Consider the following 461,373-nt stretch of genomic DNA (forward strand, 5'->3'; position numbering starts at 1 on the left):
GAAATGATATTTTTTTGATTGGCGGTTAGAATGGCTTGACTGTCTGGAATAATCATATCTCCTGGAAGGACACCAAAGCTTTCAGCTTCTGCCTTGTCTGTAAAACCAGCATCAAAGATAATATCAGAAATTTTTGGAAGACTGTTCCCTGTTCCCCTTAGAAGATGAGGAGGGACTGATCCAGAAATAACTGGAATTTTTGCTCCTGATCGTGTGTGGAGAGTGAAGCGTTGAGAACTGACCACAAGAGGATTCCATCCTCCGATTTCTACAACACGAAAGGTTCCATCTGGTTTAATGTCACTAATCATGAAGCCAACTTCATCCATGTGAGCAGCGACCATGATGCGAGGGGCATCTTTATCTTGGCTTTTTCTAATCCCAAAAATACCTCCTAGTCCATCAGTTTCAACATCATCTACCAAAGGGGTAATCTTTTGACGTAAAAATTGACGAACAGGAGCTTCATAACCAGCTATAGCCGAAAGTTCGGTGACTTCTTTGATTTTATCGAATAATACCATAATTTACCTCGATTCTATGCTATTATTATATCATATTTTGAGGGTGGTATTTGTAGCGAGATTTTTAAAACGCTCCTTGTTCAGCAATCCGAGACCTTTGTTGTTAGAAGGATTTTTCCGTTCTTGGTAGCTTGTTCTTATGGTATAATGGTTATTATGAGATATAAAAAGGTAGCGATTTTTTCGAGTTTATTAGGCTTTGTTGGACTAGCTGTGGCAGGTTATTCGACTTATCACAAGCAACAGGATAGGAAAAAAGAGCAAATCATTAAAGAGATTCGTACTTTTTTTGATAGTTTTGGTCCGATTCAGGTGGTTTATTTGAATGATTATGAGGACAATGATAAAGAGGTGACAGGCGGTGTCATTTTTGAGGATGATTCGCGTTTTGTTTTTGTTTATCGTCAAGGAGACATTGATTACAAGGAGGATGGAGATGAAAAAACCAACTAATATGGAGGAGTTGGCCTCTTATGTGAGTCAAGTTGGGAAGACAGTACTCTTGTTTACGGCAGATTGGTGTGGTGATTGTCGCTTCATTTATCCTGTTTTACCAGAAATTGAAGCTGAAAATCCAGAGTTTACATTTGTACAGGTGGATCGTGATGCCTTTATGCCTGTAGCACAAAAATGGGATATTTTTGGTATCCCTAGTCTCCTAATTTTAGAAAATGGTGTCGAAATAGCTCGTCTAGTTAATAAAAAACGTAAAACTAAAGATGAAATCAATAACTTTTTAGCTGAATGGAAATAGTGGAGGAAATATGATTTTTACATACAATAAAGCTCATGTTGGTGATGTTTTGATGGTAATTGTGGCAGATAGCAAAAACCAAGAAGTAGCGGTTGAGAAAAAAGGTCAGGTTGCGCGTGTTTATCTTGAGGCATCAGGAAAAACAGTGGCTTGGAATATCTTTGAAGCTTCAGAGATTGCTGAGATTAAAGGAAATGGTCAAGTCTTTCTAAGTGATGAAGCTGTGGCTGCTTTTAATAAGGTTTTAGAGGCAGAGGGCTTCACAGAGAAACTTGAGAATGATAAGGATCCTAAATTTGTGGTTGGGCAAATTGTTTCAATGCAAGCACATGCAGACAGTGATCATTTAAATATCTGTCAGGTGCAAGTTGGTTCTGATAAAACTGTGCAAATTGTAGCTGGAGCTCCTAATGCTGCTGTTGGTTTAAAAACTATTGTAGCTCTTCCAGGTGCTATGATGCCAAGTGGTAGCTTGATTTTTCCAGGACAATTGCGAGGCGTTGAGAGTTTTGGTATGATGTGTGCGCCACGTGAGTTAGCCTTGCCAAATGCTCCACAAAAACGAGGTATTATTGAGCTAGATGATCAGGCAGTCGTGGGTGAGGCTTTTGATCCTCAAAAGCATTGGACGGCATAACCTAGCAGGGATAAAGTGTTCAAATGATAAGGAAAAGAGTGAGATCTTTTCCTTTTTCTTTTTCATTTTCGAATAAATTAGTAGGAGGATGAAAAATGTATAATAAAGTGATTATGATTGGTCGTTTGACAGCGACACCAGAGATGGTAAAAACGAGTACAGATAAAAGTGTGACACGCTTGACACTAGCAGTTAATCGCCGTTATAAAGGAGCAAATGGTGAGCGAGAGGCGGACTTTGTGAATGTCGTCTTCTGGGGTAAAACTGCAGAGAGCCTAGCTAGTTATGCGAGTAAAGGAAGCTTAATTTCTCTTGATGGTGAGATTAGGACAAGAAAGTATGACAAAAATGGTACAACACACTATGTCACGGAGGTCTTAGGTCAAAGTTATCAACTTCTGGAAAGTCGAGCACAGCGTGCGATGCGAGAAAATAAAGGACAAGATGATTTAGCAGATCTTGTTTTGGAAGGAGAAGACCTCCCCTTTTAATCATAAGGGAGGGATCTAGGTAAAGAGTTTTACTATCCATCATCTCAATGAAGGTAAATTCCGACTATTTTAAAAATATCATCAGATTTTTAGGACAATCAAAACTAACGATAAGACAAAAAGAGGTGTTAAACCTCTTTTTTGTCTTTGATTTTTCCTCTTAAAAACGTGTTATAATAAAATGAGTAAATCAAAAGAAAGGGGATCTTGTGAAAAAAGTTTTGATAGGGTTTAGCTTGTTGTTGTCTATAGTAGTGGTTGGCTGGATTTATCTGACCTATCGTTTTCAAGAGGTTTATTCTACTCAAGAAAAAATAGGGGTTTCCTATATGACCTTAAATAATGAGTTTTATCAGATGGTGAACTCTGAAATTGAAAAGGCAGTGGCTCTTTCAGGAGATAAATTATATTTAAGAGATCCTGCTTTGAATATTGATAAGCAAGTTCAGCAAATCGAGTATTTTATGGATGAAAAGGTGGATGCTATTATTTTAAATCCTGTTCAGAGTGACCATGCCTTGCTACTCAAAACATTAAAACGTGCTAAAAAACAAGGGATTAAACTGATTGTTGTAGATAATCAACTGTCGGACTCTTCTGTGGCAGATAGTACGATTCAGTCTGATAATTACCAAGCAGGGCTTCTTTTATCTCAGGAGTTGAAGCGTCAAAAATCATCAGCTAACATTTTGGTCTTAGAGCATCCTAATGTCCTATCAACCAAAGAGCGCCTTCGAGGCTTTAAGGACGGCTTAGGGGATGATGAGGGCTATCATATCATTTCAGAGCAAAATGGTCTAGGACAAACGGAATTGAGTATGCCATTGGTTTCAAAAGTTATAAAAGAAGGAGTAACATTTGATACGATTATGGCGATTAATGATAGAAGCGCTATCGGTGCCCTAGCTGCTGTTAAAAAATCAGGGAAATCAGATGTTGGCATCTATAGCGTGGATGGCTCGCCAGACATCAAGGAACTTTTAGCAACAGAATCCTTAGTGAAGGCAAGTGTTTACCAATCGCCGATGACGATGGGAGAAAAGGCTATTGCAACAACTTATGATCTCTTAAATGGAAAATCAGTTGATAAGGACATCAAAGTCGGAGTAGGCTTGGTGACACGGACTAATCTTGATCAATATCCAGTGGGGTGGCAATGATGTCCATAAAAAGTATAGGTTATGCCCAGTACGGTTTAATTGTCATCAATTTCCTAGCGGTTTTATTTAATGCTTCGATCTATTTATTTGTTCCATCCTATGTTGTGAATAAGGGACTAAGTTATGCACTTTTAACGCAGTTAGAGAGTTTACCTGATGCTCCAGAGTTTATTTTTTGGGGATCTTTCTTACTTTACGGTTTATTGTTGTTGTTCATGTGGGTGCGCAAACAATATGGTCAACGCTTTGAAGAGTTTGAGTTAGTCTTTATCATGGTGCAACTCTTGTTAACGGTCTTTTTGTTTCTTGTCTTACAACGCTCTTATAATGGTATCTTTTTATTGGTTTTTGCAGATATTTTTTATCATAAAAAAGAGTGGCATCAGACCGTGCGTAATCGCTATTGGTTAGCTTTGCTAATGATTAGCTTTTTGATCCTACTTTTAACGGATACAGCTATTTTATCTCTGGTGATTTCCTCACCTTCTATCGATACTTATATTTCTTTTGCGCCATCAAGTTGGCAACTCCCTTTATTTTTTATAAAAAATGGGCTTGTGTCTTTAAATATGATTGTCTTTCTTTTATGTCTTGTTTTTTATATTGCGCAAGCTTTTGCGGAGCGTCAAAAAGTTCAAGAAGAACTGGAGAAGGTGTCGAGTGTGAATGATGAGTTGAATCATTATGTCGCCTTATCTGAAAAAATTGTAGAGGATAGAGAAAGAAAACGCATTGCTCGTGAAATTCATGATACGCTTGGTCATGCTTTAACAGGTATTTCTGCGGGGGTTGATGCGGTACGGGTCTTGGTAGATAGGGATACAGATCTGGCTAAAGCTCAGCTGGATACCGTTTCAAAAGTTGTTAGAGAAGGGATTACGGATGTCAGACGTTCGATCAATAAGTTGCGTCCAGGTGCACTGGAAAACCAAACCTTGCAGGAAGCCTTGAAGAAGATGATTTCTGAGTATGAAGAGGTGTCGTATTTAAAGATTAAGCTCGATTATCATTGGGGGAATGTCGATCTGGACAGCATGAAAGAGGATGTTATTTTTAGGGTGATTCAGGAATCTATCACCAATTCACTCAGACATGGTCATGCTAAAACGATTACGATTGAGATGACTTATGATACTTATTATCAAATTCGGATTAAAGATGACGGGCAAGGAAGCCCAGAAATTGTATATGGTTACGGTCTGAAGCAAATAACAGAACGCTTAGCTATTATTGGAGGTTATGCCCGTTTTGATGGACGTAGCGGCTTTGAAACGAAAATTATTATTCCTAAGTTAGAAGGAGAGCAGTATGATTAAAGTACTACTGGCAGATGATCAAGAACTCATTCGTGAGTCTTTGCGGATTGTTCTAGCGAGCTATGAGGATATCGATGTTGTCGCAGCTGTTAGTGATGGCGATCAAGTTTTGGAGGCTATTAAAGACAGTAAGCCTGATGTTATCTTGATGGATATCAGGATGCCTCATATGGATGGTGTTTTATGCACTAAGGCAGTGAAGTCCTTGTATCCGAATATCAAAATTATTATTTTAACCACTTTTGATGACGATGATTTTATTTTTAGTGCTTTAAAATATGGTGCATCAGGCTACTTGTTAAAAGGAGTTTCGATGGATGATTTGCATCACGCTATTGTGACCGTTCATCAAGGACAAGCCATGATTAACCCTGATATTGCGACAAAAGTGTTTAAAATTTTTTCTCAGATGGCACAATCGAACTACACCATTGCGATTAAAGAGGAAAACTTAGGAGAAGTATCACAAACGGAGTGGAAAATTATTCAGCAGATTGGCTTTGGGCTCTCTAATAAGGAAATCGCGGCAAAATTATTTTTATCAGAAGGAACTGTTAGGAATTACTTATCCATTATTTTGGCAAAGCTACACTTGCGTGATCGGACACAACTGGCTATTTGGGCTGTTCAATCAGGTGTTACCTTAAGAGATTTTGGGGTGTCTGATGACTAAGTTAAAGCAACTTTTTCCTATTCTTTTCACCATTTCTTTACTCCTTGGTTTAACTTGGTTACAAATGCGTCCTAAAAAGCAGGTCCTTTATCTAGGGACTTATGCAGGAAGTAGTTGGGATGTGCCAAACGGTCAGGATAATGACTACCTTGATGATGTGATTAAGCGTTTTGAAGAAAAATACCCTCTTATCGATGTGGTCTATGAATCAGGTATTCCAAAAGAGGATTATTCAGATTGGTTGGCAGAAAAACTGATTACAGGGCAAGACTTAGATGTGTTCATGGTCACTCAAGAAGACTTTAATTTGTTGGTATCCTCAGATAGTTTGATGGATTTAACGGCTATGGTTAAAGAGGGAAAAATTAGCACAGATTATTATCCTTCAGCCTTACTAGCAGGTCAATATCAGACCAGACAGTATGCCCTTCCTCTTGAAGCCAATCCTACCTTGCTTTGTGTCAATCAAGAGTTACTACAAAAAGAGGGAATCTCTCTTCCCAAAGAACCACTGACCTTATCTGAGTTTTATCAATTGTGCCATCGTCTGACAAAAGATATTGATGGAGACGGTAGTTTGGATCAGTTTGGGTTAGTTGGCTACACTTGGCAAGATGCCCTCTTGGCTTATGGCAGTGATAGTTTTTCTTCAGATGGTGAAGAAGTTTTCCTCAACAGCCAGTCTAATCGTGAAGCGCTTGCTTTTTATACAAAGCTTTCAGCCTTGACCAAACAGGTGAAAGTGACATCTGATGATTTTGATCAAGGAAAGGTGGCTTTTATGCCCATGACCTTGGCTCAGTACCGTACCTATAAGCCCTATCCATACCATATTGCCAAGTACTCTAATTTTTCTTGGACTTGTGTCCAAATGCCTAAAAATGGAGACCTTTTAAACACCAGTAAGGTGGCACATACCTTAGTGGGGATATCAGCGAAAACAAAGAAATCAGCCTTGGCTTGGCAATTTCTAAACTTCCTTTCACGAGATCCATCGGCTCAAGAATGGCTAATGAAAAAATCACAAGGCATGTCAGTTTTACCTAAAGTGGTTGAAAGTGATGCTATTGTGTCTCTGCTGAAAGCTGATAAGTTTGGTTCAGATGCCTTGAGTGTGACAACCTTATCTCAGATAGAGATGAGCGCTTATAGCTTACCTAAGTTTAAGAACTATCAGCGTCAACTGGAAAAAGCAGATTATCTGGTGACACAAGCTTTAGAAAATGACACCATAGACACAGAGCTTGCCAATATCCAAAAAGAACTAGAAAGAAGCCAATAAAAAGTTAAGATCAGCACTCAGTATGAATTGATATTAAAGTCCGACTTTGTCGGATTTTTTTGATGATGTGACATTTGTCATTTTCTTTATGATAAATGTTAGGGGATAGAAGTGACAAACAACAATTTGAAATCGGTTACAATTGTATTACAATAAAGACAAATAAAGGAGAAATGCTTATGAAGTATCTATTATTGATTAGTCATGGCGGGCTAGCTGAAGGCCTACGGACCTCTCTTGCCATGTTTGCAGGAGATCAGATGGATCAGGTGTTGGCGATTGGTCTAAAGGAGGGCGAGGGAGTTGATGCTTTTGGTGAGCGTGTTCAATCGCTTTTAGCAGAACTACCTGATGAGGCAGAGTTCGTGGTACTTGCGGACATTGTTGGTGGAAGCCCGTTGACAACCGCTCTAGAGGTTCTGGCTGAGAGAGGGAAACTTGAGACGGCAACGGTCCTAGGTGGGATGAATCTAACCATGGCTCTAACCACAGTGGTCATGAAAGATCTGCTAGAGGGCTCAGCTTTAGTCCAAGCTGTACTAGCTGAGAGCGCCACAGCCTTACAAGAGTTTAGTTTAGCTAGCGATGTAGATGCAGACGATGATGATATTTAAGTAGGAGGAAGACACATGACAGTATCATTTGTACGTATTGATGACCGTATGATTCATGGACAAACCGTAACACGTTGGGCAAAAGAGTATCCTTGTGATGGTTTGATTGCCGTGAATGATGCCGCGGCAGGTAATAAGGTTTTGACCCAAGCTTATAAGGGAGCTTCAGATAAAAAGACATTTGTTTGGACCAAGGAAGCTTTTGGACAAAAATCACAGAAAGTTTTAGATTCAGATACACGTTATTTTGTGATTACAAAAAATCCTATTGATATGAAAGAGCTTTTGGTGGATCAAGGATTTGTACCAGGTGATGTTAAAGAAATCATTGTAGGACCAGCTAATGATCGCCCAGGTGCCGTAAAATTAGGAAATAACCAGTCTATCACTCAAGAGGAAGCAGAAGCTATTGAGGCTATTGAAAAAGCAGGTTATCGTGTGAAATTCCAGCTCCTTCCAGATGTTTCTATTGGTTATTGGTCTGATTTCAAAGCAAAATTTGGTTTCTAAGATGTTTAGAATCATAGAGATACCTGTAAAAAAATTCTATTGAAAATATTATTCTTTCCTTGTGTCTGCTGACACTGCGTCAGATTCCTATTTTCTTACGGATTTTAAAACGGGCTTAGTATCTTGGTATAAAGGGAGGTTTGTTATGACTATTTCTTGGTTACAGGCGGCAATTTTAGGGTTGTTTGCGAGTTTGTCTTCTATGCCTGGTATGGGAGGCTCAAGTATTGGGAACTATACCTTGGGTCGTCCTTTGGTAGGTGGTTTAATTTGTGGTTTGGTCTTAGGAGATCTTAAGACAGGGATCATTTGTGGGGTTGCCATGCAGTTGGTTTACATTGCCTTGGTAACACCAGGGGGGACTGTTTCAGCTGATGTCCGTGCGGTATCTTATATCGGTATTCCTCTAGCCATGGTGGCTATTCATTCACAAGGGCTTTCAGCAGACTCTGCTGATGCTGCTAACTTGGCTAAATCTATGGGAACCTTGGTTGGTACAGTGGGAACTGTTCTCTTTTATGGGACAGCTACAATGAACCTTTTGTGGCAACATATTGGTTGGAAGGCTGTTGAGGAAGGAAACTTTAAGAAACTCTATAAAGTTGACTGGGTTTATCCTTGGATTTCTCATGTGTTGTTCTCATTTATTCCAACCTTGATCATGTGTAAATTGGGGGCAGATGCGGTAACAGCTCTTAAAGAAGCTCTTCCGATGGATGGTATCCCAATGAAAACACTCTTTACTGTTGGTTCACTATTACCATGTGTAGGGATTGCCATTTTATTAAAACAAATTGTTGAAAAAGCAGTTGACTTTATTCCATTTTTTGTAGGTTTTACCCTTGCAGCATCCCTTGGCCTCAACTTGGTGTCAAGTGCGGTGATTTCACTTATTTTTGCAGTGATTTTCTATGAAATTGCAAGTGTGCGTAATATGAAAGCAGCTGCGCCAGCAGGTGTTGATTTTGAAGATGATGACGAGGAGGATATCTAAGATGGCTCAAAAGAAAATTTCTCAAAAAACTTTAACAAAATCATTCCACCACTGGTATTATGGACATCTGACTTGTTTTTCACAAGAGCATATGCAAACCTTTGGTTACTTGACTTCTATGCTTCCAATTGTGGAAGAGCTTTATGATAAAAAAGAAGATCAAGCAGAAGCCATTAAAACCTATACTGCCTTCTTTAATACTGAGCCACAACTAGGTTCACTGGTCGTGGGGATTACTGCAGGTCTTGAAGAAGCGCGTGCCAATGGAGCAGCTGGTGTCAATGATGAAACCATTAACGGTCTTCGTGCTGGCTTGATGGGGCCTGTTGCAGGTATCGGTGACTCTCTTATCGTTGGGACCTTGATTCCTATTATCTTAGGAATTGCACTAGGTTTATCTAATGGTGGTTCTCCAGTAGGTGCGATTTTCTATATTATTGTTTGGAACCTTTTAGCTTACTTTGGGATGAAGTTTGCTTACTTTAAAGGTTACGAATTAGGAGATAAAGCAGTTGAGTTTCTTGTTGGTGCTCAAGGGCAAGCTATCCGCAAATCTGTTTCTATCGTTGGAGGTATGGTTATTGGTGCCGTTGCTGCAACATGGGTACCTGTAAAAACAGCTTTCCAATTGAAAAATGCTAAAGGAGAAGCCTTCCTTGTTCTTCAAGATCAACTTGATGGAGTTTACCCAGGTCTCTTAACAGCTCTCTTTATCTTCCTTTGCTGGTGGTTAATGGCTAAGAAAAATCTATCACCAATTAAAGTGATGTTGCTTCTAGTTCTCATTGCTTTTGTTGGGGTTATTACAGGCTTCTTTAACCCAGGTTTGTCTTACTAAGAAAAGGTGAAATGATGCGTCAACAAGAATTAATCCAAGGTTATGAACAAGAAATCAAATACCAACAACATATGTTAGATAATCTAGGGAGATGGCTAACCCTTCTCTTTAGTCTAACAAGTTTAGGTATTGTCCTTGCATACTCCTTTCATTCTAACTATATTATCTTGTCAATCTTTGGATGGATTTTGGCAATCCTGTCAGGGCTAGCTATGCTAGTCTTTGGATACGGCATCTATAAGGGAAGATTAAACCTTCAAAAATTGGTAGCAGATTTTGAGCAACAGCGACAACGGCTACACTAAAGATAGGGTAGGAAAGGCTAAAGATTTAGCTAATTTCCTATCCTATTTTTGTAATGTTTTTTTCTTGACTATTTTTGACCAAGTGATACAATAAGAAAGGTAAAGATTAGCACTCTTTATCAATGAGTGCTAAAACGAATGGAGGATACAGATGTTAAAACCTTTAGGAGACCGTTTAGTGGTCAAATTTGTAGAAGAAAAAGAAGAAACTGTTGGTGGCTTTGTCCTAGCAGGTGCTAGTCAAGAAAAGACTAAAAAAGCTCAAGTACTAGCCGTAGGTGAAGGGATTCGTACCTTGACAGGTGAGTTGATTGCCCCTAGTGTTGCTGTCGGTCAAACTGTTTTAGTGGATAGCCTAGCTGGTATTGAAGTCAAAGAAGACGGTGAAAAACTAAGCATTATCCGAGAAGCAGATGTATTAGCAATTGTAGAGTAAGAGGAGAGAAATATAATGGCAAAAGAGATTAAATTTTCAGCAGATGCCCGCGAAAGTATGGTACGTGGAGTTGATATTTTAGCAGATACGGTCAAAGTAACCTTAGGTCCTAAGGGACGTAATGTCGTTCTTGAAAAAGCTTTTGGCTCACCTCTTATCACAAATGACGGTGTGACCATCGCTAAAGAAATCGAACTGGAAGATCATTTTGAAAATATGGGAGCTAAATTAGTTTCTGAAGTAGCTTCAAAAACCAATGATATCGCAGGAGATGGGACGACAACAGCAACGATTTTGACACAAGCTATTGTGCGTGAAGGTTTGAAAAACGTCACAGCTGGTGCTAATCCAATTGGTATCCGCCGTGGGATCGAAGCAGCCGTTACCGTTGCCGTTGATGAGCTAAAAGCGCAAGCACAACAAGTTGAAACTAAGGAAGCCATTGCTCAAGTTGGAGCAGTTTCTTCTCGTAGTCAAAAGGTTGGAGATTACATATCAGAAGCGATGGACCGTGTTGGTAAAGAGGGTGTGATCACTATCGAAGAGTCTCGTGGTATGGAGACAGAGCTTGAAGTGGTAGAAGGCATGCAGTTTGATCGTGGCTATCTTTCACAATATATGGTGACAGACAACGAAAAAATGGTAGCTGACCTTGAAAATCCATTTATTTTAATGACAGATAAGAAAATCTCTAATATTCAAGATATTCTTCCTCTTTTAGAAGAAATTCTAAAAACAAACCGTCCGCTTTTAATTATTGCAGATGATGTAGATGGAGAAGCTCTTCCAACTCTTGTTTTAAACAAAATTCGTGGCACGTTTAACGTTGTGGCAGTGAAAGCTCCTGGTTTTGGTGATCGTCGAAAAGCTATGCTTGAGGATATTGCCATCCTAACAGGCGGGACAGTGATTACAGAAGATTTGGGTCTGGATCTTAAAGATGCGACCATGCAGGTTCTTGGACAAGCTGCGCGTGTAACGGTTGATAAGGACTCAACAGTCATTGTTGAAGGAGCAGGTGAAGCAACAGCGATTGCTAACCGTGTTGGTATCATCAAATCACAAATTGAGACGACAACATCAGAATTTGACCGCGAAAAATTGCAAGAGCGTTTAGCTAAGTTAGCAGGAGGCGTAGCGGTTATCAAAGTTGGTGCTGCCACAGAGACAGAGTTGAAAGAAATGAAACTCCGTATTGAAGATGCTTTAAACGCTACTCGTGCTGCTGTTGAAGAGGGAATTGTCGCTGGTGGAGGAACTGCCCTTGTCAATGTTATTGATAAAGTGGCAAGCCTTGAGTTAGATGGAGATGAAGCGACAGGTCGTAACATTGTTAAACGTGCCCTCGAAGAGCCTGTTCGTCAAATTGCTTACAATGCAGGATATGAAGGTTCCGTTGTTATTGATAAGTTAAAAAACAGCCCAGCTGGCACAGGCTTTAACGCTGCAGACGGTGAGTGGGTGAATATGATTGAAGCAGGTATTATCGATCCTGTCAAAGTGACACGCTCTGCTCTTCAAAATGCAGCCTCTGTTGCTAGCCTTATCTTAACAACCGAAGCCGTAGTTGCCAACAAACCAGAGCCAGCTGCACCAGCTCCAGCTATGGATCCAAACATGATGGGTGGCATGATGTAACCAAGATACTTTTACGTTAAACAAAGCCCAACAAAAATAGGAACTTGATACCAAGATACTAAGCCCGTAAAAATCCGTATGAAAATAGAGCTCGACCGCCGTGTCGCATGACACAAGAGCGAGCATCATTTTCACAAGGATTTTAGGGCGAGTTCAATTAAATCAAGATACTAATCCCGTAAAAATCCGTATGAAAATAGGGCTCAACCGCCGTGTCGCATGACACAAGAGCGAGCATCATTTTCACAAGGATTTTAGGGCGAGTTCAATTACAAGATACTGATAACGTAAGAAGACCAAGAGGAAAAATAGGAGATTTGACACAGGATATTTCAGTCCAAGGAAAATCTATCATTTTCTCACAGTCTTCCGCTTGCAGTTCAATTAAAGCTACCAAATCTTTTTTAGATTCTTTAAGCTTGTTTTAAGTTATTATGGCTATACTATAGTCATCCTAAAACTTTTCTTTTTCATAAATCTCCTAACTTCCCTTACATTTGTGAGGGAAGTTTTTTTGCCATTTAGCGGTAAGCAAAAAAGATCAGGCAGGAGCTGAAAGCCCTACCTGATCAGGAGATTTATGAAAAAGAAAGTTTATTAGGATGTTTATAGTATAAGTTGCTCAGCTTAAAGGATACTTAACGTAACCTTTCATAAAACTTAAAGCTCATCTTGTCACAAAAACAGCCCCTCAGAATGAGGAGCTGTAGGAGATTTATGAAAAAGATATGCCAGCTCTTTGGGCTTTAGCCCTTAGAGATGACGATACTGGGCTATGCCCAGTAAAAGTTTATTAGGATGTTTATAGTATAGGCCTCTCAGCTTAAGCGAGGCTTAACACAACCTTTTGTGAAACTGAAGTTTTTAAGGGATGAGGGATTAAAAAAATCTTCAAAAATCGTCATTTTTTTCATTAAAATACTTGACAAATCGCTTGTTATACTACATATAACAAGCCTTGACTTTACAGCCAAGGCTTTCTAAAAGTTTTTTAATATGGAGAAAAAGGATGTCTAAGAAAACAAAAGTTTTATCAGGTTTGGCTCTTGTTGCAGGGACGGTCGCAATCAGCGCTAATACTCAAGCAGAAGAGGTGACAGCACAAGTTACCACTGAAACACCTGTAACAACCGCTCAGGAAGCAACTGAGACAAAGGTGACGACAGAGGCGTTAGCGCAAGCCTCAGAGGTGGCGACAAGCACACAAGCAAATGCAGACAGTCAAGCAAGTGTGGTAGCGACAGCTTCATCAGAAGTTACCTCGCAATCAGCGGTGGTGTCTTCTCTTACCTCAGAAGTGGCAAAAGCCAATGTGACAGAGCAAGATTTGAGCAATGCTCAAGCTACTATTGAGAGCGCACAAGGACAGGTAACGGCAACCTCAGAAGCCTTGAAAACCGCTCAAGGGACAGAGACGACTGCACAAGCTAAGGTCTCTTCTCAAGAAAGCCTAGTAGCTGATGCTCAAACGAAGGCTAGCGAGACGGCTAGTGCGGTGTCTGAGGCTCAATCTAAGGTTGATGCTTTGAGTAGTTCTACAGACACTACGGCTCTTGAACAGAACGTTGCTGACCTTACAACTAAGGTAGCTAGCGACAAAGATGCAGTATCTTCTGCCCAGTCAGCTCTTGAGTCGGCTAAGTTGGCTGAGAGTAACAAGGCTGAAGCCGTATCTCAGCAACAAAAGGTAGTGGCTGAGGCTGAACAAGCCGTAGATTCGTCTGCCAAGGCTCTTGTTGAGGCAACTTCTACTAAGGACAATGCCCAATCAGCTCTTTCAGAAGCTCAGTCAGTTCTTGAAACTGCTAAAACTAACTATGCAACAGTGGGTAGCAATATCTTAAAAGCTAACTCAGAATACACTGCCCTACTAAAACAATATTTTGAGAATCCTAGTCAAGAGGTATCTGATAAGTTGACTGTTCTTGGTCGTCAGATATTAGAACAAGATTGGGGTATTATTGTCACTGATTCCTCTGTCTCAGCTTCAGATAAAGGTGGGTTACTTTCAACTTATTTTAGTCAGGAGGATGAGCAGAAGGTTATTGACCCTAAAAACCTTAGTCTAGAGGATAAGATTGATATTGCTAAGTTTATTGCTACGGCTCTTAGTGAGGTTCGTAGAGATTTAGGTCAGGAGCAGTTGGTAGTTGATGAAGATATGCTAGCACTATCTCAGCGTATTACGGCTTTGACTCGTCCAGAGTATTTTTATGGTCATGATGTTGATGCAATGATAGCGGCTTCTCATGAGTTTTCTACCTTAAAAAATGGGTACTCAGTGGGTGGATATACGGTTCAAGTATCTCCTGTCAACCTTGTAAATGAGGCCGAAGGTTTCCTTTATTATGCTGACTATATAACTATGGCAGGGCTTAAGAGTAGGGTGTTGGATAGTTTGCTACATATGTTCTATAATGATGCACATAGTAACTGGATCCATACAAAAGTTCTTTCTTACTCTGGGAAGGATTTCGGTATTGCTTTTAACACAAAGAGTAGTGGCTCTTCTAACTCTGTTGAGTTTAGGTTTAATACTATTACAGAAGATGCAAGAAAGTTTACTACATTCTCAGGTAAGCAACATACGATAGACGTCCCAGCTAGTTCTGTTGAGGCAAAGTCTAAATTGGATGAAGCACAAAAGAATTATGATTTGGCAGTTACTGCCAATCAAGAGGCTCTGTCCAACTACAGCACAATTCAGTCAGTTTATGAGTTAGCTCAAGAGAACCTTAAGGATGCCCAATCAACTTTAGCTGACCTTATCAATGGTACGGTTGACCTTGCATCTTTAGAAACAGCCCTTACCGAAGCTCAAGCAACCCTATCTCAAGATGAGCAAGCTTTGCAGTCTGCTAAGGAAACTCTTGCTCTTGCTAAGGCTAGTGCTACTGACAAGGCTGTTGCTCTTTCTAAGGCTCAGGCAGTCCTTACTTCTGCAAAAGAGGCGGATGCCCTTGCTCAATCAGCTCTTGCTTCTGCTCAGGCGACTCTAGCTCAATTAAAAGCAGAACTCAGTCAAGCTCAAAGTGCTACCGCAGATGCTAAAACTGCTTATACTAATGCACAAGCTACTCTCGAGACAGCTAAAGCCCAACTAGAGGCTATGAAAACAGCTAAAGCTAACTTACCAAGTCTAGTGGAACAACTCACTCAAGCACAGGCTAAGTTAGAAGAGTTAGAGGCGCTCTTAGCTACAGAAGAGGCAAATCTAGCAGACCTAGAAGCTATCGCAGATAAAGCCCTTGCTATCTATGAAGCTCTGCTTGCTCAGTACCAAACACAAGAAGCACAAGCTCAACACGATGCCATCATCAAAAACGGTGGTCAACCAGTAGCTATCAAGGATGAAAATGGCGTTATTGTTGCTTATGTTGACGGCAGAGCGGACGAGAAACAAGCTATCCAAACAGCTTACAACAAAGCTGTCACTAAACAAGTCTCAGCTAAAGTCCTAAAAGAAAAACCACAAGCAAACTATCAAGCTAAATCAGCTAGCCTGCCAAATACAGGAGATGACCAAACTGCTATCTTCTCACTGATGGAACTGGCTATGCTAGGACTTGCAGGTGTGGGAGTGAGACGTAAAGGAGAATAGAATGACTAAAACTGTTATGTATAGAGTTGCTGAGAGGCGATTACGGTGTAACACTAAATGTTCTAAAGTTGTTAATTTTTATTCGCATTATTTTCATGCTGTTGATCATTGTGGAGTTGTTTTGTTTACTACAGATAGTAAGTCGTTACCTGAGGCAAAACGCTTTATCTTTGCTTTGAAAGATGAAGAAAAAGCATTTATAGCTGATATTAAAGAATTAGGTACTTATCCCGATGAGCCAAATTTTCAAGATGCTAAAGTTCCTTCTCAATGGGAAAAGCTAAATGAAGACGAAAAGGAACAGAAATACAATTGGTACGTATTAGAAAATGTGAAGGAACTCCCTAAGTCGGAGTGGAAAAACTATATTGGGATTAAAAAGGGCGGAGAGGATTTTAGAACTATTTTAAAAGATTCTAGGGTTTACAACGGTGCAATTGAACTTATTGAGAAAAGCTAAAGGTAAGCTATTAGTTTGTCAACTTATTAAGTATTTTTGACTGTCTATAGCATTTTATAAACTATTCATTTATTAACATTCTTATGAAGAATAGACCTTGAAATTTAAAAGAATATTTGCTATAGTATAAGGATAATGATAAAAAAATAAGTTTTAGGGGAACATGATGAATAAAGAAGAATGGATAGCCTACTTTGAGACAATTAATGGTAGAAAACCGACACCAGCCGAACTGGCACAAGCTTTGCAAAACGGAACCATCCAGACTGGAGGAGTAGCGCCACAGCCTCTTCCAACTTACACACAAAAAGGGGCGAGTAAGTTTTGGCCTTTGCTTGCCTTAGCTTTATTGGCTGTTATTGTGGTGGGGTATTTCTACTTTGATAAAAAATCATCAGATCAAGCCAGTCAACAGACTACTGTTGTGAGTAGTAGTGAAAAAGAAAGCTCATCGACGAGTTCGTCTTCGTCAACTAGTAGCTCATCAAGCAGTTCATCTAGTAGTAGCTCAAGCAGTAGTTCGGAGGTCCCTCAAGCTAGCTCAGCTGCTCCAGCGCCTGCACCTTCCTCTACAACCGACACAGCTTTATTGAGAAGTCAGATCGAAAGCCGCATCAACTCCTACCGCTCAGACCTGAATCGTTCGCTAGCAGCTCGACAGGATTATGTGTCTGCTAACTTTACGTCTGGTAGTCAGAGTTATTTTGATGTGCGTGACTGGATTATCAATAGTTCTGCCAACGAGGGCGTAGCACGCTATGATTCTTATACTGATAGCATTACCAATATTCAAGAATCTGGTGATACCGTTACCTGTGATGTGGCCTATAAAACACGAACCTACTATACCGATGGGACGAGTTCAACTTTTTCAAGCACAAGACATTACACTTTGAAACGTTCAGGTGGGACCTTATTGATTTCTGATTTTGGTAGCGTTTCATAAAATAACACAAAACTCCACCCTCTAATGACTAGAGGGTGGATTTTTACAAAGGAGAGGACATGAATCAAAAAGAATGGAAAAAGTATTTTGAAGAAATCAATCATCGCTCGCCGAGCCCTGATGAAGTAAAAGATGCCATCAAACGAGGAGAAGTCAAACGTTCTATCGGTAAGATGTTTTTAGGAGCTCTGCTTTTAGCCGTGACGGTGATCATCGTAGTTGCATTTTTTTCTATGCGTCAAGAAAAAACAGCTTCCAATTCTAATGCCGCCTCTTTGGAAGATACGAGTTCCTCTATTTTTGAAGCAAGGGCGAGTGTTAGCAGTCAGTCAGATTTAGTCGAAGACATACAAGCGCAGGTAGATGAGCAAGTCTCTCAAGTTGAAGCTTTGAAAGCAAAAAGTATAATGGATATCAGTGCGATGAAATCAGGTGATTTTTCAAGTGTAGCAGGGCTATGGAAGACGAGTTCAAAGGAAATCTCTATAGATGCTTCGGGACGTCTTTCTGTGGGGAGCTTATCAACTTCTGTGAAGTTTGTTCAAGAGATGAATGGGGGCTACCAATTTAGGGGGAATGATGGCACTCCACTTGGAATGGCTAGTTTTGTCTTTTATCCAGAAACTGAGTCAACGACAGAAAAACTGGTCTATTCCCCACCAGCTGTAGTAGCCACAACTGATGAGTATGTCAGAGATTCGTCAGCATCTAATGCTTTACATGAGGCAGAGGTAAAATTAGCTGAATTAGAGTCCGAACTAGAGATTGAAAAAGCGCTCTTAGAGGACTATCAAGAAAGTTTAACAGAATTGGAGAAGTGAGGATAAAAGAAATCAAAAAATGGATTAAGTTTCTTTTAAGTTCTCACAGCTATACTATATTTATCCTAAAACTTTTCTTTTTCATAAATCTCCTGATCAGGTAGGACGTGAAAGTTCTACTTGGTCTTTTTATTTCCCCATAAACCCTAAAACTTCTAAGTCACAAAGAAGAGAGTGGGGTCACTTAAAGTCATTTGCACCAAAAACAGCCCCTCAGATTGAGGAGCTGTAGGAGATTTATGAAAAAGAAAAGTTTTAGGATATTTATAGTATAAGTTGCTTAGCTTAAGTTAGACTTAAAACAACCTTTCGAGAAACTTAAATTCCCTTTTATCACAAAAACAGCCCCTCGGAATGAGGAGCTGTAGGAGATTTATGAAAAAGAAAAGTTTTAGGATGTTTATAGTATAAGTTGCTTATCTTAAGTTAGACTTAAAACAACCTTTCGAGAAACTTAAATTCCCTTTTATCATAAAAACAGCCCCTCGGAATGAAGAGCTGTAGGAGATTTATGAAAAAGAAAAGTTTTAGGATGTTTATAGTATAAGTTGCTTAGCTTAAGCTAGGCTTAACGTAACCTTTCATAAAACTTAAATGAAAAATAAGCTGTTAGGCTCTATTTAAGGCTTTTGAGGTGGCTTTCAAAACTTTCTGATGAGGCATTGACGGTGATGTCTTTTAAGGTTAAGGGGTGAGTGAAACTAAGCCTGTGAGCGTGTAGGAGGAGTCGAGGAGCTTTTTCATTGCTGTAAAGAGGGTCTCCTAAAATTGCATGACCATGATGAGAAAGGTGGACACGAATTTGATGTGTGCGCCCTGTTTTAAGGCGACAATTAACGAGGCTATGGCGAGGAAGTACTTTTTTAACAGTAACCAAAGTGGTGGCTTTCTGTCCATGATGAGCGTCCACACGTCGTTTGCGACGATCATGTCGGTCTCTTCCAATCATGTCAGTGTAAGTTAACTCCTTTTTTGGGAAATGGCCTCTTGCAATAGCCCAATATTGACGTGATATTTTTCGATCTTCAAGAAGACGATTTAGAATAGGAAGAATAAAAGGATTTTTAGCAAATAAAATTGCACCGCTAGTCTCCATATCTAGTCTGTGGACGACATAGCAGGTCTGCCCAACATAGGCAGAGACATGATTTAAGAGGGCGATTTCTGTGGGGTCATTACCATGGGTCTTCATCCCTTCAGCCTTGTTGACGATGATAAGGTGTTCGTCTTCATAAAGACAGTCCACCAAGGAAGGGTTGCCCAAAGGAATCGTCTTTAGAGGATAATCGTCTTGATCAAAGGTAAGCTGTAAGAGGTCACCAGCTTTGATAGGGCTCTGCCAGTTAATGGTCTGTCCGTTGACAAGGACATGCTTTTTAGTTCTTAAAAAATGACGAATCTTACGAGGAATTAGAAAATACTCTTCTAAGAGGGTTTTAACAGTGGTTTCAGGCATTTTTTTAGGAATTTCAATCTCGATTAACATGCTAATATTATAGCATTTTTGACAAAATTGGTATAATGAGGATATGAGTATGAAAGATAAATGGAAAAAATGGCCTTTTGGCCGAAAGAAAACAATTGAAGATGGACAAGATTTAGAAGATACCATTTCGTTTCAATTTGACGATGATGACGTTAAAGAAGAGTTAGATCAGGAGGCGGCTCACTATCATCGTAGTCGTCAAAAGGAAGAAAAAGTACCTGACAAGAAACGTCATCCTATCTTGGTCTTTTTATCCAAGTTGCGTCTTCCTAAGAATCATTGGTTTCGTCGTTTTTGGCGTCGCTTTCACCTAACAAAGATCTTATTGATTATGATTGGGGTCTTTGTTTTGTTAACAGGAACCTACCTCTTTTATCTGGCTAAAACAGCTAATGTCTCTGACTTGCAAGCTGCATTAAAGGCAACGACCGTTATTTATGACAAAAATGAAGCTGAGGCTGGTAGTCTGAGTGGGCAAAAAGGGACCTATGTTGAGCTAGATGCTATTTCTGATGATTTGGAAAAAGCAGTGATTGATACAGAAGACCGCACGTTTTACGAAAATAACGGAATCAATATCAAACGTTATTTGTTGGCGATTTTAACGCTGGGGCGTTCAGGAGGTGGCTCAACCATTACGCAGCAGTTAGCTAAAAATGCTTATTTGAGTCAAGATCAGACGATTAAGCGTAAGGCGCGTGAGTTTTTCTTGGCGCTGGAGTTGACCAAAAAGTACAGTAAGGATGAGATTTTGACCATGTATCTCAATAATGCTTACTTTGGAAATGGTGTCTGGGGTGTTGAGGATGCGAGTCAAAAATACTTTGGCGTCTCCGCTAGTCAATTAACTGTTGATGAAGCGGCTACTTTGGCTGGAATGTTGAAAGGTCCTGAGATTTATAATCCGCTTTATTCGATAGAAAATGCGACTAATCGTCGTGATACGATTTTGCAAGTTATGGTAGATGCAGGAACATTGACTCAAGAACAAGCTGATCAGTATAAGGCTGTAGATATGGCAAGCGTTCTGAATGACACCTATGCAGGTAAGGTTGATGATTACAAGTACCCGTCTTATTTTGATGCAGTAATCAATGAAGCGATTTCAAAATATGGTCTGACGGAAAAAGATATTGTCAATAATGGGTATAAAATTTATACTGAACTGGATCAAAATTATCAGGCTGGTATGCAGTTGACGTTTGATAACGATGATTTATTTCCTGTATCAGAGTATGATGGCACAACAGCTCAAGCTGCCAGTGTTGCCTTAGATCCTAAAACAGGGGCAGTTCGTGGTTTAGTGGGTCGGGTTAATAGCACAGAGGATCCTACCTTTAGAAGTTTTAACTATGCTACGCAATCCAAACGTAGCCCAGCCTCGACCATTAAACCTCTGGTGGTTTACACACCTGCTATTGCATCTGGTTGGTCCATGAATAAAGAGCTACCTAATATGCTGACCAACTTTAATGGTTATCAGCCACATAACTATGGTGGTTTTGAGTCTGAGAGCGTTCCGATGTATCAAGCTTTAGCGAATTCCTATAATATTCCTGCTGTTTATACGATTGATAAGCTTGGAATTGATAAGGCGTTTAGTTATGGCAAACGTTTTGGCTTGAATATGGATTCTGCTAATCAAGAGCTGGGAGTTGCTCTGGGGGGTAGCGTGACGACTAACCCACTTGAGATGGCACAAGCCTATGCCACTTTTGCTAATGGCGGGGTGATGAACACAGCTCACCTCATTACTCGTATTGAAACAGCTAATGGTAAGGTTTTAAAAACCTTTGAAAACAAGGCTAAAAGGGTTATCAGTCAATCAGTAGCAGATAAAATGACCAGCATGATGTTAGGAACATTTTCAAATGGAACGGGAGTGAACGCTAATGTCTATGGTTATACGCTAGCTGGAAAGACAGGAACGGCTGAAGCAGAGTTTAATGCAGATGTTTCAAGTGATCAGTGGGTGATTGGTTATACGCCTGATGTTGTCATCAGTCAGTGGGTTGGTTTTGATAAGACCGATGAGAATCACTATTTATCAGACTCAAGCGCTGGAACAGCTTCTTACATCTTTAGTACCCAAGCAAGCTATATTCTTCCTTATACTGACGGCAACACTTTCTCAGTTGAAAATGCTTATACAGCTAATGGTATCGCCCTTGATTACGGTGGTAGCGAGGAAGTTACCAACACGGAGTCTAAGTCTATCTTAGATAGCTTACGCGAATCTGCCCAGTCGGCCTCACAACAAGTGACCGATGCTGTTGAAAATGCTAACATCGGTCAAAAAGCCCAAGAGTTATGGGATAATGTTGTTAACTATTTCAGATAGCTTGTCAGTCTTATAAAAAAATGATAAAATAAAGGTTACGGAGGCGTTATGGCACAGAAAAAAGCAAGTTTAGCGTGTACGGATTGTGGGTCTCGTAACTATTCTATTTCAGTAAGTAGCAACCCTAAACCAACACGTCTAGAAGTTAAGAAGTTTTGTAAATATTGCAAACAGTACACCCTACATAAAGAAACAAGATAGGAGAGAGAAAGTGAAGTTTATCGCTGGGATCTTCAAAGTATTGAAGGACACAACTTGGCCAACGCGTAAGCAAGTTTGGCGCGACTATATCGCAATTCTTGAATACACTGCCTTTTTTACAGTGATTATCTTTATCTTCGATAAATTGTTGACATTAGGTCTAATCGAATTGATAAATATTTTCTAAAATAGCACACTTTCAAGGCTTTTGTGGTATAATACAGGTAAGAAATCAAGAAAGCCGTTTTAACGGCTTTTTTATAATGAAAGGAAATAGTAGATGTTAGATAGTTTTGATAAAGGCTGGTTTGTTTTACAAACTTATTCAGGTTATGAAAACAAGGTTAAGGAAAATCTTTTACAGCGTGCGCAAACTTATAATATGTTGGATAATATTTTGCGCGTGGAGATTCCAACCCAGACTGTGAATATTGAAAAAAATGGGAAAACAAAAGAAGTAGAAGAAAATCGTTTCCCAGGTTATGTTTTGGTTGAGATGGTGATGACAGATGAAGCTTGGTTTGTGGTTCGTAATACTCCAAACGTTACAGGATTTGTCGGCTCACATGGTAACCGTTCTAAACCAACTCCACTTCTTGAAGAAGAGATTCGTGCAATCTTATTGTCAATGGGACAAACTGTAGATGTCTTTGATACCAATATCAAAGAGGGCGATGTGGTTCAAATCATTGATGGTGCCTTTATGGGACAAGAAGGGCGTGTTGTTGAAATTGAAAACAATAAAGTTAAGATTATGATCAATATGTTTGGTTCAGAGACGGCTGCAGAAGTTGAACTTTACCAAATTGCAGAGCTATAAAAATGTTTAAATCTCGCGCAAGCGGGATTTTTTTCTATCTTCAAATACAAAATAATCTGGAGGATATGGTGAGCTATGATAAAAGTTTTAATTTTGATGAAAATAAAAACGAAATATTAAAATAATAACTGCAAAATCAATGATCATAAAACTTGACAATATATATTATAGTATGTGATAGTCTTGATAGAAAATTTTAGATTAGAATATTAAGGATTTTTGACAAAAACTGATGCTTATTTAAATTAAAATAGTCTATCTATACTAACTTAAAGTAAATATTAAGGGGAGAGGATTTATCTCAATGAGAAATAAGAGATTACGCAAAGATTATACGGAATCGTCGCGTAAGAGCCGTGTTAAGATGCACAAATCTGGTAAACACTGGGTTCGTACAGTGATGTCACAGATTAACCTTGTTCGCCTGTTTAAAGGTGGTTCAGGTCAACATGAAGTTAAGGTTGAACGTCTAGAAAAAGAGGTGAAGGATTACTCTGTTCCAACAGCTCTTTTACGCGGTTTAGCCTCAGCAGGAGCCTTGGCAGGTGGTACGATGGTGACTGAGAATGCTTTTGCAGAAGAAACTACTATCGCCTCAGAGACTAGCACTAGTACCTTGGCAACTACTGATACGGTAGCCTTGTCTGATACAACAGTAGCTTCAACAGACGCTGCTTCAGCAACAACAGCTACGACAACAGAAGCAGCTGACACCACAAGTGCATCTACTTCAGCTTCAACAAGCTTGTCTGTTTTTGCGTCAGAGTCAACGAGCATTTCCTTGTCTGATTCGGCATCTGCATCAACATCAGTGTCGCTTTCAGATAGTGCATCGGCTTCAACCTCAACGTCTATTAGTGAATCTATCTCAGAATCCGTATCTGAGTCAGTTTCAGAATCAGTTATCGCCTCTGTCTCTGAGTCTATGTCAGAAAAAGCTAAACGCCGTCTCCCAAATACTGGTACAGAAGAAAATAACACAGGTCTTTTGTCAGGACTAGGCTTGCTCTTTGGTGCAGGATTACTTGCGAAGAGACGTCGCAGACGTGATGAAAAATAATGTGATCCCCTCTTGTGAGAGGAGTTAGGTGAGCTAGTCAAATCATTAAATCTCTAAGCTTTCGACATCGTTTGATACCCCAATTGTTAGGTTTACCGCCTAATGATTGGGGTCTTTTTTAAGGAGTAAAAACTACCCATCTTGCTTGTGAGTGAGGAAGAAGCGATTGATTGGTAACGTCATGTTGTTCAGAGTGTTTTCGAGTTTTAAGTCTGTCAGCCTAGTTTTCTATCTTTTTTCTTTCCCTATTTCGTGATATAATAGTGAGGATAATTTATTGACATGGAGAAAACACATGAGTTTCTATAATCACAAGGAAATCGAGCCCAAATGGCAGGAATTTTGGGCAAAGAACCACACCTTTAAGACAGGGACAGATGCAGAAAAGCCAAACTTTTATGCCCTAGACATGTTCCCTTATCCATCTGGTGCAGGCTTGCACGTTGGTCACCCTGAGGGCTATACTGCGACAGACATTCTCAGCCGTTACAAGCGTGCCCAAGGCTACAATGTCCTTCATCCGATGGGTTGGGATGCCTTTGGTTTGCCAGCAGAGCAATACGCAATGGACACGGGAAATGACCCAGCTGACTTTACAGCAGAAAATATTGCCAACTTCAAGCGTCAGATTAACGCCCTTGGCTTTTCTTACGACTGGGACCGCGAGGTCAATACGACTGACCCTAACTACTACAAGTGGACCCAGTGGATTTTCACCAAGTTGTATGAAAAAGGCCTAGCCTACGAGGCAGAAGTGCCTGTAAACTGGGTGGAGGAATTGGGAACAGCTATCGCCAATGAAGAGGTCCTTCCTGACGGAACGTCTGAACGTGGTGGCTACCCTGTTGTTCGCAAACCAATGCGTCAATGGATGTTGAAAATCACGGCCTATGCAGAGCGGTTGCTCAATGATTTGGAAGAAGTTGATTGGCCAGAGTCAATCAAGGACATGCAGCGCAACTGGATTGGCAAGTCAATTGGTGCCAATGTGACCTTCAAGATTAAGGACACAGACAAGGACTTCACTGTCTTTACCACTCGTCCAGACACTCTTTTTGGTGCGACTTACGCTGTTCTTGCTCCTGAGCACGACTTGGTTGATAGCATTACATCGCCTGAGCAGGCAGAAGCTGTGGCAGAATACAAACGCCAAGCCTCTCTCAAATCAGACCTAGCCCGTACAGACCTAGCCAAAGACAAGACAGGTGTTTGGACTGGTGCCTATGCCATTAACCCTGTCAACGGCAAAGAGATTCCAATCTGGATTGCGGATTATGTGTTGGCAAGTTACGGAACAGGTGCTATCATGGCGGTTCCTGCCCATGACGAGCGTGACTGGGAATTTGCCAAGCAGTTTGGTTTGGACATCATTCCAGTTCTGGAAGGTGGCAATGTAGAAGAAGCTCCTTACGCAGAAGATGGTGCCCATATCAATTCTGACTTCCTAGATGGTCTTAACAAGGAAGAAGCTATTGCCAAAATGGTGGCTTGGTTGGAAGAAAATGGTGTCGGTCAGGAGAAAATTTCTTACCGCCTCCGTGACTGGCTCTTCAGCCGTCAGCGTTATTGGGGTGAACCAATTCCAATCATTCACTGGGAAGACGGTACTTCCACAGCAGTACCTGAAAATGAGTTACCTCTGGTATTGCCAAAAACCTCAGACATCAAGCCGTCAGGTACAGGTGAGTCACCACTTGCTAACTTGACAGACTGGTTAGAAGTGACACGTGAAGATGGCGTCAAAGGTCGCCGTGAGACCAACACCATGCCACAATGGGCGGGCTCAAGCTGGTACTACCTCCGCTACATTGACCCACACAACGACGAGAAATTGGCAGACGAAGAGCTTCTTAAAGCTTGGTTGCCAGTGGACATCTACATCGGTGGTGCTGAGCACGCAGTCCTTCACCTGCTCTACGCTCGTTTCTGGCACAAGTTCCTCTATGACATCGGTGTTGTGCCGACCAAAGAGCCTTTCCAAAAACTCTTTAACCAAGGGATGATTTTGGGAACTAGCTACCGCGACAGCCGTGGGGCGCTTGTGGCGACAGATAAGGTTGAAAAACGTGATGGTTCCTTCTTCAACATCGAAACTGGTGAAGAGTTGGAGCAGGCACCTGCTAAGATGTCTAAGTCCCTTAAAAACGTGGTCAACCCAGACGATGTAGTCGAGCAGTTTGGTGCGGATACCCTCCGTGTTTACGAGATGTTTATGGGCCCACTTGATGCGTCAATCGCCTGGTCAGAAGAAGGTCTTGAAGGTAGTCGTAAGTTCCTTGACCGTGTTTACCGTCTCTTGACGACTAAAGAGATTGTGGCGGAAAATAGCGGCGCTTTGGACAAGGTTTACAATGAAACAGTTAAAGCTGTCACTGAGCAGATTGAGAGCTTGAAATTCAACACGGCTATCGCTCAGCTCATGGTCTTTGTCAATGCAGCCAACAAAGAAGACAAACTCTATGTTGACTACGCTAAAGGCTTTATCCAATTGATTGCCCCATTTGCGCCACACTTAGCAGAAGAGTTATGGCAAGGTCTAGTAAATACTGGTGAATCAATCAGCTATGTCGCTTGGCCAACATGGGATGAGGCTAAGTTAGTTGAAAACGAGATTGAAATCGTTGCTCAAATCAACGGTAAAGTCCGTGCGAAGTTAGTCGTGGCTAAGGATATGTCACGTGAAGACTTGGAAAAAGTAGCCCTTTCTGATACGAAAATCCAAGAAGAAACAGCAGGCAAGACCATTGTCAAAGTCATTGCAGTACCAAATAAACTGGTTAATATTGTAGTGAAATAAAGAAAAGACTGGACAAAAATTTTGTCCAGTCTTCAGATTGAAGAAAAAGTCCATTTTGGACAATTTTCTTCAATCTTTTTTCTTTATGTTGAAAATAAAAACTCTCAGAAACATTGGAATATCAAGCATTCTGAGAGTTTGATAACTTGTCATCTTTCGCAAACATCTCCAATTTTTATATTTTTAAGAAAAAATTAGTATATCTGCTCTCTCAAAATTTACTCTTAGAATATTAAGCTCTATCTCGTACTTGAGTAGGCGTTAACTGAAAAAATTGTTTGAAGGCTTTGGAAAAATACAAAGGGTCGGAAAAGCCAACGGATAAAGCTACAGTTTTTACAGGGACAGATGTGGTTTCTAATAATTGTTTAGCTCTTTCCATGCGAACATGATGGAGAAATTCTTTTGGAGATGAGGAGTTGAAATGTTTAAAAACAGTTGTGAGGTAGGAGCGATTAACGTTTAGTTCATCAGCAATCCCTTGAATGCTGAGGTCAGCTATAGTATAGTGAGTTTCGATGATACGTTTAGAGCGATGATAGAGTTCTTGAGTAGGACTCTCTTGCTTAAGTTTTGTTGTAGGATTCAACAAGGCCAGAAGATGTAGGAGTTCGTAAAGTTGTCCTAAGAGATGCAAGTGATTGTCAGACTTTAATCCATGGGTCTGAGAAATACTTTGGATAATTAATTTTCCGATAGTTCTAGTATCTAAATTTTGGATAATACCAGTCTCATATAATTGAGAAAGTCGGAAGTAGTCTTCTGCTTTGGTGCCACTAATCCCAATCCAATAATAAGACCAAGGTTGTTTTGCATCTGCTTGATAAAAAGTGGATTCGTTGGGTTTTAATAAAAAGAGATCTCCCTTTTTAAGGTGATAAATCTGATTATCATAGTGAAAACTTCCTTTTCCTTTACTGATATAGTGTAAAACAAACTGCTCCCTAACAGCTGGTCCAAAACTATAGTTTTTTGGACAGTCCTCATAGCCATAAAAGTCAACAGCTAGATCAATTGTTCCGGTTTGGTATTCTGAAAACATAAGTGCAAAGAACCTCCTTACCTAACATTTTACCATATATAGTTAACAATATTCTATTTTTGTTATCGCTTTCATGTTGTAAAATGAGAGAAGAAATAAAGGAGAAGAAATATGGGAATTCGTAAAGAAGAGAATTTATACTATATTGAAGCTAAACAATTCAGTATGATTTTAGAAAATCGAGAAGGTTACCTATTGTTAAAGCATATTGGGAAAAAAATTGGAAGTTATCATTTTTCCAATAGTATTTATGAACGCGATCATGCTTTTTCAGGAAATCCAGATCCCAATATCCGTACTTTTAGTTTAGATACACAACGTCAGGTGATTGGCTTACATGGGCTAGGAGATTTTAGAAAGCCCTCACTGGTTGTCGAGTGTGGCAATCATTCGGTAACAGAGTTTAAGTTAGTGGCTGATCGGATTATTTCAGGTAGTTTAGAGGTTGAGGGACTTCCTAGTCCTTATGTCACAGATAAGGCAGAAACGTTAGAGTTAGTATTGGAAGATGTAGTGACCAAGCTTCGTCTTTACCTTTATTATACAGCTTATGAAGACTATGATACGATCACTAGCTTTAATCGTTTAGAAAATGTAGGGTCAGATCAGGTAGTCATTCATCGTCAACTTAGCACTATGCTAGACTTACCTAAATCAAACTATGAGTTGCTAACGTTTCAAGGCGCTTATGCACGGGAAAAAACAGTCCGTCGTCAAAAAGTTAGTCAAGGGATTTTTTCGATTGCATCTAATCGTGGTGCCTCAGGTCACGCTCAAACTCCTGCATTAATTTTGTGTCAAGAGGGGAGCCAAGAAGATAGTGGAGAGGCTCTAGCTTTACAATTGATGTATAGTGGAAATTTTCAAGCTTTTATTCAGGAGAATCAGCTTGGAGAAGTCCGTTTAGGTATTGGTATTAATGATGATAATTTTTCTTGGGAACTTCAGCCACAGTCTAGTTTTTCAAGTCCGCTTGCTCTAATCACTTATTCTAATCAGGGGTTAACACAGCTAAGTCAGGAGAGTCAGGTCTTTGTTAGAGACGAAATCATGTCTCCGGTCTATGCACATCAGGAACGACCTGTTTTAATTAATAACTGGGAAGCTACGTATTTTGATTTTACAAAAGACAGGCTTCTCGAGTTAGCTGATGATGCAGCACAATTAGGAATAGAGTTATTCGTTTTAGATGATGGCTGGTTTGGGAATCGTTTTGATGATAATCGCTCACTTGGAGATTGGGTTGTTAATGAAGAAAAATTAGGCGGAACTTTGGCTAATCTCATTGATGAGGTGCATGCGAAAGGGTTAAAATTTGGTCTGTGGGTAGAACCAGAAATGATATCTGAAAATAGTGATCTTTACCGCCAGCATCCTGACTGGTGTATACAAGTACCTAATCGTTCTCATACCTATTCTCGAAATCAACTTGTACTTAATTTAGCTAATAAAGAGGTTGTAGCCTATTTAAAGACAACATTTGATACACTTTTAGCAAACCATGATATTGATTACATCAAGTGGGATATGAACCGAAATATTACTAATATTGGGAATGGTTCCTATTATTTAGAAACTCAGATGCAATCTCATCGTTATATGTTAGGGCTATATGAGTTGGTGAGTTATTTGACTGAAAGTTATCCTCATGTTTTATTTGAGAGTTGCGCTGGCGGAGGTGGACGAAATGACTTAGGAATGATGCGCTACTTCCCTCAGGTTTGGGCGAGTGATAATACTGATGCGATTGCTCGACTTCCTATCCAATATGGCTCTAGCTATCTTTATCCGACAATCTCTATGGGAGCCCATGTGTCAGCCAGTCCAAATCACCAAATGGGAAGAACTACACCTCTAGATACAAGAGGACATGTTGCTATGATGGGAAATCTTGGGTATGAGTTGGATTTGACGAGCCTATCTCAATCAGAAAAAGAATTAATCAAAGCGCAGGTGAGTCATTATAAACAACTTCGTCCGATTGTTCAATTTGGACAACACTATCGTCTTATCAATCCAGACGAAGTAAGTAATGAGGTAGCTGTACAATTTAATTATCAAGATAACGTTCTTGTGACTTATGTGCGCATTCAATCCCAGATTGAGACAATGGAAACAACTCTAAAATTAAAAGATTTAGAGGAAGGTAGACTTTATCAATTGGTTGGAAGTGGACAAGTTTACTCAGGAGCAGAGTTGATGTATGCAGGACTGACAATGTCTCTTGTGCAAGGGGATTATATCAGTCAACAATTACATTTTCAAGCGCTATAAAGAAAGGATTCCAGTATGAAATGGTCTCATAAGCTAGTAGGATTGGGTCTCTTAGCATTTTCTGTAATTAGTCTAGGTGCTTGTAGTCAAGAAAAGACGAAATCAGATAATGGGCGAGTGACTATAGAGTATTTTAACCAGAAAAAAGAAATGTCGGCTACGATAAAAGAAATCATTAAAGATTTTGAAAAGGAAAATCCTAAAATTCATGTCAAAGTAGTTGATGTTCCTGCGCCTGGTGAGGTTCTAAAAACTAGAATGTTAGCAGGAGATATTCCAGATGTTGTTGGTCTTTACCCTCAAAATATTGATTTTCAAGAATGGGCTAAGGCAGGTTACTTTGAAGATTTAACCAATAAAGATTATCTTGATCATATTGCTAATAATTACGCCTCTAAATATGCTGTAGAAGGTAAAATATACAATGTCCCTTTGACAGCTAATGCTTATGGTTTTTATTACAATAAGACAGCTTTCAAAGAGTTAGGATACCATGTGCCAGAAACATGGGCAGACTTCCAAGCTTTAGTAGCTAAAATGATTAAGGATGGGCAAACACCGTTTGCGATAGCGGGATCTGAGAGTTGGACTTTAAATGGGTACCATCAGCTATCGCTAGCAACCATTACTGGTGGAGATGATGAAGCTAACCAATATTTGCGTTTTTCAAAACCAAATAGTATCTCTGCTAAAGACGATGTCTTAAAAGAAGATATGGAACGTATTGATCTTCTTCGACAAAAAGGAGCAATGCAGAAAAACTGGCAAGGTGCAGGGTATGTGGACGCCTTAGCGACTTTTGCTAAAGGAGAAGCCCTAATAACACCTAATGGTTCATGGGCCTTGCCAAGTATCAAGGAACAGAAACCTGATTTTGAGATTGGAACTTTTGCTTTTCCAGGTGAGAAAAAAGGAGAAAGTTTTACAATTGGAGCAGGAGATCTGGCGCTATCTATTTCTTCTAAAACCCCTTATAAGGAAGAAGCTAATAAGTTTGTAGCTTATATGACTACAGCAAAAGCCATGCAAAAATATTATGATGTAGATGGGGGGCCTGTTGCCGTTAAAGGTGTTGTTACTAGAGGAGCAGACTCTGAGCTAGGTGGTTTAACAAGTCTTGCTTTCACAGATCGCCATTTGGTTTGGTTGGGTCAACATTGGAATAGTGAAAATGACTTTTTTACTCTGACTACAAACTATTTATCAACAGGTGATGGTAAAGCTCTAGCAAATGATTTAAATGCTTTCTTTAATCCTATGAAATCAGATGTCAACTAGGAGGTTGGAATGAGAACGTTTTTAAATAAATATTGGGGTTGGACTTTTTTAGCAGTTCCTCTAATTTTACAGGTAATATTCTTTTATTTTCCTATGGTTCAGGGGGCTTTTTATAGCTTGACCAATTGGACAGGTTTAACCTATAATTTTGACTTTGTTGGTCTCAATAACTATGCCATTTTATTAACCGATACTAAATTCATGCAAGCTATTAGCTTTACACTCGTTTTGACAGTTAGTTTAATTGTTGGAGAAATTGGCTTAGGAATTTTAATTGCAAAAGCATTGAATACAAAGTTAAAAGGTCAAACTTTCTTTAGGGCGTGGTTCTTCTTTCCAGCAGTGTTGTCAGGCTTGACAGTGTCCTTGATTTTTAAACAAGTATTTAACTATGGTTTGCCAGCTTTAGGGAAAACTTTAGGAATCAGCTTTTTAGAAACAAGTCTTTTGGGAACTAACGTTGGGGCAACGATAGCAGTAATCTTCGTTCTTCTTTGGCAAGGTGTTGCAATGCCTATTATTATCTTTTTATCAGGTTTGCAAAGTATTCCTTCTGAAATTGTAGAAGCAGCAGAGATTGATGGTGCAAATAGTAGGCAAAGATTTTGGAGCATTGAGTTACCTTATCTTTTACCAAGTGTTTCTATGGTATTTATCATGGCTTTAAAAGCAGGGTTGACAGCTTTTGACCAAATTTTTGCTCTTACTGGAGGAGGTCCAAATAATGCAACGACTTCTTTAGGATTATTAGTCTATAATTATGCCTTTAAAAGTAATCAATATGGTTATGCCAATGCTATTGCCCTTGTCTTATTTGTGATTATTGGTTTAATTTCAATTTTACAAATTAGACTCTCAAAGCGTTTTGAAATTTGATGGAGGTCACTATTTATGAAAAAAGAAGAACAGCTTAGTCGCTTTTGGAAGTATGCTCTTTTAGGAGTTGGTGCTATCTTAATTTTTATCCCTCTTTTAGTGACAGTTTCTAGTTCTTTTAAAACAACAAAAGATATTGTAGAGAACTTCTTTTCTTTACCGAATCCAGTCACTTTTGAAAACTATAATCGACTATTAGCGGATGGTATAGGGGATTATTTTTTAAACTCAACCCTAATTACAGTCATCTCAATTATAGCGGTCATGGCCTTTATCCCTGCTGCAGCGTATTCAATTGCACGAAATATGTCTAAAAATAAAGCTTATGCTATCATGTATAGTTTATTAATATTGGGGATTTTTGTTCCTTTCCAAGTTATTATGATTCCGATTACCGTGATGATGAATAAACTTGGGATTGCCAATATCTGGGGATTGATTTTACTTTATTTAACCTACGCTGTACCTCAGACCTTGTTTTTATATGTCGGCTATATCAAGATGAGTGTTCCAGATAGTTTGGATGAAGCAGCGGAAATTGATGGGGCAGATAAGTTCACAACCTATAGTAAAATTGTTTATCCTATGTTAAAACCGATGCATGCAACAACATTGATTATCAATGCATTGTGGTTTTGGAATGACTTTATGTTGCCACTTTTGATTTTAAATAAAGATTCAAACATGTGGTCACTGCCACTTTTCCAATACAACTATACAGGTCAATATTTTAATGATTATGGCCCAAGTTTTGCTTCTTATATTGTTGGAATCATTACGATTACGATTGTTTACTTGATTTTCCAAAAAAATATTATTGCTGGGATGAGTAATGGTGCAGTGAAATAAGATGAATATTTGTTTATAAGGATAAGATAGAGGAGTTATTATGGCAATTGAAAATAAAACAATGCTAATTACTTATTCAGATAGTCTGGGAAAAAATTTGAGAGAATTAGAAGCTAATCTGGTTAATTATTTTGGTGAAGCAGTTGGAGGTGTCCATCTTTTACCATTCTTTCCATCAACAGGTGACAGAGGTTTTGCACCAGTAGATTATGAAGAGGTTGATGAGGCTTTTGGAGATTGGGAAGATGTGAAACGATTAGGTGAAAAATATTATCTAATGTTTGATTTTATGATTAATCATATTTCACGCCAATCGAAGTATTATAAAGATTTCCAAGAGAAGAAAGATGAGAGTCCATATGCAGATCTTTTCCTGCGCTGGGATAAGTTTTGGCCTGAAAATCGTCCAACAGCAGCTGATGTTGATTTAATATATAAACGTAAGGATCGCGCTCCTAAACAAGAAATTATTTTTGCAGACGGTAGTAAGGAATACTTGTGGAATACATTTGGTGAGGAACAGATTGATTTAGATGTGACTAAAGCAGTGACGATGGATTTCATAACGAAAACAATTGAGCACCTTGCTGCTAATGGTTGTGATTTAATTCGCTTGGATGCTTTTGCTTATGCAATCAAAAAATTAGATACAAATGATTTCTTTGTTGAACCAGATATTTGGGATTTACTCGCTAAAGTTAGGGATATAGCAGCAGCATCAGGTGTGGAGTTATTACCAGAGATTCATGAACATTACAGCATTCAATTTAAGATTGCTGATCATGATTATTATGTTTATGATTTTGCTCTCCCAATGGTAACGCTTTACTCTCTCTATAGTGGAAAGGTTAACCGTCTGGCTAAGTGGCTGAAGATGAGCCCAATGAAACAGTTTACAACCTTAGATACTCACGATGGCATAGGTGTAGTAGATGTTAAAGATATTCTGACAGATGATGAAATTGATTTTGCTTCAAATGAGCTTTATAAGGTTGGAGCTAATGTGAAGAGAAAGTATTCTTCAGCAGAATATAATAATTTGGATATTTATCAAATTAACTCAACCTACTATTCTGCTCTAGGAGACAATGATAAAAAATACTTTTTGGCACGTCTAATTCAAGCTTTTGCTCCTGGGATTCCACAAGTTTACTATGTTGGATTTTTAGCAGGAAAAAATGATCTGGATTTACTAGAATCAACTAAAGAAGGACGTAATATCAATCGTCATTACTACACTAGTGAGGAAATTGCAAGTGAAGTTCAACGTCCTATTGTCAAGGCTTTATTAAACCTATTTACTTATCGTAATCAGTCAGAGGCTTTTGATTTAGACGGACATATTGAGATTGAAGAAATAGACGATAACACTATTATGATTAAACGAAGTAATCAGGCGAAAACTTGTCAAGCACAGGCAGAGATTAACTTGAAACAGTTAACTTATCGTGTGGTTGAAAATGGACAAGACATATACTTTGAAGAATAGAAAGAGCATTTTATGGTTGAATTAAATTTAAAACATATCAATAAAAAGTATCCAAATGCAACGTATTACTCTGTTGAAGATTTCAATCTTGATATTAAAGACAAAGAGTTTATTGTTTTTGTTGGCCCATCTGGTTGTGGTAAATCAACGACTCTTCGTATGATTGCAGGACTTGAGGACATTACCGAAGGTGAGTTTTATATTGATGGTAAACTCATGAATGACCAAGCGCCGAAAGATCGTGATATCGCTATGGTCTTCCAAAACTATGCCCTCTATCCACACATGAGTGTTTATGAAAATATGGCATTTGGCCTAAAACTACGTAAGTACTCCAAAGATGAAATTGATAAGCGTGTCAAAGAGGCAGCTGAAATTCTTGGTTTGACAGAATTTTTACAACGTAAGCCAGCAGATCTATCTGGTGGACAACGCCAACGTGTTGCCATGGGGCGTGCCATTGTTCGTGATGCGAAAGTTTTCTTGATGGATGAGCCATTGTCTAACTTGGATGCCAAATTGCGTGTCTCTATGCGTGCAGAGATCGCCAAGATTCACCGTCGTATTGGAGCGACAACCATCTACGTGACACATGACCAAACAGAAGCAATGACTTTGGCAGACCGTATTGTCATCATGAGTGCCACTAAAAACCCAGATAAATCAGGCTCTATCGGTCGTATTGAGCAAATTGGAACACCGCAAGAACTCTATAATAAACCTGTTAGTAAATTTGTTGCAGGCTTTATTGGAAGCCCAGCTATGAATTTCTTTGAGGTAACTTTAAAAGGTGAAAAGGTTATAGGTAAAGGTAATGACTTTGAACTAGAGGTTCCAGAAGGTTGTCTTAAAGTCTTGAAAGAAAAAGGTTATGATGGTAAGAAGATAACTTTGGGGATTAGAGCGGAGGATTTACATTTGGAACCTGCTTTTTTAGAAGCCTTTCCAAAAGCAGTTGTATCGGCAACAGTTGGTTTGTCAGAGCTACTGGGAGCTGAATCGCACCTTTATTGTACGGTTGGACAAACTGAATTTGTCGCTAAAGTTAATGCGCGTGATTATATTGCTCCTAATCAAGAGTTGGTCTTTGGTTTTGATTTAAACAAGGCTCACTTTTTTGACAGGGAAACAGATAGAAATATTCTTTACTAATGATCAGAGAAGGGATGACATTAATCTCCTATTCATCCTAAAGAGATTGAGAAGATATAAATCTTCCTACTAAAAAACGCATGGAATCATTCTTAATAAATGATTCCATGCGTTTTTTACGTAGAGGCTTTGAATGGCTATTTTGTTTATTTACTACTATCACGTAATGTCAGTTTAGTTCCTAATCTAATTAGTTGTGGGACTAAAGGAGAAGATTTTAGCTCGTCATAGAGCAGTTCAACTGCTTTTTTCCCCATTTCTTCTGTGAAGACAGTGACACTAGATAAGCTGGGGAAGACTTGACGTGTAATCGTAGTGTCGTTAAAAGAAATTAAACTAACACGTTCAGGGACAGGTATCTTAGCTTCTTGTAAAGCTTTTAAGGCACCTAAAGCAAGGCTGTCGTTAGCGATGAAAAAAGCACCAGGGAGATTATCTTTCAAGTCATTAATTGCTTTTTTCATTAAATCATAGCCTGCTTGACTAGAAAAATCCCCAATAAAGATATACTGTGGCTGATAAGATTGCTTTTTATTAAGATAGTTTTGAAAAGCTTGGAAGCGAGGGTCTAGTAGGGGTGTTCTATGATCGCTAGATTTTTCCTCTCCGGCAATCATACCGATTTTTGTCAAATTTTTGCTAAAGAAGTGATCGATGACTCCCTCTACAGAATGAATAAAGTCAGTTGTGACACAAGAGTGCCCAAGAGCAAGGGTGTCACTATCGATAAAAACGATGTGGGAAGACCAAGTCTCTAGGAGGTTGATGTGTTCTAAACTGAATTTTCCAATGGCAATAATACCATCTACTTTCAACTCTAAGTCCCATTTTTGATCTTGGAAAAATCGATAAATCTCGAAATTAAGTTCTTGGGCACGTCTTTCTAAACCGATACGGATCGAGTAGTAGTAGAGGTCATCAAGTTCCTCATCTTGAGTGTACCACTGAACGATAGCTAGTGAACGTTTTTTCTGTCTTGATGTTGTTTTCCTTTGTTTGCTATATCCTAAGTCTCTAGCAATGCTGAGGATCTTTTCTTTGGTTTCAGGACTAACCGAGAGAGTTTGGTCTTGATTGAGGACCCGTGACACTGTCGCACTAGAGACCTGAGCTAACTGAGCAATATCTTTTAGAGTTGCCATCATAACCTCGTTTCTACTATTTTTTCTTTATTATATCATATTTGAACAATATCTTCTAAAATGAGTAAAATTTTTTAGTAAAATTTTACTAAAAACGATTGACGCGTTTACGTATTTGTAATATAATGAAGGTAAATAAGAAAGGGTTTTCAAAAAAGGAGGTCGCTTATGAAAACAGAAGAATTAAAGACTAAATTTGAGGAAGTTTTTGGCTATCAGCCCGATGCTTGCTTCTTTTCACCCGGTCGAATTAATCTTATTGGTGAGCATACAGACTATAATGGTGGACATGTTTTTCCAGCAGCTATTAGTTTAGGGACTTATGGGGCTGCCAAAAAACGTCTAGATCAAAAATTACGCTTTTATTCTGGTAATTTTGAAAAAGAAGGCATCATTGAGGTGGATCTTAACCACTTGGTCTTTGATAAAAAAGACTCCTGGACCAATTATCCCAAAGGGGTTATCAAGTTCTTGCAAGAAGCAGGGCATCAGATTTCGTCTGGGATGGATGTTTATGTTTATGGTAATATTCCAAATGGCTCAGGCTTATCCTCTTCAGCTTCTTTGGAGCTGTTAATAGGGATTATGCTAGAGCATTTATTTGCACTCAAGTTAGAGCGCCTTGATTTAGTTAAAATTGGGAAAAAGACAGAGAACGATTTTATTGGCGTAAATTCAGGAATCATGGACCAGTTTGCCATTGGGATGGGAGCAGACCAGCGTGCTATCTATCTAGATACCAATACGCTAGATTATGATTTGGTTCCACTTGATTTAGGATCTTATGTGATTGTTATTATGAATACCAATAAACGTCGTGAATTGGCAGATTCAAAATATAATGAGCGTCGTTTGGAATGTGAAAAAGCTGTAGAGGAGCTTAATCGTAAGCTAGCCATTAAAAGTTTGGGAGAATTGGACGAAGCAAGCTTTGATCAATATGCTTATTTAATTAAAGACAGCAATCGTCTGAAAAGGGCTCGCCATGCCGTCTTAGAAAATCAACGAACCTTAAAAGCTAGAGCAGCGCTAGAAAAAGGGGATTTAGAACAGTTTGGTCGCTTGATGAATGCCTCACACGTTTCTTTAGAGCATGACTATGAAGTGACAGGACTTGAGCTTGACACCCTTGTTCATACTGCTTGGGAACAAAAAGGGGTCTTAGGGGCTCGGATGACTGGTGCTGGTTTTGGTGGTTGTGCCATTGCTATTGTAGCTAAGGAAGCAGTTGAAGATTTTAAAGAGCAACTAGGAAAAACTTATACTGAGGTCGTGGGTTATGCGCCAAGTTTTTATCTGGCAGAAATTGCTTCAGGTGCTAAGCGTTTAGAATAAGGAGAAGAGAAGATGACGGTAGTGCAAGACTTTGTCACAGAAATTATCAAAAGAAGCCAGTATCAAGAGATGGATCGGGTGTATCTTGTCAATCGTCTCTTTCATCTAGTAGGAGAAACTAGCTTGGAATCAACCTCAGAAAAGAGCTTATTGGAGTTAAAAGAGGCACTGGTTGATCAGGCTATTCAAAATGGTAAGATTGAAGATAGTGGAGCAGAAAAAGAGATGTTGGGGGCGGAGTTGATGAACTTCATTACCCCAATTCCTAGCCAAGTTAACCAGAACTTCTGGTCTACCTATCAAAGTTCACCAGAACAAGCCATACTAGATTTTTATCAATTGAGTCAAGACAATGATGTCATTAAGCAAGAAGCTATTGCTAAAAATATTGCCTATAAAGTTCCAACAGATTTTGGGGATCTAGAAATCACTATCAATCTTTCTAAACCCGAAAAAGATCCCAAAGATATCGCAAAAGCAAAAACCATGACCAGCTCTAGCTACCCAACTTGTCTCTTATGCGTAGAAAATGAAGGTTATCAAGGTCGGATAGATCATCCTGCAAGAGCTAACCATCGCTTGATTCGTCTCGACTTGAATGGCGAAGAATGGGGCTTTCAATACTCTCCCTATGCCTACTTTACAGAGCATAGTATTGTATTAGATACCAGACATAGACCAATGGTGATTACTCCAGAGACTTTTTCTCAGTTGTTGGACTTGGTAGATATTTTCCCAGGCTATTTTGTTGGTAGCAATGCGGATTTACCGATTGTTGGAGGGTCTATCCTAAGCCACAACCACTATCAAGCAGGTCGTCATATTTTTCCGATGGAAAAAGCAGAGCTACTACAAGAGTTTACTTTTGAAGGTTATAGTGAGGTTAGGGCAGGTATTCTCAACTGGCCTATGTCTGTGATCCGTTTACAAGCTTCTGATAAGACGACTCTTTGTACTTTAGCTGAAAAGGTCATGGCAGTTTGGAAAGATTATTCTGATTTGTCTTTAGATATTTTAGCTTATACAGGAGATCAGCCGCATCACACCATCACCCCGATTGCACGAAAAAAAGGAAACCTTTATGAGCTTGATCTGGTTTTAAGGGACAATCACACCAGTGAATCTTATCCAGATGGTGTGTTTCATCCTCATCAGGATGTTCAGCACATTAAAAAAGAAAATATCGGCTTGATTGAAGTGATGGGCTTGGCTATTTTGCCACCACGACTAAAAGATGAGATGCTTGAGGTTGAAAAATATCTCTTAGATGAGTATAATGCTATTAAAGATTATCATAAGGATTGGGCAGATAGCTTAAAAGCGAAGTACCCAACTTGTGATGTAGCTACGGTGTCTGCTATTGTCAAACAAGAAATCGGTTATCGTTTCTTGCGTGTCTTAGAGGATGCAGGTGTTTACAAGATGGATGCTGAGGGACAGGCAGGTTTTGTCCGTTTGCTCAAACAGATGGGTGCAATATTCCGTAGATAGAAAAAGGAGAAGATATGGCAGTTTTGATTTTAGGTGGGGCAGGTTATATTGGCTCTCACATGGTTGACCGCTTGATTGAACAAGGTCAAGAAGACGTGGTGGTAGTGGATAATTTGGTCACAGGCCACCGTGCAGCCCTTCACCCTGAGGCTAAGTTTTATGAGGGTGACTTGGCAGATAAGGACTTTATGCGTCAGGTCTTCAAGGAAAATCCAAAAGTAGATGCGGTGATCCACTTTGCAGCCTACTCTCTTGTAGCAGAGTCTATGATTGAACCCCTAAAATACTTTGAGAATAATACATCAGGGATGGTCAATCTCCTTGAAGTGATGCGTGAGTTTGAAGTGAAGCACATTGTCTTTTCATCAACAGCAGCAACTTACGGCATTCCAGAAGAAATTCCTATCTTGGAGACAACACCACAACGTCCCATCAATCCTTATGGGGAAAGTAAGCTCATGATGGAAACCATCATGAAGTGGTCAGATGAAGCTTACGGTATCAGTTTTGTTGCTTTGCGTTACTTTAATGTGGCAGGTGCAAAACCAGATGGCTCTATCGGAGAAGATCACGGTCCTGAAACTCACTTATTGCCTATTATTTTACAGGTGGCGCAAGGCAAACGTGATAAGATCATGATTTTTGGTGATGATTATCAGACGCCAGATGGTACTAATGTGCGTGATTATGTGCATCCTTTTGACTTGGCAGATGCTCATCTATTGGCAGTGGATTATCTCCGTAAAGGAAATCCATCGTCAGCCTTTAACCTAGGATCATCGACTGGTTTTTCAAACCTTGAAATCCTAGAGGCTGCACGTCGAGTAACTGGAAAAGAAATCCCAGCAGAACTGGCTGATCGTCGTCCAGGAGACCCAGATACCTTGATTGCAAGCTCAGCTAAGGCACGTGAGGTTTTGGGCTGGAAGCCACAATTTGATGATATTGAGAAAATCATTGAGACAGCTTGGGCATGGCATTCAAGTCATCCAAATGGCTATGATGACCGAGACTAAGAATAATCATATGACAATTGTGATAAGGACAGCTAATGCCTTGTCACAATTTTTTTGATTTTCGTTAAAAATTTTTGTGCTTTAATAGAATTTTCTATATGATAGACTTATCATAAAAAAAGGAGAAAGCAGATGTTTACATTTCAAGAAGCGATTCAAGATTTTACCCCGATTTTAGCCAAGGATCTCAAAGACCTGTTGGCGACTCAGCAAGATGTGGTGGTCTTTATTGGACGTGAAACCTGTCCTTATTGCCAACGTTTTGCGCCTAAGTTATCTCGTGTGGCCAAAGAAAAGGGTGTCAAGGTTTATTTTTTACATAGTCAAAATCCAGCTGATTTAGTGGAAACACAGGCCTTGCGTGATGCCTATGGTGTGAAAACTGTTCCAGGGCTTTTAGTTGCAAAAGCTGGTCAGGTTAAAGTTGTTTGCGATTCCTCACTATCTGAGGAAGCTATTACAGCCTTCATCAACTAATCAGAAACCGAGCTTCTTCTTGCTCAAAGCCTGTAATTTTGCTATAGTAGTTTATGACTTTAGTATTTTGGAGGATAAGATGAACTTTAGCTTAATTATTATTTTAGTCATGATGGTAGGGATGATGTATTTCACCTCACGCCAACAAAAAAAACAGGCAACAGAGCGTCAAAATCAACTTAATGCCCTCGTTAAAGGGGATGAGGTAGTGACGATTGGTGGTATGTATGCCTTGATTGATGAGATTGATCAAGAAGCGCAGAAGGTTGTCTTGGATGTTGAAGGTGTTTATTTGACCTTTGAATTGTCAGCTATTAAACGCGTTGTCAAAAAAACGAGTGACACTGCAGAAAGTGCTGTCACTAGCGAAGTTGAAGCAGATGATGCTGCCATTCAAGAATAAGTAAAAACTCATGGCTAGTCCATGAGTTTTTTGAGTTTTTGTAGTTTATCACTAAGATAAGGCTCGCTTAAAACGAGGTAGCCTGATGTTGCTCGGTAGGGAGCATACAGTTGAAATTCAGGGAAATAGGGAATTTGTTTTTTGAGCTTGCTTAATTCAGTGTGATCCAGCCAAGTCGCATAGTAATTTTTTTCTTTTTTAAGATGGAGATCCATAGGATAATCGAGTGCCTGCTTGATCATGAGATGATAAATGTTAGTTTGCCAAGCAAGGTAACTTGGTTCAAAGCTTTGGTGGACACCTTGTGTTATCTGTTGGAAGATAACCTCCTCGCCTTCAAAAATAAGCGCTCGAATACTGATCACTTCATGCAGGTTGAGTAGGTTGCTTAGGTGAGCTAATTTTGTCTCCAACTTTTGATAAAGGGTATGGCTGATTGGAGGGGACACCAAACTTTCTTTGAGTTCTTGGTGCTGGTAGCTATTTTGACTAATGGCTAAAATTTGACTCTTAATATCTGCTAAAAATAAGATATGTAAGTCTTTTTGGATTTTATTTCCTTTGGTGATAATATCTGAGATACTATTGAGTTTGAGGTTAATCGTATCGGTTTGAGATAGGTAATGGTAGAGGTCTAAATTTTGAACAAACTGAGTAAGGTTTTCCAACTCTTTTAATATACCCACTTGTAACTCCCTATCCACAATAAAAACCTTATCACTATCCATAGCAAAGTTAATAATAGATTGAATATCACGTGCCTGATAACGACTATCGGCTACCTGATAAATCCTAGAATTTTGGTGCCGTGTTAAACAATTAACCCAAATCCCCATTTTTTGCATTTCAAGGCAAAGTAGTAAGGCGGTTTGACTTGATCCGATAATTCCAAAGGTTGTCATGACATCTCCTTTTTGTTTTATTTTATCAAAAGAAAGAGAGAAAGTCTTCTCAGGGATCACATTAGAAAAATTATCAAAACCGCCTAAATTATGGTAAAATACCAATAGCACAATTTTAGGATATCACGATTATGTTTAATTTTAAAAGAAAAAAGAAAATACTCAATTTAGAACACATTCCACATCATATTGGGATTATTATGGATGGTAATGGTCGGTGGGCTAAAAAGCGGATGCAGCCTCGTGTGTTTGGGCATAAGGCAGGTATGGATGCTCTTCAAAATGTGACCATTAAAGCTTCAGAGTTAGGTGTTAAGGTCTTAACGGTTTATGCCTTTTCGACAGAAAACTGGTCTCGCCCAGAAGATGAGGTCAAGTTTATTATGAATCTTCCTGTGGAATTTTTTGATAAATATGTCCCAGAACTCCATCGCAATAATGTTCGTGTCCAAATGATTGGTGAGCTTAATCGCTTACCCAAAGAAACCCTATCGGCTTTAGAGCGTGCCATTGAAAAAACCAAACATAACTCAGGTTTAGTGTTAAACTTTGCTTTGAATTATGGTGGTCGAGCTGAGATCACCAGTGCGATTAAGTTGATTGCACAAGATGTTTTAGAGGCGCGTTTTAATCCTGGAGATATTGATGAGGACTTGGTGGCTAATTATTTGATGACCAATCATTTGCCTTATCTTTATCGTGATCCAGACTTGGTGATTCGTACTAGCGGTGAGCTTCGCCTTAGTAATTTTTTACCTTGGCAAACTGCTTATAGTGAGTTTTACTTTACAGATGTTTTGTGGCCAGATTTTAACGCAGAGGAGTTAGAAAAAGCTATTTCAGATTTCAATCAACGCCATCGTCGCTTTGGTGGGGTTTAATTAAGGAGATATCATGCAACAAAGAGTGATTTATGGAGGAATAGCTTTGGCTATTTTCCTGCCATTTGTTTTTATTGGTGGACTTTCTTTCCAATTACTATTAGGAGCTTTAGCTGCTATTGGTGTATTTGAAATGTTAAGGATGAAGCAGTTAGAGCCCTTTTCATTTGAAGGAATTTTAGCCATGTTGGCAGCGATTGTGATGACCATTCCGATGGATCAATACCTGACCTTCCTTCCTACAGACAGTAGTTTTATCAGTTATGCTTTGGTCGTTTTTCTGATTTTGGCAGGAACGGTTTTAAATAGCAGAGAGTATTCTTTTGATGATGCTACTTTTGCGATTGCATCGAGCTTTTATATTGGTATCGGATTTCATAATCTCGCCCTAGCTCGCATCTCAGGACTAGATAAGGTACTGTTGGCTCTATTCATCGTCTGGGCGACAGATACAGGAGCTTATATGATTGGGCGACAAATTGGCCGTCGAAAATTATTGCCAAGGGTATCTCCTAACAAGACAGTTGAAGGTAGTCTTGGAGGGATAGCCAGCGCTGTTTTGGTCTCTTTTGTGTTTATGTTGGTTGATAAGAGTGTTTACGCCCCTCATAACTTTTTTGTGATGTTAATTTTAGTAGCCTTATTTTCAGTATTTGCCCAATTTGGTGATTTAGTTGAAAGTGCGATTAAACGTCACTATGGTGTGAAGGATTCTGGAAATCTTATCCCAGGTCATGGTGGAATTTTAGATCGTTTTGATAGTATGATTTTTGTCTTTCCGATTATGCACTTCTTTGGTTTATTTTAAGGAGGCAGTTGATGTTAGGGATTTTAACTTTCATATTAGTTTTTGGTATTATTGTAGTCGTCCATGAGTTTGGTCACTTCTATTTTGCCAAAAAATCAGGGATTCTGGTGCGTGAATTTGCCGTCGGTATGGGACCAAAAATCTTTGCCCATATTGGAAAAGATGGCACAGCTTATACCATTCGCATCTTGCCTTTAGGTGGTTATGTCCGTATGGCTGGATGGGGTGAGGACAAAACGGAGATTAAGACAGGAACACCCGCAAGCTTGACGGTTAATCCAGATGGCTTGGTCACGCGGATTAACCTATCAGGAAAGCAAATTGATCCAACTGCTCTTCCGATGAATGTCATCTCTTATGATTTAGAGGATAAACTGACTATCACAGGTTTGGTCTTAGAAGAAACAAAGACCTATCAGGTTGATCATGATGCCACTATTATTGAAGAGGATGGGACAGAGGTCCGTATCGCTCCTTTAGATGTTCAATATCAAAATGCTAGTGTTTTTGGACGGATGATTACTAACTTTGCAGGTCCTTTAAATAATTTCATTTTAGGGGTTTTGGTTTATATCCTTTTGATGTTTGCTCAAGGTGGGGTTCAAGATGTGACCACAAACCATGTCCAAGTGGTTGAAAATGGGGCTCTTGCTCAAGCAGGTCTTAAAAATAATGACCAGATATTAGCTATCGAGGGGATTAAAATTAGTAACTGGGAGGATCTCGTGTCAGCTGTAGATGAGACGACAAAAAATATGAAGTCTGATCAAGTGCTTCATTTAACGGTGAAGTCTGACAATACGGATAAGGAAATAGAAGTTGCTCCTAAAAAATCAGGCGATCGCTATCTCTTAGGTGTCTCACCAGGTCTGAAAACAGGATTTTTTGAGAAAATCGTTGGTGGGATAACGCTAGCTTGGGATCGCGCCTTCCTCATCCTAGATGCTTTTAAAAATTTAATTTTACAACCAGATCTTAACAAATTAGGTGGGCCAGTTGCCATGTATCAGATGACAAGCAGTGCAGCCCAGTCAGGATTGATAGCTGTTTTGAATTTGATGGGGCTTTTGTCCATTAACTTGGGAATTTTTAACCTCTTTCCCATTCCAGCCCTTGATGGTGGAAAGCTAGTGATGAATATCTTAGAAGCCATTCGTAAAAAACCTCTTAAACAAGAAACCGAAACCTATATTACCTTGGCAGGAGTTGTTTTTATGGTCTTGTTGATGGTTGCTGTGACATGGAACGATATTGTGCGTGCCTTTTTCTAAAAAAGTGAAATGGAGATTTAATAAAACAATGAAACAAAGTCAAATGCTTATTCCAACACTTCGCGAAATGCCAAGTGATGCCCAAGTTATCAGCCATGCCTTGATGGTGCGTGCGGGCTATGTTCGCCAGATTTCAGCAGGGATTTATGCTTATCTTCCACTTGCTAATCGAGTGATTGAAAAAGCAAAAAATATCATGCGAGAAGAGTTTGAAAAAATTGGAGCTATCGAGATGTTAGCACCAGCTCTTTTAACCGCTGACCTTTGGCGCGAATCAGGACGCTATGAAACTTATGGCGAGGACCTTTACAAATTAAAAAACCGAGACAAGTCTGACTTTATCTTGGGTCCAACCCACGAAGAGACTTTTACCGCTCTTGTGCGTGATGCGGTGAAATCTTATAAGCAATTACCACTTAGCCTTTATCAAATTCAGCCAAAATACCGCGATGAAAAACGTCCACGTTATGGTCTGCTCCGTACACGTGAGTTCATCATGAAAGATGCCTATAGTTTCCACCCTAACTATGACAGTTTGGATGCGACCTATGAGGACTATAGAAAGGCTTATGAAGCTATCTTTACACGCACAGGCTTAGAGTTTAAAGGAATCATCGGTGATGGTGGTGCTATGGGCGGAAAAGATAGCCAAGAGTTTATGGCGATTACAGCTGATCGTACAGACCTTGATCACTGGTTGGTACTTGATAAAGCGATTAGCTCTATTGATGAGATCCCGACAGATGTTTTAGAAGAGATTAAAGCAGAGCTAACATCATGGTTAGTTGCTGGTGAGGATACCATTGCTTACTCTAGCGAATCTAACTATGCTGCCAATCTTGAGATGGCGACAGATCTCTATAAGCCAAGTACAGTGGTTGTGGCAGAAGAAGAAGTTGTCAAAGTTGCCACACCAGATTGTAAGTCTATTGATGATGTTGCAGCTTTCTTGGAAGTTGAGGAAACACAAACCATCAAAACTCTTCTCTTTATGGCAGATGGTCAACCAGTTGTTGCACTTTTAGTGGGCAATGACCAAGTCAATGATGTGAAGTTGAAAAACTACCTTGGAGCAGATTTCTTAGAGCCAGCAACAGAAGCAGAAGCACAAACTATCTTTGGGGCAAGCTTTGGCTCACTTGGTCCTGTTAACTTACCAGATACAGTTAAAATTATCGCTGACCGTAAGGTACAGGATAGTCGCAATGCTGTAACAGGAGCTAACGAAGATGGTTTCCATTTGACAGGAGTTAACCCAGGACGTGACTTTACAGCAGAATATGTCGATATTCGTGAAGTTCGTGAAGGAGAACTTTCACCAGATGGTCAAGGTGTCTTGAAGTTTGCGCGTGGTATCGAAGTTGGTCATATCTTCAAACTAGGGACACGTTACTCAGATAGTATGGGGGCTACGATCCTTGATGAAAATGGCAAGGCAACTCCTATGGTTATGGGATGTTATGGTATCGGTGTTAGCCGTATCTTGTCAGCGGTCTTAGAGCAACACGCTCGTATCTTTGTTAATAAAACACCAAAAGGTGATTTCCGTTATGCTTGGGGAATTAATTTCCCTGAAGAATTGGCACCGTTTGATGTTCACTTGATTACTGTTAATGTCAAAGATGAGGCTGCTCAAGAATTGACCGCTCGTATTGAAAAAGACCTGATGGCTGCTAAATATGAGGTGTTGACAGATGACCGCAACGAACGTGTCGGCTCTAAATTCTCAGATAGTGATCTGATTGGTCTTCCAATTCGTGTCACTATCGGGAAAAAAGCATCCGAAGGTATTGTTGAAGTCAAGATTAAAGCGACTGGTGATACCATTGAGGTTAATGCTGAAAACTTGATTGAAACACTAGAAATTTTGACGGCTAAAGCCTAGTCATAAATGGATTTTAAAAAGTGAGAACAAATCGTATGTTAACGGTTGTTCTCACTTTTTTATTAAAAAACTTTTGGAAACTCATTTGAAATAAGGTATAATAGTAAAAATACATTGAACTTGGGAGAGGGTATGTTTACGGGAGTGTCTTGGGATAATAGGGAGAGTCTAAAAGCTTGTTTGATGGCTAGATTAAAGGTCATAATACTTTTAGTGGCTATGATGCTTTTCTCTTTAGTTCTTTTTCCTTTTCTAAAAAAGTACTATGCCAGCACGGTAGATTATAAATCACTTTATCAAGTGGTGCTGAACAATTATCAATCTGCTATTGAGGAATACGCCACAGGTCTGCCTTTAAAAGCCACAACAGGTGATGTGAATCTGAAAGTGCTACAATCTCCCAGTCGCAATCCTTCTTATCAATATATGGATTTAGAAGGGGACGGTATTGATGAGTTGATTATTGCCTTTCATGATGGTTCAGATGAGGTCGAAGTGTTAGCTGCTTATACCGTTGCCTTTTACGGTTTGAAAAAATTACCTGCTGATCTGATTCACTTATCTAATGATGACACAAGACAAGGGCAATGGACAGCTTTTGATGTTTCTGATTTGGTGAGCATGGCAGTAGATGATATGGTAAAAGGTGATTTTTCCTCTATCAAAGGACAGTGGGAGTCTAAAGATGGGCATCAGTTAGAATTTAGTGCAGCTGGTCTTCTTACAATTGATCATCAATCGGCTACAGATCATCTTTCAGACCTAATAGGAAACCAGATCTTCCTTGGGGACCATGTCCTTATTCCAGAGTCTTTTGCGGTTAACGATGCTGTCAAAGGAAGAGCGACAGGTTTTGTGGTAGCTGAAAACAGATTGAGTATAGAAGCCCTTTATTTTATCCCAAGAGGAATAGCCTACTCATCTTCAGATGCTAGTCGTGATAGGATTGTCACGGTTGCCAACCAAGCTGTTTTTTATCGTGAGAAAGAGCAGTAATAGTAATGCAAAAAGGCTAGGTAAGACATCAGAGATGTCTTACCTAGCCTTTTGTCTGTTCTCTCTGTTAAAGAGGCTTTTTTGATGGGAAATCTTGCAACTGTGTTACAATAAAAGTGATGAAAGCGCCATCAACACCATTTGTCAAAATATGAGACATTAAAAATAATCTCCGTCATTTCTTCGGTGCTTTCTGTAGCACCGTCAGCTATCCAGAGGGTGATGATACTCTCTATACTAGCTACCAGCATTTCAAGGGCATATTTCTCTGGGATATGGTAGCTATTGGCTAAGTCTGAAACGACCATTGGGGAGTTTTTAATCATATTTTTTAAAAAGATGGTGATAGTCTGAGAAAAGTCTGTAAAACTACTTTTTGAAATGGCATAGATAAAGGTAAAGTCATTTTTGAGGTAATCTAGCGCCGCTTTTATGGTTGCTTTGGGATTAAGGTCTGTATCTTCTAATATCTGAGTCAGTTGAGCCAGTGTCTCTGCTTTGAGCTGATCCATCATGTCATATTTATCAATGTAGTGAAGGTAAAAGGTACCTCGGTTGATGCCAGCTTTTCTGGTGAGTTTACTGACAGAGATATCTTCAAACTTTTCTTCTAACAATAAGCTAGCCAGGCTGTCTTTGATGATAGTTTTGGTTTGTGTTTGTCTTTTTTGCATAGGAACCTCTTAAATCAACACTTTGTTCAAAAGTGATGGTTGCTTTTTCTTTCTCGTCATTATATACTATTTCAGTAATTAAATCAACATGTTGTTGATATAAAACAAAGGAGATTATCATGGCTTACATTGAAGTAAAACATTCTTATAAACGTTATCAGATGGGTGAGACAGAAATCATTGCCAATAACGATATTAATTTTGACATAGAAAAAGGAGAGCTAGTGATTATCTTGGGTTCTTCAGGAGCTGGTAAGTCAACGGTTCTCAATATTTTAGGTGGAATGGACACAAACGATGAGGGAAATGTCATCATTGATGGGGTAGATATTTCTAATTATAATGCCAAGCAGTTAACAACCTATCGCCGAGAAGATGTGGGCTTTGTGTTTCAATTTTATAACTTGGTATCTAATCTGACAGCTAAGGAAAATGTTGAGTTGGCATCTGAGATTGTCAAAGACGCACGGGATGCAACAGCAACTTTAGAAGATGTTGGTCTGGGTCAGAGGATTAATAACTTTCCAGCGCAATTATCTGGTGGGGAGCAACAAAGGGTAGCGATTGCACGAGCAGTTGCTAAAAATCCTAAAATCCTTTTGTGTGATGAGCCGACGGGTGCCTTAGATTATAAGACAGGTAAACAAGTGTTAAAAATCTTACAAGACATGGCACGTGTTAAAGGGTCAACCGTTATTATTGTTACCCATAATGGAGCTTTGGCACCGATTGCAGATCGTGTCATTCGGATGCATGATGCGCGTGTGCAAAGTATTGATATCAATCCTAATCCTCAAAAGATTGAAGACTTAGAGTATTAAGGAGGTCGTCAAGTGGTTGGAAAAACGTATTGGAAGGATCTTAGACAATCCTTCTCAACTTCAAAAGGTCGTGTGTTATCCATAGTTTCCTTAATGGCTTTAGGCTCTTTTGCTTTGATTGGGCTTAAAGTATCAGGACCAGATATTAGAACAACTGGAGAGGACTTTTTTAGAGAACACCAAACAGCAGATCTTTTTGTTATTAATAATTATGGTTTGGATAGCTCAGACACTAAAATTTTGGATGGTTTAGATGATGAAGCGACGGTTGAGTATGGCTATTTCAAAGATGTTGTGGTTAAAGATAGCACGAGTGCATTTCGCCTTTTTTCAAAACCAGAAACCTTATCGACCTATGACTTAGTTGAGGGAAAATTACCAATAAAACGTGGTGAAATCGCCCTTTCTGCAGCCTATCAAGATGATTATAAGATAGGAGATACCATTGACTTTACAGAAAAAGCGGGTCAAAATGGGGAAAAGGTCCTAAAAGATCACAGTTATAAAATTGTTGGTTTTGTCAACTCCTCAGAGTTGTTGTCTCGTGTTAATCTTGGACAAACGACAGCAGGTAGTGGTGAGCTAAATGGTTACGGTGTGGTGACTGATACAAGCTTTGATTCAGATGTTTATATGATAGCACGGGTTGCTTATGATGATTTACGAAGCATTAGCCCTTATGAGCAAATCTACATCGATCAAGTCTATGAAGATAAAAAAGCTGTCACTAAACTTTTGGAAAACCAACCGAGTGTTCGTTTAGCAGAGCTTAAAGAAGAGGGGCAAAAAACCATTGATGAAGGGTATGCTAAAATCACAGCTACTAAAAAAGAACTCAGTGATGCAAAGGCGCAACTCAATCAGGCGCAAGCGCAAATCACTGAGCAAGAAAACCAATTAAATGCTGCCAAGGCTGTTTATGGTGCAGCTGCCGTGGCAGAGCAAGAAAGCCAACTTCAAGCCGCCAAAGAGAGTCTAGCAGAAAAAACCAAGGCTTATCACAGCAAAAAAGCCCAGGCTGATAAAGAGCTAGCTGAAAAAGAAGCTGCTCTAGAGGAGGCGCAAGATAGCCTAGATAATCTTGAACAACCAACCTATGAAACCTATACACGCCGAGAAATCCCAGGATCAGAAGGCTATGTTTCTTATGAAAATAACGCCTCAGTGATTGATGCAGTCGGCAATATCTTCCCTGTTGTGCTTTATTTCATTGCGGCGCTTGTTACCTTTACAACGATGGCGCGCTTTGTAGATGAGGAGCGCCTAAAAGCAGGAACACTCAAAGCTCTAGGCTACGATAACCGCTCTATTGTTCGGAAGTTTGTTCTCTATGGTTTTGTGACCAGTATGATCGGAACAGCCATCGGAATATTGGCTGGGCACTTGCTTTTACCAAGTATCATCTACAGTACCTACGCCTCTAAGTTGGTTGTCGCTCCGATTGAGCTTCATTTTTACCCAGTAAAAACCTTACTAGCTATCCTACTTGGTTTACTGAGTAGCGTGGTGCCAGCTTTACTGGTAGCGCGTAAAGAGTTGGCTGAAAAGCCAGCCCAGCTTCTTCTCCCTAAACCACCAGCATCTGGCTCAAAAATCTTGATGGAGCGCATCACACCGATCTGGTCTCGTATGAGCTTTACACAAAAGGTGACCGCTAGAAATATTTTCCGTTATAAACAACGGATGTTGATGACCATTTTTGGCGTTTGTGGCTCCATTGCCCTCTTATTTGCAGGATTGGGTGTCCGATCTTCTATTGCTGACCTTAATAATCGTCAGTTTAATGACATCATCAAGTATGATATGATCGTGGCTGAAAATAATCATTTAAGTAGTAGTCAAGAAAAGGACTTGAATCAACTGTTAAACTCAGATGATGTCAAGAGCCACTTATCTGTTCATTATGAAACCCTAACAAAAGTCGCAGGAGACAATAATGATGAACAAAGCATCACCACCCTTGTCACAGATGGGAAAGATGATGCGACATTTAGAAAATACATCAATTTGGTGAATCGTACAGATGGCAAGGCTTTGCATTTAGACCAAGATGGTGTGGTGATTTCAGAAAAATTAGCTGATTTGACAGGTGTTAAAGTAGGGGATACCCTCACTGTTAAGAATGCTGATGGAAAAAGTATCAAACTTAAGATTTCAGGTATTGCAGAGATGTACATGAGTCACTTTATCTTTATGAGTCAAGACTATTATGAAAAAGCCTTTGGCACATCTGTTGACTACAACGCTGATCTGCTGATGCTAAAAGATGACTCTACTAAAAACACCAATGCTGTTGCCACAGATTTTATGGACCTTGCAGCCGTTAAAGGTGTTGTTCAAAATACCACTCTTAAAGAGCAAGTTAACACCATTGTGGATTCTCTTAACCGTGTTATGTATATTATGATCATTACCTCTGTCTTACTTGCAGTTGTCATTCTTTATAACCTGACTAATGTCAATGTAGCAGAGCGCATCCGTGAGTTATCCACCATTAAAGTACTTGGTTTTTATGATAAGGAAGTGACCATGTATATCTATCGTGAAACCATGTACCTTTCCTTAATCGGGATTTTAGTAGGCTTTGGTATGGGGTATGCCTTACACAGCTATATGCTTCTCATTATCCCACCAGATACGGTCATGTTTAACCCCGCAGTCGGTTGGCTTATCTATGCTGTACCAGCTGGTGTTGTTATCTTGATTCTCATCATTTTAGGCATCATTGTCAACCAATGGCTCAAAAAAATCGACATGCTCGAAGCCCTAAAAAGTGTAGAGTAAAAATAAGATACTTTTGCGTTAAACCAAGATACTAAGCCCGTAAAAAATCCGTATGAAAATAGGGCTCAACCGCCGTGTCGCATGACACAAGAGCGAGCATCATTTTCACAAGGATTTTAGGGCGAGTTCAATTATAAGATACTGATAGAGCAAGAAGAAATAGGAGATTTGACACAGGACATTTCAGTCCAAGGAAGATCTATCATTTTCTCACAGTCTTCCGCTCACAGTTCAATTAAAGCTACCAAATCTTTTTTCGATTTTTTAAGCTTGTTTTAAGTTCCTATGGCTATACTATAGTCATCCTAAAACTTTTCTTTTTCATAAATCTCCTAACTTCCCTTACATTTGTGAGGGAAGTTTTTTTGCTTACTAGTGTTTTTGTCATCTAGCGGTAAGTAAAAAAAGATCAGGCAGGAGCTGAAAGCCCTACCTGATCAAGGAGATTTATGAAAAAGAAAAGTTTTAGGATGTTTATAGTATAAGTTGCTCAGCTTAAGCGAGGCTTAACACAACCTTTCGTAAAACTTAAGTTTTAAGGGATAAGGAATTAAAAAAATCTTCAAAAATCGTCATTTTTTTCATTAAAATACTTGACAAATCGCTTGTTATACTACATATAACAAGCCTTGACTTTACAGCCAAGGCTTTCTAAAAGTTTTTTAATATGGAGAAAAATATGTCTAAGAAAACAAAAGTTTTATCAGGTTTGGCTCTTGTTGCAGGGACGGTCGCAATCAGCGCCAATGCCCAAGCAGAAGAGGTAACAGCACCAATTACCACTGAAACACCTGTAACAACCGCTCAGGAAGCAACTGAGACCAAGGTGACGACAGAGGTGTTAGCGCAAGCCTCAGAGGTGGTGACAAGCACACAAGCAAGTGCAGACAGTCAAGCAAGCGTGGTAGCGAAAGCTTCATCAGAAGTTGCCTCGCAATCAGCCGTGGTGTCTTCTCTTACCTCAGAAGTGGCAAAAGCCAATGTGACAGAGCAAGATTTGAGCAATGCTCAAGCTACTATTGAGAGCGCACAAGGACAGGTAACGGCAACCTCAGAAGCCTTAAAAACCGCTCAAGAGACAGAGACGACTGCACAAGATAAGGTATCTTCTCAAGAAAGCCTAGTCGCTGATGCCCAAACGAAGGCTAGCGAGACGGCTAGTGCGGTGGCTGAGGCTCAATCGAAAGTAGATGCTTTGAGTAGTTCTACGGACACTACGGCTCTTGAACAGAACGTTGCTGACCTTACAACTAAGGTAGCTAGCGACAAAGATGCGGTATCTTCTGCCCAGTCAGCTCTTGAGTCGGCTAAAGACGGCACTGTTTTGAAAAATAACCAAGAACAAGCAAAAGTTGCCGTAGATGATGCTAAGTCTAGTTTAGCAACTGCTGAGATTGAAGCTATATCCAAAGGTTCTGTTGTTTCTTCTGCTCAAGGTTCTTTATCTACCGCTCAGGCAAATAAAAATAATGCAGACACTAAGGTATCTTCTAGTCAATCTGCTCTCAACTCAGCAAATAATGACTTTGCTAACTTAATGGCATCTACTCCAGCCCCTCAAAATATGTCCTATTTTAATCAGGCTGACCCACGTTGGAGTTCTATGTACTTTGGTACTTCTACTATGGGGTTATCAGGGTGTGTGCCTGCATCTGTAGCTAACGTTATCACAAGTTTAACTGGCAGAACTGTTCTACCTACAGAAGTAGCAAGCTACCTTTACAACAATACAAATGAATTTAATAAAACTGGGGTAGGAGCTTCATCTACTGGTGTTTATTTAGCATTACAAAACTGGGGGTTAACTCCTACCAACTTAGCTAATGTATCTGAGGTTGAAACTGCTCTTAAACAAGGACATACTTTGCTGGTAGCAGTGGAAAAAGACAAATTCACACCGTATGGGGGTACGCATGAGCTTGTCTTGAAGGGGTATTCAAACGGTTCTACTTACGCTTATGACCCTTATACAAGAGCTAATATTGGATGGTATCCTGTACGAAACTTGTGGGCTGAGCAAAGTACAGACCCTATGGATACTAAAGGTTTAGTATCGACTTTCATCAAAGTAACTACTAACACAATGAATCAAAAAGAGACTGCCATTAAAACTGCACAAACTTCTTTAAACCAAGCTAGGTCAGAGCAAACTGTTGCAGCAACTAATTTGTCTCAGGCTCAGGCATCTTATGATACTGCTCTTTCTGGTTACAACGAGGCACAAACAGTGGTTTCTAAGGCTAAAGCAGAATTACAAAATGCTGAGAATAACTTATCTTCACTAATGAGTAGTTTTGTAGATTTAACCCCTTACGAACAAGTCCTTACCGAAGCTCAAGCAACCCTATCTCAAGACGAGCAAGCTTTGCAGTCTGCTAAGGAAACCCTTGCTCTTGCTAAGGCTAGTGCTACTGACAAGGCTATTGCTCTCTCTAAGGCTCAGGCAATCCTTACTTCTGCAAAAGAGGCGGATACTCTTGCTCAGTCAACTTTAGCTGAGGCTCAGGCTACTCTAGCGCAATTAAAAGCAGAACTCAGTCAATCTCAAAGTGCTACCGCAGATGCTAAAACAGCTTACACCAATGCTCAAGCTACTCTTGAGACAGCCAAAGCTCAACTAGAGGCTATGAAAACAGCTCAAGCTAACTTGCCAAGTCTAGTGGAACAACTCACTCAAGCACAGGCTAAGTTAGAAGAGTTAGAAGCGCTCTTAGCTACAGAAGAGGAAAATCTAGCAGACCTAGAAGCTATCGCAGATGAAGCCCTTGCTATCTATGAAGATCTGCTTGCTCAATACCAAACGCAAGAAGTCCAAGCTCAACGCGATGCCATCATCAAAAACGGTGGTCAACCAGTTGCTATCAAGGATGAAAACGGCGTTATTGTTGCTTATGTAGATGGTAAAGCAGATGAGAAACAAGCTATCCAAACAGCTTACAACAAAGCTGTCACTAAACAAGTCTCAGCTAAAGTCCTAAAAGAAAAACCACAAGCAAACTATCAAGCTAAATCAGCTAGCCTGCCAAATACAGGAGATGACCAAACTGCTATCTTCTCACTGATGGGACTAATGGTCATTGGTTTAGCTGGAGGGTTACGAAAACGTAAAGGATAACCTAAAAAATCTTCTTACTCTTTAGGAGTAGGAAGATTTTTACGTATTCTCCTAAAATATGGTAAAATAAAGGTCAGAATAATATGAGGAAAAGCCATGTCAGACTTATTTAAAAAATTGATGGAACAGATTGAAATGCCACTGGATCTTAGGGAATCAGAGGCTTTTTCATCTGCAGAGATTGAAGAGGTTAAGGTGAATCCTAAGACACGAGTTTGGGATTTTCATTTTCGTTTTGACACTATTTTGCCTATTGCGCTTTATAGAGAGTTGCGTCAGCGGTTGGTGGAGACTTTTGAGCAGGCTGAGATCAAGGCGGAGTTTGCTATTAAGGCCAATCGTATAGATTTTTCAGATGAGTTGCTTCAAAGTTACTATCAAGAGGCTTTTACTCTTCCGCTTTGTGAGGTCGCTAGCTTTAAGAGCTCCTTTAGTCAGCTGAAGGTTCATTTTGATGGGGAAAAAATCATCATTGCTGCACCCCAGTTTGTTAACAATACGCATTTTAAGAAAAATCATCTGCCAAAACTTGTCCAACAGTTTGACCGGTTTGGCTTTGGGAGCGTCAGCTTTTTGATGGAGTCAGACCAAGAGATGACCGAGCAGTTGAAGGATGATTTTGTCTCAACAAGAGAGAGTCGCTTACAAGAGGCGGTAGACCAGGCCCTAGAAGCTCAGAAATCACTAGAGGCTTCTATGCCACCGCAAGAGGAGAAGCCTAGCCCAAGCTTTAACTATAAAGAGCAGGTACAGGCACGTCAGGCAGGCTTTGAAAAGGCAGAGATCACACCTATGATTGAGGTGGAGATGGAGGAGAATCGCATTGTCTTTGAGGGCATGGTCTTTGATGTTGAAAAGAAAACCACGCGGACAGGTCGCCATATCATCAACTTTAAGATGACTGACTATACTTCAAGCTTTGCTATGCAAAAGTGGGCAAAAGATGATGAAGAGCTGAAGAAGTATGACATGATTGCCAAAGGTGCTTGGTTGCGGGTTAGAGGAAATATTGAAAACAATCCCTTTACCAAGACCTTGACAATGAACGTGCAAGATGTCAAAGAGATTGTCCACTATGATCGTAAGGACCTGATGCCTGAGGATCAAAAGCGTGTGGAATTTCACGCCCATACCAATATGTCCACCATGGATGCTCTACCGACTGTTGAGGCCTTGATTGCACGTGCAGCGAGTTGGGGACATCCAGCCATTGCCATCACCGATCATGGTAATGTTCAGTCTTTCCCACATGGTTATCATGCAGCTAAAAAGGCAGGGATCAAGGCCCTCTTTGGTTTAGAAGCTAATATTGTTGAGGATCGTGTCCCTATTACTTATAATGAGGTTGATTTGGACTTGCATGAGGCGACTTATGTGGTCTTTGACGTGGAAACGACAGGTCTTTCTGCCATGCACAATCAGTTGATTCAGATTGCAGCATCAAAGATGTATAAGGGGAATATCATTGAGCAATTTGATGAGTTTATTGATCCAGGGCACCCTCTGAGTCAGTTTACAACCGAGTTGACAGGGATCACCGATCAGCATGTCAAGGGCTCAAAGCCTATTGAACAGGTGTTGGCAGAGTTTCAGAGCTTTTGTCAAGATACTGTACTGGTGGCCCACAATGCGACCTTTGACGTTGGTTTCATGGATGCCAACTATGAACGTTATGGTCTGCCTAAGATTAGTCAGCCTGTGATTGACACCCTTGAGTTTGCAAGAAACCTATATCCAGAGTACAAGCGACATGGTTTGGGGCCTTTGACCAAACGCTTTGGGGTGTCCTTGGAACATCACCACATGGCAAACTACGATGCCGAAGCGACAGGACGTTTGCTTTTTATCTTTTTAAAAGAAGCAAGAGAACAACGTGGTCTGACCAATCTTTTATCGCTGAATACTGATTTGGTGGCTGAGGATTCTTATAAAAAAGCACGAGTTAAACATGCGACCATCTATGTTCAAAATCAGGTTGGTTTAAAAAATATTTTCAAGCTTGTCAGTCTGTCTAACGTGAAATACTTTGAAGGCGTGGCACGAATCCCTCGAACAGTTCTAGATGCGCATCGAGAGGGTCTGATTTTAGGGACAGCTTGTGCTGATGGAGAAGTTTTTGATACGGTGCTATCTAAAGGGGTTGAAGAAGCCATCCAAGTGGCTAAGTATTATGATTTTATTGAAATCATGCCACCAGCCCTTTATGCTCCTCTTATCGCTAAAGAGCAGGTCGCCGATGAAGAAGCGATTCAAAACATTATCCGTGATCTGATTACGGTCGCTAAGACACTCGATAAGCCTGTTCTAGCGACAGGTAATGTCCATTATCTTGATCCTGAAGAAGAAATCTATCGTGAGATTATCGTGCGTAGTCTGGGACAAGGGGCGATGATTAACCGTACCATTGGACGAGGAGAAGATGCCCAACCTGCTCCTTTGCCTAAAGCGCATTTTAGAACAACCAATGAAATGTTAGATGAGTTTGCCTTTTTAGGAAAAGAGTTAGCCTATGAGGTGGTAGTGACCAATCCCAATGCCATGCTTGAGCGTTTTGATGAGGTTGAAGTGGTTAAGGGCGACCTTTACACGCCTTATATTGAAAAAGCAGAAGAAACGGTCGCTGAGTTGACCTATCAAAAAGCCTTTGAGATTTATGGCAATCCTTTACCTGATATTATTGATTTAAGGATTGAAAAAGAGCTGACCTCTATCTTGGGGAATGGCTTTGCCGTGATCTATCTGGCATCACAGATGCTGGTGAATCGCTCAAATGAACGGGGTTATCTGGTGGGATCTCGTGGTTCGGTTGGCTCAAGTTTTGTGGCAACCATGATTGGTATTACAGAGGTTAACCCCATGCCACCGCACTATGTCTGTCCTAACTGTCAGGCATCAGAGTTTATTACAGACGGCTCCTACGGATCAGGGTTTGACTTACCCAATAAAGCCTGTCCGAGCTGTGGGACTCTTTATAAAAAAGATGGTCAAGATATTCCCTTTGAAACCTTCCTTGGTTTTGATGGGGACAAGGTACCTGATATTGACTTGAACTTTTCAGGGGATGATCAACCTTCTGCCCATTTGGATGTTCGAGATATTTTTGGGGCAGAGTATGCCTTTCGTGCAGGGACAGTTGGTACGGTCGCTGAAAAAACAGCTTATGGCTTTGTTAAAGGCTATGAACGTGATTATGGTAAGTTTTACCGTGATGCTGAGATTGATCGTCTGGCTATGGGAGCTGCGGGGGTTAAGCGTACTACAGGTCAGCACCCAGGGGGGATTGTTGTTATTCCAAACTATATGGATGTCTATGATTTTACCCCTGTTCAATACCCAGCTGATGACTTATCAGCAGAGTGGCAGACGACCCACTTTAACTTCCACGATATTGATGAAAACGTCTTGAAGCTCGATATTCTGGGACATGATGATCCGACCATGATTCGGAAATTACAGGATTTATCAGGGATTGATCCTAAAGATATTCCAGCTGATGACCCTGGGGTGATGCAGCTCTTTTCTGGCACAGAGGTTTTAGGGGTCACACCAGAGCAAATTGGCACTTCAACAGGGATGCTGGGGATTCCAGAGTTTGGGACGAACTTTGTTCGTGGAATGGTGGATGAGACACATCCTACTACCTTTGCGGAGCTTTTGCAGTTATCAGGCTTGTCACACGGTACAGATGTTTGGTTAGGAAATGCACAGGATTTGATTAAGCAAGGGATTGCCAACCTGTCAACCGTTATCGGTTGTCGTGATGATATTATGGTTTATTTGATGCACGCAGGTCTCCCACCTAAGATGGCTTTTAACATCATGGAGCGCGTGCGGAAAGGGTTGTGGTTGAAAATCTCTGAAGAAGAGCGTGACGGTTATATCCAAGCCATGCGAGATAATCATGTGCCAGACTGGTACATCGAGTCTTGTGGAAAAATCAAGTACATGTTCCCCAAAGCCCATGCAGCAGCTTATGTGATGATGGCCTTGCGCGTGGCCTACTTTAAAGTTCATCATCCGATTTATTATTATTGTGCTTATTTCTCCATTCGTGCCAAAGCCTTTGATCTCAAAACCATGAGTGGCGGTCTTGAAGCTGTCAAAGCTAAGATGGCAGAAATTGCTGAGAAAAAGAAAAACAACGAAGCTTCAAATGTCGAGCAAGACCTCTATACCACGCTTGAGCTTGTTAATGAAATGCTAGAGAGAGGGTACGAGTTTGGGAAGTTAGACCTCTATAAGAGCCATGCCACAGAGTTTCAAATTGAGGACAAGACCCTTATCCCACCATTTGTGGCTATGGATGGTTTAGGTGAAAACGTTGCGAAACAATTGGTCAAAGCAAGAAGTGAAGGTGAGTTCTTATCAAAAACCGAACTCAGAAAACGTGGTGGTCTCTCAAGTACCCTTGTCGAAAAAATGTCAGATATGGGCATTCTAGGCAACATGCCAGAAGACAACCAACTCAGCCTCTTTGATGACTTCTTTTAAACATAAGATACTAAGAGCATAGAAAGTCAAAGAGAAAATCTATCACTTTCTCAGGGCTTGTAGCAGACATTCGATGTGATAAGTTACTTATTTGCACTAAATCAAATGGTTTAAAAAGCATAGCACTTGAAATAAAGTGTTATGCTTTTTATTTATCAGATCACAATATTAAATTGTATCCGAATACATGTGGATAAAATAAATCTAAAAGCACAAAATCATTGGACATATTATAAAACTTAGTATAAAATGATGGGGAAAGTAAAAGGAGGAGTGTTTATGAGAAGAGAAAAGAAATTTAGGCATCATTTGAAACGGTCAGCTAAATTATCTAGATGGGCTGTTTTAGGATTAGCGACTGTCGCTGTTGGTGGACTTAATGTGAGCCTTGCTAAAGCAGAAGAAGTCTCTCAGCCGGCTGTAGCTTCAACGAGTACAACAACTGATTCTGCACCTGTAGCAGCACCAGTTGAGGGAGTTTCAACCACTGTTTCTGATAGTGGAGCTGTTCCTAGTTCTGGAGCTGAGACTACTGTGACTGAGACAAGTCCAGTAGAAACAGAAACAGTTGTGACCAATGTGGAAAAAGAGGTGACCTTACAGACCAATGCGGAAGTGATCAATCATTTTAACAATGAGATTGATCAAGCTACTTGGAGCAAGGTTGACCCTGCTACTAGTGCCAACGAAGCCGTCGTTAGTGTAGAGGTGGATCGTAACAATACTAACTTTACGGTGAATGCGCATAAAACATCTGAATCTGATGACCCACTTTTTTCAAACTTTGTGACCACTGAAACCAAAGAAACACCTTACACTTATTCGTACTTGGATGGTTCGTCTAGGACATCTGAATACGGTGTGACACAAACAGGCAGTTCAGGTGAAGGCAGTTTTGTTGCAGTAGGTGAGGAACATGTGAATCGTGATTATTATAGCGCGAAAAACACGAGTGGCACAGCTTTAATCAAATCTACGATTTTAACAACTAATCCACTAGCTCCTAATCTACAAATTGAAGAAGTTGCTAGTTTGACAACATCTGGTAACATTATTCACCGCACAACCTTTACCAATAAGAGCGATTTAACTTACGCCAAACAACAGTACTATGTTTTACTAGATACAATGTTAAATGCCGACGATGATATTAACCTTTATTCTGATGGTAGTGGAGGTGCGTACTTCTCTGATCGAGAAACATTTTTATCTACCCGTATGTTGTCAGATGGTACTTCTTATGCATTAAACTGGAGAAATCGAGGCAGTGTTTTGGGTCAACAGGTTAAGGGTGCTAATTTACCAGCAGATCGTCGTATGACAAGCAGTGTTGACTCAGCTATTCGTTATTTAACACCTGCTGTGAGTTTGACTCCAAATCAAAGTATTAGTCTTTGGTATTTAGAGTCTATCTACACACCAGAGGAAGTAGAAGCTATTATTGCTAGCGGAGGATCTTTAAATACCATCAGTCAAAAATTTAATGAGGTTGTCATTAAAGAGATTCCTAAAGAAACACCATCACAAGATCAGCCAGCTGTTGAAGAAGGAGTGGCTCAGACCCCTACACCTGAAAAACCTTTGGTCCGTGAAGACCTTGTTCTTGAAGAAAAAGGTCATACAGAGCCGAAACAAGTGACTTCTCTAACAAGTCTTAAAAAATCTGAGGAAAAAGTTCAGACACTTGGTTCGCCATCTCAATCAACTAACTTGGTTGCATCAAACAAAGAAAAACAATTGCCAAAAACAGGCGAAGATCAGTCTTCACCTCTAGGAGCATTGGGCTTGGCCTTGCTAAGTGTTCTTGGTTTTGGACAATTACGTCGTAAAAATCATTAATTTCAAAAGCAATAGCTAAGAGAGGTAGCGTAAAAAAGTTTAGCACCATTTCTCAATGTAGTGGTATTGGTGTTGAGAGTCTAGTGTCCTATTATAAGATAGAGAGATCAACGAGTTCCCCTAACTGACCTGGTTGGAAGTAAGGGGAACTCGTTTTTTTCTAGAAGAAAAAATAATAGTCAAAACGATTGACAAATATTTTTAAAAGGCGTAATATTACTATATAGTATTTTTAATCACTAATTAGTATAAAAAGAAAGAGGAAATCCTATGTCAAACTTTACAGATTTACAAGAAAAACGCCGTTCTATCTATGCACTTGGTAAAGACCTACCAGTGTCAAATGAAGAAGTAGTGGCTATCGTTGAGAAAGCAATGAAAGAATCTCCATCAGCTTTCAACTCACAATCAAGCCGTGCCGTTGTACTTTTCGGTGCTGAGTCAGACGCTTTCTGGAATGAAATTGCTTACAGCGAATTGGAAAAAGTAACTCCTGCAGAAGCTTTTGAAGCGACAAAAGAACGCTTGGCTGGCTTTGCAGCTGGTGCTGGTACTATTCTCTTCTTTGAGGATCAAGCCGTTGTTGAAGGGCTTCAAGCGAACTTCCCACTCTACGCTGAAAATTTCCCAATCTGGTCTGAGCAAGCACACGGTATCAACTTGTACGCAGTATGGTTGGCATTTGCTGAGAAAAATATCGGCATGAACGTCCAACACTACAATCCATTGGTAGATGCACAAGTTGCTGAAAAATACGGTATTCCAGCCAACTGGAAACTCCGTGCCCAAGCACCATTCGGTAGCATTGCAGCTCCAGCAGCAGAAAAAGAATACATGGTAGATTCTGATCGCGTTAAAGTTTTTGGGAACTAAATCTCCCTTTAACAGGAATAAAAAATGAAAAGCAAGCTGAATTCAGTTTGCTTTTTCTTGTAATTGATACTAATTAGTGGTAATATAAATGATATAATAGAAAAGAATAGCAAGAGAAAAAGGAGGATATCATGGGAGAGGAATTGGATAAGAATTTATCCGTCAAAACAATGGTTGTCTTGCGTAAAGCGATGAGAAGTATTGATAGTCAGGTTTATTCAGAATTTAAAGATTATGGTATTACGCCTACTCAATTTGGTGTTTTAGATGTGCTTTATACTAAGGGAGAGATGAAAATCTGTCGTTTAATTGATAGCATGTTGGCGACATCAGGAAATATGACAGTGGTGATTAAAAATATGGAACGTCATGGTTGGATCTATCGTCAGGTTTCACCAGATGATCGTAGGGCGTCTGTTGTAGGATTGACAGAGACTGGTCGAGATTTGATTGAGGCTATTTTACCTCAGCATATTGCCAGTGTTAATCAAGTTTTTGCTCATTTGACAGATGAGGAAAAGTCAAGTCTGATTACGATTTTAAAAAAATTTAAAAAATCTGAGGCAAAATAGTTTACAAAACCTTATTCGAGCTATATACTACTATATAGTAATATTATAAAAAGAAATGAGAGACAAACAGATGAAAAAAGTATTATTTATCGTTGGTTCACTTCGTGAGGGATCATTCAACCACCAAATGGCAAAAGAAGCTGAAAAAGCTTTGGCAGGAAAAGCGCAAGTGAGCTATTTGAACTATAAGGAAGTACCTTTGTTTAACCAAGATTTAGAAACACCTGTTTTACCAGCTGTTCAAGCAGCGCGTGATGCAGTGGTAGAAGCAGATGCGATTTGGATCTTCTCTCCAATCTACAACTTTGCTATTCCAGGTGTTGTGAAAAACTTATTAGACTGGTTGAGCCGCGCTCTTGATCTTTCAGATACAACAGGAGCATCAGCCCTTCAAGATAAAATCGTTACAGTATCCTCTGTAGCTAATGGTGGACATGATCAATTGTTTGCAGCTTATCAAGCCCTTCTTCCGTTTATTCGTACTCAAGTGGTCGGTGACTTTACCGCTAGCCGTGTTAATGATGAAGCTTGGGCGACAGGTGAGTTGACATTGTCAGCTGATGTGATTGAAAGCTTAGAAAAACAAGCATTGGCATTGATTGAAGCATAATCTTCTCTTATTAAAAAAAACTAGGTGGACGACCTAGTTTTTTTGATTTACCAAATCCCTAGTAACCATTGGACCAAAAGATCCATACAGATTATAGCTAGCCAGCAAAAAGCGCCAAGAATGATGGCTGTTGACCCCGTTTTAAGAAGTTTGGGGAAATTGGTTTTCACTCCAATGGCCACCATAGCAACAACAATAAAAAATTTAGAGAGGGTCTTGAGGGAATCAAAAAGTGTTAACTCAAAACCTAGGGCACTTAATAAACTGGTTGTAAGAGAAGCTAAGATAAAATAAAGAAGAAAATTCGGAAATGCGTTCTTGAGCTGAAATTTTCCTTGGTAGCCTTGATTTTTTCTTTGTTTTAACAAGGCCAATCCAAAGGTGATAGGGATAATGGCAAGAGTTCGTGTTAGTTTGACAATAGTGGCAGCTTCCAAAGTGTGACTATGATGAAGGCTATCCCAAGCGCTAGCTGTGGCTGTGACAGATGAGGTATCATTGACAGCTGTTCCAGCAAAGATGGCAAACCCTTCGTGAGAGAGGTTTAGGGCTTGCCCAAGACTTGGAAAAAGCAGAGCGGCCAAGATGTTAAAAAGGAAGATGACAGAAATAGCTTGAGCCACCTCTTCTTCATCTGCTTCAATGACAGGAGCCGTTGCAGCAATGGCAGACCCTCCACAGATAGATGAGCCAACTCCAATGAGTGTGGCAAGGTGGGAGTTGATTTTATTGGTTTTAAAAAAGAGATAAGCGACACCTAAGGCAGTGAGAATAGTTGTCAAAATAATGGGGAGTGAGCTGATACCAACTGTTAAAATATGTTGAAGATTGAGTCCAAATCCTAATAAAACCACTGCTAATTGCAAAATGATTTTAGAAGAAAAAGCGATGCCCTCTTTTAGCTGATCCTGTTTTGTTAGAAAAGGGCTAGCTCCCATTCCAATAAAAATCGCAAAAACAGGCCCTCCTATCAAAGGAAAAACCTGACCTAACATCCAAGCTGGGAGAGCTAAGAGAAGACAAGATAAAAATCCTGGAAGTTTTCTGATCATAAAAATAGTACCTGTTAGTTTATTTGTCAGTCTAGGAGGGTTAATCTTGTTTAGATTTAACAAAGTTGATATATTTGTCTCCAAAGCTTTCAATTTGTTGAAGAACTAGCTTAAATTCTTGACCGATCTCGCTTAATTCATACTCCACTTTTGGTGGAACTTGCGCATAGACCTTACGCGTAATTAAGCCATCGTCTTCTAATTGACGTAATTGCTTGGTCGAGGTTGCTTGGGAAATCCCTGTTAATCGACGGTGCAATTCATTAAAACGAATCGGCCCTTCTTCGATGTGGTGCAAAAGTAGCATACTCCATTTCCCTGATAAAACACTTTGAGTCGCCACATAAGGACACTCTGGCACGGTATGAGATGTAAAAGTTGGCATCATTTCTCCTTTATTTAACGTGATACTATCCAAAAAGATAGTGACTAGTCTAAAAAAACGTACTTGTATTAGTTGTTGTACTTATTACAATAATACCATAAACTGCAAAAGCAGAAAAGAATGGAGAAAAGATATGGCAAATAAACACCCTAAAACTGCCCTTATGGTTATTGATGTGCAAGAATTTCTAATTGGACTCAATCCTTATCACGCTCAAGATTATTTAAATCAACTTGAGACTTTTATCCACCAAACGCGTGAAGCAAGCATTGAAGTCATCTATGTTCGTCACAATGATGGCAATATGAAAAATGGTACACCTGAATGGCAAGTTCACCATCAGATTGCACCACAAAATGATGAAAAAATCATTGATAAAACATTTGCAAGTAGCTTTAAGGACACAGACCTCAAAAACTATCTGGATCAGCAAGACATTGAGCAACCGCTAATCACTGGAATGTAGACAGAATACTGCGTGGACACCACTCTTCGTGTAGCCTTTGAGCATGGTTATAAGATCATTGTGCCAGAAGGCTTGACCAATACCTTTGACACAGAAACGGTATCTGCACCAACCATCCGTAAACACCATGAAACAGTATGGGGCAATGCCTTTGCGCAAGTAGTCCAAGTTGAAGCCGTGCTATCCAATCTAAAAGGAGAATAAGGTGCAACTAGAACTTCGGTTCTAGTTTTTTTGTGTGAAAAATTAAACTAAATTTTGCCTTGATATGAAACAATTCTTTAGAAAAAGATACTGGCTTTTCAAAAAAATCGTACTTGTAAAAAACAATGTATCGACTATACTAGTTGTATATTAAACATTAGGAAGGAATTTCATATGAAACTCTATTACATCATAGATGCTTATTGCGGTTGGACCTACGGGTTTAACCATATTTTCACAACATTTATGCAACACCATCCTGACCTAGAGATAGAAGTCATTAACGGAGGCTTGTTTGTCGGAGATAATAAAAAGAAAATGGCTGATTTTAAGCAAGCACAGACCATCAACAAACAAATCGAAACCTATTACCAAATGACTTTTGGTGAAGCTTATAATCAATTGTTTAAGGATAAGGACTTTACCATGGACTCCCTTGGTCCCGCTAGAGCCTACTCCGTTTTGAAAAACTATGTTGAACCACACAAGCTTGCTCAGCTGACATTGGATATTCAAACATTGTTTTTCGAACATGGGCTAGATCTCAGTCAAGCAGATAGTTATGCCAGCATCATCGACACTTATCAGTTACCCCAAAAAGCTATGGAAGACTTGTCAAGTACCTTGAAACAAGCAGAAAATCTACATCCAGACTTTATCAAAGCTTATGAAATGGAGATTTCCTCATTCCCAACCTTGTTACTTGAAAAAGACGGAAAATTCTTTAATCTGATTCATCAAGTTCGTACAGTAGATGACTTAGAAAAAAACTTCCAAGTAGCTTGCAACCTATTCAGTTGATGAAAATATCAGAAAGAATGTATTTCAGTTAAAAATATTCGTTCAAATTACCTATCTTAGCACAATACTTCATAAAAAGATACTAGCTTTACTAAAATTAAGTACTTGTTTTTTAAGATGTAACTTCTATAATAAGTATATGAATAATTCATGATGTTTATACATTTTATTTAATTAAGAAAGTCAGGTATTTCCATGTATAATTCCCAATTTGAACTGGGCCATGTTGCCCTCAATGTCCGTAATTTAGAACTCCAAAGCCTGTTTTACCAACAAGTCTTGGGGCTCCAAGTTCTCTCCCAAAGCCCTAACCAGATTGACCTTGGCGTTGGAAAAACCACCCTTGTCCGCCTGATTCAAACAGAGCAGAAAGGCGAAGTTAGCCAAAGCTACGGCCTCTACCACTTGGCTATTGTCCTACCAAGCCGTGAGGATCTAGGTACTATTTTCCGCCACTTTATCGACAATAAGATTCCCCTCCAAGGCGCCAGCGACCACGGTTACAGCGAAGCCATTTACCTAGCCGACACCGAAGGTAACGGCATCGAAGTTTACCGTGACCTGCCACAAGATGCATGGGATGTTCGAGCTGACGGTCAAATTGTTGGAAAATCTGAGCCAATGGATGCTGAAACGATTTATGCTTTAGGGAAAAAAGCTGACGCAGCCTATCAGATGCCTGCTGGTAGTCGTATGGGCCATGTCCATCTATCTGTCCGAGAAAGCGCTGCTTCTAGCAAATTTTACCAAGAAGTTCTAGCTGTCAGAGATAATTTCACTGTTCCATCTGCCTCTTGGTTGGCTTCTGGTAACTACCACCACCACCTTGCCGTCAATGAATGGGGAGGAAAAAATCTAACCAAGCGTGAGGAAGGGATGCCAGGATTAGCTTACTATACTATTTATTATAGTGATTTCTCCCATTTTCACGAGGTGATTAAAAGAGCTCAAGCAGCTGGTCTTGATCTTCACTTGTCCAGCCACAAAGTGGCATTTGTTGATGTTGATGGGATTAAGACAAGGCTGGTTTTATATAAAAATAGCGATTAGATTTTTCTAATCGCTATTTATTATCGTTAGTTTAGGCCATTTTTTCTGCCAATCTTTCTTTTGAAGCCGTTTGTGAAATAAGGCTAGGCGTTCAGAATCTTGGCTAAAGTGAGGAGTAGGACTTAAAATAAAGTGTGTAACATCATCTAACCCATAAGGGGCAAACAGCTCTAGTTGACCATCTGTCAGACGTACTGCTAGGGCAGTTGCTTTTTCAGGATATTTTGAAATAGCATCACGAGCACTAGTATAGGGCTTGGTGTTAGGGTTATGGTGATGCATATAGACCTGATTTTTCAATTCCCAATGGTAATGAGGGTAGCGCTTGATGAGGTTTTGCTCAAGACATAAGGTATCCTCATAAGATAGATCAGGGTCAAAAAAGACAACATCTAGATCAGTTTCTCGATCAAAGAGGGGGCTTTGCTCAAGATGGTTCCAAATAGCATTTCGAATGCTACCAGCTGCTAGCCAGCAGTCCTTGAGTTGAAGAGATTCGATGATGTTTAAAATAGTCATGAAATAAGGATTAGATGCTATGAGGTTTAGAAGATCCAATTGTGTCATGACGCTCCTTTATTTTTAGTCAATTAAAAGCAGACCATCTTCAACTTTGAAAGGTTCTTTTTCATTGATACGATCGTAGAACATGATACCATTGATATGATCGATTTCATGTTGGACCACAATTGAGTTATAACCTTTTAATTTAATGCGTTGTTTTTCACCATTTTTATCAACATACTCCACGGTCACACGTGAATGGCGGATGACGTAACCCTCAACGGGGCGATCAACAGATAAGCAACCTTCTCCATCTGAAAGCGCAGCATTTTGAACAGAATGCGAGACAATCTTAGGATTATACATGATTTCCTGTAAGCTGTAAGCCTCAGCAGGAGGATTTCCCTCTTCATCTTCTAGGTTAGGGACTAAAACAGCGATAATGCGTTTAGAAATATCTAGCTGAGGAGCCGCCAAGCCAACTCCTCCACGTAATCCCATCTTTTCAGCCATAACAGGATCTTGAGAATGTTTTAAAAATTGCATCATTTTTTCACCTAAAATGATATCCTCATCACTAAGTGGTAGGCTCACTTCTTTTGCCACCGCACGAAGTGTTGGATTGCCTTCACGGATGATATCATTCATATCGATAAGATGACTAGCTTTGGTAAGTTTTTTTATAACAGACATGTGTTTCTCCTTGTTCATTTCTTATTCAGTTTATCACAAAATAGGGGATAAAGAAAGGGTGAGCCACTAAGCATGGATTTGCCATTTTTCTAAGCGTTTTCGGTCGTTGATGCAGTAGCGATTGTTTTCCTTACGAAGTGCCCCGTCGGTAATGAGTTCTTTTAGAACTCTCAGAAGATGGCGGTAGCTAACACCAAAAGAATCTGCTAGGGTAGCTAGTGGTAGAGTAAAGGGTTTATCTTCCTCAAGCGTGAGAATATAGCTGGCCAAACGCTCTTTTAAGGTGTAAGAGAGGTTGGTAGAAGTTTTGGTGTTTTGCTCATGCAAGGCGTTAGCTAGGCCCTTAGCTAATCTTAGTAGAAAGCTTGGATCAGATAAAAGGACCTCTTTTTGTTGATTTAAAGAAAGAGAGAGCATGAGTCCTTTGGTTTCAGCGATGACAGATGAGGAGGCTGTTTGGTTGGTTAGAAGTTCAATATCTCCGATAATGGTTGGAGGGTTTTTGATATCCAAGATATAGTCTTTTCCATTTGCTAACTTTTTAACGATTTTAATGCGTCCTGTTAAGACGTAAGAAATAGTGGTTAGCTCTTCATCTTGATGACAGAGGTAGTCGAATTTGGAAAATTCTTTTAGGATAAGGTGAGGAAAGTAGTGTTTGGGAAATAGGGTTTCTACTTGAAACTCTTTTAATAGTTTTTCAATTTCTTTCATGTTATCTCCTCAAATGTGACAGATGTCATAGGTGATGTTTCTACTATTGATTATACTGAATATAGTAGAAAAAACAAGTTTAGGAGTTTGTATGAAACAATTGCTAGAGAAGATTAGCCTTCTCTCCTTATCGTTTATGTTGGTTTCCACCTTTGCGGTTTCACCTGCTCTTCCTAAGATGCTAGAGTATTATCAGGGATTGGGCTATACAGCAGGTCAGGTTAGTTTTTTATTTTCAGTGCCTTCTTTTGCGATTTTATCGGTATTGTTGTTGATGCCTAGCTTGAGTAAATCTTTATCAGATAAGTTTATCATCATCTTAGGCTTAGTGTTAATAACTGTGGGAGGGACGTTACCAGTTTTTTCTCAATCCTACGGTATGGTCTTTTTAGGGAGATTGGTTCTTGGATTGGGGATTGGTTTCATTAATGCTAAAGCCATCAATTTGATTAGTGAGCGCTTTTCTGGTAGAGAAAGGGTGAAAATGTTAGGAATAAGGGGGGCGACAGAGGTATTGGGTTCTGCTGTTTTAACCTACCTAGCAGGAATGCTAGCAGAACATGATTGGCCTTTAGCATATTTGATTTATAGTTTTGCTTTAGCCGTTTTGCTCTTATATCTAAGTTTTGTGCCTAAACAAAAGACTACGCAAGTGCTAGAACAGACAATACAGAGATCGCGTTTTTCATGGCATCAACGTTTGTACCTTCTTGCTATGGCAGCTTATGCGGGTTTTGTGATTTTAATTAATAGTGTCAGCGTATTGCGGATTCCTTTAGTTGTGAGTCAGTTTCATCTAGGCAGCAGTCGTCAAGCTAGTCTGGTATTAAGTTTGATGATGTTGATGGGGATTGCAGCAGGAATGTTGTTTAGTTATTTATCAGTGTATTTTAAAGATTATTTGATGCCTTTTGTTTTGTTAGTGTTGAGTCTAGGTTTATATATCATGTGGCAGTCAACGACAATTTGGCTTTTGGGTTTAGGAGCTTTAGTAGTCGGTTTCATCTATACTACAGGAGTTGTGTCAGTTTTTCAAAACATCTCTGAAAACTTACCTCAACCTCAGTTGACCTTAGCTACCACAGGTGTTTTGTTGGGGTGTAATCTTGGTGGTGGTCTGTCTGCTCTAGTAGATCACTATTTAGCTCAATTTTCTAAGGATCCTCGAATTAGTTTTGCCTACCTTTTGTTTTTAAGTGCGAGTTTTTCTTTAGTAAGTTACGTGAGAGTGGCTTTAAAGCATCGGAGAAAATCAGTTGACAAAAAATAGATAGTTTTGATACAATTACAGATGTCTAAAAGACATACCAACTTTTTCTTGGTTTTAGGCTAGCCAAACCCTAAAACTCGGATTAAGCAATAAAAGGAGAAATATCATGGCAATCTCAAAAGAGAAAAAAAATGAAATCATTGCACAATACGCACGTCACGAAGGTGATACTGGTTCAGTTGAAGTTCAAGTAGCAGTATTGACTTGGGAAATCAACCACCTTAACGACCACATCAAACAACACAAAAAAGACCACGCTACTTACCGTGGTTTGATGAAAAAAATCGGTCACCGTCGTAACTTGTTAGCATACCTACGTCGTACAGATGTTAACCGTTACCGTGAATTGATTAGCTCACTTGGATTACGTCGTTAATCAAGATACAAAGACCGTTAAGAAAGCAAGAAGAAAATAGGAAATTGACGTAGTGTGTAATACACACAAGGAAATTTATCTTTTTTTCGTTGCTTTTAGGTCGTGTTCAGTTGAAGAGCTCTTGCATCATTAAAATGGGTGATTTACTAAGAGATTAATTTCTCTTGGTAAATGGCTCATTTTTATTTTTGTCCATTTTCGAAATTTTACTAGGGAGAATGAGAGGGAAAATGTGACAAAACTTTCAGTTAGGTTAAATTTATGGTATAATTTCTGAAAACTAAGTTTAGTGTGATGCTAAATGGTAGAAAGTTAGGGAAGGATTGAAATGACAGTCTATAACATTAATCGTGGTATCGGTTGGGCTAGTAGTGGTGTTGAGTATGCTCAAGCTTATCGTGCTAACCTTTTTAGAAATTTAAATATCCCAGCAAAGTTTGTCTTTACAGATTGCTTTGTCCAAGATAACTTATCTGACTTGACACGTAATATCGGGTTTAAGGATGATGAAATTATCTGGCTTTATGGTTTTTTTACAGATTTAAAAGTAGCACCAACAACATTTACCTTAGCAGATTTAGAGGCGCAATATCATGGTAACTTGACTCGTCAAGAAAGAAATGGAAAAGTAGTGCGTTTCTTCTATGATGAAAACGATACCTTCCTAACAGCTTACCTAATTAAGGAAGACCAGGACCTTGTTCATCGTGTGGAATACGTGTCACGCGGTAGCCTAATTAGAAAAGATTATTATTCTTACACTAAGATGTTTACTGAATATTATGCTCCTCGTGATAATAAAGCCCATCTTTATCAGAGAAGATTTTTTAATGAAGATGGCTCTGTTGCCTATGATGAGTTGGTTGATGGTGACAGTCGTGTTTACCGTATGCCAGATGCTATCTTAAATTCAAAAGAAGAATTTATTGCCTATTTTATGCAAAAATTAGCCTTACAGGCTGATGATGTGGTGATTTTGGATCGTGCAACAGAGACAGGACAGGGTGTTTTTCGCTATACAAAGCCAGCTAAATTAGGAGTTGTGATTCATGCGGAACATTTTAGTGAAAATGCTGTGACAGATCAAACGATTTTGTGGAATAATTACTATGAATATCAGTTTACTAATGCAGATAAGGTTGATTTTTTTGTCACTGCTACGGAACGTCAGAAAGAAGTGTTAAGCCAGCAGTTTGAGCAATATGTTGGATGGGTTCCTAAAATTGTCTCCATTCCTGTTGGGAGTCTAGAACAATTACATCGCCCACTACAAGAGCGTAAACCTTATAGTATCATTACAGCTTCGCGTTTGGCAGCTGAAAAACATGTGGACTGGCTAGTTCGAGCAGTCATTGAAGCCAAAAAAGTCATTCCAGCATTGAATTTTGATATTTATGGTGCTGGTGGGGAAAGTGCTAAAATCAATAAGATTATTGAGGAAGGACAAGCCCAAGACTACATTCACCTAAAAGGACACAGGGAGTTAGAAGAGGTTTATCAAGACTATGAACTGTATTTATCTGCCTCAAAAAGTGAGGGATTTGGTTTAACCTTGCTAGAAGCTGTCGGCTCAGGTTTACCGATTATTGGCTTTGATGTGCGTTATGGTAATCAAACTTTTATTTCTGATAGAAACAATGGCTACTTATTGCCAATATCAGAAACAGATGATGAATCAAGCATTGTAAAAGCCTTTTCAGATCATTTGATTACTTTCTTTGAACGTCAAGATCGTCAAGCCATGCGTGAGCTTTCTTATCGCATAGCAGAAGATTATTTAACAACAAATATTGAAAAACGCTGGGATAAGCTAATTGAGGAGATGACAAAAGGATGATAAATTTATTTGACACATATACACAAGCGAGTTGGGACCTGCATTATTCTCTTTTGGTAGCAGGCTATAATAACCCAACCATTGTCATCAATGATGACGGGTATCTTCCTAATGATGTCACGTCCCCTTATCTCTTTTTTACAGGTTTTGATCCCAAGGCAGAAGAAACTCCTTTATATTTTAACCAGATTACTGTTCCAGAATTTTGGGAGATTAGAGGCAACAATAGTCAAGGTGAAATTTATGACTATGCAGAAAAAAAGGGGCACATTCATTATGCAACTCCTGCTCATAAACGCTTGGTAAAATCTGTTGACTGGTATGATAAAAAAGGTGTTACTCGCGTAACGGATCGTTATAATAAACAAGGTTATCGGTTTGCACAAACTGTCTATAATGCCAGCGCACAAGCTTCGTTGACCTCTTATTTTAACGCTAAAAATCAAGAAGTTATCGTGGAGAATCATCACACAGGTGACATCACCTTGAATTATCAAGGGAAAGTTTATATTTTCAAATCCAAGACAGACTTTATTATCTTCTATTTAAAAGAGGCTGGCTTTAAGCTAGATGGTATTTTCTATAATTCTCTGTCAACGCCATTTTTAGTTGCTTATTATTTAGAAGGGGAAAGACAAGATGTGCTCTTTTGGCAAGAAGATATCAAAGATGCTATTCCAGGTAATATGCAGCTCTTGGTGAAAAAAGGGCCACATCATACCAAAGTTATGGTCCAAGACAAGGAAGCCTATCAAAGAATGCTACCGCTATTATCAGAGGAGCAAAAAGAAGTGGTGTCTTATCTCGGTTTGATGTATCCTTCAGCGAGAGATAATCATAATCGTAAAGAAGCTCTTATTTTTACTAATTCCGATCAAATCGAACATATTAGCGATTTAGTGACACAGCTTCCGGGCTTACATTTCCATATTGGAGCGGTTACTGAGATGTCTAGTCGCTTAATGGATTTAGGAAAATATGACAATGTGACCCTCTATCCTAATATTTCGACCCCTATGGTGCAACACTTACAAGCTAAGTGTGATATCTATTTGGATATTAACCAAGGTGGTGAAATCTTATCTGCAGTTCGCTCTGCATTTGAAAATCAGATGTTGATTTTAGCCTTTACTAATACGCTTCATCAACCAAAATATGTTGCTAAACATCATATCTATCAGCTAACTGATGTCGCTGATATGATAGCGGTGTTACAGTCTGTCCTATCGCATCAAAAAAATCTGCCTGATCTTGTTTTAGAGCAAAATGCTGCCTTGTCTATTGCGACAGAAAAAGACTACCAAACTTTACTGGGGTAGTGTTTAAACATTCAAAGAGAGACTAGGAAAAACTTTAGTTAAGTTTTAGAGTAGAAAAGAACTTGAAATACATCGTTTCGGGCCGCTTTTCTACTCTTTTTTGTGTCTAAGTCTTAATCCTTCTACATTTTTCTGAAAATTATGGTAAAATAGACGAGATACGTGGTTTTATGCAAAGCCGAGTTCAAAAGTAGCTTTGAATTGGTCTTTGTAGAAAACGGACGTATCTGAAATCAAATTGAGGAGAGACAATTTATGTCAAAACAAGTATTTGAAACAAGGTTTGCAGGGAAGCCTTTAGTCGTTGAGATTGGACAAGTGGCCAAGCAAGCTAATGGCTCTGTTCTTGTCCGCTATGGAGAGTCTACGGTACTCACAGCAGCGGTCATGTCTAAAAAGATGGCAACAGGTGATTTTTTCCCACTTCAAGTCAACTATGAAGAAAAGATGTATGCTGCAGGGAAATTTCCAGGTGGCTTCAACAAGCGTGAAGGACGTCCAACAACAGATGCTACCCTGACAGCTCGCTTAATCGACCGTCCGATTCGTCCGATGTTTGCAGAAGGTTTTCGCAATGAAGTTCAGGTGATTAACACGGTTCTTTCTTACGACGAAAATGCCTCTGCCCCAATGGCAGCTATGTTTGGAAGTTCACTGGCTTTATCTATCTCAGATATTCCCTTTAACGGACCGATTGCAGGCGTGCAAGTGGCTTATGTTGATGGAGATTTTATCATCAATCCAAGCAAGGCTGAGCAAGAAGCTTCTGCTTTAGAACTAACGGTAGCAGGTACCAAAGAGGCCATCAACATGGTGGAATCAGGGGCTAAGGAATTGAGTGAAGAGGTTATGCTTGAGGCCCTCTTAAAAGGTCATGAGGCCATTCAAGATTTAATTGCCTTCCAAGAAGAAATCGTTAGAGCTGTTGGTAAGGAAAAAGCGGATGTTGAACTTTTGCAAGTTGATGCTGACTTACAAAAAGAGATTGTGGCTCAGTACAATGCTGACCTCCAACAAGCCGTTCAAGTAGAAGAAAAGTTGGCGCGTGAAGCTGCCACTCAGGCTGTCAAAGATCAAGTGACAGCTGAGTACCAAGAAAAATTTGCTGAGTCAGAAGAGTTAGAGCGTATCATGCGTGATGTTGCAGAAATTCTTGAGCAAATGGAACATGCTGAGGTACGTCGCTTAATCACAGAAGATAAGATTCGTCCTGATGGCCGTCGTGTCGATGAGATTCGACCTTTGGATGCAGAGGTGGATTTCCTTCCTAAAGTTCATGGTTCAGGTCTCTTTACCCGTGGGCAAACGCAGGCTTTATCTGTTTTGACACTTGCTCCGATGGGGGAAACTCAAATTGTAGATGGTCTTGATGACGAGTACAAAAAGCGCTTTATGCATCACTACAACTTCCCACAATATTCTGTTGGTGAGACAGGGCGTTATGGGGCTCCTGGTCGCCGTGAAATTGGTCATGGTGCTTTAGGTGAGCGTGCCCTTGAGCAAGTTTTACCGAGCTTGGAAGAGTTTCCTTATGCCATCCGCTTGGTTGCAGAAGTGTTAGAGTCTAACGGTTCATCCTCTCAAGCCTCTATTTGTGCTGGCACCTTGGCTTTGATGGCTGGAGGTGTTCCGATTAAAGCCCCTGTTGCTGGGATTGCAATGGGCTTGATTTCAGATGGTCAAAACTATACGATCCTAACGGATATTCAAGGTCTTGAAGATCATTTTGGTGATATGGACTTTAAAGTAGCGGGAACGCGTGAGGGGATTACAGCCCTTCAAATGGATATCAAGATTGAAGGAATTACACCACAAATCTTAGAAGAAGCCTTAGCTCAAGCCAAGAAAGCCCGTTTTGAAATTTTGGATGTCCTTCATACAGCCATTCCAGAAGTTCGTCCTCAATTGGCACCAACAGCACCAAAAATTGATACCATCAAGATTGATGTAGATAAGATCAAGATTGTTATCGGTAAAGGTGGCGAAACGATTGATAAGATTATTGCTGAAACAGGTGTCAAGATTGATATCGATGAAGAAGGTAATGTTTCAATTTACTCTTCTGATCAAGCAGCCATTGATCGAACTAAAGAGATTATTGCTAACCTTGTACGTGAAGCTAAGGTTGGTGAAGTATATGAAGCTAAAGTGGTGCGGATCGAAAAATTCGGAGCCTTTGTCAACTTGTTTGATAAGACGGATGCCCTTGTTCATATTTCAGAGATGGCTTGGAGCCGTGTTAATCGTGTTGAGGACCTTGTTGAGGTTGGAGATGTGGTTACCGTTAAAGTTATCAAAGTTGACGATAAAGGACGTGTCGATGCTTCAATGAAAGCTCTTTTACCACGTCCACCAAAAGTAGAGAAAAAAGAAGAAAGCCATGACAAATAAATTAAATAAAGAATTTGATCTGCGTTTGCGTGCCTTTATCAATGCACCAGATAACTATTTAGAAAGTATTGGTCTCGTCAATTGTTTCCATGCTTTTCCTGTCCTAGCTAGTAAAGAAGCTTATGCAGTGGAGATTGAGGGCAAGCGTGTGACCCCTGTTTTTACAGATGAGGAAGACTGCCTAGCCTTTCAAGAAAGTCAAGCCAGTGCTAAAAATCAAGAGTGGGTATTACGCTCGGCTCTTGATGTTTTGCGTGAGGTGATTGAGCTAGGTTTAGCTGGTTTAGTGTTTAACTTAAAGCAAAGAGGAGATGCTGGTAATTCAACTTTTTTTGCTAGCCATGACATGATTCAGTTTGTAAATAGTTTTACCCTAACCTTGAATCATATTATGGGGGAGAAAAATAAGGCGGCAGATCAGTTAGAGAAATACTATTTGATTCCAGCTTTCATTCATCCAACTGAGGATGGAAGCGAGGATCGTTTGTTTCCAACTATGTCTAATCCAGATGGCGAGAGTTATGTGCCGGTCTTTTCAGATTTGATGAGCTTTGCTAAATGGTACAATCAAGACGATTTCGGTGGGAACTTTAGGCAAGCCCAAGGGCGTGTGATGACTTGGAAAATAGCAGATTTGATCCATCCAGAAATGGGTGAAAATGATATTGATGATACCAAGGGCATTGTGATTGATCCTTTTAATGAGGACATGGTGATGCTGACTTGGGAAATGATTAAACAGTAAAGATAAAGGAGACACTATGGGGTGGTGGAGAGAAACGATTGATATTGTAAAACAAAATGATCCAGCAGCGAGAACAAGCTTGGAGGTTCTCTTAACTTACCCTGGTGTCAAGGCTTTAGCGGCCCATCGCTTATCCCATTTTTTGTGGAATCATCATTTTAAACTACTGGCTAGAATGCACAGTCAATTTTGGCGTTTTTGGACCAATATTGAAATTCATCCAGGAGCTCAGATTGCACCGGGTGTTTTTATTGACCATGGTGCCGGTTTGGTGGTTGGTGAAACCGCTATTGTTGAGTCAGGTGTCATGCTTTATCATGGTGTGACGCTTGGAGGGACAGGAAAAGATGTTGGTAAGCGCCATCCGACAGTCCGAAGAGGCGCCTTAATTTCTGCCCATTCTCAGTTAATTGGTCCTATTGAGATTGGAGAAAATGCTAAGGTTGGAGCGGCTGCAGTAGTCTTGTCTGATGTTCCAGCTGATGTGACAGTGGTTGGCGTTCCTGCTAAGGTGGTCCGTGTTCATGGGCAAAAAAATGAAACTGCTATTAAAACGATTGAGCAAAGGCGTGAAGAAAGTTATCATTCTGCTAGGCTTTAAGCTATTTTAGGTGATTAAGATGATTTGGAAAAATTATTGGATCAATATTTTGACAGTTGGGTTAGCTTTGGTGTTGATGCTCTTACATTTTAAAGATCATCAGTGGCAACTTGGTTTGTTTTGGCTTGTTTTTTCTGGGGCAAGTGTAGCTTTAGCCTTTGTCAAAAAGCGTAAACTAGATCATCTTTTAAAGGATGATGAAAGAGGATAATAAGAGATGACAATAAAAATCTATGATACCTTAACACGTTCCCTACGTGAGTTTTCTCCTTTGACAGAAGGGCAAGTTAAGATGTATGTCTGTGGACCAACGGTTTATAACTATATTCATATTGGTAATGCACGTAGTGTGGTGGCTTTTGACACTATCCGTCGTTACTTTGAATACCGTGGATTTGAAGTGGCCTATGTTTCTAACTTTACAGATGTAGATGACAAAATTATCAAAGCGGCAAATGAAGCAGGTGTGACAACTAAGGAATTGTCAGATCAGTTTATTGCTGCATTTAAAGAAGATGTCAAAGCCCTAGGGGTCAAGCCTGCTACTAGCAATCCGCGCGTGATTGATTATATGGATGAGATTATCTCATTTGTGGAAGAGTTGATTGAAAAAGATTTTGCCTATGTGTCAAAAGGAGATGTTTATTTTCGTGTGGCAAAATCAGACAACTATGCAAAGTTAGCCAATAAAACTTTAGCTGATCTGGAAGCAGGTGCTTCTGGACGTGTGGACAATGAGGCTGATTTGAAGGAACACCCCTTTGATTTTGCACTTTGGAAGACTGCTAAAGCAGGTGAAGTCTCATGGGAGAGCCCTTGGGGAGCTGGGCGTCCAGGTTGGCATATCGAGTGTTCTGTGATGGCGACAGAATTATTAGGAGATACTATTGATATTCATGGTGGCGGTGCAGATCTTGAATTTCCGCATCATACCAATGAAATTGCACAGTCAGAAGCAAAAACAGGCAAAAAATTTGCAAATTATTGGATGCACAATGCTATGCTTAACATCAATGATGAAAAGATGTCCAAGTCACTAGGTAATTTTTTGACGGCTCATGACATGCTTCAAGAAATTGATGGGCAGATCTTACGCTTCTTTTTGGCTACTCAGCACTATCGTCGCCCTTTAAATTATACAGACAAGGCCATTCATGATGCGGAGGTAAATTTGAAATACCTCAAAAATACTTACCAACAACCCTTTATGGATAATACCGATATAGAGGCTTTGGATCAGTATATTTCAGCCTTTACATCAGCCATGGATGATGATTTTAATGCAGCTAATGGGATTACAGCGATTTTTGATATGGCTAAGTGGATCAATTCAGGTCACTATACTGAGGCTATCAAAGTAGCATTTGAGAAAATGTTGGCTGTATTTGGCATTGTCTTTGAAGAAGAGGAACTTGATACTGATATTGAAAGATTAATTGAGGAGCGTCAAGTAGCGCGTACCAATCGTGATTTTGCAACTGCTGATCGCATCCGTGACCAATTGGCAGAAAAAGGGATAAAACTTCTTGATACCAAAGATGGTGTGAGGTGGACACGTGATTGATGTCAAATTGATTAACGGTATCGCCTTGGCTTTTGAGGGGGATGCCATCTATTCCACCTATGTTAGAAAGTATTTAATCTTTAAGGGTCAGACCAAGCCCAATCAATTACATCGTGAGGCTACAAGGTACGTTTCAGCCAAAGCACAAGCTTACTTAGCGACTCAATGGATGGCACAAAACCTTTTGACAGAAGAAGAAGAAGCAATTTACAAGCGTGGCCGTAATGCTACTAGTCATACAAAAGCAAAAAATGCAGATGTGATTACCTATCGGATGTCCACAGGCTTTGAAGCAGTTATGGGCTATCTTCACATGTTAGAGCGTATTGAGCGTTTAGAAGAGTTGATTCAGTGGGCAATTCAAACGATCGAGTCGCAAGAAAATGAAACGAAAAACGGATGATAAGCATCCGTTTTTTTGTTTTGTAATATTTTGTAATAATTTGTCATAAAAAAGTAAAAAATCTTGTATAATTACTTGAAAAACGCTTACAAAGGTATATAATAGAAGTATAAAGAGTACTAAAATGAGGAGGAGAGAATGATGAAATCACGCAAATTATTTGTAACATCTTTAGCTACTATGGCTTTGTTGGCTGGAAGTCCGTCAGTTGTGGCTTTTGCTGATAATGCTACAACTTCTGATACAGCATCTATGGCAACTGTTACCACTGATAATGTGAACTTTTTGATTGAAACAGTAAGTGAAAACGATCGGACAAAAATGATTGTTACCTTACCTAGCGCCCTAACTGCTGGCGGAAATCTTAAGGTAGATTTGCTAAATAGTTCAGGTACAGTGGTTTCTGACATCACTTATGCTGTTCCAAAAGGTAGTACCACATTTAATTTTTGGTTTACAATGAAAGGAATGCCAGCAGGGGATTATGTTATCAAGGCTAACCTAGATGAAGCAGGTGTGGGATTACGTAGTGGTACCACTATGTTTACCTATCAACCTACAGCAACATCAACTACAGCCAGTTCAGAAGTAGCCAGTCAGGCTAGTTCTACTGTGGCTTCTGCATCTGTCAGCGATAGTGTTGCGACATCTACTAGCACTGTAGCAAGCTCTGAAAGTCAAGTGGCAGCAAGCTCTACCTCTACTAGTGTGGCTGCATCAGAAAGTGTCTCAGCTAGCCAGGCCGCTTCTGAAAGTCAATCAACTCAAGTAGTTACTAGTACCTCAGCTAGCCAAGCTGCTTCTGAAAGCCAATCAACTCAGGTAGCTGCTAGCACTTCAGCTAGTCAATCCACTGCAACATCTACAGCCGCTACTAGTACAGCTTCTTCAACTTCAGAAGTATCAGCAAGTCAACAGACTGCTAGTCAAGCTGCAGCTAAAGTCAGTGCATCAAGTGTTAGCGGAGCGACAAAAGGAGCGACTAAACCTGTCACACGTGCGGGTAAATCTGTTCTACCAAAAACAGGAGAAGAAACTTCTGTTTACCTTACTTATGCTGGCTTTGTTAGCTTCTTAATTGCAGGTCTTGTTGGTTTGTTTAAAACTTACCATCCAAAACATAAAATGTAGTCTAAGCTAGTCCTATTAAAAGATGATGCTTGAGCAGAAAGCTGGGGATTTTCTCCAGCTTTTTTAGAATGGATAGGCTTTGGAGCTCCTAGTGAGTTAAAACTGTGCTATAATAAGGGCATGGAACAAAATGATATCGTATATGGTGTGCATGCAGTGACAGAAAGCTTGCTTGCCAACACAGGAAATAAACTCTATCTACAAGATGACCTTCGTGGGAAAAATGTGGAGAAAATCAAACAACTAGCAGCAGAAAAAAAAGTTTCCATCTCCTGGACTCCTAAAAAAACATTGTCTGAGATGACAGAAGGAGCTGTCCATCAAGGATTTGTTCTTCGGGTATCCGAATTTGCTTATAGTGAGCTGTCTGTGATTTTAGAAAAAGCAGAGCAGGAAGATAACCCCCTTATTCTCATTTTAGATGGTCTTAATGACCCACACAACTTCGGTTCTATCTTGCGAACAGCAGATGCGACTAATGTTTGTGGTGTGATTATCCCTAAACATCGTGCCGTCGGTGTTACTCCAGTTGTTGCTAAAACATCAACAGGTGCAGTGGAACATATCCCTATTGCTCGTGTCACCAATCTTAGTCAGACTCTTGATCAGCTTAAAGCAGCAGGTTTCTGGGTTTTTGGGACTGATATGGATGGCACACCATCACATCAATGGAACACATCAGGAAAACTTGCTCTTATCATTGGAAATGAAGGCAAGGGGATTTCTGCTAATATCAAAAAACAGGTAGATGAGATGGTGACGATTCCTATGAATGGACATGTCCAAAGTCTCAATGCTAGTGTAGCAGCAGCCTTGTTGATGTATGAGGTTTTTAGAAATCGTGGCTAAGATGAAACGTCGTATTTTGATTGTTGATGGTTATAATATGATTGCTTATTGGCAAGAGACTAAGCACTTTTTTAAAACCAATCAATTGGAAGAAGCGCGTGATCTGTTGTTGAAAAAACTGAGTCATTATGCTGGATTTGAAGAGTTAGAGATTATCTGTGTTTTTGATGCCCAATATGTCCCAGGTGTTAGACAGGTTTACGATCACTATCAGCTACAGGTTGTTTTTACAGAAGAAGGGGAAACTGCTGATGCCTATATTGAACGTTTGGCAGGTCAGTTTAATCGCCTCACAACGCGTGTATCTGTAGCCACTAGTGATTTGAATGAACAATGGTTAATCTTTTCCCAAGGAGCCTTGAGGGTTTCAGCCAGAGAGTTGGAAAAAGATGTTAACCAATTAAAAAAAGACGTCGCAAGTTTTAAAAAGGATTTGGACTTAACCAAGCCCCCTTTACGTTCTTGGAATGCAGACCAACTAGATCAACTACAAGATATGTTAGACGAGTTGGGAAAATAAAATAATGATGACTACAATTAATTAATGGTTACGAAAAAACGGTTGGAAATGCTCCAGCCGTTTTTGTTTCACGTTAAACGCTATTGATTTTAAAAAATGAAGCCAAAAATGGAAGGTTTAATGCTTGTTTTATATACGATATGCTAGAGAATAGTTTGATAGTGCAAACAACAGATTTAATTTGGTGAAAAGTAAAAATTTCCTAGCAAATGACTTGACGATTGAGGTTAAATTTTGGTATGATTATAAGCGGTATTGTTTACCCCATTTGAAAGGCCCCGGAACCCTTCAAATAACTCGCGGACCGGAACATCCGCCTAGTAAACAAAAACGATTATATAGGAGAAATCATGAACAAAACAACATACATGGCTAAGCCAGGTGAAGTTGAACGCAAATGGTATGTAGTTGACGCTACTGATGTACCTCTTGGACGCCTTTCAGCAGTAGTTGCTAGCGTACTTCGTGGTAAAAACAAACCAACATTTACACCTCACACTGATACAGGTGACTTTGTTATCGTTATCAATGCTGAAAAAGTTAAATTGACTGGTAAAAAAGCAACAGATAAAATCTACTACACTCACTCACTTTACCCAGGTGGATTGAAACAAATCTCAGCAGGTGAATTGCGTTCTAAAAATGCTGTTCGTTTGATTGAAAAATCTGTTAAAGGTATGCTTCCGCACAACACTCTTGGACGTGCGCAAGGTATGAAATTGAAAGTATTTGTAGGTGGTGAGCATACACACGCTGCACAACAACCAGAAGTACTTGATATTACAGGTCTTATCTAAGAGGAAAGGAGCATCTAAGTAATGGCACAAGCACAATACACAGGTACTGGTCGTCGTAAAAACGCGGTTGCACGCGTACGTTTGGTTCCAGGTACTGGTAAAATCACTATTAACAAAAAAGATGTAGAAGAGTACATCCCACACGCTGACCTTCGTTTGGTTATCAACCAACCATTTGCAGTAACATCAACTGCAGGTTCATATGACGTTTTCGTTAACGTTGTAGGTGGTGGATATGCTGGTCAATCAGGTGCGATCCGTCATGGTATCGCGCGTGCACTTCTTCAAGTTGATCCAGATTTCCGTGATTCATTGAAACGCGCTGGTCTTCTTACACGTGACGCACGTATGGTTGAACGTAAAAAACCAGGTCTTAAGAAAGCTCGTAAAGCTAGCCAGTTCTCAAAACGTTAAGAACCAGCTACAATACAGACTTTACAACACTTCATGGTTCACACCATGGGGTGTTTTTTGATAGATTTTTAGCAAAATTCACACCACTTTTCACACCAAATTCACACCATTACTTTTTAAGATTGCGATATGCAATTTCTCCAACTGCCATTGGTACAACGTTTGAATTGTTGACATAAGTCTTGGTTGTGAGGGTATCACTATGAGTCAGAGCCTCTGAAATGGCTTCTAGTGATGTTCCTGCTTGCTTAGCAAGAGTTGCCCCAGTGTGGCGTAACTTGTGTGGTGTGGCGTGTGTAAGTTCTGGGTGGCGACGTTTTACGGACTTCATCTTGTTATTAAGATAATCAGCATGTAGAGGACTATTCACATTACCTTTCATGTCTATATAAGTAAAGACATATTGTTCATCAGATTGGATAATACCAAATTTTGCTAGTTCAGCTTTTTGCTGTTTTTTCCATGCTTGAAGTAAGTCAGCGAGTTCAATAGGGATTTGGAAAGTAGTCTTTTTGTTTCCTTTGGTTGATTTTACATTTTTATATTTATCCAAGGCTTGCACTAATCGAATTTCCTGTTTTTTAGTGTTGATGTGCTTCCATTGTAGAGCGTAGCTTTCGGACTTTCTATCTCCTAAGAAGAAAGTAGTATAGAAGAGCACGTAATCTTTAAATAAGAGTTTGTCACTCTCTAAATCTTCCTCAAAAGCTATGAACCATGCTTGAAGCTCTGCTTGTGATAGATATAAATCCTCATCGTTTTTAGATTCTTGTAATTTAATTTTCTTAGTTGCCTTTATACGACTTATCGTTTTGGAAAGGCGGTTAGTTTCGATATATTCTAATTCCTCAGCCCAATCAAAGATTGAATTGACATAACTTCTGATGACTTTGAAATTTGCGTATTCTTCAGCCTTTGCAGTTAATAGATTCAAAATGACTTGCTTATTTTGATTTAGAAAATCAATCGAATAATTTCCGAGCATAGGCAGAATATGTTTTCTAAAGACTATTTCTGTACCGTCAATGGTAGCTTGTGAAGGCGGTCTAGTTGCAGATGTTGTTTGACCTACTTTATAGGATTCCCACCAGACATTACGGAAAAAATTTGAAAAGAGAATTGAACCGTTGTTGTCTAATGAAGCGGATTCTCCACTTAGAATTTTATCAATCTTGTTTTGTAATTCGAGTTCGTATTTTTTAGCCTCACTCCTTAATTTGAACCGTTTTTCAATCACTTTCTTATCTGTTCCAAGTGAAGATTTGGCTTCTTCTGGAATATAGACACGTAAGCGATAAGTTCCGTTTTTTGTTTTTGTTATTGACATAGTATTCTCCTTTTGAATTGAGCTAGAAAATACCGTGACTTTATTATAACAAACCACGGTAGAAATACTATTGATTTTGTAGCCAACGATTGACTTCAGTCTTATCAAATCGGATTGTTTTTCCAACTCGAATAGCAGGTAGTCCTTTCAGTATCCAACTATCAAGGGTATTGTTTGAAATACCTAGATACTTACAGGTTTGTTGCTTATTCAAAAATGGAGTTTCAATATCGCTATTGTTTAGTCGATTTTCAATTTCTTGCTTAATCAAGTCAGCAATCAATAGTTGAATTTGATGAATTTGTTCAGCTGGTAGAATAACTTGCATAAAATACTCCTATCTGTGTTAAAATAGAAGTAGTGAGGTTATCTTCACTACTATTTAGGTCTGTCAGTTGCTCCACTAAAAGTATCTGACAGGCTTTTTACATTATCGTAAAACTCCGTAGTGTATTCTTTCATTCCATATGGAGTTTCGTGTTTTGTAGTCCGTGAAAAATTTGGTGGGCTATTTATATTAAAGTTCTTCATAATTTCTCCCTTGGTAGAGGTTACTTCTAACGGATTTTTAATTCCTCTGCTTGTGCGGTAAATTCGAATGCCCTTGGGATACATATACAAGCGAGCTCCTTTTACAATTGCTTTCTTATCAGACTGTTCATCACCTAGAGCTAAATTGGAAAGATAGGCAATTAGATAATTCCCGATTTTATCAGCTTGTCTCAAGCGTTTGGTTTTTGTAAAACCTTTGCCCCACATCTTAGCAAGAACATTATTGGGAATTGTTAAATCCGAATCATTCTTTAAGAGTACGTGTAGGTGCCACCTCCCACTTGCTTGTGGTTCAATTACTGCTATGTAATCAATATTTCCAAATGCAGTACGAAGACGGCGCATAAATGCTTTGAAATCTTTATAGACAATATCTGGCTTCGTGATATGTTCACGATAAGTTAGAGTTATCCAAAGTTGGTTATTTCCTCCAGTAAAATTATGAGCAACTAGACGGCGCAATCTTTTCATAGTTTGTTTCGTTGACTTCAGGTTGTCTGAACGGGTGCTATTAGAAGTGTCCATGTCATGAATTTCTCCTGTTTCAAGATTCACATAACGTTTGCCCTCAATCACTTTTATAGTCTGTTCTTGTTGACCGTTAGCAGTAGTTATTTCAACAGTATCACCGTATATGTAAGATTTAACTAGTTTATTGAAATCAATTTGGGTCATACTAGCTCCTTTCGTTGCGCTAATGTTTGACGCTTATCAAGTTAAGGGCGTCAAATTTACGATGATTAAATTTAGATTTATTCCATGATTTATTGACAACAGGTTCCCTAAGATGATTAAGCTGATTGAGTCGGCACGGACGAACAGAGTTCGACCGCACCGCCCCAACCAGTCTAATTTATCTTAGCCTACTGTCAACAAACTTTCACGGCATAAAAATTTAATCATCTGACAGTGGTCGTTCTAACATAGTGATAATTTCATTATGAACATTGTTGAAATCTCTAACATGTCTGACTTTGATTTTCTGAACTGGTTGTCCATCCCATTGTAGCCAACCATAACCAGCAGATAGGTTCTTTTCAAGAGTTTGACCTTCATCTAAGTCAAACATGGACTTGGCAACGGATGATTTAAGGTGACCCAAATTCAAAAATCCAGAAAACTGAGCTCTCGCATCGCCTCCAAGTACATCAGCCATGAGTACTTGAGTACTAATAAGTAAACGAATATTTAAAGAGCGACCTTGAAATAAGAGTAGCCGAAGTTTTTTCTTATAAATGTCTTTAGTTTTTTTGTCATCAAATTCTTCGAACATTGAGACAAGTTCATCAATATAAATTATAAGAAAGGGGCGTTTCCTATGTGTATCTGATTTTCTTTTTTGGAATTCCTCAAAGGCTGTATCAATTACCTTATAACTTTCAGAACCAATAAATACATTTGTGGATGAAATTGCAAACCTAAAGTCTTCGCCTTTTGGGTCTCCAATCATGAGGCAAGTATTTTTTGTTTGAGTAGCCAGACATGCTAAAATTAATTTACACGTTCCTGTTTTGAAACTTCCTGTCCCTCCTAGTACATTAAAATGGTAATGGGTACGTAAGTTCCATCCTACATACCCACCACCTTGTTTTAGGAAGGGCTGTATTACAGCCTTATCCATTAGAACACCTCATCTTCTTCATCGAAATCATTAGGGTTAGCGATTTCTTGTTGACGTGCAAGACGATTGAATTTTGCAGTTTGGTCATAGTTTAGTTGTAGAACTAAGCACCATCCAATGTTTTGAAGGTTTTGGCAAGTTAGTGAGTCAGGAGAGAACTCTTGAGTATACTTGCTTGCAACCCCTAACAAGTAACTCTCTACCTCTGATAACAGGTTTAAAGAAATTTCCTTAGTTATAGGAATATACAGATACCAACCGTTGAACCAGACCTTATTAGTCAACTTGAGATTTGTAGAACTCTCAAAATTATAAGTAAGTTCATTCACAATACCGTTTAGTGCGATATTGTAGCGTTCTAATTGGAGTTGCTTATTTTGGTGTTCGATAAGTTTTTCTGCACCTTTTCTAGACCAAAATTTTAGTTTTGCTAACTGAATGTGAGTGTTGAGAAATGCTCGCTTTACCAGTGATTCGAAGGATTGGTATCCCACTTGTTGATTAGACAGCTTAACTTGGTTATCAAGCCACAAAATTGCAAGGTTTGTTGCTACAAGTCCCATGTAAATAGTGAAGAAAATACTAAAAGATTTTAGAAGAAATATAAGCATTGGCAACCTCCCACAATTACAAGTCTAGAACTTCATCAGTTGCTATAACTGTACCAGTCAAACTAAGTTGATTGCGGTAATCACCGTAAACGCTGGCTTTTTCAATCTCAGTGATTTCGCAGACGGTGACCATTGGTTTGAGTGATGCATAGTCATCAAGAGAACTGAATGGAACCTTAACAATCAGTTTTTCACCTAGATTGTTCTTTTCATTTGGATACTCACTATCATCTTTAATGATAAATAGTGCAACCTTTACTCCTTTCTCAATCTCTGTTCCCGAATCGCTTTTTTCAATCCAAGGGATTGCGGAAACAAAACGAAGTTCTTTGTGTGCAAGAAATAGATGAGCGTTAAACTCAGTGAAGTGTGATAAATTATTGAATGCCATAGAAATCCTCCTTGGCTAAAGTGCTTCCAAATAGATAATTTACCTGCTGAATTGGAAGTAGTTCTGAAATCAGCATCCAAACGAATATAAATGTCCGTGTTGCAACTTGTTCATTTATTGATTTTATTATATACTGAAGTGGTAGATATAAAAAGACGGCATAAAAAATGTCCGTTTTTAATTGAGAGAGGTTGGGGTGACTTGGAACACTTTATTTATTTTCAAAATTTAATTGCTAAACTTAATAGTAAATATAACGTGGATTCAATAAATGAGTTTATTAAAGAGAATTATGCCGAAATTTTGGAAAGGCAATATTCTGTAGACAGACAGGCTGGAAAAATATCTAATCGAAAAGAATTTTTGGAAAAATATTTCGAATCAGAGGGGTTCTTTATAGATGAAAGGACTTATAGAAGGTGGCGCAAAAAAAATCTTAAAAATGGTTTACAATCCAAGTATTTTGATATTTTTCGTAAGATGCTTGCAACTGAAAAGTTGTTTAATGAATATTATTTAAAGAACATTTCAAATTCAATTTTCAATCAATCGGAACAAATGTTCTTAAGAACTTGTTATGAACTAAGAGGAACACGGTTGCTTCGAATTATTGGATTTATATTGCCTATTTTAAAAACGAAAGATGATTTGCCTATTGAGGAATACATTATAGAGTTTAAGAAAGCATTATGGGAGTATGAAGCATATCAAGAATACCTAGATGAACATGAATTTGATGACTTGCAATTTGATGACTTGCCTAGATATTCCTTTAATAGAAAGTCATCCTCAATTTCAATTCCCTATAGAATAATAAGGGGGAGAACTGTCAAAAAGTACATTTTAGAGAATAAAAAACAGCCAAATATTATGGCTGAAATATTAAAACAAAATCACTTTCAAAAAGCCTTAGAAAATGAAAATTAATGGTGTGAACTTTTCGGTATAAATTAGCTCAATTCGTGTATTTTGGGGGTAAAATTCACACCATTCAGATGAAATTAGTTGAAATTGGATGAAATTTTGAGTTTTGAAAATCCGTGAAAACGTTGATTTTAAAGGATTTTGAAATTTATTCAAATAAAAATCTTTCAAACCAGGTCTTAAGAAAGCACGTAAAGCATCACAATTCTCAAAACGTTAATCAAAACCTTATTATACCAACGATTGTGGCACCTTTTTGGTGTCAGTTGGTGTTAATTATAGTGATAAGTCGTTTAAGAGACTTAAAGCATCGGCATCTTGCTGGTGCTTTTTTTCTGGCATCAATTCTAGATAATACTGTTGTGTTGTTAAGATTGAGTTATGACCTAGACGACGAGAAATATAGTCTAGGCTAATATCTTTTGAAAAGAGAAATGAGGCATGCGTGTCACGAAGTCCATGAAATGTCGTTTTTGTTAATCCCAACTGTTTTAACAGCTTTTGAAGTTGACCAGCTTGCTTGAATCCATTCCAATCAAAGATATAGCCTTCTTTTGTTTGTGCAAGTTTTGTCACAGCTTGATAAACATCTTCGTTGATGGAAATATCACGCTTTGAATGTTTGGTTTTAAGCTGGGTATCGTCATTAGTTGGACTAATTGATCGAAGAATTTTGATACCATATTCAAAAATATCTTCTTTTTTAATTCCTAAAAGTTCTCCACGCCTTGCTCCTGTCTCAAGGGCGAGAGCAACAAGAACATTAAATTCATCCTCAGTATGACTTAGGCAGTATTGTCTGAGTTTTTTAAATTCTGTGATAGATAGTGGAATATTTCGTTTAGCTTGTTCTTGCCCTTTTGCTTTTAAAAGATGACCAAAGTCATTGCTAATCAAACCACGAGCATACGCATATTTCAATGAACCACGGATTTTAAGAACAAGTTCTTTTACTGTTTTTTTAGAGTGGGTTTCAGCATATTGGTCGATTTTCTTTTGCATGACGAGATCGTCAAGGTGTTTAAGTTGAATACCATCAAAAAGGTCATCAACTACTACGAGAGTTCGTTTATAGTTTATAAAGGTGGCTTCGCGAACATCATTTTTCTTGACCGTATGGACCCAATTTCTATAAAAATCAGGAAATAAGGTGGATCGTTCGGCAATGTTCTTGCCACGACCTTTTTCAAGTTCCATTTCTAATGTCCAAAGCTCAGCATCTTTTCTGTTGCTAAAGGTTTTGGTTTCTCGTTTATATTGTCCTTTCTTATAAAGTGATACAGTTGCACGGTAAGAGTTACCACGTTTTGTTATTGTTGCCATTTTATCAGCCTTTCTATAAAAAATGATTGATAAAATAGACTAGTCACATATAGGATATATGAAAAATCTAATTTTATCAATCATTATCCGTCAATCGCAGTGGCTTTCAATAAATTTAATCAGTTTTGACTTCAAATAGCGCTCTTGTTTTCCTACCATAAAGCATTGAAAGTCTGGGTGACTTCTGATGTACTTATCAAATGATTTAGGATCTATTCCAAGTAGTTCCGCTGCTTGTTGTCTATTTAACAGAAGAGGAGAATTATTTTGAGGTAACATATAGAATTCCTTTCATTTTCTAGATACAAGTATTATGCCACATGTGTAATGAATTGAGGCTAGATTTTTGAAAAATGTGCAATGTTGCCTAGCGTTTCAATAAAATATAAGCGTAGGAACGAGGAAATTCCTCTGGTCTATTGTGTCCCAGAGCCTTTGTCACAATTTTACAAGCTTTTCTGTCGAGTGAGATGCCAACTAACTCTTTACGTAGATGGATAACTTCTTTACGATTTCTAATCTTGGAAATTTCGCGTGCTACACTGCGATAAACACGCTCTGCATACTCAGCACGATACTTATGTGGCTTTAATGCAGTGGGAACTTTCTTTCCATCAAAATCGTCGAGAATTAAATCTTTGGGAACATGAAACACTCTCTTTTTTCCTGCTCGTTGGAAAATAGCGACTAGCCACTCTTCCTCCTCTTGACTAGTGGCCATGATGGGAGACCAGCGATCTCTGCGTCCTTTTGTGTGATGCTTATGGCCGTCTAAATTTAAATACCAACGGCCATCACGGCCACGTTGCATAGCGTCACCAGTGACGTGGATCAGTTCACTTTTACGTAAGCCTGTTGAGGCAACTACTTTATGCCAGTAGTCGTTATTTTTGTTAGATAAACGATAGTCTGTATGTAATACACGATTGTTCATGCGATTTGCACGTGTACGTGGTTGTGTAGCGATAAAATTAGTTGAGGAAACTCCGAGAACTTTGGCCAATGCTGCTTTGTAGGTTGCTTGTGTATATGGACTTAAACCAATCTCTATACAATATTGTAAGTATTGATTGATAAGTTCTATCCAACCTTCCGTATCTTTTTCAACATTACCTAATACCATTAACTGTTCTGGTGAAATGTGAATTGAAACCCATTTTGCAAAACAATGCCATGAACCCGAATAGTTATGGAGTGTACGATGAGTGTGGATTAACTCAATGTCATCTCCTGTTTCTTTGGCCTCTTTACGCTTAATGCCTTTTCCTTTTTTGAATCGTTTCTTTAAACTTGAAACTCCTTGAGAATTGACAAACTGAAGTCGGCCTTCTGGTGTTTTTAGCGCTTTGTTTTGTTTTTCTATCGCATGTTTTTTCATTTTTCTACGATCTGAACGTGATCGTCTTTTTTTATTTTTAGTCATAACTGACTCCTTTCTTTTTTGTACCAATGGTTGAGGTGTTTTCGATTAACGCGATACTTCCGAAAACAGTGTCTTCCTGCTGCGGCAGGTGTTCTTTATGTTTTTTTGATTGGAGAAGACTACTCCAATGCTCAATTTGGATTCTAGAGCTTGAATAATTGAAACGCTTTATAACGTTTATTTTTTGTATTTTTTCGATTTGAACGATTTCTTGCTTTGGTTTCGCTATTCGTAAAACTGGATTATAACTATGGACTCAGTAATATTTCCTCCTTTATGATGCAGAATTTATTTAATAATATTTCAATTTGATTGTGACTATATCTTTGTTACTTTATCTGGACCTACGGCCTAAAAACTCCTTTCTATATTTTGTTAGTTGAATAACTGAGTCATTATTTTTGAAATAATTGAACCTTACGAATATGAAATCGCACTATTTCCTCCTGTCTATCTGATGTTGAAAAAACACCAGATAGTGTTTAGCTCTAGTCATTCAATTTTTACGATATTACTATGCCACATTTTCAAAATCAAAAAAACACAGAAATATTTTTCTGTGAATAGATAAGAAGCTGAAAAGTATTCGACATGCCAATTCTGTAGAAAGGAAATAGTATAACTTAAAAAGGTAAAAGATGACTTTTCAAAAATCCATTACCTTAACGAATCAATTGATAGTGAAACTAGTCCATTACTAGCTAAAAGATGGTTAAGTAGAGTTTCCCATTTTATCGCTAAATGTGGAATAGTAAAGAAGTCTAAGTTTTCTTAAAAAGTGGATTTGAATAGAGGTCCATTATGATAGAAATAATGGTGTATTAGAGTAGCCCACTTTGATTTGCGATATGGACTTTTAGAATAATCCATATTTTCAGTAATGTTGGAATACTAAAGAAAACCATGAAAACTTGACTTGTTGGTTCATAGAGAAATCCATTTTTCTATGAAAGATGAGCCAGTAAAGTAACCGATTCAGTCGTAAAAGATGGCTAACTTAAAACTGCCGCTTAGTTTATGTTTATGGACGAATATAACCATCCATTTTTTCTCAAAAAGTGGAATAGTAAAGAAGTCAGTGGAATAAGTAAAGGGCAGGAGATTTCGATATTTTCTGCCTATTTTTATTTATTCTATTGATGTTATTATTGAGATAATCTCATTTTTGATGAGATACGTGTTTAGCGTGAGTAACGATAGTTTACTCACGCTAAACACGTAGGCTTGCAGCCCAAAAAGAAAGCTCGATGCTTTCTTTTTTCCTTGCAGTCGGTTCTAACGAACCGATGTTTTGCGAACCGCGCAAAACCTGCTCGCGAAGATTGCTCGCATAATAAAGTTTTTCTAGTATTTTGAACAGACAAACATTTAAACATAATGGTTCTAATGCTATACTAAATCTATACTTTGAAAAAAATGAGCTACCTAATGAATTTTTAGAATTGCATTTAGAATTATTTGTGGATTTTTTCTCAGAAAATATTTTTAATTAGAGCTTGAAACAGATTTCTAATGATTATAGCAATACATTGTTTCTGGGCATGAATTTACGGAGTTGTTAAATAATATTTATCTAAAAGACCAATTCTTAATAGAGCGTATGATTGGTCATAATTTCTTCAGAGCTATGATTCAAAAATTTTCATTAGTCAAAGAAAATTCAAACAAATAAAAAAACTAGGTAGAACCTATCCATCAACTGTAAAGAGGTTAGAAGATTTCTATGAGTTAGACCGTTTAAAAAGTCAACAAGGGAAATATGACTTAGATAAATACCTCTATGTATTTGAAACTTTGACAGTATTGTTTACAAATAGTGGACAAAAATATGATTGTGGAGGGGTGTTTCTGCCTTCATTTTTTGACATTACTTCGCTTAAATAATGGTATAATAGTAAGTAACATCTAATTAGAAAGTTATTTAGGCCTAGATTATGATAGGCTAAAATAGAGTGTGTTGAGTAATATAAAATGAGTAATTTAACTAGGCTTTTTGAGATTCCTCTAAATGTTGATAATGTATCTCAAGAAATATTAAATGTTGAAAATCGTCATAGAACAAGTAACTTTGCTTGGAAAGGACAATTTTCTCCCCAATTTATAGAAGCTATGCTTAGGCAATATGGGAAAGGGAGGCAACGAGTATTAGACCCTTTTTCAGGTTCCGGTACAGTATTATATGAGGCTTCTCTCATTGGAATGGAGGCAGTAGGCGTTGAATTAAATCCCTCTGCGTACTATATGTCAAAATTTTATGAGTTAGGCAACCTAACTAAATTGGAGCAAGATAAAATTATTTTAGAAATTCAAGCAACAATAGATAACTTATTACTGGAGGAAGATTTACTAGATTTAACAAATAAAATATCAAGTATGAAAGGAATAAAGAAAGATATTTTTAGCCTTATTGTTATACTTACGAATGTTAAAAAGGGCGAGATAATTCGACTAAACGATTTTTTTAAATCATGGTTAATGGTAAAAAGTAATTTCCTTAATTTAGTAGAAGGAAGTAATATTAGAGTATATAATAGTGATTTTCGGAATAGTAAACTACAAACTAGGAAATTTGATTTAATATTAACATCTCCTCCATATATAAATGTTTTCAATTACCACGAAAATTATAGGCAATCTGCTGAAATATTAGGATTCAATATACTAGATGTCGCTAAAAGTGAAGTTGGAGCAAACAGAAAGAACCGAGGGAATAGGTTTCTGACAGTCATTCAATATCTTATTGATATGAGTCTGATTATTTCAGAGTTATTGAGAGTAGCTTCAGTTGATGCTAAAATTATTTTTATTGTAGGTAGGTTATCTAAGGTACTTGGTGTAGAATTTTATAATAGTGAATTGATTGTTAGGATATTTGAGGATATTTTCAGCCAAAAAGTAAGTCAGAGACAGGAAAGAAAATTTAAAAATAGATTTGGGCAACAAATTGTTGAAGATATTTTGCATATTGATTTTGTTGATTTGCCAAAATTAGATGAATCAGAAGTAGTGCAAAAGGCTAGAGAAATTGCATATGGAGAGTTAACTTCAATTGAACTCAGCTCTGTTCAAGATAAAAATGTAGAGTTATTAAAACAAGCTATAAATAAAATAAAATTTGTAGAACCATCTAAAATAATGGGAGAAGAATATGTGTAAAATGGGAGAAATTACGAAAATAGATTGTCAAACTGTCCAAAGAGGAGTACATGGCGAAAAGTTAGTTGCAGCAAAGTTAAATGAAAAATTGCCTTCATCAGATATTGCTCGTTTAGAAAATGCAATTAGTAGGTATGATGATTGGATTCATGATTTAGACAATATTGAGGCTGATACAGTTGATGAGCTTATTCGTAAAATGGTGATTTTATTAAATCGGTATAAACTTTACATTGATTTAGAGTTGATATTTGATAGTGAGGAGGACTTCTTATATAGGCAGAAAGGTCAATTAAAAATTGATAATACTGTATTGGAAGAGTTTCTTACTATTTTTATAAAACGATGTTTAGAGTTTGAAAAGTTGGGAGAAGGGATCGATATTTCTTCGCAAGCCAAAGTATTCTCTTCACTTTATTTTGATACAGATTTACAGCGACCAGATTCTCAAACAAGTACAGGGATGACCGTTAAGGTTAAAGACCAAGACTTTTCAATATCTAAATCACTGTTTTTAAAAGCTTCTTACGCTTCGGATTTTAGCAATAGTTCCAACATTGAAACTAAAATTGGATTTATATTAGCAGAAATAAAAACAAATTTAGATAAAACGATGTTCCAAGAAGCATCAGCCACGGCAAGAGATGTAAAGATGGCAGTGACAGGTGCTAAGTATTACTTACTTTGTGAATTTTTAGATATGACACCAATCAGTTCGACTACTACTAATATAGATGAAGTGTTGATATTACGTAAAGGAAAAAGGATTAGTTCAAATAAAAGGAGAAATTTTTCTACTAGAGAAGGGAGAATTTCAGAACGAGAATGGTATATGCAATTTCTAAATAATCATCCATTTGATGAATCCCTCTTTCAAAGATTTTATAAATTGGTGAAAGAAAATTTTACAGAAATTGAAATAAATGAAGTAGATGCACTTGAAATTGGCTATTTTTGATTGTCTAAAGAATGGAGCTGGTAAAAATTGATTTCTGTAAATAACAATGCAAAATTATTGAATGGCATAGTGAGTATTGAAAGAGATTATATTAGTTACTTTGGGAAAGGGTTTGCTATTGATTATGAACATCTTTACAAAGAGGGGTTTGATGAAAGACTGAGTCAATTATGTTCTAGCTTACACCATCAGTTAGTGGAGGCATTAAGAATATTAAATGATAGTATAAACGGAGGGAGACATTTCTGGGCTGCCCCAAGTAGAGATTTGATAAAAGCTATTTCACTATCCAACAGATTTGTTAATAACCTTAAGAATTCTGGGGAGAACGTTGTTATAGTTGAATACTACGATAAAATATTAAAAAAATGCAATGATTTTCTATCATCATCTGGTGGAAGTTCAGTGCCGAATGATATGATGGAAGTTGAAATATACTATGAACTCCCTATTTTTGAAACATCTGCTGTAGTTCAATTACCTAATAATTCCTTACAAAAGTTTCAATTAAAACCAGTTGGTAATGGTTCATATGCATCTGTTTTTAGTTATTTTGATGAAAACTATAATAAACTTTTTGCATTAAAACGTGCTAGTAAAACTATTGCGCCCAAAGACTTAGAAAGATTCTATTTAGAATTTGACACGATGAAAAAGCTAAGTTCACCATATATACTAGAAGTCTATTCTATTGATAAAAAGAAAAATGAGTATGTTATGGAATATGCCGATACCACTCTTTTTAAATACATTACTACTCACAATCAAAAATTGACTTTTGAGGAGAGAAAGTCATTGTGTAATCAAATTATTAAAGGGTTTGAGTACTTAGCTGAAAAAGATATACTCCATAGAGATATTTCTCCAAATAATATTTTAATAAAACAATATGAGGATGCCAGAATTATTAAGATTGCCGATTTAGGTAATGTAAAGCTAAACGAAAGCATATTAACATCTCTTGATACAGAAATACGAGGAGCATTTAATGATTATTCGGGACTTCAACGAGTAGGATATAGTAATTATAATTTTTATTTTGAAGGTTTTGCTTTGTCTAAGTTACTGTATTTTGTTTTGACAGGTAGGTATAAAGATTTTACTAAATTTGAATATAGTAATTTAGAGAAATTTATTAATCAAGGCATAAATCCAGATTTTAGTAAGAGATTTGGCAATATTCATGAACTACGGAGAGCATTTTCTCAAATAAAACCACCTCATATATGAGATGGCCGACTAGTCTATTTTATGGTGTTAATTGGTGTCAATTTTATCCAAATCAGTGGATTTTAGTCCATTTTCATGGAAGTTTCATTTTCGTAAATGTTGATATAGCGGGATTTGTAAGGGGTGAGAATTCTTCGTTTTCAATAGCGAAATTCTCAAAACGTTAATTCATTTGGGATTACTTTACAAAACACTTTCCAAATGGGAAGTGTTTTTTGTTATACTTAGATTGGAATAGGGATACTATGTCAGAACAAGCACAAAGACAGGAACTTCATCGAAAAATTTGGGCGATTGCCGATAAGGTACGGGGAGCAGTAGATGGCTGGGATTTCAAGCAATATGTTTTGGGGATTCTGTTTTACCGTTTTATCAGTGAGAACTTTAAGAATTATATTGAAGGTGGAGATCCGGATGTAGATTATGCCAGTTTTCCAGAAGAACAGATAACTGATATTATCAAAGATGATGCGGTCAAAACTAAGGGATATTTTATCTATCCGTCACAGCTGTTTTCAAATGTGGTGAAACAAGCTAGAGGTAATGAGAATCTTAACACGGAGTTGAGGGATATTTTTGACGCCATTGAGTCCAGTGCCGTTGGTTATGACAGTGAGCACGACATCAAAGGGCTCTTTGATGATGTGGATACGCGGAGTAACCGTCTGGGCAATACCGTTGCAGAAAGAAATCAGCGTTTGGTGGATATTTTAGAAGAGATTGCAAATCTTGATTTTGGGGATTTCGAGGATAACCAAATCGACCTTTTTGGTGATGCCTATGAGTTCTTGATTTCAAACTATGCCTCGAATGCTGGTAAGTCAGGTGGAGAATTTTTCACCCCTCAAAGCGTGTCCAAGTTGCTGGCTAAGATTGTCATGCTGGGGAAAGATGAGAAGAATAAGATTAACAAAATCTACGACCCTGCATGTGGATCAGGCTCTCTCTTACTTCAGGCCAAGAAGCAGTTTACCGAGCACATTATTGAAGATGGTTTTTATGGGCAGGAAATCAATATGACCACCTATAACCTGGCTCGGATGAATATGTTTCTTCACAACATCAACTATGATAAATTTAGCATTGAGCGTGGCAATACCCTGTTGGACCCCAAGCACGGCAACGACAAACCTTTTGATGCCATCGTGTCTAACCCACCATATTCTATCAAGTGGATTGGCAGTGATGACCCGACCTTAATCAATGATGATCGCTTTGCACCAGCTGGGATTTTGGCTCCTAAGTCCAAGGCTGACTTTGCCTTCATCATGCACAGTCTTTCCTATCTTTCGTCAAAAGGCAGAGCAGCCATCGTGACCTTCCCTGGTATTTTTTATCGTGGAGGTGCGGAGCAAAAAATCCGTCAATATTTGGTAGACGGAAACTTTGTGGAGGCTGTTATTCAGCTACCAGACAATCTCTTTTTTGGAACCTCTATTGCCACCTGTATTCTAGTTTTGGCTAAAAATAAGAATATGACAGACACACTCTTTATCGATGCCAGTCGGGAATTTAAAAAAGAAACCAATAACAATGTTCTGACAGAAGACAATATCCAGAATATTTTAGAGGGATTTGACAAGGGAGAAGATAAGGAATACTTTGTTTCAGTTGTATCACATGAGAAGATTGTTGAAAATGATTACAACCTGTCTGTTTCGACCTATGTAGAAAAGGAAGATACGCGTGAGAAGATTGACATCGTTCAGTTGAACAAAGATATCGCTGAAACTGTGAAAAATATTGACCGTCTACGTGCTGAGATTGACAAGATTGTGGAGGAGCTGAGTCATGACCAATGATATCATCATCTACACAACAGATGACGGCAAGGCATCAATTGAACTTCATCTGGACAATGGGACAGTCTGGCTGACCCAGTTGGAGTTGGCGGAACTTTTTCAGACTTCCAAACAAAATATCAGCAAGCATATTAAGGCCATTTTTGAGGACGGCGAACTGATGGAAGAGGCAACTGTCAACTATAAGTTGACAGTTCAAAAAGAGGGTAGTAGAAATGTTCAAAGACAGGTAGTCTATTATAATCTGGATATGATACTGGCTATCGGCTACCGGGTACGGTCACCTCGTGGGGTACAATTTCGGAACTACGCTTCAACGGTTTTAAAAGAGTACTTGATCAAAGGCTTTGCTATGGACGACGACCGTTTGAAAAATTTGGGCGGCGGGTCTTATTTCAAGGAACTCCTTGACCGCATTCGAGATATTCGTTCAAGCGAAAAAGTTTTTTATCGTCAGATTTTAGACTTGTTTGCGACCTCAAGTGACTATAATGCAAGAAGTAGTGAAGCCCAGCAATTTTTTGTAACAGTACAGAATAAGTTGCACTATGCCATTCATCACCATATCGCTAGCGAGCTGATTTACACTAGAGTGGATAGTGAGAAGGAATTTATGGGCTTGAAGACCTTCAAGGGTGAATTGCCATCCTTGTCGGAGGCTAGGGTTGCCAAAAACTATCTGACCGAGCAAGAGTTGCAAGGCCTCAATCAGTTGGTATCGGGGTATTTGGACTTTGCTGAGAGGCAGGCCCAGCGTCAGATTGTCATGACCATGGCAGATTGGATTCAGCACGTGGATCGGATTTTACTGGCAACGGGTGAGGACCTTCTGACCCATGCAGGAACCATATCCCGCGAGCAGATGACGGAAAAAGTCAGTCAAGAGTACCGAAAATATAAAGCCAAGACCCTCAGTCAAGTTGAAAAAGACTACCTAGCCCACATCAAACACCTAGAAAAAATAGCTCAAGAGGGAGAGAAAAAATGACCAAAATAGAAGAAATGATAGCTGACCTCTGTCCTAATGGTGTAGAGTGGAAAGAGTTGGGGGAAGTATGTGATACTGTTGTAAGTCCAATAAAATTGAAGAGAAATGAATATCAAAGTAATGGAGCAATCGCAATAATTGATCAAGGTGAGGAGTTTGTTGCGGGATATATTGATATTGAAAAATATCTCCCCAAAGATGAATATGTTATTTTTGGAGATCATTCAGAACACATTAAATTTGTGAATTTTCCATTTGTTCAAGGAGCGGATGGTTTGAAAATTCTCAAATCTAGACAGGGAGTGATTCCAAAATTTCTGTATTACTGTTTCTGCAATTTTTATAAAAAAGAAGGTAATTATAAGAGACATTGGAGTGTTGCAAGAACTACTCCAATCCCCATCCCACCCCTAAAAATTCAGGAAGAAATAGTGCAAATACTTGACAAATTCACGGAATATGTTACAGAATTGACCGCAGAATTGGCCCTCCGACAGAAGCAATATAATTATTTTAGAGATTATTTGTTGAACTTTGATAGTGATAGTTCGGGGGGGGCGAACAATAAAGTTTATCAGGTTGAGTGGAAGACGCTTAAGGATATTGCAAAATTGAAAAATGGAAAAGATTGGAAAAGTCTTTCTGTTGGTGATGTTCCGGTCTATGGTAGTGGTGGTGCGATGGGAGAGTTCGTCTCAGAATATGCGTATAATAAACCGACTGTCTTAATTCCTAGAAAAGGGTCGATATCTAATCTATTTTATCTCGAAAAACCTTTTTGGAATGTTGATACAATTTACTATACTGAAATTGATGAAAGTCAGGTTGTGCCAAGATATTTATATTATTACTTAACTACCATTGATTTGGAGAGTATGGCAACAAATCCAACAAGACCAAGTTTGACCCAAGCTATTCTAGATAAAATCCCCCTCCCCGTTCCTTCTCTCCCTATCCAAGAACGCATCGTTCAGGTTCTTGATAACTTTGATACAGTTTGTAACGACCTCAATATCGGACTGCCCAAGGAGATTGAGCAACGTCAAAAACAATACGACTATTTTAGAGATAAGCTCTTGACCTTCACCGCCGAAGGCGTGTACACTGACAGTACAGTACAGTACAGACAAGACCTGATTAGGCTCTTAAACTGGGTCTTTGGTCCGATACGGGTAGAGTTGGGGGCAATTTGCGAATTCACGCGAGGAAACGGTCTCCAAAAGAAAGATTTTACGGAGGAAGGTTTCCCAGTTATCCATTATGGTCAAATCTACACCCGTTATGGTTTTTCAACCAAAGATACCGTTTCTTTTACCAGTCAAACTGTCTTTGATAAGCTGAAAAAAGCCCAGTCAAATGACATTGTTATGGCAACAACATCAGAAAATGTTGAGGATGTTGGTAAGGCGGTTGTTTGGGAAGGAGAGGAAGTAATCGGAGTGTCAGGTGATTCTTACATCATTCAAACATCGCAAAATGCCAGATACCTAAACTATTTCTTTAAATCCGTCCACTTCCAAAGTCAGAAGGAAAAGAAAGTCACTGGAACAAAGGTTATTCGTATCAATGCTAAGGATATGGGGAAATTTGTTATCAATATCCCTTCACTTGAAGACCAATCCCGTATCGTCTCCATCCTTGATACCTTTGACAACCTGACTAGCTCGATTGCGGAAGGCTTGCCAAAAGAAATTGAGCTACGGCAGAAGCAGTATGAGTATTTTAGGGATCAATTGCTTAACTTTTCATAGGAGAAAGAAGAAAGATGGGAAATGTTCTCAAATTTGAAAGTTTATCACAGATTGCAGATAGTATTATTGCAAGTGATAAAAAAGTTCACTTACTTTATGCTTATAATGCAACTGGGAAGACTAGACTTTCTATGGAGTTGAAAAATAAGGTGAATGAGGTTGATAGCAATGAAAATGTTATCAAGCATATTCTATATTTTAATTCATTCACAGAAGACTTATTTACTTGGGATAACGATTTAGAAAATGATGAAGATCGTTACTTGATTTATGACAAACGAACGTATTTTGGGAATTTCCTAGAAGAACAACAACTTTTTAATCGATCTGTAGAAAACTTTCAAAAATATGTTGGTAAAACGATTGAAATCGAGTTTACAGATATTGTTGAGACAGTTAAAGATGAGTTTGGAAATGTACAATATGATAATAAGAGCAATCCAATAACTATAAGCAATAAAAAGAGTATACGTTTTAAAGTAGACGGGCAGACAATAAAGGTGTCTAGAGGTGAAGAAAGAATTTTTATTTGGGCTATCTTCCTAACACTTTTAGAAATCGTCATTGAAGATTTGACTGAGTCTGCAGAGACATCAGAATTTTCAAATTTACAATACATTTTTATTGACGACCCAATATCATCACTGGATGACCAGAATATTATTAATGCCGCACTCTATTTAAATGATGTTATAGGAAGTGCTGAAAATACAGACTTAAAATTTATTATTTCTACTCATCAGGCTCTGTTCTATAATGTTCTCTATAATGAAATTCGTTTTGATAGAAGAATTAAGAGAAAAGTGTTCCATGTGATGAAATCTATCAATGAAACTGATGATGAGAAGCAATATAATTATTTGTTGACAGATGTCGAAGGCGATTCTCCATTTGGATACCATCTCAGAGTGAGAGAGGAGTTGCGAAAAGCAATTCAAGATGATAAAGTTGAGAAATTTCATTTTGCACTATTCAGAAATTTAGCAGAAAAAACAGCAACATTTTTAGGATATGGTCGTTGGGAAAACGTATTATTAGGTTTAGATGTTGCTGGATATATTATAACGCCTGAAAATATCAAACCATACACACAGCTTATTGATTTATATACCCATAATAGACACGCTGATTTAGAATATAGAGAACTATCTCCCCAAGAAAAAAATACACTTATAGAATTATTTAATAGCTTTGATTCAATCTATCGATTTAAAGAGGAGCAACCATGACTGATATTATTCAAACAGACCCGATTATCGAATCCAACAACTTCATCGTTTTGGACAAGTATGTGAAGTCAGTGCAGCCAGGTCATTACCAGACAGAAGCTGATTTGGAGAAGGAGCTGATTGCGGATTTGCAGCAGCAAGGTTATGAGTATCTGAACTACCTGACCACCCATGAAGCATTGTTGGGAAATCTTCGGACGCAGATGGAAACGCTCAATCGTGTCAGATTTAGAGACGCAGAGTGGCAACGGTTTTTGGATGAGTATTTGAATAAACCAAGCGAGAGCTTGATTGATCGGACGCGTAAGCTTCATGATGATCATGTCTATGACTTTATTTTTGATGACGGGCATATTCAAAATATCTACCTATGGGATAAGAAGAACATCAGTCGAAATAAATTGCAGGTCATTAACCAGATGAAGCAGACGGGAACGAGTGCCAATCGGTACGACGTGACCCTCCTGGTCAATGGGTTGCCCTTGGTTCAGATTGAGTTGAAAAAACGTGGAGTTGCCATTCGGGAGGCTTTTAACCAGGTTCATCGCTACAGCAAGGAAAGTTTTAACGAAGAAAATTCTCTCTTTAAGTACCTGCAACTCTTTATTATTTCAAACGGAACTGATACCCGCTACTTTGCTAATACGACCAAGCGGAACAAGAATTCCTTTGATTTCACTATGAATTGGGCCTTGAAGAATAATAATCCGATTAAGGATTTGAAGGACTTCACGGCAACTTTCTTAAGCAAGCAGACTTTGTTAAATGTCTTGATCAACTATTCTGTTTTTGATACCAGTGATACCCTGCTCATCATGCGTCCTTATCAGATTGCGGCGACTGAGAGGATTATCTGGAAAATTCGCTCTGCTATTGCTTCAAAAATCAAGAGTGGACCGGAAACAGGAGGCTATATCTGGCATACGACTGGATCTGGAAAGACCTTGACTAGTTTTAAAGCAGCCCGCTTGGCGACAGAGATGGCCGAAGTGGACAAGGTCTTTTTCGTGGTGGACCGCAAGGACTTGGATTATCAGACCATGAAGGAGTACCAGCGGTTCTCGCCAGATTCGGTCAATGGCTCCAACAGTACTGCAGGGCTCAAGCGAAATATTGAAAAAGATGACAATAAAATTGTGGTGACCACCATTCAAAAGCTCAATCATTTCATGACAAGTGAGCAGGAGCACGAAATCTATGACAAGCAAGTGGTATTCATCTTTGATGAGTGCCACCGCTCGCAGTTTGGTGAAGCCCAAAAACGCCTGAAGCAAAAATTCAAGAAATATTGTCAATTTGGCTTTACAGGAACACCGATTAAGGTGGAGAATGCTTTAGGTGCAGAAACCACTCAATCTGTCTTTGGAAAAGAACTCCATTCTTACGTTATCACGGATGCCATACGGGATCAGAAGGTCTTGAAATTCATGGTGGATTACAATGATGTCCGCCCACAATTCAAGGCCTATGAAACAGAGCAGGATTTGGAAAAGTTGAGTGCTGCTGAGACCAAGAAAGCTCTTTTACACCCAACTCGCATCTCAGAAATTTCCAGCTATATCTTGGAGCATTTCAATCAAAAAACACATCGCCAGTCAGGAAAAGGCTTTAATGCGATGTTTGCCGTTTCGAGTGTTGAAGCTGCCAAAGCTTATTATCAGGAATTGCAGGAGCAGCAAGTCGGACGAGAAAAGCCACTAAAAATCGCGACGATTTTCTCTTTTGCGGCTAACGAGGCCCAGGCTGCGATTGGGGAAATTGATGATGAGAATTTTACTCCTAATGATTTACCAGACCTCAGCAGTAAGGAGTTTTTAAGTCGCTGCGTACATGATTACAATCAACTGTATCAAACTAACTATACCATCAACGGCAATGATTTCCAGAATTATTACCGTGACTTAGCCAAGCGAGTGAAGACGGGTGAGGTCGATTTATTGATTGTAGTGGGAATGTTCTTGACAGGTTTTGATGCCCCTACTTTAAATACCTTATTTGTGGATAAAAATCTCCGTTATCATGGACTAATTCAAGCCTTTTCACGAACCAATCGGATTTATGATGCGACTAAGTCTTTTGGCAATATCGTAACATTTCGAGATTTGGAGAAGGCGACGACGGATGCTATCAAGCTTTTCGGAAAAACGGAAACAGCAGAGGTCTTGTTGGAACGTTCCTATACAGATTACTTAGAGGGTTACGACGAAGCTGGTGAACAAGAAGCAGGTTATTTGGCTGTTGCCCAGGAGCTTATGGAGTGTTTCCCAGATCCGAGGGAGATTGTCAAAGAGAGCGATAAAAAAGCCTTTGTAGACTTGTTTGGGAAGTTTTTGAAGCTGGATAATATTCTCCAAAACTACGATGACTTTGTGCGTTTACAGGCTGTTCAGATGGTTGATTTTGAAAATCTTGAGGAAGTGGCTACTTTTCAAGCCAAATACCAGATGGATTTTGAAACGATGGAAGAGCTGGCTCAGCTCCCCTTGCCGACAGTTCGGGAAATTCAAGATTATCGTTCTGCCTACAATGACATCAGAGATTGGTATACACGAGAACGCCAGAATCAGCAAGACAGCAAATCAACAGTAGACTGGGATTCGGTAGTTTTTGAGGTTGAATTGTTGAAATCACAAGAAATCAATCTAGACTACATCTTGGAATTGATTTTTGAAACCAATAAAAAATTATCGGACAAGGATGTGCTGGTAGAAGAAATCACACGGACAATTCGTGCCAGTCTTGGAAATCGAGCCAAGGAAGACCTGATTGTGAAGTTTATTCATCGAAGTGATTTGGATAGTTTTGTGGATAAGACGGACATTATCGAAAAATTTTTCTTGTTTGCTCGGGAGGAACAGAAAACAGAAGTTGCGGAGCTTATTCAGAAAGAAGGCTTGAATGAAGAGAGTGCCAAGCGGTATATTCAACTTTCTTTGAGGAGGGAATATGCCAGCGAAAATGGGAATGCTCTCAATGAAACCTTGCCAAAGATGAGCCCCCTCAATCCTCAGTATCATACAAAGAAGCAGACAGTTTTCCAAAAAATCAGTGCCTTGGTTGAAAAATTTAAGGGGATTGGTGGAGAAATATAATATTTTCTACTAACTAAAAAATGTACCCATTATTAAACTTGGTATAGGTTACAGTTAGAAATATTGGTGAGAAAGTCAAATAAAGAAAATTTATCCTATTTTTTATAAAAATACACAAGAGCCTCAAATTATTGATTTGAGGCTCTTACTTATTATTTTAAACAAAGTGATTGATGGCGATAAGGCTTTGGTAAGTGAGATAAGTATAAAGATAAAGAGTTGCTGGTTTTGATAGGAGGGTGATGACTATAAAGCGTTTGAGAGACATTTTACTTAAGCCAGCAACCATGCAAAGAAAATCATCAGGAAATCCAGGTAGGATAAAGGCTGTGGCTAAAAACCAATCAAAGTAATTCCCTTTATCTAAATAGGGAATATATTTGTCGTAGGTCTCTTGGGAGACAAATGCCTTTGCAAAAGATTCTCCATATCGACGGGCTAACAAGAAAGCTAAAATAGAGCCAAGGAATATTCCTGTGAAGTTAAAAATAAAACCATAGAGGGAGCCAAAAAGAGCATGCCCGACAACACAGGTAAGACCCCCAGGGATAAAGGGATAAATCACTTGTATGATTTGAATAAGGATGAAAATCAGAGGTCCCCAGATTCCGATGCGATGGAGAAAACTTTGAAATGGTCCTCCAACAGCAAAAATATTAGGGTTAGACTTGATATAGATGGCACCAATAAGTGCTAGCACAATCCCTAAAATCGTGATGACTTGGATGATTTGTTTGTGGTTTAATTGATTTTGTTTCACTTTTTCCATAACAATAACCTCTTTTTCTTACCTCTATTGTATCATTTTAGTAGTACAACAAAATCAGACTTAAGACTGATTTTTTAAAGAGGGAGCTTACTTAAAAGTAGGCTATGTTAAAGAAGCTTAAAAAAGCCAAGGTGAATCTTGGCTTTAAGAATACTATAGAGAGGGTGATACGTATTGTTTAAAGAAATCAATCTCATCTTGATTACATTGTTGTGCGATAGGGTCTCTGATATCACAGTGAAAGACATGGGATTTTGGATGATCTGCAGTACCGTAAGAGTGAAACTCTGCCTGTATGCCTTTAGCTAGACAATAGCCGTGTAGTCGGATAGTACAATCTCTAATAAAATCTTGGTTAGAAGTCATCAAAAAGAGTGGTGGCAAATCTGTGGTAAGATAACGTTCAGTTTGTAACCTGTCCTGCTGATGTGCTAATACTTCATCTGTAAAGTAAGCTTGCGGACCTCCCTCGATGCTTCCTGGAATGGTAATGAAAGCAGCTCCGCAATTAATCGCAGCTGCCCTAATAGTTAATTGAGGGAGTTGGTAATGAAATAATTTTCTGAAGTTGGAATTGGTTAGAATGGCTAAGTATTGCATGGCCATTTGTCCTCCGGCGCTATCACCGATAATAAACATATTATTAGAATCAAGTTCATAATGATTTGCGTGATTAGCAACCCAGTGAATGGCACGGTTAACATCATCTAGTTCCTGAGGAAAAACAATGCCTGGGGCTAAACGATAGTTGAAGTTAATAACGGCAAATCCTTTTTGTGCCAAGTTCATGCAATAAAACTGATAGGTTTCTTTCGTGCCATATACCCAACCTCCTCCGTGGATATTGATGATAGTTGGTACGGGATATTGGAGTGCTTTTTTAGGTTTATAGATATCAAGGAGATGCCATTTGGGGTCGGGACCGTACGAGATGTTATCAAAGCGTTCAATATCAGTTAGTCGTGTTGGAAGGCCTTTATCCCTTAAATCATCACCCTCTTTAAAGAGGCGTCTTAATGTGAGAGCTTGCTCTAGAATATCTTTTTTGTTCATTGTAGTCTCCTCCTTATTTATTTAATGTTATTATAGAATCCTTGAAAGGATACTTCTAGTTTTTTATCACCCAAAAACAGGCGCTCAGAACCTTAATTAATGAAATAAAATAAGGTCAATATGCGCCTGTTTTTAGTTACTGACAGAATAAATAAAAAGAAAGGAGAATGATATAATGAAAGCATCAAAATCACTATAAATGAATGGAGGGTGTTCTTATGAAACAACCTAAAGAAAAACTTAGTTTTAAAGTTTCACTTTTATCCTTGTCTTTATTTTTAATGATGGCACCTCAGATTGCCTCAGCTATCCCTCTTATGTATGAAGCTTTTCCAAAGATTAGTAAGGCAGCAATTGAGACTTTGGTGACAATTCCCAATTTTGGAATCATGGCAGGTTTATTTTTAAGTCCAATTGTCATCCGTTATATTGGTCAGAAAAAAACAATTCTTAGTGGACTTATTGTAGCCTTAGTAGCAGGAACATTTCCGATTTATGCTGATCAATATGTTTTGATTCTAATATCGAGATTTTTGGTGGGTGTGGGGATAGGTCTCTTTAATTCCCTAGCGGTTAGTTTGATCCCACAATTTTATCAAGATAGTGAAGAAGAATGTGCTAGTATGTTAGGTTTTCAAAATGTTATGGGAAGTATTGGAGCAGCTTTATCTTCTTTTTTGGTAGGTTATTTAGTGACAGTTAGCTGGCATGCTGCTTTTGCTATCTTCTTTTTAATTATCCCAGTTTTAATTGCTTTTACAATATTTGTTCCTCTGGATGAAGGAGGTTCTCAAACCCAAAGAGGTCATAAAGAAAAACAAGAAATAAATGGAAAAGTTACACTGATTGCGAGCCTAATGTTTACTATCTTTCTACTATTTATGCCTATAACGTTTAAAATTCCATCTCTAATTGTACAGGAGAGGATGGGAGATTTGAGTACGTCTGCCTTGATTTCTGGAGTGACTACTTTGATTGGTATTCCTATTGGAGCTAGTTTTGGATTAGTATTTAAGGTTTTAAGAGATAAAATCTTTCCGCTTGGATTTTTAATTGTAACTTGTAGTTTTCTTGTTGTCAGTTTATCAAGTCAGTTATGGTTGTTGATTGTAGGGGTTTTGCTGATTGGTTTAGGTTTTGGGTTAGCAATTCCATATATGTACAATTGGCTTGGTTGGGCAGCTCCACAAGGTTCCATTAATTTGGCAACAACCTTAGTTTTGATTATGGTTAATATCGGTTGTTTCTTATCTCCTAGTTTAATGGGCTTTTTATCTGGCTTTTTAACTGTTACAGATGCGCGTGCTGTTTTTTATGTTTCTACAATTGGATTTGCTTTAATTTTTATTTATTCTTTGTTCCATTATGTTAAAGTCCATAAGTTAGTTGTATAATAAAGTAAGATATCATTTGGAGGGAACTATGGAGAGATGGCGGCACGAATTTATTAATCCTAGTGAAAAATTATTGTCTTGGGTCTATCTTCATGAGAACTCTGATGTTGACTGGATACCACCGCATTGGCATAGGGGGATTGAGTTAAGCTATACGATAGCTGGTAAAATTGACCAATTTACAATTGGTGATGAGGTATTCAAGACTTCTCCAGGGACCATCTTAGTAGTTAACTCGCAAGAGGTTCATAGCATTAGGGTACATAAAAATGAACATGTTAAGGAAGAAACTTTTACGATTACTTACCCTTATTCTTTTGTTTTAAGTCAGTTTAGCGATTTGGCGGCTTATGAATGTTGTATTAATCATACAGAAACATTTAGTTCAGAGCAACATCAGCAATATGCTTTGTTGCAGAATAAGTTGGAGCTTTTGGTTGCTTATTATAAAAAGAGTCATTCATTTTCTACTATTAGGATGAATATTCTCCTTTTGGAAATTTTATCTATTTTATTAGAGTATTTTTTAGTAAAACGAGAGCAAAAGAACCTGGAAAGTAAACTAGAAGTTGCAGAGAGGATACAGGTGATGAATCAATATATTCATGAGCACTATACAGAGGTGATAGGGTTGGATGAATTAGCTGAAGTTTGTCATTTATCTAAATCGTATATGGCTAGATTTTTTAAACGTTATATGGATGCAACAGTTGGGGAATACATCAATACCGTAAGGGCTCATAAAGCTAAGGAGGATTTATTAGAGACTTCACTGAGTTTTACAAGTATTGCTATAAAAAATGGATTTAGTGGCTTACGATCAATGAATCGTGCATTGGAAAAAGAGTTTTCACAAAATGCTAGAGCTATTCGTTTGGAACAAAGGAGGAAATAAAGGATATGGCTGATTATCTCGTGATAGATGTTGGTGGGACTAAGATAAAGTTTGCTCTTATGGGGGATGATGCAAGGGTTAAAGAAAAAGGGGAAAAAGATAGCCCAGATAGTTTAGAGGAATTTTGGCTAGTACTGGATGAGCTAGTTGATTCTTATCGGTTGAGGGTATCTGGCTTAGCATTCAGTTTACCTGGTCGCGTGGATGTTAAAGAAGGAGTAGTATATCTTGGAGGCAGTTTGACTTATCTTCATGAAGCTCCTATTAGAGAACGTATGGAGAAGAAATTTGGTTTAAAAACGAGTCTCCAAAATGATGGTAAGGCTGCTGCTTTGGCTGAAGCTTGGTTGGGGAGTTTAAAGGATTGTCAACAAGCACTAGCTTTGGTACTTGGTACAGGAATTGGTGGGGGTTTAATTTTAGATGGTCACTTAAGACAAGGATTTCATGATCAAGCTGGAGAATTGAGTTTTATGTTGCTTAATCCAGCAGGTGTCGGATTTGATAAAATGTCAGGAAGTATAGGTTCTGCTGTTTCTTTAGTTGAACGTATCAATATGGCTATGGGATACGGGGATGTGAAAGATGGTAGGGCTGCTTTTCAAGCTATTTTATCAGCACAATCCCCAGCTAAACAATTTTTTGAAGACTATTGTCGCTATATTGCTATTTTGATATTAAACAGTCAAGCTATATTAGATGTTGAAAAAGTAGCGATAGGGGGAGGCATTAGTGCACAAACTATTGTAATAGATGAAATTAACCATCAGTACAATCGTCTGTTACAATCAGATCCCATCACTGCTTTCAATATTAGTCGTCCAGAGATTGTGTCGGCACAGTTTGGTAATGATGCCAACCTTTACGGCGCCTTATATCAATTTTTGTTAGATAATAAAATAGAGCGTGGTGAGATGTAAGTTATTAGCGCTATGGGTCAATCTAAGAGAAGTTGCTTTTATCTGAGATTGTTGTGGCATGACAGATTATCTCTTCAATCAAAAAGAAGCTGTTTTGAACAGCTTCTTTTTTACAGTAAAGGCAAGATAATATTAGTCCAAATCCAACTACAAGGAAGGATTAAAATCATAGCAGGAATCATATCTGCGGAAGGAAAGAGCTTAATATTGGCGATACGAAAGCCTGTGGCTAACATTAAAAATCCTCCGCAGGCCTTAAAGTCTGCGATCATATCAGGGGTAGTCAGAGGAAGGATCAGCTTCGCTAATAAAAATAGGCTATAAAAAATAACAAACTGGGGTAGGGCGATACTTGAGACGACAAAGCCGAGATTGGTGGCAAAGATAGCAGCAGTAAAAAAGTCTAAGATAGATTTAGAGATTAAAAGACTGGAGTCTCCTGTCATTCCAGCTTCAAGGCTGCCATAGATTCCTGTTCCACTAATGCAAAATAAGACAATAATAGTGACAAGTTGATTAAGCTTGTCCTTGTCTAAGGTATTTTCTTGATGAGGAAGAAGTTTGCTCATCACCTTTTGCATCCTAATGCCCATTTGATAAACGAAGTCTCCAAAATGAAGAGCAAGACCGATGCTTGTTCCAATGACAATAGCAAAGACAACGGCTGGCATAGCTTTCATTTGAGTGATAGAAGCTATCCCCATTCCCATCGAACAAATGGCAAAAATAAGATTAATCTGAGTTTTAAATTCTTCTTTAAGGTGGTGACCCAGAAAACCACCAGCCACTCCCCCTAAGATGATAGATAGGCTGTTGATAATAATCCCAGTAGGCATAAAATTCTCCTTTTATATGTTATTTTATCATGGTGGAAAGGGAAATCCAATCTTTTTTTGAGAAAAGAGAAACTATTGTTGTAAAATACAGAACGTTTTAGTTAAAAGTGGTATTTTTTGTTCGTTTATGATAAAATAGTTAAAAACTTTTTGGAGGTTGAAAATGAAGGCAATTATTACAGTGGTTGGACGCGATAAGGCAGGAATTGTAGCGGGAGTTGCCACTAAGGTAGCTGAGTTAGGTCTAAATATTGATGACATTTCACAAACGGTATTGGATGACTTCTTTACAATGATGGCTATTGTGTCATCAGATGAGAAAAAAGACTTTACACACTTACGTTCAGAATTAGAAGCTTATGGCGATAGCTTGAATGTTAAAATCAATATTCAAAGTGCAGCAATTTTTGATGCCATGCACAACTTATAAGATAGGAGACACTCATGGACATTAGACAGGTTACTGAAACAATTGCGATGATTGAGGAGCAAAATTTTGATATCCGTACCATCACGATGGGGATCTCATTGTTAGATTGTATTGACCCTGATATTGATAAGGCTGCAGAAAAAGTTTACCAAAAAATTGTAACAAAGGCGCAAAACTTGGTAGCTGTTGGAGATGAGATTGCAGCAGAATTAGGGATTCCAATTGTGAATAAGCGTGTTTCAGTGACACCGATTTCATTGATTGGTGCAGCAACGGATGCGACGGACTACCTTCCTTTAGCACACGCACTGGACAGAGCTGCTCAGGAAATTGGAATTGATTTTATTGGTGGTTTTTCTGCTTTGGTTCAAAAAGGTTATCAAAAAGGAGATGATATCCTTATCAACTCTATTCCACGAGCCTTGGCAGAAACGTCCAAAGTGTGTTCGTCAGTCAATATCGGATCGACCAAGACAGGAATTAACATGACCGCTGTTCGTGACATGGGGCGGATTATTAAGGAAACAGCAGAGGCTTCTGATATGGGAGCTGCAAAACTAGTGGTGTTTGCGAATGCTGTTGAGGATAATCCTTTTATGGCAGGGGCCTTCCATGGTGTTGGTGAAGCTGATGTAGTGATCAACGTTGGCGTATCTGGTCCAGGAGTGGTGAAGCGTGCTCTTGAAAAAGTTCGTGGTGAAAGCTTTGATGTGGTGGCAGAAACAGTCAAAAAAACAGCCTTTAAGATCACCCGTATTGGTCAATTGGTTGGACAAATGGCGAGTGAGCGCCTAGGAGTTAAATTTGGGATTGTTGATCTTTCGCTTGCTCCAACTCCAGCTGTAGGTGATTCTGTTGCTCGTGTTTTAGAAGAGATGGGATTAGAAACCGTTGGGACACATGGAACAACCGCTGCCTTGGCCCTCTTGAATGATCAGGTCAAAAAAGGTGGTGTCATGGCTTGTAATCAAGTTGGTGGTCTTTCTGGTGCTTTTATTCCTGTTTCAGAAGATGAAGGGATGATTGCAGCTGTCCAGTCTGGTTCTTTGAATCTTGAGAAGTTAGAAGCTATGACGGCTATTTGTTCTGTTGGGTTAGATATGATTGCGATTCCAGAAGACACACCGTCAGAAACGATTGCTGCCATGATTGCAGATGAGGCTGCTATCGGGGTTATCAATCAAAAAACAACAGCTGTTCGGATTATTCCAAAAGGAAAAGAAGGCGATATGATTGAGTTTGGTGGACTATTAGGAACAGCACCTGTTATGAAAGTTAATCAAGCCTCATCGGCAGATTTTATTGCGCGTGGTGGTCAGATCCCAGCACCAATTCATAGTTTTAAAAATTAAATTTTGATGACACTTGTCCTAGAGATAAGTGTTTTTTGTGTTAAAGAGAAGTGCTTTTTGTTATAATAGTGAAATAATAGCCCAAAGGAGAGAGACTTATGGTTAAGACACGTTTGTATATTGCTCGTCACGGGAAAACTATGTTTAATACAATTGGTCGTGCGCAAGGGTGGAGTGACACCCCGTTAACAAAAGAGGGGGAAGCTGGTATCCGTGAATTAGGGCTTGGTTTAAAAGCTGCAGATATATCTTTTAAAGCTGCTTTTTCAAGTGATAGTGGACGAACGATCCAAACCATGGGGATTATCCTTGAGGAGACCGGATATCAAGACCTCCCTTATACTTATGATAAGCGAATTCGTGAGTGGTGTTTTGGTAGTCTTGACGGTGGATATGATGGGGAGCTTTTTCAAGGTGTACTTCCAAGAACCAAAGCTTTCCAAGATGGGCGTGATTTAGAAGATATTTCTTATGAAGAAATTGCGAATAGTATAGTAGAGGTAGATACTGCCAATTGGGCAGAACCTTGGGAGATTTTACGTCACCGTATTTACTCAGGATTTGAAGATATGGCAAAATCTATCCAAGCATCTGGTGGTGGCAATGCTATTGTTGTCAGCCATGGTATGACCATTGGTACTTTTTTATGGTTGATTGATCATCATCAGAAAAAACAAATGATTGAAAATGGTAGTGTTACAGTGGTGACCTATGAAGATGGTCAATTTACCATAGAGGCTGTTGCCGATTTATCTTATAGACTAAAAGGGAGAGAGATGTTAGAAAAGAAACATGACTAAAAAAATAATCAGGTTGGTATTAGGATTGGGGATTGTGATTACATTTTTAACCTCAATTTTCTACTTTATAAAAGGGGAGCAGCCAACGACTGCTAAAACAAGTCAATCAACAACTGCAAAAAGTAGCACGGTGCAGACGAGTCAGTCTAAGTCAGCTACAACAAGTACCTTACCAGATGTTTCCTCTAGTGATTGGGAGCTGATTTTAGTAAATAGAGATCACATCACTGCAGAGTTGAACCCTGAGTTAGCGACTGTCGGAAATATTCAAGTGGATGCTAGAATTGCGGATGCTGTACAGCAGTTTTTAGTAGCAGCTCAAGCACTAGATTCGGCTGAACATTTGATTTCTGGTTATCGTAGTGTAGCGTATCAAGAGCAGGTTTATGAAGGTTATGTGCAACAGGAGATGGCAACGGGACTTAGTCGTGAAGAGGCAGAAAAAAAGGTTCAAACCTATTCACAGCCTGCAGGGGCAAGTGAGCACCAGACAGGTCTTGCAATTGATATGAGCACTGTAGATAGTCTTAATCAAAGCGACCCTGCTTTAGTAGAGAAAGTGAAAGCTTTAGCGCCACAATATGGCTTTGTTTTACGTTTTTCTGATACAACACAAGATGAGACAGGAATTGGCTATGAGGATTGGCATTATCGTTATGTTGGAAAAGAGTCGGCAGCTTATATGACAGAGCATAATCTTTCTCTGGAAGCTTATTTAGATTTGTTAAAGGAGAATGGTAAATGAGAAGAAGGATTAGTTTACGTTTTTTAGGTGTTGTAATAACAAGCCTTGTTTTCTTTCTCATTTTACCTTTGGCACTAAATCATGAGCGACCCTTAGCGCAAAAAAGTATGGGAACGAGATACACAGAGAAACAGTTTATAGAAACAGTCTTACCTTATGCTAAAGAACTATCTGACAGTTATGGTGTGAGAACTTCTATTATATTAGGGCAAGCTTGCTTAGATTCGGGTTATGGAAACTATCTTTTAGCTGTAAAATACCACAATCTTTATGGTATAAAAGCTTCTTTTGGGGAACCCCACATTGAGTTAGGTACCAAGGTTTATGTTAATAGTAAGTGGACTCAGGCGACAGAAGACTTTGTGGTTTATAAATCTTATGAGGAAGCTATGACATCTTATATGGAACTGTTGCGTGGTGGAACTTACTGGAGTACAGATTTATATAAGAATGTTGTCACAGCTAGCAGTTATCAAAAGGCAGCACAAGCTTTACAAGATGGAGGATACTCAACCGATCCCGATTATGCTAGTAAGTTAGTTAAGCTTATTAAAAAACATGGCTTGGACCAATATGATCAGTAAAAAACAGCTTTAGCTGTTTTTTATATTGAGTAGATTTCATTATTTCTAGGGCGGCATATAGCTGATGAGATTCTATTTTCAAGAAAATCTCAGTCTCTAGACGGATTTTTAGCACTCTTTACAAAAGAGTGCTAATTTTTTGAGTTTTTCGCTTGACTTTATTTAACTAAGGAGTATAATAGAAACATAAAGTTAGCAGTCGCGGTGGTAGAGTGCTAACAAGAGATAGGAGGCGAGTCAAGTGATCACTCAACGTCAAAGTGATATTTTAAATCTGATAGTTGATATCTTCACGCAAACTCGTGAGCCTGTTGGTTCAAAAGCGCTTCAGGCCTCTATCAACTCCAGTAGTGCAACGATTAGAAATGACATGGCAGCTCTAGAGAAGATTGGTCTTTTGGAAAAAGCACATACTTCAAGTGGTCGCTTGCCTAGTCAGGAAGGTTTTCGTTATTTTGTTGAACACTCCTTGACTTTGGATCAAATCGATGAACAAGATGTTTATCAAGTTGTAAAAGATTTTGATCATGAGTTTTTCAAATTGGAGGATATTTTATCACAGGCGGCTCAGATTTTATCGCAACTAACAGGTTATACGGCGGTTGTACTGGATGTGGAGCCTAGTCGTCAAGTCTTAACTTCTTTTGAAGTAGTGAAACTCAGTCATCACGATGCTCTGGCAGTTTTGACGCTAGATGATACCACTCCTGTAACGGTTCAATTTGCGATTCCTAAAAGTTTCTTAGATAGTGACTTGAATACTTTGAAGACGGTAGTCATTGAACGATTTGTGGGTGAGCGTGTCTTAGATATTCATTATCGTCTAAGGACAGAGCTTCCTCAAGTGATGCAACGTTATTTTAAGCGGACAGATCATGTCTTGGATTTATTTGATTATATTTTTTCTGCTATGTTTAGAGAAAATCTCATATTGGCAGGTAAAGGAAATGTTCTTACCTTTGCAGGTTTAGAGACTTATCAGTTTTTGGACAATGATCAATCCTTAGCACTTGAAATTCGTTCTAGCTTAGATCAAAATCATAAACAAGCTGTTCAGATAGCTGAAAGTAAGGAAAAAAGTTTGTCAGACTTGACAGTGATTCATCAGCATTTCCTTATTCCTTATAGGGGACTTGGGATTATTACCTTGATTGGTCCAGTTGAGTTGGATTATCGTAGAATTATGAGTTTGATGAATATTATTGCTCAGGTATTAACGGCTAAGTTGGGAGACTTTTTCCGCTATCTTAATAGCAATCACTACGAGGTCAATTAAATAGTAAAATTAGAAAATAAAGAGGTAATAGCGTGTCAGAAGAAATTAAAAACGAAGAAGTTGTTGAAGAAGCAGTTGAGGCGGCAGCAGAAGAAGTCGCTGAAGAGACAGCTGAAACAGCGGAGAAATCAGAACTAGAGCTTGCTAACGAACGCGCGGATGAGTTTGAGAACAAGTACTTGCGTGCGCATGCTGAGATGCAAAACATTCAACGTCGTGCTAGCGAGGAGCGTCAAAGCTTACAACGCTATCGTTCACAAGACTTGGCGAAAAAAGTGTTACCAAGCTTAGATAACTTAGAGCGTGCACTTCAAGTTGAAGGCTTATCAGACGATGTTAAAAAAGGGATTGAGATGGTACAAGAAAGTTTGATTCAAGCTCTTAAAGAAGAAGGTGTTGAAGAAGTTGTTGTTGACACTTTTGACCATAATCTTCATATGGCTGTTCAAACTTTACCAGCAGATGATGATCACCCAGCAGATACCATCGCAGAAGTCTTCCAAAAAGGTTACAAACTTCACGATCGTCTCTTAAGACCAGCGATGGTTGTGGTCTATAACTAAACAAAAACTTGACCGAAATGTCATGCACAGTAGTTTGCAACCAATCGCTTCGTCGAGAGGCTCCTAGCTCTTGGGCAAACCTTGTGTCGGTAACTCTAAGGTCGCTAAAGCGACAAGAGTTACTCGAAAACTATGAAAAAACCTCGTCTGCAATGACGGTAAACTATGAATGAATAAAAAGAAAACTAAAATAAGAGGTAAAACACATGAGTAAAATTATCGGTATTGACTTAGGGACAACAAACTCAGCAGTTGCAGTTCTTGAAGGAACAGAAAGCAAAATCATTGCAAACCCAGAAGGTAACCGCACAACGCCGTCTGTTGTGTCTTTCAAAAATGGTGAAATCATCGTTGGTGACGCGGCAAAACGCCAAGCAGTAACCAACCCAGATACCATTATCTCAATCAAATCAAAAATGGGAACGTCTGAAAAAGTTTCAGCAAACGGTAAAGAATATACACCACAAGAAATCTCAGCCATGATTCTTCAATATCTTAAAGGCTATGCAGAAGATTACCTTGGTGAAAAAGTAACCAAAGCGGTTATCACCGTTCCTGCTTACTTCAATGATGCCCAACGTCAAGCAACTAAAGATGCTGGTAAAATCGCTGGTCTTGAAGTAGAACGTATCGTCAACGAGCCAACTGCAGCAGCTCTTGCTTATGGTTTGGACAAGACAGACAAAGACGAGAAAATCTTGGTATTCGACCTTGGTGGTGGTACTTTCGACGTTTCTATTCTTGAACTTGGTGATGGTGTCTTTGATGTACTTGCAACAGCAGGTGACAACAAACTTGGTGGTGATGACTTTGACCAAAAAATTATCGACCACATGGTTGATGAGTTCAAAAAAGAAAACGGCATTGACTTAGCAGCTGATAAAATGGCGCTCCAACGTTTGAAAGATGCGGCTGAAAAAGCGAAGAAAGACTTGTCAGGAGTGACTTCAACTCAAATCAGCTTGCCGTTCATTACTGCAGGTGCAGCAGGTCCGCTTCATTTGGAAATGACATTGACGCGTGCTAAGTTTGATGAATTGACACATGACCTTGTAGAACGTACTAAAACACCAGTTCGTCAAGCTCTTTCAGATGCAGGCTTGTCTATTTCAGAAATTGATGAGGTTATCCTTGTTGGTGGTTCAACACGTATCCCAGCCGTTGTAGAAGCTGTTAAAGCTGAAACTGGTAAAGAGCCAAACAAATCTGTTAACCCTGACGAAGTGGTTGCTATGGGTGCGGCTATTCAAGGTGGTGTCATCACTGGTGATGTGAAAGATGTTGTTCTTCTTGACGTGACACCATTGTCACTTGGTATTGAAACAATGGGTGGTGTCTTTACAAAACTTATCGATCGCAACACAACTATCCCAACGTCTAAGTCACAAGTCTTCTCAACTGCAGCAGACAATCAGCCAGCTGTTGACATCCACGTGCTTCAAGGTGAGCGTCCAATGGCAGCAGACAACAAGACTCTTGGTCGCTTCCAATTGACAGACATCCCAGCAGCACCTCGTGGTATCCCACAAATCGAAGTTACATTTGACATTGATAAAAATGGTATCGTGTCTGTAAAAGCTAAAGATCTTGGTACACAAAAAGAGCAACATATCGTTATCAAGTCTAACGATGGTCTTTCAGAAGAAGAAATCGAGCGTATGATGAAAGATGCAGAAGCTAACGCAGAAGCAGATGCAAAACGTAAAGAAGAAGTTGACCTTCGCAATGAAGTTGATCAAGCTATCTTTGCAACAGAAAAAACTATCAAAGAAACCGAAGGTAAAGGCTTTGACACAGAACGTGACGCCGCACAAGCAGCTCTTGATGAGTTGAAAGCTGCTCAAGAAGCTAACAACCTTGATGATATGAAAGCAAAACTTGAAGCCCTTAACGAAAAAGCTCAAGCTCTTGCTGTTAAAATGTATGAGCAAGCCGCAGCAGCACAACAAGCCCAAGCAGGTGCAGAAGGCACACAAACTGCTGATAACGCAGGCGATGACGTCGTGGATGGGGAATTTACTGAGAAGTAGTAAAAACGTTCGGGGAGTGTTTTAGCCTGTGAGCTTGAAACTAGAAGTGAACGGTTAAGGTTCTTAGCTCGAACTCAGTTCTTATTTTCTTGAGAATAGAAATCATTCGTCACTAAAAATTCCAATCACAGAGGTTGCAACCCAGCCTCTGTTTTTGGGTAAATAGAAAATGGGATAAAATGAATACGAAAAAAATACTGGTCGTCTTGACCAATGTATCTCAATACAAAAATGATGAAGAAAAAACAGGTCTGTGGCTAGCAGAAGCGACAGAATTTGTAGATGAAGTTACCAAATCAGGATTTGAAGTGGATTATGTCAGTCCAAAAGGAGGAAGTGTTCCAATCGATCCTCGCAGCTTGAAAAATATCTATGTTTCGAAAGAAGATTTACAATTATCTGAAAGCGCTGATTTTAAGGAGCGTGCCTTGCTACATTCTCTTAAACCAGAAGATGTTCAACCTGAGGACTACATTGCTATCTACTATACAGGTGGACACGGTGTGATTTGGGATTTTCCGGACAACAAGGAATTGCAAGAAATTGCTAATTCTATTTATGAACAAGGTGGATATATTTCCTCGGTTTGCCACGGTGTTTCAGGTTTGTTAAATATTCGTGCTAGGGATGGTCGTTATCTTATCGAAGGTAAGAAGATAACTGGTTTCACCAAATGGGAAGAGATTCTAAGTGGAAAACTGAAAAAAGTTCCCTTTATCACGGAAACTGAGGTCAAAAAACGTGGAGCCGATTTTCAAAAGAAACTTCCCTACACTTCTTTTGCCATACAAGATGATCGTTTTGTGACTGGTCAAAATCCCATGTCAGGTAGGGCAGTTGCCAAACGCTTGCTAAGTAACTTCTAGCGAGGATTGGTATTACTATACTTCCTGTCTCGATTTTACAGAAAGGAAAGTGTTCGTAATTGAACACGGGCTACTTTCTGAAATTCGTCTATTATTTAACGAAAGGAATTGAACCCGCCCTAAAAGCTGTGTGAAAAAGATAAATCGCCTAGAAAATCAGGATTTTCTGCCGATTTCCTATTTTCACTTTGCTTTTCACGGGCTTGGTATCTTATATGAACAATACTGAATTTTACGATCGTCTGGGGGTATCTAAGGATGCTTCTCAGGACGAGATAAAAAAAGCTTATCGTAAGATGTCTAAAAAGTATCACCCAGACATCAATAAAGAGCCTGGCGCTGAACAGAAGTATAAGGATGTTCAGGAGGCTTATGAAACGCTAAGTGATAGTCAAAAGCGGGCTAACTATGATCAATTTGGTGCTGCAGGAGCTCAAGGAGGCTTTGGTGGCGGAGCTGGTGGTTTTGGCGGTTTTGATGGAGCTGGTGGCTTTGGCGGTTTTGAGGATATCTTCTCAAGTTTCTTTGGAGGTGGGGGTGCTAGTCGTAATCCGAATGCTCCTCGTCAAGGAGATGATCTTCAATATCGTGTTGATTTAACATTTGAAGAGGCAGTTTTTGGTGCTGAAAAAGAGGTACGTTACCATCGCGAAGCATCTTGTCATACTTGTGATGGTTCAGGTGCTAAACCAGGGACTAGCCCTGTCACTTGTGGGCGCTGTCATGGTTCAGGGATTATTAATGTTGATACTCAAACCCCACTTGGTATGATGCGCCGTCAAGTTACCTGTGATGTCTGTCATGGTACTGGTCAAGAAATTAAAGATCCATGTCAAACATGTCGTGGTACTGGTCGTGAGAAACAAGCGCATAATGTTTCAGTGAAAATTCCAGCAGGGATTGAAACTGGGCAACAAATTCGTTTATCAGGACAAGGTGAGGCAGGCTATAATGGTGGTCCTTATGGTGATCTTTACGTTGTTGTGAATGTTTTAGCAAGTGATAAATTTGAACGAGAAGGCTCAACGATTTACTATAGTTTGAACCTATCATTTGTTCAAGCCGCCCTTGGGGATACTATAGAAGTTCCTACTGTCCACGGTCCAGTTGAGTTAGCGATTCCAGCAGGAACACAAACTGGTAAGACCTTCCGCCTTAGAGGGAAAGGGGCACCGCGACTACGTGGTAATGGTCAAGGTGATCAGCATGTAACAGTGACAGTTGTGACTCCAACTAAGCTCAATGACGCACAAAAAGAAGCGTTAAAAGCTTTTGCAGCAGCGGGTGGAGATAAAGCAGTCCATCCTAAGAAAAAAGGCTTCTTTGATAAAATGAAAGATGCTTTTGAAGGAGAGTAGAGCTTGAGCTCTACTCTTTTTTTTGAAATCAACATTATTGTTCAGATGCTTCTCTTTTGTTATAATGAATATAATAGTGTAATACTTATGAAAATTTTCAGAAAATTTAAAAATAGAGGTTGATGATGGATACGTTAAAGAAAAGGTTGGGTAGACGAATTAGAGAAGCGAGGGAGAAAAGCAGTTTATCGCGTGAGCAACTTTGTCGAGATGAAAGTCAATTGACAGTAAGGCAGTTGGCTAGAATTGAATTAGGGCAATCTCTTCCCTCGATTGTTAAATTAAAGTATATTTCAGATATCTTAGAAATGGACATGGTTGATTTGCTAGAAGGTGATAACCTGACTATTCCCGAATCCTACTTTGAATTAAAATATAAATTATTAAAGTTTCCAAGTTATGGAGATTCTGAGAGAATGCAACAAAAGTCAGAGCTAATTACTAGTATTTATGATACTTATCTGGATATCTTACCTGAAGATGAGCTGTTTACTTTGGAGCTATTAGAAAATATCCAAGAGCATCGCATTACAGGTAATAGTGTAGAAGCAGAAGTGATTTTTGAAGATTACTTCTCACAATTATTAACTAAACAACACTACCAGTTGAATGATCTTTTGTTGTCAAGTTATTATTTGATGCAATCTGGGCAGAATAGTAAAAAACAAGCTGACATAAAATTAATCATTGACACTATTTTAGCTCAGCCGCTGAAAGCATCTGATGAATATAGCTTTGCTTTATTGGGGGCGATGTCTTCAGTGGCAGTGCACTATGTTCTTATGGAAAAATTTGAGGATATTGGGAATTTAACGGAAAAAATGAATACTATTATTGATTGGACAGGACAACATAGTCTAAAACCAGTTGTCTTAATGTTAGAGGCAAAGTATCATTTGAAAGTGTTTCAAGACAAATTAAAAGCTGAGGAATTATATAAGTTGGGAATTTTTCTAGCAAAAACATTTGGAGAGCAAGTTTTAGAGAAAAAAATTTCCCAAGAAATGAAAAATGATTTGACAACATGACATTTATGTCATGTTGTTTTGCTAATTTCTAAGTTATAATGGATTCAATAAATCAAGAGAGGAGATTATAAAATGAAAATGTTTTTAGGTGTTCTTTTAGTACATTGGTTCCATATTTTTGGCTAATCAATCTAACTTCCTTCGCTTTCGGAGGGAGTATTTTTGTCCCCGTACAGTTTTTATGAGAGTCTCTTGTTCTGCTATTTTTAGAGTGTTATAATGAATAACATGACAAGATATAAAGCAATTGTTTCTTACGATGGCTCTGCATTTTCTGGTTTTCAGCGTCAGCCTCATGCACGTAGCGTTCAAGAAGAAATAGAAAAAACATTAAAAAGACTAAATAGTGGTCAAGAAGTAACGATCTATGGCGCAGGGCGAACGGATGCTGGTGTCCATGCTTACGGTCAAGTCATTCATTTTGATCTGCCACAATTACGAGATGTTGAGAAATTACGTTTTGGCTTAGATACGCAGTGTCCAGAGGATATTGATATCGTTAAGGTTGAGGTAGTTGATGAGCAATTTCATGCAAGGTACAATAAACATAGTAAGACTTATGAATTTCTTGTGGATAGTGGGCGCCCTAAAAATCCCATGATGCGCCATTACGCAACCGCCTATCCTTATCCTTTAGATTTGGCTTTAATGCAAGAAGCTATTCAAGATTTGATTGGAACACATGATTTTACAGGTTTCACTGCATCAGGTACCAGTGTTGAAAATAAGGTTAGGACAATCACAGAAGCCAGTGTTCGTCAGGGAGATAGTCCTCAGTTTTTTATCTTTACTTTTAAAGGAAATGGTTTTTTATATAAACAGGTAAGAAATATGGTTGGAACCCTTTTAAAAATCGGAAATGCTCGTATGCCAGTATCACAAATTAAGACAGTCTTAACATCAAAAAATCGTGATTTAGCTGGACCAACTGCGGCTCCAGAAGGTTTGTATTTAAAGGAGATTAGCTATGAAGAATAAATTTATTTTGGCTCTATCGGGAAATGATATTTTCAGTGGTGGGGGCTTGCATGCAGATTTGACGACCTATACTGTTAATAAATTGCATGGCTTTGTAGCTGTGACGTGTTTGACAGCAGTAACGGAAAATGGTTTTGAGGTTTTCCCAATTGACAAAGAGATATTCTCGGCCCAATTAAACAGTTTGAAAGATGTTGATTTTTCAGCTATTAAGATTGGCCTTTTGCCAAATGTTGAAATCGCACAAAAAGCTTTGGACTTTATCAAAAGCCATTCTGACCGTCCAGTTGTTTTAGATCCTGTTTTAGTGTGTAAGGAAAATCATGATTTGGAAGTGAGTCAGCTAAGAGATGAGTTGATTAAGTTTTTCCCCTATGTGACTATTGTCACGCCGAATTTAGCAGAAGCGCAGCTTTTGACCCAAACAAGGATTACAAATCTTGAGGAGATGAAAGCTGCAGCTAAAATCTTATACGATTTAGGAGCTAGATATGTTGTCATTAAGGGGGGGAATCGTTTCCATCAAGAACAAGCGACTGATGTCTTTTATGACGGTCAAGATTACAAGATACTAGAATATCCTGTTTTGCCACAAAATAATATTGGAGCAGGTTGTACCTTTGCTTCAAGTATTGCCAGTCAACTGGTTTTAGGAAAATCTGTCTTAGAAGCCGTTGCTGTATCTAAAGACTTTGTTTATCAAGCGATTCAATCATCTGATCAGTATGGAGTGGTACAATATGAAGAAAACTAATATCAATTTGCTAGCACAATTGGCTATTATTACAGCGCTAAGTATTATTTTGGGGATTTATGTTCAAATTAAGACGCCGACTGGTTTTCTAACCTTGTTAGATGCTGGGATTTATTTTAGTGCTTTTTACTTTGGTAAAAAAGAAGGTGCTATTGTCGGTGCTTTATCTGGTTTTTTGATTGACTTGATTTTAGGCTATCCGCAGTGGATGTTTATCAGCTTATTGGCGCATGGGGGACAAGGTTACTTTGCGACATGGCATAAAAACAAAGTACTTAGCTTAAGTATCGCTTCTCTTGTGATGGTAGGGACCTACTTTTTATTTTCTATTTTCTTTTATAATTTAGGAGAGGCTCTTGCAGGAGTTTTAGGAAATGTGATGCAGAATTTTGTTGGAATGGCAGTTGGTTATTTCTTAGCTCGCATCTTAAAGGAACGTGTAGGATAGGAGGAGTCTGTGATGGATTTACAACGGTTAGAAAAAGAAACTAGAGCACTTATTTTAGACATTCTTGATCGATCAAAGATTAAAGCTAACCATATTTTTGTTTTAGGGTTATCTTCTAGTGAAGTGGCTGGTGAAATCATTGGGACGGCTTCGAGCCAAAAAATAGGTGAAGTGATTGTAAAGACTTTGTTGGATGAGCTAACCCCGCGTGGGATTTATTTAGCGGTTCAAGGTTGTGAACATCTCAATCGAGCTTTGGTAGTAGAGCGTCAATTAGCAGAAGATAAAGATCTTGAAATTGTTAATGTTTTACCCAACCTTCATGCAGGAGGTAGTGGCCAATTGGCGGCCTTTAAGTATATGTCAGATCCAGTTGAGGTGGAAGAAGTGGTTGCACATTCTGGTTTGGACATTGGGGACACCTCCATTGGGATGCACATCAAACGTGTCCAAGTTCCGCTTAGACCAATTTATCGTGAGTTGGGCGGTGCTCATGTGACTGCTCTAACCACACGACCTAAGTTAATTGGTGGTGCAAGGGCTACTTATCATGACGATCCTATTAGAAAATACTAAGAGAGTGAAAAAACGAAAAGTAAGTAAAGAAATAGGCTAGCAAAGACAGTTATGATGTCTTTTCTAGCCTATTTTTATTTAGGTTAAAGTAGCGGTGCCTTGATCAGTTGAGAGTGCTTTTGATGTTGTTCTTAATAAAGTAAACTCTGCAATGTGTCTCTAGGTGACGGGGTCTGATGGTGTGATAAGATTTTGTTCCTTTAGGGCCTCTTGGTAGAGTTTATAAAAAGTATAGTAAATCTCGTTTTGTTTTCCATTTTCAGTGATAATGTCAATTCTAAAAACAAAAGTCCCTGTTGTTGTCGTTCGGCCGCCAAGGATAATAGGACTACCGATGATTTCTGGATAGTGTCCGACTTCTTTCTGATTGACTTGGTGAATAATGTCAGTGACCTGTTCTAAGTCAGAATCAAAAGGGAGAGGGAGGTCGATTTGAGCTTTCATTTGCCCGCGTGATTGGTTGCCGACAATGGTGATGTTTCGATTTGGGATAAAGTAAACCGTGCCATCGACACTTTTAACCTGAGTTGTTCGCAAGCCAACACTGGTAACAGTCCCTGTAATGGTGGAGACTTGTATGCTGTCACCAACATCGAATTGACGTTCAAAAAGGATAAAAAATCCATTAACAAGATCGGTCAAAAAACCTTGTGCTCCAAGGCCCACAGCTATTCCAGCTATTCCTGCACCAGCAAGAAGGCTAGATATAGGCAATCCTAATAAAGACAAAATCCAATACAGGACAAAGAATCCTAAAGTGTAGTCCATCACATTTTGGGATAATTTAATAAGAGTTTCTTGTCGTCCCTTGGTTTGACCAGAGAAGTTAACCGATTTAACGATGGTTTTTTTAAAGGCATAGTGGGCAAAACGCTTGACTAAACTATAAGCTATCAGTAAAGCTATAATAGCTAATAATTTTGAGGTAAGAGAAATGGCTAAACTTTCTATGTCAAGGCTATTCCAGTATTTTGTGATAAATGTCATAATTCCTCCTTTGATTATAGTTTAGCAAAAAAAAGCTTCTACGTGTTCCTGTAGAAGTCTGAGTAAAAAAATAGAAGAAAAAGTTTGTTCTTAAAGGTGAAACAAGATAAAAAAAGTTTGAATTTACTATTAAATGTGATAAAATGAAAGGTGAAATAAAATTTTTAAGGAGAATTGACTTAATGTCTACATCATTTGAAAACAAAGCGACAAACCGTGGTGTGATTACCATCACGATTGGTCAAGATAAAATCAAACCAGCCCTTGACCAAGCTTTTAATAAAGTAAAGAAAGATTTGAATGTGCCAGGTTTCCGTAAAGGTCATATGCCACGCCCTGTCTTTAACCAACGTTTTGGTGAAGAAGCACTTTTTGAAGATGCTTTGAACAGCATTTTGCCATCAGCTTATGCTGCAGCTGTTGAAGAGCTTGGACTTGATATCGTTGCACAACCAAAAATTGACGTGGTTTCAATGGAAAAAGGTCAAGACTGGACAGTAACAGCTGAAGTTGTGACAAAACCAGAAGTTAAATTGGGTGACTATAAAGACCTTGAAGTTTCTGTAGAAGTTTCAAAAGAAGTTACTGATGAAGAAGTTGATGCTAAGGTTGAACGTGAGCGTAATAACTTGGCTGAACTTGTTATTAAAGATGGAGCTGCTGAGCAAGGCGATACTGTTGTGATTGACTTTGTTGGTTCAGTTGACGGTGTTGAATTTGACGGTGGTAAAGGCGATAACTTCTCACTTGAACTTGGTAGCGGTCAATTCATCCCAGGTTTTGAAGACCAATTAGTTGGTGCAAAAGCTGGTGAAACAGTTGAAGTAAACGTTACTTTCCCAGAAGATTATCAAGCTTCAGATCTTGCAGGTAAAGCAGCTAAATTTGTGACAACTGTTCACGATGTTAAAGCTAAAGAAGTTCCTGCGCTTGATGATGAATTAGCAAAAGATATTGATGATGAAGTAGCAACACTTGATGAATTAAAAGCTAAATATCGTAAAGAACTTGAAGCAGCAAAAGAGATTGCATTTGATGATGCAGTAGAAGGTGCAGCACTTGAGTTAGCAGTTGCAAACGCTGAAATCGTTGAATTGCCAGAAGAGATGGTTCATGAAGAAGTACACCGTGCTATGCAAGAGTTCGTGGGTAATATGCAACGTCAAGGAATCTCTCCTGAAATGTACTTCCAATTAACAGGTACAAGTGAAGAAGACCTTCACAAGCAATACGAAGCAGATGCAGATCGTCGTACACGCACAAACCTTGTGATTGAAGCAATTGCTAAAGCAGAAGGTTTTGAAGCATCTGAAGAAGAGATCGAAAAAGAAATCACTGACTTGGCTACTGAGTACAAAATGCCAGTTGAACAAGTTCGTTCACTTTTATCAGCTGACATGTTGAAGCATGATATCGCAATGAAAAAAGCAGTAGAAGTGATCACAAGCACCGCTAAAGTGAAGTAATAAAATGATAAAAGATTGGAAGTTTCCAGTCTTTTATTTTTTACACAAATTATGAGAAATATTTTGACGAATGCAAAAATTTAGCGTAAAATAGTAATGCTATTAGTTTATAAAGATATGATGGGTGATTTGTCATATATGACTAAGTAGAGCGCATAGTAGGTAAGTAACCTCTTGCGTAGTGTTATTAAAGATGGCCAACAAGATCACTGCTTTAGGTATTTAGCGTGACTTGTTTTAAGGTCGTTCTATCATCTAATTAAGGAGAACTGTTTTGGAATTAGACGTATTTGCTGGTCAAGAAAAAAGTGAATTATCAATGATTGAAGTGGCACGGGCAATCTTAGAATTACGTGGTCGTGATAAAGAGATGTATTTCAGTGACTTAGTTAATGAAATTCAAACTTATCTTGGAAAATCAGATTTAGAAATCCGTGAAGCACTTCCATATTTCTACTCAGATTTGAACACTGATGGTAGTTTTATTCCGTTGGGTGAAAATAAATGGGGTCTTCGTTCGTGGTATGCCATTGATGAAATTGATGAAGAAATTATTACGCTTGAAGAAGATGATGAAGGGGCGCCTAAACGTAAGAAAAAACGTGTTAACGCCTTTATGGATGGCGATGAAGATGCCATTGATTACAACGATGATGATCCAGAAGATGAATCTTACACACGTAATGATGAAATAGGATATGACGAAGAAAATCCAGATGATGAAAAATCAGAAGTAGAATCATATGATTCTGAAATCAATGAAATTATCCCAGATGATGATTTGGAAGAAGATGTAGAAATCAATGAAGAGGATGATGAGTTTTCAGAGGATGATGAGTCTGAAGATTTGGGATAAACATTTTCAATTTGACAAAATCTGATGGATGGTTTATAGTATTTATCGGGCACCTCTTTTTGAGGTCGGATAAGCTCCCTAAGTTTTTAGGGAGTATTTTTTGTTTTTATAAGCAAAAACTCCAAATTTCAGTGATTATTTTTAGGAAGAGGAAAGAAAATGACAAAGTATATTTTCGTAACGGGTGGTGTTGTATCATCTATTGGTAAGGGGATTGTAGCAGCAAGTTTAGGCCGTTTGTTAAAAAACAGAGGCCTGAAGGTGACTATTCAAAAATTTGATCCTTATATCAATATTGATCCAGGAACCATGAGTCCTTATCAACATGGTGAAGTGTATGTTACTGATGATGGTGCTGAAACCGATCTTGATTTAGGACACTATGAACGTTTTATTGATATTAATCTTAATAAATACTCTAATGTCACTACAGGTAAAATCTATAGTGAAGTGCTTCGCAAGGAGCGTAGAGGAGAGTATCTTGGAGCTACTGTTCAGGTTATTCCACATATCACTGATGCTTTGAAAGAAAAAATTAAGCGAGCAGCGACAACAACAGACTCAGATGTTATTATTACCGAGGTAGGTGGGACAGTTGGTGATATTGAAAGTCTTCCTTTCCTTGAGGCTCTTCGTCAAATGAAGGCTGATGTGGGGTCGGATAATGTGATGTATATTCATACCACTCTTCTGCCTTATTTAAAAGCAGCGGGCGAGATGAAAACTAAACCCACACAACATTCAGTTAAAGAGTTACGTGGACTGGGTATCCAACCTAATATGTTAGTTATTCGTACGGAGCAACCTGTTGAACAAGGCGTTAAGAATAAATTAGCTCAATTTTGTGATGTCGCACCAGAAGCTGTTATTGAATCGCGAGATGTAGAGCATATTTATCAAATTCCGCTAAACATGCAGGCGCAAAATATGGATCAAATTGTTTGTGATCATTTGAAGATTGATGCCCCTAAAGCGGATATGACAGAGTGGTCTGCGATGGTAGATAAGGTGATGAACCTTAAAAAGACAACAAAGATTGCTCTTGTTGGGAAATATGTTGAATTGCCTGATGCTTATCTTTCAGTTGTAGAAGCGCTTAAACACTCAGGTTATACCAATGATTCGGCAATTGACTTGAATTGGGTCAATGCAGCTGAGGTTACTAAAGAGAATGTTTCTGACCTTTTAGGTGATGCCGATGGTATTATTGTTCCTGGTGGATTTGGTCATCGTGGAACAGAAGGTAAAATTCAAGCGATTCGTTATGCGCGTGAAAATGACGTCCCTATGCTAGGGGTTTGTTTGGGGATGCAGTTGACGTGTGTTGAGTTTGCTCGTCATGTTCTTAATTTAGAAGGTGCTAATTCCGCTGAACTTGATCCAGAAACCAATTATCCAATTATTGATATTATGCGTGATCAAATTGATATTGAAGATATGGGGGGAACACTTCGTTTAGGTTTGTACCCATGTAAGCTAAAAGCAGGAAGTCGTGCTGCAGCAGCTTATAACAATCAAGAAGTTGTTCAACGTCGCCACCGTCATCGTTATGAGTTTAACACAGCTTTCCGTGAGCAATTTGAAGCGGCTGGTTTTGTTTTCTCAGGTGTCTCACCAGATAATCGTTTGATGGAAGTCGTTGAGTTGCCAGATAAAAAATTCTTTGTTGCAGCACAATATCATCCAGAGTTGCACTCTCGTCCAAATCGTCCAGAGGAACTCTACACAGCCTTTGTAACAGCGGCAGTTGAAAATACAAAATAAGAAAGAGGCTCAGCCCTCTTTTTTTCAGTTGCCAAAAAGTGTATAATAAATCCTATGAGAAAATTATGGATAAAACGTATTGTACTAGGTTTATTAGCGATTAGCCTACTAGGTACTGGAGTGGCTAGTTTTTATTTCTTTCATGTAGCGCAAGTAAGAGCTGAAAAGAGCTTTATTAATAATGCGCCGACAGCCAAATCAGATCCGCTTTATGAAGACGAACAGAAGTTTGATCAACTGTTCAAAGAAATACTTTGGATGAATCATCAAGGGGTTAAACAAGATGCTTGGTATGTCGAAGCAGATCAAGAAACAGATAAAACGGTTATTATTGTACATGGTTTTACTCAAAGTAAAGAAAAAATGAAAGCTTATGGCTGGCTATTTCATGAACTAGGCTATAATGTTCTGATGCCTGACAATGTTGCTTCAGGTGATAGTGGCGGTCGTATTATAGGATATGGATGGAATGACCGTCTAAATTTAATAAAGTGGATTGATATTTTACTGGAGCGTCAACCTAATAGTCAGATTACCTTGTATGGCCTGTCTATGGGAGCAGCTACTGTGATGATGGCTAGTGGTGAAAAGCTGCCAGCACAAGTTAAAACCATTATTGAAGATGCAGGTTATACCAGTGTTTGGGATGAATTGAAGTATCAAGCAAAGGATATGTATGGTCTCCCAGCCTTTCCAATTTTATATGGTGTCTCTAGCATTTCTAAATTACGTGCAGGTTTTTCTTATGGACAAGCTAGCGCAGTTAATCAATTATCTAAAAATACTAGACCAACCTTATTTATTCATGGGGATGCAGATGATTTTGTTCCTACAGAGATGGTTTATGAAAATTATCATGCGACTAAAGGACCTAAGGAATTGTATATCGTCAAAGGTGCAGGACACGCTAAAACATTGGCAAAAGATAAGTTAGCTTACCGAGAGCAGATTGAAAAATTTTTGAAAAAATACGAAAAATAATATTGACAACTAATATAGTAAGATGCTATACTATATTATGTTGACGCGGGGGTGGCGGAATTGGCAGACGCGCAGGATTAAGGATCCTGTGACCGCTTTAGGTCGTAAGGGTTCAAGTCCCTTTCTCCGCAGAGTAAGCTAGCTTAGGCTAGCTTTTTTTGATTTTAGGGAGAAATCAGTGAAATTTTAATGAAAGACTGGAATTTTTACTCTAAACGTGATAAAATGAACAATGTAAATGGGTTTTTCCCAAAAAATAAAAGGAGGCCTTTTAAATGGCAATCGTTTCAGCAGAAAAATTCGTCCAAGCAGCTCGTGATAACGGCTATGCAGTTGGTGGATTCAACACAAACAACCTTGAGTGGACACAAGCTATCTTGCGTGCAGCAGAAGCTAAACAAGCTCCAGTTCTTATCCAAACATCTATGGGTGCTGGTAAGTACATGGGTGGTTACAAAGTATGTAAAAACATGATTGAAAACCTTGTTGAGTCAATGGGTATCACTGTACCAGTTGCGATTCACCTTGACCACGGTCACTATGAAGACGTTCTTGAGTGTATCGAAGTTGGTTACACTTCAGTTATGTTTGACGGGTCACACCTTCCAATCGAAGAAAACCTTAAATTGGCTAAAGATGTTGTTGAAAAAGCACATGCTAAAGGTATCTCAGTAGAAGCTGAAGTTGGTACTATCGGTGGTGAAGAAGATGGTATCATCGGTAAAGGTGAATTGGCACCAATCGAAGATGCTAAAGCAATGGTTGAAACTGGAGTTGACTTCTTGGCTGCAGGTATCGGTAACATCCACGGTCCATACCCAGCAAACTGGGAAGGTCTTGCACTTGATCACCTTGAAAAATTGGCTGAAGCTATCCCAGGTTTCCCAATCGTTCTTCACGGTGGTTCAGGTATTCCTGATGAGCAAATCAAAGAAGCTATCCGTCTTGGTGTTGCTAAAATCAACGTTAACACAGAAAGTCAAATCGCATTCTCAAATGCAACTCGCGAATTTGCTCGTAACTACGATGCAAACGAAGCAGAATACGATGCTAAAAAACTCTTTGATCCACGTAAATTCTTGGCTCCAGGTATCAAAGCTGTCCAAGGTGCTGTTGAAGAGCGTATCGACGTATTCGGTTCAGCAAATAAAGCATAATTTTGCTTGATACGTTGACAAAAGGTTTATCCTTAAGGATAAACCTTTTTTTTGATTAAACACCTGATAAAAATCTTATTTAATGGTCAGTATTTTAAAGAAATGTTATAATGTAAAAAATAAGTGATGGAAAGTAGGATGACATGGTAGAGAAAACGACACTCAAGGAATTACGCACTCGCTCAAGTATCTATGATGGGATGGTGAAATCGCCTAACCGAGCGATGCTTCGCGCGACAGGAATGACGGATGAAAACTTTGAGACACCTATTGTCGGTGTCATCTCGACATGGGCTGAAAATACCCCTTGTAATATTCATCTTCATGATTTTGGAAAGTTGGCAAAAGAAGGCGTTAAAGCAGAAGGGGCTTGGCCTGTTCAATTTGGGACAATCACCGTTGCCGACGGTATTGCTATGGGAACACCAGGGATGCGTTTTTCTCTGCCTTCTCGTGATATTATTGCAGACTCGATTGAGGCTGCCATATCAGGTCATAACTGTGATGCCTTGGTAGCGATTGGTGGTTGTGATAAAAATATGCCAGGCTCTATGATTGCGATTGCTAATACTGGTATTCCAGCTATCTTTGTTTATGGTGGAACGATTGCGCCAGGAAATCTTGATGGTAAGGATATTGATTTAGTTTCTGTTTTTGAAGGTGTTGGACGTTGGAATCATGGTGATTTGACAGAAGAAGAAGTTCGTCGGATTGAATGCAATGCTTGTCCAGGTCCTGGTGGTTGTGGTGGAATGTACACAGCAAATACAATGGCATCTGCAATTGAAGCTATGGGAATGAGTTTGCCAGGTTCATCTTCACATCCAGCCGAGTCGCCAGAGAAAAAAGCTGATGTTGAGGCGGCAGGACGTGCAGTTGTTAAGTTGATGGAAATGGGCATTACTCCAAAAGATATTATGACAAGAAAAGCATTTGAAAATGCGATCACGGTTGTCATGGCTCTAGGTGGGTCAACAAATGCTATTTTACATTTGATGGCTATTGCTCATGCGGCTAATGTGGAATTAACTTTGGATGATTTTAATGATTTTCAAGAGCGTGTGCCACATTTGGCGGATTTAAAACCTAGTGGTCAGTATGTTTTCCAAGATTTATACCATGTTGGTGGTGTTCAAGCAGTTATGAAATATCTGTATCAAAATGGTTTCCTTCATGGTGACGTTTTAACATGTACAGGTAAAACATTAGCAGAAAACTTGGCAGAAGCTCCTGATTTGAAAGAAGGTCAAAAAGTAATCATGCCTTTAGAAGCACCAAAACGTGCGGATGGTCCATTGATTGTGCTTCATGGAAACTTAGCTCCAGAAGGAGCTGTTGCTAAAGTATCTGGTGTTAAGGTTCGTCGCCATGAAGGTCCTGCTAAGGTCTTCAATACAGAAGAAGATGCTGTTAAGGCTGTTTTAGCAGATGAAGTAGTTGATGGGGATGTCGTAGTGGTTCGATTTGTCGGACCAAAAGGTGGACCAGGTATGCCTGAGATGCTTTCGCTTTCTTCTATTTTGGTTGGTAAAGGACAAGGTGAATCTGTTGCCCTTCTAACAGATGGACGTTTCTCAGGAGGAACCTATGGTTTAGTAGTGGGACATATTGCACCAGAAGCTCAAGATGGGGGTCCAATTGCTTACCTACGCGATGGGGATATTGTGATTGTTGACCAAGATACAAAAGAATTGACGGTTAAAATCTCTGATGAAGAGCTAGCTAAACGTCAGTCAGAGACTACGCTTCCACCACTTTACTCACGCGGTGTTCTTGGGAAATACGCTCATATTGTTTCCTCGGCTTCAAAAGGGGCGGTGACAGATTTTTGGAAAAAAGATAGTCAGTAAAATCATTTCAAAATAAAAAAGCCAGTATCGGCTTTTTTATTTTGGATTAATTCTAAGGGCGATACGACCGTATCGTGAGATTCGAGTCATCTTCCAAGCAGGAGACCAAACGATTTCCACTTGCACGCTTTTGACAGCATCAATCTCTTTTAAGCGACGGACTAACTCGTCTGGCATAGTGTCAGCACAGCTACACCCTGCATCAGTAAAGGTCATAACCACTTTGCAGTGTCCATTTTGATCTAGAGTTAATTCATAAATTAATCCTAGATTATAAATATCTAGTTCAATTTCAGGATCATAGACACTTTGCAAAATAGAAATGAATTGATCTTCAAAATCTTTGACGCGATCATTTATCTTAATATCTTCTCTCATATTACTTTCTCTTTTCGATAGCATTAGCTTTATTCTAACATAAAACCTTGAAAAGATTCAATGGTTTAGCTATCAGAAGGCAGGAGAGAAATAAAAAATAATGCTTGCGTTGATTAATCTAATGTGATATAATATTTTGGTATGTGGTGCTAGCACATCCGTAAAAAAATACACATAGGAGGATCAGTTGACAATGGCTAAAGTATGTTATTTCACAGGACGTAAAACTGTATCAGCTAATAACCGTTCACACGCTATGAACAAAACAAAACGTACAGCAAAACCAAACCTTCAAAAAGTTACTGTTCTTATCGACGGTAAACCTAAAAAAGTTTGGGCTTCAGCTCGTGCACTTAAATCTGGTAAAGTAGAGCGTGTTTAAGACGATAAAAAAGAGTTGAGGATTTCTCATCTCTTTTTCTATTTTACTTCCTTATCACTATATCTTTTACAATATCTTTAAAGTATGCTAAAATAGAGTGATAAAAACTTTTTGAGGTAGTAATTATGACTGTGAAAATCAATACAAAAGATGGTCAAATCGAATTGTCAGATGACGTTATCGCAACAGTTGTTGGGGGCTCTGCGACAGAAATTTTTGGCGTTGTTGGAATGGCAAGTAAGAGTGCCTTCAAGGATAATTTCCAAGCGCTGTTACGTAAAGAAAACTACGCGAAAGGTGTTGTCGTCAAGTCAACAGAGGAAGGGATTTCTGTTGATGTTTACACTGTCATGAGTTATGGTGTAAAGATTAGTGAAGTATCAAAAAATATCCAAGAACGTGTTAAATTTAACCTTGAAAATCAACTCGGTATCACAGCTAATACTGTAAATGTTTACGTTCAAAATATTAAAGTTGTAGGAGAATAATCGTGGCAAATATCACAACCAGTTTGTTACAAGAGATGGTGCAAGCAGCCTCCACTCGTTTGAATAAACAATCAGAATATGTAAATTCATTAAATGTTTTTCCTGTTCCAGATGGTGATACTGGAACCAATATGGGAATGACGATTGAAAATGGTGCAAAGGAAGTTGCTGATAAGCCAGCTAATACGGTTGGAGAAGTAGCTCAAATTCTTTCCAAAGGTCTTTTGATGGGGGCGCGTGGAAACTCAGGTGTCATCACTTCTCAACTTTTCCGTGGTTTTGGACAAAGTGTTAAAGATCTTGAGGAGATGACAGGTGTTGATTTAGCCCATGCTTTACAAGCAGGTGTAGAAGTTGCCTATAAGGCTGTCATGAAACCTGTTGAAGGGACGATTTTAACTGTTTCTCGTGGGGCAGCGACAGCAGCACTAAAAAAATCAGAAGAAACAGACGATGCTATCGAAGTGATGCGTGCAACCGTGGAGGGAGCTAAAGCGGCTCTTGCTAAAACACCAGATATGCTTCCTGTTTTAAAAGAAGTTGGTGTTGTCGATTCAGGTGGTCAAGGTCTTGTTTACATCTATGAAGGTTTCTTATCTGCTTTAACGGGAGAGTATATAGCTTCTGAGGAGTTTCAAGCAACGCCAGCAACCATGACAGAGATGATTAATGCGGAGCATCATAAATCTATTGCGGGACACATTGCGACAGAAGATATTACCTTTGGTTACTGTACAGAAATCATGGTCGGTTTGAAACAAGGTCCGACTTATGTGAAGGATTTTGACTACGAGGATTTCCAAACTTATCTTAGTGGTTTAGGTGATTCCTTATTGGTTGTTAATGATGACGAGATTGTCAAGGTCCATGTCCACACAGAAGATCCTGGTCTTGTGATGCAAGAGGGGTTGAAATATGGGGCTTTGGTAAAAGTTAAAGTTGATAATATGCGTCAACAACACGATGCACAAGTTCAACAAGAAGCAGCCAAAGAGCAAAGTCAACCTAAAAAAGATTATGGTATTATTGCGGTGGTAGCTGGGGAAGGACTAGCTGAAATTTTTAAAGCGCAAGGTGTAGATTATGTGATTTCTGGCGGTCAAACGATGAACCCATCAACAGAAGATATTGTAAAAGCAGTTGAGACGGTTAATGCAGAGCGTGTCATCATCTTACCGAATAATAAAAATATCTTTATGGCAGCGCAATCAGCTGCAGATGTTGTGGAAATTCCAGCAGCTGTGATAGAAACACGGACAGTTCCACAAGGATTAACAAGTTTACTTGCCTTTGACCCAACACAGTCAATAGAAAATAATGCTTCTGCTATGTCATCAGTGCTGACAGATGTTGTTAGTGGTAGCGTGACTTTAGCTGTTCGTGATACTAGCATTGATGGATTAGAGATTCATGAAAATGATGTTTTAGGTATGGTTGATGGTAAAATTTTGGTCTCTACACCTAATATGGAAGAAGCCTTGCTTTCTACTTTTGAAAAAATGCTAGATGATGATAGCGAGATTGTGACTATTTTTGTCGGTGAAGATGGACAAGAAGAGTTAGCAGAGAAGATTGCTGCTCAATTAGAAGAAAAATATGAGGATATCGAAGTTGAAATCCATCAAGGAGATCAACCTGTCTATCCTTACCTAATGAGCGTGGAATAATGACATAAAAGAAAGGTTGTTGATCAACTTTTCTTTTTTTAGTTTATTAAATACAAAATTTTCTGAAAATTCCTTGACAATATTTTCAAAAATGATAACATGGAATGTAATAATTCTGTTTGGAAATAGAGGTTAAACTAATGAGAAGTGATATGATTAAACTTGGAATTGATAAGGCACCTGCACGCGGCTTACTGTATGCTACAGGTCAGGTTAAGTCAGCTCGTGACATGCAAAAACCTTTTATTGCCATTTGTAACTCGTATATTGATATTGTACCAGGTCATGTTCATTTACGTGAATTGGCAGATGTCGCCAAAGAAGCCATTCGTGAGGCTGGTGGAATTCCATTTGAGTTTAATACTATTGGAGTAGATGATGGGATTGCCATGGGACACATTGGGATGCGCTATAGTTTACCCTCTCGTGAATTGATTGCCGATGCGGCAGAAACGGTTATCAACGCTCATTGGTTTGATGGTGTTTTTTATATTCCAAACTGTGATAAAATTACTCCAGGTATGATTTTAGCTGCTATGCGAACTAATGTTCCTGCGGTATTTTGCTCAGGTGGTCCTATGAAGGGTGGAGTGGATATGACGGGGCATCATGCCAGTCTATCTAGTTTGTTTGAAGCGGTAGGAACCTATCAAGCAGGAGAGATGAGTAAGGAAGAATTTGAATTTTTAGAAAAAAATGCTTGTCCTACTTGTGGCTCTTGTTCAGGTATGTTTACTGCTAATTCGATGAATTGTTTGATGGAAGTGATGGGATTAGCTCTACCAGGCAATGGAACAACTTTAGCGGTATCTGATGCACGTCGTGAATTGGTGCGTCAAGCAGCAAAACACTTGATGGAAAATGTTAAAAATAATATCAAACCACGTGATATTGTGACTAAAGAAGCTATTGATGATGCCTTTGCATTAGATATGGCAATGGGAGGATCAACGAATACTGTTCTTCATACTTTAGCCATTGCGCGTGAAGCAGGGATTGAGTATGATCTTAAAGATATTAACGAGATTGCGAAAAAGACACCTTATATTTCTAAATTATCACCATCGTCAGCTTACACGATGCACGATGTTCATGAAGCTGGTGGAGTATCCGCTATTATCAATCAGTTAATTAAAAATGGCTCTATAAAAGGTGATCGTATCACTGTTACTGGAAAAACATTGAAAGAAAATGTTGCGGGATGTGAGATTTTAAATGAAGAAGTAATCCATCCTTTAGATAATCCTTATTCGCCTGTAGGAGGGCTATCAATTCTTTATGGAAATATTGCACAAGATGGATCGGTTATCAAAGTTGGTGGAGTAGACCCTTCAGTAAAAACTTTTCGTGGTAAGGCACTCTGTTGCGATTCACAAGATGAGGCTTTAGAGTTGATTGATAATGGTACTGTTCAAAAAGGACATGTTGTCGTGATTCGCTATGAAGGTCCTCAAGGTGGCCCAGGGATGCCAGAAATGTTAGCGCCAACCTCTAAGATTGTTGGTCGTGGTCTTGGAAAAGATGTCGCCTTGATTACAGATGGTCGCTTTTCTGGAGCGACACGTGGTATTGCTATTGGGCATGTCTCACCAGAAGCTGCTGCAGGTGGTAATATTGCTTTAATTGAAGATGGTGATGAGATTGTGATTGATTTGACTAATCGAACACTTGATTTATTAGTAGATGATCACACCTTGGCTGAGCGCCGTAAGTCGCTAAAACCTTTTAAACCGAAAATCTCAAGCGGCTGGCTTCGTCGTTACACCCACTTTGCCTCCTCAGCTAACTTCGGTGGCTCTATGATGACAGAAGAAGAATTTGAAGAAAGAAAAGCTGAGCGTGAAGCTTGAGTGTAAATCAAATTTAAGACTTATTTTGGGGTTTTAGTGAGAAAGAAAAGCTGGTTGAAAACGCAAACAAATTTAAAATTAACTTGCATTATTTTGTAAAAATGTTATCATATTATCTAAGGTATTTGAATTTTTTGAAAATTTCCAAAAAAGAAAGTAAAGGAGGACAAGCGTGGAAAAAATACATCTTGAAACACCTAAATCAGGAGCAGAATTAGTTCTTGAAACTCTAGCTAGTCTAGAAATTAAAACCATCTTTGGTTATCCAGGTGGAGCAGTCTTGCCAGTATATGATGCTATCTATCAGCAGGATGCTGTTAAACACGTCTTGTCTCGTCATGAGCAAGGAGCCCTCCATAAAGCTGAAGGTTATGCCAAGTCAACTGGTCGTATAGGTGTTGCTTTGGTAACCAGTGGTCCAGGTGCAACGAATGCTATTACAGGAATTGCAGATGCTATGGGGGACAGTGTTCCTTTATTGGTGTTCACTGGTCAGGTTGCTACAAGAGGAATCGGTAAGGATGCCTTTCAGGAGGCTGATATTATTGGTGTCACGATGCCAATTACCAAGTATAATTACCAGATTCGTCATACTGAGGATATTCCTCGTATTATTGTAGAGGCCGTTCATATTGCAACCACTGGTCGCCCAGGTCCTGTTGTGATTGACTTACCAAAGGATATTGCAGAAGCCAAGACAGATTTTTATTATGATACTAACATCAATCTGCCAAGCTACCAACCTACCATTGAACCTAACCTTTTACAGATTAAGAAAATCTTATCACAACTATCTCAGTCTAAGAAGCCTCTCATCTTAGCGGGAGGAGGAGTTAATTATGCAGATGCCTCAGAAGACTTAGTGGCATTTGCAGAAAAATATCAGATTCCTGTTGTATCAACTCTTCTTGGACTAGGGGCGATTCCTGTTAATCACCAGTTGGCTCTAGCGATGGGAGGCATGCATGGTTCTTATGCGGCCAATATGGCTCTTACAGATGCTGATTTTATTATCAATTTTGGCTCTCGTTTTGATGATCGTTTGACTGGTAATATTTCAACATTCGCTCAAAATGCAGTGGTGGCTCATGTAGATATTGATCCTGCTGAGATTGGAAAAGTGGTTAATACAGCGATCCCTGTCGTTTCTGATGCTAAAAGAGCTCTTAAAGCTTTACTTGATTTAGATAAAGTGGAGACAGATTATGCTGATTGGACGCAAGAAGTTTTAAAAAATAAAGCTCGAGCACCGTTTTGGTATGATCTTGATGACACGACTATTAAGCCACAAAAAGCAATTGAGCTGATTGGTGAGATTACTAATGGTGATGCCATAGTCGTAACAGATGTTGGACAGCATCAGATGTGGGCAGCTCAATTTTATCCGTATAAGCACCCAAGACAGTTGGTGACCTCTGGTGGGATGGGGACTATGGGATTCGGTATCCCAGCAGCTATTGGAGCAAAATTTGCCAACCCAGATAAAGAGGTGATTCTTTTTGTTGGAGATGGTGGTTTCCAGATGACCAATCAAGAATTGGCAATTTTAAATGGCTACGGTGTCCCTATTAAAGTGGTTCTCATCAATAACCATTCTCTTGGAATGGTACGCCAATGGCAAGAGTCGTTCTACGACGAAAGACGTAGTGAGTCAACCTTTGATGATGAGCCAAATTTCCAACTTTTGGCAGCAGCTTATGGGATTGAGCATTATCATTTCACAGATCCAAAGACATTGGATAGGGATCTTGAGGTGATTAAAGAAAATAAACCTATGTTAATAGAAATTAGTATTTCTAATCGTGAGCATGTTTATCCGATGGTTCCTTCAGGAAAATCAAATTCAGAAATGTTGGGGGTGAAGTTTAATGCGTAGAATGTTGACAGCTAAGCTTCAAAACTCAACGGGTGTTTTGAATCGCTTTACGGGTGTTTTATCTCGTCGACAAGTTAATATTGAGTCTATCTCAGTTGGTCATACAGAAGCGCCTGGGGTTTCTAGAATTACGATTATTATTGATGTTGAAACACTTGAGGAAGTTGAGCAAATCATCAAGCAATTGAATCGCTTGATTGATGTGATTCGTGTTAGAGATATTACGGATATGCCTCATTTGGAAAGAGAAGTCATTTTGATTAAACTTTCTGCTCCCCCAGCAAAACGTGCTGAAATATTAGCCATTATTCAACCCTTCCGTGCAAGTGTTGTTGATGTGGCTCCTAAGACGATTACTATTCAGTTGACAGGAGATGCTGATAAGATCTCAGCCCTTATCCGAGTTGTCCAACCGTATGGTATTAAGAACATTGCTCGAACAGGAGCAACAGGATTTACACGAGATTTCTCGTAAATCTGATTTTATAACTTTGTTAAGACTTGCCTAAAGGCATATAATAAATTATTTTTAGAAAAGAGACTTTACTTATGGCAGTAAAAATGGAATATGAAAACGATGTAAAAGTAGCAGCACTTGATGGCAAAAAAATTGCCGTTATTGGTTATGGATCACAAGGTCATGCGCATGCGCAAAACTTGCGTGATTCAGGTCAAGATGTGATTATCGGTGTTCGTGCTGGTAAATCATTTGATAAAGCAAAAGAAGATGGTTTTGAGACTTTTGAAGTTGCAGATGCTGTAAAACAAGCAGATGTTGTTATGATCTTGGCACCAGATGAAATCCAAGCTGATATTTATGAAAATGAAGTAGCTCCAAACCTTAAAGATGGTGCAGCTCTTGGTTTTGCACATGGTTTCAACATCCACTTTGGTTACATCAAAGCACCAGAAAGCGTTGACGTTTTCATGTGTGCGCCTAAAGGACCAGGTCACTTGGTACGTCGTACTTACACTGAAGGATTTGGTGTACCAGCACTTTATGCAGTCTACCAAGATGCAACAGGTAACGCAAAAGACATCGCGATGTCATGGGCTAAAGGTGTAGGATCTGCTCGTGTAGGTCTTATGGAAACAACATTTAAAGAAGAAACAGAAGAAGATCTTTTTGGTGAGCAAGCTGTTCTTTGTGGTGGCTTGACTGCTCTTATTCAAGCAGGTTTTGAAGTGCTTACTGAAGCAGGCTATGCTCCCGAATTGGCTTACTTTGAAGTTCTTCATGAAATGAAATTGATTGTGGACCTTTGCTATGAAGGTGGTTTCAAGAAAATGCGTCAATCAATCTCAAACACAGCTGAATTTGGTGACTATGTCGCTGGTCCACGTGTGATCACTGAACAAGTGAAAGAAAACATGAAAGGTGTACTTGCTGACATCCAATCTGGTAAATTTGCAGATGATTTCGTAACAGACTACAAAAATGGTCGTCCTAAATTGACTGCTTACCGTGAAGCAGCAGCTGATCTTGAAATCGAAAAAGTTGGTGCAGAACTTCGTAAAGCAATGCCATTCGTTGGTCAAAACGATGACGATGCTTTCAAAATCTACAACTAATCGAAACAATTGAAAAACGCTGTTAAAACAGCGTTTTTTCTGCTATAATAAAAGACAGAAAATTTAGATAATAGAGGGGTAAAATGATTACAGCAAAGGATATTCTAAAAGCAAATGCTGTCCTAAAAGATGTTGTTGTTCGTACACCATTGGATTTTGACCGTTATTTATCAGAAAAATATGGAGCAACGATTTATTTGAAGCGTGAAAATATGCAAAAGGTTCGCTCATTTAAACTTAGAGGAGCTTATTACGCGATTTGGAAACTGTCTGATGAGGATAAACAACGCGGGGTTGTTTGTGCTAGTGCGGGAAATCATGCGCAAGGAGTTGCTTATACTTGCAATGAGATGAAGATTCATGCCACAATTTTTATGCCTGTTACAACACCTCAACAAAAGATTGGGCAAGTTCAATTTTTTGGTGGTTCTTTTGTAACAATTAAATTAGTTGGAGATACCTTTGATGCATCAGCTAAAGCAGCGCAAGATTATACAAAAGCAGAAGGAAAAACCTTTATTGATCCTTTTGATGATGATGCGGTACAAGCTGGGCAAGGAACAGTTGCTTATGAAATTTATGAGCAAGCTCAAGAAGAGGGAGTTGTTTTCGATTCTATCTTAGTACCTGTTGGTGGTGGGGGATTAATCTCAGGAGTTGCAACCTATTTTAAAGATGTTGTCCCTGATACAGAAATCATTGGTGTTGAAGCTAGTGGTGCCCGTAGTATGAAGGCTGCTTTTTCTAAAGGACATCCTGTTAAGTTAGAGAAAATTGATAAATTTGCTGACGGTATTGCTGTTCAAAAAGTAGGGCTTAAAACTTATGAAGTTGCAAGAAAGACGGTTGATCGTTTGATAGGAGTGGATGAGGGGTTAATCTCTGAAACCTTGATTGATATGTACTCTAAACAAGGAATTATTGCAGAGCCGGCAGGTGCAGCGAGCATTGCAGCTCTGGAAGTGTTAAAAGATGAGATCCAAGGAAAAACTTTGGTTTGCATTATTTCAGGTGGAAACAATGATATCAACCGTATGCAAGAAATGGAAGAACGTGCCCTCATTTACGATGGCGTTAAGCACTACTTTGTCGTGAATTTTCCACAACGTCCAGGTGCTTTGCGAGAGTTTGTGAATGATATTTTGGGTCCTAATGATGATATTACACGTTTTGAATATATCAAACGTGCCAACAAGGGAACTGGACCAGTTTTGATTGGGATTACCTTGGGAGATAAAAATGATTATGCAGCTTTTATTGATCGCCTATCAGCGTTTGATTCAAGCTATATTAATTTACATGGTAATGAGAGTCTCTATAATATGTTAGTCTAATGATAAGGTTACTAAGTAACCTTATTTTTCTTTACAAGTTTTTTAATCATGGTATAATAAAAATAAAAAGGAGATGATTTTTATGCTATTTGTGAGTTTAATTCCAATGTTTATTGTCCTAGTGTTTATCATTGTGTTGTTGAGTTCTCTTTACGTCGTTAAGCAACAGTCTGTTGCTATTGTGGAGCGGTTTGGGCGCTACCAACGAACAGCAACTAGTGGTATCAACATTCGTCTTCCGTTTGGGATAGATCGTATTGCTGCGCGTGTGCAATTACGATTGTTGCAAAGTGAAATTGTGGTTGAGACTAAAACAAAAGACAATGTTTTTGTGACGTTGAATGTCGCTACTCAGTACCGTGTTAATGAGCAAAATGTAACAGATGCTTATTATAAATTGATGAAACCAGAATCTCAAATTAAGTCTTATATTGAAGATGCTCTTCGCTCTTCCGTCCCTAAATTGACCTTGGATGAACTTTTTGAGAAAAAAGATGAAATCGCCCTAGAAGTTCAACATCAAGTGGCGGAAGAAATGTCCACTTATGGGTATATTATTGTGAAGACTTTGATCACAAAAGTTGAGCCTGATGCTGAGGTCAAACAGTCAATGAATGAGATTAATGCGGCACAAAGAAAGCGTGTTGCTGCTCAAGAATTAGCTGAGGCTGATAAGATTAAAATTGTAACGGCAGCAGAAGCAGAGGCTGAAAAAGATCGTCTGCATGGTGTAGGGATTGCCCAACAACGTAAGGCTATTGTGGATGGTTTGGCGGAATCTATTAAAGAGTTGAAAGATTCTAATGTGAGTTTGAGTGAAGAGCAAATCATGTCTATTCTTCTAACCAATCAATATTTGGATACTCTGAATACCTTTGCTAGTAAAGGGAATAGTACTCTTTTTCTTCCTTCTCATCCAGAAGGGGTTGAAGATATTCGTACCCAAATTTTGTCTGCTTTAAAAGCTAAATAAAAATAATCCGTTAGGTTTTTCCCTAACGGATTATTTTTATTTTAAGAAACGTTTTAAAAACTCTTTTGTTCGTTCTTCTTGAGGATTTTCAAAGAGTTGTTCTGGAGAACCTTGTTCGGCGATAACTCCTTTATCCATGAAAATCACACGGTCAGAGACTTCTTTTGCAAATTCCATCTCATGAGTGACAATAATCATGGTGAGACCAGACTCAGCGAGTTCTTGCATGGTTTTAAGAACTTCTCCCACCATTTCAGGATCCAGTGCGGAAGTAGGCTCATCAAAAAGAATAGCTTCGGGATCGACAGAAAGGGCGCGGGCAATGGCAACACGTTGCTTTTGTCCACCAGATAATTGTGAGGGTTTAGCTTTCCAGTAGCGCTCTCCCATACCGACTTTTTCAAGGTTGGCTTTAGCAATTTTTTCAGCTTCACTACGCTCACGTTTTAGGACTGTGGTTTGTGCAACAATGGCATTTTCAAGGACATTGAGGTTATTAAAGAGGTTAAAACTTTGAAACACCATTCCTAGTTTTTCACGGTAAGTTGTTAAATCGTAACCTTTTTCCAAAACATTTTGTCCATGATAGAGAATCTCACCTTCTGTTGGTGCTTCTAAAAGGTTGATAGAGCGAAGAAAAGTTGATTTACCAGAACCTGATGATCCGATAATTGAAATGACTTCCCCTTTTTCAACGGTTAAAGAAATATCTTTTAAAACTTCATTTTTCCCGAAGGATTTTTTTAAGTGCTTGATTTCTAAAATAGTGTCAGCCATTAGTGTGCTCCTCCGTCTAGACTAGTGTAATTATCTTGGTCAAATCTCTTTTCAACATAGCGTAGAATTCGTGTGACAGTGAAGGTCAATACGAAGTAAATCACTGCAATGATAAAGAAAGTTTGGAAGTATTGGTAGGTTTGAGTCGCTACAGTATTTCCTGAGAAATAAAGTTCCACCACAGAGATAACGTTCAATACAGAGGTGTCCTTAATGTTGATGACAAACTCATTTCCTGTTGCAGGAAGAATATTTCGGATAACCTGAGGTAAGACAACTTTGCGCATGGTTTGACCGTGATTCATTCCTAGTGCAGTAGCTGCTTCAAATTGTCCCTTGTCAACAGCGAAAATTCCACCGCGGACAATTTCACTCATGTAGGCACCTGTGTTGATGGAAACGATAAAAATAGCAGCAAGGGTACGATCAAGTGAGATACCAAAAGCTTGAGCGGTACCATAATAAATGACCATTGATTGAACGATCATCGGTGTTCCACGGAAAACTTCGATATAGACATTTAAGAACCAGCCAAATAATTTTTGTAAGAAAGCTAAGACTTTGTTGCTGGCAACAGGTGCTGTACGATAAACACCGATTAAAAGACCAATTAAAGTTCCTACGATTGTTCCGATAATAGAAATGAGGAGTGTCATCCCTGTTCCACGTAGAAGAGCCTTCCAGTTGTTGGTCAAGATGTTCCATGCTTGTGTTAAGAAGTTCGGATTTTCTTGTTCAGCTTCTTTTTCTATAGGTTGTTTGGGGATAATGCTATCCATCAGTTGAGTTTGTTCTTCTTTACTGAAAGTAGCTAATACGTTATTAACTTGATTCACCAGGTCGTCACCCTTACGGACTCCAATTGCCAGGGCGACATCTGATTCGCTAACTTCAAACCCTTCTTTTAGAGAGATCATCTTAAAACTACTATCAGCGAGTTGAGCTGAGATACCGTCTGGACGTTCTGAAACGTAGGCATCAATTACTCCTGATTTTAAAGCTTGACGCATTTGTCCAAAGTCTCCCATTGCCGTTTGTTGATTAACATCAGGGATTTGGCTAATCAGGTTATAGAGGTAAACACCTTGTTGAGAAGTTACTTTAGCTCCAGAAAAATCGGATAATTTAGTAGCATTGGCATAGTTTCCATCAGATTTAACGACTAAAACTGGCTCACTGGTATAGTAGCTATTTGTAAAGTTAATCTCTTTTTTACGTTCTTCAGTGGGACTCATGCCAGCGATGATGAGATCGATTTTACCAGATGTTAAGGCAGGGACTAGACCTTCCCATTTTGTTTTTACGACTAAAGGTTCTTTGCCGAGCGCTTCAGCTATCTTTTTAGCAACTTGAACGTCGTATCCGTTGGCGTATTGATTGGTACCTTCAATTTTAACAGCTCCGTTGGAGTTGTCATCTTGCGTCCAGTTAAATGGTGCATAAGCCGCCTCCATACCGACACGCAAGTACTCATCGGCTTGAGCAGACGTCATTCCTCCGAAGGTGACCGCTAAAGCGATAAGTAAGGTCATTAGTATTTTTTTCATTAAGTACTCCTATTAAAATGTATTACCTTACTATTTTACAGGAAAATAGAGGGTATTTCAATATAAGTGACTATAAAAAATAAGAGCGGTTTTAGACAAGATAGGATATAATAATAAAAGGTCCTCTCTCTTTTAAATGTTTTTGGAATTTGCTATAATAAGGCGATGAAAAAAAATAAGGAGAAATCATGCTAATTATTGAATTGTTAAAAGCTCTCATTTTTGGAGTAGTGGAAGGGATCACTGAGTGGCTACCCGTTTCTAGTACGGGGCATTTGATTTTGGTTCAAGAGTTTATTAACTTCTCTGGGCAAGATAAGGCTTTTTTAGATGTATTTAATGTTGTTATTCAGCTAGGTGCTATTATGGCGGTGGTAGTGGTTTACTTTAAGCGTCTTAATCCATTTCAACCAGGCAAGACAAAGCTTGAGATGGCAGAAACATTTCAACTATGGCTTAAAGTCGTGATTGCTATTATTCCTGTGATGATTGCTGGCTTGTTATGGGACGATTGGTTTGAGGCGCACTTTTATAACTTTGTTTCAGTAGCTTTGATGCTAATTTTATATGGTTTTATTTTTATTTGGATTGAAAATCGTCAAAAGGGTGTGAAACCAAAAATCACTAGTTTATCTGAGTTATCTTACCAGACGGCTCTTTTTATTGGATTATTCCAATTGTTAAGTCTTATGCCAGGGACAAGTCGTTCTGGAGCAACGATTATTGGAGGGCTTTTGTTAGGGACTAGCCGTGCAGTTGTGACAGAATTTACGTTCTTTTTAGGGATTCCTGTCATGTTTGGGGCAAGTTTGTTAAAAATTGTAAAATTTATTAAAGATGGACATCATTTTGTAGTGGATCAATTGTTAATTTTGAGCTTTGCTATGATTGTTGCTTTTGTGGTGAGTCTATTTGCTATCCGTTTCTTAACTAACTTTGTTAAAAAACATGATTTCAAGATTTTTGGTTATTACCGCATTGTTTTGGGATTGCTTTTGTTGATTTACTATGCTTTTAGTATTTTTCTTGCATAACCTAAATGTAGGGCTAGGATTGATATTCCTAGCCTTTTCTGCTTAAAATTGAAAAAAGTTGGGCTTTCCTGTATAATAAAATGAATAAACAGTGCGAGGAATAGATAAGTTATGGAAATGAAGATTATCAGTGACTCAACGGTTAAAATCACGATTACTCTAGAAGATTTGGAAGAACGTGATATGGAGTTGAGTGACTTTTTAGTACCACAAGAAAAAACAGAGGAATTTTTTTACTCTATCTTAGATGAAATTGAGCTCCCAGAGAGTTTTAAAAATAGTGGGATGTTAAGTTTTAGAGTAACACCAAAACCAAAACATATTGATGTTTTTGTGACTAAATCTGATTTTAATAAAGAAATGAAATTGGAGGATTTACCCGACTTGGCAGATCTGGATGACGTTTCAGATATGACACCTGAAGATCTTTTGAAAACATTGGAAAAAGCTATGAAAGATGTCAGTGATCCAGAAGCTCAAGCGCGTTTAGAGGAGGCTGAAAAACAAGAACGGTTGTCTTCTTCCGCGGATGAAGAGTCAGAGGAAGAAGAGGTTTTGAGTGTCCATGCTTATGTTTTACATTTTTCAGATATTAGAGATGCAATTCGATTTGCTCACTCAAATCAAGAAGAAATTACTTTATCAGAATTATACAAGGATAAGACAGGCTATTATTTAGCAATTCTAATGGATTTGTCAGGAAAACGTTCTTATTATGCAGAATGGGTTAAAGCAAGGTTTTTAGAATTTTCTAGTGATACTACAAAAACACGTCCTTATCTTGCAGAGCATGCTCAATTGATTTTAGCTAATGAAGCTGTTGAGCAACTAAGTGCTCTCAAGTATCAACTGGAGATTGACTAAGTTATGACGGCTTTTACACTTGATTATATTTTAGTTTTAATCGCTGCATTTATGATGTCTCTTATTCTGACGCCTATAGTTCGATTTTTATCCTTTAGAGTGGGAGCAGTTGACAATCCCAATGCTAGACGTATCAATAAGGTTCCCATGCCTAGTGCTGGGGGGTTAGCAATATTTTTTTCTTTCTTGATTGCGACTCTTATTTTAATGCCACTTGTTTTGAAAAACTGGGAGCAGTCTTACTTTCACTATATTTTACCTGTTGTATTGGGAGGAGTAATCATTGTGATTACTGGATTTATAGATGATATTTATGAATTAAAGCCAAAACTAAAGATGATAGGAATTGTATTAGCCGCTGTTTTAGTTTGGTACTTCACGGAGTTTCGGTTCGATAGTTTTAAAATTCCGTTTGGTGGTCCATTAATTCAGTTTAGTCCCATACTCACTTTTATTGTGACGGTGATTTGGATTGTAGGTATTACAAATGCTGTTAATTTTTTAGATGGTTTAGATGGCTTGGTTTCAGGAGTAGCGATTATTTCTTTGACGACAATGGGATTAATTTCTAATTTCTTTCTTTTTAAGTCAGACATTTATTTGACGCTCACCATTTTCGTCTTGATTATGTCTATTGCAGGCTTTTTTCCTTATAATTACAATCCAGCTATCATTTATTTAGGGGATACTGGTGCTCTCTTTATTGGATTTATGATTGGTGTTTTATCTTTACAAGGGTTAAAAAATGCAACGGCTGTAGCCGTTCTATCACCAGTTTTAGTTTTGGGAGTTCCTATTGTTGACACCGCAGTAGCTATTTTAAGACGTAAGCTTTCTGGAAAGAAAATTTCAGAAGCTGACCGCATGCATCTCCATCATAGATTGCTTGCTATGGGCTTTACTCACCGAGGTGCTGTTTTGGTAGTCTATGGCATTGCTATGTTATTTTCTTTGACGTCTCTTTTGCTCAATGTTTCAAGTCGTATTGGAGGAATTTTACTTCTTCTTGGAATGGGAATTATTGTGGAACTTTTTGTAGAAAACTTAGAGATTTTAGGTGAAGGAAGAACACCCGTTTTGAATCTGTTGAAATTTATCGGCAATAGCTCTTATCGTCAAGAGGTGCTTGAAAAACGCAAGCAAAGAAAATGATAATGTTATTAAAAGCTCCAATTTGGAGCTTTTTTTGATGTTGAAAGATAGAGGAGGTTTTGTGACGATATAAGGGAAATCAACTTTTTCATAAGCCGATTGATAGAGAAAGTAGTGATTTTTTGTTATAATGATTCTTGTTAAACAAGAAAGGAGCGTACAATGTCTGTACTTGAAATAAAAGATCTTCATGTTTCTATTGAAGATAAAGAAATCTTAAAAGGTGTGAATTTAACACTTAAAACTGGAGAAGTAGCAGCGATCATGGGGCCTAATGGAACAGGGAAATCCACGCTATCTGCAGCAATCATGGGAAATCCCAATTTTGAGGTCACTCAGGGTGAGATTCTTTTTGATGGTGAAAATATTCTAGAATTAGAAGTTGACGAACGTGCACGTCTAGGCTTGTTTCTTGCCATGCAATATCCTTCTGAGATTCCAGGTATTACTAATGCAGAGTTTATTCGTGCGGCCATGAATGCTGGTAAAGAAGATGACGAGAAGATTTCAGTCATGGATTTTATCACCAAGTTGGATGAAAAAATGGAATTGCTTGGTATGAAAGAAGAAATGGCAGAGCGCTATCTCAACGAAGGTTTCTCAGGTGGTGAGAAAAAACGAAATGAGATTTTGCAATTATTGATGCTTGAACCTAAGTTTGCCCTTCTTGATGAGATTGACTCTGGTTTAGATATTGATGCCCTTAAAGTCGTTTCAAAAGGTGTTAATGCGATGCGTGGTGAAGGTTTTGGTGCCATGATTATTACACACTACCAACGTTTGTTGAATTATATTACTCCAGATGTCGTTCACGTTATGATGGATGGACGTGTGGTTCTCTCAGGTGGTGCCGAATTGGCAGCGCGTCTTGAAAAAGAAGGTTATGCTAAAATTGCTGAAGAACTTGGTCTGGAATATACAGAGGAAGTTTAAGAATCCAGCCTTTATTCTATAAGGAGTAAACATGACAAGAGATAATATTTTAAACTTCTCACAAAGTAAAGCCGAACCTATTTGGCTTCAAGAGCGCCGTTTAGCAGCTTTTGATAAACTTGAGGAGTTGGCACTTCCAGTAATTGAACGTGTCAAGTTTCAACGCTGGAATTTAGGTGATGGGACATTAACAGAGACAGATGTAGTCGGTACAGTTCCAGATTTTACTGCTTTAGGAGAAAATCCTAAACTGGTTCAAGTGGGAACACAGACTGTTATGGAGCAATTATCACCAGACTTAATAGCAAAAGGGGTAGTCTTTACAGATTTTTATTCTGCACTAGATGAAATTCCAGAGATTATTGAAAAACACTTTGGATCTGCGGTTGCCTTTGATGAACATAAGCTTGCGGCTTATCATACGGCTTACTTTAATAGTGCAGCTGTGCTTTATGTGCCAGATAATGTTGAGATTGACCTTCCTATAGAGGGAATTTTTCTACAAGATAGCACATCTTCTGTTCCTTTTAATAAGCACATTTTACTGATTGCAGGAAAACACTCTAAAGTGAATTACTTAGAACGTTTTGAAACGATTGGTTTAGGTGATGTACCAGTTTCAGCAAATATTTCAGTAGAAGTTATTGCTGAAGCGGGTAGTCAAGTGAAGTTTTCTGCTATTGACCGCTTAGGTGAAAATGTTACAACTTTTATTAGTCGTAGAGGACGTCTAGGCAATGATGCTAGCATTGACTGGGCACTTGGTGTGATGAATGAAGGAAATGTCGTCGCAGATTTTGATAGTGATCTTATTGGAAACGGCAGTCACGCTAATCTTAAAGTGGTTGCTGCATCAAGCGGTCGTCAAGTTCAAGGGATTGATACCCGTGTGACCAACTATGGACACAATTCTGTAGGGCATATTTTGCAACATGGGGTTATCTTAGAACGTGGGACATTGACATTTAATGGAATTGGTCATATCATTAAAGGAGCAAAAGGAGCAGATGCACAACAAGAAAGCCGTGTCTTGATGTTATCAGATAAGGCACGAAGTGATGCCAATCCGATTCTTTTAATTGATGAAAATGAAGTGACAGCAGGCCATGCTGCTTCTATTGGTCAGGTTGATCCTGAAGATATGTATTACCTGATGAGTCGTGGTATTGATCAAGTTACTGCAGAACGCTTGGTTATCCGCGGTTTCCTAGGAGCAGTCATTACAGAGATTCCTGTCAAAGAAGTTCGTGATGAAATGATTGCTGTCTTGGATAAAAAATTAGATAAGAGATAAAAGATGAGCCAATTTGATAGTTACCATATCCGAGAGGATTTTCCAATTTTAGACCAATCGGTTCATGATGAGCCTTTAGTTTACCTTGATAATGCCGCCACAACACAAAAACCCAAACAAGTTTTGGAGATATTGACCCATTACTATGAAACTAATAATGCTAATGTTCACCGTGGAGTTCATACCTTGGCAGAGCGGGCGACTGCAGACTATGAAGCTGCGCGTGAAAAAATACGTGCTTTCATCAATGCCAAAACTTCAAAGGAAATCCTTTTTACCAGAGGGACGACAACTGGTCTAAACTGGGTTGCACAATTTGCAACAGAACAACTATCAAAAGGAGATGAGGTGATGATTTCTATTATGGAGCATCATTCTAATATCATTCCTTGGCAAGAAGTCTGCCGCAAAACAGGTGCGAAGCTGACCTATGTCTATCTAAAAGATGGCCAATTAGATTTGGATGATTTACGATCAAAGTTAAGCTCTAAAACAAAATTTGTTAGCATTGCTCATGTTTCAAATGTTCTTGGTTGTACGAATCCTGTTAAAGAGATTGCTGAGTTAGCTCATCAAGTAGGAGCCTACATGATTGTGGATGGGGCTCAGTCTATTCCTCATATGAAGATTGATGTTCAGGATTTAGACTGTGATTTCTTTGCTTTTTCTGGCCATAAGATGATGGGTCCAACGGGAATTGGAGTTCTCTATGGTAAGCAAGAGCTATTGAATACCATGTCACCTGTTGAATTTGGTGGAGAGATGATTGACTTTGTTTATGAACAAGAAGCAACATGGAAAGAGTTGCCTTGGAAATTTGAAGCTGGAACTCCTAACATTGCTGGGGCAATTGCTTTAGGAGCTGCGGTGGATTATTTAACAGGCATCGGTATGGATGCTATTCATGCTTATGAACAAGAGTTAGTGGATTATGTCTTACCAAAACTTCAAGCGATTGAAGGGCTAACAGTTTATGGACCACAAGAAACCAAAGAGCACAGTGGTGTGATAGCATTTAATCTAGATGGGCTACATCCTCATGATGTCGCAACAGCTCTTGATTACGAGGGTGTTGCAGTACGAGCAGGACACCATTGTGCCCAACCTTTGATTCATCATCTAGGAATTTCATCGGCTGCCAGAGCTAGTTTTTATATTTATAATACCAAAGAAGATTGTGACAAGTTGGTTGAAGCAATAGAAAAGACAAAGGAGTTTTTCCATGGCACTTTCTAAATTAGACTCTCTTTATATGGCAGTAGTGGCTGATCATTCTAAACACCCCCATCATCATGGTTTTTTAGAAGGAGTTGAGCAGATTAATCTGAACAACCCGACCTGTGGAGATGTGATTAGTTTATCTGTTAAACTAGAGGATGATCGTATTGCAGATATTGCTTTTGCAGGAGATGGGTGTACGATTTCAACAGCCTCTTCTAGTATGATGACGGATGCTGTTTTAGGAAAAAGCAGAGCTGAAGCTTTAGAGTTAGCGGATATTTTTTCTAAGATGGTTCAAGGAAAGGTGGACAGCAGACAAAAATCTTTGGGAGAAGCTTCCTTATTAGCGGGAGTTTCTAAGTTTCCTCAACGAATCAAATGCTCGACACTAGCTTGGAATGCCTTGCGAAAAGCACTTGAAGAAAATTAACCGATAAAAAATCTTATAGATTTTAATCATAAAAAACGCAACTGACAAAACTCTTTTGTTTTCTGTTTAAAGATTTTGTCGGATGATAAGAAAGGATTGTTATGTCTGAAAATGAAAAGGTAGAGCCAAAGCCGATTGATCTTGGTGAATATAAATTTGGCTTTCATGACGATGTCACTCCTCTTATCTCAACAGGTAAGGGATTGACAGAAGCAGTTGTCCGTGAGTTATCAGCTGCTAAAAATGAACCTGAGTGGATGTTAGATTTCCGTTTGAAATCTCTTGAAACCTTTAATAAAATGCCCATGCAAGAATGGGGACCAGATCTTTCTGATATTAATTTTGATGATATTATTTATTATCAAAAAGCATCTGACAGACCAGCGCGTTCATGGGAAGATGTTCCAGAAAAAATTAAGGAGACTTTTGAGCGCATTGGGATTCCAGAAGCAGAACGTGCTTATCTAGCAGGAGCTTCTGCTCAGTATGAATCTGAAGTTGTTTACCACAACATGAAAGAAGAGTTTGAAAAGTTAGGCATTATCTTTACAGATACAGACTCTGCTTTGAAAGAATATCCAGATTTGTTTAAGCAGTATTTTGCAAAATTGGTGCCGCCAACTGATAATAAGTTAGCTGCTCTAAACTCAGCTGTATGGTCTGGTGGGACGTTTATTTATGTTCCAAAAGGCGTTAAGGTGGATATTCCACTTCAAACGTATTTCCGTATTAACAATGAAAATACTGGACAATTTGAACGGACTTTGATTATTGTTGATGAAGGTGCAAGTGTTCATTATGTTGAAGGATGTACAGCTCCAACTTACTCTAGTAACAGTCTCCATGCTGCTATTGTAGAAATTTTTGCATTAGATGGTGCTTATATGCGCTATACGACTATTCAAAACTGGTCTGATAATGTTTACAACTTAGTAACCAAACGTGCACGTGCGACAAAAGATGCGACGGTCGAGTGGATCGATGGTAACCTTGGAGCTAAGACTACTATGAAATACCCATCTGTTTATTTGGATGGTGAGGGAGCTCGTGGAACCATGCTTTCGATTGCATTTGCTAATGCAGGGCAAAATCAAGATACAGGTGCTAAGATGATCCATAATGCGCCACGTACATCATCATCTATTGTGTCAAAATCGATTGCAAAAGGTGGAGGTGAAGTCAATTATCGTGGACAGGTCACTTTTGCTAAAAATTCAGCAAAATCGGTCAGTCATATTGAGTGTGATACGATTATTATGGATGACTTATCAAAATCTGATACTATCCCATTTAATGAAATTCATAACTCTCAAGTTGCCCTTGAGCACGAAGCGAAAGTTTCAAAAATTTCAGAGGAACAACTTTATTATCTCATGAGTCGAGGCTTGTCAGAGCAAGAAGCGACAGAGATGATTGTTATGGGATTTGTTGAACCATTTACTAAGGAACTTCCGATGGAATATGCTGTTGAGCTTAACCGTTTGATCAGCTATGAAATGGAAGGATCTGTCGGATAAATAATAGAGCCTTTTAGGCAAAACAAAAAGTCAAACAAATAAATGTTTGACTTTTTTGATTTATAAAGAGGACTGGAGGTCTAATGGAAAAATCTTACCAAAATCAGATTCTTCGATGACTATTGGACTGTTCATATTAACACTGACCAGTTGTTCTTCAAGATAATCTTTTTGATCATCTCCATAAGTCACTTTTCCTAAGGTTTGATTTTTTTCAATAGGTGCGGTAATGACTGATTTTAGGGGAGTAAAGGTCAGTTTTTCTAGCGTTTTATCTTTTTCTTTGACAATAGTAAGATTACTTTGTGCTACTAGGGTAACTTTATTAGTCTTGCCATCCAAAATAGTGACGGTACTTTGTTTTGCTTGGCCTTTTTTTAGGATAGTGCTGAGTTCAAAATGCTGTTTGATATAGTCTAAAAGATGAGCTGTTTCAGTGAAGCGATTGTAGTCATCGTCGTTATCTGTAGCATGTAAGATGATGGTAAAAACACGCATCTGATTGATGGTAGCGGTAGCTATAAAGGAAGGACCAGATTGTTCAGTTGTTCCCGTTTTTAAGCCATCAATGCCACTATAAGCTTTAGCCATGCTTGGTAGCATTTGATTAGAGGACGTTACGGTTTGTCCGTCAAAGGAAATCTTAGCTTGGCTTGTAATAGTGAGAATTTCAGGGAAGTCAGTTAAGAGATGCCTAGCTATAGTGGCTAAATCTTTGGCAGAAAGAAGATTTTCATCGGAAGTTTTGCTGCCAGGATAGATATTTTTACCAAGATATTTATTATTTAATCCAGAAGCATTCACAATCAGATGATTGGTAATCCCCCAACTATCCAATTGGTCTCGCATGCGATTAACAAATTGACTTTCAGAACCTGAAATATGCTCGGCCAAGGCAATGGCTGCGGTATTTGAACTAGAAACAAGAGCGGCTTCAACAAGTTCTTTAACTGTGTACTCACGTTTAGACATAGGAACATTGCTGAGTTCTTTATTGTCTAAAAGTTGATAAGCATAGTCTGAGATGCTTACCTTAGTAGACCAGCTCAGTTTGTGACGCTCAATATCTTGATAAACCAAATAGATGGTAAGGAGTTTTGTGATACTGGCTATAGGTACTTTTTTATCAGCATTTTTTTGATAAAGAATTTTTCCCGTTGACATCTCAACCGCTAATGCTTGTTCAGCTTTAATGGTTGGTAGCTCAGATGCTTTAGTGATGATAGGAAAACAGATGCTACAAAAGTATAGGATAAAAATGAGGCTATATTTTTTAAAGTTTTTCATTAACATATTTAACAAAATGATTCCACCAAACTTTGAAAAAGATACTACGTTTTAAATTTTCTTGAGCAACCATCTCAACACTAGGGGCCTCTCCGATATAGCCAGAGCCTACAATGTCATCATCTTTAAAAATTGCTTTTCCAACAACTTGTCCTTGTTGAATGGGAGCAAGGTATCCTTCGCTACTACTAGAAAAGTTGAGATTATTTTTAGACTCACTGTGTTTGAGTTGGACAGCTTTTAAGTCCTCTTTGGCAACGGCGGTAATGGTTTTTTGCTTACCATCAACAACAGTAGCTTGACTGGTTTTAAAGGACTTACCTTTTCCTAGGACGGTGGTCATTTCATAGTTTAAATTAACGTAGTTTAGTAATTCATTAGTCGCCACAAAACGCGCAAAATCGTTGCTATCAGAGTTATCGGCGTTGAGAACAACCGTGATGATAGACATATTGTTTTCTGTCGAACTGGCAACGAAAGATTGACCAGCAGCATCAGTTGTTCCAGTTTTTAGACCATCCACTCCTTCTCGGTAGTAAGGTTGATCTTTTAACATGTAGTTGGTTGATGTTAAGGTCATTCCAGCAAATTGAGCAGTAGGTTTTGATGTTATAGATAAGACATCAGGGTATTCTGTAATGAGATGTTGAGCAATAATAGCCAGACTTTTTGCTGACAAGCGATTTTCAGCATCCTTGGCTGTACCTGGGTAAATATTATCCCCTAAAACTTCGTTGTTCAGTCCAGAAGCGTTAACGATTTGATAATCTGTAATTCCCCATTCTTCTAGTTGGGCGCGCATTTTATCCACAAATTGTGGTTCGGACCCAGCGATTTGTTCAGCCAAAGCAATCGCAGCACTATTAGCGCTGGCAACTAAACTAGCAGTAACCAGTTGTTTAACAGTGTATTCTCTAGCTTCTAGGGGAACATTACTAGCTTCTGAATTAGTGGTGAGATTATAAGCATAGTCTGAGATGGGAACCTTGGTTTCCCAAGTTAGATTTCCTTGATCAATTTCTTGATAGACCAAATAGATGGTTAAGAGTTTTGTAATAGAAGCGATAGGAGCTGTTTGTTCAGCCTTTTTTTCATAGAGAATTTTTCCAGTTGTTGTCTCAATGGCGATAGCGTGTTTAGCAGAGACATCAAATGAGTCAGCAGATGTCGATACTGCTAAAAATGAAGACAACAAAACGGTTAAGAAGAGTACTATTTTTTTCATCATTTATTTCCTTTTTTTCAATCTTATCCATTATATCATAAAATAGATCATGTTCTCATTTCAGCTTTTTTGACCATTTCAAAGTTAAATCTTTAAAAATACTAAAAATTTTCAGAATAATACCGTTTACATTCTGAAAAATATGGTATAATTTTCTATAAGAAAAAGTTTATTGGGGGAAGTACAATGGTTTCAACAAAAACATGGAAGCGTCTAGCTTTCGGTGCTATCGCACTTGTTTCTACTACAGTCTTAGTGGCTTGCGGTGGAAAATCAACATCTGACGACAAAGCAATCAATGTCTCAATGCCGACAGAGATTACAACACTAGATACCTCAAAATACACTGACACTTATTCAGGTCTTATTTTGGGAAATACAGGTGGTAACCTTCTACGCGTTGACGAAAAAGGAGAATTAGTGCCTGATTTGGCAGAGAAGCTAGATATTTCAGAAGATGGTCTAACTTATACAGCTACTCTTCGTGATGGCCTTAAGTGGTCAGATGGTTCTGATTTGACAGCAGAAGACTTTGTTTATTCTTGGCAACGTATCTTAGATCCTAAGACAGCTTCAGAGTATGCCTATCTTGCAGTAGAGTCTAATGTCAAAAATGCTAAAGAAATTAATGAAGGAACTGTTAAGAATTTAGATGAGCTTGGTGTTAAGGCTGAGGGGAATAAAGTCATCTTTACCTTGTCTGCGCCATCACCTCAAATGAAGTATTTCCTTTCATTTACAAGTTTCCTTCCACAGAAAAAATCATTTGTGGAAAAAGCTGGCGATAAATATGGAACAACTTCTGAAAATCAAATTTATTCAGGTCCATATGTTTTTGAAGGTTGGAATGGAACAAACAACTCCTTCAAACTGGTTAAAAATAAAAACTATTGGAACGCAGATAAAGTTAAAACAGAGACGATTAACTACCAAGTCGTTAAAAAACCAGAAACAGCTGTTCAAATGTATAAACAAGGTCAACTGGATGCAGCTAATATTTCAAATACTCCAGCGACTTACAAGGCAAACCAAAAAGATAAAAACTTGGTACCAGTCCCAGAAGCAGTTACAGCTTATATGCAATATAACCAAACTGGAACTAATAAAGCTTTAGCTAATAAGAAAATTCGTCAAGCCTTGAACTTAGCTACAAACCGTGAAGGTTTGGTCAATACAGTTGTACCAACTGGTTCTCGTCCTGCAACAGGGTTGGCACCTTATGATTTAGCTAAAGTAGATGGTAAGGATCTTTCAGAAATGGTTGCGCCAGGTTATACTTATGATGAAGCAAAAGCTAAACAGTTGTTTGAAGAAGGCTTGAAAGAAATCGGCGAAAGTTCTGTTACCTTAACGATTACAGGTGATGCAGACTCCCCAGCAGCTAAATCAACTCTTGAATATATTCAAGGAGCATGGCAAAAAGCCCTTCCTGGTTTAACCATTGAGACAAAATTTGTACCATTTAAGCAACGCATTCAAGATTCTCGTTCACAGAACTTTGATATTGTTGTCTCATTGTGGGGTGGAGATTATCCAGAAGGATCAACTTTCTATGGTTTGTTTACATCAGACTCAGCCAATAATGATGGTAAATTTAGCAATGCAGCCTACGATAAAGCTTATAAAGAAGCGATTACAACAAATGCTCTAGATACAGTGAAAGCAGCGGAAAACTATAAAGCGGCGGAAAAAGCGTTATTTGATGAAGCAAATATTAACCCACTTTATTTCCGTGGTGGTAAATCGCTCCAAAATCCAAAACTTAAAGGCGTTATTCGCAACACAACTGGTTTGAATGTTGATTACATTTATGCATACAAAGAATAAATCTAATCACATGAATTAGATTTTCAATGGCAAGAATTGGCTTTCGCCAGTTCTTGTTTTTGCTTAAATAAGCCTAATAAAAATCAAGAAAAGGAATTGATATGATTAAATATATATTGAAACGTTTGGGGATATTATCCATAACGTTGTGGGTGATCATTACTGTTTCATTTTTTATGATGCAAGTGATGCCTGGAACACCCTTTAATAACCCAAAATTGACACCAGAAATGCTTGCACAATTAAGTGAACAATATGGCTTAGATAAGCCTGTTTGGCAACAATACCTAAAATATTTAACAGATATCTTGCAAGGTGATTTTGGAACAAGTTATCAATATGCCAACCAACCGGTTAGTATGTTAATCTCACAACGCTTAGGTGTTTCTGCTCAACTAGGTCTTCAAGCTCTGTTATTTGGTCTTGTAACAGGAATAGTCGTTGGTGCGATTTCAGCAAGACATAAAAATGATAAAATTGATGCCGTATTGAGTGTGATTTCAACTTTAGGATATTCTATTCCTTCTTTTGTAACAGCTGTTTTTTTATTAAATATCTTAGGTTATCGTTTGCAACTATTTCCGGTATCTGGATGGGGGACGTTTTCACAAACAGTTTTACCGAGTGTCGCTTTAGGAATTCCAACCTTTGCTACAGTGACCCGATTTGTACGTAGTGAAATGATTGAGACACTCAATTCAGATTATATCCAATTGGCGCGTGCAAAAGGTTTAACAGAAAGACAAGTTGTGAGACGACATGCTTATAGAAACTCAATGATTCCAGTTTTGACACTGGTGGGTCCTTTAGCAGCCAATCTTTTGACAGGATCTGTCTTGATTGAGACCATGTTTTCAATTCCAGGTATTGGACAACAGTTTGTGAGTTCTATCCCAACCAAAGATTATCCAGTTATTATGGGAACAACAATTGTTTACTCATTGATGTTAATGGTAATGATTCTTTTAACAGATATTGTGACTAGTATTGTTGATCCACGTGTTCGTCTGAAGTAGGAGGAAATGATGGCAGATAAAAAAGAAAAATTTGTACTTGTTGGAGTTGGCAATACAAGTACACAAGAAAAAATTGAAAAGCCGACGCTTTCTTTTCTACAAGATGCTTGGCGACGTTTGAAAAAAAATAAATTAGCAGTCATTTCAATGTGGTTTCTAGTGGGGCTTATCTTGTTTTCACTAGCTTCAACCATTTTTGTGCCACAAAAATCTGCTAATGCTTTTGATCCCGATAAGGTAGCAACCTATGGTAATTTACCACCTAAAAGCGCCTTCAATCTTCCAGGCTGGGATGGTAAATTACAAACACCTGGATCGGACTATGTGTCAGATGTTTATGCAGATCAATCTGTACCAGATGGAGAACGTTTTTTGTTCGGGACAGATAGTTTAGGACGTAGCTTAGGGAAACGTATTATCGTAGGGGTGCGTATTTCGCTTTTAGTTGCGATTGCAGCAACTCTTATCGACTTGTCTATAGGTGTGATTTATGGCTTAATTTCTGGTTATATTGGTGGAAAAACCGACCTAGTAATGCAAAGGATTATCGAAATCATTTCGTCTGTTCCTAATTTGATTATTGTTACCATGCTAGGTCTATTACTCGGAAATGGAATTTTCTCTATCGTCTTGTCTATTGGACTGACAGGATGGACGTCTATGGCACGTCAAGTCCGCAATATGACCTTGTCTTATAGGGAGCGAGAGTTTGTATTAGCAGCCCGCTCACTAGGTGAGTCTGGTCCTGTGATTGCTTTTAAACATATCCTACCTAATATTTCAGGAATTATCATTGTACAAGTTATGATGACAGTGCCATCTGCAATCATGTACGAGGCGGTGCTATCTGCTATTAACCTTGGTGTAAAACCACCTGTTGCCTCACTTGGAACCTTAATTTCTGATTCTATTGAAAATTTACAATATTATCCATATCAAATTATTTTACCATCAGTGGCATTGGTGTTGATTTCTTTAGCCTTCATTCTTTTAGGAGATGGTTTACGTGATGCCTTTGATCCTAAATCAAGTCAAGACTAAGGGGGGAGTGGAATGAGTCAAGAAAAAATTTTAGAAGTCAATAATCTTCATGTTAGTTTTCATACCTATGCAGGTGAAGTTCGAGCCATTCGTGATGTCAACTTCCATCTTAATAAAGGAGAAACCCTTGCAATTGTAGGAGAGTCAGGCTCAGGGAAATCTGTGACAACTCGTACTTTAATGGGTCTCTCTGCTAAAAATGCTGAAATTACAGGAGATATACAGTTTAAAGGACGGAATCTTAATGCCCTAAAAGAAGAAGACTGGGTGGAGATTCGAGGAAATGAAATTGCAATGATTTTCCAAGATCCAATGACCAGTTTAGATCCTACAATGAAAATTGGGATGCAAATTGCAGAACCAATTATTAAGCATGAAAAAGTTGATAAGAAAGTTGCCTTAGAACGAGCATTACAGATTATGAAAAATGTGGGAATTCCAAATGCTGAAGAGCATATTAATGATTATCCACATCAATGGTCTGGAGGAATGCGTCAACGGGCGGTTATTGCAATTGCTCTAGCAACTAATCCAGAGATTTTGATTGCAGATGAACCGACAACCGCTTTAGATGTTACAATTCAAGCTCAAATCCTTAATTTGATGAAGCAGATCCAGAAAGAAACAGACTCTTCCATTATTTTTATCACTCATGATTTAGGAGTGGTGGCTGGAATGGCAGATCGTGTAGCCGTCATGTATGCGGGGAAAGTTATTGAGTATGGGACAGTTGATGAAGTTTTTTATAATCCTCAGCATCCATATACTTGGGGCTTACTCAATTCAATGCCTACAACCGACACAGTATCAGGTAGCTTACAGTCTATTCCAGGAACGCCACCAGATTTATTAAATCCGCCAAAAGGTGATGCTTTTGCAGCTCGAAATGCCTTTGCCTTGGATATTGACCATGAGGAAGAACCACCCTTTTTTAAAGTATCAGAGACTCATTATGCCGCTACTTGGTTATTAGATGAGAGAGCGCCAAAAGTGACACCGCCTACTCCGATATTAAAACGTTGGGAAAAATGGAAAAAGATGAAGGGAGAAGCTTAAGATGACAGAAAGTCGAAAAAAGTTAGTAGAACTTAAAAATGTATCCCTCACTTTCAATAAAGGAAAATCTAACGAAGTTAAAGCGATTAATAATGTTAGTTTTGATATTTATGAGGGAGAAGTTTTTGGACTTGTGGGGGAATCAGGTTCAGGGAAAACGACTGTTGGGCGTGCTATTTTAAAATTATATGATATCGATGGCGGTGAAATCGATTTTTCAGGAAAAACAATCTCTAATTTAAAAGGGAAAGAACTTAAAGAATTTCGAAAAGATGCCCAGATGATTTTTCAAGACCCTCAAGCTAGTTTAAATGGTCGAATGAAGATACGAGATATTGTGGCAGAAGGGCTAGATATTCACAAACTCGCAGCTTCTAAAGCAGAGTGTGAGAAGCGAGTGGAGGAGCTGCTAGATTTAGTTGGTCTTAACAAAGATCATCTCACTCGCTACCCACATGAATTTTCTGGAGGACAAAGGCAAAGGATAGGAATTGCACGTGCGCTAGCAGTGGAACCTAAATTTATTATTGCAGATGAACCGATTTCAGCTTTGGACGTCTCTATTCAAGCTCAAGTTGTCAATTTAATGCAGGAATTACAAAGAGAACAAGGATTAACCTATTTGTTTATTGCCCATGATTTATCAATGGTCAAATATATTTCGGATCGTATAGGGGTTATGCACTGGGGGAAACTTCTTGAAGTAGGGACATCAGATGACGTTTATAACCATCCGATTCATCCTTATACTAAGAGTCTTTTATCTGCGATTCCTGAACCAGACCCAGAAATTGAGCGTACAAGAGTTCATCAGATTTATGACCCTACCGCAGAATTGGATGGTCAAGAAAGAGAAATGCATGAAATTCAACCAGGTCATTTTGTGCTTTCAACAGTTGAAGAAGCAGAACAATATAAAAAAGAATTAGCAAGCCAAGGTATTTCTTAAAAGCTATGATAGTCAAAAACAGTAAGATAACCATTTAAAAATAGAGGACAGACTTTGTCCTCTATTTTTTCTTTTAATTTTAGATAGTTTTTCGAAAGTTCTATAATGAAGTTAGCCACCTTACCTTAGTCAAGAATTAGATGTTTCACTATGTTTGAGTAAGTTGATGATTTCATTTGATAACAGGCTTGAAGCTGTTAGGCTAGGTGCCCAAGGCTAATCATAGCCTTGGTTTAGCTGAAAAAACAGCTTCAAGGGTTCCTGTTGTCAAATGAAATCTGATGTAAGGTATAAGAAAACACCTCTGTGCTATACTTGTTGTTCACCACAAACACAAGGAAAGGCACAGAGATGCAAAAGTATTATACACCAAAAGGGAAACATTTGACAATAGATAACCGTCGCTTGATTGAGCGGTGGAAACTTGAAAATAAGTCCAATCGTGAAATTGCAGGCTTGCTTGGAAAGGCTCCTCAAACAATTCATAATGAAATCAAGCGTGGGACAACCTTACAACAAGTGCGAAAAGGGGTCTACAAGAAAGTTTATTCTGCTGATTATGCACAAACTGTTTACCAATCCAATCGAAAACGGTCGGTTAAAAAGATAATCCTAACGAAAGAAATGAAAGAGAAGATTTTACACTATCATAAGCAAAAATTTTCGCCTGAAATGATGGTTAAGAAGAAGCAAGTGAAAGTTGGTATTTCAACTATCTACTATTGGTTTCATAATGGTCATTTAGGTTTGACAAAAGCGGATATGCTTTATCCTAGAAAATGGAAAGCTGTCAAGAAGCAAGCCAGTCCGAACTTTAAGCCAGCTGGTAAATCAATTGAAGAGCGACCGGAGGTCATCAATCTTCGATTGGAAAACGGTCATTATGAAATTGATACAGTTCTACTAACCAGAGCGAAAAATCAGTGTCTTTTAGTCTTAACCGACCGACGAAGTAGACACCAAATCATAAGATTAATTCCAAATAAAACTGCTGAATCTGTCAATCAGGCACTTAGGTTACTAATAGCTGAGTATCATATTTTATCAATAACTGCAGATAATGGTTCGGAATTTAGTCGATTGGTTGAAGTGTTTCCTGAGGAACATATCTACTATGCACATCCCTACTCTTCATGGGAAAGAGGTTCAAATGAAAACCATAATCGATTGATTCGGAGATGGTTACCTAAAGGAACCAAGAAAACGACTCCGAAAGAAGTCGCTTTTATCGAAAATTGGATTAATAACTACCCTAAAAAATGCTTGGACTACAAGTCGCCAAGTGAATTTCTTTTGGGTGGCTAACTTCAACTTGAAATTTGGGTTTAGATAGTTTTTTAAAAGAAATTTCACTTTTTACAAAAAAAGTGTTGACAATCCATCAAGTGTCATGCTATACTAATATAGTTGTCGCGAGAGAGCGGCAAAGACCTTTGAAAACTGAACAAGACGAACCAAACGTGCAGGGTTACGAAAGTAACCTGTCAATAACAATAAGTCAGCGATGACAAGAAGAGCGAAGCTCGAACTTTTTTAATGAGAGTTTGATCCTGGCTCAGGACGAACGCTGGCGGCGTGCCTAATACATGCAAGTAGAACGCTGAAGTCTGGTGCTTGCACCGGATGGATGAGTTGCGAACGGGTGAGTAACGCGTAGGTAACCTACCTCATAGCGGGGGATAACTATTGGAAACGATAGCTAATACCGCATAAGAGTCTTTGACACATGTTAGAGACTTAAAAGGGGCAATTGCTTCACTATGAGATGGACCTGCGTTGTATTAGCTAGTTGGTGAGGTAACGGCTCACCAAGGCGACGATACATAGCCGACCTGAGAGGGTGATCGGCCACACTGGGACTGAGACACGGCCCAGACTCCTACGGGAGGCAGCAGTAGGGAATCTTCGGCAATGGGGGCAACCCTGACCGAGCAACGCCGCGTGAGTGAAGAAGGTTTTCGGATCGTAAAGCTCTGTTGTAAGAGAAGAACGTGTGTGAGAGTGGAAAGTTCACACAGTGACGGTATCTTACCAGAAAGGGACGGCTAACTACGTGCCAGCAGCCGCGGTAATACGTAGGTCCCGAGCGTTGTCCGGATTTATTGGGCGTAAAGCGAGCGCAGGCGGTTTGATAAGTCTGAAGTTAAAGGCTGTGGCTCAACCATAGTACGCTTTGGAAACTGTCAAACTTGAGTGCAGAAGGGGAGAGTGGAATTCCATGTGTAGCGGTGAAATGCGTAGATATATGGAGGAACACCGGTGGCGAAAGCGGCTCTCTGGTCTGTAACTGACGCTGAGGCTCGAAAGCGTGGGTAGCGAACAGGATTAGATACCCTGGTAGTCCACGCCGTAAACGATGAGTGCTAGGTGTTAGGCCCTTTCCGGGGCTTAGTGCCGCAGCTAACGCATTAAGCACTCCGCCTGGGGAGTACGACCGCAAGGTTGAAACTCAAAGGAATTGACGGGGGCCCGCACAAGCGGTGGAGCATGTGGTTTAATTCGAAGCAACGCGAAGAACCTTACCAGGTCTTGACATCCCGATGCCCGCTCTAGAGATAGAGTTTTACTTCGGTACATCGGTGACAGGTGGTGCATGGTTGTCGTCAGCTCGTGTCGTGAGATGTTGGGTTAAGTCCCGCAACGAGCGCAACCCCTATTGTTAGTTGCCATCATTCAGTTGGGCACTCTAGCGAGACTGCCGGTAATAAACCGGAGGAAGGTGGGGATGACGTCAAATCATCATGCCCCTTATGACCTGGGCTACACACGTGCTACAATGGCTGGTACAACGAGTCGCAAGTCGGTGACGACAAGCTAATCTCTTAAAGCCAGTCTCAGTTCGGATTGTAGGCTGCAACTCGCCTACATGAAGTCGGAATCGCTAGTAATCGCGGATCAGCACGCCGCGGTGAATACGTTCCCGGGCCTTGTACACACCGCCCGTCACACCACGAGAGTTTGTAACACCCGAAGTCGGTGAGGTAACCTTTTAGGAGCCAGCCGCCTAAGGTGGGATAGATGATTGGGGTGAAGTCGTAACAAGGTAGCCGTATCGGAAGGTGCGGCTGGATCACCTCCTTTCTAAGGAAAATAACGGAATGCCGTTTGTCGTCTTGTTTAGTTTTGAGAGGTCTTGTGGGGCCTTAGCTCAGCTGGGAGAGCGCCTGCTTTGCACGCAGGAGGTCAGCGGTTCGATCCCGCTAGGCTCCATTGAATCTACGGATTCAAGTTTGATCATTGAAAATTGAATATCTATCAAATTCCATATAGAAATATATGAAATAGTAACAAGAAAATAAACCGAAAACGCTGTGAATATTTAATGAGTTTTCTAGTTTTAAAAAACTAGGTTAATAAGGTTAAGTTAATAAGGGCGCACGGTGGATGCCTTGGCACTAGGAGCCGATGAAGGACGTGACTAACGACGAAATGCTTTGGGGAGCTGTAAGTAAGCTTTGATCCAGAGATGTCCGAATGGGGGAACCCACTAGCTAATGGCTAGTATCCCTACCTGTTAAGGGTAGAGGAGGGAAGACGCAGTGAACTGAAACATCTAAGTAGCTGCAGGAAGAGAAAGCAAAAGCGATTGCCTGAGTAGCGGCGAGCGAAACGGCAGGAGGGCAAACCAGAGAGTTTACTCTCTGGGGTTGTAGGACTGCAATATGGACTTAAAGAGTATAGAAGAACTACCTGGGAAGGTAGGCCAAAGAGAGTAATAGCCTCGTATTTGAAATAGTCTTTATACCTAGCAGTATCCTGAGTACGGCGAGACACGTGGAATCTCGTCGGAATCTGGGAGGACCATCTCCCAACCCTAAATACTCCCTAGTGACCGATAGTGAACCAGTACCGTGAGGGAAAGGTGAAAAGCACCCCGGGAGGGGAGTGAAATAGAACCTGAAACCGTGTGCCTACAACAAGTTCGAGCCCGTTAATGGGTGAGAGCGTGCCTTTTGTAGAATGAACCGGCGAGTTACGTTTACGTGCGAGGTTAAGTTGAAGAGACGGAGCCGTAGGGAAACCGAGTCTGAATAGGGCGAATGAGTACGTGGACGTAGACCCGAAACCATGTGACCTACCCATGAGCAGGTTGAAGGTGCGGTAAGACGCACTGGAGGACCGAACCAGGGCACGTTGAAAAGTGCTTGGATGACTTGTGGGTAGCGGAGAAATTCCAAACGAACTTGGAGATAGCTGGTTCTCTCCGAAATAGCTTTAGGGCTAGCGTCGACATTAAGAATCATGGAGGTAGAGCACTGTTTGGGTGAGGGGTCCATCCCGGATTACCAATCTCAGATAAACTCCGAATGCCATTGATTTATGGTCGGCAGTCAGACTGCGAGTGCTAAGATCCGTAGTCGAAAGGGAAACAGCCCAGACCACCAGCTAAGGTCCCAAAATATATGTTAAGTGGAAAAGGATGTGGGGTTGCACAGACAACTAGGATGTTAGCTTAGAAGCAGCTATTCATTCAAAGAGTGCGTAATAGCTCACTAGTCGAGTGACCCTGCGCCGAAAATGTACCGGGGCTAAAACATATTACCGAAGCTGTGGATACCTTTATAGGTATGGTAGGAGAGCGTTCTATGGGTGATGAAGGTGTACCGTGAGGAGCGCTGGAACGCATAGAAGTGAGAATGCCGGTATGAGTAGCGAAAGATGGGTGAGAATCCCATCCACCGTAAGACTAAGGTTTCCAGGGGAAGGCTCGTCCGCCCTGGGTTAGTCGGGACCTAAGGAGAGACCGAACGGTGTATCCGATGGCCAACAGGTTGATATTCCTGTACTAGAGTATGAAGTGATGGAGGGACGCAGTAGGCTAACTAAAGCGTGCGATTGGAAGTGCACGTCTAAGCAGTGAGGTGTGGTATGAGTCAAATGCTTATACCTATAACATTGAGCTGTGATGGGGAGCGAAGTTTAGTAGCGAAGTTAGTGACGTCACACTGCCGAGAAAAGCTTCTAGCGTTGTATCATACTCTACCCGTACCGCAAACCGACACAGGTAGTCGAGGCGAGTAGCCTCAGGTGAGCGAGAGAACTCTCGTTAAGGAACTCGGCAAAATGACCCCGTAACTTCGGGAGAAGGGGTGCTGACTTAAGGTCAGCCGCAGTGAATAGGCCCAAGCAACTGTTTATCAAAAACACAGCTCTCTGCTAAATCGTAAGATGATGTATAGGGGGTGACGCCTGCCCGGTGCTGGAAGGTTAAGAGGAGTGCTTAGCGCAAGCGAAGGTATGAATTGAAGCCCCAGTAAACGGCGGCCGTAACTATAACGGTCCTAAGGTAGCGAAATTCCTTGTCGGGTAAGTTCCGACCCGCACGAAAGGCGTAATGATTTGGGCACTGTCTCAACGAGAGACTCGGTGAAATTTTAGTACCTGTGAAGATGCAGGTTACCCGCGACAGGACGGAAAGACCCCATGGAGCTTTACTGCAGTTTGATATTGAGTATCTGTACCACATGTACAGGATAGGTAGGAGCCTATGAAGTTGGGACGCCAGTTTCAACAGAGGCGTTGTTGGGATACTACCCTTGTGTTATGGCTACTCTAACCCGATTGGCTAATCGTCAATGGAGACAGTGTCTGACGGGCAGTTTGACTGGGGCGGTCGCCTCCTAAAAGGTAACGGAGGCGCCCAAAGGTTCCCTCAGACTGGTTGGAAATCAGTCGTAGAGTGTAAAGGTATAAGGGAGCTTGACTGCGAGAGCTACAACTCGAGCAGGGACGAAAGTCGGGCTTAGTGATCCGGTGGTTCCGTATGGAAGGGCCATCGCTCAACGGATAAAAGCTACCCTGGGGATAACAGGCTTATCTCCCCCAAGAGTTCACATCGACGGGGAGGTTTGGCACCTCGATGTCGGCTCGTCGCATCCTGGGGCTGTAGTCGGTCCCAAGGGTTGGGCTGTTCGCCCATTAAAGCGGCACGCGAGCTGGGTTCAGAACGTCGTGAGACAGTTCGGTCCCTATCCGTCGCGGGCGTAGGAAATTTGAGAGGATCTGCTCCTAGTACGAGAGGACCAGAGTGGACTTACCGCTGGTGTACCAGTTGTCTTGCCAAAGGCATCGCTGGGTAGCTATGTAGGGAAGGGATAAACGCTGAAAGCATCTAAGTGTGAAGCCCACCTCAAGATGAGATTTCCCATGATTTTATATCAGTAAGAGCCCTGAGAGATGATCAGGTAGATAGGTTAGAAGTGGAAGCATGGTGACATGTGTAGCGGACTAATACTAATAGCTCGAGGACTTATCCAAACTAAGTAATGAGAACGTAAAGAAAAGCGTATGATTTTAGAAAATCAACGCGGAAGTCGTTGAGACTTCAAGGCGATTTGTCTAAATCACTAGCTTTTTAGTTCGAATACAATTGATAAAATTCAACGAAGTCAGTATTGACAGCGTGCGGTTTTCTTGATAGAGTATAGATATTCAATTTTGAGTGGTCAAACCATTCGATAGTTAAGTGACGATAGCCTAGGAGATACACCTGTTCCCATGCCGAACACAGCAGTTAAGCCCTAGTACGCCTGATGTAGTTGGGGGTTGCCCCCTGTGAGATAAGGAAGTCGCTTAGCAAAGGGGAGTTTAGCTCAGCTGGGAGAGCATCTGCCTTACAAGCAGAGGGTCAGCGGTTCGATCCCGTTAACTCCCATCAGTTGTAGAAATACAATAGGTCCCGTAGTGTAGCGGTTATCACGTCGCCCTGTCACGGCGAAGATCGCGGGTTCGATTCCCGTCGGGACCGTTCAATGAAAGTTGAAGGTATGACTCGTTAGCTCAGTTGGTAGAGCAATTGACTTTTAATCAATGGGTCACTGGTTCGAGCCCAGTACGGGTCATATGCGGGTTTGGCGGAATTGGCAGACGCACCAGATTTAGGATCTGGCGCTTAACGGCGTGGGGGTTCAAGTCCCTTAACCCGCATTAGAGAAGTTAGCCGGCTTAGCTCAGTTGGTAGAGCATCTGATTTGTAATCAGAGGGTCGCGTGTTCAAGTCATGTAGCCGGCATTTATATGCGAACGTAGTTCAGTGGTAGAACACCACCTTGCCAAGGTGGGGGTCGCGGGTTCGAATCCCGTCGTTCGCTTATATCTTGTATATGGTTAGTTAGTCAAGGGGTTAAGACACCGCCTTTTCACGGCGGTAACATGGGTTCGAATTCCGTACGGACTATAAAAGTAAAGAGAAGACCTGATGGTCTTCTCTTTTGTGTTTAAATCTATAAAATGGTTAACATTGGATTTTTTCTATACTTTAGAGTTAAATGAAATCATAACAGTTTTATGTAGCCGAATATTTATCAGTGGGATATTGCGGTTATTATTTAAGGGAGGAGACTTGTTTTAAATATACTAAAGAGAAGGCTGTTGGTCGCCTCTAGATGGTTAGTGCCTTCTCTTCCTATTATCGTCCATAATGTTTATATAACAAGAGTGATAAGGGGCTAGTAAAAATATTGATTAAGTGTCAGTTGTCCTACTAATTCGGTAAGGTTATTAATTGTTTTCTTTGCTTTTGATTGATCGATGCCAAAATGGATATCTTTAATGGCATAAACATCAATCTGAGCATTGACTGCAGCTGAAATCCCTTTTTCACTATCTTCAATAATTAGACACTCCTCTTTTTTCACTCCTAATAGTTTTGCGGCAGTATTGTAGATTTCAGGGTTAGGTTTAGTTTCTGGGAATTCTTCACCGGATAAAATAATATCAAAATAATCGGTTAAGTGTGTCTCAGACAGGGCTTTTAAGATGTCATATTTACTTGAGCTAGAGGCCAATCCGATCTTGTATCCTTCTGTGTGAGCCCAGTGTAAAGTCTGTCTAACATCGTTAAAAATAAGATAACGGTATGGAAGGGGATGTTTCTTTTTGTAATCAATGTATTCTTTTTGAAGGGCATCGATATTCCACTTGTCGTAATCATCGCGTAAAATATGTTGCCAAACTTGTTGCATGTTACCACCGATAAAAAAGGTTGGTGGAAGATGTATAATACTAATTCCTTTTTGGTCAAGAAATTCTTTCCTACGGTCGTAGTAAAATTTCTCAGTATCAAATAAAACACCATCCATGTCAAAAATAATTGCTTTATAAGTCATATTTTTATTTTAACACAAATTATCATCTTTATAAAGAAAAGCCATGCTCAAATAAAACAGGAGTGGTGTTATGGCTTTACTGAAGAAAAGTGAAAGTGTCGGAGGTATAGAAAAATACTTGCTGACATATTGTCAGAATTTTGCTATAATTTACATATTATTTATTTTAGGAGTGCTTATGAAAGTTGTGAAATTTGGAGGTAGTTCTTTAGCCTCTGCGACTCAATTGCAAAAGGTATTAGATATTGTTCAATCTGATTCTGATCGTCGTTTTATTGTGGTTTCTGCCCCCGGAAAGCGTTCTCTTGAGGACACTAAAGTGACTGATGCCTTAATCAAGTATTATAAAGCTTATACATCCGAAAAAGATGTCACAGAACATCAAGAATGGATTATTAAACGTTACCAGTCTATTATTGATGAACTAGATTTAGGGACTAAGATTTTAGAGAAAATTTCAACTGCGATTATTGAATTGGCTAGTTTGCCTATTGAACATAACGATTTTTTGTATGACGCTTTCTTAGCGGCAGGAGAAGATAATAATGCAAAATTGATTGCAGAATATTTTAAGAAAAATGGTTTATCAGCTAAATATATTCATCCTAGACAAGCTGGCCTATTTGTTACCAGTGAGCCCGGAAATGCACGTATCTTACCATCGAGCTATGATAAACTAGAGGAATTAATTGATAGTGATGAGATTTTAGTCATTCCTGGTTTCTTTGGTGTTACAATTGATGATCAAATTTGTACATTTTCTAGAGGTGGATCTGACATCACTGGCTCAATTGTTGCTGCAGGTGTCAAAGCAGATCTTTATGAGAATTTTACTGATGTTGATGGTATTTTTGCTGCTCACCCTGGGGTTGTTCACCACCCACACTCAATTCCTGAACTTACCTATCGTGAGATGCGAGAATTGGCTTATGCTGGTTTTTCAGTTTTGCATGATGAAGCCTTGATTCCTGCTTATCGTGGAAAAATTCCTTTGGTTATTAAAAACACGAATAATCCAACCCATCCTGGAACTCGTATTGTATTGGAGCATACTGGAGAAACGATTCCAGTTGTTGGTATTGCTGGTGATGATAAATTTGTTAGTATTAATATTTCTAAGTACTTGATGAACCGTGAAGTTGGTTTTGGTCGTAAAGTACTCCAAATTTTAGAAGAATTGAATATTAGATGGGAGCATATGCCAACAGGAATTGATGATATGTCAATCGTTCTTAGAGAGCGTGAGTTAACGCCGATTAAGGAACAAGAGATTATTTCTAGATTGACTAGAGACCTGGGGGTTGATGAGCTTGAAATAGAACATGGTCTGTCTATTATTATGATTGTTGGGGAAAATATGAAGAGTCATATTGGTGTGACAGCAACTGCTACTAAGGCTTTATCAGATAAGCGAATCAATCTTGAGATGATTTCTCAAGGGTCAAGCGAAGTGTCTGTTATGTTTGTTATTAAGACAGAACAGGAAAAAGCGGCTATTAAAGCACTTTATGAAGCATTTTTCAATTAGTAAGCAAAAGAGTAAGTCGTGATACTTACTCTTTTCTTTTGGTTTTGAGGTATAAATATGTGGTATTGAGTGAAAAAATCTTCTAAAAATTTTGAGTAGAAAATCTAGTGCTATCAAGTGATTGATTCTATTAGTTAGATAGATGAAACTAAAATAAGCCTTGATTAAAAAATTTTTTAAGATATAATAGGTCTCAATAGTCGTAACCCTTTTATGACCCACTGGGAGAAATTGATGAACTTTCAAAATTTAATTTATACTGTTAATGACGGTATTGCTAAACTGACCTTCAATCGTCCTTTGGTTTCAAATGGATTTAATATTCCATTTTGTCAAGAAATTTTGGCAGTGCTAGATGAGGTCGAGGCTAATCAGCAAGTTCAACTACTCATTGTGGATGCTGTTGGCAAAGTCTTCTCAGTTGGTGGAGATTTAGCTGAAATGCAAAGAGCTGTGGATGAGGATGATATTGATTCTTTAGTAAAAATTGCAGAATTGGTCAATGTGATTTCATTTCGATTAAAAAAACTGCCAAAGCCCGTCATTATGAGTGTGGATGGTGCAGTAGCTGGAGCGGCCTTTAACATGGTTGTAGCAGCGGATTTTTGTATTGCTTCTGAGAAATCTCGTTTTATTCAAGCCTTTGTGAATGTTGGTTTGGCTCCAGATGCAGGGGGAATTTATTTATTGACACGTTCGATAGGGGTTAATCGTGCAACACAATTAACAATGACAGCAGATCCAGTTACGGCTGAGAAGGCTGTGGAGTATGGTTTTGTTTATCGCATGTGTCCTTCTGAGAAATTAGACAAAACAGTAGAACGTCTTGTAACGAGATTACAGAGAGGATCTTTTAATTCTTATGCTGCTATCAAGCAGATGGTCTGGGAGAGTGAATTTTCACAGTGGGAATATTATACAGACCTTGAGTTAGATCTTCAAAAATCTTTAGCTTTTACAGATGATTTTAAAGAAGGTGTCAGATCCTATACTGAAAAACGCCGTCCAAAATTTGAAGGGAAATAGGTCTAATAGTTTGAAGATAAAATAATTTTATATTTAAATTATAGTCTAAAAGAGCTGATATTATGGGCTTTTGAGCTACTTTTTGGCTGTCAATCTCCTTTATTTTTTTGAAAATATCAGTATTTTACTTGCCAAAATGCATTTCTTTTGATAAACTTTGATAGTCAAAGTTTTATTTTAGGAGGTGCATCATGGACTATCATCAAATTAATAGCTATCTAGTTGATATTTTTAATCGAGTATTGATTGTGGAAGAAAATAGTTTGAGAACTAGTCGATTTAGTGAGGTATCTCTAAAAGAAATGCATACCATTGATATCATTGGTAAAACTGAAAATGTGACACCTAGTGATATTGCTCGTGAATTGATGTTGACACTTGGGACTGTTACGACTAGTTTAAATAAACTGGAGAAAAAGGGTTATATTGAGCGTACTAGGTCAAAAGTTGATCGACGAGTAGTGTACATTACTTTGACCAAAAAAGGCAAGCTTTTGTTCCGATTACATCAAAAATTCCATAAAAATATGGTTGCACAAATTGTGGATGAGATGGATGAAAGTGAAGTCTTGGCTCTTGAGAGAGGGCTAAAAAATCTTCATAGCTTTCTTGAGAGGTTAATGTAATGGTATATACAAAAATCAGTCAAGTAGCACATTATGTTCCCAAGCAGGTGGTAACGAATAATGACTTATCTCAAATCATGGATACGAGTGATGACTGGATAGCCAGTCGTACAGGTATTAGAGAACGTCGTATTTCTTACGATGAAAATACGAGTGATTTAGCCAGTCAAGTAGCACAAAAATTATTAGACAAGGCAAATCTAACACCAGAGGATCTAGATTTTATCATTGTTGCGACCATCACGCCAGATAGCATGATGCCATCAACGGCAGCTCTTGTTCAAGGGAAGATTGGTGCAACACAAGCATTTGCTTTTGATATGACTGCTGCCTGTAGTGGATTTGTTTTTGCTCTTGCAACGGCAGATAAATTTATTCAGTCAGGTCTCTATAAAAAAGGTATAGTAATCGGTGCTGAGGTCTTTTCAAAAAGTTTAGATTGGAATGATAGGTCAACTGCTGTTTTATTTGGAGATGGTGCTGGAGGCGTTCTGCTAGAAGCTAGTGATGATTGTCGCTTCTTAGCGGAATCACTGAATACAGATGGTTCTAGAGGAGGATTGGTATCTGGTCAAAAAGGTTTGACGTCTCCTTTTTCTAGACAAGAGGATGATTTATTGACTCAGTACATCAAAATGGATGGTCGTGCAATCTTTGATTTTGCCATTCGTGATGTTTCAAAAAGTATTTTGATGACCCTGTCTCAGAGTGGTATTGCTCATGAACAAATCGATTACTTTTTGTTACATCAGGCCAATATTCGTATTTTGGATAAAATGGCTAAGAAGATTGGTGTACCGAGAGAAAAGTTCCCTGCTAATTTGATGTCTTATGGTAATACAAGTGCAGCTAGTATTCCTATTTTGTTATCAGAATTGGTAGAAGATGGTACCATTCGCTTGGAAGGGTGTCAAACTGTATTGCTCTCAGGATTTGGTGGAGGCTTGACATGGGGCAATTTAATCGTTAAAATTTAGTTATCATGTGCTAAGCACAAATTTATAAAAATATTTAAGGAGTTTTAAAATGGCAGTATTTGAAAAGGTACAAGAAATTATTGTAGAAGAACTTGGTAAAGAAGCAGAAGAAGTTCAATTAACGACAACTTTTGATGATTTGGATGCAGATTCACTTGATGTCTTCCAAGTAATCTCAGAAATTGAGGATGCTTTTGATATCCAAATTGAAACTGAAGATGGACTTAACACTGTAGGTGACCTTGTTGCTTACGTTGAAGAAAAAACAAAATAATTGAGTAGAGAGTATTCTTTAGGATATTCTCTCTTCTTATAAGTTATAGTTTGATAGTCAAATTATTTAAATCTAAAACTAGAAAGCACAAGAAATGAAAACGCGTATAACAGAATTATTAGGTATTAAATATCCTATCTTCCAAGGTGGTATGGCTTGGGTAGCGGATGGTGATCTAGCAGGAGCTGTTTCCAAAGCTGGTGGTCTAGGTATTATTGGTGGCGGTAATGCGCCTAAAGAGGTTGTAAAGGCTAATATTGATAAAATTAAGTCAATGACAGATAAGCCATTTGGCGTTAATATTATGCTTTTATCCCCTTTTGTTGATGATATTGTTGACTTGGTCATTGAAGAAGGTGTTAAAGTTGTTACTACTGGAGCGGGAAATCCTGGAAAATATATGCAACGTTTCCATGATGCAGGTATTACAGTGATTCCTGTTGTTCCTAGTGTCGCTTTAGCTAAGCGTATGGAAAAATTGGGTGTTGATGCTGTGATTACAGAAGGGATGGAGGCTGGCGGTCATATTGGAAAATTGACCACTATGACTTTGGCAAGACAAGTTGTTGATGCTGTTGATATTCCTGTTATTGTAGCAGGAGGAATCGCTGATGGATCAGGTGTTGCAGCAGCATTTATGTTAGGAGCTGAGGCAGTGCAAGTAGGGACACGATTTGTAGTAGCTAAAGAATCCAATGCTCATCAAGCTTATAAAGATAAGATTCTAAAAGCTAAAGATATTGATACAGTTGTGTCAGCATCAATTGTAGGGCATCCTGTACGTGCAATCAAGAATAAATTATCTAGTGCTTATGCAGCAGCAGAAAAAGATTTTCTAGCTGGTAAAATTAGTGCAGACTCGATTGAAGAATTAGGAGCTGGAGCTCTTCGTGACGCTGTTGTTGATGGAGATGTAGCTAATGGTTCTGTAATGGCTGGACAAATTGCTGGTTTAGTTAAAAGAGAAGAAACTTGTGAAGAGATTTTAAAAGATCTTTATTATGGTGCGGCTGAAGTAATTAAAGAGCAAGCAAGCCGTTGGGCTAATGTAATTGAGGACTAGGAGATGAAAACAGCATTTTTATTTGCTGGCCAAGGGGCTCAAAAAGTGGGCATGGCTAGAGATTTATATGATCACTATCCTATTGTGAAGGAAACCTTTAATCAAGCCAGTCGATTATTGGGGTATGATTTACGTCAATTGATCGATGAAGATGAGGACAAATTACATCAAACACGTTTTACTCAACCTGCTATTCTCACGACATCTGTGGCTATCTATCGCTTACTGTTAGAAAAAGGGATTCGACCTGATATGGTAGCTGGTCTTTCTTTAGGAGAGTACTCAGCTTTGGTTGCTAGTGGTGCTTTGTCTTTTGAAGAAGCACTTCCTTTGGTGGCTAAGCGTGGTGAGTTTATGGAAATTGCTGCTCCAAAAGGGAGTGGTAAGATGGTAGCGGTGATGAATACAGCACCTGAGGTCATTGAGGCAGCTTGTCAAAAAGCTAGTGTCAAAGGAATTGTAACACCAGCTAATTATAATACACCTGGGCAAATTGTTATCGGAGGAGAAGTAGCTGCGGTCAATGAAGCAGTGGAGCTTTTAAAATTAGAAGGTGTTAAACGTTTGATTCCTCTGAATGTGTCTGGTCCTTTCCATACGGATCTACTTGAGTCGGCTAGTCAAGCTTTGGCTAAAGAATTAGAAATGATTTCATTTAATCCTTTTCAGATTCCCCTTGTTGGCAACACGGAAGCTAAGGTCATGTCAGATTGTGATATAAAAACATTATTGGCACGTCAAGTGAAAGAACCCGTTCGTTTTTATGAATCTATTGGCGTATTAAAAGAAATGGGCGCTAGTCAATTTGTTGAAATTGGTCCAGGGAAGGTTTTATCAGGTTTTATTAAAAAAATTGATCCATCCGCTCAAATGGCGCAAGTAGAAGATTGTGAAAGTTTAGTAACATTTTTAGAACAGGAGAAAGGGTAATGGAAATCAACCAAAAAAATGTTTTTATAACAGGTTCAACTCGAGGGATTGGTCTTGCCATTGCCCATCGATTTGCAAGTCTGGGAGCTAATGTGGTATTGAATGGTCGATCAGAAGTCAGCTCAGATATTATTGAGCAATTTGCTCATTATGGTGTTAAAGTCATTGCTGTTTCAGGAGATGTTTCAGACTATACTGATGCCAAGCGAATGGTAGAAGAAGCTATCCAACAGCTAGGCTCAGTTGATGTTTTAATCAATAATGCAGGGGTGACACGTGATAAGCTGATGTTAAAAATGACTGAGGAAGATTTTGAAGCTGTTCTCAAGATTAATTTAACAGGAGCATTTAATATGACACAATCCGTCTTGAAACCGATGACAAAAGCTAGAGAAGGTGCTATCATCAACATATCGAGTGTGGTTGGCTTAACTGGTAATATTGGTCAAGCAAATTATGCTGCTTCAAAAGCTGGTCTAATTGGTTTTACAAAATCTGTTGCGCGTGAGGTGGCTAGTAGAGGAATTCGTGTGAATGTTGTTGCACCAGGTTTTATTGAATCAGATATGACAGATGCTATTCCTGATAAGATGAAAGATGCAATGGTAGCTCAGATTCCAATGAAGCGCATCGGAAAGCCAGAAGAAGTGGCTGAGTTAGTTGCTTATTTAGCTGGACAAGAATATTTGACAGGTCAAACGATTGCTATTGATGGTGGGATGACCATGTAATTCTATTGTCTAATGATGAACTAAAATAAGTTTTTGAGAGATTGAGGTAAAAAATGACAAATAAGCGAGTTGTTGTAACAGGATACGGTGTCACATCGCCAATCGGTAACACACCAGAAGTATTTTGGAATAACCTAAAAGAAGGTCATATTGGAATCGGGCCGATTACACGTTTTGATTTAGAGGGTTACAATGTTCACAATGCAGGTGAAATCTCAGATTTTCCATTTGATAAATATTTTGTAAAAAAAGATACCAATCGTTATGATCAATATTCACTATATGCTTTATATGCTTCACTAGAAGCTGTTGAAAATGCTAAGCTAGATCTTGAGAATCTTGATCATGATCGCTTTGGCGTGATTGTTGCATCAGGAATTGGTGGAATCTACGAAATTGAAGATCAGGTCATTCGTCTTCATGAAAAAGGTGCCAAACGTGTTAAACCTATGACACTTCCTAAAGCTCTTCCAAATATGGCAGCAGGAAATGTAGCCATGAAAGTAGGTGCCAATGGTATATGTAAATCGGTTAATACAGCTTGTGCCTCATCCAATGATGCGATTGGTGAAGCATTTAGAACTATCAAGTTTGGACTTCAAGATGTCATGCTGGTTGGTGGATCTGAAAGTTCCATCACAAAATTTGCTATTGCTGGTTTCCAAGCTTTAACTGCTTTATCGACAACAGAAGATCCAAATCGTTCTTCTATTCCATTTGATAAGGATAGAAATGGATTTGTGATGGGAGAAGGATCAGGGATGTTGATACTTGAAAGCTTGGAACATGCTCAAAAACGAGGGGCAACTATTTTAGCAGAAGTAGTAGGTTATGGCAATACTTGTGATGCTTATCATATGACATCTCCGCATCCAGAAGGATTAGGAGCCATTAAAGCGATGAAACTAGCAATTGATGAGGCTGGCATCTCTCCTAGTCAAGTTGATTATGTGAATGCTCACGGTACATCAACACCAGCTAATGAAAAAGGGGAAAGTGCTGCGATTGTTTCAGTATTTGGAAAAGATGTTCCAGTATCTTCAACCAAGTCATTCACAGGTCATTTATTAGGTGCTGCAGGCGCGGTTGAAGCTATTGCTACGATTGAAGCAATTCGACATGCCTATGTTCCTATGACAGCAGGAACAAAAGAGTTGTCAGATTATATTGAAGCAAATGTTATCTATGGGCAAGGATTAGAAAAAGAACTAACTTATGCGATTTCAAATACTTTTGGTTTTGGTGGGCATAATGCAGTGGTTGCCTTTAAACGTTGGGAGGATGAAGCGTGAATATTACGGAAATTAAAGATTTGATGGCACAGTTTGACACATCAAGTCTCAGAGAATTTTCATATAAAACAAGCGAAGGAGAGTTGGTGTTCAGTAAAAACGACCGTCAAGTCGTCTCAGATACTCCAGCTGTTTCTCCTGCTACAGTAGCGCCTGTTCCAACCGTTCAAGTTGAAGAATCTGCTTTGAATGAAACCATTAGTGAGACAGTTAGCGGAGAGAGTGAGGGCGATATTGTTGATAGTCCTCTAGTTGGGGTAGCTTATTTAGCACCAGCACCAGATAAACCTAATTTTGTTTCTGTTGGTGATACGGTAAAAAAAGGTCAGACACTTTTAATTATTGAAGCTATGAAAGTGATGAATGAAGTCCCAGCACCAAAAGATGGTACCATTACAGAAATTCTTGTGAATAATGAAGAAGTGGTTGATTTTGGAAAAGGATTGGTACGCATTAAATGATAGATATCCAAAAGATAAAAGAAGCCCTTCCACATCGTTATCCTATGCTTTTGGTTGATCGTGTGTTAGAGGTCTCAGAAGATGAAATTGTAGCACTTAAAAATGTTACCATTAATGAGCCGTTCTTTAATGGTCATTTCCCTGACTATCCAGTGATGCCTGGTGTTTTAATTATGGAAGCATTAGCTCAGACAGCAGGAGTCCTTGAATTATCTAAGGATGAAAATAAAGGAAAATTAGTTTTTTATGCTGGCATGGATAAGGTGAAGTTTAAAAAACAAGTTGTTCCAGGAGATCAGTTGGTGATGACGGCTAAATTTATTAAACGCCGTGGCTCTATTGCGGTGGTTGAAGCAAAAGCAGAGGTTGATGGTAAATTAGCAGCGAGTGGAATATTAACATTTGCTATTGGGAACTAGTTGGGCGAACCTAAGGGAGAAATAATGTTTAAGAAGCTATTGATTGCCAATCGTGGAGAAATTGCAGTTCGTATTATTCGTGCTGCTAGAGAATTGGGAATTGCAACTGTTGCAGTTTACTCAGAAGCAGATAAAGAAGCCCTACATGTCCTTTTAGCTGATGAAGCCATTTGTATCGGACCAGCGCGCTCAACAGATTCTTATCTCAATATGAATGCTGTTTTATCTGCAGCGATTGTCACAGGAGCAGAAGCGATTCATCCAGGTTTTGGCTTTTTGAGTGAAAATTCTAAATTTGCAACCATGTGTGAAGAGATGAATCTTCAATTTATTGGTCCATCTGGTCAGGTAATGGATATGATGGGAGATAAAATCAATGCGCGTGCAGAGATGATTAAAGCAGGTGTGCCAGTTATTCCAGGATCTGATGGTCAAGTGGAGACAGCTGAAGAAGCGCTTCAGATTGCAAATACGATTGGTTATCCTGTGATGTTAAAAGCCTCCGCAGGTGGAGGTGGTAAAGGAATCCGTAAAGTTGAAAAAGAGGCAGATCTTATTGCTGCCTTTGAATCTGCGTCACAAGAGGCACAATCTGCCTTTGGAAACGGTGCCATGTATATTGAGAAGGTGATTTACCCTGCTCGACATATTGAAGTACAAATTTTAGGGGACCGTCATGGAAATATTGTGCATCTAGGTGAACGTGATTGCTCGCTACAGCGCCATAATCAAAAAGTTCTAGAAGAAAGTCCTTCTATTGCAATTGGAAAAACACTTCGTCAAGAGATGGGGAATGCTGCGGTACGTGCTGCTAAGGCTGTTCAGTATGAAAATGCTGGAACTATTGAGTTCTTACTGGATGAAAGCAGTGGTGAATTTTATTTCATGGAGATGAATACGCGTGTTCAAGTAGAGCATCCAGTAACAGAATTTGTGACAGGTGTGGATATTGTCAAAGAGCAAATTCGTATTGCTGCTGGTCAGGCTTTGAGTTTTAAACAAGAGGATGTGACTATCTCTGGTCATGCTATTGAGTGTCGTATTAATGCAGAAAATCCTGATTTTAATTTTGCACCAAGTCCAGGTACCATCACTGATTTATATCTGCCTAGTGGGGGTGTAGGTGTCCGTGTTGATTCAGCCGTTTATACGGGCTATACCATTCCACCTTATTATGACAGCATGATTGCAAAAATTATTGTCCATGGTGATAACCGTTTTGATGCTTTGATGAAAATGCAACGGGCTTTGTATGAGCTAGATATTGAAGGTGTTAAAACAAATGCAGATTTTCAATTTGATCTTATCTCTAATCCTAATGTTGTGGCGGGAGATTATGATACCTCTTTCTTGATGGAGACTTTCTTACCAAACTATAATAAAATTGAAGAATAGGAGTTAAGATGGCTTTATTTAATAGAAAAGATAAGTACATTCGTATCAATCCTAATCGCTCAGTAAGGCACCCCAAGCGTGAGGTTCCTGAAGTTCCAGATGAGTTGTTTGCCAAATGTCCTTCTTGCAAGGTCATGATTTACCAAAAAGATCTCGGAGTGGCCAAAATATGTCCTCAATGTTCTTATAATTTTAGAATTTCAGCTCAAGAACGTCTCTGTATTACAGTTGATGAAGGGAGTTTTGAGGAACTTTTTACAGATATTCAAACCAAAAATCCCCTTGACTTTCCAAATTATGAAGAAAAGTTACGTTTAACTCAAGAAAAAACAGGTCTGGATGAAGCAGTTTTAACAGGGCGTGCAAGGATTAAGGGGAAAGAAACAGCATTGGCTATTATGGACTCCAATTTTATCATGGCTAGTATGGGGACCGTTGTTGGTGAAAAATTAACGCGTTTATTTGAATATGCGATATCAGAAAAATTACCTGTTGTTATTTTTACCGCCTCAGGTGGTGCAAGAATGCAAGAGGGAATTATGAGTTTGATGCAGATGGCAAAAGTTTCGGCGGCGGTTAAGCGACATTCTAATGCAGGCTTGTTTTACTTGGTGGTACTAACAGATCCTACAACAGGGGGGGTTACTGCTAGCTTTGCTATGGAAGGAGATATCATCTTAGCTGAGCCACAGACACTGATTGGGTTTGCAGGACGTCGAGTGATAGAAACAACGGTTCGAGAAAATTTGCCAGATGAGTTTCAAAAGGCAGAATTTTTACTAGATCATGGTTTTGTTGATGCTATTGTAAAACGAACGGAATTACCAGAAACCATTGCGACACTACTAGGATTTCATGGAGGATGCTAATGAATGATGTTAGCTATATTTTAAAAGAAGCAAGAGATCAAGGGCGTTTAACCAGTCTTGATTATGCTAAGGCTATCTTTGATGATTTTATAGAACTACATGGGGATCGTAATTTTCGTGATGATGGTGCTATTATAGGTGGAATTGGGCGGCTAGATGGTCAGGCAGTGACGGTTGTTGGGATTCAAAAAGGAAAAAACCTTCAAGATAATCTCAATCGTAATTTTGGTCAACCTCATCCTGAAGGGTATCGTAAAGCCTTACGCTTGATGAAACAAGCAGAGAAGTTTAATCGTCCTGTCGTTACCTTTATCAATACTGCAGGAGCTTATCCTGGTATTGGTGCCGAGGAGCGAGGACAAGGAGAAGCAATTGCTCGGAATTTACTAGAAATGAGTGATTTAAAGGTTCCTATTATTGCTATTATTATTGGTGAAGGTGGCTCTGGTGGGGCACTTGCCTTGGCTGTAGCAGATAAGGTTTGGATGTTAGAACATAGTATTTATGCCGTTTTAAGTCCTGAGGGATTTGCTTCTATTTTATGGAAAGATGGCACTCGAGCAGCGGAAGCAGCGGAATTGATGAAAATAACAGCAGGCGAACTTCTACGTATGGGAGTGATTGATAAGGTGATTCCTGAACGTGGCTATTTTTCATCTGAGGTGATTACCATGTTGAAATCAGATCTAATCGAAACTTTTAAGGAGTTACAAGCCTTAAGTGCAGAAGATTTAGTTGATGCGCGTTATCAAAGATTTAGAAAATATTGAGAGACTGGGATTTGAATCCAGTCTTTTTTGCTCTATTAAAACTCATGGTCGATGGTAATAAAAAACCAGACTGGCTTAATGAGCCAAATCTGGATGTTTACTTAATTAGGAGAGATGACAGAGATGCCTCCCATATATGGACGAAGTACTTCAGGAATTGTGACAGAACCATCTTCATTTTGATAGTTTTCAAGAATAGCAGCAACGGTACGGCCAACAGCAAGTCCTGAACCGTTTAAGGTGTGAAGAAGTTTCACTTTACCATCAGCTTCATCTCGGTAGCGAATTTGAGCACGACGAGCTTGGAAATCTTCGGTGTTTGAGCAACTTGAGATTTCACGATAAGTGTTTTGGGCTGGAATCCACACTTCTAGATCGTAAGTTTTAGCAGCTGAAAAGCCCATATCTCCTGTACAGAGAGCTAAAACACGGTAAGGTAAGCCAAGTTTTTGAAGGATATTCTCTGCATTGGCAGTCATTTTTTCCAATTCTTCGTAGGATTCTTCTGGTTTAGCAAATTTAACCATCTCAACTTTATGGAATTGGTGGAGTCGAATCAGACCACGTGTGTCACGCCCAGCAGATCCTGCTTCAGAACGAAATGATGGGCTCATAGCAGTAAAGTAGATAGGAAGCTCTTTACTATCTAAAATTTCATTACGATAGTAGTTTGTTAGTGGGACTTCAGCTGTTGGGATAAGAACGAAGTTAGTTCCATCTAGCTCAAAAGTATCTTCTTTGAATTTTGGATACTGTCCTGTACCAAACATAGAGTCATGATTGACCATATAAGGTGTAATGATTTCTTGGTAGCCTTCTGCAATATGTTCATCCAACATGAAGTTGTAGAGAGCGCGCTCTAAACGAGCACCTAAGTTCTTATAAAAGAGGAAGCGGGCGCCTGTTACTTTTGCACCACGTTCCCAGTCCAAAATATCAAGGTCTTCTCCTAAGTCCCAGTGTGCTTTAGGTTCAAAGGTAAATTCACGAGGAGTTCCCCAACGACGAACTTCGACATTATCTTCCTCGTCAGCGCCGACAGGAACAGAATCGTGTGGTGTATTAGGAAGAATTGTGATGATTTGGTTGAGTTGCTCATCAATAGTAGCTAACTCAGTATCAATAGCTTTAATGTCAGCGGATAAGGTTTGCATGGCAGCAATTTGCTGACTAGCATCTTCTTTGTTACGTTTAGCTTGGGCAATAGCATCAGATGCAAGATTACGTTCAGCTTTAGCGCTCTCAGCTTTGACTAATAATTCACGACGTTTTTCATCAAGTGCTTTTAATTCTAGTAGTGTTTTCTCTTCAACACCACGAGTTGCTAATTTTTTAGAAACCGTATCAAAGTCACTGCGGATACGTTTAAGATCTAGCATAAAGTATACTACCTAGGGCTTTTTAGGATTTTGTTATAGCCCTGATTCCATTTTCTCTCGTAGGGGTAATGGAATCATCCTTTCTATTTTATATAAAAATAAGCACACTCAAGTTAGTTGCTGGAACGCTCATGCGCGGTTCCATCCAGCTTCACCTTAGTGCACTTAATGGTTATCATATTGTTAAATGAACGGTAGAATTTCACTCGTTTCCTTTACCTGCTCGCAGCAACCGCAGGCTTTCTGCAAAAGTAGCAGAGTTACTTATCCGTTTCTACCATTATACTAATTTTTTTCTTTTTTTGCAAACAGCTGTCCAATTTTTTGTAAGAGTGTAGGGAAACGAACAACCTTATCATTTCCAATAGCATCACGAGCAATCTTTAAAATTTTACCTGAGTCTTTAGAGGCAAAGAGAAACTTGCCACTATCTGTATAAACTTCAAAATGTCGGCTAACTTTTTTGCCACTAACGTTAGCTCCAATTTGAATGATAGTATTCCAAGGAATTTGAATGTAGCGCTCGACATTACTATCTGGATAAAATTCTAAGGCTTTATCACCAAGAAGGAATTTTCCGACCTTACCTCCTGCAGCGGTCATATAAGAAACCCCTGTTGTTTGTAGGCTAACTGTTTTATTGAGTGATTGTGCCATATGTACTCCTTTCGTTTTTATCTATTTTACCAAAAATACTAGGGGAACAAAAAGAGATTGGAGCATAAAGTTCCAATCTCTTTTAATTACATGATACCGAAGAAACGCGCTGCGATACCAACGATAAAGAGTGCAATAATAATAGTAATTGGTGATACTTTTTTCTTAAGCAACCACATACATAGGAAAGTTAGAAGAAGTCCCATCAAACCAGGAATAAGTGAGTCTAAGTTTTGTTGGAAAGTTGTCACTTTTTCAGGCGTTTGAGACAATCCTTGACCAACTTGTTCAAAGGCTTGACGAATACCTTCTCCACCTTCAGGGAGCTCATCCCAGTGGATATAAGCTTTTTCATCTAATTGTACAGATGAAACGTTGAAGGCAAAGTTGATAGATACCCAACGTTGTACCAGTGCAGCCAAGATAAACATCCCTAGGATAGAAGCTCCTTTGGTAACATCTTGTAGGATACCACCAGACATATCTTTAGTAATTTCAGAACCAGCTTTATAACCAAATTCTTGAGTGTACCATAAGAAAGCCATACGGATAGCATTCCATAGAACGAAGAAGAGGATAGGTCCCATGATATTACCACTGACAGCAAGTGAAGCACCCAGTGCACCAAGGATAGGACGTACTGTAAACCAGAATACTGGATCTCCGATACCAGCAAGAGGTCCCATCATCCCGATTTTAACCCCTTGGATAGCAGCATCATCAATTTCAGCTCCGTTTGCTTTTTCTTCTTCAAAAGCAAGGGTTACCCCCATAATAGGAGCAGCAACATATGGGTGTGTGTTAAAGAATTCCATATGGCGCTCAAGTGCAGCCGCTTGTTCTTCTTTAGTAGTATAGAGTTTTTTAATAGCTGGGATAAGTGCGTAGGCCCAACCCAAGTTTTGCATACGTTCATAGTTCCAAGAACCTTGAAGGAAGGTAGAACGCCACCAAACTTTTTTACGATCAGCTACTGAAAGTTGAATTTTTTCTGACATGATAGATCTCCCTTCTCTTAGTAATCTTCTAAAATGTCGCCGATTGGATCATTTGAAGCAGATCCACCGCCATTACCTGATCCACCTTTTTTAGAAAGATTGAGGTAGATAAGAGCGATGGCAACACCGATAGCACCAAGACCGATAAGGGTGATGTCACCGATAGCAGCAAATACAAAACCAAGTGCAAAGAATGGCCATACTTCACGGGTAGCCATCATGTTGATAACCATAGCATAACCTACGGCAACCACCATACCACCACCAACGTTCATACCACCAATCAACCAATCAGGCATCGCTTCAAGAGCTGATTGGACTGCTTCAGTAGGAATAGCAAGAAGAAGAGCTGCTGGGATGGCGATACGAAGACCTTGAAGAGCAAGTGCCATTAAGTGGAAACGTTCTACACCAGCAATATTTCCTTCTTTAGCCGCTTTATCTGCACCATGAACAAGTGAAACAGATACTGTACGAACAAGTGTTGTGAGGAAAAGACCTGCAACGGCAAGTGGGATAGCAACCCCTTGCGCCACACCGATAGCATCACGTGAGAAGTCTCCACCTTTAATAAGGATAATAGCAGCTGCTACAGATGCTAGTGCAGCATCAGGAGCTACAGCAGCTCCGATATTAGCCCATCCAAGAGCAATTAATTGAAGTGATCCACCAAGCATAACTCCAGCTTCGAGGTGTCCTGTTACAAGACCGATAAGGGTACAGGCAATAATTGGTTGGTGGAATTGGAATTGGTCGAGGATACCTTCAAGACCTGCTAAGAAGGCAACAACAACGACCAAAATTGCAGAAATAATTGAAATATCTGACATGTTATGTAATCCTTTCGTTTTGGTAGATGAAAAATTTATTGAACGTTAGCTTTATTGATGAGTTCAAACAAGTCTTTTTTAGAGTCATTCGGTACTTTACGGACATCAAATTCGACACCTAAATCACGGAGTTTTTCAAAGGTTGCAACATCATCCTTATCCATAGAGAGAACGTTGTTGACCATTGTTTTTCCTGTGGAGTGTGCCATTGAGCCGACGTTTAGCTCTTTGATATCAACTCCACCTTCAATCGCTTCGAGGGCTTCTTGAGGTGTTTCAAAGAGAATGAGAGCATGTGTATTCCCAAAACGAGGATCTTTTGAGACCTCAATCAATTTCTTAATTGGAACAACATTAGCTTTGACATTACCAGGAGCAGCTTGTTTAATCAGTTGCTTACGAAGATCATCTTTTGCGACAGAGTCTGAAGCCACAATGATACGGTCTGCTTTAGAAGCAGGTGTCCATCCTGTTGCAACCTGACCATGTAAAAGACGTGTGTCGATACGGGCAAGATTGATTTTTAGCTTACCATCTCCAATAACTGTTCCTTCAGGGATAGCTCCTTGAGGTGCGGCAGTTTCTGTAGGGGCAGCACTAGCTTCTTCCGGTTGAAGTTCTTCAGGAAGGACTTTGATACCATCCTTAGCTTCTTTGATGATGTTTGCTGCGACTTGCTCTACACCAGCGTTGGCATCCATCATACGCTCAGTGTAAGCTTGAATCAGCATAGGTAAGTTGAGACCTGTGATGATGGCAAATTTTCGGTCGGGATTCTCTCCTGCGACACGGCTAGCTTGGTTAAATGGAGACCCGCTCCAAAGGTCAGCTAGAACTAATACCTCATCATCAGCATCAAATGCAGCAATGGCAGTGTTGAACTTAGCATATAAATCATCAGGTCCTTCGCTTGGCATAAAAGTGACAACTTGTACTTTTTCTTGATCGCCAAAGATCATAGAACCAGATTGATGAATGCCAGCAGCAAATTCACCATGGCTTGCGATAACGATTCCGATACCCATTCTTGTTCTTCCTCCTTATTAAAAATTTTTTCACTAGAATATCTAAAAATAATCTCCAGTCACCAATCAAGGCAATTCTTAGAGATCCTAATGAAAGATGAGAACAAAACAATTCTAAAGCGTTTTCAATAAAAAGTCAAGAAGTTTTGCAAATTATTTCATAAATTATCAAAATGATGACAGAAAAATAGACTTAATAAAGTTGGAAAAAGTCCTTTATTAAGCCTATTTCAGAGAAAAAAATAAAATATTAAAAATATTCTACAAAAATAACTTTTCTAATTGTTTGGCAACACCATCTTGATTATTATCAAAATCTGTCATTTGGTCTGCGTAAGGAAGAAGGATCTTGTTAGCATTTTTCATAGCATAACCTACTTTGGCAAAAGCTAGCATCTCGGTGTCATTATGCTCGTCACCAAAGGCAATCAAATCATCTTGAGATTTATTTAAGGCTTTTAAGAGATAATGGAGTGCGTATGCTTTGTGGACTCCTTTAGGAGAGCATTCAAGAATATTAAGTGGCCCACCCCAAGAATCAACTTCGATAGCATCATTTAAGTGCTTTTTAATATCTAAAGCCAATTGGTATTTATCTTTAGCACGCGTTTGCATCAAAAGAGCATTAGGATCACGAGTAATTTTTTCTGGAATCAATACCATATTTGGTGTCACTTTCTTAACACCAAATAGTTCTGGTTTTATAGTATCTGGGTGATGGTTAGTGACGTAGAAATTTTTGCGGTATTCACTGGCAATGAAGTCCATCTCAAAACTTTTTTCGTGTTTTAGAACTTCAAAGAGATACTTCTTATCAATTTTGATGCTATGCTCCCATTCCCATTTTTTTTCAGGAATATGAGTCAGTGAGCCATTGAAATTAATCATAGGAGTTGTTAAGCCTAATATTTTGTAATATTCAATAGCCATGCGGTAAGGACGGCCCGTGGTAATAATGACGAGGTGTCCTTGTTCTTGGATTTTCTTAATGGTTTCGATAGTATAGTCAGAGATGGTATTATCACTTTGTAATAAGGTACCATCCAAGTCAATAGCAATTACTTTTTTTGTCATGGGCTTATTATATCAAAAATAAGGATGAAGATAAAGTTAGATGAAGTGTGTTATAATATCTATTAAAGAAAGGTTCGTTTAGGAGTAATTAAATATGAAGAAAAATTTATTGATTCATTTATTTTTTATGCTGATTTCAGCAAGTATTTTACGTTATAATTTGCAAGGACCAAACCTTATTTGGAATATGTTTTTAGCCTTAGTGGCACTAGATTTTGCAGTGATAGCGCATTGGAGTAAACAAGGGATTTTAAAGGTTATTGCGACAGGACTGTGGCTATTTTTTTATCCTAATACGTTTTATATGGTAACAGATATTGTACATATGCACTTTGCCAGCACCGTTTTGTGGCAAAGAGAGAGTATGATTTTATTTATGCTCTATGTGCCTAGTATCTTTTTTGGGGTTATGGCTGGTGTTGAAAGTGTTCGCTTAATTTTTGAAGCGTTTAAGCTACAGTCTTATGTTTTACGATTGTTGGCCATTGGTGGCTTATCATTTATTTCGAGTTTTGCGATTCATATTGGACGTTATGCTAGATTAAATTCATGGGATATTTTTACCCGTCCGATGATTGTTGTTAAGGAAATAGTAGAAGTGGTTTCGTGGGAGGCGCTACCTTTTATTTTAGGATTTACCTTTATCCAGATAATGGTCTTGGTATTTGCAGAGAAAGAATAAAAAAGGAGAAACATTCCTTGAAAAAGGAATGTTTTTTTTGTATAATTGAATAATGTTCGGAAAAAAGGAGAATCCAAATCAAATGGAAAAGTTTTTTAACTTAAAAGAGCATAATACCACAGTTCGTACAGAAATTTTTGCTGGTATTACTACTTTCTTTGCAATGTCGTACATTCTCTTTATCAACCCATCTATTTTGGGTGCAGCAGGGATGCCGACACAAGCTGTTTTTCTAGCAACGATTATTGCTAGTGTTATTTCAACCTTAATTATGGGACTCTTTGCTAATGTCCCTTATGCTTTAGCACCAGGTATGGGGTTAAATGCTTTCTTTACTTATACGGTTGTTTTTGGTTTAGGCTTTTCTTGGCAAGAAGCGCTAGCTATGGTCTTTATCTGTGGTTTGTTTAACATCTTTATCACAGTAACTAAGGTGCGTAAAAGCATTATTAAGGCCATACCAGTTAGTTTACAACATGCTATTGGTGGAGGGATCGGTGTTTTTGTTGCCTACCTAGGATTTAAAAATGCTAATTTAATTACCTTCTCAACCTCTGCAAGTAACATCATTACAGTCAATGGTGTCGCACCAGCAGATGCAACGGCAAAAACATTTGAAAATGGTGTGTCATCTGTTTTTGGTAATGGTGGTGTTGTCCCAGCTATTTCAACCTTTACGGATCCAAGTGTTTTACTGGCAGTCATTGGGTTAATTTTAACAGCATTTTTAGTCATTAAAAATGTTCGTGGTGGTATTCTTTTGGGGATTGTTGTGACGACATTGATCGGTATTCCTATGGGAGTAGTTGACCTATCAGCAATTGATTTTGCTAACAATCATATTGGTACAGGGTTTAAAGAGTTGGGGACAACTTTCCTTGCAGCCTTTGGCGGCATGAGCTCACTCTTTAGTGATTCTAGTCGTTTACCTCTTGTTTTGATGACGATTTTTGCCTTTAGTCTTTCAGATACCTTTGATACTCTAGGAACCTTTATTGGAACAGGCCGTAAAACAGGAATCTTCTCAGCAGAAGATGAAGCAGCACTTGAAAATAGCACAGGGTTTAATTCCAAGATGGACCGTGCTCTTTTCGCAGATGCGATTGGAACATCTATCGGTGCTATTTTTGGAACATCTAATACGACGACTTATGTTGAATCAGCAGCAGGTATCTCAGCTGGTGGACGTACTGGTTTAACAGCTGTTTCTACAGCAGTTTGTTTCCTACTTTCTATTCTTATCTTGCCATTCATTGGTGTTGTGCCAGCAGCGGCGACTGCACCAGCCTTAATCATTGTTGGTGTGATGATGGTATCTTCATTCCTAGATGTTGATTGGCAAAACTTTGAAGAAGCTCTTCCAGCTTTCTTTGCAGCCTTCTTTATGGCACTTTGCTACTCGATTTCATACGGGATTGCAGCCGCATTTATTTTCTATTGCTTGGTTAAAGTCGCTACTGGAAAATCTAAAGATATCCATCCTATTTTGTGGGTGGCAACCGGTTTATTTATTTTAAACTTTGTTATCTTAGCCATCTTATAGGATGTTTGGAGAGAAGCTCAAGCTTCTCTTTTTTCCTTGCTTTCTTTTAGCTGTGGCATTAGAAAGAGAATTCTGATATAATTTCCTTATGTTTAAAAGTCATAACGAAGAAGAACTAATGGCTATTGGTCAAAAAATAGGTCAAGTTCTTAAAAAACAAGATGTAGTAGTATTAACAGGAGATCTGGGTGCTGGAAAGACAACCTTGACCAAAGGCTTGGCGCGTGGTTTGGGGATCACCCAAATGATTAAAAGCCCCACTTACACTATAGTTCGTGAATATGAGGGGCGACTTCCCTTATATCATTTAGACGTCTATCGTATTGGAGAAGATCCTGATTCTATTGATTTAGATGAATTTCTTTTTGGTCAGGGTGTCACAGTGATTGAGTGGGGAGAGCTTCTTAATGATAGCTTACCAAGTGATTATCTGGAGGTTGTAATCCGCAAGGTTGATGATGGTCGTTGTGTGAGTTTATCTGCAAGTGGCCCACGTTCAAAAGAAGTTATTGGAGACCTTGGATGACAGAAACAACCTTAGATATTATAGAAGCAAGTCCACTTGATGCAGAAGCATTATTAGAAGCCTTATTACTCATTAAGGAAGAGACGGACTACATTGCTTGGCAGACTTCTAGCGATTCCTTTACAAAAGAAGCATTGAAAGATTTTCTAGAATGGTCTAGTGCGTCGACTAATAATATTTGTCTCGTGGCTAAAACACCAGAGACTATTTTGGGACTGATTAATATTAAAGGAGAAGAAGATCCTGCCTTATCTCATATAGGTGATGTTTTTATTGCTGTTAAAAGAGATTATTGGGGGTACGGTATAGGGCAAGTTCTTTTGGAAACGGCTGTCAATTGGGCATTAGAAACAAGAGAGATTAGACGCTTGGAGCTGACAGTTCAAAAGCGCAATAAACGGGCTATCCATATTTATGAAAAGTTTGGTTTTGAGATAGAAGGTTTGAAAAAACGTGGCATAAGAACAAAAGATGGGGAGTTTTTAGATGTTTACTTGATGAGTAAGCTGATAAATTAGAGAGTCGTATGAAAATTGGTAGAAAAATTTTGTTAATGTTGGGTGCAATTTTTACACTTAGTTTGGTTGCACTAGGAGTCTATACTTCTAATATTTATGGTTTTTCAACAGAGGAGTTGTCAAAAACGTTTAAGGATTTTAATACCTCAGAAAATTCGGGGAGTCAGGATGTTATTAAGCAGACAAAGCCTTTTTCTATCTTGTTAATGGGAGTTGATACAGGCTCTGCTGATAGAACATCGAAATGGGAAGGAAATAGTGATTCAATGATCCTATTGACCATAAATCCTAAAACGAATCAGACAACTATGACAAGTTTAGAGCGTGATATTTTAATTAATCTTTCTGGACCTAAAAATAATGAAGCCACAAATTCTGAGGCGAAGCTAAATGAAGCCTATGCGGCTGGAGGAGCCCAAATGGCAATTATGACCATTCAAGATATGTTAGATATTACAATTGACAAGTATGTTCAGATTAACATGGAAGGTTTGGTACAGCTTGTTGATGCCGTAGGTGGTATCACCGTGACAAATGATTTTGATTTCCCTATTTCTATTGAAGCAAATGAACCTGCTTATACGGCAACTGTTGAACCAGGGACACATCATATCAATGGAGATCAAGCTTTGGTTTATGCGCGCATGCGTTATGATGATCCTGAGGGAGACTATGGTCGTCAACGTCGTCAACGAGAGGTCATCGCAAAAGTGGTCAAGAAGGTCTTAGCTTTAGATAGTGTGAGCAAGTACAAGGACATTTTAAAAGCAGTTAGTGGCAATATGCAGACTAATATTGAAATTAGCTCTTCAACCATTCCAAGCTTGTTAGGCTATAGTGATGCTTTGAAAAATATCAAGACCTACCAGCTAAAAGGTGAAGATGCTACCATTAATGGCGGTTCTTATCAGCTAGTCACTTCTGAACATTTATTAACTGTTCAAAATCGCATTAAGAAAGCACTAGGACTTAAAACTAGTAAAACTTTGACAACGACGGCAATCTTATATGAAGATTACTATGGTGGAAGTTTAGAGGGTAGCAGTGCTTATTCAGAGGATTTTGTAACAGATTCGTATTCTTCAGATCAGACTGTAGCCGATCAGACTTATACTCCAAGCACTGTTTATCAAGAGGCTCCGTCATCAGTTGGTCAATATCAACAAACTTATCAAGATACAACTACTTTACAACCGATTCAGTAGTCTTTTATAAAAATATCCCCTGACAGAATTTTCTGTTAGGGGATATTTTTATGAGTTTGTTTTTTGATAGTGTCCTAGAATGCGATTAATTTCAGAGATGTGGGCATCTTTTTCCTTTTCAAAATACCGCCATTTTTGCTGAAAATCTTGACCGTATTTTTGGAGTAATTGTGTTTGCTCTTGGATAATAACAAGGTTATTTTGGATATTATCTAAATCCGTTTTAGCTTCATCTAAATTTTTAAGACCTTCTTGAGCAAATTGTGTGATGTGGTCTCTTTTTTTATAAAGGGTATAGGCAAGAACAGCTGACCCACTGATTAAGGCAAAATGGGATAGTTTCAATTAAATCACCTCTTTGGAAATTGTTTTAGCTAACTCAGCTAGGGCTGTAAAGTCAGGCTCGTGTGTAGTGTAGTGAATAGCGATGCCATCGTTTTCATCAAATCGAGGAACAAGGTGGATATGTGTATGAAAAACGGTTTGACCTGCAATTTCCTCGTTATTAGCAATAATATTCATTCCCTTAGCCTGTGTAGCAGATTGAACGGCGCGGGCAATTTTAGGGATACGACTAAATAACTGTGCTGCAGCCTCTTCAGTCATCTCAAGTGTATTTCTAGCATGTGTTTTTGGAACCACTAAGGTGTGACCTTTGGTTGTTTGAGAAATATCTAAAAAAGCTAGCACTTGATCATCTTCATAAATTTTAGATGATGGAATTTCTCCAGCAATAATTTGACAAAAAATACAATTCTCCATATTGATTTCTCCTTTAGTTAAGTCTTTTTGTTATAATGATTATATCAAATTTTAGTGAGAAAACTTATGTTAAAAATCGAAAATCTAACAGGGGGATATGTCAATATTCCTGTTTTAAAAAATATTTCTTTTGAAGTAGCAGATGGAGAATTAGTTGGCCTGATTGGTTTGAACGGGGCGGGAAAATCAACCACCATAAATGAAATTATCGGATTATTACAACCTTATCAAGGAACGATTAGTATTGATGGATTACGTTTGTCTGATGATTTAGCAGCTTATCGAAAGAAAGTAGCTTTGATCCCAGAAACCCCAATTTTATATGAAGAATTGACGTTAAAAGAGCATCTTGAAACGGTCATTATGGCTTATGATCTAGACTATGAAAAAGCCATGGACCAAGCAAAGGAGCTGCTTAATCTTTTTCGCTTGACCGATCGTCTTGATTGGTTTCCTGTTAATTTTTCTAAGGGAATGAAGCAAAAGGTGATGATTATCTGCGCCTTATTGGTTGATCCTAGTTTGTTGATTGTGGATGAGCCGTTCTTGGGATTAGATCCCATTGCCATCGCCGATTTGACAAGGTTATTAGCTGAAAAAAAGAAAGCTGGCAAGTCTATCTTAATGTCCACTCATGTGCTGGATTCAGCGGAGAAAATGTGCGATCGCTTTGTCATTCTTCATAAAGGAGAAGTTAGAGCTAATGGTAGTTTGGAAGAACTTCGTCAACAATTTGGAGATCCTGAAGCAGATTTGACGGCCATTTATATGAAATTGACGAAAGAGGCTTAAAATGGTAGAAAATGCTTTTAGAAAAAGGCGACACGTTTTTAGACAGCAATCCTTGAAGTATCTGCGGTATGTCTTGAATGATCACTTTGTTTTAGTCTTAATGCTTCTACTAGGATTTGTATTGGTACAATACAGCCAATTATTGCAAAACTTTCCTAAGAATCCGTATCCTATTGCGCTTGTTTTATTTTCCGTCTCCTTGCTATTACCTTTTTTAGGTGGACCTGCCACTTATGTTCAGAAAGCCGATAAGCTCTACTTTTTGACAAAAGAAGAAGAGGTATTAAAAGAAGTTCGTAAGGCCTATCGGAGTAGTTTTTGGACTTATTCATCCCTTCAAACGGCAATCTTAGTTTTAGTCTTACCTTTATTTTTAAAATTAGGTTTATCGCTTATCCATTTTATTTTGTTTGTGATGAGTCTGATTATTTTACGTTACATCATCAGTCATTATAGAAAAAAAGCAAGTGTTGAGGGTGACTTCTTGAACTGGGATCGAGTAATAGCGATTGAGAATAAGCGTCAACGTAGAATTTTAAGTTTTTTTGCCTTGTTTACAACAGTTAAGGGCGTCAAAACAAGTGTTAAAAGAAGGGCTTATTTAGATTGGCTCTTATCTTTTATGCCTCAAGCTCACCGCTTTACTTGGGAAAATCTTCTGATTAGAGCCTTATTTCGTACAGGAGATTATTTTGGTTTGACCCTTCGCCTGTTTTTTATCTCCCTCTTAGTGTTACTTTTTCTTCCTCAAAAATTACTGGCAGTTGGTCTGACTCTGACACTAAATTATTTACTATTATTCCAGCTTTTAGGCTTATATCATGTTTATGATTACACCTATGCTCCGCGTTTATTTTCATTAGAAATATCTGATAAAAAGAAGGGCTTGTTGAATGTCCTAAGAGGCTTAGCTTATGTCCTTGTTCTTTTTGAAGTAATGGCTACAGGTTTTTCATGGTTTAGTTTAGGGTTGATTTTAGGCCAAGTGGTACTGGTTGAAATCTATTTAGCTTATAAAATCAGAAAGATTGTTGACTAAGTTCGTCAAAACGAGTAAAATAAATAATACTGTTGTTTTAGAAGGAGGAGTAGGTGTCATTGGAAGAAAATAATTTAGAATTGACGCCTTTAAAAGGCAAAAGTGGTAAAGCCTTTATTGGGACTTATCCAGACGGTCAGCGCATCTTTGTTAAAATGGATACGACACCAATCTTAGCAGCCCTAGCCAAAGAACAAATTGCTCCTCAACTATTATGGGCAAAACGTCAAGCTAATGGTGGCATGATGACGGCTCAAGAATGGTTACAAGGACGGATTTTAACCAAAGAGGATATGACTAGTAAGCAAATTGTGCATATTTTGTTACGTTTACATAAATCACGTCATCTTGTGAATCAGTTGTTACAACTAAACTATAAAATCGAAAATCCATATGATTTGCTAACAAGTTGGCAAGCTAGTGCACCAATTGACATTCAAAAAAATTCCTTTTTACAATCTGTCGCTCAAGAATTAAGAAAAACCTTGCCAGAGTTTGAGCAAGATCAAGCTACTATTGTTCATGGTGATGTGAAACATAGCAATTGGGTGATTACCACAAGTGGTCTGATTTATTTGGTTGATTGGGATTCTGTTCGTCTAACAGATCGTATGTATGACATTGCTTATTTGCTCAGCCACTATATCCCACGTCAGAATTGGAAGAGTTGGCTACACTATTATGGCTACCATACTCCTGAAGAGGTTTTGAGTAAGGTTAAGTGGTATGGACAATTTAATTATCTGTCTGAAATTGTGAAATTTTTTGCAATTGGAGATATGGAATACGTTAACAAGAAAATTTATGCATTACGCAAATTTAGGGAGCAGTTTTAATTATGCGCATGAGAAAACGTAAAGGTGCTGAGGATTTATTAGCTAATCATCCTCAGTACGTTATTACAAAACCAGAAGAAGCTAAGGGCCATTGGCATGAGGTTTTTGGCAATGATCATCCTATTCATATTGAAGTTGGATCAGGTAAAGGACGTTTTATCACAGGGATGGCAGCACAAAATCCTCATATTAATTATATTGGAATTGATATTCAATTATCGGTTTTGAGTTATGCTTTAGACAAGGTTTTGGAAGCTGATTTGCCAAATGTGAAGTTGTTATTAGTTGATGGTTCTAGCTTGACTAATTATTTTGCTGATGGTGAAGTTGATTTGATGTATCTTAACTTTAGTGATCCTTGGCCTAAAAAACGTCATGAGAAGCGTCGTTTGACTTATAAGAGTTTTCTAGATACCTATAAACAAATCTTACCTGAAAACGGTGAAATTCATTTTAAGACAGATAATCGTGGTTTATTTGAGTATAGTCTGGCAAGTTTTTCACAATATGGTATGTTATTAAAACAAGTTTGGTTGGATTTACATGCTAGTGACTATGAAGGTAATGTTATGACAGAGTATGAGGAAAAATTCTCTAACAAGGGTCAAGTGATTTATCGTGTGGAAGCTCAATTTTAAAATTAGCTTGCTAATATTATCAAAATGAGATATAATAGGGGCAAATTTTGTTCTTATTATTGATGGAGAGGTCGCATAGTGGCCGAGTGCGCACGCTTGGAAAGCGTGTAGTCCTTAACGGGGCTCGGGGGTTCGAATCCCCTCCTCTCCTTTAGTGAAATTACTAGTATAAAAGCTGACGACTAGTAAGGATAACAATATGAAAAAAAAGCTAGCTCATCACTAGCTTTTTTTACTAGAAAAAGGAAGGAAATGAAACAGAGATTTTTGAAAAGTTCATTGGAGTTAGGGTGTGTTTTTGGGATATTAGGAGCAGCTCTTTTTAGTTTAGGGCAAGCACCTAAAAAAACAAGCCTAACCTTAGATCAAGGTAAAATTCACTACACAGGTTATGTCCAAGATGATCGGCTAAACGGTCAAGGTAGTCTGGTTTACGATACAGGAGATCGGTATGAAGGGAATTTTAGCCATGGTAGTTTTGATGGAAAAGGAACCTTTACCTCAGCAGCAGGTTGGTCGTATCAAGGTGATTTTAAAAAAGGGCAAGCTCATGGTCAAGGAAAGTTAACCCTTGAGGATGGGCGTGTTTTTGAAGGAAAGTTTAAGCAAGGGATGTATCAAAAATGAGAATACAGTGGTTTTCTTTTGTCCGTATCATCGGTTTAGTTTTTGTCTTGGTTTACCATTTTTATAAAGATTTTTTACCTGGAGGTTTTATAGGCGTTGATATTTTCTTTACCTTTTCAGGCTATCTTATTACGGCTTTGTTGATTGATGAGTTTCAAAAAAAGGGAAAGATTGACTTACTTGGCTATTTTAGACGGCGTTTTTACAGGATTGTTCCTCCCTTGCTCTTTATGATTTTAATGTGTGTCCCGTTGACCTTAGCCCTTCGTGATGACTTTAGAGCTTCTATTGGAAACCAAATCTTAGCTGCGCTTGGATTTGTCACTAATTTTTATGAAATACGTTTAGGAAGTCATTATGAGGCGCAGTTTGCTCCCCATTTGCTGTTGCATACGTGGAGTTTGGCTGTGGAGGTGCATTACTATATTTTATGGGCTATCGCCTTGGTTTTACTTGGTCAGCTCAAGTGGGTTAAAAAAAACTTTAAAAAAGTTGTGGCTTTTTTATCCATTCTGTTAGGTTTAGCTAGCTGGGCGCTGATGGTTTTTGGTCAGCAGACTGGGGTAGAGCAATCTGTGCTTTATTATTCTAGCTTCAGTCACGCTTATCCGCTATTTTTAGGAAGCTTTCTAGCGACTGTTGTTGGGATTCGTGAAAAAAGTGTCTATTATCAAAAACTAGCTCAAATTTTACCAATAAAGACAATTATCATCGGACTAGGTCTTAGTCTTATGGGGTTAGTGAGTTTAGCGCTTTTTCTTAGTTTCACCAATCCTATTACATATAGTGTTGGCTTTTTAGCTGCTAGCTTGTTGGCGACTCTGTTTATTGTATGCACTAGAGTTTTAAATGATAAGTTACCGAAGACATCAGAGCCTGTCTGGGCAACTATTTTAGCTGCAATTTCCTATGGTATTTACCTCTTTCATTGGCCAATTTATCAAATTACCAAAGAACTGATGCCACATGAAATAGCGGTGTTTGTCACACTCATTTTTTCCAGTCTTTTGGCTGCGATTTCCTTTTATGTCATCGAACCCTTGTTGATGGGGAGAAAACCAGATTTTCTGAAACAAAATCCGAAATGGTTAAATCAGACCTTGATGTTATTGATGGTCACGGTTGTGTTATTATCAACCATCACAACGATCACTATTGCTCAAAAGGCTCCAAAATTAGGACATTTTGAGTCTGGGATGTTAGATAAAGGCTTACGCCAATCAGCAACCAGTTTAGCCACGACACGGCGCTTAGTAGAGGTCTCAGGACAGTCAAGTTCTACAGTGGTGGCAGAAAACTATGACAATGTCATGGTGATTGGCGATTCAGTTGCCTTAGATGCCTTTGAAACCATGCCTGGCGCTTTGGGAAATGCCATTATTGATACTCAGGTGAGTCGTAGTTTTGATATGGCTTATGAGATCTATCAAAACCATATTGATAATGGAACTTTGCCTGATTTTGTCGTTTTAGCAGTGGGGGCAAATTCTGTTTATGACTATGAAAATGATGTGATGCAATTTGTCAATGCGTTGCCAGAAGACAAGCACTTAGTATTGGTAACCCCTTATAGCCGTGATGAGTATCCAGAGGAAACAAAGGCAACGGTAGAGTTTGAGCGGAGCCTTGTTGGTCAGTATGACCGTGTGAGCATTGCAGACTGGTATCAAACAGCTATTGATTATCCTGAAATTTGGGAGGGTTCAGATGGGATGCACTTTTCTCATACCGCAGAAACCAGTCTTAAAGGGTCAGATTTGTTTATCCAAACCATTAAAGATGCCCTTGCTCCCTTTAAAACAGGAGGGGAAGGCACAGTTTTAGATAGTACCTTGATTGTTGGTGACTCAGTGGCTGTTCATGCTGGAGATGCTCTGACTGCCAAATTTCCAACGGCTATCATTGATAGCCAGTCTAACCGTAATTTAGCAGATGCGGTAGAAATTGTGAAAAATTATATTGCTAATGGTAGTTTACCAAAGAATTTGGTCTTAGCTGTTGGCGTGAATGAAATCACAAATTTCAAGGAAGTCTTAGATGATTTGTTAGCCCAGTTACCTAGTGGGAAACGCTTGGTTTTAGTCACGCCTTATAATGGAAATTATGTGGATGAGCCGACAGCTACGGTTAATCAATTAAAAGAATATGAATTACAGTTAGCAAAAAAATATTCGTATATCACTGTGGCAGATTGGTCTAAGGTTGCTAAAGAGCACCCTGAAATTTGGGAAGGAACAGACAAGGTGCACTTTGATCACGAAGTTGGGTTTGAAGATTATGAGATGCTAGCGCTCGCATCAGGTTATTATGTTGATAACATTGCTGCTGCTTTAGAGAAAGCACAAACCAAAGAAGGGAAGTAGGGCATTAAAAACAGCTCTCAGTCTGTTATTAATCTTTTTACTTGCAATCTTGGGATATTGTGATATAATATGTAAAAATCATATGAGAAAGGGGCGGAGTAAGAACTTCGCCTCTATCTGTGTTCAAAAAGTAAGAAAAGGAGGGAGATGTCATCGCTACAATTGTTGACATTGTAACAGAAATTGTTGCACCTGCTATTGTTGAGCCCTTTGAGTTGGTTGATGTCGAGTATGAAAAGATGGGAGGAGACTATATTCTCAGCATCTTGGTTGACAAGCCAGAAGGGATTACGGTTGAAGATACAGCAGATTTAACAGAGATTATCAGTCCCTTGTTAGATACTATCAAGCCTGATCCATTTCCAGAGCAGTATTTTCTAGAGATTTCTAGCCCTGGTTTGGAGCGTCCGCTTAAAACAAAAGAAAGCCTAGAAGCTGCGATTGGTCAATATATCAATGTGAGTCTCTATAAGGCAATTGATAAAGTCAAGATTTTTGAAGGGGACTTAGTTGCCTTTGATGGTGAAACCTTGACGATGGATTATATGGATAAAACGCGTAAAAAAACTGTTGAGATTCCCTATAAGACGGTTGCAAAAGCTCGTCTTGCGGTTAAACTTTAAGAAAGGAATGACCCGCCAGCATTAGGTCGGGTATAAAACTATGAGCAAAGAAATGTTAGAAGCCTTCCGTATTTTGGAAGAAGATAAGGGCATTAAAAAAGACGACATCATTGATGCCGTTAAAGAATCATTGAGATCAGCTTATAAACGTCGTTATGGCCAATCAGAAAGTGCAGATATCACTTTTGATGAAAAGACTGGTGATTTTCAAGTATATACAGTCCGTGAGGTTGTTGAGGAAGTTTTTGATAGCCGACTAGAAATTAGCTTAAAAGATGCACTTGCCATCAACAGTGTTTATGAACTAGGTGATCGTATTCGTTTTGAAGAGTCTCCAAAAGAATTTGGTCGTGTAGCTGCTCAGTCTGCCAAACAAACTATCATGGAAAAAATGCGTCGTCAAACGCGTGAGATTACTTTCAATGAGTATAAACAACATGAAAGTGAAATCATGTCTGGAACAGTGGAGCGTTTTGATGATCGTTTCATCTATGTCAATCTCGGCAGCATTGAAGCACAGCTCTCACGTCAAGATCAAATTCCAGGTGAGACGTTCAAATCTCATGATCGCATCGATGTTTATGTGTATAAAGTAGAAAACAATCCTAAGGGTGTTAACGTTTTTGTGAGCCGTAGCCATCCAGAATTTATCAAACGTATCATGGAACAAGAAATTCCTGAAGTCTTTGATGGGACAGTTGAGATTAAAAGTGTGGCGCGTGAAGCAGGAGATCGGACAAAAGTTGCGGTTGTCAGCCACAACCCTAATGTAGATGCAATCGGAACGATTGTTGGGAAACAAGGCTCAAATATCAAAAAAGTCATTAGTCGTTTCCATCCAAAACGTTTGGATCAAAAGACAGGTCTCTTGGTGCCTGTTGAGGAAAATATTGATGTCATCCAATGGGTAGCCGATCCAGCTGAGTTTATCTACAATGCGATTGCTCCTGCTGAAGTGGATCAAGTAATCTTTGATGATGAAAATAGCAAGCGTGCCACAGTTGTCGTACCTGATAATAAGCTGTCATTAGCCATTGGACGTCGTGGTCAAAACGTGCGCTTAGCTGCTCACTTAACAGGATTTAGAATTGATATTAAATCAGCTAGTGAGTATGAAGCACTAGAAGCTGAAGCTTTAGAAGAGCCAGCTACAGAGGAAGTTTTAACAGAAGTTAGCGAAATAAGCTCTGAAGATTAAGATAAAGAGAGGTGTTTTATGGCAAAAACAAGAAAAATACCTTTAAGAAAATCTGTTGTATCTGGTGAAATTATTGATAAACGTGATCTCCTTCGTATTGTAAAAACTAAGGAAGGTGAAATTTTTATTGATCCGACGGGTAAAAAAAATGGGCGTGGTGCTTATATTAAGTTGGACAATGAAGAAGCTCTTTTAGCTAAGAAAAAACAAGTTTTCAACCGCAGTTTTTCACTAGAAGTTCCTGAGAGCTTTTATGATGAGTTGATTGCTTATGTAGATCATAAAGTAAAAAGAAGAGAGTTAGGTCTTGAATAATTCACAACAATTGTCAAATCTTTTAGGTTTGGCTCAGAGGGCAGGAAAGGTCATTTCTGGCGAAGAACTGGTGGTGAAAGCCATTCAAACAGGTCAGGCAAAATTGGTATTTCTGGCTTCAGATGCTGGACCAAATTTGACAAAAAAGATCACAGATAAATGTCACTACTATGAAATAGAAGTCTCTCAAGTGTTTACTGCACTTGATTTAAGCATTGCCATTGGCAAGAGTCGTAAGACGATCGCCATTAGTGATGCTGGATTTTCAAAGAAAATGAGGACTCTTATGGCATAACGGAAATAGGAGGACAAGATTTGTCTAAGAAAAGATTATATGAAATTGCCAAAGAACTTGGCAAAACAAGTAAAGAAGTTGTTGAAAAAGCACAGAGTTTAGGCTTTGAAGTTAAAAGTCATGCTTCTGGTCTAGAAGCTGATCAAGCTAAACGTTTAGTGGAAAGTTTTTCAGCTAAACAGGCTGAGTCAAGCACTGTGGTCAAAAAACAACCAGCTCCTCAAGTAGAGGTGAAAAAAGAGGAAAAAGCTGTAGCCTCACCATCTGAGACGACAGTTTCTGCTAAACCAAAAAGCAGGAATTTTAAAGCAGAGCGTGAAGCTAAAGCAAAAGCGCAAGCAGAGCGTCAAAAACAACAAAAAGGTCAATTCAATAAAGATAGAGACCGCAATAAAAAACGTCACGATCATCGTAAAGGCTCTGAATCACTTCAAGCAACAGCAAAACCTCAACCTGCTAAACAGCCACCTAAATCACAAGAAGTTAAAACTAAGATTGACTTTAAGGCTCGTGCCGCAGCGTTAAAAGCCGAGCAAAATGCGGAGTACTCACGTCAAAGTGAGGAGCGCTTCCGTAAAGAGCAAGAAGCTAAACGTTTAGAAGCTCAAAAAGCAGAGCAAGCGCGTCAAGAAAAAGAAAAACGCGAACGCGAAGCTGCTCAAAAAGCGGCTGAGGCTAAAAAGGTAGCTGTAAAACCAGCACCAGTAGTGGTAGAAAAACCAGTACAGGTCACAGATAATCGTCGTAAAAAACAGGTGCGTCCAGAAAAATCACGTGACTTTAGTCGTGAGAATGAAGATGGACCAAAACCAAGCAAAAATAAGAAAAATTGGAATAGTCAAAACCAAGTGAGAAATCAAAGAAATAGTAACTGGAATAAGAACAAAAAAGGTAAGAATAACCGTAATAGCAACCAAGCTCCAAAACCAGTAACGGAGCGCAAATTCCACGAATTGCCAAAAGAGTTTGAATATACTGAAGGCATGACGGTTGCTGAAATTGCAAAACGTATCAAACGCGAGCCAGCAGAGATTGTTAAAAAGCTCTTTATGATGGGCGTTATGGCAACTCAAAACCAATCTCTTGATGGAGATACCATTGAACTCTTGATGGTGGATTATGGGATTGAAGCTAAGGCTAAGGTTGAAGTCGATAATGCTGATATCGAGCGTTTCTTTGTGGATGAGGATTACCTCAATCCAGAAAACATGGTAGAGCGTGCCCCAGTCGTTACCATTATGGGACACGTTGACCATGGTAAAACCACTCTTTTGGATACCCTTCGTAATTCACGTGTGGCAACAGGAGAAGCTGGTGGTATCACACAGCATATCGGAGCTTACCAGATTGAAGAAAATGGTAAGATGATTACTTTCCTTGATACACCTGGTCACGCTGCCTTTACTTCAATGCGTGCCCGTGGTGCTTCTGTAACGGATATTACCATCTTGATTGTTGCCGCAGATGATGGGGTGATGCCACAGACGATTGAGGCCATCAACCACTCTAAAGCAGCTGGTGTTCCAATCATTGTTGCGATTAACAAAATTGATAAGCCGGGGGCTAACCCAGAACGTGTGATTGGTGAGTTGGCAGAACATGGTGTTATTTCAACAGCATGGGGTGGTGATTCTGAGTTTGTTGAGATTTCTGCCAAGTTTGGTCAAAATATTGAAGAATTACTGGACACTGTTCTTTTAGTGGCTGAAATGGAAGAGCTTAAAGCTGATCCTACAGTTCGTGCCATCGGTACGGTTATCGAGGCTCGTCTTGATAAAGGAAAAGGTGCAGTGGCTACTCTTCTTGTTCAACAAGGAACACTTAATGTTCAAGACCCAATTGTTGTGGGAAATACTTTTGGACGTGTTCGTGCCATGACCAATGACCTTGGCCGTCGTGTTAAAACAGCTGCACCATCTACACCTGTTTCCATTACAGGTCTTAATGAAGCTCCAATGGCAGGCGATCATTTTGCGGTTTATGAAGATGAAAAAGCTGCGCGTGCAGCGGGTGAAGAGCGTGCCAAACGTGCCCTTCTCAAACAACGTCAAAACACGCAACGTGTTAGCTTAGAGAACCTCTTTGATACGCTTAAAGCAGGTGAGGTGAAATCTGTTAACGTTATCATCAAGGCAGATGTTCAAGGTTCGGTAGAAGCCCTTGCTGCTTCCCTTCTCAAGATTGATGTTGAAGGTGTACGTGTCAATGTTGTTCACTCAGCAGTAGGAGCAATCAATGAGTCTGACGTCACTCTTGCTGAAGCAAGTAATGCCGTTATCATTGGCTTTAACGTTCGTCCTACCCCACAAGCACGTCAACAAGCAGAAACAGATGAAGTAGAAATCCGTTCACACAGCATTATCTACAAAGTGATTGAAGAAGTAGAGGATGCGATGAAAGGAATGCTTGATCCTGAGTATCAAGAAAAAGTCATCGGGGAAGCCCTTATCCGTGAAACCTTCAAAGTATCCAAAGTTGGAACTATTGGTGGATTTATGGTTATCAATGGTAAAGTCACTCGTGACTCTAAAGTTCGTGTGATCCGTGACGGTGTGGTTGTCTTTGATGGTGCTTTAGCCAGTCTGAAACACTACAAAGATGATGTTAAAGAAGTTACCAATGGTCGTGAAGGTGGTCTTATGGTTGAAAACTATAATGACCTTAAAGTGGACGACGTCATTGAAGCTTACATCATGGAAGAAATCAAGCGTTAAGCAAGATAAAAAAGAGACTGGGAGCCTCTCCTGGTCTCTTCGATTAAATCAAGAGAAAGGATAAAGATATGGCAAATTCATTTCGTACAGACCGTGTAGGGATGGAGATCAAACGTGAAGTCAATGAGATCCTTCAAAAGAAAGTTCGTGATCCACGCGTAGCTGGTGTGACCATCACGGATGTGCAGATGCTGGGAGATCTCTCAATGGCTAAGGTGTATTATACCATTATGAGTGATTTGGCTTCTGATAATCAAAAAGCACAAATTGGTCTAGAAAAAGCCAAAGGGACTATCAAGCGCGAGCTTGGGAAAAACCTCACACTTTATAAAATTCCTGACCTAACATTTGAAAAAGACGAATCTATTGCTTACGGCAATAAGATTGACCAAATGTTGCGTGACTTAGAAAAACGTGATTAAGAAAAATGACCTCAAAATTGAGGTCATTTTTGGGTTTCTCTACTGAATGCAGCAATATTGTCATAAAACCTGATAAGCTAGCTTATCAGGTTTTATTGATGTTTAGTTTTCTTTACGTTTCCAGAATACTAGTCCTGATCCGATAAGGGCTAGTCCTGTGAGGACATATGTCATAGAATGGTTTTCCCCTGTGGTTGGTAGTTGTGGGGTGTAGTGAGCAGATGTGCCACGGCGCTCAAGAACTTTTTGGCTTTCTTGTTGTGTCACACTTGCCTTGTGGGCTGTTTGGATTTGCTTAGCTGTAGGTGCTTGTGGTTTAGCTGGTTTGATAACTTGAGGAGAGTCAGTTTTTTCAGTGTTTTCTGGCTTGTTAGGTTTAGCTTGTTCACTGCCTTTAGGCTCATCAAGTTCTGGTTTATTATCTACCGTAGGTTTGTTATCTACTGTAGGTTTGTTATCTACTGTAGGTTTGTTATCTACTGTAGGTTTGTTATCTACTGTAGGTTTATTATCTACTGTAGGTTTTGTTGGTTCAGTTTTTTCTGTCTCGCTAGGTTTAGTAGTGTCTTTGATTTTGTCGATGTCAAGACTTGGTTTGTCCGTGCTAGGGCTATCTTTTGGCACAGCGATGATAGTGCCGTCTGGGAGAGTTGAGATAGTGTTATCTTTTGCCTTGTCTTCTAAGTCTTTGGCTACTTTGTAGTCAGCAAGGAGCTTGTCGTAGTTTGCTTTAGCTGTATCATAGGCAAGTTGTGCTTCATCAACTTCTTTTTGAAGTTGAGTGAGCTTGCTCTTAGCTGCTTCTAGCTCGGTTTTTGCTTGAGTGAGCTTGTCTTTGGCTTCTTGGTCAGCTTTTTGTGCGCTAGCCAGGTTTTCTTGTGCTGTGATTAGTGCTTGATAGTTTGTTTTAGCGGTTTCAAGCTGCACTTGGGCGTTTGCTAGGTCTTGTTTAGCTGTTTCTGTAAGGTTTGTTGCTTGTGTGAGTGCTGTTTGGCGTTGGTTAAGCTCTGCTTTTTGCGTATCAAGGTTTGCCTGCGCTTCTTGGACAGCTTTTTCTTGGCTAGCTAGTTGTTCTTTTAAGTTATCCAACTGGCTGTTTTGTGCGAGTTGAGTGAGTTTTTCTTGGGTTTGAGCTAGCTTAGCCTTGGCAGTGCTGAGATCAGTTTGTGCCGTTTTTAGGTTAGTTTCAAGGCTACTAATCTCTGCTTCTTTTTCAGCTGTTTTTTCTGCTAGGTTAGCTTGGTTTTTAAGGGCAAAGACGTAGGCGGCACGAGCTTTGTCCGCAGCATCGCTCACTTCACTTAGTACTGTCTGTTTACTTGTGATATTTGCTTGACTTTCGTTTAATGCTGATTTTAAAATGGCATCAACAGCTTCTGTTGTTTCTTGACCGAGGACGGCTTTATCATAGACAAAGTTAAAGGTTACAGCTGGTAAAAAGACGACAGGCGTCTCTGTGCCTTGTCTAACCATGACGGTTTCCCCCTTGTCGTTAGTGATAAAGTCAGGTTCAAAGTTAGAAGTATCTGTACCAATGGAGTCAAATGTACGACTAGTTTGTAATGTTGCCTGACTACCATCAGCTGAGAGACCGATACCGATAGGACCTGCTGCCATAAGTTCAGTAATACGGTGACCATAGTTCGATTTTTCACTACTTGTTTCAGTACGACCGATATTATTATAATCTGTAAACCACCCCAACAGTAGGTTGTAAGCGACAGCTTGGTCAGATAAGTAAGTGTAATTGACATCTAGATATGAGTCGGAGTCATAGGATAAGTTGCCATAGCCTCCTGCAGCATTTTCTAACCAATGAGCAAGTTTGTTAGGGTCGTAGCTTGATACGTCGTAAGCTTGTCTTAAATTAAAATCAGAAAGATTTAAATCGGTCTGATGGGTTAGTAGTCCTCTAGCGGCATTTTCTTCTGCTCGGGCAGCCGCGTAAGCGATGAGGTCTGAACTACTTGCATCGACGGTATCGGTCATACCATTGAGGCGTTTAAGCTCGTTGAGGTAGGCAACAAAGTATTCGGTAATCTTGGTGCTATTTGGGACATAAGTGACTGTGCCTTTTTCAGCATACTCTTTGGCTTGCTCTGCGGTTAGGTAGATGGTCTCTGTCCGTTCACCAGAGTAGATGGTAGCTGACATCTCTGGATGTTTATGTTTCTCCTCTACAACAGTAGGGGTTTGGGTAGTGAGGGTAACTGCTGCTTGAGCATTTAGCAGTTTTTCTGAGCGTTTTTGGAGTTTGTCATGCTGTGCTTGAGCGCTTTTTAGCTCCTTTTCAGCTGTCATGACTTCCCCAACTTTATCTAGATGGGCTTGCGCTAGCTCATCGACATTAGCACTGTTTTTTAGGGCATCAAGCACTGTTTTTGCGCTGTCTAGTTGACTAGAGTTGGTTGAGATCTTGTTTTCAAGAGTTGTCACTTCTGTTTGACTAGTGCTGAGGTCTTTCTGGAGTTGCGCTTTTGCTTGATCTTCTTGCTCTTGGGTGTTGTTGATAGTTTCTTGAGTGGCTTGATAAGTTGCTGTTTTGGCATCTAGGTTAGACTGGGCATTAGCCACTTGGTTAGCTTGTTGTGTATAAGCATCTTGTGCTTGCTTTTGCGCCTTTTCTGTCGCATCAATTTGGCTAGTCGCTTGAGCAACCGTTGTGCTTGCTGTGTCGATGTCTTTTTGTGCCGAAGCGATGTTTTCATCTGTGGCTTGTTTAGCTGTTTCACTAGCTTTAGCGAGGTTGTCTGTAGCAGTATCTGCATCAGCTTGAGCTGATGTTGTCTGTGCTTGTGCCTCAGCAAGTGCTTTTTCTTCTTGTGCTAGCGCTTGTTGAGATTGCTCAAGATTGCTTTTAGCTGTAGTAGCTGTGGTTTCAGCTTGAGCCACCTGTTTTTCAAGCTCTTGTGAGCTGGTCGTATTGACCTGGCTGGCTTGTTCAGGGGTGTTGGTGGTAGTTGTTTCATCTGCCAAGACCGTATTTGCCAAGCTAAAAGCTGCAAGTGTCGCAGTTGAGAGAGTTAGTGATTTAATAAGATTCTTTTTCATTGTTAGTAGCTGTTCCTTTCTTATCGTTTAAGGGATGACGTTAGATATCTAAGTGCTTTTCGTAGAGGTGATAGACCTCGTTCATTAGCTTATCCTCAAAGGTATGGTCGTCTAGACCTTCAACTGGTGTGTAGGCTACTCCAAGAATATCACTAGGAATTAAGATGTCGTCTGGAGCATAGTTGAGGATAGAAAAACGTTTCTCATGTTCTTTTAGAGTCGCCATTAACATACCTAACTCAATCATCACATTAGGTCTAGGGATGAATTTACCATTCTCTGCCAATTCCTCATCTTTGCTGAGAAGAACAATGCCATAGTTAGTTTCATAGATATCATTCTCTAGTTTTTTAGTAAGATGAAGTCCATTTTCAGGATGATCTTCCATGACCAGTACGTCAAATCCCCAAGCTTTTAAAAGTTTTTGAACCTTATTTTTATTCTCTCCGTTTTTAAAAGCATAGACAATAAAAATTTTTGGAGCATCCTCCTTAAACTTTTTTAATTCTTGATCAAGATGATTGAGACAATCTTTTAAATCCTGAGAGTTTCCTTGTAGCTGGAGCGTTTCGTTATTGTAACGATTGATAACATCTCCAGTTTTTAGTCGGATGCGGTCAACAATCTTTCCAGTTGGTTGGAAAGATTCCTCAGTTACATCAAATGCCTTAGTTTTTTCTAGATAAATTTTTAGAAAAGGAAGACTCAAATTTTCATATACCATATATAACCTCCAAAAAATTTTTAAACTCTCTCTCTTTTCAAGAGAGTTTAATGTATAATACTCACATATTATACATTAAACTCATTGCCCTCCTTACTCTCTCAAGGGGAGAGGGGGGATTGAAGGGGTGTTCTAATTTTTAGGTAAATTCTCATTTAAATAAAAGTCGTTGACAAATGTCATCGTTTATTTTATACTATATCTACAAATGTAAACAACTAAAAAGAGGGGGAAGCTATGGCACATATATCACAAGCAGAGTGGGAAGTGATGCGTGTGGTTTGGACGAAAGAGGAAACGACCAGTAAAGAAATCGTCTCCATCTTGCAGGATAAGCAAGGCTGGTCTGTCTCGACCATCAAGACCTTACTGGCTCGTTTGGTGGAAAAAGAACATTTAAAGACAAGAAAGGTTGGGAATCGCTTTTTTTATCAAGCCAATCTATCTGAAAAAGAAGCCATTCATGAAGAAATTCAGCAAGTTTTTGATCGGTTCTGTTTGACTAAGCATCAAGCAGTTCTTTATCAGTTAATCAAAGAAACCCCCATGACTTTATCTGATATTAAAGCGATGGAAGTGCTTTTATTGGCAAAAAAAGGATCAGCAGTAGATGAGGTCACCTGTAATTGTATCAAAGGCCAATGTCAGTGTTTAGAACATTTGGAGGGCTAAAATGAAAGCAGAATATCTTGTAGAAGGCATGACCTGTGCCTCTTGTGTCGCTAATGTGGAAAAAGCTGTGCAAAAACTGGATTTTGTGGATAAGGCTGTGGTCAACTTAGCAACTGAAAAATTGACAGTGGAAACAGAGCATTCGATAAAAGAAGAAGATTTGTTTAAAGCTGTTGAGGAGGCAGGTTATCATTTAAAAACGGCTGATCCGCTAGAAAGGCCAGAAAAAAGAGAAGAGCAAAAGTTACAGACTTTAAAACGGCGTTTAGCTTATTCTAGTCTGTTTACGCTTCCTTTGTTTTATCTCACAATGGGGTCGATGCTGGGCCTCCCTATTTTTGAGGGCTTAGCTCCTCATGGGAGTTCCAGTTGGCGATATGCTTTGGCTAATATCGCTTTAACCTTACCTGTCATGTTCTTAAACCGTCAGTTTTATGGGTCAGGTTTTAAAGCCTTACTAAAAGGGCATCCTAATATGGATTCATTAGTTGCCTTAGCGACCAGCGCCGCTTTTATCTATAGTTTGTATGGCAGTTATCATATTTTTAATGGGCATCACCATTTTGCTCATGAACTTTATTTTGAATCGGTGGCGGTTATTCTAACCTTAATCACTCTGGGAAAATATTTTGAGGCCCTCTCCAAAGGGAAAACTTCTCAAACCATTAAAAAGCTCATGCAGCTCTCAGCTAAGACAGCTCATGTCTTTCGTGATGAGATGTGGCAAGATTTACCGATTGAGGCCGTAGAAGTGGGAGACCGTTTATTGGTTAAGCCAGAGGAAAAAATTCCTGTGGATGGGGTGATTGTCACAGGGCAGTCTGCCATTGATGAGTCTATGTTAACAGGTGAGCCCATTCCTGTGGATAAGTCAAAAGATAGTTTGGTTTATGGGGGCTCTATCAATGGTCAAGGTTTAATTGAGATGACAGCTCAAAAGGTTGGGTCTGAAACCTTGCTGGCACAGATTATCCATTTGGTAGAAGAAGCACAAGGTACCAAGGCTCCGATTGCTAAAATAGCTGATAAGGTATCGGCAATTTTTGTTCCTCTGGTGATGGTCCTAGCTCTTTTGACAGGTTTGTTTTGGTTTGTCATCATGGGAGAAAGCTTTTCGTTTGCTTTGACAACAGCCTTAGCGGTCTTAGTAATTGCTTGTCCCTGCGCTTTGGGACTTGCAACACCAACAGCTATTATGGTGGGAACAGGATTAGCCGCTGAAAATGGAATCTTGTATAAAAACGGGGAGAGCTTGGAGTTGGCACATCAAGTCGATACTCTCGTTTTTGATAAAACAGGAACCTTAACTCAAGGTCATCCGCAGGTTGCAGCTGTTTATAACTATGGTGATGAGGATAGTCTTTTTTGGGCAGGTGCTGTGGAAAACTTATCACAACATCCGATTAGTCGGGCTCTTGTGGATGAGTTTGTGGAAAAAGGCTACGCTTTTCCAGAAGTGGAAGCTTTTCACTCTTTGGCGGGCTATGGCTTAAAGGGAAATGTTTTAGGACAAGAGATTTTGATTGGTAATCAGGCCTTGATGTTGGAGGCTGGCATCTCGGTTGAGGCGGCAGAAAATGATGGTCAAACTGCTAGCCAACAAGGTCAGAGCCTCGTCTATGTGGCTAAAAATCAGACCTTACTTGGTTTAATTACGGTGGCAGATCAGATCAAATCAGATAGTCCAAAATCTCTCTCTCAACTTAACAGTTTAGGTTATCAGTTAATTATGTTAACAGGGGATAACGAACAGACAGCCCAAGCCGTTGCTCAACAATTGGGAATCAATCAAGTGATGAGTCAGGTCTTACCAGATCAAAAAGCAGATGCTATTGCCAAACTAAAAGCTAAGGGGCATCGGGTGGCTATGATAGGAGATGGGATCAATGATGCGCCAGCTCTGGCCTTGGCAGACATTGGGATTGCCATGGGACAGGGAGCAGATATTGCTATCGAGTCAGCAGATGTGGTCTTGATGCAGCAAGAGCTTTCTAGCCTTGTCAAAAGTTTACGCATCAGTCAGCTGACCCTTTCAACGATAAAAGAAAATCTATTTTGGGCTTTTATTTACAATATTTTAGCGATTCCTGTTGCGATGGGTGTTCTTTACCTTTTTGGTGGTCCGCTTTTAAATCCGATGTTAGCAGGTCTAGCCATGAGTTTTAGTTCCGTATCAGTGGTCTTAAATGCCCTACGTTTAAAAATGAGAAAGGTAAACAAATGAGAAAAACAGTTACAATTAGTGGAATGAAATGCCAAGGATGTGTTAATACAGTGACAGAGCGCTTGAGTTCGGTTGTAGGGGTTAAGTCCGTATCAGTGGACTTAGAAAAGTCAGAGGCTACCATTGAAGGTTTTGCCCCAACTTTGCTGTTAAAGGCAGCCTTAAAGGGAACTAAATTTCAACTTCATAAATCATAAGCTTCACTAGAGACTACTTTTTAGAGCACAGTAGTCTCTTTTTATTTTGTTGATTTCGTGATACACTAGAGAAAAACTCCAAAGGAGAAAGTTATGATTAAACTTATTGCGATTGATATGGATGGTACTCTGCTAAATAGTAAAAAAGAGATTCCTAAACAAAATCAGGTTGCCATTCAAGCAGCGGCTGAAAAAGGGGTTAAGATTGTTATTTGTACAGGTCGTGCCCAATCAGGAGTTGTCCCTTTTTATGAGGAGCTAGGTCTTTCAGCTAAGGAAGAGTATGCTATTTTAAATAACGGGTGTTCAATTCATCAAACATCTGATTGGTCTTTGGTGGACTATGCTTATCTTGAAGCCTCCGATATTGCTTTTTTGGCAGATAAGGTCAAGGCTTATCCACAGGTTCAGCTAGTGTTGACGGAAAAGGAAGATTTTTTAGTGGTTGACGAGGAGCCTTCAGAGCTTGTACGTTATGATGCGAGCTTAGTTTTTGCAGAGCCTGTATCTATCTCTAGTCAAAAAGCCCAGCAGGCAGATAAGCTAGTTTTTCAAGCCATGTTCATGGGAGACCCCGAAGCAATTGATGCCTTTCAAGCTAAAGAGGAAGCAACTTTGGCAGAACGTTACAGTGTGGTTCGTAGCCAGCCCTATATTTTTGAAGTGATGCCAAAAGGTGTGACAAAAGCAAGTGGTCTAAAACAATTAGCTGAACATCTTTCTATTGCACCTTCAGAAATTATGGCTTTAGGAGATGCTGGAAATGATGCAGAGATGTTAGCTTATGCAGGTTTAAGTGTGGCGATGGGAAATGCTACTCCAACCATCAAAGCACTTGCAACAGTAGAAACAGCCGACCATGATCAAGCAGGTGTGGGTTTAGCTATTGAGAAATATGTCCTTTAACACATCTTTTTAATGCAGGAAGAGTGTAATCATGGTATAATAGGAATATACTTTGATAATCAAAATATATTTCGATAAAAACAGTGAACCTAAGGAGGTTGCTATGACGTGGAAGATTGTTGTAGATTCAGGTTGTAACTTGAAACAGCTAGAGAATCTACCAGAAAATGTGCGATTTGAAAGTGTTCCCTTAACGCTTCAAATCGGCAATGAAGTTTATATTGATGATGAGAAGATCGATATTCCAGCTATGATGGAAAAGCTCTATTCTACTCAAGCTGCAGCCAGTTCTGCCTGCCCTAGCCCAGATGCCTTTTTGTCTGCTTATAGAGGAGCCGATCGTGTGATTGTTCTCACCATTACAGGTGCCTTATCAGGTAGTCACAATGCTGCTCAGCTGGCGAAAAATCTCTTATTAGAAGAAAAACCTGACACAGAAGTACATGTGATTGACTCCCTATCAGCTGGTGGAGAAAATGATTTACTGGTTTTAAAATTAGTGGAATTGATAGCACAAGGCTTATCTTTTGATCAAGTGGTCACAGCTATCACAGCTTACCAAGAAAAAACAAAACTATTATTTATTTTAGAAAAAGTCGACAATTTGGTCAAAAATGGTCGCTTGAGTAAACTGGCAGGAAAAGTAGTGGGAATGTTGAATATTCGACTTGTGGGAGAGGCTAGTTCCGAAGGAACCTTAGAACTTCTTCATAAAGCACGTGGTCAGAAAAAATCAATTAGCTCAGGTTATGCTGAAATGCTAAAAGCAGGCTATCAAGGAGGACGTGTGATGCTATCTCATGCTTATAATGATAAGCTGGCTGAACAATTTTCTAAGACCATTAAGGCAGATTTTCCAAAGGCTGATGTTCGTATTCTTCCAACCTCAGGTTTGTGCAGTTTTTATGCAGAAGATGGTGGCATCTTAATGGGGTATGAAATTTAATCAAAAAAAATTCCAAAACAAAAATGTTTTGGAATTTTTTTGAGTTAAGGGGTAACAGTAGTTGTGGTATCGTCAGCACTTGAAGTTGCTGTATTGTCACTGGCTACTGTGGTGTTTGAGCTAGGTGTGACGGTTGTGGTAGTAGCTGACTCTGTAGGAGCATAGGTTGGCGTATAAGTTGAAGCATAAGTTGGTTCAACATAAGTTGCTGTTTCGGTAGCAGTAGTAGGGGCTACTTCACTGACAGTTGAAGATGAAACACTTGTTTCAAGACTGCTGCTGGAGCTACTTGCTAATGCTGCTGTTGCATCAATTGCTTCTTGTACAGCATCAATTCGTTCTTGGAGTGCTTTTTTCTTATCAGCATTTTTAACTTTATCAACCGCTTTTTGAGCTTTATCGACATTTTCTTGTGTTTGTTCGGCTTCTAGTGTCGTTACAGCATCTTCGGCGGCTGTTTGGTGCGCCAAATCTGCTTTGATGGCATCTAAACGTTTTTGGAACTCAGTTTTAAGCTCTCCATCGTTCATCTTATCAATGGCTTCTTGAGCACGTTTAATGTCGTCAGGAGTAGCTTCTTTTTCTAATTCTTTTAGCAGATTATCTAATTCAGGATTGCTTTCTTTAGAACTGCTTGAGCTTGTCGCCTTAGTTGATTGACTTTGTTGCACAGAAGCCGTACTTTTTTGTGACTGTTGACCAAAAAGAGCATAAATCCCAACTCCCCCAATTAAAACTAAGATAGTTAAAATAAGGTAGAGTAACTCATTTTTTGAAGATTTCATAATATTTCCTTTTTTTATAGAGTTTAGCTAAGAGAGCTATCATTTCTATTATATGTTCTAATGAAAAAAATTTCAATAACTTTTTTAAAAGCAAATTGGTATATACCGTTTACAAAATAAAGGGGAAAGAGTATAATGAAAGAAAGAATGGAGGCGTTTTCGATGAAACACTATATCAAAGCAGATGCTTTTTATTATCCTTATCAAATCAAGCCAGCAGGGTATTTAGAGGTTTGTGATGGTCGATTTGGAAGCTGGTTTAGTCAGGTTCCTGATGATGGGGAGATTTTAGATTATACCGGTTATCAGGTTGCACCTGGGTTGGTGGATACCCATGTTCATGGCTATGCAGGAGCCGATGTTATGGATCTAAAGACAGATAGTCTTTACCAGATGAGTCAGCACTTGCTAGAAACAGGTGTCACCTCTTTTTTACCAACAGGTTTAACAGCGTCTTTTGAGGATTTAAATCAGGTTTGTCAGATGGTAGCTGAAGTAGCCGGAACAGAAACAGGCGCTCGTATTCAAGGTCTTTATTTTGAAGGTCCTTATTTTACTGAAAAATATAAGGGGGCTCAAAATCCTAAGTATATGCGAAACCCTAGCAAGGAAGAATTGGATACTTGGCTAGCGTCAAGTCAAGGCTGGTTAAAAAAAATAGCGGTTGCCCCAGAGCGTGAGGGGGTAGAGGATTTTGTAGCTTATGCTAAATCCAAAGGGCTAGTGGTGGCCTTGGGGCATTCTGATGCGACCTTTGAAGAGGCGACTCGTGCAGTGGAAGCAGGTGCAACGGTATGGGTGCATGCTTATAATGGCATGAGTGGTCTGAATCATAGAGAACCTGGTATGGTAGGTGCGGTTTATGAGTTGCCAAATACTTATGCGGAGTTGATTTGCGATGGCTACCATGTTCATCCTTCTGCTTGTGATATTTTACTTCGTCAAAAAGGGCATAACCATGTTGCCTTGATTACAGACTGTATGAGTGCAGGGGGCTTAGAAGATGGTGATTATATGCTAGGAGAATATCCAGTAGTGGTTTCAAATGGAACAGCACGTTTGAAAGAGGGAGGGAGCTTGGCAGGCTCCATCTTAAAATTGAAAGATGGATTAAAAAACATTGTAGATTGGGGCTTAGCGAGTCCTTTAGAGGCTGTTCGTATGGCTAGCTTTATTCCAGCACTTTCTATGAAGATAGAAGAGCAATGTGGTCAATTAAAAAAAGGTTTACCAGCAGATTTTATTATTTTAGATAGTGAGCTTAACCTTTGTGCCACTTATCTAGCAGGTCAAGTGGTTTCCCAAATTTCAAGTTGAAGTTAGCCACCCAAAAGAAATTCACTTGGCGACTTGTAGTCCAAGCATTTTTTAGGGTAGTTATTAATCCAATTTTCGATAAAAGCGACTTCTTTCGGAGTCGTTTTCTTGGTTCCTTTAGGTAACCATCTCCGAATCAATCGATTATGGTTTTCATTTGAACCTCTTTCCCATGAAGAGTAGGGATGTGCATAGTAGATATGTTCCTCAGGAAACACTTCAACCAATCGACTAAATTCCGAACCATTATCTGCAGTTATTGATAAAATATGATACTCAGCTATTAGTAACCTAAGTGCCTGATTGACAGATTCAGCAGTTTTATTTGGAATTAATCTTATGATTTGGTGTCTACTTCGTCGGTCGGTTAAGACTAAAAGACACTGATTTTTCGCTCTGGTTAGTAGAACTGTATCAATTTCATAATGACCGTTTTCCAATCGAAGATTGATGACCTCCGGTCGCTCTTCAATTGATTTACCAGCTGGCTTAAAGTTCGGACTGGCTTGCTTCTTGACAGCTTTCCATTTTCTAGGATAAAGCATATCCGCTTTTGTCAAACCTAAATGACCATTATGAAACCAATAGTAGATAGTTGAAATACCAACTTTCACTTGCTTCTTCTTAACCATCATTTCAGGCGAAAATTTTTGCTTATGATAGTGTAAAATCTTCTCTTTCATTTCTTTCGTTAGGATTATCTTTTTAACCGACCGTTTTCGATTGGATTGGTAAACAGTTTGTGCATAATCAGCAGAATAAACTTTCTTGTAGACCCCTTTTCGCACTTGTTGTAAGGTTGTCCCACGCTTGATTTCATTATGAATTGTTTGAGGAGCCTTTCCAAGCAAGCCTGCAATTTCACGATTGGACTTATTTTCAAGTTTCCACCGCTCAATCAAGCGACGGTTATCTATTGTCAAATGTTTCCCTTTTGGTGTATAATACTTTTGCATCTCTGTGCCTTTCCTTGTGTTTGTGGTGAACAACAAGTATAGCACAGAGGTGTTTTCTTATACCTTACATCAGATTTCATTTGACAACAGGAACCCTTGAAGCTGTTTTTTCAGCTAAACCAAGGCTATGATTAGCCTTGGGCACCTAGCCTAACAGCTTCAAGCCTGTTATCAAATGAAATCATCAACTTACTCAAACATAGTGAAACATCTAATTCTTGACTAAGGTAAGGTGGCTAACTTCATTATAGAACTTTCGGGTCAAGTGGTTTATCAGAAAGCTTAGTATTTTCCATAGACAAATGAAAAATATTTTGCTAGAATAAACAGATAGAAAGAGACAACTTAAGCTCTAACATATAGCGAGTCTGGGAGAGTGGGAGCCAGATTGTGATCTTAAGAAGTGGCGCTTTCAGAGGTTATTATCAATTAAAAATGAAGTAATAAATTAGGGTGGAACCGCGTTCTCAACGCCCCTATGTCTGCGGACAAGGGAAGAGAATGTGGTTCTTTTTGTTTTTTACTAAAGGGTGAAAGGTTGTTATCAAGAAAGGAGAGCAATGTTTACCTTAGAAGTTATCGATCGAGGTCACGAGCAGTTCACAGGCCCTGATTTCCCAAATCTGATTGCTTATTTTAAAGACTTGGGCATGGTGGAAAATACTGTAGATATCCAGTCTGGACAGGTTACCTATCGTTCAAAGACAGGAAAGATTCTAGAAAAGATGGGTTATCAAGTGATGATATCTGTTTCAGACCAAGTCAATCTGGACCAGTTTGTGACTATTTTACGTCATCATCAGGCTGGGGAGACAGATTTTCCTACCTTCTGCCAAGAAGCAGCAGAAGCAGGCGTTTATAAGTGGGTCATTGACCTAGAAGCCATGACCTGTTCTTATCTAGATAAGACAGGACAAGCAGTCTTTGTGGAAGCAGTACCCAGTGTGGAGAACTAGCAATTTTGCAATATAAATGGAAAGAGAAAATATATGTCTAAGAAATTAGCTTTTCACAGCGTCAGTGGCATAGTCTCCTTTCAGTCGAATTGCCACACGCTCATCGCTGGGACGGCTGAGCTAGATGCTGTACTAGTTCGTCTTTCCTGGCAATATCGGCTAGGAAGGCTCACGTCGTAAGAATATTTAAAATAGAAAGAGAATGTTATGTCAAAAAAACTTACTTTTCAAGAGATTATTTTAACCCTTCAACAGTTTTGGAATGAACAAGGTTGTATGTTGATGCAAGCCTATGATACGGAAAAAGGTGCTGGAACTATGAGTCCTTATACTTTCTTGCGTGCTATTGGTCCTGAGCCATGGAATGCAGCTTATGTAGAGCCATCTCGTCGTCCAGCAGATGGTCGTTATGGGGAAAACCCAAACCGTTTGTATCAGCACCACCAATTCCAAGTGGTGATGAAACCGTCACCTTCTAACATCCAAGAACTCTATTTGGAGTCTTTAGAGCGTTTGGGGATTAACCCTTTGGAACATGACATTCGTTTCGTTGAAGACAACTGGGAAAATCCATCAACAGGTTCAGCTGGTCTAGGCTGGGAAGTTTGGTTGGATGGTATGGAAATCACTCAGTTTACCTACTTCCAACAAGTTGGTGGTTTGGCGACAGGTCCTGTCACAGCTGAGGTAACCTACGGTTTAGAGCGCCTAGCGTCTTATATCCAAGAAGTTGATTCAGTTTATGACATTGAGTGGGCTGCAGGGGTAAAATACGGTGAGATTTTTATCCAGCCAGAATATGAGCATTCTAAATATTCATTTGAAGTATCTGATCAAGACATGCTTCTTGAAAACTTTACTAAATTTGAAAAAGAAGCAGAGCGTGCTTTAGCAGAAGGATTGGTTCACCCAGCCTTTGATTATGTACTCAAATGTTCACATACCTTTAACTTGCTAGATGCACGCGGTGCTGTATCTGTAACCGAGCGTGCAGGTTACATTGCTCGTATTCGTAACTTGGCGCGTGTGGTGGCCAAAACCTTTGTGGCAGAGCGTAAAAAATTAGGTTATCCTCTTTTGGATGAAGCTAGTCGTGCTAAATTATTAGCAGAAGAAACAGAATAAATCACTAGGAGAAGAAATCATGACCAAAAATTTGTTAGTAGAACTCGGACTAGAAGAATTACCAGCCTATGTTGTTAAACCTAGTGAAAAACAACTGGGTCAAAAAATGGAAGCTTTTTTGACAGAGCATCGCTTGTCTTTTGAGACGATTGAGACTTTCTCAACACCGCGTCGTTTGGCAGTACGCGTTCGTGGTCTGGCAGATAAACAGACAGATTTAACAGAAGATTTTAAAGGTCCATCTAAGAAAATCGCCTTAGATGCAGATGGAAATTTCACCAAAGCAGCAGAAGGTTTTGTTCGTGGAAAAGGCTTAACAACCGCTGATATTGAGTTTCGTGAGATTAAGGGTGAAGAGTATGTTTATGTGACTAAAAATGAAGAAGGAAAATCTGCTAAAGACGTTTTAGTGGCTATTCCTGAACTCTTGCAAAGCCTGACTTTCCCTGTGAGCATGGCTTGGGCTAACAATAGTTTCACCTATATTCGTCCTGTTCATACCTTGACAGTCTTGTTAGATGATGAAGCACTAGATATGGACTTCTTGGACATTTCGTCAGCTCGCACCAGCCGTGGTCATCGTTTCCTTGGAAAAGAAACAGAAATTGCAAGTGCAGATTCTTACGAGGCAGACTTGCGTGCACAGTTTGTTATTACAGACCCCGCAGAGCGTCAAAATATGATTGTCAAGCAAATCAAGGCTATCGAGGATAAACACAATGTGACCGTTGAGATTGACCAAGACCTGCTCAATGAAGTTCTCAACTTGGTTGAGTATCCAACTGCCTTCATGGGCTCCTTTGATACCAAGTATTTGGAAGTGCCAGAAGAAGTTTTGGTGACTTCAATGAAAAACCACCAACGTTACTTCGTGGTGCGTGATAAATCTGGTAAACTTCTACCAAACTTCATCTCTGTTCGAAACGGAAATGACCAACATATTGATAATGTCATCAAAGGAAACGAAAAAGTCTTGGTGGCACGATTGGAAGATGGTGAATTCTTCTGGCGTGAGGATCAAAAACTCAAGATTACTGACTTGGTAGAACGCCTCAAAGTCGTGACCTTCCATGAGAAAATCGGCTCGCTTTACGAGCACATGGAGCGCACCAAAGTTATCGCAGAAAAACTGGCAGACTTGGCAGGTTTGTCTGTGGATGAAAAAGCTGACGTAGCACGTGCAGCAAGCATCTACAAGTTTGATCTTTTAACTGGCATGGTCGGTGAATTTGATGAATTGCAAGGGATCATGGGTGAGAAGTATGCCCTTCTTGCAGGGGAAAAACCTGCGGTAGCAGCAGCAATCCGTGAGCATTATCTTCCTAACTCTGCAGAAGGAGATCTTCCTGAAACCAAGGTTGGTGCGGTCTTGGCACTGGCTGATAAATTTGACACTCTTTTATCTTTCTTCTCAGTAGGTTTGATTCCATCTGGTTCAAACGACCCTTATGCTCTTCGTCGTGCGACACAGGGTATCGTGCGGATCTTGGAAGCATTTGGTTGGGAAATTCCATTGGATCAGTTGATTGCGGAGCTCTATAGCTTGAACTTTGCCAGCTTGACCTATGACAACCAGCCAGCTGTGATGGACTTTATCCGTGCGCGTGTAGAGAAGATGATGGATAAGGCGATTCCGAAAGACATCCGTGAGGCTGTGCTTGCCAGCTCAACCTTTGTGGTCAGACTACAACTGGCAGCCAGCTCTGCTATTTTCCAAAAATCAAAAGAAGCTGACTACAAGGAAGCTGTGGAAAACTTGTCACGTGTCTTTAACTTGGCTGAAAAGGCGGAAACAACTGCGATTGATGAAGCTCTCTTTGAAAATGCAGAAGAAAAAGCTCTCTTTGAAGCAGTGGTTGGTTTAGAGTTGACGGAAGATATGACAGAAAACTTGAACAAGCTTTTTGCTTTGAGCCCAGTCATCGCAGCCTTCTTTGACAATACCATGGTCATGGCAGATGACGCAGCAGTCAAAGCCAACCGCTTGGCCCTCTTGAAAGCCTTGGCGGATAAGGCAAGCAGTGTTGCTGTCTTTAATAAGTTAAATAGTAAGTAAGGAGAAATAAAAGATGGATCCTAAAAAAATCGAACGCATCAATGAATTGGCACGTAAGAAAAAGGAAGGTAATCTAACAGCAGAAGAAAAAGTTGAGCAAGCTAAACTTCGTGAAGAGTATATTGAAGGTTATCGCCGTGCTGTTCGCCATCATGTTGAAGGGATTAAGATTGTTGATGAAGAGGGAAATGATGTGACCCCTGAAAAGCTTCGTCAAGTGCAACGTGAAAAAGGTCTTCATGGGCGTAGTTTAGACGATCCCAATTCATAATAAACAATCGAGTATTTGAGGCAGAGATCTCAGGTACTCGATTTTTATTATCTCCATAGGATTTCCTCTCAAAAATTCAGAAAATTGTGATATAATAAAGTGATAACAATCTAGAAAGGTCTTTACAATGACATTTGACACTATTGATCAATTAGCGGTAAATACTGTCCGCACGCTTTCAATCGAAGCGATTCAAAAAGCTAACTCAGGTCACCCTGGTCTTCCAATGGGAGCGGCCCCAATGGCTTATGTACTCTTTAACAAGTACCTTAATGTCAACCCAAAAACAAGTCGTTCATGGACAAACCGTGACCGTTTTATCCTCTCAGCTGGACATGGTAGTGCCCTTTTATATAGCCTCCTTCACTTGTCAGGATATGGCGTGACTATGGAAGACCTTAAAAACTTCCGTCAATGGGGATCAAAAACGCCTGGTCACCCTGAAGTGAACCATACCGATGGTGTCGAAGCAACATCAGGGCCACTTGGTCAAGGGATTGCTAATGCTGTTGGAATGGCTATGGCTGAAGCACATTTGGCAGCCAAATTCAATAAGCCAGGTTTTGACATTGTGGACCACTATACTTATGCCTTAAATGGTGATGGTGATTTGATGGAGGGTGTTTCTCAAGAAGCAGCAAGCTTGGCTGGTCACTTGAAGCTTGGGAAATTAGTTCTTCTTTATGATTCGAATGACATCTCACTTGATGGTCCAACCTCAAAAGCCTTTACTGAGAGTGTTAAAGGACGCTTTGAAGCATATGGTTGGCAGCATATTTTAGTTGAGGATGGTAATGATTTAGAAGCTATTGCAAAAGCTATTGAAGAAGCTAAAGCAGAAACAGAGAAACCTTCTATCATCGAAGTGAAGACTATTATTGGTTATGGGGCTGAAAAACAAGGAACGTCTGCTGTTCATGGCGCACCAATCGGTGAAGAAGGTATTGCTCATGCTAAGCAAGTTTATGGTTATGATTATCCAGAGTTCACTGTTCCAGAAGAAGTGGCACGTCGCTTTGAAGTTGGCATTAAATTCCGTGGTGAAGAAAAAGAAAATGCATGGAATACTCTCTTTAAGCACTATGAAGAAGCTTATCCAGAATTAGCAAAAGAGTACAAAGAAGCCTTTACAGATGCTCCGATTTCTGTTGATTTAGCGGCACATGAGCTTGGCTCAAGTGTGGCAAGTCGTGTTTCTAGTCAGCAAGCTATTCAGCAAATTTCTGCGCAAGTGCCATCATTCTGGGGTGGTTCAGCAGACCTTTCTGCTTCAAACAATACAATGGTTGCGGCAGATTCTGATTTCCAAGCAGATAACTATGCTGGTCGTAATATTTGGTTTGGTGTCCGTGAGTTTGCGATGGCTGCCGCGATGAATGGTATTGCACTTCATGGTGGAACACGTGTCTATGGTGGAACTTTCTTCGTCTTTTCAAACTACCTTCTTCCAGCAGTTCGTATGGCAGCTCTTCAAGAGTTACCAACTGTCTATGTCTTAACACATGATTCCATTGCGGTTGGTGAAGATGGTCCGACACATGAGCCTGTTGAACAATTAGCCAGCGTTCGTTCTATGCCAAACCTAAATGTTATTCGACCAGCTGATGGTAATGAGGTTAATGAAGCATGGAAACGTGCCCTTGCAGAAACAAAACGTCCAACGGCCCTTGTTTTAACACGTCAAAACTTACCAGTCCTTGAAGGAACAGCCAGTCTAGCTGCAGCAGGTCTTAATAAAGGAGCTTATGTCCTTTCAGAAGCTAAGGGAGAGATAGATGGTATCCTTATTGCAACAGGATCAGAAGTGAAATTAGCCCTTGATGCACAAGCTGAGTTAGAAAAAGAAGGTATTTTTGTTCGTGTGGTATCAATGCCATCACAAAATATCTTCGATGAGCAAGATTCAGCTTACAAGGAAGAAGTTCTGCCATCTGCTATCACTAAACGTTTAGCCATTGAAGCAGGATCAAGCTTTGGTTGGGGCAAATACGTTGGTCTGACAGGTAAAACCCTTACGATTGATACTTGGGGAGCATCAGCACCAGGGGATCGTATCTTTAAAGAATATGGTTTCACTGCAGAAAATGCTGTTAATCTTTACAAGTCCTTATAAAATCAGATAAATAGAAAGTCTTGGAGTTCTCCAAGACTTTTTTGTTGACAGTTATTAGACAAAAACTATAAAATTGTTTAAAATAATAAAAAAGAGGTGATGTTATGTCTATTAAGAAGCTTACTTCATTTGGGCTAATAGCTCTTTCAATGATGACACTTGTTGCTTGTGATTGGGATAGTAATGATAGCACATCCTCCGTTCAATCCAGTCAAACAACAACTACTCAAGAAATTTCAGAAACAAAAGCTAAAGAAATAGCTTTTAATGATGCAGAAGTATCAGAGTCTGAGGTTACTAATTTGACGATTACCTTAGATCAAGAGAATGGTCAAAGTCAATATGATGTAGAATTTTCTGCTAAGGGAACAGATTATAGTTACACGATTGATACGACAAGTGGTTCTATCATTGAAAAAGAAACAGAGATTACTGAGACAACGACTAGTTCTACAAAAATTTCACAGGATGAAGCAAAGAAAATTGCCTTTGATGATGCTGGGGTAACAGAATCCAAAGTGACGAATCTAGTGGTTGAGCAAGATGTTGATCAAGCACCTATAACCTTTGAGATTGATTTTGTTTATAATCATCAAGATTATAGTTATTCGATTAATTCTGAGACAGGTGCGATTGTAGAAAAGTCCACAGAAGCAGTTAATGGATAATATTTTATAAACCAATACAGATCATCTGATTTTAAGTCAGCTTGATCTGTTTTTATTTCTGATTTGAGCTTGGTGTAAGTATCAGCAGAAAAATACAAAAAAGTATGGTATAATGAGCTTTATGAAGCGAAATTTTGAAGATGTAAACCGTATTGTTATTAAAATTGGCACCAGTTCACTGGTTTTAGCGAATGGAAAAATAAATTTAAAAAAAATTGATGAGCTAGGATTTGTGATCTCAAGTCTGATTAATCAAGGAAAGGATTTGGTCCTAGTTTCCTCAGGGGCTATGGGGTTTGGTTTAAATGTTTTAAATCTTGATAAACGACCGCAAGAAGTAGAACGCCAACAAGCTGTTTCAAGTGTTGGACAGGTAGCCATGATGAATCTCTATGCTCAGATTTTTTCTCACTATCAGACAACTGTCTCACAGATTTTGTTGACACGTGATGTGGTTGAATTTCCAGAGAGCCTATCTAATGTGACCAATGCTTTTGAGACTCTTTTATCCATGGGGATTGTTCCTATTGTGAATGAAAATGACTCTGTTAGTGTCGATGAGATGGATCATACCACTAAATTTGGAGATAACGACCGTCTATCTGCTATTGTGGCTAACATTGTGGGAGCAGATTTATTGATTATGCTGTCTGATATCGATGGTTTATTTGATAAAAATCCTAATGTTTATGATGATGCTAAATTGCGGCACTTTGTACCTGAGATTACAGATGAGATTATTCAATCTGCTGGTGGTGCAGGAAGTAAATTTGGGACAGGTGGGATGTTAAGTAAAATACAGAGTGCCCAGATTGTCTTTGAAAATAATGGACAAATGGTCTTGATGAATGGTGAAAATCCTAGAGATATTCTTCGCGTGTTAGATGGTGAAAACCTAGGAACGCTCTTTAGAAAGGAGTAGAGGATGAGTTATATTAATGAATTAGGGGAAAAAGCTAAAAAATCTAGTCAGACCTTATGGAGATTAGGGACAGCACAAAAAAATCACTTGTTAAAACAAGTCGCAAATCATCTGGTCGCACAGACCAGTTATATTTTAACTGAAAACTTGCTTGACCTTGAAAATGCGGCAGAAAATGGAATTACCTCCATCATGGTGGACCGTTTACGTTTAGATGCCAATCGTATTGAAGCTATGGCTGAAGGGTTGCGCCAGGTTGCCGACTTAACAGATCCTATTGGTGAGGTGGTACGCGGATATACTAATCTTGATGGGTTGAAAATTGTTCAAAAGCGTGTGCCTTTAGGGGTTGTTGGCATGATTTTTGAGAGTCGTCCTAATGTGACCGTTGATGCCTTTAGCCTTGCTTTTAAAACGAGTAACAGCATTATCTTGCGTGGTGGCCGTGATGCGATCAATTCCAACAAGGCTTTGGTCAATATTATTCGTCAAACTCTAGAGAGTGAAGGAATTGATCCTAATGTTGTTCAGCTGGTAGAAGACACGAGTCATGCAGTGGCTGAGGAGATGATGCAAGCTGTAGATTACATTGATGTCTTAATTCCACGTGGTGGTGCGGGGTTGATTAACCGTGTGAAAGAAACTGCAAAGGTTCCTGTTATTGAAACAGGGGTTGGTAATGTTCATATCTATGTTGATGAGTCTGCAGATCTTGAGATGGCAACAAAAATTGTCATTAATGCTAAAACGCAGCGTCCAAGTGTCTGCAATGCTGCAGAGAGTTTGGTGGTACATGAAGCAGTTGCCTCATCATTTTTACCAAAACTTGAGAAAGAAATTGCAAAGGTGCATGAGGTGGAGTTTCGAGCTGATGAGAAGGCAGCCGCTATTTTTGAACACTCCAAACCAGCTTGTGAAGAGGATTTTGCTACCGAATTTTTAGACTATATTATGTCGGTTAAGGTGGTTTCAAGTTGTCAAGAAGCAATTGATTGGATCAATACCTATACTAGTCACCATTCAGAGAGTATTATTACACAAAATCTCAAGCATGCAGAAGCTTTTCAAGATCAAGTGGATGCTGCAGCTGTTTATGTGAATGCCTCTACACGTTTTACAGACGGATTTGTCTTTGGACTAGGTGCAGAAATTGGGATTTCAACACAAAAAATGCATGCTCGTGGGCCTATGGGATTGGAAGCTTTGACCAGTACTAAATTTTATATCAATGGTGAGGGGCAAATTAGAGAATAAGCCAAAGACACGTTAAGGGGTTAGTAGGATCTAACCTCTTTTCTTTTTCTATCTCTAAAAAATTATGGTAAAATAGAGGTTATGACAAATGAATTTCATCATATCACAGTCCTGTTGCATGAAACCGTAGATATGCTTGATATTAAGCCTGATGGGGTTTATGTTGATGCCACTTTAGGAGGAGCAGGACACAGTGAGTATTTATTAGGAAAATTAAGTGAAAAAGGACACCTTTATGCCTTTGATCAAGACCAAAAAGCGATTGACAATGCTAACATTCGTCTAAAGCCTTTTATTGAAAAAGGACAGGTGACCTTTATCAAGGATAACTTTAGACATTTAAAGGCCCGTTTGGCTGAAAAAGGGGTGACAGAAATCGATGGTATTCTCTATGATCTAGGAGTTTCTAGTCCTCAGCTTGATGAGCGTGAACGTGGATTCTCTTATAAAAAAGATGCTCCTTTAGACATGAGAATGAACCGTGAGGCAAAATTAACAGCTTATGATGTTGTTAATGGCTATGACTATCATGATTTGGTACGCATTTTCTTTAAGTATGGTGAGGATAAGTTTTCAAAACAAATTGCTCGAAAGATTGAACAGGCGCGTGCGGTTAAACCAATTGAAACAACAACAGAGTTAGCTGATTTGATTAAATCAGCTAAACCTGCAAAAGAGTTGAAGAAAAAAGGACATCCTGCAAAACAAATTTTTCAAGCCATTCGAATTGAGGTGAATGATGAGCTTGGGGCGGCGGATGAGTCTATTCAACAAGCCATGGATTTATTAGCTGTCAATGGTCGGATATCAGTGATTACCTTCCATTCCTTAGAGGATCGTTTGACCAAGCAACTTTTTAAAGAAGCTAGCACAGTTGAAGTACCAAAGGGACTGCCATTTATTCCAGATGATTTGAAACCTCGTTTTGAGTTGGTTAATCGTAAGCCGATTTTACCAAGTCAAGAAGAGTTGGATTTCAATAACCGAGCCCATTCAGCCAAATTAAGAGTAGCCAAAAGGGTAATAAAATGAGTAGAATAAATAAAAATGAAAGGCAAAATCAAGCTGTCTTAAGAGTCATTGAACGCCGAGTCAAAACCTTTTCTAGAGTTGAAAAGAGCTTTTATGGTGCCATCGTTTTGACAGCGATTACCTTAGCTGTTAGTGTGATTTATTTACAAAGTCGAAATTTGCAACTTCAACAAGAAATTACTTCCTTAAATAGTCAAATTTCAGATCAACAGACTGAGGTTAATAATGCCAAGCAAGAAATCAATGAATTAAGTCGCTATGATCGTATTGCACAAATTGCCAATCAAGCTGGTTTGAGTGTTCAAAATGATAATATTCAAAAGGTGGAATAGGTGATGCGAAGATTAAAAAAATATTTTTTGGATTTTTCAGTTAAAAACCGTCGCCAGCCGGCTCGAAATAGAGAACAGGTAGGGAAGTATCTGATTTATCTCTCTGTCATTATCCTGTTTGTTTTTATTGTCAATTTTGCGATTATTATTGGAACAGATACCAAATTTGGTGTTGATTTGTCAAAAGGTGCCCAGGCCGTTTATCAAACTACCCGTACAGTTCAAGCTAAGCGAGGGACTATTTATGATCGCAGTGGTAATCCTATTGCTGAGGATTCTACAACCTATAGTGTTTATGCTATCATTGATAAAACCTATGTTTCAGCATTGAAAGAGAAGCTTTATGTCCAAGCTTCCCAGTATGATACAGTAGCTTCTATTTTTAAGCAATATTTAGATATAGAAGAAGATTATGTACGAAGTCAACTCTCCCAAAATAATTTGACACAAGTTTCTTTTGGCAATAAAGGTTCAAACATTACTTATAGTACCATGAAGGAGATGTCTGATGCTTTGGAAAAAGCTGGTATTAAGGGAGTAGCCTTTGATACCAGTCCTGGACGAATGTATCCTAATGGGATGTTTGCTTCTGATTTCATTGGTTTGGCACAACTCCAAGAAAATGAAGATGGCTCAAAAAGCCTTGTCGGTTCAACAGGTTTAGAAGCTTCTATGGACAGCATCTTGTCTGGGACAGATGGACAAGTGACTTATCAAAAAGATAAGAATGGTAACACTTTACTTGGAACGGCAAAAACCGTTCAAAAGGTAGTGGATGGTAAAGATATTTACACCACGATTTCTGCTCCAATTCAAACTTACTTGGAAACCCAGATGGATGTTTTTCAGGAAAAAAGTAATGGTAAGCAAGCCAGTGCGACCTTAGTGAATGCTAAAACAGGTGAAATTTTAGCAACGACTCAGAGACCAAGCTTCAATTCAGATACTAAAGAAGGATTGGACAGAGAAGATTTTACTTGGCAAAGTCAGCTTTATCAAACTAACTACGAACCAGGTTCGACCTTAAAAGTGATGCTGCTAGCATCTGCTATAAATGAAGGGGTCTTTAATCCTAATGAAGTCTTTAACAATGCTAGCTTAACGATTGCAGATGCTACGATTAAAGACTGGTCTGTTAACAAAGGGATTTCAACGGGAGAGTACATGACCTATGCGCAAGGGTTTGCCTTTTCTTCTAACGTTGGGATGACGAAGCTAGAGCAAGCTATGGGAAATGATAAATGGTTAACCTACCTTGCTAAATTTAAATTTGGTTTCCAAACACGGTTTGGAATGGGTGGAGAAGCCTATGGTTTGCTGCCGTCTGATAATTATGTCTCTATTGCGATGAGTGCTTTTGGACAGGCGATTGCGACAACACAAGTTCAAATGTTACGAGCATTTACAGCTATTTCAAATGATGGTGTTATGTTGGAACCTAAGTTTATTAGTAAAATTTATGATCCCAACACTAATACGACACGCGCAGCTCAAAAAGAGATTGTCGGTAATCCTGTTCCGGCAGAAGCCGTATCAGAAACATTGCAGTATATGGTGACCGTTGGAACGGATCCTACTTACGGTACGCTTCAAGCGGATGGTGTTCCCATTATTCAAGTAGGGAATGAATCTGTCGCTGTTAAATCAGGAACGGCAGAAATTGCTGCTGAGGATGGATCAGGTTATTTAAAAGGTGAAAATGACAATATTTTTTCTGTTGTGGCCATGGTTCCGTCAGATGAGCCTGATTTTATTATGTATGCAACTGTCCAACAGCCTGAAACTTGGACTGAAATGTTCTGGCAAGATGTTGTCAATCCTGTTTTAGAAGAGGCTATGTTGATGAAGGATTCTTTACAGGAACCTGTTGCAACGCCAAAAGCAGAACAAACTAGCTATCAGTTAAAAGACTATATTGGTGAAAATCCAGGTGATGTTGCAGATGAATTACGTCGAAATCTTGTTCAACCTATTGTTTTAGGAACTGGAACAAAAATTAGTAAAATTTCAGAGGAAGCAGGAACAAATCTTCCAGAAAATAAACAAATCTTAATTTTAAGTAATACCTTGACAACACTTCCTGATATGTATGGTTGGACTAAGCAAAATGTTGAGACTTTTGCTAAGTGGACTGGTATTGATATCAAAATTAAAGGCAGCTCAGGTCGTGTTATCAAGCAAAGTAAAGATACAGGAACAAAAATAAAAGACCTTAAAAATTTAACAATAACTTTAGGAGAATAAGATGTTATCAAGTTTAACGGCAGGAGCGGTAGCCTTTCTTTTAACGCTACTGGTGATGCCATTCTTTATCAAATTTTATCAAAAGGCTAAAATTGGTGGCCAACAAATGCACGAAGATGTTAAGCAACATCAAGCTAAGGCAGGAACACCGACAATGGGTGGTGTTGTTTTCTTGTTAGTCGCTATTGTGGTGAGTTTTGTGTTTGCAGCTAGCATGAAGATGCTGACAGGTGGCGTTTTAGCGATTTTATTTATCTTATTGCTTTACGGTGTGGTAGGATTTTTAGATGATTTTTTAAAGGTCTTTAGAAAGATTAACGAAGGGCTCAATCCAAAACAAAAATTGGCTCTCCAGCTTATAGGTGGTCTAGTCTTTTACCTTTCGCATGTTAATGCGGCAGGTGGAGGTGAGCTGAATGTTTTTGGACATGTCATTAATTTAGGTGTGCTTTACCTTCCTTTTGTTTTATTTTGGCTTGTTGGATTTTCTAATGCGGTCAACCTCACAGATGGTATTGATGGGTTGGCCTCTATATCGGTTGTGATCAGTTTAGTAGCGTATTCTATCATTGCTTTTGTAGATCATAAGTATGATATTTTACTGGTTTGTATCACTATGATTGGAGCGTTATTAGGCTTCTTTGTGTATAATCATAAGCCTGCTAAAATCTTTATGGGAGATGTGGGGAGTCTGGCTCTTGGAGGGATGCTAGCAACGATCTCTATTGCGCTTCGTGTGGAGTGGACCTTGTTACTAATTGGTCTAGTGTATGTGATTGAAACTTCTTCAGTGATGTTGCAAGTTAGCTATTTTAAATACACTAAAAGAAAATATGGAGAAGGGCGTCGTATCTTTAGGATGACTCCTTTCCATCACCATCTTGAGTTGGGAGGTCTAAGTGGCAAAGCACAGAGATGGAGTGAGTGGAAAGTAGATGCTTTCTTGTGGACACTTGGTCTAGTTTCTAGTCTCTTAGCCCTAGCTTTATTGTATCTATAATCAAAAGCACTGAGAAATCGGTGTTTTTTGCTATTTCTTTCTCTTTAGTGTTATAATAGAAGAGAATGAAAAAAGAGGTTACATTATGACATTTACAAAATTTAAATTTAAAAACTATATCAAAGACGCCTTGGAGGAACTAAATTTTAAGGCTCCCACGGAGGTACAAGAGAAATTGATTCCAGTTGTCCTTTCAGGACGTGATTTGGTAGGGGAATCAAAGACAGGATCAGGAAAGACGCATACTTTTTTACTTCCAATTTTTCAAAAGATAAATGAAGATTTAGATCAGGTTCAGGTTGTCATAACAGCGCCTAGTCGTGAGTTAGCCACACAAATTTATTTAGCTGCTCGTCAGATTGCAGAAAAATCAGAAACAGATATTCGTGTGGTCAACTACGTTGGAGGAACGGACAAGCTACGTCAAATTGAAAAGTTAAAGGCTAGTCAACCTCACATTGTGATTGGAACTCCAGGTCGTGTCTATGATTTGGTGAAATCAGGTGATTTAGAGATCCATAAGGCCCATACTTTTGTAGTTGATGAAGCAGATATGACACTTGATATGGGATTTTTAGATACCGTTGATAAGATTGCTGCTAGCCTACCAAAAGATGTTCAAATCTTGGTCTTTTCAGCGACAATCCCACAAAAATTACAGCCTTTCTTGAAAAAATATTTAACTCATCCAGTGATGGAGAAAATCAAAACGTCAACGGTCATTGCAGATACCATTGATAACTGGCTGATTTCTACTAAGGGACGTGATAAAAATGCTCAAATTTTATCTATTTCAAAAGTTCTTAATCCCTATGTTGCCATGATTTTTGTTAATACGAAAGAACGAGCAGATGATTTACATAGTTTCTTAGTTGCAAATGGTCTCAAAGTTGCGAAAATCCATGGCGGTGTGCCACCACGTGAGCGCAAGCGTATTATGAATCAAGTTAAAAACTTGGAATTTGAGTACATTGTAGCAACAGATCTTGCTGCACGTGGAATTGATATTGAAGGTGTTAGTCATGTAATTAACGATGCTATTCCACAAGATCTTTCCTTCTTTGTTCATCGTGTAGGGCGAACAGGGCGAAATGGTTTGGCGGGAGTAGCGATTACGCTTTATCAACCAAGTGATGATTCCGATATTCGTGAATTGGAGAAGATGGGAATTAAGTTCGTTCCTAAAGTTTTAAAAGATGGTGAGTTTCAAGAGACCTATGATCGTGATCGACGAGTTAACCGTGAAAAGACGCGTGAAAAATTAGACACTGAGATGATTGGGTTGGTGAAAAAGAAAAAGAAAAAAATCAAGCCAGGTTATAAAAAGAAAATTCAGTGGGCTGTGGATGAAAAACGCCGTAAGACTAAGCGTGCAGAAGCCCGTGCTAAAGGACGTGCTGAACGTAAAGCTAAGAAACAAAGTTTCTAAAGGTGATATAAAAATCTTATCACGGCGATAGATAATAAGTATTATACAGACCTTTTAGGACATGATAAACTGGAAGATATTATCATTGGGGAGAGTATCTTATGACGATGAATCAGAAAGTTCTAAAAGGTTTAACTATTTTATCAGCTTTAACACTAAGTGTTTTAGTTTATGAAACAGCAGGAGCAAGTACCAAGACCATCACGGTAGCAACAGATTCGGATACAGCTCCTTTTACTTATAAGAAAGACGATCAGTTTAAAGGCTATGATATTGATGTGGTGAAGGCAATTTTTAAAGATTCTAAAAAATATACGGTTAAATATGAGACCGTTGCCTTTTCTTCCATTTTAACAGGCCTAGATGCAGGACGTTACCAATTAGCTGCAAATGATTTTAATTACAATGCTGAGCGTGCTGAGAAATACATTTTTTCAGATCCTATTTCTAAATCCAATTATGCTATTGCATCAAAAGATGGGACAAGTTATGATAGTTTAGACGATTTGTCTGGAAAATCGACAGAAGCCTTGGCAGGTTCTAATTATGCACAGGTGCTAGAAGATTGGAATAAAGAGCATGCCGATAAAAAACCAATTGAAATCAACTATGTGGCTAGTTCAACAGCTATTTCAACACGTTTACAAGGAGTAGAGACAGGAAAGAGTGACTTTATCTTGTATGATGCTATTTCTTTAGATTACATCATTGATGATCAAGATCTTGATTTGGATACCACAGCTTTGAAAGACAGTGTCGGTGGTGATAAGGATGGTTTAGAATACCTCTTATTTTCAAAAGATGAAGAAGGCAAAGAGCTTGCTAATTTTGTTAACCAACGTTTAAAAACTTTAAAAGAAGATGGAACACTCAAAAAACTCAGCATCAAGTATTTTGGTGATGATTTTGTCTCAACCTTAAAATAATATCTAGATAGGGAGAAAACATGACGCTTTTTTTAGCAACTGGCTGGTATGACAAGCTACTTGAAAAAATACCAGATGGACAATTATTTAGTTGGCGAGCAGTTTTTGATGCTTTGCCGACCATTATTGAAAAATTACCAACAACCTTGGGATTAACTTTAGCTGGGTCACTATTTGGTCTTTTGTTGGCTTTATTATTTGCGATCGTTAAAATCAATAAGGTTAAGTTTCTTTATCCTATTCAAGCCTTATTTGTGAGTTTTTTACGCGGGACACCTGTTTTGGTTCAGTTGATGTTAACCTACTATGGTATTCCTCTTCTTCTGAAAGCGATGAGACAGAAATATGGATTGGATGTTAACATTAATGCTATTCCAGCAGAAGTTTTTGCAATCACTGCCTTTGCTTTCAATGAAGCGGCCTATACCAGTGAAACGTTGCGTGCAGCGATTCAATCTGTCAATCCTGGAGAAATTGAAGCTGCAAGGAGCTTAGGGATGACCTCACAACAAGTTTATCGACGTGTCATTATTCCTAATGCAGCTGTTGTCGCAACCCCTACCCTAATTAATACTTTGATCGGCTTGACCAAAGGGACATCTTTGGCTTTTAACGCAGGGATTGTCGAGATGTTTGCCCAAGCACAAATTTTAGGTGGTTCTGATTACCGCTATTTTGAACGGTTTATCTCTGTTGCTATTGTATATTGGGTTGTCAGTATTGTGATTGAGCAAGTTGGTCGCTTAATTGAAAAGAAAATGGAAATTAAGTCTCCAGACCGTCTTGCTAATCATCCAGTAGGGGAGGTACGTTAATGATTACCATTTCAAATTTAACCAAAGAATTTTCTGGGCAAAAAGTTTTGGATAATCTTAATCTTGAGATCAAAAAAGGGGAAGTAGTTGCTCTAGTTGGTGCTTCAGGTGCAGGGAAATCCACTTTTTTAAGGTCCATGAACTACTTAGAAAAGCCGGATTCTGGATCGATCAAAATTGGTGATTTTTCAGTAGATTTTTCCCAAATTAGCAAAGAAGATATTTTAGTCTTACGTCGTAAATTAGCGATGGTTTTCCAACAATTTAACTTATTTGAGCGTCGTACGGCACTAGATAATGTTAAAGAAGGATTGAAGGTGGTCAAAAAACTATCTGATGAGGAGGCGACTCGTATCGCCAAAGAAGAGTTAGCCAAGGTAGGCTTGTCAGATAGAGAAAACCATTATCCGCGTCACCTATCTGGTGGACAAAAACAAAGGGTCGCCCTAGCACGTGCTCTTGCGATGAAACCTGATGTTTTGCTCTTAGATGAGCCCACATCAGCACTTGATCCAGAATTGGTGGGCGAGGTAGAAAAATCTATTGCAGATGCAGCAAAAAGCGGTCAAACTATGGTCTTGGTTAGTCATGATATGAATTTTGTTCGTCAGGTAGCAGATAAGGTCTTATTTTTGGAAAAAGGTCATATTTTGGAGCAAGGAAGTCCAGATGAGATTTTTGATCATCCTAAAGAGGATCGAACCAAAGAATTTTTTGCTAGTTACAAAAAAACCTATATTTGATATAATGGGGGCTGAGACAATTGTCTTGGCCTTATCATTTGTGTTTAAAGCACTTAAAAGTAAGGTGATTTTTAACTGAAAAGTATAGGAGAAGGCATGTTAACAGAGATTTTAAGCCTTTATTTACAAGGTTTGCTATCAGCCGCTATTTTTGTGGTCGTGATTTTAGCCGCTTGGACAGCTTATCGGATGTTGCGAAAGATGGATAAAACGGTCAAAGAAAGACAAGCTTTTTTATATGATATTCTTTTAATTGCTATTATGACAATTCCTATCTTATCATTTGCTTTTACAGGGATTATATTGATGTTAAAAGCATAAGGCTTGCAAAAAATAAAAAGAATGTTTAAAATGTAGAACATCTATAGTCAAAGAGGAGAAAAAGATGTACGATACAATTGTGATTGGTGCAGGTCCTGCGGGTATGACAGCTGCCTTATATGCTGCCAGATCTAACCTAAAAGTGGCTACTTTAGAGCAAGGAGCCCCAGGTGGACAGATGAACAATACATCAGATATTGAAAACTATCCTGGTTTTGAAATGATTTCTGGGCCAGAGCTTTCTATGAAAATGTATGAACCGCTTGAAAAGTTGGGTGTTGAAAATCTTTATGGTATTGTGGAAGCCATAAAAGATGAAGGGGACATCAAGAAAGTCATCACCTCAGATGCTACTTATGAAACGAAAACCGTGATTATTGCAACAGGAGCAAAACATCGCTTACTGGAAGTTAAGGGTGAGGATACCTATAGCAGTCGAGGAGTTTCTTATTGTGCTGTGTGTGATGGTGCTTTTTTTAGAAACCAAGATTTGTTGGTGGTAGGAGGCGGTGATTCTGCGGTTGAAGAGGCACTTTTTTTGACCCGCTTTGCCAATAAAGTTACCATTGTCCACCGTCGCGATGCCTTGCGAGCTCAAAAATTATTGCAAGATCGCGCTTTTGCGCATGAGAAGATTGATTTTATCTGGGATTCAGTAGTTGAAGAGATTAAAGGAAATGATCTGAAAGTTACCAGCGTTGACATCAAGAATGTGAAAACTGGTGAGGTGACAAATCATGAATTTGGTGGTGTCTTTATCTATGTTGGTTTAGATCCAGTTTCTAACATGGTAGCTGATTTAGACATTACAGATGAGGACGGTTGGATCATCACAGATGATCATATGAGAACGAACCGTAAAGGAATTTATGCGACTGGTGATGTTCGTCAAAAAGATCTTCGCCAGATTACAACAGCTGTGGGTGATGGAGCTATGGCTGGACAGCAGGTTTATCAATTTATTGCAGGATTAGATTAAATCTTAACATAAATCAGGAGACAGCTATAGGCTCCTGTTTTTTGTTTAGGAAAAAAGGATTAGAGAGAACTTTCAGCTTGAAACTTAAATTTATGCTATAATAGTAGCATTAGATTAAAGGAGTGAGTCATGTATTTAGATGACAGTTTAACCTTGCATACTGATTTATACCAAATCAATATGATGCAAGTCTATTTTGAAAAAGGAATGCACAATAAAAAGGCGGTTTTTGAGGTTTATTTCCGAAATCAACCGTTTAAAAATGGTTATGCCGTATTTGCTGGGCTGGAGCGTGTGGTACGCTATTTAGAAAACTTAAGATTTACAGATCAAGATATTGCTTATCTTCGTGATTTAGGCTATCGTGAGGATTTCCTTGATTACTTGCGTCATTTTCAACTAGAGTTATCAGTAAGGTCTGCTAAAGAAGGGGATCTTGTCTTTGCTAATGAGCCCATTATGCAAATTGAAGGACCATTAGGGCAGTGTCAGTTAGTTGAAACAGCTATTTTAAACATTGTGAACTTTCAAACTCTGATTGCGACAAAAGCTGCAAGGATTAAATCTGTTATTGGTGATGAGCCTTTGCTTGAGTTTGGTACACGGCGTGCGCAAGAAATGGATGCGGCGATTTGGGGGACACGAGCAGCCGTTATTGGTGGAGCAGATGCTACCAGTAATGTCCGTGCAGGCAAACTATTTGATATTCCTGTTTCTGGAACACACGCTCACTCTTTTGTTCAAGCTTATGGAAACGACTATGATGCTTTTAAAGCTTATGCAGAAACCCATCAAAATTGTGTCTTTTTAGTGGATACTTATGACACTCTTCGTTTAGGAGTACCTGCTGCCATCAAAGTTGCTAAAGAGTTTGGTAAAAAGATTAACTTTAGAGGGGTTCGTATTGACTCAGGAGATATGGCTTACATCTCTAAAAAAGTTCGTGAACAACTAGATGAAGCAGGTTACACTGATGCTAAAATTTATGCTTCTAATGATTTGGATGAAAATACCATTTTAAACTTAAAGATGCAAAAGGCTAAGATTGATGTCTGGGGTGTCGGAACCAAACTGATTACAGCTTATGACCAACCCGCTTTAGGTGCCGTTTATAAAATTGTTTCTATTGAGGATGACAATGGTGAGATGCAAGATACCATCAAGTTATCAAGTAATGCTGAAAAGGTTTCAACCCCAGGGAAAAAACAAGTCTGGCGGATTACTAGCCGTGCCAAAGGAAAGTCTGAGGGAGACTATGTGACATTTGATGGTGCAGATGTGACACAGCTTGATGAGATTGAAATGTTTCACCCTGTTTATACCTATATTAACAAAACTGTTACAGACTTTGATGCTGTACCGTTATTAGTTGATATTTTTGATAAGGGAACCTGTGTTTATACTTTACCGAGTCTAAGCGAGATTAAACAATATGCACGTCAGGAATTTGATAAACTTTGGGATGAGTATAAGCGTGTCTTGAACCCGCAACATTATCCTGTTGATTTAGCGCGTGATGTTTGGGAAAATAAAATGAATTTGATTGATCGCATCAGAAAAGAAGCCTATCAAAAAGGAGATCTAGAGTGAGCTTACAAGAAGAAATTATCAAAGAATTAGGGGTTAAGCCAGAGATTGACGCTAAAGAGGAAGTTAGAAAGTCAATTGATTTTTTAAAAGCCTATATGCTAAAGCACCCGTTTTTAAAAACCTATGTTTTAGGAATTTCAGGTGGACAAGATTCCAGTTTAGCAGGACGTTTGGCCCAGCTAGCTATGGAAGAGCTACGTCAAGAAACAGGAGATGACACTTATCAGTTTATTGCTGTTCGCTTGCCATATGGCATTCAAGCTGATGAGGCAGATGCCCAGCGCGCCCTTTCCTTTATTAAACCTGATGTGAGTTTAACAGTTAATGTTAAGGCAGGTGTGGATGGCGCTGTGGCTGATTTAGCACAGGCGGGAGTTCTAGTTTCTGATTTTAATAAAGGTAATATTAAAGCTCGTATGCGTATGATTAGCCAGTATGCCATTGCTGGTGAACATAAGGGAGCTGTGATTGGAACAGATCATGCTGCGGAAAATCTGACGGGATTTTTTACAAAGTTTGGTGATGGTGGTGCCGATATTCTTCCCCTTTATCGTTTAAATAAACGCCAAGGGAAACAATTATTAGTAGAGCTTGGAGCTGATCCTGCCCTTTATGAAAAGGTGCCGACTGCTGATCTTGAAGAAAATAAACCAGGGATTGCAGATGAGGTCGCTCTCGGAGTGACTTATCATGATATTGATGATTATCTAGAAGGTAAAACAGTATCACAAGATGCCCAAGAAAAAATTGAAGCTTGGTGGCATAAGGGTGAACATAAGCGTCACTTGCCTATTACTATCTTTGATGATTTTTGGAAATCATATTAAGGGATTAGCAAATGCTAGTCTCTTTTTCTTTTAAAGAGTATAATAAAGATAAGACAAAGGAGGAATTTATGTTTGAATTAACATCATCATTTACAGATCGTTTATTTGACAATTATGAGGCCAATGCGAAATATCAGGCAATAGAAAATGCTGTAACACATAATGGTCTTTTGAAGTCGTTAGAAAATCGTCAGTCTAGTATTGAAAATGATTATGTCTTTTCACTGGATGTTACAAAAGATTCTGTTACCAATCAAAAGGCTTCTGGGCGTTGTTGGATGTTTGCTGCTTTAAACACTTTTCGGCACCAACTGATTAGTGATTATCAGCTGGAAAATTTTGAGCTTTCTCAAGCACACACTTTTTTCTGGGATAAGTATGAAAAATCAAATTGGTTTTTAGAGCAGATTATAGCCACAGCAGACCAAGAGCTATCTAGTCGTAAAGTAAAATTTTTACTAGATGTTCCGCAACAGGATGGAGGCCAGTGGGATATGGTTGTTGCTCTTTTTGAAAAATATGGTGTGGTTCCCAAATCCGTTTATCCAGAATCAGTTGCTTCTAGCAATAGCCGTGAGCTTAACCAATATCTTAACAAGCTGTTACGACAAGATGCGCAGATTTTACGTGACTTGGTTGCAAGCGGAGCTGCTATTGAGATCCTACAAGCTAAAAAAGAAGAGTTATTACAAGAAGTTTTTAACTTTTTAGCAATGACTCTAGGATTGCCTCCTCGTCACTTTACCTTTGCTTATCGGGATAAAGATAATCAGTACCATTCTGAAACAGATATCAGCCCTCAAGAATTTTATAAAAAGTATGTCGGGCTGAAGTTATCTGATTATGTGTCTATTATTAATGCTCCGACACAGGATAAACCTTACAATCAATCTTACACGGTTGAATTATTGGGAAATGTCGTAGGTGCCCCAAGTGTTCGTTACCTTAATGTTGAAATGAAACGTCTTAAAGAATTAGCGATTGCTCAAATGAAATTGGGTGAAACGGTTTGGTTTGGCTCAGATGTGGGACAATCTAGCAATCGTCAAACAGGAGTGATGGCTACTGGAATATATGATTTCACCTCCAGTATGGATATTGAACTAAAACAAGATAAGGCTGGCCGTCTTGATTACAGTGAGAGTTTGATGACACATGCCATGGTCCTTGCGGGTGTTGATTTAGATGAAAATGGACAAGCGCTTAAGTGGAAGGTAGAAAATTCATGGGGAGAAAAGGTTGGTGACAAAGGTTATTTTGTTGCCAGTGATGCTTGGATGGACCAATACACTTATCAAATTGTGGTAAGAAAAGATCTTCTGACAGCTGAAGAGTTAGCAGCTTATGAAGCAGTACCGATTTCTTTAGCCCCTTGGGACCCTATGGGGGCTTTGGCTTAATGTCTAAAAATCATAATGGTTAGGATAAAAATCGTTTGATTTATCAGTTTTACCTGATATAAAAAATAAGCATTCCCAATTGGGAATGCTTATTTGTATATTAAGAGATCATTTTATTGAGTGGCATCAGTAGAACTAGATGACGTGGTATTGGTTTGACTACTAGCTGTGGTTTGTTCTTCTGTTGAACTTGCTGCTGAAGAGTTATCAGTTGTTAGGGTACTACTGGTTAATGTTGTGGTATCTTCCTCATCATCATTTTCAACAGATTGGCTAGTGTAAGTTGCATTACGACTAGCAGCAGTTGCATTACTTGTGTCGGCTACGGCTGTATTTCTTGTGCTTGCACCATCTAAGAAAAGATAGCCGCCACTACGGTATAGACCATCTGGCATTGTCCAATCAGAATTACCATAAGGGTTGAGGTAGGTCATCATAGAACGGTAGATGTCGGCTGCAAGATCGAGCTGATCACCATATAGCGGAGTAAGGCGATTTTTATAACCCGTCCAAACTGCCATAGAGTACTGCGGAGTATATCCGACAAATGACTCGTCTGGAGCTATTGTACCAACAGAGTCTGTTGGAATGCCTGTATCGTATGCAATTTGAACTAACTCATCGTCTGTATAGTTTGATGTCCCTGTTTTACCAGCTTGGAAGACTCCAGAGATAGCCGCATTGGTACCTATACCATAGCTGAGAACAGTTTTCATCATATCTGTCATCATATAGGCAGTTGTTTCTTTCATTGCTCGGTTTCCAACAGGATCATATGTTTTGACGCTACCGTCATTAAATTCAATTTTATTAACGTACTGAGGTTTATAGTAAATCCCACCGTTTGAGAAGGCGGCATAAGCAGCAGCCATCTTTTCGCTACTTGCTCCGTATTGAGAGTCTGTGCTGCTGGTATTACTTGAGATAGCATTGGCATAAACCATTTCAGGATAATTAATACCAAGTTTGTTCAAGAAAGCTAAGGCATTATCTAGTCCTGCAGCCTCAAGTGCACGCGCAGCGGGGACGTTACGTGACTGTTGAATAGCTGTTTGCATACTCATCCAACCGTTATATTGACGATCCCAGTCGAATAGTTGAATGTCTGTTCCAGGCCAAGTATAATAAGAGTCATTTAGCAGTTGGCCAGTTGAGCGGTAAGCTCCGTAATCAATAGCTGGTGCGAACGCGGAGATAGTTTTCATGGCAGATCCCCAATCGCGATCGGTTAGAACGGCTTGGTTGGTTCCAAATGAGACAGCTTCATCTTGATTACGTGCTCCAAGTTGTGCGATTACTTTACCATTAGTAACATCGATAACTGTAGAGGCTGCTTGAAGGCTATCATTTGGATAAGCAACATAGTCATAAGTGTTAAAGATGTTATAAAGTTGCTGCTGCGCTTCACTGTTAACATTGGTATAGACTTTCATACCAGATTTAAAGATATCAGCACCTGTCTGCTCTTGAACCTCTTCAATAACTTGTTTAAGATAGTTATCCATATAAGCTGGGTAGCTAGATTCTTGAACGAGTTCTTGTAAGCCATCTGTGACGGGAGTATTGATAGCCGTTTTGTATTCTTCCTCGGTAATGTGTTCAAATTCATACATTCTTTGAAGAACGGTATCACGTCTAGCTTTTGCAGCATCAGGATTGGTATAAGGATCGTATTGGTTAGGAGCTTGGGGCATTCCGGCAAGAAGTGCTAATTGCGCGATGGAGAGATCTTTGAGATCTTTGTGATAATACTCTTTAGCAGCCGTTAGCATCCCATAGGTTCCGTTTGCCATATAGACTTTATTGATGTAGTATGTTAGGATTTCCTGTTTGGTGTATTTTCTCTCAAGTTGAAGAGCGAGCCAAGCTTCTTGTGCTTTACGTTTTAAGGTTTGATCTTCTTCTGAGGTTGAAAAATAAGTCAGTTTAATCAATTGTTGATCAAGTGTCGATCCCCCTTGAGTTGTGCTACTTGTTAAATTGTGTAGCGCAGAGCTGGCGATACGGAAGATATCTATTCCACGATGTTTAAAATAACGATGGTCCTCAATGGAAGTAATGGCGTTAACCAAGTCGAGAGGAATATTATCTGCTGTAACACTTTCACGGTTTTCAGAACCAAGTTCACCGATTAAGTTGTTTTCACTATCATAAACCATACTGAGATTGGTAGCTTTTAATTGCTTTTCAGATAGTTTAGGTGTTGAGCTGATGTAGAAGAGGAAGAGAAGACCACCCGCTACAATTATAAAAATAGTCAGACTAAGAGTAATACTGAGAGCGTATTTTAAAAATTTGAGTATGCTTTCTTTTTTGATGTTAATCACCGCCTAAAAAATTTTTTTCAATAATGTCTAGATAAGGAACTTGTGGAAAAGCAGCTTCCTTTACAAGATATGCCTGTTTTTTGATATAATCAAGAGGCATAGATTTATTTCCTTTTTCAGCTTGATAGAAGTCTATCAAAGCTTTAGCGGGTAAAAGATAAGTTTGCTTAAGACTTGAAAAATGAAGCAATACAAAGGAAATACCACCTTGTTTAAGAACGGCTTCCATATGTTGAATCTGATGGACATGAAAGTTTTTCAGTGGCATAGAGGTTTTTTGTCTAGTTTCTTTTGCTTCAAAATCTAAGTAATGTCCCTTATATACACCAGAGTAGTCAGTGGTTGAGGCCTGCCTAAAATAAGCTTCAACAATCTTAGCACGACTTCGTCTAGGGTAATCTACTTTGACAATTTGAACAGGTGTTGGTTTCTTATGAATTACAGCAAGACCATGATGAAGGTAATAATCATTAGTGGCATTAATAGCTGTTTCAAAGTTCATCCCTCGATTAGCAAAGTTAGTGCTTTTTTTCTGGGACGAGGTACCAACAGAGCGTCTTGAAATCGTATGAGGGTATTTTACCATTTTCCTCCCTCTGACTTATGATATTGTGGTTTACTTTAAAAATAAACCCTATTCATTATACCATATTTTTTAAAAGGACAAACATTTATGACTGTAATTCTTGTATCAGGCTATAAAAATACTGACCTAGGCATTTTTAAAGACAATGATCCACGTATTGTGATCATCAAAAAGGCAATCAAAAGGCAATTAGAACGCTATTTAGATGCAGGCTTGCAATGGCTTATTTTTACAGGGAATTTAGGCTTTGAATATTGGGTGTTAGAAGTTGCTCAAGAGCTTAGGAAAGAGTATGATTTTTCTATGGGAACTGTTTTTTGTTTTGCTAATCAGGGAGAAAATTGGAACGACAGCAACCGAGAGAAATTAGCTGCTTTTAAGCAAGTAGATTTTGTGAAATATAGCTATGAAGCTTATCAAAATCCTACACAATTTAGGACTTATAATGAATTTTTGGTTGACAATAGCGATGGAGCTTATCTTTTTTATAGTCATGAACATGAAACAAATTTGAAATATCTTTATGATAAGATGGTGGAGAAAGAAAATTATCCCATTAAAATATTAGATTTTGATGAGTTGAATGAAATTGCCTACGAAGAATAATCTTGAAAGAGACTTTATTCTTGCAATTTTGCATCAATTTTTGTAATATAAATAACGATGGATATTTTTAATATCTATTTTAAGAATGAACAGTACGGAGAATAGAAGATGGCTAGCATTAAATTTTCACCAAAAGATATTTTTGAACAAGATTTTAAAACCAGTATGAGAGGGTATAGCAAAGAGGAAGTTGATGAATTTCTTGATGATGTTATCAGAGATTACGAGGCCTACGAAGAGCTGGTAAAGACCCTGCGTGAGGAAAATAGCAAATTAAAAGAGGAGCTAAAGACGCGTTCGGTTTCTGCTTCAACAGCACCATCTGTATCACCGAAGGTCAATTTTACGCAGGCAACTTCAGGGTCTGTGGGAGCTAGCACAAGCACAGTTATGTCAACTCCTAAATCAGAAACCCCTCGTCCAGCAACTGCAACTACTGCTGTGACAAATTTTGATATTTTGAAGCGAATTAGCCGTTTAGAAAAGGAAGTATTCGGTAAACAAATTACTGAATAGGAGTGTCGTGCAATTTTTGGATAATCGCGTGGTAGTTTTCTACCATGAGGAAAGTCCATGCTAGCACTGGCTGTGATGCCGGTAGTGTTTGTGCTAGGCGAATGCATAAGCCTAGGGACGTCTTTGACGTTACGGCGACTAAAATGGCTAAGTCTTTAGATATGCCAAAGTAGGTCTGAAAGTGCCACAGTGACGAAGTTTTTATGGAAACGTAAAAAATGGAACGCGGTAAACCCCTCAAGCTAGCAACCCAAACTTTGGTCGGGGCATGGGATGGATGGAAACGAACAGAAATCCTGACTGTTTAGGCAGTAGACAGATGATTATCGAAGGTGGTAGTACCTAGTACCACTGGAACAAAACATGGCTTATAGAAAATTGCATAAATAGGGTTGGAGCTAGGAGAAATCTTTGGCTCCTTTATTTAATATAAAGAGGATAAAATGAAGAAAAAATTTAAATTGGTAGCGACAGCTGCGGCAGGGCTAGAGGCAGTTGTTGGTCGTGAGATTCGTGATTTAGGTTTGGAATGCCAAGTAGAAAATGGAAAGGTCATTTTTGAAGGTGGCGTTAGAGAAATCATCGAGACGAATCTTTGGCTTCGATCAGCAGATCGCATCAAAATTGTGGTTGGTGAGTTTCCAGCTAGAACGTTCGAGGAATTATTCCAAGGAGTTTTTGCTCTAGATTGGGAAAATTATCTTCCATTGGGATGTCGTTTTCCGATTTCTAAGGCAAAGTCTGTCAAATCTAAGCTACATAATGAGCCTAGTGTGCAGGCTATAACCAAAAAAGCCGTTGTTAAAAAGTTGCAAAAACATTTTCATCGTCCAGAAGGGGTTCCTTTGATAGAAAATGGTGCAGAGTTTAAAATAGAAGTCTCAATTTTAAAAGACAGAGCAACATTATTACTTGATACAACAGGCTCTAGCTTATTTAAACGTGGTTACCGTACGGAGAAGGGTGGGGCACCTATTAAGGAAAATATGGCTGCCGCGATTATCCAACTCTCCAACTGGTATCCAGACAAGCCTCTCATTGATCCAACCTGTGGATCAGGAACCTTTTGTATTGAGGCGGCGATGATTGGGATGAATATTGCACCAGGCTTTAATCGTGACTTTGCTTTTGAACAGTGGAACTGGGTTGATCCTGATTTGGTTCAAACCGTCCGTGATGAAGCTGAAAGTAAGGCTGATTATGATGTCGAATTAGATATTTCGGGATTTGATATTGATGGACGGATGATCGATATTGCTAAAAAAAATGCTGAGGAGGCTGGACTTGCAGATGTCATCAAATTGAAACAAATGCGTCTTCAAGACCTAAAAACCGACAAAATCAATGGGGTTATTATTTCAAACCCTCCATATGGGGAGCGATTGTTGGATGACAAAGCAGTGGACATCTTGTATAATGAAATGGGACAAACCTTTGCTCCGCTGAAAACGTGGAGTAAGTTTATCCTCACAAGTGATGAACAGTTTGAGACAAAATATGGTAGTCTTGCTGATAAGAAACGAAAACTTTATAACGGGACTTTAAAAGTTGATTTATATCAATATTTTGGTGAACGAGTCAGACGTCAGGTAAAATAGAAAGGGAATAGCGGTGTCTAACAAAGAGGATCAAAACCAACAACAAGAAGAAGCTGTCTTGGAGTTAAAAGAGGCTCAGAATATGACAGTCGAAGAAGCAAAACGGAAAGGCTCAGAATTGCAAGTTGGTATTTCTGAGGAAGATAGTGTTTTAGATAAATATATCAAGCGTCATAGAGAAGAAATTGCTGATCGTAAGTTCGCAACAGGATCAGGAGATGATATTTCGTTTAAGGATTTGGATACATCTGCTCTTGATAAGTTTATTAAAAAACAAAAAGAAGAATTAGCTACTGCTGGTCTGATTAACGAAGCTGTCCTATCAGAGACAGGGGATGAACAAGAAACTAAAATTGTGCCCTCACCGATCGTTGAATCGACTATAGCAGATGACGTCCAAGAGCAAGCGACAGCTTCGCCAGAAGAAGTACTGGTGGCGTCTGAAGAGGATTTACTGGCTTTAGCAGATGACAAACAAGATCCAGTCTATAAAAATAAAAAATTGATTTTTGCTCTGTTAGGGGCTCTTGTAGTAGGGATTTTTGGGATTGCTTATGGCTTAAATTATTTTAGTAATCAAGCCACAAATACTAGCTCTTCCTCAACTTCAAAGAGTTCAACAGCTAAAAGTAAAACCAGTTCATCTTCAACTGAGAAAACAGCTAGCCAAGAAGATGTGACGAATTTTGAAAATCTTTATAAAAGCTTCTTTGTAGATGAAGAGCAAACAAAACTAAAAAATAGCGAATTTGCTAATCTTTCATCTTTAGAGGAAGCTTTGAAAAAGCTTGAAGGAACAACGGCTTATGATGATGCTAAATCAAAGTATGACAAATTAAGTAAAGCCATTGCAACCACACAAGCTGTGAATGCTCAGTTTGAATCTGCAGCCATTGTTGATGGTGAGGCTGTCGCAGATGTAGCAGTTAAATCTGATGCTAATTTTGATAGTATTACAACCGATATGAAAAATACAGGGAATGCTACGTTGGATAGCTTGTTACAGCAAGTTATCACAAGTGGGAGAACTCAACAGTCAGGAGGAGTATCTACTGCAACGGCTGGTGACAGTGCAACAAGTGTCAGTGTTCCTGTCGCAGATTCTGCCACAGTGGTCACAAGTGACGGAGTAGCTACAGCATCAGAAACAAGTTCTCAAACCAGTGAGGGGACTCAAACTGTACCAGCAGCATCAGCTACAACAATAGCTTCGACTAGCTATGGTATTCAAAATTATGATCCAGCAATTTTACAACGTCAGATGAGCCGTGTTCCTTATAACGAAGCGGCTGTCGCAGACAAAACAAATGCAGCTTGGATTTTCACCCCAGGAGTAATGGAAAAAATTATTGCAACCTCACAAGCTAGAGGTTACATCACAGGCAATGAATTTATTCTTGAGCCGGTCAACATTATTAACGGTGTTGGTTACTACAATATGTACAAACCAGATGGCACTTACCTATTTTCTATTAACTGTAAGACAGGTTATTTTGTTGGTAATGCTTCAGGAAATTCAGATGCTCTAGATTTTTAAAAAAAAATACAGGTCCACTTAATAAAGTGGGCTGTATTTTTTTAAATAATATGACGCTCAAAAGCTTGATCTGAGATTCCTTGTTCTAAAATAAGTTTAGCCCATTCTTTTGCTGAAAAAAGGCTGTGGTCCTTGTAATTACCGCAGGACTCAATAGTTGTTCCAGGGACATCTTCCCAAGTTGTCTTTGTGGCGATTTCTTCTAGACTAGATTTGATAACTTTAGCAATGTCAGTTGCTGTAGGCTGTCCCCAGACAATCATGTGAAAGCCTGTTCGGCACCCAAATGGTGAGCAATCTATAAGTCCGTCCATACGTTGACGAATCAATTTAGCTAAGAGGTGTTCGATAGTGTGTAAGCCAGACGTAGGAATAGCATCTGCGTTTGGTTGAACCAGTCTGACATCAAAGTTAGTAATGACATCTCCCTTTGGACCAAATTCTTCTGAAATCAATCGGATATAGGGGGCTTTTACAATTGTATGATCAAGCTCAAAGCTTTCGACAGTAACATCTTTTGGCATGTTTTTTCTCCTTTTTTATTGGTACAGTTATCATATCATATTTTGTCAGTAAATGGGTTGGTTTTTTCATTGTGAAAAGGCTTAATTTATGTTAAAATAGAATTCGGTTTTCTATCGGAAATAGAAAAAAGATATTAAGGAGGAAGACATGCTAAATGTGATTTTAGCACTTGTTTTTTCTCTCATTGGTTTAGTCCTTGGTTATGTTGTTATTTCAGCTCGATTGAAGTCGGCTAAAGAAGCAGCAGAACTAACGCTTTTAAATGCTGAACAAGATGCTGTTAATTTAAGAAGTCAAGCTCAAGTAGATGCTGAACAGATTAAACAAACGGCAGACAGAGAAGGTAAAGCTTATAAAAAAGAGTTACTTTTAGAGGCAAAGGAAGAAGCTAGAAGATATCGTGAAGAGATTGAAAAAGAGTTTAAATCCGAAAAGCAAGAGTTGAAACAAATGGAAACACGTCTAACAGAACGTGCCTCTTCTCTTGATCGTAAGGATGAAAATTTGAGTGGAAAAGAAAAGCTACTCGAACAAAAAGAACAAAGTCTTTCAGATAAATCTAGATACATTGATGAGCGTGAAGAACAAGTTGCCCAATTAGAAGAAGAAAAGAAATCAGAATTAGAACGCGTTGCTGCCATGACTATTGCAGAAGCGCGTGAGATTATCTTAACAGAGACAGAGAATAACTTAACTCATGAGATTGCCAGTCGCATAAAAGAAGCGGAGCTTGAGGTTAAAGATAAGTCTGATAAGATGGCTAAGGATTTGTTATCTCAAGCGATGCAACGCCTTGCTGGTGATTATGTGACAGAGCATACTATTACAACAGTCCACCTGCCAGATGATAGCATGAAAGGACGGATTATCGGTCGAGAAGGGCGTAATATTCGTACTCTTGAGAGTTTAACTGGTATTGATATTATCATCGATGACACACCAGAGGTGGTTGTTTTATCAGGATTTGATCCGATTCGCCGAGAGATTGCTCGAATGACTCTTGAAGCTCTTATTCAAGATGGACGGATTCATCCAGCCCGTATCGAAGAGTTGGTTGAAAAAAATCGACTAGAGATGGATCACCGTATCCGAGAATATGGAGAAGCGGCCGCTTTTGAGATTGGTGCTTTGAATTTGCATCCTGATTTGATTAAAATCATGGGACGGTTACAGTTTAGGACAAGCTACGGGCAAAATGTTCTCCGTCACTCTGTAGAAGTTGGTAAGCTCGCTGGTATTTTAGCAGGTGAGTTGGGTGAGAATGTTGCGCTAGCTCGTCGAGCAGGTTTCTTGCATGATATGGGGAAAGCTATTGATCGTGAGGTCGAGGGGAGTCATGTTGAGATTGGAACAGAATTTGCCCGCAAATATAAAGAGCATCCTGTTGTAGTGAATACAATTGCTAGCCACCATGGAGATGTTGAACCAGATAATGTTATTGCGGTTTTAGTTGCCGCGGCAGATGCCTTGAGTTCAGCTCGTCCAGGAGCTCGTAATGAATCAATGGAAAATTATATTAAGCGTCTTCGTGATTTAGAAGAGATTGCGACAAGTTTTGATGGTGTACAAACTAGTTTTGCCCTCCAAGCAGGACGTGAAATTCGAATCATGGTTCAACCGAATAAAGTCTCTGATGATCAAGTGACGATTTTAGCACATAAGATTCGTGAAAAGATTGAACAAAACTTGGATTACCCAGGAAATATTAAGGTAACGGTCATTCGCGAGTTACGTGCGATAGATTATGCAAAATAAAAAGACAGCTTTGGCTGTTTTTTTATTGGCCAGAGGTATCTAGCATAGAGATAAGTATTGAAAAAATAGATGATTTTTGATAAACTAGGTAGAAAGACAATTAAGGAGACAAGATGACGGAACGTGGTTTATTGATTGTTTTCTCAGGCCCATCAGGTGTGGGAAAAGGGACAGTCAGACAAGAAATTTTTAGTCACCCAGGCAATAAATTTGAATATTCAGTATCAATGACGACACGTCCACAACGTCCAGGTGAGGTTGATGGTGTAGACTATCATTTCCGTACGCGCGAAGAGTTTGAAGAACTCATCAAGCAAGGGCAGATGTTAGAGTATGCTGAGTATGTTGGAAATTATTATGGCACGCCCTTAACCTATGTCAATGAGACCTTAGATAAAGGGATTGATGTTTTCCTTGAAATTGAAGTACAAGGAGCGCTTCAAGTTAAATCAAAAGTGCCAGATGGTGTCTTTATTTTTTTAACGCCACCTGATTTAGAAGAATTAAAAGGTCGTCTTGTTGGACGTGGTACAGATAGCGCAGATGTCATTCACCAACGTATTGAACGTGCTAAAGAAGAGATTGCCTTGATGCGTGAGTATGATTATGCCGTTGTTAACGATGAGGTTCCTTTAGCAGCGGAGCGTGTGAAACGTATTATTGAAGCAGAACATTTTCGTGTTGATCGTGTCATCGGACGTTATACGGATATGGTTGCTATTGAGACAAAAAGATAAAAATAGAAAAGTGGTAAAAAGTTATGATGTTAAAACCGTCTATTGATAAGTTGTTGGACAAGGTACCATCAAAGTACTCTCTTGTAATTTTACAAGCAAAACGCGCACATGAATTAGAAGCAGGTGCAGAGCCTACTCAAGAGTTCAAATCTGTGAAATCTACCTTGCGTGCCTTAGAGGAAATTGAGTCTGGTAATGTTGTAGTTCATCCAGATCCAGAGTCTAAGCGTCAAGCTGTCCGCCGTCGTGCAGAGGAGGCTCGCTTAGCAGCAGAAGAGGAAGAGCGTAAAATCAAAGAACAGATTGCAAAAGAAAAAGAAGAAGAAGGAGAAAAAATCTAAGGTTGTTTCAATCTTAGATTTTTCAATTCAATCGCTAAAGGAAGAATAGGAGGAGAGAGATGCCTAAAATTGCTAAAGTTATTGTGGATATTCCACTACAGCAGACGGATAAACCCTTCTCTTACCTTGTTCCAGAAGGGACTTTTATTGCTGAGGGAATGCGTGTTCATGTTCCATTTGGACGTGGCAATCGGCTTTTACAAGGATTTGTGGTTGGTTTGGAGGACAATGAGGGGAAAGAGTTAAAAACGATTGGTGAGGTTCTTGATTTAGAACCAGTTTTGAGCCAAGAACAGCTCTTTTTAGCAGATCAAATGAGAAAAACTGTTTTTTCTTATAAAATCTCCATCTTAAAAGCCATGTTGCCAAATCTACTACAGTCAACCTACGACAAATGGTTAGAAGCTGAAGAAATCTTATCCGAGGAGGACAGGAGTGTACTTTTTAAAGGAAAATCGGGTATTTTATTTTCAGACTTATCACCTGTTTTAAGAGAGAAAGCAGCGCAATTCGTTAGCCAAGGGAAAATCAAGGTGACTTATCTGGCAAAAGATAAGCAAACGATTAAAACTGAAAAACACTATCAAGTTAGGGTGTCTAGATTACAGGAGCACACTATTAGTAATCGGGCGAAGAAACGTCAGCAGTTAAAGGACTATCTTCTACTAAAATCTTCTTATAAGGGAACCTTAAAGGAATTATATGACTTATTTTCTCGTGATGTCGTGACTTATTTTGTCAAAGAAGGTTTACTAGAGGTGGTAGAGGTTGCTGTTAACCGCAGTGATATCTATTTTGAGGGGATAGAAAAAGAGACTTTCCTTGCCTTAAATGAAGAGCAGAATCAAGCGGTTGAAGCCATCCTTTCTCAAGTAGGGGAAAATTGTCCGACTCTCTTACAAGGGATTACTGGTAGTGGCAAAACAGAAGTCTATCTTCATGTTATTGATCGGGTACTGAGGATGGGGAAAACAGCGATTGTCCTGGTTCCTGAGATTTCTCTAACCCCTCAGATGACCAAGCGTTTTATTTCTCGATTTGGAGAAAAGGTAGCGATTTTACACTCAGGCTTGTCTGATGGTGAGAAATATGATGAATGGCGCAAGATAAAAAATAAGGAGGCTCAAGTAGTGGTTGGAGCTAGATCTGCAATCTTTGCACCTTTAGATAATATTGGTGCCATTATTATTGACGAGGAGCATGAAGCCTCCTATAAACAAGAGTCTAATCCTAGATATCATGCTCGTGATGTTGCTATTTTACGTGCCAATTATCATGGGGCTAGTTTGGTTTTAGGGAGTGCAACACCAAGCATTGAAAGTCGTGCACGGGCCAGTAAGGGGGTCTATCGTCATCTTTTACTGACCAAGCGTGCCAATCCTTTGGCGCAGATTCCAGATGTGGCTATTGTTGATTTTAGGGACTATATTGGACAACAAGAGCTCTCTAATTTCACGCCTCCTTTGTTAGAAAAGATAGGAGAGCGTTTGGCTAAGAAAGAGCAGATTGTCTTAATGCTAAATCGACGTGGTTATTCCAGTTTTGTGATGTGTCGTGATTGTGCTTATGTGGATACTTGTCCTAATTGTGATATTTCCTTGACGCTCCACATGGATACCAAGACGATGAATTGCCATTATTGTGCTTATGAAAAGTCTATCCCAAGGCTATGCCCTAATTGTCATTCTAGAAGTATCCGTTATTATGGAACAGGTACTCAAAAGGCTTATGATGAGTTATTAGAAGCTTTTCCGAGTGCTAGGGTCATTCGGATGGATGTTGATACAACACGTCAAAAAGGGGCTCATGAGACTTTGTTGGATCAGTTTGGAAAAGGAGAGGCTGATATTTTATTGGGAACTCAGATGATTGCTAAGGGCTTGGATTTTCCTAATGTGACCTTAGTAGGAGTTCTAAATGCAGATACAGCTTTAAATCTACCAGATTTTAGATCAAGTGAGCGTACTTTTCAACTTTTAACACAAGTAGCTGGTCGTGCTGGTCGTGCAGACAAGGCTGGCGAAGTTCTTATCCAAACTTATAATCCAAAGCATTATGCCATTGCTCTAGCAAAAGAGCAGGACTATGAGGCATTTTATCGTCATGAGATGGCTATTCGCCATCAAATGCAGTATCCTCCCTACTACTATACAGTTGGACTTACCTTATCTCACAAAGATGAAGGAGTGGTGACTCAAAAAAGTTATGAGGTATTAGCCTTGTTGAAAGAACATTTGTCTTTGCAAGCCAAGTTTTTAGGGCCAGCTCCAAAACCTATTGCAAGGACCCACAACCTTTACCATTATCAAGTCATGATCAAGTATCGTTTTGAGGATCATTTGGAGGAGGCTCTAAATCAGATTTTAGCTTGGACTCAACTTCCAGGTCAAAAAGATTTACGCTTGATTATTGACCATGAGCCACAGAATTTTGTCTAATACATGGCTGTGGTATAATAGAAAAAAGAATTTAGAGGTATGATATGACAAAATTGATTTTTATGGGAACACCAGATTTTTCTGCGACGGTCCTAGATGGCTTGTTATCACATTCAGACTATCAGATTTTAGCTGTGGTGACACAACCTGATCGCGCAGTGGGACGTAAAAGAGAAATAAAGATGACGCCTGTCAAAGAGTTGGCACTTGAAAAAGGTTTGCCAATCTATCAACCAGAAAAACTATCAGGCAGTCCAGAGATGGATGAGTTGATGGCGCTAGGTGCAGATGGGATTGTGACAGCAGCTTTTGGACAGTTTTTACCAGAAAAACTCTTGCAATCTGTTTCATTTTCAGTTAACGTACATGCTTCGCTTCTACCCAAATACCGTGGAGGAGCCCCAATTCACTATGCAATTATTAATGGGGAAAAAGAAGCCGGAGTGACCATTATGGAGATGGTTAAGAAGATGGATGCCGGAGATATGATTTCAAAACGTGCCATTCCCATCACAGATGAGGATAATGTTGGGACCATGTTTGCCAAATTAGCAGTAGTTGGACGTGATTTGCTTCTTGATACCCTTCCAGATTATATAGCGGGTCATTTGAAGCCTGAGCCTCAAGATGAGAGTCAGGCCACGTTTTCTCCTAATATCACAGCAGAAGAGGAAAGTTTGAAATGGTCTAAGAGTTCGCGTGAGCTCTTTAATCAGATTAGAGGGATGTACCCGTGGCCAGTAGCCCATACGCTTTATCAAGGAAAACGCTTTAAAATTTATGAAGCCACTCCAGTTGAAGGAGAAGGGATTCCTGGTCAGGTGATTGAAAAAACCAAGAAGAGTCTAATTGTAGCAGCAGGAAATGGTGCTTTATCTCTGAAAACAGTACAGCCTGCTGGTAAGCCTAAGATGGCAGTTGTGGACTTTTTAAATGGTGTTGGACGTGAGATACAAGTAGGTGATCAATTTGGCCAGTGATTGGAAAAAGACAAGTCGTGGACAGGCTCTTCAGATTTTAGAAGAAGTTTTTGGAGATGGAGCATATTCTAATATCGCTCTGAATAAGCAGTTAACACAATCACACCTATCTGATAAAGACAAAGGTTTGGTTACTGAGATCGTTTATGGGACAGTTGCTAGAAAACTGACGTTAGAATGGCATCTAGCTTATTTTATTGAGGATCGTGATCGCTTGGAGCCATGGGTTTATACCCTTTTGTTACTGAGTCTCTACCAAATGCTTTACTTAGATAAGGTCCCTAATCATGCCATTGTAAATGATGCGGTTACAATTGCTAAAAATCGTGGTAATAAAAAAGGTGTAGAGAAACTGGTTAACGCTGTCTTACGCCGCATTGAGCGTGAAGGTGTTAGAGATTTTTCAACGATTAAACGCATCAATAAGCGCTATTCCATCCAATATTCTTTGCCGGTTTGGTTAGTAAAAAAATTGATTGAGCAGTTTGGAGTAGAGCGGGCAGAAGCTATTTTTAAGAGTTTATTTGTTAGAAATAAAGCCAGTGTGCGTGTCGCAAAGGTGTCGGATTTGGAGTACTTGGCACAGGATACCCAATCAGAGAAGTCTGTCTTGTCACCGGTAGGATTAGTCAAATCATCAGGACATTTTGCAGCTAGTCAAGCCTTTAAAAATGGACAAATAACTATCCAAGATGAAACGAGCCAGTTGGTAGCACCTACTTTAGAAATAGAGGGGTGGGAGACCATGCTTGATGCTTGTAGCGCACCAGGTGGAAAAACGGTTCATATGGCTTCTTATCTAACCAGCGGTCATATTACAGCGCTTGATCTCTATGATCATAAATTAGCTCTCGTAAATGAAAATGCTCAACGAATGGGAGTAGCCGATAAGATTAGCACACAAAAGTTAGATGCAACGCAAGTGCATGCACATTTTCCAAAAGAACATTTTGATAAAATTTTAGTTGATGCTCCCTGCTCTGGGATTGGTCTTATTCGTCGTAAACCAGATATTAAATATAATAAAGATAATCAAGATTTTCTGTCTTTACAGAAAATTCAATTGGAAATCCTATCTAGCGTTTGTCAAACACTAAAAAAAGGTGGTATAATAACCTATAGCACTTGTACTATTTTTAACGAGGAAAATCAAGATGTGATCGCCAAATTTTTACAACAGCACCCTGATTTTGAACAAGTAGCACTTAAACATCCCAAATCAGAGATTGTTGTGGAAGGTTGTTTAATGATCACACCTGAACAATTTATGACAGATGGTTTTTTTATAGCTCAGCTAAGAAAAAAACTATAAACTGTTGAAGGAGGAACCTGACCTAGTCAGAATAATCATAGTATGAAAATTTCAGTTTTAACAGATATTGGACAAAAACGTTCAAGTAATCAAGACTATGTTAATAAATATGTTAATAAATCAGGGATTACACTGATCGTTTTAGCCGATGGCATGGGTGGACACAGAGCGGGGAATATCGCTAGCGAATTGACTGTAACAGAATTTGGTTGTGCATGGGTAGATACTGATTATCAAGACCCAAACAGCATCATGGACTGGCTTAGAATGATGGTTGACGTGGTGAATCGTCGCGTTCATGAGTTAGGACAAGATGAAGAGTTTAAAGGTATGGGGACAACTGTAGAAGCAGCGGCTATTATTGGTAGTCACTTGGTTTATGCTCATGTTGGAGATTCTCGTATCAGCCTTATTAGAGATCAATCTTATACACAGTTAACGAGTGATCATTCTTTGGTGAACGCTTTGGTTAAAGCTGGTCAAATTACTCCAGAAGAAGCAGAGGTACATCCTCAAAAAAATATTATCACACAATCCATCGGACAAGCCAATCCTGTTGAGGTTGATTTAGATGAAGTAGGACTCTTATCAGGGGATCTTATTTTGATGAACAGTGACGGTTTAACCAATATGGTGTCTTCGCAAGAAATCACGGAGATTCTTCAAAATTCAGAAATGACCTTAGATACGAAAGCCCAGACACTTATTGATAAAGCTAATCAAGCAGGAGGTTTTGATAATATTACAGTTGCTCTCGTAGAAGTTGAAAGTGAGGATGAGTAATGATCCAGATTGGCAAATTATTTGCTGGGCGTTACCGTATTCTTAAATCAATCGGTCGTGGAGGCATGGCTGATGTGTATTTGGCAAATGATTTGATTCTGGATAATGAAGAAGTAGCTATTAAAGTTCTTCGGACAAATTATCAAACAGATCAGGTTGCTGTGACACGATTTCAGCGTGAGGCGCGTGCCATGGCTGAATTGGATCATCCTAATATTGTGTCGATTCGTGATATTGGTGAAGAAGACGGTCAGCAATTTTTAGTAATGGAATATGTTGATGGCGAGGACTTAAAGAAATATCTGCAAGATCATGCTCCGCTTTCTAATCAAGTCGCTGTTAGGATAATGCAAGAAGTTTTGTCTGCTATGACTTTAGCCCATCAAAAAGGGATTATCCACAGGGATTTAAAACCACAAAATGTCTTGTTAACACGAGACGGGCATGCTAAGGTAACTGACTTTGGTATTGCTGTTGCTTTTGCAGAGACGAGTTTAACCCAAACTAATTCGATGTTAGGAAGTGTGCATTATTTATCACCTGAGCAAGCTAGGGGCTCCAAGGCAACAGTTCAAAGTGATATTTATGCTATGGGGATTATGTTGTTTGAAATGCTGACGGGGCACATTCCTTATGATGGTGATAGTGCTGTCACTATAGCATTGCAACATTTTCAAAAACCTCTACCATCAATTTTATCCGAAAATCCTACTGTTCCTCAACCGTTGGAGAATGTCGTTATTCAAGCAACTGCTAAAAAATTAACGAATCGTTATCAGTCAACGATGGATATGCTGATGGATTTACGGACGTGTTTACATCCTAGTCGAGCTAAAGAAGCTAAAGTAAAATTTGGAGATCAGACTGATACACGAATTTTACCAAAAGCTGAGCCTAGCACAGCTGCAACCAGTAGAGATCAACTGTTAAAAACACAGTCTAATAAAAAGCTAGGTTCCGATAAAGCACTGGATGCTTTACCAGAGGCTGAAAGCGCTACTACAAAAACTTCCAAGAAGCCTGTTAAAAAGAAAAAGCGTGGTTTCCTAAGAGCGATGCTAACCATGTTACTTTTCTTGGTTTTAGCTAGTTCGGCAGCATTTGCTTATTTTGCTTTTACTGGCCCCTCTACTGTCCAAGTTCCAGATGTCACTGGTAAAACTTTAGAAGTCGCAAAATCAGAACTGGAAGCACAAGGTCTTGTAGTAGGAACAGTTTCAGAATCAGCTAGTGACAGTGTGGAGTCGGGGATGGTCATCTCTACTGATCCTAAAGCAGGAACTTCCCGAAAATCTGGTGCTACTGTTGCTATTACCGTTTCTACGGGGGTGAGTGGTATCGCTTTAGAGGATTATGTGGGACAAGATTACGAGACGGTAAAAGATGAGTTGATGCTAGAATATGGCATAGATGAAAGCCGTATTGTCAAAAAAGAAGTTTCTACGAGTGACTATACTGAAGGAACAATTATTGATCAGACTCCATCTCCAAATAGTACGTTTAACGTAGATGGTAGTGATCAAATTGTATTTAAAGTAGCAGTTGAGGACATGGTATCTATTCCTAATCTGGTTGGGATGACTTATGCTGATGCTAAGAGTACATTGCAGGATTTAGGGATTAAATCATCTCGTATCAAAACAGATATCAGCAATCCCTCTAGTCAAGCAATTGTATATGCTCACTATCCTTATTATGGTGAGCAGTTTAGCCTAGGTTCAAATGATAATATTACCTTGTACTTGTCAGAGGAAACTGAAGACTCCTCTAGTACAGAGGAAGTACAAAGCTACAGTGAGAGCACAAGTGGCAGTTCAAGTTCATCATCTAGTTCTCATTCTAAGACAAGTTCGGATTCTAGTACAGATACGACTACAACTGAGACGGAATCTAGTACAGGTACTGAAACATTTTCAATAGAATAATAAGAAAAGCTTTTAGAGATATCTAAAAGCTTCAGAATGAAGACAAAACCGTTAGAATTAAAACGGCTCATTGTCAACCTTATAACTAAACACGAGAGAGAATCAAATTGGTTCTCTCTTTTTTATCTCTTTCCTATTTTCAGGAGATAAGCTGAAAAGGGCTATCCCCAGCCCTTTTCACTATTCAAATCGATGAGAATTTTTGTTTTAAAGTTTTAGTGTCTTTGATAATCTTGTTGGTAGCTTCTAAGTAACGTTAGAATAAGGTAGGATAAAACCTTTTGTAATGTAAACTTTATATTTCATAAAGGTTTTGAAGACAGTTGAAAATGCCTGATGACACCATTTAATACTTCTTCGATGAGACTAAAGAATTCAATAGATCTCTTTTATTGAAAATGAAAAAGCAGAATCTGATAAAGCTTATAATAATAGCGTAGTTCCTCAGAACAATACAAGATCTTATCGACAATCTCACCAGACATCAAATCAAGGTTTGTCTGAAAGTTCGTGAATAAAAGAGTTTATCAGAAAGTTTTCGGTTGTCCTTGTGAAGTATTCACTAATGATTTTTCATAGCCCGCTAAAGTAGTGACCTCTTGTCAAAGCTCATCATGATGGCGATTCTAGTGGTCATCAAAGCTCGACTTAAATGTCGAATAATGTGAAAGCGATCAAGAACAATTTTGGGGCAAGAAAAATACTATTTGATGATGGGAATATAGTGATCAGACATGTCCATGGTAATCACTTTAACCTACTCTCGAACTCCTCTTTAAAGGTGACGTGTTCCAGCTTTCTTTGAACACCAGAGGTGGAGATATGAAGTTTCTTTGCGATAGTTGAGTTAGTCAACCTCTCTGTGTGGAGTTGTGTGATTTTAACTCAGACAGGTTTGGAAATCTGTTCGTTTTTTTGAACAAGAGGTGGCTCAGATACCGATCAATCCGATTAAATATGTGGCATAGAAAGATGTTCTATATGAGTCGTTCTAATGAATTGGTTTGTGCTTTTTATTAGAAGTCATATGGAACTTTTTTCATATACTCAAAAAGCCCTACAATATCCGAATGAGATTTATTCACTACAGATATTATAGAGCCATTTTTTATGAATAAGATAAGCAGAACGTTCCCTCTAAAAGATTGATGAGTCTCTTTTTTTTCAGTCTCTTGGCGGATGCAAATATGAAATCCTTTTGTTACAATATTAAATTGAAGGGAGTCCTATGAGAAAGTTTCAATTATTTTTATTGGCAGAAGCCCTCTTGTTAACGATGGCAGCTGTCACAATTTTAGCAAATAGTGTGTCACGCTTTGTTTTAATTTTAGTATTGACTTTTATTGCTTTAAAATTTTATAACTTAGGAGATAAAATCAATTTTTGGTTGACGACTAGTTTGTTGATTTTGTTTATGATTGTCATGTTAAATCCTTATGTGATTGCTGGTTTGTTATTAGCTGTTGCTTACACTGTTATCAATCATTTTGCTCAAGTTAAGAAAAAAAATCGTGAAGCGATTTTACACTTTGTTGAAAATGGAGTTGCTTTACGTCATAATCCGCATCAATGGATTGGCTATCAGATGCATCTGGATAATGATTCTTATGTTTTTGATGATATTAATGTCATTCGTTTAAGTGGAACAGATGTCATTAATTTGAATGATGTTATTTTGACAGGTTGTGATAATGTTATTGTTATTCGTAAAGTCTATGGGCCAACAAAGATTATCGTTCCTGTTGATGTGGGAGTAAAACTGGATTTGAGTTGTATTTATGGTAATATTAGTTTTCTCGATCAAACTGATTATGACTTGCGTAATGAGGCTATCAAATTACAGAGTAGCGGCTACCCAGATGCCGTGAAAAAGGTAAAAGTCGTGATTAATATTATTGCAGGTCAAACTGAGGTGGTGAGAGCATGAAAAAAAGTCAGATTTTATTGCTCTTTTTCTATGCTAGTGTGACAGTCTTTTGCATTGTTTCGGTCATCCTTGATAGTTTTGGGCTCACCATCAAGACCATTTCAGAAGATTTTTTTGCCTTACAGCAATTTATTTTTTCTATTATTTTGTTGACGGTTTCATTGACAGCGATGTTGCTTTTTGTTTCCATTGTGGCAGATTATAATTCTAAAAGGCTTCTGAATAAGGACCTTCGTCATATTTTAAATAACAAGCCGATTTCTAAACAAGATGATACAGATTTGGGAAAAACAGTGACCTTATTATCCGATAAGATGAATCAGTTAACCATGAATTTGCAAAACACGGTCAATTTAGAGATTGTTGACAAGCAAGAGATTATTCAAAAAGAACGAAAACGGATTGCAAGGGATCTCCATGATACTGTTAGTCAAGAGTTGTTTGCCTCTGCTATGATGGTATCGGGTCTAGCAACTAGCTTGGATTTTTTGGACAAGGAGCAGTTAAATGAGCAGTTAATTGGTATTGAGGGGATTATCAATAAGGCCCAAAGTGATCTTAGGGTGCTCTTGTTGCATTTGAGACCCACTGAATTAGAGGGGAAGACCCTTTCTCAAGGTTTTGAAATGATTCTAAAGGAATTGACAGACAAAAGTGAGATTGAAGTGGTTTACCATGAAAATGTCACCAAGCTTCCAAAGGCCATTGAGGCGAATCTTTTTAGGATTGCTCAAGAATTTATTAGTAATACACTCCGCCATGCAGATGCTACTTGTCTAGAAGTTTACCTGAATCAGACAGAAAATCATATCCAGCTAAAGATGCTTGATAATGGTAAAGGCTTTGATTTAGCCCAAGTAAGAGAGCTCAGTTACGGTTTAAAAAATATTGAAGATCGAGTTAAAGATATGGCAGGAACAATTAAGTTGATGTCTGCAAAAGATCGGGGAGTTTCGATGGATATACGCATTCCCTTAGTAGAAGGAGAAAAGAATGGAGATAACTAAGATTATTTTGATAGATGATCATGAGATGGTTAGAATGGGGTTAAAGAGTTTTCTGAATTTACAACCTGATATTGAGGTTATTGGTGAGGCGAGCGATGGTAAAGCAGGCATTGAGCTTGCTCTTGCTTTAAAACCAGATGTTGTGGTGATGGATCTTGTCATGCCTGAGATGAATGGTGTTGAAGCTACTTTGGCTATTTTAAAAAAATGGAAAGAAGCTAATATTTTAGTTCTAACTTCTTATCTTGATAATGAAAAAATTTATCCCGTGATTAAAGCAGGAGCTAAGGGCTATATGTTAAAAACTTCTAGCGCTGCTGAAATTTTAAATGCGATTCGTAAGGTTAGCTGTGGTGAATTAGCGATTGAAACAGAGGTAGATAAAAAAATTAAGGATTATCAAAACCATCCAGAACTTCATCAGTCTCTTACGGCTAGAGAACGCGATATATTAGCCTTATTAGCGAGAGGATATGATAACCAAACTATTGCAGATGAGCTTTTTATCTCCTTAAAAACAGTAAAAACACATGTTTCAAATATTCTAGCCAAACTAGAGGTAGATGACCGCACACAAGCAGTTGTCTATGCTTTTCAACATCATTTGGTCCCACAAGATTAAAATCCATGTTATAATAAGTAGGAGCGAATAAAAGGAGAAGCGGTATGGATGCAAAGACAAAGTATAAAGCTAAAAAAATAAGAGCTGTCTTTTTTGATATTGATGATACCTTACGAGTCAAAGATACAGGCTATATGCCAGAATCTGTTACGGCTGTTTTTAACAGTTTAAAGGCAAAAGGAATTCTGACAGGGATTGCTTCAGGACGTGCCATGTATGGTATTGTTCCTGAGATTCGTGACTTAGATCCTGATTATTTTGTAACGATTAATGGTAGTTATGTTCGGGACAAAAAAGGTCAGGAAATTGTCAATCAACCCTTGGCACCAGAAATTACTAAATTATATGTCAAATGGTGTCGTGAGATAGGGATTGAATATGGATTTGCAGGAAAAGACAAGCCAGTTGTTTCTAGCCGTTGTCGCTTGATTGATGATGCGATGATGCCTGTTTATGGCATGTGTGATGTCGATCCAGACTTTCATCTGACCAATGATGTCTATCATATGTGGACATTCTCAGAAGACAATGATAACTTGGTATTGCCAAAAGAGTTAGCTGAGCAAGTTCGCTTAGTTCCATGGCATAAGCACTCATCAGATGTCGTTCAATTGGGGATATCGAAAGCTTCTGGCGTTAGTTCAGTTCTAGAAAAGGAACAATTAACTCCTGCTAATCTTTTAGTATTTGGAGACGGTCCAAATGACATGGAAATTTTTGACTATGCTGGTTTAAAAATTGCTATGGGAAATGCTGTCAATGAGCTAAAAGAAAAAGCGGATTACGTAACCGATAAAGTAGAAGAAGATGGCATTTTTAATGCCTTGGAGAAATTAGGTATGGTAGAAAAAGAATTAAACTTTCCACAATTAAACTTAGAAGCACACAATGGTCCAAAAGCCACTATTAAAACGAACCATGGTGATTTAGTGATTAAACTATTCCCTGAACAAGCTCCTAAAACAGTAGCGAACTTTATTGCTTTGTCAAAAGATGGCTACTATGACGGTGTCATTTTCCACCGCATTATTAAAGATTTTATGATTCAAGGTGGTGACCCAACAGGAACAGGGATGGGAGGAGAGTCTATCTACGGTGAGAGCTTTGAAGATGAATTTTCAGAAGAATTGTATAACTTACGTGGGGCTCTTTCCATGGCAAACGCAGGACCAAATACTAACGGTAGTCAATTCTTTATTGTTCAAAATAAAAACTTCCCTTATAATGCTAAGGAGTTAGAGCGTGGAGGATGGCCAAAAGAAATTTCTGAGGTTTATGTTAATGGTGGTACTCCTCACCTAGATCGTCGCCACACTGTTTTTGGTCAGTTAGCAGATGAGGCTTCATTTGAAGTGCTAGATGCCATTTCCGCAGTGGAAACAGACAGTGCCGATAAGCCAAAAGAAGATGTTGTTATTCTTGGTGTAGAGGTTGTGGACTAATGAAAATTGGTCAAAAAGTCAGAGGAACCATTACAGGGATTAAGCCTTATGGCGCCTTTGTCAGTCTTGAAAATGGTACGATGGGTTTGATTCATATATCAGAAATTAAGACAGGTTATATTGACAATATTTACCATATCTTAAGTGTTGGGCAAGATGTGCTGGTTCAAGTGGTTGATTTTGATGAATTTACTCAAAAAGCTAGTCTCTCCCTTCGAACACTTGAGGAGGAGAAACATCACTTTCAACATCGTCACCGTTTTTCAAATAGTCGCTATAAGATTGGATTTAAACCTTTAGAGGAACACTTACCAATTTGGACTAAGGAAGCTATCGAGTATTTAAATAAAGATTAATAAACTCAGGCTAGATTTCTAGCCTGAGTTTTGTTTTTTTTTAGCATAAAAAAAGTAAGGCTAAATACCTTACTTCATAATATACTATACTTCAAAATCATAGAGAGCTGTAGAGAGATAGCGTTCACCATTATCAGCTAAAATCGCAAGTACTCTTTTACCAGCTCCTAATTCTTTAGCCACTTCGAGTGCTGCATGGATGGCTGCTCCAGAAGAAATTCCCACAAGGAAACCTTCTTTCCCTCCAATTGCACGTCCTGTTGCAAGAGCATCATCTGACTTTACACGAATAATCTGGTCATAAGCATCTGTATCAAGTGTTTCTGGGATGAAGCCAGCTGAGATTCCTTGGATTTTATGTGGTCCAGGAGCTTCACCTGAGAGAACTGCTGACTCATCAGCTTCAACGGCATAAATTTTGACATCAGGATTAGCTTTTTTCAAAACGTGGGAAACACCAGAAATTGTTCCGCCAGTTCCAATTCCAGAAACAAAAGCATCTAGTCCTGTTTCTCCAAATGCTTCAATGATTTCAACACCTGTTGTTTCTTCGTGAATTTTAGGGTTAGAAGGATTGACAAATTGGAAAGGAACCCATCCATTTTTTTCTTCTGCAATTTCTTGAGCTTTAGCAATTGCTCCTTTCATCCCTTCGCTACCTGGAGTTAGAACCAACTCTGCCCCGTAAGCTTGAATGATTTTTCGACGCTCGACACTCATAGTTTCAGGCATGACGATGATAACTTTATATCCTTTAGCAGCTCCGACCCAAGCTAGCCCAATTCCTGTATTTCCACTTGTTGGCTCAACAATGGTGTCTCCTGGTTTGATAGTTCCTGCTTTTTCAGCATCTTCGATCATGGCTAAGGCAATACGATCTTTAACGGAAGACCCTGGGTTAAAAGCTTCTAGTTTGACATAAACATCGGCTGCGCCCTTAGGTACGAGATGGTTTAATTTGATAATAGGAGTTTTTCCAACCAATTCTGTGATATTTTGATAAATTTTTGTCATGTGCTTTACCTCGATAATAGTTTATAGATATCAGTATAGTCCCTATAAGATATAAAGTAAAATACTTATTTTTTATCACCGTGATAAAGAGAAGTTATCAGTTAGTTGGGATAGGAAGTTCGACTAATTTTTTATCACCTTTTTCAATCACGACCTTCCCATGATAGAATTCGATGAGTTTATTGGACACTTCGGTAACTTTTTCATCGTCTAGATAAATCTGAGTTGTGACGTTGACAGAGAAATCAGGATCAAATTCTTGTAAGCCTTCGCTTTGTAAAAAGTTGGAGAAATTTTGATATTGGGGATAGGTGAGTTCAATTTTTAAGCCTTGTAATTCTTTTACTTCAACAATACCAATTTCACGCAAGCCATTGGCAACGCTACCTGCATAAGCGCGAATAAGCCCTCCGGCCCCCAGTTTAACCCCACCAAAATAACGTGTGACAACAGCAACAACATTAGTGATTCCTTGTTTTTCCAAAACGGTTAACATAGGAACACCAGCAGTGCCGCTAGGTTCTCCGTCGTCATTAGAGCGTTTGAGTTGGCCGTCTTCGCCAATAATCATAGCAGAGCAGCAATGAGTGGCTTTGTAGTGTTCTTTTTTGATTTGAGCGATAAAGTCTCGTCCTTCTTCTTCGCTACTAATCCGTTTAAGCTGACAAATAAACCGTGATTTTTTAATTTCTTCCTCGGCAGAGCCATTTTGTTTGATAGTTTTATAGTTCATAAGAAAATTTTACAATTTTTTAGCTCATTTGACAAAGAGATAACGAATAAAATAGTGATGGAAATGTTAGAAAATAAATACGGTCGCTGTTTTGTTAAATCTCAACTAAACTTAGAGGAGCAAGAATTAGCAAGTCAGCTTCCCGCCCTAAAGAAGAAAAGGGGTCAATGGTGGTGTTGCCGTTGCGCTAATCAGGTTAAGGATGTTTTGCCTAGTGGAAAAAAGTATTGTCGGGTTTGTTTGGTCTTTGGAAGGGTGACTGAAGGAGAGCCTATCTATTATTTTAAGCAGGATGTTTTTCCAAAAAACGATTATCTGACTTGGAAAGGACAACTGACACCTTATCAAAAAGAAGTATCAGACGTTCTTTTAAAAGCAGTAGATCAAAAAGAAGCGATTTTAGTTCATGCTGTCACAGGTGCAGGTAAAACAGAAATGATTTATCAGACCTTAAATCAAGAGTTAAAAAAGGGGCATGCCATTGCCTTAGTTAGTCCCAGGCGTGATGTTTGTGTTGAGTTGCATAAACGCTTGAGTAAGGATTTTTCATGCTCTATTTCTCTTTTACACGGTGAGAGTGAGCGCTATGTTAGAAGTCCTTTGGTTATTGCGACGACTCACCAACTTTTGAAATTTTATCGAGCCTTTGACTTAATCATTATAGATGAAGTGGATGCCTTTCCTTTTGTCGATAATAAAATGCTCTATCATGCCGTGGATAGTAGTTTGAAAAAAGAAGGAGTGAAAGTCTTTTTGACTGCTACTTCAACAGATGAACTAGATAAGCAAGTGAGAAAAAAAGTTATCAAAAAGGTGGATTTAGCAAGACGATTTCATAGTCATCCCTTGGTGGTTCCTAAAACCGTTTGGCTAGGAGACTGGAAGCGGTTGAAACAAAAGCAAAGGCTTTCTAAAAAATGGCGTTATTATTTTGAACGACAAAGAAAAACAGGTTATCCTCTCTTAATTTTTTATCCTAATATTGAAGAGGGGAGTCATTTTGTTAAGCTCTTATCACAGCTCTATCCCGAAGAAGCCATAGGTTTTGTTTCTAGTCAAACATTAACACGCTCAGAGCAAGTTGAAGCATTTAGAACAGGGAAGTTGAATGTCCTAGTTGCCACAACGATTTTAGAACGGGGAGTGACCTTTCCATGTGTTGATGTTTTTGTACTAGAGGCAAATCATCGTTTATTTCAATCGTCTTCTTTGGTTCAGATTTCGGGAAGAGTAGGACGGGCAAGTGAGCGCCCTTATGGAGAATTGCTCTTTTTTCATGATGGTATTAGCCGAGCAATGAAAAAAGCGATTCGTGAGATTAAAGTGATGAATAAAAAAGGTGGGTTTTGATGCTTTGCTTACTATGTCATCAAGAAATTTCTTATCAAATAGGTTTTCTAGATATTTTTCTGTTACGCTCAGAAAGAAACAATAGTTGTCAAGAGTGTAAAAATCAATTTCAAAGAATCACTGGCAAGCATTGTCTAAGATGTTTTCGAGCTCATCAAGACCCAGTTTGTCAAGATTGCTTAATGTGGGAAAAGAAGGGAGAGCTAGTCGCACATGAAGCACTCTATGTCTATGACAAACAAATGAAAGAGTATTTTAGCCGCTTTAAATTTCAAGGTGATTACCATCTTGCTGCTGTTTTTTCAAGGGAGTTAAAGCAAGTTTTAAAGAAATACAAAGACTACACTATTGTACCAGTTCCTGTGAGTGAGGAGCGCTATCAAGAGAGGGGATTTAATCAGGTAACAGCTCTTTTAGAGTTTGCAGGATTACCCTATCAAAACTTGGTGTTAAAAAAGGACTCCAAAAAGCAATCGAGTAAAACAAAACAAGAGCATTTAGCTGGTCAGCAGATATTTAGATTAAGAAAAAATCAAGCTTTACCCAGTAAAATACTTATTGTAGATGATATTTATACAACAGGAAGCACAATCGCTCTAATGAAAACGCTCTTTACTGAAAAAAATGTGAAAAAAATCAAAAGTTTTTCTCTTTCAAGATAAAAAACGCTTGCAATTTTTCGTGAAAGCGTTATAATAAGAGTGTAAAGAAAGTGCTAAAGCACAAGAAAGAGGTATCTTATGATTAAATATAGTATTCGTGGTGAAAACATTGAAGTAACAGATGCTATCCGCAGCTATGTTGAATCTAAGCTTAGCAAAGTCGAGAAATATTTCCATGCTGATCAAGAGTTGGATGCGCGCGTGAACTTGAAAGTTTATCGTGAAAAAACTGCAAAAGTGGAAGTAACTATTTTACTTGATTCACTCACACTTCGTGCAGAGGATGTTTCTCAAGATATGTATGGCTCAGTTGACCTCGTTGTTGACAAGATTGAACGTCAAATTCGTAAGAATAAAACAAAAATTGCTAAAAAGCATCGTGAGAAAGTATCCGCTGGACAAGTCTTCACAACAGAGTTTGAAGCTGAGGTTGTTGAAGAGGAAACAGGACTTCAAGTCGTTCGGACAAAACATGTCAATTTAAAACCAATGGATGTTGAAGAAGCCCTTCTTCAAATGGATTTATTAGGACACGATTTCTTCATCTACACTGATGCTGAAGACAACGCAACTAAGGTTCTCTATCGTCGTGAGGATGGCGAGTTAGGTTTAATTGAAGCAAAATAAGAAATATTTGAGATTTCATAAACTGATTTGATTGTTAGATTGATTTTCTAATAATCAAATCAGTTTTTTTCTTTTTAAATTTTTAGGATAGCTGATGATATTGAAAAAGGCGAATAAAAATTATATAATAAAGGAAATTTTATTGTCAAAATAAAGGAGAAAAAGATGAAAAAGACAGATTGGTTGGAATATTTTGAGGCTATCAATGGAAGAGCAGCAACTGATGTGGAAATTGCACAAGCTCTAGCTAATGGAGATTTTCAAGAGGAAGCCCCTTTAGTAGAAACAGTGACGTCACCTATTTATGATGTTGCTGAAGAGCCAATTCCATCTTCTAACACTGTGCAGCCAAATCAACAAGTATATGCTAGTTCTCAGCAGGTTCCGACTCAAGAAGCTATGAATGCTCAAGTAGGAAAACCCTCTCCTGTGTTAAACCCTGAATTTCAACAGCAAACTAAAAAAACAGCAGGTGATTTTTGGAAATGGTTACTTTCGGCTTGGAAATCGCCAACATCAGAAGTTGAGACCAATGCTTATAATGGATGGATAGCACTTGGATTTCTAACCTTATTTTATACTTTAACCATTTTTATTGTGGCTAGAAAAATAGGAGGTACAGGTGCAAGTCTTCAAAATAACCTCAGCTCCTTATTTAATCAAGCACAGACAGCATCAAATCCGGTAGGTTTTTCTGCTTTTATCGCGATTTTTGTAGCTTCAGGTTTGTATATTTTCTCTGTTGTCTTTTCAGGCTTTGTAGCGAAGCGTTTAGTGTATCGTGATGCAGAATTTACGTTTGCTAAAAGTATTGAATGGTATGGTCGTCTTTTTTCAATTAATATTTTATTGATGGGATTAGCAAGCTTGTTTACTCTTATTGGTGTTTATAGTTTGTCTAGTTTGTTGGTGATTGCTAGCATTGTTTTATTTGGCATAGCAAGCGTCTTTGCTCTAGCGCATTCACGAGATGTTTCTGAAATGGACATGTTTTATAAATATATTCTAGCTATTTTGGTCAATGCTGTAGTGATGTTCATTTTTGGTTTAATTGCTTCAACTATCGCTGCTGAATACGTAGCAAATCTTTTTTCTAATCTTATTAGTTTTTATTAAACGGTAAGTCAATATGAGCAATAAAGATAAATGGTTATCAGCCTTTCGTGAGGCTTATGGGAGAGATCCTTATTTTCCAGAATTTGAACAGGCGAAGAAAAAAGGCTTCTCGCTTGAGGAATTATCTCATCAAACTGTACCTGTACAGAAAGCACAAATGGAATGGTTGGATGCTTTTGAAAAGTACGTTGGACGTAAGCCATCTATAGAAGAATTTCAAATAGCGAAAGCGAATCAATTTCAATTAACAACCATCACACCATTTTTATCTCAACCATCAAAGAAAAGAAAACTGACCACTTTTCAGTGGGGCATTCTGACTACGCTGATGATATTTAGTGTCCTTTTCTTATCAGTTTTTTTATTAGGAAGTCAGTATTATTCTAGAAAAGCTGTGGCAGAGCGCTATTTGAAAGTGGCTGGTCATGATTTTGAGGCCTCTCTTCAGTATGAGGTATGGAGTGACACTAAAAAACCTATAAAAACTTCTGATTTACGTTATCATCGTCCCTCCTCGACAGTACCTCATCAACAAAAAGACCTTTTATCTGGGGATACTATGGTGAAGGCTGGTCGAAAATATTTGATTTTTCCAGATTGGAAAGTCGCTGTCACACCAGTTGATATTGAAGTGACATCAAATACCAAAAATCTAGAAGTTTTGATCAATGATAAGGCGTTCTCTAAAACAACTTCCTCTGAATTTCGTAAGATTTTGAAACATCAATATCCTGGAGAGTACAGTGTTTCAGCTAAGGGAGAAATTGATCATCAAAAGATTAACCTAAAAAATAGTAAGATTGTGGATCAAAATACCATCTTCTCGTTGGACCTTTTGAAAAAAAGCTTTACAGTAACTAGTAATCTAAAAGATGGTGATCTTTATTTAGAAGATAAAAAAATTGGTCAATTAACAAATGGTGAATATAAATCTAACCAATTATTGATGACCAATGATCAGCAACTGTATGTGACCAAACAACTTGGTCAGGATGTCCAAAAAACACAAGCAATAACAGCATCAGATATTAGTGATGGTAGTATTGTTTCACTAAAAGCAGAAGGGGTATTAGATGATCTTTCTGCTAAAAAGGTAATCGAATTAGCCTACTCTAAAATGGAGAGTTATGCAGATACGTTTATTGTTCCAAATGGTCTAGAGGCTGTTTTTGAGAATACGACTGAAAACTCATTTTATAGAGATGTTAAAGAAGTGATTGATGTTAATATGAAAAAGGCACAAAATAGAGCGGCAGATAGCATCAATTTTACCAATATCAAGATTACAGATGTCAAAGCACTTGGAAAGTATAGTTACCAAGTTGACTTCACAGTAACCTATGATTTTTATTATACTTATACTAGTCAACACAGGAATTCGGGCAGTCTAATCCAAGAGTTTTCTTGGTCTAGTATTGTTAACTATGTTGGAGATGGTAGTGTTGATATGGATAGTTCAGATTATTATACGCAATTTTTAATTAGCGGCTCAAATGGTGCTAGCCAACAATTATCCTCAACTAGTACGTTACGATAAATAATCAATTGAGAGATGGGGAAACCTAGCTCTCTTTTTACTAAATAATGTGTGATTAAAAAGGAGATCAGAATATGAAAAGAGCAGTAGGAATTGATTTAGGAACAACAAATTCTTCTATGGCTATCATCGATAATGGCCAACCAAGAATTATCCCTATGGGAGCTCAAGACGATAAGGTCTTGAAATCGGCTTTATATTTTACTCAGATAGCTGGAAAAGACAGAGTTTTTACAGGTAGTGATGCTATTCATCGTGGCACTGAGGTGGGACGTGTAGAGTATTTTAAGCAGGATTTCAAGCGTGATATTGCTAAAAATATAGAAAGTGAGACACCAGATAAAACACGGTTAAATTCTACTATTTTATCTGCTCTTTTACTCCATGAGTTTAAAAAGAGACTAGATGTGTTTTCACAAGAGCTCAATTTAGAAGAGCCAATCACAGATGCCGTTATTACCGTACCAGCTTATTTTACATCAGATCAACGTGCGGCGACGAAATTAGCAGGGCGCTTGGCTAACTTTAATGTTTTGAGAATTATCAATGAGCCAACTGCTGCAGCTATTGCTTATGTGGCTCAACATAACATTTCAGGAAAGGTCCTTGTTTATGATTTAGGAGGAGGTACCTTTGATGTGACGATTATGGATGTTTCTGATCAACGCTATGATATTTTGGCAACAGATGGTAATCACCGTTTAGGTGGATTGAATTTTGATCAAGAGTTGGTCAAGTTTATCAGTGCCGAATTAGAAAAGCAAGGTTTGAACATGACAAGGTTGTCGGATCAAGAAAGAATGCAATTACGTTATCAAGCTGAAAAAATGAAAATACAACTGTCTGTTAATTCATCAGTTTTTTATGAAAAAGTGACTGCAGAAGGTTCGTATGGTGTAGAGGTTACACGTGATGACTTTAAGCAGATAACATCAAAGTTGTTGAAAGATACTCAGATTAAGACTGAGGATGCCTTGATGCACGCGGGTCTTATTTGGTCTGAAATTGATCATGTTCTATTGGTCGGTGGTTCAACACGGATGCCTGTGGTTCGTGAAATGATTGAAAAAATTAGCGGTCAGAAACCCCGATATGACTTAAATCCTGATACTATAGTGTCCGAAGGAGCAAGTATTATCGCTGACTTAATGGTGAACCATCATGTTAGCTTTAACGATGACGATGAGGAGGAAGAGTATCATATCAGAGATGTTACCTCACATGGATTGGGAATCCTCTTTAAAAAGATGGATCATCAAGTATTCGACTTTGTTGGTGATTATTATAATAGTGTCATTGTTGATAAGAATACACAAATTCCACATACAAAGGAAAAAGAATTTTTTGCAGTTGCTGATGGTCAACAGCAGTTTAAAATTCGTGTAACAGAAGGAAACTATACCAATCCTATGAGTGTTCGATTTTTAGGAGATTTGGAAGCAAGGTTAGATCAGCCACGTTTAAAGGGTCAAGCATTAGGAAAGGTTGTTTTTCATTTCGATGATGAGCAGATTATTCATATTACTATTTATGACAGTTTGACACAAAAAGAGTTGCTATCTGTGACAGCAGATGCTGATTTAAAAAGAGAAAAAGTGGAAAAAATTGAGGAAGATACACAACTTCGCTTGATTTTTGAGAAATTTATATCATGATTGATTTTTATACTTGTTATGACTTAGATAGGAAACAAAATTTACCCTTTATGGATGAATTGGGCTATAAATTTAGTTATGAGGATTCGGCTGCTACGATTTATAATTTTTATAGTCGGAAACAAGAGGAATTAGCTCAGCGACAACATTCTATTAATAATCAAAATAGTTTAGATCATATAAAAGCACAAGAGATGATCGATTTTATAGAAAAAGCTAAAACTTTTTTTATCAATGATGAAACCAAGATTCAATATGATCAAGCCATTAAAGAAGCTTATTTGTCCAGCGTTTCTCAAAATTCCTCTCTGACTCCAACAAAAGCACCTCAGACATCATATCTTATTAAAAATGTTTTGATTTCCATGACAGGTCTGATTGTCTTGCTAGTGGGTTTACTCTACTTGGGGTTAAGTCCTAGTTTGATTGTGATCCTAGCTTTGGTATTTTTCTTGTTATTTGTGTTAATTTAGGAGAGTTATGAGAGAACGTATTTTAGAATTTAAGCATATTTGTTTTAAGTATAAAGGCAGTAAAGAATTATTATTTAATCAATTAGATTTCTCAGTTAAAACGGGAGAATTAGTTGGAATACTGGGAGCCTCAGGCAGTGGAAAAACGACTCTCACAGAAATTCTTCTGCAGAGACATCAGCCAACTTGTTCAGATTTTCAGATACTAGAAAATGGTCAACTTTTAAGTGGGAACGCTAAATACTGGAGTTATGTGCCGCAAGCTAACTTACTTAGGACTTATCTGAAAGTTTCAGAAACTTTTGATTATTATGGTCGTATCCATCTTTCACATGTAGATCCAAAAGAACGGAAAGACAGAATAAATAAAACGATGTCGGATTTAGGTTTGAGTGAATTTTCTGATAAAAAAATTTCAGAGTTGAGTGGTGGTCAAAAAAGGCGAGTTAGTATTGGTGTAGAGTTGCTCAGCGAACGTCCTTATTTTATTTTAGATGAACCTTCCAGTGGTTTAGATGCTTTAAGTGATCGCAATTTATTAAGAACTTTAAAAATTTTGGCAAAAACTAGAGAAAAATCTATTATTGTCATCACACATAATACAGAAAATTTAAGTATTTTTGATCGGATCATCTTTCTTTCTAAGGGACTGCCTAAGTTTGTTGGAAGCTATCAAGATCTCTTGATGGAATTTAAGACAACGGATGCTTATGCGATTGAAAAATATTTAGATTTGAATATTGCAGACTTATATCAAGAACTAGATAGTTCAGGGCGTATTTATAAAATATAGGAGGGGCAATGTCTGGATTGGTATTACAGTGGTACAAATTTAAAAACAGTTACCAAGATTTTCTTAAAGTGATTATTGGGATAGTGGCTTTTGAATCTTTAATTTTATTTATTCAAGAAAAAGATTTTTTAACCTATTTTGAGGGAAGTCGCATGACGACCTTTCTATTACTTTTTTCATCTAGTTTATTGATTTTAGTTCAGACTAGCATAACGGTCAGTAAAGAGAGGGCGATTTTAGATAGAGATTTTTTCTCAGGCTTGGATCGAATAAAATTTTCTTTGGCGACTATATTTTTTCATAGCTTATTAGCGATTGTTGAAAGTTTAGTCTTTGTGTTATTTTATCTCGTTCTTTTAAAATGGTTTGATTTTGATTATCCAAATAAAGGACAGCTGTTATCTCATTTTGGTATTGAAATACTGTTGACCACTATCTTGGTGTTTCTATCTGCTCACTATTTAGGATTGATTATTTCTGCTATCAGTGGAAAAAGTGAAATTACTTCTGTTATTCTGGCAGTTATTGTAGGAATTTCTCAATTTTCTTTAGCTGGTACAATTTTGCAGTTGCCAAAGTCAATAAAGGGAATAGAGCAGATGATGTTTTTGGGCTATGGTCATCGTTTATTTGCAATGAGCCATGATCTTTATCATTTGCCATCTAGTATGCAAAAATTTGGCATTCCTATCCCCAAAGAACAATTACAGTGGTTTAAGGTGCAATCAAGTACAATAGAGGATTATTGGATAATTTTGTTAATTCATGCTATCATATATGCAGGAGTATTTGTTTTACTAATGAGGTTTAAAAAGAAATAGGAGACGATAATGACTGGACAAGAATGGACAAAGGAATTTCAGATTGTTTATGGTAGAGATCCCCAACCACAAGAGTTTATAAATGCCAAAAACCTTGGTTTTCCAAGCCCTATTAGTGCTAAAGGAGATGTCCATCCTGGAACAACCTCTGAAGTTTTGCCACAATCAACAACAATACAGTTAAACCAAACATGGATGTTAGTGCTCAAAGTAGCTATTGTCTTTTTGGTAGCTGTTTTTGGTTTTATTGTAGGTTACTTATTTGCTTAGGAGGATAAGTATGAAAAATAAAAAGTATTTAGGGTTATTAGTTGCTGTATTTTTAGTCTCGGGAGCATTTGGTAAGTATACGCAAAGCACTTCATTAACAAGCGCAGATGTGGTATATAGCACCACTGTCAAAGATAAGAAGACAGGTAAGAAAGTCACTTATCAAGTTCAACGGATGAAAAATAATCAAGGTTATAAAATTACTAATACGACAACAGGTGAAAGCTATACCAGTAAAGTTGACACAGGATCAAATAAGGCTGTTCAATTTAAGATTCCTGATCAAGATATTTCTTTACGCCTACAGAGGTCTGTGTACCCTTGGCAGTATGCAGAATTGACTCTAGTAGAATCTACAACTTATGAGCAAGTCGAAAATACCTCTATTGTTCAAAATGTAACGGTTAATCAGACAGCGTCTTCTAGCAGCTCGTCACAAGATGCTTCTACAGAGCAAAAAGATACCAGTCAAACGTCTAGTTCTTCCTCTAGTACGTCTCAGTCAGAAAGTACAACGTCTTCATCTAACAAATCTAGCACATCTGCCAAATCTAGTACCAAGGATAGTTCAGATTCAAAAACTGAAACAGAGTCTAAAGTTCCGTCTTTAAGTGATGAAGAAGTTGATAAAATTACGAAACACTTTGGGAAATGGTTATACAGTAGCAAGTATGGACAAGATGCCATTACGGTTCGTTCTCATCTAGCTCCTGATCATGGTGCAGGCTCTCCAACAGTTTTAAGTGTTAAGACAGTCGATGGTCCATTGTTAACAACGATTGGGTGGTATCCTGGTGGTAATTTAGCTGATGCACAGAAGCTTGGGGGAGAAAATCTTATTGAGAAAAAAGATCAATTCGACCTCACTGTGCTTGGTAATGATCTTGCTAGTAATCAGGCAGAAGATTATACTAAAAATGCAGTGGCGTTTAACATCTATACTTTGATTGAAAAAAAACATGCCTATTATGCGGATAAAAATGAAGAATTTACGCACATTATTGCGAACACAGTTCCTAAAGACCAGCAAATTGGCGCGATGGATTATGGACGCTACTATGTTGCGGATAAATTAACCAATAAAGATGTTCCAACTTACAGCATTATTTTAGGGTCAAATGGTGTCGTTTATTTCCATACCAATAAAGACAGTGATGATGTTTATCAAAAAGCTCCAGATGACATGCAGAAAGAATATGCACGTTTACTTAAAGAATACCAAAAACTCACCTCTTTAGATAATGTTATCGAAGAACAAAAAGAGAGCACCAGTTCTTCGAGTTCCTCAACTGAGGTAAGTTCTTCTTCAAGTTCCTCAACTGATGCAAGCTCTTCTTCAAGTTCCTCAACTGAGGTAAGTTCTTCTTCAAGTACATCATCTAGTCAGTCATCGATGACAGATAAATTATCATCATCAGAGATTTATGAAATCAAGGAGCTTGCCTTAAATGCATCTGTTTTTGGAAAATATTATCTGATGAATTTTGGGCTTGACGATCCTATCTATGCTTATTCAGATAGTGAGATGTTAGGGATTTATAAACAAGATTTGCCAAAAATTGTTGATTATTATAATACTTATGATAGCGGCACCTATAATGAAGAAGATGTATTAGGAGAGCTATCAAATCTAGAAAATATTGAGAAAAATTATACTGATTTATCACTTGATGAATTAAAAGCACTAGCTAAAGAGAAATCATCAGCACACTATCTCTTATTTAAGGGGGACAATACCTTAGTTTATATCATGAGAGCTCCTATGGGGATGGAAGCTCCTTCTCTAGTTGTGTCAGAACCAACAGATTGGCGTCAGGAAGGTGATGAGATCAAGGTTCCTGTGTTAATAAGTACAACAAAAGAAACTTATAAAACTGTTTCAATAAAAACTAATGACAAATCTTACACAGGTGGGCAAAATAAAACAAACTATTATGTTAGTCAAGTCAATTGATAGCGCTAAGAAAATGGAATTAAATGTAAAAAGGTCTGGTAAATTTTGATCCAGACCTTTTTACAATGGTATAATCTTATATAGAGAGGTAGGAAAAATGAGTAAGAAAGTTTATACGGTGCTATTGTTTAGTTGTTTTATCTCGTTTGTATGTGTTGGTAAGTTATTTCAATTGAAGGCTTTGAAGCAACCAGGAGTAGCTTATGTAACTCAAGCGAGGAACCTAAAAACAAATGAAGTTGAAAGCTTCCAAGTGAGATATATGGTTGAAGATAGCACTTATCAAATTAGTAATCTGAGCACCGGTGAGGTTCATGAGACCTCTAAGATGCCAAAGGTTAAAACAAGTCTGCGACTTCCTTTACCAAATAATCAAGGAACATTATTATTGAGAAAATCACTCCCCTGGTCTAGTGTTAATTTGACAATGGTAAATAGCAGTTTATATCAGGCTATATCCCAATCTAGTAAAATGGTCAAGGGGTCAGAGATTAAGGAAGTTGGTCAGGATATTGAAGAGGATGCAACCTTGGAAAGCGTTAGTCTGAGTAATAACGATATCAATAATATCACACGACGTTTTGGGCAATGGCTCAAGGAGAGTAGTTATGGAAAAGATGCCATGGTTGTTAACGGTGGCTTTAACGATATTAGCTATGACAAGAATTTCCAAAGTGGTCACGTCTATATGATAACAGTAGAAACTTCTGATGCTTCCATTTTCACGAGAATCAGTGGATTGTATGACGATGGAGATATTAGTCAAAAGCAAGACAGTGTTCTTTTTTATGACCAAACAGGTCAAACCATCAGCCAATCAGAATTTATTCGTTTGAAAGATAACTATACTGTATCATTGTTAGGTGTTGATTTATCAAGTAATAAAATAAGTGATTTAAATTCAAGAAGTGTATTTCGTTTGTATCACCTTCCTTCTGGTCAAAATAATTTTATTGATCTAAAAACTGAGAAGGAAGCAGTTATTAGCGAACTTGTTCCTGTTGAGGAGCGTCATAATAAAACAAATTATAGTGGCTACGGTTATTTATACGATAGTATTATTGATATGAATAAACCAAGCTACCAAATTTTATTAGCAACTAATGGGAAGGTTTACATAAATAGTCATTATTCTCCGCAGACCTTAGAAGAGTCTTACGACGAAGCACCTACTGACATGCAAGAAAAATATCAGGAGTTGTTAGAGGAATATTCCAAATATTGATAACAAACAGAGGTGAAATTTTACCTATCAAAAGAGAATGCTGTGTAGCGAAGTGAATCGTGTGATTTTGAGTCAATGTGTCATTGAAAAAATTAGGTTAAGTAAAGGACAGAACTTTGTCCTGAAAAAAGAGTCGGTTGCATGCAACTGACTTTTTAGTCATTTATAAAATTGACTCTATCCACAAAGTTTTTGTTCATAATTGAAGACAGGAAGTAGCTTTTATAACTTAAAATACAGTGCTAGGGTTCTTAATTATCAATTAGGAAGTAGCTCTTCGCCTAGCTATGACTTGAACTAAAAAAAGTTAAAGTCCTTTTCGATTTGTTTTTCAAATGGCTAAGTCCTAAAACCCATTTATTAATGTCTAAGCGTCCTATTTTTATAATAAGGAGTCCTGTTTCCTTTTTATGACCTATTATATAGCTAGACTTCATTTCAACATGACATAAATGTCATGTTGAAATGATAAAAAATTTTATATGATAATTTAGTAAGTTTTAGAGCTTACAAAATGATCATAAGGAGTGTAGTACAATGCAAGAAGAAAATCAGAAAGATTTTGAAGCTATCTACAAAAAAGTTGCGGCTATAGTGAATAAAGTACGTCAGAATTACTATATTAAACTGTGGGACTATGACGACTGGCACCAAGAAGGGAGAATCATATTATATCGGTTACTGAGAGACTTTCCAGAGTTTAGAGAGGATGATCCCAAACTATTTACCTATTTCAAAACAAAATTTATCAACCACGCTAATGATGTTGTTAGAGCGCAAGAAAGCCAGAAGCGTCGTTTTAGTAAAATGGCCTATGAAGAAATTGGAGAAATGGGCGATAGTATTTGTCAAGATAGACTATTTTTAGATGAATTAGTCGCTTTTGAAGATGCCTTATCTCGTTTTGAGTCTACCTTAAATCATAAGGAAAAAGTGCAATATAGACAATTTTTAAGAGGGGAAAGATTTAGAGGGCAAAAAGTTATGAGATTACGGTTACAGAGTTACCTATCTGATTTCAAAAATTAGGTTTTAGTCCGTTGAAGTAAGTTAATAAGCAGTAGTATAATATAGGTGAGATTGAGTGTTGAACACTTTTTTGAAAAAAATAAAAAAAAACACAAAAAAGTGTTGACACTTAATAGATAAGCTGATATACTATAATAGTTGTCGCGAGAGAGTGACAAAGACCTTTGAAAACTGAACAAGACGAACCAAACGTGCAGGGTTACGAAAGTAACCTGTCAATAACAATAAGTCAGCGATGACAAGAAGAGCGAAGCTCGAACTTTTTTAATGAGAGTTTGATCCTGGCTCAGGACGAACGCTGGCGGCGTGCCTAATACATGCAAGTAGAACGCTGAAGTCTGGTGCTTGCACCGGATGGATGAGTTGCGAACGGGTGAGTAACGCGTAGGTAACCTACCTCATAGCGGGGGATAACTATTGGAAACGATAGCTAATACCGCATAAGAGTCTTTGACACATGTTAGAGACTTAAAAGGGGCAATTGCTTCACTATGAGATGGACCTGCGTTGTATTAGCTAGTTGGTGAGGTAACGGCTCACCAAGGCGACGATACATAGCCGACCTGAGAGGGTGATCGGCCACACTGGGACTGAGACACGGCCCAGACTCCTACGGGAGGCAGCAGTAGGGAATCTTCGGCAATGGGGGCAACCCTGACCGAGCAACGCCGCGTGAGTGAAGAAGGTTTTCGGATCGTAAAGCTCTGTTGTAAGAGAAGAACGTGTGTGAGAGTGGAAAGTTCACACAGTGACGGTATCTTACCAGAAAGGGACGGCTAACTACGTGCCAGCAGCCGCGGTAATACGTAGGTCCCGAGCGTTGTCCGGATTTATTGGGCGTAAAGCGAGCGCAGGCGGTTTGATAAGTCTGAAGTTAAAGGCTGTGGCTCAACCATAGTACGCTTTGGAAACTGTCAAACTTGAGTGCAGAAGGGGAGAGTGGAATTCCATGTGTAGCGGTGAAATGCGTAGATATATGGAGGAACACCGGTGGCGAAAGCGGCTCTCTGGTCTGTAACTGACGCTGAGGCTCGAAAGCGTGGGTAGCGAACAGGATTAGATACCCTGGTAGTCCACGCCGTAAACGATGAGTGCTAGGTGTTAGGCCCTTTCCGGGGCTTAGTGCCGCAGCTAACGCATTAAGCACTCCGCCTGGGGAGTACGACCGCAAGGTTGAAACTCAAAGGAATTGACGGGGGCCCGCACAAGCGGTGGAGCATGTGGTTTAATTCGAAGCAACGCGAAGAACCTTACCAGGTCTTGACATCCCGATGCCCGCTCTAGAGATAGAGTTTTACTTCGGTACATCGGTGACAGGTGGTGCATGGTTGTCGTCAGCTCGTGTCGTGAGATGTTGGGTTAAGTCCCGCAACGAGCGCAACCCCTATTGTTAGTTGCCATCATTCAGTTGGGCACTCTAGCGAGACTGCCGGTAATAAACCGGAGGAAGGTGGGGATGACGTCAAATCATCATGCCCCTTATGACCTGGGCTACACACGTGCTACAATGGCTGGTACAACGAGTCGCAAGTCGGTGACGACAAGCTAATCTCTTAAAGCCAGTCTCAGTTCGGATTGTAGGCTGCAACTCGCCTACATGAAGTCGGAATCGCTAGTAATCGCGGATCAGCACGCCGCGGTGAATACGTTCCCGGGCCTTGTACACACCGCCCGTCACACCACGAGAGTTTGTAACACCCGAAGTCGGTGAGGTAACCTTTTAGGAGCCAGCCGCCTAAGGTGGGATAGATGATTGGGGTGAAGTCGTAACAAGGTAGCCGTATCGGAAGGTGCGGCTGGATCACCTCCTTTCTAAGGAAAATAACGGAATGCCGTTTGTCGTCTTGTTTAGTTTTGAGAGGTCTTGTGGGGCCTTAGCTCAGCTGGGAGAGCGCCTGCTTTGCACGCAGGAGGTCAGCGGTTCGATCCCGCTAGGCTCCATTGAATCTACGGATTCAAGTTTGATCATTGAAAATTGAATATCTATCAAATTCCATATAGAAATATATGAAATAGTAACAAGAAAATAAACCGAAAACGCTGTGAATATTTAATGAGTTTTCTAGTTTAAAAAACTAGGTTAATAAGGTTAAGTTAATAAGGGCGCACGGTGGATGCCTTGGCACTAGGAGCCGATGAAGGACGTGACTAACGACGAAATGCTTTGGGGAGCTGTAAGTAAGCATTGATCCAGAGATGTCCGAATGGGGGAACCCACTAGCTAATGGCTAGTATCCCTACCTGTTAAGGGTAGTGGAGGGAAGACGCAGTGAACTGAAACATCTAAGTAGCTGCAGGAAGAGAAAGCAAAAGCGATTGCCTGAGTAGCGGCGAGCGAAACGGCAGGAGGGCAAACCAGAGAGTTTACTCTCTGGGGTTGTAGGACTGCAATATGGACTTAAAGATTATAGAAGAACTACCTGGGAAGGTAGGCCAAAGAGAGTAATAGCCTCGTATTTGAAATAGTCTTTATACCTAGCAGTATCCTGAGTACGGCGAGACACGTGGAATCTCGTCGGAATCTGGGAGGACCATCTCCCAACCCTAAATACTCCCTAGTGACCGATAGTGAACCAGTACCGTGAGGGAAAGGTGAAAAGCACCCCGGGAGGGGAGTGAAATAGAACCTGAAACCGTGTGCCTACAACAAGTTCGAGCCCGTTAATGGGTGAGAGCGTGCCTTTTGTAGAATGAACCGGCGAGTTACGTTTACGTGCGAGGTTAAGTTGAAGAGACGGAGCCGTAGGGAAACCGAGTCTGAATAGGGCGAATGAGTACGTGGACGTAGACCCGAAACCATGTGACCTACCCATGAGCAGGTTGAAGGTGCGGTAAGACGCACTGGAGGACCGAACCAGGGCACGTTGAAAAGTGCTTGGATGACTTGTGGGTAGCGGAGAAATTCCAAACGAACTTGGAGATAGCTGGTTCTCTCCGAAATAGCTTTAGGGCTAGCGTCGACATTAAGAATCATGGAGGTAGAGCACTGTTTGGGTGAGGGGTCCATCCCGGATTACCAATCTCAGATAAACTCCGAATGCCATTGATTTATGGTCGGCAGTCAGACTGCGAGTGCTAAGATCCGTAGTCGAAAGGGAAACAGCCCAGACCACCAGCTAAGGTCCCAAAATATATGTTAAGTGGAAAAGGATGTGGGGTTGCACAGACAACTAGGATGTTAGCTTAGAAGCAGCTATTCATTCAAAGAGTGCGTAATAGCTCACTAGTCGAGTGACCCTGCGCCGAAAATGTACCGGGGCTAAAACATATTACCGAAGCTGTGGATACCTTTTATAGGTATGGTAGGAGAGCGTTCTATGGGTGATGAAGGTGTACCGTGAGGAGCGCTGGAACGCATAGAAGTGAGAATGCCGGTATGAGTAGCGAAAGATGGGTGAGAATCCCATCCACCGTAAGACTAAGGTTTCCAGGGGAAGGCTCGTCCGCCCTGGGTTAGTCGGGACCTAAGGAGAGACCGAACGGTGTATCCGATGGCCAACAGGTTGATATTCCTGTACTAGAGTATGAAGTGATGGAGGGACGCAGTAGGCTAACTAAAGCGTGCGATTGGAAGTGCACGTCTAAGCAGTGAGGTGTGGTATGAGTTAAATGCTTATACCTATAACATTGAGCTGTGATGGGGAGCGAAGTTTAGTAGCGAAGTTAGTGACGTCACACTGCCGAGAAAAGCTTCTAGCGTTGTATCATACTCTACCCGTACCGCAAACCGACACAGGTAGTCGAGGCGAGTAGCCTCAGGTGAGCGAGAGAACTCTCGTTAAGGAACTCGGCAAAATGACCCCGTAACTTCGGGAGAAGGGGTGCTGACTTAAGGTCAGCCGCAGTGAATAGGCCCAAGCAACTGTTTATCAAAAACACAGCTCTCTGCTAAATCGTAAGATGATGTATAGGGGGTGACGCCTGCCCGGTGCTGGAAGGTTAAGAGGAGTGCTTAGCGCAAGCGAAGGTATGAATTGAAGCCCCAGTAAACGGCGGCCGTAACTATAACGGTCCTAAGGTAGCGAAATTCCTTGTCGGGTAAGTTCCGACCCGCACGAAAGGCGTAATGATTTGGGCACTGTCTCAACGAGAGACTCGGTGAAATTTTAGTACCTGTGAAGATGCAGGTTACCCGCGACAGGACGGAAAGACCCCATGGAGCTTTACTGCAGTTTGATATTGAGTATCTGTACCACATGTACAGGATAGGTAGGAGCCTATGAAGTTGGGACGCCAGTTTCAACAGAGGCGTTGTTGGGATACTACCCTTGTGTTATGGCTACTCTAACCCGATTGGCTAATCGTCAATGGAGACAGTGTCTGACGGGCAGTTTGACTGGGGCGGTCGCCTCCTAAAAGGTAACGGAGGCGCCCAAAGGTTCCCTCAGACTGGTTGGAAATCAGTCGTAGAGTGTAAAGGTATAAGGGAGCTTGACTGCGAGAGCTACAACTCGAGCAGGGACGAAAGTCGGGCTTAGTGATCCGGTGGTTCCGTATGGAAGGGCCATCGCTCAACGGATAAAAGCTACCCTGGGGATAACAGGCTTATCTCCCCCAAGAGTTCACATCGACGGGGAGGTTTGGCACCTCGATGTCGGCTCGTCGCATCCTGGGGCTGTAGTCGGTCCCAAGGGTTGGGCTGTTCGCCCATTAAAGCGGCACGCGAGCTGGGTTCAGAACGTCGTGAGACAGTTCGGTCCCTATCCGTCGCGGGCGTAGGAAATTTGAGAGGATCTGCTCCTAGTACGAGAGGACCAGAGTGGACTTACCGCTGGTGTACCAGTTGTCTTGCCAAAGGCATCGCTGGGTAGCTATGTAGGGAAGGGATAAACGCTGAAAGCATCTAAGTGTGAAGCCCACCTCAAGATGAGATTTCCCATGATTTTATATCAGTAAGAGCCCTGAGAGATGATCAGGTAGATAGGTTAGAAGTGGAAGCATGGTGACATGTGTAGCGGACTAATACTAATAGCTCGAGGACTTATCCAAACTAAGTAATGAGAACGTAAAGAAAAGCGTATGATTTTAGAAAATCAACGCGGAAGTCGTTGAGACTTCAAGGCGATTTGTCTAAATCACTAGCTTTTTAGTTCGAATACAATTGATAAAATTCAACGAAGTCAGTATTGACAGCGTGCGGTTTTCTTGATAGAGTATAGATATTCAATTTTGAGTGGTCAAACCATTCGATAGTTAAGTGACGATAGCCTAGGAGATACACCTGTTCCCATGCCGAACACAGCAGTTAAGCCCTAGTACGCCTGATGTAGTTGGGGGTTGCCCCCTGTGAGATAAGGAAGTCGCTTAGCTTATTCCGCCATAGCTCAGTTGGTAGAGCGCATGACTGTTAATCATGATGTCACAGGTTCGAGCCCTGTTGGCGGAGTAAATGGTCCGTTGGTCAAGGGGTTAAGACACCGCCTTTTCACGGCGGTAACACGGGTTCGAATCCCGTACGGACTATACACAAGCTGATAATATATTGGCTTTTTTAATTGAATAGCACCCTTAGCTCAACTGGATAGAGTACCTGACTACGAATCAGGCGGTTAGAGGTTCGACTCCTCTAGGGTGCATTACTTCGGGAAGTAGCTCAGCTTGGTAGAGTACTTGGTTTGGGACCAAGGTGTCGCAGGTTCGAATCCTGTCTTCCCGATTAAGATTTTTATTCTTAAAGACCTTTGAAAACTGAACAAGACGAACCAAACGTGCAGGGTTACGGAAGTAACCTGTCAAAAACAATAAGTCAGCGATGACAAGAAGAGCGTGAGCTCAAACTTTTTTAATGAGAGTTTGATCCTGGCTCAGGACGAACGCTGGCGGCGTGCCTAATACATGCAAGTAGAACGCTGAAATCTGGTGCTTGCACCGGATGGATGAGTTGCGAACGGGTGAGTAACGCGTAGGTAACCTACCTCATAGCGGGGGATAACTATTGGAAACGATAGCTAATACCGCATAACAGTCTTTAACTCATGTTAGAGTCTTGAAAGGGGCAATTGCTTCACTATGAGATGGACCTGCGTTGTATTAGCTAGTTGGTGAGGTAACGGCTCACCAAGGCGACGATACATAGCCGACCTGAGAGGGTGATCGGCCACACTGGGACTGAGACACGGCCCAGACTCCTACGGGAGGCAGCAGTAGGGAATCTTCGGCAATGGGGGCAACCCTGACCGAGCAACGCCGCGTGAGTGAAGAAGGTTTTCGGATCGTAAAGCTCTGTTGTAAGAGAAGAACGTGTGTGAGAGTGGAAAGTTCACACAGTGACGGTATCTTACCAGAAAGGGACGGCTAACTACGTGCCAGCAGCCGCGGTAATACGTAGGTCCCGAGCGTTGTCCGGATTTATTGGGCGTAAAGCGAGCGCAGGCGGTTTGATAAGTCTGAAGTTAAAGGCTGTGGCTCAACCATAGTACGCTTTGGAAACTGTCAAACTTGAGTGCAGAAGGGGAGAGTGGAATTCCATGTGTAGCGGTGAAATGCGTAGATATATGGAGGAACACCGGTGGCGAAAGCGGCTCTCTGGTCTGTAACTGACGCTGAGGCTCGAAAGCGTGGGTAGCGAACAGGATTAGATACCCTGGTAGTCCACGCCGTAAACGATGAGTGCTAGGTGTTAGGCCCTTTCCGGGGCTTAGTGCCGCAGCTAACGCATTAAGCACTCCGCCTGGGGAGTACGACCGCAAGGTTGAAACTCAAAGGAATTGACGGGGGCCCGCACAAGCGGTGGAGCATGTGGTTTAATTCGAAGCAACGCGAAGAACCTTACCAGGTCTTGACATCCCGATGCCCGCTCTAGAGATAGAGTTTTACTTCGGTACATCGGTGACAGGTGGTGCATGGTTGTCGTCAGCTCGTGTCGTGAGATGTTGGGTTAAGTCCCGCAACGAGCGCAACCCCTATTGTTAGTTGCCATCATTCAGTTGGGCACTCTAGCGAGACTGCCGGTAATAAACCGGAGGAAGGTGGGGATGACGTCAAATCATCATGCCCCTTATGACCTGGGCTACACACGTGCTACAATGGCTGGTACAACGAGTCGCAAGTCGGTGACGACAAGCTAATCTCTTAAAGCCAGTCTCAGTTCGGATTGTAGGCTGCAACTCGCCTACATGAAGTCGGAATCGCTAGTAATCGCGGATCAGCACGCCGCGGTGAATACGTTCCCGGGCCTTGTACACACCGCCCGTCACACCACGAGAGTTTGTAACACCCGAAGTCGGTGAGGTAACCTTTTAGGAGCCAGCCGCCTAAGGTGGGATAGATGATTGGGGTGAAGTCGTAACAAGGTAGCCGTATCGGAAGGTGCGGCTGGATCACCTCCTTTCTAAGGAAAATAACGGAATGCCGTTTGTCGTCTTGTTTAGTTTTGAGAGGTCTTGTGGGGCCTTAGCTCAGCTGGGAGAGCGCCTGCTTTGCACGCAGGAGGTCAGCGGTTCGATCCCGCTAGGCTCCATTGAATCTACGGATTCAAGTTTGATCATTGAAAATTGAATATCTATCAAATTCCATATAGAAATATATGAAATAGTAACAAGAAAATAAACCGAAAACGCTGTGAATATTTAATGAGTTTTCTAGTTTAAAAAACTAGGTTAATAAGGTTAAGTTAATAAGGGCGCACGGTGGATGCCTTGGCACTAGGAGCCGATGAAGGACGTGACTAACGACGAAATGCTTTGGGGAGCTGTAAGTAAGCATTGATCCAGAGATGTCCGAATGGGGGAACCCACTAGCTAATGGCTAGTATCCCTACCTGTTAAGGGTAGTGGAGGGAAGACGCAGTGAACTGAAACATCTAAGTAGCTGCAGGAAGAGAAAGCAAAAGCGATTGCCTGAGTAGCGGCGAGCGAAACGGCAGGAGGGCAAACCAGAGAGTTTACTCTCTGGGGTTGTAGGACTGCAATATGGACTTAAAGATTATAGAAGAACTACCTGGGAAGGTAGGCCAAAGAGAGTAATAGCCTCGTATTTGAAATAGTCTTTATACCTAGCAGTATCCTGAGTACGGCGAGACACGTGGAATCTCGTCGGAATCTGGGAGGACCATCTCCCAACCCTAAATACTCCCTAGTGACCGATAGTGAACCAGTACCGTGAGGGAAAGGTGAAAAGCACCCCGGGAGGGGAGTGAAATAGAACCTGAAACCGTGTGCCTACAACAAGTTCGAGCCCGTTAATGGGTGAGAGCGTGCCTTTTGTAGAATGAACCGGCGAGTTACGTTTACGTGCGAGGTTAAGTTGAAGAGACGGAGCCGTAGGGAAACCGAGTCTGAATAGGGCGAATGAGTACGTGGACGTAGACCCGAAACCATGTGACCTACCCATGAGCAGGTTGAAGGTGCGGTAAGACGCACTGGAGGACCGAACCAGGGCACGTTGAAAAGTGCTTGGATGACTTGTGGGTAGCGGAGAAATTCCAAACGAACTTGGAGATAGCTGGTTCTCTCCGAAATAGCTTTAGGGCTAGCGTCGACATTAAGAATCATGGAGGTAGAGCACTGTTTGGGTGAGGGGTCCATCCCGGATTACCAATCTCAGATAAACTCCGAATGCCATTGATTTATGGTCGGCAGTCAGACTGCGAGTGCTAAGATCCGTAGTCGAAAGGGAAACAGCCCAGACCACCAGCTAAGGTCCCAAAATATATGTTAAGTGGAAAAGGATGTGGGGTTGCACAGACAACTAGGATGTTAGCTTAGAAGCAGCTATTCATTCAAAGAGTGCGTAATAGCTCACTAGTCGAGTGACCCTGCGCCGAAAATGTACCGGGGCTAAAACATATTACCGAAGCTGTGGATACCTTTTATAGGTATGGTAGGAGAGCGTTCTATGGGTGATGAAGGTGTACCGTGAGGAGCGCTGGAACGCATAGAAGTGAGAATGCCGGTATGAGTAGCGAAAGATGGGTGAGAATCCCATCCACCGTAAGACTAAGGTTTCCAGGGGAAGGCTCGTCCGCCCTGGGTTAGTCGGGACCTAAGGAGAGACCGAACGGTGTATCCGATGGCCAACAGGTTGATATTCCTGTACTAGAGTATGAAGTGATGGAGGGACGCAGTAGGCTAACTAAAGCGTGCGATTGGAAGTGCACGTCTAAGCAGTGAGGTGTGGTATGAGTTAAATGCTTATACCTATAACATTGAGCTGTGATGGGGAGCGAAGTTTAGTAGCGAAGTTAGTGACGTCACACTGCCGAGAAAAGCTTCTAGCGTTGTATCATACTCTACCCGTACCGCAAACCGACACAGGTAGTCGAGGCGAGTAGCCTCAGGTGAGCGAGAGAACTCTCGTTAAGGAACTCGGCAAAATGACCCCGTAACTTCGGGAGAAGGGGTGCTGACTTAAGGTCAGCCGCAGTGAATAGGCCCAAGCAACTGTTTATCAAAAACACAGCTCTCTGCTAAATCGTAAGATGATGTATAGGGGGTGACGCCTGCCCGGTGCTGGAAGGTTAAGAGGAGTGCTTAGCGCAAGCGAAGGTATGAATTGAAGCCCCAGTAAACGGCGGCCGTAACTATAACGGTCCTAAGGTAGCGAAATTCCTTGTCGGGTAAGTTCCGACCCGCACGAAAGGCGTAATGATTTGGGCACTGTCTCAACGAGAGACTCGGTGAAATTTTAGTACCTGTGAAGATGCAGGTTACCCGCGACAGGACGGAAAGACCCCATGGAGCTTTACTGCAGTTTGATATTGAGTATCTGTACCACATGTACAGGATAGGTAGGAGCCTATGAAGTTGGGACGCCAGTTTCAACAGAGGCGTTGTTGGGATACTACCCTTGTGTTATGGCTACTCTAACCCGATTGGCTAATCGTCAATGGAGACAGTGTCTGACGGGCAGTTTGACTGGGGCGGTCGCCTCCTAAAAGGTAACGGAGGCGCCCAAAGGTTCCCTCAGACTGGTTGGAAATCAGTCGTAGAGTGTAAAGGTATAAGGGAGCTTGACTGCGAGAGCTACAACTCGAGCAGGGACGAAAGTCGGGCTTAGTGATCCGGTGGTTCCGTATGGAAGGGCCATCGCTCAACGGATAAAAGCTACCCTGGGGATAACAGGCTTATCTCCCCCAAGAGTTCACATCGACGGGGAGGTTTGGCACCTCGATGTCGGCTCGTCGCATCCTGGGGCTGTAGTCGGTCCCAAGGGTTGGGCTGTTCGCCCATTAAAGCGGCACGCGAGCTGGGTTCAGAACGTCGTGAGACAGTTCGGTCCCTATCCGTCGCGGGCGTAGGAAATTTGAGAGGATCTGCTCCTAGTACGAGAGGACCAGAGTGGACTTACCGCTGGTGTACCAGTTGTCTTGCCAAAGGCATCGCTGGGTAGCTATGTAGGGAAGGGATAAACGCTGAAAGCATCTAAGTGTGAAGCCCACCTCAAGATGAGATTTCCCATGATTTTATATCAGTAAGAGCCCTGAGAGATGATCAGGTAGATAGGTTAGAAGTGGAAGCATGGTGACATGTGTAGCGGACTAATACTAATAGCTCGAGGACTTATCCAAACTAAGTAATGAGAACGTAAAGAAAAGCGTATGATTTTAGAAAATCAACGCGGAAGTCGTTGAGACTTCAAGGCGATTTGTCTAAATCACTAGCTTTTTAGTTCGAATACAATTGATAAAATTCAACGAAGTCAGTATTGACAGCGTGCGGTTTTCTTGATAGAGTATAGATATTCAATTTTGAGTGGTCAAACCATTCGATAGTTAAGTGACGATAGCCTAGGAGATACACCTGTTCCCATGCCGAACACAGCAGTTAAGCCCTAGTACGCCTGATGTAGTTGGGGGTTGCCCCCTGTGAGATAAGGAAGTCGCTTAGCTTATTCCGCCATAGCTCAGTTGGTAGAGCGCATGACTGTTAATCATGATGTCACAGGTTCGAGCCCTGTTGGCGGAGTAATAGATTAGTCAGTAGAAGAGAAGTAGACAGATTTAAGTTGATTTGTCTATAGATAAACATCTAACATGTAGGGAAGGAGAGGTTTAATAGAACCTCTTTTTTGATGAGATCAGTAGTAGTTTCTAGTTTAGCGTTAAAATAGTGTAATTTTTGTAGCGAATAAATGTGTTAAAGGCCGTTTTAAAAGATTCTTTGATTACTTTTGATTATAGTTTATATGGCTTTTTTACACAAAAAAATACTCCTTATTAATCTAGCTCTATAATCACGACAAAAGAAGAAAATTTCGTTTTCAGATAACGTTTTTCATAAAAGTTATATTTTTATAATAAAATTTTGTTATAATGCAGGTGAATATGTAAATATCATGAAAATATTTTTTAAAAAATGCGTGTAGCTGAAAAATGATTACATGCATTTTTTCTTCATACGTATGGTGTGGCTCTATAATATCTGTAGTGAATAAATCTCATTCGGATATTGTAGGGCTTTTTGAGTAACGGACAGATTTCCAAACCTGTCTGGGTTAAAATCACACAACTCCACACAGAGAGGTTGACTAACTAAGCTATCGCAAAGAAACTTCATATCTCTGTCTCTGCTGTTCAAAGAAACCTGGAACACTTCACCTTTAAAAAGGAGTTCTCCAAACTTCCTAAGGTCTTGACTTGGGATGAATTCTCACGAAATATAGGTAAACTGGCATTCATTGCTCAAGATTTTGAAACATGAAAGATTGTCACCATCCTTTTACGAACTTTCAGACAAACCTTGATTTGATGTCTGGTGAGATTGTCGATAAGATTTTGGATTGTTCTGAGGAACTACGCTATTATTATAAGCTTTATCAGATTCTGCTTTTTCATTTTCAAGAAAAGAGATCTATTGAATTCTTTGGTCTCATCTAAGAAGCATTAAATGGCGTCCATCAGGCATTTTCAACTGTCTTCCAAACCTTTATGAAATATAAAGCTTACATTACAAAAGGTTTTATCCTACCTTATTCTAACGTTACTTAGAAGCTACCAACAAGATTATCAAAGATAGCAAACTCCAAGATTTTAGTTTTCGAAACTTCAAAAACTTTAAAACAAAAATTCTCATCGCTTTGAATAGTGAAAAGGACTGGGGATAGCCCTTTTCAGATTATCTCCTGAAAATAGGAAAGAGATAAAAAAGAGAGAACCAATTTGATTCTCTCTCGTGTTTAGTTATAAGGTTGACAATGAGACATTAATCTTCATAATAGATTTACCACTAATACGATAAAGATTAAGGAGTCTAAATGTTAAAGAAAGAGAGATAGTCTTATAAGGGAAGTTTTTGTCACTCGACAAAGAGCTGCTCATAAAAGTAATTTTTTATATCTTATTTTATGAGCTAGTACCTTTTTAAAGAATACAGAATTCTCTTTCTATAGTTTTGATATGGTTTATGATAAAAAAGGGATGCAATCGTGACAACTTTATCGTTTTTTCAATTCAAGATAACGTTTATACCAAATTGAGACATAGGATTCTGAGAATGGTCCTTTACCTTTATTAATCCAATCAACTAAAATTTTAACATGTTCTTTTAAAATATAGTCAATTTCTGTAGGGTATCCCATCTTTTTTTTATGAAGCTCATACTCGTCAACATCAAGCAGTTTCTTTTCCCCATCGGCAAAAACTTTAACATCTAGATCGTAATCGATGTATTTTAGTGCTTCTTGATCTATAATGTGAGGACTTGCTATGTTGCAATAGTAGGAAACACCATTATCTCGAATCATTGCAATGATGTTAAACCAATATTTTTTATGAAAATAGACAATAGCGGGCTCTCTGGTAACCCAGCGTCTGCCATCACTTTCAGTGACTAAAGTATGGTCATTTACTCCTATTACAGCATTTTCTGTGGTTTTTAGTACCATGGTATCACGCCACGTACGATGGAGTGTGCCATCATGTTTATAGCTTTGAATTGTAATAAAGTCGCCTTCCTTAGGTAATTTCATGTGTATCTACTTTCTAAAAAGACGTTTATCTGTTTCAGTATAGCATATTTCAATAAAAATAGCATCCCTTTTTGTTGAAAGTAGCTATAAATATTTGTAACCTTACCATAAACGTGAGATGCCTAGAAGTCAAAGAGGCATCTTCTCATGACTAGTATATCACAAAATCTTCGCTATTTACCACATACTCTAGAAACACGTTATCACGCTGTTAAAACCTACCAAAATGGTGCCTCTGTCGCCTTCATCTGTCGACGTTACAAAGTTTCAAAAGCCTCTCTCATGCGCTGGAATAAGCGATTTGATGGAACTAAAGAATCATTGAAAAATCGATCCCATCGACCTCTAACACCACATCCAAAGGCTCATACCGAGCAAGAGCTGACCTGGATTAAAAACTGCATCAAAAGAAATCCAAACGCAACCCTCATCGAAATTTTTTACAAACTCAAAACGAATAAGGGATATGATAGACACCCTTGCTCACTCTTTCGAATCTTGAGAAAGCTGGACTTCTTCAAATCCCCTAAAACAAAGAACAAACCTTATGTCCCAAAACCATATGACACGCCGACTAAACTCGGTATCAAGTGGCAGATGGATGTCAAATACGTCCCGACTCACTGCTACACAGGAAAACTACCTGACAAATTCTACCAGTATACCGTCATTGATGAGGCCAGTCGAGAACGCTTTATCTTCCCTTTCAAAGAGCAGTCGTCCTACTCAACGGTTCAATTTCTCAAAATGGCTATCAAACACTTTGGATACAAACCCAAAATCCTCCAAACAGATAATGGCTTCGAGTTCACTCATTTCAAAGAGACCAAACAAGTTCACCCACTAGACTTATTTTGTCAGGAACTGGGCATTGAGCACAAGCTGATTCGTCCTCGAACACCAAGACATAATGGCAAGGTTGAACGCAGTCATCGAAATGACAATCGACGTTTCTACCAGCACTTGACCTTTTACTCCTATGACGATCTGATCAAGCAGATGAAAAACTATCTTTATCGTTCTAATCGACTTCCTATGCAAACTTTAGGATGGAAATCTCCTATCGATATCAGAAAAGCTTTACTAGGAGCTAGCTCCTAGTAAAGCTTAACAAATGGATAACTTAAAAATCACCTTTTTGGTCTTACATCATTGACAAAGGTACAATTTATTGAAAGTTGCTATAAATATTTGTAAAAGTAAATTCCCAAAGTAAGTTCTAGTCTGTCTTAAAAACTGGAAATTAGACTGAGACAAGAAAATAAGGTAGAACTTACTATGGGACAAGTTGGTAACTGACAATAAAAAACAACCACTTGTTGGAACAAGTGGTTTGATAGTATTAAAAAATAGATAAAAGATTGATCTTATCTCTGTCTGAAGTTGTTTCGATTATCACATCATCTCCGTATAAGTAGAGTTTTTGAAAGTAGTCTGTTAAAACCAATCAAATTAAACAATTTTTCCTTATCTCCAAAAGATACCTGCAATCAGCAGACAGTTTAGATTGAATGAGGGGAATCACTATGAACTTCTCAAGTCATAATATTCATTATCTAAACGACTGACTCTCTAGTTAAACTTCTCTTGATAAAGAAGATTAAGCAACCACAGAAAGTTATGCTTTGGTTTAGGTTATACCTTAAGGATAGCTCTGATTCTAGCCGTGACCGAATTTATCTGACCCAATCATCCATATCTGATGAGCAGGTGACTTCGCGCACTTTTTATAAGGTTGCTAAGTAGACAGAGAATGAAGTAATTGGAGGAAGATAAAAGACAAGGGCTAACTTTTTCTTTTTTTTTGAAAAATCGCTTACGAGAAGTTCATTTTTATGATAAAATAGCTCTCGTTGACTGTTAAAAAAGTCAATATTGATTTATCAGAAATGGAGAGATATTAATGCCTCGTAATTTTAAAGAAGCACTTATTTTTACTTGTCTCATGTGCGGCCTAATGGTCTGCGGCATGAGTATTTGGAACCTTTTAGTTCTTGATTGGGTTGGGGTCATGGCTTTTTCATGGGGACACTTTGTGACTGGTTTTCTTCCAGGATTTGCGGTAGCCTTCTTTTTGGACATGCTTATTGTTGGTCCTATTGCCAAAGCTATTGCCTTTCGAATTTTGCATCATCTGAAGGCACATGACAAACGCTGGGCTAAGATTTTGGCGATTTCAGGAACAATGGTCCTTTTTATGGTGACCTTTATGTCAGTCTATGGTCTTCTCTATAACCACCAAGACATTACGGCTGCTACTTACGGTCGTGCATGGCTGACTAATATCGTCTTTGCTCTACCACTTAATTTTCTTGTAGCAGGCCCTATCTCACGTTTTATTTTGGGGCATCTTCAAAAACCCTTTCCTGGTGAAGAGAGAGTTGAAGATTTTGAGGACGATGATGAATTGCCAACCATCATTTAATTTAAATGCAAGAACAGTTTCATCTGTTCTTTTTTGATGACCTACTTTAGCTATGACCATGGTCAAACTAATCTTTGAGTGGCTTGTCGCAGTTTGCACAAAGGTCATTCTACTCCTCGGACAGTCTATTGTTATTTTATTTAAGTCCATCGGCAGCGTTGAAAGTTCGCCACCGTTTTGTCAATCCCTGTAAAAATTTGGATAGGTTGCCACAAGAATTATAGTTAATAGAAACAAGAGCATGACAAAAGTACCTCAAGAAAAGTATCGCAATTTGGCAATACTTTTCTGAGGTGTTTTTTGATGTGAGCCCGTGTTTTCTCAATGGGATTATACTCAGGTGAGTAAGGAGGAAGTGGTAGAAGTCTATGTCCCTGCTCCTTACTTAGTTTACTCATCCTATGAAACCTTGCATTGTCCATAATGATAATAGCTGGTTTATCTAAAGTGGGGAGTAAGAATGTTTTGAACAAAGCCTCGAAAAAGTCACTAGTCATAGTATCTTTGTATGTTATCGGGGTAAGCTCACCATTGACGAGACCTGCAACCAAAGATAGCCGCTGGAATCTTCTTCCAGAGACCCGACCTGTGATCAACTGACCTTTCAAAGAGCGACCATATTCTCGATGAAAATATGTCTCAAACCCTGTCTCGTCAATATAAACAGGTGTCTGGTGACTTAAGTTATTAAATTCTTTAAGGAACAGATCTACTTTTTCAGGGTCTTGTTCATAGTAGGTACAGCTCTTTTTTTCGCGTATATCCCATAGCTTTGAGAGTGTAATGAATAGCTGTTGGATGACAGTCAAATTCAGAAGCTATTTCAGTCAAATAAGCATCTGGATGAGTTTCAAGATAGGTCTTTAATTTATCTCTATCAACTTTTCTTGGTTTGGTTCCCTTAACTTGGTGATGAAACTCGCCTTAGTCTCCTTTAATTTTAGCCATTGATAGATGGTGTTGCGTGAAATATCGAAAACAACAGATGCTTCAGTAATACTGCCGGTTTTCTCACAGTATGCGAGAACTTTTTTACGAAAATCTAGTGAATATGCTATAAATACATAATATCACAAATGTACTGCTTTCATTTCACTATAAAAAAATCTCCATCAATCATTATCGTATTTGTTCCATCATAATCATATCTTAAATCTGAGTAATGAGTTTTTTTGAGATTAAAGGTAAAAATCATTCCAGGATTTGTTCCTTTTTATGGGGTATGTGTTGGACATAATAGATGAAGTAGGTGGAAAAATTATGCTCAATATAAAGGAATCTGGTAGCCAATAGCTATTACAACAATTGTGATCATTATTCTTTTGATAAAAGGCATTTTTTATTGATTATCTCCGACGTCTTTACTTGATTTCTTGATAGGTCTATTCACTTTTTTAATAACAGGTGCTACTCGTCTAATACCTTTTCTTACAGTCTGAAAAACAGGTCTTGCCCCTCTCACTCTTTTAAAGGGGGGGTAAGATTACAGTGGATATGAGCGTTTTAAAATAAAAAGAAGATTCCTTGATATGATAAGAGTAGTACCACAAAAGAAATCTTCTCATGATTAGTATATCATAAAAGCTTCGCTACTTGCTATATAGCCTAGAGACGCACAACTAGGTTGTTAAGATTTATCGAAATAGCGTCTTGTACCCTTGTTAATGATGTGAAAATTAAATGACCATTCTGAAGAATGCTATAAATATTCTTTTAGAGCTTGTTTGATCTTTGAGAAATCGTATCCTTTTCTAGAAAGATTTTGTAGAATGCGTTGTTGTAAGTCATATCCATCGTAGCGACGGCTTAATTTTCGATAGACTTTATCCAGATCTTTATAAATTAACTCCTCTTCTAATTCGTCATCTTCTTGGATTTCTAAGTTTTGGACGGCAGCTTTGCTTTCTGAAAAGCTGAATCCTTTTGCTAAGAGTTGTTGAATGATTTTATCTTTTAGTGCTTTGTAAGGAAGCTTATCTTGATATTTGCGTAAGCTTTTTTCAGCCAATTGATGACTCAGCTGACTGCTGTCATAATCTTTTAATAAAGAAGTGATGATATCTGTGTCAATGCCTTTTTCTTTGAGTTTTTGAGAAAGAATGTAGGGCCCTTTATTACCATTATGGAGATTCTGACTGAGGTAATTTTCTGCATAACGTAAGTCGTTAATCCAATTTTCTTTTTCCAAAACAGTGATAATTCTAGGAATATATCGTGCTTCAATTCCTTGTTTTTTGAGGTAATCTTGAATTTCTTTCTTGCTTCTTTGTTTGAAAGACAGATAGTAGATGGCTCGATTTTTTCCGTGTGAAAATTGGGCGAAGTCTTTAATCTTATCAAGTGTAGGTTGGTCGAGTTCCATTTGGTTGGTTAACATGAAGTGCACAATGGTGTCTTCTGTGACATAGAGCTGATCAGTATGATCAATTTCTAATAAGTAGAGATGTTTTTTCTTTTCAATTTTTGTGATTTTCATAGTATTTATTATAGCAAATTTCTACTTTTAACTAGTTTTTTTGTTATTTTTAAAGGTTATGGTCTTTTACTTTCGTGAATTGATGTGATTTTCCGATGAGCCTAATCTTTTTATCAATTGATCCTGTAGTTGCACGGATGTATTCTTCTTCAGAAACATCATGATACTGGTGAATTAAGCCAGAGTGGTATTCTACTTCTAAAACGTTATTTTCCCAACCAATTGATTTGATCATACGGGCCGTTACATGTTTTCTCTGCATTGGAGCTCTCCTACTAGTAGTTTGATGATATAAGAAAGATTGACCTCTCATTGTACTTTTATATGTCGATAGGGAGGTTTTACAAGATTATATCAAGATTTTTAATGGTATGTGTAATGTTTTGTTTAAAATGAAAAATAGGAGTCCTTATTCTATGAAAATATATGGAATCGACTAAATCATTTTCTAGAGAAGGGTAGGAAATACATGTCCAAACTTTTGTGGTAGAATAAGTAAGAAGAAAATTTTTTAAGAAGGTTAATAAGATGATATTAAAGGTCAAGCAACGTATTCCTTTGAAAATAAAGCGGATGGGAATCAATGGTGAGGGGATTGGTTTTTATAAGAAAACCTTGGTTTTTGTGCCAGGTGCTTTAAAAGGTGAGGAGGTTTTTTGTCAAGTCACAGCAGTAAAACGCAATTTTGTTGAGGCTAGGTTACTAAAAATTAACAAAGTCTCTCCTTTTCGAGTAGATCCTGCTTGCTCTATTTATGAGGAGTGTGGCGGTTGTCAATTGATGCATCTGCGATATGATAAACAATTAGAGTTTAAGACAGATGTTTTAGCGCAAGCATTAAAGAAATTTAAGCCAGAAGGGTATGAGAATTTTCATTTAAAACCTACACTTGGGATGGAAAAACCAGTGCATTATCGTGCTAAATTGCAGTTTCAAATTCGACAATTTGGACAATCCCTTAAAGCAGGTCTGTTTGCAGAAGGCTCACATCGTTTAGTAGAGATTAGGGACTGTTTAGTACAGGATCAAGATACCCAAGCTATCATTAATGCCGTCGTTAACTTATTGGATAAGTATCAAATTCCAATTTATAATGAACGGAAAATTCAAGGGATTCGGACGGTAATGGTCAGAAAAGCTCAAGCAAGTGGACAGATTCAATTAATCTTTGTTACGAGTAAGGAGGTTCGTTTAGGGCCTTTAATCAAGGAGCTTACTGCGGCATTTTCCGATATTAAAACTATTGCAGTTAATTATAATCGTAGTAAGACGAGTGAGATCTATGGTGCAGAGACGGAGATTATTTGGGGAGATGATGCTATTTTTGAAGAGGTTTTAGATTATAGCTTTGAATTATCTCCTAGGGCTTTTTATCAGCTTAATCCTAAACAGACACAGATTTTATATGCTGAAGCTGTCAAGGCACTTGATGTGACGGCAGAAGATGATTTAATTGATGCTTATTGTGGTGTTGGGACAATTGGATTTGCTTTTGCCAATACAGTGAGGTCTGTGAGAGGGATGGATATTATTCCAGAAGCTATCGCAGATGCGAAGCGAAATGCGACTAGTATGGGATTTCAAAATACTTATTATGAAGCAGGTTTAGCAGAGGAGCTTATTCCTAAGTGGTATAGCGAAGGGTATCGTGCCTCAGCTTTAGTGGTTGATCCCCCTCGAACAGGCTTAGATGAAAAGTTGTTAGAAACTATTTTAAAATATCAACCTGAAAAGATGGTCTATGTGTCTTGTAATGTGTCAACACTGGCAAGAGATTTAGTGAAACTTGTGGGGATTTATGAGGTAGTCTATATCCAATCAGTAGATATGTTTCCGCACACTGCACGAACCGAGGCGGTTGTGAAATTGTCCAAACGAGATATCAACCATCATATTGATCTTGAAATCAATGAAGAAGATCTCAAAGATATTTCTGTCAAGAAGGATGCCACTTATTCAGAAATCAAAGATTATGTCTTTAGAAAATTTGAATTAAAAGTATCTACCCTTAACATTGCACAAGTAAAAAGGAAACTTGGGATAATCGAGCGAGAGAACTATAATCACTCTAAGAAAGAAAATCAAAGAGTTCCAAATTGTCCACCCAAAAAAGAACAAGCTATCATCGATGCGTTAACTTGGTTTGGAATGATTGAGTAATTAAATAAATTAAAAAGTGCAGAATTGATCTGCACTTTTTAACGTTCATAATCATTTGTATTGCGATTTTTACTTATTTGTTTTTGGTGTAATTTTTTGTGTTTTTCGATGCGTTCAAATACTTTTTTCTTATCATTTTCAGTGAGATAGTTTTGAAAATCTTCGTATAGGTTCATTGCAGGCTGCACTTCCTTCAATAGCGAATCCATTTTTTTCTCCGCTTCTTTTTGTTCAGCAATGCGTACTGACCTCTCATGTTGAAGTTGTACTCTAGCTCTTTTCAATTCACCAGTCAATTGGCTAATTTTCTTTTTTAATCCTTTGACAATACTATTGTTAAAGACTTTATCAATAAAATCGTCTAAAATTTGTTTCATAGGTTTGGTATTTACTTGGTATAACATTTTTTCAAAAATTTTTAAAGGTACAACTGCAAATTTTTCTTTTTTTCCAATTAGTCCACGTTCCTCTACTTTAAAGTCCTTGGTAAATAGGTAATTCTTATCCTCTTTAATTCCAATATCCTTTAATAATTGTTCGTTGATAGCATTTATAGCTTTTTCTTGAGCTAATAGTAATTCTAGTTTATCAGCTTTAGCTTCAAACTTTTCATCTAACTTATTAACAGACTCTTGCTTTGAATGGATGACATTATCATATTGTTCAATTGATTGTGTTTTTCTATCAATCTCTTTTTCAAGTGTATTCAACTTCTCTTTCTTTTTTGCAAATTCTTTTTCTACTTTTGAGACCTCAGAAGTGATTTCAGCTTTAATCTCATTCAGTTTCTTTCCTTTTTCCTCCTCAAGTTCAGCCATCATTTCTTTATATTCACGCATGTCTTTAATCTTGTTCGTACCTACTTTTTTACGTTCGACTGCCATTTCTTTCAACATTGTCTCAAGGACTTTAATTTCGTTGTTGCGAAAAGCCATAAGTTGAAATTTTCCTTTTTCTGTAAATCCCTCTTGCTTCAATGCTTTTGAAAAGCTGGGCTGTTTAGAGAGACCATTTTTATAACCGTCTGCGATGGGAACTACATTTAAATGTAAATGCGGAGCACCTTTTTCATCCAGATGCACTACTGCATTATAAACACGGAAATGTGGATGACGTTTTTCGAAATCTTGTGCATATTTAGCTAAATATATCCCTATGTTGAGTTTATATCCTTCTGGTAATTCATCCCAATCCGCTTTTGATCCAATACCAATGATAAACTCTCTTTGTTGATCTAAGGTATCAAGTTTACCAACATGTTTATAATAATCCTTGATTTTTCGATCATTTCTTATCTGCTTTTCATTGTATTCCTGCAAAGAAGGTCCAAATTCCTTTTCATATAGCTCTCGAATATCTAATTGTTTAACTACAATATTTTGATGACTTTTATCTCTAAGAATATGTGAATGTTCTGGGCTCTTCCATTCTTTTTCTGTTAAATCTCTATTATTATGTCGAATGTTTGTCATTCTCGGATTTGTTTTAAATGAAATAGTTAATTTTGGCATCACGTATACTCCTTAAAAATTTTTCTTTAATACAGTATGCCTTAAAAACTCATTTTAAAAATTTGAGAATGAATTTATTGGGAACTATCCCTGAACCAAGTAATTAATTACTGATGTTTTATTCTTTAGGACTGAAATCTATGGAGACCAATCTCTTACTATTAGAATGAAATTGACACCTTAACGAGTCCATTATAGAAAAATGTATTGACTATTTAAGTAATCCATATTTAAGCGATTAATGGTTTTGTATAGTTGACCATTTTGGCTGTAATAATGGATTCATAAATTACTCCATGATTGAAAAACATTGGCTAATAAAGTAATCCATGTTTGTAAAATAAAAGGCCAAGTAAAGTAGTCCATAATTGTATAATATATGGCTGAATAAACTAGTCCATATTCTCTAAATTAATGGACTAATTAAAGAAGCCCATATTTTCAAAAATAGCGGACCAATAAAGTAATCCATTCTTTAACAGATAATGGTTTTATAAAGTTACCCATTATGACTTAAAAAATGGATAGATAAATGACCCCATTATTTTTGTAGAAAAGTGATTATTTAAGATTGGTATCTTAATTTCTAAATTATCAATATCTTAAAATTTTGTGTTATGATTGCTCGAATAGCGAACAACGGCGAGGCGCTCCGCTATTCCTCGCCAAATAAATTAGACTCAATGATTTTCATTAAAAAATTTGAGAAGCAAGTAACAGAGGTTTTTGTTACTTTTTGTCAAAAAGTAACGTTTTTGTAGTTTTGACAACCCTACGGTTCATCAAAACTACAAACGCTCTGCCGAGGGCTATGGGTTGCACCCCTTTTTTGACCCTCACGGTTCAAAAAATTCACTGCTTTTTCGGCCCACAAAAGTGGCCTCGAAAAAATCGGCGCGAACTACGCACCGAAAAAATTGCTTCACGCAATTTTTGCTTGCCCATCTTTTGCTAACAAAATAATTTCAGCTGCGCTAAAATTATCAGCAAAAAATGGTCTTCGCCCGTCGCACGAATCAACGTGCGATTTGTCCGCGAACAGCGCAGACAAAAAAGAGAGAGCTTATAACTCCCTCCCATGCTTATTAACTAGGCTATTACTCTAGTTAATGTTTGCAATTAGACATATATTCATCATACGAGATTTCCAATGGCTCATAAATCGAAATAGTTTTAAGCTCAATCAACGGTCGTGGGACTGACCCCAAAAAAGTGAGAATTTAATAAAAACACCCTAGGGCTACCGTCTCCGGTATTCAACCGGAGACAGGTAGTCCAATTTTTGTTGGATTCTTTTTTCATTATAATATTTGATGTAATTTTCTACAATTTGAATTACAATATATTTCTGAAACTACACAATACAAATATTGACATGCAATTATTAATTGGTGGATTTTAAGTTGACATCTATAAAGTTTAATGTTAGAATACATTCAAAAATATATTTGAATGAGGTGTTTTATGATTCAAAATATTGTTACTTCAATAATCCTGTATTCTGGGACAGCCGTAGACTTACTTATTATCCTAATGTTATTTTTTGCCAAAAGAAAAAGCAGAAAAGACATCATTAACATCTATTTAGGACAATTTCTAGGCTCTGTTAGTCTAATATTGCTAAGTTTGCTTTTTGCATTTGTCTTAGATTATATTCCTAGTAAAGAGATTTTAGGTTTGCTCGGTTTGATTCCAATTTTCCTAGGCCTCAAAGTTTTGCTTTTAGGAGATTCTGATGGAGAAGCTATTGCCAAAGAAGGTTTGAGCAAAGATAATAAAAACCTGATTTTTCTAGTCGCTATGATTACTTTTGCAAGTTGTGGTGCTGACAATATTGGTGTCTTTGTCCCATATTTTACTACCTTAAATTTAGCGAATTTGATAGTGGCTTTACTTACCTTTCTAGTCATGATTTATCTCTTGGTTTTTTCTGCCCAAAAATTGGCACAAGTCCCTTCTGTCGGAGAAACTTTGGAAAAATATAGTAGATGGTTTATTGCCGTTGTCTATTTAGGATTGGGGATGTATATCCTGATTGAAAACAACAGCTTTGACATGCTATGGGCTGTGTTAGGCTAGGAGAAAAAATTATGAAAAAAGATAGTATCTGTCAAGTGGATGTTATAAATCAACAAAATGTTACAACCGCAACGAACTACCTTGAAAAGGAAAAAGTCCAAAAATCACTTCGTATTTTATCAAAATTTACCGATAATAAACAGATAAATATCATCTTTTATCTCCTTGCCGTCGAAGAACTCTGTGTCTGCGATATAGCCTGTTTATTAAATCTCAGTATGGCATCTGCCTCCCACCATCTTCGTAAACTAGCCAATCAAAACATCTTGGACACTAGAAGAGAGGGGAAAATTATATATTATTTTATAAAAGATGAGGAAATCAGAGATTTTTTTAATCAACTAGGATAACAACTATTTTTACTACTTTCTACTTTTCCATGATTATAGGAAGATTATATATGAAATTTTTGATGAAAATTACTCACAAGAAATACCTACTCGTATCAAATGTTTAAGAAAAAAGTATAATTTAAAGCAAAGCGACCTACGATTATATCAGCGTTTACAGACATTCAAGAGAAATCTCTTGGATGTCTTTTTTGGGCTAAAGCAAGGCTATGATTAGCCTTGGCAAATTTGCCTAACAGCTCCAAACCTGTCATCAAATGAAATCGATGACTTATCAGAATGAGTCGTAGCCTTCATCTCACAGTATAGGTAGATGGCTAATTTCATTTTAAAACTTTCAGTTTTAAGGGACTGACCCCAAAAAGTGAGAATTTAATAAAAAGACTTGACAAATTTCGTTTACAATAGTAGACTTATTTTGAACACATTCGTTTACATTTGTAAACGACAAGGAGGAAAGGAAAATGAGCACAATAGAACTTAATACTTCTATCACAGATGCTGAATGGGAAGTAATGCGTGTAGTTTGGGCAAATGATCGAGTAACTAGTAAAATAGTCATCTCTGTATTGAAAGAAAAAATGGACTGGACAGAATCCACTATCAAAACGATCTTAGGTCGATTAGTTGAAAAAGGCGTACTAAATACAGAGCAAGAAGGTAGAAAGTTTATTTACACTGCCAATATTGTAGAGAAAGAAGCCGTAAGGGATTATGCAGAAGATATTTTTAACCGTATTTGCAATAAGAAAGTTGGAAATGTAATAGGAAGCATCATTGAAAATCATGTCTTAAGCTTCGATGATATAGATCGACTAGAGAAAATATTAGAGATAAAAAAATCTTTCGCAGTAGAAGAAGTGGATTGCAATTGTCCAGAAAGACAATGCGAGTGTCATTTACATCATCATTAAGAATAAGGAGGAATTTAAAATGAACAATAACAACAAACATTTATCCCACTGTCACCATAATCATGGCGACATGGATCATTCAAAACATGAGCACGTAAGCACGGAAGAACATGGAGACCATAAGAATCAACATCAAGAACATCATGCTGAGCATGATCACAGCGGGCACAGCGGGCACAGTGGGCATGACCACAGTGGGCATCACGGAGGGCATGAACACCATCATCACGGTAACTTTAAGGAACTTTTCTTAAAATCATTGCCACTAGGAATCATTATTATGCTCTTATCCCCTATGGCTGGGTTTGACCTACCATTCCAGTTTACTTTTCCATATTCTGATATTGTAGTAGCTATTTTATCTACTATATTAATTATTTATGGTGGACGTCCATTCTATCAAGGCGCAGTTGACGAATTTAAACAAAAAGAACCTGGAATGATGGCTCTAGTTTCTTTAGGTATAAGTGTTTCATATTTATACAGTATTTATGCTGTTATCATTACCTACGTAACGGGTGGACACGTGATGGACTTTTTCTTTGAATTTGCTTCATTATTATTAATCATGTTATTAGGTCACTGGATTGAGATGAAAGCTATTGGAGAAGCAGGAGACGCACAAGCAGCATTGGCTAAGTTGGTACCAAAAGATGCTCACGTTGTGTTAGAAGATGATTCAATTGAAATACGTCCAGTTGCTGACTTACAGGTAGGCGATTTAATTCGTGTTCAAGCCGGAGAAAATGTGCCAGCAGACGGAACTATCGAGCGTGGCGAATCACGTGTAAATGAAGCTCTTTTGACTGGAGAATCAAAAGCAGTTAAAAAAGGTCCTGGCGATGAAGTAATCGGAGGCTCAACAAATGGAGAAGGGGTTCTTTATATTAAAGTGAATGAGACAGGTGATCAATCCTTTATCTCTCAAGTACAGACTTTAATTAGCCAAGCTCAAAGTCAGCCTTCCAGGGCAGAAAATATTGCGCAAAAGGTTGCAGGGTGGCTCTTCTATATTGCTGTTATTGTCGCGCTAATTGCTTTTGTAGTGTGGATGATTATTGGAGATATCCCAACGGCAGTTATATTTACTATTACTACATTAGTTATTGCTTGTCCGCACGCATTGGGTCTGGCTATTCCATTGGTAACCGCCCGAAGCACAAGCTTAGGGGCTAGCCGTGGCTTACTAGTAAAAGACCGCCAAGCCTTAGAAATAGCTCAAGATGCAGATGTGATAATTTTAGATAAAACGGGTACTTTAACAACTGGTGAATTTAAAGTATTAGATGTAAAACTTCTTAATGACAAATATACAAAAGAGGAAATCATTGCCTTATTGGCAGGTATTGAAGGAGGATCTAGCCACCCAATTGCTCAATCAATTATAAGGTTCGCCGAGCAGCAAGATATACGTCCAGCATCTTTTGATTCGATTGATGTGATTTCCGGTTCTGGAGTAGAGGGTAAAGCAGGTGGGCACCGTTACCAATTAATCAGTCAAAAAGCCTATGGACGTAATCTTGATATGGATATTCCAAAAGGAGCAACTCTTAGTGTCTTAGTAGAAAACGATGATGCCATTGGTGCTGTAGCTTTAGGGGACGAATTAAAACCAACGAGTAAAGAGTTAATTAAAGCTCTTAAAAAGAACAATATTCAACCAATTATGGCAACAGGTGATAATGAAAAAGCGGCTCAAGGCGCGGCAGAAGTTTTAGGGATTGAGTATAGATCAAATCAATCTCCACAAGACAAATATGAGTTAGTTAAAACACTTAAAGATGAAGGAAAGAAAGTTATCATGGTAGGTGATGGTGTAAATGATGCTCCTTCTCTTGCCTTAGCAGATGTTGGTATAGCTGTAGGTGCTGGAACTCAAGTTGCATTGGATTCAGCTGATGTCATATTGACTCAATCCGATCCAGGAGATATTGAATCATTCATTGAATTAGCACACAAAACAACTCGTAAAATGAAACAAAACCTATTTTGGGGAGCTGGTTATAACTTTATAGCTATCCCTCTAGCTGCAGGAATTTTGGCTCCTATTGGTATCACATTAAGCCCTGCATTAGGAGGAATCCTAATGTCTGTGTCAACAGTCATCGTCGCCATTAATGCTATTTTATTAAATTTAGATCCCAAAAATAACGGTTAACAGATCGAATGATTGAAACTCATTAAAGTATCAAGATACAATAGTTTTACAGGAGAAAAAGAGATGTAAGTACTGGCTCTTTGTAAAATCGTGTTGGTAGAAGTAGACGATTTTTCTACCAACACGATTTTTAATTTATTATAGAACTGATTATTTTTAGGATATAAGTACCTGAAGCATAGAGATGAGTATGGCTATAGTCAAAATAAAGCAGTAACAGCCTTGAAATATACAAATCTATCATTCAAAGAATTGATTTATGAACAATACGATTACTATGTTAAAAAAAATAAGAAAGATCCTTTGGATCGGGCTATCGATTATATGCTGAAATTTCAGAGAACTGATGCAAATTTTGAGATTCCCAAGCTTCTTGCTGTTGTTGATTCTATTCAAAAATATGTTTTTAGCCAATCAAAAATGAAGTGCGGGGACTATAGCGTGTTTGCTTCTTTATTAGAAAATGAACAATTTGATGAAAGATTACAATTCTTAATTGATTATGGGGTACCTTGTTCAGCAGTCAAGAAAGTAAAATTACCAGAGGAGTTAACTGGTTATCCTAATATTATCCAATATCTAAAGGATAATATTTCGCAAATAAGTTCAAAGCTAATTCCTTATGAAATGAAGTTGATGAATGAGGCAATTTTTTAAGTGGATAATAATTTTTAAAATGTTGACAAGAGTTGTGTTTAATCGTACTGTATATATACTTCTAGTACACATCTAACAATGTTTTAAAACTAAAATCTTCTTACCTTCTGTAAGAAGATTTTTGCATGGAATTAAAACTAATATCAAATTCATTAACGGTTTTTTTATAATTTCCAAAAAATGGCAGAATATAGTTGAGTTATAGAAGGAGTTTATCATGAACTTACATGATTTACATTTCTACAAGCAACTACTTCTGCCTTTTGTAATGAGGAATCAGAGTCAAATAATTTCACTTGGAGGTCATCTATGGATGAACTAGTGAGATTTTTGGAAGAAATGCTTCTGAAATATGGAGACAACATTGATTGCTCAAATTTACCAATCAAGGAAGAAAACCTGTATACTGATGAGTAGTTGCTTGTATTCTTTTCTAAAAAGAGTTAAAATACCCTTAAGATTATAAGGGTATTTTTTGGTCAAACTTTTCAAGGAGAAATTAAATGAAGCGAAAGAAAGCCTATATCTATACAAGGGTATCTACGACTATGCAGGTTGAAGGATTTTCATTAGATGCTCAAGAAGCAAAAATTCAGCAATATGCCAATGCTTTTGATATTGAAATTGTGAAAACCTATCAAGACGCTGGGAAATCTGGTAAAACCATGCTAGGACGAACGGAATTTATGAACATGATATCAGACATCGAAGCAGAGAAAGATAAGGTGGACTATGTACTTGTATTCAAATTATCACGTTTTGGTCGGAATGCTGCGGATACTTTAAAATCTCTAGCTATTATGGAATCTCATGGTGTAAATCTGATTTGCGTTGATGATGGACTGGATAGTTCAAAGGATTCAGGAAAGTTAGTTATTACGATCTTGTCGGCAGTTGCTGAAATGGAAAGAGAGAATATTATTTCTCAAGCTATGGAAGGTCGTAGACAAAAAGCGAGAGCTGGTCAATGGAATGGTGGATTTGCGCCTGTAGGATATTCCCTTGTTAATGGTCAATTACAAGTAAATCATGAAGAAGCTGAATCCGTAAAGATGATTTTTGATTTATTTGCCAACAGTGATATGGGCACTATAGCTATTGCCAAGCATTTAGCCAACCTAGATATAAAGAAACCAATTCGACACAATAGTACGCTTCCATATTTTTCATCAAGTGGCATTGCAAGAATCTTAGACAATCCAGTTTACAATGGAAAAATTGCTTTTGGACGGCGTGAAAGCACTCGAGATAAAATTTCTGGTGAAACGAAAGTCACGCAGTCTGAAAATTATATTCTAACAGACGGAATCCATGAAGCAATTATTGACGATGAGACTTGGAAAAAAGTGAGGAAAAAACGAGAAGCTAATGCCCATAAGTATAAACGTGAGAATCCAAACAAGGGCGATTCTATCTATATACTTTCAGGGTTGATAAAATGTCCATTATGCAATGCTGGGCTTTATGGAAATAAAAGTATCAAGCGAAATAAAAATAAGAAAGATGAATACTATAAAAACTATTACTACTATGCTTGTAAACATAGAAAACATGTAGATGGTCATAAATGTACATTTAACAAGCAACTTAAAACTGGAAATTTAGACCATGAAGTATTATCAACCATTAGTAAGTTAGTTTCAAGACCTGATTTTGCACGAAAACTGCAAGAGAAAATAAATATTCAGGTTGATACAAGTAGGATAGACAGTGAAATTGAACAATATAAGAGTCTCTTTCGCCAGCTCAATGCAACCAAATTGAATTTAATCCAACAAATTGACTCCTTAAATTTTGAAGATTCTCATTTTCAGCAAAAGTCAATTGATTTAGATATGAGATTAAATACTATTTATGATAAATTAGCAGATGTAGAAATGCTAATTGAGACAAGTGAATCTAAACGAGAGGTAATCCTAAAAGATAAAATGACCGCTGATAATATTTATAAAATATTGGTCAACTTTGCATCATTTATGGACGTCATGGAAGATATCGACAAGAAGCGATTGTGTCAGATGTTGATTGAAAAAGTCGAGATTTATGATGAAAAAAATGAGGCAGGACGTTGGGTAAAAGCCATTCATTTCAAGCTTCCAATCATTGAGGAAGACTTAGAAATTAGTTTGGACAATATTACATCAGTTGAGGCGGTTGTGAAATTAGTAAAGAAAGTATAGGTTTGATAGATGAAACTGATGATTATTGGAAGTCCAGGAACAGGTAAGACAAGTCTGGCTAGACAGATCCAGGAAATCAGAGACTTGCCTTTACTTCATTTAGATAGTATTTTTCATAAAATCAGCGATGAAAAAGAGGCAAGAGAACAACTCAAAAGAGCTATGTTAGAGTTTATGAGGAGCCATGAAGAATGGATCATTGATGGAAACTATGGGGATAGTTTGGAGCTACGTTTTAAAGAAGCAGATACTGTGGTTTGGCTAAAGTCCTCACCTATGATAACCCTCTATCGTGTTTTGAAACGCTCGTTTGATTTTAGGAAGAACAGAGCGAGTAGGCCTGAGATGCCAGAAGAGTTTCAGGAGCATTGGGATAAAGAGTATTTGGATTTTTTGTATTTTGTTTGGACCTATGCTCGTAAACATGATGCCAGGGTAGAGAGCTTGTTAGAAAATTTTTCTGGTCACGTATGGATTTTAAAAAGCCAAAGAGATAAGGTGAATTTTTTACACCAACTGCAAGGATATAAAGAATAGTCATGATAGATTTTTGAAGTTTATCCTTTGGGATAAGCTTTTTTAGTTGGAGTGGAAACGGTTATTTTCTTGACTAAAATTCAATATTATAATATACTATATGTGGTTATAACCAGTTGAAAGAAGTGATAGGATGGAAAAAGTAAAAAAAATACCGCTTTATCTCCAATTGGTCAAAGCGTTAGAGACAAAAATTAGAGAGACCATGTCCCCTAATCAGAAATTGCAAAGTGAACGGGAATTGATCCAAGCCTATGATGTGAGTCGAATGACAGTTCGCTTAGCTTTGCAAGACTTAGAGAAGCGAGGAGTGATTTATAAAAAACAAGGAAAGGGAACATTTGTATCAGAGATTGTAGAACCTGCATGTGATTTATCCACAGCCTATAGTTTTACGGAGCAAATGAAACGAATCGGTAAAGATCCTCAAACGAAGATTTTATCTTTTCGAAAAATACAGCTAGATACGTATTTAGCTAAGGATATGGGTATGGAAGTTGGAGAAGAAGCTTGGGAGTTAGAAAGACTACGCTTGGCAGATGGTCTTGAGATGATGCTAGAGCGCTCTTACCTTCCTTACAAGGAATTTTCAACTTTAACGAGAAGCATGTTGGAGAAAAAGCCCTTATATGATATTTTTGCAGAAGATTTTAAGCAAACGATTAGAGTGGCTGAGGAGGAGTTTTATGCCAGTGTAGCGATGGAGATGGAATCTGATTTGCTTAAGATTCCGTTAGGATCAGCTGTTCTTCATCTTCAACGAAAGACCTATACGGATAAAAATCAACTAATAGAATACACTTTTAGTATTGCGCGTGCAGATCAGTTTCGTTATCGTATTAGTCATTTAAGGCAAGGGGATAAGACTTAGCTTTTTATCCTATTAGGAGGTAGCTTATGTTACAGATGTCAAAAGAAGAACTCGTTAGCTTAGGAGCTGAGGTGACCACCCGTGAAATTAGTCAGCAGCCAGAATTGTGGTTGGAGACTTTAACTATTTTTCAACAGAAAAAACAAATGATTGAGCAGTTTTTAGAAAAAGTTATCTGTCAATCAGATGGTAAGAAAGTTCGTGTACTGTTTACAGGAGCGGGAACATCTCAGTATGTTGGAGATAGTATTTTTGCTTATCTTAGAAAATTTGGAGACCGAAAACATTTTGACTTTGAGAGTATTGGAACAACGGAGCTTGTTTCTGCGCCAGATTATCATTTATTTTCGGATGAAGTTTTGCTCCTGGTTTCTTTTGCTCGAAGTGGAAATAGCCCAGAAAGCTTAGCAGCAGTGGACTTAGCTCGAACAATTGTTCCTAATTTGTATCAGCTAACGATTACTTGTGCTCAAGATGGAGAGTTGGCTAAGCAATCGGTGGATGATGAAAAAAATCTGTTACTTTTAATGCCAGAAAAATCAAATGATGCTGGCTTTGCAATGACAGGGTCGTTTACCTGTATGATGTTAATGGCTTTGTTGATTTTTGATCAAAGTTATCATTTATCTGAAAAAGAATCTCTCGTGTCGGTTTTGTCTGCTATGGGACGAGGTGTTTTGGATAAGGTTAGACAGATAAATGATTTATTAGATGGAACATTTGACCGACTGGTTTATCTTGGATCAGGAAGTTTTTCTCTTTTAACCAGAGAAGCACAATTAAAAATTTTAGAGTTGACAGCTGGTCAGGTCGCAACTATTTTTGACTCTTCAATGGGCTTTCGTCATGGTCCCAAGTCCTTTATTACGGATAAAACCTTGGTGTTTGGTTTTTTAAATAATAACACTTATACTAGAGATTATGATTTAGATATTTTAGAAGAAGTTGCTGCAGATCATATCGCGAAATCGGTGATAGCGATTGGTCAACAAGGGAAGAAAAATTTTTCTGGGCAAATGATTAACTTAGGAAGTGAGCCGCTGTTAAGAGATGCTTATCTAGCCTTTCCTAGTATTATGGTTGCACAGATTATTGCTCTGTTAAGTGCCATTAAAGTAAAAAATAAACCAGATACGCCATCTGTAAGCGGTACGGTTAATCGTGTGGTTAAAGGTGTTCGAATTCATCCCTATGGAAGATAAGGAGTAGCTTATGTGGACATTAAGTGAAGAAAAACGTCAACGTTTAGAGGCAGTGTCACGACAAGATGGTATTATTTCAGCCCTGGCTATTGATCAAAGAGGGGCTTTGAAAAAAATGTTTGAACAATTTGGGTATCAACCGAGTAAGGAAGTCATATCAGAGTTTAAAGGATTAGTGTCAGAAGAATTAACACCGTATGCATCCTCTATTTTGTTAGATCCTGAGTATGGATTAGATGCAGCAAACATCAGAGATAAAGAAGCTGGGCTTTTGCTAGCTTATGAAAAAACAGGATATGATACTAGCCGCCCAGGTCGTTTACCAGATTTATTACCAGAGTGGTCCGTTCTTCATCTGAAGGAACAAGGTGCAGATGCTATCAAATTTTTGCTCTACTATGATATTGATGATGATCCTTATGTGAATAATGTGAAACATATCTTTGTTGAGCGATTAGGGAGCGAATGTGCGGCAGAAAATATGCCATTTTTCTTGGAATTATTATCTTACGATGCAAAGGGATCAGATAAGCAATCTAAGGAATTTGCAGCTGATAAGCCAAGAAAAGTCATTAAAATGATGAAAGAATTTTCAAAAGCTGATTACAAAGTGGATGTGTTAAAAGTGGAAGTTCCTGTTGATATGCGCTATGTGGAAGGTTTCGGAGAAGAAGTGGTCTATACAAAATCAGAAGCTATGGCTTATTTTAAAGAACAGTCAGATGCGACCCATTTGCCATTTATCTTTTTAAGTGCAGGAGTCTCAGCTCAACTTTTCCAAGACACTCTAAGGCTTGCTCACGCATCAGGTTCTCAGTTTAATGGTGTCTTGTGTGGTCGGGCTACTTGGAAGGATGCTGTGGAACCATTTGTTCAAAATGGTGTGCTTGCGACAAGAGAGTGGTTAAGACAACAAGGAAAATCTAACATAAATGCTCTTAATGAGGTGCTAGTCGAAACCGCACATCCTTGGTGGAATAAGTTAAGTTGATAGTGAGATAGCTAAGGGAGTGGGAAGACCTCGATTGGTTAATCACCTTACTTCCCAACATGTAAGTTCGTGCTAAAATCCTCTACTAGGCTACTTTGACTTATTTTATTTCCTGGCTCAAACAGTCCTTACTCTGACGGTTTGACCTCTCTCTGTTCGCAACAGTAGCTAAGGTAGATTTGAAGTGTAAAACACGAACTGAGGATATTGGCTTTACAAATCCTATCTAACAGTCCACTAGGTTAACTACTGTGTCAAGATGTTATTAGGAATTCTAAATAAAGAGGTTGGACTGATGGTCCAACCTCTTTTAGCTGTTTGCTTTAATTTCAAATTTATAATATTTCCAGTGTTTGTAGGTTTCTGTGTATTCAAGGATGCTTTGAGTAACAGATGATTGTGTTTTTTTGATTTGAAGGATACTCGCTTCTGTTGGGGATAAATTGAGTGCTTCTTGAACAGGTTTTGGGCTAGGTATGACAACTTGGTTAGTTTCAATAAAGGGCTCTTCGGACATATGGATATTAAAATCTAGTTTAAAGCGTTGATAAATAGACTTGAAATGTTGAAGATCAGCCTCTGGGTTTAGAATATAATATCTTGGAATATAGGATTGGTGGTAAAGGTAAGGGGAGCCATCTGCATAGCGTAGGCGGATAATTTTATAATAATACTCTGTTTTTGGTAGCCCAAGCTTTTCTAAGTATTCAGCGTCATTTCCTTTTTGAATGGATAAGACAGTGACTGTATCGGTTTCAATAGGAAAGAGCTCCATGTCTGAAAACTCTACTAACTTTCCTTTTCTAGCACGAGAGATGAAGGTTCCTTTACCTTGTTTTCGCACAAGGTAACCATCTGAGACCAGTTCTTTGATGGCACGGATAACAGTGATTGAGCTGACGCCATAGATGTCAACTAGCTCTGCTTCAGTATAAAACTTATCTCCGTTTTCAAATTTTCCAGAAATAATCTGTTGGCGAAGATCATTTTTGATTTTTTGATATTTGGGTTCTGCCATAATGACCTCCTTTCAATTAAATAGGCTGCTTATTTCATCATTTATTATACTAAATTTTTTGAGAAACTGCACTTAAAAACTTGATATAACCATTAAAATATGTTAATATATCAATATAAAAAGAAAACGTTTTCAAATTAACTTTATTTAAGGAGGTCACTATGCCTCGATTTGAAGTTAGAGATCAATTTTTATTAGATGGGAAGGCCTTTAAAATATTATCAGGTAGTATCCATTATTTTAGGGTACCTCCTGCTGATTGGTATGCTTCCTTATATAATTTAAAAGCTTTAGGCTTTAATACTGTTGAAACTTATATTCCTTGGAATTTTCATGAAGAGAAAGAAGGGATATTTGATGCCAGTGGTGAAAAAGATTTTGAGGCTTTCTTGGATTTAGCTCAAGAGTTAGGTTTATATGCCATTATACGCCCTTCTCCTTATATTTGTGCAGAATGGGAGTTTGGCGGTTTACCAGCTTGGCTTTTGACTAAAAACATACGGATTCGTTCGTCAGATGAAAAATTTTTAACCTATCTAGCAAGATATTATGATTTTTTACTGCCAAAGCTCGTGAAACACCAGTTAGATAATGGTGGTAATATTTTGATGTTTCAAATAGAAAATGAGTATGGCTCCTATGGGGAAGATAAAGTTTATCTAAGAAAGGTTAGGGATTTGATGCTTGAAGGTGGGATAAGTCAGCCGCTGTTTACATCAGATGGCCCTTGGCGAGCTACCTTAAGGGCAGGAAGTTTAATTGAAGATGATATTTTGGTGACTGGGAATTTTGGCTCCAGTGCCCAAGAAAATTTTGCCCAAATGCAAGCATTTTTTGATGAAAATGGGAAAACATGGCCCTTGATGTGTATGGAATTTTGGGATGGCTGGTTTAATCGCTGGGGGCAAGAAGTTGTCAGACGAAATCCTAAAGAGCTGGTTGAGGCTGTCATGGAAGCGATAGAACTTGGATCGATTAACCTCTATATGTTTCATGGTGGTACTAATTTCGGCTTTAAAAATGGTTGTTCTGCTAGGGGACAGACGGATTTACCGCAAATTACTTCTTATGATTATGATGCGCTATTGGATGAATCAGGCAATCCTACGGCCAAATATTTTGCCTTACAGGAGGCCTTGAAAGCACGTTATCCAAATTTATGGTTTGATAAACCACTTACAAAATCTTTTATGGAGAAAAAAGGGATTGCTTTAGAGGACAAGATGTCCTTGTTGGACAATTTAGATCAGTTGGCAAGCTATCAGATCAATTGTCTTTACCCTCAAAACATGGAAGATTTAGGTCAAAATGAAGGGTATATCCTTTATGAGACCACTATCAAAAAAGATAAGGAGGAGGAGCGACTAAGAATTATTGATGCGAGAGACCGAATTCACCTCTACTTAGATGGTCAACTAATGGCAACACAATACCAAGAAGAAATTGGTGGAGATATAGAGGTTCCTCTTTTGTTGGATACCCTAAGTATCCAAATTTTAGTTGAAAATATGGGGCGAGTGAATTATGGTCATAAGTTGCTGGCACCTAGTCAAAGAAAAGGACTAGGACGGGGAATGATGGCGGACTTGCATTTTGTGACCAATTGGACACACTATGGTTTAGATTTTTCAAAATGGAAAGATTTAGATTTTTCAAAAGAGTGGAAAAAAGGTGTAGCAGGACTTTATCGCTATCAGGTTAATCTAGATGAGCCTTCAGCCACTTATCTAGATGTATCACAATTTGGAAAAGGCTGTGTGATGGTAAATCATCATCTGATTGGTCGTTTTTGGGATATTGGTCCTACCTTATCCTTATATATTCCAAAAGAATTCTTTAGGAAAGGGGCTAATACGGTTCTGATTTTTGAGACAGAAGGGCGATATGCAGAGGCGATTGATTTTGTAAAAACTCCAATTTATAAAGAGATGTGAGGGGATCATTATGACAATCATTGGTGCACGTATTGATGGGCGTCTGATTCATGGTCAGGTGGCAAATTTGTGGACAACCAAACTACAAATTAGTCGTATCATGGTGATTGATGATGAGGTCGCTCAAAATGACATTGAAAAAAGTGGGTTGAAATTAGCGACGCCAGCGGGTGTGAAATTGAGTGTGCTTCCTGTGGAAAAAGCAGCGCAAAATATTTTAGCAGGAAAATATGATTCACAGCGTTTGTTAATTGTGGCTAGAAAACCAGATCGTTTCCTTCGTTTGATTGAGTATGGTGTGCCATTAAGTGAAATCAATGTAGGAAATATGTCACAGACAGAAGAAACCAGATCAATCACACGTTCAATCAATGTTGTTGATCGTGATATAGAAGTTTTTGAGGCTCTTAACAAACAAGGAATTCATTTAATTGCTCAAATGGTACCAAGTGATGCCGTTGAGGAATTTATGCCTTTACTTAGAAAATAATCCAAAATCTTATAGTGTGAGGAGGAGAAAATCATGATTCAATGGTGGCAAATTTTATTGCTGACGCTCTACTCTGCTTATCAAATCTTGGATGAGTTGACTATTGTATCGTCAGCGGGTTCTCCAGTATTTGCAGGTTTTATTACCGGCTTAATTATGGGAGATTTAAAAACAGGTCTTTATATCGGTGGTGCTTTGCAACTGGTTGTTCTTGGTGTAGGGACCTTTGGTGGCGCATCACGTATTGATGCGACATCGGGTGCTCTTCTTGCGACTGCCTTCTCTGTTGCAACTGGAATGGATAGAGAATTGGCTATTTCTGCCATTGCGGTCCCTGTTGCAGCTTTGATGGTTTATACAGATGTTCTAGGTCGCTTCTCAACAACTTATTTTGCACACCGTATTGATAAACATGTTGAAAACTTTAACTATAAAGGTATTGAACGTGACTACCTTTTGGGAGCTATTCCTTGGGCTTTATCTCGTGCCTTTCCTGTATTTTTGGCCCTTACTTTAGGTGGGGATGCCGTTAAAACCTTGTCTGATTGGATTGCTAACAATGCACAATGGTTAGCAGATGGATTGATTTTAGCTGGTAAAATGCTTCCAGGTGTTGGTTTTGCTATTTTACTACGTTATCTTCCAGTTAAGAAAAACATGGCTTACTTGGCGCTTGGATTTACCATCACAGCTATGCTGACAACCTTATTTGGTTATGTGACAACCTTAGCAGGTGGTGTCGGTGTGGTAGCAGACATCGCAAAAGCTTTGGATGGTGCTCAATTTAATGGTCTTCCAATGATTGGAATTGCTGTTATCGGTTTTGCTCTAGCAGCTATTAGTTATAAAAATGCAATCAATGTACCAACTGTGGCAACTGTAACAAATCAGTCAGAAAGTGGGGAAATTGAAGATGACGAACTATAAATTAACAAAAGCAGATTTTAATCAAATCAATCGCCGTAGTCTCTTCACCTTCCAGTGGGGCTGGAACTACGAACGGATGCAAGCTTCAGGATATCTGTATATGATTTTGCCACAGTTAAGAAAAATGTACGGAGATGGCACTCCTGAGCTGCAAGAAATGATGCGCCTACATACTCAGTTCTTTAATACTTCGCCATTTTTCCATACTATTGTGACAGGGATTGACTTGGCTCTTGAAGAAAGTGAAGGCACAAAATCAAAAGAGGCTGTCACAGGTATTAAGACTGGTTTGATGGGACCATTTGCTGCGATTGGGGATTCTATTTTTGGATCAACTATTCCTGCCATCATGGGTGGTTTGGCTGCTGGTCTTGCAACAACAGATGGTAATCCGATTGGGATATTCCTTTGGATTTTAGTGGCTGTAGCTTATGATATTTTCCGTTGGAAACAATTAGAGTTTGCCTATAAAGAAGGGGTAAGCTTGGTGACAACCATGCAGCACCGTTTGACAGCTTTAACAGATGCCGCATCTGTTCTTGGGGTCTTTATGGTCGGCGCTTTGATTGCTACCATGATTAACTTTAAATTTACTTATGCACAAGATTTTGGTGGTGTTGTGTTTAATCTTCAAGAAACACTGGATAAAATCTTCCCACGTCTAGTAGCAGCTCTTTTTGCAGGCTTTATTTACTGGTTACTTGGTAAAAAAGGAATGACTTCTACTAAAGCGATCTTTATTGTGATTGCAATAGCCGTAGGAGTATCCTTCCTATCTTGGTGGCTAAAAGTTCCTATTTTAGGAGTATAGGAGTGTGACATATGACAAAGCAATTGGTTTTGATCAGTCATGGTCGGTTTTGTGAAGCCTTAAAAGAGAGTACGGAAATGATTATGGGACCACAAAATCAAGTTCACGCACTAGCTCTTTTGCCAGAAGAAGGTCCTGATGATTTTAGAAAAAAATTTGAAGCATTGACAAAAGATTTTGATCAGTTTATCGTCATGGCAGATTTGCTAGGTGGAACTCCAGCAAATGTTGTCTCAAAACTCTTACTTGAAGGGGGCAATTTTGATTTCTATGTCGGGATGAACATGCCGATGGTTATTGGTTTTTTAAACGGAATACTACTAGATCAAGAGGTCGATCTTATTCAATATGGAACCAGCAACATCAAACGTGTCAACGATTTATTATTAGTCGCTGATGAGGATGATGAGTGAGAAGTAGCTGGAGCGATCTAGCTACTTCCATTTAAGTGGTAAAGTAGGGAGCGATGAGGTCTAAAGAGTATTATTTAGTGGATGTTAAGATAGTTACTTTTTTTGAAAAATCAGGTTGCTTATAGTGATAAAGGGGTGAGATAAAGTGATTTTTAACATTTTTCCACTCCTTTTATTGAGGTGAGGAGCGATGGATAAGATAATTAAAGTAAAACCATTTGGTTCACAAAGAGCCAAGTTATTGATCTTAAAAAATAGTAGAGGGATGACGGTCAGTCTTAGTAATTTTGGTGCTCGTTTGGTTGGAATAACCCTTCCTTTAGAAGATGGGGAGCGACAGGTTATTAAAAGTTACTCTTCTGATGAAGCTTATAAGGAACATGATAGTTATATTGGGGCTAGTATCGGTCCTGTTGCAGGTCGTATTAGAGATGGTTTTGTTGAGTTGTCGGAAAAAAACTATTATTTAGACCAAAATGATGGGCAAAACACGCTTCATGGAGGAAGAAATAGTTATGAGGTGATTTATTGGGATTATTTTATCAATACTGTGGATAATAGTGTGAGTTTTAGTCACAATTTCGAGGAAAACTATAAGGGATTTCCAGGAAAGCTTTGGGTGATGATTACTTATCATTTGGATGAGGACGATACTTTAAGGATTACCTACGAAGCAAAATCCACAGAGGATACTTATTTTAATCCGACCAATCACGTTTATTTTAATCTAACAGGCCATTTTAATCATTCTGTCGAACATCATCTGGTTAAAATTGCTTCTGATTATGTAGCCAAATTAGGAGAGGATCATTTGCCAACAGGAGAATTGTTACCAGTTCTCTATAGTCCATTTGATTTTAGAGATTATCAGGAATTTGCTTCTGGTTTTCATTCATGTCATCCACAAGTTAAAATGGTAGGGGGGTATGATCATGCTTGGTTATTGGCAGATTATGATGTGCCAGTCCAGGTTAAGAGTCCTGATGAGAAAATTTGCTTAACCATGACAACAGATCAACCTGCAGTGGTGATTTATACCTATAACCATGGCAAAAACAAGGAGAAGCATTCTGCTTTTAGTTTAGAGGCTCAAGCTGTCCCTAACACAGTAAAAGAAAAACAGTTTGGTCATATTTTACTTGAAGCTAACAGGCTTTATTCTAGTCAGACCACTTATCATTTTGACTTTTAAGGATTATAAAAGACTGTGACCGAAATCTTGATCATGTGACTGACAGGAAAAGATCAGGATGGGGCACAGTCTATTGTTTTGAAGTGAGAGTAAAAATGTTCTTGCATTTTATAAAAAACTATAGTAATATAAAAAGGTAGCCGCTATAGTTAAATGGTATAATAGAGCAATGGTAATGCTCAGTTCCGAGTTCAATTCTCGGTGGTGGCATCAAGAAACAGAGAGAAACCTATCGTTTAGGTTTTTTTATTTTAAATAGATTAGCTTTGAAGAAATACTGGCAATATCCTTGAAGTCTAGGCTTTTTTGAGCTATAATAAGTAAGATTGTAACTTGTGAGAAGAGGAGAAAAGTGTGTCTTACGAACAAGAGTTTTTAAAAGAGTTTGAAGAATGGGTAAGCCAACAGGTCATGATCAATAAAATGGCCATGGAACAAAGTCAGGCTGTGTGGGAAGAAAGTCAAGATGAGCGTGCCAAAGAGGCTGTTATTCGTTATGAAAGTCGTCTGGATGCTTATCAGTTTCTAACCACTAAGTTTGCCAATTATCATGATGGCAAAAGTTTTCATGATTTACCAGATGATTTATTTGGAACCCGTCCCTATTAAAAACCAGAAAGAGAGAATTTAGGATTATAATGGCTAAGAAAACAGTAAACCGTAAAAAAGCATTACGAAAAGAAGCAGCAGATCTTAGAAGAAAAGCAGGTCAGAAGATTGAGCGCGTGGTGAAGGCAGTTGAAGAAGCACCTCAAAAAGTAGCTTCTACGATTACTACAAGTTTTGAAGCTTTCTCTAACATCAAAGAACTAGCAGGTCTGCCAGAAGCACGTTTGAAAACGTTTTATGAAGAAGGAATTACTTCTTTAGAAGCATTTGCAACTTGGACTGAAAAAGAGTTGCTAGCTTTAAAAGGGATTGGTCCAGCAACTATTAAACAGTTAAAAGAAAAAGGGATTGACTTTAAAGCCTAAGAAACACCGTCCCTAAAATCACTTAACAATAATACTGGATAATTAATGGACAAGACATGAATCAACAAGACTTTATCAAACAATTTAAAAAAGTTCATGGGCGCAAACCCTCTCCAGCTGAATTGCATCAAGCTATTCAAGAGGGACGTGTGGAAGTAACCTCTCGTAACCTATTGTCTAAACGCCTTTTTTTAGGACTTGGGATAGCTGTTTTGGGAGTAGGTGGCTTTTGTTTGAAGCAGGCTTTGCAAGATGCTGAGCAAGTAAAGGTTGTCAAGGTAACCCCTTCAAAACAGAAAGAAGCAACAAGTACCTCAAAAACTACCTCCACAAGCTCCACTTCACGTTCAAGCTCTGCTTCAACAACCGCTAAAGCCACGTCCACAAGTTCCACTTCAAGTTCAAGCTCTACTTCAACAACTGCTAAAACCACAGAAACGACATCCAATAAAATGGATATAGAAGCGCTTTATAAGAGAGATTTAAGGAGTGTTCAGGGGGAGTGGACTAATGGTCAAGATACTCTGAAGTTGACGGATAAGCTGGTGGGTGATGTGGAGGTTATGCAACATGAAGATGGTTATGTTGAATACATCGTAACAGAAACTGGTGTGAGAACCAGTCGCATGGCTTACTTCTTTTTTCCTGCTGGCACTCCAACCATTGATTTAGCTGGTGCACAGATTTCAAATCAGGATGATACAACTAAGGATCGTGTTCTTGTGATGTCTGAAATGTATGGTTCATTTTATTACAGGGCTGATGAAAAAAGTGACAAGCAAGATGCATCAGTAGAAGGCGTGCAGGCTCAGATTAAAGAGCGGGTAAATCAGTACCGTAAGGATATCAATCGCTCATTGGCAACGCGTACAGATGCGATTGCTGATAATTTTGTAAAGGGATCTGAAAGTCATCGTATTACAGTTGATTGGGTGGTCAATGATTCAGCAAATGAGGGGATTGCGCGTTATGACTCCACAACCGATAGTATCTCCAATATTCAAGTATCAGGAAATACAGTCACTTGCGATATTTCCTATACCACTATCACTTCTTATACTGATGGTCGTTCACCAGCAACAGGTCACTCCAATCGACATTACGTTTTTGAAAAAACAGCAACAGGTTTGCTGATAAAGGACTTTGGTGGTCTGATAGAGTAAGGGCCAACAGATTGGTTTAAAGCAGGTGAGAGAGTTTGAGAAATCCAGTAAATTTCTTGCACTTGCCTGTCTTATTTGCTACAATAATAGCATTCAGAGGTGTTTTGGACTCCATTTGTCACAGGAAGCGGTGGTACTGAGAAATCCGCACAAATGTCAAAACTGGTTGCTGATGTTTTGAATCGAATAGATAAAGTGCAGATAATCTATCTGAACAAGGGTGGTACCGCGGAAATCAACTTCGTCCCTGTCTAGCAAGTCTAGACGGGGATTTTTGATGCTTTATGAGTATTATAGTAAGGAGATAAGGATGAAAGTCATTGGAGAACTAAAAGATAATATGTTACCAGCTGTGGAGACGGAACGTCTCATCTTGCGTCAGCGGACGATAGATGATGTGCCAGATATGTTTGCTTACGTTAGCTTAGAAAATGTGGCTTATCCAGCTGGTCTGCCACTCATTGCAACCTTGGAAGACGAGTATGATTATTTTGAAAATCACTACTACCAAAATCTTGAGAAAGAAAATCTGCCATCAGGCTATGGTATAACAGTCAAGGGGAACGACCGCATTATTGGCTCTTGCGATTTCAATCACCGTCATGAAGATGATGTCTTTGAAATTGGCTACATGCTCCATCCAGATTATTGGGGGAAAGGCATCATGGCAGAAGCTGTAGAGGCATTAATTGAGGTTGGATTTACACTTCTTAACCTTCATAAAGTCGAAATTGTTTGCTATGACTACAATAGACAAAGCAGACGTATCGCTGAAAAACTCGGTTTTACTCTGGAAGCTAGCATTCGTGATCGAAGAGATATTCAAGGCAATCGCTGTCATGATTTACGATACGGTCTGCTAAAAAGTGAGTGGGAGAAGATGAAAGAGTCAAGATAAAACTAGAAAAATGAGAACTTTTATCCAGAAGAACCAGGTCGGATTAAGGTTGAGTTGGTGGGGTGAATTTAAAATAGAGAGGACTCAAAATGGAAGTACAACAACCAATTAGAGATACAAAAGAGTTAGAGGCAATTGATACCTTATCTAATCGTTATAAGAAGTTAGTTGAGCCTAATCATTTGATGAAGTTTGGAAATGAATTAGGTAAATTAGTTCCTCAGGAAATAAAAAACTTTGTAGGTGGAATTGGACAAAATATTTCAGAACAAGAATTATATATCAAGGTTTTGGAACTGTTAGGTCAAGGTTTCCATGAAATTGAAAAACAAGCTGCAAAGTATTCCATTAGCAAAAAGGAAGTTGTTAAAAAATACAAGGGTGTCGAGTCTTTTGAAGAAATCGTCCTATTAAGAAGCTACCAGATTGCTAAAGTTGTTAGTGATTATAAAGTTCAAGATTTATTAGCTGCAGGGGTACAAGGAGCTGCTACAGGAGCACTTGGTTTTGCGGGTATTCCATTTAATCTAGCTTTAAGTACGTTTTTATACTTCCGTGCTGTACAGTCTATAGCACTACATTACGGATATGATGTTATCAATGATCCTGATGAGTTGGTAATTGCAAGTAAGGTTTATACTGATGCGATGAGTCCCTCAGTTAAAGGTGGGACTGACGAGCTTTCAACTGCTATTGCTAAAATTATGATAATGAGTAAGGCTACTATCATTCAACAGACTACTAGAAAAACTTGGTCTGATATGGCTGCTCGTGGTGGAATACCATTATTTTTGACTCAACTGAGAGCATTGGCTCACAAATCAGCACAGAAAGCAGTAGAAAAAGCAGGTCAAAAAGGACTAGAAAATACCTTGTTTAGAGAATCATTTGAGCTGATTGGAAAAAAACTGACTCAAAAAACTATAGAACGCAGTATTCCTGTTATTTCAGCAGGGATAGGGGCATTGATTGATACTGCTCAAATGCGTTCTGTTCTAGAGTTTGCAGATGTTTTTTATCAAAAACGCTTCCTAGCTGAAAAAGAGTACCGTATAGAATTACTAAAAAATAAAGATACCACAATAATTATCGATGCAGAATTCACAGAAAGTGAATCTAAAGGAGAAAAATAAATGTCAAAAGAATTATCACCAAAATACAATCCAGCCTCTGTTGAGGCTGGTCGTTATCAAACTTGGTTGGACCAAGATGTTTTTAAGCCGTCAGGCGATGCGGAGGCTAAGCCTTATTCTATCGTTATTCCACCGCCAAACGTAACTGGTAAGTTGCACTTGGGACACGCTTGGGATACCACCCTTCAAGACATCATTATCCGCCAAAAACGCATGCAAGGCTTTGACACTCTCTGGCTTCCAGGTATGGACCATGCGGGGATTGCCACTCAAGCTAAGGTGGAGGAGCGCTTGCGTGAGCAAGGTGTGACCCGTTATGATCTTGGTCGTGAAAAATTCCTCGACAAAGTTTGGGAATGGAAGGATGAGTACGCAGCGACTATTAAAGAGCAATGGGGCAAGTTGGGGCTGTCTTTGGACTACCAACGTGACCGCTTCACGCTGGACGAAGGGTTGTCGAAAGCTGTTCGCAAGGTCTTTGTAGAACTCTACAAAAAAGGCTGGATCTACCGTGGCGAATTTATCATCAACTGGGACCCTGCAGCTCGTACAGCTCTTTCTGACATAGAAGTTATCCACAAGGACGTCGAAGGTGCTTTCTATCACATGAATTACATGTTGGAAGACGGTTCTCGTGCCCTTCAAGTTGCGACAACTCGTCCTGAAACCATGTTCGGTGACGTTGCGGTTGCGGTTAACCCAGAAGACCCACGTTACAAGGACTTGATTGGCAAAAACGTTATCCTGCCAATCGTTAACAAGCCAATCCCAATCGTTGCGGATGAGCACGCAGATCCTGAATTTGGTACTGGGGTCGTGAAAATCACGCCTGCCCACGATCCAAATGACTTCCTCGTAGGTCAACGCCACAATCTGCCACAAGTCAACGTTATGAACGATGACGGTACCATGAACGAATTGGCAGGCGAATTTGCAGGTATGGACCGCTTTGAAGCCCGTAAAGCAACCGTTGCGAAGTTGCAAGAACTGGGTGCCCTTGTCGAAATCGAAAACCGTGTGCATTCAGTCGGTCACTCGGAGCGTACAGGTGTGGTAGTCGAGCCACGTTTGTCAACTCAATGGTTTGTTAAAATGGACCAACTGGCTAAGAATGCTATTGCCAACCAAGACACAGATGATAAGGTAGAATTTTATCCACCACGTTTCAACGATACCTTCCTCCAATGGATGGAAAATGTACACGACTGGGTTATCTCGCGTCAGCTTTGGTGGGGGCATCAGATTCCAGCATGGTATAACGAATCTGGCGAAATGTACGTCGGAGAAGAGGCTCCAGCAGGTGACGGTTGGGTACAGGATGAGGATGTCCTAGATACCTGGTTCAGCTCTGCCCTTTGGCCATTCTCAACCATGGGCTGGCCTGACGAAAATGCGGCGGACTTTAAGCGTTACTTCCCAACCTCAACCTTGGTAACGGGCTATGACATCATCTTCTTCTGGGTGTCTCGTATGATTTTCCAATCGCTTGAGTTCACAGGCCGTCAGCCATTCAAGAACGTGCTGATCCACGGTTTGATCCGTGACGAAGAAGGTCGCAAGATGTCTAAGTCACTCGGAAACGGGATCGACCCAATGGATGTCATCGAGAAATACGGTGCGGACGCTTTGCGTTGGTTCCTGTCAAACGGCTCTGCTCCTGGTCAAGATGTTCGCTTCTCTTATGAGAAGATGGACGCGTCTTGGAACTTCATTAACAAGATTTGGAACATTTCCCGCTATATCCTCATGAACAATGAAGGGTTGACCTTGGATGCAGCGCGTGAGAATGTCGCTAAAGTCGCAGCAGGTGAGGCTGGTAATGTGACGGATCGCTGGATTCTCCACAACCTAAACGAAACCATTGCCAAGGTCACTGAAAACTTTGACAAGTTCGAGTTTGGTGTGGCTGGTCACATTCTCTACAACTTCATCTGGGAAGAGTTCGCCAACTGGTATGTCGAGCTGACCAAGGAAGTGCTTTACAGCGACAACGAGGCTGAGAAAGTCATGACCCGCTCTGTCCTTCTCTACACGCTGGACCAAATCCTTCGCCTTCTCCACCCAATCATGCCGTTTGTGACGGAAGAAATCTTCGCTCAGTATGCTGAAGGATCAATCGTAACAGCTGACTACCCTGTGGTCAATGAAGTATTTGAGAATGCTGACGCTCATAAGGGTGTAGAGAGCTTGAAAGACTTGATTCGTGCCGTTCGTAATGCGCGTGCAGAGGTTAACGTAGCACCATCAAAACCAATCACTATCTTGGTGAAAACAAGTGACGCTGAATTGGAAAGCTTCTTCACGTCAAATGTCAACTACATCAAACGCTTCACCAATCCAGAAACCTTGGAAATCTCAGCTGATTTGACAGCGCCAGAATTGGCCATGTCAGCCGTGATTACAGGAGCTGAAATCTTCTTGCCACTAGCAGACTTGCTCAATGTTGAAGAAGAATTAGCCCGCCTTGATAAAGAATTGGCCAAGTGGCAAAAAGAACTAGACATGGTTGGCAAAAAACTCGGCAACGAACGCTTCGTCGCCAACGCCAAACCAGAAGTCGTTGAAAAAGAAAAAGAAAAACAAGCCGACTACCAAGCTAAGTATGATGCGACAGTAGGACGGATTGAAGAGATGAAGAAATTGGTTAAGTAGGTAGAATAGGATAAAATACCCAGCCCAAAAAGGCTGGGTTTTTGTTTAAGTGTTAGCTGAGATAATGTTAGGAAGAATAGAAAATAATGAAACTTTGTTTCTAGTGAAGTATTTTTCTATCTTTACATATTTTTGAATTTTTATAATAATAGTATTATCTAACAACAAAGGAAATAGTCATGGCTAATAACCAATTATTTAAAGATAACCTTCTTCATTCTTTGCAATATGGTTTTATTGATAGAGAGGTTTTTCAAGAAGGAGTCTATTCGCCTAAAATTTTAATTAATGATACAGAAACTCATCGTTATGTTTTAAATGATATTCAAGAAGAATTAAGCAAGGCTAAATCCTTTGCTTTCAGTGTGGCTTTTATTACTCAGTCTGGACTAGCCCTGATTAAAAGTCAATTATCAGATTTGGCGGATGAGGGAATACAAGGGAGAATTTTAATTTCTCCGTATCTGGATTTCAACGACCCCATAGCGATGAAGGAATTGCTTAAACTGAAAAATGTCCAAATACGGATAACACCAGTCAATTTGCAAATGCATGCTAAGTTTTATCTGTTTGAGCAAAAAGATAAGCAAGTTATCATTTCTGGTAGTTCCAATTTAACGCATACGGCTTTAAAAGTGAACTATGAGTGGAATGTGAAGTTGACATCTACACATAATGGTGATTTTATTCAGGATGCAAAAGAAGAGTTTGAGCGTATTTGGGAAAAATCAATCGTTTTAGATATAGAAGCAATCAATGCTTATTCGGCTCGTAGAAAGACGGTGATACAACCAGCAACGATCCAGGATGAGTCAATAGCCCCTTACCAAGAATCTATACGCCCCAACAAGATGCAAGAGCAAGCTCTAGAAGGTCTCGCAACCGTTAGGAAAAATGGTGCACAAAAAGCTCTGGTCATTAGTGCAACTGGAACAGGAAAAACCTATCTTTCTGCTTTTGATGTTAAACAATATAATCCAGAGAAAATGTTGTTTATTGTCCACCGAGAACAAATTCTTCAGAAATCATTAAAAGATTTTCAAAAAGTGTTAGGTTTTGAGGATGATGAGGGTTGCATTTATAAAAGTGGGATGGATATTTCACAAAAGAGGTATATTTTTGCGACCATTCAAACCATTTCGAGAGAAGACAATCTCCAATCACTTGCTCCAACTTTCTTTAACTATATTTTGATTGATGAGGTTCATAAAGCGGGTGCAGATACCTATAAAAAAGTGATGAATTATTTTCAGCCAGATTTTTATTTAGGGATGACAGCGACACCTGAGCGAACAGACGGACAAAATATTTATGAGCTTTTTGACTATAATATTGCCTATGAGATTCGCTTACAAGAGGCACTTGATAATGATATGCTCTGTCCATTTATATACTACGGCGTTTCAGACATTAAGATTGATGGCCGATTGATAGGTGAGAAAGCCACTTTTTCGAATTTAGTATCAGACCAGCGTGTTAATCATATCTTAGAAAAAGTCGCTTACTACGGAGTTAGCGGAGAAGTGGTTAAGGGGTTGATTTTCTGTTCTTCTGTTAAAGAGGCAAATGAATTAGAAAGTCAATTTAATAATAGGGGACTTCGCACACGTGCGCTATCAGGAGAACATAGTCAAGAAGAGCGACAGCGAGTTGTTCAAGAATTAGAAAATGGGAACTTAGACTATATTTTAACGGTTGATATTTTTAATGAGGGAATTGATATTCCAAGTGTCAACCAGGTTGTTATGCTTCGTAACACCCAATCAAGTATCATTTTTATTCAACAATTAGGACGAGGCTTAAGGAAGCACGATTCAAAAGAGTTTGTTACGATTATTGATTTTATTGGAAACTATCAAAACAACTATCTAATTCCAGTTGCACTTTTTGGTGACCAATCAATGAACAAGGACAATTATCGTCGCGACGTCAGAGAGCCAAATATATTAAAAGGATTGACGACAATCAACTTTGAGAAGGTTGCCAAAGAACAAATTTTTTCATCTATCACAAATACGACACTTTCATCAATTAAAATTTTACGAGATGCTTTTAAAGACTTAGAGAACAAGTTGGGTAGAATTCCATATCTATCAGATTTTGTGAAATTGAATAGCATTGATCCGCTTGTCTTTTTTGAAAATTCCAATTTTCAAAATTATGGAGATGTCATCAATAAATTTTCAGAAGAAACAATCCTTCTATCAGAAGTTGAAAAGCGATTTTTGAATTTTATTACGTTTGAAATCTTAAATGGAAAACGAAAACATGAACTATATTTGCTGAAGTTACTTGTCGAAAATGATGGCATAGTTTCATCAGATAAATGGTTTGAAACAATTATTGAGCACGATTTGGATTTCAGAACAGAAGCTCTGGAATCTGTAACAAGGGTGTTGAATTTATCGTTTTTAAAAGCACAAGAGCAGAAGAAATATGGTAGTGATCCATTAGTTAATTTTGATGGAAATATGTATAGATTGAATAAAGAAATCCATCAATCGCTGTTGAATAACAAAAAATTTGCTCAATTATTTATGGATGTTATTAAAACTGGAATTTTAAAATCGAAAGATTACCCTGAAATTTTCACACTGGGTCAAAAGTATACTCGACGTGATGTGCTTAAATTAATGAATGTCTTAAAAGACGAGCCGCCATTAAATATTGGTGGATATAAAATCGACAAGGAAACCAATTCTTGTCCGATCTTCATCACTTATCATAAAAGTGAAGACATTAGTGATACCATAAAATACGAGGATGAGCTGCTGAATGAGTCAACTTTGAAGTGGTTTTCAAAGAATAGACGCACTTTGGAATCCAAAGATGTATCAACAATCATCAATTCTAATGAAAATGGATTAAGGCTAGAACTTTTTGTCATAAAAGATGATTCAGAAGGTGGAGAATTTTATTATCTTGGTCCACTAAGATACGTTGAAAATAGTGCAAGTGAAATGATAAAATCTGGGGACTCAGTCGTTCAAATGTTATTTAAGTTGGATTCACCAGTAGAGACAAACTTGTATAAATACTTGACAGACAAATAAAAAATAGAGATTCGTTAGAATCTCTATCTTTTTTGCAAACAGTTAACAGCTGGAATATCTACTGGTGCCCATTCTAAGTCATCTAATTGTTCAATTGGAAGCCATTTAGAATCTTGGTGTTCTAATAAGGTTAAATTTCCAGCGACTAATTGTGAAAGGTAGGTTTTCATTGTCACAATACCAAAGTCATATTCGTAAGATGCTTCATTTAGGAAAGAAATGATTTCGATTTCAGAATCAAATTCTTCTTTGATTTCGCGAACTAGGGCTTCTTCGGGTGTTTCATCAGCTTCGAGTTTTCCTCCTGGAAATTCCCAGTATCCTTCTAAACTCTTTCCTTCAGGACGTTTAGCACAAAAGATTTTTCCATCTTTTACGATTGCTGCAGCCACCACGTTAATAATTTTTTTTGACAAGATTGGACCTCCACAATAAATTTTTAAATAGATTTTGATATACTTTGTAGTATATATTACTGTAAAGGAAGAAAAATGTCTAGACAAATTGCACACCTCCCCTCCCTTATCCCTTTCGGTTTCATCTTCGCTGATAATCGGTACACCTACCGTGAGGTCTTCATGGAGGGGCAGTTTGAGGCGGTGGTGGAAGTCGATGAGGCTGGTCAGCTGTCGTCCTATGTTTGGGATTGTGAGATGGAGGAGGTCTATACCGCCCATCTGGTGACTGCGCCAGCTGGGGCTTTTGTGGGGCAGGTGAGAGAAAGCTATCAGTCCATTTTGGCTCGGGTAGAGGAGACTTGTTGTATCGCTCTACCATTTTCCAAAGACCAAACCAACCGCATAGCCCAGCTCATCAAGGAGGAGTGGGGTGACCTACCTGATTATCCCTTTGCTAAGTTGCCGACCTATGGGGCCTTTCGCCACCCCTCCAATAACAAGTGGTACGCTTTGGTCAGTCAGATTCCGAGGGATAAGCTGGACGGGAGCGGGTCACAGGAGTTAGTGGAGATTGTCAATCTCAAGGTTTACGGTCGGGAAATGGCAGAGCTACTGAGTCAGCCTGGTATTTATCCTGCCTACCATATGTCAAAGAAGACCTGGGTGTCAGTCTTACTCGATGATACTGTGGAGGACCAGACGGTGTTTGCCCTCCTTGAGAAAAGTCGCTATCTGGTAGGACCAAAAACCTACAAGGCAGAGCAAGGGCCTGATTATTGGATTGTACCTGCCAATCCTAAATATTATGACATTGATGCGGAGTTTAGGGCTCAGTCTGATATTTTGTGGACGCAAAAGGCTGCGATAAAAAAAGGAGATTGGGTCTATATCTATATGACAGCCCCTCATCGCTGTTTGCGGTATGCTTGTCAGGTGCTAGAGACCAATATTGCTAATGAAGGCTACCGTGATCAAGAAGATATTAAAGAATTAATGCGTCTAAGATTGATAGACACCTTTTCTGATGAAGTTTATCCTTCTTCTCTATTAGCTTCCCACGGGGTTAAAGCTGTGCGAGGGCCAAGGCGAATGACCAAAAGCTTGATTGACTTAGTGGAGGAAGCTTCAAGGTCAAACGCTTGATGTCCTCATTTTTCAAAAAACATGATACAATAGAGATAAGGAAAGTAAGATAGAAAACAAGAGAGTTAAAGGTGGGTTATCTTTTAGAGCAGACCATCTAACTCCCTTATTTTTTGGAGTGAGTGAGGAGTATATGAAAATTCAAGCCTTTGGAGTAGAGGAGTGGCTTAATCAGTGGGAAAAGCAAGCTGTGTATGATATCGCTGGTAGTTCGATTTCATCAATGACCTTAGATGAGGTACTTCATTTGGGAGAGACCTCTAAGGATGACTTGCTTCAAGAAGTCTTGGAAAAAAAGCTCAACTATGGTTGGATAGAAGGTTCTCCAGAGTTTAAGAAGGAAGTCAGTCATTTATATGAGTCGGTGACCTGTAATCAGATTTTAGCAACCAATGGGGCGACAGGAGCAAACTTACTGGTTCTCTATAGTTTGATTGAGGAAGGTGATCATGTTGTTTCGCTTTATCCGACTTACCAACAACTTTATGATATTCCAAAATCTTTTGGGGCAGAGGTATCTTATTGGGAAATCAAGGAAGAAGAGGGGTGGTTGCCGTCACTAGAGGAGCTACGTCAACTGGTTAGACCAAACACAAAAATGATTTGTATCAATAATGCCAATAATCCAACGGGAGCTGTTATGGAGAGAGCTTTTTTAGAAGAGCTGGTCGCCATAGCAAGTGAAGTTGGAGCTTATATATTATCAGATGAGGTCTATCACCCACTTGAGAAAGGGTTAGATGTTCCTGCAATAGTTGACCTTTATGATAAGGGGATTTCAACCAATAGTCTATCTAAAACCTATTCTGCACCAGGTATTCGTGTAGGCTGGGTGGCAGCCAATGAGCAGTTGATTGATCAATTTAGGACCTATCGTGATTACACGATGATTTGCACGGGTGTGTTTGATGACTTTTTAGCAACTCATATCTTGAAACATAAAAAGGCTATCTTGGCACGTAATCGTCAGATTGTCTCAACCAATTTGCAAATTGTTAAAGAATGGTTGAAAGAAGAGCCGCGTGTCTCTCTTATCGCCCCTAAGCAAGTCTCAACCGCTTTTATCAAACTAAGGATTCCAGAGGTAACAGAATCGTTTTGTGAACGTCTTTTGAAAGAAAAAGGAGTTCTTTTGGTGCCAGGTGAGCGCTTTGATAAACCTGGTTATGCACGATTGGGGTATTGTTGTGAGACAACGACTTTAACAGCAGGTCTGTCTGCTCTGTCAGATTTTTTGAGGCAGTATGATATACCATACTAAATAGGAGATAAGGAGAACAAGTAAGAGTTCTCCTTTTTATCTTAAAAAGATAGAATATGTTATGATAGCTGACATGAATTGTCTAAAATTGTCTAAAAATTTCAAAAAAAGTCTTGATTTTTTTGAAAATAGGAGTAGAATAGTCCTATCATTATTTTTGGAGGACATGAAATGAAAAAAAGCTTTATTCACCAGCAACAGGAGATTTCATTTGTAAAAAATACTTTTACACAGTATTTGATTGATAAGCTTGAAATCGTTGAAGTACAGGGTCCGATTTTGTCAAAAGTCGGTGACGGTATGCAAGATAATTTGTCTGGTGTGGAGAATCCAGTTTCTGTCCATGTCAAATTGATTCCAGATGCAACCTATGAAGTCGTGCATTCTCTGGCAAAATGGAAACGTCATACGCTGGCACGTTTTGGTTTTAATGAAGGAGAAGGACTTTTTGTTCATATGAAAGCCCTTCGTCCAGATGAAGACTCACTTGATCCGACTCACTCTGTTTATGTGGATCAGTGGGATTGGGAAAAAGTGATTCCAGACGGACGACGTAATCTTGCTTACCTAAAAGAAACGGTTGAAAAAATCTATAAGGCTATTCGTTTAACAGAGCTTGCAGTGGAAGCACGTTTTGATATTGAATCTGTCTTACCTAAGCAAATCACTTTTGTACACACAGAGGAGCTTGTAGAGCGTTATCCTGATTTGACACCAAAAGAACGTGAAAATGCCATCTGTAAAGAGTTTGGAGCTGTCTTTTTAATTGGGATTGGTGGTGAGCTTGCTGATGGGAAACCACATGACGGCCGTGCCCCAGACTATGATGACTGGACAACAGAATCAGAAAATGGCTATAAAGGGCTTAACGGGGACATTTTAGTGTGGAATGAAGCGCTAGGGTCAGCCTTTGAATTGTCATCTATGGGGATTCGTGTTGACGAAGATGCGTTGAAACGCCAAGTTATGATTACAGGTGATGAAGACCGCTTAGAATATGATTGGCATAAGACACTACTTAGAGGATTTTTCCCACTTACTATCGGTGGAGGGATTGGACAATCTCGTATGGCCATGTTCTTATTACGCAAAAAACACATCGGAGAGGTTCAATCGAGTGTTTGGCCAGAAGAAGTCCGTGACAATTTTGAAAATATTTTATAATGAGTATTGTAAAAAGAAACTCCAAAGGCTAGTCTAGACTTTGGAGTTTCTTTTTTACCTTTTGATCTAATCATCTTAGGAGCTGATTTTTATATTTTTTTGAGAACTGAGATAGCTCCATAGAAAAAGGACTGAAGCGAACTTGTTTGCATCAGTCCTTGGGGTGCAAAATGCGAATTGCGGAGCTTTATTTCAGAAATCCTATCTCCAACCTTGAACAGTCCACTGGTCCATTCAACCCAATCAACTACTGCGCTGAGATGTTGACACTAATTCGAAGGAGTGGGGCTGGGCTTTTTGCTCATCCTTTTGATTTTACACTAGGGAGTCAAAAACTGGACGATTTCCTCCATGCTAGATTGGCTACCTTTTTCAAGATAAGCCACTTGTTTGCCTTGATGAAATTTAGCAAGATGTGGGATAGTTTGAATGCCTAGTTCTGTTCGTAAGGCTAGTAATTTTGAGTCCTTACGATTTTCAGAGTCGAGATAGTAGATATTAAATTGATAATTTTTAACCACTTGATAAAGTTTTGGAACGAAACGTTGGCAGTAAGGACAAGTCTCCCGTCCAATATAAAGGTAAAAGTCTTCTTGTGCTTGAATTTTTTGATTGACTTCATCTACACCTATTTTTATTAGTGGTTTTGTATAGTCTTGGTATGTCATTTTCTCTTGGCTATTTATACTACTTTTTGGTGGATGAGCTACTGGTTGTCTGCTACAAGCAAGTAGAAAGAGAGGGAGAACTAAGCAAAGAAAGATTCGGAATTTACCATTCACAACCGACACCATCTCCGTCTCTATCTAAATGCCGCCCATAACCAGGGTCTCCAGCATGAACAGGTGCAGCTCCAGCAGCCTTGGCTGCACTACAATTGGCATAATAAGATGAAGTTGCTGGCGCTTGCTGAGTAGGCTGCTCTTGGCTTGTTGGTGTTGTGGTTTGACTAGCCTGTTGTTGAGTTGCCTGTGCGGCAGCTTGCTCTTTGGCTTGCTTTTCTAAAGCTATGCGTTCTTGCTCCGCTTTTTCTTTTGCTGCCTTTTCTTCAGCTTCTTTTTTAGCCTTTTCCTCAGCTTCTTTTTTAGCTTTTTCTTTTGCTTCTTGCTCCGCTTTTTTACCAGCCTCAATATAAGATTGATTCTCCTTTTTATAGGTTTCAAATTCTTTTTTTAAGGTTTTATAGGAAGTTTGAAGATTTTCTAACTCTCCTGATTGTTGCTGGTGGTCTTTTGTCAGTTTAGAGACTTGATTTTTTAGATTTTGGTTAGTACTTGTAACGGATTGAACTTGATCTTTGTAATCATTTGCTTGATTTTGTGTGTGGCTATAGGCAAGTCCAGACCCTAATAGTAGCGTTGATAGGCCAGTAATAGCAAGGTTTTTCTTGTTTTTTAAAAAATATCCTAGTGTTTTTGTCATCATAATCTCCTTTCTCCTTGTGTCTATTCTAACAAACTTTGAGGTGTCAAACAATGGGAGAAGAAAGGAAAAGTTCGTCTATTTCTTTGTCCCATGATAGATTAAAATTTGCTATAATGTTATCTATGAGAGTTGTAGCAGGAGAATTTGGGGGACGTCCCCTTAAGACGTTAGATGGAAAAATCACAAGACCGACCACTGATAAGGTCAAAGGTGCTATGTTTAATATGATTGGTCCTTTTTTTGAAAAAGGCAGAGCTTTGGATCTTTATTCTGGTAGTGGTAGTTTAGCCATTGAAGCTGTGTCACGTGGTATGGATGAGGCTGTTTTGGTTGAAAAAGATCGTCGTGCCCAAGCCATTATTCAAGAAAATATTAAAATGACTAAAAATGAGAAGGCTTTTACACTTTTAAAAATGGAGGCCGATCGTGCTATTTCGCAGTTAAACGGTACTTTTGATTTGGTCTTTTTAGATCCTCCTTATGCTAAGGAGGAAATTGTTTCTAATATCACGGCACTTGAAGAGGCGGGGCTTTTAGCTGAGGAGGTACTGTTGGTTTGTGAGACAGATAAAGCTGTTGAGCTACCAGAGGAGATTAGTCAGTTTGGCATTTGGAAGCAAAAAATTTATGGAATTAGTAAGGTAACAGTTTATGTCAGATAGAATTGGTTTAGTGACAGGCTCTTTTGACCCGGTCACTAATGGACATTTAGATATTATTAAGCGAGCTTCCAAACTGGTAGATCATCTTTATGTTGGTATTTTTTATAACCCTCATAAAGCAGGTTTTTTTGATGTTAAAACAAGAAAGAGAATGTTAGAGCATGCCTTGCGGTCTTTTCCAACTGTTGAGGTGGTTTTAGCAGAAGATAGGTTGGCTGTTGATTTAGCTAGGTCTTTAAAAGCGACTGTCCTGATCAGAGGTGTTAGAAATTCAGAGGATTTGGCTTATGAGGCTAACATGGCTTTTTTTAATAAGGGCTTGTCACCACAGTTAGAGACAATTTTTTTATTAACCGATCCGAGTTTACAATATATTAGTTCTAGTCGTATTAAGGAATTACTTTATTTTGGGGCTGATATCGGTGCTTATGTGCCTGAGAGCGTGGTATTAGAAGTGGAGAGAAAACGTGAAACAAATCAAAAAATATAGATGGTGGTTAGTAGGTCTCATATCTTTTGTTGGAATGGTGCTTGCTTTGGTTTATCCGTTACCTTATTATATTGAGATGCCTGGTGGCGCCTATGATATTCGTGAGGTTTTGCGGGTTGATAATAAAGAGGATGAGCAAAAAGGGTCTTATAATTTTGTTGCGGTGACCGTCAGTCAAGCGACAGCGGCCCAGCTTCTTTATGCTTGGTTAACACCGTTTACAGACATTTCATCTGCTGAGGAAACAACTGGCGGAGCTAGCAGTGAAGACTATGAACGTATCAATCAATTTTATATGGAAACATCGCAGAATATGGCAATTTATCAGGCGATGAAGCTAGCTGGAAAAGAGACTTCATTGGAGTTTAAAGGGGTTTATGTTCTAGAGTTAAATCCAAAATCAACTTTTAAGGATATTTTACATCTTGCAGATACCGTCACAGGTGTTAATGAAAAAACTTTTAAAAGTTCGACAGAATTGATTGATTATGTAGCAGGTTTGAAAATCGGTGACAAGGTTAGTGTGCAGTACACCTCTTTAGGAGAAGAAAAGACAGCTACTGGAAAAATTATTAAGTTAGATAATGGTAAAAATGGTATTGGTATTGGCTTAGTTGACCATACAGAAGTAAAAAGTGATATTCCAATCGAGTTTGCAACAGATGGTGTGGGAGGACCGAGTGCGGGTCTTATGTTTACTCTTGATATCTATACTCAGGTTACCAATAAAGATTTGCGACAAGGGCGTGTGATTGCTGGTACAGGAACCATTGAAGAAGATGGAACTGTTGGTGATGTTGGAGGAGTAGATAAAAAAGTTGTCTCTGCCGCAAACAGTGGAGCAGAAATCTTCTTTGTTCCGAATAATCCAGTTGATGAAGCTGTTAAAAAGGAAGATCCTGATGCTTTAACCAATTATGAAGAGGCTAAAAAAGCAGCCAAAGAGATTGGGACAGATATGAAGATTGTTCCTGTTAAGACTGCTCAAGATGCAATTGACTATCTTGAAAAGTAAAAAAATAAGTTGGAAAATTTTCCAACTTATTTTTTTACTCTTTATTTTTATCGATTTTCTTATCAAGTTTATCAAGTTGCTTGGCAGCAAAGTCACGTCCTCCTAAGCCAAAAGCTAAGGCAAAAGCAACAGCAAAGGCACCAAGGATAATAGTGAAGCTAGTAGTGACAATGTTTTGTGCAAATTTTAATTGATCAAGTGCCATAAAGATAGCAAGAACCAGAATACTGTAGCGAATAGTAGAAGCTAGGACTTTATTATCTGTTACTTTTGTTAAGAAACTTGCTAAGATATTACCACCAATAACAGCCAAGATAATAATTAAAATGGAACTAATGAGAGATGGAAGATAAGCAATAATAGCATTACCTACTTGATTTAAAACATCCAGTTTTAAAACAGCAAGAGCTTGGACAAAGAAGAAAGTGATTAAAATAGCACGGATAGCTTGTGCTACGACAAATGAAATTTTGTATTTGCTTTCTTGATTTGAAGTGAGGTAACTAGAGTACTGGTCAAGACCAGATGTTTTTAAAATCCCTTCAAGTAAGTTACTTACGAGTTTTGCAACAAAACTACCGATAAGTAACAACATAACGGCAACAAGGATACTTGGAATAATACCAAATACTTGGTTCAGTATACCAACAATAGGTTGGGATATACTCGTAATGCCAAGTGTTTCAAGAGCCAATGTTAAAATTGGAATAAAGATTAGAACATAAACGACAGATGCTAAGACATTAATGATCTGTTTGCTATCAAAAGCTACACTCTCTTGACCTGTTACTTTTTTATACCAGCTATCAATATTTAGGCGCTCAAGTAACCCTTTAACTAGAATTTTAATAAAGTTACAGAAGTAGGTTCCAACAAAGATAATCAATCCAGCCGCAATTAAGTTTGGAATGAAGGCAAAGAATTTTGCAAACATGCTTGAGATAGGGTCAATACTGCTGCTAATATTTAAACCAGATAAAATTGACGGAAGGAAAAAGAGGATGACAAGGAAGTAGACGAGTTGACCGATATTTTTAATAATCCCCTTGCTACTTTCTTCTTCTTTAATCACACCTAATTTTTTTAAGTGTTTATTAAAGTCAATTTTTTCTAAGCCTTTAACGGTTACTTTTCGTGAAATAGAGGCTAAAACAAAAGCGATAATAATGAGAAGAATCATTCCTAAAAATGACGGAAGATAACTCATCAGAGGGTAGAGCAAATCGTTGATGTTGGTATTCATGAGAATACTCCTTTCTATTTTTCAATCTGACTATATCATTTTTATAAGGTAACAACAAATGATTTGATTGTAAATTTTAGAAAAGTCTTATTTTAGAAGAAAATTATAAAATGACTTTTTCAACTCTCTGACTTACTAAAAAAGGAAAAATGGTGTATAATAAAAAGGTTATAAGGATAGTTTATTTTTCGATATGAAAAAAGCTTGAAGGGAAAGGGGACTTATGAGAAAAGAAATTTCTCCTGAGATGTATAACTATAATAAGTTTCCTGGTCCTAGCTTTGTTGCTTTTGAAAATCAGGTTAAAAGTGACAATCACCACTTTATTTTAATAGAGAATATCAAGGATGCTTTTCAAGCAGAAAGCTTTAGTCAGCGCTTTTCTGAAATTCTTTTAAAGTATGATTATATTGTGGGTGACTGGGGAAATGAACAACTTCGCTTGAAGGGATTTTATAAAGATAATAAAGAGAAGGTCAAAAGACAATCGAAAATTAGTCGTTTAGAGGACTATATCATGGAGTATTGTAATTTTGGCTGTGCTTACTTTGTTTTGGAAAATCCAGAACCAGTGGAGATTGTGTTTGAAGAAGAACGTTTATCAAAAAGTAAAAAAACAAAGGATAAGCGAGATAAAAAAAGGAAACAATTTAGCAAAAAAATTCGTGTCCAAGAAGAAAAAGCTAGGCGCGAAAAAGTAAAACAACAAGAGCATAAGCGAGAGATTCGTGATGCGACACAACATTTTGTAATAAGGAAGAAAAACTAATATGAAACCATCTATTTATAGTTTAACTCGTGATGAATTGATTGATTGGGCAGTTGAACACGGAGAAAAGAAATTTCGTGCTACTCAAATTTGGGATTGGTTGTACCGTAAACGTGTTCAATCATTTGAAGAGATGACCAATATCTCCAAAGAGTTTATTGCTGTCTTAAATGAGAACTTTTGTGTGAATCCCTTAAAACAGCGAATCGTTCAAGAATCAGCAGATGGTACGGTAAAATATTTATTTGAATTACCAGATGGTATGCTAATTGAAACAGTGTTGATGCGCCAACATTATGGATTATCAGTTTGTGTGACCACACAGGTTGGTTGTAACATTGGCTGTACTTTCTGTGCTAGTGGTCTGATTAAGAAACAGCGCGATTTAAATAATGGTGAAATTACTGCTCAGATTATGCTGGTCCAAAAGTATTTTGATGAGCGTGGTCTTGATGAACGTGTGAGTCATGTCGTTGTCATGGGGATTGGTGAGCCTTTTGATAACTACACTAATGTCCTTAAATTCTTACGAACAATTAATGATGACCATGGTTTAGCTATTGGGGCACGTCATATCACTGTGTCAACATCTGGTTTGGCTCATAAGATTAAAGAGTTTGCTAATGAGGGTGTTCAGGTTAACTTGGCAGTATCTCTTCACGCGCCAAATAATGATTTACGCTCAAGCATTATGAAAATCAATCGTGCCTTCCCAATTGAAAAGCTGTTTGATGCTATTCATTATTATATTGAAACGACTAATCGTCGGGTTACCTTTGAGTATATCATGTTAAATGGCGTTAACGATGGAGTAGAGCAAGCTAAAGAATTGGCAGTTTTGTTAAAGGATATTAAAAAGCTATCCTATGTTAACTTGATTCCTTACAATCCTGTATCAGAACATGATCAATATAGCCGTTCTCCTAAAGAGAATGTGATGGCTTTTTACGATACGCTCAAGAAAAATGGTATCAACTGTGTCGTTCGTCAAGAGCATGGAACAGATATTGATGCCGCTTGTGGTCAATTGCGTTCTAATACCATGAAAAAAGATAAGGAAAAAAGAGCAGAGGTGAAAGCTTAATGCTGATTCTCTTTAAGGAGGATGGTGAGTTAACAACTAGAGGAAGACAGATTGTCCAATTTGTGATGGGCATCTATCTTCTTTTTATTGTTTATATCTGTTTTGGTCCTCAGCATCAGATTGATGGTCTTGAAACACCAGGGATTATGCATATTGGCCGTGTTGTCGTTTTGTTGACGCCTTTTAATTCCCTGGTAAATCTAGGGGAAGTGGAAAATTTTCGGCAATTATTTTGGGTTTTAGCGCAAAATATTGTCAATATGTTTTTGCTGTATCCTTTGTTATTTGGGATGTTATGCTTAAAGACAAGTTTACGACAGTTAAAGAAGATGATCCAGTTAGCATTTTTTATGAGTTTGAGCATAGAGCTAACTCAAATTTTATTAGATTTGTTAATAAATGCTAATAGGGTGTTTGAAGTGGATGATCTTTGGACCAATACTTTAGGAGGAGTATTTGCTTATTACAGCTTTTTAGCCTTACAAAAGCAAATCAAAAGAAAATATTATCCATCTGATGAAGGTTAAATCATCAGATGGTCTTTTTTGAATAGAAAGAGAAGGATAATGTCTATTATTCGTCAATTATGGTGGTTCTTTCAGTTAGAAAAACGCCGTTATCTCATAGGGATTTTTTCTCTTATTTTAGTTAGTCTTTTAAATTTATTACCTCCTTTGATGATGGGAAGGGTAATTGATCGGATTACAGATAAGAATTTATCAAGTGAAACTTTATTATGGAGCTTGATCATTTTACTTTTATCGGCATTCGCCATGTATTATTTACGTTATATTTGGAGAATGTATATTTTGGCGACTTCTTATCGTTTAGGACAATTGATGCGCTCACGTTTATTTGAGCAATTTACCAAGATGTCTCCATCTTTTTTTCAGCGTTATCGAACAGGGGATTTGATGGCGCATGCTACCAATGATATTAATGCCTTGACGCGTTTAGCAGGTGGAGGTGTGATGTCTTTTATAGATGCGACGGTAACGGCCTTGGTAACCTTGTTAACCATGTTGTTTATGATTTCTTGGCAAATGACCTTGGTCGCCTTGATCCCTCTTCCTTTTATGGCCTTAACAACAAGCTTTTTGGGAAGAAAGACACATGAGAATTTTAAAGTTTCTCAAGCTGCCTTTTCTGATTTAAACAATAAGGTCCAAGAAGCTGTATCAGGCATTAAGGTGACAAAATCATTTGGTTACCAGAAAGAAGAAATCCAATCTTTCCAAGAAATTAATGAACAAGCTTATCAAAAAAATATGCGAACAATGGTTTATGACGCTTTATTTGACCCCATTGTTTTATTATTTGTAGGGACATCTTATACGTTGACCCTTTTATTAGGGGCTTATTTTATTCGTTTGGGTCAAGTGAGTTTAGGGAATCTGGTTACCTTTATGACTTACTTGGATATGTTGGTTTGGCCCTTGATGGCAATTGGTTTTCTCTTTAATATCACACAAAGAGGAGCAGTTTCTTATGAGCGGATTATGCAACTACTTGATGAAGAATCGGATGTGGTAGAAAGTTCGACGCCTCTTCTAACGATTCAAAATGGTGACTTAAGCTACCATGTGACACATTTTGCATACGATGAGGAAAACGTCTTGTCAGATGTTCACTTTACAGTAAAAAAAGGTCAGACACTTGGACTAGTTGGGCAAACTGGTTCTGGGAAAACGACCTTATTGAAGCTACTCTTACGAGAGTATGATGTGACAGATGGGTCCATTACCCTTAATCACCATGATATAAAAGATTATCGTTTATCTGATTTAAGAAGTTTGATGGGTTATGTTCCGCAAGATCAGGTCTTATTTGCCATGAGTATTCTTGATAATGTACGTTTTGGTGATCCCAGTCTATCTTTAGAGTCTGTTGAGCAAGTGACAAAATTAGCTCAAGTTTATGAAGATATTAAGGCTATGCCAGATGGCTTTGATACTCTTATTGGAGAAAAAGGGGTGTCGTTATCAGGTGGACAAAAGCAACGTTTGGCGATGAGTCGTGCCCTTGTGTTAAATCCAGATATTTTAATTTTAGATGATTCCTTATCAGCTGTTGATGCTAAGACAGAGCATGCTATTATTGAAAATCTTAAGAGTAGTCGTTTTGGAAAAACAACCCTGATAACAGCACATCGCTTGTCAGCTGTTGTTCATGCCGATTTGATTTTGGTTTTACAAGATGGTCGTATTATTGAACGTGGAAATCATGAGGAACTCTTAGCTCAAAAAGGTTGGTATTATAAGACTTACCAAGCGCAACAATTGGAAATGAGGGATTCAAATGAAGAATAATCAAAATCAGTGGCGTGTTTTTCTCCGTCTTCTGACTTATTTACGTCCCTATAAGTTATTAACGTTTTTGGCACTGGTTTTTTTATTGCTGACGACTGTGATAAAGAGTATTGTTCCACTGGTTGCTAGTCAATTTATTGACCATCATATTAAGGATTGGACTCAGGGTGCTCTTGTTTTACTATTAGCTTATTATGGGCTGTATGTTTTACAAACGATTTTACAATATTTAGGTAATCTCTTTTTTGCTAGGGTTTCTTATCATGTGGTCAAAGATATTCGAAAAGATGCTTTCACTAATATGGAACGTCTTGGGATGGCTTATTTTGATCAAACTCCTTCTGGAGCCATTGTTTCTCGTATTACTAATGATACTGAAAGTATTTCAGATATGTTTTCAGGACTCTTAGCAAGTTTTATTTCGGCACTATTTATTTTTTCAACAACCCTATATACGATGTTAGTCTTAAATATAAGATTAACTGCTCTAGTGACTTTATTTTTACCTTTTATTTTTATTTTGGTGAATTTATACCGCAAAAAATCAGTAGTGGTTGTGGAAAAGACGCGAAGTTTACTTGGAGATATTAACAGTAAGCTAGCAGAAAGTATTGAGGGCATTCGTGTGATTCAGGCTTTTGCTCAAGAAGCTAGACTACAAGAGGAATTTGAGGCCATTAATGAAGAACATTTGGTTTATTCTAGTCGATCAATGGCTTTGGATAGTCTTTTTTTAAGACCCGCTATGTCACTTTTAAAATTGCTGGCGTATGCATTGCTAATGACTTACTTTGGGTTAAACTGGAAGAGTGCCGGCATTTCAGCTGGTATCATGTATGCCTTTATCCAGTATGTCAATCGTCTTTTTGATCCATTAATTGAGGTTACACAAAACTTCTCGACTCTCCAAACATCTATGGTATCTGCTGGGCGCGTCTTTGATCTGATTGATGAGAAAGTTTATGAGCCTTATCAAGGACAAGCTAACTCAAAAATTTCTCGTGGGGATATTGAATTTAGAGACGTCTCTTTTAGTTATGATGGAAAACAACCTGTTTTAAATCACATATCTTTTAGTGTCAAAAAAGGTGAGACGATTGCTTTTGTTGGCTCAACAGGTTCTGGGAAGTCGTCTATTATTAATCTTTTAATGCGTTTTTACGAGTTTTATGAAGGGCAGATTTTGATTGATGGCATAGATATTAAGGATTTTAGTGCCAAAGAGCTACGTCAAAAGATGGGCTTAGTCCTACAAGAACCTTTTTTATATCATGGAACAGTTTTATCAAATATTAAGATGTATCAGGATTTAACAGAAAAAGAGGTAGAGGCTGCTGCAAAATTTGTAGATGCTGACCAGTTCATTCAAAAGCTTCCCAAAGCCTACCATCAGGAAGTGTCAGAACGTGGTTCTGCCTTCTCGACTGGGCAGCGCCAGCTTCTAGCTTTTGCACGAACCATCGCTAGCCAGCCGAAGATTTTAATATTAGATGAAGCAACGGCTAATATCGACTCTGAGACGGAACAGTTAGTGCAACATTCTTTGGCTAAGATGCGAAAAGGACGGACTACGATTGCTATAGCCCATCGTTTATCGACGATTCAAGACGCAGATTGTATTTATGTCTTGGATAAGGGAAGCATTGTTGAGTCAGGGACACATGAGGCACTCTTAGCTCAAAAAGGGGTGTATCACAAGATGTATCAACTGCAAGCAGGACAGATCAATCATCTTTAAAAATTGAGCAACTCTTTCTTCCCTTTAGCCTGGAGTATTTTGTTTTATGAAAGGAGAAAATCTGTGAAAAAATGGATGATGGTGATTAGTTTAGTTTTCATTTCTTGGACAAGTAGTGATGTTAAGGCCTCTCAGTCAGATGATTGGTTATCAGATAAGCAAATAGAGATTTATTACAACCAAGCGGACGCTAAGTGGGGGAAACGAAGTTATGGTCGCTCTACTCTTAGAAAATCAGGTTGCGTTCCTACAGTTTTAGCCATGATTTTTTCTAATGTAACAGATAAAGAGGTCTTGCCGACAGATGTTGCTAACTATCTTTATCATGAAACCGATACCTTTAACAAAACATTTTTAGGTACCAGTACGGAAGGGATTTTTGCTGCGGTTAGGAAGTGGGGACTAGAGGCTGTTAATTTAAAAGATAAGACCAGCGTTATAGAGAGTCTTCAAAAAGGCTTTCCTGTTATGGTGGCAGTTGAAAAAAATAAATTTACGCCTTATGGTGGATCACATGAATTACTTCTAGATGCTTATCAAAATGGTCAAGTTTATGTCTATGATCCCTATACAAAAGCTAATATTGGCTGGTATTCATTAGATGATTTATGGCGTGAGCAAAGTCAAGACCCCATTGATCGCATGGGGGTAACAACAACATTTTTACAAATCAGTTTTCCCACTTTTAGTCCTTTGGAGAATAAGATCTAGGTTAAAATCAGTAAACGTCAGAACAATGCTTCTGACGTTTTTGACGTTTAGGTGTGGGAATCAGCTGAATAGCTAAAAGCCTTTAAAAGACTGTAGGTCATAAAGATAGAAGGAGAAAGAATATGAAAGAAAATGATTAATATTTCCTTTTTCCCCTCTCCAAAACAATGCTCCCAACTCAGTCGAAATCAAGCAGAAGTAAACGGGCTAATGTCAGATTACTCACGATAGTTTAGAAAATTGCAAAACCCCAAGTATTTTATCAAAAAATACTTGGGGTTTTTGTCGGATTATCACTAACTAAGATTTCAAATAATCTTGTAAGCTGGCAATCAATTCCTGATTGTGTTTGACATAGGCTTGTTTTTTTTCTTGCGTTAGTCCGTCTAATTGTTGGAAATTGGAGAGGAGTTTTTCTTCTAAGATAGGTTGTAAGCCCTGCCCTTTCTCTGTTAGCTGTATGATGAGCTGACGTTTATCCTGCTTAGGAACTAGGCGTTGGATGTAATCTTTTTCTTCGAGTCGTTTGAGGAGTGGCGTCAAAGTATTGCTAGCTAAATCTAGTTTTTCACCTAGCTCTTTAAGTGTCAGCGGAGCCTTTTCCCAGAGAACAACAAGCACGAGATACTGGGTATAGGTCAAGTCAAATTCTGTGAGATTTTTCATATAAAATTGATTGAAAAGTTTGTTGACTTGGTAGAAGGAATGGCAGAGTTGTTTTGAATAATGGTAATCGGACATGGTTCTCATCTTTCTAATCGTTTGCGATAAAAGTATCATATCAAAATTATTTTTCCTTGACAAATTAAATGAATAGGGATAGACTAGACACATGCAAAAAATAATCGTGCGCGATTAAAGATTAAAGAAGAAATAGATGAAAAAACAGTGATTGTCTTAACAAGTATCATAGTATGGTGAATAGGCCTATCAGGTAGGTCAAAATGGCCAATCTGTTGTTTTTAAGGTAGCAATTGAGGGAGAAAAATAATGTATCAATACGATGTCACTTTTATCGGTTCAGGACATGCCAACTGGCATGCTGCAGTTGATTTAGCAAAAGCAGGCAAAAAAGTTGCTATTGTAGAAAAAGATATTATAGCTGGGACCTGCACAAACTATGGTTGTAATGCCAAGTTTTTACTAGAAAGTCCATTTGAATTTATGGATGGTTTGGCACGGTATGAAAAAGCAGGGATTGCCAAAACAGGTGAGATTTCATGGGAGAAACTCATGTCTTATAAAAAAGAGGAGATCCCAACCTACTCTCCTATGCTAGAAGGTATGTTTGCTCATCTCTCGATTGATGTTTTAAAAGGTCATGGACAGTTAAAAGATGCTCATACCGTCTTGGTTGATGAAAAGGAAATTACCACAGACTATATCGTCATTGGAACAGGTCAACGCCCTGCTAGGCTAAATGTCCCTGGGAATGAATGGTTCCAAGATAGCCGTGCCTTTCTTGACATGGACCACATGCCAGATAGACTAGTCTTTATCGGTGCTGGAATTATCTCGCTAGAATTTGCGACAATGGCTTCGCTACTGGGCTCAGAAGTTCACATCATCGAGTTTGCAGATCGTGCTTTAACAGCCTATCCTGAAAAAATGGTAGCTAGTGTGGTTGAAAAAATGACAGCTGATGGTGTTAGCTTCCATTTTAATCAAGCGGTTGTCTCAGCTGAGAAAGTGGCAGGCGGGCTTCTTATCAAAACAGCTCAGGGATTGGAAATTGAGACAGATACGATTATTGATGCGACAGGTCGTGTCTCAAATGTGGAAGGTCTTGACTTGGAAACTGTTGGAGTCGATTTTGACCGTACAGGTATCAAGGTAAATGAGTTTATGCAGACATCTCTATCCAATATCTACGCATCTGGTGATGTGGTTTCTAAAACTATTCCGCGCTTGACACCGACTGCTAGCTTTGAGTCTAGCTACATTGCAGAGCATATTTTGGGAAATCCATCTCCGATTAACTATCCAGTTGTCCCAAATGTTGTGTTCACGCTGCCACGTCTGGCTCAAGTTGGTGTTACGATTGCAGAGGCTGAGGCAAATCCTGAACAGTACAAGATTGTTGAGATTCCCTTTGGGCAACAATTGAAATTCCAAACTAAGCTAGAAACAGAAGCTCACTTTACGCTGATTGTAGGAAGTGATCAGACCTTGAAGGGGGCAGCTTTGTTGGGACACGAGGCAGGAGAGATGATAAACTTGCTGACCTTGATTATTAACCAAAAGCTGACAGCAAAAGACCTTAATCGTATGATTTTTGCTTTCCCTGCAACGACCAATGGTTTACTTGGAGCTCTTAAGCAGGCTCTGGCATAGAAGGGAGCAAGATGCAAAAAACTCATCTACAGAAATTTGGTGCAGTTGGCTTTCTAATCAATGCCAGTATTTATCTAGGGACAGAATTGCTGGCTGCTATTGGTACTGGCTACCCACTTGGTTACGTCTATAGTCGGCAGTTTATTTCGGCTCTTGGGGTGTATAATGGCCAACAGGTAGCTGGTGTACCAGAAAACTTTTCGAATTGGGCGATTGTCATGAATAGTGGTTTTATTCTGACTGCAATTGGCTTTGTCCTCTCCTATGCTTTGCTGATTTTTCCTAAAGTAAGACAAAAATATCCGATTTTAGCCATCATTTTCTTGTTAATCGTCACTCTCTTTGGTTTCGGCAGTCTTTTAGTCGGTCTTTTTCAAGGGGGTGTGCCTGGTCAAGATGGTTTGCATGGACTTGGAGCTCGGTTGTCTTTTATAATGGGCAATAGTAGCTTGCTTTTGACAGGTTTTTTCCTGCCTGAGCAAAAAACGGCTTATCGTACTATTAGCATCCTTCTCGGCTTATGTGGTTTTGTTTCGGCAGGATTTTTGCAGACGGCAATCGCAGAAAATCAAGTAGCCGTTATGGCTATCTATGAACGCCTGACGGTTTACCCTATTACCGCTTGGCAGATACTAACTGGTCTAACATTTATGAAGAAATAGAAAGTCAGGACTCGGTTCTGGCTTTTTGCCGTTTGGTTCAGGAAACAAACCATATAGCCAAGAATCGTTGATAATCAGTCTGTTTATCAGAATGTTTAGAAAATTTTGTGTTTTTTGTTGACAGAAAAATTTTTTAAGGTATAATAAGAGTCAATCAGAAGAAGTACACTAAGATAAGTTTTCAGAAAGTTGGCGGTTGTTGTGAGCCAATAACAGTCTTTGTGGAAATGGGCTGAGGTAACTAGAGAATTTTAAACAATGTAAATTCGGTTGGCACACCTTACCGTGCAACTCCTTGTTAGAGGAGGTAGAGATTAGGGAGACCTTATACCCAAATTCCCTAAAATGAGGTGGCACCGCGCTATATTGACGCCCTCGTACAGAGTTTTTTCTGTGCGGGGGCTTTTTGCATCGTCAGATTGACCAGAGGATAGGTAGTCGTTTGTTTTAGTCCTATTAGAAAAGAGGTTCTTATGGAAAAAGTTTTATCAGCAGATATTTTAACTCCGATTCTTGCTTATATGCGCATTAAAGGAGAACATAAGATGATTTTAGAGTCTATTCCAAGAGAGAAGGAAAATGCGCGTTTTTCTATCCTAGCTTATAATCCTGTTTTTGAAGTGACCTTTGACAATGGTCAGCTAAGAGAGAACGGTCAAGTCATTGACCAAGATCCGCTGGATTATCTGAGTCAATTGAGCATAGTACCTGAAAAAACAAGTGAGCTTCCGTTTGTAGGAGGTGCCATTGGTTATCTTGGCTATGACATGATTGGAATCTATGAAACTATTGGTCAGATTCCTACAGATACAATTGGGACGCCTGATATGCACTTCTTTGTCTATGAGTCATTTCTGATTTTTGATCATAAAAAAGAGTGTATCCATGTGGTTGAGACAAATGACTATAGCAAGCGTCCTGATACGGAGCTGGCAGAGGCTTTGGAGAGAGTTCTTACTGACCTACAAACCCCATCTAAAGAAGAGTTTTCACCGCTTTCTTTAGAAAAGCTGAGCTTTCACCATCATCTAGAACAGGCAGAGTTTGAAGCTATGGTCAATCGGGCCAAGGACTTGATTCGTCAAGGGGATATGTTCCAATGTGTGCTGAGTCAACGTTTTTCAGCAGAGATGCTAGGGCAGCCCTTTGATTATTACCGCAATATGCGTATCACTAATCCATCAAACTACCTGTACTTCTATGATTTTGGCGATTATCAGATTATAGGGGCTAGTCCAGAGAGTCTGGTGTCCGTCAAAAAAGGCGTGGTAACGACCAACCCGATTGCAGGGACGCGTCATCGTGGTCAAACAGAAGAAGAGGATGCTGTCTTAGCAGCGGAGCTTTTAGCCGATAAAAAAGAAACTGCTGAACATCGGATGTTGGTGGACCTTGGACGTAATGATATCGGAAGAATTGCCCAAACAGGTAGCGTACAGGTCAGTAAATACATGGAAGTAGAGTATTTTCGCTATGTCATGCACTTAACCAGTGTTGTGAAAGGTGTTCTAAAGGATCCTAGTAATCCTATGGAAGCCTTGAAAGCCACCTTGCCAGCAGGAACAGTATCTGGTGCACCGAAGATTCGTGCCATGCAACGCATTTATGAGCTAGAAAAAGAAAAGCGTGGTATTTATGCTGGTGCTATCGGCTACTTATCAGCAACTGGAGATATGGATTTTGCGATTGCTATCCGAACGATGGTCATCAAAAATCAGAAAGCGTATGTTCAGGCAGGTGCTGGAGTGGTTTATGATAGTGTGGCCAAAAATGAATTTTACGAAACCATCAATAAGGCTAAGGCCATGACAAGAATTGGAGAGCGTTTATGATTTTGTTGATTGATAATTATGATTCTTTTACTTACAATTTAGCGCAGTATATTGGGACCTTTACCGATGTCCTTGTTATTCGTAATGATGCTGATGATCTTTATGAAAAAGCTGAGCAGGCAGATGGTCTGGTCTTCTCTCCAGGTCCTGGTTGGCCAAAAGATGCTGGACTGATGGAGCAGATGATTCAGGATTTTGCTGGGAAAAAACCAATTTTGGGCATTTGTTTGGGGCATCAAGCCATTGCTGAGATCTTTGGAGGTCGGCTAGGACTAGCTAAAAATGTCATGCACGGAAAGCAAAGTCCGATTAAGATCACAGGGCAGTCCCCTATCTTTGAAGGTATTGAAAAAGAAATTCTCATCATGCGTTATCATTCCATTGTCGTTGATGACTTGCCAGCAGAGTTTGAGGTGTTAGCAAGGACAGTGGATGACCATGAAATTATGGCCATTCAACACAAGGAACTTCCGATTTATGGCTTGCAATACCATCCAGAAAGTATCGGTAGTCCAGAAGGGTTGAAGATGGTGGAAAACTTTGTCAAACAAGTGGAGGATAGAGGATGAAGGCGATTTTTAATCAATTATCACGACAAGAAAACCTCAGTCAAGAGGAAATGGAAGCCGTTTTTCATCGCATCTTAAATGGTGAGCTGTCTGAAAGTCAAATCGCAGCCTTTCTCCTAGGTTTAAAGATGAAGGGAGAGACTGTTGATGAAATTTTAGGTCTCGTCAAGGTGGTTAAGGAGCATGCCGCTCAAATCCCTAGCCAAGCGACAGGAGTGATGGATAATTGTGGGACAGGTGGTGATCAGTCTTTTAGTTTCAATATCTCAACGACGGCTAGTTTTGTTCTGGCTGCTGGAGGGATAACGGTAGCAAAGCATGGCAATCGCTCGATTTCCTCAAAATCAGGATCCGCAGATGTCTTAGAGGAACTAGGGATTGCTGTGGATCTCCCAGAAGAAAGTTTAGGTCAGGTCTTAGATCAAACAGGAATTGCCTTTCTCTTTGCTCAAAAAATACACCCTGCTATGCGCTATATTTCACCAGCGCGTCAGGCTTTGGGCATTCCAACTATTATGAATCTTATTGGACCTCTTAGCCATCCCATGGCATTGGATAGTCAGTTGATGGGGCTTTATCGTGCGGATAAGCAAGCTGAATTGATTCAAGTTTTAAAAGCTTTAGGCAGACGTCGCGCCTTGATTATTACAGGTCCTGATAATATGGATGAAGCAGCGCTTTATGGGACAAACACCTATACGCTTTTAGATAAAGGCCAGATTACTAGCGGCCAGTTTACTTATAAAGATTTGGGAATGGCTGAGGTTCCCCTAGCAGCCATTAAGGGAGGTTCTGCTAAAGAAAATGCAGCGATTTTAGTAAGTGTTTTGGAAAATCAAGCCAGTCCTTATCTTGAAACGACTGTTTTAAATGCAGGCTTAGGCTTCTACGCCAATGGTAAGGTGGCATCTATCAAAGAGGGTGTAGCTCTAGCGCGTGAGTTAATCGCTTCAGGAAAGGCACTTGCTAAGTTAAAAGCATTACAGGAGGCACAAATTGACTAAAAAGCAATTTTTACCAGAGATTTTAAAACAAAAGGAAAAAGAAGTGTCAAAGATGGCGCTAGAGGACTTGCTTCCGTTACGTCAGACCTATCGTCTCTATGATTTTTTAAAGACCCATAAGGATAAGGTACAGGTTATTGCTGAGGTGAAGAAAGCCAGCCCTAGTATGGGGGACATCAATCTAGATGTCGATATTGTGGAACAGGCTAAAGCCTATGAAACAGGTGGTGCTGCGATGATTTCTGTCTTGACGGATAAGATTTTCTTTAAAGGGCACTTGGATTATCTTCGTCAAATTTCGCAAGCAGTAGCTATTCCAACCTTAAACAAAGATTTTATCATTGATGAAAAACAGATTATCCGTGCTAGAAATGCTGGTGCGACAGTGATTCTGTTGATTGTAGCGGCCTTGTCGAAAGCACGCTTGAAAGAACTTTATGATTTTGCGACAGGACTAGGCTTAGAGGTTTTGGTAGAGACACATAATAGTGAGGAATTAGCCATAGCCCATGAGATAGGTGCTGAAATTATCGGTGTTAACAATCGTAATTTAATAACATTTGAGATTGATCTCAATACCAGTCTCCATTTATCGACTCAGTTTAAAGACCACTGTGTTTATGTGTCTGAATCTGGGATTTTTACAGCTGAGGATGTGGCTTTGCTTGCCCCCTATTTTAACGCCATCCTAGTCGGAACAGCGCTTATGCAAGCAGATAACTTAGAAGAAAAGATGAAAGAGTTAGCTTATGACAAAGGTTAAAATTTGTGGCTTATCAACTAAGGAAGCGGTTGAAACAGCTTGTCAGGCAGGTGCAGACTATATTGGTTTTGTTTTTGCAAAGAGTAAGCGACAAGTTAGCTTAGAGCAGGCAAGGCACTTACGCCAATATGTCTCTGGCAAAACCAAGGTTGTAGGTGTCTTTGTCAGTCCAAGCTTAGCGCAATTACAAGAAGCGATTACAGCAGTTCCGCTTGATTTAGTCCAAATTCACGGAGATGTTAATGAGGAGTGGTTTGCAGAACTGTCAGTTCCTAGTATCCGTGCTATTCAAGTAACCAAAGAAAGCGCTACTTATACCACAAAGGCGGACTACATCTTGTTTGATGCTCCTGTAGCAGGAAGCGGTCAGACATTTGACTGGGAACGACTAAAAAAACAGTACGTGACCCAGCCTTATTTTATAGCAGGTGGTCTCACTGTTGAGAATGTGGGGTCTGTCAAAAAACACTTTTCAGCCTATGCTCTAGATGTCTCTAGTGGTGTAGAAACAGATGGCAAGAAAGATATCAACAAGATAAAAGCATTTATAGAAAGGGTAACTTATGACTTATAATCAACCAGACCAGAATGGCTTTTTTGGAAATTTTGGTGGACGGTTTGTTCCAGAAACTTTGATGACAGCTGTTTTAGAGCTTGATCAAGCCTATCGCGAGAGTAAACAAGATCCAGCCTTCCAAAAAGAATTTCAAGACCTTCTTAAACAATATGTCGGCAGAGAAAATCCGCTCTATTTTGCAAAACGTCTCACAGAGTATTGTGGAGGGGCAAAGATTTACCTTAAACGTGAGGATCTCAACCACACGGGTGCTCATAAAATCAATAATGCCCTAGGGCAAGTGCTTTTAGCTAAGCGGATGGGGAAAAATAAAATTATCGCAGAAACAGGTGCAGGACAGCATGGTGTTGCAACTGCAACAGCGGCAGCTCTTTTTAATATGGAATGTACGATTTACATGGGAGAAGAAGACGTTAAGCGCCAAGCCTTGAATGTCTTTCGGATGGAGTTGCTAGGGGCTAAGGTTCATGCGGTAACAGATGGCTCACGCGTTCTAAAAGATGCGGTTAATGCCGCTCTTCGTGCTTGGGTTGCAGAAGTCGAGGATACGCACTATGTCATGGGATCTGTTTTAGGTCCTGCGCCTTTTCCAGAGATTGTTCGTGACTTTCAAGCAGTCATTGGTCACGAAGCCAAACGCCAATTTCAGGAGCTTTCAGGTGGCAAGCTGCCTGATGCTGTTCTTGCCTGTATTGGTGGTGGGTCAAATGCCATGGGACTTTTTTATCCTTTTGTTGATGATAGCTCTGTTGCTATGTACGGTGTAGAGGCAGCCGGTCGTGGTTTAGATACAGATCAGCACGCTGCCACCTTTGCCAAAGGCCGTCCTGGTGTCTTACATGGAACTTTGATGGATGTCTTACAAGATGAAAATGGACAGATTTTAGAAGCTTTCTCGATTTCTGCTGGTTTAGACTACCCTGGGATTGGCCCAGAGCACTGCCATTTTAACGACATCAAGCGAGCAACCTATGTCAGCGTGACAGATGATGAGGCTCTGGAAGGATTTAAACTCTTGTCGCGTCTAGAAGGTATCATTCCAGCCTTAGAGTCTAGTCATGCCATTGCTTATCTTCCAACGTTAGCAAAAGAATTGGGCCCTGACAAATCCATTGTAGTCTGCCTATCAGGACGTGGTGATAAAGACGTGATGCAAGTTAAGGAAATGCTAGAGGGGAGGAAGGCATAGATGACAAAAACGCTAACCAAACATTTAGAACAGATTATATCGCAGGATAAGGGATTATTTGTGCCTTATATTATGGCGGGAGATCACGATAAGGGCTTAGAAGGCTTATTTGAGACGATTGCGTTTTTAGAAAAGCAGGGCGTTTCAGCTATTGAGGTCGGAGTACCTTTTTCAGATCCTGTAGCTGATGGTCCAGTGATTGAAGCAGCGGGACAACGAAGCTTAGAAAAAGGGACGAGTCTCACAGCATTGGTTAAAAAATTGCAAGAAAAGCAAGTCAACACTCCCTTGGTGCTGATGACTTACTTTAATCCTGTTTACCAGTACGGTGTCGAGAAACTAATCACTGATTTGAAAGATACGTCTGTGGAAGGCTTGATTATTCCAGACCTGCCTTATGAACACGAGGCTTTTGTCAAACCTTATCTGAAAGACAGTGATATGGCTTTGATTTCTTTAGTGAGTTTGACCACAGGGATTGATCGTCAAAAGACCTTAGTTCAAGAAGCAGAAGGTTTTGTCTATGCCGTGGCTATCAATGGGGTTACTGGAAAATCAAATGATTATCGTGACGACCTAGATCAACACTTAAAAGCTTTAACCGAAGTTTCTCCGATTCCTGTTTTAACAGGATTTGGTGTATCTAGTCTTGAGGATGTGACACGCTTCAACCGTGTGTCTAATGGCGTTATTGTAGGGTCTAAAATTGTAAAAGCCCTTCATGACAAGGATCAATCCATCGGAAACTTTATCAAAGAGGCGGTTGAGATTTCACCAAGTCTATGTCATAATTAGGTAAAAAGATTTAAAGGAGAAGAGATGAAAAATAAACGTTTAATAGGGGTATTAATAGGTCTTGCCCTTGTCATTATAGCTGTTTTGGGGTATCAATCAGTGACAAAAAAAGAGACAAAAACCACTTCAGCTACGACAGCTAAAGTAGGTGTTTTACAATTTGTAACCCATGAAGCTTTGGATGAAATCTATCGTGGTATCAAGGCAGGGTTAGAAGAAGAGGGATATTCAGGAGATAAACTGAAAATTGATTTTTTAAATGCTGAAGGTGATCAAAGTAAGGTCCAAACCATGAGTCAGAAGTTGGTTGCCAATCAAAATGACGTTTTAATTGGTATTGCAACCCCAGCAGCTCAAGGTTTAGCCTCTGCCACTAAAGAAATCCCTATTATTATGGGGGCTGTGACAGATCCTGTTGGAGCAAAATTGGTTAAAAGTCTTGATCAACCAGGTGGAAATGTCACAGGTGTTTCTGATAAAACTCCTATTAAAGCACAGGTTGATTTAATCAAAGAATTGACGCCAAACGTTAAAACGGTGGGAGTTATTTACTCTAGTAGCGAAGATAACTCAAAATCTCAAGTTGAAGAATTTAAAACCTTGGCTGAAAAAGCAGGACTTGAAGTTGTGGTGAAATCTGTTCCATCTACAAATGAAATCAAGACCACCTCAGAAGTCTTGTTATCACAAGTGGATGCTGTTTGGGTGCCACTTGATAACACGATTGCCTCAGCCTTTTCAACTTTAGTTCAAGTTGCTAAAGAAGCTAAAAAACCTATTTACCCAAGTGTGGATACAATGGTAGAAGAAGGCGGACTAGCCTCAGTGGTGATTGATCAGTATCAGCTAGGTGTTGAAACAGGGAAAATGGCGGCTAAAGTCCTTAAAGGTGAGGACGTTTCGACGCTACCTGTTAATGTTTTTGATGAAGGAACCCCTGTTTATAATGAAGAAGTAGCTAAAGAGCTCGGCATTACGTTGCCAGAAAAATAAAAGGCAACTTTTTCTCAAGTCGAAAACTAAGAAATTCTCAAAAGGAGTTGGATAACTAATATGTTATCCAACTCCTTTTTGATAGATGAGGACAATTAAATAAGATAAGAAAAGATAAGGAATAAAAGGAAGTCTTTTTGTTGGATTTTTGTGGTAGAGAAAAGTGAGGATACCAGTTAGACTAGAAAGTTGGATAACCCAAAGTAAGTCTTGTAGCTTTAGGACAAAGGCTAGACTGGCTAGAAAAAAGAAATCACCTGACCCCATTTTAAGATCTTTTATCTCGGCTATTATTCCAAGTAAAGCTAGGCTCATCACGAGAGGATTAATGGGATTGAGATAAAAGAGGAATAAAGTGGGAATAAGCCAGTTTAAAAGTGGAAAAGAAAGCCATTTTTTATCATGTAAGGATAGGTTTATCCCCATAAAAATCAGAATGATATGGCTAATACTGTTAAAATCAATTATCTTCATACTTATCTTATTCGATAAATATAATCAAATTATTTGCTTTTTAATAATAACCATTCTAAAATAGAGATATAAAGTTGAGGAGGAAAAATCATGTCAGATACAATTGTAGAAAAAATTTATGCTTCGATCGTGCATCAGGTTCAGAAAAAAGAATCCACTATAACTTCAAATGAAAAGACAAAAGCTGTTTTAAATCAAGCAGTAGCAGACTTATCAAAAGCTGCCTCTATCGTTCATCAGGTTCACTGGTATATGCGCGGAGCAGGATTTTTCCATCTTCATCCCAAAATGGATGAATTGATGGATGGGCTAAATGCTCACCTAGATGAGTTAAGTGAACGTTTGATTACGATTGGTGGTGCGCCTTATTCAACACTGAAAGAGTTTGATGAACATTCAAAACTTGATGAAATTCCAGGATCATTTGATAAATCTATAGACGAGCATTTGGCACGTCTTGTAGAGGTTTATCAGTATCTTTCAAGTCTATACCAAGTTGGTTTAGATGTTTCAGATGAAGAAGGTGATGATCCTACTAATGGTCTTTTCTCTGATGCACAAGCTGACGCAGAAAAAACCATCTGGATGCTTCAAGCAGAGCGTGGTCAAGCACCAGGGATTCGTTAACAAGAGATGAAGCTGGCGATGCCCAGCTTTTTTCTTTTGTCTAGTAAAAAGCAGACATATTTTTAAAAATTTTGCCAACAAAGCAAACGATTGCATAATTCTGTTGAAAGGACAACAAAATTTTGTTAAAATGAATGTAATATGAAAACACTATATGATGTTCAGCAGTTGCTGAAGCGTTTTGGCATTTTTGTTTATCTAGGAAAACGACTATATGATATCGAGATGATGAAGTTAGAACTTTCTCGTCTCTATGATAATGGCTTGTTAGATAAGCAAGATTACTTAACTGCAGAGCTAATACTGCGTCGTGAACACCGCTTAGAAAAGGAAAAAGAATATGGCAAAGAAACTTCTAGGAATTGATTTAGGTGGAACAACTGTAAAATTTGGTATCTTGACTTTAGAGGGTGAAGTTCAGGAAAAGTGGGCGATTGACACTAATATTTTAGAGGATGGGCAACACATTGTTCCAGAAATTATTGAAGCAATCAAACACCGTTTAGACTTATATGGCTTAACTTCCGAGGACTTTGCGGGTATCGGTATGGGATCGCCAGGATCAGTAGATATTGTTAATAAAACCGTAACTGGTGCTTATAATCTTAATTGGGCAGAGACACAGGCTGTTGGGCAAGCTATTGAGAGTACTTTAGGGATTCCTTTTGCCATTGATAATGATGCTAATGTAGCCGCTCTTGGTGAGCGTTGGGTTGGTGCAGGTGAAAATAATCCCGATGTGGTTTTTGTCACTCTTGGAACAGGAGTTGGCGGAGGGATTATCGCTGATGGCAATCTGATTCACGGTGTCGGTGGTGCTGGTGGAGAAATCGGGCATATCATTGTTGAGCCTGAGACTGGCTTTGCTTGTACTTGCGGCAATCTAGGGTGCTTGGAAACAGTAGCTTCTGCCACAGGTGTGGTACGTGTTGCGCGTCATCTGGCAGAAAGCTATGAGGGAGATTCTAGTATTAAAGTTGCTATTGATAATGGTGATAGTGTGACGAGTAAGGATATTTTTGTGGCAGCAGCGAACGGAGATAAATTTGCTAACTCTGTTGTTGAAAAAGTTTCTTTCTATCTCGGACTAGCTACAGCTAATATTTCAAATATCTTGAATCCTGATTCTGTGGTTATCGGGGGAGGCGTTTCAGCTGCTGGAGAGTTTCTTCGTAGCCGTGTCGAAACTTATTTTAACAAGTACGCATTTCCACAAGTTCGTAAAACAACAAAAATTAAGATGGCACAACTTGGAAACGACGCCGGTATTATTGGTGCAGCAAGCTTAGCACGTCAGTTTGCAAAATAGGTAGTACCGTATGGATATTATTAGTTATTTAATCATTGCTTTTGCTATAGGATTTCTGATTTGGACAATTTGGAATTATTTCCGAGTGAGAAAGGCTGCGCAATTTGTTGAAAATACGGAATTCAAGAACCTTTTAAGACAAGGTCAGTTAATTGATTTAAGAAGCCCAGCCGAGTTTGGTCGAAAACATATTTTGGGTGCTAGAAATTTTGCTTTAGCTCAATTTAAAGAAAGTTTATCGGCATTGAGAAAAGATAAACCAGTCCTTTTATATGATAGTCGTCGTGGACAAGCTGTTGCTCGTGCTGTTTTAATCTTAAAAAAAGCAGGCTATCAAGATATCTATGTTTTAAGAGATGGTTTTGAGTACTGGGATGGCAAAGTGAAATAAAAAGTTACTGGACAGGTTTCCAGTAACTTTTTTGTTGGAAAAGACTGCTAGAAAATGAAAGGACAAGATTCATTATTTGATAAAATAGCATTCTAAAAACGTTTACAGCCTCATATGGCATGATTTTTTTAATAAATTATGCTATAATCCTCTAGTTGAAATAAATTATTACTATTATTATTACAGAGGAAAATATGACAAAATTTAGAGAAGATATTCGTAACGTTGCCATTATTGCCCACGTTGACCACGGAAAAACAACCTTAGTTGATGAGTTGTTAAAGCAATCACAAACGCTTGATGAGCGTACTAATCTTGATGAGCGCGCAATGGACTCTAATGATCTTGAAAAAGAGCGCGGAATTACCATTCTTGCTAAAAATACAGCCGTTGCTTACAATGGAACGCGTATTAACATTATGGACACTCCAGGACACGCGGACTTCGGTGGTGAAGTTGAGCGTATCATGAAAATGGTTGATGGGGTTGTTTTGGTAGTTGATGCCTACGAAGGTACAATGCCACAGACTCGTTTTGTATTGAAAAAAGCACTCGAGCAAAACTTGACACCGATCGTTGTGGTTAACAAGATTGATAAACCATCTGCCCGTCCAGAAGAGGTTGTGGATGAGGTTCTTGAGCTTTTCATTGAACTTGGTGCAGATGATGATCAGCTAGAGTTCCCAGTAGTTTATGCTTCAGCGATTAACGGAACATCATCACTTTCGGATGACCCAGCAGATCAAGAGGCTACTATGGCACCGATCTTTGACACGATTATTGAGCATATTCCAGCTCCAGTGGATAACTCAGATGAGCCCTTACAATTCCAAGTTTCTCTTCTTGACTACAATGATTTCGTAGGTCGTATTGGTATCGGTCGCGTCTTTCGTGGGACGGTTAAGGTTGGTGACCAAGTTACCTTGTCTAAGTTAGACGGTACAACGAAAAACTTCCGCGTTACCAAACTCTTTGGATTCTTCGGTCTTGAGCGTAAGGAAATCCAAGAAGCAAAAGCCGGTGATTTGATTGCTGTTTCTGGTATGGAAGATATCTTCGTTGGTGAGACAGTAACTCCGACAGATGCAGTTGAGCCACTTCCAGTCCTTCGTATCGATGAGCCAACTCTTCAAATGACTTTCTTGGTTAACAACTCACCGTTTGCTGGTCGTGAAGGGAAATGGGTAACCTCTCGTAAGGTTGAAGAGCGTCTTTTAGCAGAGTTACAAACAGACGTATCACTTCGTGTTGACCCAACTGATTCACCAGATAAGTGGACCGTTTCAGGTCGTGGGGAACTGCACTTGTCTATCTTAATTGAAACGATGCGTCGTGAAGGATATGAACTTCAAGTATCACGTCCAGAAGTGATCATCAAGGAAATTGATGGTGTGAAAATGGAGCCATTCGAGCGCGTTCAAATTGATACACCAGAAGAATATCAAGGTGCGGTGATTCAATCTCTTTCTGAGCGTAAAGGGGACATGCTTGATATGCAAGCAACAGGAAATGGTCAAACACGTTTGGTTTTCTTGGTTCCAGCGCGTGGTTTGATTGGCTACTCAACAGAGTTCTTATCAATGACTCGTGGTTATGGGATTATGAACCATACTTTTGATCAATACCTTCCAGTTGTAGCTGGGGAAATCGGTGGACGTCATCGTGGTGCATTGGTTTCTATTGATGCTGGTAAAGCAACAACATACTCTATTATGCGTATTGAAGAGCGTGGAACAATCTTTGTTAACCCAGGGACAGAAGTCTATGAAGGGATGATCATTGGTGAAAACTCACGTGATAATGATTTGACAGTTAACATCACCACTGCTAAGCAAATGACTAACGTTCGTTCAGCAACAAAAGATCAAACATCTGTCATTAAAACACCTCGTATTTTGACTCTAGAAGAGTCTCTTGAGTTCTTAAACGATGATGAATACATGGAAGTGACACCAGAATCTATTCGTTTACGTAAACAAATTCTAAATAAAGCAGCTCGTGATAAGGCAGCTAAAAAGAAAAAATCAGCAGAATAAGCTGATGAGGGGGCAAAAATGTCTTATTTAATTCTTGCCTTGTTGATTGTGGTTTATTATGTCTTTGCTGCTCCAAAGACTGTTAAATCAACCATGAATGTTATCGCCTTTGTTGGACTATGTGCGTCTTTATTGGTTTTGGGAGGTTTGAGTCTTGTCAAGCTAGTCCAGTCTCCACCAGAGATCTTTATTGGCTTTGCCATGACTATTTTAGCTTATTTTGTCATTTTAGATATTTCAAAATTGCCGAAACGAGATAAATCTAACAGAAGGTAAACGTGTCACTACCAACAAGTTTCTTGATTCTATTTTAGAGAGTATTGGTCTTCTTGGGATGACAAAATGAAAAGCTAGGCTATAGATGCCTAGCTTTTTTGTATGGCAGGTGAGATAGTAGCAATCCTTTCAAAATCTTGAAAAACTTATCAATTAAGGGTAAAATATTAGGGAACATATATTGTAAGAATTGAGAAGGATATGAAACAGATTACTGATTTTGAAAATAAGAAGGTGTTGGTTTTAGGATTAGCACGTTCTGGTGAAGCTGCAGCAAGACTTTTGGCGAAACTAGGAGCTATTGTCACTGTTAATGATGGAAAACCATTTGAAGATAATCCTTCAGCTCAATCTCTTCTTGAAGAGGGGATTAAGGTTATTTGTGGTAGTCATCCTCTAGAATTGTTAGATGAGGATTTTGCTTATTTAATAAAAAATCCTGGAATACCCTATACCAATCCTATGGTAGAAAAAGCTATCTCTAAAGGTATTCCTGTTATCACAGAGGTAGAGCTTGCCGCACGTATTTCGGAGGCGAAGATTATTGGTATTACTGGCTCAAACGGTAAAACTACTACGACAACCATGATTGCGGATGTTCTAAATCAAGCTGGTCAGTCAGCACTTTTATCGGGTAATATTGGTTTTCCAGCTTCTGAGGTAGCAAGTCACGCGACAGCTCAAGATACTTTAGTGATGGAGTTGTCTAGCTTTCAGTTGATGGGTGTGACAACCTTTAAGCCACATATTGCTGTCATTACAAATTTGATGCCAACTCATTTAGACTATCATGGTAGCTTTGATGATTATGTTGCTGCTAAATGGCATATACAAGACAAGATGACTGCTGATGATATTATTGTACTGAACTTTAATCAGGACTTGGCTAAAGATTTAGCACAAAAAACAAGAGCTCAAGTTCTTCCGTTTTCAACACAGGAAAAGGTAGATGGTGCTTATCTTTTAGATGGTCAACTTTATTTTAAAGATGAGTGTGTGATGTCAGCATCGGAGCTAGGAGTTCCAGGCAGTCATAATATTGAGAATGCCTTGGCTACTATTGCTGTTGCTAAATTATCAGGTGTTGAAAACACTGTTATTAAAGAAACACTGAGTCAATTTGGTGGAGTCAAGCATCGTTTACAGAAGGTGGGTAGTCTTCAAGGCGTGACCTTCTATAATGATAGTAAATCTACCAATATTTTAGCTACTCAAAAAGCGCTCTCAGGTTTTGACAATGCTAAGGTTGTTTTGATAGCAGGGGGTCTGGACCGTGGCAATGAATTTGATGATTTAGTGCCTGATATTACTGGATTAAAGAAAATGATTATTTTGGGCGAGTCTGCTCCACGTGTGATTCGTGCAGCTCAAAAAGCAGAAGTACCGTATCTAGAAGCTACAGATATAGAAGAGGCTACCCGTCTTGCTTTTCAGTCAGCTAGCGAGGGTGATATTGTCTTATTAAGTCCTGCTAATGCAAGTTGGGATATGTATCCTAATTTCGAGGTTCGTGGAGAGGTCTTTTTGGATACCTTTTCACGTCTAAATAAAGGAGAGTAAGATGACTAAAAAAATCGTTTTCACGGGTGGTGGAACAGTAGGGCATGTTACTTTGAATTTGATATTGATTCCAAAATTTATCAAAGATGGCTGGGAAGTTCATTATATAGGTGATAAAAAAGGTGTTGAATACAAAGAAATTCAAAAATTAGGCTTTAACATCACCTTTCATGGAATTGCAACAGGAAAATTACGTCGCTACTTTAGTTGGCAAAACATGCTTGATGTGTTTAAAGTTGGTTTTGGTATTCTGCAAGCTATGGTTATTCTAGCAAAAATTCGTCCACAAGCCCTTTTTTCAAAAGGAGGCTTTGTATCTGTACCTCCCGTTATTGCCGCTAAAACATTAGGAATTCCTGTCTTTATACATGAGTCAGATTTATCAATGGGATTAGCCAATAAGATTGCTTATCGTTTTGCGACAACCATGTACACGACTTTTGAGCAAGGCGAGCAACAAGTCAAGTCAAAACATGTCGGTGCGATTACTAAAGTAGGAACAAATGTTGATGTCAAGACGCCAGCATTAGATGAAATCATCGCTCACTTTGATTCAGACCGTCAGACGCTCTTATTTATTGGTGGCTCTGGAGGAGCACGGGTTTTTAATGAGCTGATTACGAATACTCCAGATTTAACAAAAGACTACAATGTTATTAATATCTCCGGAGATTCTAGTCTTAATACGCTTTCTAAAAACTTATATCGTGTGGACTATGTTACGGATTTATATCAACCCTTGATGAATCTAGCAGACATTGTTGTGACTCGTGGTGGCTCCAACACAATTTTTGAATTGGTTGCTATGAAAAAGTTACATCTTATTGTTCCTTTGGGGAAAGAAGCTAGTCGAGGCGATCAACTAGAAAATGCAGATTATTTTGAAAAAAGAGGTTATGCTCTGACATTATATGAACAGGACTTTGATTACCCCCATTTAAAAACTTCCTTAGATAAGATTTGGGAGAGTCGGTCGGATTTTTATCAAGCAATGGAAAAAACACAAGATTTAAAATCACAAGAAGACTTCTACCAACTTCTCTTAGAGGATATCAACGAGAAGCTTAAGAGAAAGTAGAGGATTATGTCAAAATCAGAAGATAAAGAACAAGTAGAGGTGGGGACTCAAGCAGAGTTAACCGAGTGGCAACAACGCAATCTAGAGTTTATTGAAAAAAAAGAGCGTGAAAAAAAAGAACGTGAAGAACAAAGAAAAGAAGAATTGGCTAAGCGCTTAGCAAGAGAGCAAGAAGAGATTGAGGCAGCGCTGACACCGTCAGAAAAAAGAGCGATACTGAAACGTGAAAAAAGAAAGAAGAAACAAGATCAAAAACGAATAAAATCACAACAAAAAGCACAAAAAAAGGCAAGACGTATGCCTGCCTCACAACGTTTTGGTGTGATAACTGTTATAACTCTTTCAAGCTTAATCTTACTTTGGTCAATTTTTTTGATTACACCATTTGCCACACAAAAGGTTATAGAGGTTACAGGGCAACAACAAGCTGATTCAAATGATCTACTTAAAGCGACAGAGATTAAAACAAGTGATTATATTTTTTCGACCATTCTAAATAGTAAGCAAATAGAGGAAAATGTAAAGAAAAATTCTGTTTGGGTGAAAGATGCTCTTTTAACTTATCAACCGTTTAATCATTTTCTTTTAACGGTTGAGGAATATCCAGTAGTTGCTTATCAGGTCAAAGATGGCAACTATCAAGCTATCTTAAGCAGTGGGGACCTTTCTGAACAATTGGCTAGTGATCAGATTGATTCTACTTTGGCTCTGGTTGATGGTTTAAGTCAATCACAAGTAAGTACTTTAGCGAAGCAATTAAATCAATTATCAAAAGAACAGCTTCAACAAATTCAATCAATTAGCTTAACGCCAACAAAGGCTACCTCTGATTTATTAACTATTCTTTTAAGGGATGGTAACACGCTCAAAGTTCCTTTATCCGATTTAGCCCAAAAGATACCCTATTACCAAAAAATTCAAAACAGCTTAGTGGCACCTATTATTGTAGATATGGAGGTTGGTATTTTTACAATTTCTGAAGAAAATAATGATACTACTGCCACAACAGCTGAAAGCACAACGGCGTCATCTTCAGCTCAAGAGTCTGTGGTAACTGAGGCAACTCAATAATAATCAGAAGAAATTCAAGTAGAATAAAAATTAATTTTATATGACAAAGAAGGTAAAATGATATCATTTTACCTTTTTTTGTGATATAATATTTTCTGAATAATTCTGCAAAAAGCAGTATTGTTTATCAGTAAATGAAGTATTAGAAATCAATAGTAAGAAGAGATAGAGAGGTCGAGTGAATGGCTAGAAATGGCTTTTTTACAGGATTAGATATTGGTACAAGCTCGATTAAAGTTCTTGTTGCAGAGTATATTGCTGGAGAAATGAATGTCATCGGTGTGAGTAACATCAAGAGTTCAGGTGTGAAAGATGGCATCATTGTAGATATTGAGGCTGCTGCTGCAACGATCAGAACCGCGATTGAACAAGCAGAAGAAAAATCAGGAATGACCATTGAAAGAGTCAATGTAGGGCTACCTGCCAATCTGTTGCAGATTGAACCGACTCAGGGAATGGTTCCTATCATTAGTGATACCAAAGAAATTAAAGACGAGGATGTTGAGAGCGTTATCCAATCTGCCTTAACAAAGAGTATTGTTCCAGATAGAGAAGTTATCTCTATTATTCCAAAAGAATTTGTCGTTGATACTTTTGCAGGCATACGTGATCCAAGAGGAATGATGGGAACGCGTTTAGAAATGCGTGCATTGATTTATACAGGACCAAGCACTATCATCCACAACTTACGCCGTACAGTAGAGCGAGCTGGCATCAAAGCAGAGCATATTATCATTACCCCTCTTTCTCTGACACGTTCTATTTTAAATGAAGGTGAGCGTGAGTTTGGAGGCATCGTTATTGATTTAGGCGGTGGACAGACAACAGTTGCAGCTATGCGTGCTCAAGAGTTAGAATATACTAATGTCTATATTGAAGGTGGAGACTATATTACTAAAGACATCTCTAAAGTACTGAAAACTTCCCTTCAGACAGCAGAATCTTTGAAATTTAATTTTGGAGAAGCTAATGTCGAGCAAGCTAGCGATACTGAAACAGTCCAAGTTGAGGTTGTAGGTGCACGTGAGCCGGTTGAAATAACAGAACGGTATCTAGCTGAGATTATCTCTGCTCGCCTTAAACACATCTTAGATCAGGTTCGACAAGATTTAGAGCGTGGACGCTTATTAGATTTACCAGGTGGTGTTATTTTAGTTGGTGGGGGTGCTATTCTTCCAGGTATTGTTGAGTTAGCTGAGCAAGTTTTAGGAACTCAAGTGAAGCTATATGTTCCAAACCAAGTTGGAATTCGTAATCCTATTTTTGCCAATGTGATTGGTATGGTGGAATATGTAGGTACTTTAACAGAGGTTGATGAAATTTCGCAAAGAGCAATTTACGGTGATGCGATGTTACGTCAACAACCTATTGATATTTACCGTTCTGCTCCAACTCAACCAGTGAAACAACCTACTCAACAATCTTATCCAGTAGGAGATTATGAGCGTTATCAAACGCCAAAGGCTCCAGTTGAGACGGGATATCAAGTTCCACCAGCAGAACCAACAACACGCCTTCAACAACAAAAGGTAGACTCAACGGAACCAAAAACGAAATTTTCAGATCGTGTACGTGGAATTTTTGGAAGTATGTTTGATTAGAGAGGATAAAAAATGGCATTTTCATTCGATGCGGCATCAGTACAAGGTGCAGTTATTAAAGTTATCGGTGTAGGAGGTGGCGGAGGAAACGCTATCAACCGCATGATTGAAGAAGGTGTAGCAGGCGTAGAATTTATTGCAGCTAACACAGATATTCAAGCCTTAAGTAGTTCAAAAGCAGAAACAGTCATTCAGTTAGGTCCTAAATTAACCCGTGGTTTAGGTGCTGGAGGTCAACCTGAAGTTGGTCGTAAAGCAGCTGAGGAAAGTGAAGAGGCATTGACTGAAGCATTAACTGGTGCAGATATGGTCTTCATCACAGCAGGCATGGGGGGCGGATCAGGTACAGGAGCTGCTCCAGTAATTGCTCGTATTGCTAAAAGTCTAGGGGCCTTAACAGTTGCTGTTGTGACACGACCATTTGGTTTTGAAGGGAATAAACGTGGTAACTTTGCAGTTGAAGGGATTTCTGAGCTGCGTGAACAAGTTGATACTTTATTGATTATTTCAAATAATAATCTCCTTGAAATTGTTGATAAAAAGACACCACTTCTTGAGGCTTTGAGTGAAGCTGATAACGTTCTTAGACAAGGTGTTCAAGGGATTACCGACTTGATTACTAGTCCAGGGCTGATTAACCTTGACTTTGCTGATGTGAAAACTGTTATGGCAAGTAAAGGTAATGCACTTATGGGAATCGGGATTGGTTCAGGTGAGGAGCGTGTGGTAGAAGCTGCGCGTAAGGCAATTTATTCTCCATTACTTGAAACAACTATTGATGGTGCCGAAGATGTTATCGTTAACGTGACAGGTGGTCTTGATATGACATTGATTGAGGCAGAAGAAGCTTCAGAAATTGTTAGTCAGGCAGCTGGACATGGTGTTAACATTTGGTTAGGAACTTCGATTGATGACAGTATGAAAGATGAAATCCGTGTTACTGTTGTGGCAACTGGAGTTGGCCAAGAAAAAGCAGCTGGCGCAGTAGGTGTTCGTCCTGTACGTCAAACACAATCAGAGTCTTCTGATTCTCAGCCTCAAACAGGTTTTAATCGTCGTCCAAATTATGATTTTGACCTGTCAAGTGGTGTAGAAGTGCCAACACAAGGTTCAGCTTATCAAGATTTTAATAATCAATCACAGCCATCATCATTTGGTAATTGGGATTTAAGACGTGATAACATCAAACGCCCAACTGAGGGAGAGTTAGATAGTCAGCTAAAAGTTTCAACGTTCTCAAGCAAGCCAGAAGTAGATGATGAATTAGAAACACCGCCTTTCTTTAAAAATCGTTAATAATGGATCTAAATCAAAATAAAAAAAATATAGAAAATGCTGTTGCAGCTGCGTGTTTGGAGGCGAAACGCTCTCCAGAATCTGTAAAGGTTATTGCAGTGACAAAATATGTTGATATTGCTGCCACGCGTCAAGTTTTATCTACAGGTATTCGACATATTGGTGAAAATCGTGCCGATAAATTTCTAGAGAAATATCAAGTTCTAAATGATGATGACGTGGTATGGCATTTTATCGGGACTCTCCAACGCAGAAAAGTTAAAGATGTTATCAATTTGGTAGATTATTTTCATGCTCTAGATTCCGTCAAGCTGGCAAGAGAAATTGATAAGCGTGCCGAACATACAATAAAGTGTTTCTTGCAAGTCAATGTATCTGGTGAAGAAAGTAAGCATGGCTTTTCTACGACAGAGGTTACTTCTGTTTTGGAAGAATTACAAGAGTTAAAACATATTGAGCTGGTTGGTTTGATGACCATGGCCCCATTTGATGCGGACGATAAGCAATTACAAGAGATTTTTTCAAAGACAGAATCTTTACGTTGCCGATTGGCTTCACTCAAATTTCCTAATATGCCTTTGACAGAATTGAGTATGGGGATGACACGAGATTACCCTATTGCTATTAAAAATGGTGCAACTTTTGTTAGAGTAGGGACAGCATTTTTTGAATAATGGAGAGATCATGATATTTAAAAATGGACTAAATAGAATTGTTTCTTACTTTGAAACAGACGAAGAAAATGAATTAGAGGAATCATCTGATACCGCTTTACCAGATTCTCTAAGAGTGAAAGAGGAGCCTTCTATACCTGAAGTTAGACAAGAGTTGCCTCCAAAGAGGGAGCAACCAGTCAAGACGGAAAATCAGAGGCAAAGACCAGCAGAGAGACCTCAAACTGTTGCGGCAACTGCTCGTCAACTCCCCTCTCATGAACAACCAAGTTCTTATCGAACAAGAGAATCGCAACCCTCTAGCTATCCTAACCAAGGATCTGATAACTATTTGACACAAAAAGAAATGATTACGATTGCAATAAAATATCCTAAAAAATATGAAGATGCTACGGAGATTGTAGATTTACTAGCCTCTCAAGAGTGCGTTTTAATTGATTTTCAATATATGTTAGATGCACAAGCCAGACGATGCTTAGACTTTATTGATGGAGCTAGTCATGTTTTAGGGGGGACTTTACAAAAAGTTGGTTCATCAATGTATTTGTTAACCCCAAATAATGTTGTTGTTGAGGCTGAAGATATTACCTTATCTTCAAATGCTCAAGACTATAATTTTGATTATGATATGAAGCGTCGATAAAATATGTTTGGATATTTAATATATGTATTATTACGTTTGCTAGATGTTTATTCCTTTTTACTGGTTGCTTATGCTTTACTCTCTTGGTTTCCAGGTGCATCTTCTTCTGGAGTTGGAAGATGGCTAGAAAACATGGTTTCTCCCGTTATAGCACCTCTTAGGAGATTAAATTTGCAGTTTGCTGGTTTGGATTTTACAATTTTAGTAGCACTATTTTTGTTGAATTTTCTAGGACGACTCTTGATTATGGTGTTGGTATAGATAGAATGGAACACTCACTAACCCAACATTTTAGTAAAGATGAGCTAGCTTTCGTTGAAAAAGTAGAAAATGATATTCGTTTTGTTGAAACGCACTACAGTTTGTTATTGACATCTTTTATCAATCCTAGGCAGGTCGAAATTTATCAAGCACTTGCTAACAGATCAGGATTAAAATGTTTTTCATCAAATCAATATATGACACGAGAATATGCTCGTGTCATTGTTGCACCTGACTACTATATTTTAGAGGAAAAAGATTTTGAAATCTCTCTGTTGGAGATTAAATATGCAAATAAATTCAATCAATTAGAACATCGTCAAATTCTAGGAGCATTATTACATCAGATGGGCGTGAAACGAACAGTTTTTGGTGATATTTTAGTCGAAGATGGCAGGGCACAAGTGTTTGTAGATCAAAGATTGTCTAGCCATTTTATCTCTGAAATGACTAAGATTTCTAAAGTATCTGTTCAGTTAAATGAAGTTGATTACGGTAAGTCTATTGTATCTCATGAAGAAAGAGATACTAAAGATCTGATTTTGTCTAGTTTAAGACTTGACAAAGTCTTAGCAAGCATATTAAAATTATCACGTAGTCAGGCCTTAAAATTGATTACAACTGAAAAAGTGAAACTAAATTATCGTGTTATGACCAAACCTTCTGTCATGTTGAGCATTGGTGATTTGATTAGCGTCAGAGGTTTTGGACGATTTTATTTAACGTCTGATTTAGGATTGACAAAAAGCGGTAAACATAAAATTAGAATAGAAAAAACCTAAAATAATAAGGAGACAAGCATGGCAATTACAGCAGTAGATATTAAAGATAAAACCTTTACGACCAAATTTCGTGGTTATAATGTTGAAGAAGTTGAAGAATTTTTAGATATTTTAGTTGATGATTTTGAGGAATTGGTTCGCAAAAATCGTGAACAGGCTGATCGTATTAAAAGTTTAGAAGAAAAGATTCTTTATTTTGATGATATGAAAGAATCATTGAGCCAGTCAGTTATTCTAGCTCAAGAAACAGCAGAGAAAGTGAAGTCATCAGCTTTGATTGAGTCAGAAAATATGTTGAATAAAGCAAATTATGAATCAACACGTTTGGTCGATGAAGCAAAACTTAAAGCTAATGAAATTTTACGTGATGCTACAGATGAGGCAAAACGTATTGCTGTAGAAACTGAGGATTTGAAGCGTCAAAGTCGTGTTTTCCATCAACGTTTACTTGCTTCAGTAGAAGGTCAACTTGGCTTAATCAATGCTCCAGAGTGGGCAGAGTTATTGAAGCCAACAGCTGTCTATTTACAAAATTCAGATGCTGCTTTTAGAGAAGTGGTAGAAAAAGTTTTAGATGAGCATGTTTTAGATGAGACTTCTGATTTTGAATCCTTTGATGCTACTCGTCAGTTTACAGCAGAAGAGATGGAAGAACTTCAACGTCGTGTTGCAGAAAGCAATCAAAAAGTTGAAATGGCTTTAAAAGAAGAAGCACATGCTGAATTAGAGTCACAGGCTATCCAAGAGGAAGTATCAGAACAAGTTGTGACTGAAATTCCTTCTGAGTCATTTATTACCTTTGATGATGTGGAGCCAACAGAACCTAATTTGGGGGATACACAAACTTTTAAAATCAATTTTAATCAAGACTAATAACAAAAATACGGTATCAGATACATATTTTTAGCGAGTAGGAGATGGTGTGAGCCCTACAATCTCTGTATCTGTTATCATCGCTTTGTTAGTATTTTATCTGAAGGACAGTAGGATAAAAGGTGAGCTCGCCTTAAGAGCAATAAGAGGGACTTTTCATAGTAGGAGTCCAAACTAAGGTGGTACCACGAGCTTTCGTCCTTTTTGAGGAAAGCTCTTTTTATATATTGAGAGGTAGATATGAAATTAAAAGAAACACTGAATCTTGGAAAAACGGCTTTTCCAATGCGAGCTGGATTACCTAATAAAGAGCCACAATGGCAAGCGGCTTGGGATGAAGCGAATATTTATGCCCGTCGCCAAGAACTTAATGAAGGAAAACCAGCCTTTCATTTACATGATGGCCCTCCATATGCGAATGGTAATATTCATGTTGGTCATGCCTTGAATAAAATTTCTAAAGATATTATAATCCGTTCTAAATCGATGATGGGATTCCGTGCTCCTTATGTTCCAGGATGGGATACTCACGGTCTTCCGATTGAACAGGTCTTAGCTAAACAAGGTGTTAAGCGTAAAGAGATGGATTTAGTGGCTTATCTTGAAATGTGTAAGGATTATGCCCTAAGCCAAGTTGATAAACAGCGTACAGATTTCAAACGCTTAGGTGTCCTTGGGGACTGGGAAAATCCTTATATTACCTTAACAAAAGATTATGAGGCAGCTCAAATCCGTGTCTTCGGAGCTATGGCAGATAAAGGCTATATTTATCGTGGGGCTAAGCCAGTTTATTGGTCATGGTCATCTGAATCAGCTCTTGCAGAAGCTGAGATTGAATACCATGACATTGATTCCACCTCACTTTACTATGCGAACAAAGTTAAAGACGGTAAAGGAATTCTTGATCAGGGGACTTATATTGTAGTATGGACGACGACACCATTTACCATCACAGCCTCTCGTGGTTTGACAGTTGGACCTGATATGACTTATGTTTCTGTGAAACCAAATGGACAAGATCGTCAGTATGTGGTAGCAGAAGCTTTAGTAGATCAATTAGCTACTAAATTTGGTTGGGAACAATTTGAAATCATTGCTACTTATAAGGGGGCTGAATTAGAATACATTGTAACAGAACACCCTTGGGATACAGAAGTTGAAGAATTAGTTATCTTAGGTGATCATGTTACCACAGATTCTGGTACAGGTATCGTTCATACGGCGCCAGGTTTTGGTGAGGATGACTACAATGTTGGTATCAAGTATAATTTAGAAGTTGCAGTTACAGTTGATAGTCGTGGGATCATGATGGAAAACGCAGGTCCAGATTTGGCTGGGCAATTTTATGATAAGGTTGTTCCTACTGTTAAGGAGAAGTTGGGAGATTTACTTCTTGCCAGTGAGGTCATTAACCACTCTTATCCATTTGATTGGCGTACTAAAAAGCCAATTATTTGGCGTGCTGTTCCACAATGGTTTGCTTCAGTTTCTCAATTCCGTCAAGAGATCCTAGATGAAATTGATGCAACAAACTTTTATCCAGGATGGGGAAAAACACGTCTTTATAATATGATTCGTGATCGTGGTGATTGGGTTATTTCACGTCAACGTGCTTGGGGTGTCCCACTGCCAATTTTCTATGCTGAGGATGGAACAGCTATTCTAACTAAAGAAGTAACCGATCATATCGCTAATCTTTTTGAAGAGTATGGTTCAATTGTTTGGTGGCAACGTGATGCTAAAGAACTTCTTCCTGAAGGATTTACTCATCCAGGCTCTCCTAATGGAGAATTCACCAAAGAAACAGATATTATGGATGTTTGGTTTGATTCAGGTAGCTCATGGAATGGTGTGATGAATGCTCGTGATCATCTCTCTTACCCAGCTGATCTTTATCTTGAAGGATCAGATCAATATCGCGGCTGGTTTAATTCCTCTCTGATTACTTCTGTTGCTGTTAATGGGCATGCACCATATAAGGCTGTGTTATCTCAAGGTTTTGTTCTTGATGGTAAAGGACTTAAAATGTCTAAATCACTAGGTAATACCATTTTGCCAAGTGATGTTGAAAAGCAATTTGGAGCAGAAATCTTACGTTTATGGGTAACTTCTGTAGATACATCAAATGATGTTCGTGTATCAATGGAGATCTTATCACAAGTGTCAGAAACTTATCGTAAAATCCGTAATACTTTACGTTTCTTGATTGCCAATACCTCTGATTTTAATCCAGCAACGGATAAAGTGACTTATGAGAATCTTCGATCAGTTGATCAATTCACAATGGTTAAGTTTAACAAATTAGTTGGACAAATTCGAAAAGCCTATGAGAACTATGACTTTATGGCTATCTATAAGGCCGTTGTAAATTTTGTGACTCTTGATTTATCAGCCTTTTATCTTGATTTTGCAAAAGATGTTGTTTACATTGAAGGGGCAAATGCTGTAGCACGTCGTCAAATGCAAACAGTATTTTATGACATCCTTGTGAAAATCACAAAACTATTGACCCCAATCCTTCCACATACATCAGAGGAAATCTGGTCTTATCTTGAGCATGAAGAAGAGGAGTTTGTCCAATTAGCCGAAATTCCAGAAGTAGAAACTTTTGCAAATGAGGCAGACTTACTTGAAAAATGGGAAGCTTTCATGAACTTCCGTACGCAAACGCAAAAAGCTTTGGAAGAAGCACGTAACGAAAAAGTTATTGGTAAGTCACTGGAAGCGCATTTGACTGTCTATGTGAACGCAGAAACAAAAGCTCTATTAGATTCACTAGAAGCAGATATCGCACAATTATTGATTGTTTCTGATCTAACAGTCTTAGAAGATAAGGCTCCAGCAGAAGCAACAGTGATTGAAGACCTTGCCTTTACTGTTGAAAGAGCATCTGGTGAAGTTTGTGACCGTTGCCGTCGCATCGATACCAGTGTGACTGAACGTCCTTATAAAGCTCTTATCTGTGATCACTGTGCTACAGTAGTAGAAGAAAATTTCCCTCAAGCAGTAGCTGAAGGATTTGAAGAAAAATAAGTATAAAAAAATGAGATTGAGTGTAAAACGCAATCTCGTTTTTTATATTAAAAGATAAGGTATGTCCTTTTAGGGAACTTATCTATCTCTATTTAGATCGAAGTATATTTGTAAAAAGAATCAAGTCAGTAGTCTTTTATTGTAAAAAAACTGGATAAACCAGCTTTTAAATAATAGGGATGGAAATTTCAATTAAATTAGAAGTGTGGATTGTTTTGATTTGTTCTTGTAGAATGCTAGTTTTGTCGATTTTACGCTTGAGGAAAAATTCACGAATTGTTTCAAGTTCATTTTCTTTAATGGCGCGGTGCTTGTTGGTGATCACTAACTCATAGTGTTTAGGAGCTTGTGTAAAAATGACATCTGTGTTACCAGCAGAGTAAGTTTCCACTAGTGTAGCATCAGTATTTTCCAGTTGACTACGAACCAAAGCTGAGTGGCTACGAGTTGTATTGATTAATTTCATAATTTTCCTCCTCAATTTCTTATAGGTCTATTATAGCACTAAACTAGGAGTGAGACTAGTCTTGCTGTGATTTTTTCCACATTTCGATACCCCATTTATGACTTCCTCGCTTGAGTTTTTCAATAGCCGTATCAACTGGAAACCAAGCAATATGGTTAAAATCCTCAAGTGGTTGACTAATTTCTTTAAAAGAAGTGACCTCATAGATGTATGCAGGATTGTAAAAATATTTATCACGATGGCTAGAGTAAAAATACTCGTCAGCTTGTCCATAATATTGTCCAAGAGTTGCTGAAAAACCAAGTTCTTCAAGTAATTCACGTTCAAGGGCTGAAAAATGATCTTCATTTTCTTCGATTTCGCCTCCAGGTAGAAACCAGGCACCGTTAGGAGCTTGAACTAAAATAATCTGATCTTTAGTTAGGTTGGGAATGACCGCATAAACACCATAGCGGTTATGATAACTGACCTGCTCAATTTTTTCACCGAAAGTTGGATTCATGATAATTCTCCTTTCACAGTATTATACTATAAAAGTTAGCGCTTGCCTAATGAAATTGTTTGAAAATTGAAAAAAGAGTAAGAAAAATCTTACTCTTTTTAGTTATCTTCAGATTTTTTAGAAGATTTAATCATAATATGCCCATTGCTGGTCATCACGGCTTTGAGTTGTCTTTCACTAGGATTTTCAAGGTAGAAGTCAGTAATAGCATCTTCAATATGATCCTGAATGGTACGACGGAGTGGTCTTGCTCCCATTTTAGGATCATAGCCGAGATCAACTAGCTTTTCTTTTACTTTATCGGTCACTTCAAGATGAATATCGTTAGCTGATAAACGCTCATTGACATTAGCTAGCATAAGATCAACAATTTGCAGTAAATTGTCTTTGCTGAGAGGTTGAAATTCAATAATCCCATCAAAGCGGTTCATAAATTCTGGACTAAAGAAATCACCTAGTTGGTTCATCACAGAGCTAGTTCGTCCTTCGCGTGCGGCTCCAAATCCAACAGATGCTTCAACTTTGCCTGTTCCAGCGTTTGAGGTCATAATAATAATGGTATCCTTGAAGCTTACTGTTCGTCCTTGACCGTCTGTTAAACGGCCATCATCCAAGACTTGTAAAAACATGTGCATCACATCAGGATGTGCTTTTTCAACCTCGTCAAGTAAGATGAGAGAATATGGATTGCGGCGAACTTTTTCAGTTAATTGTCCTGCTTCATCATAACCAACATAACCAGGAGGAGCTCCAACCAGTTTGGCAACAGCATGTTTTTCCATATATTCACTCATGTCAAAACGAATCATGCTATCAGCAGAACCAAATAGCTCAATTGCGAGCTGTTTGGAAAGCTCAGTTTTTCCAACTCCAGTTGGTCCTACAAAAAGGAAACTACCAATAGGACGATTAGGAGAACCTAGTCCAACACGATTACGACGGATGGCTTTTGCAATTTTATCAACGGCGGTATCTTGACCGATGACGTGAGCTTTCAAATCTTCTGCCAGATTGACCAACTGAGTTTGTTCTTTTTCCTTAAGATCACCAACAGGGATATTCGTTTTTTGCTCTACAATGGCTTCGATAGTTTTTTCTGTAATAATAGGAACATCTTGTTCGTCAATTTTAGCATTTTGTAGTTCTTTATACTTGGCAATTTGATCACGGAAGTAAGCTGCACGCTCATAATCTTCATCACGTGTTGCTTGAGCTTTAAGATTTTCAGCTTCAATTAAACGTTGATCGATTTCTTTAGGGTCCACAAAATTAAGGGTCAAGTTTAATTTTGAGCCAGCTTCATCTAATAGGTCGATAGCTTTATCTGGTAAGAAGCGGTCTTGAATGTAGCGGTTTGAAAGAATAGCAGCAGCTTGAATGGCCTCGTCAGTGTACTTAACATGGTGATAATCTTCGTATTTTTTTTGAATGCCTTTTAAAATTGTAATAGTTTCTTCAACACTTGGTTCATCTACTTTTACAGGCTGCATACGTCGTTCCAGTGCAGCGTCTTTTTCAATGATGCGGTATTCATTGAGAGTAGTTGCTCCCACCATTTGAAGCTCACCACGAGCTAAAGCAGGTTTTAAAATGTTACCGGCATCCATATTACCTTCGCTTGTACCCCCTGCTCCAACAATTTCATGGATTTCATCAATAAAGAGGATAACATCTTGACGGCGACGAATCTCATCCATTAATTTTTGCATGCGCTCTTCAAATTGTCCACGAATACCTGTTCCTTGAACTAAACTAACGACATCCAAACGAATCACTTTTTTAGCTTGAAGTTTTTGAGGAACATCACCATCGATAATCTTTTGAGCTAATCCTTCAACAACAGCCGTCTTCCCAACACCAGGTTCTCCAATGAGAACAGGGTTATTTTTAGTACGACGGTTTAAAATTTCAATGACACGAATAATCTCCTCGTCACGTCCAATAACAGGATCAATATTACCTTTACGAGCAATCTCTGTGACATCAATTCCAAATTCGTCTAGCAGGCCTTTTTCTTGAGGTTGTGAGTTAGGACGGGGACCATTGGTAAAACCGCCATTCCCACCACCAGGTCCTCTTTGACCAGCTTGCGTGTCGGGAGTTTTAGGGCGATTAGGAGTATTAAAGGCTCTAAAATTATTTAAATCTCCAAAGAAATCATCAAAAAACGGATCCATACTATCTTGGGCTGTTTGTCCATTTAGTCCGCCTAAAATCGTTTGGCTGGGATCGGTCTTCATAATTTGGTAACAATTTTGACAGAGGTCAATTTGTTTTTGTTGTCCGTTAATATTTGTATAGAGGTGAATGGTAGAATCATTCATTTTGCAATTTTGACACAGCATATCTTTTCCTCGATTTCTATCTAGATTTCAGACCAGATGACTTTTTTTGGTCAAACTTGGTCAAATATAAGTTCATTATAGCACTAAAGCTGTTAAAAGACAATTTTTGAGCATGATTTTATAAAATTATAAAAATAAAGTTTACATTTATGAATAATTATACTAAAATAGTATAAAAATACAAAAAAGAGGTAAACCAATGGCACAGTCATTTTTAAAAGAGATTGATTTTACAAAAGAAGAATTATTGCATTTCATCAAAAAGTCTGAGGAATTTAAACAACTCAAAAAAAATAAGGTTCCTCATCGTTACCATGAGGGCTTGAACATTGCTTTGATTTTTGAAAAGGCTTCAACCCGTACACGCTCTGCCTTTACGGTGGCAGGTCAGGATTTGGGAATGGCTGTCACTTATTTAGGAGCAGGGGAGATTCAATTGGGTCAAAAGGAGTCTGTTGAAGATACGGCTAAGGTTTTAGGGTCTATGTTTGATGGGATTGAATATCGTGGGTTTAAACAAGAGGATGTTGAAACGCTGGCTCAATACTCAGGTGTACCTGTTTGGAATGGTCTGACAGATGAGTGGCATCCTACACAGATGATTGCTGATTTTTTAACCATTAAAGAGGTCTTTGGGCATTTGGAAGGCTTGCATTTGGCTTATTTGGGAGATGGACGTAATAATATGGCTAATTCGCTTTTGGTCACTGCAGCCAAGCTAGGTCTAGATATTTCTATCATTGCCCCTAAGAGTCTACAGCCTGATAGGGAAGTTCTTGCTATTGCCAAACAACACCAAACAGGGGGACAGATCACGGTTACAGATGATGTTGAAGCGGTTAAGGGAGCTGATATTCTCTATACTGATGTCTGGGTATCCATGGGAGAAGAGGTGGACTTTAAGGAGCGTATTGATTTGCTGATGCCTTACCAGATCAACGCTGAGCTTTTAGAAAAAGTAGAGAACAAAGACGCTATTGTTTTACATTGTTTGCCAGCTTTTCATGATACTAAGACGCAGATTGGTCAAGAACTTTATGACAAATATGGGTATGAGGCTTTAGAGATAACAGATGACGTTTTTAAAACTTACAGTCCATATATCTTCCAAGAAGCAGAAAATCGCATGCACTCGATTAAGGCTATTATGCATGAAACACTAAAAAATAGCTAAAAATAAGGGCTTTGCTTGTTAGAATCCCTAGTTTTATGATAAAATAGAGTTGTCTATAAAACGATTAGAGGAGAAAAGATAAGATGGAATCACATTTAGTGAGAATTATTAACCGCCTTGAATTAATGGCGACAGATGGCGGAAACTTGAAACGCAATTTTGAGCGTGATGGTGTTGTTGTCGCAGAGGTTGCATTTAACAATGATCCAGAAAATGGACCAGTGTTTACCCTTCGTGATATGGAAGCGCGTGAATCTTACACATTTGATAGCATTGATTTAATTGCTATGGAAATTTATGACCTACTTTATTAAGATATAGAAAAAGTCCCAGAGCTAGCTCTGGGACTTTCAGACTGAAGACAAACATCTCGATTGATGTTTGTCTTTTTCTGTTTATTGGTCTGATAGTCCGTCTTTTTGCCAGCATAGTAGTTATTTGTGCAAAATAAAAAGGCTTCCCTGCCCTCATTCTTACCAATTTCTTTAGATTTAAACACGCCAAAGTCAGTCCAACTTTATCTTCCATTTTGGACTTGCCTTTCTCTCTTGTATAACGAAGATTGTGGTACTCTTTGGCCGTCCCAAAGAGACGTTCAATGGTTTCTTTCCGCTTCTGGTAGAGCTCCTTCATGCCTTTCTTGTGCCGAATCTCTTCACAGGTTTCTAAAGCCTCTTTCCAAATGTGTCGAGTTACCACTTTCTGCTTGTTCTTGCTCTCTGTACAAATGGATAAGAGTGGACAAGTAGCACAGATAGCTGGATCACTCTTATATTCCCGATAACCTTCCCTGGTTGTAGTGCGGTAGGTTAAGACCTGATTCTCAGGACAGATATAACAGTCATAGTATTCATCATAAACAAAATCCTTCGAGCGCAGTTTTCCCTTCTTTCCTTTCGGTCGTGTATAAGGGGAAACTGGCGTAATCTCTTGTTCTAGGAGGAAGCGAGCGATACTTGGGGTCTTATAGCCAGAATCGGCAATGAGAAAGCTAGGTTGAAAGGGCTGGAGTTTAGCGAAGAGTGCAGGAAAGGCCTGGCTGTCATGGACATTGCCATCCTCCACGCTATAAGCCACAGCCCAACCATGCTTATCACAAGCAACCTGAGCTGTATAAGCGAATACTTCCTTATGGTCCCCCTTATGAAACCAACCACTTTCAGGGTCGGTTGTAGAAATTTTCTTAGCGACGGGCTCCGGCTCTTTTGCGGGCCCTAGCGGCTTTTTTGCGTGCTTCACTCTGTCTCTATTGATTTCAATTTCTAGTTGCTCACTCATAAACTTGGCTTGCTTTTCGACTTCGCGGTTGATGAATTTACGGTTATTCGCCGCAGCCTTGATATGGGTACCGTCAATGAAAATTTCTGTTGGATCTATGAAGCCTGCATTGACACAGAGACCTAAGATATGGGTGAAAATGCCTTCAATAACCTGTCTATCTTGGAAACGACGGACATAATTCTTTCCGTAGGTAGTGAAATGAGGCACCTTATCATCCAGTCGAAGACCAAGAAACCAACGGTAGGCAGTGTTTACTTCAATTTCCTTAATGGTTTGACGCATGGAGCGAATACCGAAGAGACACTGAAGGATTGGAATTTTAATGAGCAGAACAGGGTCAAGACTAGGACGCCCTGTTTCATCGCTATAGCTATCTGCGACTAAGTCATAGATAAAGGAAAAGTCAATAGCTTCCTCTATTTGACGAAGGAGATGATTTTGAGGAACAAGGTCATCTAAACTGTAGAAACCAAATTGACCGCGATTGTAGTCTGGGTTTTCTTTGTGTAACATAGCGATTCTCCCTCTACTTATTAACTGGATTCCTATCTCTATTATATTACTTTACGCATGAAAAAGCCGTTAGAATTAAAATTCTAACGACTTTGTCTTCATTCTGAAAGTCCCAGAGCTAGCTCTGGGACTTTTTCTATATCTTAATAGGATAAAGGCTTGGAATTTTCCAAGCCTTATGATTTTATTTAACAGAACCACCTGTAATGCCTTCAACGTAGTATTTTTGCATGAACATAAATAGCAAGGTGATTGGAATAGCGATAAGAACAGATCCTGCGGTAAAGGACATAAACCAGTCATTGATGGTATCTTGTTGCAACATGGAGAAGAGTCCAATAGCAACGGTGTATTTATTAGTAGCATCGCCAAGAATAACTTTAGCAAAAATGAAGTCCATCCAAGGTGCGATAAAGGCCATCAAAGCAGTGTAAACAATAATTGGTTTTGAGAGTGGTAGTGTAATCTTGAAGAAAATGTCAAGACGTGTTGCCCCATCGATCATTGCTGACTCATCCAGTGAGTAGGGGATGGTGTCAAAGAAACCTTTTGCAATATAGAAGCCTAAAGCTGCTCCTGAAGAGTAAACAAGAACTAAGGCTGTTAAAGTTTGGTCAAGGTTAAGGGCTTTTAAAATATAATAGACAGCAATCATACTCATAAAGCCAGGGAACATATTAAGTACAAGAGCTAGCTTTAAAAAGCCATTTCTGTGTTTAAATTTGATTCGACTAAGAGAGTAGGCCATAGCAACAGTAATAAATGTTGAAATAACACAACTAGCTAAGGCAACGATAAAGGTATTTAAGAACCAACGTCCAAAAGGAAAAGAGCTATCTGTAAAGAGTTGAACGTAGTTATCTAAAGTAAAGGTTTTAGGGATGAAGTAAGGGACATAAGCTGTTCCTTCACCACGAAAACTGGTCAAAACTACCCATACAATCGGAAAAAGCCAAATGATGGATAAGACTGTTAGAAGTGTATAAACAAAAGCTAAATTTAATCGTTTTTTATTTTGCATTATTTGGCTACTCCTTCTTTGTAAGATGCTGTTCTAGTATAAGCTAAAAGACTGAAGATAGCAGATAGAACAAAGATGAGGATTCCGACAACTGAGGCGATGTTGTAATCAGCAGCAGTGACGGTCAGGTTATACAACCAAGTTACTAAAAGATCAGTTGAACCTGCTTGGTAGTATTCAGAGTTAGTTGGTCCACCTTGTGTAAGAAGGTAGATGACGTTGAAGTTGTTGATGTTTCCGATAAATTGTTGGATGAGCGTTGGTGTCATGATCAACAGAATTTGAGGGAAAGTGATGGATTTAAAGATTTGGAATTTGCTTGCCCCATCAATTTCAGCAGCTTCAATTTGTTCGCTAGGAAGGTTCATGATGATCCCCGTAGCAACTAACATAGTAACTGGGATTCCGACCCACATATTGACAAAAATGATAGAGAATTTAGCCCAAATTGGGTCTGAGAGAAATGGAAGCGCGTGTTTAATCAAGCCCATATTCATCAACAGTGCATTAAGTGGTCCTTCATCGTTAAGAAGGTTACGCATGATTAAGAGTGAGATGAATTGGGGCACTGCCATGGTGATAACAAAAATGGTTCGCCATACTTTTTTCCCTTTGAGCCCTTTAGTGTTAATAAGAAGAGCTAAAACGATACCAAAAAAGAAGTTCGTAACGGTAGCAAATACTGCCCAAATTAAAGTCCAAGATAAAACTGGGAAGAAGGTTCCAGCCATACGGCCAGTAAAGATATTTCCGAAATTGGTTAATCCGACCCAATCAAAAAGTGATTTAGGTGGGAGGTGATTGTGGTCATAATTGGTAAAGGCAAGAGTGACCATATAAATAAGAGGGAGGATGGTAAAGAGCAAGACCCCTAAAAGAGGAATAGCCATTAAGGTCATATGGAAACGTCCATTGGCTAACGTTTTAAGATCCTCTTTGAAGCTTGGTGCAGGCTCTCCTTCGCGTTTTAAGACATAGAGATTGCGCGCACTCTTTAAGTTACACCAGTAAATGTACGCAAATATTGCACAAAAGATGAGTGATGCCAGCCCAAAAATGAGAAGGAGCATGGAGTTGTCACCTTCTACGGCAACTTGCATTTTAATCCCATCGATTTCTTTTGTGACCATTCCTTGAGATTTTGTACCAAGGGTGATCAGACCTTTGATACTTGGAATAATTTGGCTAAAGAAAGCGATAAGAAACAAGATTTGGCTAGATAAGAATAAACTTCCTTTCACAATTTGCTTATTAGCAAAGTTAGCAAATCCCATCACAAGAAAAGATAACTTGGTTTCTAGTCCACCTTTTTGAAAGGCTTCTTTGACAGAAACAGAATCAAATAGATAATTATTATTCATTTATGCCTCCAAATGATAATTAGTAGTTAATGTCTTCTAAAATCATCAAATAGTGAGAATCTTAGAAGACATTGGCTACTAACCAATAAATAAAATCGGTGAGGAGATCACTCCCCTCACCAACTTACAAGATTATTTTGTATTAGCAATATCTTCATCGAATTGTTTAAGTTTATCGAGGTAGTTGCTTTCTTTAATTTTACCATTGTAAGTATCGCTTAGGATAGCTGCACTTTCTGTCCAGAATGTTGACATTTGACTAAGTTTAGGCATAACAACTGTGTAGTCTGAAGATGATGCCATTTGTGTTACAGCTTGAGCTAGGATATTGTTTTGAACGTCACTTGATTCTTGTACTTCTTTGTTTGAAGGGACAATGTTACGTGTTTCAAACTGATTTTTTTGGCTTTCTGCACTTGTTAAGGCTGCTGCAAGTTTATAGCTAGCTGCGATACGTTTTGTGTCTGTTCCAGCAGGCGCTTGGTTAACGGCGTAGAGTTTCACACCAAGGAAGGCTTTTTGTTGGACTTCTTTATCACCGATAGTAATTTTTGGATAAACAGCAACACCGAGGTTTTCAGCACCAACGGCTTTGACAGCAGCATCATAATCCCATGGACCTGATTCGATAGCAGCAACAGATCCATCACCAAATTTAGACATAACGTTGTTAGCATCAAGGTTAACAAAACCAGAGTTGTCTTTTTGAGCAGCAATCCATTTGAGAACAGAAACACCTGCTTCATTACCCCAGTTTGTTCCTTTTGGATCTTCACCAGATTCACCAAATAGAGTATCACCTACAGACATGAAGAGTGGCCCTGTGACATAGGCATTCATTTGTTTAAAGGTTGCACCAAATGTTGCTTTAGATGTAATGGTTTCGTATGATTTTACATCTTCTTCAGAAAGTTTTGTTTTGTTGTAGAAGAGAACTTGTGATTCAACACCAAATGGGAACGCATAAGTTTTTCCTTTGTATTGCGCACCAAGAAGGGCTTGTTCTGTATCATTTTTCTCGATAGCTTCAGCGTATTGTTCTGGGATTTCTTGGATAACGCCAGATTCAACGAGTTGTCCAAGTTGATCGTGTGGTAGTGAGAAAACATCAGCAGCTTTAGAAGGATCTTTTTTCACGTTTTCTTGTGCTTTGGAATCATTTGATTCGATAATCTTAACTTTGATTCCTTTATTTTCTTTTTCAAACTGCTTAACAGTATCTTGATAAGATTTTTTAGCTCCAGTTGGAACCCAAAGTTTGATAGTAGTTGTATCTGCAGCCTCAGCTTTAGGAGCATTAGCAACAAGAGCTGCACCAGCAGCAAGTGAAAGAACAGCTGTGCTTACAAGCACTTTTTTCCAAGATTTCATACTTTTCTCCTCCAAAATGGGATATAATTTATTTACAAGACTATTATGCAATCGTTTGCAAAAAAAATCAAGTACTTTTGCAATATTTTTTTATTTTTTTTTAAAACCCAAATTTCAAGTTGAAGTTAGCCACCCAAAAGAAATTCACTTGGCGACTTGTAGTCCAAGCATTTTTTAGGGTAGTTATTAATCCAATTTTCGATAAAAGCGACTTCTTTCGGAGTCGTTTTCTTGGTTCCTTTAGGTAACCATCTCCGAATCAATCGATTATGGTTTTCATTTGAACCTCTTTCCCATGAAGAGTAGGGATGTGCATAGTAGATATGTTCCTCAGGAAACACTTCAACCAATCGACTAAATTCCGAACCATTATCTGCAGTTATTGATAAAATATGATACTCAGCTATTAGTAACCTAAGTGCCTGATTGACAGATTCAGCAGTTTTATTTGGAATTAATCTTATGATTTGGTGTCTACTTCGTCGGTCGGTTAAGACTAAAAGACACTGATTTTTCGCTCTGGTTAGTAGAACTGTATCAATTTCATAATGACCGTTTTCCAATCGAAGATTGATGACCTCCGGTCGCTCTTCAATTGATTTACCAGCTGGCTTAAAGTTCGGACTGGCTTGCTTCTTGACAGCTTTCCATTTTCTAGGATAAAGCATATCCGCTTTTGTCAAACCTAAATGACCATTATGAAACCAATAGTAGATAGTTGAAATACCAACTTTCACTTGCTTCTTCTTAACCATCATTTCAGGCGAAAATTTTTGCTTATGATAGTGTAAAATCTTCTCTTTCATTTCTTTCGTTAGGATTATCTTTTTAACCGACCGTTTTCGATTGGATTGGTAAACAGTTTGTGCATAATCAGCAGAATAAACTTTCTTGTAGACCCCTTTTCGCACTTGTTGTAAGGTTGTCCCACGCTTGATTTCATTATGAATTGTTTGAGGAGCCTTTCCAAGCAAGCCTGCAATTTCACGATTGGACTTATTTTCAAGTTTCCACCGCTCAATCAAGCGACGGTTATCTATTGTCAAATGTTTCCCTTTTGGTGTATAATACTTTTGCATCTCTGTGCCTTTCCTTGTGTTTGTGGTGAACAACAAGTATAGCACAGAGGTGTTTTCTTATACCTTACATCAGATTTCATTTGACAACAGGAACCCTTGAAGCTGTTTTTTCAGCTAAACCAAGGCTATGATTAGCCTTGGGCACCTAGCCTAACAGCTTCAAGCCTGTTATCAAATGAAATCATCAACTTACTCAAACATAGTGAAACATCTAATTCTTGACTAAGGTAAGGTGGCTAACTTCATTATAGAACTTTCGATTTTTTTTTAAAATAGGGTTAATTCACCACTAAAATGTCTTACATAGTATGCAAACAAAGAACAAACGTTTGCATAAAATTCTTGATTTTTCATAAAAAAGGTGTAGAATGAAAAATGAATTGAAAGAATAAAGGAGAGATTTATGCAAAAGAAATGGTGGCATCAAGCTGTAATTTATCAAATCTATCCTAAGAGTTTTAGAGATACCAATGGCGATGGTATCGGAGATCTTCAAGGGATTATTAGTAAGTTAGATTATTTGGACTATTTAGGGATTACTGCTATCTGGTTATCCCCAGTTTATCAGAGTCCAATGGATGATAACGGCTATGATATTTCTGACTATGAAGCTATTGCACAAGAATTTGGTTCTATGGCCGACATGGAGATGCTACTAACAGAATCAAGACGTCGTGGTATTCGTATTATTATGGATTTAGTGGTCAACCATACCTCAGATGAGCACGCTTGGTTTATAGAAGCAAAGGCCAATCCGTCTGGTCCAGAAAGAGAATATTATATTTGGAGAGATGAGCCTAATGCTTTGGATTCTATCTTTGGAGGCTCTGCTTGGGAATATGATGATGCTTCGGGACAGTACTATCTTCATTTTTTTAGTAAAAAACAGCCTGATTTAAATTGGGAAAATCCATTTCTTCGTCAGAAAATATATGATATGATGAATTTTTGGATTGATAAGGGAATTGCAGGTTTTCGAATGGATGTGATTGATATGATCGGTAAAATCCCTGACCGGTTGATAGCTAATAACGGTCCAAAACTTCATGATTACCTAAAGGAGATGCATTCACAGACGCTTTGTGGGAAAGATTTGTTAACTGTTGGTGAAACCTGGGGAGCGACACCTGATATCGCAAAACAATATTCCAAACAAGAAAATCATGAGTTGTCAATGGTCTTTCAATTTGAACACATTGGCTTACAACATGAAGAAGGTAAAGACAAGTGGTCGTACACAGATCTTGATGTTTCTCGTCTAAAATCTATTTTAAGCAAGTGGCAGACAGATTTAGGTGTGACAGAGGGATGGAATTCACTTTTTTGGAATAACCATGATTTGCCTAGGGTGCTGTCGATTTGGGGAAATAGTGGAGTTTACCGAGAAAAGTCTGCGAAAGCCTTGGCTATCTTGTTGCACTTGATGAGAGGGACGCCTTATATTTATCAAGGAGAAGAAATAGGGATGACCAATTATCCCTTTGAAAACTTAGATCAAATAAATGATTTAGAATCTCTTCATTTTGCCAAGGAAGCTAGCACAAAGGGGATTAGCCAAGAAGCTATTTTGGATGCTATTCGAGTTGTAGGACGGGATAATGCAAGGACCCCGATGCAGTGGGATACTACTGAGAATGCTGGTTTTTCAAATGGAAAGCCTTGGTTAGCTGTTAACCCTAATTATAAAAATATCAATGTCGCCAAAGCTCTGGCGGATAAATCATCTATTTTTTATACCTATAAAGCTTTGGTTGATTTGAGAAAAACACAAGATTGGTTGGTAGAAGCAGATTATGAGCTTCTGACCACAGCAGATAATGTTTTTGCTTATTTAAGAAAAAATGAGGAGAAGACTTACTTGGTTGTGGTCAATCTATCAGATGAAAGCCAAAGCTTCTCATCAAGATACGATATGGTGTCAGAGGTGATCGCTAATAGACCTTACCCTAAAACCTTAAAAAAAGTTGATTTAGAACCTTGGGATGCTTTTTGTGTAGAGGTAGAGTAGATGAAACAGGATTGGTACCAATCAGCAGTTGGATATGAAATTTATCCAAGAAGTTTTTGTGATAGTAATGGTGATGGAATCGGTGATATCAAGGGTATCATTTCAAAGCTAGCTTACTTAAAAGATCTAGGGATTGATTTTATATGGATAACACCGATGTATGCCTCACCTAATGTCGATAATGGTTATGATATCTCGGATTACTATGCTATCAATCCTGAGTATGGAACTTTAGAAGATGTCAAGGACTTGATTCAACAAGCTCATGAAATGGGGATAAAGGTATTGTTTGATTTAGTGGTCAATCATACATCAGATCAACATCCTTGGTTTCGGGATGCTAAATCCTCAAAAACCAGTCCTTACCGAGATTTTTACCATTGGAAAAAGGGAAAAGACAATCGTCCTCCTAATGATTGGATAGGATTTTCAGGTTTATCGACTTGGACCTACGATGCGTTAACTGATGAATATTATTTTCATTTATTTGATCAGAAACAACCTGATTTGAATTGGAAAAATCCCAAACTAAGACAAGCGATTTATGATATGATACGATTTTGGTTGGAGTTAGGGATTGATGGCTTTAGAATAGATGCTATTAGCCATATTCAAAAGGCAAATTGGGATGTAAAACTTCAAGATTCAAAGGGAGATGGAGCTTATCAACCCTTTATGAATGTTTCAGGGATTGAAGTCTATCTCTCTGATATGAAGGCGATTTATGAAGAGTATGATGCCTTGACAGTTGGTGAGGCAAGTGGTGTCTCTAGTCAAGAGGCTCCTAAATGGACTGGTCGTAATGGTTATATGACCATGCTGTTTGAATGGGAGCATAATTACCGTTTTGAAACAGGCAAAGGAGATGTTTTCAAATTTATTGAGATTTTAGACCGTTGGCAAGTAGATATGCAAGAGCAGGGGTGGTTGGGCTTATACTTAGAAAATCATGACCTCCCTAGAATTGTTGATACCTTTGGTGATGGGAGTGAGGATTCTGCAAAAGCCTTTGCGGTAGCTTACTTTTGTTTAAGGGGGACACCTTTTATCTACCAAGGACAAGAAATTGGTACGACAAATGGTGATTTTAAAAGCTTGGAAGAGTTCAATGAACCTAAAATGAAGCGACGTTATGAAAGTTATCGTCAGCTTTTAACAGATAAAGAGGCTTTTGAGCGAGCTAAAGCTTGGAGTAAGGATAATGCTAGAACACCGATGCAATGGGATGCTAGTTGCTATGCTGGTTTTTCTACAGTAAAACCGTGGCTAAGAGTGAATCGTCAATATAGAGAAAAAAATGTCGCTTTAGCCAAAAAGGATGAGCAATCTGTATTTTATCTTTATAAGAATTTGATCAACCTACGTCATCATTCTCAGGCAATAGCAGTCGGAAACTATCAGCGTATCCTAGTAGGACATGAGGCTGTCTTTGTCTATCAGCGGCAAAGTCAAACAGAATCGTGTTTAATCTTAGTGAATTTAATAGCTGAGAAAGTCTCGATTTCTATGCCTAAAGTGATAAGAGATAAAAATTGGCGACTAGTATTGTCGTCTGAAAAAGAGAGGCTGAAGTTTAAGAAAAGCCTGTCATTACCAGCATATTTTTATGCTGTTTATCAAATATGAAAAAATAAAGAGGTGAGTTATGGAACAATTGGAGAGATTAGACGAAATTATAGCAAATATCAAATCTATCAAGGGTGCACAAGCCCTTATTGGAATTGGAACCACAGGCAGTGATAGAGAGAGAATGGATGATTATTCCGATCTTGATTTTTTTGTCATAGCTGAGAAAGATGAAAAACCAGACTTGTTAGATCAGCTGGATTGGTTGGAGACTCCAACGGCTAGCTTGGTTTTTTCATTTAAAAATACGCCAGATGGCTATAAAGTTCTTTATTCAGATGGCATCTATGTTGAGTTTGCTATTTTTACTGAAAAAGAGTATCAGGAGGTTCCTCTGGCTTGTGATAAGGTCTTATGGAGTCGAGAAGAGATTAGTTTAAAAGGTAAGCATGACCCTGTGCGAACGAATCCTGACTGGTATTTTAATGAAGCAATTACCAATTTATATGTTGCAAAAATGCGTGTTCTTCGTGGTGAGGTGATTTCAGCTCACTATTACTTGGATCATGCTGTAGATGATATTATGACAGGGATTACCCTTAGTCAAGAAAGTCTGCATAAAGAGTCCATTGACTGGGCAAATCCTGCTCGTCGATTTGAAAAGCATTTTCCTGCAGAAGCTGCTGTGGTTGATGAGATTTTTGCCAATTCTACTAAAGTAGGCATTAAGTTAGCCTTCAAGCTTCTTGAAAATTATATTGAGATTAATAAAGAGTTGGAAAGTCTTATTAATGATTTTTAATAGAGTTTATCCTTGAACTTCTTAACTTGATATGTCAAAATATAACGAGATAAAATGAAAGGAGGATAGAAATGGTTACGATAAAAGATGTAGCAGAAAGAGCAGGAGTGAACCCCTCGACTGTCAGTCGTGCTTTAAAGGATAGCTCTGCCATCTCTCAAAAAACCAAAGATAGAGTGAAAAAAGCCATGGATGAACTTGGCTATGTTCCGAATGTAGCCGCAAAGATGTTAGCATCAGGCTTGACGCGCTCTGTTGGTGTGATTTTGCCTCCTCTAACAAAAGACCGTGTTGCTCAGCCTTTTTTCATGGAGATTTTAACGGTCATCAATAATGAAGCTAAAAAACGCTCCTTTACTGTTTCTATTGCCACTGCCAGCACAGTGGAAGAATTAACTGAGCATGTTGAGTTAATGTACAAGCAACGACGTGTTGATGGCTTCATTGTTTTATACTCTCAAAAAGATGATACTGTTCGCGAGTATCTGACAGCGCAGAATATTCCGTTTGTTGTGGTGGGTGAGCCAGAAGAGCTGGGAAATGAAATCACTTATATTGATAATGATAACCAGTTAATGGGGAGAACAGCTGTTGATGTTTTGATAGAAAATGGACATGATAAGATTTTATTTGTCACAGATGATTTAAATAGTCAAGTCTTTTCAGAGCGTTATTTAGGTTATCAGATTGAAATGACTAAAAGAGGACTGGTAGCAGAATATCCGATCTTATTTGATAAGGAAGATGCTCTTAGCTTAGATGCCTTTAAGTCTCTATTAGATAAGACTGAGGCAACTGCTTTGGTGGTTGTCGATGATATGTTGTCTGTCCGTGTGATTCAATTTTTATCTTTTTATGATATTAACGTCCCACATGATGTGTCGATTGTTTCTTTTAACAATTCATCTTATGCAAAAATTATTCATCCTTACTTAACCACTTTTGATATCAATATTCCTCAACTGGGTAAGGCGAGTTTAGCACGTCTATTAGATAAACTAGATGTGAGTAAAGATGAAAATGAAAAGGTTATTGTTCCTTTTAAATTGAAAAAAAGAGAGAGTGTTAGAAACTTAAAAAAATAGTAAAACCCTTGATTTTTCGGGGGGGGGTGCTATAATACTCCTATATCAGACGCGAGGGTATTCATCGTCTGATAGCAGTTTGGGCTCCTTTTTCTGACAAGGTATTGCCCCTAAAAAGTTTAATTTCCCATTGCAATACTTCTATTCCCCATAGTGAAAAAGGAGTTAAAAAGGTTGAACAGGCTGTTCAGCCTTTTTATTTTAGGGGTTTTAGTTAGCTTGGGTTGTATTTTTATGCATTTTTTATTATAATAGATTCACACATTTTTAGAGGAGTTAGTAATTTAAATGGATTTTTCATTTTTGCCTAAGTATTGGGCTTATTTTAACTACGGCGTTGTCGTGACCATCTTGATTTCTGCCTTTGTGGTTTTCTTTGGAACTATCATTGGTGTCTTGGTGGCTCTTGCTAAACGTAGTAATATTAAAGTATTGGACTGGTTAGTGAGTTTTTATGTTTGGGTTTTTCGTGGCACACCGATGGTGGTTCAAATTATGATTTCTTTTGCTTGGATGAAATTTCATAATTTACCCACTATTCCGTTTGGTGTTTTAGATATGGATTTTTCTCGCTTATTACCTGGGATGATTATTTTATCACTCAATAGTGGAGCTTATATTTCAGAAACAGTTCGTGCGGGGATTGATGCTGTGCCTAAAGGACAGCTTGAAGCAGCTTATTCTTTGGGGATTCGCCCTAAAAATGCTATGCGCTATGTTATCTTGCCACAAGCTCTTAAAAATATCCTTCCAGCACTTGGTAATGAATTTGTGACAATTATTAAAGATAGTTCGCTTCTTCAAACCATTGGGGTCATGGAGTTGTGGAATGGTGCTCAATCTGTTGTAACAGCAACCTATCTACCGATCGAACCGTTATTATTTGCAGCCTTCTACTATTTGATTGTAACGACTGTTATGTCTGCAATTATCAAGCGTTTTGAAAACCGTTTAGGGCAAGGAGAGAAAAAATAATGTCAGAAGCAATTATTAGCATTAAAGACCTCCACAAGTATTTTGGAGACAATGAAGTGTTAAAGGGAATTGACCTTGATATTTCAAAAGGAGAGGTTGTCGTCATCATCGGTCCGTCAGGATCTGGTAAATCTACTTTTCTGCGTACCATGAACCTTCTTGAAGTCCCAACAAAAGGAACAGTAACCTTTGAAGGAGTTGATATCACTGACAAGTCAAATGATATCTTTAAGATGCGTGAAAAGATGGGAATGGTTTTTCAACAGTTTAACCTCTTTCCCAATATGACCGTTTTAGAAAATATCACTTTATCACCGATTAAAACAAAAGGCATTCCGAAAGAAGAGGCGGAGAAAAAGGCTTATGCCTTACTAGAAAAGGTAGGCTTAAAGGACAAAGCTGCTGCTTATCCAGCTAGCCTCTCAGGAGGACAACAGCAACGTATTGCGATTGCACGTGGCTTAGCGATGGATCCAGATGTTCTTTTATTTGATGAGCCAACCTCAGCTCTTGATCCTGAAATGGTAGGAGAAGTCTTGGGTGTCATGCAAGATTTGGCTAAGTCAGGGATGACGATGGTAATTGTCACTCACGAGATGGGCTTTGCGCGTGAAGTGGCGGATCGTGTGATCTTTATGGATGGCGGTTATATTGTTGAAGATGGGACACCAAAAGAAATCTTTGATGCTACTAAGGAAGCACGAACTAAAGATTTCCTAAGTAAAGTATTATAAATCAATAATGATTCCAATATGAAAAATATGACAGATAAGGATGTTTATCTGTCTTTTTATGTGCTATAATGATGAAAAATTACTACAAAGAAAGGGTGAAAGATAGTTGTTATTAATAGATGCCAAAGTTGATGTGGATTATCAAGTTCAGCATATTGATTTAAACGAGGAAAGTTGTAGGCATTTGGCGACTATGGGTTTAAAGCAGGGGACTCACTTGAAATTAGTCGCCAAAACCAAATCAAATGCTATTGTCATGGTTAAAGGAGCTAGGCTTGCTTTTGATAATGCTATCTTGGAGCGAGTAAGTGTTGTGCTTTACGAGGGAGAAGGGCAGCTGATATCGTTAGCTGACTTACCTGTTGGTCACTTTGCCTATGTCAAAGAGATCAATACTGTTGGAGAAGCGAAACGACGGTTGATGGATATGGGCTTGACCAAGCATACGAAGATCTGTCTTAGAAAGGTTGCCCCTTTAGGTGATCCGATTGAAATTAGTCTGCGAGGTTATGAATTAACGCTTCGTAAATCAGAAGCTCAGTTGATTACAGTGGTTGAGGAGGAATAAGAAAAATGGAAATCGCCTTGATTGGAAATCCGAACTGTGGGAAGACCTCTTTGTTTAACCTCATGACAGGAAATCGGCAGCGTGTGGGAAACTGGCCTGGTGTGACGGTTGAAAGAAAATCTGGTACTTACAAATCTGATAAGAGCTTAGCCATTCAAGATTTACCAGGAATCTATTCGATGTCGCCCTACTCACCAGAGGAATTAGTAGCTAGAGATTATCTGTTGAGCCATGAGGCAGACGCTATTTTAAATATTGTTGACAGCACAAATTTGGAGCGTAATCTTTATTTGACCACTCAGCTGTTGGAGGCGGGGCTACCTGTGACGATTGCTCTTAATATGAGTGATATTTTGAAGAGCCAAGGGAAGTTTATTGATGAAGAAAAGCTGAGCTATCATATGGGTGTGCCTGTAGTGTCAACCAGTGCCACTAAAAATACAGGTATTGAGAAAGCCATCAAGTTGGCTAAAAAATCAGCTCAAGTTGACAGCACTTTTGCCTATCCGACTTATGATAAAAGATTTGAGGTGGCTTTAGCTGAAATCATAGATATTTTAGGGACAGCAGTTTTAGCAAGTGACGCACGATTTTATGCCATCAAGCTATTTGAAGGAGATCAGCAAGTTTGGGAACAGCTTTCCTTGTCTGATTTTCAGAAAAAAGAAATCAAAGATATCATCAAGATCACTGAGGAAATCTATACTGAGGATGCGGAATCCATTTTAATCAATGAGCGCTATGCTTTCATTGAAAAGGTGGCCAAGCTGGCACAGACCAAGGAAGATGATTTTGCCTTGACCTTGTCAGATAAGATTGACCAGATTGTGACCAATCGCTTTTTAGCCCTTCCGATTTTTGCTATGGTGATGTGGTTGGTTTACTACCTATCTATTCAAACGGTTGGGATTATGGGAACGGATTGGGCTAATGATGTTCTTTTTGGTGAATGGGTTCCAAATGCAGTAGGATCTGTTTTAGAAAGCTTAAAGGTTGATGCTTGGATGCAGGGCTTGATCCTAGATGGGATTGTAGCGGGCTGTGGGGCAGTTCTTGGTTTTGTTCCTCAAATTTTTGTCCTCTTTCTGTGTTTGGGGATTTTAGAAGATGTTGGTTATATGAGTCGTGTCGCCTTTGTGATGGATCGTATTTTTAGACGTTTTGGCATGTCGGGTAAGACCTTTATTCCTATGTTGATTGCGACAGGTTGTGGGGTTCCTGGTGTCATGGCTAGTCGGACCATTGAAAACGAACGAGATCGCAGAATCACCGTGATGACCACTACCTTTATGCCGTGTTCGGCTAAATTACCCATCATCGCCTTAGTAGCAGGTGCCTTTTTCCCTAAAAATCCTTGGATTGCCCCAAGTGCTTATTTTGTAGGAATTGGTGCCATTGTCCTATCTGGTATTGCTCTTAAGAAAACACAGCTACTCGGTGGGATGGCCAGTCCGTTTATTATGGAGTTGCCAAGTTATCACCTTCCAAAAACAAGTTCGGTTTTGCGTTATGCCTTTAATAAGGCTATGAGTTTTATTAAACGTGCCGGCTCTGTGATTTTTGTCATGAACATCTTGATTTGGTTCATGAGTACTTATAGCTTTACTTTAGAAGCTGTCGATACAGAAAATAGTATTTTGGCAAATATTGGGCGGGCTTTCTCTGTTTTATTTGCTCCACTAGGTTTTGGTAACTGGCGTGCTACTGTTGCAACAGTAACAGGTTTGGTGGCTAAGGAAACCGTGGTTGCTACCTTTGGTATTCTTTATAATGTCAAGGATGCTTCAGAAAGCAGTCACGGCTTATGGTCTAATCTACAACTGGATTACACGGCCTTATCAGCTTATTCTTTCTTAGTCTTTAATCTTTTATGTGCACCTTGCTTTGCGGCGGTAGGAGCAATTAAGCGAGAGATGAATAGTTTAGGATGGACTTGGTTGGCGATTGCTTTTCAGACGGGACTAGCTTATAGCGTGAGCTTGATTATTTATCAACTTGGTTTATTGCTAACAGGGCATGCTGTGACTATTTGGACAGGCATAGCGGTGCTTCTTGTCTTGGTCTTTGCTTACTTGATTATGAGAAAACCAAAGTCTCAGGAAGTTAGGGTAATCAGTTTAGAAAACCTTGTTGGTCAAGGTTCTTAGGAGGTTATGATGTCATTAGCAACCTTAATTATTTTAATTGTTTTAGTTATCTTGTCAGTCTGGATTATTAAAAGTACCCTACAAAAAAAAGGAGCTTGTAGCGACTGTGACTGCTCTTGTGCTATTAAAGATGAGATAAAAAAGAATAATAATACTGAAATCAATAAATCATGATAATCATCTAACTTATCAAAAAATTCTGAAAAAAGGTGGGTCAAGGCCTACCTTTTTTGTTATAATAGTCTCAATACAATGTTCAAGGAGAGATTATGGCTCAGATAATTGATGGAAAAGCATTAGCTCAAAAAATGCAGAAAAAGTTAGCAGAAAAGGTCGCTCGTTTAAAGGCGGAAAAAGGTATCGTACCAGGGTTAGTGGTGATTTTAGTAGGGGAAAATCCAGCTAGCCAGGTCTATGTTCGTAATAAAGAGCGTTCTGCCTTGGCTGCTGGTTTTAAAAGTCAGGTTATTCGCTTGCCTGAATCAACTTCACAAGAGGAGTTGTTGGATTTGATTGCGATCTATAATGCGGATACTTCTTTTCATGGGATTTTGGTACAATTACCCTTGCCTGATCATATCAATGAAGAAGCTGTGTTATTAGCGATTGATCCTAATAAAGATGTAGATGGTTTTCATCCGATGAATATGGGTCGTTTATGGAGTGGACATCCTGTTATGGTACCTTGTACACCAGCTGGAATTATGGAGATGTTTAAAGACTATCATATTGATCTGGAAGGAAAGCATGCCGTGGTGATTGGGCGTAGTAATATCGTTGGAAAACCAATGGCTCAACTCTTACTTAATAAAAATGCAACGGTGACCCTCACGCATTCTAGAACGCATCATTTAGCAGAGGTTGCTAAAAAGGCTGATATCTTAGTTGTGGCAATTGGTCGTGGGCATTTTGTGACAAAGGATTTTGTTAAAGAGGGCGCTGTAGTGATTGATGTCGGCATGAACCGTGATGAAAATGGAAAGCTGATCGGGGATGTTAAGTATGATGAGGTAGCTGAACTTGCTAGTTACATCACCCCTGTACCAGGTGGTGTAGGCCCTATGACCATTACCATGCTGATGGAACAAACCTATGAGTCAGCCCTTAGAAGTGTGAACAGATGAGAATAGAGGAAAGTTTAGCTAAAAAGGTTGTGGTAAAACGTGAGCCAAATGCTTACAAATGGGCTTTTGGACGTGTTCTCTTAGTAGGTGGTCAAGCTCCTTTTGGTGGTGCTATTATTATATCAGCCCTAGCCTGTGTGAAAAGCGGAGCAGGCTTAGTGAGTGTGGCAACTGATAGGGAAAATCTGACTGCCCTTCACACTCACTTACCAGAAGCTATGGGATTTGATATGCGCGATCAAGATTTGTTGGCGCGTGAAGTGGATGCAGCAACTGTTATTTTGATTGGTCCAGGCTTAGCTGAAAATAGGCTGTCTGAAACTATTTTTAACCAAGTCTTAGAAAGAGTTAGAGCAGATCAAGTCTTAGTGATGGATGCCTCAGCCCTAAATTTATTGGCCAAAAAAGAACGTTCCATCTTACCTCATTCATCGCTTGTCTTAACACCTCATCAAAAAGAGTGGGAACGCTTGAGTGGCTTATCGCCTGATGCACAGGATGATCTCACCAATTTTAAAGCTTTGAAAGACTTTCCAGATCAGACAATTTTAGTACATAAACGCCATCAAACACGTGTCTATCAAGGAGATAAAGTGGGTCACATTACTGTTGGAGGTCCCTATCAAGCAACAGGTGGTATGGGAGATACTTTAGCAGGGATGATTGCAGGCTTTCTAGCCCAATTTAACCAAGATCTTTGGGAAAGTGTTGCTGCTGCAGTTTATCTTCACTCAGCTATTGCAGACCACCTTTCACAAGATGCTTACATCGTCCTCCCAACGCAGATCAGCCAATACTTGCCAATAGCCATGCGGCAATTGTTAGAATAATGTTAAAGATTCTAGTCTGAACCGCACCCCAAAAGTTAGAATGAAAAAATCTAACTTATGGGGTGCTATTTTTATGAAATTAAGTTATGAAGACAAAGTCCAAATTTATGAGTTACGGCAAAATGGTAATTCCCTCAATTCCTTGTCAAAACAGTTCGGTATTGCTCAATCCGGCATTAAATATATGATTCGATTGATTGAGAGATATGGCTTAAGTATTGTTAAAAAAGAGAAAAATAACTACTATTCCCCAGAATTAAAGCAAGAAATGATTGACAAAGTACTTCTTAATAAGCAGTCAGCTCTCTCCGTCTCACTTAACTATTCCTTGCCAAATCGAGGAACTCTCCCAAACTGGATAGCACAATACAAGAAAAACGGGGATATTATTGTTGAGAAAACAAGAGGGAGGCCACCAAAGATGGGGCGTAAACCAAAGAAAACCTGGGAAGAGATGACGGAGTTAGAGCGACTTCAGGAGGAAAATGAACGGCTTAGAACGGAGAATGCCTATCTAAAAAAGTTGAGAGCGCTTCGTTTAAGGGACGAAGCCAGAGAACAAGAAAGGCTCAAACAGTTAGAGAGATGGTCGCAGAAGGATTCCGACTAAATCTACTGCTGACGATTGCTCAATTAGTTCCTTCTACTTATCATTATCAAGTCAAACAACTGGACAAACCAGATAAAGATAAGGACTTAAAAGCTGAAATTTAAGCCATTTATGATGAACATAAGGGAAACTATGGCTACCGTCGCATTCACCTTGAGCTAAAAAATCGTGGATTTTCTGTCAACCACAAGAAAGTACAAGGGCTGATGAAAGAGTTAGGTTTGACTGCTCGTATTCGTCGACGCAAGAGATACAAGTCTTACAAGGGTGATGTGGCAAGAAAGCTCCTAATCTCATTGAGAGAGCCTTTGAAGGGGCTAAGCCTTTTGAGAAGTGCTATACAGATGTGACGGAGTTCGCTCTGCCAAATTGTGCTGAAAAACTCTATCTTTCTCCTGTTCTGGATGGCTATAATAGCGAAATTATTGATTTTACCTTGTCCCATTCTCCCAACCTCGTACAAGTCAAGACCATGCTTGAGAAGGTCTTCCCTGAGGAAACTTACCCAAATACCATTCTCCATAGTGACCAAGGTTGGCAATACCAACATGAAGTCTATCACCGTTTTCTTGCAAGTAAAGGCATACGTCCTTCCATGTCTCGCAAGGGAACCAGCACGGATAATGGTATGATGGAATCCTTCTTTGGCATCTTGAAAACAGAAATGTTTTACGGATTTGAGAAAAATTTCAAATCTCTGGATCAACTAGAGCAAGCTATCACTGATTATATTTTTTACTACAACAATAAACGCATTAAAGCAAAACTAAAAGGACTTAGTCCTGTTCAGTACAGAACTAAATCCTTTCACTAATATTTTTTGTCTAACTTTTTGGGGTCAGTACACTCTTAGGAGTTTTTATAGTGTTTCTATAATCTCAAAGAGACAACGAAAAACTAAGTAAGAATAAAATAATTGAATATATTAGAAAAGCACCATTATTTCTAGTTGTATATAGAGAATAAAAGAAACTACCTATCAAAAAAGTAACTATCCCTGATATAGAGAATTTAAAACTAAATACATTTATAATCTGGCATAAATAACCTAAAGCAATATACAAAAACAATGCGCATAGAACAGGTTTTATATTAAATTGTAGATTTTTCATAAAATATTCCTAAGGTACATTCACATTATAAGACAATGAAAAACCAGGGATTTGAGACCCAATTGGAACAGTTCTAACCCCATTTTCAACAGCCCATTTTACGGTGGCAGCTGCAGACGCCGTTATTAAGGCAGCTGCTCCAGCTCCCCAAGGTCCAGCTGCCGCCAATTGCTTAGCATACCAACCAACATAGCCACCTGCAAAAGCACCAGCAGCCCATCCATTCATCGCTCTTACTTTAGGTCCTAAATGAACATATACTCCTACAAATCCTCTATATTCCGTTGTCCTTACTCCTGATTCAGAAATACTCAACAAATCAAGTGCTTGACTTTCTGTAATATTTAAATCGGCAATTAATTGTTCTTTAGTTGCATTTAAAACAACATTTCCGTTTTTATCATACCCAAAATACTTTTGTAATTTTAAAGCATCTTCTGTTGTTTTTTCATCATAAGAATATTGACCATTTTCTGTGATAATATCAATTTCTTCTGCAGAAAAATTCAATCCATCTTGATTAATACTTTTTTCTGAAACATTATGTTGATATTCTTCTCCTAAAACATTACACACAGGAATAAAACTGCTACCAATACTCAAAGATAACATAACCACAGCAATAGGTTTTAAAATCTTTTTCATGATTACCTCCTTGTTTGATTCCAAAGATACAAAACAGTTTAATTGTTATATAAACCTTTGAGTAATATAGTTTCCGTTTTTTCCTTTCCAACCCAAGGATATATCTCATTTATAATGTAACACTTATATATAAAAAAACAAGACTGTTTTTACCCTCTCATTTGTGGTATAATGAAAGGGTTGAGACATAAATTATTAAAAGAATGGTTCAGAGTAATTAATCATATCGTTTTTGATAAAAAGAGATTAACTGAAGGTTATGAAGGCGTTTATCGCCAAGCTCTACAAGAATTAGTTGATAAAGATCTAGTGACTATAAAAGGAGATGTTCTAATTTTTATCAATAGGGATAAAAGATAGTAGAAGGAAAAAGATAGTTATTAATAGCATAAAGTACATACCCCATTGAAGTGCTAGAAGTCGCACCTCAAAAGTTAGAATTTTTCTGTCTAACTTTTGGGGTGTGTTTTATGTTGTTTCGCTCTTTTTATTTTCTTAGAGTGATTGCTGTTTTTCCTGTCTTTTGTCCCACCATTTTTAAGGGAAAAATGCTATAATGGGAGTAATTATGCATAAATGAAGGAGGGAGCATGTCGGATTATTTATCAGTGTCGAGTTTGACCAAGTATTTAAAATTAAAATTTGACCGCGACCCTTATTTAGAGCGGGTTTATTTGACAGGGCAGGTTTCTAACTTTAGAAAACGTCCCAAGCATCAATATTTTTCTCTCAAAGATAAAAAGGCTGTCATACAGGCAACCATGTGGGCAGGAGCTTTTAAAAATCTAGGATTTGAATTAGAAGAGGGGATGAAGATCAATGTGATTGGTCGGATTCAACTTTATGAGCCTAGTGGGGCTTATTCCATTGTGATTGAAAAAGCAGAGCCGGATGGGATTGGTGCCTTAGCTATTCAGTTTGAGCAACTCAAAAAAAAGCTGACGGAAGCAGGTTATTTTGACTCTCGTCACAAGCAAGCTCTTCCTCGTTTTGTAAAAAAAATAGGAGTCATCACCAGCCCCAGTGGTGCGGTAATTCGTGACATTATCACAACGGTTTCAAGGCGTTTTCCAGGAGTTGATATTCTCTTGTTTCCTACCAAGGTTCAAGGAGATGGAGCCAGTCAAGAGATTGTAGAGAATATTCGTTTAGCTAATCAACGAAAAGATTTAGATCTTCTGATTGTAGGGAGAGGAGGAGGCTCTATTGAGGATCTCTGGGCATTTAATGAAGAAAATGTGGTTGAAGCCATCTTTGAATCCCACCTTCCAATTATCTCTAGTGTGGGGCATGAAACGGATACGACCTTGGCAGATTTTGTTGCTGATCAAAGAGCTGCAACACCAACAGCTGCAGCGGAATTGGCTACTCCAATCACTAAAAGTGATGTTCTTGCAAGCCTTCAAGATCGTCAAAATCGTCTCTACCAAGCAAGTAGGCAGTTGATCATCAGACGTCAAGAGCGGTTAGATAAGTTGATGTCATCGGTGATATTTAGGCAGCCCGAACGGCTCTATGATGGGCATTTACAAAAGTTAGATCGCCTTAGTCAACGTTTAGAGCAATTGACAAGAGAGCGACTGACGCAAAAGAGACAGGCAGAGCAACTCGTGCTTCAACGTCTCAAGTCATTTGATTTAAAAGGACAAGTCGGTTATTTAAAAGAGAAAGTAAGGCAACAAGAGCGCTTACTTCTTAGTCATATGTCTAATCACTATGACAATAAATTAGCACGTTTTGAAAAAGCACAAGATGCCTTGTTATCACTCGATACGACGCGAATTGTGGCAAGAGGTTATGCCATTGTTCGACAAGAAGATACGATTTTGGCAAGTGTTCAAAAACTTACTAAAGGAGACCAGATTAGTATTCAGCTAAGAGATGGTCAAATAGATGCAGAGGTAAAAGATGTCAGAAAGTAAAAAAACATTTGAGGAAAATTTACAAGAATTGGAAATGATTGTCAGCAAGTTAGAAACTGGCGATGTGGCTCTTGAAGAAGCGATTACAGAATTTCAAAAAGGAATGCTCTTGTCTAAGGATCTCCAAAAGACCTTACAAGATGCTGAAAAGACCTTAGTCAAAGTGATGAAAGCTGATGGAACAGAAGAGGAAATGGACTAAGTGGTGGATAAAATCAAGAGCATTGACCAAGCAATGAGGTCTTATTATCAAGAGGCCTTGATTTCAAGTGATTTGGTAAAAAGTATTTTATATTCTATTGAGGCAGGCGGTAAGCGTATCCGCCCCTTAATTTTTTTAGATCTTTTAGAAGGATTTGGCGTGTCTTTGACAAGGGCGCATTTTCAAGTAGCTGCTGCACTTGAGATGATTCACACAGGAAGCCTTATTCATGACGATCTTCCAGCTATGGATGATGACGATTACCGTCGTGGGCATTTAACCAACCATAAAAAATTTGATGAAGCCACTGCTATTTTAGCAGGAGATAGCCTTTTTTTAGATCCATTTGGTCTTTTGGCAAAGGCTGAGCTAAAAGCAGAAGTCGCACTAGCTTTGGTGCGAGAGTTGTCAGAGGCTTCAGGCAGTCATGGGATGGTTGCAGGACAGATGTTAGACATCAAGGGAGAAGAAAAAAGACTACCATTAGAGGAGCTGCAAAAAATCCATGCTCATAAAACAGGAAAGCTTTTGGCCTATCCTTTTGTCGCAGCAGGGATTCTTGCAGAAGTTGATGGCCATAGTCTAGATCTTTTACGTCAAGCAGGAGAATTAGTTGGTCTAGCATTTCAGGTGAGAGATGATATTTTAGATGTTACTGCTGATTTTGACGAACTTGGTAAGACTCCCAAAAAAGATCTTCTGTCAGAAAAATCAACTTATCCTAGTCTGTTAGGGTTAGACGCCTCAAGAGCTATTTTAAATCAGTCTTTAGACGATGTGTTGGTCATTTTTAAAGAATTAGAAGCTAAACAAGGCTTTAATAAAGATGAAATTACGAAGATAATAGAGAGGTTACGACTACATGGCTAAGGAAAGAGTGGACGTTCTAGCTTATAAACAAGGTTTATTTGACACTAGAGAACAGGCTAAACGTGGTGTTATGGCAGGTCTTGTCGTAGCAGTAGTAAATGGTGAGCGTTTTGATAAGCCTGGTGAGAAGATTGATGATGCAACAGAGTTAAAGTTAAAAGGGGAAAAACTCAAGTATGTTAGTCGCGGAGGCCTGAAACTTGAAAAAGCTTTATCGAGCTTTGGGATTGTATTGACCGATCAAATCACTCTTGACATCGGTGCTTCAACAGGAGGCTTTACTGATGTGATGTTGCAAAATGGTGCTAGATTAGTTTATGCAGTTGATGTTGGGACTAATCAATTGGCTTGGAAACTGCGTCAAGATGAGCGTGTCGTTAGCATGGAACAATACAATTTTCGCCATGCTAAGCCAGAAGATTTTGATCAAGGGCAACCAAGTTTTGCTTCTATTGATGTTAGTTTTATTTCTCTTCGTCTGATTTTACCCGCCTTATATCAGATACTGGCTCAAGACGGTCAAGTAGTGGCTCTCATTAAGCCACAGTTTGAAGCTGGTCGGGAGCAGATTGGAAAAAATGGGATTATCAAAGATCCTAAAGTGCATGCCATGGTGTTAGAAAAAGTGATTGGCTTTGCTCAAGAGTTTGGTTTTTCAATCTTGGGATTAGATTTTTCTCCTATCCAAGGTGGGCATGGAAATACGGAATTTCTTTTACACCTCAAAAAAGGAAATCAGGTGGAAAATGCAGCTTTAGATCGTGTTAACCTAGTTTTAGAAGCAGCGCAAAAGGAGTTTAAGTCAGATGAAAAAGAGTGAGCGTTTAGATCTGATTAGAAAAATTGTAACAGAAAATGCCATCGAAACACAAAATGATCTTGTTTCCCTTTTAAAAGAAGAAGGGTTAACGGCGACACAAGCCACAATTTCACGAGATATTAATGAAATTGGTATTGTTAAGATACCGACGGATCACGGCAAATATATTTACGGTCTTTCTAAAGAAAAACCTAAAAAAGTGGCCCCAACGATCAATGTGATTAATGGCAGTTTAAAAGCTATCTCAGAAGAGACGCCTGGACTTCTCAATTTTATCAATATTGATCTTGTTCCAGGGAACACCCGCTTGATAAAACGGGTGCTTTTGGAGCAGTTTGGATCAGATGTCTTTTCTTGTATTGCTGATGACGATAGTATCTTGTTGGTTGCTAAAAGTCAATTAGCTGCAAAGCGTATTCGAGAAAGTTTAGAAATGTGGATGGAGAAGGGCTAAATGTTACTTGAAATTTCCATAAAGAATTTTGCCATTATTGAAGAGATAGCTCTTAGTTTTGATAACGGGATGACCATTTTAACGGGGGAGACAGGAGCAGGAAAATCTATCATCATTGACGCTATGAATATGATGCTAGGAAGTAGAGCAAATATGGAAGTTGTCCGTCATGGTGCGAAAAAAGCTGAAATTGAGGGATTTTTTTCCATTACTAGACAACCTCAGTTAGTGGCCATTTTAGAGGAAAATGGCATCGAAGTGGGTGATGAGCTGATTATTCGACGTGAGATTTTTCAAAATGGGCGCTCGGTCAGCCGTGTCAATGGACAAATGGTGAATTTATCTGTTTTAAAAAGTATTGGTTATTTTTTAGTTGATATCCATGGGCAACATGACCAAGAAGAGCTGATGAAACCACAATACCACATCCATATGTTAGATGCCTTTGGTGACGAACATTTTTGGAGCGAGAAAAAGGCCTACCAGGAGATTTTTGATAGGTATCGACAGTTACGACAAAAAGTTCTCCAAAAGCAAAAAAATGAGCAGGAGCACAAGGCAAGAATTGAAATGTTAGAATTTCAAATAGCGGAACTAGAGACAGCTGCCTTAGTTTCTGGAGAAGATGAAAAATTACAGCATCAGCGTGACAAACTCCTTAATCATAAACAGATTGCAGACACTCTCACTAATGCCCATGCGATGTTGGATAATGAAGATTTTTCAAGTCTCGCCAATATTCGCTCAGCCATGAATGATATGCAGAGTTTGGAAGAGTTTGATCTGGAATATAAGGAAATGTCTGACAGTTTATCTGAGAGTTATTATATCTTAGAAGATATCACAAAGCGTCTGGGAGATATTTTAGATGGCTTAGATTTTGATGCAGGTCTTCTTTCTCAGATTGAATCTCGACTAGATGTGATCAATAGTATTACACGAAAATATGGTGGGACAGTGGATGATGTTTTAGAGTATTTTGAGAATATCTCTAAAGAATATCAGCTATTAACAGGAAGTGAAAATGGTTCTGATGATATGGAAGGGCAACTCAAAAAATTGGAGAAGGAGCTTGTTGTTGCAGCTAATCATCTTAAAGAAGCTAGACAAAACCTAGCTTATCAGCTGGAGCAGGATATTAAGCATGAGCTAAATGATCTTTACATGGAAAAAGCAAACTTCAAGGTACAATTTTCAAAAGGAAAATTTAACCGCGAGGGAAATGAACAGATAGAGTTCTATATTTCAACGAACCCAGGCGAAGGCTTCAAACCCTTAGTCAAAGTGGCATCAGGTGGTGAACTCTCTCGTTTAATGCTAGCGCTGAAATCTGTTTTTTCCCGTCGTGAGGATAAAACGAGTATTGTATTTGACGAGGTGGATACAGGTGTTTCTGGCCGTGTTGCTCAAGCTATTGCACAAAAAATCCATCGTATTGGAAGTAACGGTCAAGTTTTGGCTATTTCCCATTCACCACAAGTTATTGCGATTGCAGACTATCAGTTTTTTATTGAGAAAAAAAGTGATGAAACATCAACTGTATCGACAGTTCGTTTATTAAGTCATGAGGAGCGCGTTGAAGAAATTGCTAAAATGTTAGCTGGTCAAAATCTAACAGAAGCAGCTCGTATTCAAGCAAGAGAGCTCTTAAAGAAAGGTTAATATGGCTGAGGAATTACGTCTAAAGTACAACCAAACATTTCTAGAAGAATTCGTAAAGGCTATTCAAAGTCATTATTCTGACTTTGTTTCAGAGTCTTTTTATCAAGCTGTTTTACAGGATGACTGGGATGATTTAGCATTGATGGACCGTTTTAAACGTATGGCCGATGCCACTTATCACACGCTTGAACTTCCTTATGCAGATGTGGTGGATTTGCTGATAAAGCTGAACTCAACCTGCCAAGGATTTGATTATTTATTTCTTAATGACATCATTTGGAAATATGGCTTAGAGGACTTGGATCATTCGTTTCGAGGGATGGCAGTGTTAACCACTGGTTCTTCATCTGAATTTGCTATCCGCTATTTTTTAAATCACGACTTTGATGCCAGCTTTGCTTTTTTAAAAGAGCTGAGCTTATCAGATAATGAACATCATCGTAGATTGGCCAGTGAGGGGACACGCCTACGTTTGCCTTGGGGCAAGGCAGTTCCTGATTTGAAGATACATAGATCAGAGATTTTTGAGCTATTAGAGAGGTTAAAGGCAGATCCGTCTCTTTATGTTAGAAAAAGTGTGGCTAATAACCTTAATGATCTGACCAGATTTTATCCAGATGAAGTCATCGATCATTTAAAGACTTGGAAAAATCAAGATCCCAAAACAGATTGGATCATCAAAACAGCCTTAAGAACATTAATTAAAACTGGCTATCCACCTGCACTGGCTTTTATGGGATATACTCAGGATTTTGAGATAAAGCAGGCTCAGCTGGCTTTAGATTCTCTTGAGGTACATGATGGCGATACCAGCCAAATTTCATATGCTGTAACGATTCATTCTTCTGTACCAAGTAAGTTTCGTTTAAGTTTGGCATTTGGATTTCAAAAAGCTAATGGTCAGATTGGTGAGAAGATTTTTTATCTTAAGGATACTGATTTTGTAAACGATGTTACTATCTCTGGACAAAAAGATTACCGATGGAAAGATTTATCAACACGTCGGCATTATTCTGGGAAACATTATATTAGGCTTCTTCTTAATCATATTGAGATAAAAAAAGTGGATTTTTCATTAAATAAAGACCATTAATCTTTTTTTAAACTGCTCTTTTTTGCTATAATGAGACTAAGATAATTTTTTAGAAAAGACGAATAGGATAATTGTATGACACAAATCAAAATTGTTACCGATTCCTCTATCACGATTGAACCAGAGTTGGTCCAAGATTTAGGAATCACTATTGTTCCTTTATCTGTTATGGTAGATGGTAAACTTTATAATGACAACGATTTAAAAGAGGGAGAATTTCTTTCGTTAATGACCTCAAGTAAAGAATTGCCTAAAACAAGTCAGCCACCAGTGGGATTATTTGCAGAGACCTATGATACTTTATCTAAGGATGGAAGTGATTTAATTTCTATTCATCTCTCAAAATCGTTATCAGGAACCGTTGAAGCGGCAAGACAAGGGGCTAACCTGTCAGAAGCAGATGTTGTAGTTGTTGATTCTAATTTCACTGATCAAGCCATGAAATTCCAAGTTGTGGAAGCTGCTAAGATGGCTAAAGCAGGAGCGAGTCGTGATGAGATTTTAGAAAAAATAACAGAAATTCAAGCGAAGACACAATTGTTTATTGGTGTTTCTACTTTAGAAAATCTTGTCAAAGGGGGACGTATTGGGCGCGTGACAGGGCTCTTGAGCTCTCTTTTGAATATTAAGGTTGTCATGGAAATGAAAAACCATGAGCTCGTACCTGTTGTAAAAGGAAGAGGGAATAAAACCTTTACCAAATGGTTAGAAGAATTCAAAGAAAGTCTAGAAGGCAAAGAAGTAGCAGAACTTGGGATTTCTTATGCTGGCACATCAGATTTTGCAAAGAGTTTGGCAGAAGAATTGCAAGATATGGTCCGTCAAAAAATCTCAGTTTTAGAAACTGGCTCTATCATTCAAACACATACTGGAGAGAATGCCTGGGCTATCTTAGTGCGTTATGTTTAAAAAATCATTTTGGACAGGGTTAATCTTCTTTAGCTCTGTTCTCTTCTTATCTGCCATCCTCTGGAATTTTATGATTCCAAAGGAAGATTCCAAACTGACCAAAGAAGACTTTCTCTCAAAGACAGTTTCTAAGCTGAATTACGTTGCTATTGGAGATTCCTTGACAGAAGGTGTTGGTGATACCACCAATCAGGGTGGCTTTGTTCCCTTGTTAGCGGATTCTTTATCAGGTGCTTATGGCTATCAAGTGACGACTTCTAATTATGGTGTTTCTGGGAATACTAGCCAACAAATCTTAAAGCGTATGACAGAGAAAGAAGCCATTCAGGATGATTTGAAAAAAGCTAATCTGATGACCCTAACAGTAGGTGGAAATGATGTGATGGCGGTTATTCGGAAAAATTTAACCACACTAAAGGTTTCTAGTTTTACCCAGCCAGCTAAGGCTTACCAAAAACGTCTCCGTCAGATTATTGAAGTGGCACGTTCTGAAAATCCTAATCTCCCGATTTATATTTTGGGGATTTATAATCCATTTTATCTTAATTTTCCAGAGATGACTGAGATGCAAGAGGTAATTGATAATTGGAATAATCAGACGGAGGCTGTTACAGCGGAGTATGAAGGCGTTTATTTTGTTCCCATCAATGAGCTCTTATACAAAGGCTTAGATGGTGAGGAGGGAATTGTGGAAAGCTCTGGTCAGCAAACCCAGATTATCAATGATGTCCTTTTTACAGGGGACCATTTTCATCCCAATAATACGGGTTATCGTATTATGAGTACAGCAGTTATGGAGAAGATCAGTGAAACAAAATCAACTTGGCGTAAAGACTAATTGGTGGAAGTGGGCTTGTTTAGCTTTACTAGCTCTTAACCTTGCTTTTTTGGGCGTTTTAGCTAGCCGTATTATCACTATTCGTGAACCTAATGCCAGTAAGATTACCGAAACCAAAACAGATGCTATTTCAGTTGGTACCTTTACCACGGATAAAGAAAAGTTAAACCAGACCATTCTTTCTTATCTAGAACCTTACCAATCAAACAAAATGACTTATAAACTCTATGCTTCAAATGATACCATTATGTTTGAGGGAAGTTACAGTTTATTAGGATATGACCTTCCTTTATATGTGTATTTCGAACCTTATAAGCTAGAGAATGGTGCGGTACAATTAAAGGTGACTTCTTTTTCAGTAGGGACTCTTCCTCTGCCAGAAAAAGAAGTCTTGCAATACATTAAATCAAGTTATGATTTACCGGATATCGTGGCAGTCAAACCTAGCCAGTCAGCGATTATTATTAATTTGCAAAATATGAAAAATACTAATGGAATTTTCATCAAAGCTAATAAAATTGATTTGGTTAATGACGAGATAACCTTTGATATTTATAAGAAAAATCTATCAAACTAGCCCTAAATACTTGACCTACTAGCTTTTTTTAGATATGATATAACTTGTTAAGCGTTATCGCTAAGAAATATATTGGAGGATTTACTCAAATGGCAAACAAACAAGATTTGATTGCAAAAGTAGCAGAAGCTACTGAGCTTACTAAAAAAGATTCAGCTAAGGCTGTAGATGCTGTTTTCGCAGCTATTGAAAACTACCTTTCAGAAGGTGAAAAAGTACAACTTATCGGTTTTGGTAACTTTGAAGTTCGTGAACGCGCAGCTCGTAAAGGTCGCAACCCACAAACTGGTAAAGAAATCGAAATCGCAGCTTCTAAAGTACCAGCTTTCAAAGCAGGTAAAGCCCTTAAAGACGCTGTAAAATAATTGAACGTGAAAAGCCCATTGTATAAACGTTTCTACGTTGTGCAGTAGGCTTTTTTCTTGTTTAAGGGGCAAATAAGGGGCAAAACTGTAGTAGTTTTCCATGATTTCAGCTACATTTGCCTTGAGTTTCTTAGTGATGCGAGGTTAGATTTTATTGGTATTTTTCAAACAAGGAAATAGAAAGTTTTCTAAAAATAGTGTATAATGTCAGTAGCCCTAAGAAAAGGAGAAAAAAGGATGGCGCTTCATTCACATCTTCACCAAGGCAGTCAAGATGATTTTGACCATGTGATCAGTCATCTGAAAGAAAAGCGTATTCGTATCACAGAGACACGAAAAGCGATTATTACTTATCTTATTGCTGCTCATCATCATCCAAGTGCTGAGCAAATTTATAAAGATTTATTGCCAGAGCACCCAAGTATGAGTTTAGCAACGGTGTATAATAATCTTAAAGTTCTTATTGAAGAGGGCTTTGTCACTGAAATTAAGTTAAGTAATGATAATACGACTTATTTTGATTTTATGGGACACCAACATCTTCATGTTGTTTGTGAGCGTTGTGGTAACATCACAGATTTCATGGATGTTGATATCCCTCTCATAAAACAAGAAGCAGCAGAGCAAACAGGTTATGCTATTACAAAAGCCCAGCTAACGACTTACGGGATTTGTCCAGACTGCCTTGCCAAAGAAAAAACCGAGAAGTAGTCTTGGTTTTTTTATTTTATTTAGAATTATTCTAAATAATCTTGACTTATTTATTTAGAATGATTATAATTAAATTATAAATAATAATGATTCTAAATAAAGAGGTGTTGATGATGTTTGATAAAGTAAAAAAATATTCAGGAGTATTACAGACCCTTAGTTGTTTACTTCTCATTGTAATGGGATTTAGTTCTCAAGCTTTTATCGGAGCAGAGTTTGCGACAGTCTTTTTTGTTCTAGCTTTTTTAGTTGGAGGTTATGCTTCGGCTAAAGAAGGGATAGAGGAGTTGGTTTATGACAGACACTTATCGGTAGATGTTTTGATGATTTTAGCTGCAGTTGGTGCAGGTTTGATTGGCTACTGGATGGAAGGCTCTTTACTGATTTTTATTTTCTCCTTATCTTCAACACTAGAAGAATTAGCAATGGAAAAAAGTAAAAACGCTATTTCTAGTTTGATGAATCTCACTCCTGATACAGCACGGTTAATGGATGACAATGGAGATATTAAAGAAGTATTAACAGCAGACCTTAAGGTGGGTGATCGCATTCAGGTTAGAAAAGGTGAAGCTGTTCCAATTGATGGAGTGATTTTATCTGGCTTATCTTATTTTGATGAGGCTATGGTGACAGGTGAGCCAATTCCTGCAAGAAAAGAAGAAGGAGATTTTCTTATTGGAGGAACTTTAAATCAAGGCTCTAGTATTGAAATGGCTGTTACGGTTGAAAATGGAGATACCCTTTTTGATAAGATTATCAGTATGGTAGAGACAGCACAGAAGTCAAAAAGTAAGACGGCTACTTTTATTGAAAATCTAGAGGACCATTATGTTAAAGCTGTTCTTATTTTAGTGCCGAGCTTCATCCTCTTTACAGCTTTAATACTGGGTTGGGATTGGAAAGATGCTTTTTATAGAGGGATGATTCTTCTAACGGTGGCTTCACCTTGTGCCTTAATTGCAAGTTCAACTCCAGCCACTCTATCCGCAATTTCTCGAGCAGCTAAAAAGGGAATGATTGTTAAAGGTGGCGACATTATGGATAAGTTGGGTGATGTCAAAGCCATTGTGATGGACAAGACAGGTACCTTAACCCAAGGACACCCAGAAGTTGTTGATGCTTATTTTACACAAGAAGAGAGCTTGGTTCGACAAATTGTAGCCGCAGCCGAAAAAACCTCAACCCATCCAATCGCAACAGCTTTAGTAGAATTTACCAAAACAAGTCCTAGCTTAACACTAGAGAATCTGGAGGATTTAACAGGTCAAGGTTTAGTAGCAACATTTGCTCAAAAACGTTGGAAAATTGGAAAAAAAGGCTTTGTTTTAGATGCAGAGATAAAAACAATAAGTGATCGAGAAAAAGCTTTAATCGACACTTGGGAAAATGAAGGAAAAACCTTGGTCTATGTATCAGCGAATCAAGAGTTAATGGGAATTATGGCGCTGGAAGATCAATTAAAACCAGACAGTCTAGTAGCGGTAAAAGCTCTACAAAATATGGGAATTAAAACCATTATGCTAACAGGAGATCAGGAAAAGACAGCCTGTCATATTGCAACAGAATTGGGGCTTGATGATGTTGTGGCAAACTGTATGCCACAGGATAAATCAGATCGTATTAAAGAGTTGCAAGAAAAATATGGCTCTGTTGCTATGGTGGGAGATGGTATCAATGATGCGCCTGCCCTTGTCACAGCCGATGTTAGTTTTGCAGTCGGATCAGGGACTGACATTGCTATTGAAAGTGCTGATGTGGTCTTATTAGAGGATCTCACTCGTATTCCATTTGCGATTTCTTTATCTCAGAAGATGAAGCATATTGTATTAGAAAATATTATTTTTGCTTTAGCCATTATCATTAGTTTAATTGCTGCCAATGTTGTTCAAGTTATTAATCTTCCACTAGGAGTGGTTGGTCATGAAGGTTCTACGATTTTAGTTATTTTAAATGGTCTTCGCCTCCTAGCTTTTGACCAAAAGTTTGAAAAAAGCTATAATAAAGGAAAAACATGCATGAAAGAGAATCCTAATGACACTTGTCCAAAAAATTGCACTTACCCTGATTGTCTTCACCCTCTTGGTTAAACTCCCCCTTTTTGTATTTTTGTATTTTAAAACCAAAAAAAATCCTTTTCTACCAGAGCAAGAAGGTGATCCAGTAAATGATGGTGAGCTTAAAAAATAGTCGGAGTTAGACCCTTGCTAAGAAAGTAATCGTAGAAATAGAAAAAAGAGAAGATAGCTAGTTAAGCCATCTTCTCTTTTTAGTTGATATAGTTTAATTTTCCACGGAAGTCATCTAAGCTTTGATAGCCTTTTTCTGTCATGATGTCTTTTAATTCATTGGTAATGCGTTCAAAAATTTCAGGTCCTTCTTGATGGAGGGCAGTTCCGATTTGAACCATGCTTGCACCACAAAGGATATGTTCAAAAGCATCGCGTCCTGTTTTGACACCCCCTGTTCCAATAATTTTGATTTCTGGCTTAAGGCGTTGGTAAAAGGCATGGACGTTAGCTAGAGCTGTAGGTTTAATATAATCGCCACCGATACCGCCAAAACCATTTTTAGGCTTAATAACCACTGTCTCATCTTGGATAACTAGACCATTTCCGACGGAATTGACACAGTTGACAAAAGCTAGTGGGTATTGGTTAAAAATCTCAGCAGCCTGATCAAAATGAACAATATCAAAATATGGAGGTAGCTTAATACCTAGTGGTTTAGTGTAATAACGAAAGACTTCACTTAAAATCTGATTGGTTGTTTCAAAGTCATAGGCAATCTGTGGTTTTCCAGGAACATTGGGGCAAGACAGATTAAGCTCTACTAAGCCATTATAGTCACTATCCATGACTTTTTTTAAGATAGTGTGTGTTTCATCTGGTGACATTCCTACTAGAGAAAGGAAGTGAGGTTTGGTATTTTCTTTGTTTTGTAATTCAGTAACATAATCTAGATAATAGTCAACTCCAAGGTTAGGTAATCCCATCGAGTTGATAGAACCTAGATCTGTGTCAACATAGCGGGGTTCAGGATTACCTTGACGAGCAGCCAAAGTACCTGTCTTGGTGACGAAAGATCCAGCAGCTGACTGTTCAACTGCTTCAAGCTCTTCTTTGGTCATACAATAGACCCCAGCAGCATTCATCAAGCAATTGGTAAAAGTAAAACCTGCAATAGTTGTTTGCGTTGAAACCATAGAAACCTCCAAAAGGATAAATTTTCTCTATTTTAACACGCTTATCATGTAAATTCAATCTTATATGTTATTTGAATTTTTGGTTTGTGAAGAAGATTGACAATCTATCTGATTGATAATACATTCCCCATCTTCCCCGGAAGGTGGACTAGGATAACGAGGCTATTTTGTAGGGATATCTCTAACGAGATAAAGAAGTAGTCTGGTTATCCTTTTATAGTTTAGGAGGAAAAAGATGACGTGGTTTTATTTGACCTTTGCAGGTTTATTGGAAGTCGTTTGGGCAACAACTATGAAATTGAGTGATGGTTTTACCAAAATTGGTTACAGTTTGATAACTTTACTGGGTATGCTTTTGAGCTTTTATCTGCTCTCAAAAGCTTTACGAGATTTACCTATGGGCTTAGCCTATCCTATCTGGACGGGGATTGGCGCTATTGGGACGATCATAGTTGGCCTTGTCTTTTTGGGAGACCGCTTATCACCTCTCTCTTATCTATTTTTAGCTTTATTAGTAATTGGTATCATTGGTTTAAAAGTGACAAGTGGGCACTGAGGCTTTTCAAGAAAATTAAGGATTTGACTAGATTTTTTCTTATTTTTTTTGTAAAATGGAAAGAGTAAATGGCGTAAAGCCTAAATAAAAAGGAGACACAACTAATGGTAAAATTGGTTTTCGCTCGCCACGGTGAGTCAGAATGGAACAAAGCTAACCTTTTCACTGGTTGGGCTGATGTTGATCTTTCAGAAAAAGGAACACAACAAGCTAAAGATGCTGGTGCTTTGATTAAGGAAGCTGGAATCGAGTTTGACCTTGCTTTCACATCTGTATTGAAACGTGCTATCAAAACAACTAACCTTGCTCTTGAGTATTCTGATCAACTTTGGGTACCAGTTGAAAAATCATGGCGCTTAAACGAACGTCACTACGGTGGTTTGACTGGTAAAGATAAAGCTGAAGCAGCTGCTGAATTTGGTGATGAGCAAGTTCACATCTGGCGTCGTTCATACGATACATTGCCACCACTTATGGCTAAAGACGATGCACACTCAGCACACACTGACCGTCGTTATGCACACCTTGATGACTCTGTTATTCCAGATGCAGAAAACTTGAAAGTAACGCTTGAGCGTGCCCTTCCATTCTGGGAAGATAAAATTGCTCCAGCTCTTAAAGATGGTAAAAATGTTTTCGTTGGTGCACATGGTAACTCAATCCGTGCCCTTGTAAAACACATCAAACAATTGTCTGATGATGAAATTATGGATGTTGAAATCCCTAACTTCCCACCACTTGTATTTGAATTTGACGAAAAATTAAACGTTACTGCAGAATACTATCTAGGAAAATAATCCTGATGAGAATATCCTTAGCTTGCCTAAGGGTATTTTTCTTTTTATCCTTCTCTTATTTTAAGAACAAATGGTTTAAAATATGCTAAAATAGAATTCAGCAAGTTTTGTAAAGTGAGGGAAAGTATGGCAAGGTTTAAGCGTCCAAATTTTGGGCGGCAATTTAAGATGAATAAGGTGGCTCAGAGGCTCCACCTTCTTTTTATGATTATTGTCCTTTTGTTTGTTATTTTGCTTTTTCGGCTAGCCTATATGCAAGTTGTTAATCAAGACTTTTATACAGAAAAACTAACAACTTCCACAGTTTATAAGGTTAGAAATGCAACGCCAAGGGGTGAAATTTATGATGCTACAGGGAGCTTATTGGTTGCAAATGAAGCCAAAGAAGTGGTAGCCTTTACGCGAAGCAATACCATTACAGCACAGGAGATTAAAGAAATTGCCACAGCACTGTCAAAGTTGGTAACCTTGACAGAGACTGAGGTGACGACACGAGAAAAAAAAGATTATTACTTGGCAGATACCTCAACTTATCGTAAGGTCGTAGAGTCCTTACCTGATGATAAAAAATATGACAATTTCGGGAACACCCTGTCGGAAGCAACGGTTTATAAAAATGCAGTTGATGCGGTTTCTAAGGATGACATCAATTATTCTGAGGATGAGCTAAAAATCATTGCTATTTTTAGCCAAATGAATGCTGCGCAAGCCTTTAACACGGTTAGTCTGACAACTGGCGAGCTAAATGATCAGCAAATTGCGGTTATCACAGCTAAAAGTAAAGAATTATCAGGTATTTCTGTCAGAACAGATTGGACTAGAAAAACAGCCAGTAACTCTCTCAGCTCAGTTATTGGAACCGTCTCTAGTGAAAAAACAGGGCTTCCTGCAGAAGAAGTTGATACTTACTTAAAAAAAGGTTATTCGTTAAATGATCGTGTAGGAACGTCTTATTTAGAAAAGCAGTATGAAGACGTTCTTCAAGGAAATCCGACGCTTCAAGAAATTACCCTAGATAAAGATGGATCTGTTAAGGAAACGAAGGAAGTTTCAAAAGGCACCAAGGGGCAGAATTTGAAATTAACCATTGATCTTAAATTTCAAGAAGGTGTAGAAGATATTCTTGAAAAATATTTTAAACAAGAATTAGAAAATGGCGGAACAGTCTACTCAGAAGGTATATATGCCACAGCGTTAGATCCTAATACTGGAGCAGTCTTAGCTCTTGGCGGGATTAGCCATGATCTTGAAACAGGTGAGTTATCGAAAAACTCTTTGGGAAATATTACCCAAGTTTTTACCCCAGGGTCAGTTGTTAAAGGTGCCACACTTGCTGCAGGATGGGAAAACGGTGTACTATCAGGGAATGAGACACTTTATGACCAACCGATTGTCTTTTCAGGTGATTCAAATACGATTAATTCATGGTTTACTTCAGGGTCCCTCCCTATCACGGCAACACAAGCACTAGAATATTCTTCCAATCCTTATATGGTTCAGATTGCCTTACGTTTAATGGGCATGGAATACCATACAGGTCTATCTCTAGCAACAGATCAATATAAAGAGGCTATGGAAAAATTACGTGCCACTTATGCACAGTTTGGTTTGGGGGTCAAAACAGGTATCGACCTTCCAGGTGAGTCTGTGGGGATTTTGCCAACAGAGTTTGTGGCAGGTAATGTTTTGACAGAGAGTTTTGGGCAATATGATAACTATACCACACTCCAATTAGCTCAGTATGTTGCCACCATAGCTAATGGTGGAACGCGAATTGCACCGCATATTGTAGATGGAATTTATACACCAAATAAAGAAGATGGCATTGGTGATTTGAGCCAAACAGTAGAAGGTCAGAAATTAGGGACAGTCAATATTTCCTCAGAGGAAATGAGCTTGATCCAACAAGGATTTTATCAAGTTGCCAATGGTAGTGGCAGCTATACGACAGGAACAAAGATTGGAAATGGTGCAGCTGTTTCGATTTCAGCTAAAACAGGGACAGCTGAAGCCTATGTCAAAACGGCTGATGGTAACTCGATTTACACTTCTAACTTAAACCAAGTAGCTTATGCGCCAAGTGATCAACCTAAAATTGCCGTGGCAGTTGTTCTGCCTCATGAAACAGAATTAAGAGGAGATGTTAGTGAATATGTTATTCGTGACATCATCAACCTCTATCACTCAATGTATCCCATGAATTAGAAAGGAGTTCTTGTGTTATATCCAACACCTATTGCAAAACTTATTGATAGTTTTACAAAGTTACCTGGTATCGGAATAAAAACGGCAACACGCCTTGCTTTTTATACCATTGCCATGTCTGATGAAGAGGTTAATACCTTTGCTAAAAATTTATTAGCTGCTAAGCGGGAATTGACCTATTGCTCGACTTGTGGTAATCTAACAGACGATGATCCTTGCAGTATTTGTACAGATGAAACACGTGATCGCTCGACTATCTTAGTTGTAGAAGAGAGTAAGGACGTTTCAGCTATGGAGAAAATCCAAGAGTATCATGGACTTTATCATGTTTTACATGGTCTAATTTCTCCAATGAATGGCATTAGTCCAGATGATATCAACTTAAAAAGCTTAATTACCCGCTTGATGGATAGTCAAGTTAGTGAGGTTATCATTGCTACAAATGCGACAGCAGATGGTGAAGCAACATCTATGTATATTTCTCGCGTCCTCAAACCAGCTGGCATTAAAGTGACACGTTTAGCGCGTGGGTTGGCTGTTGGAAGCGATATTGAATATGCTGATGAGGTAACCTTACTTCGAGCAATTGAAAATCGAACAGAATTATAAGGAAGTAGATGTTATCAAACACTACTAAATAACCAAGAGAAAAGGAAATATTATGTCTAAAGAAACGTTAGTGTTATTATATGGAGGGCGTTCAGCAGAGCGTGAGGTTTCAGTTTTATCTGCTGAAAGTGTGATGCGTGCAGTCAATTATGATAAATTTTCAGTCAAGACTTATTTCATCACAAAAAAAGGAGAATTCATCAAAACTCAAGAGTTTACAGCAACTCCAGCAGAAGATGAAAAGCTCATGACCAATGAAACGGTTGTGTCTGAACAACAGATTAAACCTTCTGATATTTATGAGGAAGGTGCCGTCGTTTTTCCGGTCCTTCATGGCCCTATGGGAGAAGATGGCTCTATCCAAGGCTTTTTAGAAGTCTTAAAGATGCCTTATGTAGGCACAACAGTCCTTTCTTCGAGTGTTGCTATGGATAAGATTACAACTAAGCGTGTTCTGGAATCAGCAGGAGTACCTCAAGTTGCCTATACTGTTTATATTGAAGGAGAGGATTTGGAAAAAGTGATCGCTGAGACTTTAGACAAATTATCATTCCCAATATTTGTCAAACCAGCTAATATGGGATCCTCTGTTGGTATCAGTAAGGCTGATGATGAGCTTAGTCTTCGCTCTGCTATTGACCTAGCTCTAAAATACGATAGTCGTATCCTTATCGAACAAGGTGTCACTGCTCGGGAAATTGAAGTTGGTATTCTTGGAAATACTCATGTCAAGACAACAGAGGCTGGAGAAGTGGTTAAGGATGTAGCCTTTTACGATTACCAAGCCAAGTATATTGACAATAAAATCACGATGGTGATTCCAGCGGAAATTGATGATCAGGTCATGTCTCAGATGCGTGACTATGCTAGCCGTGCTTTTCGTGCTATTGGAGGTTGTGGCTTATCACGTTGTGATTTCTTCCTGACAGAAGACGGCTCTATCTACCTTAATGAGCTTAATACCATGCCTGGATTTACCCAGTGGTCGATGTATCCTCTTTTATGGGAAAATATGGGCTTAGCCTACCCAGATTTGATTGAGGAGCTAGTTATTTTAGCTAAAGAGATGTTTACAAAACGTGAAAGCCATTTAATCTAAAACATGATATAATAAAAGAGCGAAAGCTCTTTTTTATGATATATTTGGAGAAAAAATGAAATTAAGTGTGTATGAAGTAGCCCAAGTTTTGGGTGCTAAAAATGATGTTAATCTTTATCCCAATCAAGAGCTCAACAAAGTTGAGTTTGATAGCCGTTTGATTGAAGAAAATGACCTCTTTATCCCTTTAAAAGGTGCGCGTGATGGTCATGACTTTATTCCTGTGGCTTTTGAAAATGGCTGCGCAGTAACCCTATCCGAGGTCAGCCTTGATGTTCCTCACATTCTAGTAGATGATTGCTTGGCTGCGCTACAAAGATTAGCGTCCTATTATCTAGAAAAAACTGCTGTAGAAGTCATTGCAGTGACAGGATCAAATGGTAAAACAACGACCAAAGACATGATTCATGATATCTTGGCAACCACTTACAAGACCTACAAAACACAAGGAAACTACAACAATGAAATTGGTCTCCCTTACACTGTTCTTCATATGCCAGACGAGACTGAGAAACTGGTTTTAGAGATGGGACAAGACCACTTGGGTGACATTCATCTCTTATCAGAGATTGCGAAACCAAGCTTGTCTGTCATCACTCTATTTGGCGAAGCCCATCTGGAATTTTTCGGTTCACGAGAAGAGATTGCCAAAGGAAAATTACAAATTGCAGATGGCATGCCAGTAGGAAGTAAACTTTTGATTCCAGCAGATTCTATCGTAAACAGTTTTTTACCCAACCATGTTGAGTTGATTCGTTTTGGTGAAAAGGCAGATTTGCAGGTGACCAGTCTGGTTGAGTCAAAAGATAGTTTAACCTTTACGGTTAACTTTATGGACGGAGACATTTTCCTACCAGTGACAGGTAAGTACAACGCCACCAATGCTATGGTGGCAAGCTATGTTGGTCAGACCTTGGGAGTGGCTGATGAGGCTATCAAGTCTGCTTTGGCTAATCTTAATCTGACACGAAATCGTACCGAGTGGAAAAAAGCAGCTAACGGTGCTGATATTCTCAGTGATGTTTATAATGCCAATCCAACAGCTATGCGCTTGATTTTAGAAACCTTCTCTAGCATTCCAGCTAATGAAGGTGGCAAGAAAATTGCTGTTTTAGCAGATATGAAAGAACTCGGGGAGCAGTCGGTTGACCTTCATAATCAGATGATTTTGAGCCTGTCGCCTGATGTTCTAGATACCGTAATTTTTTATGGTCAGGACATTGAAGGTTTGGCTAAGCTAGCTAGTCAGATGTTCCCACTTGGTAAAGTCTATTTCTTTAAGAAAACAGAAGGTGAGGACCAATTTGACGACCTGGTCAAACAGGTTAAGGAAAGTCTAGGGAAAGATGACCAATTGCTACTCAAAGGCTCTAACTCGATGAAATTATCTAAGCTTGTGGAGATTTTAGAAGAGGGTTAGATTAGATGCTAGAGAAACTGTTTACACCACAGCCTTCTTTTCCTCCGCAACTGACCTTTTTGCATCAAGTAGGACTACTGATGATACTCGCTTTAGGCTTGCTTACCTCTTTTTACTGCTATCAGAGTAGGGTTTTTCGTAGCTGTTTGTGGTTACTGCAGCTGGTTCAGGTTATCAGTCTATATATGTGGTATTTGCTGATGGATATGCCTTTGTCTGAAAGTTTACCTTTTTATCATTGCCGCCTTGCAATATTGGTTATGCTTTTTTCAAAACAAAGTTCGATGAAAACCTACTTTGCTTATCTAGGTTTATTTGGGGCTAGCGTCGCTTTACTTCATCCTATCTTTGATCCTTACCCTTTTCCCCATATCACGAGTTTGAGTTATGTGATGGGCCATCTAGCATTGGCTATAAATTGTAGTAACTATTTGCTACTAGAAAAAGTAGAGAGCCATCTGACATTTTCTCAGGTGATCAGATGGTCCTTGCTGATGAATGCCCTCATCTTACTGGCTTGTTTAGTAACAGGTGGAAACTATGGCTTTATGCTGAAAACACCTTTGATTAATAGTCACTACCTACCATTAAATGTTGTATTGGTAACGGCGGTGGTTATTGGGGCTATAGTACTACTTCAGGCTCTTGTGACTGGCTTTACCATCTTTTTAAAAGCAAAAGAAGAGCTTGAAGCCTAGCGGTTTTTTGGTTATAATAAAAGAGTTGCACAGGCAGCTCTTTTTGTCTGTCTAGATAATGTTTAGCATTGATGATTACAAAAAAATAAAAGGAAGAAACATGTCGATTCAAGAAGAAATTAAGAAACGTCGTACCTTTGCCATCATCTCTCACCCAGATGCTGGTAAAACGACTATTACAGAACAATTGCTTTACTTTGGTGGTGAGATTCGTGAGGCTGGTACGGTCAAAGGGAAAAAAACTGGGAACTTTGCCAAGTCTGACTGGATGGATATCGAGAAGCAACGTGGTATCTCGGTAACCTCATCTGTCATGCAGTTTGACTATGCAGGAAAACGGGTTAACATTTTAGATACACCAGGACACGAGGATTTCTCAGAAGATACCTACCGTACCTTGATGGCCGTGGATGCTGCGGTGATGGTGATTGATTCTGCCAAGGGGATTGAGGCACAGACGAAAAAACTGTTTGAGGTTGTCAAACATCGCAATATTCCAGTCTTTACTTTTATTAATAAGTTGGACCGTGATGGGCGTGAGCCTTTGGATTTGCTAGAAGAGTTGGAGGAAGTCCTTGGTATCGCTTCTTACCCAATGAACTGGCCAATCGGTATGGGAAAAGCCTTTGAAGGTCTTTATGATCTTCATAATCAACGCTTAGAGCTTTACAAAGGTGATGAGCGTTTTGCCAGTTTCGAGGAAGGGGCTAATCTCTTTAGTAATAACCCGTTTTATGAGCAAGTGTTAGAGGATGTTGAGTTATTAGAAGAGGCTGGAAATGAATTTTCAGAAGAAGCGATTCTTGCGGGGGATTTAACACCTGTTTTCTTTGGATCTGCCCTGACAAACTTTGGTGTTCAAACCTTCCTTGATACTTTCTTGGAATTTGCACCAGAGCCGCACGGTCATAAAACCACTGAAGGTGAGATGATTGATCCACTTAATAAGGATTTTTCAGGATTTGTCTTTAAAATTCAAGCTAACATGGATCCTCGTCACCGTGACCGTATTGCCTTTGTGCGCGTGGTTTCAGGTGAGTTTGAACGTGGCATGTCTGTAAACCTACCACGCACAGGTAAATCTGCTAAACTATCTAATGTCACCCAGTTTATGGCTGAATCTCGTGAGAATGTTGAAAATGCTGTGGCAGGAGATATTATCGGGGTTTATGATACTGGGACTTATCAGGTCGGTGATACTATGACGGTTGGAAAAAATAAGTTTGAGTTTGAACCTCTGCCAACCTTTACCCCAGAAATTTTCATGAAAGTTTCTGCTAAAAATGTTATGAAACAAAAATCCTTCCACAAAGGAATCGAACAACTGGTACAAGAAGGAGCCATTCAGCTTTACAAAAACTATCAAACAGGTGAGTATATGTTGGGTGCTGTTGGGCAACTTCAGTTTGAAGTCTTCAAACACCGCATGGAAGGGGAGTACAATGCTGAAGTGGTCATGACACCTATGGGTAAAAAGACGGTTCGTTGGATTAAACCAGAAGACCTAGATGAGCGTATGTCTTCTAGCCGTAATATCTTAGCTAAAGACCGCTTTGACCAACCCGTTTTCCTCTTTGAAAACGACTTTGCCCTCCGCTGGTTTGCGGACAAATATCCAGACGTGGAATTGGAAGAGAAGATGTAGCGGAAAGACAGAAATCAGTAATCAACAAAGTTAATGTCTTTCTTTACTTAGTATTCAATTTTAATGAACTATGCAGTTTGATTGATACCTCCTATAATCTACTTTCTGATGAAAATCGTTAGTCATTTCATTAGAAAGTAGCTTATAGGACTTTTTTGATGCTCAGAAAGTTCTATAATTTTCATTCTAGAGTTTACCCGCAACATAGTTTTATATGGGGTAAAAAATTTGTGACAAACCTTGTTATACTACATATAACAAGGTTTGACTTTACACTCAAACCTTAATCTAATAGGAAAGATGAGTATATGGATAATTGTAAGATTGTTATGTATCGTGTAAGGGAGAGACAGATTGGAGAGGATACAATGTGTAATCCAATCGATAATTTTAAAATACATGCAGAACATGCAATGAAAAATTCTGGTCGATTGCTATTTACAACTGATTGCGTTGCCCGAGAAAAGGTAAGTAAACTTGTTTTTGCTCTGTCTGAAACGGATCAACTAATTGGTGATGTTGTAAAATATGGTAAATACGGAAATAATCAAGCAAAGTCACCTTATTGGGAAACAGAGGAAAGCATTTCAAATTTATTTACAGTTCCATTAGAATGGGAAAGTTGGCATAAAAATTATGAGATGTCTCATAATTTTGGGTGGTATGCGGTTGAAAATATCAAACTTTTGGATGATGAGCTTCGTACAAGTTTAAAAAATAGTGAAGGTAAGACTTTTATTGATGTTTTTAATGATAAAAAAACTTACCACAATGTTATTTATTTTGAGGAGTAATATATGCAAAATTTTAATCTTTCTTGTCCTAATTGTGGAGCCTCGCTAGCTATCAAACAAGAAAATTGTGAATTTTGTGATAGTCCTATCATAATCTCTTCAATTGATAGCTTGTATAACATGTCTATAAATGACGTCAGTACTTATTTAAAAGTGTATTCTAATGTTGAGCTTGGTGATGATGCAGATATTGATTTAAGTCAAGGAATTTGCTATTTAAAGATTAGGCAGTATGATAGCGCACTTAAATCATTTGAAAGTATTATCGCTAACAAAATTGACATGTCTGAGGCATATTTTTATAGTGCGATTGCTTTATTAAAAGGAAATAAAGCATTTAAGGCTAAAAAATCTGATATTCAAAAAATTTTATCCTTGTTAGAAAGTGCCTGTTTGATTGAAGACAGAGCAGTCTATAGATGTTTATTAGCATATGTAAAATATGATTATTTTGATAGAAAATTTTTACCTATAAATCCTGATTATCAGCTTGAATTGGTAAAAGCAGATGAGATGGGATATACTCATGTAGATGTAGTTAATCTATTTAGTACATTATCAGTAGAAGTACCGAATATTTATCATTAAAAAGATAACGAGGAGATGTTATGCAATATATTATTTTGATTATTATCATACTGTTATTGTTACCACTATTATTTAATTTGTTAACACATATTTTAGCCTTTCTGTTTTCAAATGTTCTTCCATGGGTAATAGCTATAGCAGTTGTATGTGGTTTATTGATTTTATTTTATAAATGGTTCACACAATCTTATTTAGTTGAAAGAGAGCTGGATAGGTTTCTGAAGAAGACAGAGAAGAAATTGGAGAATGAACTTTCTGAATTGCGTCAGGGGAAGTCAGAATTTCAACAAAAGCTAATCTCGTATTATATTTACAAAAAAGGATTAACTGATTCCGAATATGCAGATTACCTAGAGAAATGCATAGAAGATAATAATTATATTGATAGAGCTTATGAAGAGTTTCAATTGGAGATTGATGATGCAAATGAGTTTGCTCCGCTATGGGAAACACACCACGATTTAGATTATTTTCCATCTCTTTCTGAGAGTGAGTATTATGAATTAGAGGATATAGTAGCGAATAAAATTTTGCCTCCAGTAGAAGCACAACCTAAGTTTAGATACTCTTACATGGAATACATAATACCGTTGATGCAATATCTTGATAATCCTAAGAAAATTGGTGATAAAAATTGTTCATCTTTACTAATTACTCAAGTCTTGTTATTTGCTGAGGAAAAGTTATATTGGGTTGAATTTGAGACAAATACATTATTACCCAAGGAGTTTAGGATTACTAAATCAGAAATAATAAATTATACACAGATAGAACGGATTATAATAGACAACGATAGACTGAAAATTAGTGTTCCTAGTGGAGAAAAGATATTTGAGTTAAGTAATGAGGAAGAGTTACAAACAGCACGTGCTTTGAGAAGTAAGCTTGATGAAAGGTTCGAATAATTGATGTTCTTTAAGAAAAATCCTAATGAAAGTGACTATGTTCACGAAAAAAAACACTGGACAGATGTGATAAAAAATAGTGGTGATAGTAATTTACTGTTATGGAGGCAACCAGAAGAAGATTTTAATACAAATTCTACTTTAATTGTTATGCCTGGAGAGCGTGCCATTTTTGTCAAAGGGGGGAAGATTGAGGAAGTTTTTGAAGCTGGGACGTACCAATTAACTACTGATAATTATCCATTTATTAGTCGTTTAAAAAATGCTTTTTCTGGTGGCATATCTGTATTTAATTGTGTTGTTTATTTTGTTAGAGATGTTTCAGGTTATGAGATTAAGTGGGGAACAGATTCTCCCATAAATGTTCGGGATAATATTTTAGGTATTGCAACGAAGTTAAGAGCTAGAGGAGCTTATAAGGTAAAAATTGATAATCCAGTAACTTTTTTGACAGTATTTTCTGGAAGTACAGATTCTGTTACACAAGATAGTTTGAAGTCTTTTTTTAAAGAAGAATTTTTAAGTACAATCAAGTCAAACCTCTCCAACTATCTCCAAGAAAGAGAAATTGAACTGTTAGGTATTGACTCCAAATTGGAAGAGCTATCAAATAATTTGACTCCAAATATAGCAAAAAAACTACTACCTTATGGATTGAAGTTACAAAAATTTTCTATATCTGCTATAGATATAGAAGATAGTCAACTACGTCAACGTTTTGATAACGTAGGTATGTCTGCATATGAAAAAATAAGAAATGCTCAATCTGATAAGGCGGTTTTAGAAACATTGGGGACAGATTGGCAAAAAATAAAGTCAGTTGATATTATGAGAGAGATGGCAAAAAATGGCTCAACTATCGGTGCTGATATAGGAACTGGCTTAGGAAGTATAGGAGCATTTGCAACGGTATCTCAATCAGTCATCACAGAACCAACGCTTAGTGCAGAAGATCCAGTAGTTAGACTTGAGAAGTTGAAAAAGATGCTAGATATAGGACTTATAACTCAGAAAGAATTTGATTCTAAAAAAGTAGATATTTTAAAAAATTTATAATGCCAGATCACTACTAGTTTTACAAGACTCACTCAAATAAAGAGTGAGTTTTATAATTGAGAGATTTATATCCTTTTAGGATATAATATTTTGTTGCAATGTTGAAGGAGGTCTGCTTTTGTAACTCAGTAAAAGTAGTGTACTATTTTTGTGACGAATTTTTTTTGATTGACCTAACTCATAGAGTTTGATATATTAAAAATTGTGGAAGTAGAATAACTTTTTGAAATTTCATTTAATAGTAATTGGGGGAGTAGGTTATGGGTTTATTTTCAGGTTTAATGGGAAATGCTTCTCAAAAAGATAATGACAAAGTAGAAAGAGATTTGGCTGACGTATTGCTAGAAAATGAGCAAGTTGAGATGGCTTTTGCTTTAGTCCGTGACTTAATTGTATTTACAGAATATCGTTTAATTTTAGTGGATAAACAAGGAATGACAGGAAAGAAAGTCTCTTATAAATCAATCCCCTATGGATCGATTTCACGTTTTACAGTTGAAACCTCAGGGCATTTTGATTTGGATTCAGAATTAAAGATTTGGATTTCCTCAGCTGCAGAACCAGCAGAAATCTTGCAGTTCAAGAGTGATAATAGTGTGATTCAGATTCAAAAAGCACTAGCTGCAGCTGTTTTGAAATAAAAATGATGTCGTTTCTTTATTTTGTGATAAAGAGAGAAAACGTTATCTTCTAGGAATGAAGAATAATTCGTGCAATATCCTACTTGGTGTGTTATACTAGGTAAGTTGTTTAACAAAATTTAGGTTTGATAAGGCAGCCTCGCACTGCCTTTTTAGAAAGAAGAAAAACACATTGAAATTTACAGAACTTAATTTATCTGATGCTATTTTAGCTGCAATTGAAAAAGCAGGCTTTGAGACTCCATCACCAATCCAAGAGCAGACAATTCCATTGGCTCTTGAAGGAAAAGATGTGATTGGTCAAGCACAGACAGGAACAGGTAAAACCGCAGCATTTGGTTTACCGACTTTAAATAAAATTGATGTTGAGAATCCCTCTATTCAAGCTTTAGTCATTGCTCCAACTCGTGAGTTGGCGGTTCAGAGTCAGGAAGAACTTTTCCGTTTTGGACGTGAAAAAGGGGTTAAAGTACGTTCCGTTTATGGTGGATCAAGTATTGAAAAACAAATCAAAGCCTTAAAATCTGGAGCTCACATCGTTGTGGGAACACCAGGGCGTTTGCTTGATTTGATTAAGCGTAAGGCTTTGAAACTAAATGGTATTGAAACCCTAATCTTAGATGAAGCTGATGAAATGCTTAATATGGGCTTTTTAGAGGATATCGAAAGTATTATTAGCCGTGTTCCAGAGAGCCGTCAAACCCTTCTTTTCTCAGCGACAATGCCAGATGCCATTAAACGCATCGGTGTTCAGTTCATGAAAGATCCTGAGCATGTTAAGATTGCAGCAAAAGAGTTGACAACGGATCTTGTTGACCAATACTATATCCGTATCAAAGAGAATGAAAAGTTTGATACCATGACACGTTTAATGGATGTGGATCAACCCGAATTATCAATTGTTTTTGGACGTACAAAACGTCGTGTTGATGAGTTAACACGTGGATTGAAACTACGAGGCTATCGTGCAGAAGGTATTCATGGTGATCTTGATCAAGGGAAGCGCCTACGTGTTCTTCGTGATTTTAAAAACGACAATCTTGATATTTTAGTAGCAACAGATGTTGCTGCACGTGGGCTAGATATTTCAGGTGTGACGCATGTTTATAACTATGATATTCCACAAGATCCTGAAAGCTATGTTCACCGTATTGGACGTACAGGTCGCGCAGGAAAATCTGGTTTATCCATCACTTTTGTCTCACCAAATGAGATGGGCTACCTAAAAATCATTGAAGATCTGACAAAAAAACGTATGAAAGGGATGAAACCTGCAACAGCAGAAGAAGCCTTTAAAGCATCAAAACGCGTTGCTCTTAAAAAGATTGAACGTGATTTCGCTGATGAAAAAGTACGAGCTAACTTTGATAAGTTCAAAGGTGATGCCATTAAATTAGCTCAAGAGTTTACACCAGAAGAGTTAGCACAGTATATCTTGACCTTAACTGTTCAGGATCCTGAAATGATGCCAAAAGTTGAAATTGCAAATGAAAAGCCATTACCATTTAAATATGTAGGTGGTAAAGGTGGCGGTAGAGGCCGTTCAGATCGTCGTAGCAGCGATCGCAATCGTGGTGGCCGTAATCGCTCCGACCGTAATGGTGAGCGCCGTGAGTTTAAACGCACATCAAATAAAAACCGTAAAGATTTTTATAACAAGGACAACAAAAAACCACACCGTACCTCAAGTGAAAAGAAAAATGGCTTTGTTATCCGCAACAAAGGTGATAAATAGTTCAATGGAAACCTAAAAAAGCTGAACAGATGTTCAGCTTTTTTAGTAAGCAAATGATTTGCTATCTGGTTTGAAAGTGATACACTATAGTCACTAATTCGTATGAAAAGGAGAAAAAATGGCAAAAGTCTTATTTGTAAAAGGTCATCCTTTAGAAAAAGAACAATCCTATTCCTTAAAAGCATTTGAAGCCTTTAAAGACAGTTATCAATCGCTTTATCCAGATGATGAGATCATTGAAATTGATGTTTATGATGGTACGATTCCATCACTTGATAAGGAATTGCTAGAGGCCATGTCTTTAGCTAAAAAAGGTGAGGAGTTGACGAGTTCACAAGCAGATAAGCTAGATCGCTTTAATCATTCAACAGAAACCTTTTTATCTAGTGATAAAGTTGTCATTGCTAACCCTTTATGGAATCTGCAGATTCCGAGTCATCTCTTATCTTGGATTAATACCATTACGGTGGCTGGAAAAACCTTTAAATACACTCCAAAGGGAGTTGTAGGGCTTGCAACCGATAAAAAACTTCTCCATATTCAAGCTAATGGTGGTCTTTATAATGGTCAAGATCCTGCTAGTCAATATATCAAATCAATTTTTAACTTTATTGGTATTGATAGCATTCAATCTGTTTATGTGGAAGGGCATGCTTATCAGCCAGATCAAGCTGATAATATTTTAAATCAGGCGATTAATGACTTAAAAGAAATCGCTAAGACGTTTTAGTAAAAAAGCAGTAGGAAATCTAGAAAATTGATTTCCTACTGCTTTTTAAGATGATGATTTCTTTTTGTCTTTTTGTGTTATTGCTAGAGAATAGTGCTTACTGACCTCAGTATAGTAACTCACCACGATACCAGATAAACAACCAAAAAATAGCAAACCATACAGGGCTAAAAGGATACTCACAATACGTCCGATGGTTGTTTCAACCAACATATCGCCATAGCCGAGTGTCGTAGAAGTAACAAAGCTATACCATAGACTATCCCCATAAGTTGTAAAATCTGGCTCTACCCAAAGTAAAATACCAGAAGCTACAAAAAGGTAGAGAATGAAAGAACTGATAAAGGTAGTGAAACCTGTGACGGTTAAAATATGCCAAAGAATTTTATAACGTTTCATGCGGCTCTCCTTTTTGATGAGAAGAGGTAAATTGTTTGGATAGGATAAATAGGAATGTGATAAGGATACTAATTGGCCATAGATTAATTGGGAAAAAGAGTGAGATAAAAATTGCAGCTAGCCATTCTTTTTCAAGAAGTGAGATGGCTAAACTAAGAGCAACAACTAAGATGATAAAGAGAGCATCATAGTTAGGAAAATATTGAGCAATAGCAAATCCGTGCATGATAGCAGCAAAGCTAATGGGAAAAATATCACCTCCTGTCCACCCAGTCCAAACACAGATATCTAAAAAGATCAGTTTTAAAATGGACAAAAAAATCAAGCTGATAAAAGGTGTGGTCATCCCCAATTCAACTAAGTCGTGCATAGAGTGTTGACCTGAAAATAAAAGAGAGGGGGCAAAAGAGGCGGTGATGAAAATACTGATTGCTCCGATACCAAGTTTTGTCACTAATGACAGCTGGAGCTTTTCTATTTGTTTTTTCATCTTGCTTCTGACCAATTGGTAAATGGCTCCAAAACCATAAGCATAAGTAAGAAGTGGGATAAGTAGAAGGAGTTCAGAAAGTCCCCACTGAGAAGTTCCTAATTTGGTGATAAATGAAGGCTGATCGGTAGCCTTCATTAAGAGAGAAAGCACGATTAAACCATTTAAGCTGAATAGCCCAATTAACAGTTTACGCTGCTTTTCACTAAGAAGTGTAGCACTTTCTTGATAGTTTGTCAGGTATTGGTAGGGATGAAAGAGCATGGCAAGCTTTTGAGTGAGTTTAGCTGTCTTAAAGTTATCAGGGTGTTGACTAAGATAGCGCATCTTATCTGCTTGCCAGATGGAATAGGCAATAACAGCACCAAGTAAAGGTGCTTCAGGTCCTACTCCGGCTCCCAGAGACAGAATGATAAGTGCTAGTAAAAGGCTTTTCCAAGTGTGGTGATAGTCGACAGTTTGTTTTTCTTTTAGCTCATGTATGAGATCATGGCTGGTTTTAGGAAGGTTACCCCACTTCTTTTTGAGGAGTAAGAGTAAGAGGAAACCTAAAAATAATAAGAGAAAATGGTAGAGACCGCTACTTTTTAGATGATGCGGCAGACTATGCCATAAAAAGTGAGAACTTGCCTTTTCTAATATCAAAAATAAAAAGGCAATTAGGGCAATCCCTGTGCTTAATAACATACCGTAGAGAATCAGCCCGTATTTTGATTTAGTGGTCATGAGGTTGTCTTTCTATATAGTCTAACTTTTCTTTTCTAGATTTTTTTTTAAAAGCAGCTTCAGCTTTCATGGCTGAACTTTTATCGGGAAATCTTTCTGAGTAAAGCAGTTTTACGGGGCGACGATGGCGCGTATATTTTGCCCCTTTTCCACTGTTATGGGTTTTTATGCGTCGCTCAAGATCAGTGGTATATCCCGTGTAAAGAGTATGATCAGAACACTCCACAACATACATGTAAGCACTAGCTTTTTCCAAAATAAATCTCCGAAATCTCTTTTGTGTAGCTGCCATCTTCATTGTGAACAAATAATGGGGGGAGGATTTTTAATCCCTCTAATGAGCCATCTTTGATCGCTTCAATTAAGAGCATGTTGGCTTCTTTACCGACTTTAGGGTAAACAAATTGAATCCGTTTCGGTGCTAATTTATAAGTCTTTAAAGTATCAATAATTTCAAGAAAACGATCAGGTCGATGAACCATAGCTAAACGCCCATTAGTTTTTAAAGCTTGTTGACTAACACGACAGATTTCATCAAGATTAGTTGTGATTTCATGTCGAGCGAGTAGGTAGTGTTCACTAAGATTTTTAATAGAGGTCTCGCTAGCTTTGAAATAAGGTGGATTACAGAGAATCAAATCAATCTGAGAACGTGGAACATGGTCAAGAAGGTTTTTCAAATCATCATTGACAATAGTGACTTGTTCTTCTAGATGATTGAGAGAAATAGAGCGTCTAGCCATGTCAGCTAAACGTTCTTGCAACTCAACAAGAGTGATATGAGCCTTAGTTTGACTAGAGGCAAATAAGCCTACAGCACCATTACCACTACAAAGGTCAACAATTTTTCCTTTGCTGGGTAGTTTTGGAAAACGTGAGAGAAGCACACTATCGACAGAATAGCTAAATACTTCTTTATTTTGAATAATTTTGACATCAGTAGAAAAGAGCTGGTCAACCCGCTCTTTTTTTTGTAATAGATTGGTTGGCATTAAGATAGTACTCCGAATTTATAACCTTGATCCCTGTAGTATTTGATGATATGAGGAAGAGCTTCAACTGTTAATTCTTTATCATAAGCATCGTGCATGAGAACCACTCGCACATCACTTTCTGGAAAATGACTATAGGATAAGGTGTGATAATCTAGCATCTCTTGGAGATTGTTTGGTCGAATATTGGCTGCTTCAGCATCACCTACACTAGCATTCCAATCAATCCACTCAAAACCATTTTGAGCAAGAACAGCATTGCTTTCTTCTATGCCTTGCCATGACATTGCTCCACCTGGGTAACGCCAAACTTTTGAATTAAAGTCAGCTCCCAAGATATTTTTCAAGTATTGTTGCTCTTCTTGAGCTTCTGATAGGATTTGCGTGACATTTGGTACTCCTCCAGGATAAAGAAGGCCCATGTCATGTGAAACACTATGAAGACCGATAGCATGTCCTTCTGCAATTTGCCTTTGGAAAACGTCTGCAAATTCATCATAAACAGTTCTACCAATGACAAAAAAGGTTGCAGGGACTTGCTGATCTTTTAGGATATCTAAAATACGCGGTGTGATGTTATGGTTGGCACCATCATCTATGGTGATAAAGACCAATTTTTCTCCTGTGTATTCTTTTTCCCCTCTCATATAAGCTCTGATCTCAGCAGTATCATAAGCGTAGCTAGAGGCAGCGTTATTATGATTTGTACCAGTAGCGAGAGCAGTGGGATCTAAGACAACTTCTTCTTTTGGTTTAACTTTTTTTTCATATTTGATAAAGGGAAAAATGGCATTGAGTTTTTCATAGTCTATACTTCTTGTCCCTAGAACATAGAGAAGTGACAGGATGGTAATCAAACTGGCAAGACCGATCATACCATTGATAGCAGGCAATTCCTTTTTCTTTGTTGATGACTGATGAGACAAAATTAAGCTCCTAAAAAATTTCTTTTATTACTATAATACACACAAAACCTATCCTTGTCTACTAACTCTATCAAAATTTTAAAAATTTTAGTATAATAGGAGAAATAATGTGAAGAAGGAGATAAGCAGATGTTTTATGCTTACTTACGTGGTTTAGTGGTATCATTATTGTGGATTGTTAACGGTAATGTTCACTATCATCATACGCATAACATTTTAGATGAAGAAGAAAATTATATTTTAGTCGCTCCACATAGAACGTGGTGGGATCCTGTTTATATGGCTTATGCGGCGAGACCTAAACAGTTTATTTTCATGGCTAAAAAGGAATTGTTTGCTAATCGTGTTTTTGGTTGGTGGATTAGGATGTGCGGTGCTTTTCCGATTGATCGAGAAAATCCAAGCCAACAAGCCATTAAACATCCTATCAACGTCTTGAAAAAAGGGAACCGTTCTTTAGTCATGTTTCCAAGTGGTAGCAGACACTCTACAGATGTTAAAGGTGGGGTAGCTGTGATTGCTAAGATGGCTAAGGTTAAGATTTTACCTTGCGTGTATGTAGGTCCAAGAAGTTTAAAAGGGCTTTTAGCACGCGAGCGTGTTGATATGAACTTTGGAGAAGCTATTGATGTATCAGATATTAAGCGCATGAATGATGAGGGGATTGAAGAGGTTGCAAGACGTGTTCAAACGTCCTTTGATGCCCTTGATCAAGAAGCGCAAGCTTATCAAGATGGTAAAAAGCCAAATGTTTTATGGTTTTTCATTCGTATTCCAGCAGCCGTGATTGCTCTTGTTGTGGTAGTGTTCACCTTAGTGTTTAGCTATTTGGCAAGTTTTGTTTGGGATCCTGAAAAACACATTAAATTATAATCAAACGAAAAAGTGAGATCACTAACGCAAAAGTGACCTCACTTTTTATTTACCTTTACGAATAGAATCAATGGAGGTAAGTTTATGTTTGATTGGATTATGGATTTTATTGAGGATAAAAAGGCGTGGGTGGTAAGCCTAGTTTTAGGGGTTCTAGCGATGATACTTGCGGTATTTCTTTTGTTAGAGAAAGCACCTACCACTGAGTCCCAAACTCAACTGATAAGTTCAACCATTGAAAGTTCAATATTGACTTCTTCGGTTTCAAGTCACCAAGAAAGAGAAGCTAGTGATGAGCTTGTTGTTGATATCAAGGGCGCTATTCAAAAGGAGGGGGTCTATCACCTTAAACAAGGTAGTCGGGTGACAGATTTAGTCGAAAAAGCAGGAGGTCTAAGGCCAGATGCTGATAAAAAAAGGATCAACTTGGCTGCTAAGCTCACTGATGAAGAAGTTATTTATGTTGCGCGTGAAGGTGAGGAAGGTGCAGATGACGTTTCTGTAGCTTCTTCAATGTCATCAGATTCTTCTCATACTTCAAGTGAAAAACAAATTAATCTTAATAAGGCTACAGTCACTGATTTAACCAGTATTTCAGGTATTGGTGAGAAACGAGCACAAGATATTATTGATTATCGTGAGCAAAACGGTGGTTTTCAGTCTATTGAGGATTTGAAAAATATTTCAGGTATTGGCGAAAAAACGTTTGAAAAGTTAAAGGATAATGTCAGTGTGGAATAAAATTTTTCCTTTAAAACCCATTGAAGTAGCATTTTTGTTGATTTGGCTATACGGGAGTTTTTACCTTCAAAATTGGTACTTACTCCCTATTTTTTTAGTATATTTACTTTGGATCGTTGTTAGTCGTGGACTTAAGTTGGGAGTTAGGTTGATTTTAACGTTACTCCCTTTTGCTCTTTTCTTTTCATTTTTAAATTGGAAAGTGGCTCTCTCATACCACTCAGCTCCTAAAGAGCTTACACAAATCACTATGCTCGTTGATACCATTAAAGTTAATGGTGATAGTTTGTCTTTTAGAGGACAAAATTCAGGAAGAACTTATCAGGTTTATTATCAATTGCAATCTGAGGAGGAACAAGCTTACTTTAAACGTTTGGATCAAACGGTCTTATTGATGGTTGAGGCTAAGACGCAAGAAGCTGAAAGAAGACGGAATTTTTCTGGCTTTGATTATCGAGCCTATTTGAAGTCGCAGAAAATTTATCGAACGCTTAAGGTTTCAAAGATTAAATCTATTCACAAGTCAAGCAAATGGAACATAAGATGGCAAATTGCACAGTGGCGTCGACAATTATTGGTTTTTATTGAGACGCATTTTCCAACGCCTATGCGCCACTATATGACAGGTTTGCTCTTGGGTTATTTAGATGTCAGTTTTGATGAAATGGAAGATCTTTATTCTAATTTGGGAATTATTCATCTTTTTGCTTTATCAGGAATGCAAGTGGGCTTTTTTATGAATAGAGTGCGCTATGTTATCTTAAGGTTAGGGGTGACACAGGAACATTCATTTTGGCTACAGATTCCTCTCTCCTTTTTATATGCAGGTTTAACAGGTTACTCCATCTCTGTTATCAGAAGTCTTTTACAACTTAGTCTGTCTCTAATGGGCTATAAAAAACTAGATAATTTTGCCCTGACCATAATTTTACTAATGCTTATCCTGCCAAATGCCTTGGCAAGCACTGGAGCGGTCTTAAGTCTAGCTTATGCTTTTATTTTAACCATTATGGATTGGGAGCATTTAAAAGGGGTTAAAAAGCTACTAGCAGAAGTCATGACCGTTAGTTTAGGGATTTTACCGCTTTTAATGTGGTACTTTGCAAGTTTCCAACCCTTATCTATTATCTTAACAGCTCTCTTTGCTTTAGTATTTGACCTCCTCATTTTGCCACTTTTGAGTATGGTCTTGCTATTAAGTCCCTTATTTATTATGGATTGGTGGAATCCTTGTTTTGAGTGGTTGGAAGTTGTGATTCGTCTTGTGGCTCACTATTCCCCAAAGCCACTGATATTAGGTACTCCAATGTTGATAGTTGGTGCGGGCATGTTATTTTTCCTAGCACTATGGCATGATTTTTATTTTGTTAAAAGCTTGCGCAGACTTAGTATTTGTTGCTTGCTTTGTTTATTTTGTTTCACCAAGCAACCTTTAACCAATGAAATTACTATTGTTGATGTTGGGCAGGGAGATAGTATTTTTATAAGAGATCAAAAAGGGAAAACAATTTTGATTGATGTAGGAGGTAAAGTTAATTTTAAGGCTCAGGAAAAATGGCGGAAAAAGGTATTGGATACGAATGCCGATAGAACCTTAATCCCTTATTTAAAAAGCAGAGGAGTAGGTAAAATTGATCAATTGGTATTGACCCATACCGATACTGACCATGTTGGTGACTTAGAATCGGTAGCAGATGCTTTTACGATTGGAGAGATTTTAGTTAGTCCAGGGGCTTTAGGAAAAGTAGATTTTGCAAGACGTTTACAGGCATTAGGCTATCCTGTTAGTGTGGTACAGGCAGGAGATCGCTTAGCCATAATGGGAAGTTCCTTGCAGGTTTTATATCCTTTTTCAGTAGGAGATGGCGGTAATAATGATTCCATTGTCTTATATGGAGAATTACTATCTAAGCGTTTTTTATTTACAGGTGATTTGGAAGATGGAGAATTGGACCTGATCAAAGCCTATCCCAGCCTTGATATTGATGTTTTGAAAGCAGGGCATCATGGATCAAAAGGGTCGTCCTATCCAGAATTTTTAGCACAGGTCACACCAGAGGTTGCGCTGATATCTGCAGGAAAAAACAATCGCTACAAACATCCACACCAAGAAACTTTAGAGCGTTTTGAGAAAGCAAAAATACGTGTTTATCGAACTGATCAACAAGGCGCTATACGGTTTAGAGGGCGTAAAAGCTGGACGATTGAAACGGTGAGGTGAGTGTATTTTTTCAACAAAAATGTTATAATAAGACTCGGTTTTTAACTTCAGGGAAAGTACAGGTGAAATTTTTACTGGAGAGTTTTCTATAAGATAAAGAATTAGAAAGTAATAAAAGGTATAGGAAGAAGAGGAGAAGATGTCTTATTTAGTTGATTATGAAAAAAGAGGAAAAATAATACCAGCTAAACACTTTGTGCTATTAAGTCAGTCACCAAGAAGACGGCAATTATTATCTTTTTTATCTCCAGAGATTGCATCTGTTGAAGTGGATGAACGTGGTATTGAAACTACTTATATGGAGAAATTGAAGCATTTGCCTTTTTTAGAGCGTGCTGCTAGGACGTGTTGTGAAATTTCTAAAGCCAAGTCAGCTGGAAAAGATGATAAGGAAACCTTGTATATTTCAGCTGATACCATGGTGGTTTTCAATGATCGCATTTATAACAAGCCTAAAAATCAAGAAGAAGCGAGAGAGATGTTTAATTCGTATTTTGGACATAAGCATCATGTGGTGACTTCGGTTTGTTTACGGACACGAGATGCTATAGAGGTATTTTATACCATAGCAGAGGTAAGTTTTGTTAAGTACTATCCTGCTCTACAACCAGTAATCGAAGATTACCTATCTTCTAAATCTCCCATGGATAAGGCTGGTGCTTATGGTTTTCAAGATTTAGATCCTCGTTTTATAGACTATGTTGCAGGTGATATTCATACTATTATTGGTTTGCCTGTGGCAGAAGTGTCTAAACGAATATATTCATAAGACACCGTTATCTAATGGTGTCTTATTTAATAATAGAAATAGTGGTTTCATTGTTATTGGATAAGGTATGAGTGCAGGGTGTAAAGAATGGGAACTTGAATGTCGTTAATCTGAAATCTATGGTATTAAAAATTATGGTAGAATAGATAAGAAGTTAGGATGGAGGAGATGTGATGAAAAAATTAGGATTAGCCTTTATTGTAATCCTATGCGGGTTACTCATACCTGTTAGGATTCAGGCAGAGGATCTTTTGACCATGACCAAGGATGCGGGTTATAAGGTATCTAAGACAGATTTACCAAAGGCTTATATTCTTGTTGATTTGGAGACTGGTCAAATTTTAGAAGAAAACAATAGTGAGCTTAGCCGTGATCCAGCTAACTTAACAAAATTAATGACAGTTTATCTTGTATTGGAGGCTGTTGAAAATGGGCAATTGAAATTGGAGAAGAAAATTAATCTCAATACCAGTCTTAGCTACAGCCCTAATTATTACACTGTTGAAGACTTAGTAGCGCTAAGTTTGATTTCTTCTTCTAATGATGCCGCAATAGCTTTAGCTTCTACTCTGCAGACTTTGACAGGCACTGATTTCGTTGAGAGTATGAACCAAAAAGCTAAGGATTTAGGAATGTCGCACACTAAATTTGTCAACGAAACAGGTGCTGCATCACTAAACGGAGAGACCACTCAAAGCATCACGACAGCTAGAGATCTCGCTCTTTTAAGTTATGATATATTAACGAATTATCCAGAGGTGTTAACCTACACAGAGCAGACGACCTATACCATCCAAAAAGGGATGGCATCTGAAGAAATTCTTACCTCCTATAACCACTCACTTGAAGGCGATGCAGAGGGTCTTGGGATATCAGGGGTCAATGGTTTGATAACAGGTTCTAGTGCTAATGCTGGTTTTAATGCAATAGTAACAGCTAAACGAAATAATCGCCAGTTGATTAGTGTTGTTTTAGGAGTTGGAGATTGGAATAATCAAGAAGGGGTTTATACACGTCATTATTTTGCGAATACCTTACTGGAGCATGGTTTTTCAGATTTTTCTTATCAGTTATTAGCCCAAAAAGGAGAGTATGAACTAGCTGGTCAAACTTATGACCTTAATAATAATCTGTACGGACTGATTAAAAAAGGAGAGAGTAAACCTAAGTTAGAAGTGACGGACGGCAATCTTCACCTGAAATCTTCTAGCAGTTCTTCTTTGTTGACACCTCCAAAAGGGGTCAAAGCAACCCCTGTCAAAAAAGGTCTATTTAGTTCTCAAGCTTCAACCAAAGATTATCCTTTTGTGGACATCATGTTTTATATTGGCTTACTCACGACGATAGCTGTTCTTATAGGAATGACATTTTTTGAACAACTCCGCCAGTTGATTAAAAGATAAATAGTGTTATGATGTAAAATAAAAACAGGAAATGAAGATTTTTAGGGATCCCCACTTCACTTCCTGTTTTATTTTTAGATTTGGTATAATAGATATTATGTTAGCGATTGAAAAAATAAAAAAACTAAAGCGCGATCATCTTCCACAGATTACTCTTGTCACAGGGGAGGATCTTGGTCAATTTGCGGTGATGAAACAAGCCTTACTTCAAGCTATTGCTTATGATCCTGCGGACCTCACCTATTCTTATTTTGATCTAGCAGAGACGGATTATTCTCTTATTGATATGGATTTACAGAGTTTACCTTTTTTTGCAGATCAAAAGGTGGTTATTTTAGATCACGTGTTGGATTTAACCACCCAGAAAAAGTCCTATTTAAGTGATACTGAAGCAAAACAGTTTGAAACTTATTTGGAACAACCTGTTGAGACCACGCGATTGCTGATTTTCGCGCCAGGAAAGTTAGATGGTAAGCGCCGTTTGGTCAAACTATTAAAGCGCGATGCCATGATTTTTGAAGCTGAGGCATTAAAGGAAGCTGAGTTAAAAACTTATTTTCAAAAATTAGCCCATGAAAAAGGACTGGTGTTTGAAACAGGGGCATTTGATACCCTTTTGATAAAGTCAAACTTTGACTTTAGTGAGCTGGAAAAGAACTTGGTGTTTTTGGCATCTTACAAATCTTCTGGTCAGATTAGTCAGCAAGATATTTCAGAAGCTATTCCTAAAACGTTACAAGATAATCTTTTTGATTTGATTCATTTTGTTTTGACAAAAAAAGTAGATCAAGCAAGAGATTTAGTTAAGGATTTAGTCTTGCAAGGAGAAGATGAGGTGAAGTTGTTGTCTATTTTAATAGGACAATTTCGATTGTTTTTGCAAACAAAGCTGTTATTACAAAAAGGACAGTCAGAAAATCAGATTGTAAAAGATCTGTCTGATTATTTAGGGCGCCGTGTTAATCCTTATCAGGTACGATTTGCTATTAGAGATTCTAGGGCTCTACCTGTGGATTTTTTAAAAAAGAGTCTATTGCTTCTGATTGAAACCGACCGTGATATCAAAACAGGGCGTTTGGAGAAGGGGTATTTATTTGAGGTTGCTTTATTGAAAATCATGTCTATTCTTTAAGCAGATTGTTTGAATTCATCACTTTTTTGCGTTATGATTATGTCAGATGAAATAATGAAAGAGGTACCAACATGGCAATTATTTTACCAGATCTTCCGTATGCATATGATGCTCTAGAACCTTATATTGACGCTGAAACAATGACACTTCATCATGATAAACATCATGCGACTTATGTGGCAAATGTCAATGCAGCACTAGAAAAACATCCAGAAATTGGTGAGGACTTAGTAGCTCTTCTTTCCGATGTTGAACAAATTCCAGCTGATATCCGCCAAGCTGTGATTAATAATGGTGGTGGTCATCTCAATCATGCACTCTTTTGGGAATTACTTTCTCCAGAAAAAACAGAGATTTCAGCAGAATTAGCAGCTGAAATTAATGCAACTTTTGGTTCTTTTGAAGCTTTCCAAGAAGCTTTTACAGCTGCTGCAACAACTCGTTTTGGATCAGGTTGGGCATGGCTTGTTGTAAACCAAGAAGGTCAACTTGAAGTGCTTTCAACGGGCAACCAAGACACACCTATTATGGATGGGAAAAAACCAATCTTGGCGCTTGATGTTTGGGAACATGCTTATTACTTAAATTACCGCAATGTTCGTCCAAATTATATCAAGGCTTTCTTTGAGATTATCAACTGGAACAAGGTTGAGGAGTTGTACCAAGCAGCTAAATAAACAGTGATAAAGTAAGCATTAGTTTGAACACAAAAACAGAGATTTACCAATATGGAGGTGAGTCTCTGTTTTTTATTTTTCGTAAAATATTTAACAAAAACTTTATCTTTTAATAAAAAACCAATGATATATTATAAAAAGTAAATAAGGCTTGCTATTTTAGAAATAATTTTTTATAATACGAAGGTTGGGAGAATTATTGTGAGAAAAAAAGTTTTATCAATCATTTGTATGAGTACACTCACCCTAGCGGTGACCATGGGTTCTATTAGCCAATCTTCCCTTGTTTATGCACAAGAGAAAGACACGCAGACAGTGGAGAATTGGTTGCTTCAGTTAGTGACAGGTGATTTAATCTCTGAGACCACTAAATCCATTTTTAGTGGCAAAAAGACTGATACGAGTGTGGAGAAAGAGACTGTCAAGCAGACAAATAAAAGTCAAGCAGCAAAAGATTCTGTGATGCAAGCTGATTTAGCGACGATGTCATCTTACGGTTTATACTATGACTATGCACACTTGAGTTTGGAAGATACGATTAAAGCTTATTTGGATGAGCATGGCATTCCACATTCTAGCATTGCTTTTTCTTATAAAAATACCAAGACTGGTGAAACTTTTTCAATGAATGACACACAAGTTATGACTGCGGGAAGTACTTATAAATTACCTCTTAATATGTTAGTCGTTGACGAAGTAGAAAAGGGTAATCTAAGTTTAGATGAAAAATTTGACATTACAGGAACAACTTACGAGTATGAGGGAGAGCATGATGCTTATGTTTCCGCTTTCAATGGTCAGATGACTATCCCAGACATGCAGGAATATTCTTTGGTTTATTCTGAAAATACACCAGCTTATGCTCTTGCCGAAAGATTAGGTGGTATGGATAAAGCCTACAGTATGTTCGATCGTTATGGAGAGTCAAAAGCAGAGATTAAAACCATTAGCCGGCAAAATAAGACAACTACCGACTATTATATTCAAGTCTTAAATTACCTATGGCAACATCAGAAGAAATATTCTGATATCTTATCATTTTTGGGTCAATCTTTCCCAGGAACTTATTATAAAACTTATCTGAATGATTTAACGATTTATCAAAAACCTGGATATGTTGGTGAGGCTTTAAATGTGGATGCCATTGTACTTGAAGAGGTACCTTATTTAATCGCCCTATATACAGCTGGATTAGGTGGTTCGACTGAATATAGTACAGAGATTAGTAATGAGGGACTTCTGCAAGTGGGTCAGCTAGCTTATGTGATTAATGAATGGCACCGTGTCAATATGAATTAAAGTGAACGAGACTATCAGTAATAGGAGAGATTAACCGAATCAGTGGGGTTAATCTCTTTATTTTTACTTTTTCTATTGTATTATTTAAATAATACTGATATAATAAAATTATAGAAAGGGTGATAAAAATGGAAGAGACATTTGTTAATGGATTATTTTTAGGTTTTTGGGGTGTGTCAGTAATTTTTTCATTTATCTGGTGGATTCTGACGATTATTTCAAATATTCTTCTTTTTAGTAAGGCTGGATATGCGGGTTGGAAATCAATTGTTCCAATTTATAATTTTTATATCCAACAATGTATTACTTTTGGAAAAGAAAAAGGTATTTTTGCTCTCCTATTGATCGTACCTTTGGTAGGTCAAGTTTATGGAGTTTACCTCTACTATTCTTATGCGCGTGCTTTTGGATTATCACAAGTTCAAGCAGTGCTATATATTTTCTTTGCACCATTATTTAATGTTTATATGGCTTTTAGTGATAACGTCACTTATGATGGGCCTCGTGCATTCTTTATCGATTAATAAAAAAGCTCCTTGATTCTAGTTTACTAGCCATCAGGGAGCTTTTTGAGTCGTTTTTATTTTACAAACATGGCATCACCAAAACTGAAGAAGCGGTAGTGTTCCTCAACGGCATGTTTATAGGCCTCTAGAGTAAATTCTCTGCCGGCAAAGGCTGAAACCAGCATGACCAGAGTTGACTTTGGAAGATGAAAGTTAGTTGAAAAGGCATCAACGACTTTAAATTGGTAACCTGGTTTGATAAAGATATTGGTCCAGCCAGATTCAGCTTGTAGTTTACCTTGATACTTTTGTCCAATGGTTTCCAACGTACGAATTGAAGTCGTCCCAACTGCGATGATACGTCCTCCTTTTTCTTTGACTTGGTTTAGGGTATCAGCAGCTTCTTGAGATAAGGTGTAAAACTCAGAATGCATCTCATGCTCATCAAGATTTTCAACAGAGACTGGTCTAAAGGTGCCAAGACCGACATGAAGGGTCAGATAAACCAACTTAACCCCTTTAGCCTCAATTTTTTCAAGAAGTTCTTGAGTAAAATGCAGACCAGCGGTTGGGGCAGCGGCAGAGCCATTTTCTTTAGCATAAACGGTTTGGTACCGTTCACGATCTTCTAATTTCTCGTGAATATAGGGAGGAAGAGGCATCTCACCTAAACTTTCGAGAACTTCAAGAAAAATACCCTTATAGGAGAACTCGACAATACGTCCACCATGTTCTAATTCCTCAACAATAGTTGCCATCAAGCGTCCATCACCGAAAGACACTTGACTGCCAACTTTTAGGCGTTTGGCAGGCTTGGCGAGAACTTCCCATTGGTCTGCATGAAGATTTTTTAAGAGAAGCAGTTCCACATGACCGTGGGTATCAGGTTTCTCACCATAAAGGCGAGCAGGAAGAACGCGCGTGTTGTTCATGACTAAAGCGTCTCCCTCATTGAGTTCATCGATAATATGGTCAAAATGGCTATCTGTCATGCTCTGCTTTTCTTTATCAATAATCAACAGTTTTGAGCTGTCACGTTTTTCAAGTGGGGTTTGTGCAATCAGCTCATCTGGTAAGTGGAAATCAAAATCCTTAGTATTCAAAATAGTCTCCTTAGAACAAGTATTTTAGCTCATCTATTATACCATGTTCGCCCTTATCCGTCAGTTTTAAATGATATGATGAAGGGTTATTAATTTTCAGATCTTTTACTTGACAAAAATCGGTCTATACCATAAAATAAAAGTATAAGATATCGGTCTATACCAAATAGGAGGTTTTTATGAAAGTGATCGTTGTAAAGAGTCAACAAGAAGGTGCAGAAATTGCCCTTGACTTATTAAAAAATAAATTGGCAACTGGTGCGCAGGTTCTTGGCTTGGCAACTGGTTCTAGCCCAATCGAATTTTACAAAAACATTCGCCAAAGTGATTTAGATTTTTCTGAGATAACATCTGTCAATTTGGACGAGTATGTTGGTTTGGATGAGGAAAGTGACCAATCCTACGCTTACTTTATGAAAGAACAACTCTTTTCTGCCAAACCATTTAAGAAATCTTATTTACCTAACGGTTTAGCAAGTGACGTTGTAGCTGAGGCAGAACGTTATAATCACGTATTGGCAGAGCATCCAATCGATTTCCAAATTTTGGGGATTGGTCGCAACGGCCATATTGGTTTCAACGAACCAGGTGCTTCGTTTGCTGGTCAAACTCACTTAGTTGACTTGGCACCGTCAACTATTGAAGCCAATGCCCGCTTCTTTGAAAATCTAGAAGATGTGCCAAAACAGGCAATCTCCATGGGCATCGCCAACATTATGGCAGCCAAAACCATTGTTCTCATGGCTTATGGCCAGGAAAAAGCTGACGCTATTAAGGCGACTGTGGAAGGTCCCGTGACAGAAGATGTCCCAGCAAGTGTCCTCCAAAACCATGATGATGTTGTCCTCATTATTGATGAAGCTGCAGCGAGTAAATTGACAAAATAAAAATTAAAAACCGACTACTATTTTGGCAGTCGGTTTTCTTTAAGATTAGAGGCTAGAACCTTCTTTGGACAAACGTCGGTGGCGGTGGGTAATTCTCACCATCAAGTAAGAACTTACAGCCAATATTGTAGCTATAAGAAGCAAGTGATGTCGACTCACGACTAATAGAATAATTGTTATGAACAAATTGAGAGCGTACTGCAACCAAACCGTCTTTCCAATACGATAGAGGTCCTGATTGTAGCGACTAGTCATCAGGATTCCCAGATAGTATAGGAGGAAACCGATGAGTAGGAATGGGAAACCTAAACTAGTATGCTCACCAGGTAAGACTTCCACAGAAACTGTAAAGAAATTTATGCCTAAAACAAGTACCATATGAGCGTAGAGTAAGGTAGCTACATTTGTCTTTTGATGGTGATTGATATTGAGGTAGGTTTGTGAAATGTAAAACATAAAGGAGAAAGCCATTGCCAAGAACAATATAACGCTGTCGAACAGATGCGTCTGAATCGGATAATTTTTCAAAATTGCAATGACCGTCTCACCAAAGGTAATGATCGTAATCAACTGGCAGCGTTCAACGATGTGAGGGAAGTTCAGGGCATCATAACCAAGCTTGTCCTTAAAGAAATAGGAAATGATAAATGGAAGATAAAAAAGTAAGAGGCTCTTTTCATCATAGGTCCAGAAATTGAAGTAAATAGCTACCAAAGCCAAGAAAAATACCAGCAAATAAATCCCAAGCATATAGAGACTATGTTTTATATCTGCCGTAAAACCGATTTTCCGGCCCCGAAGGTAGTACTGCAAGCAAATCAGCAGATAAGACAGGGTCAAAAAGATAGTAAATGGTAGGGCGGTCGCTTCAAAATCATGACTAACGTTCAGGGATAATTGTCCGACCACAAACATGGACGCAATAATCGTGTTAATATCCAACAAATCCCGCTCACCATATTTGTTGAGGTAAATCGTCTCATTAATCCACAAGGTCATAATAATCAGGTTGGCGGTGATAAAAGTTAGAATTTCCCTGAGACCGATATGGTCACCGTGCAAAAGTCCAGTCAGTGATGAAGTGGCTAGCACAAAGACCAAATCATAAAACAATTCGTAATTGGATACACGTTTTGCCTTAATTTCAGACATAAAAATCTCCTTTTCAAAAAATCTGGATTATTATACCATATAAAAAGAGAGGCTGTCACCTCCCTTTTGGTTCTAAAGTGTCCAGTCCAAGTCAGGTCCTACAGGAACAATGCCAGTTGGGTTGATGGTCTTGTGGCTACCATAGTAGTGTTGTTTGATATGGTCAAAGTCAACCGTCTCTGCAATGCCAGCGTAATTGTAAATTCGCTTGGTATAATTCCACAAGTTTGGATAGTCCACCAAAGCTTTAATATTGCACTTGAAATGTCCAAAATATACAGGGTCAAATCGCACCAAGGTGGTAAAGAGACGAAGGTCAGCCTCGGTTAATTGATTGCCAACTAGATAGTCCTTATCTACTAAATGTTCTTCCAATTTATCCAAGGCAGCAAAGAGATTCTTGACTTCTTTGTCGTAAACGTTTTGATTAGTTGAAAAACCTGCCTTGTAAACGCCATTATTGATGTTTGGATAGACAAAGTCATTCATGGCATCAATCTCAGCTTGTAGGTGCTCTGGATAGTAGTCATCATAGTTGCCTGTAATGTCATTGAAGGCACTATTAAACATCCGCATGATTTCAGCAGATTCGTTGCTGACGATGGTATTAGTTTTCTTATCCCAAAGGACAGGAACGGTCACCCGACCAGAATAGTGTGGGTCAGCTTTCAAATAAACTTGATAAAGATAGTCGCTGTTAAAGAGGGTATCCTTGATAACACCAGGACCATCTTCAAAGGTCCAGCCATTTTCTAACATGAGGGGATGAACGACAGAAAGCGAGATATGCTCTTCCAAGCCCTTCAATTTTCGCATAATAAGCGTTCGGCTAGCCCAAGGACAAGCCAGAGAAACGTAGAGATGGTAGCGACCCGACTCGGCCTTAAAACCACCTGTTCCTGTCGGATCCGCTTGTCCATCAGGTGTAATCCAGTTACGAAATTGTGTGACAGTACGGACAAACTTACCACCTGTAGACTTGGTATCATACCACTTGTCCACCCATTTGCCATCTTGTAAAAGTCCCATAAGTTAACTCCTTTATTATATTACTAATTAGTATTATATCATATTTCATCCCTTAGACAAGGCTTATGTTTGTGTGTTAGAATAGAGAGTATGAGATTGGATAAATGTTTGGAAAAAGCGGGACTTGGTTCACGGAATCAAGTGAAAAGGTTGTTTAAAGCAAAACAAATTAAGGTTGATGGAAAAAGGGCAACGCGGCTTAGTCAGATTGTGGATCCAAATCTACAAGATATTACTGTTTCTGGGAAAACTATTGAGCTTGAGCCAGCAGTTTATTATCTCCTAAATAAACCAGCTGGTGTTGTCACGGCTGTCACAGATAAAAATTACCAAACAGTGATTGATTTGATAGATAAAAAAGATTTCCGTCAAGGGCTTTATCCGATTGGCCGTCTAGATCGTGATACGGAAGGTTTATTACTTCTAACCAATAATGGTCCGTTAGGTTATCGAATGCTACACCCAAAACATCATGTGAAAAAGACCTATGAGCTGGTAGTTAATGGCTTTTTAGCAGATGATGCTGTAGGCTTTTTTGCAAAAGGGGTGAGATTTTTAGATGGTAGAGTTTGTCAGCCAGCAGAGTTGAAGATTGTAGAGGCTAATGTTCAAGAAAGCAGAGCCTTTATTACAATTTCAGAAGGAAAATTTCATCAAGTGAAAAAAATGTTCTTAGCTTATGGTGTAAAAGTGATTTTTTTAAAACGGGTCAGCTTTGGAGGTTTTAGGTTAGATCCGAGTTTGCAAGTCGGAGCCTATCGCCCCTTAAACGATGAAGAGCAACTTCTTTTAAAGACTTATTTGGATTAATTTTCGAATAAAGTGAGTAAGGAGGAGTCTATGTTACAAGCAAGAAATCATAAAGGACAGATGATCAACTTACTACAAGAGATTCCTGCCGAAAGGCAGGAATTTTTCTGTCCACTTTGTCAAAATCCTGTTCGCTTGCGACAAGGCGAGGTGATGCGTGCGCATTTTGCCCATGTTTCTCTTAAAAACTGTCACTTTTTTTCTGAAAATGAAAGTCAAGAACACCTTGCTTTAAAAGAAATGCTATATCAGATTTTATTAGCTAAAGGAGAGGAGGTCGCCTTAGAAGCTCCGATTAAAGAAGTTTCACAAGTTGCCGATGTCCTTGTTAATCGTCGTATTGCCCTAGAGGTTCAATGCAGTCGTCTATCCTTGAAACGATTAAAAGAACGGACACTTGCTTATCATCAAGCGGGTTATTATGTTTGTTGGCTTTTAGGGAAAGAACTTTGGTTAAAAGATAAGTTGACGTCTCTTCACCGTCATCTGCTTTATTTTTCTAAAAATATGGGATTTTATCTCTGGGAGCTAGACCTTGATTTTTCTCAGATTCGATTAAAATATCTTATTCATGAGGACTTGCGTGGAAAGGTTCATTACTTGAAGAAATCTTGGAGCTTATCTGATTTTTCACTTGCTGTTTTACGCCTGCCTTTTTTTAAACAGCCGTTATCTTGTTTAGAGGTAAAGGTAGATAAGGAGATTAAAACTTATATTCAGCGCCAGCTTTTTTATGGTTCAAAACGCTGGTTAAAAGAGCAGGAAGTTTGTTATCTTAAAGGACAAAATCTGTTAAACCAAGATCTTAATGCTTTTTTCCCGCAAGTCAGACCTCCCTCTTTTGAGGCTGGTTTTCTGCAAGTACAAGAGCAAATCGGGTGGTATTATCAACATTTTTTGACTTATTATCAGCATCAAAAGGAAAAACAAAGGCAAATCCTCTATCCACCAGCTTTTTATGATAAAATAAAATGATAATAATCGTCCGTTTCATGCGGATAAAGGAGGACAATATGTCAGAAAATCGCGCACATTTGAAGGAAAAGGATACTTGGGATTTAACCACTATTTTTGCGACAGATCAGGATTGGGAGCAGGCACTTGAGGATTTAGCGAGTGAATTGGAGAAGGCTGCAGACTTTGAAGGACACCTTTTAGATTCCGCGGCATCTCTTTTGAAGATCACACAGACAGAGCTAGATGTGGAGCGTCGGTTGGAAAAACTCTATGTTTATGCTTCTATGAAAAATGATCAGGATACAACTGTTGCTAAATATCAAGAATATCAAGCTAAGGCCATGAATCTTTATGCTCAATGTAGTCAGGCTTATGCTTTTTATGAGCCAGAATTAATGGCACTAACACAAGAAAAATTGGCTGACTTTATAGCAGAAGAGCGGGATCTTGCTCTTTATGCTCACTTTTTTGAAAAACTGCTGAGCAAAAAAGCCCATATTTTAAGCAAAGAAGCAGAAGAGCTACTAGCAGGGGCAGAAGAAATATTTAGTGCTGCAGGAGAAACCTTTGAAATCTTAGATAATGCAGATATTAGCTTTCCATATGTACCAGATGGTGAGGGCGATTTGATTGAGTTGACTCACGGCAACTACATTCGTTTGATGGAGTCTAAGGATCGTATGGTTCGTCAAGAAGCTTATGAAGCCATGTATGGCATTTATGAGCAATATCAACATACTTATGCTAAAACCCTACAAACCAATGTAAAAGTACATAACTATAAAGCTAAGGTTCGTCAATACGATTCGGCTCGTCAGGCAGCTTTATCGAGCAACCATATTCCAGAGGCGGTTTATGAGACGTTGATTGAAACTGTTAATCGCCACTTACCTTTACTGCATCGTTATATCAAGCTACGTCAAGAGATTTTGGGACTAGATGAGCTTAAGATGTATGATGTTTATACCCCGTTAGCTGAGACAGATTATCACTTTACCTATGACGAGGCCTTGAAAAAAGCAGAGCAAACCTTGTCTATTTTTGGAGAAGAGTATGCCAGTCGTGTCAAACGTGCTTTTAATGAACGGTGGATTGATGTCTATGAAAATAAAGGAAAACGTTCAGGAGCTTATTCAGGGGGATCTTATGATACTAATGCCTTTATGCTCTTAAACTGGCAAGACACCTTGGATAATCTTTTTACCTTGGTGCATGAAACAGGGCATAGCCTACATTCGACTTTTACGCGTGAAAATCAACCCTATGTTTATGGAGATTATAGTATCTTTTTAGCTGAGATCGCTTCCACAACGAATGAAAATATTTTAACCGAAACCTTGTTAAAAGAAATCAAGGATGAAAAATTACGTTTTACTATCCTCAACAATTACCTTGACGGCTTCAGAGCAACGGTCTTTCGTCAAACACAATTCGCAGAGTTTGAGGACTTGATCCATCAAGCTGATCAAGAAGGCGAGGTCTTAACAAGTGAGTATCTTAGCGAGTTGTACGCAACTTTAAATGAAAAATATTATGGTCTTTCTGCCCAAGAAAATCCCCAAATTCAGTTTGAATGGGCTAGAATTCCACATTTTTACTATAATTATTATGTTTATCAGTATGCTACTGGATTTGCAGCAGCAAGTTACCTAGCAGAAAAAATAGTTCATGGAAGTGCAGAGGATAAAGAGCGCTACTTAGACTACCTAAAAGCAGGAAATTCTGATTATCCCCTCAATGTGATTAAAAAAGCGGGTGTGGATATGTTAGATGCCACGTATCTTGATGAGGCTTTTGCAGTCTTTGAAAAACGCTTGATGGAGTTAGAGACCTTAGTTGCAAAAGGGATTCGCTAAGGTTTTAAAAATGAGATTATAGGAGTGTGAGGAAGTAAAGTAAATCCCCTTATTTTCCAAACACTCCTTTTATCAAGAAAAGGAGATGCTATGCCCCTTAATTTTATTTGGGATTTGGATGGGACCCTTTTAGATTCTTATGGTGCTATTATGAAGGCACTGGAGGCAACTTATTACCATTATCAATGGGAGTTTGATGATAAAATGATTTTGGCTTTTATCCTAAACGAGTCGGTGGGGGCATTATTAAAAGATAAGGCTAGGCTTGAAAATGTAGATGAGCAAATGGTGAAAAGCTATTATTCTACTGATTTAAAAACAAGAGACCAAGAAATTCAGCTAATGTCTGGAGCGCGTGAGATTTTAGATTGGACTAAAGAGCGGGGAATAACGAATTTCATCTATACCCATAAAGGAGATAATACCTTCTCTGTTTTGAAGCAACTGGACTTGGAGTCTTATTTTACAGAAGTTGTTACAGGAGATTCAGGTTTTAAGCGCAAACCTCACCCAGAAGCTTTAGACTATTTAATCCAGACTCACCACTTGGATAAAAACAAGACCTACTACATTGGAGATCGTAAATTAGATATGGAAGCAGCATTGCAAGCAGGTATCTTTAGTCTTAACTTAAAGGAAGTTAGTCAAGGTAAAAACCAAAAAATAAAGAACTTGTTAGATATTAAAATCCGAACATTATGATGTATTTTTACAGAAAACGTAAAGGAAACGCTTTCTGGTTAAAATGATAGAGTTTTTAAATCAGGTGTGATAACCTTTATGTACGAACGTTTCACGAAGGTGAAACTAAAAAGGTTCGTCAAAGGAGAAGTGGTGAAGAAAACTAATCGTTATTTAGTGGCTGCAGCAGGGGTGACCTTGCACTTGATGTTGGGCTCAACTTATGCTTGGAGTGTCTATCGTAATCCTATTATGGCTGAAACAGGATGGGATCAATCAGCGGTGGCCTTTGCTTTTAGCTTGGCAATCTTTTGCTTAGGTTTATCTGCTGCCTTTATGGGACAGTTGGTGGAAAAATTTGGTCCCAGAGTGACAGGGACCATTTCAGCTATCCTATATGCTGCTGGAAATATTTTAGCTGGTTTTGCACTAGATCACCATTCCCTTCCTCTACTTTATCTAGGGTATGGGATTTTAGGTGGCATGGGATTGGGTGCTGGCTATATTACCCCTGTATCAACCATTATCAAATGGTTTCCAGATAAGCGAGGTTTGGCAACAGGTTTAGCCATTATGGGATTTGGCTTTGCGTCCTTGTTAACAAGTCCTATCGCTCAATATTTGTTATCTCATATTGGTCTAGCGAATACTTTTTATAGTTTTGGGCTACTTTATCTACTGGTCATGTTAGTGGCTGCGCAGTTTATTGTTAGACCAAGGCAGGAAGATTTAAAAGCCTTTGGAAATTATGGGCGCTCTGGAGAGAGTCAACGAGTAGTTGGCGAAGGAGTTCTAGCCAAAGAAGCTATTAGACGTCCCTCCTTTTATTTACTTTGGAGTCTTTTATTTATCAATATCAGTTGTGGTTTGGGACTTATCTCGGCTGCCTCACCGATGGCTCAAGAAATGACAGGAATGTCAGCAGAATCTGCGGCTTTGATGGTGGGAGTACTTGGCATCTTTAATGGGTTTGGTCGCTTGCTATGGGCAAGTTTATCGGATTATATTGGCCGTCCCTTGACGTTTAGTCTCTTGTTTATCGTAAATCTTTTCTTATCAGCTTTACTTTTAGTCTCGCAGATTCAACCGATTTTTATTTTTGCAATGGCAATTCTTATGACTTGTTATGGTGCAGGGTTTTCTTTACTTCCAGCTTACTTAAGTGATCTATATGGGACCAAACAACTGGCTATTTTACATGGTTATAGTTTAACTGCTTGGGCTTTGGCGGGATTAGTAGGGCCTGTTCTTTTATCCTGGACCTTTAGTCTATCAGGAAGTTATATGACGACCCTATATGTCTTTATTGCTTTATATGCTTTAGGGATAATTTTCTCTTTTTATTTGGGAAGAAGTCTCAAAAAATAGGCAAACAAAGGCTGTTGCTCAGGCGCAGCTTTTTGTTTTGAAAAAAATAACGAATAATAAGAGTAGAGGGATGAAAAAATAGCAAGAAGGTTGTATAATAAAGAAATGGTTAAATCATATAGTAAAAATGCAAATCATAATATGCGTCGTCCTATTGTTAAAGAAGAAGTGGTTCGCTATATGCGCCACCACTTAGCACAAAATAAGGGACATTTAGAAGTTTTAGAGTCTTTTGCCAAAACGGAAAATATACCGATTATCCCACATGAAACTGTGGCTTATTTTAGATTTTTAATGCAAACTTTGAAGCCTAAAAAGATTTTAGAGATTGGGACAGCCATCGGTTTTTCAGCACTTTTGATGGCAGAGTATGCACCTGAAGCAGAAATTGTGACCATTGATCGTAATCCAGAGATGATTGGTTTTGCTAAAGAAAATTTTGCAAAGTATGACACACGTCAACAGATTCGTTTGGTGGAAGGTGATGCAGCAGAGGTTTTAGCTGATTTAGAGTCTGGTTTTGATTTTGTCTTTATGGATTCTGCAAAATCAAAGTATATTGTTTTCTTACCTGAAATCCTAGAGCGACTAGAAGTTGGTGGTGTGGTGGTTTTAGATGACATTTTCCAAGGTGGTGATATCGCAAAACCGATTGAAGAGGTTCGACGTGGACAACGGACTATTTATAGAGGACTTCATAAACTCTTTGATGCGACCTTGGACAATCCTTCTTTGACGGCTACCTTAGTTCCTCTAGGAGATGGTTTGTTGATGCTTCGTAAAAATTCTGAACAAGTGACTTTATTAGATTAAGTCAATTTTAAGAAAATATGCTATAATAAGACAGTTAATGTAAAAAGGAGTTAAAACTAAATGAAATTAAGAAAAAAATGGGCAGCAGGTCTGGTAACGTTACTTTCTGTAACAACCTTAGCAGCGTGTAGTTCAACAGACAACGCTAATAAAGACATTGTCACAATGAAAGGTGACACAATTAAAATCACTGATTTTTACAATGAAGCTAAGACAACTTCAGCTGCTCAACAGTCTATGTTAACCTTGATTATGAGTAAAGTGTTTGAAGAGCAGTATGGTGATAAGGTTTCTGATAAAAAAGTAACAGAAGCTTATAATAAGACAGCGGAATCTTATGGTGATTCTTTCTCGGCAGCACTGGCTCAAGCAGGAATGACAGTAGAAGCATATAAACAGCAGATTCGCACAACCATGTTAGTAGAGTATGCTGTTGAGCAAGCTGCTAAAAAAGAATTAACTACAGAAAACTATAAAGCGGCTTACACTGAATACAACCCTGAAGTAACAGCTCAAATTATCAAACTAGATAGTGAAGATAAGGCTAAAGAAGTTCTTGAAAAAGCTAAGGCAGATGGCGCAGACTTCTCTAAGCTAGCTAAAGAAAACTCAACAGATTCTGCGACTAAAGATAAGGGTGGCGAAGTGAAGTTTGATTCAGCTTCAACAGATGTGCCAGCAGATGTTATGTCAGCAGCCTTCAAGTTAAAAGAAGGTGAAGTATCTGATGTTATCACTGTAGTAGATACATCCACTTATACAACAAGTTATTATATTGTGAAACTCACAAAAGCTGGTGAAAAAGATACAGATTGGAAAACTTACAAATCACAACTTAAGAAAATCATTATGAATGAAAAAACAAGTGATACCAATTTCCAAAATACTGTTATCGCAGCAGCCCTTAAAAAAGCTAACGTGAAGATTAAAGACGATGCCTTCTCATCGATCTTATCACAATATACAACAACAAGCTCATCAAGTAGCTCTTCAAGCTCATCATCAAGTGCTTCATCTTCTGAAACAAGCTCATCCTCAACAGAAGCATCAAGCACAACAGAAAGCTCATCATCAGCTGAGTAAGTAGTTGACGAAAGTTTAAAAAATCTCTATAATAGAGTGGTTGAGAATTGATTTTTCCTCCCTTTACTTCAGAAAACTGGCGGTTGTTGCGAGCCAGGTAAAGCGAAAAGTCATGCTACTTAACCTTACAATTGCATCATAAAAGAGAATGACAAGTCATTGAATGAAGGTGGTACCGCGGTTTTTCGCCCTTCGTTTAGTTTCTTGTCATTTTTTGGAGAGTGTGATAAGCCACTTCAAGTGAGACAAGATTTTACCTCTAGTGGTGAAAGGTTTGATCTTCACGACAGTCATGATCAGCTAGTAACTGAAATCTCCAAAGCTCTTTTTTACTTGATGTCTCATGACAGCGTAATCGCTGATGTCATGTAGGATTCTTTCAACTAAAACAAAGGTAAAAGTTGAAAGGATATCGAGTTTATGTTGAAATGAACTCGGGTTACGGACTTTGTCAAAAAGAGAAATACTTCCTAGACGCAAGCGTCTTCGTCAAGTTTCCTATTTTGACGGTATCCGCTTAAGGTCCTTAGTATCTTAGTTGAACTTAGGCTACAGACTTTCATACTAACTTTATCACTTATGAAAGGAAAGGTTCAATTTAGCAAGTTAGTTAAATTGAACCCGCTCGAAAGGCTTACTTCTTTCTAACAATAACTTTTCAAAAATATCTAAACGAAAGGACAGGGTATCGAGTTTATGTTGAAATGAACTCGGGTGTTGAACTTAGGCTACGGACTTCTCTACTAAATTTATCACTTATGAAAGGAAAGGTTCGATTTAACTGTTCTGTTGAATTGAACCCGCCCGAAAGGCTTACTTCTTTCTAACAACAATTTTTCAAAAATATCTAAACGAAAGGAAAGGGTATCGAGTTTATGTTGAAATGAACTCGGGTTACGGACTTTGTCAAAAAGAGAAACACTTCCTAGACGCAAGCGTCTTCGTCAAGTTTCCTATTTTGACAGTGTCCGCTTAACACCCTTAGTATCTTAATTATGAAACAATTATCATCTGCACAAATCCGCCAAATGTGGCTCGACTTTTGGAAATCAAAAGGACATTCTGTTGAGCCATCTGCTAATCTTGTGCCCGTCAATGATCCAACTCTTCTTTGGATCAACTCTGGTGTGGCGACGTTGAAAAAATATTTTGATGGTTCTGTTATCCCAGATAATCCACGCATTACCAATGCTCAAAAATCAATCCGTACTAACGATATTGAGAATGTCGGAAAAACTGCTCGCCACCATACCATGTTTGAAATGCTTGGAAACTTCTCAATTGGTGATTATTTCCGTGATGAAGCGATTGAGTGGGGATTTGAACTTTTAACTAGCCCAGAATGGTTTGGTTTTCCTAAAGACAAGCTTTATATGACTTACTATCCAGATGATAAAGATTCATACAACCGTTGGTTAGCCCTCGGGGTGGATCCTAGTCATTTGATTCCGCTTGAGGAGAACTTCTGGGAAATTGGTGCGGGTCCTTCAGGTCCTGATACTGAAATTTTCTTTGACCGTGGCGAAGCTTTTGACCCAGAAAATATCGGCATTCGTTTGCTAGAAGAAGATTTGGAAAATGATCGCTACATTGAAATCTGGAATATCGTATTATCTCAGTTTAATGCTGACCCAGCTGTTCCACGTTCAGAATACAAAGAATTACCAAATAAAAATATTGATACGGGCGCTGGTTTGGAGCGTCTAGCAGCCATCTTCCAAGGGGCTAAAACCAACTTTGAAACAGACCTCTTTATGCCAATTATTCGTGAGGTAGAAAAGATTTCTGGTAAGACTTACGACCAAGATGGCGACAATATGAGCTTTAAAGTGATTGCTGACCATATCCGTGCCCTTTCCTTTGCGATTGGTGATGGCGCTCTTCCTGGAAATGAAGGGCGTGGTTATGTGCTTCGTCGTTTGCTCCGTCGTGCTTCTATGCATGGTCAAAAATTAGGCATTACAGAGCCGTTCTTGTATAAACTTGTGCCAACGGTTGGTCAAATCATGGAAAGCTACTATCCAGAAGTTCTTGAAAAACGTGATTTTATCGAAAAAATCGTTAAAAGTGAAGAAGAGTCCTTTGCACGCACTATCCATACAGGGTCACAATTTGCTGAACAATTGATGGATAAATTAACAACTGAAGGTAAGACAGTTATTGATGGGCGTGATATTTTCAAACTTTACGATACTTATGGTTTCCAAGTAGAGTTGACTGCTGAGTTGGCTGAACAACGAGGTATGACACTTGATATCGCTGGCTTTGAAGCTGCTATGAAGGAACAGCAAGACCGTGCGCGTGCTTCAGTCGTAAAAGGTGGCTCAATGGGAATGCAAAACGAAACTTTGGCAGCTATTACAGAAGCTTCAACTTTTGTTTACGAAGCAGACCAATTAGATGCGACTTTATCGGTTCTTGTGGTTGATAATAGTCGTGTAGAAAACACTAACTCAGGTCAAGCTCTTCTTGTTTTTGATCAAACACCGTTTTATGCTGAAATGGGTGGTCAAGTAGCAGACCATGGTCAAATTTTAGATGCAGAAGGTCAATTAGTGGCTCGCATCACTGATGTTCAAAAAGCCCCTAATGGACAGCCTCTTCACACTGCTGAGGTTTTATCAGAGATTAAGGTAGGACAAACTTACCATTTGGCTATTGATACCACTCGTCGTCACCGTGTGATGAAAAACCATACTGCCACACACTTGTTGCACGCAGCTCTTCACAATGTGATTGGTCAACATGCGACTCAGGCAGGTTCTCTTAATGAACAAGAGTTTCTACGTTTTGACTTTACGCACTTTGAGGCAGTGACTGCAGAAGAACTTCGTCGCATCGAAGAAGAAGTGAACCAAAAAATCTGGGATGCTATTCCAGTTGTGACAGTAGAAACAGATATTGACACTGCTAAAGAAATGGGAGCAATGGCACTCTTTGGCGAAAAATATGGTAAAGAAGTTCGTGTGGTGACCATTGGTGATTACTCTGTCGAACTCTGTGGTGGTACCCATGTTGGTAATACGGCAGAAATCGGAATCTTTAAGATTTTGAAAGAAGAAGGAATCGGATCAGGAACACGACGTATTGTAGCGGTGACTAGCCGTGAAGCCTTCTTGGCTTATCGTGACGAGGAAGATGCCCTTAAAGAAGTAGCAACGACTATCAAATCTCCTCAAATCAAAGAAGTGCCAAATAAGGTGACAAGCCTTCAAGAGCAGTTACGTGACTTACAAAAAGAAAATGCTGAGCTAAAAGAAAAAGCAGCAGCAGCGGCGGCTGGTGATGTCTTTAAAGATGTGAAAGAGGCTAAGGGTGTTCGTTACATTGCTAGCCAAGTTCAAGTCTCAGATGCAGGCGCCCTCCGTACTTTTGCAGATAATTGGAAGCAAAAAGATTACTCTGATGTCCTTGTCCTTGTGGCAAGCATTGGTGAAAAAGTGAATGTCCTTGTCGCAAGTAAAACCAAAGATGTTCATGCCGGTAACCTTATCAAAGTTCTTGCCCCAATCGTATCAGGTCGCGGTGGTGGTAAGCCAGATATGGCCATGGCAGGTGGCTCTGATGCCTCTGCTATTCCAACGCTCTTAAACAGTGTAGCGGAGAGCTTATAATATAATTTGTGTATATCCCTTTGTTAGAACAACTAACAAGGGATATCTTTCTATTCTAATGTGAGGAATAAGTATGGAACACATAAAAGATATTTGGCAAGAGATGTATGAGAAAGCAAAACGTCACTATGATCCGCATTATGTCTCACCTTTCATTTATTCAAATCATGTCGTTGCTGCCATTGAAGCTAAAAATGGGAAAATTTATACTGGTTATTGTTTCGAGGCGACGGCTGGTGTATTTCACCTTTGTGCAGAGCGATCAGCAGCCTTCAATATGTTTCAAGATAGTGGTCAGACAGCAATAAAACGTATCATAGCATTTCGAGATCAAGCTCCCTTTGGAGAGGGGTCGGGAATGCCTTGTGGAGCTTGCCGTGAATTTTTGATGCAGCTGTCGGCTGATAATGTACAAACAGAAATCATGCTTGATTTTGATAAACGAGAAATCATCACACTAGGAGAGCTCATGCCTTACTGGTGGGGTGCAGAGCGTATGAAAGCTGGTATCGACCATTTAGAATAATCTATAAACTCTTTTATCCTATGGGTAAAGGAGTTTTTTGTATGAGATTTTATTGATTTTGACAATAATAATAAACTTTTTGACAATGATAGTTGTCAAAATGAATAAGAAGTGTTACAATAATATCAAGAAAAACTTGAAAACGCATTCATCTGCTAAATAAACAGAAAGTAGGAAACAATTATGAAAAAGGTAAACAAGCATCACATTGCACTCTTTGTAAATGTATTGGCGACCATCTATCTAGTTTTTATCCTACTAGCTGACATCATGAAGTGGCAGCAGTTGGATAATACTCATGTCATTCTTGCCATTTGTGCCATCGCAGTGACAGATGAGAGCTTGAGGAAACTAGCAGGCAGAAAAAAGCATAAGGAACAAGATTAAGAGTTAGAACGAGGAACAATGATGGAAAAGTGGAAAGAATTTATCAAAGGAGCCTATTTTGGATTTTTAGGAGTTGGCTTGGTCATCTTCATTCTAAATGATGTCTACTGGAGTTTTAAGGAACCTGCCTACCAAGTTGACTTCCAGCTACACTATTCTGGCTGGTTTAGTCCTTGTACCATTTTTTATAAAAGTGGGGTCTGATATAGAGAAAACTCTTAAAAGTAAATAGTGTCGACTAAACCATAGGAGAAACCTTATGAAAAACAATAGCAATAAAAAAGGAATTTTGATTACAGGAACAAGTGTTGTTCGTGGAGTAGAGGTGATTGTTGCACTATATTTGATTTATAGTTTAGTTCAAACCATCGTATTTGGTCAGGAGATGGACACCTTGTCGCTCTTGATGATGACGAGTTCGATATTCATTTTGGAAATCTCACTCAGTAAAGATAAGGAGAAAAAGAATGAACAAGACAGTTAAAAATGGAATGAAAGTTTTTTCTACTTTTCTTCGTACTCTTTTTGATCAATATTCTGGTCTTCAAAGTTCTAGCCTTACTAGGATTTGACCTTAGTTTGACGGAAATGAGTTATCTTTTTCCTCCATTGATGGCGACACTGGTGTTAGCTCTGCAATTTAACAAAAAGAAGAAATAATGACAAAATCAAGAAAAAGATAGGAGATTACTTATGAAACGTAGAATTTCATCAGATATGGCAGCGATTATGATTGCAGGAGCCTGTATTATCGGCTTACTGATTGGAGTTGCTCTAGGACTATATAGTTTAGTCTAGGATACAGAAAATAGAAGGAGTAGAAAAATGGAAGTTAGACAGAAAATATATGAAGTCAATATCATGGAAAATAAGAAGTTTGTTTGGGGATTGAATATTCTTGCCGCGGTACTCATCTTTCCATTTGCCTTCGTATTTGGAATGATAGGCAGTTGGTTGATAGCTAACGGTTCGCAATACTTGGAACTGACCGTGTCGGAGGTATGGTTACTTTTCCCTCTCTATATTCTTTTAATAGTTGTGCACGAGGCTATCCACGGCATCTTCTTCAAAATTTTTTGTCCCAAAAATCCTGTCAAATACGGGTTTAAATGGAAATCAGGGATGGCCTATGCGACCAGTCCAGGTTCGCTCTACAATCGGATGCAAATGCTAGTAATCAGCCTGGCACCCTTTGTTGTGATTAGTTTTGGCTTGACCATGGTAGCAGGTTTTGGGATGATGAATATTACTCTTTACTTCATGCTGGTAACCATGCATGCTGCCTCTTGTGCAGGTGATTTCTACTATACCTATCTTTTGTTGTTCAGGTTTGCCAAGGGGGATATAGCTGTCGAAGACACAGAAACAGGCTTGATCATCTACCAAGCCTAGAAAGGAAATATCATGGAATATGTCTTAAAAAATCGGCTCAAGGAATTGCGGGCACGGGATAGCCTCAACCAGACAGAGTTGGCAAAATTAGCAGAAGTATCACGACAGACCATTAGCTTGATTGAGCGAGGAGAATAT

Annotated in this window: 416 protein-coding genes, 17 tRNA genes, 9 rRNA genes, 1 other RNA gene, 8 pseudogenes and 2 other annotated features (2 of these 453 only partly in view); of the genes and pseudogenes, 372 read left to right on the forward strand and 79 right to left on the reverse strand. The window is 38.7% G+C overall.

Annotation, left to right across the window (positions count from 1 at the left end):
- Positions 1–527: the start of a glutamyl aminopeptidase gene (gene pepA, locus ACEE75_RS01390; RefSeq protein ID WP_447574832.1), read on the reverse strand. Its footprint begins 535 nt before the window's first position; only the first 527 of its 1,062 coding nucleotides appear in the window; the start codon lies at positions 525–527; the stop codon falls past the left edge of the window.
- 153 nt (positions 528–680) lie between these two features.
- Between pepA and ACEE75_RS01395 the strand changes: the two genes are divergently transcribed.
- From ACEE75_RS01395 to ACEE75_RS01485, 19 genes are all read left to right on the forward strand, one after another.
- On the forward strand, positions 681–977 hold the full coding sequence (locus ACEE75_RS01395; protein ID WP_447574814.1) for a DUF4651 domain-containing protein: 297 nt from the start codon (positions 681–683) through the stop codon (positions 975–977).
- A complete protein-coding gene (locus ACEE75_RS01400) occupies positions 961–1,278 on the forward strand; it encodes a thioredoxin family protein (protein ID WP_447574812.1) in 318 nt (105 codons plus the stop codon). Before ACEE75_RS01395 ends, ACEE75_RS01400 begins: the two co-directional genes overlap by 17 nt.
- A 10-nt stretch (positions 1,279–1,288) precedes the next feature.
- Positions 1,289–1,915, forward strand: a complete 627-nt coding sequence (gene ytpR / locus ACEE75_RS01405; RefSeq protein ID WP_447574810.1) for a YtpR family tRNA-binding protein — start codon at positions 1,289–1,291, stop codon at positions 1,913–1,915.
- Positions 1,916–2,010: 95 nt separating this feature from the next.
- Complete coding sequence (locus ACEE75_RS01410) at positions 2,011–2,406, forward strand: single-stranded DNA-binding protein (protein WP_447574808.1); 396 nt, start codon at positions 2,011–2,013, stop codon at positions 2,404–2,406.
- A gap of 209 nt (positions 2,407–2,615) precedes the next feature.
- Positions 2,616–3,566, forward strand: coding sequence for a substrate-binding domain-containing protein (locus ACEE75_RS01415; protein ID WP_447574806.1), 951 nt, complete (start codon positions 2,616–2,618; stop codon positions 3,564–3,566).
- Positions 3,563–4,882: a sensor histidine kinase gene (locus ACEE75_RS01420; protein WP_447574804.1), complete on the forward strand. Its 1,320-nt coding sequence runs from the start codon at positions 3,563–3,565 to the stop codon at positions 4,880–4,882. The genes ACEE75_RS01415 and ACEE75_RS01420 overlap by 4 nt, the downstream gene beginning before the upstream one ends.
- Complete coding sequence (locus ACEE75_RS01425; RefSeq protein WP_427895009.1) at positions 4,875–5,555, forward strand: response regulator transcription factor; 681 nt, start codon at positions 4,875–4,877, stop codon at positions 5,553–5,555. Before ACEE75_RS01420 ends, ACEE75_RS01425 begins: the two co-directional genes overlap by 8 nt.
- Complete coding sequence (locus ACEE75_RS01430; RefSeq protein ID WP_447574803.1) at positions 5,548–6,837, forward strand: ABC transporter substrate-binding protein; 1,290 nt, start codon at positions 5,548–5,550, stop codon at positions 6,835–6,837. Before ACEE75_RS01425 ends, ACEE75_RS01430 begins: the two co-directional genes overlap by 8 nt.
- Positions 6,838–7,016: 179 nt before the next feature.
- On the forward strand, positions 7,017–7,451 hold the full coding sequence (locus tag ACEE75_RS01435; RefSeq protein ID WP_427895019.1) for a PTS sugar transporter subunit IIA: 435 nt from the start codon (positions 7,017–7,019) through the stop codon (positions 7,449–7,451).
- Positions 7,452–7,466: 15 nt separating this feature from the next.
- Positions 7,467–7,961, forward strand: coding sequence for a PTS system mannose/fructose/N-acetylgalactosamine-transporter subunit IIB (locus tag ACEE75_RS01440; protein ID WP_427895021.1), 495 nt, complete (start codon positions 7,467–7,469; stop codon positions 7,959–7,961).
- A gap of 145 nt (positions 7,962–8,106) precedes the next feature.
- Positions 8,107–8,955: a PTS mannose/fructose/sorbose/N-acetylgalactosamine transporter subunit IIC gene (locus ACEE75_RS01445; protein WP_427895023.1), complete on the forward strand. Its 849-nt coding sequence runs from the start codon at positions 8,107–8,109 to the stop codon at positions 8,953–8,955.
- 1 nt (position 8,956) lies between these two features.
- The gene (locus ACEE75_RS01450; RefSeq protein ID WP_447574800.1) at positions 8,957–9,793 is read left to right on the forward strand and encodes a PTS system mannose/fructose/sorbose family transporter subunit IID; all 837 of its coding nucleotides are present in this window, start codon (positions 8,957–8,959) and stop codon (positions 9,791–9,793) included.
- Positions 9,794–9,807: 14 nt separating this feature from the next.
- Positions 9,808–10,098 (forward strand): DUF202 domain-containing protein, encoded by a 291-nt coding sequence (locus tag ACEE75_RS01455; RefSeq protein WP_447574798.1) that lies wholly within the window; start codon positions 9,808–9,810, stop codon positions 10,096–10,098.
- A gap of 151 nt (positions 10,099–10,249) precedes the next feature.
- Positions 10,250–10,534, forward strand: coding sequence for a co-chaperone GroES (groES, locus tag ACEE75_RS01460; protein WP_354369858.1), 285 nt, complete (start codon positions 10,250–10,252; stop codon positions 10,532–10,534).
- A gap of 15 nt (positions 10,535–10,549) precedes the next feature.
- A complete protein-coding gene (groL, locus tag ACEE75_RS01465; RefSeq protein ID WP_354369857.1) occupies positions 10,550–12,172 on the forward strand; it encodes a chaperonin GroEL in 1,623 nt (540 codons plus the stop codon).
- Between the two features lie 1,009 nt (positions 12,173–13,181).
- Positions 13,182–15,773, forward strand: coding sequence for an SEC10/PgrA surface exclusion domain-containing protein (locus tag ACEE75_RS01470; protein ID WP_449164819.1), 2,592 nt, complete (start codon positions 13,182–13,184; stop codon positions 15,771–15,773).
- A gap of 1 nt (position 15,774) precedes the next feature.
- Entirely contained in the window at positions 15,775–16,233 is a 459-nt protein-coding gene (locus ACEE75_RS01475) for a hypothetical protein (protein ID WP_447574773.1), read from the forward strand.
- Positions 16,234–16,399: 166 nt separating this feature from the next.
- Complete coding sequence (locus tag ACEE75_RS01480; protein ID WP_447574775.1) at positions 16,400–17,179, forward strand: TcaA NTF2-like domain-containing protein; 780 nt, start codon at positions 16,400–16,402, stop codon at positions 17,177–17,179.
- Between the two features lie 59 nt (positions 17,180–17,238).
- On the forward strand, positions 17,239–18,000 hold the full coding sequence (locus ACEE75_RS01485) for a DUF6287 domain-containing protein (protein ID WP_447574776.1): 762 nt from the start codon (positions 17,239–17,241) through the stop codon (positions 17,998–18,000).
- Positions 18,001–18,616: 616 nt separating this feature from the next.
- Here ACEE75_RS01485 and ACEE75_RS01490 read toward each other — a convergent pair.
- On the reverse strand, positions 18,617–19,486 hold the full coding sequence (locus ACEE75_RS01490) for an RluA family pseudouridine synthase (protein ID WP_447574778.1): 870 nt from the start codon (positions 19,484–19,486) through the stop codon (positions 18,617–18,619).
- Positions 19,487–19,529: 43 nt separating this feature from the next.
- On the opposite strand from ACEE75_RS01490, the gene pbp2a reads away from it, so the two are divergent.
- The 6 genes from pbp2a (at position 19,530) to leuS (ending at position 26,705) form a co-directional block, all read left to right on the forward strand.
- On the forward strand, positions 19,530–21,827 hold the full coding sequence (pbp2a, locus tag ACEE75_RS01495) for a penicillin-binding protein PBP2A (RefSeq protein WP_447574780.1): 2,298 nt from the start codon (positions 19,530–19,532) through the stop codon (positions 21,825–21,827).
- Positions 21,828–21,875: 48 nt separating this feature from the next.
- Positions 21,876–22,028 (forward strand): 50S ribosomal protein L33, encoded by a 153-nt coding sequence (gene rpmG, locus ACEE75_RS01500; RefSeq protein WP_354367488.1) that lies wholly within the window; start codon positions 21,876–21,878, stop codon positions 22,026–22,028.
- Positions 22,029–22,038: 10 nt separating this feature from the next.
- Positions 22,039–22,215: a preprotein translocase subunit SecE gene (gene secE / locus ACEE75_RS01505; protein ID WP_354367490.1), complete on the forward strand. Its 177-nt coding sequence runs from the start codon at positions 22,039–22,041 to the stop codon at positions 22,213–22,215.
- A 93-nt stretch (positions 22,216–22,308) separates the two neighbouring features.
- Positions 22,309–22,848, forward strand: a complete 540-nt coding sequence (gene nusG, locus ACEE75_RS01510) for a transcription termination/antitermination protein NusG (RefSeq protein ID WP_427895033.1) — start codon at positions 22,309–22,311, stop codon at positions 22,846–22,848.
- A gap of 304 nt (positions 22,849–23,152) precedes the next feature.
- Complete coding sequence (locus ACEE75_RS01515) at positions 23,153–23,908, forward strand: accessory Sec-dependent serine-rich glycoprotein adhesin (protein ID WP_447574782.1); 756 nt, start codon at positions 23,153–23,155, stop codon at positions 23,906–23,908.
- 295 nt (positions 23,909–24,203) lie between these two features.
- The gene (gene leuS / locus ACEE75_RS01520; RefSeq protein ID WP_449164818.1) at positions 24,204–26,705 is read left to right on the forward strand and encodes a leucine--tRNA ligase; all 2,502 of its coding nucleotides are present in this window, start codon (positions 24,204–24,206) and stop codon (positions 26,703–26,705) included.
- 232 nt (positions 26,706–26,937) lie between these two features.
- On the opposite strand, the gene ACEE75_RS01525 is transcribed toward leuS, so the two are convergent.
- Positions 26,938–27,747 (reverse strand): AraC family transcriptional regulator, encoded by an 810-nt coding sequence (locus tag ACEE75_RS01525; RefSeq protein WP_354367500.1) that lies wholly within the window; start codon positions 27,745–27,747, stop codon positions 26,938–26,940.
- A gap of 111 nt (positions 27,748–27,858) precedes the next feature.
- On the opposite strand from ACEE75_RS01525, the gene ACEE75_RS01530 reads away from it, so the two are divergent.
- From ACEE75_RS01530 to ACEE75_RS01555, 6 genes are read left to right on the forward strand one after another with little or no spacing between them, the layout of a single operon-like run.
- Entirely contained in the window at positions 27,859–30,021 is a 2,163-nt protein-coding gene (locus tag ACEE75_RS01530; protein WP_447575274.1) for an alpha-galactosidase, read from the forward strand.
- Between the two features lie 15 nt (positions 30,022–30,036).
- Positions 30,037–31,299, forward strand: coding sequence for an extracellular solute-binding protein (locus ACEE75_RS01535; protein ID WP_354367504.1), 1,263 nt, complete (start codon positions 30,037–30,039; stop codon positions 31,297–31,299).
- A gap of 9 nt (positions 31,300–31,308) precedes the next feature.
- The gene (locus tag ACEE75_RS01540; protein ID WP_427895043.1) at positions 31,309–32,175 is read left to right on the forward strand and encodes a carbohydrate ABC transporter permease; all 867 of its coding nucleotides are present in this window, start codon (positions 31,309–31,311) and stop codon (positions 32,173–32,175) included.
- A gap of 15 nt (positions 32,176–32,190) precedes the next feature.
- Positions 32,191–33,024 (forward strand): carbohydrate ABC transporter permease, encoded by an 834-nt coding sequence (locus tag ACEE75_RS01545; protein ID WP_427895045.1) that lies wholly within the window; start codon positions 32,191–32,193, stop codon positions 33,022–33,024.
- A 40-nt stretch (positions 33,025–33,064) separates the two neighbouring features.
- On the forward strand, positions 33,065–34,513 hold the full coding sequence (gene gtfA, locus ACEE75_RS01550; RefSeq protein WP_427895047.1) for a sucrose phosphorylase: 1,449 nt from the start codon (positions 33,065–33,067) through the stop codon (positions 34,511–34,513).
- A 12-nt stretch (positions 34,514–34,525) separates the two neighbouring features.
- The gene (locus ACEE75_RS01555; protein ID WP_427897458.1) at positions 34,526–35,665 is read left to right on the forward strand and encodes an ABC transporter ATP-binding protein; all 1,140 of its coding nucleotides are present in this window, start codon (positions 34,526–34,528) and stop codon (positions 35,663–35,665) included.
- 146 nt (positions 35,666–35,811) lie between these two features.
- On the opposite strand, the gene ACEE75_RS01560 is transcribed toward ACEE75_RS01555, so the two are convergent.
- A complete protein-coding gene (locus tag ACEE75_RS01560) occupies positions 35,812–36,807 on the reverse strand; it encodes a LacI family DNA-binding transcriptional regulator (protein WP_427894834.1) in 996 nt (331 codons plus the stop codon).
- A 168-nt stretch (positions 36,808–36,975) separates the two neighbouring features.
- On the opposite strand from ACEE75_RS01560, the gene ACEE75_RS01565 reads away from it, so the two are divergent.
- From ACEE75_RS01565 to yajC, 5 genes are all read left to right on the forward strand, one after another.
- On the forward strand, positions 36,976–38,142 hold the full coding sequence (locus ACEE75_RS01565) for a galactokinase (RefSeq protein ID WP_427894836.1): 1,167 nt from the start codon (positions 36,976–36,978) through the stop codon (positions 38,140–38,142).
- 12 nt (positions 38,143–38,154) lie between these two features.
- Positions 38,155–39,633, forward strand: coding sequence for a UDP-glucose--hexose-1-phosphate uridylyltransferase (gene galT / locus ACEE75_RS01570; protein ID WP_427894838.1), 1,479 nt, complete (start codon positions 38,155–38,157; stop codon positions 39,631–39,633).
- A 14-nt stretch (positions 39,634–39,647) separates the two neighbouring features.
- The gene (galE, locus tag ACEE75_RS01575; protein ID WP_447575293.1) at positions 39,648–40,649 is read left to right on the forward strand and encodes a UDP-glucose 4-epimerase GalE; all 1,002 of its coding nucleotides are present in this window, start codon (positions 39,648–39,650) and stop codon (positions 40,647–40,649) included.
- A 132-nt stretch (positions 40,650–40,781) separates the two neighbouring features.
- Positions 40,782–41,126 (forward strand): thioredoxin domain-containing protein, encoded by a 345-nt coding sequence (locus ACEE75_RS01580; RefSeq protein ID WP_427894840.1) that lies wholly within the window; start codon positions 40,782–40,784, stop codon positions 41,124–41,126.
- A 79-nt stretch (positions 41,127–41,205) separates the two neighbouring features.
- The gene (gene yajC, locus ACEE75_RS01585) at positions 41,206–41,529 is read left to right on the forward strand and encodes a preprotein translocase subunit YajC (RefSeq protein ID WP_354367524.1); all 324 of its coding nucleotides are present in this window, start codon (positions 41,206–41,208) and stop codon (positions 41,527–41,529) included.
- A gap of 14 nt (positions 41,530–41,543) precedes the next feature.
- Here the strand turns inward: yajC and ACEE75_RS01590 are convergent, their stop codons facing one another.
- Positions 41,544–42,431 (reverse strand): hypothetical protein, encoded by an 888-nt coding sequence (locus ACEE75_RS01590; protein WP_427894842.1) that lies wholly within the window; start codon positions 42,429–42,431, stop codon positions 41,544–41,546.
- Positions 42,432–42,562: 131 nt separating this feature from the next.
- Here ACEE75_RS01590 and ACEE75_RS01595 point away from each other — a divergent pair, with 131 nt between their 5' ends.
- The 5 genes from ACEE75_RS01595 (at position 42,563) to ACEE75_RS01615 (ending at position 48,272) form a co-directional block, all read left to right on the forward strand.
- A complete protein-coding gene (locus ACEE75_RS01595; protein ID WP_447575294.1) occupies positions 42,563–43,312 on the forward strand; it encodes an isoprenyl transferase in 750 nt (249 codons plus the stop codon).
- 13 nt (positions 43,313–43,325) lie between these two features.
- Complete coding sequence (locus ACEE75_RS01600) at positions 43,326–44,120, forward strand: phosphatidate cytidylyltransferase (protein WP_447575295.1); 795 nt, start codon at positions 43,326–43,328, stop codon at positions 44,118–44,120.
- 11 nt (positions 44,121–44,131) lie between these two features.
- Positions 44,132–45,391 (forward strand): RIP metalloprotease RseP, encoded by a 1,260-nt coding sequence (rseP, locus tag ACEE75_RS01605; protein ID WP_447575296.1) that lies wholly within the window; start codon positions 44,132–44,134, stop codon positions 45,389–45,391.
- Between the two features lie 28 nt (positions 45,392–45,419).
- On the forward strand, positions 45,420–47,276 hold the full coding sequence (locus tag ACEE75_RS01610) for a proline--tRNA ligase (protein WP_447575297.1): 1,857 nt from the start codon (positions 45,420–45,422) through the stop codon (positions 47,274–47,276).
- 183 nt (positions 47,277–47,459) lie between these two features.
- On the forward strand, positions 47,460–48,272 hold the full coding sequence (locus ACEE75_RS01615; protein WP_449173556.1) for a hypothetical protein: 813 nt from the start codon (positions 47,460–47,462) through the stop codon (positions 48,270–48,272).
- 131 nt (positions 48,273–48,403) lie between these two features.
- Here ACEE75_RS01615 and ACEE75_RS01620 read toward each other — a convergent pair whose 3' ends face one another.
- A complete protein-coding gene (locus tag ACEE75_RS01620; protein ID WP_447575299.1) occupies positions 48,404–48,946 on the reverse strand; it encodes a TetR/AcrR family transcriptional regulator in 543 nt (180 codons plus the stop codon).
- A gap of 119 nt (positions 48,947–49,065) precedes the next feature.
- Between ACEE75_RS01620 and ACEE75_RS01625 the strand changes: the two genes are divergently transcribed.
- The 8 genes from ACEE75_RS01625 (at position 49,066) to ACEE75_RS01660 (ending at position 64,051) form a co-directional block, all read left to right on the forward strand.
- The gene (locus tag ACEE75_RS01625; RefSeq protein WP_447575300.1) at positions 49,066–49,767 is read left to right on the forward strand and encodes an ABC transporter ATP-binding protein; all 702 of its coding nucleotides are present in this window, start codon (positions 49,066–49,068) and stop codon (positions 49,765–49,767) included.
- A gap of 12 nt (positions 49,768–49,779) precedes the next feature.
- The gene (locus tag ACEE75_RS01630; protein ID WP_447575301.1) at positions 49,780–52,551 is read left to right on the forward strand and encodes an FtsX-like permease family protein; all 2,772 of its coding nucleotides are present in this window, start codon (positions 49,780–49,782) and stop codon (positions 52,549–52,551) included.
- A gap of 679 nt (positions 52,552–53,230) precedes the next feature.
- Complete coding sequence (locus ACEE75_RS01635) at positions 53,231–55,666, forward strand: LPXTG cell wall anchor domain-containing protein (protein WP_449164817.1); 2,436 nt, start codon at positions 53,231–53,233, stop codon at positions 55,664–55,666.
- A 96-nt stretch (positions 55,667–55,762) separates the two neighbouring features.
- Positions 55,763–60,157, forward strand: coding sequence for a PolC-type DNA polymerase III (locus ACEE75_RS01640; protein ID WP_447574383.1), 4,395 nt, complete (start codon positions 55,763–55,765; stop codon positions 60,155–60,157).
- Between the two features lie 279 nt (positions 60,158–60,436).
- Positions 60,437–61,996, forward strand: coding sequence for an LPXTG cell wall anchor domain-containing protein (locus ACEE75_RS01645; RefSeq protein WP_447574384.1), 1,560 nt, complete (start codon positions 60,437–60,439; stop codon positions 61,994–61,996).
- 270 nt (positions 61,997–62,266) lie between these two features.
- Positions 62,267–62,869, forward strand: a complete 603-nt coding sequence (locus ACEE75_RS01650; RefSeq protein ID WP_447574385.1) for a nitroreductase family protein — start codon at positions 62,267–62,269, stop codon at positions 62,867–62,869.
- A gap of 131 nt (positions 62,870–63,000) precedes the next feature.
- Positions 63,001–63,441, forward strand: a complete 441-nt coding sequence (locus ACEE75_RS01655) for a MarR family winged helix-turn-helix transcriptional regulator (protein WP_354367551.1) — start codon at positions 63,001–63,003, stop codon at positions 63,439–63,441.
- A gap of 70 nt (positions 63,442–63,511) precedes the next feature.
- Positions 63,512–64,051 carry an NADPH-dependent FMN reductase gene (locus ACEE75_RS01660; protein ID WP_447574386.1) on the forward strand — a complete coding sequence of 180 codons (540 nt, stop codon included), beginning with the start codon at positions 63,512–63,514 and terminating at the stop codon, positions 64,049–64,051.
- Between the two features lie 47 nt (positions 64,052–64,098).
- Here the strand turns inward: ACEE75_RS01660 and ACEE75_RS01665 are convergent, their stop codons facing one another.
- Positions 64,099–65,103, reverse strand: a complete 1,005-nt coding sequence (locus ACEE75_RS01665; RefSeq protein ID WP_427894870.1) for a YeiH family protein — start codon at positions 65,101–65,103, stop codon at positions 64,099–64,101.
- Positions 65,104–65,143: 40 nt separating this feature from the next.
- Positions 65,144–65,488, reverse strand: a complete 345-nt coding sequence (locus tag ACEE75_RS01670; RefSeq protein WP_447574387.1) for a winged helix-turn-helix transcriptional regulator — start codon at positions 65,486–65,488, stop codon at positions 65,144–65,146.
- Between the two features lie 133 nt (positions 65,489–65,621).
- On the opposite strand from ACEE75_RS01670, the gene ACEE75_RS01675 reads away from it, so the two are divergent.
- The 4 genes from ACEE75_RS01675 (at position 65,622) to ACEE75_RS01690 (ending at position 68,009) form a co-directional block, all read left to right on the forward strand.
- Complete coding sequence (locus ACEE75_RS01675) at positions 65,622–65,954, forward strand: isochorismatase family protein (protein ID WP_447574388.1); 333 nt, start codon at positions 65,622–65,624, stop codon at positions 65,952–65,954.
- A 12-nt stretch (positions 65,955–65,966) separates the two neighbouring features.
- Positions 65,967–66,158, forward strand: a complete 192-nt coding sequence (locus tag ACEE75_RS01680) for a hypothetical protein (protein ID WP_447574389.1) — start codon at positions 65,967–65,969, stop codon at positions 66,156–66,158.
- Positions 66,159–66,332: 174 nt separating this feature from the next.
- Positions 66,333–66,959, forward strand: a complete 627-nt coding sequence (locus ACEE75_RS01685; protein ID WP_427894874.1) for a thioredoxin — start codon at positions 66,333–66,335, stop codon at positions 66,957–66,959.
- A 195-nt stretch (positions 66,960–67,154) separates the two neighbouring features.
- Positions 67,155–68,009, forward strand: coding sequence for a VOC family protein (locus ACEE75_RS01690; protein WP_447574390.1), 855 nt, complete (start codon positions 67,155–67,157; stop codon positions 68,007–68,009).
- Between the two features lie 6 nt (positions 68,010–68,015).
- Here ACEE75_RS01690 and ACEE75_RS01695 read toward each other — a convergent pair whose 3' ends face one another.
- From ACEE75_RS01695 to ACEE75_RS01705, 3 genes are all read right to left on the reverse strand, one after another.
- Positions 68,016–68,576, reverse strand: coding sequence for a nucleotidyltransferase family protein (locus tag ACEE75_RS01695; protein ID WP_447574391.1), 561 nt, complete (start codon positions 68,574–68,576; stop codon positions 68,016–68,018).
- 15 nt (positions 68,577–68,591) lie between these two features.
- Positions 68,592–69,206, reverse strand: a complete 615-nt coding sequence (def, locus tag ACEE75_RS01700; protein ID WP_354367567.1) for a peptide deformylase — start codon at positions 69,204–69,206, stop codon at positions 68,592–68,594.
- A 66-nt stretch (positions 69,207–69,272) separates the two neighbouring features.
- Positions 69,273–69,920, reverse strand: a complete 648-nt coding sequence (locus ACEE75_RS01705) for a cyclic nucleotide-binding domain-containing protein (protein ID WP_447574392.1) — start codon at positions 69,918–69,920, stop codon at positions 69,273–69,275.
- A 91-nt stretch (positions 69,921–70,011) separates the two neighbouring features.
- Here ACEE75_RS01705 and ACEE75_RS01710 point away from each other — a divergent pair, with 91 nt between their 5' ends.
- The 15 genes from ACEE75_RS01710 to rpsI all read left to right on the forward strand — a co-directional run bounded on the left by ACEE75_RS01710 (position 70,012) and on the right by rpsI (position 84,137).
- A complete protein-coding gene (locus tag ACEE75_RS01710) occupies positions 70,012–71,190 on the forward strand; it encodes an MFS transporter (protein ID WP_447574393.1) in 1,179 nt (392 codons plus the stop codon).
- A 106-nt stretch (positions 71,191–71,296) separates the two neighbouring features.
- Positions 71,297–71,566 (forward strand): 30S ribosomal protein S15, encoded by a 270-nt coding sequence (gene rpsO / locus ACEE75_RS01715; protein WP_008535715.1) that lies wholly within the window; start codon positions 71,297–71,299, stop codon positions 71,564–71,566.
- A gap of 328 nt (positions 71,567–71,894) precedes the next feature.
- Positions 71,895–73,403, forward strand: a complete 1,509-nt coding sequence (gene gtfA / locus ACEE75_RS01720; RefSeq protein WP_447574394.1) for an accessory Sec system glycosyltransferase GtfA — start codon at positions 71,895–71,897, stop codon at positions 73,401–73,403.
- Positions 73,400–74,722: an accessory Sec system glycosylation chaperone GtfB gene (gene gtfB / locus ACEE75_RS01725; RefSeq protein WP_447574395.1), complete on the forward strand. Its 1,323-nt coding sequence runs from the start codon at positions 73,400–73,402 to the stop codon at positions 74,720–74,722. Before gtfA (ACEE75_RS01720) ends, gtfB begins: the two co-directional genes overlap by 4 nt.
- A gap of 255 nt (positions 74,723–74,977) precedes the next feature.
- Positions 74,978–77,113 carry a polyribonucleotide nucleotidyltransferase gene (gene pnp / locus ACEE75_RS01730; protein ID WP_447574396.1) on the forward strand — a complete coding sequence of 712 codons (2,136 nt, stop codon included), beginning with the start codon at positions 74,978–74,980 and terminating at the stop codon, positions 77,111–77,113.
- On the forward strand, positions 77,103–77,858 hold the full coding sequence (locus tag ACEE75_RS01735; protein ID WP_354367579.1) for an SseB family protein: 756 nt from the start codon (positions 77,103–77,105) through the stop codon (positions 77,856–77,858). Before pnp ends, ACEE75_RS01735 begins: the two co-directional genes overlap by 11 nt.
- Positions 77,859–77,874: 16 nt before the next feature.
- On the forward strand, positions 77,875–78,459 hold the full coding sequence (gene cysE / locus ACEE75_RS01740) for a serine O-acetyltransferase (RefSeq protein ID WP_354367581.1): 585 nt from the start codon (positions 77,875–77,877) through the stop codon (positions 78,457–78,459).
- Between the two features lie 19 nt (positions 78,460–78,478).
- Positions 78,479–78,670, forward strand: a complete 192-nt coding sequence (locus ACEE75_RS01745; RefSeq protein ID WP_447574397.1) for a hypothetical protein — start codon at positions 78,479–78,481, stop codon at positions 78,668–78,670.
- A 6-nt stretch (positions 78,671–78,676) separates the two neighbouring features.
- Positions 78,677–80,023 (forward strand): cysteine--tRNA ligase, encoded by a 1,347-nt coding sequence (gene cysS / locus ACEE75_RS01750; RefSeq protein ID WP_447574398.1) that lies wholly within the window; start codon positions 78,677–78,679, stop codon positions 80,021–80,023.
- Positions 80,016–80,426, forward strand: a complete 411-nt coding sequence (locus ACEE75_RS01755; RefSeq protein WP_447574399.1) for a Mini-ribonuclease 3 — start codon at positions 80,016–80,018, stop codon at positions 80,424–80,426. The genes cysS and ACEE75_RS01755 overlap by 8 nt, the downstream gene beginning before the upstream one ends.
- Positions 80,427–80,564: 138 nt before the next feature.
- The gene (locus ACEE75_RS01760) at positions 80,565–81,557 is read left to right on the forward strand and encodes an LPXTG cell wall anchor domain-containing protein (protein ID WP_449164816.1); all 993 of its coding nucleotides are present in this window, start codon (positions 80,565–80,567) and stop codon (positions 81,555–81,557) included.
- Between the two features lie 120 nt (positions 81,558–81,677).
- On the forward strand, positions 81,678–82,406 hold the full coding sequence (rlmB, locus tag ACEE75_RS01765; RefSeq protein WP_427894894.1) for a 23S rRNA (guanosine(2251)-2'-O)-methyltransferase RlmB: 729 nt from the start codon (positions 81,678–81,680) through the stop codon (positions 82,404–82,406).
- A 1-nt stretch (position 82,407) separates the two neighbouring features.
- Positions 82,408–82,926 carry an NYN domain-containing protein gene (locus ACEE75_RS01770; RefSeq protein WP_447574401.1) on the forward strand — a complete coding sequence of 173 codons (519 nt, stop codon included), beginning with the start codon at positions 82,408–82,410 and terminating at the stop codon, positions 82,924–82,926.
- Between the two features lie 350 nt (positions 82,927–83,276).
- The gene (rplM, locus tag ACEE75_RS01775; RefSeq protein ID WP_354367593.1) at positions 83,277–83,723 is read left to right on the forward strand and encodes a 50S ribosomal protein L13; all 447 of its coding nucleotides are present in this window, start codon (positions 83,277–83,279) and stop codon (positions 83,721–83,723) included.
- A gap of 21 nt (positions 83,724–83,744) precedes the next feature.
- Positions 83,745–84,137 carry a 30S ribosomal protein S9 gene (gene rpsI / locus ACEE75_RS01780; protein ID WP_354367595.1) on the forward strand — a complete coding sequence of 131 codons (393 nt, stop codon included), beginning with the start codon at positions 83,745–83,747 and terminating at the stop codon, positions 84,135–84,137.
- A 109-nt stretch (positions 84,138–84,246) separates the two neighbouring features.
- Here the strand turns inward: rpsI and ACEE75_RS01785 are convergent, their stop codons facing one another.
- The 6 genes from ACEE75_RS01785 to ACEE75_RS01810 all read right to left on the reverse strand — a co-directional run bounded on the left by ACEE75_RS01785 (position 84,247) and on the right by ACEE75_RS01810 (position 88,639).
- Positions 84,247–85,464, reverse strand: coding sequence for a site-specific integrase (locus ACEE75_RS01785; protein WP_449173557.1), 1,218 nt, complete (start codon positions 85,462–85,464; stop codon positions 84,247–84,249).
- A 67-nt stretch (positions 85,465–85,531) separates the two neighbouring features.
- Positions 85,532–85,792, reverse strand: a complete 261-nt coding sequence (locus tag ACEE75_RS01790; RefSeq protein ID WP_427888590.1) for a helix-turn-helix domain-containing protein — start codon at positions 85,790–85,792, stop codon at positions 85,532–85,534.
- 50 nt (positions 85,793–85,842) lie between these two features.
- Positions 85,843–86,691: a rolling circle replication-associated protein gene (locus tag ACEE75_RS01795; RefSeq protein WP_427888592.1), complete on the reverse strand. Its 849-nt coding sequence runs from the start codon at positions 86,689–86,691 to the stop codon at positions 85,843–85,845.
- 220 nt (positions 86,692–86,911) lie between these two features.
- Complete coding sequence (locus ACEE75_RS01800; protein WP_427888594.1) at positions 86,912–87,637, reverse strand: type IV secretory system conjugative DNA transfer family protein; 726 nt, start codon at positions 87,635–87,637, stop codon at positions 86,912–86,914.
- Positions 87,637–88,248 carry a hypothetical protein gene (locus ACEE75_RS01805; RefSeq protein ID WP_427888596.1) on the reverse strand — a complete coding sequence of 204 codons (612 nt, stop codon included), beginning with the start codon at positions 88,246–88,248 and terminating at the stop codon, positions 87,637–87,639. Before ACEE75_RS01805 ends, ACEE75_RS01800 begins: the two co-directional genes overlap by 1 nt.
- A 16-nt stretch (positions 88,249–88,264) precedes the next feature.
- Positions 88,265–88,639: a hypothetical protein gene (locus ACEE75_RS01810; protein ID WP_427888597.1), complete on the reverse strand. Its 375-nt coding sequence runs from the start codon at positions 88,637–88,639 to the stop codon at positions 88,265–88,267.
- 90 nt (positions 88,640–88,729) lie between these two features.
- Between ACEE75_RS01810 and ACEE75_RS01815 the strand changes: the two genes are divergently transcribed.
- Positions 88,730–89,566 (forward strand): hypothetical protein, encoded by an 837-nt coding sequence (locus tag ACEE75_RS01815; RefSeq protein ID WP_427888599.1) that lies wholly within the window; start codon positions 88,730–88,732, stop codon positions 89,564–89,566.
- Positions 89,567–89,839: 273 nt separating this feature from the next.
- Here the strand turns inward: ACEE75_RS01815 and ACEE75_RS01820 are convergent, their stop codons facing one another.
- The 3 genes from ACEE75_RS01820 to ACEE75_RS01830 all read right to left on the reverse strand — a co-directional run bounded on the left by ACEE75_RS01820 (position 89,840) and on the right by ACEE75_RS01830 (position 92,309).
- Positions 89,840–90,886 (reverse strand): tyrosine-type recombinase/integrase, encoded by a 1,047-nt coding sequence (locus ACEE75_RS01820; protein ID WP_044670748.1) that lies wholly within the window; start codon positions 90,884–90,886, stop codon positions 89,840–89,842.
- A 90-nt stretch (positions 90,887–90,976) separates the two neighbouring features.
- Positions 90,977–91,165, reverse strand: coding sequence for a helix-turn-helix domain-containing protein (locus tag ACEE75_RS01825; protein WP_024417107.1), 189 nt, complete (start codon positions 91,163–91,165; stop codon positions 90,977–90,979).
- Between the two features lie 88 nt (positions 91,166–91,253).
- On the reverse strand, positions 91,254–92,309 hold the full coding sequence (locus ACEE75_RS01830) for a hypothetical protein (protein WP_238600797.1): 1,056 nt from the start codon (positions 92,307–92,309) through the stop codon (positions 91,254–91,256).
- Between the two features lie 1,971 nt (positions 92,310–94,280).
- Here ACEE75_RS01830 and ACEE75_RS01835 point away from each other — a divergent pair.
- The 8 genes from ACEE75_RS01835 to ACEE75_RS01870 all read left to right on the forward strand — a co-directional run bounded on the left by ACEE75_RS01835 (position 94,281) and on the right by ACEE75_RS01870 (position 106,515).
- Positions 94,281–95,465: a DNA methyltransferase gene (locus tag ACEE75_RS01835; RefSeq protein ID WP_449173558.1), complete on the forward strand. Its 1,185-nt coding sequence runs from the start codon at positions 94,281–94,283 to the stop codon at positions 95,463–95,465.
- Position 95,466: 1 nt separating this feature from the next.
- Positions 95,467–96,423: a Bpu10I family restriction endonuclease gene (locus tag ACEE75_RS01840; protein WP_449173559.1), complete on the forward strand. Its 957-nt coding sequence runs from the start codon at positions 95,467–95,469 to the stop codon at positions 96,421–96,423.
- Positions 96,424–96,450: 27 nt separating this feature from the next.
- The gene (locus ACEE75_RS01845) at positions 96,451–97,653 is read left to right on the forward strand and encodes a protein kinase family protein (RefSeq protein WP_449173560.1); all 1,203 of its coding nucleotides are present in this window, start codon (positions 96,451–96,453) and stop codon (positions 97,651–97,653) included.
- Positions 97,654–97,898: 245 nt separating this feature from the next.
- Complete coding sequence (locus ACEE75_RS01850) at positions 97,899–99,455, forward strand: type I restriction-modification system subunit M (protein WP_449164815.1); 1,557 nt, start codon at positions 97,899–97,901, stop codon at positions 99,453–99,455.
- Positions 99,445–100,443, forward strand: a complete 999-nt coding sequence (locus ACEE75_RS01855) for a virulence RhuM family protein (protein WP_449164814.1) — start codon at positions 99,445–99,447, stop codon at positions 100,441–100,443. The genes ACEE75_RS01850 and ACEE75_RS01855 overlap by 11 nt, the downstream gene beginning before the upstream one ends.
- Positions 100,440–102,194, forward strand: a complete 1,755-nt coding sequence (locus ACEE75_RS01860) for a restriction endonuclease subunit S (protein WP_449173561.1) — start codon at positions 100,440–100,442, stop codon at positions 102,192–102,194. Before ACEE75_RS01855 ends, ACEE75_RS01860 begins: the two co-directional genes overlap by 4 nt.
- Before the next feature lie 14 nt (positions 102,195–102,208).
- The gene (locus ACEE75_RS01865) at positions 102,209–103,423 is read left to right on the forward strand and encodes an anticodon nuclease (RefSeq protein WP_447574480.1); all 1,215 of its coding nucleotides are present in this window, start codon (positions 102,209–102,211) and stop codon (positions 103,421–103,423) included.
- The gene (locus tag ACEE75_RS01870) at positions 103,420–106,515 is read left to right on the forward strand and encodes a type I restriction endonuclease subunit R (protein ID WP_447574481.1); all 3,096 of its coding nucleotides are present in this window, start codon (positions 103,420–103,422) and stop codon (positions 106,513–106,515) included. The genes ACEE75_RS01865 and ACEE75_RS01870 overlap by 4 nt, the downstream gene beginning before the upstream one ends.
- 157 nt (positions 106,516–106,672) lie before the next feature.
- On the opposite strand, the gene ACEE75_RS01875 is transcribed toward ACEE75_RS01870, so the two are convergent.
- Both ACEE75_RS01875 and ACEE75_RS01880 read right to left on the reverse strand, forming a co-directional pair.
- Positions 106,673–107,284, reverse strand: coding sequence for a TVP38/TMEM64 family protein (locus tag ACEE75_RS01875; protein WP_447574482.1), 612 nt, complete (start codon positions 107,282–107,284; stop codon positions 106,673–106,675).
- A 153-nt stretch (positions 107,285–107,437) separates the two neighbouring features.
- Positions 107,438–108,337, reverse strand: coding sequence for an alpha/beta hydrolase (locus ACEE75_RS01880; protein WP_447574483.1), 900 nt, complete (start codon positions 108,335–108,337; stop codon positions 107,438–107,440).
- Positions 108,338–108,555: 218 nt separating this feature from the next.
- On the opposite strand from ACEE75_RS01880, the gene ACEE75_RS01885 reads away from it, so the two are divergent.
- The 3 genes from ACEE75_RS01885 to ACEE75_RS01895 are packed head-to-tail and all read left to right on the forward strand — an operon-like array spanning position 108,556 to position 111,546.
- A complete protein-coding gene (locus ACEE75_RS01885; protein ID WP_447574484.1) occupies positions 108,556–109,731 on the forward strand; it encodes an MFS transporter in 1,176 nt (391 codons plus the stop codon).
- Between the two features lie 28 nt (positions 109,732–109,759).
- On the forward strand, positions 109,760–110,626 hold the full coding sequence (locus ACEE75_RS01890) for a helix-turn-helix domain-containing protein (RefSeq protein ID WP_447574485.1): 867 nt from the start codon (positions 109,760–109,762) through the stop codon (positions 110,624–110,626).
- Positions 110,627–110,631: 5 nt separating this feature from the next.
- Positions 110,632–111,546, forward strand: coding sequence for an ROK family protein (locus tag ACEE75_RS01895; RefSeq protein ID WP_447574486.1), 915 nt, complete (start codon positions 110,632–110,634; stop codon positions 111,544–111,546).
- A 110-nt stretch (positions 111,547–111,656) separates the two neighbouring features.
- On the opposite strand, the gene ACEE75_RS01900 is transcribed toward ACEE75_RS01895, so the two are convergent.
- Positions 111,657–112,382, reverse strand: a complete 726-nt coding sequence (locus tag ACEE75_RS01900) for a DUF554 domain-containing protein (protein ID WP_447574487.1) — start codon at positions 112,380–112,382, stop codon at positions 111,657–111,659.
- Between the two features lie 163 nt (positions 112,383–112,545).
- On the opposite strand from ACEE75_RS01900, the gene ACEE75_RS01905 reads away from it, so the two are divergent.
- From ACEE75_RS01905 to ACEE75_RS01975, 15 genes are all read left to right on the forward strand, one after another.
- The gene (locus tag ACEE75_RS01905) at positions 112,546–112,812 is read left to right on the forward strand and encodes an ACT domain-containing protein (protein WP_354367607.1); all 267 of its coding nucleotides are present in this window, start codon (positions 112,546–112,548) and stop codon (positions 112,810–112,812) included.
- A gap of 14 nt (positions 112,813–112,826) precedes the next feature.
- A complete protein-coding gene (locus tag ACEE75_RS01910; RefSeq protein ID WP_354367609.1) occupies positions 112,827–114,164 on the forward strand; it encodes a PFL family protein in 1,338 nt (445 codons plus the stop codon).
- A 98-nt stretch (positions 114,165–114,262) separates the two neighbouring features.
- Positions 114,263–114,964, forward strand: coding sequence for a histidine phosphatase family protein (locus ACEE75_RS01915; protein ID WP_354367611.1), 702 nt, complete (start codon positions 114,263–114,265; stop codon positions 114,962–114,964).
- Positions 114,957–115,709 (forward strand): M15 family metallopeptidase, encoded by a 753-nt coding sequence (locus tag ACEE75_RS01920; RefSeq protein WP_447574488.1) that lies wholly within the window; start codon positions 114,957–114,959, stop codon positions 115,707–115,709. Before ACEE75_RS01915 ends, ACEE75_RS01920 begins: the two co-directional genes overlap by 8 nt.
- Complete coding sequence (locus ACEE75_RS01925) at positions 115,706–116,293, forward strand: glycoside hydrolase family 73 protein (RefSeq protein ID WP_447574489.1); 588 nt, start codon at positions 115,706–115,708, stop codon at positions 116,291–116,293. The genes ACEE75_RS01920 and ACEE75_RS01925 overlap by 4 nt, the downstream gene beginning before the upstream one ends.
- A gap of 241 nt (positions 116,294–116,534) precedes the next feature.
- Positions 116,535–117,569, forward strand: a complete 1,035-nt coding sequence (gene hrcA, locus ACEE75_RS01930; protein ID WP_447574490.1) for a heat-inducible transcriptional repressor HrcA — start codon at positions 116,535–116,537, stop codon at positions 117,567–117,569.
- 32 nt (positions 117,570–117,601) lie between these two features.
- Entirely contained in the window at positions 117,602–118,132 is a 531-nt protein-coding gene (gene grpE, locus ACEE75_RS01935; protein ID WP_447574491.1) for a nucleotide exchange factor GrpE, read from the forward strand.
- Between the two features lie 206 nt (positions 118,133–118,338).
- Positions 118,339–120,162 carry a molecular chaperone DnaK gene (gene dnaK, locus ACEE75_RS01940; protein WP_354367621.1) on the forward strand — a complete coding sequence of 608 codons (1,824 nt, stop codon included), beginning with the start codon at positions 118,339–118,341 and terminating at the stop codon, positions 120,160–120,162.
- A 179-nt stretch (positions 120,163–120,341) separates the two neighbouring features.
- Positions 120,342–121,028: a type 1 glutamine amidotransferase domain-containing protein gene (locus ACEE75_RS01945; protein ID WP_447574262.1), complete on the forward strand. Its 687-nt coding sequence runs from the start codon at positions 120,342–120,344 to the stop codon at positions 121,026–121,028.
- Positions 121,029–121,243: 215 nt separating this feature from the next.
- Positions 121,244–122,386 carry a molecular chaperone DnaJ gene (dnaJ, locus tag ACEE75_RS01950; RefSeq protein WP_354367623.1) on the forward strand — a complete coding sequence of 381 codons (1,143 nt, stop codon included), beginning with the start codon at positions 121,244–121,246 and terminating at the stop codon, positions 122,384–122,386.
- A gap of 122 nt (positions 122,387–122,508) precedes the next feature.
- On the forward strand, positions 122,509–123,414 hold the full coding sequence (locus tag ACEE75_RS01955) for a helix-turn-helix domain-containing protein (RefSeq protein WP_449164811.1): 906 nt from the start codon (positions 122,509–122,511) through the stop codon (positions 123,412–123,414).
- 228 nt (positions 123,415–123,642) lie between these two features.
- Positions 123,643–124,392, forward strand: coding sequence for a tRNA pseudouridine(38-40) synthase TruA (truA, locus tag ACEE75_RS01960; RefSeq protein WP_447574260.1), 750 nt, complete (start codon positions 123,643–123,645; stop codon positions 124,390–124,392).
- Positions 124,382–125,146, forward strand: a complete 765-nt coding sequence (locus ACEE75_RS01965; protein WP_447574259.1) for a bifunctional hydroxymethylpyrimidine kinase/phosphomethylpyrimidine kinase — start codon at positions 124,382–124,384, stop codon at positions 125,144–125,146. Before truA ends, ACEE75_RS01965 begins: the two co-directional genes overlap by 11 nt.
- Positions 125,133–125,594, forward strand: coding sequence for an ECF transporter S component (locus ACEE75_RS01970; protein WP_447574258.1), 462 nt, complete (start codon positions 125,133–125,135; stop codon positions 125,592–125,594). Before ACEE75_RS01965 ends, ACEE75_RS01970 begins: the two co-directional genes overlap by 14 nt.
- A 12-nt stretch (positions 125,595–125,606) precedes the next feature.
- Complete coding sequence (locus tag ACEE75_RS01975; protein WP_447574257.1) at positions 125,607–126,170, forward strand: TIGR01440 family protein; 564 nt, start codon at positions 125,607–125,609, stop codon at positions 126,168–126,170.
- A gap of 159 nt (positions 126,171–126,329) precedes the next feature.
- Here the strand turns inward: ACEE75_RS01975 and ACEE75_RS01980 are convergent, their stop codons facing one another.
- Positions 126,330–127,157, reverse strand: coding sequence for a mechanosensitive ion channel family protein (locus ACEE75_RS01980; RefSeq protein WP_447574256.1), 828 nt, complete (start codon positions 127,155–127,157; stop codon positions 126,330–126,332).
- Positions 127,158–127,339: 182 nt separating this feature from the next.
- Here ACEE75_RS01980 and tig point away from each other — a divergent pair, with 182 nt between their 5' ends.
- From tig to ilvD (ACEE75_RS02015), 7 genes are all read left to right on the forward strand, one after another.
- Entirely contained in the window at positions 127,340–128,623 is a 1,284-nt protein-coding gene (gene tig, locus ACEE75_RS01985; RefSeq protein WP_447574255.1) for a trigger factor, read from the forward strand.
- Between the two features lie 274 nt (positions 128,624–128,897).
- Entirely contained in the window at positions 128,898–129,479 is a 582-nt protein-coding gene (gene rpoE, locus ACEE75_RS01990) for a DNA-directed RNA polymerase subunit delta (protein WP_447574254.1), read from the forward strand.
- Positions 129,480–129,638: 159 nt separating this feature from the next.
- Positions 129,639–131,243 carry a CTP synthase gene (locus ACEE75_RS01995; protein WP_354367639.1) on the forward strand — a complete coding sequence of 535 codons (1,605 nt, stop codon included), beginning with the start codon at positions 129,639–129,641 and terminating at the stop codon, positions 131,241–131,243.
- A 54-nt stretch (positions 131,244–131,297) separates the two neighbouring features.
- Complete coding sequence (locus ACEE75_RS02000; RefSeq protein ID WP_447574253.1) at positions 131,298–132,224, forward strand: alpha/beta hydrolase; 927 nt, start codon at positions 131,298–131,300, stop codon at positions 132,222–132,224.
- A 45-nt stretch (positions 132,225–132,269) separates the two neighbouring features.
- Positions 132,270–132,355: transfer RNA gene (locus tag ACEE75_RS02005), tRNA-Leu, on the forward strand.
- A gap of 144 nt (positions 132,356–132,499) precedes the next feature.
- Positions 132,500–133,381 (forward strand): class II fructose-bisphosphate aldolase, encoded by an 882-nt coding sequence (locus ACEE75_RS02010; protein WP_447574252.1) that lies wholly within the window; start codon positions 132,500–132,502, stop codon positions 133,379–133,381.
- 143 nt (positions 133,382–133,524) lie between these two features.
- The gene (ilvD, locus tag ACEE75_RS02015) at positions 133,525–135,231 is read left to right on the forward strand and encodes a dihydroxy-acid dehydratase (RefSeq protein ID WP_354369015.1); all 1,707 of its coding nucleotides are present in this window, start codon (positions 133,525–133,527) and stop codon (positions 135,229–135,231) included.
- Between the two features lie 36 nt (positions 135,232–135,267).
- On the opposite strand, the gene ACEE75_RS02020 is transcribed toward ilvD (ACEE75_RS02015), so the two are convergent.
- A complete protein-coding gene (locus tag ACEE75_RS02020; RefSeq protein ID WP_354369013.1) occupies positions 135,268–135,609 on the reverse strand; it encodes a metal-sulfur cluster assembly factor in 342 nt (113 codons plus the stop codon).
- Between the two features lie 193 nt (positions 135,610–135,802).
- On the opposite strand from ACEE75_RS02020, the gene rpmB reads away from it, so the two are divergent.
- The 9 genes from rpmB to ACEE75_RS02065 all read left to right on the forward strand — a co-directional run bounded on the left by rpmB (position 135,803) and on the right by ACEE75_RS02065 (position 145,751).
- Complete coding sequence (gene rpmB / locus ACEE75_RS02025) at positions 135,803–135,991, forward strand: 50S ribosomal protein L28 (RefSeq protein ID WP_354369011.1); 189 nt, start codon at positions 135,803–135,805, stop codon at positions 135,989–135,991.
- 125 nt (positions 135,992–136,116) lie between these two features.
- Positions 136,117–136,479, forward strand: a complete 363-nt coding sequence (locus ACEE75_RS02030) for an Asp23/Gls24 family envelope stress response protein (RefSeq protein WP_354369009.1) — start codon at positions 136,117–136,119, stop codon at positions 136,477–136,479.
- A gap of 2 nt (positions 136,480–136,481) precedes the next feature.
- The gene (locus tag ACEE75_RS02035; RefSeq protein WP_447574251.1) at positions 136,482–138,146 is read left to right on the forward strand and encodes a DAK2 domain-containing protein; all 1,665 of its coding nucleotides are present in this window, start codon (positions 136,482–136,484) and stop codon (positions 138,144–138,146) included.
- Between the two features lie 140 nt (positions 138,147–138,286).
- A complete protein-coding gene (ilvD, locus tag ACEE75_RS02040) occupies positions 138,287–139,996 on the forward strand; it encodes a dihydroxy-acid dehydratase (RefSeq protein ID WP_446812844.1) in 1,710 nt (569 codons plus the stop codon).
- Positions 139,997–140,168: 172 nt separating this feature from the next.
- Entirely contained in the window at positions 140,169–141,872 is a 1,704-nt protein-coding gene (locus ACEE75_RS02045) for an acetolactate synthase large subunit (protein ID WP_447574250.1), read from the forward strand.
- On the forward strand, positions 141,865–142,347 hold the full coding sequence (ilvN, locus tag ACEE75_RS02050) for an acetolactate synthase small subunit (RefSeq protein WP_354369001.1): 483 nt from the start codon (positions 141,865–141,867) through the stop codon (positions 142,345–142,347). The genes ACEE75_RS02045 and ilvN overlap by 8 nt, the downstream gene beginning before the upstream one ends.
- 74 nt (positions 142,348–142,421) lie before the next feature.
- The gene (gene ilvC / locus ACEE75_RS02055) at positions 142,422–143,444 is read left to right on the forward strand and encodes a ketol-acid reductoisomerase (RefSeq protein ID WP_447574249.1); all 1,023 of its coding nucleotides are present in this window, start codon (positions 142,422–142,424) and stop codon (positions 143,442–143,444) included.
- A gap of 83 nt (positions 143,445–143,527) precedes the next feature.
- Positions 143,528–144,778 (forward strand): threonine ammonia-lyase IlvA, encoded by a 1,251-nt coding sequence (gene ilvA, locus ACEE75_RS02060; RefSeq protein ID WP_354368997.1) that lies wholly within the window; start codon positions 143,528–143,530, stop codon positions 144,776–144,778.
- Positions 144,779–144,860: 82 nt separating this feature from the next.
- Entirely contained in the window at positions 144,861–145,751 is an 891-nt protein-coding gene (locus ACEE75_RS02065) for an SPFH domain-containing protein (RefSeq protein WP_447574248.1), read from the forward strand.
- Between the two features lie 36 nt (positions 145,752–145,787).
- Here ACEE75_RS02065 and ACEE75_RS02070 read toward each other — a convergent pair whose 3' ends face one another.
- Both ACEE75_RS02070 and ACEE75_RS02075 read right to left on the reverse strand, forming a co-directional pair.
- Entirely contained in the window at positions 145,788–146,528 is a 741-nt protein-coding gene (locus ACEE75_RS02070; RefSeq protein WP_354368993.1) for an amino acid ABC transporter ATP-binding protein, read from the reverse strand.
- Positions 146,528–148,075, reverse strand: a complete 1,548-nt coding sequence (locus tag ACEE75_RS02075; RefSeq protein WP_447574247.1) for an ABC transporter substrate-binding protein/permease — start codon at positions 148,073–148,075, stop codon at positions 146,528–146,530. Before ACEE75_RS02075 ends, ACEE75_RS02070 begins: the two co-directional genes overlap by 1 nt.
- Before the next feature lie 188 nt (positions 148,076–148,263).
- Between ACEE75_RS02075 and ACEE75_RS02080 the strand changes: the two genes are divergently transcribed.
- The 8 genes from ACEE75_RS02080 to sufB all read left to right on the forward strand — a co-directional run bounded on the left by ACEE75_RS02080 (position 148,264) and on the right by sufB (position 156,520).
- Positions 148,264–149,109, forward strand: a complete 846-nt coding sequence (locus tag ACEE75_RS02080; RefSeq protein ID WP_447574246.1) for an undecaprenyl-diphosphate phosphatase — start codon at positions 148,264–148,266, stop codon at positions 149,107–149,109.
- Between the two features lie 111 nt (positions 149,110–149,220).
- A complete protein-coding gene (locus ACEE75_RS02085; protein ID WP_447574245.1) occupies positions 149,221–149,973 on the forward strand; it encodes an adaptor protein MecA in 753 nt (250 codons plus the stop codon).
- A gap of 3 nt (positions 149,974–149,976) precedes the next feature.
- Positions 149,977–151,125 (forward strand): glycosyltransferase family 4 protein, encoded by a 1,149-nt coding sequence (locus ACEE75_RS02090; RefSeq protein WP_447574244.1) that lies wholly within the window; start codon positions 149,977–149,979, stop codon positions 151,123–151,125.
- 162 nt (positions 151,126–151,287) lie between these two features.
- Positions 151,288–152,058 (forward strand): Fe-S cluster assembly ATPase SufC, encoded by a 771-nt coding sequence (gene sufC / locus ACEE75_RS02095; protein ID WP_354368983.1) that lies wholly within the window; start codon positions 151,288–151,290, stop codon positions 152,056–152,058.
- Positions 152,059–152,089: 31 nt separating this feature from the next.
- Entirely contained in the window at positions 152,090–153,352 is a 1,263-nt protein-coding gene (sufD, locus tag ACEE75_RS02100; RefSeq protein WP_427895897.1) for a Fe-S cluster assembly protein SufD, read from the forward strand.
- Between the two features lie 3 nt (positions 153,353–153,355).
- Positions 153,356–154,588, forward strand: a complete 1,233-nt coding sequence (locus tag ACEE75_RS02105) for a cysteine desulfurase (protein WP_447574243.1) — start codon at positions 153,356–153,358, stop codon at positions 154,586–154,588.
- Positions 154,575–155,003 (forward strand): Fe-S cluster assembly sulfur transfer protein SufU, encoded by a 429-nt coding sequence (gene sufU, locus ACEE75_RS02110; RefSeq protein ID WP_447574242.1) that lies wholly within the window; start codon positions 154,575–154,577, stop codon positions 155,001–155,003. The genes ACEE75_RS02105 and sufU overlap by 14 nt, the downstream gene beginning before the upstream one ends.
- A gap of 101 nt (positions 155,004–155,104) precedes the next feature.
- Positions 155,105–156,520, forward strand: coding sequence for a Fe-S cluster assembly protein SufB (gene sufB / locus ACEE75_RS02115; protein ID WP_427895901.1), 1,416 nt, complete (start codon positions 155,105–155,107; stop codon positions 156,518–156,520).
- 60 nt (positions 156,521–156,580) lie between these two features.
- Here sufB and pbp3 (ACEE75_RS02120) read toward each other — a convergent pair whose 3' ends face one another.
- Together pbp3 (ACEE75_RS02120) and pbp3 (ACEE75_RS02125) are read right to left on the reverse strand one after the other, a co-directional pair.
- Positions 156,581–157,807, reverse strand: coding sequence for a D-alanyl-D-alanine carboxypeptidase PBP3 (gene pbp3, locus ACEE75_RS02120; RefSeq protein ID WP_447574241.1), 1,227 nt, complete (start codon positions 157,805–157,807; stop codon positions 156,581–156,583).
- Entirely contained in the window at positions 157,794–159,032 is a 1,239-nt protein-coding gene (gene pbp3, locus ACEE75_RS02125) for a D-alanyl-D-alanine carboxypeptidase PBP3 (protein WP_447574240.1), read from the reverse strand. The genes pbp3 (ACEE75_RS02120) and pbp3 (ACEE75_RS02125) overlap by 14 nt, the downstream gene beginning before the upstream one ends.
- 186 nt (positions 159,033–159,218) lie before the next feature.
- On the opposite strand from pbp3 (ACEE75_RS02125), the gene ACEE75_RS02130 reads away from it, so the two are divergent.
- The 16 genes from ACEE75_RS02130 to ACEE75_RS02205 all read left to right on the forward strand — a co-directional run bounded on the left by ACEE75_RS02130 (position 159,219) and on the right by ACEE75_RS02205 (position 172,012).
- Positions 159,219–160,859, forward strand: a complete 1,641-nt coding sequence (locus ACEE75_RS02130; protein ID WP_354368971.1) for a peptide ABC transporter substrate-binding protein — start codon at positions 159,219–159,221, stop codon at positions 160,857–160,859.
- A gap of 101 nt (positions 160,860–160,960) precedes the next feature.
- The gene (locus ACEE75_RS02135) at positions 160,961–161,875 is read left to right on the forward strand and encodes an ABC transporter permease (RefSeq protein ID WP_447574239.1); all 915 of its coding nucleotides are present in this window, start codon (positions 160,961–160,963) and stop codon (positions 161,873–161,875) included.
- A 9-nt stretch (positions 161,876–161,884) separates the two neighbouring features.
- Positions 161,885–162,916, forward strand: a complete 1,032-nt coding sequence (locus ACEE75_RS02140) for an ABC transporter permease (RefSeq protein WP_447574238.1) — start codon at positions 161,885–161,887, stop codon at positions 162,914–162,916.
- Between the two features lie 12 nt (positions 162,917–162,928).
- Positions 162,929–163,972 carry an ABC transporter ATP-binding protein gene (locus tag ACEE75_RS02145; RefSeq protein WP_447574237.1) on the forward strand — a complete coding sequence of 348 codons (1,044 nt, stop codon included), beginning with the start codon at positions 162,929–162,931 and terminating at the stop codon, positions 163,970–163,972.
- Between the two features lies 1 nt (position 163,973).
- Complete coding sequence (locus ACEE75_RS02150; protein WP_447574236.1) at positions 163,974–164,921, forward strand: ABC transporter ATP-binding protein; 948 nt, start codon at positions 163,974–163,976, stop codon at positions 164,919–164,921.
- Between the two features lie 351 nt (positions 164,922–165,272).
- Entirely contained in the window at positions 165,273–166,226 is a 954-nt protein-coding gene (locus ACEE75_RS02155; protein ID WP_172054378.1) for an IS30 family transposase, read from the forward strand.
- Between the two features lie 227 nt (positions 166,227–166,453).
- A 16S ribosomal RNA gene (locus ACEE75_RS02160) occupies positions 166,454–168,002 on the forward strand.
- A 56-nt stretch (positions 168,003–168,058) separates the two neighbouring features.
- A tRNA-Ala gene (locus tag ACEE75_RS02165) sits at positions 168,059–168,131 on the forward strand.
- 147 nt (positions 168,132–168,278) lie between these two features.
- A 23S ribosomal RNA gene (locus ACEE75_RS02170) occupies positions 168,279–171,179 on the forward strand.
- Between the two features lie 204 nt (positions 171,180–171,383).
- Positions 171,384–171,499: ribosomal RNA gene (rrf, locus tag ACEE75_RS02175) — 5S ribosomal RNA — on the forward strand.
- The 16S, 23S and 5S rRNA genes sit together here with 7 tRNA genes alongside, the layout of an rRNA operon.
- Positions 171,500–171,503: 4 nt before the next feature.
- Positions 171,504–171,576 (forward strand) — tRNA-Val (locus ACEE75_RS02180).
- A 20-nt stretch (positions 171,577–171,596) separates the two neighbouring features.
- A tRNA-Asp gene (locus tag ACEE75_RS02185) sits at positions 171,597–171,669 on the forward strand.
- A gap of 21 nt (positions 171,670–171,690) precedes the next feature.
- Positions 171,691–171,763: transfer RNA gene (locus tag ACEE75_RS02190), tRNA-Lys, on the forward strand.
- Between the two features lie 3 nt (positions 171,764–171,766).
- A tRNA-Leu gene (locus ACEE75_RS02195) sits at positions 171,767–171,848 on the forward strand.
- A gap of 12 nt (positions 171,849–171,860) precedes the next feature.
- Positions 171,861–171,933: transfer RNA gene (locus tag ACEE75_RS02200), tRNA-Thr, on the forward strand.
- A 7-nt stretch (positions 171,934–171,940) separates the two neighbouring features.
- Positions 171,941–172,012: transfer RNA gene (locus ACEE75_RS02205), tRNA-Gly, on the forward strand.
- Positions 172,013–172,369: 357 nt separating this feature from the next.
- On the opposite strand, the gene ACEE75_RS02210 is transcribed toward ACEE75_RS02205, so the two are convergent.
- The gene (locus tag ACEE75_RS02210; RefSeq protein ID WP_447574836.1) at positions 172,370–173,029 is read right to left on the reverse strand and encodes an HAD family hydrolase; all 660 of its coding nucleotides are present in this window, start codon (positions 173,027–173,029) and stop codon (positions 172,370–172,372) included.
- Positions 173,030–173,207: 178 nt separating this feature from the next.
- On the opposite strand from ACEE75_RS02210, the gene ACEE75_RS02215 reads away from it, so the two are divergent.
- The 14 genes from ACEE75_RS02215 to ACEE75_RS02280 all read left to right on the forward strand — a co-directional run bounded on the left by ACEE75_RS02215 (position 173,208) and on the right by ACEE75_RS02280 (position 185,390).
- Positions 173,208–174,557, forward strand: coding sequence for an aspartate kinase (locus ACEE75_RS02215; RefSeq protein ID WP_447574838.1), 1,350 nt, complete (start codon positions 173,208–173,210; stop codon positions 174,555–174,557).
- Between the two features lie 234 nt (positions 174,558–174,791).
- Positions 174,792–175,583, forward strand: coding sequence for a trans-2-decenoyl-ACP isomerase (gene fabM / locus ACEE75_RS02220; protein ID WP_447574840.1), 792 nt, complete (start codon positions 174,792–174,794; stop codon positions 175,581–175,583).
- Positions 175,584–175,774: 191 nt separating this feature from the next.
- Positions 175,775–176,209 carry a fatty acid biosynthesis transcriptional regulator FabT gene (fabT, locus tag ACEE75_RS02225; protein ID WP_354369369.1) on the forward strand — a complete coding sequence of 145 codons (435 nt, stop codon included), beginning with the start codon at positions 175,775–175,777 and terminating at the stop codon, positions 176,207–176,209.
- Positions 176,209–177,186, forward strand: coding sequence for a beta-ketoacyl-ACP synthase III (locus tag ACEE75_RS02230; protein ID WP_447574842.1), 978 nt, complete (start codon positions 176,209–176,211; stop codon positions 177,184–177,186). The genes fabT and ACEE75_RS02230 overlap by 1 nt, the downstream gene beginning before the upstream one ends.
- Before the next feature lie 49 nt (positions 177,187–177,235).
- The gene (locus ACEE75_RS02235) at positions 177,236–177,460 is read left to right on the forward strand and encodes an acyl carrier protein (protein WP_354369373.1); all 225 of its coding nucleotides are present in this window, start codon (positions 177,236–177,238) and stop codon (positions 177,458–177,460) included.
- Positions 177,461–177,554: 94 nt separating this feature from the next.
- Complete coding sequence (gene fabK / locus ACEE75_RS02240; protein ID WP_447574844.1) at positions 177,555–178,523, forward strand: enoyl-[acyl-carrier-protein] reductase FabK; 969 nt, start codon at positions 177,555–177,557, stop codon at positions 178,521–178,523.
- 3 nt (positions 178,524–178,526) lie between these two features.
- Complete coding sequence (fabD, locus tag ACEE75_RS02245; RefSeq protein ID WP_447574846.1) at positions 178,527–179,453, forward strand: ACP S-malonyltransferase; 927 nt, start codon at positions 178,527–178,529, stop codon at positions 179,451–179,453.
- Positions 179,453–180,184, forward strand: coding sequence for a 3-oxoacyl-[acyl-carrier-protein] reductase (gene fabG / locus ACEE75_RS02250; RefSeq protein ID WP_447574848.1), 732 nt, complete (start codon positions 179,453–179,455; stop codon positions 180,182–180,184). Before fabD ends, fabG begins: the two co-directional genes overlap by 1 nt.
- Before the next feature lie 53 nt (positions 180,185–180,237).
- Positions 180,238–181,476, forward strand: a complete 1,239-nt coding sequence (gene fabF, locus ACEE75_RS02255; protein ID WP_447574850.1) for a beta-ketoacyl-ACP synthase II — start codon at positions 180,238–180,240, stop codon at positions 181,474–181,476.
- Positions 181,473–181,937 carry an acetyl-CoA carboxylase biotin carboxyl carrier protein gene (gene accB, locus ACEE75_RS02260; RefSeq protein WP_447574852.1) on the forward strand — a complete coding sequence of 155 codons (465 nt, stop codon included), beginning with the start codon at positions 181,473–181,475 and terminating at the stop codon, positions 181,935–181,937. Before fabF ends, accB begins: the two co-directional genes overlap by 4 nt.
- Positions 181,934–182,356 (forward strand): 3-hydroxyacyl-ACP dehydratase FabZ, encoded by a 423-nt coding sequence (fabZ, locus tag ACEE75_RS02265; RefSeq protein WP_354369385.1) that lies wholly within the window; start codon positions 181,934–181,936, stop codon positions 182,354–182,356. Before accB ends, fabZ begins: the two co-directional genes overlap by 4 nt.
- A 24-nt stretch (positions 182,357–182,380) precedes the next feature.
- Positions 182,381–183,751, forward strand: a complete 1,371-nt coding sequence (locus tag ACEE75_RS02270) for an acetyl-CoA carboxylase biotin carboxylase subunit (protein WP_447574854.1) — start codon at positions 182,381–182,383, stop codon at positions 183,749–183,751.
- Positions 183,752–183,759: 8 nt separating this feature from the next.
- Positions 183,760–184,620 (forward strand): acetyl-CoA carboxylase, carboxyltransferase subunit beta, encoded by an 861-nt coding sequence (accD, locus tag ACEE75_RS02275; RefSeq protein WP_447574856.1) that lies wholly within the window; start codon positions 183,760–183,762, stop codon positions 184,618–184,620.
- Positions 184,620–185,390 carry an acetyl-CoA carboxylase carboxyl transferase subunit alpha gene (locus ACEE75_RS02280; RefSeq protein ID WP_447574857.1) on the forward strand — a complete coding sequence of 257 codons (771 nt, stop codon included), beginning with the start codon at positions 184,620–184,622 and terminating at the stop codon, positions 185,388–185,390. Before accD ends, ACEE75_RS02280 begins: the two co-directional genes overlap by 1 nt.
- A gap of 101 nt (positions 185,391–185,491) precedes the next feature.
- Here ACEE75_RS02280 and serS read toward each other — a convergent pair whose 3' ends face one another.
- From serS to ACEE75_RS02310, 6 genes are all read right to left on the reverse strand, one after another.
- Entirely contained in the window at positions 185,492–186,769 is a 1,278-nt protein-coding gene (serS, locus tag ACEE75_RS02285; protein ID WP_447574859.1) for a serine--tRNA ligase, read from the reverse strand.
- Between the two features lie 285 nt (positions 186,770–187,054).
- On the reverse strand, positions 187,055–187,426 hold the full coding sequence (locus ACEE75_RS02290; protein WP_354369395.1) for a DUF956 family protein: 372 nt from the start codon (positions 187,424–187,426) through the stop codon (positions 187,055–187,057).
- A gap of 86 nt (positions 187,427–187,512) precedes the next feature.
- A complete protein-coding gene (locus tag ACEE75_RS02295) occupies positions 187,513–188,424 on the reverse strand; it encodes a PTS system mannose/fructose/sorbose family transporter subunit IID (protein ID WP_354369397.1) in 912 nt (303 codons plus the stop codon).
- Between the two features lie 17 nt (positions 188,425–188,441).
- Positions 188,442–189,254 carry a PTS mannose/fructose/sorbose transporter subunit IIC gene (locus ACEE75_RS02300; protein ID WP_354369399.1) on the reverse strand — a complete coding sequence of 271 codons (813 nt, stop codon included), beginning with the start codon at positions 189,252–189,254 and terminating at the stop codon, positions 188,442–188,444.
- A gap of 35 nt (positions 189,255–189,289) precedes the next feature.
- Positions 189,290–190,279: a PTS sugar transporter subunit IIB gene (locus ACEE75_RS02305; RefSeq protein WP_354369400.1), complete on the reverse strand. Its 990-nt coding sequence runs from the start codon at positions 190,277–190,279 to the stop codon at positions 189,290–189,292.
- A 261-nt stretch (positions 190,280–190,540) separates the two neighbouring features.
- Entirely contained in the window at positions 190,541–191,353 is an 813-nt protein-coding gene (locus ACEE75_RS02310; protein ID WP_447574862.1) for a Cof-type HAD-IIB family hydrolase, read from the reverse strand.
- Between the two features lie 94 nt (positions 191,354–191,447).
- Here ACEE75_RS02310 and ACEE75_RS02315 point away from each other — a divergent pair, with 94 nt between their 5' ends.
- From ACEE75_RS02315 to lytR, 5 genes are all read left to right on the forward strand, one after another.
- Positions 191,448–192,035, forward strand: a complete 588-nt coding sequence (locus tag ACEE75_RS02315; RefSeq protein WP_447574864.1) for a DUF1361 domain-containing protein — start codon at positions 191,448–191,450, stop codon at positions 192,033–192,035.
- A gap of 82 nt (positions 192,036–192,117) precedes the next feature.
- Entirely contained in the window at positions 192,118–193,578 is a 1,461-nt protein-coding gene (locus tag ACEE75_RS02320) for an NCS2 family permease (protein ID WP_447574866.1), read from the forward strand.
- Positions 193,579–193,666: 88 nt separating this feature from the next.
- The gene (gene tsaE / locus ACEE75_RS02325; RefSeq protein ID WP_354369404.1) at positions 193,667–194,104 is read left to right on the forward strand and encodes a tRNA (adenosine(37)-N6)-threonylcarbamoyltransferase complex ATPase subunit type 1 TsaE; all 438 of its coding nucleotides are present in this window, start codon (positions 193,667–193,669) and stop codon (positions 194,102–194,104) included.
- The gene (locus tag ACEE75_RS02330; protein WP_354369405.1) at positions 194,101–194,622 is read left to right on the forward strand and encodes a GNAT family N-acetyltransferase; all 522 of its coding nucleotides are present in this window, start codon (positions 194,101–194,103) and stop codon (positions 194,620–194,622) included. The genes tsaE and ACEE75_RS02330 overlap by 4 nt, the downstream gene beginning before the upstream one ends.
- Positions 194,623–194,630: 8 nt before the next feature.
- A complete protein-coding gene (lytR, locus tag ACEE75_RS02335; RefSeq protein ID WP_354369407.1) occupies positions 194,631–195,827 on the forward strand; it encodes a glycopolymer--peptidoglycan transferase LytR in 1,197 nt (398 codons plus the stop codon).
- A gap of 48 nt (positions 195,828–195,875) precedes the next feature.
- On the opposite strand, the gene ACEE75_RS02340 is transcribed toward lytR, so the two are convergent.
- Both ACEE75_RS02340 and ACEE75_RS02345 read right to left on the reverse strand, forming a co-directional pair.
- Positions 195,876–196,172 carry a chemotaxis protein gene (locus tag ACEE75_RS02340; RefSeq protein WP_447574869.1) on the reverse strand — a complete coding sequence of 99 codons (297 nt, stop codon included), beginning with the start codon at positions 196,170–196,172 and terminating at the stop codon, positions 195,876–195,878.
- A complete protein-coding gene (locus ACEE75_RS02345; protein WP_447574870.1) occupies positions 196,173–196,589 on the reverse strand; it encodes an HIT family protein in 417 nt (138 codons plus the stop codon). It abuts the gene before it with no gap.
- Positions 196,590–196,655: 66 nt separating this feature from the next.
- On the opposite strand from ACEE75_RS02345, the gene ACEE75_RS02350 reads away from it, so the two are divergent.
- The 13 genes from ACEE75_RS02350 to rbfA all read left to right on the forward strand — a co-directional run bounded on the left by ACEE75_RS02350 (position 196,656) and on the right by rbfA (position 208,451).
- Complete coding sequence (locus ACEE75_RS02350; RefSeq protein WP_447574872.1) at positions 196,656–197,381, forward strand: ABC transporter ATP-binding protein; 726 nt, start codon at positions 196,656–196,658, stop codon at positions 197,379–197,381.
- A 1-nt stretch (position 197,382) separates the two neighbouring features.
- Complete coding sequence (locus tag ACEE75_RS02355; protein WP_447574874.1) at positions 197,383–198,420, forward strand: ABC transporter permease; 1,038 nt, start codon at positions 197,383–197,385, stop codon at positions 198,418–198,420.
- A gap of 53 nt (positions 198,421–198,473) precedes the next feature.
- Positions 198,474–199,256, forward strand: a complete 783-nt coding sequence (gene ccrZ / locus ACEE75_RS02360) for a cell cycle regulator CcrZ (RefSeq protein WP_447574876.1) — start codon at positions 198,474–198,476, stop codon at positions 199,254–199,256.
- A 2-nt stretch (positions 199,257–199,258) separates the two neighbouring features.
- Entirely contained in the window at positions 199,259–199,894 is a 636-nt protein-coding gene (gene trmB, locus ACEE75_RS02365) for a tRNA (guanosine(46)-N7)-methyltransferase TrmB (protein WP_447574878.1), read from the forward strand.
- A 64-nt stretch (positions 199,895–199,958) separates the two neighbouring features.
- Positions 199,959–200,045 (forward strand) — tRNA-Ser (locus ACEE75_RS02370).
- A 101-nt stretch (positions 200,046–200,146) separates the two neighbouring features.
- Positions 200,147–200,521, forward strand: a complete 375-nt coding sequence (locus ACEE75_RS02375; RefSeq protein WP_447574879.1) for a hypothetical protein — start codon at positions 200,147–200,149, stop codon at positions 200,519–200,521.
- Entirely contained in the window at positions 200,518–202,884 is a 2,367-nt protein-coding gene (locus tag ACEE75_RS02380; RefSeq protein ID WP_447574881.1) for an acyltransferase family protein, read from the forward strand. Before ACEE75_RS02375 ends, ACEE75_RS02380 begins: the two co-directional genes overlap by 4 nt.
- Before the next feature lie 152 nt (positions 202,885–203,036).
- Entirely contained in the window at positions 203,037–203,507 is a 471-nt protein-coding gene (rimP, locus tag ACEE75_RS02385; RefSeq protein WP_427893790.1) for a ribosome maturation factor RimP, read from the forward strand.
- Positions 203,508–203,547: 40 nt separating this feature from the next.
- Positions 203,548–204,705, forward strand: coding sequence for a transcription termination factor NusA (gene nusA, locus ACEE75_RS02390; RefSeq protein ID WP_447574883.1), 1,158 nt, complete (start codon positions 203,548–203,550; stop codon positions 204,703–204,705).
- 18 nt (positions 204,706–204,723) lie between these two features.
- Positions 204,724–205,020 (forward strand): RNase P modulator RnpM, encoded by a 297-nt coding sequence (gene rnpM / locus ACEE75_RS02395; protein ID WP_447574885.1) that lies wholly within the window; start codon positions 204,724–204,726, stop codon positions 205,018–205,020.
- Positions 205,013–205,315: a YlxQ-related RNA-binding protein gene (locus tag ACEE75_RS02400; RefSeq protein WP_354369475.1), complete on the forward strand. Its 303-nt coding sequence runs from the start codon at positions 205,013–205,015 to the stop codon at positions 205,313–205,315. The genes rnpM and ACEE75_RS02400 overlap by 8 nt, the downstream gene beginning before the upstream one ends.
- 20 nt (positions 205,316–205,335) lie before the next feature.
- Positions 205,336–208,029, forward strand: a complete 2,694-nt coding sequence (gene infB, locus ACEE75_RS02405) for a translation initiation factor IF-2 (RefSeq protein ID WP_447574887.1) — start codon at positions 205,336–205,338, stop codon at positions 208,027–208,029.
- A gap of 68 nt (positions 208,030–208,097) precedes the next feature.
- The gene (gene rbfA, locus ACEE75_RS02410) at positions 208,098–208,451 is read left to right on the forward strand and encodes a 30S ribosome-binding factor RbfA (protein ID WP_354369479.1); all 354 of its coding nucleotides are present in this window, start codon (positions 208,098–208,100) and stop codon (positions 208,449–208,451) included.
- 102 nt (positions 208,452–208,553) lie between these two features.
- On the opposite strand, the gene ACEE75_RS02415 is transcribed toward rbfA, so the two are convergent.
- Entirely contained in the window at positions 208,554–211,502 is a 2,949-nt protein-coding gene (locus ACEE75_RS02415) for an LPXTG cell wall anchor domain-containing protein (RefSeq protein ID WP_449164906.1), read from the reverse strand.
- A gap of 40 nt (positions 211,503–211,542) precedes the next feature.
- Positions 211,543–212,226, reverse strand: a complete 684-nt coding sequence (locus ACEE75_RS02420) for a TIR domain-containing protein (protein WP_447574891.1) — start codon at positions 212,224–212,226, stop codon at positions 211,543–211,545.
- A gap of 237 nt (positions 212,227–212,463) precedes the next feature.
- Between ACEE75_RS02420 and ACEE75_RS02425 the strand changes: the two genes are divergently transcribed.
- The 5 genes from ACEE75_RS02425 (at position 212,464) to ACEE75_RS02445 (ending at position 217,171) form a co-directional block, all read left to right on the forward strand.
- The gene (locus ACEE75_RS02425; RefSeq protein WP_427893720.1) at positions 212,464–212,898 is read left to right on the forward strand and encodes a CopY/TcrY family copper transport repressor; all 435 of its coding nucleotides are present in this window, start codon (positions 212,464–212,466) and stop codon (positions 212,896–212,898) included.
- A 1-nt stretch (position 212,899) separates the two neighbouring features.
- Positions 212,900–215,122 carry a heavy metal translocating P-type ATPase gene (locus ACEE75_RS02430; protein ID WP_447574893.1) on the forward strand — a complete coding sequence of 741 codons (2,223 nt, stop codon included), beginning with the start codon at positions 212,900–212,902 and terminating at the stop codon, positions 215,120–215,122.
- Positions 215,119–215,319, forward strand: coding sequence for a heavy-metal-associated domain-containing protein (locus tag ACEE75_RS02435; protein ID WP_447574895.1), 201 nt, complete (start codon positions 215,119–215,121; stop codon positions 215,317–215,319). Before ACEE75_RS02430 ends, ACEE75_RS02435 begins: the two co-directional genes overlap by 4 nt.
- Before the next feature lie 93 nt (positions 215,320–215,412).
- Positions 215,413–216,225: a Cof-type HAD-IIB family hydrolase gene (locus tag ACEE75_RS02440; RefSeq protein WP_447574897.1), complete on the forward strand. Its 813-nt coding sequence runs from the start codon at positions 215,413–215,415 to the stop codon at positions 216,223–216,225.
- A 103-nt stretch (positions 216,226–216,328) separates the two neighbouring features.
- On the forward strand, positions 216,329–217,171 hold the full coding sequence (locus ACEE75_RS02445; RefSeq protein ID WP_427893715.1) for a DegV family protein: 843 nt from the start codon (positions 216,329–216,331) through the stop codon (positions 217,169–217,171).
- A 44-nt stretch (positions 217,172–217,215) separates the two neighbouring features.
- Here ACEE75_RS02445 and ACEE75_RS02450 read toward each other — a convergent pair whose 3' ends face one another.
- A complete protein-coding gene (locus ACEE75_RS02450) occupies positions 217,216–217,956 on the reverse strand; it encodes a peptidase (RefSeq protein WP_427893713.1) in 741 nt (246 codons plus the stop codon).
- Positions 217,957–218,118: 162 nt separating this feature from the next.
- On the opposite strand from ACEE75_RS02450, the gene nagA reads away from it, so the two are divergent.
- Positions 218,119–219,273, forward strand: a complete 1,155-nt coding sequence (gene nagA / locus ACEE75_RS02455; protein WP_447574899.1) for an N-acetylglucosamine-6-phosphate deacetylase — start codon at positions 218,119–218,121, stop codon at positions 219,271–219,273.
- Positions 219,274–219,275: 2 nt separating this feature from the next.
- On the opposite strand, the gene ACEE75_RS02460 is transcribed toward nagA, so the two are convergent.
- Positions 219,276–220,229: an IS30 family transposase gene (locus ACEE75_RS02460; protein WP_172054378.1), complete on the reverse strand. Its 954-nt coding sequence runs from the start codon at positions 220,227–220,229 to the stop codon at positions 219,276–219,278.
- A 560-nt stretch (positions 220,230–220,789) separates the two neighbouring features.
- Here ACEE75_RS02460 and ACEE75_RS02465 point away from each other — a divergent pair.
- From ACEE75_RS02465 to pepC, 21 genes are all read left to right on the forward strand, one after another.
- Entirely contained in the window at positions 220,790–221,185 is a 396-nt protein-coding gene (locus ACEE75_RS02465; RefSeq protein ID WP_447575253.1) for a DUF1398 domain-containing protein, read from the forward strand.
- Positions 221,186–221,392: 207 nt separating this feature from the next.
- A complete protein-coding gene (gene glyQ, locus ACEE75_RS02470; protein ID WP_354369499.1) occupies positions 221,393–222,310 on the forward strand; it encodes a glycine--tRNA ligase subunit alpha in 918 nt (305 codons plus the stop codon).
- A gap of 19 nt (positions 222,311–222,329) precedes the next feature.
- Positions 222,330–224,366, forward strand: coding sequence for a glycine--tRNA ligase subunit beta (gene glyS / locus ACEE75_RS02475; protein WP_447575252.1), 2,037 nt, complete (start codon positions 222,330–222,332; stop codon positions 224,364–224,366).
- 13 nt (positions 224,367–224,379) lie between these two features.
- A complete protein-coding gene (locus ACEE75_RS02480) occupies positions 224,380–224,637 on the forward strand; it encodes a DUF896 family protein (RefSeq protein WP_447575251.1) in 258 nt (85 codons plus the stop codon).
- Positions 224,638–224,764: 127 nt separating this feature from the next.
- Positions 224,765–226,750 (forward strand): transketolase, encoded by a 1,986-nt coding sequence (gene tkt, locus ACEE75_RS02485; protein ID WP_447575250.1) that lies wholly within the window; start codon positions 224,765–224,767, stop codon positions 226,748–226,750.
- A 104-nt stretch (positions 226,751–226,854) separates the two neighbouring features.
- Positions 226,855–227,418 (forward strand): PepSY domain-containing protein, encoded by a 564-nt coding sequence (locus tag ACEE75_RS02490; RefSeq protein WP_447575249.1) that lies wholly within the window; start codon positions 226,855–226,857, stop codon positions 227,416–227,418.
- Between the two features lie 121 nt (positions 227,419–227,539).
- Positions 227,540–228,340: a glutamate 5-kinase gene (gene proB, locus ACEE75_RS02495; RefSeq protein WP_427893703.1), complete on the forward strand. Its 801-nt coding sequence runs from the start codon at positions 227,540–227,542 to the stop codon at positions 228,338–228,340.
- Positions 228,341–228,343: 3 nt separating this feature from the next.
- Positions 228,344–229,594: a glutamate-5-semialdehyde dehydrogenase gene (locus ACEE75_RS02500; RefSeq protein WP_447575248.1), complete on the forward strand. Its 1,251-nt coding sequence runs from the start codon at positions 228,344–228,346 to the stop codon at positions 229,592–229,594.
- Positions 229,595–229,675: 81 nt separating this feature from the next.
- The gene (rsmH, locus tag ACEE75_RS02505; protein WP_354369459.1) at positions 229,676–230,626 is read left to right on the forward strand and encodes a 16S rRNA (cytosine(1402)-N(4))-methyltransferase RsmH; all 951 of its coding nucleotides are present in this window, start codon (positions 229,676–229,678) and stop codon (positions 230,624–230,626) included.
- Entirely contained in the window at positions 230,623–230,958 is a 336-nt protein-coding gene (gene ftsL, locus ACEE75_RS02510) for a cell division protein FtsL (RefSeq protein WP_354369457.1), read from the forward strand. Before rsmH ends, ftsL begins: the two co-directional genes overlap by 4 nt.
- Positions 230,959–230,961: 3 nt before the next feature.
- Positions 230,962–233,202 carry a penicillin-binding protein PBP2X gene (gene pbp2x, locus ACEE75_RS02515; protein WP_447575247.1) on the forward strand — a complete coding sequence of 747 codons (2,241 nt, stop codon included), beginning with the start codon at positions 230,962–230,964 and terminating at the stop codon, positions 233,200–233,202.
- A gap of 1 nt (position 233,203) precedes the next feature.
- Positions 233,204–234,202, forward strand: a complete 999-nt coding sequence (gene mraY / locus ACEE75_RS02520; RefSeq protein WP_427893695.1) for a phospho-N-acetylmuramoyl-pentapeptide-transferase — start codon at positions 233,204–233,206, stop codon at positions 234,200–234,202.
- A gap of 85 nt (positions 234,203–234,287) precedes the next feature.
- Positions 234,288–235,631 (forward strand): DEAD/DEAH box helicase, encoded by a 1,344-nt coding sequence (locus ACEE75_RS02525; RefSeq protein WP_447575246.1) that lies wholly within the window; start codon positions 234,288–234,290, stop codon positions 235,629–235,631.
- A 107-nt stretch (positions 235,632–235,738) separates the two neighbouring features.
- Positions 235,739–236,557: a transporter substrate-binding domain-containing protein gene (locus ACEE75_RS02530; RefSeq protein WP_447575255.1), complete on the forward strand. Its 819-nt coding sequence runs from the start codon at positions 235,739–235,741 to the stop codon at positions 236,555–236,557.
- 20 nt (positions 236,558–236,577) lie between these two features.
- Entirely contained in the window at positions 236,578–237,372 is a 795-nt protein-coding gene (locus ACEE75_RS02535) for an amino acid ABC transporter permease (protein WP_354369449.1), read from the forward strand.
- Entirely contained in the window at positions 237,372–238,115 is a 744-nt protein-coding gene (locus ACEE75_RS02540) for an amino acid ABC transporter ATP-binding protein (protein ID WP_427893692.1), read from the forward strand. Before ACEE75_RS02535 ends, ACEE75_RS02540 begins: the two co-directional genes overlap by 1 nt.
- 96 nt (positions 238,116–238,211) lie before the next feature.
- Positions 238,212–238,436 (forward strand): DUF4059 family protein, encoded by a 225-nt coding sequence (locus ACEE75_RS02545; RefSeq protein ID WP_447575245.1) that lies wholly within the window; start codon positions 238,212–238,214, stop codon positions 238,434–238,436.
- Positions 238,437–238,500: 64 nt separating this feature from the next.
- Entirely contained in the window at positions 238,501–239,415 is a 915-nt protein-coding gene (gene trxB, locus ACEE75_RS02550) for a thioredoxin-disulfide reductase (RefSeq protein ID WP_447575244.1), read from the forward strand.
- Between the two features lie 129 nt (positions 239,416–239,544).
- Complete coding sequence (locus tag ACEE75_RS02555; RefSeq protein WP_447575243.1) at positions 239,545–241,005, forward strand: nicotinate phosphoribosyltransferase; 1,461 nt, start codon at positions 239,545–239,547, stop codon at positions 241,003–241,005.
- Positions 241,002–241,832: an ammonia-dependent NAD(+) synthetase gene (gene nadE, locus ACEE75_RS02560; protein WP_354369440.1), complete on the forward strand. Its 831-nt coding sequence runs from the start codon at positions 241,002–241,004 to the stop codon at positions 241,830–241,832. Before ACEE75_RS02555 ends, nadE begins: the two co-directional genes overlap by 4 nt.
- Positions 241,833–241,900: 68 nt before the next feature.
- On the forward strand, positions 241,901–243,232 hold the full coding sequence (gene pepC / locus ACEE75_RS02565; RefSeq protein ID WP_447575242.1) for an aminopeptidase C: 1,332 nt from the start codon (positions 241,901–241,903) through the stop codon (positions 243,230–243,232).
- Between the two features lie 113 nt (positions 243,233–243,345).
- Here the strand turns inward: pepC and pbp1a are convergent, their stop codons facing one another.
- Positions 243,346–245,559, reverse strand: coding sequence for a penicillin-binding protein PBP1A (pbp1a, locus tag ACEE75_RS02570; protein ID WP_447575241.1), 2,214 nt, complete (start codon positions 245,557–245,559; stop codon positions 243,346–243,348).
- Positions 245,552–246,145, reverse strand: a complete 594-nt coding sequence (gene recU / locus ACEE75_RS02575) for a Holliday junction resolvase RecU (protein WP_354369434.1) — start codon at positions 246,143–246,145, stop codon at positions 245,552–245,554. Before recU ends, pbp1a begins: the two co-directional genes overlap by 8 nt.
- An 87-nt stretch (positions 246,146–246,232) precedes the next feature.
- Here recU and ACEE75_RS02580 point away from each other — a divergent pair, with 87 nt between their 5' ends.
- The 5 genes from ACEE75_RS02580 to ACEE75_RS02600 all read left to right on the forward strand — a co-directional run bounded on the left by ACEE75_RS02580 (position 246,233) and on the right by ACEE75_RS02600 (position 250,402).
- Complete coding sequence (locus tag ACEE75_RS02580) at positions 246,233–246,751, forward strand: DUF1273 domain-containing protein (protein ID WP_447575240.1); 519 nt, start codon at positions 246,233–246,235, stop codon at positions 246,749–246,751.
- Between the two features lie 108 nt (positions 246,752–246,859).
- Positions 246,860–247,267 (forward strand): cell division regulator GpsB, encoded by a 408-nt coding sequence (gpsB, locus tag ACEE75_RS02585; protein WP_447575239.1) that lies wholly within the window; start codon positions 246,860–246,862, stop codon positions 247,265–247,267.
- A 12-nt stretch (positions 247,268–247,279) separates the two neighbouring features.
- An RNA gene (gene rnpB / locus ACEE75_RS02590) (RNase P RNA component class B) lies at positions 247,280–247,643 on the forward strand.
- A gap of 67 nt (positions 247,644–247,710) precedes the next feature.
- Positions 247,711–248,865, forward strand: a complete 1,155-nt coding sequence (locus ACEE75_RS02595) for a THUMP domain-containing class I SAM-dependent RNA methyltransferase (RefSeq protein ID WP_447574706.1) — start codon at positions 247,711–247,713, stop codon at positions 248,863–248,865.
- 13 nt (positions 248,866–248,878) lie between these two features.
- Positions 248,879–250,402: a cell division site-positioning protein MapZ family protein gene (locus ACEE75_RS02600; RefSeq protein WP_447574705.1), complete on the forward strand. Its 1,524-nt coding sequence runs from the start codon at positions 248,879–248,881 to the stop codon at positions 250,400–250,402.
- A gap of 41 nt (positions 250,403–250,443) precedes the next feature.
- Here the strand turns inward: ACEE75_RS02600 and ACEE75_RS02605 are convergent, their stop codons facing one another.
- A complete protein-coding gene (locus ACEE75_RS02605; RefSeq protein ID WP_447574703.1) occupies positions 250,444–250,926 on the reverse strand; it encodes an S-ribosylhomocysteine lyase in 483 nt (160 codons plus the stop codon).
- 148 nt (positions 250,927–251,074) lie between these two features.
- Here ACEE75_RS02605 and ACEE75_RS02610 point away from each other — a divergent pair, with 148 nt between their 5' ends.
- The 8 genes from ACEE75_RS02610 (at position 251,075) to pknB (ending at position 261,198) form a co-directional block, all read left to right on the forward strand.
- Entirely contained in the window at positions 251,075–252,682 is a 1,608-nt protein-coding gene (locus ACEE75_RS02610; protein WP_354369422.1) for a ribonuclease Y, read from the forward strand.
- A gap of 113 nt (positions 252,683–252,795) precedes the next feature.
- Positions 252,796–253,419 (forward strand): guanylate kinase, encoded by a 624-nt coding sequence (gene gmk / locus ACEE75_RS02615; protein WP_354369870.1) that lies wholly within the window; start codon positions 252,796–252,798, stop codon positions 253,417–253,419.
- Positions 253,420–253,442: 23 nt separating this feature from the next.
- A complete protein-coding gene (gene rpoZ / locus ACEE75_RS02620) occupies positions 253,443–253,760 on the forward strand; it encodes a DNA-directed RNA polymerase subunit omega (protein WP_354369869.1) in 318 nt (105 codons plus the stop codon).
- A 59-nt stretch (positions 253,761–253,819) separates the two neighbouring features.
- Complete coding sequence (locus ACEE75_RS02625; protein WP_447574701.1) at positions 253,820–256,198, forward strand: primosomal protein N'; 2,379 nt, start codon at positions 253,820–253,822, stop codon at positions 256,196–256,198.
- A 44-nt stretch (positions 256,199–256,242) separates the two neighbouring features.
- Positions 256,243–257,178 carry a methionyl-tRNA formyltransferase gene (gene fmt, locus ACEE75_RS02630; RefSeq protein ID WP_447574699.1) on the forward strand — a complete coding sequence of 312 codons (936 nt, stop codon included), beginning with the start codon at positions 256,243–256,245 and terminating at the stop codon, positions 257,176–257,178.
- Positions 257,168–258,490 (forward strand): 16S rRNA (cytosine(967)-C(5))-methyltransferase RsmB, encoded by a 1,323-nt coding sequence (rsmB, locus tag ACEE75_RS02635; protein WP_447574697.1) that lies wholly within the window; start codon positions 257,168–257,170, stop codon positions 258,488–258,490. Before fmt ends, rsmB begins: the two co-directional genes overlap by 11 nt.
- Before the next feature lie 42 nt (positions 258,491–258,532).
- Positions 258,533–259,273: a Stp1/IreP family PP2C-type Ser/Thr phosphatase gene (locus ACEE75_RS02640; protein WP_447574695.1), complete on the forward strand. Its 741-nt coding sequence runs from the start codon at positions 258,533–258,535 to the stop codon at positions 259,271–259,273.
- Positions 259,273–261,198, forward strand: coding sequence for a Stk1 family PASTA domain-containing Ser/Thr kinase (pknB, locus tag ACEE75_RS02645; protein WP_447574693.1), 1,926 nt, complete (start codon positions 259,273–259,275; stop codon positions 261,196–261,198). Before ACEE75_RS02640 ends, pknB begins: the two co-directional genes overlap by 1 nt.
- 214 nt (positions 261,199–261,412) lie before the next feature.
- On the opposite strand, the pseudogene ACEE75_RS02650 reads toward pknB, so the two are convergent.
- Positions 261,413–262,140 (reverse strand): annotated as a pseudogene (locus ACEE75_RS02650) (transposase); the annotation flags it as partial.
- Between the two features lie 286 nt (positions 262,141–262,426).
- Between ACEE75_RS02650 and liaF the strand changes: the two are divergent.
- Genes liaF through ACEE75_RS02675 form a run of 5 tightly spaced genes read left to right on the forward strand, consistent with a single transcriptional unit; the run spans position 262,427 to position 266,552 of the window.
- Positions 262,427–263,125 carry a cell wall-active antibiotics response protein LiaF gene (gene liaF, locus ACEE75_RS02655; protein ID WP_427893665.1) on the forward strand — a complete coding sequence of 233 codons (699 nt, stop codon included), beginning with the start codon at positions 262,427–262,429 and terminating at the stop codon, positions 263,123–263,125.
- Positions 263,122–264,132: a sensor histidine kinase gene (locus tag ACEE75_RS02660; protein ID WP_447574691.1), complete on the forward strand. Its 1,011-nt coding sequence runs from the start codon at positions 263,122–263,124 to the stop codon at positions 264,130–264,132. The genes liaF and ACEE75_RS02660 overlap by 4 nt, the downstream gene beginning before the upstream one ends.
- Positions 264,119–264,754 (forward strand): response regulator, encoded by a 636-nt coding sequence (locus tag ACEE75_RS02665; protein WP_447574689.1) that lies wholly within the window; start codon positions 264,119–264,121, stop codon positions 264,752–264,754. The genes ACEE75_RS02660 and ACEE75_RS02665 overlap by 14 nt, the downstream gene beginning before the upstream one ends.
- 44 nt (positions 264,755–264,798) lie before the next feature.
- Positions 264,799–266,196: a Cof-type HAD-IIB family hydrolase gene (locus ACEE75_RS02670; RefSeq protein ID WP_447574688.1), complete on the forward strand. Its 1,398-nt coding sequence runs from the start codon at positions 264,799–264,801 to the stop codon at positions 266,194–266,196.
- Positions 266,196–266,552, forward strand: a complete 357-nt coding sequence (locus tag ACEE75_RS02675; protein ID WP_447574686.1) for a S1 RNA-binding domain-containing protein — start codon at positions 266,196–266,198, stop codon at positions 266,550–266,552. Before ACEE75_RS02670 ends, ACEE75_RS02675 begins: the two co-directional genes overlap by 1 nt.
- Before the next feature lie 84 nt (positions 266,553–266,636).
- Here the strand turns inward: ACEE75_RS02675 and cysK are convergent, their stop codons facing one another.
- Both cysK and ACEE75_RS02685 read right to left on the reverse strand, forming a co-directional pair.
- Positions 266,637–267,566, reverse strand: coding sequence for a cysteine synthase A (gene cysK, locus ACEE75_RS02680; RefSeq protein WP_447574684.1), 930 nt, complete (start codon positions 267,564–267,566; stop codon positions 266,637–266,639).
- 97 nt (positions 267,567–267,663) lie between these two features.
- Complete coding sequence (locus ACEE75_RS02685) at positions 267,664–268,299, reverse strand: YigZ family protein (protein WP_447574682.1); 636 nt, start codon at positions 268,297–268,299, stop codon at positions 267,664–267,666.
- A gap of 57 nt (positions 268,300–268,356) precedes the next feature.
- On the opposite strand from ACEE75_RS02685, the gene ACEE75_RS02690 reads away from it, so the two are divergent.
- From ACEE75_RS02690 to ACEE75_RS02820, 27 genes and pseudogenes are all read left to right on the forward strand, one after another.
- Positions 268,357–269,649 carry a DEAD/DEAH box helicase gene (locus ACEE75_RS02690; protein WP_447574681.1) on the forward strand — a complete coding sequence of 431 codons (1,293 nt, stop codon included), beginning with the start codon at positions 268,357–268,359 and terminating at the stop codon, positions 269,647–269,649.
- Positions 269,650–269,831: 182 nt separating this feature from the next.
- A complete protein-coding gene (locus tag ACEE75_RS02695) occupies positions 269,832–270,311 on the forward strand; it encodes a ComF family protein (RefSeq protein ID WP_447574679.1) in 480 nt (159 codons plus the stop codon).
- Positions 270,312–270,389: 78 nt separating this feature from the next.
- The gene (gene hpf, locus ACEE75_RS02700; protein WP_354369733.1) at positions 270,390–270,938 is read left to right on the forward strand and encodes a ribosome hibernation-promoting factor, HPF/YfiA family; all 549 of its coding nucleotides are present in this window, start codon (positions 270,390–270,392) and stop codon (positions 270,936–270,938) included.
- A gap of 165 nt (positions 270,939–271,103) precedes the next feature.
- Positions 271,104–272,054, forward strand: a complete 951-nt coding sequence (locus ACEE75_RS02705; RefSeq protein WP_354369732.1) for a DUF6574 domain-containing protein — start codon at positions 271,104–271,106, stop codon at positions 272,052–272,054.
- 13 nt (positions 272,055–272,067) lie between these two features.
- Positions 272,068–273,591, forward strand: a complete 1,524-nt coding sequence (locus ACEE75_RS02710; protein WP_447574677.1) for a zinc ribbon domain-containing protein — start codon at positions 272,068–272,070, stop codon at positions 273,589–273,591.
- Positions 273,592–273,665: 74 nt separating this feature from the next.
- Positions 273,666–275,246, forward strand: a complete 1,581-nt coding sequence (locus ACEE75_RS02715) for an Hsp70 family protein (protein ID WP_354369730.1) — start codon at positions 273,666–273,668, stop codon at positions 275,244–275,246.
- Positions 275,243–275,719 (forward strand): hypothetical protein, encoded by a 477-nt coding sequence (locus tag ACEE75_RS02720; RefSeq protein ID WP_447574675.1) that lies wholly within the window; start codon positions 275,243–275,245, stop codon positions 275,717–275,719. Before ACEE75_RS02715 ends, ACEE75_RS02720 begins: the two co-directional genes overlap by 4 nt.
- Positions 275,720–275,726: 7 nt before the next feature.
- Positions 275,727–276,512: an ATP-binding cassette domain-containing protein gene (locus ACEE75_RS02725; RefSeq protein WP_427893640.1), complete on the forward strand. Its 786-nt coding sequence runs from the start codon at positions 275,727–275,729 to the stop codon at positions 276,510–276,512.
- 8 nt (positions 276,513–276,520) lie between these two features.
- Positions 276,521–277,333: an ABC transporter permease gene (locus ACEE75_RS02730; RefSeq protein WP_427893638.1), complete on the forward strand. Its 813-nt coding sequence runs from the start codon at positions 276,521–276,523 to the stop codon at positions 277,331–277,333.
- A gap of 9 nt (positions 277,334–277,342) precedes the next feature.
- Positions 277,343–277,603, forward strand: coding sequence for a hypothetical protein (locus tag ACEE75_RS02735; RefSeq protein ID WP_427893636.1), 261 nt, complete (start codon positions 277,343–277,345; stop codon positions 277,601–277,603).
- A gap of 10 nt (positions 277,604–277,613) precedes the next feature.
- Positions 277,614–279,557 (forward strand): hypothetical protein, encoded by a 1,944-nt coding sequence (locus ACEE75_RS02740; RefSeq protein WP_447574672.1) that lies wholly within the window; start codon positions 277,614–277,616, stop codon positions 279,555–279,557.
- Between the two features lie 97 nt (positions 279,558–279,654).
- Complete coding sequence (locus ACEE75_RS02745; protein ID WP_447574671.1) at positions 279,655–280,782, forward strand: hypothetical protein; 1,128 nt, start codon at positions 279,655–279,657, stop codon at positions 280,780–280,782.
- Between the two features lie 537 nt (positions 280,783–281,319).
- Complete coding sequence (locus tag ACEE75_RS02750; protein ID WP_447574669.1) at positions 281,320–281,811, forward strand: sigma-70 family RNA polymerase sigma factor; 492 nt, start codon at positions 281,320–281,322, stop codon at positions 281,809–281,811.
- 263 nt (positions 281,812–282,074) lie between these two features.
- Positions 282,075–283,623, forward strand: a 16S ribosomal RNA gene (locus ACEE75_RS02755).
- 56 nt (positions 283,624–283,679) lie between these two features.
- Positions 283,680–283,752: transfer RNA gene (locus tag ACEE75_RS02760), tRNA-Ala, on the forward strand.
- A gap of 146 nt (positions 283,753–283,898) precedes the next feature.
- Positions 283,899–286,800: ribosomal RNA gene (locus tag ACEE75_RS02765) — 23S ribosomal RNA — on the forward strand.
- A 204-nt stretch (positions 286,801–287,004) separates the two neighbouring features.
- Positions 287,005–287,120: ribosomal RNA gene (rrf, locus tag ACEE75_RS02770) — 5S ribosomal RNA — on the forward strand.
- A gap of 4 nt (positions 287,121–287,124) precedes the next feature.
- Positions 287,125–287,197: transfer RNA gene (locus ACEE75_RS02775), tRNA-Asn, on the forward strand.
- Positions 287,198–287,202: 5 nt separating this feature from the next.
- Positions 287,203–287,274: transfer RNA gene (locus ACEE75_RS02780), tRNA-Glu, on the forward strand.
- 39 nt (positions 287,275–287,313) lie between these two features.
- Positions 287,314–287,387 (forward strand) — tRNA-Arg (locus ACEE75_RS02785).
- A 6-nt stretch (positions 287,388–287,393) separates the two neighbouring features.
- Positions 287,394–287,467, forward strand: a tRNA-Pro gene (locus ACEE75_RS02790).
- A gap of 125 nt (positions 287,468–287,592) precedes the next feature.
- Positions 287,593–289,141, forward strand: a 16S ribosomal RNA gene (locus ACEE75_RS02795).
- Between the two features lie 56 nt (positions 289,142–289,197).
- A tRNA-Ala gene (locus ACEE75_RS02800) sits at positions 289,198–289,270 on the forward strand.
- Between the two features lie 146 nt (positions 289,271–289,416).
- Positions 289,417–292,318: ribosomal RNA gene (locus ACEE75_RS02805) — 23S ribosomal RNA — on the forward strand.
- 204 nt (positions 292,319–292,522) lie between these two features.
- Positions 292,523–292,638 (forward strand): 5S ribosomal RNA (gene rrf / locus ACEE75_RS02810).
- Positions 292,639–292,642: 4 nt separating this feature from the next.
- Positions 292,643–292,715: transfer RNA gene (locus ACEE75_RS02815), tRNA-Asn, on the forward strand.
- Positions 292,716–293,216: 501 nt separating this feature from the next.
- A pseudogene (locus ACEE75_RS02820) lies at positions 293,217–293,853 on the forward strand (transposase); the annotation flags it as partial.
- Positions 293,854–294,183: 330 nt separating this feature from the next.
- Here the strand turns inward: ACEE75_RS02820 and ntdP are convergent.
- Positions 294,184–294,717 carry a nucleoside tri-diphosphate phosphatase gene (ntdP, locus tag ACEE75_RS02825; RefSeq protein WP_427896432.1) on the reverse strand — a complete coding sequence of 178 codons (534 nt, stop codon included), beginning with the start codon at positions 294,715–294,717 and terminating at the stop codon, positions 294,184–294,186.
- 147 nt (positions 294,718–294,864) lie between these two features.
- Here ntdP and ACEE75_RS02830 point away from each other — a divergent pair, with 147 nt between their 5' ends.
- On the forward strand, positions 294,865–295,818 hold the full coding sequence (locus ACEE75_RS02830) for a DDE-type integrase/transposase/recombinase (protein ID WP_449164938.1): 954 nt from the start codon (positions 294,865–294,867) through the stop codon (positions 295,816–295,818).
- Between the two features lie 802 nt (positions 295,819–296,620).
- The gene (locus ACEE75_RS02835; RefSeq protein ID WP_449164937.1) at positions 296,621–297,142 is read left to right on the forward strand and encodes a DUF2798 domain-containing protein; all 522 of its coding nucleotides are present in this window, start codon (positions 296,621–296,623) and stop codon (positions 297,140–297,142) included.
- A 224-nt stretch (positions 297,143–297,366) separates the two neighbouring features.
- On the opposite strand, the pseudogene ACEE75_RS02840 reads toward ACEE75_RS02835, so the two are convergent.
- From ACEE75_RS02840 to ACEE75_RS02850, 3 genes and pseudogenes are all read right to left on the reverse strand, one after another.
- Positions 297,367–298,200, reverse strand: a pseudogene (locus ACEE75_RS02840) (IS630 family transposase).
- A 641-nt stretch (positions 298,201–298,841) separates the two neighbouring features.
- Positions 298,842–299,618 (reverse strand): recombination regulator RecX, encoded by a 777-nt coding sequence (recX, locus tag ACEE75_RS02845; RefSeq protein WP_447574186.1) that lies wholly within the window; start codon positions 299,616–299,618, stop codon positions 298,842–298,844.
- A 49-nt stretch (positions 299,619–299,667) separates the two neighbouring features.
- Positions 299,668–299,880, reverse strand: coding sequence for a KTSC domain-containing protein (locus tag ACEE75_RS02850; protein ID WP_447574185.1), 213 nt, complete (start codon positions 299,878–299,880; stop codon positions 299,668–299,670).
- Positions 299,881–300,146: 266 nt separating this feature from the next.
- Here ACEE75_RS02850 and rlmD point away from each other — a divergent pair.
- Positions 300,147–301,496, forward strand: a pseudogene (rlmD, locus tag ACEE75_RS02855) (23S rRNA (uracil(1939)-C(5))-methyltransferase RlmD); the annotation flags it as partial.
- Positions 301,497–301,816: 320 nt separating this feature from the next.
- On the opposite strand, the gene ACEE75_RS02860 reads toward rlmD, so the two are convergent.
- Together ACEE75_RS02860 and ACEE75_RS02865 are read right to left on the reverse strand one after the other, a co-directional pair.
- Positions 301,817–303,289 carry a plasmid recombination protein gene (locus ACEE75_RS02860; RefSeq protein ID WP_024378623.1) on the reverse strand — a complete coding sequence of 491 codons (1,473 nt, stop codon included), beginning with the start codon at positions 303,287–303,289 and terminating at the stop codon, positions 301,817–301,819.
- A gap of 1,240 nt (positions 303,290–304,529) precedes the next feature.
- Positions 304,530–304,631 (reverse strand): annotated as a pseudogene (locus tag ACEE75_RS02865) (IS3 family transposase); the annotation flags it as partial.
- A gap of 122 nt (positions 304,632–304,753) precedes the next feature.
- On the opposite strand from ACEE75_RS02865, the gene ACEE75_RS02870 reads away from it, so the two are divergent.
- The 10 genes from ACEE75_RS02870 (at position 304,754) to lacD (ending at position 315,228) form a co-directional block, all read left to right on the forward strand.
- Positions 304,754–305,368, forward strand: a complete 615-nt coding sequence (locus ACEE75_RS02870; protein ID WP_024411951.1) for a CadD family cadmium resistance transporter — start codon at positions 304,754–304,756, stop codon at positions 305,366–305,368.
- Positions 305,369–305,379: 11 nt separating this feature from the next.
- Positions 305,380–305,718, forward strand: a complete 339-nt coding sequence (gene cadX / locus ACEE75_RS02875) for a Cd(II)/Zn(II)-sensing metalloregulatory transcriptional regulator CadX (protein ID WP_000711078.1) — start codon at positions 305,380–305,382, stop codon at positions 305,716–305,718.
- A gap of 464 nt (positions 305,719–306,182) precedes the next feature.
- Positions 306,183–306,632 (forward strand): CopY/TcrY family copper transport repressor, encoded by a 450-nt coding sequence (locus tag ACEE75_RS02880; RefSeq protein WP_449164884.1) that lies wholly within the window; start codon positions 306,183–306,185, stop codon positions 306,630–306,632.
- A gap of 19 nt (positions 306,633–306,651) precedes the next feature.
- A complete protein-coding gene (locus ACEE75_RS02885; RefSeq protein WP_449164883.1) occupies positions 306,652–308,790 on the forward strand; it encodes a heavy metal translocating P-type ATPase in 2,139 nt (712 codons plus the stop codon).
- 222 nt (positions 308,791–309,012) lie between these two features.
- Positions 309,013–309,447: a hypothetical protein gene (locus tag ACEE75_RS02890; protein ID WP_449164882.1), complete on the forward strand. Its 435-nt coding sequence runs from the start codon at positions 309,013–309,015 to the stop codon at positions 309,445–309,447.
- Positions 309,448–309,950: 503 nt separating this feature from the next.
- Entirely contained in the window at positions 309,951–311,627 is a 1,677-nt protein-coding gene (locus tag ACEE75_RS02895; RefSeq protein WP_449164881.1) for a recombinase family protein, read from the forward strand.
- A gap of 9 nt (positions 311,628–311,636) precedes the next feature.
- The gene (locus ACEE75_RS02900; RefSeq protein ID WP_354369797.1) at positions 311,637–312,164 is read left to right on the forward strand and encodes an adenylate kinase; all 528 of its coding nucleotides are present in this window, start codon (positions 311,637–311,639) and stop codon (positions 312,162–312,164) included.
- Between the two features lie 133 nt (positions 312,165–312,297).
- The gene (locus ACEE75_RS02905) at positions 312,298–313,035 is read left to right on the forward strand and encodes a GntR family transcriptional regulator (RefSeq protein ID WP_447575177.1); all 738 of its coding nucleotides are present in this window, start codon (positions 312,298–312,300) and stop codon (positions 313,033–313,035) included.
- Positions 313,036–313,061: 26 nt separating this feature from the next.
- Entirely contained in the window at positions 313,062–314,237 is a 1,176-nt protein-coding gene (locus ACEE75_RS02910; protein ID WP_447575179.1) for an SIS domain-containing protein, read from the forward strand.
- A 10-nt stretch (positions 314,238–314,247) separates the two neighbouring features.
- Positions 314,248–315,228, forward strand: coding sequence for a tagatose-bisphosphate aldolase (lacD, locus tag ACEE75_RS02915; protein ID WP_427895655.1), 981 nt, complete (start codon positions 314,248–314,250; stop codon positions 315,226–315,228).
- A 310-nt stretch (positions 315,229–315,538) separates the two neighbouring features.
- On the opposite strand, the gene ACEE75_RS02920 is transcribed toward lacD, so the two are convergent.
- Positions 315,539–316,246: a GntR family transcriptional regulator gene (locus tag ACEE75_RS02920; RefSeq protein ID WP_447575181.1), complete on the reverse strand. Its 708-nt coding sequence runs from the start codon at positions 316,244–316,246 to the stop codon at positions 315,539–315,541.
- Positions 316,247–316,407: 161 nt separating this feature from the next.
- Here ACEE75_RS02920 and ACEE75_RS02925 point away from each other — a divergent pair, with 161 nt between their 5' ends.
- From ACEE75_RS02925 to ACEE75_RS02990, 14 genes are all read left to right on the forward strand, one after another.
- Positions 316,408–318,180 carry a glycoside hydrolase family 35 protein gene (locus ACEE75_RS02925; RefSeq protein ID WP_447575183.1) on the forward strand — a complete coding sequence of 591 codons (1,773 nt, stop codon included), beginning with the start codon at positions 316,408–316,410 and terminating at the stop codon, positions 318,178–318,180.
- Positions 318,181–318,190: 10 nt separating this feature from the next.
- Positions 318,191–318,670, forward strand: coding sequence for a PTS system mannose/fructose/N-acetylgalactosamine-transporter subunit IIB (locus tag ACEE75_RS02930; protein WP_354368187.1), 480 nt, complete (start codon positions 318,191–318,193; stop codon positions 318,668–318,670).
- A gap of 33 nt (positions 318,671–318,703) precedes the next feature.
- Positions 318,704–319,597, forward strand: coding sequence for a PTS mannose/fructose/sorbose/N-acetylgalactosamine transporter subunit IIC (locus tag ACEE75_RS02935; RefSeq protein ID WP_447575185.1), 894 nt, complete (start codon positions 318,704–318,706; stop codon positions 319,595–319,597).
- A complete protein-coding gene (locus ACEE75_RS02940) occupies positions 319,578–320,408 on the forward strand; it encodes a PTS system mannose/fructose/sorbose family transporter subunit IID (protein ID WP_447575187.1) in 831 nt (276 codons plus the stop codon). The genes ACEE75_RS02935 and ACEE75_RS02940 overlap by 20 nt, the downstream gene beginning before the upstream one ends.
- Positions 320,409–320,419: 11 nt before the next feature.
- Complete coding sequence (locus ACEE75_RS02945; RefSeq protein ID WP_447575189.1) at positions 320,420–320,821, forward strand: PTS sugar transporter subunit IIA; 402 nt, start codon at positions 320,420–320,422, stop codon at positions 320,819–320,821.
- A gap of 190 nt (positions 320,822–321,011) precedes the next feature.
- Entirely contained in the window at positions 321,012–322,013 is a 1,002-nt protein-coding gene (locus ACEE75_RS02950; RefSeq protein ID WP_447575191.1) for an aldose epimerase family protein, read from the forward strand.
- A gap of 139 nt (positions 322,014–322,152) precedes the next feature.
- Positions 322,153–322,223: transfer RNA gene (locus ACEE75_RS02955), tRNA-Thr, on the forward strand.
- A gap of 144 nt (positions 322,224–322,367) precedes the next feature.
- A complete protein-coding gene (locus ACEE75_RS02960; RefSeq protein ID WP_354368179.1) occupies positions 322,368–322,622 on the forward strand; it encodes a DUF1912 family protein in 255 nt (84 codons plus the stop codon).
- Between the two features lie 29 nt (positions 322,623–322,651).
- Positions 322,652–322,987 carry a helix-hairpin-helix domain-containing protein gene (locus tag ACEE75_RS02965; RefSeq protein ID WP_354368177.1) on the forward strand — a complete coding sequence of 112 codons (336 nt, stop codon included), beginning with the start codon at positions 322,652–322,654 and terminating at the stop codon, positions 322,985–322,987.
- Positions 322,988–323,043: 56 nt separating this feature from the next.
- Entirely contained in the window at positions 323,044–324,150 is a 1,107-nt protein-coding gene (locus ACEE75_RS02970) for a hypothetical protein (RefSeq protein WP_427895673.1), read from the forward strand.
- Between the two features lie 310 nt (positions 324,151–324,460).
- Entirely contained in the window at positions 324,461–325,048 is a 588-nt protein-coding gene (locus ACEE75_RS02975) for a GNAT family N-acetyltransferase (RefSeq protein ID WP_354368173.1), read from the forward strand.
- A gap of 89 nt (positions 325,049–325,137) precedes the next feature.
- Complete coding sequence (locus tag ACEE75_RS02980) at positions 325,138–326,181, forward strand: EcsC family protein (RefSeq protein WP_354368171.1); 1,044 nt, start codon at positions 325,138–325,140, stop codon at positions 326,179–326,181.
- Positions 326,182–328,833, forward strand: a complete 2,652-nt coding sequence (locus ACEE75_RS02985) for a valine--tRNA ligase (protein ID WP_449164880.1) — start codon at positions 326,182–326,184, stop codon at positions 328,831–328,833.
- 179 nt (positions 328,834–329,012) lie between these two features.
- Positions 329,013–331,886 carry a DUF3427 domain-containing protein gene (locus ACEE75_RS02990; RefSeq protein ID WP_449164879.1) on the forward strand — a complete coding sequence of 958 codons (2,874 nt, stop codon included), beginning with the start codon at positions 329,013–329,015 and terminating at the stop codon, positions 331,884–331,886.
- A 23-nt stretch (positions 331,887–331,909) separates the two neighbouring features.
- Here the strand turns inward: ACEE75_RS02990 and ACEE75_RS02995 are convergent, their stop codons facing one another.
- The gene (locus ACEE75_RS02995; protein WP_427894825.1) at positions 331,910–332,302 is read right to left on the reverse strand and encodes a (deoxy)nucleoside triphosphate pyrophosphohydrolase; all 393 of its coding nucleotides are present in this window, start codon (positions 332,300–332,302) and stop codon (positions 331,910–331,912) included.
- Positions 332,303–332,377: 75 nt separating this feature from the next.
- On the opposite strand from ACEE75_RS02995, the gene ACEE75_RS03000 reads away from it, so the two are divergent.
- The 3 genes from ACEE75_RS03000 (at position 332,378) to asnA (ending at position 335,852) form a co-directional block, all read left to right on the forward strand.
- Entirely contained in the window at positions 332,378–333,427 is a 1,050-nt protein-coding gene (locus tag ACEE75_RS03000; protein WP_449164878.1) for an MmcQ/YjbR family DNA-binding protein, read from the forward strand.
- Positions 333,428–333,560: 133 nt separating this feature from the next.
- A complete protein-coding gene (locus ACEE75_RS03005) occupies positions 333,561–334,688 on the forward strand; it encodes an aminotransferase (protein WP_447575546.1) in 1,128 nt (375 codons plus the stop codon).
- A 171-nt stretch (positions 334,689–334,859) separates the two neighbouring features.
- Positions 334,860–335,852 carry an aspartate--ammonia ligase gene (asnA, locus tag ACEE75_RS03010; protein WP_447575545.1) on the forward strand — a complete coding sequence of 331 codons (993 nt, stop codon included), beginning with the start codon at positions 334,860–334,862 and terminating at the stop codon, positions 335,850–335,852.
- Positions 335,853–336,172: 320 nt separating this feature from the next.
- On the opposite strand, the gene traF is transcribed toward asnA, so the two are convergent.
- Positions 336,173–336,520 carry a conjugal transfer protein TraF gene (gene traF / locus ACEE75_RS03015; protein WP_447575544.1) on the reverse strand — a complete coding sequence of 116 codons (348 nt, stop codon included), beginning with the start codon at positions 336,518–336,520 and terminating at the stop codon, positions 336,173–336,175.
- A 103-nt stretch (positions 336,521–336,623) separates the two neighbouring features.
- On the reverse strand, positions 336,624–337,274 hold the full coding sequence (locus ACEE75_RS03020; protein WP_447575543.1) for an excalibur calcium-binding domain-containing protein: 651 nt from the start codon (positions 337,272–337,274) through the stop codon (positions 336,624–336,626).
- Between the two features lie 125 nt (positions 337,275–337,399).
- On the opposite strand from ACEE75_RS03020, the gene rsmD reads away from it, so the two are divergent.
- The 3 genes from rsmD to ACEE75_RS03035 are packed head-to-tail and all read left to right on the forward strand — an operon-like array spanning position 337,400 to position 339,444.
- On the forward strand, positions 337,400–337,939 hold the full coding sequence (gene rsmD / locus ACEE75_RS03025) for a 16S rRNA (guanine(966)-N(2))-methyltransferase RsmD (protein WP_447575542.1): 540 nt from the start codon (positions 337,400–337,402) through the stop codon (positions 337,937–337,939).
- A complete protein-coding gene (coaD, locus tag ACEE75_RS03030) occupies positions 337,929–338,429 on the forward strand; it encodes a pantetheine-phosphate adenylyltransferase (protein WP_447575541.1) in 501 nt (166 codons plus the stop codon). The genes rsmD and coaD overlap by 11 nt, the downstream gene beginning before the upstream one ends.
- Entirely contained in the window at positions 338,407–339,444 is a 1,038-nt protein-coding gene (locus ACEE75_RS03035; protein WP_447575540.1) for a SepM family pheromone-processing serine protease, read from the forward strand. The genes coaD and ACEE75_RS03035 overlap by 23 nt, the downstream gene beginning before the upstream one ends.
- A 34-nt stretch (positions 339,445–339,478) precedes the next feature.
- Here the strand turns inward: ACEE75_RS03035 and ACEE75_RS03040 are convergent, their stop codons facing one another.
- Positions 339,479–340,687, reverse strand: a complete 1,209-nt coding sequence (locus ACEE75_RS03040) for a mechanosensitive ion channel (RefSeq protein WP_447575539.1) — start codon at positions 340,685–340,687, stop codon at positions 339,479–339,481.
- A 223-nt stretch (positions 340,688–340,910) separates the two neighbouring features.
- Here ACEE75_RS03040 and ACEE75_RS03045 point away from each other — a divergent pair, with 223 nt between their 5' ends.
- The 6 genes from ACEE75_RS03045 to ACEE75_RS03070 all read left to right on the forward strand — a co-directional run bounded on the left by ACEE75_RS03045 (position 340,911) and on the right by ACEE75_RS03070 (position 347,298).
- Entirely contained in the window at positions 340,911–341,456 is a 546-nt protein-coding gene (locus tag ACEE75_RS03045; RefSeq protein ID WP_447575538.1) for a YutD family protein, read from the forward strand.
- Between the two features lies 1 nt (position 341,457).
- A complete protein-coding gene (rlmN, locus tag ACEE75_RS03050) occupies positions 341,458–342,540 on the forward strand; it encodes a 23S rRNA (adenine(2503)-C(2))-methyltransferase RlmN (protein ID WP_447575537.1) in 1,083 nt (360 codons plus the stop codon).
- Positions 342,540–343,067 carry a VanZ family protein gene (locus tag ACEE75_RS03055; protein WP_447575536.1) on the forward strand — a complete coding sequence of 176 codons (528 nt, stop codon included), beginning with the start codon at positions 342,540–342,542 and terminating at the stop codon, positions 343,065–343,067. Before rlmN ends, ACEE75_RS03055 begins: the two co-directional genes overlap by 1 nt.
- A gap of 39 nt (positions 343,068–343,106) precedes the next feature.
- On the forward strand, positions 343,107–344,849 hold the full coding sequence (locus ACEE75_RS03060) for an ABC transporter ATP-binding protein (protein WP_354368145.1): 1,743 nt from the start codon (positions 343,107–343,109) through the stop codon (positions 344,847–344,849).
- Entirely contained in the window at positions 344,839–346,587 is a 1,749-nt protein-coding gene (locus ACEE75_RS03065; RefSeq protein ID WP_449164877.1) for an ABC transporter ATP-binding protein, read from the forward strand. The genes ACEE75_RS03060 and ACEE75_RS03065 overlap by 11 nt, the downstream gene beginning before the upstream one ends.
- A 63-nt stretch (positions 346,588–346,650) precedes the next feature.
- A complete protein-coding gene (locus ACEE75_RS03070) occupies positions 346,651–347,298 on the forward strand; it encodes a C39 family peptidase (protein WP_447575534.1) in 648 nt (215 codons plus the stop codon).
- A gap of 300 nt (positions 347,299–347,598) precedes the next feature.
- On the opposite strand, the gene ACEE75_RS03075 is transcribed toward ACEE75_RS03070, so the two are convergent.
- Positions 347,599–348,078 carry a MarR family winged helix-turn-helix transcriptional regulator gene (locus ACEE75_RS03075; protein WP_447575533.1) on the reverse strand — a complete coding sequence of 160 codons (480 nt, stop codon included), beginning with the start codon at positions 348,076–348,078 and terminating at the stop codon, positions 347,599–347,601.
- A gap of 210 nt (positions 348,079–348,288) precedes the next feature.
- Here ACEE75_RS03075 and ACEE75_RS03080 point away from each other — a divergent pair, with 210 nt between their 5' ends.
- The 10 genes from ACEE75_RS03080 (at position 348,289) to trpX (ending at position 358,016) form a co-directional block, all read left to right on the forward strand.
- Positions 348,289–349,632 (forward strand): dihydrolipoyl dehydrogenase family protein, encoded by a 1,344-nt coding sequence (locus tag ACEE75_RS03080; protein ID WP_449164876.1) that lies wholly within the window; start codon positions 348,289–348,291, stop codon positions 349,630–349,632.
- 11 nt (positions 349,633–349,643) lie between these two features.
- Positions 349,644–350,294, forward strand: a complete 651-nt coding sequence (locus tag ACEE75_RS03085) for a DUF998 domain-containing protein (protein WP_447575531.1) — start codon at positions 349,644–349,646, stop codon at positions 350,292–350,294.
- Positions 350,295–350,434: 140 nt separating this feature from the next.
- Positions 350,435–350,674, forward strand: a binding site (T-box leader).
- A 93-nt stretch (positions 350,675–350,767) separates the two neighbouring features.
- On the forward strand, positions 350,768–352,126 hold the full coding sequence (trpE, locus tag ACEE75_RS03090) for an anthranilate synthase component I (protein WP_447575530.1): 1,359 nt from the start codon (positions 350,768–350,770) through the stop codon (positions 352,124–352,126).
- On the forward strand, positions 352,123–352,695 hold the full coding sequence (locus ACEE75_RS03095) for an aminodeoxychorismate/anthranilate synthase component II (RefSeq protein ID WP_447575529.1): 573 nt from the start codon (positions 352,123–352,125) through the stop codon (positions 352,693–352,695). The genes trpE and ACEE75_RS03095 overlap by 4 nt, the downstream gene beginning before the upstream one ends.
- Positions 352,692–353,699 carry an anthranilate phosphoribosyltransferase gene (gene trpD / locus ACEE75_RS03100; protein ID WP_447575528.1) on the forward strand — a complete coding sequence of 336 codons (1,008 nt, stop codon included), beginning with the start codon at positions 352,692–352,694 and terminating at the stop codon, positions 353,697–353,699. Before ACEE75_RS03095 ends, trpD begins: the two co-directional genes overlap by 4 nt.
- The gene (trpC, locus tag ACEE75_RS03105; protein WP_447575527.1) at positions 353,692–354,462 is read left to right on the forward strand and encodes an indole-3-glycerol phosphate synthase TrpC; all 771 of its coding nucleotides are present in this window, start codon (positions 353,692–353,694) and stop codon (positions 354,460–354,462) included. Before trpD ends, trpC begins: the two co-directional genes overlap by 8 nt.
- On the forward strand, positions 354,449–355,036 hold the full coding sequence (locus ACEE75_RS03110) for a phosphoribosylanthranilate isomerase (RefSeq protein ID WP_447575526.1): 588 nt from the start codon (positions 354,449–354,451) through the stop codon (positions 355,034–355,036). The genes trpC and ACEE75_RS03110 overlap by 14 nt, the downstream gene beginning before the upstream one ends.
- Complete coding sequence (gene trpB / locus ACEE75_RS03115) at positions 355,026–356,228, forward strand: tryptophan synthase subunit beta (protein WP_447575525.1); 1,203 nt, start codon at positions 355,026–355,028, stop codon at positions 356,226–356,228. Before ACEE75_RS03110 ends, trpB begins: the two co-directional genes overlap by 11 nt.
- Positions 356,229–357,023, forward strand: a complete 795-nt coding sequence (gene trpA, locus ACEE75_RS03120) for a tryptophan synthase subunit alpha (RefSeq protein ID WP_447575524.1) — start codon at positions 356,229–356,231, stop codon at positions 357,021–357,023. It begins immediately after the preceding gene.
- Positions 357,024–357,047: 24 nt separating this feature from the next.
- Positions 357,048–358,016 carry a tryptophan ABC transporter substrate-binding protein gene (gene trpX / locus ACEE75_RS03125; protein ID WP_447575523.1) on the forward strand — a complete coding sequence of 323 codons (969 nt, stop codon included), beginning with the start codon at positions 357,048–357,050 and terminating at the stop codon, positions 358,014–358,016.
- A 63-nt stretch (positions 358,017–358,079) separates the two neighbouring features.
- Here trpX and ACEE75_RS03130 read toward each other — a convergent pair whose 3' ends face one another.
- Entirely contained in the window at positions 358,080–358,490 is a 411-nt protein-coding gene (locus tag ACEE75_RS03130) for a prepilin peptidase (RefSeq protein ID WP_447575522.1), read from the reverse strand.
- A gap of 90 nt (positions 358,491–358,580) precedes the next feature.
- On the opposite strand from ACEE75_RS03130, the gene ACEE75_RS03135 reads away from it, so the two are divergent.
- The 17 genes from ACEE75_RS03135 to ileS all read left to right on the forward strand — a co-directional run bounded on the left by ACEE75_RS03135 (position 358,581) and on the right by ileS (position 376,001).
- The gene (locus ACEE75_RS03135) at positions 358,581–359,117 is read left to right on the forward strand and encodes a Dps family protein (protein WP_354368107.1); all 537 of its coding nucleotides are present in this window, start codon (positions 358,581–358,583) and stop codon (positions 359,115–359,117) included.
- 141 nt (positions 359,118–359,258) lie between these two features.
- The gene (locus ACEE75_RS03140; RefSeq protein WP_354368105.1) at positions 359,259–359,483 is read left to right on the forward strand and encodes a YqgQ family protein; all 225 of its coding nucleotides are present in this window, start codon (positions 359,259–359,261) and stop codon (positions 359,481–359,483) included.
- A complete protein-coding gene (locus ACEE75_RS03145) occupies positions 359,458–360,426 on the forward strand; it encodes an ROK family glucokinase (protein WP_427894769.1) in 969 nt (322 codons plus the stop codon). Before ACEE75_RS03140 ends, ACEE75_RS03145 begins: the two co-directional genes overlap by 26 nt.
- 10 nt (positions 360,427–360,436) lie before the next feature.
- On the forward strand, positions 360,437–360,817 hold the full coding sequence (locus ACEE75_RS03150; protein WP_354368101.1) for a rhodanese-like domain-containing protein: 381 nt from the start codon (positions 360,437–360,439) through the stop codon (positions 360,815–360,817).
- 194 nt (positions 360,818–361,011) lie between these two features.
- Complete coding sequence (typA, locus tag ACEE75_RS03155) at positions 361,012–362,853, forward strand: translational GTPase TypA (protein ID WP_354368099.1); 1,842 nt, start codon at positions 361,012–361,014, stop codon at positions 362,851–362,853.
- Positions 362,854–362,871: 18 nt separating this feature from the next.
- Entirely contained in the window at positions 362,872–363,129 is a 258-nt protein-coding gene (locus tag ACEE75_RS03160) for a DUF3165 family protein (RefSeq protein ID WP_354368097.1), read from the forward strand.
- A 201-nt stretch (positions 363,130–363,330) separates the two neighbouring features.
- The gene (murD, locus tag ACEE75_RS03165) at positions 363,331–364,689 is read left to right on the forward strand and encodes a UDP-N-acetylmuramoyl-L-alanine--D-glutamate ligase (protein WP_447575521.1); all 1,359 of its coding nucleotides are present in this window, start codon (positions 363,331–363,333) and stop codon (positions 364,687–364,689) included.
- Position 364,690: 1 nt separating this feature from the next.
- Positions 364,691–365,767 carry a UDP-N-acetylglucosamine--N-acetylmuramyl-(pentapeptide) pyrophosphoryl-undecaprenol N-acetylglucosamine transferase gene (locus ACEE75_RS03170; protein WP_447575520.1) on the forward strand — a complete coding sequence of 359 codons (1,077 nt, stop codon included), beginning with the start codon at positions 364,691–364,693 and terminating at the stop codon, positions 365,765–365,767.
- Between the two features lie 6 nt (positions 365,768–365,773).
- Positions 365,774–366,838: a cell division protein FtsQ/DivIB gene (locus tag ACEE75_RS03175; protein WP_447575519.1), complete on the forward strand. Its 1,065-nt coding sequence runs from the start codon at positions 365,774–365,776 to the stop codon at positions 366,836–366,838.
- 182 nt (positions 366,839–367,020) lie between these two features.
- Entirely contained in the window at positions 367,021–368,439 is a 1,419-nt protein-coding gene (gene ftsA, locus ACEE75_RS03180) for a cell division protein FtsA (RefSeq protein WP_447575518.1), read from the forward strand.
- A gap of 12 nt (positions 368,440–368,451) precedes the next feature.
- Complete coding sequence (gene ftsZ / locus ACEE75_RS03185; RefSeq protein WP_354369844.1) at positions 368,452–369,735, forward strand: cell division protein FtsZ; 1,284 nt, start codon at positions 368,452–368,454, stop codon at positions 369,733–369,735.
- A gap of 2 nt (positions 369,736–369,737) precedes the next feature.
- Positions 369,738–370,409, forward strand: coding sequence for a YggS family pyridoxal phosphate-dependent enzyme (locus ACEE75_RS03190; protein ID WP_447575517.1), 672 nt, complete (start codon positions 369,738–369,740; stop codon positions 370,407–370,409).
- A gap of 10 nt (positions 370,410–370,419) precedes the next feature.
- Positions 370,420–371,052, forward strand: a complete 633-nt coding sequence (locus tag ACEE75_RS03195; RefSeq protein ID WP_447575516.1) for a cell division protein SepF — start codon at positions 370,420–370,422, stop codon at positions 371,050–371,052.
- A 3-nt stretch (positions 371,053–371,055) separates the two neighbouring features.
- Positions 371,056–371,313, forward strand: coding sequence for a YggT family protein (locus tag ACEE75_RS03200; protein WP_447575515.1), 258 nt, complete (start codon positions 371,056–371,058; stop codon positions 371,311–371,313).
- 5 nt (positions 371,314–371,318) lie between these two features.
- Positions 371,319–372,095: a YlmH family RNA-binding protein gene (locus ACEE75_RS03205; RefSeq protein ID WP_447575514.1), complete on the forward strand. Its 777-nt coding sequence runs from the start codon at positions 371,319–371,321 to the stop codon at positions 372,093–372,095.
- Positions 372,096–372,113: 18 nt separating this feature from the next.
- Positions 372,114–372,968, forward strand: a complete 855-nt coding sequence (locus ACEE75_RS03210; RefSeq protein WP_447575513.1) for a DivIVA domain-containing protein — start codon at positions 372,114–372,116, stop codon at positions 372,966–372,968.
- Positions 372,958–373,174: a binding site (T-box leader), on the forward strand. It overlaps the preceding gene by 11 nt.
- Positions 373,175–373,208: 34 nt before the next feature.
- Entirely contained in the window at positions 373,209–376,001 is a 2,793-nt protein-coding gene (gene ileS / locus ACEE75_RS03215) for an isoleucine--tRNA ligase (RefSeq protein ID WP_447575512.1), read from the forward strand.
- A 166-nt stretch (positions 376,002–376,167) separates the two neighbouring features.
- Here the strand turns inward: ileS and ACEE75_RS03220 are convergent, their stop codons facing one another.
- From ACEE75_RS03220 to ACEE75_RS03230, 3 genes are all read right to left on the reverse strand, one after another.
- A complete protein-coding gene (locus ACEE75_RS03220) occupies positions 376,168–376,467 on the reverse strand; it encodes a DUF1827 family protein (protein ID WP_354369851.1) in 300 nt (99 codons plus the stop codon).
- A gap of 55 nt (positions 376,468–376,522) precedes the next feature.
- Positions 376,523–376,969, reverse strand: coding sequence for an NUDIX domain-containing protein (locus ACEE75_RS03225; RefSeq protein ID WP_427894744.1), 447 nt, complete (start codon positions 376,967–376,969; stop codon positions 376,523–376,525).
- Between the two features lie 98 nt (positions 376,970–377,067).
- The gene (locus ACEE75_RS03230) at positions 377,068–379,314 is read right to left on the reverse strand and encodes an AAA family ATPase (RefSeq protein WP_447575511.1); all 2,247 of its coding nucleotides are present in this window, start codon (positions 379,312–379,314) and stop codon (positions 377,068–377,070) included.
- Between the two features lie 199 nt (positions 379,315–379,513).
- Here ACEE75_RS03230 and argF point away from each other — a divergent pair, with 199 nt between their 5' ends.
- Together argF and ACEE75_RS03240 are read left to right on the forward strand one after the other, a co-directional pair.
- Entirely contained in the window at positions 379,514–380,488 is a 975-nt protein-coding gene (gene argF / locus ACEE75_RS03235; RefSeq protein ID WP_447575510.1) for an ornithine carbamoyltransferase, read from the forward strand.
- Positions 380,489–380,571: 83 nt separating this feature from the next.
- Positions 380,572–380,802 (forward strand): DUF1797 family protein, encoded by a 231-nt coding sequence (locus ACEE75_RS03240; protein WP_354367471.1) that lies wholly within the window; start codon positions 380,572–380,574, stop codon positions 380,800–380,802.
- Here ACEE75_RS03240 and ACEE75_RS03245 read toward each other — a convergent pair.
- The 5 genes and pseudogenes from ACEE75_RS03245 to ACEE75_RS03265 form a co-directional block, all read right to left on the reverse strand.
- Positions 380,799–382,282 (reverse strand): annotated as a pseudogene (locus ACEE75_RS03245) (IS1182 family transposase). The gene ACEE75_RS03240 and the pseudogene ACEE75_RS03245 sit on opposite strands and share 4 nt — an antisense overlap.
- A 184-nt stretch (positions 382,283–382,466) precedes the next feature.
- A complete protein-coding gene (locus ACEE75_RS03250; protein WP_447575314.1) occupies positions 382,467–383,303 on the reverse strand; it encodes a sugar ABC transporter permease in 837 nt (278 codons plus the stop codon).
- Complete coding sequence (locus tag ACEE75_RS03255) at positions 383,303–384,664, reverse strand: carbohydrate ABC transporter permease (RefSeq protein ID WP_447575315.1); 1,362 nt, start codon at positions 384,662–384,664, stop codon at positions 383,303–383,305. The genes ACEE75_RS03250 and ACEE75_RS03255 overlap by 1 nt, the downstream gene beginning before the upstream one ends.
- Before the next feature lie 132 nt (positions 384,665–384,796).
- The gene (locus tag ACEE75_RS03260; protein WP_447575316.1) at positions 384,797–386,035 is read right to left on the reverse strand and encodes an extracellular solute-binding protein; all 1,239 of its coding nucleotides are present in this window, start codon (positions 386,033–386,035) and stop codon (positions 384,797–384,799) included.
- Between the two features lie 125 nt (positions 386,036–386,160).
- Positions 386,161–387,114 carry an IS30 family transposase gene (locus ACEE75_RS03265; protein ID WP_172054378.1) on the reverse strand — a complete coding sequence of 318 codons (954 nt, stop codon included), beginning with the start codon at positions 387,112–387,114 and terminating at the stop codon, positions 386,161–386,163.
- A gap of 403 nt (positions 387,115–387,517) precedes the next feature.
- On the opposite strand from ACEE75_RS03265, the gene ACEE75_RS03270 reads away from it, so the two are divergent.
- The 12 genes and pseudogenes from ACEE75_RS03270 (at position 387,518) to ACEE75_RS03325 (ending at position 400,377) form a co-directional block, all read left to right on the forward strand.
- Positions 387,518–389,122, forward strand: a complete 1,605-nt coding sequence (locus ACEE75_RS03270; RefSeq protein WP_447575328.1) for a glycoside hydrolase family 13 protein — start codon at positions 387,518–387,520, stop codon at positions 389,120–389,122.
- Positions 389,123–390,748, forward strand: coding sequence for an alpha-glucosidase (locus ACEE75_RS03275; RefSeq protein WP_447575327.1), 1,626 nt, complete (start codon positions 389,123–389,125; stop codon positions 390,746–390,748). It begins immediately after the preceding gene.
- A gap of 19 nt (positions 390,749–390,767) precedes the next feature.
- Complete coding sequence (locus tag ACEE75_RS03280; protein ID WP_354367459.1) at positions 390,768–391,490, forward strand: hypothetical protein; 723 nt, start codon at positions 390,768–390,770, stop codon at positions 391,488–391,490.
- A gap of 71 nt (positions 391,491–391,561) precedes the next feature.
- Positions 391,562–392,575 (forward strand): LacI family DNA-binding transcriptional regulator, encoded by a 1,014-nt coding sequence (locus tag ACEE75_RS03285; RefSeq protein ID WP_447575326.1) that lies wholly within the window; start codon positions 391,562–391,564, stop codon positions 392,573–392,575.
- A gap of 288 nt (positions 392,576–392,863) precedes the next feature.
- A complete protein-coding gene (locus ACEE75_RS03290; RefSeq protein WP_447575325.1) occupies positions 392,864–393,550 on the forward strand; it encodes an amino acid ABC transporter permease in 687 nt (228 codons plus the stop codon).
- A complete protein-coding gene (locus tag ACEE75_RS03295) occupies positions 393,550–394,284 on the forward strand; it encodes an amino acid ABC transporter ATP-binding protein (protein ID WP_447575324.1) in 735 nt (244 codons plus the stop codon). Before ACEE75_RS03290 ends, ACEE75_RS03295 begins: the two co-directional genes overlap by 1 nt.
- Positions 394,285–394,390: 106 nt before the next feature.
- Entirely contained in the window at positions 394,391–394,852 is a 462-nt protein-coding gene (locus tag ACEE75_RS03300) for a FeoA family protein (protein WP_354367451.1), read from the forward strand.
- A gap of 5 nt (positions 394,853–394,857) precedes the next feature.
- Positions 394,858–396,999: a ferrous iron transport protein B gene (gene feoB, locus ACEE75_RS03305; RefSeq protein ID WP_447575323.1), complete on the forward strand. Its 2,142-nt coding sequence runs from the start codon at positions 394,858–394,860 to the stop codon at positions 396,997–396,999.
- 9 nt (positions 397,000–397,008) lie between these two features.
- Positions 397,009–397,173, forward strand: coding sequence for a FeoB-associated Cys-rich membrane protein (locus tag ACEE75_RS03310; RefSeq protein WP_354367447.1), 165 nt, complete (start codon positions 397,009–397,011; stop codon positions 397,171–397,173).
- Positions 397,174–397,268: 95 nt separating this feature from the next.
- On the forward strand, positions 397,269–398,123 hold the full coding sequence (locus tag ACEE75_RS03315) for a bifunctional methylenetetrahydrofolate dehydrogenase/methenyltetrahydrofolate cyclohydrolase (RefSeq protein WP_447575322.1): 855 nt from the start codon (positions 397,269–397,271) through the stop codon (positions 398,121–398,123).
- Complete coding sequence (locus ACEE75_RS03320) at positions 398,120–398,953, forward strand: NAD(P)H-hydrate dehydratase (protein WP_447575321.1); 834 nt, start codon at positions 398,120–398,122, stop codon at positions 398,951–398,953. The genes ACEE75_RS03315 and ACEE75_RS03320 overlap by 4 nt, the downstream gene beginning before the upstream one ends.
- A 73-nt stretch (positions 398,954–399,026) precedes the next feature.
- Positions 399,027–400,377: pseudogene (locus tag ACEE75_RS03325) on the forward strand (IS3 family transposase).
- Positions 400,378–400,684: 307 nt separating this feature from the next.
- On the opposite strand, the gene ACEE75_RS03330 reads toward ACEE75_RS03325, so the two are convergent.
- A complete protein-coding gene (locus ACEE75_RS03330; protein WP_354367441.1) occupies positions 400,685–401,320 on the reverse strand; it encodes a hypothetical protein in 636 nt (211 codons plus the stop codon).
- Positions 401,321–401,500: 180 nt separating this feature from the next.
- Between ACEE75_RS03330 and ACEE75_RS03335 the strand changes: the two genes are divergently transcribed.
- From ACEE75_RS03335 to ACEE75_RS03400, 14 genes and pseudogenes are all read left to right on the forward strand, one after another.
- Positions 401,501–401,680, forward strand: a complete 180-nt coding sequence (locus ACEE75_RS03335) for a hypothetical protein (RefSeq protein WP_447574493.1) — start codon at positions 401,501–401,503, stop codon at positions 401,678–401,680.
- 230 nt (positions 401,681–401,910) lie between these two features.
- On the forward strand, positions 401,911–403,242 hold the full coding sequence (gene xseA / locus ACEE75_RS03340; RefSeq protein ID WP_447574494.1) for an exodeoxyribonuclease VII large subunit: 1,332 nt from the start codon (positions 401,911–401,913) through the stop codon (positions 403,240–403,242).
- Positions 403,229–403,444: an exodeoxyribonuclease VII small subunit gene (locus ACEE75_RS03345; protein ID WP_354367435.1), complete on the forward strand. Its 216-nt coding sequence runs from the start codon at positions 403,229–403,231 to the stop codon at positions 403,442–403,444. Before xseA ends, ACEE75_RS03345 begins: the two co-directional genes overlap by 14 nt.
- A complete protein-coding gene (locus ACEE75_RS03350) occupies positions 403,445–404,314 on the forward strand; it encodes a polyprenyl synthetase family protein (protein WP_447574495.1) in 870 nt (289 codons plus the stop codon).
- The gene (locus tag ACEE75_RS03355; protein ID WP_447574496.1) at positions 404,307–405,134 is read left to right on the forward strand and encodes a TlyA family RNA methyltransferase; all 828 of its coding nucleotides are present in this window, start codon (positions 404,307–404,309) and stop codon (positions 405,132–405,134) included. The genes ACEE75_RS03350 and ACEE75_RS03355 overlap by 8 nt, the downstream gene beginning before the upstream one ends.
- On the forward strand, positions 405,121–405,588 hold the full coding sequence (locus ACEE75_RS03360; RefSeq protein ID WP_354367429.1) for an arginine repressor: 468 nt from the start codon (positions 405,121–405,123) through the stop codon (positions 405,586–405,588). The genes ACEE75_RS03355 and ACEE75_RS03360 overlap by 14 nt, the downstream gene beginning before the upstream one ends.
- Entirely contained in the window at positions 405,589–407,250 is a 1,662-nt protein-coding gene (gene recN, locus ACEE75_RS03365; protein WP_354367427.1) for a DNA repair protein RecN, read from the forward strand.
- A gap of 1 nt (position 407,251) precedes the next feature.
- Positions 407,252–408,343, forward strand: coding sequence for a DNA alkylation repair protein (locus ACEE75_RS03370; protein ID WP_447574497.1), 1,092 nt, complete (start codon positions 407,252–407,254; stop codon positions 408,341–408,343).
- Between the two features lie 75 nt (positions 408,344–408,418).
- The gene (locus tag ACEE75_RS03375) at positions 408,419–409,252 is read left to right on the forward strand and encodes a DegV family protein (protein WP_354367423.1); all 834 of its coding nucleotides are present in this window, start codon (positions 408,419–408,421) and stop codon (positions 409,250–409,252) included.
- Positions 409,245–410,090 carry an SGNH/GDSL hydrolase family protein gene (locus ACEE75_RS03380; protein ID WP_447574498.1) on the forward strand — a complete coding sequence of 282 codons (846 nt, stop codon included), beginning with the start codon at positions 409,245–409,247 and terminating at the stop codon, positions 410,088–410,090. The genes ACEE75_RS03375 and ACEE75_RS03380 overlap by 8 nt, the downstream gene beginning before the upstream one ends.
- Positions 410,059–410,667: a YpmS family protein gene (locus ACEE75_RS03385; RefSeq protein WP_354367419.1), complete on the forward strand. Its 609-nt coding sequence runs from the start codon at positions 410,059–410,061 to the stop codon at positions 410,665–410,667. Before ACEE75_RS03380 ends, ACEE75_RS03385 begins: the two co-directional genes overlap by 32 nt.
- 89 nt (positions 410,668–410,756) lie before the next feature.
- The gene (locus tag ACEE75_RS03390; RefSeq protein ID WP_354367417.1) at positions 410,757–411,032 is read left to right on the forward strand and encodes an HU family DNA-binding protein; all 276 of its coding nucleotides are present in this window, start codon (positions 410,757–410,759) and stop codon (positions 411,030–411,032) included.
- A 237-nt stretch (positions 411,033–411,269) separates the two neighbouring features.
- Complete coding sequence (locus tag ACEE75_RS03395; RefSeq protein WP_354367415.1) at positions 411,270–411,743, forward strand: Fur family transcriptional regulator; 474 nt, start codon at positions 411,270–411,272, stop codon at positions 411,741–411,743.
- A 113-nt stretch (positions 411,744–411,856) separates the two neighbouring features.
- A pseudogene (locus tag ACEE75_RS03400) lies at positions 411,857–413,716 on the forward strand (heavy metal translocating P-type ATPase); the annotation flags it as partial.
- 293 nt (positions 413,717–414,009) lie between these two features.
- Here the strand turns inward: ACEE75_RS03400 and ACEE75_RS03405 are convergent.
- Positions 414,010–414,945 carry a dihydroorotate oxidase gene (locus ACEE75_RS03405; RefSeq protein ID WP_447574499.1) on the reverse strand — a complete coding sequence of 312 codons (936 nt, stop codon included), beginning with the start codon at positions 414,943–414,945 and terminating at the stop codon, positions 414,010–414,012.
- A gap of 235 nt (positions 414,946–415,180) precedes the next feature.
- Between ACEE75_RS03405 and ACEE75_RS03410 the strand changes: the two genes are divergently transcribed.
- The 15 genes from ACEE75_RS03410 (at position 415,181) to ACEE75_RS03480 (ending at position 430,423) form a co-directional block, all read left to right on the forward strand.
- Positions 415,181–415,501 carry a DMT family transporter gene (locus ACEE75_RS03410; RefSeq protein ID WP_354367411.1) on the forward strand — a complete coding sequence of 107 codons (321 nt, stop codon included), beginning with the start codon at positions 415,181–415,183 and terminating at the stop codon, positions 415,499–415,501.
- A gap of 104 nt (positions 415,502–415,605) precedes the next feature.
- A complete protein-coding gene (locus ACEE75_RS03415; RefSeq protein ID WP_354367409.1) occupies positions 415,606–416,298 on the forward strand; it encodes a phosphoglycerate mutase in 693 nt (230 codons plus the stop codon).
- Between the two features lie 126 nt (positions 416,299–416,424).
- Entirely contained in the window at positions 416,425–418,503 is a 2,079-nt protein-coding gene (gene pbp2b, locus ACEE75_RS03420; RefSeq protein WP_354367407.1) for a penicillin-binding protein PBP2B, read from the forward strand.
- Between the two features lie 12 nt (positions 418,504–418,515).
- Positions 418,516–419,112 carry a recombination mediator RecR gene (gene recR, locus ACEE75_RS03425; protein WP_354367405.1) on the forward strand — a complete coding sequence of 199 codons (597 nt, stop codon included), beginning with the start codon at positions 418,516–418,518 and terminating at the stop codon, positions 419,110–419,112.
- Positions 419,113–419,164: 52 nt separating this feature from the next.
- A complete protein-coding gene (locus ACEE75_RS03430; RefSeq protein WP_354367403.1) occupies positions 419,165–420,211 on the forward strand; it encodes a D-alanine--D-alanine ligase in 1,047 nt (348 codons plus the stop codon).
- A 55-nt stretch (positions 420,212–420,266) separates the two neighbouring features.
- Positions 420,267–421,631 carry a UDP-N-acetylmuramoyl-tripeptide--D-alanyl-D-alanine ligase gene (locus tag ACEE75_RS03435; protein WP_447574500.1) on the forward strand — a complete coding sequence of 455 codons (1,365 nt, stop codon included), beginning with the start codon at positions 420,267–420,269 and terminating at the stop codon, positions 421,629–421,631.
- 80 nt (positions 421,632–421,711) lie between these two features.
- Positions 421,712–422,329, forward strand: coding sequence for a YwaF family protein (locus tag ACEE75_RS03440; RefSeq protein WP_447574516.1), 618 nt, complete (start codon positions 421,712–421,714; stop codon positions 422,327–422,329).
- Positions 422,330–422,429: 100 nt separating this feature from the next.
- The gene (locus ACEE75_RS03445) at positions 422,430–423,974 is read left to right on the forward strand and encodes a peptide chain release factor 3 (RefSeq protein ID WP_447574501.1); all 1,545 of its coding nucleotides are present in this window, start codon (positions 422,430–422,432) and stop codon (positions 423,972–423,974) included.
- Between the two features lie 308 nt (positions 423,975–424,282).
- Positions 424,283–424,768, forward strand: a complete 486-nt coding sequence (locus tag ACEE75_RS03450; RefSeq protein WP_447574502.1) for a hypothetical protein — start codon at positions 424,283–424,285, stop codon at positions 424,766–424,768.
- 3 nt (positions 424,769–424,771) lie between these two features.
- Entirely contained in the window at positions 424,772–425,356 is a 585-nt protein-coding gene (locus tag ACEE75_RS03455) for a hypothetical protein (RefSeq protein ID WP_447574503.1), read from the forward strand.
- Between the two features lie 20 nt (positions 425,357–425,376).
- The gene (locus tag ACEE75_RS03460; RefSeq protein WP_447574504.1) at positions 425,377–426,261 is read left to right on the forward strand and encodes a hypothetical protein; all 885 of its coding nucleotides are present in this window, start codon (positions 425,377–425,379) and stop codon (positions 426,259–426,261) included.
- Between the two features lie 3 nt (positions 426,262–426,264).
- A complete protein-coding gene (locus ACEE75_RS03465; RefSeq protein ID WP_447574505.1) occupies positions 426,265–427,317 on the forward strand; it encodes an SPFH domain-containing protein in 1,053 nt (350 codons plus the stop codon).
- 260 nt (positions 427,318–427,577) lie between these two features.
- Positions 427,578–427,958 (forward strand): PH domain-containing protein, encoded by a 381-nt coding sequence (locus ACEE75_RS03470; RefSeq protein ID WP_354367395.1) that lies wholly within the window; start codon positions 427,578–427,580, stop codon positions 427,956–427,958.
- A 172-nt stretch (positions 427,959–428,130) separates the two neighbouring features.
- A complete protein-coding gene (locus ACEE75_RS03475) occupies positions 428,131–429,693 on the forward strand; it encodes a DEAD/DEAH box helicase (RefSeq protein ID WP_447574506.1) in 1,563 nt (520 codons plus the stop codon).
- Between the two features lie 118 nt (positions 429,694–429,811).
- Positions 429,812–430,423, forward strand: coding sequence for an NAD(P)H-dependent oxidoreductase (locus tag ACEE75_RS03480; protein ID WP_447574507.1), 612 nt, complete (start codon positions 429,812–429,814; stop codon positions 430,421–430,423).
- Positions 430,424–430,468: 45 nt separating this feature from the next.
- Here ACEE75_RS03480 and ACEE75_RS03485 read toward each other — a convergent pair whose 3' ends face one another.
- Genes ACEE75_RS03485 through ACEE75_RS03505 form a run of 5 tightly spaced genes read right to left on the reverse strand, consistent with a single transcriptional unit; the run spans position 430,469 to position 433,956 of the window.
- Positions 430,469–430,822, reverse strand: coding sequence for a potassium channel family protein (locus ACEE75_RS03485; protein WP_354367389.1), 354 nt, complete (start codon positions 430,820–430,822; stop codon positions 430,469–430,471).
- Positions 430,809–432,038 carry a chloride channel protein gene (locus ACEE75_RS03490; protein WP_447574508.1) on the reverse strand — a complete coding sequence of 410 codons (1,230 nt, stop codon included), beginning with the start codon at positions 432,036–432,038 and terminating at the stop codon, positions 430,809–430,811. Before ACEE75_RS03490 ends, ACEE75_RS03485 begins: the two co-directional genes overlap by 14 nt.
- Positions 432,028–432,294, reverse strand: coding sequence for a GIY-YIG nuclease family protein (locus ACEE75_RS03495; protein WP_427893514.1), 267 nt, complete (start codon positions 432,292–432,294; stop codon positions 432,028–432,030). The genes ACEE75_RS03490 and ACEE75_RS03495 overlap by 11 nt, the downstream gene beginning before the upstream one ends.
- The gene (locus ACEE75_RS03500; RefSeq protein ID WP_447574509.1) at positions 432,281–433,030 is read right to left on the reverse strand and encodes a tRNA1(Val) (adenine(37)-N6)-methyltransferase; all 750 of its coding nucleotides are present in this window, start codon (positions 433,028–433,030) and stop codon (positions 432,281–432,283) included. The genes ACEE75_RS03495 and ACEE75_RS03500 overlap by 14 nt, the downstream gene beginning before the upstream one ends.
- On the reverse strand, positions 433,030–433,956 hold the full coding sequence (locus tag ACEE75_RS03505) for a polysaccharide deacetylase family protein (protein WP_447574510.1): 927 nt from the start codon (positions 433,954–433,956) through the stop codon (positions 433,030–433,032). Before ACEE75_RS03505 ends, ACEE75_RS03500 begins: the two co-directional genes overlap by 1 nt.
- Before the next feature lie 129 nt (positions 433,957–434,085).
- Here ACEE75_RS03505 and ACEE75_RS03510 point away from each other — a divergent pair, with 129 nt between their 5' ends.
- From ACEE75_RS03510 to ACEE75_RS03550, 9 genes are all read left to right on the forward strand, one after another.
- Positions 434,086–434,829, forward strand: a complete 744-nt coding sequence (locus tag ACEE75_RS03510; protein WP_447574511.1) for a lysophospholipid acyltransferase family protein — start codon at positions 434,086–434,088, stop codon at positions 434,827–434,829.
- An 84-nt stretch (positions 434,830–434,913) separates the two neighbouring features.
- Complete coding sequence (locus ACEE75_RS03515) at positions 434,914–435,570, forward strand: helix-hairpin-helix domain-containing protein (protein ID WP_447574512.1); 657 nt, start codon at positions 434,914–434,916, stop codon at positions 435,568–435,570.
- A complete protein-coding gene (locus ACEE75_RS03520; protein WP_449173562.1) occupies positions 435,554–437,791 on the forward strand; it encodes a DNA internalization-related competence protein ComEC/Rec2 in 2,238 nt (745 codons plus the stop codon). The genes ACEE75_RS03515 and ACEE75_RS03520 overlap by 17 nt, the downstream gene beginning before the upstream one ends.
- A gap of 139 nt (positions 437,792–437,930) precedes the next feature.
- On the forward strand, positions 437,931–438,560 hold the full coding sequence (locus ACEE75_RS03525) for a Maf family protein (protein ID WP_447574081.1): 630 nt from the start codon (positions 437,931–437,933) through the stop codon (positions 438,558–438,560).
- Between the two features lie 173 nt (positions 438,561–438,733).
- The gene (locus tag ACEE75_RS03530) at positions 438,734–439,963 is read left to right on the forward strand and encodes a DUF1958 domain-containing protein (RefSeq protein ID WP_447574082.1); all 1,230 of its coding nucleotides are present in this window, start codon (positions 438,734–438,736) and stop codon (positions 439,961–439,963) included.
- Positions 439,964–440,060: 97 nt separating this feature from the next.
- Entirely contained in the window at positions 440,061–441,095 is a 1,035-nt protein-coding gene (gene holA, locus ACEE75_RS03535; RefSeq protein WP_447574083.1) for a DNA polymerase III subunit delta, read from the forward strand.
- A gap of 71 nt (positions 441,096–441,166) precedes the next feature.
- Entirely contained in the window at positions 441,167–441,772 is a 606-nt protein-coding gene (gene sodA / locus ACEE75_RS03540; protein ID WP_447574084.1) for a superoxide dismutase SodA, read from the forward strand.
- A gap of 201 nt (positions 441,773–441,973) precedes the next feature.
- Positions 441,974–443,071 (forward strand): serine hydrolase, encoded by a 1,098-nt coding sequence (locus tag ACEE75_RS03545; protein WP_447574085.1) that lies wholly within the window; start codon positions 441,974–441,976, stop codon positions 443,069–443,071.
- Between the two features lie 128 nt (positions 443,072–443,199).
- Positions 443,200–443,595 (forward strand): DUF5684 domain-containing protein, encoded by a 396-nt coding sequence (locus ACEE75_RS03550; RefSeq protein ID WP_354367365.1) that lies wholly within the window; start codon positions 443,200–443,202, stop codon positions 443,593–443,595.
- Between the two features lie 56 nt (positions 443,596–443,651).
- Here ACEE75_RS03550 and queA read toward each other — a convergent pair whose 3' ends face one another.
- Positions 443,652–444,680, reverse strand: coding sequence for a tRNA preQ1(34) S-adenosylmethionine ribosyltransferase-isomerase QueA (queA, locus tag ACEE75_RS03555; protein WP_427893541.1), 1,029 nt, complete (start codon positions 444,678–444,680; stop codon positions 443,652–443,654).
- 179 nt (positions 444,681–444,859) lie between these two features.
- Between queA and ACEE75_RS03560 the strand changes: the two genes are divergently transcribed.
- Complete coding sequence (locus ACEE75_RS03560; protein WP_447574086.1) at positions 444,860–445,567, forward strand: glucosamine-6-phosphate deaminase; 708 nt, start codon at positions 444,860–444,862, stop codon at positions 445,565–445,567.
- Positions 445,568–445,612: 45 nt separating this feature from the next.
- Here ACEE75_RS03560 and ACEE75_RS03565 read toward each other — a convergent pair whose 3' ends face one another.
- Complete coding sequence (locus tag ACEE75_RS03565; protein WP_449164748.1) at positions 445,613–446,719, reverse strand: low temperature requirement protein A; 1,107 nt, start codon at positions 446,717–446,719, stop codon at positions 445,613–445,615.
- A gap of 72 nt (positions 446,720–446,791) precedes the next feature.
- Positions 446,792–447,748, reverse strand: a complete 957-nt coding sequence (locus ACEE75_RS03570; RefSeq protein ID WP_447575387.1) for a glutathione S-transferase family protein — start codon at positions 447,746–447,748, stop codon at positions 446,792–446,794.
- A gap of 90 nt (positions 447,749–447,838) precedes the next feature.
- Between ACEE75_RS03570 and ACEE75_RS03575 the strand changes: the two genes are divergently transcribed.
- The 14 genes from ACEE75_RS03575 to ACEE75_RS03640 form a co-directional block, all read left to right on the forward strand.
- Positions 447,839–448,558: a pseudouridine synthase gene (locus tag ACEE75_RS03575; protein ID WP_447575386.1), complete on the forward strand. Its 720-nt coding sequence runs from the start codon at positions 447,839–447,841 to the stop codon at positions 448,556–448,558.
- 30 nt (positions 448,559–448,588) lie between these two features.
- Complete coding sequence (locus ACEE75_RS03580; RefSeq protein ID WP_447575385.1) at positions 448,589–449,533, forward strand: competence protein CoiA; 945 nt, start codon at positions 448,589–448,591, stop codon at positions 449,531–449,533.
- 38 nt (positions 449,534–449,571) lie between these two features.
- The gene (pepF, locus tag ACEE75_RS03585) at positions 449,572–451,371 is read left to right on the forward strand and encodes an oligoendopeptidase F (RefSeq protein ID WP_447575384.1); all 1,800 of its coding nucleotides are present in this window, start codon (positions 449,572–449,574) and stop codon (positions 451,369–451,371) included.
- 90 nt (positions 451,372–451,461) lie between these two features.
- Positions 451,462–452,073, forward strand: a complete 612-nt coding sequence (locus ACEE75_RS03590) for an HAD-IA family hydrolase (protein WP_427893553.1) — start codon at positions 451,462–451,464, stop codon at positions 452,071–452,073.
- 186 nt (positions 452,074–452,259) lie between these two features.
- Positions 452,260–453,420 (forward strand): L-lactate MFS transporter, encoded by a 1,161-nt coding sequence (locus ACEE75_RS03595; protein WP_447575389.1) that lies wholly within the window; start codon positions 452,260–452,262, stop codon positions 453,418–453,420.
- Between the two features lie 105 nt (positions 453,421–453,525).
- Positions 453,526–454,233 (forward strand): O-methyltransferase, encoded by a 708-nt coding sequence (locus ACEE75_RS03600; RefSeq protein ID WP_447575383.1) that lies wholly within the window; start codon positions 453,526–453,528, stop codon positions 454,231–454,233.
- 60 nt (positions 454,234–454,293) lie between these two features.
- Positions 454,294–455,316, forward strand: coding sequence for a peptidylprolyl isomerase PrsA (gene prsA / locus ACEE75_RS03605; RefSeq protein WP_447575382.1), 1,023 nt, complete (start codon positions 454,294–454,296; stop codon positions 455,314–455,316).
- A 995-nt stretch (positions 455,317–456,311) separates the two neighbouring features.
- On the forward strand, positions 456,312–458,930 hold the full coding sequence (alaS, locus tag ACEE75_RS03610) for an alanine--tRNA ligase (protein WP_449164747.1): 2,619 nt from the start codon (positions 456,312–456,314) through the stop codon (positions 458,928–458,930).
- 73 nt (positions 458,931–459,003) lie between these two features.
- Complete coding sequence (locus tag ACEE75_RS03615) at positions 459,004–459,456, forward strand: cytidine deaminase family protein (RefSeq protein WP_449164746.1); 453 nt, start codon at positions 459,004–459,006, stop codon at positions 459,454–459,456.
- A 183-nt stretch (positions 459,457–459,639) separates the two neighbouring features.
- On the forward strand, positions 459,640–459,843 hold the full coding sequence (locus ACEE75_RS03620; RefSeq protein ID WP_449164745.1) for a hypothetical protein: 204 nt from the start codon (positions 459,640–459,642) through the stop codon (positions 459,841–459,843).
- An 18-nt stretch (positions 459,844–459,861) separates the two neighbouring features.
- Positions 459,862–460,047, forward strand: a complete 186-nt coding sequence (locus ACEE75_RS03625) for a hypothetical protein (protein WP_449164744.1) — start codon at positions 459,862–459,864, stop codon at positions 460,045–460,047.
- A gap of 55 nt (positions 460,048–460,102) precedes the next feature.
- Positions 460,103–460,327: a hypothetical protein gene (locus tag ACEE75_RS03630; protein WP_449164743.1), complete on the forward strand. Its 225-nt coding sequence runs from the start codon at positions 460,103–460,105 to the stop codon at positions 460,325–460,327.
- Positions 460,328–460,668: 341 nt separating this feature from the next.
- Positions 460,669–461,235 carry a DUF3267 domain-containing protein gene (locus ACEE75_RS03635; protein WP_449164742.1) on the forward strand — a complete coding sequence of 189 codons (567 nt, stop codon included), beginning with the start codon at positions 460,669–460,671 and terminating at the stop codon, positions 461,233–461,235.
- A 12-nt stretch (positions 461,236–461,247) separates the two neighbouring features.
- Positions 461,248–461,373, forward strand: partial view of a helix-turn-helix transcriptional regulator gene (locus ACEE75_RS03640; protein ID WP_009910096.1) — the 5' portion only. The gene runs 90 nt beyond the window's last position; 126 of the gene's 216 nt are visible here — the first part of the coding sequence; its start codon is at positions 461,248–461,250; its stop codon lies off the right edge, out of view.

This window comes from Streptococcus sp. 11273D007BT (genome assembly GCF_053547195.1).

Bases quoted from the DNA above. Each gene is read 5' to 3' on its own strand.
- ACEE75_RS02540 (WP_427893692.1), top strand. From the start codon at position 237,372: ATGATTACCATTTCAAATTTAACCAAAGAATTTTCTGGGCAAAAAGTT.
- ACEE75_RS01655 (WP_354367551.1), top strand. From the start codon at position 63,001: ATGGGAGAGGAATTGGATAAGAATTTATCCGTCAAAACAATGGTTGTC.
- ACEE75_RS02135 (WP_447574239.1), top strand. From the start codon at position 160,961: ATGATTAAATATATATTGAAACGTTTGGGGATATTATCCATAACGTTG.
- rlmN (WP_447575537.1), top strand. From the start codon at position 341,458: ATGAAACCATCTATTTATAGTTTAACTCGTGATGAATTGATTGATTGG.
- dnaK (WP_354367621.1), top strand. From the start codon at position 118,339: ATGAGTAAAATTATCGGTATTGACTTAGGGACAACAAACTCAGCAGTT.
- ACEE75_RS01705 (WP_447574392.1), bottom strand. From the start codon at position 69,920: ATGAAAGAAATTGAAAAACTATTAAAAGAGTTTCAAGTAGAAACCCTA.
- ACEE75_RS02675 (WP_447574686.1), top strand. From the start codon at position 266,196: ATGAAAATTGGTCAAAAAGTCAGAGGAACCATTACAGGGATTAAGCCT.
- ACEE75_RS02735 (WP_427893636.1), top strand. From the start codon at position 277,343: ATGACTGGACAAGAATGGACAAAGGAATTTCAGATTGTTTATGGTAGA.
- pbp2a (WP_447574780.1), top strand. From the start codon at position 19,530: ATGAGTATGAAAGATAAATGGAAAAAATGGCCTTTTGGCCGAAAGAAA.
- ACEE75_RS02885 (WP_449164883.1), top strand. From the start codon at position 306,652: ATGAACAATAACAACAAACATTTATCCCACTGTCACCATAATCATGGC.
- ACEE75_RS01770 (WP_447574401.1), top strand. From the start codon at position 82,408: ATGAAACGTCGTATTTTGATTGTTGATGGTTATAATATGATTGCTTAT.
- ACEE75_RS01435 (WP_427895019.1), top strand. From the start codon at position 7,017: ATGAAGTATCTATTATTGATTAGTCATGGCGGGCTAGCTGAAGGCCTA.
- xseA (WP_447574494.1), top strand. From the start codon at position 401,911: ATGTCGGATTATTTATCAGTGTCGAGTTTGACCAAGTATTTAAAATTA.
- ACEE75_RS02460 (WP_172054378.1), bottom strand. From the start codon at position 220,229: ATGCAAAAGTATTATACACCAAAAGGGAAACATTTGACAATAGATAAC.
- ACEE75_RS03380 (WP_447574498.1), top strand. From the start codon at position 409,245: ATGTTTAAAAAATCATTTTGGACAGGGTTAATCTTCTTTAGCTCTGTT.
- ACEE75_RS03260 (WP_447575316.1), bottom strand. From the start codon at position 386,035: ATGAAATCTTGGAAAAAAGTGCTTGTAAGCACAGCTGTTCTTTCACTT.
- ACEE75_RS02730 (WP_427893638.1), top strand. From the start codon at position 276,521: ATGTCTGGATTGGTATTACAGTGGTACAAATTTAAAAACAGTTACCAA.
- ACEE75_RS03615 (WP_449164746.1), top strand. From the start codon at position 459,004: ATGGAACACATAAAAGATATTTGGCAAGAGATGTATGAGAAAGCAAAA.
- ACEE75_RS03580 (WP_447575385.1), top strand. From the start codon at position 448,589: ATGTTACAAGCAAGAAATCATAAAGGACAGATGATCAACTTACTACAA.
- ACEE75_RS03275 (WP_447575327.1), top strand. From the start codon at position 389,123: ATGAAACAGGATTGGTACCAATCAGCAGTTGGATATGAAATTTATCCA.
- ACEE75_RS02090 (WP_447574244.1), top strand. From the start codon at position 149,977: ATGACGGCTTTTACACTTGATTATATTTTAGTTTTAATCGCTGCATTT.
- ACEE75_RS02415 (WP_449164906.1), bottom strand. From the start codon at position 211,502: ATGAAAAAGAATCTTATTAAATCACTAACTCTCTCAACTGCGACACTT.
- ACEE75_RS02930 (WP_354368187.1), top strand. From the start codon at position 318,191: ATGACAATCATTGGTGCACGTATTGATGGGCGTCTGATTCATGGTCAG.
- trpE (WP_447575530.1), top strand. From the start codon at position 350,768: ATGGAAAAAGTTTTATCAGCAGATATTTTAACTCCGATTCTTGCTTAT.
- ACEE75_RS02490 (WP_447575249.1), top strand. From the start codon at position 226,855: ATGTCTATTAAGAAGCTTACTTCATTTGGGCTAATAGCTCTTTCAATG.
- ACEE75_RS03265 (WP_172054378.1), bottom strand. From the start codon at position 387,114: ATGCAAAAGTATTATACACCAAAAGGGAAACATTTGACAATAGATAAC.
- ACEE75_RS02070 (WP_354368993.1), bottom strand. From the start codon at position 146,528: ATGGCTGACACTATTTTAGAAATCAAGCACTTAAAAAAATCCTTCGGG.
- fabZ (WP_354369385.1), top strand. From the start codon at position 181,934: ATGATAGATATCCAAAAGATAAAAGAAGCCCTTCCACATCGTTATCCT.
- ACEE75_RS02270 (WP_447574854.1), top strand. From the start codon at position 182,381: ATGTTTAAGAAGCTATTGATTGCCAATCGTGGAGAAATTGCAGTTCGT.
- tig (WP_447574255.1), top strand. From the start codon at position 127,340: ATGTCTACATCATTTGAAAACAAAGCGACAAACCGTGGTGTGATTACC.
- ACEE75_RS01615 (WP_449173556.1), top strand. From the start codon at position 47,460: ATGGCTAGATTAAAGGTCATAATACTTTTAGTGGCTATGATGCTTTTC.
- recN (WP_354367427.1), top strand. From the start codon at position 405,589: ATGTTACTTGAAATTTCCATAAAGAATTTTGCCATTATTGAAGAGATA.
- ACEE75_RS03020 (WP_447575543.1), bottom strand. From the start codon at position 337,274: ATGACAAAAACACTAGGATATTTTTTAAAAAACAAGAAAAACCTTGCT.
- ACEE75_RS03145 (WP_427894769.1), top strand. From the start codon at position 359,458: ATGGCAAAGAAACTTCTAGGAATTGATTTAGGTGGAACAACTGTAAAA.
- gtfB (WP_447574395.1), top strand. From the start codon at position 73,400: ATGATAAATTTATTTGACACATATACACAAGCGAGTTGGGACCTGCAT.
- ACEE75_RS03550 (WP_354367365.1), top strand. From the start codon at position 443,200: ATGGAAGAGACATTTGTTAATGGATTATTTTTAGGTTTTTGGGGTGTG.
- ileS (WP_447575512.1), top strand. From the start codon at position 373,209: ATGAAATTAAAAGAAACACTGAATCTTGGAAAAACGGCTTTTCCAATG.
- rplM (WP_354367593.1), top strand. From the start codon at position 83,277: ATGAACAAAACAACATACATGGCTAAGCCAGGTGAAGTTGAACGCAAA.
- ACEE75_RS02465 (WP_447575253.1), top strand. From the start codon at position 220,790: ATGTTTACCTTAGAAGTTATCGATCGAGGTCACGAGCAGTTCACAGGC.
- pnp (WP_447574396.1), top strand. From the start codon at position 74,978: ATGTCAAAACAAGTATTTGAAACAAGGTTTGCAGGGAAGCCTTTAGTC.
- ACEE75_RS03515 (WP_447574512.1), top strand. From the start codon at position 434,914: ATGTTTGATTGGATTATGGATTTTATTGAGGATAAAAAGGCGTGGGTG.
- ACEE75_RS01625 (WP_447575300.1), top strand. From the start codon at position 49,066: ATGGCTTACATTGAAGTAAAACATTCTTATAAACGTTATCAGATGGGT.
- ACEE75_RS01890 (WP_447574485.1), top strand. From the start codon at position 109,760: ATGGAGAGATGGCGGCACGAATTTATTAATCCTAGTGAAAAATTATTG.
- ACEE75_RS03085 (WP_447575531.1), top strand. From the start codon at position 349,644: ATGCAAAAAACTCATCTACAGAAATTTGGTGCAGTTGGCTTTCTAATC.
- ACEE75_RS03040 (WP_447575539.1), bottom strand. From the start codon at position 340,687: ATGAATACCAACATCAACGATTTGCTCTACCCTCTGATGAGTTATCTT.
- ftsZ (WP_354369844.1), top strand. From the start codon at position 368,452: ATGGCATTTTCATTCGATGCGGCATCAGTACAAGGTGCAGTTATTAAA.
- ACEE75_RS03140 (WP_354368105.1), top strand. From the start codon at position 359,259: ATGAAAACACTATATGATGTTCAGCAGTTGCTGAAGCGTTTTGGCATT.
- ACEE75_RS02305 (WP_354369400.1), bottom strand. From the start codon at position 190,279: ATGGGTATCGGAATCGTTATCGCAAGCCATGGTGAATTTGCTGCTGGC.
- ACEE75_RS01400 (WP_447574812.1), top strand. From the start codon at position 961: ATGAAAAAACCAACTAATATGGAGGAGTTGGCCTCTTATGTGAGTCAA.
- ACEE75_RS02950 (WP_447575191.1), top strand. From the start codon at position 321,012: ATGGATAAGATAATTAAAGTAAAACCATTTGGTTCACAAAGAGCCAAG.
- liaF (WP_427893665.1), top strand. From the start codon at position 262,427: ATGAGAAAGTTTCAATTATTTTTATTGGCAGAAGCCCTCTTGTTAACG.
- truA (WP_447574260.1), top strand. From the start codon at position 123,643: ATGACAAGATATAAAGCAATTGTTTCTTACGATGGCTCTGCATTTTCT.
- ACEE75_RS02555 (WP_447575243.1), top strand. From the start codon at position 239,545: ATGTATTTAGATGACAGTTTAACCTTGCATACTGATTTATACCAAATC.
- ACEE75_RS01595 (WP_447575294.1), top strand. From the start codon at position 42,563: ATGTTTAATTTTAAAAGAAAAAAGAAAATACTCAATTTAGAACACATT.
- ACEE75_RS01735 (WP_354367579.1), top strand. From the start codon at position 77,103: ATGACAAATAAATTAAATAAAGAATTTGATCTGCGTTTGCGTGCCTTT.
- gpsB (WP_447575239.1), top strand. From the start codon at position 246,860: ATGGCTAGCATTAAATTTTCACCAAAAGATATTTTTGAACAAGATTTT.
- ACEE75_RS01910 (WP_354367609.1), top strand. From the start codon at position 112,827: ATGGACATTAGACAGGTTACTGAAACAATTGCGATGATTGAGGAGCAA.
- rpmB (WP_354369011.1), top strand. From the start codon at position 135,803: ATGGCTAAAGTATGTTATTTCACAGGACGTAAAACTGTATCAGCTAAT.
- ACEE75_RS02710 (WP_447574677.1), top strand. From the start codon at position 272,068: ATGAGCAATAAAGATAAATGGTTATCAGCCTTTCGTGAGGCTTATGGG.
- ACEE75_RS02295 (WP_354369397.1), bottom strand. From the start codon at position 188,424: ATGTCAGAAAAAATTCAACTTTCAGTAGCTGATCGTAAAAAAGTTTGG.
- ACEE75_RS02535 (WP_354369449.1), top strand. From the start codon at position 236,578: ATGACGCTTTTTTTAGCAACTGGCTGGTATGACAAGCTACTTGAAAAA.
- serS (WP_447574859.1), bottom strand. From the start codon at position 186,769: ATGCTAGATCTTAAACGTATCCGCAGTGACTTTGATACGGTTTCTAAA.
- fmt (WP_447574699.1), top strand. From the start codon at position 256,243: ATGACAAAATTGATTTTTATGGGAACACCAGATTTTTCTGCGACGGTC.
- ACEE75_RS03270 (WP_447575328.1), top strand. From the start codon at position 387,518: ATGCAAAAGAAATGGTGGCATCAAGCTGTAATTTATCAAATCTATCCT.
- ilvC (WP_447574249.1), top strand. From the start codon at position 142,422: ATGGCAGTAAAAATGGAATATGAAAACGATGTAAAAGTAGCAGCACTT.
- ACEE75_RS02525 (WP_447575246.1), top strand. From the start codon at position 234,288: ATGACATTTACAAAATTTAAATTTAAAAACTATATCAAAGACGCCTTG.
- recU (WP_354369434.1), bottom strand. From the start codon at position 246,145: ATGGTAAAATACCCTCATACGATTTCAAGACGCTCTGTTGGTACCTCG.
- ACEE75_RS02745 (WP_447574671.1), top strand. From the start codon at position 279,655: ATGAGTAAGAAAGTTTATACGGTGCTATTGTTTAGTTGTTTTATCTCG.
- ACEE75_RS03485 (WP_354367389.1), bottom strand. From the start codon at position 430,822: ATGAAACGTTATAAAATTCTTTGGCATATTTTAACCGTCACAGGTTTC.
- typA (WP_354368099.1), top strand. From the start codon at position 361,012: ATGACAAAATTTAGAGAAGATATTCGTAACGTTGCCATTATTGCCCAC.
- ACEE75_RS02345 (WP_447574870.1), bottom strand. From the start codon at position 196,589: ATGGAGAATTGTATTTTTTGTCAAATTATTGCTGGAGAAATTCCATCA.
- ACEE75_RS03280 (WP_354367459.1), top strand. From the start codon at position 390,768: ATGGAACAATTGGAGAGATTAGACGAAATTATAGCAAATATCAAATCT.
- ACEE75_RS03355 (WP_447574496.1), top strand. From the start codon at position 404,307: ATGGCTAAGGAAAGAGTGGACGTTCTAGCTTATAAACAAGGTTTATTT.
- ACEE75_RS02685 (WP_447574682.1), bottom strand. From the start codon at position 268,299: ATGAACTATAAAACTATCAAACAAAATGGCTCTGCCGAGGAAGAAATT.
- pbp3 (WP_447574240.1), bottom strand. From the start codon at position 159,032: ATGAAAAAAATAGTACTCTTCTTAACCGTTTTGTTGTCTTCATTTTTA.
- pepF (WP_447575384.1), top strand. From the start codon at position 449,572: ATGTCAGAAAATCGCGCACATTTGAAGGAAAAGGATACTTGGGATTTA.
- ACEE75_RS03225 (WP_427894744.1), bottom strand. From the start codon at position 376,969: ATGAATCCAACTTTCGGTGAAAAAATTGAGCAGGTCAGTTATCATAAC.
- ACEE75_RS02290 (WP_354369395.1), bottom strand. From the start codon at position 187,426: ATGGCACAATCACTCAATAAAACAGTTAGCCTACAAACAACAGGGGTT.
- ACEE75_RS01455 (WP_447574798.1), top strand. From the start codon at position 9,808: ATGCGTCAACAAGAATTAATCCAAGGTTATGAACAAGAAATCAAATAC.
- ACEE75_RS02105 (WP_447574243.1), top strand. From the start codon at position 153,356: ATGAGCCAATTTGATAGTTACCATATCCGAGAGGATTTTCCAATTTTA.
- ACEE75_RS01430 (WP_447574803.1), top strand. From the start codon at position 5,548: ATGACTAAGTTAAAGCAACTTTTTCCTATTCTTTTCACCATTTCTTTA.
- ACEE75_RS02895 (WP_449164881.1), top strand. From the start codon at position 309,951: ATGAAGCGAAAGAAAGCCTATATCTATACAAGGGTATCTACGACTATG.
- ACEE75_RS03195 (WP_447575516.1), top strand. From the start codon at position 370,420: ATGATATTTAAAAATGGACTAAATAGAATTGTTTCTTACTTTGAAACA.
- ACEE75_RS02670 (WP_447574688.1), top strand. From the start codon at position 264,799: ATGGATGCAAAGACAAAGTATAAAGCTAAAAAAATAAGAGCTGTCTTT.
- ACEE75_RS03110 (WP_447575526.1), top strand. From the start codon at position 354,449: ATGACAAAGGTTAAAATTTGTGGCTTATCAACTAAGGAAGCGGTTGAA.
- ACEE75_RS02420 (WP_447574891.1), bottom strand. From the start codon at position 212,226: ATGGTATATGAAAATTTGAGTCTTCCTTTTCTAAAAATTTATCTAGAA.
- ACEE75_RS02880 (WP_449164884.1), top strand. From the start codon at position 306,183: ATGAGCACAATAGAACTTAATACTTCTATCACAGATGCTGAATGGGAA.
- ACEE75_RS02705 (WP_354369732.1), top strand. From the start codon at position 271,104: ATGAAAAAGACAGATTGGTTGGAATATTTTGAGGCTATCAATGGAAGA.
- ACEE75_RS02580 (WP_447575240.1), top strand. From the start codon at position 246,233: ATGACTGTAATTCTTGTATCAGGCTATAAAAATACTGACCTAGGCATT.
- sufU (WP_447574242.1), top strand. From the start codon at position 154,575: ATGGCACTTTCTAAATTAGACTCTCTTTATATGGCAGTAGTGGCTGAT.
- ACEE75_RS02905 (WP_447575177.1), top strand. From the start codon at position 312,298: ATGGAAAAAGTAAAAAAAATACCGCTTTATCTCCAATTGGTCAAAGCG.
- ACEE75_RS03370 (WP_447574497.1), top strand. From the start codon at position 407,252: ATGGCTGAGGAATTACGTCTAAAGTACAACCAAACATTTCTAGAAGAA.
- ACEE75_RS01635 (WP_449164817.1), top strand. From the start codon at position 53,231: ATGTCTAAGAAAACAAAAGTTTTATCAGGTTTGGCTCTTGTTGCAGGG.
- yajC (WP_354367524.1), top strand. From the start codon at position 41,206: ATGAACTTTAGCTTAATTATTATTTTAGTCATGATGGTAGGGATGATG.
- ACEE75_RS03290 (WP_447575325.1), top strand. From the start codon at position 392,864: ATGGATTTTTCATTTTTGCCTAAGTATTGGGCTTATTTTAACTACGGC.
- ACEE75_RS03415 (WP_354367409.1), top strand. From the start codon at position 415,606: ATGGTAAAATTGGTTTTCGCTCGCCACGGTGAGTCAGAATGGAACAAA.
- ACEE75_RS03410 (WP_354367411.1), top strand. From the start codon at position 415,181: ATGACGTGGTTTTATTTGACCTTTGCAGGTTTATTGGAAGTCGTTTGG.
- ACEE75_RS01980 (WP_447574256.1), bottom strand. From the start codon at position 127,157: ATGACATTTATCACAAAATACTGGAATAGCCTTGACATAGAAAGTTTA.
- pbp2x (WP_447575247.1), top strand. From the start codon at position 230,962: ATGCGAAGATTAAAAAAATATTTTTTGGATTTTTCAGTTAAAAACCGT.
- ACEE75_RS03520 (WP_449173562.1), top strand. From the start codon at position 435,554: ATGTCAGTGTGGAATAAAATTTTTCCTTTAAAACCCATTGAAGTAGCA.
- ytpR (WP_447574810.1), top strand. From the start codon at position 1,289: ATGATTTTTACATACAATAAAGCTCATGTTGGTGATGTTTTGATGGTA.
- ACEE75_RS01785 (WP_449173557.1), bottom strand. From the start codon at position 85,464: ATGTCAATAACAAAAACAAAAAACGGAACTTATCGCTTACGTGTCTAT.
- tkt (WP_447575250.1), top strand. From the start codon at position 224,765: ATGACATTTGACACTATTGATCAATTAGCGGTAAATACTGTCCGCACG.
- ACEE75_RS02330 (WP_354369405.1), top strand. From the start codon at position 194,101: ATGACAGAAACAACCTTAGATATTATAGAAGCAAGTCCACTTGATGCA.
- ACEE75_RS01445 (WP_427895023.1), top strand. From the start codon at position 8,107: ATGACTATTTCTTGGTTACAGGCGGCAATTTTAGGGTTGTTTGCGAGT.
- pepC (WP_447575242.1), top strand. From the start codon at position 241,901: ATGTTTGAATTAACATCATCATTTACAGATCGTTTATTTGACAATTAT.
- rsmH (WP_354369459.1), top strand. From the start codon at position 229,676: ATGACAAATGAATTTCATCATATCACAGTCCTGTTGCATGAAACCGTA.
- ACEE75_RS03135 (WP_354368107.1), top strand. From the start codon at position 358,581: ATGTCAGATACAATTGTAGAAAAAATTTATGCTTCGATCGTGCATCAG.
- ACEE75_RS01425 (WP_427895009.1), top strand. From the start codon at position 4,875: ATGATTAAAGTACTACTGGCAGATGATCAAGAACTCATTCGTGAGTCT.
- ACEE75_RS02010 (WP_447574252.1), top strand. From the start codon at position 132,500: ATGGCAATCGTTTCAGCAGAAAAATTCGTCCAAGCAGCTCGTGATAAC.
- ACEE75_RS02065 (WP_447574248.1), top strand. From the start codon at position 144,861: ATGCTATTTGTGAGTTTAATTCCAATGTTTATTGTCCTAGTGTTTATC.
- ACEE75_RS03375 (WP_354367423.1), top strand. From the start codon at position 408,419: ATGACACAAATCAAAATTGTTACCGATTCCTCTATCACGATTGAACCA.
- galT (WP_427894838.1), top strand. From the start codon at position 38,155: ATGACGGTAGTGCAAGACTTTGTCACAGAAATTATCAAAAGAAGCCAG.
- ACEE75_RS03210 (WP_447575513.1), top strand. From the start codon at position 372,114: ATGGCAATTACAGCAGTAGATATTAAAGATAAAACCTTTACGACCAAA.
- ACEE75_RS02145 (WP_447574237.1), top strand. From the start codon at position 162,929: ATGAGTCAAGAAAAAATTTTAGAAGTCAATAATCTTCATGTTAGTTTT.
- ACEE75_RS01685 (WP_427894874.1), top strand. From the start codon at position 66,333: ATGAAACTCTATTACATCATAGATGCTTATTGCGGTTGGACCTACGGG.
- ACEE75_RS01880 (WP_447574483.1), bottom strand. From the start codon at position 108,337: ATGAACAAAAAAGATATTCTAGAGCAAGCTCTCACATTAAGACGCCTC.
- ACEE75_RS01475 (WP_447574773.1), top strand. From the start codon at position 15,775: ATGACTAAAACTGTTATGTATAGAGTTGCTGAGAGGCGATTACGGTGT.
- ACEE75_RS03460 (WP_447574504.1), top strand. From the start codon at position 425,377: ATGCAATATATTATTTTGATTATTATCATACTGTTATTGTTACCACTA.
- ACEE75_RS01860 (WP_449173561.1), top strand. From the start codon at position 100,440: ATGACCAAAATAGAAGAAATGATAGCTGACCTCTGTCCTAATGGTGTA.
- glyQ (WP_354369499.1), top strand. From the start codon at position 221,393: ATGTCAAAAAAACTTACTTTTCAAGAGATTATTTTAACCCTTCAACAG.
- ACEE75_RS02210 (WP_447574836.1), bottom strand. From the start codon at position 173,029: ATGACTTATAAAGCAATTATTTTTGACATGGATGGTGTTTTATTTGAT.
- ACEE75_RS01485 (WP_447574776.1), top strand. From the start codon at position 17,239: ATGAATCAAAAAGAATGGAAAAAGTATTTTGAAGAAATCAATCATCGC.
- ACEE75_RS01690 (WP_447574390.1), top strand. From the start codon at position 67,155: ATGTATAATTCCCAATTTGAACTGGGCCATGTTGCCCTCAATGTCCGT.
- ACEE75_RS03480 (WP_447574507.1), top strand. From the start codon at position 429,812: ATGGCAAAAGTCTTATTTGTAAAAGGTCATCCTTTAGAAAAAGAACAA.
- trpD (WP_447575528.1), top strand. From the start codon at position 352,692: ATGAAGGCGATTTTTAATCAATTATCACGACAAGAAAACCTCAGTCAA.
- ACEE75_RS03360 (WP_354367429.1), top strand. From the start codon at position 405,121: ATGAAAAAGAGTGAGCGTTTAGATCTGATTAGAAAAATTGTAACAGAA.
- groL (WP_354369857.1), top strand. From the start codon at position 10,550: ATGGCAAAAGAGATTAAATTTTCAGCAGATGCCCGCGAAAGTATGGTA.
- ACEE75_RS03500 (WP_447574509.1), bottom strand. From the start codon at position 433,030: ATGCCAACCAATCTATTACAAAAAAAAGAGCGGGTTGACCAGCTCTTT.
- nusA (WP_447574883.1), top strand. From the start codon at position 203,548: ATGAGCAAAGAAATGTTAGAAGCCTTCCGTATTTTGGAAGAAGATAAG.
- ACEE75_RS03395 (WP_354367415.1), top strand. From the start codon at position 411,270: ATGGCGCTTCATTCACATCTTCACCAAGGCAGTCAAGATGATTTTGAC.
- ACEE75_RS01895 (WP_447574486.1), top strand. From the start codon at position 110,632: ATGGCTGATTATCTCGTGATAGATGTTGGTGGGACTAAGATAAAGTTT.
- ACEE75_RS02920 (WP_447575181.1), bottom strand. From the start codon at position 316,246: ATGGCAGAACCCAAATATCAAAAAATCAAAAATGATCTTCGCCAACAG.
- cadX (WP_000711078.1), top strand. From the start codon at position 305,380: ATGAAAAAAGATAGTATCTGTCAAGTGGATGTTATAAATCAACAAAAT.
- ACEE75_RS03315 (WP_447575322.1), top strand. From the start codon at position 397,269: ATGGCTCAGATAATTGATGGAAAAGCATTAGCTCAAAAAATGCAGAAA.
- fabD (WP_447574846.1), top strand. From the start codon at position 178,527: ATGAAAACAGCATTTTTATTTGCTGGCCAAGGGGCTCAAAAAGTGGGC.
- ACEE75_RS01450 (WP_447574800.1), top strand. From the start codon at position 8,957: ATGGCTCAAAAGAAAATTTCTCAAAAAACTTTAACAAAATCATTCCAC.
- ACEE75_RS03250 (WP_447575314.1), bottom strand. From the start codon at position 383,303: ATGCAAAATAAAAAACGATTAAATTTAGCTTTTGTTTATACACTTCTA.
- ACEE75_RS01825 (WP_024417107.1), bottom strand. From the start codon at position 91,165: ATGTTACCTCAAAATAATTCTCCTCTTCTGTTAAATAGACAACAAGCA.
- trpB (WP_447575525.1), top strand. From the start codon at position 355,026: ATGACTTATAATCAACCAGACCAGAATGGCTTTTTTGGAAATTTTGGT.
- ACEE75_RS01525 (WP_354367500.1), bottom strand. From the start codon at position 27,747: ATGTTTTCAGAATACCAAACCGGAACAATTGATCTAGCTGTTGACTTT.
- asnA (WP_447575545.1), top strand. From the start codon at position 334,860: ATGAAAAAAAGCTTTATTCACCAGCAACAGGAGATTTCATTTGTAAAA.
- ACEE75_RS01395 (WP_447574814.1), top strand. From the start codon at position 681: ATGAGATATAAAAAGGTAGCGATTTTTTCGAGTTTATTAGGCTTTGTT.
- ACEE75_RS01540 (WP_427895043.1), top strand. From the start codon at position 31,309: ATGAGAACGTTTTTAAATAAATATTGGGGTTGGACTTTTTTAGCAGTT.
- ACEE75_RS01535 (WP_354367504.1), top strand. From the start codon at position 30,037: ATGAAATGGTCTCATAAGCTAGTAGGATTGGGTCTCTTAGCATTTTCT.
- ACEE75_RS03205 (WP_447575514.1), top strand. From the start codon at position 371,319: ATGGAACACTCACTAACCCAACATTTTAGTAAAGATGAGCTAGCTTTC.
- ACEE75_RS02850 (WP_447574185.1), bottom strand. From the start codon at position 299,880: ATGCAGAGAAAACATGTAACGGCCCGTATGATCAAATCAATTGGTTGG.
- ACEE75_RS02605 (WP_447574703.1), bottom strand. From the start codon at position 250,926: ATGCCAAAAGATGTTACTGTCGAAAGCTTTGAGCTTGATCATACAATT.
- ACEE75_RS01810 (WP_427888597.1), bottom strand. From the start codon at position 88,639: ATGGCATTCAATAATTTATCACACTTCACTGAGTTTAACGCTCATCTA.
- mraY (WP_427893695.1), top strand. From the start codon at position 233,204: ATGTTATCAAGTTTAACGGCAGGAGCGGTAGCCTTTCTTTTAACGCTA.
- ACEE75_RS03095 (WP_447575529.1), top strand. From the start codon at position 352,123: ATGATTTTGTTGATTGATAATTATGATTCTTTTACTTACAATTTAGCG.
- rpsI (WP_354367595.1), top strand. From the start codon at position 83,745: ATGGCACAAGCACAATACACAGGTACTGGTCGTCGTAAAAACGCGGTT.
- ACEE75_RS01925 (WP_447574489.1), top strand. From the start codon at position 115,706: ATGAGAAGAAGGATTAGTTTACGTTTTTTAGGTGTTGTAATAACAAGC.
- ACEE75_RS01565 (WP_427894836.1), top strand. From the start codon at position 36,976: ATGAAAACAGAAGAATTAAAGACTAAATTTGAGGAAGTTTTTGGCTAT.
- ACEE75_RS03430 (WP_354367403.1), top strand. From the start codon at position 419,165: ATGTCTAAAGAAACGTTAGTGTTATTATATGGAGGGCGTTCAGCAGAG.
- ilvA (WP_354368997.1), top strand. From the start codon at position 143,528: ATGATTACAGCAAAGGATATTCTAAAAGCAAATGCTGTCCTAAAAGAT.
- ACEE75_RS02660 (WP_447574691.1), top strand. From the start codon at position 263,122: ATGAAAAAAAGTCAGATTTTATTGCTCTTTTTCTATGCTAGTGTGACA.
- ACEE75_RS01905 (WP_354367607.1), top strand. From the start codon at position 112,546: ATGAAGGCAATTATTACAGTGGTTGGACGCGATAAGGCAGGAATTGTA.
- cysS (WP_447574398.1), top strand. From the start codon at position 78,677: ATGACAATAAAAATCTATGATACCTTAACACGTTCCCTACGTGAGTTT.
- ACEE75_RS02595 (WP_447574706.1), top strand. From the start codon at position 247,711: ATGAAGAAAAAATTTAAATTGGTAGCGACAGCTGCGGCAGGGCTAGAG.
- ACEE75_RS01835 (WP_449173558.1), top strand. From the start codon at position 94,281: ATGAGTAATTTAACTAGGCTTTTTGAGATTCCTCTAAATGTTGATAAT.
- traF (WP_447575544.1), bottom strand. From the start codon at position 336,520: ATGACATACCAAGACTATACAAAACCACTAATAAAAATAGGTGTAGAT.
- ACEE75_RS03200 (WP_447575515.1), top strand. From the start codon at position 371,056: ATGTTTGGATATTTAATATATGTATTATTACGTTTGCTAGATGTTTAT.
- ACEE75_RS02440 (WP_447574897.1), top strand. From the start codon at position 215,413: ATGATTAAACTTATTGCGATTGATATGGATGGTACTCTGCTAAATAGT.
- ACEE75_RS02280 (WP_447574857.1), top strand. From the start codon at position 184,620: ATGAATGATGTTAGCTATATTTTAAAAGAAGCAAGAGATCAAGGGCGT.
- prsA (WP_447575382.1), top strand. From the start codon at position 454,294: ATGAAATTAAGAAAAAAATGGGCAGCAGGTCTGGTAACGTTACTTTCT.
- rlmB (WP_427894894.1), top strand. From the start codon at position 81,678: ATGGAACAAAATGATATCGTATATGGTGTGCATGCAGTGACAGAAAGC.
- ACEE75_RS01660 (WP_447574386.1), top strand. From the start codon at position 63,512: ATGAAAAAAGTATTATTTATCGTTGGTTCACTTCGTGAGGGATCATTC.
- fabF (WP_447574850.1), top strand. From the start codon at position 180,238: ATGACAAATAAGCGAGTTGTTGTAACAGGATACGGTGTCACATCGCCA.
- ACEE75_RS01555 (WP_427897458.1), top strand. From the start codon at position 34,526: ATGGTTGAATTAAATTTAAAACATATCAATAAAAAGTATCCAAATGCA.
- ACEE75_RS01665 (WP_427894870.1), bottom strand. From the start codon at position 65,103: ATGATCAGAAAACTTCCAGGATTTTTATCTTGTCTTCTCTTAGCTCTC.
- ACEE75_RS02975 (WP_354368173.1), top strand. From the start codon at position 324,461: ATGAAAGTCATTGGAGAACTAAAAGATAATATGTTACCAGCTGTGGAG.
- ACEE75_RS03435 (WP_447574500.1), top strand. From the start codon at position 420,267: ATGAAATTAAGTGTGTATGAAGTAGCCCAAGTTTTGGGTGCTAAAAAT.
- ACEE75_RS03560 (WP_447574086.1), top strand. From the start codon at position 444,860: ATGAAAGTGATCGTTGTAAAGAGTCAACAAGAAGGTGCAGAAATTGCC.
- ACEE75_RS02480 (WP_447575251.1), top strand. From the start codon at position 224,380: ATGGATCCTAAAAAAATCGAACGCATCAATGAATTGGCACGTAAGAAA.
- ntdP (WP_427896432.1), bottom strand. From the start codon at position 294,717: ATGAAATTACCTAAGGAAGGCGACTTTATTACAATTCAAAGCTATAAA.
- ACEE75_RS02230 (WP_447574842.1), top strand. From the start codon at position 176,209: ATGGTATATACAAAAATCAGTCAAGTAGCACATTATGTTCCCAAGCAG.
- ACEE75_RS01590 (WP_427894842.1), bottom strand. From the start codon at position 42,431: ATGACAACCTTTGGAATTATCGGATCAAGTCAAACCGCCTTACTACTT.
- ACEE75_RS01920 (WP_447574488.1), top strand. From the start codon at position 114,957: ATGACTAAAAAAATAATCAGGTTGGTATTAGGATTGGGGATTGTGATT.
- ACEE75_RS01650 (WP_447574385.1), top strand. From the start codon at position 62,267: ATGTCAAACTTTACAGATTTACAAGAAAAACGCCGTTCTATCTATGCA.
- ACEE75_RS02425 (WP_427893720.1), top strand. From the start codon at position 212,464: ATGGCACATATATCACAAGCAGAGTGGGAAGTGATGCGTGTGGTTTGG.
- ACEE75_RS01600 (WP_447575295.1), top strand. From the start codon at position 43,326: ATGCAACAAAGAGTGATTTATGGAGGAATAGCTTTGGCTATTTTCCTG.
- ACEE75_RS01545 (WP_427895045.1), top strand. From the start codon at position 32,191: ATGAAAAAAGAAGAACAGCTTAGTCGCTTTTGGAAGTATGCTCTTTTA.
- nusG (WP_427895033.1), top strand. From the start codon at position 22,309: ATGTTAGATAGTTTTGATAAAGGCTGGTTTGTTTTACAAACTTATTCA.
- ACEE75_RS02870 (WP_024411951.1), top strand. From the start codon at position 304,754: ATGATTCAAAATATTGTTACTTCAATAATCCTGTATTCTGGGACAGCC.
- ACEE75_RS01610 (WP_447575297.1), top strand. From the start codon at position 45,420: ATGAAACAAAGTCAAATGCTTATTCCAACACTTCGCGAAATGCCAAGT.
- ACEE75_RS01645 (WP_447574384.1), top strand. From the start codon at position 60,437: ATGAGAAGAGAAAAGAAATTTAGGCATCATTTGAAACGGTCAGCTAAA.
- ACEE75_RS02925 (WP_447575183.1), top strand. From the start codon at position 316,408: ATGCCTCGATTTGAAGTTAGAGATCAATTTTTATTAGATGGGAAGGCC.
- fabT (WP_354369369.1), top strand. From the start codon at position 175,775: ATGGACTATCATCAAATTAATAGCTATCTAGTTGATATTTTTAATCGA.
- ACEE75_RS02970 (WP_427895673.1), top strand. From the start codon at position 323,044: ATGAATCAACAAGACTTTATCAAACAATTTAAAAAAGTTCATGGGCGC.
- ACEE75_RS02530 (WP_447575255.1), top strand. From the start codon at position 235,739: ATGAATCAGAAAGTTCTAAAAGGTTTAACTATTTTATCAGCTTTAACA.
- pknB (WP_447574693.1), top strand. From the start codon at position 259,273: ATGATCCAGATTGGCAAATTATTTGCTGGGCGTTACCGTATTCTTAAA.
- ACEE75_RS03320 (WP_447575321.1), top strand. From the start codon at position 398,120: ATGAGAATAGAGGAAAGTTTAGCTAAAAAGGTTGTGGTAAAACGTGAG.
- ACEE75_RS01815 (WP_427888599.1), top strand. From the start codon at position 88,730: ATGTCCGTGTTGCAACTTGTTCATTTATTGATTTTATTATATACTGAA.
- ACEE75_RS01745 (WP_447574397.1), top strand. From the start codon at position 78,479: ATGATTTGGAAAAATTATTGGATCAATATTTTGACAGTTGGGTTAGCT.
- ACEE75_RS03525 (WP_447574081.1), top strand. From the start codon at position 437,931: ATGTCTTATTTAGTTGATTATGAAAAAAGAGGAAAAATAATACCAGCT.
- ACEE75_RS01710 (WP_447574393.1), top strand. From the start codon at position 70,012: ATGAAACAATTGCTAGAGAAGATTAGCCTTCTCTCCTTATCGTTTATG.
- ACEE75_RS03045 (WP_447575538.1), top strand. From the start codon at position 340,911: ATGAGAAAAGAAATTTCTCCTGAGATGTATAACTATAATAAGTTTCCT.
- ACEE75_RS02695 (WP_447574679.1), top strand. From the start codon at position 269,832: ATGTGGGAAAAGAAGGGAGAGCTAGTCGCACATGAAGCACTCTATGTC.
- ACEE75_RS02545 (WP_447575245.1), top strand. From the start codon at position 238,212: ATGTTAACAGAGATTTTAAGCCTTTATTTACAAGGTTTGCTATCAGCC.
- lytR (WP_354369407.1), top strand. From the start codon at position 194,631: ATGAAAATTGGTAGAAAAATTTTGTTAATGTTGGGTGCAATTTTTACA.
- ACEE75_RS03130 (WP_447575522.1), bottom strand. From the start codon at position 358,490: ATGAAGATAATTGATTTTAACAGTATTAGCCATATCATTCTGATTTTT.
- ACEE75_RS01490 (WP_447574778.1), bottom strand. From the start codon at position 19,486: ATGTTAATCGAGATTGAAATTCCTAAAAAAATGCCTGAAACCACTGTT.
- ACEE75_RS03530 (WP_447574082.1), top strand. From the start codon at position 438,734: ATGAAAAAATTAGGATTAGCCTTTATTGTAATCCTATGCGGGTTACTC.
- ACEE75_RS03450 (WP_447574502.1), top strand. From the start codon at position 424,283: ATGGATAATTGTAAGATTGTTATGTATCGTGTAAGGGAGAGACAGATT.
- ilvD (WP_446812844.1), top strand. From the start codon at position 138,287: ATGAGAAGTGATATGATTAAACTTGGAATTGATAAGGCACCTGCACGC.
- ACEE75_RS02720 (WP_447574675.1), top strand. From the start codon at position 275,243: ATGATTGATTTTTATACTTGTTATGACTTAGATAGGAAACAAAATTTA.
- ACEE75_RS03060 (WP_354368145.1), top strand. From the start codon at position 343,107: ATGTCTATTATTCGTCAATTATGGTGGTTCTTTCAGTTAGAAAAACGC.
- ACEE75_RS01830 (WP_238600797.1), bottom strand. From the start codon at position 92,309: ATGACTAAAAATAAAAAAAGACGATCACGTTCAGATCGTAGAAAAATG.
- ACEE75_RS02985 (WP_449164880.1), top strand. From the start codon at position 326,182: ATGTCAAAAGAATTATCACCAAAATACAATCCAGCCTCTGTTGAGGCT.
- ACEE75_RS02835 (WP_449164937.1), top strand. From the start codon at position 296,621: ATGCCTCGTAATTTTAAAGAAGCACTTATTTTTACTTGTCTCATGTGC.
- ACEE75_RS01855 (WP_449164814.1), top strand. From the start codon at position 99,445: ATGACCAATGATATCATCATCTACACAACAGATGACGGCAAGGCATCA.
- ACEE75_RS03620 (WP_449164745.1), top strand. From the start codon at position 459,640: ATGAAAAAGGTAAACAAGCATCACATTGCACTCTTTGTAAATGTATTG.
- fabK (WP_447574844.1), top strand. From the start codon at position 177,555: ATGAAAACGCGTATAACAGAATTATTAGGTATTAAATATCCTATCTTC.
- ACEE75_RS02130 (WP_354368971.1), top strand. From the start codon at position 159,219: ATGGTTTCAACAAAAACATGGAAGCGTCTAGCTTTCGGTGCTATCGCA.
- ACEE75_RS03255 (WP_447575315.1), bottom strand. From the start codon at position 384,664: ATGAATAATAATTATCTATTTGATTCTGTTTCTGTCAAAGAAGCCTTT.
- ACEE75_RS03590 (WP_427893553.1), top strand. From the start codon at position 451,462: ATGCCCCTTAATTTTATTTGGGATTTGGATGGGACCCTTTTAGATTCT.
- def (WP_354367567.1), bottom strand. From the start codon at position 69,206: ATGTCTGTTATAAAAAAACTTACCAAAGCTAGTCATCTTATCGATATG.
- ACEE75_RS03565 (WP_449164748.1), bottom strand. From the start codon at position 446,719: ATGTCTGAAATTAAGGCAAAACGTGTATCCAATTACGAATTGTTTTAT.
- ACEE75_RS01560 (WP_427894834.1), bottom strand. From the start codon at position 36,807: ATGGCAACTCTAAAAGATATTGCTCAGTTAGCTCAGGTCTCTAGTGCG.
- ACEE75_RS02215 (WP_447574838.1), top strand. From the start codon at position 173,208: ATGAAAGTTGTGAAATTTGGAGGTAGTTCTTTAGCCTCTGCGACTCAA.
- ACEE75_RS02315 (WP_447574864.1), top strand. From the start codon at position 191,448: ATGAAGAAAAATTTATTGATTCATTTATTTTTTATGCTGATTTCAGCA.
- ACEE75_RS03490 (WP_447574508.1), bottom strand. From the start codon at position 432,038: ATGACCACTAAATCAAAATACGGGCTGATTCTCTACGGTATGTTATTA.
- ACEE75_RS01440 (WP_427895021.1), top strand. From the start codon at position 7,467: ATGACAGTATCATTTGTACGTATTGATGACCGTATGATTCATGGACAA.
- ACEE75_RS03470 (WP_354367395.1), top strand. From the start codon at position 427,578: ATGGGTTTATTTTCAGGTTTAATGGGAAATGCTTCTCAAAAAGATAAT.
- ACEE75_RS03310 (WP_354367447.1), top strand. From the start codon at position 397,009: ATGTCATTAGCAACCTTAATTATTTTAATTGTTTTAGTTATCTTGTCA.
- ACEE75_RS01620 (WP_447575299.1), bottom strand. From the start codon at position 48,946: ATGCAAAAAAGACAAACACAAACCAAAACTATCATCAAAGACAGCCTG.
- ACEE75_RS01975 (WP_447574257.1), top strand. From the start codon at position 125,607: ATGGATTTACAACGGTTAGAAAAAGAAACTAGAGCACTTATTTTAGAC.
- ftsA (WP_447575518.1), top strand. From the start codon at position 367,021: ATGGCTAGAAATGGCTTTTTTACAGGATTAGATATTGGTACAAGCTCG.
- ACEE75_RS01965 (WP_447574259.1), top strand. From the start codon at position 124,382: ATGAAGAATAAATTTATTTTGGCTCTATCGGGAAATGATATTTTCAGT.
- ACEE75_RS02075 (WP_447574247.1), bottom strand. From the start codon at position 148,075: ATGAAAAAAATACTAATGACCTTACTTATCGCTTTAGCGGTCACCTTC.
- ACEE75_RS01995 (WP_354367639.1), top strand. From the start codon at position 129,639: ATGACAAAGTATATTTTCGTAACGGGTGGTGTTGTATCATCTATTGGT.
- feoB (WP_447575323.1), top strand. From the start codon at position 394,858: ATGGAAATCGCCTTGATTGGAAATCCGAACTGTGGGAAGACCTCTTTG.
- ACEE75_RS01820 (WP_044670748.1), bottom strand. From the start codon at position 90,886: ATGGCAACAATAACAAAACGTGGTAACTCTTACCGTGCAACTGTATCA.
- ACEE75_RS02665 (WP_447574689.1), top strand. From the start codon at position 264,119: ATGGAGATAACTAAGATTATTTTGATAGATGATCATGAGATGGTTAGA.
- ACEE75_RS03005 (WP_447575546.1), top strand. From the start codon at position 333,561: ATGAAAATTCAAGCCTTTGGAGTAGAGGAGTGGCTTAATCAGTGGGAA.
- rnpM (WP_447574885.1), top strand. From the start codon at position 204,724: ATGGCAAAAACAAGAAAAATACCTTTAAGAAAATCTGTTGTATCTGGT.
- ACEE75_RS02300 (WP_354369399.1), bottom strand. From the start codon at position 189,254: ATGTCAGATATTTCAATTATTTCTGCAATTTTGGTCGTTGTTGTTGCC.
- ACEE75_RS03465 (WP_447574505.1), top strand. From the start codon at position 426,265: ATGTTCTTTAAGAAAAATCCTAATGAAAGTGACTATGTTCACGAAAAA.
- ACEE75_RS02610 (WP_354369422.1), top strand. From the start codon at position 251,075: ATGCTAAATGTGATTTTAGCACTTGTTTTTTCTCTCATTGGTTTAGTC.
- ACEE75_RS01875 (WP_447574482.1), bottom strand. From the start codon at position 107,284: ATGGAAAAAGTGAAACAAAATCAATTAAACCACAAACAAATCATCCAA.
- ACEE75_RS01795 (WP_427888592.1), bottom strand. From the start codon at position 86,691: ATGACCCAAATTGATTTCAATAAACTAGTTAAATCTTACATATACGGT.
- ACEE75_RS03160 (WP_354368097.1), top strand. From the start codon at position 362,872: ATGTCTTATTTAATTCTTGCCTTGTTGATTGTGGTTTATTATGTCTTT.
- ACEE75_RS02725 (WP_427893640.1), top strand. From the start codon at position 275,727: ATGAGAGAACGTATTTTAGAATTTAAGCATATTTGTTTTAAGTATAAA.
- ACEE75_RS03440 (WP_447574516.1), top strand. From the start codon at position 421,712: ATGATACTCGCTTTAGGCTTGCTTACCTCTTTTTACTGCTATCAGAGT.
- ACEE75_RS01640 (WP_447574383.1), top strand. From the start codon at position 55,763: ATGTCAGACTTATTTAAAAAATTGATGGAACAGATTGAAATGCCACTG.
- ACEE75_RS02355 (WP_447574874.1), top strand. From the start codon at position 197,383: ATGGTAGAAAATGCTTTTAGAAAAAGGCGACACGTTTTTAGACAGCAA.
- ACEE75_RS02150 (WP_447574236.1), top strand. From the start codon at position 163,974: ATGACAGAAAGTCGAAAAAAGTTAGTAGAACTTAAAAATGTATCCCTC.
- recX (WP_447574186.1), bottom strand. From the start codon at position 299,618: ATGAAAATCACAAAAATTGAAAAGAAAAAACATCTCTACTTATTAGAA.
- accD (WP_447574856.1), top strand. From the start codon at position 183,760: ATGGCTTTATTTAATAGAAAAGATAAGTACATTCGTATCAATCCTAAT.
- ACEE75_RS02690 (WP_447574681.1), top strand. From the start codon at position 268,357: ATGGAAATGTTAGAAAATAAATACGGTCGCTGTTTTGTTAAATCTCAA.
- argF (WP_447575510.1), top strand. From the start codon at position 379,514: ATGGCACAGTCATTTTTAAAAGAGATTGATTTTACAAAAGAAGAATTA.
- rpoZ (WP_354369869.1), top strand. From the start codon at position 253,443: ATGATGTTAAAACCGTCTATTGATAAGTTGTTGGACAAGGTACCATCA.
- rpsO (WP_008535715.1), top strand. From the start codon at position 71,297: ATGGCAATCTCAAAAGAGAAAAAAAATGAAATCATTGCACAATACGCA.
- ACEE75_RS02910 (WP_447575179.1), top strand. From the start codon at position 313,062: ATGTTACAGATGTCAAAAGAAGAACTCGTTAGCTTAGGAGCTGAGGTG.
- ACEE75_RS01410 (WP_447574808.1), top strand. From the start codon at position 2,011: ATGTATAATAAAGTGATTATGATTGGTCGTTTGACAGCGACACCAGAG.
- ACEE75_RS02375 (WP_447574879.1), top strand. From the start codon at position 200,147: ATGAAACAGAGATTTTTGAAAAGTTCATTGGAGTTAGGGTGTGTTTTT.
- ACEE75_RS01870 (WP_447574481.1), top strand. From the start codon at position 103,420: ATGACTGATATTATTCAAACAGACCCGATTATCGAATCCAACAACTTC.
- ACEE75_RS02155 (WP_172054378.1), top strand. From the start codon at position 165,273: ATGCAAAAGTATTATACACCAAAAGGGAAACATTTGACAATAGATAAC.
- ACEE75_RS03570 (WP_447575387.1), bottom strand. From the start codon at position 447,748: ATGGGACTTTTACAAGATGGCAAATGGGTGGACAAGTGGTATGATACC.
- ACEE75_RS01945 (WP_447574262.1), top strand. From the start codon at position 120,342: ATGAATACGAAAAAAATACTGGTCGTCTTGACCAATGTATCTCAATAC.
- ACEE75_RS01480 (WP_447574775.1), top strand. From the start codon at position 16,400: ATGAATAAAGAAGAATGGATAGCCTACTTTGAGACAATTAATGGTAGA.
- ACEE75_RS02980 (WP_354368171.1), top strand. From the start codon at position 325,138: ATGGAAGTACAACAACCAATTAGAGATACAAAAGAGTTAGAGGCAATT.
- ACEE75_RS01470 (WP_449164819.1), top strand. From the start codon at position 13,182: ATGTCTAAGAAAACAAAAGTTTTATCAGGTTTGGCTCTTGTTGCAGGG.
- ACEE75_RS03510 (WP_447574511.1), top strand. From the start codon at position 434,086: ATGTTTTATGCTTACTTACGTGGTTTAGTGGTATCATTATTGTGGATT.
- ACEE75_RS03390 (WP_354367417.1), top strand. From the start codon at position 410,757: ATGGCAAACAAACAAGATTTGATTGCAAAAGTAGCAGAAGCTACTGAG.
- trpA (WP_447575524.1), top strand. From the start codon at position 356,229: ATGACAAAAACGCTAACCAAACATTTAGAACAGATTATATCGCAGGAT.
- ACEE75_RS02085 (WP_447574245.1), top strand. From the start codon at position 149,221: ATGGAAATGAAGATTATCAGTGACTCAACGGTTAAAATCACGATTACT.
- cysE (WP_354367581.1), top strand. From the start codon at position 77,875: ATGGGGTGGTGGAGAGAAACGATTGATATTGTAAAACAAAATGATCCA.
- ACEE75_RS02080 (WP_447574246.1), top strand. From the start codon at position 148,264: ATGCTAATTATTGAATTGTTAAAAGCTCTCATTTTTGGAGTAGTGGAA.
- pbp3 (WP_447574241.1), bottom strand. From the start codon at position 157,807: ATGAAAAACTTTAAAAAATATAGCCTCATTTTTATCCTATACTTTTGT.
- ACEE75_RS02860 (WP_024378623.1), bottom strand. From the start codon at position 303,289: ATGCCAAAATTAACTATTTCATTTAAAACAAATCCGAGAATGACAAAC.
- proB (WP_427893703.1), top strand. From the start codon at position 227,540: ATGAAGCGAAATTTTGAAGATGTAAACCGTATTGTTATTAAAATTGGC.
- trxB (WP_447575244.1), top strand. From the start codon at position 238,501: ATGTACGATACAATTGTGATTGGTGCAGGTCCTGCGGGTATGACAGCT.
- ACEE75_RS02900 (WP_354369797.1), top strand. From the start codon at position 311,637: ATGAAACTGATGATTATTGGAAGTCCAGGAACAGGTAAGACAAGTCTG.
- ACEE75_RS01850 (WP_449164815.1), top strand. From the start codon at position 97,899: ATGTCAGAACAAGCACAAAGACAGGAACTTCATCGAAAAATTTGGGCG.
- nagA (WP_447574899.1), top strand. From the start codon at position 218,119: ATGAAACACTATATCAAAGCAGATGCTTTTTATTATCCTTATCAAATC.
- ACEE75_RS01805 (WP_427888596.1), bottom strand. From the start codon at position 88,248: ATGCTTATATTTCTTCTAAAATCTTTTAGTATTTTCTTCACTATTTAC.
- rsmD (WP_447575542.1), top strand. From the start codon at position 337,400: ATGAGAGTTGTAGCAGGAGAATTTGGGGGACGTCCCCTTAAGACGTTA.
- ACEE75_RS03595 (WP_447575389.1), top strand. From the start codon at position 452,260: ATGTTGGGCTCAACTTATGCTTGGAGTGTCTATCGTAATCCTATTATG.
- ACEE75_RS03220 (WP_354369851.1), bottom strand. From the start codon at position 376,467: ATGAAATTAATCAATACAACTCGTAGCCACTCAGCTTTGGTTCGTAGT.
- glyS (WP_447575252.1), top strand. From the start codon at position 222,330: ATGACCAAAAATTTGTTAGTAGAACTCGGACTAGAAGAATTACCAGCC.
- ACEE75_RS02640 (WP_447574695.1), top strand. From the start codon at position 258,533: ATGAAAATTTCAGTTTTAACAGATATTGGACAAAAACGTTCAAGTAAT.
- murD (WP_447575521.1), top strand. From the start codon at position 363,331: ATGAAACAGATTACTGATTTTGAAAATAAGAAGGTGTTGGTTTTAGGA.
- ACEE75_RS02435 (WP_447574895.1), top strand. From the start codon at position 215,119: ATGAGAAAAACAGTTACAATTAGTGGAATGAAATGCCAAGGATGTGTT.
- ACEE75_RS01515 (WP_447574782.1), top strand. From the start codon at position 23,153: ATGAGAAATAAGAGATTACGCAAAGATTATACGGAATCGTCGCGTAAG.
- pbp2b (WP_354367407.1), top strand. From the start codon at position 416,425: ATGGCAAGGTTTAAGCGTCCAAATTTTGGGCGGCAATTTAAGATGAAT.
- ACEE75_RS02965 (WP_354368177.1), top strand. From the start codon at position 322,652: ATGGCTAAGAAAACAGTAAACCGTAAAAAAGCATTACGAAAAGAAGCA.
- gtfA (WP_427895047.1), top strand. From the start codon at position 33,065: ATGGCAATTGAAAATAAAACAATGCTAATTACTTATTCAGATAGTCTG.
- ACEE75_RS02990 (WP_449164879.1), top strand. From the start codon at position 329,013: ATGGCTAATAACCAATTATTTAAAGATAACCTTCTTCATTCTTTGCAA.
- ACEE75_RS02450 (WP_427893713.1), bottom strand. From the start codon at position 217,956: ATGAAATCTTCAAAAAATGAGTTACTCTACCTTATTTTAACTATCTTA.
- galE (WP_447575293.1), top strand. From the start codon at position 39,648: ATGGCAGTTTTGATTTTAGGTGGGGCAGGTTATATTGGCTCTCACATG.
- ACEE75_RS03600 (WP_447575383.1), top strand. From the start codon at position 453,526: ATGGTTAAATCATATAGTAAAAATGCAAATCATAATATGCGTCGTCCT.
- ACEE75_RS03230 (WP_447575511.1), bottom strand. From the start codon at position 379,314: ATGCTGTGTCAAAATTGCAAAATGAATGATTCTACCATTCACCTCTAT.
- alaS (WP_449164747.1), top strand. From the start codon at position 456,312: ATGAAACAATTATCATCTGCACAAATCCGCCAAATGTGGCTCGACTTT.
- rbfA (WP_354369479.1), top strand. From the start codon at position 208,098: ATGGCAAATTCATTTCGTACAGACCGTGTAGGGATGGAGATCAAACGT.
- trmB (WP_447574878.1), top strand. From the start codon at position 199,259: ATGCGCATGAGAAAACGTAAAGGTGCTGAGGATTTATTAGCTAATCAT.
- ACEE75_RS03345 (WP_354367435.1), top strand. From the start codon at position 403,229: ATGTCAGAAAGTAAAAAAACATTTGAGGAAAATTTACAAGAATTGGAA.
- ACEE75_RS01790 (WP_427888590.1), bottom strand. From the start codon at position 85,792: ATGCAAGTTATTCTACCAGCTGAACAAATTCATCAAATTCAACTATTG.
- ACEE75_RS03330 (WP_354367441.1), bottom strand. From the start codon at position 401,320: ATGAAAAAGATTTTAAAACCTATTGCTGTGGTTATGTTATCTTTGAGT.
- leuS (WP_449164818.1), top strand. From the start codon at position 24,204: ATGAGTTTCTATAATCACAAGGAAATCGAGCCCAAATGGCAGGAATTT.
- dnaJ (WP_354367623.1), top strand. From the start codon at position 121,244: ATGAACAATACTGAATTTTACGATCGTCTGGGGGTATCTAAGGATGCT.
- ACEE75_RS03190 (WP_447575517.1), top strand. From the start codon at position 369,738: ATGGATCTAAATCAAAATAAAAAAAATATAGAAAATGCTGTTGCAGCT.
- ACEE75_RS01800 (WP_427888594.1), bottom strand. From the start codon at position 87,637: ATGGATAAGGCTGTAATACAGCCCTTCCTAAAACAAGGTGGTGGGTAT.
- ACEE75_RS02320 (WP_447574866.1), top strand. From the start codon at position 192,118: ATGGAAAAGTTTTTTAACTTAAAAGAGCATAATACCACAGTTCGTACA.
- ACEE75_RS02140 (WP_447574238.1), top strand. From the start codon at position 161,885: ATGGCAGATAAAAAAGAAAAATTTGTACTTGTTGGAGTTGGCAATACA.
- holA (WP_447574083.1), top strand. From the start codon at position 440,061: ATGTTAGCGATTGAAAAAATAAAAAAACTAAAGCGCGATCATCTTCCA.
- rseP (WP_447575296.1), top strand. From the start codon at position 44,132: ATGTTAGGGATTTTAACTTTCATATTAGTTTTTGGTATTATTGTAGTC.
- ACEE75_RS02715 (WP_354369730.1), top strand. From the start codon at position 273,666: ATGAAAAGAGCAGTAGGAATTGATTTAGGAACAACAAATTCTTCTATG.
- ACEE75_RS03240 (WP_354367471.1), top strand. From the start codon at position 380,572: ATGGAATCACATTTAGTGAGAATTATTAACCGCCTTGAATTAATGGCG.
- ACEE75_RS01900 (WP_447574487.1), bottom strand. From the start codon at position 112,382: ATGCCTACTGGGATTATTATCAACAGCCTATCTATCATCTTAGGGGGA.
- ACEE75_RS01760 (WP_449164816.1), top strand. From the start codon at position 80,565: ATGATGAAATCACGCAAATTATTTGTAACATCTTTAGCTACTATGGCT.
- ACEE75_RS02625 (WP_447574701.1), top strand. From the start codon at position 253,820: ATGCCTAAAATTGCTAAAGTTATTGTGGATATTCCACTACAGCAGACG.
- lacD (WP_427895655.1), top strand. From the start codon at position 314,248: ATGTGGACATTAAGTGAAGAAAAACGTCAACGTTTAGAGGCAGTGTCA.
- ACEE75_RS01675 (WP_447574388.1), top strand. From the start codon at position 65,622: ATGGCAAATAAACACCCTAAAACTGCCCTTATGGTTATTGATGTGCAA.
- ACEE75_RS03625 (WP_449164744.1), top strand. From the start codon at position 459,862: ATGATGGAAAAGTGGAAAGAATTTATCAAAGGAGCCTATTTTGGATTT.
- coaD (WP_447575541.1), top strand. From the start codon at position 337,929: ATGTCAGATAGAATTGGTTTAGTGACAGGCTCTTTTGACCCGGTCACT.
- ACEE75_RS01885 (WP_447574484.1), top strand. From the start codon at position 108,556: ATGAAACAACCTAAAGAAAAACTTAGTTTTAAAGTTTCACTTTTATCC.
- ilvD (WP_354369015.1), top strand. From the start codon at position 133,525: ATGGTAGAGAAAACGACACTCAAGGAATTACGCACTCGCTCAAGTATC.
- ACEE75_RS03445 (WP_447574501.1), top strand. From the start codon at position 422,430: ATGTCGATTCAAGAAGAAATTAAGAAACGTCGTACCTTTGCCATCATC.
- ilvN (WP_354369001.1), top strand. From the start codon at position 141,865: ATGCGTAGAATGTTGACAGCTAAGCTTCAAAACTCAACGGGTGTTTTG.
- gmk (WP_354369870.1), top strand. From the start codon at position 252,796: ATGACGGAACGTGGTTTATTGATTGTTTTCTCAGGCCCATCAGGTGTG.
- ACEE75_RS03055 (WP_447575536.1), top strand. From the start codon at position 342,540: ATGCTGATTCTCTTTAAGGAGGATGGTGAGTTAACAACTAGAGGAAGA.
- ACEE75_RS01530 (WP_447575274.1), top strand. From the start codon at position 27,859: ATGGGAATTCGTAAAGAAGAGAATTTATACTATATTGAAGCTAAACAA.
- ACEE75_RS02310 (WP_447574862.1), bottom strand. From the start codon at position 191,353: ATGACAAAAAAAGTAATTGCTATTGACTTGGATGGTACCTTATTACAA.
- ACEE75_RS02380 (WP_447574881.1), top strand. From the start codon at position 200,518: ATGAGAATACAGTGGTTTTCTTTTGTCCGTATCATCGGTTTAGTTTTT.
- sodA (WP_447574084.1), top strand. From the start codon at position 441,167: ATGGCAATTATTTTACCAGATCTTCCGTATGCATATGATGCTCTAGAA.
- rpmG (WP_354367488.1), top strand. From the start codon at position 21,876: ATGGCACAGAAAAAAGCAAGTTTAGCGTGTACGGATTGTGGGTCTCGT.
- ACEE75_RS02500 (WP_447575248.1), top strand. From the start codon at position 228,344: ATGAGTTATATTAATGAATTAGGGGAAAAAGCTAAAAAATCTAGTCAG.
- ACEE75_RS03575 (WP_447575386.1), top strand. From the start codon at position 447,839: ATGAGATTGGATAAATGTTTGGAAAAAGCGGGACTTGGTTCACGGAAT.
- ACEE75_RS01670 (WP_447574387.1), bottom strand. From the start codon at position 65,488: ATGCCAACTTTTACATCTCATACCGTGCCAGAGTGTCCTTATGTGGCG.
- ACEE75_RS02430 (WP_447574893.1), top strand. From the start codon at position 212,900: ATGAAAGCAGAATATCTTGTAGAAGGCATGACCTGTGCCTCTTGTGTC.
- ACEE75_RS03170 (WP_447575520.1), top strand. From the start codon at position 364,691: ATGACTAAAAAAATCGTTTTCACGGGTGGTGGAACAGTAGGGCATGTT.
- ACEE75_RS03295 (WP_447575324.1), top strand. From the start codon at position 393,550: ATGTCAGAAGCAATTATTAGCATTAAAGACCTCCACAAGTATTTTGGA.
- ACEE75_RS02235 (WP_354369373.1), top strand. From the start codon at position 177,236: ATGGCAGTATTTGAAAAGGTACAAGAAATTATTGTAGAAGAACTTGGT.
- ACEE75_RS02945 (WP_447575189.1), top strand. From the start codon at position 320,420: ATGACAAAGCAATTGGTTTTGATCAGTCATGGTCGGTTTTGTGAAGCC.
- trpX (WP_447575523.1), top strand. From the start codon at position 357,048: ATGAAAAATAAACGTTTAATAGGGGTATTAATAGGTCTTGCCCTTGTC.
- ACEE75_RS03630 (WP_449164743.1), top strand. From the start codon at position 460,103: ATGAAAAACAATAGCAATAAAAAAGGAATTTTGATTACAGGAACAAGT.
- ACEE75_RS02445 (WP_427893715.1), top strand. From the start codon at position 216,329: ATGACGTGGAAGATTGTTGTAGATTCAGGTTGTAACTTGAAACAGCTA.
- ACEE75_RS01580 (WP_427894840.1), top strand. From the start codon at position 40,782: ATGTTTACATTTCAAGAAGCGATTCAAGATTTTACCCCGATTTTAGCC.
- ACEE75_RS03075 (WP_447575533.1), bottom strand. From the start codon at position 348,078: ATGATACTTTTATCGCAAACGATTAGAAAGATGAGAACCATGTCCGAT.
- ACEE75_RS02935 (WP_447575185.1), top strand. From the start codon at position 318,704: ATGATTCAATGGTGGCAAATTTTATTGCTGACGCTCTACTCTGCTTAT.
- ACEE75_RS02020 (WP_354369013.1), bottom strand. From the start codon at position 135,609: ATGAGAGAAGATATTAAGATAAATGATCGCGTCAAAGATTTTGAAGAT.
- ACEE75_RS02740 (WP_447574672.1), top strand. From the start codon at position 277,614: ATGAAAAATAAAAAGTATTTAGGGTTATTAGTTGCTGTATTTTTAGTC.
- ACEE75_RS01955 (WP_449164811.1), top strand. From the start codon at position 122,509: ATGATGGATACGTTAAAGAAAAGGTTGGGTAGACGAATTAGAGAAGCG.
- ACEE75_RS01865 (WP_447574480.1), top strand. From the start codon at position 102,209: ATGGGAAATGTTCTCAAATTTGAAAGTTTATCACAGATTGCAGATAGT.
- ACEE75_RS03175 (WP_447575519.1), top strand. From the start codon at position 365,774: ATGTCAAAATCAGAAGATAAAGAACAAGTAGAGGTGGGGACTCAAGCA.
- ACEE75_RS03065 (WP_449164877.1), top strand. From the start codon at position 344,839: ATGAAGAATAATCAAAATCAGTGGCGTGTTTTTCTCCGTCTTCTGACT.
- ACEE75_RS01840 (WP_449173559.1), top strand. From the start codon at position 95,467: ATGGGAGAAATTACGAAAATAGATTGTCAAACTGTCCAAAGAGGAGTA.
- ACEE75_RS02350 (WP_447574872.1), top strand. From the start codon at position 196,656: ATGTTAAAAATCGAAAATCTAACAGGGGGATATGTCAATATTCCTGTT.
- cysK (WP_447574684.1), bottom strand. From the start codon at position 267,566: ATGACAAAAATTTATCAAAATATCACAGAATTGGTTGGAAAAACTCCT.
- groES (WP_354369858.1), top strand. From the start codon at position 10,250: ATGTTAAAACCTTTAGGAGACCGTTTAGTGGTCAAATTTGTAGAAGAA.
- ACEE75_RS03405 (WP_447574499.1), bottom strand. From the start codon at position 414,945: ATGGTTTCAACGCAAACAACTATTGCAGGTTTTACTTTTACCAATTGC.
- ftsL (WP_354369457.1), top strand. From the start codon at position 230,623: ATGAGTAGAATAAATAAAAATGAAAGGCAAAATCAAGCTGTCTTAAGA.
- ACEE75_RS01420 (WP_447574804.1), top strand. From the start codon at position 3,563: ATGATGTCCATAAAAAGTATAGGTTATGCCCAGTACGGTTTAATTGTC.
- fabM (WP_447574840.1), top strand. From the start codon at position 174,792: ATGAACTTTCAAAATTTAATTTATACTGTTAATGACGGTATTGCTAAA.
- ACEE75_RS02000 (WP_447574253.1), top strand. From the start codon at position 131,298: ATGAGAAAATTATGGATAAAACGTATTGTACTAGGTTTATTAGCGATT.
- ACEE75_RS02030 (WP_354369009.1), top strand. From the start codon at position 136,117: ATGACTGTGAAAATCAATACAAAAGATGGTCAAATCGAATTGTCAGAT.
- ACEE75_RS03080 (WP_449164876.1), top strand. From the start codon at position 348,289: ATGTATCAATACGATGTCACTTTTATCGGTTCAGGACATGCCAACTGG.
- ACEE75_RS03285 (WP_447575326.1), top strand. From the start codon at position 391,562: ATGGTTACGATAAAAGATGTAGCAGAAAGAGCAGGAGTGAACCCCTCG.
- ACEE75_RS03000 (WP_449164878.1), top strand. From the start codon at position 332,378: ATGTCTAGACAAATTGCACACCTCCCCTCCCTTATCCCTTTCGGTTTC.
- ACEE75_RS01970 (WP_447574258.1), top strand. From the start codon at position 125,133: ATGAAGAAAACTAATATCAATTTGCTAGCACAATTGGCTATTATTACA.
- ACEE75_RS01915 (WP_354367611.1), top strand. From the start codon at position 114,263: ATGGTTAAGACACGTTTGTATATTGCTCGTCACGGGAAAACTATGTTT.
- ACEE75_RS03150 (WP_354368101.1), top strand. From the start codon at position 360,437: ATGGATATTATTAGTTATTTAATCATTGCTTTTGCTATAGGATTTCTG.
- ACEE75_RS03635 (WP_449164742.1), top strand. From the start codon at position 460,669: ATGGAAGTTAGACAGAAAATATATGAAGTCAATATCATGGAAAATAAG.
- ACEE75_RS02750 (WP_447574669.1), top strand. From the start codon at position 281,320: ATGCAAGAAGAAAATCAGAAAGATTTTGAAGCTATCTACAAAAAAGTT.
- ACEE75_RS02830 (WP_449164938.1), top strand. From the start codon at position 294,865: ATGACTAGTATATCACAAAATCTTCGCTATTTACCACATACTCTAGAA.
- tsaE (WP_354369404.1), top strand. From the start codon at position 193,667: ATGTTTAAAAGTCATAACGAAGAAGAACTAATGGCTATTGGTCAAAAA.
- sufD (WP_427895897.1), top strand. From the start codon at position 152,090: ATGACAAGAGATAATATTTTAAACTTCTCACAAAGTAAAGCCGAACCT.
- gtfA (WP_447574394.1), top strand. From the start codon at position 71,895: ATGACAGTCTATAACATTAATCGTGGTATCGGTTGGGCTAGTAGTGGT.
- ACEE75_RS03455 (WP_447574503.1), top strand. From the start codon at position 424,772: ATGCAAAATTTTAATCTTTCTTGTCCTAATTGTGGAGCCTCGCTAGCT.
- fabG (WP_447574848.1), top strand. From the start codon at position 179,453: ATGGAAATCAACCAAAAAAATGTTTTTATAACAGGTTCAACTCGAGGG.
- sufB (WP_427895901.1), top strand. From the start codon at position 155,105: ATGTCTGAAAATGAAAAGGTAGAGCCAAAGCCGATTGATCTTGGTGAA.
- ACEE75_RS01695 (WP_447574391.1), bottom strand. From the start codon at position 68,576: ATGACACAATTGGATCTTCTAAACCTCATAGCATCTAATCCTTATTTC.
- sufC (WP_354368983.1), top strand. From the start codon at position 151,288: ATGTCTGTACTTGAAATAAAAGATCTTCATGTTTCTATTGAAGATAAA.
- hpf (WP_354369733.1), top strand. From the start codon at position 270,390: ATGATTAAATATAGTATTCGTGGTGAAAACATTGAAGTAACAGATGCT.